This window comes from Asticcacaulis solisilvae (assembly GCF_017875235.1).
GTDB classification, from domain to species: Bacteria; Pseudomonadota; Alphaproteobacteria; order Caulobacterales; family Caulobacteraceae; genus Asticcacaulis; species Asticcacaulis solisilvae_A.
Genome location: NZ_JAGGMI010000002.1, coordinates 115,344 through 570,363, shown reverse-complemented (window position 1 = coordinate 570,363; position 455,020 = coordinate 115,344). Strand labels below are relative to the sequence as shown.

Here is a 455,020-nt window from a genome sequence, read left to right as displayed (position 1 = left end):
TCGGCAATGCCCGGCCGGAAATGCTGATCGTCGAAAGCTCGAATCTGAACCTGGTCCTGCTGATGCTGTTCTGGCCGCTGGCCTTCCTGGCCATGCAGCGGCGGTGGATCGCAGGCGTGGGCGCTGCCGTGGTGGCTATTGTACTGGGCGGCTTTGTCGTCGACAGCAATGCCCACATCGTCGTCCTGGCGGTCAGCGCCGTTGCCTTCTTTGCCGCCCGCTACTGGCCGGCGGGGTTGACGCGCAAGGCCATCCTGCCGGAGCGCGTGGCGGCGGTGATCGCGGGCATAGTCGTCCTGGGTTTTCCGCTGTTGATTCAATGGCTGGTCACAACCGGCCTGGCGACGCAGATCCACGACCGTGTGCCGCGTTCCTGGGCGCACCGGATCGAAATCTGGACCTATGCGCTCGAACGCTCGCTGGAAAAGCCGGTATGGGGCTGGGGCTACGAAGCGACGCGCTATTTCGAGCCGATCATTCCGCTGCATCCGCACAACATGTCGCTCCAAGCCTGGCTGGAGCTGGGCATACCGGGCCTGTTGCTGCTGGCGGCCATGTGGGGGAGCATCTTCTGGTTCATGGCGCCGAAGAATGCGACGGCCGTGTCCCAAAGCAACGGGTTCGTCGAGTTGTCGGCGATTTCCAGCGGTGCGGTCGAAGAGCTGACGGCCGAACAGAAGGCGCGGCCGTACATGCTGGCCGCCGCCACCGCCTATTTCACCCTCAACACCCTGAGCTATGGCATGTGGAAGGCGTGGCTGATCTGCCTGGGCGCAATGGTGCTGGTGGTGGCCATACTGGTGATCAAGGCCGTAAAACAGGATGGGATAGTTGCTGTTACAACTATAAGGCCGTGACTTTACAGCATTTTTCAGTAGAGCCTGAAAATATTGCTCGACTGGCCCGTTGAGTTTGCAGCGCGAAGCGTTTAAATACCGTCCATGAGCAAAGTATGGTCCCCCAAAGACTGGCGTTCCAAGCCAGCCCTGCACATTCCGAACGATTACCCGGATGCGCAGGCCCTGAGTGATGCCGAAGACGAACTGACGCGCCTGCCGCCTCTGGTCTTCGCCGGTGAAGCGCGTCGCCTGACCGCCGCGCTCGGCAATGTCGCCAACGGCAATGGTTTCCTGTTGCAAGGCGGCGATTGCGCCGAAAGCTTCAAGGAATTTTCGGCCGACAATATCCGCGATACCTTCCGTCTGATCCTTCAGATGGCGGTCGTGCTGACCTTTGCCGGCGGCCGTCCGGTGGTCAAGGTTGGCCGTATCGCCGGCCAGTTCGGCAAGCCGCGCTCGTCGCCTGTCGAAACGATCGACGGCGTAACGCTTCCCAGCTATCGCGGCGACAATATCAACGGCATGGACTTCACGCCGGAGTCGCGCCTGCCGGACCCGCAGCGCCTCATCAAGGGCTACCATCAGTCGTCGGCGACGCTGAACCTTTTGCGCGCCTTCGCGAACGGTGGCTATGCCGACCTGTACAACATTCACAAGTGGACGCTGGGCTTCGTGTCGTCTCCGCAGGGCGAGCGTTATCGCGCCCTGGCCGAAAAGATCTCAGAAACCCTGAGCTTCATGTCCGCCATCGGTGTGACGCCGGAAAGCCACCCGCAGATCCGCCAGGTCGATGTCTTCACCAGCCATGAAGCGCTGCTGCTGAACTTCGAACAGGCGATGACCCGCGTCGATTCCACCACGGGCGACTGGTACGACACCTCGGCGCACATGCTGTGGATCGGCGAGCGCACGCGTCAGCTTGACGGCGCCCACGTTGACTTCATGAAGGGCATCAACAACCCGATCGGCGTCAAGTGCGGTCCGACGCTCGAGCCCGACGAGCTGCTGCGCCTGATCGACACGCTGAACCCCAACGCCATCCCGGGGCGCCTGACCCTGATCGGCCGTTTCGGTTCGGACAAGATCGCTGAGCGCCTGCCCAGGCTGATGGCGGCGACGCACAAGCACGGCGTGCCGGTGGTGTGGTCGATCGACCCCATGCACGGCAATGTCGTCAAGGCGGCCAATGGCTACAAGACGCGGCCCTTCGACCGCATCCTGTCGGAAGTCCGCTCGTTCGTCGATATCGCGGCGTCCGAAGGCGTTCACCCGGGTGGCATGCACCTGGAAATGACGGGGCAGAACGTCACCGAATGCACCGGCGGCGCGTTTGCTCTTTCCGAAGAGGACCTGCAGGACCGCTACCACACGCACTGCGATCCGCGTCTCAACGCTGACCAGGCGCTGGAACTCAGCTTCCTCGTCGCCGAGCGGCTGCATGCGCTGAAAGACAAGTCGGTCAAGGCAGCCTAAGACGCCTTTACCGCACTGAGAAACCATGTAAGTCTCCGATGAAACTTTCATCGGGGGCTTTCATGCATTTTGGCGCCAGTATTTTCGCTCTTGCCGCGTTGGCTTTTTCTTCTGCTGCCGTGGCGGAGACGCCCAAGCCGCCGGTAGCGGAGAAGCGGGCCTTCGTCGTCACCTCGCCACATGGCGCCAAGCGCGACGACGAATATTACTGGCTGCGCGACGATGCGCGCAAAGACCCGGCCATGCTTGATTACCTCAAGGCTGAGAACGCCTATACCGACGCCATGGTCGCGGCCAATGGGCCACTGCGCGATACGATCTACAAGGAGATCACCGGCCGGCTGGCGCCCGATGATGTCAGCGTGCCCTATCGCAAGAACGGCTATTGGTATTATTCGCGCTTTGAAGCCGGCAAGAACTATCCCGTCGGCGCCCGCCGCAAGGGTGAGATGACGGCACCCGAGGAGATCATCTTCGACCAGAACGCCATGGCCGAAGGCAAGGGCTTCTTTCGTATCGGCGCTTCCGAAGTGAGTCCGGATAACGCTAAGGTTGCCTGGATGGAGGACACGGTCGGTCGCGGCCAGTATGTGTTGAAGGTCAAGGATTTGAGCACCGGCACGGTCACTGAAACGGGCGTTACCAATATCCAGGGTCTTGTGTGGGCCGACGACAACAAGACCATCTTCTATGTCGACAAGGATCCGGTGACCCTGCTGTCCAAGCGTATCAAGTCGCACGTGCTGGGCCAGGCGCCGGCGACGGACAAGCTGGTCTATGAGGAGGCAGATGACAGCTTCTACGTCTCGGTGATGAAGACGACCTCGGATAAATATATCTGCATCTACTTGCACTCGACGGTTTCCGAAGAACAGCGCTGTGCTCCGGCCGACGGCGGCGATTTCAAGCTGATCGCCCCACGCGAACGCGATCACCTCTATCGCGCCGACCACGTCAATGGCCGCTGGGTCATTCAGACAAACTGGCAGGCCAAAAACCACCGCATCGTTACCCTGGCCGATGACAAGCCCTTGGGCGATCGCAGCCTGTGGGCCGATCTGGTGCCGGCCAGCAAGGATTACTTCATCGAGGACTTCCGGCCGTTCAAGGGCTTTGTCGCCATTGAGGAGCGGGTCGGAGGCAATAAGCGCCTGCGCGTTCTGGATTCGGCTGGCAAGTCGATGCCGGTCGCCAGCGACGAGCCGGCCTATGTAATGGGCTTCGGGACCAATGAAGAGGCAGACACCGATTGGCTGCGCTATACCTACGGCTCACTCACCACGCCAGAGACCGTCTACGAGACCAATGTAAAGACGGGCGAGCGCCGTACGCTCAAGGTCCAGCCGGTGCCGGGCTATGACGCATCGAAATACGCCACCGAGCGCGTCTGGGTGACAGCGCGCGATGGCGTCAAGGTGCCGGTGTCGGTGGCCTATCGCAAAGGCTTCAAAAAGGACGGCAAGGCCGCACTCTTCCAATACGGCTACGGCTCTTATGGTTCGTCTTCCGATCCGATCTTCCGCCAGACCTGGGTCAGCCTGATGGATCGCGGCATGGTCGTGGCCATCGCTCATATTCGCGGCGGTCAGGAGATGGGCCGCGACTGGTACGACGGCGGCCGGCTGATGAATAAGACAAACAGCTTCACCGACTTCATCGATGTGACGCGCGGGCTGGTGGCCCAGAAATACGCTGCCAAGGACCGCGTCTCGGCTAATGGTGGTTCGGCGGGCGGCCTGCTGATGGGCGGCATCATGAACATGGCGCCGCAGGACTATAGTGTCATCGTCACACGCGTGCCGTTTGTCGATGTCGTGACAACCATGCTCGACGCCAGCATTCCTTTGACAACCAACGAATATGACGAGTGGGGCAATCCGGAGCAGAAGGCCTTCTACGACTACATGCTGAGCTATTCGCCCTACGACAACATCAAGGCGCAGGCCTATCCGGCGACCTATGTCTCGACCGGCCTGTGGGACAGCCAGGTGCAGTACTATGAGCCGGCCAAGTGGGTGGCGCGTCTGCGGGCAAAGAAGACCGACAGCAATCCCTTGCTGTTCCGGGTCAACATGGAGGCCGGCCACGGCGGCAAGTCGGGCCGCTACCGCGCCTACGAAGAGCAGGCGGAATATATTGCCTTCCTGCTGAAAGAGCTGAAGGCCGAAACGTTGCTGCCGTAACCTGTCGGTTGCTCGGGCGAGGGAACTCCGGTACAGGAGGCTCCATGTTGCGATTGAGATCACAATTGACCCCTGAGACAAGGGCGGCTTATGCCGCCCTTTACCGTCTGTCGTGGCCGGTCGTCCTGTCACGCCTGGGCTTCATGCTGATGGGGCTGATGGACACGCTGGTGGTCGGACATTTTTCGTCGGCGGAGTTGGGGTTTCACTCTCTGGCCTGGGCGCCGACGAGCATCTTTCTGGTGACCTCGATCGGCCTGCTGGTCGGCATCCAGGTCAAGACCGCCCATTTCGTCGGCGGCGACGAGCAGCACCGTATCGGCGGAACCTTTCAGCGCGGCATGGTCTATGCCCTTATCCTGGGCGTGGGTTCGATGATCCTGCTGCTCCTGGCTGGCCCATCCATGCTGAAGGCCACCGTCAAGTCAGGGATCGCGACGGGCGCCGCCGGACCACTGCTGGTCTTTGCGCTCAGCATGCCGTTTTACATGGTGGCGGTCGCCGTTTCCGAATTTCTCGAAGGATTAGGCAGGACGCGGCCGGGCATGGTTTTCACCTGGGCCGGCAATGTCGTCAATGTCGCACTCCTGCTGGTGCTGGTGCCGGGCATCGTCCGGCTACCGGGGATCGACAGTGACGGCGCCATGGGGGCGGCCATTTCGACGCTCGTTGCGCGCGGTCTGGTGACTTTGGGGCTAGTCGTCTACCTGTTCACGTTGAAGGAGGTAAAGCCGCTGCGACTGCTGGACCGCCACGCGCCCGACCCGCAGGGCGCGCGTGAGCAGCGTCAGATCGGCTACGCCGCCGGCGCATCCTACTTCATCGAAGTTGCTGCCTTTGCCGGCATGACGGTCTTTGCCGGCCGGATGTCCGAAGAGGCGGTCGCCGTCTGGGCGATCGTGCTCAACTTCGCCAGCATCGTCTTCATGGTGCCCATGGGGCTGGCCATTGGCTGCTCGGTCCTGGTCGGCCGGGCCTACGGCGCCGATGATCCGCGTGGCATTGCGCGCACGGGCCGGGTGAGTTTTATCTCGGCGGCCGCCTTCATGATGGCGGTCTGCGTTACCGTGCTGATCGGATCGCAATGGCTGGCGGCCGGCTATACATCGGAAGCGGCCTTGCGCACCGGCGTCCAGGCCGCGCTGTTGCTGGCGTGCCTGTTCTTCATTCCGGACGGCATACAGGTCGTGGCGGCCCAGGCCCTGCGCGCGCGTCAGGACGTGCTGGTGGCGCCGGTGCTGCACTACATCTCCTACGGCCTGATCATGCTGCCGCTGGGCTACCTGTTCTCGCTGCATTTCGGCATTGGGGTGCCAGGGCTTATCTATGCTTGCGCGATAGCGAGCTGGATGTCGGCCACTCTGCTGGTGGCGCGATTTATGTGGCTGGATCGCAAGGCCGCGCGGCGCAATAATTCTGACATTTCAGAAGTAATTTGATTCTAGAAATTCAGAATTGAATAAGCTTGCGGCCGTACAGGATGGCCGCCGAACCGATCAGGCAAAGCACCAGTCCGCCGGCATCCCAGGCGTCGGGTGGCTGTTTTTCGACCCACCACATCCAGGAAAGCGACGCCGCGATATAGATGGCGCCGTAAGCGGCATAGGCGCGTCCGGCGGCGGTGCTGTCGACCAGTGTCAAGAGCCAGGCGAACAGGCAGAGCGACAGCGCACCCGGCGCCAGCCACCAGGCCGGCTTGCCGAGCTTGAGCACGGCCCACAGGCTGTAGCAGCCGGCGATTTCGGCGATGGCGGCGAGGAGATAGACGGCGAAGCTTTTCATGCCGTCACGGTAAGCGATATGGCAAAAAGTGTGCAGCGGTTTTTGGCTAAATATCGCGACCAAATAGAATCTGCCTGTTCAGACGCCGAGAATCCAACCTTCCTCGGTGGCGGCGATGTCGGCGTCGGCCTTACCCAGGTCCTTGGGTGCACCGAACAGGGCGGCCAATTCGCCCTTGTCGTCCTTGTCGGCCAGCGCTTCGGCCGTCAAGCGCACCTGGACGGCGTCCTTGACTTCGCCGGACGCGCCTTCGCCTTCGAAAAGAGGTGGGTAGACTTCGGCGACTATCGTCTTGATGCCCTCCAGCGAGTCTTCCGTCAGAGCGCCGAATCCGGTTTCGAAGGGCCACAGCCGCGCGGTTTCACCCAACGTATCCATGACCGACTTGGTCGCCGTGATGCCCAACATGGCCTGGCCGCCGACCACGCCGGCGCCGTGCATCTGCCACAGGCTTTTCGGCTGGGCGGTCTTTTTCACCTGTTTACGCGCCGCGTCCTCGGTCAGGCGGAATTCGGGAAAATCGCCAAACGAGTCGGGCTTCAACGTCGACAACCACTTCTGCGCGGCGTTCTTGGGACAGCCCCAGAATGGCCAGGCCTCGTCGGTCATCAGCCGGTTCATCTTGGCGGCGACCTGAAAGCGGTTATTGCTGTTGTCAGCCTTGTCGACGACGTTCTGGACAAGAAAGGTGCGCATGGCCTGCCACGGCGTTCCCTTGAGTTCGAGGCGGCTGACCGTGCCGCGCGGAAAGCCGAGCGCGAACGCCACGCCCAGCAGAATGCGGTCGCCGCGCTTGTGGAGGTCGGCCAGGATGGAGCGCAGCAGGGTGAGGGCTTCGGCGCGCGTCGCCGGATTATGCGTCTCGTAGGACAGACGGAAACGCACGTCGCGTTTCATGACGCCGATCCATACCGAGGACTCGCCCGTTTTCTTGCCTTCGGCGGCACTGTAGTCGACAATCACATAAGCGCCGAAAAGACGTTTCACGGCAGTCTCCAAAATAGCGTCCGGAACAGCTTACCGCCCAAGCGCAAGCCTGAGCGGTCAAGGTGGCGTCGCTTTTAACGCGGCGGTTGCGGGCGCGAAAGCGCTTTGTGCGAAGATCACGCGGCTGTGCACATGATATCGTCTCGATATCCTTGGGTATAATTTCCAAAAAGTCATTTTCGTTCTGGCGCGAACCGGTCTACAACCCCTCGTCGAACGGTAACAGGAGGCGGTCATGTCGAAGCTTTTGCGGGTAGGCGTCGCCGGCGCCGGTGTTTTCGGCGGCTACCATGCCAACAAATACCGTCAGGCCCCCGAATCCGGCATTCCGGTCGAGTTCGTCGGCATCTATGACCTCGACAAGGATCGTGCCGAGGGCCTGGCCGATGGCTATGGCGTCAAAGCGTTTTACGGCGACCAATTCGACGATTTCCTGAGCCGGCTGGATGTGCTGACGGTCGCTACGCCGGCTTTCGCGCACGCTGGTATCGCGCTTAAGGCGCTGAATGCCGGGGTTCATGTCTACAGCGAAAAGCCGTTGGCGACCTCTACTGAAGATGGTGACCGCATGGTGGAGCTGGCGGAGGCGAAAGGCCTGGTGCTGGCTTGTGGCCACCAGGAGCGCAGCGTGTTCGAAGCCATGGGGCTTTATGACGTGACAGAGCGTCCGACGCGCCTGGAAGCTGTCCGCAACGGCACGGCGTCGACACGCAATCTCGATGTTTCGGTTGTGCTCGACCTCATGATCCACGACCTCGACCTGGCGCTCAGCCTGTCGGGCAGCGAACCGGGCGGTCTCGACGCCTCGGCGCGTCGCCGTGAAGAACAGGGATACAGCGCCGCCGGCGCCGATGAAGTGATCGCGGAACTGACCTTCGAGAATGGCTCGACCGCCTCGTTCAAGGCGTCGCGCATGGCTGAAGCCCGTGAACGTACCATGCGGATCGTCTACCCCAGCGGTGAAGTCTCGATCGACTTCCTCAACCGCACCTTCGAAAATACGACGCCCTTCGCGCTCAATGCCGAGTTCTCGGAAGCGGTCATTGCCAAGGATCCGCTGGGGACCAGCGTCTATCGTTTCCTGGAAACCGTCCAGGGCCGCCGCGAACGCCCGCTGTGTACGGGCGAGGAAGCGCTGGCGGCGCTGAGCCTGGCGTTGGCGATCGATGAGGCGGTGGAAGAGCCGGTCGAGGCTGAGTAGCGCAGGCGTTCGTTAAAACGCCTCGCAGGCTTCGCTAATGCGAGTGGCCTTTGAAGATAATGCCGAAAGCCAGGATGCCGTAGCCACCGAGCGCCAGCCAGTAGCGGTATTCGGTGACGTAGGGCAGGGGGCGGAAATAGCCGACCACGCTGGCCATGACGAGCGCCACGGACACGAAGAACAACAGTAATGTCAATGCTGACAGCTTCATGGCCGACGCTTCTTACACCCCACCTGTCCGGTTTACCGGATGCTTTAAAAACCGCCCGCGAGCGGCCTTCCCCAAAGTTATCCCCGACACGGCAAGTCCCGTCAAGGCTTGGGTAAAATTATTGTAAATGCGTCACAAAGCGCGGGCACCAAACAATAGTTCGTGCAAAACCGCGAACACGGCGAAGGTCGAGGCTGCCAGGAACATGCGCGCATAGCCCAGTTCATCGGGCACGAAGGCCGTCCGGCCCTCGATGATGGCGACGAACGGCACGATCGAGGTGCGTTTTTTCAGCAGGCGGTAGACCTCGCCGAACTGGGCTTCACGCTTGCGGTCGATATTGTTGGCGCCCAGCGCGCACACGGCCAGGATGGAGCCGAAAAAGACCCAGCTGGCCAGATTGCCGTTACAGATCAGATGGATCAGAGCCCACAGGCCGATGCCGGCCAGGATCGGATGGCGCGAGACGCGGATAATGCCGTAGACCGGCTTTTCCGGCAGGCCGCGCAAGGAAAGGAGGTTGCTGGGCGATGGGCTGAGCACGCCCAGTACGATCAGGAGAAAGGCCAGGAAATTGCCGACGAGGGCCAGGATGCGCAGGAACAGGGGCGCGGTCCAGAAGGTATGGTTCAGGCCGTCATGATTGCCGAGCGCGATGACGAACGCCACGCTCATCCACATCAGGCCGACGATCGAGAACAGGCTGAAGAGGGTGTAGTAGGCAATCTTGCCGATGCCGCCAATAAGCTGCTCTTTCAGCGTGGTGCCGCTGATCATCAGGTGGATGCACAGGAAGAAGGCGCAGGCGAGCGCTAAGGTCCACATGGGTGACTTAGATGTACGGAATGAGCGGCGCGTTCAGGACGTCGCCATCGGGCTTGGGCGGAGCCGCCGGCGCCGGAGCGGGAATAGCGGGCGCCGGCGCGGGAATGGCGGCCGGCGCCGCGGCTGCCGCAACCTTGGCGGGTTCGGGCGCCGGGGCAAAGGGGGCCGGTGCGCGCAGTTCACTGGGGGCCGGACGGCGCAGGATGGCTTCGACGTGGTAGAACCACTTGCGCGCGGTGACGAGCGCGGCGCGCGGACCTTCGGCGCGGGCGGTCAGGGCATCGTTCGGGTCCCACAGCTTGAGCTCATAGTCCGGGTGCGACGGATCGTCGAAGACCAGGCGCATCACCACGGTCTGGACATTCGGATCGATGTCATCGACGGCCTTGTAGGACCCTGTATCCAGCGGCTTGTTCGAGCCGGCGCGGACGACGCGGGCGAAGACCTTGCCATCGACGAAGACTTCCAGGCCGAACAGGTCGCCGATCGTGTAGATGCGCGTCGGCTTCTTGCCGAAATCGCGGACGATGACGATCTTGTTGGCGGCGTACGAGATGGCGCAGGCGGCGCGGCGCACGGGCTCGATCGATTCGACCTCGGGGCGGGCGCCGGCCAGGGCTTCCTTGACCTCGTCCTCGAGCTTCTTGGGCTGTTCGACACGCGTTTCATAGATCCTGTACAAAATGAACAGGATGGCCAGCACGGCAGCGGACAGAATAATCAGGGCTGGCAAGAATGTCGGCAAGATTCGGACTCTGCTGCAAATGGCACCGCCACATATTAACCACACATTACCAGCGAGGTTAAGAGGGCAACGCCCAAATTAGCCGGAACCCGCATAAAACAGGGGGTAAGTCCCTATTTTCATGCAAATTGTGGTTTCAGTGCCGCAACGCTGACAGGCGAATTTTTGCGCATTCGCCGATCAGGCGCGCATGTGGGCGTAGGCTGTGTCGTCGTCCATCAGGCTGTCGTCGTCCTCCCACGGCGGGATGTCCGAAGGCGTTTCCGGGACGGGGCGCGCCGCCACGGCCGGAGCGGACTGCGGCTTTTCCACCGGTGGAGATGGTGCGGCCTCGACCGGCTGGGGCATGCGCTTGATAACGGCGTCGACGTGCGACAGCCATTTGCGGCCCAGGCGTACGGCCTCGGCGGCCGTCTTGGCGTGGACCGGGTTCTGGGTAATGTCGCCGTAAAGCGTGATTTCAATCTCCGGCGTTTCGACGTGGTCGAACATCAGCCGCAGGATGACGCGCGAGGCATTGGCGTGGTTTTCGTCGAGCAGCCGGCGCGGTTCACCGCGCTGGGCGCGCGCCACGACACGCTCATCGACGATCAGTTCGGCGCCTTCGATCTCATCAAATGCGAACACCAGGCCATGCGCGCCAGTGTCCCACAGGATGGCGAGGTCGCCGGCGGTGAAATCGAGGCCCGCCGCCTTCTTGCCGCTGAGGTCGAAGATGACGGCGTCGGCAGTCTTGCCGAGGGCGGAATGCAGGGCGCGCGACAGGCGGCGGGAGGCTTCGAACCACCACATCAGGCCGGACGCGATCAGGGTCAGGCCGATCCCGGCAAACAGGAAGTAGAGAAGGATACGCGCAGCATGGGCCATGAAAGCTTTACGCCTGATTATGGCTAAGAAAGCTTTAAGCTTGCAGGCAAGCGGTTAATATTCCGTTGTTATTTCGATTTCGACCGGGACGTGATCGGACGGTTTCGCTTCGTCGTGCGTGCGGCCACGCGTGTCCTTGTGAATCGTGAACCCCGTCAACCGGTCGGCAGCCTGGGGCGACAGCAGGTGGTGATCGATGCGGATGCCTTCATTCTTCTGCCAGGCGCCTGCCTGGTAGTCCCAGAAGGTGTAGCGGTTGCCGTCCGGCTGAATGGCCTCGAAGGCGTCGGTATAGCCGAGGTTCTTCAGGCCCTGATAGGCCTGGCGGACGGCCGGCTGATAAAGCGCGTCGTCGAGCCAGACGCTTTCCTTCCAGCAATCGTCCTTGGCCGGGATGATGTTGAAATCGCCGGTGATGACGGTGGCTTCCTCGAAGGCCAGAAGCTCGGCAGCGCGCGTATGCAGGCGCTTCAGCCAGCCGAGCTTATAGGCATACTTGTCGGTGCCGAGCGGATTGCCGTTCGGCAGATATATGCCGACGAAACGGATCGGCCTGGGGGCCTCGACGACGGCTTCGATATAGCGCGACTGCTCGTCCGTCTCGTCGCCGGGCAATCCTTTGGTCACATCGCTCAATGGGAATTTCGACAGGATGGCGACGCCATTCCATGTCTTCTGGCCATGGACGGCGCAGTTATAGCCCAGCGATTCAAAGGCCTCGTACGGGAACTTCTCGTCGATGCACTTGATTTCCTGCAGGGCGCAGACATCGGGCGCGGCGTCGCGGAACCACTCAAGAAGCAGCGGCAGCCGGGCATTGACGGAGTTGACGTTCCAGGTCGCGAGTTTCATGGCCAAAGCTGTAAAGCGGCCGCTGGATTCGAGCAAGCCCAGAGAGAAAACCTAGAGCGAGAAACTCGTTCCGCAGCCGCAGGATGCCGTCGCCAGCGGATTGAGAATCTTGAACTGAGATCCCACCAGTTCCTCGACATAGTCGATCATCGAGCCGGCCATGAGCGGCGCCGATATCTCATCGACGAGCGCCGTGGCGCCGTCGAAACTGATCTCGCTCTCGTCCGGCTGTTTTTCGTTGACCAGGTCGAGCTTGTACTGGAAACCCGAACAGCCGCCGCCTTCGACGATGACACGCAGCATGACGGGGTGGCCGGCGTCCTGGCTCAGGCGGTTGATGTGGCGCGCGGCGGCGGCGGTCAGGGTGATGTTGTGGCTCATGCCCGCCAATATGGAGGCATTTGTCGGCAAAATCAGCCCCCTTGGGCGCAAAACAGACTGAAATCCGGCAATTTTTTAGATGGTTGTTACGGTTTATAGTATAGACCGGCTGATCTTTCATCGCGGATATTTCCATGACCCTGGCAAGCTATGCTTCCGACGTGACCCAAAGCCTCGGCCGTCTCCACGCCGAAGGCGAAGCTTCGCGGCGAACGGCCTTTGCCCGGGATCGCGACCGGATCATCCATTCGACCGCCTTCCGCCGCCTGAAGGGCAAGACCCAGGTCTTTGTCGCCAATGAGGGCGACTATTTCCGCACCCGGCTGACGCATAGCCTCGAAGTCGCGCAGATCGCCCGCTCCCTGGCCCATTCGCTCAATCTCGATGTCGATCTCGCCGAAACCATCGCCCTGTCGCACGACCTGGGCCACCCGCCGTTCGGCCACGCCGGCGAGGACGAACTGCACAAGTGCATGACGCCGTGGGGCGGCTTCGATCATAACGTCCAGACCTTCCGCATCATCACCAAGCTCGAGGTACGCTATCCGGCGTGGGACGGGCTGAACCTGACTTGGGAAACGCTGGAGGGCATTATCAAGCATAACGGTCCGGTCAGCCACCACCTGTCCGAGCCGTCGTGGAAATCGATCACCGATTTCAACGCCATGTGGGATTTGCGCCCCGACACCTTCGCCTCGCTGGAGGCGCAAGTGGCGGCCATTGCCGATGACATCGCCTACAACAATCACGATGTCGATGACGGCCTGCGCGCCGAGCTCTTCACCATCAACGACCTGCTCGACGTGCCGATGATCGGCCCGGCGATCCGTTCGGTGCAAAAGGACTGGCCGTCGCTGAATGACCGCATGCTGCGACTGGAAGCGGTGCGGCGCATGATCGGAACCATGATCGACGACGTCCTGGCTGAAACCGAAAAGCGGATGAGCGAGGACAGGATCGTCGCGCCCGAGGACGTGCGATCCGCCCGGCGCCAGATGGTCCAGTTTTCGAAGGGCGTTTACGACGACCTGTCGCGCCTGCGCGGCTTCCTGTTCGAGCGCATGTATAAGCACTACAAGCTTAACCGCACGCGTTCCTACGCCAAGCGAACGCTGAACGCCATGTTCCATCTTTTCCTGGAAGAGCCCGACACCCTGCCGACCGAATGGTTTCAACTGGTGTGTTCAAAGGATTCGGAAACGGCGCGGGCGCGGGTTATCTGCGACTATATCGCCGGCATGACCGACTCGTTCGCCATAGACGAGCATCGCCGTCTTTTCTCCTTTTAAGAGTCCTTCTTTCCAGGATTCTTACAATCGTGCCGCCGCAAAGGCAGCGCCTATTTATCCGCGCCGGGCCATTCTGATGGTGTTCGCGGACCCGGTTTCGCGCAAGTCCGATGTGAATTCCAGGTCCTTACCGGAGCTTCGATTATGCGCACTTCCGTTCCTATTGTACCTGCGATTGCGGCGGTGATTGCCCTTGTTGCCGCGCTGACCGCCGTATCCTGGATGAGCCAACCCGACACCGCCGCCCCCGTTCCCGTGGTGGCGCAGATGTGACCCGTAAGGCCGGGGCGGCGCCCGCTGCCCCGGCAGGGTCTTTCATCATTTGGGCTGCAACAGGTCCCACAAATTTCCGAAACGATCGCGGAAAACGCAGACCGTACCGTAAGCTTCGTGACGCGGTTCTTCGGTGAATGTCACGCCGGCCGCCTTAAACCGCGCAAAATCGCGGTCAAAATCATCGGTGTGCAAGATGAGAAAGACGCGGCCACCGGTCTGGTCGCCAATGCGTGCCATTTGTTCCGGCTTTGAAGCCTTGGCCAGCAGCATGCGCGTTTCCTTTGACCCGGGCGGTGCGACCAGCACCCAGCGCTTGCCACCGCCAAGGTCGGTGTCTTCGATCAGGTCAAAGCCCATGCCCCCGCAATAATGCGCAATCGCTTCGTCGTAGTCAGGGACAAGCAGGCTGATGGCCGCCAGAAAGCTGCTCACCGGGCGGATTTCTTGACCAGGAACATGGCGGCGTCGGCTTCAGACAGCCAGACCTCGGCCGATGGCTGGGCGGCGAAGGCGCGCACGCCGAACGAGCCGCCGGTTTTCAGGAAAAGCCCCTTGTACTCGAAGGTGCCGAGCGCCAGTTCAGCCTCGAGCTTGAGCGCCTTGATACGCGAAGAGTTGAGGTCGGCGCGGCGCAGCAGGATGGCGAACTCATCGCCGCCGATGCGGCCGACGCTGTCGCCTTCGCGCACGCTGCCGGTCAGGGTTTCGGCGACATAGATCAGGGCCGCATCGCCCGCCGCATGGCCATAGGCGTCGTTGATGCCCTTGAAGCCGTCCATATCGAGATAGATCAGGCAGGCCTGTTCGTCGTAGCGGCGGCAGTCGGCCATGGCGCGCTGCATTTCGCGCAGGAAGGCGCGGCGGTTCAGCGTGGGCGTCAGGACGTCCGAATCGGCCAGGGCCTGCGCATCGCTGAGCGCCTTGCCTTGCGCTTCCAGTTGCGCCTTCAGGCGGGCGTTTTCAGCCTTCAGGTTTTCGATCAAAGCCAGGGTCGCGGCGGAAACGGAGGCTTCGGCCGGACTTGCCGGATAGGGAGAGGGCGGGGCAGGAACGATGATGTCCATCACCGGCGTTTCGGCCAGCCGCGGTTCCGGCGTGGGCGCAGGGGCGGCTTCGATTTCCTGTATCTCGAAATACTGGGCCAGCAGGCTTTGCATCGACGCCGTGGTCGCGGGCCTTGGACCTTCGGGACGACCGGAAGGCGTAAGGCTTGCGGCGGTTGCCGCGCTCACAGGGAAATGTTGCGAGTCCAATACGATAAAACCTGGAACTGATAGATGTGACGCGGCTCATCCCCAACCGCATCGATGGCTATATCAAAGCATAGTCAAAAGTGTGGCGCAATGTCGCGAAAGGCCCGTTAACCTCGATTAATGGCAAGATTTTGTGACCATTGCGGTGCACAAGTTGAGGACAAATCATGTCTTGCAGTGGGAAGGCTTGTGACTATACTCCGCGCCTTTCCGAACACCCCTGTCGTACAAGGATATCCGATGGCTGAAACCCCTCCTGTGGCAATCATCATGGGGTCGCGATCCGACTGGGGCGTGATGAAGGCGGCGGCGGCGATCCTGGACAGCCTGAACGTGCCCTATGAAGCGAAGGTCGTTTCGGCGCACCGCACGCCTGACCGCATGTATGAATTTGCCAAGGGCGCCAAGGCGGCGGGTTTCAAGGTCATCATCGCGGGCGCCGGCGGCGCGGCCCACCTGCCGGGCATGACGGCGTCGCTGACCACCCTGCCAGTCCTGGGCGTGCCCGTGCCTTTGAAAGAGGGCCTGAAGGGAATCGATTCGCTGCTGTCGATCGTGCAGATGCCGGGCGGTATCCCCGTCGGCACTTTGGCAACAGGTGAGGCCGGCGCCAAGAATGCCGGCATCCTGGCGGCGCAGATACTGGCGTTGAATGACGCGGAACTGGCGGCGCGCGTCGAAGCGCTGCGCCAGGCCCAGACCGACGGCGTGCCCGAGACGGTGGAAGACTGATGGAGCCTTTAAGATTAGGGGCGACGATCGGCATTCTTGGCGACGGCCAACTGGGCCGGATGTTGTCGCAGGCGGCGTCGCGGCTGGGCTTCAAGGTCGTGACCTTTGGGCCCGACCAGCAGTCGCCGGCCGCGCAGGTGTCGCTGGCCTCGAAGGTCGCGGCCTATTCCGACGAAGACGCGCTGGCCAAGTTCGCCGAGGGCTGTGACGTCGTGACCTTTGAGTTCGAGAATGTGCCCGCGACCAGCCTCGATTTTTTGGTGTCGAAGGGGGCGGTGGTGGCGCCGTCGTCCAAAGCCCTGCGCATCACCCAGGACCGCGTGTTCGAAAAGCGCTTTGCCCGCGAAGCTGGAATCGGCACGGTCGACTTCTTTGAGATCAACAGCCTAGACGACCTGGCCGCGGCCTATCGCGACAGCCCGACGCCCCAGGCGCTGCTGAAAACCCGGCGCGAAGGTTATGACGGCAAGGGCCAGGTGTGGGTACGCTCCGCGCAGGATGTTGACCAGGCCTATGCCTCGCTGAACGGCCGGCCGTCGATCCTGGAAGCAAAGGCGGATTTCGTCCGCGAAATTTCGGTAGTGGCGGCGCGTGGCTGGGACGGCAGCATCCGGACCTTCCCGATCGGCGAAAACCACCACGTGCACGGCATCCTGTCGACCACCCTGGCGCCGGCAGATGTGCCCTTCAATGTCCAGGAAGAAGCGCATGATATCGCCGTCAAGGTGCTGAATGGTCTCGACTATGTCGGCGTGCTGGCGGTCGAGCTGTTCGTCCTGCCCGGCAACCGCCTGCTGCTCAACGAGATTGCACCGCGCGTCCACAATTCCGGTCACTGGACCCAGGACGGCTGCGTCTGCGACCAGTTCGAACAGCATATCCGCGCCGTCGCCGGCTGGCCGCTGGGCGATTCGACAGCGCGCTGTACCGTCGAAATGACCAATCTGCTGGGCCCCGATATCCTCGAATGGCCGACCCTGGCGGCAGAACCGCAGTCGCGCCTCTATGTCTACGGCAAGGAAGAGCCGCGTCCCGGCCGCAAGATGGGCCATATCAACCGGATCAAATCGTAATGTTCGTACTGTCCCTGACCTATAAGGTGCCTGAAGCCGAGGTCGACAAGCACCTCGACGCCCACGTGACGTGGCTGCGCGAAGGCTATCGCACCGGCATGTTCCTGGCGTCGGGCCGCAAGGTCCCGCGCACAGGGGGTATGATCTTCGCCCAGGGTACGCGGGATGAGGTGGAGGCCATGGCCAAGCTGGACCCGTTTTCGGTGTACGGCGTCGCCGACGTCGAGATCACCGAGATCAACCTGACCATGACCGCCGAGGGCCTTGAGGCGCTTAAGGGCTAGGACATGAGATCTTGGCTAAGCGCGGAAATCCCCCTTCCGTCCGCTTCGCGTCCACCTTCCCCGTAAACGGGGAAGGAATTAAATATGCCAATTCAGTATCTTCCTTCCCCGTTTACGGGGAAGGTGGCATTTGCGGAGCAAATGACGGAAGGGGGAGCTTAATGTCTCGAAGCGCTAGGGCATCGCATTCAGCTTAAGCGTCATGAAAGCCACCGTGCCGCTTGGATTGTTGCCATAGATCGGTTTCAGGGCGTCCGGCACGGTGTTGAACTGCTGGACCAGACCCAGGCCGACAGTGGCCTGCGCGTTGATCCGGAAAGTGCGCACCCCGCCCAGTTCGGTCTTGGCGACCCAGTGGGCATCGTGCACCAGTTCGTCGCTGCGGATCCGCTCATAGCGGGCCAGAGCCATCCACTGCGGGTTGATCGTCCAGGTGTTTTCGAACAGCCAGCCGTCCAGCGGCTTCTCGTCGCCATGATGGCCGTTTTCGCTCTCGCGACGCGCCCAGGACAGGGTCGAGCGCAGTCCGCCAAGCCCCTCGAAGTCGCGCGCATACTCAACACTCGCGGACTGCTTGGTCTGATCCTTCTCGGGCTCAAGGCCCTCCGGGCTGATCTGGCGCGCCCACGACGCCTGGGCTTTCAGCGCCGGCGTCATCCGCCACGTCAGTCTGAGCGACGTCGAATCGAGGCGCGGGCGTTCGAAGTCGAAGCGCTGTTCGTCCGGTTCGCGGCCGGTGAACTGCGACGCCTCAAGCGTGAACGGACCTTTCGCGACACCGGCGGTAACGACACCCCAGGTAATATGACCGCTGTCCAGCCAATGGTGGGTAAGCGGCGCGGTCGGGAAGTTTTCGCCTGACGGCCGGTGCATGAAGGCCGTGGGGCCGAAGGCGAACTCGCCCGGATAGCCGACCTCGCCGAACACACTGACATCGCCGTCGAAGCGGCGCGTCAGCCTGGCCGTCAGTCCCATGAACAGGTCGTGCGGATGCTGGCGGTCGACGAGGTGCGTAACACCATCGGCCGTTTCTCCGGCCTGGAGCAGCAGGGGATAGCCGTCCTTGCCCATGAACGGATCGGGCGACAGCATGGCTTCGAGTTCCAGCCTGTTGCGGTCGCCGAAGTTTCGGCTGGCCATCATCATGACCATGCCCGCGAGGAAGGCCTTGTCGCCGCCGCGCGGACCCGACTGATGGCTGTTGGCCAGGGTCAGGGTGGCGTGATTGTGGATGCGCCATTCCGAGCTCGGTGCGTCGTGCATGTGGGCGTGGTCGGTTTGCGCCGGTGGTGCGGCGTCCTGCGCGTGGTGGTCGTGCGATTGCGTGAAAGCGGCGGCGGGCCACAGGGCAAGCGCCGCGAGGGCCGTGGAGGCGGCCCGAACAGAAATAGACATGGTTTGCGTCCTTAAAGATGTGATCGGGAAGGTGGCGATCACATGCTCTTGGGCGGCGGGGGCTCGTGGACGGGCGGCAGGCTCGACAGTTTCAGAACCGGCGCCGGAGTAAGGCTGAGATATTCGACGCGCGCCACGGATGGCACAAAGACCTCGGCGGGTGCGATGACCACGGGCTGGCTGCAACACGGCATCATCGTCGGCTGGGACTTCGGTTCTGGCGTCTGGTGGTGGTCGGCCTGTTCGTGACACGGCGGTTCGGCGACCGGCATGGCCATGCCGGCGTGCGCCGTGGCCGTGATACCGAACAGCATCCATAGGCAGGCCAGAAGGGTGCGGACGGCCTTCACTGCCCCGTTTCCGCCGGCTGGCCTTGACCGAAGCGTAGCTTGCCGAGACTGGCGGCCAGTTGCAGGAAAGCCGATTCCGGCTTGAACGGCATCTTGGCCTTGAACTTCTCGTATTCCATGACCGCGTCAATATTGCGCGAAATCTGCTCGGACTGGGCTTCGGCGCCGCGCGACAGCCGCGTCAGCATGGCCGCGGCCAAGATACCGCAAACGATGGTGCGCTTGGAATAGTGGTTCTCGTCCAACGCCTTGTCGCCGGCCAGCCGCCAGATGAGATCGGCGGTGTCCCACATCAGCCGGCGATGCAGGTCGATATGTGTCGGCAGCATGAGGAAGCCCGTCAGCCGGTGCGCCAGCTTTTCGTCGCGCGCAAAGGCGTCGATGCGCAGGTTGAGGAGATGATTGATCTTCTCGCGGATCTTCATGCCGGGGAGGGCGTCCATTACACCGGGAGAGGTCAGCACAGCGTCGTGGCCGCGCCACAATATGGCGGCGATATCGGAGGCGCCGTTGGGGGCGATCAGGTCGCGTTCGCCTTCGCTGAGGCCCGCGGCCTTAGCACCGGCCTGGAAGCTCATGCGGTTCAGGCCCAGTTCCGGCACGAAACCGGCGACGGCCTGGGCCAGTTGGGCTTCGGCGGTTTTGAGATCGGAAAAGGGCTCGGGCGCGCTCATGAAGCATAGGATAGGCGCTCTATGTGCGCCCGCCAAGGGGCGTCGGCCTGCAAATTGTCGCAGAGCTAAGGATCGCCTGCAAAAAAACGTGACACGAATTCCCTTTTTCAGGTGGGCTTTGGCTGGACAGGGGCGTAGGTGTGATGTATGGGCAGTGCGATCGTCCCGCAGACTCCGTTTGCGGGCTCAACTTTTTTTACATCCCATGGCGGAGAGGACCGGCTGCGGCGCGGGCCCTGTCCTCGAAGGGGCCGCCAACAAGACCGAATGGAGAGAGACCTCTGGTACAGATTTTCGTCCGTGACAACAATGTCGACCAGGCCCTGAAGGCCCTCAAGAAGAAGATGCAGCGTGAAGGCTCGTTCCGTGAAATGAAGCGCCACGTGCACTACGAAAAGCCTTCCGAAAAGCGCGCCCGCCAGCAGGCGGAAGCCGTGCGCCGCGCCCGCAAGCTGGCCCGCAAGCGCATCCAGCGCGAAGGTGGCGCCACCGGCGGCCGTCCTTCCAAGGCATAATGATACGGACATCTGTATAAAAGCGCTGAAGGCCACGCCTTCGGCGCTTTTTTCATGACTTAGCTTTATCGCGATATTCAAGGCGAAAACCGCTCCACACTTTTCGCCATATCGCTCCAGCACGGAGACTTCCAGTTGGCGACCCGCATGACCGACCCGAGCCTGCCCGATCCCAACGACCTGGCCCTGCTGACGACCGCCATGCCGGCCGACACCAATCCGTCGGGGGATATCTTCGGCGGCTGGCTGATGTCGATGATGGACCTGGCGGCCGGCAATGTCGCCTCTCGCATGTCGCGCGGCCGGGTGGCGACCATCGCGGTCGACGGCATGGTCTTTCTGACGCCCGTCCACGTCGGCGACGAGGTCAGCGTCTATGCCCGCCTGATCTCGACGGGCCGGACCTCGATGAAGCTGCAGGTCGACGCCTATCGCCGCCCGCGCGAAAGCCTGGAAAAGACGCGCGTCACCGAAGCCAGCTTCACCTTCGTCGCCATCGACGAGGCCGGCCGCCCCCGCCCCGTTAACCGATAAACGCTTTTCAGCCGTTTAGATTATGTTAATAATGGGGCTAGCGGGCCGGGTGTGCGGGACACCCCGGTAAGATCGGGACATAAGAAGAAAAGGGCCCCACCATGCAATCGACCTTCATGAGCCGTTTCCAGGATTGGCTTGGCGAATGGAACGACGGGAAGACGCGTCAGCTGCTCGTCGTGCTTCTGGCCGTACTTCTGGGCCTTCTGATCGGCATGGTGACGTACACGATCGCCAAGGCTGTCTTCTATGCGATCGCACCGCGCTATCCTGACATCGACTTCAGCGCCCAGTCCGAACTGCTGAAAACTGATCCGATCGGGTCCTTCTGGGTGATCGCTGTCTCATGGGCCTTTGGCACCACGGCCGGCGCCTACTGCGCCGTGCGCTGGGCCAAGATCGGCCAGTTCCCGGGCTGGATCGCCGGCGTGCTGCTGGCCGCCTTCTATCTCATCGACCTGTTCGTCCAGCCCAATACTCTGCTGATCTTCCTGGTCTGTCCGGTGATTGTCGGCCTGTGCGCCTGGGGCGGCGGCTGGCTGGGTATGTATGTCAACGTGCAGAAGTCGTACAAGGCTGACGCGCCATTAGCCGAACCGGCCAGCGTCGCCGCCGCTGTCGAAGATCCTATTTCAGAATAATCAGCGTCCGGACACGCGGTCCAGCCTGATCTGAACCGCGTGCTTTAGCGCGACATTTTATTTCGGCGGGTTGTCGAACAGCGCAGTCGACGCGGCATGGCTCAGGGTGATTCGCGTGGCGCCCGGAAATTGCGAAGGCACGAAGTAGGGCGTGCCGGCTGGATACTCGCCCGCACCGTCAGTGCGCGGCAGGCTCTTCTGCTGGCCATTGACCTCGACCGTGCCTGAACCGCCGCCGACAAAATAGACGCGGTCAAGTTTCTTGACCATGAAGGACATGGCGCCGGCGATCCTACCTATGGCGTTATTGCCCTGTCGGACACCCAGGGCCAGTCCGGCAGCATCATAGGTTCGGCCATTCGGCTGGGGCGAATGCACCTTGATCTTCATGGAATACGAGCCCGATTGCGGCCCGCTGATGGTGACCTTGGCGCCGCTGTTGAGCTGCGCAAGTGTCGGCAAAGGCGTGATCCGGCCATCGCCCTGTATGGTCAGCGGAATTTGGCGGTTGCCGTCGATAAGAGTGACCTTCACCTGCGACTTGTCGGCATGCTTGATGCGGGCGACGTAATAGACGCTGATCTGAGAGCGGTCGGCGGCGGGCAGGCTCAGGAAGCCCTTCAGGCCTGGAAAGGCGTCGGACGCCGCGGCCGTCGAAGTCGACATGCCGCCTTCGGTTGAAATCTGGGGCACTTTGAGCTGCGCCATGGCCGGCGTGCCGGTGGCCAGCACGGACAGGGCCGCAACGGACAGGACAATCTTCTTCATACTCATCGACTTCATCACCCCCGAAACAGGACACTTGCCTAGCATATGGGCGCAATGGTGCCAAATGAAGGCTGAATGACGCATGAATGCATAAGCCGGGCATAAGTTCAGTTGGGGTGGCGCGCCTTCGTGGTCGCGTAGCCATAGGCCAGAATGTCGCGCAGCACGTCCCGGTCGATATCCGCCAGCCGTTTAATATAAAGACAGGAACGGGCGGTTGTGTGCTTGCCCAGCCGTGACAGAGGCTCTGCCAGGCCGTCGAAACCCGGCATGATGTAGAGGGTGATATCGCCCTTGCGCGGCGAAAAGCCGATCAGCGGCCAGGTCTGCGGCTTTTTGCTGGAATTGACGTAGGTGTACTGGCCAAAGCCGACAATGGCGTCGCCCCACATGACGGGCGGCTCACCGGTAACGTCGGCCAGCATGTCGATAAGGACCAGGGAGTCCGCCCGATGCCGTTCCGGCGCCTGTGTCTCGACAAAGACGCGCGGATCGACATCGGTGGGTCTGGTCTTGGGCTCGGACATGGCCTCGAGCTTACAGCCCCTTGACGATGCCTTCGACCATTTTCTTGGCATCGGCGAACAGCATCATGGTGTTGTCGCGGAAGAAGAGCTCGTTTTCGACGCCGGCATAGCCCGCCGCCATGCCGCGCTTGACGAACAAAACGGTCTGGGCCTTTTCGACGTCGAGGATCGGCATGCCGTAGATGGCCGAGGTCGGGTCGGTCTTGGCGGCCGGGTTGGTGACGTCATTGGCGCCGATGACGAAGGCGACATCGGCCGTGGCGAATTCCGAGTTGATGTCTTCCAGCTCAAAAACTTCGTCGTAGGGCACATTGGCTTCGGCCAGCAGGACGTTCATGTGTCCGGGCATACGGCCAGCAACCGGATGGATGGCGTACTTCACCTCGACGCCTTCCTCCTTCAGCTTGTCGGCCATTTCGCGGAGCGCATGCTGGGCCTGGGCGACGGCCATGCCGTAGCCCGGGACGATGATGACCTTGGAGGCGTTCTTCATGATGAAGGCAGCGTCGTCGGCCGAGCCCTGCTTGACCGGGCGGGTTTCGACCTTGCCACCTGCAGTGGTCGCGCTCGCGTCGCCACCGAAACCGCCGAGGATGACGCTGACGAAGCTGCGGTTCATGCCCTTACACATGATGTAGCTGAGGATCGCGCCCGAGGAGCCGACCAGAGCGCCGGTGATGATCAGGGCGATGTTTTCCAGCGTAAAGCCGAGCGCCGCCGCGGCCCAGCCCGAATAGGAGTTGAGCATCGACACGACGACCGGCATGTCGGCGCCGCCGATCGGGATGATCAGGGTGATGCCGAGCACCAGCGACAGGCCGAAGATGCCCCAGAACGCCCACTGCGTGTCCGGCGTGCCGTGATTGACGACCATATAGACGATCAGGCCGATGATAGCGACGCCCAGCGCGATGTTGAGCAGGTGGCGCGCCGGCAGGATAATCGGCGCACCTGACATATTGCCGTTGAGCTTGGCGAAGGCGATGACCGAGCCGGTAAAGGTGATGGCGCCGATGGCGCAACCCAGCGCCAGTTCTATGATCGACTGGGTGTGAATGCCGTCCAGGCCATTGTCGATGCCGGAGGCGCGTGGGGCATAAAGGGCGCCGATGGCGACCATGCACGCGGCCATGCCGACCAGGCTGTGGAAGGCCGCGACCAGTTGCGGCATCGAGGTCATGGAGACCTTCTGCGCGATGACCGTGCCCGCGATGCCGCCAACCGCGATGCCGGCCAGGATGATGACGATGGTCGTTGCATCCAGCGAGCCGGCACTCATCAGGTGGAAGATGGTCACGCCGACGGCGATAGCCATGCCGACCATGCCGTAGAGATTGCCTTGACGCGAGGTCTCAGGCGACGACAGGCCGCGCAGGGCAAGAATGAACAGGACGCCCGAAACGAGATAGGCGAGGGTAGTTAGCTGTTCCATTAGTGCTTGCCCCCTTCAGTCTTCTTTTCTTTTTTCTTGTACATGGCCAGCATCCGGCGCGTGACCATGAAGCCACCGAAGATGTTGACGGCGGCCAGCGCCGAGGCGAGACCGCCAGCGCCCTTGGCGACCCACGCGCCCATTCCGCTGTTCATTTCGGTGACGCTGGCAGCGGCGGCGATCAGCGCGCCGACAATGATCACCGAGGAAATGGCGTTGGTGACGGCCATCAGCGGCGTATGCAGGGCGGGCGTAACGCTCCACACGACGTAGTAGCCGACGAAGATGGCCAGGACGAAGATGGCCAGGTGATAGATGACTTCCATTGTACTCTCCCTAGCCCTGGCCTTGGGCATTCAATGCCGGATGGACGATCGCGCCGCCGTTGGTGACCAGAGACCCTTTCAGGATCTCGTCTTCCATGTCGGGGGCCAATGCGCCTTCCTTGTTGACAAGCAGGCCGACAAAGGCCTGGAGGTTCTTGGCGTAGAGCGCCGAGGCGTCGGTGGCGATGTTTGTTACGATGTTCGAGAAACCGATGATTTTGACGCCGTTGACGTCGACGATCTGATCGGCGACGCAGCCTTCGACATTGCCGCCTTGCGGGGCGGCCAGATCGATCAGCACCGAGCCCGGTTTCATGCTGGCGACCTGTTCTTTCGTGACCAGGATCGGCGCGGCGCGGCCCGGGATCAGGGCGGTGGTGATGACGATGTCCTGTTTGGCGATGTGGGAGGAAACGAGTGCCGCCTGTTTGGCCTTGTATTCCGCCGACATCTCCTTGGCGTAGCCGCCGGCAGTCTGGGCGTTCTTGAACTCTTCGTCCTCGACAGCCAGGAACTTGCCGCCCAGGGACTCGACCTGTTCCTTCGTGGCCGGGCGGACGTCAGTGGCGGTGACGACCGCGCCCAGACGACGCGCCGTGGCGATGGCCTGCAGGCCGGCGACGCCGACGCCCATAATGAAGGCCTTGGCGGGCGCGACCGTGCCGGCGGCCGTCATCATCATCGGGAAGGCCTTGCCGTAGGCAGCCGCCGCTTCGATGACGGCGCGATAGCCGGCGAGGTTGGCCTGCGACGACAGGGCATCCATGACTTGCGCCCTGGTGATGCGCGGGACGAACTCCATGGCGTAGGCGGTCGCGCCCTTGGTCGCCAGGGCCTGCAATGTTTCTTTTTCGCGGTGGGCGTCGAGCAGCGCAATGACGGTCGCGCCCGGTTTCAGCGCCGCTATCTCGGCGGCCGATGGGTTGCGTACCTTCAGGACGATGTCGCCTCGGGCCGCGGCCTCTGTGCCGGTTGCGGCAATCGTCGCACCGGCGCCTGTATAGGCGTCGTCCGTGATCGCCGCGCCTAGTCCCGCGCCCGTTTCGATTGTAACGGCAAGTCCAGCGCCGGTCCATTTCTTGACCGTTTCCGGGGTTGCCGCGACCCGTGCTTCATTGGCATGGGTTTCCTTGAGTACCGCGATAGTGACAGCCAAGTTGTTATCCCTCTGACTATGGCTTTGGCGGGTGTCTAATTGCATCCGCAACGACATTGGTGTCGCCGTTTATTATCTAAGGTGTGTTATGAGGAATTTGCGGGCAAGTAAAGGTACGAAGTGACTTTACCATTTTTTCCCAGATGTCAGGACATTCAGGGCGCCAAAATGCCAGGCATAACAAGGCTTTCACCGGTGACGCGGCCAATAAACGGGATCGCAAAAGTTCGTGTAAGGACGGCCGGTCAGAATCGTGTTCAGCGCGAGCACGATGATTCGCGCGTCACGCTGAAGCCCTTTGGGATGGGGTGAGATGCTGCGCCTGAGCGCGCCTGGACTTTTTCGTTGTCGCAATATTTAAGGCGAAAACCGCTTCACGCTTTTGGATGCGTCGAACTTCGTTTCGCCATATCGCTTTAGTGGCTGTCCGGCTTTTTCTTCAGCAGGATGAAGCCCAGCACGCCGACGACGGCGCCCGAGATGATGGCGGGAATCCAGCCGGCACCGGGGATGCAGGTCAGGACGACCAGGAAGACCAGAACGACGGCCAGGTGCAGGCTGCCCCACTTGGTCAGGTCAGCGAACAGTTCATAGCTGTGCTTGTGCTGCGAGATGTCCATTTCACCATGGACATAGTCGTTGTGATGATCGTGGTGGTCAGCCATTGGCACAGTCCTAAATCGGTGCAGAGTGCATCTGCGAAACAGTATTGGGTTCGCTCTTACAAAAGGCGGAAGCCTCGGTCAACCTCGCCTACCTTACAGAATGGCTTCAAAGCCGTCGATGAGGCCTTCCAGCCGCGATACGCCCATCTTCCAGAAGCTCTTGTCGCGCGGATTCATGCCGAAGGGCTGGAGCGCCTCGGTATAGGTCCTGGTGCCTCCACCGGCCAAAAGGTTGCGGTATAGCGGCGTGAAGGCGGCCGGATCCTCGCGGCGTTTTTCCATCAGGGCCGAGACCAGCAGGTCGCCGAAGCTGTAGGCGTAGACGTAGAAGGGCGCGTGGACGAAGTGGGAGATATAGGCCCACCAGTATTCGTAGCCGTCGTTGAGCTTGATCGCGGGGCCGAGCGATTCACCCATGACCTCAAGCCACATGGCGTTGATCTCGGGGATGGCGACCTCGCCGGCCTGGCGGGCGGCGTGGAAACGTTCTTCGAAACGGTGGAAGGCGATCTGGCGGATGACCGAGTTCAGGCCGTCCTCGATCTTGCCGGCCAGCAGCGCCTTCTTGTCGTCCTTGCTGGCGTCGGCGACCAGGTGCTCGAAGACCAGGCCCTCAGCAAAGATCGAGGCGGTTTCCGCGAGCGTCAGCGGCGTGTCGGCCAGGATCGAGCCCAGCGGCTGGCACAGGGTCTGGTGAACGGCGTGGCCCAGTTCGTGCGCCAGGGTCAGGACTTCACGGCGGTCCCCGGTGAAGTTCAGCATGACGTACGGGTGACGGTTGGCGGTCACCGGGTGCGCATAGGCGCCGGACGACTTGCCCGGCCGGGGCGCGGCGTCGATCCAGGGCTTGTCGAAGAAGACGCGGGCGCGTTCCTCGAACTCGGGCCCCATCTGGGCAAACGAGTCGAGCACGATGGACTTGGCTTCGTTCCAGCCATAGCGCTTCTGCACCTCCTGTGTCAGGGGTGCGTTGCGGTCCCAGAAGTCGAGCTGCTTGCGGCCCATGATCCGCGCCTTCAACGCGTAATAGCGGTGCGACAGGCCGGCATAGGCTTCGGAGACCGCGTCGGCCATGGCGTCGACGGCGTCCTTGTCGACCTCATTGGCCAGGTGGCGCGAGGCGGCCGGGGTTTCGTACTTCCGCCAGCGATCCTCGACCTGCTTTTCAAAGGCAAGGGTATTGAGACAGAGCGCCAGTACCGGCGCATTCTCTTTTAGCGCATCCGTGAGGCCCAAGGCCGCGGCCTTGCGCACCGCGGGTTCAGGCGCCGACAGGCGGGTGAGGGCCTCATTGAGCGTCAGGCTCTCTTCTTTGTTTTTTGGGCCAACCTTGGCGCGCAGGCGGGTCAGGGTTTCGTCGAACAGGCGCGTCCATTGGCCGACCGCCGGCATGCGCTCCAGCATCAGCCGTTCCAGTTCGGCCGACAGTTCGTGCGGCCTTGAAGCCCGTATACGGCGCAGCCATGGGCGCCACTTCTGTGCCTTTTCGACCGTCTTCAGCGCATTTTCAATTTCCCAGTCTTCGAGCTGGTTCAGTTCGAGACTGAGGAACAGGCTGTCGGCCGAGATCATCGCGGCTTGCGTCCGCAGGTCGGACTCAAGCGTGGCGACGCGCGTGCTTTCACGATCAATGGTTGATGCCAGGGTGGCATAGGCCAGGGCTCCGCCCATCTGGTCCATCGCCTTTTCATACAGCGACGCCGCCTGGTCGATCAGAAGGCCCAGGCGTTCGGCATTGCCGCGCGCCGCCAGAAACTGCCCCTGGAGCTTGGCCAGGTCCTTGACGAAGCCAGCGCCCGCCTTCAGGTCCGCGTCGATGCCGGGATCGTCTGGACCACTATAAAGATCGGAAAGGTCCCAGACCGGCAGGCCGGTGGCGGAATCGACGGGCAGTTGAGTCATGATAAAATCTCGCGGATATATGCTGGCACATAAGCACGCGCCCACAAAAAATCGAGCCGAATTCTGGATTGGTCCACAACTGCGGACAGATTGGATTGGGTGGGGATAAGCTGTGCCGGCGCAGTCCGTGTATGACACATTAACCCTGTGTCTAAACCTGATTTTTATGCCGTTCGGCTAAGACTGTCTCAAAATAAACCGCGCCGTCAGAACGACGGTGTCCGATATAGAGATGGTATGACATGGCCAAGACGATCCTGATCTGTGACGACGATCCCACGCAACGCCGCCTGATTCAGGCTGTGCTGGAACGCGAAGGCTTCGCCGTCCTCCACGCCGAAAACGGCGCGCAGGCCTATGATCGCCTGACGACGACGACCGGGATCGATGCCGTCATCCTCGACCTGGTCATGCCGGGACAATCGGGCATCGACACGCTGAAGGAGATCCGCGCGGCGGGGCTGCGCACGCCGGTCGTGGTGCTGACCGCCTCGGGCGGGATCGACACCGTCGTCAAGGCCATGCAGGCCGGCGCCCAGGACTTCTTCATCAAGCCGGCGTCGCCGGAACGCATCCTCGTCTCGGTGCGCAACGCCTTGCAGATGGGTGACATGGCCGCCGAAGTGACGCGCCTGAAGAAACACGCCACTAATCGCACCTCGTTCGATGACCTGATCGGCACATCGCCGGCCATGACGATGGTCCGCCGTCTGGGCGAACGCGCCGCCAAGTCGTCCATTCCCGTGCTGATCCTTGGCGAAAGCGGCGTCGGTAAGGAACTGATCGCCCGCGCCATCCAAGGTTCGAGCGAGCGTTCGGGCAAGCCCTTCGTCGCCGTCAACTGCGGCGCCCTGCCGGAAAACCTGGTGGAATCGATCCTGTTCGGCCACGAAAAGGGTTCGTTCACCGGTGCCTCCGACAAGCACCTTGGCAAGTTCCAGGAAGCCAACGGCGGCACGCTGTTCCTCGACGAGGTCGGTGAACTGCCGCTCGACATGCAGGTCAAGCTGCTGCGCGCGCTTCAGGAAGGCGAAATCGATCCGGTCGGCTCCAAGCGCCCGGTCAAGGTCGATGTCCGCATCATTTCAGCGACCAACCGCAACCTGGCCGACCAGGTCAAGGCCGGCGCTTTCCGCGAAGACCTGTTTTACCGCCTCAACGTTTTCCCGATCGAAGCGCCTTCACTGCGCGAACGCCGCGACGACATTCCGGCCCTGATCGAGCACTTCATCCGCCGCTTCAATGTCGAAGAGGGCAAGCGGGTCAGCGGTGTGTCGGCCGAAGCCCTGCAGATGTTGTGCGCCTATGAATGGCCGGGGAATGTCCGCCAGCTCGAAAACACCATCTACCGCGCCATCGTCCTGGCCGACAGCCCGCACCTGCAGGCTTACGACTTTCCGGCCATCAGCGGTGTCAACATGCCGGCGCCCGCACCCGTCCCTGCGGCCACGGTCAGCCTGGCCCAGAGTGTCCGCGAGCAGATCGAGGAGGTCAGCGCCCTGCACGATGCTCCGGTCCGCATACTCGATGAGGCCGGCCATCTGCGCAAACTCGAAGACATTGAACGCGATCTGATTGAACACGCCATCAGCGTTTATGCCGGTCACATGTCCGAAGTGGCGCGCCGTCTTGGCATCGGCCGTTCGACTCTGTACCGGAAAGTCCGCGATTGCGGTCTGGAAGGCCTGGTCAAGGAAGCCGGCTAGGGTCAGGTGGGTTGCGTTCAACTTCTGTGCTAATACGGAAATTGACAATGAAATCAACTGTCTGTATTGTTAATATCATTGTTGTAACGGTGGGTGCGGCACAGGCCTGGCCCAGTTCCGGATAAGAGCCACGGGCAAGAGAATAAAGGACTGGCCAGTCCTGCAGGGATTGGCTAGTTTACCGGCTGCATTTAAATGCAAGAGGGATTTTCATGTCTAAGAACTCGTCGCGCGGAGTTGACCGCCGTCTCTTTCTCGCGGGTTCAGTCGCTGCTGCTGGCTTTGCGCCGGCCCTGGCCAACGCCGCGATTGGGGACCTTGTTTACTATGTAGGCTCTTACGCGTCGGGAGGCGGCGTGGGCGTCACCACGCTGTCCTATTCGGCCGCCTATGACAAATGGACCGAAGGCAAAAAGCCGGACCCGACCGTGCCGAACGCCTCTTACGGTGTCTATAGCCCGAAGCTGAAGCGTCATTACGTCGTCAACGAACAGGAAAACGGCCTGATCGGCGTCTATCAAGTGTCTACCAACGGCTCCAAGTGGACCAAGAAGGGCGAAGTGTCCAGCCAGGGCAGTGGACCCTGCTATATCTCACTGGATGCCACGGAATCGTATCTGGCGGTCGCCAACTACAATTCGGGCAATATCGCCGTCTACAAGCTGGATCCGAAGAGCGGCCTGCCGCTCGAACCCGCGATCGTCAAGCAGAATTCGGGTTCCGGCCCCAATACCGATCGACAGCAGGGCCCGCACGCCCACTGGGTCAAGTTCTCGGTCGATCAGAAATACATCTACAGCGTCGATCTGGGCACGGATGAGGTCCTGGGCTACACCTTCGACGCCGCCACCGGCGCCGTCGGTGAAAAGTTCGTCGCCTACAAGTGCGAGCCGGGCTTCGGTCCGCGCCACCTGAACCTGCACCCGTCGGGTCAGGTCGCCCACATTCTGGGCGAACTGGAAAACGCCCTGATTACCCTGCGCCCGAAAGGCGACGGCACGTTCGAGGACGTGCAGTACATCAAAACCCTGCCAGCGGACTTCACCGGCGCCAGCTTCGCCGGCCACATGGCCATGAACGACCTGGGCAATATCCTGTACGTTTCGAACCGTGGCCATAACTCGATCGCGGTCTTCGGCCTGGATACGACCGGCCGCCTGGCGCTGTTGCAGATCATCCCGACCGGCGGTGACTGGCCGCGCTTCTTCTATATCATTCCGGGCTTCGACCGCCTCGTCGTCGCCCACCAGAAGAGCAACGATGTGACGGTCATGGCGCAATATACCAACGGCACCCTGCGCGCCCACAATGCCAAGTTCACTGTGGCCGCACCGGTCTTCCTGGGGCCCGTCGCCTAGAGCGATATGGCGAAAAGTGTAAGCGGTTTTCGCCTTAAATATCGCGACAAAACAAAAACTTAGATCGGCATGATGTTTCCACTTAACATCATACCGATCTAAGGGACCAAAACGGAAATATTATAAACAGAACCGCTACTTATGCCCCTGACGACGTTGTCGCTCAGGGGCTTTTCATTGCAGGTCACCCGAACGGATTCAATCGTTGATTGGCGCTGGATGTGAACACGGAACTCCGCGCCACGGAACCAGCGGGTGGCTTTTGCCTCGTTCCAATGTGACGGCAGTTGCGGGTTGATACAGAGGCCCTCACGGCAGCCCTTGAGGCCCAGCAGGCCCTCGATCAGGCTGCGATAGATCCACGCGGCAGTACCTGTGTTGAACAGGTGCGAGGAGCGTCCTGAGGCGTCTGGGAACTGCCTGTGCGCGCCACGATAATAGTTGGGCAGGAAGATGGGCAACTGGCCGCGGCGCAGCAGGTCTTCCTCGTCGGGGCCGGTTAGCATGCGGCGGAGCAGCTCAAACGCCTTGTCGGCCTGGCCGATCTCATAGAGGCTGTGGATGTAGAATGCGGCGGCGTGGTTATAGACCGAGCCGTTTTCCGCCACACCTGGAAATTTCTGCGTCAGGCGGCCCACATCCTCGCGCATGTGCGTGTAAGCTGGGCCGATCATTTCGACGCCGTAGGGCGTTTCCAGTTGTTCCTCGATGGCCTTGAGCATCAGGGGCGCCTTGCTGGCGTCGGCCGCGCCCGACAAAAGGGCCCAGCTTTGGGCGTTGAGATAGATACGGCCCTCGACGTCCTTTTTTATGCCGAACACGACATCATCATCGGTGATGCCGCGACCGTACCAGTCGCCGTCCCACAGGTGGGTGTTAACGGCGGCATTGAAGCGCTGGGCGGCAGTGGCGAACTCGGAACCGTCGCGGGCGTCAGCCATCAGGATGCCGGCCCACAGACGCAGCGAGTAGGCGGTCGCCATGCTCAGCCAGCCCGAAACACCGCGGCCTTTCCAGCCGACCATGTTCATCGGGTCGTTCCAGTCGCCCTGTTCGATGAAGTTGAGATTGCGATGATCAACTGATTTGATCAACCATTGATTTGCCTTCGACACGCGCTCACGGACGCTGAGCGTTTCGTTCGTGTGCGTGTTGAGAACCGGCACGTCGAGTAGGGCGTAGTCGTCGGTTTCCGACAGGTAGGATTCCAGAAAAAGCGCCAGCCAGACCGCGTGATCCGTGTGCGGAACCTGGTTGATATATTTCAGTTCGGCGCCTTCATACAGCGTGATGCCGTCGGGCATGGCGCCGCTCTCTTCCTGTTGTGACAAGGCTTTGAGAAGAACGGCGCGTGCGGTTTGCGGCTGGACGTAGACGCTGCCCATGGCGTCCTGAAGGAAGTTGCGCGTCTGCGGATCGGTGCTGAGGCGATTGGTGTCGCCATGGTAATAGACCTGGCGCGGCATCCACGCATTGACAAAAGTGGTGAGGTGTTTGTCGCTGAAATCAACATTGATTGATCCGTGTCCCCGTGCCATGTATTGCGCGTAGTCCTGGCGGGCCTGATTAAACCCATCGGCCGACAGGAAGCGCGATTTCAGGCGCGCAATTTCCGGCTCATCGAAGGCCGGACCGAACAGGAAGCGGTGCGTCGTCGTCTCGCCGGGTGCCAGGTCGTGGTCGAACTGCATGGCGCAGATTGGGTTCTCATAGCGCGCCACGCCGCCTGCCAGGCGCGCGCCTTGCAGGCCGTCCGGATTGTGCAGGCCGCCTTCGCCTTCGAAACGCGCCTGGCGCGTCTCAAAGGCCACCGGCGTCTGTTCACTGAGCAGAAAGACCTTGTCCTTCAGGTCCTTGTTTTTGAAGTAGTCGGCGACCTTCTGGTACGGAGTGACGCAATCCGCGACAATGCTGTTCAGGCCGGCGTGGAAGTCCGCCGACTGGTTCATCCAACTCATCAGGCCAAGCGGGAAGGCGGGATAAAGGCTGATACTCTGTGGCGCGTCGCCGGCATTGTGCAGGCGCACCTCCCATAGCTCACACGCCTCATCGACCGGCAGGGTGAGGATAACCTCTATCCACAGATTATCCTGCTGAATTTCCCACGAAATATCCGTCGGGGTGAGGCGGAATTCAAACTTATCAACAGGCTTACGCACAGGCTCGTAAGGCACTGAAAAGATACCGCTATTGTTACGGTTCTTGATGTAGAAAAAACGACCCGGATGGTGGGCATAGGTGCCCTGTTCCGGCAGCATGAAGTGCTTGGCTTCCATGATCTGGGCGCGGGCGTATTTGGCCGGTTCGGGCTGCATGAACTGGGCGGTGGCAAAGCCACGGGCCGTCATGTGGATCATCATGCGCGGGTTCCACAGGTAACCGGCGGCAAGCGGAAGGGCTGTCGCGCTGTGCAGGCGGCAGGTGTCGGCGTCAAAATCTATGAGGGGCATCAGTCGTCTTTTGGGGCTTTGCGGGAAGTCAGTTCGGCCTGCACTTCGGCGAGGCGTTTATCGTTGAGGTCGTAGGCGGCCATGATGACGGCAGACAAAAGGGCCAGGACGCCAGGTACGACGCTCATCAGCAGCAATATGCCTTCCTGGGAGGCGTCGCCCTGGACCTTGTTGGCCTCGTAGCCGAGGCTGGCCAAGGTCCAGCCAATAACGGCCGAAGCCAGCGCCCCGCCTAGTTTCTGGGCGAAGATCGCCGCGGAGAAGGTCATGGCGGTGGCGCGGCGGTTGGTCTTGTATTCCGTATAGTCGGCCGTGTCGGCGTACATGGAAAAGGTCAAAGGCGACTTGGGACCCAAACACAGGCCGATCACCACCTGCATCACATAGGCCAGCCACAGCTGATCCTTCGGGATGAAGTAGAAGGCGATTGAAAAGACACCGACCAGGCCCATCAGGATCATCAGCAGCGACTTCTTGTCGATGAAGCGGGTCATGACGGGGGTGAGGAGGGCGCCGCCGGCCAGGGCGAAGCCGTAGATGGTCAGGAACTCCTTCACCTTGTCGGGTTCGCCGATGAAGTATTTCATATAATAGGGCGCGGCGCCCATGCGGGTCGAAATCGTCACCATGATGACCAGCGACAGCACGAACAGGACCATCCACGGGCGGTTTTGCGACAGGTCGGCGATGTCGCGCCACGGGCTGACCTTTTGTTCCTGCACGGGCGTGATACGCTCACGCGCCGTCGCGAAGACGTTGAAGAAGAACAGGCAGGCCAGAATCCCGTAAAGCGCCATGGTCAGTTGCCAGCCGACCGTGTCATCACCGCCGCCGAACTTCGTCGCGAACCATTTGACCAGGATCGGTGTGCAGTAGGTAACGAAGGTACCGCCGGCGAAGGCGAAGACGAAGCGGAAGCTGTTGATCTGGGTGCGCGACTGCGGATCGTTGGTCAGAACGCCGGACAGGGCGCCGTAGGGGATGCTGACGACCGAATAGACGGCCATCATGATCGCAAAAGTGATATAGGCGTAAATGACCTTGGCGGTGGAATCGAGATCCGGCGTAGTGAAGGTCAGGACGGCCGACACCGCCATGGGGATGGCCGCCCACAGAAGCCACGGGCGATAGCGGCCCCATTTGGTCTTCGTCCGGTCGGAAATGGCACCCATCAACGGATCAACGAACGAATCCAGCAGCTTTGTCGTCAGCAGCATGGTGCCGGCGACGCGCGGATCCAGCCCGAAACTGTCGGTGTAAAATATCAGCAGGAAGGCCGATATGGTCGTCCAGTACAGGTTGAACCCGAAATCGCCCGCGCCGTAGCTTAGACGTTCAAACAGTCCCGGCTTGTTCGCCACGCTTCCATCCTTGCTCATCTTCCCAACCATTTTTTGTCTGTTTGGGCGACGCTAGCACGCATATCTGTGTTTTGGAAAGCGCTGTCATAATTTGGAAGCGGTTTCAATCCATTGGAAGCGGTCTTATTTTTCTTCCGCGTCTTCCAGTTTGCCTCTTCGGGCTTTTTTGCGGATTTCCCGCAGCTTTATGCCCTGGCGGACGGAAAGGGTGCCATTCACGGCGCCCTTGTCGGGATCGGCAAAGGCGCGGCCATAGGTGCGGACGCGGTCTGAAACGCTTTCAAGGAATTCGCCCTCCCATTCGGACAGAGGGACGCCAGCTTCGGTCGCTTCCTTGCGGGCGCGTTCCAACAGTTTCAATGTTGATTTTTGTAGTGCCTGCTGCTGAGCCTTGCGTTGCTCGGCAAGGGAAGGCGGGGCGGGAGGGGATTTTGTGGCGGGCTTGGCCTTGAAGCCTTGACCGGCTTTTATGGACGCCTTGGCCTGCAGCGGCTTTGACCGGGACATGCCCTTAGATGACGTCTTGGATTTAAACGCCATGAGGTGGCATCCGGATATGAAAAAGCCCGCTTTTCATCCGGTAAAGATGGAAAGCGGGCTTAGTGCTGTCAAGCGACCAGATCAGCCTTCGATGGCCGACATGTAGAGTTCGATCAAGGCCTCTTCTTCGGACATCTTGGCCTTGTCCTGCTTACGGATGCGGACGACCTTGCGCAGGATCTTGACGTCGAAACCTTCGCCCTTGGCTTCGGAATAGACTTCCTTCAAGTCCTCACTAACCGCGGCCTTGTCTTCCTCAAGACGTTCAATGCGTTCGATGAACGACTTGAGACGGCCCTGGGCCGCGCCGGAGATGACGTCGTCGGATTGGAAGGAGGGGGCGTCATCGGCCATGGCGGACTTATCCTGAGAGGTGAAAAAAGCACTTGGGCTTAACCATAGCCAAGTGATTCGCTCCTCTCAACTCACGAGCAACGAAAATGTCGTGATTGCCTGTGGATGATTATAGAATACCGGCGTCAACCATGGCCGGCCGCAGGGTTTCTGGCCGGTCGAACAGGTGCGTAACGAAGCCCATGGCCTTGGCGGCTTCGATATTGGCGCGGTTGTCGTCGGTGAAAAAGACGGCCTCGGCCGGCAGGCCCAGGCGCTTGAGGGCAATATCGTAGATGCGCGGATCGGGCTTTACGATCTTTTCGACGCCGGAAATGATGACGTCGCGCATGTGCCGGAAGGCCGGGATTTTTGAGAAGACCATCTCAGCCTTTTCCTGCGGCATGTTGGTCAGCGCATATTGCGGAATGCCTTTGGCTTCCAGTTCTTCGATAATTGCCATGGTCTCCGGAATCGGATCACCCAGCATCTCATCAAAACGATTGTCGAAGGCGTGGATTTCGTCGGCGAACTCGGGGAAATCGACCAGACGCTGAGCGCGATTCTCCGCGAAGGTGACGCCGGCATCGTGTTTGTCGTGCCAACTCATGGGCACGACGTTCGTCAGGAAATGCTGGCGGCGCTCGGCGTCGGCAATGACCTTGCGGAACAGGTTTTCCGGATGCCAGGTGATCATGACATTGCCGATATCGAACAGGACGGCTTTGATTTCTGACATGCAACCTCCGGACACGAAAAAAACGCTTAAAGCGCGGTCGCTTTAAGCGTTTTTCGATGACAGGATCAAGACGCCGAAACGTCTTTAATAACCTGGATTAGCCCTGCTTGGCCTTGAAGCGCGGGTCCGTCTTGTTGATCACATAGACGATGCCCTTGCGGCGCACGATCTTGCAGTCGCGATGGCGACCTTTCAGCGACTTGAGCGAGCTGCGGACTTTCATTGGTTTTCACCTGGTCTTTGTAATAGGCGTTGAGACTGTTCGGCATGCGCGCATCGCCAACCGTCCGGTTGCGCTGTCGCCCGCCAATAGAGGCGCGGTATCTATGGGAGGGCGCGTCCCTTGTCAACGGATTTTGCCTTACCCCCGCCAGATTTCTCGGGATCATTAAGCTTTCACGGTTGGAACTTACATAAATGTCGGCTTAAGATGCCAGCCAAGCCGGTTCGATAATGCCGGGAGGAGAATGAGATGCGGTTTCGCGCCCTGAGCCTGTTTGCTGTCCTGACCGCCTGCGCCAGCACCGGCCCGCAAACGCCCACGCCGTCGACCGCGCCCACGGCCAGCACGCCGGTACCGCAACAGCACCCTGAGATCAGCGCGCCGACCGCCAATGCACCGGCCGCGACGCCCGCGTCTCCTGCGACCAACCCTGTGCCGATTACCGCCTATGGTGATTTCGACGCCTGGAAGCAGGACTTTATCAAAAAGGCCGTCATGCGCGGCTTCGACGCCGGTTTCGTCACGGCGGCGCTGGACGGCGTGCAGCCGTTGCAAAGTGTCAAATCCGCCGACAATCAGCAGCCCGAATTTTCCAAGCCTGCTTCCAGTTATATGCGCCAGGCCGTATCGCCGGCGCGCGCGGCCGCGGCGCGCGCCAGGGTCGAAGCCAACACCAATGTGCCGGCGATCGAAGCGAAATATGGCGTACCGAAGTGCCTGCTGGGCGGCATCTGGTCGATGGAAAGCGATCTGGGCCGCGTCCAGGGCAGTACGGATGTCCTCGCCGCGCTGGCGACCCTGGCCTTCGACGGCCGCCGTCGCGTCTGGGCCGAAGACCAGTTGATCGCCGCCCTGACCATCCTGCGCGACCACAAGATTCCGCGCGAACGCCTCAAGGGGTCGTGGGCCGGGGCCATGGGCCAGACGCAATTCATGCCCGACAGCTATCTGCGCCTGGGTGCCGATGGCGACGGCGACGGCATCGTCGATATCTGGGCCTCTGATTCGGATGCCCTGGCCTCCAGCGCCAACCTGCTGGCCAAGGAAGGCTGGAAGGCTGGACAGGAATGGGCGGTCGAGGTCATCCTGCCGCCGGGCTTCGACTATTATCTGGCCGAGACCGAGAAGACCAAGAAGCCGGCCGACTGGCAGGCTTTGGGCGTCAAGCGCGCCGACGGCGGCTATTTCCGGCCTGAGGAACTCAACGAAAACGGCATTATCCTGTTGCCGTCCGGCGCCAACGGCCCGGCCTTCATGGCGCTGCCGAACCACTACGTCATTCGCAAGTATAATAATTCGACCTCCTACGCGCTGGCGGTCGGCTTGCTGGCCGACGGCGTCTGCGGCAAGGACAGCACCGTCACGCCGTGGCCGGTCGAGCCGCCGCTCAGCCTGGATCAGCGCATGAAGACCCAGGAAGCGCTGAAGGCCGCGGGTTTCAACCCGGGCACGATCGACGGCGTCATTGGCGTCGGAACGCGCCAGGCGATTCGCGAATGGCAGAAGGCGAACAACGAACCGGCCGACGGCTATCTCAGCTTCGATCTGGCCAACCGCTTCGTCGTCATGCAGGGCGGGACGCCGGCGGTCAGGCCAAGCTGACACTGGAAACAGACCGACTTATTAAAAAAGAGAATTAGCCCGCCCGCGCGGGAAACCGCCTCTTAATGATTAACACCCATAGTGCGCCTGAATAATAGGCTTGGGTGTGTGTCTGAATGTTCCAGATCATCGGTATCGTCGTTCTGTTCGCCATGGTGTTCGGCAGCTATCTGTTGTCGGGCGGCAGCATGGCGCCCATCCTGCACTCATTGCCCTTCGAAATGATGGGCATCGGCGGCGCTGCGGCGGGGGCGGCGCTTATCGCCAATGACCTGACGACGCTCAAAGGCATGGGCGCGGGCATGGGCAAGGTGTTCGGCGGTTCCAAGTGGAAGGCGTCGGATTATCGCGATCTTCTTTCGCTGCTGTTCCTGTTGACCAAGACCATGAAATCCAAGGGCGTCATCGCCCTGGAAAGCCATATCGAAAAGCCGCACGATTCGACGATCTTCACCCGTTTCCCGAAGATCATGAAGGATCACTTCGCCATCGATTTCATCTGCGATACGCTGCGTATGATGACCATGAACCTCGAGGACCCGCACCAGGTCGAGGACGCCATGGAAAAGCAGCTTGAAAAGCATCACCACGAAGCCCTGCACCCGGCTCACGCGATGCAAAGCATGGCCGACGCATTCCCGGCTCTGGGTATCGTCGTCGCCGTTATGGGCGTGGTCAAGACCATGGGTTCGATCACTGAGCCGCCGGAAATCCTGGGCGGCATGATCGGTGGCGCGCTCGTCGGTACCTTCCTGGGCGTTCTGCTCGCCTATGGCCTGGCGGGGCCGTTCGCGACCCGTATGTCGGGGGTCATCGAGGAAGAGGGCGCCTTCTACAAGATCATCCAGTCGGTACTGGTCGCCCACCTGCATGGCAACGCCGCGCAGATATCGGTTGAAATCGGCCGTGGCAGCATCCCGTCGGTCTCGCAGCCGTCCTTCGCCGAGATGGAAGAGGCGCTGAACAACATCCCGAACGAAGCGGCGTAATACACGCTGCTCGAATCGATATAGCTTTTGTTAACGCGTTTCCGGTCAATATGGATGGGTTCAGGGCCGTATTTTCGTCCAGGCCACGCGTGATCGGGGCGGATGCACCTCGCGCATGAGGTGACGACGTTGAAACTTTTCGCCGGTTAAGCCGCGGAATGCGCAGGTTTTGCGCACTTTTTCTCCTTATTTGATGAAATATATCCTCATTGTTGCAAACGGTGATCACAAAAATGTGAAATACCCTCTTGCGAGACTCACCCGTTTTGAGTATGAGTCTGTGCGTGGGCCAAGGTTTACAGTTCCTTGCCCTCTAACGTTAGAAACAAAGGATCTGGATCCATGACCTCCAAAATCGTTCGCTCGGCCCTGATCGCCGCCGCCGCCGTCGCCGCTCTGTCGGTTGCCGCTTGCCAGCCGAAGGCCGCTGAAGAAGCCGCCACCTCAGAAGCCGCTCCGGCCGTTGAAGCCGCTCCGGCCGACGCTTCGGCTTCGGAAGCTGCTCCGGCTGCTGACGCTTCGGCCTCGCCGGCCGCTGCTGAAGCTGCTGCTCCGGCTGCTGCTCACTAATCATTCGCCCATACGGGCATTGATTTGACGAAGGGCTGCGCGATCGTCGCGCAGCCCTTTTGTTTGTGCTAAAGGCGTGAGCATGAAGCACTTACGAATCGCTACTGCTGTTCTGGCATGCCTGCTGGCCGCCACCGCCTGTTCCAAGGAAGAGGCGCACGAGGAAGCGCCTGCCGAGGAAACGCACGGCGACCTGCCGGCGGTCGACGCCACCGCCAGCCAGGATGCCGAAGCCGCCATCGCGGCCGCCATGGCCGCGTCGCCAACGGCGCTTGAGGCGCCGGCCGGAGCGCCTTCGGCTACGGCGTCTTCGAGCGCGGCGGCGTCACCGGCGCCCGCGCCCGCGCCCGCTGAGACGCATGCGCCGGCACACTGACTGCGTGTGTATATTTGTGTACACAAGGGCCGATATCAAAGCCTTTGTGAATGCGTCGGTTTAGGGTATGAGTCTTCGCCGTGGCCGTGGGTCACGCTTTTGTATACCTAACGTTAGAAACAAAGGATCTGGATCATGACCTCCAAAATCGTTCGTTCGGCCCTGATCGCCGCCGCTGCCGTCGCCGCCCTCTCGGTCGCCGCTTGCCAGCCGAAGCCCGCTGCTGAAGAAGCCGCCGCTTCGGAAGCCGCTCCGACCGAAATGGCGCCTGTCGTCGACGCTTCGGCTTCGGAAGCCGCTCCGGCCGCCGACACGTCGGCTTCGCCGGCCGCTGCCGCTGCTCCGGCTGCTGCTCACTAATCATTCGCCCGTACGGGCAATGGTTTGACGAAGGGCCGCGCGATGATCGCGCGGCCCTTTTGTTGTAATGACCCACGATCCGCAGCTTTATTTCGCCGAAGACGGCACGCCCCGGTCGGCGCGTTTCGGCGACATCTACTATTCCCCTCAGGATGGCCTGAGCGAATCGCGGGCCGTCTTTCTTCAGGGATGCGGCCTGCCGGACGCCTGGGGGGCGGCCGGGCATTTCAGCGTGCTGGAACTTGGCTTCGGAACCGGCCTGAACATCGCCGCCCTGATGCAGCTTTGGCTGGCGAATCGGCCGGCCGGCGGGCATCTCCATATATTCTCCATCGAGGGCTTCCTGATGACCGCGGATGCGGCCGGGGCGGCGCTTGCCAACTGGCCGGAACTCGACGCGTTTCGGGACGCCTTGCTGACGCAATGGCCGCAGGCGCGGCATGGCTTTCATTATATGGATTTCCCGCAGTGGGGCGTCAGCGTGACCGTCGCGCTGATGGATGTGCGCGAGGCGCTGAGTGCCTGGGGCGGGGCGGCCGACGCCATATTCCTCGACGGCTTTTCACCGGCCCTCAATCCCGACATGTGGTCGGAGGACGTCATGCATCTCATCGCCGCCCGTTCGCGGCCGGGCGCACGGCTGGCTACCTTTACCGTGGCCGGTTTTGTCCGGCGCGAGCTGCAGGCGGCTGGCTTTTCCGTCGAAAAGCGGCCGGGCTTCGGTCGCAAGCGCGAGCGGCTGGAGGCGATTTTTCCGGGCGAGATCGCGCCCATGATCGCGCCCATGATCGCGCCCATGATCGCGCCCATGACCTCGCCGAAGCGCATAGCCATCATAGGCGCCGGTATCGCCGGCGCGTCGGTGGCGTATCAGGCGGCGCGGTTGGGCGTCCAGGCCGATGTTTTCGAAGCGGCCGGCGCAGGCGCGGGCGCCTCCGGAAATCCAGCGGCCCTGGTCACACCCCGGCTGGATGCGGGCGACACCGTCATTGCCGGCCTGTTCGCCGACGCGCACGCCTATGCGACGGCGCTTTACAGGCGCGAGTGGCCGCAAAGCGTCATCGCGACCTCGGTCTGTCATTGCGAAAGCCAGCCGCGCGATGCGGCGCGCTTCGACCGCCTGGCCGGCCAGCCCGTGTTTGCCGCGGGCGCGCTGACGCGTTTCGGTAAAGGCGACGCGGCGGAGATGCCAGAAGCATCAGGGCTGATCATGCGCGATGCGCTGACGGTCGCGCCCGCCAGCCTTTTGGCGGGATTGCTGGCAGGTACGACGGTGATCGCCGACAGGGTCGCAGAGGTCGCATCGCGCGCCGATGGCGTGCGTGTGCGCACCGCGTCGGGTAGGCATCATGTGTATGACGCGGTCGTCATGGCCTGTGGCGACGGTATCTTCGACCTGGGGAGCGTCGCGATGGATCATGCCCTCCGGCCGGTGCGGGGACAGATCGAAGCCGTATCCAGCGACGCCCGGCCGGTACGCGGCATCAGCTGGGGCGGCTACCTGGCGCCATCCGGGAGCGGCTTTGTCTTTGGCGCCACTCACGACCGCGACGACCGTGGGACCGCGCCGCGTGAAACCGACCGCGAGCGCAATCTCGAGGGCCTGCGAGCGCATCTGCCGCAGGTTGCGGACAGCCTGGAGGGCAGGGCGATAAGCTCGCGCGCTTCGATCCGGGTAACGACACGGGACCACTTGCCGATGATGGGAGAGGTCGCGGCGGGCGTCTACGCCCTGACCGGGCTGGGGGCGCGCGGGTTTTGCCTGGCGCCTTTGCTGGCGCGTGATATCGTGGCGCGGATCGCGGGCGCGCCCTCATGCCTGACTGTGGCGGCGGGGCACCGGCTGACATCCAGCCGGCTGCGCCGGATGTATACGTAATAATCGTTCATCCACCGTTCAGCTTGGTGGGCGTAGCCATGACAGCGGAGAGAACCACCATGAAAACATCAGCACTCCTGGCTTCCGGTCTCATCGTCGCCGCGGGTCTTGGCGGCATTGGCATGGCCTGGGCGGCATCGAACCGGCCCAGCGGCAATGTCGATCCGGGGCGTGACCGTAATGCCTGTTTCGATCCCGACTTTATCCGGGGCTTCCAGACGCCTGGCAACGGCAAGGTTGTCATCCTTGCCAACAACAATGAAGCCTATGAGCTGACCGTGCCGGCCTGCATCGGTCTTGAAGACAGCATGTTTATCGGTTTGAAGACCCGTCACGGCGGTGACATATGCGGTCCCTTCGACGCCGATGTCGTCTATGAGAACTTTGGTCGCCGCGACGTCTGCAGGGTCTCGAACGTCCGCCACCTGCAAGGCGAGGAGGCAGCCGAATATATCCGCAAACCTATCCGGGAAAACAAGAAGAAGGAGGAGGGAGCCGCGCCCGCGTCTTCATCCAAGAACTGGTAACAAGGGAGGTTTCAAATGACTTTACACCATCTCATCAAGAAGGCCGCTGTCGTGGCGGCCAGCGTCGTTACCGGCGGCGTCATCGTCGCGGCGGCCTCCGTCGCCGTCACCGCCAATGCCCAGGATAATAACTGGGGCAACACGGCGCAGAGCCAGGTCACTGAAAGCAAGCGTACCCCGCCGAAATGCCTGGATGCCCGCAATGCCGGCGGCTTTCATGTCGTCGATGAAAAGACGCTGCTGGTCCGCGATGGCTTCGGCAATGGCTATCTGCTCGACATCGGCGGTCCGTGCCGCAGCATGACCAACATGTCGCAGTTCGGTTTCGAACTTTATGGCTCGAGCGAGATCTGCCGCCCGCACGACGCCAAGATCCTCTATTCGCACTCGGGCGAAATGCCGGTCAAATGCCTGATCAACGGCATCAAGCCCGTAAGCCGCGAAGAGGCCGACGCGCTGCTGGAAAAGGATTAAAGTGTCGCCGGCGTTTTTCCCGAGACGCCGGTTAAGGTTTTTGCTTTGTCGCGATATCGGCCGGAACCGCCGACACTTTCAGGCCATATCGCTAAGTTTTGTTTTGTCGCGATATTTAGCCGAAAGCCGCTTCACACTTTTCGGCATATCGCTCTGCCTGTCAGGAGGCTCGAAAATGGGGAAACTGAACGCAAAAGCGGCCGTACGCGGCCGCCTCATTGCTGTCGGACTGGCGGTCTCCGCCGCCGGTCTGATCGTCGCGGCATGCAGTACCGTGCCCGGAGATACCGCCGATGCCGGCGAGAAGGCGTCGCCGAGGCGCTGTTTGTCGGCGCCGCTGGATACGACGCGTGTCCTGGACGGCAAGACGCTCTTCGTTGAGGATCGCAGCGGCACGGCCGCTCTGCTTCATATGAACGCGTCGTGCCTGGGAAGCGACTTTGACCCGGTTGGCTTTACCTTCCGGGGCTCAAGCCAGATATGTCATCCGATCGACGCCGAGATCAAGGGACAGATCAATACGGTCGCCATTCCTTGCTTCGTGAAATCGATCGAGATTCTCGACAAGGAACGCGCCAAGGAGCTCCGCTTCGGTGCGAAAAAGGACAACAGCTGGTAAAATAAAGGCCCGGAGGCAAGTCCGGGCCTTTTTTATCTGCAGTGATGGCTCAGTCGTTGTCCATCTTGAGGGCGGCGATAAAGGCTTCCTGCGGGATTTCGACCTTGCCGAACTGCCGCATCCGCTTCTTGCCTTCCTTCTGCTTCTCCAAAAGCTTCTTCTTCCGCGTGGCGTCACCCCCGTAGCACTTGGCCGTCACGTCCTTGCGCAGGGCGCGCACGGTTTCGCGCGCGATGATCCGCCCGCCGATAGCCGCCTGGATCGGGATGACGAACATGTGCTGAGGGATCAGGTCCTTCATCTTTTCGCACATGCCACGGCCGCGCGCCTCGGCCCGGTCGCGGTGGACCAGCATCGACAGCGCATCGACCGGCTCGGCATTGACCAGGATCGACATCTTGACCAGGTCGCCTTCGCGGTACTCCTCGATCGTGTAGTCGAAGCTGGCATAGCCCTTGGAGACCGATTTCAGGCGGTCGTAGAAGTCGAAGACGACTTCATTGAGCGGCAGGTTATAGACGACCATGGCGCGGTTGCCGACATAGGACAGGTCGACTTGCTCGCCACGGCGGTCCTGGCATAGCTTGATGATGGCGCCCAGATAGTCGTCGGGGCAGAAGATGGTCGCCTTGATCCACGGCTCTTCGATATGGTCGGTCTTGACCGGATCGGGCATGTCGGCTGGATTGTGCAGGTCGATGACATCGCCATTGTTCATGTAGATCTTGTAGACGACCGACGGCGCCGTCGCGATCAGGTCGAGATTGAACTCACGCGACAGGCGCTCCTGAATGATTTCCAGGTGCAGCAACCCCAGGAAGCCGCAGCGGAAGCCAAAGCCGAGCGCGGCCGAGGTTTCCATTTCGTAAGAGAAGCTGGCGTCGTTGAGACGCAGGCGGCTCATGGCGGCGCGCAGGTCTTCGAAGTCGGCGGCGTCGACCGGGAAGATGCCGCAGAAGACGACCGGCTGGACTTCCTTGAAGCCCGTCATGGCGGCGGAGGTGGGTTTACGTTCATCGGTGATGGTGTCGCCGACGGCGGCGTCGCCGACCTCCTTGATCTGGCCGGTGAAGAAGCCGATCTCGCCCGGGCCCAGTGCTTCGACATCGGTCGCCTTGGGCTGGAAGGTGCCGAGCTTGTCGATCTTGTAGGTCGCGCCGGCGTTCATCAGCTTGACCTGCTGGCCGGGCTTCATGACGCCGTCGAAGATGCGGACCAGGACGACGACGCCGAGATAGGGGTCGTACCAGGCGTCGACCAGCAGGGCCTTCAGCGGCGCTGTGACGTCGCCCTTGGGCGCGGGCAGGCGGGTGACGACGGCTTCCAGCACGTCCTCGATGCCGATGCCGGACTTGGCCGACGCCAGGACGGCATCCGACGCGTCGATGCCGATGACGTCCTCGATCTGGGCGCGGACGCGCTCGGGCTCAGCGGCCGGCAGGTCGATCTTGTTGAGGACCGGGACGATCTCGTGATTGTTGTCGATGGCCTGGTAGACATTGGCCAGGGTCTGGGCCTCGACGCCCTGGGAGGCGTCGACGACCAGGATAGAGCCTTCACAGGCGGCCAGCGAGCGCGAGACTTCGTAGGCGAAGTCGACGTGACCCGGCGTGTCCATCAGGTTCAGGATGTAGGTCTTGCCGTCACGGGCCTTGTAGTTGAGGCGAACGGTCTGGGCCTTGATGGTAATGCCGCGCTCGCGCTCGATCTCCATATTGTCGAGGACCTGCTCCTTCATCTCGCGCGCGGTCAGGCCGCCGGTGAACTGGATCAGGCGGTCGGACAGGGTCGATTTGCCGTGGTCGATGTGGGCGACGATGGAGAAGTTACGAATAAGGGACAGGTCAGTGCTCATGCGCCGGGCGATAGCATGATGCGCCCGAGTAAGGAAGCAACTCCGCAAAATATGTGCGGATTCTGGCAGCGTCGGCTATCCTGCGTCCATCTGTGGGGAGGTTTAGGAAAGATGACGGAGCACGTACCCTACGATTTCGGGGTTTTCTACCGGGTCAAGGTGGTAGTCGGTAGTGGTGGCAAAGGGGCTGAGGCCAAATTTAACTTTAAACGCAAAAAGGAGATGGAGACCTTTTTGAAACATGTAAGAAAAATGCCCAACGTCCGGACGTTTCAACTTGGCAAGCACACAGCGGTCTCAGCCCGAAACGCGGTTACAGCAGTGATGGATTTAGTTGCTGCTTCGGAGAAGAGGGCCATAGTTTCCGACGATCATCCGGAATGAAACTAAGGTCTGGTCAGACCAATAATCTCGTGGTAGCGCTATCATATAAAATCTGATCAGGGAGATTTTTATGATTAAAATGAAGACCCTCACCGGGGTGTTGCTGGCTTGTGGCTTCGCGACGGGCGTTTATGCCGAACCCTTGAAACTCAACGACAAAGGCTACTTCGAAACGCGCGGCGTCAATGTGCTGAACTTCAGCAACTGGTACGACGGGTTGTTCAGCGATGCCAAGATATCCGGCGTCGAGCTGGTTCATCACGGCGTTCGCACCGCGACCAATGGCGATGTCCGCATGAGCCCAACCCCGGGGCAGTGGGACCTGATCGGCTTGATGGTCGATCGCAAGGTCGATGCGGCCAATGGCGTGATCGAAACGACGCTGAAATATGCCGAGTTCGACTTTACCTACAAGGTCCGCACGGAGGCCAAGGGCGACGGCGTGACGGTGAGCGTGATTCTTGACAAGCCCTTGCCCGAAGCGCTTGCCGGACGCGCCGGTTTCAATCTCGAATTCATCCCCGCCGCTTACTTCCATAAGAGCTACCTGGCCGACGGCAAGGCCGGCGGCTTCCCGCTCTATCCGTCGTCGCCGATGAAGCTGGAACCCGACCAGAAATTCGCGCCGCAGACCGGACCGCAGACCACGGCGCTGCCACTGGCGACCGCCAAGACCTTCACCTTGGCGCCAGAAGACGCGACCCGCCGCGTCACCGTGACGGCGTCCGACGGCAATATCAGCCTCTATGACGGCCGCAACCAGGCGCAGAACGGCTGGTTCGTGCTGCGTTCAAACCTGCCGACCGGCAAGACCGGCACGGTGGTGCAGTGGCAAGTGACCGCGAACAGCATCGCCGACTGGGTGCGCCCGGCCATGATTGCCCATTCGCAGCTGGGTTACGCGCCGTCGCAGAAAAAGGTGGCGGTGGTCGAGCTCGATCCCAATGACACGCCGGCGGCTTCGGCAAAGCTGCTGGAAGTGCTGGCTGACGGCACAACGCGCGAAGCGTTTTCCGGCGCCGCCAAGCCGTGGGGCCGTTATTTGCGCTACGACTACCTGACCTTCGATTTTTCCAACGTCAGCAAGCCCGGCCTCTATCAGCTTGAATATAACGGCCAGAAGACCGCGACCTTCCGCATCGCCGCCGACATCTACGCCGACGCCTGGCACCCGACCAGCGATGTCTACATGCCGGTCAATATGGACCACATGTACGTCCAGGAAGCCTATCGCGTCTGGCACGGCGACAGCCATAAGGACGATGCGCTGCAGGCGCCCGTCAACCACGAGCACCTCGATCTCTACGGTTCGGCCGGTACGACGGACACCAAGTTCAAGCCGTTCGAGCACATTCCGGGGCTTAATGTCGGCGGATGGTACGACGCCGGCGACTTCGACATCCGCACCCAGAGCCAGTACGGCGTCGTCCAGGACCTGGTCGATGTCTGGGACCGCTATAAGCCCTTGCGCGACGTGACGTCGATCGACCAGGGCCGCCGCCATGTCGAAATGCACGTGCCGGACGGCAAGGCCGATATCGTCCAGCAGGTCGAACACGGCACGCTGTACCTCGTTTCGCAGTACAACGCCGTCGGCCACGCCATCAACGGCGTCGTCGAGCCCGACCTGACGCAGTATCCGCACCTGGGCGACGGCGTCACCAAGACCGACGGGCTGATCTACGACCCCAGCCTGGGGCCGGATGAAGTGAAGGACGGGCGCTCGGGCCGCAAGGACGATCGCTGGGCCTTCACCAACCGCGCGTCATCGCTGGAATACGGTTCGGTCGCGGCCCTGGCCGGCGCGTCACGCGTGCTCAAGGGCCACAACGACAAGCTGGCCGGCGAGGCCCTTGCCATTGCCAAAAGGGTCTGGGCCGACGAGCACAGCCATCCGCCATTCACCTTCAAGCACGGCAATGTCACCGGCGGCGACCTGCTGACCGAAGAGCTGTCGGCGGCGGTGGAACTGCTGATCACCACCAAGGATCCGCAATACGCCAAACGTATCGACGAGATGTGGCCCGAGGTGGCGAAGGTGTTTGGCAATAACGTACAGTGGATCGCGCGCGCCATCCCGCACATGCCGAAGGCTTTCAAAACGAAAGTGAGGGAGGCTGTGGTCGCTTACAAGGCTGAAGCCGATGCGGAAGCCACCAAGAACCCGTTCGGTGTGCCGATCACTGATGGCGGCTGGGCGGGCAATGGCGCGGTCATGCGGTATGCGCTCAATGCCGCCATGCTGCATGAACTCTTCCCGGACGTCATCAGCACCGACGCGCTCTATCGCGGGCTCGACTACCTGCACGGCACGCACCCGGGGCACAACCTGTCCTTCGTGTCGGGCGTCGGCACGCAGTCCAAGGAAGTCGCCTATGGCAACAACCGTGCGGACTTCAGCTTTATTGCCGGCGGCGTCGTGCCGGGTGTGTTGATCATCAAGCCGGACCTGCCGGAAAACCGCGAGGACTGGCCTTTCTTCTGGGGGCAGAACGAGTACGTCATTCCGATGGGGCCGACCTATATGCAGCTGACCCAGGCCGCCAATAAGCTTGCGAACGGCAAGTAAGTTTATTTGGCAGCCAAAGATCCGGCGGGGCTGAACACCTTGTCGATCTTGTAGACCATGCCATTGCCGCGGCGTTGAGGCCCTGCCTTCAGCGTCGCGGCATTGCCGTTCTGGTCGGTCAGGGTGACGACATTCTTGACCTGCGTCGCCGTCAGGACGCAGCCGCCCGTGGTGATTACCGGATAGCTGCCGCCGTTCTGCTTGATCATGCCGGACAGGACCTTGGGTGTCAGGTCGGCGGGGATAACGTGGCAGGCGGCGACGTGCGAGGCCTCGAGCTTGGTAGCGGCGAACGCCTTGTCGTCGGGCGCGAAGACGGTTACCGGGCCCGGCCCGGACAAGGTCTCGAAGAGGCCCGCGGCCTTGGCGGCGCCATCAAACGCCCGCCGCGACCGGTCGGCGGCCAAGGTGTCGGCGACCGTACCCTTGGGGGACCAGAATTTCGTCGAGACGGCAACGCCGCTGTTATCTTTAGGTTCGGACGCGCAGCCAGCCAAGGCCAGCGCGATGACAGGCAGAATAAGACGAGGCAGTTTTGGCATCTGATCTCTCCGCGTGCGGTCCAGCCACGGTGAGAATAGAAAGCGCAACCTTATTTTGAGATGTGAAACTGCCGGCCGATTGTCAGAATTTCATGTCCTGACGGTTATTTTTTGAACAGTTTCAGATCGATATATTCGCCCATGGCCTTGTAGCCGGCGATCGATGGGTGCAGGTGATCGCCGGAATCGTACTCAGCCTTCATGATGCTCGGATTGGCAGGATCGCGCGTCAGGGCGTCGAAGTCGATGACGCCGTCGAAATGGCCGGGCGCGCGGATCCACGCATTGATCGCCTGACGGTCGGCTTCATTGGCGGCGTCGGGGTGATAATAGCTGTTGCCGCCATAGGGCAGGATGGTCGCGCCATAGACGGTGATGCCGTGGGCGTGGGCGCGGTCGATGATCTGGCGGTAGCTGGCGATCAGGCGGTTGACCAGGGCCGTGTGTTCCTCGGGCGTTACCGGCGCATCACGTGTGAGTGTGCCGAGGTCATTTACACCTTCCAGCACGATCAGGTATTTTACGCCCGGTTGCGCCAGTACGTCGCGTTCCAGCCGCGCCATGGCGTTGGGGCCCGAGCCGTCGAGCAGCAGACGGTTGCCGCCGATGCCCTGGTTGAGCACGGCCAATGGGATATTTGCCTCATTGAGGCGGCGGATCAGCGTATCGGGCCAGCGCGCATTGGTGTTGGGCTGGACGCCGTAGCCATCGGTGATCGAGTCGCCCAAGGTGACGATCGCGCCAGTGGTCTTGCCCTCGACCTCGACGCCCGCCACATAATACCAGCGGGTGATCTTCTGTGCGTCCGCCAGATCGGCTTCCGCGACGCGATTGCCCTTGGCGACATAGGAGTGGGCGCGGGCGCCGGGGTGGCTTGTCTGGCGCTCGGGTGCGTCGGCCTGCCAGGTCGAGATCGTCAGGTCGGTCATGCCATCGACGCTGAGGTCGATCGGATCTGAGACGTAGTCGGCGCCGGCCGGCAAGGTCACCGAGGTCTGGCCGGCAAAGGTCACGACGCGGCGCGTGTCGGGCAGAATACGGGCGGTGTCGTTCGCCGCCGACTTCGCGACCTCGATGGCGCCCAGGCGCACCGGCGCGGTGCCGAACGCATTGGAAAGGCGAATACGAATACGGTTGCCGGGCGCGGTGACGCGGATGACCTGGCGCAGGGTGGCGTCGGTCAGGTCAGCGGCGGGCAGGGTGTTCTTTTCGTCCGGCGTCATCTGCGACGATGCCCACGCGGCGGTCCAGCTTTGCTTGGGCTTGGCCAGGACGGGCATTGCGGCGGTGGCGGTCAAAGCCAGGGCAATAAGCCCGGCGCGCAGGAATGGGCTGAACATCGATCCTCCGGCGCCTTATGGTAGCGCTATCTTGGGCCGAGGGTAGGCCGGTGCCGCACGATTTGCAAGTTGCGGCGGCACAAAAAAGTACCCCGGACGCTGTGGGCTAGATGCGTCCGGGGTGAAGTTAACCGATGAGCTTTTGGAGCCATAGGTCAGAAGCCGCCAGATGAGAGGGCAATGCGGCCCCTGTAACTGTGATATGGTAAATGTATTCGTCGTTTCAAGATATTGAGATGTAAAAACTTTTGACTTAGTTTAAACATGATTTTGCAGAATTTAGGCGCAGATTTGCCACGATTTCGTCATCTGTTTCCTAGGATTATATTTATGTATATAAGTGTACATTTGAGTGTTTCTGTATTTATAGGCGCGCCGGCTGGGCTTGACACGGGGGCGGGCGGCTCTAGTCTCCGCTGATACCTTTTCCCGGAGCCTTCCATGTTCAAGCGCCTTGCCCTGACCTCCGTCGCCATCCTGGCGCTGGCCTCATCCGCCGCCGCGGCGGCGCCGCAGTTGAGCGCCGCGCGGATTTCAAAGGATGTGAAGACGCTGTCGGACGACACGTTCGAAGGCCGCGGCATCGCGACGCCGGCGGAAACAAAAGTCATCGATTTCGTCTCAAAAGGTTTCAAGGCGGCGGGCCTGGAGCCCGGCGGCGAGAACGGCGGCTGGACCCAGGCCGTGAAGCTTCGCAAATTCACGCTGAGCGACCCCAGCCTGGCTTTCGATACCGCGTCGGGACCGATCCAGCTCAAGCAGGGCGAGGACATCGTGGCTTCGACGCGTGGCGCGCTTGGCGATGTCAGCTTCGACAAGGTGCAACTGGTCTTTGCCGGCTATGGCGTCGAAGCGCCCGAACGTGGCTGGAATGATTTCAAGGACATGGACGTCCGGGGCAAGATCCTGGTCGTGCTGGTGAACGATCCGGATTTTGCCCAGCCGGAACTCAATACCTTCGGCGGCAAGGCCATGACCTATTACGGCCGCTGGACCTATAAGTACGAGCAGGCAGCGAAAAAGGGTGCGGCCGGCGTGCTGATCATCCACGATGCGGACGCGGCCTCTTATGGCTGGGACACGGTGCGCAATTCGTGGACCCACGACCAGTTTGATATTGTTCGGCCTGACCCGTCCGTGGCGTCGCCAAAACTGGAAGGCTGGATGGCGATCGCCACGGCCGACAAGCTGTTCAAGGCGGCGGGGCTCGATCTTGCCGATCTGAGGATCAAGGCGCGTTCGACGGACTTCCAGCCGGTGGCGATGAATGTGACGCTGTCGGGCGGCTACAAGGTCGCATCTTCCGAGATCGTGACGCACAACATCGTCGGCCGGCTGAAAGGCAGCAAATACCCCGACGAAACCATCCTCTATACCGGCCATTGGGATCACCTGGGCATCTGCGCGCCTGAGGCCGAGGACAAGATTTGTAACGGCGCCGCCGACAACGGCACCGGCATCGCGACCATCATGGAAATCGCCCGCGCTTTCGGCTCGTCCTCAAGCAGCGGAGCGGTAGGACAGGCAAAAAAGACCAAGCCGCAGCGCAGCGTCGTCTTTGTCGCTTTCACAGCTGAAGAAAGCGGCCTTCTGGGCTCGGAATACTATGCGTCCAACCCGCTGTATCCGCTGTCGAAGACGGTCGCCGGCATCAATATCGATATGCTCGACACCTTTGGCCGCACGCGCAATATCGATGTCACCGGCGCCGGTCAGTCGAACCTGGAAGACACCTTCAAGATCTATGCGGCGGAGCAGGGGCGCGTGCTTACGCCGGAAGGCCGCCCGGAAGCTGGCGGCTTCTTCCGCTCGGACCACTTCCCGCTGGTCAAGCGCGGCGTGCCCATGCTGGTCGCCAAGTCCGGCAAGGATCTGGTCAATGGCGGTCTTGAGCGCGGCAAGGCGATATCGGCTGAGTTCAACGCCAAGCGCTACCACCAGCCGGATGATGAATGGTCGGCGGACTGGGACCTGTCGGGTCTGGTCGAGGACGCGACGCTCTATTATCGCTTCGGTTCCGCCCTGGCCAATTCGCGCCAGTGGCCGCAGTGGCGCCCGACCTCGGAGTTCAAGGCGGCACGCGATACGACGGCGGCCGATCGCATAAAATAACCTGTTGACCCTCACGCGGCGTGAGAGACTATTGCCTGGTCTTGCGCGATTTTCCCTTACGGCGCGGAGATAGACAGGTGACACGCTATACCGTCAAGCAGCTGGCTGATCTGGCCCGGATTTCGGTCCGGACCCTGCATCACTATGACGATATCGGCCTGCTCAAGCCTGCCTATCTCGGGACCAACGGCTACAGATACTACGAACAGCCACAGCTCTATCGCTTGCAGCAGATACTGATGTACCGCGAATTCGGTCTGGCGCTCGATGAAATCTCCGGTCTCGTCGACGCGGCCGACTTCGACGTGGCCTCCAGCCTGCGCCGGCATCGTGAGCGGCTGGTCGAGCGTCTGCAGCACCAACAGGCGCTGCTCCGGGTCATCGATGACACCCTGGCGCGGCTCGATGGAGACAACAGCATGCAGGACAGCGGACTTTACAACTGGCAGTCGCCAGCCAAGCAGGCGGAATACGAGGCCTGGCTGGCGGAACGGTATGGCCCACAGGCGCACGACTGGATCGCCAGTAGCCGGAAACGGATGGACGGTTTCAGCGAAGGCGACCGGCAGGCAGCGATGGATCGGCTGAAAGCCATTGAAACGGATCTGGTCGATGCTTTCCAACGCGGATTGAAGTCTGACAGCGAGACGATTGAACCGCTGCTTATGGCGCACCGGAACTGGGTCGCGCACATGTGGAACAGTCCGTGTCCTCCAGGCGCCTATGTCATACTGGCCGATATGTATGCCGGCCACCCTGATTTCGTGGCGCGGTTCGACAGCCTGGCACAGGGCTTTTGCAACTGGCTGGTCGCGGCTATGAAAGCCCATGCCGAACGTGCCGGTGAGGCCGTAGCGGAGGATTGAGGATGACACTGACCTTCGACGCCTTAAGCCAGATGGCCCTGGAACTGCCGGGCGTCGAGGTCGGGACCGCCTTTGGGGCGCCGACCTATAAGGTTGGCAGGAAATCGCTGTTCTACTGGAATGGCGACCACGGTTGTCCGGTGTTCAAGGTCGACTTCGATGAGCGCGACTTTCTCATCGAAGCCGACCCGGAAACCTTTTTCACCACGGATCATCACCGTAACTGGCCGTGCGTGCTGGCGCGGCCGGACCGCCTCGATATCGGTTGGGTGCGTGAAAACCTTAGACGCGTCTGGCGCGTCCAGGCGCCCAAGAAGCTGCTGAAGGCGCAGGACCCTGGTTAAGCATTAAGGCGGGGTTGCCGCAATTGCAGCCCTATTCGCGCCATATGAGGCGGGCACCTTCGTGTCACGGGGGAGTGATGGTTTAACGGTTCGTTCAGGTCCTATTAACCTCAAAGCTCCTACAAGCTGTTGAATTCCAGATGTATGAGGAGTTGCGCATGGAACGCCGGACCTTTTTGCAAACCAGCCTCGCGGCCGCCGCCGCGTCGTCCATTCCCGGCCTGGCCCTCGCTCAGGACGCGAGCCAGACGACGAGCCAGGATTCGGCTTCGGCCCAGCCGCAGCCCTATCACGACACGCCGCACTATAACCGCGATGAAATCCTGCAGGCCGGCTCGGACTTCCTGGGCGTGACGGTCGAAGCTCTGGGGGGCGCGGTCGAAAAGATCTTCGCCGACTATGGCGATCACCCGACGGCCTATATCGCTGGCGAGGAAGCTTCGGGCGCCATTGGCGTCGGCGTCCGTTACGGCAAGGGTAACCTGTTCATGAAGAGCCAGGCCCAGCCATCGCACATCTACTGGCAGGGGCCGTCGATCGGCTTCGACACCGGCGCCAATGCTTCGCGCGTCTTTACCCTGGTCTATAACCTCAACGACCCGATGTTCGTCTATCGCCGCTATCCGGGCGTCGAAGGGTCGGCCTATTTTATCGGCGGCCTGGGCGTGACCTATCAGCGCGCCGAAGGTGTCGTGCTGACGCCGATTCGCGCCGGTGTCGGCTTCCGCCTGGGGGCCAGCGTCGGATACATGAACATCTCCAAGAAGCGCCGTATCCTGCCTCTTTAATTGAGCTCAAGCGCCGCATGGCTCGCCGCGTGAGCGGCGGCGGGCGGTCGCCCTTGCCAAATCACAAGGCGATTTGGAAATCCGCAGCGTGAGAACTGTCGTAAGGCTTAAACCCGACACGGCAGGCGGCGGCCCTGCTTGGCGCTCTGGAAACCGAGGTCGAGCAGGCGCATGACCTTGCGCGCGTCTTCGGCCGGGACCGGATTGGGCGCGCCGTCGCGGATGGTGCGCGCAATGCCTTCATAATAAGCCAGATAGTTGCCGGGCAGGGTGTCGACCTGCTCCGGGATGTCAGGCGTGTCACCCGTTATGGGAATAAGGCGGGCATGCACCGGATCAAGGCCCCAGCCGTCATCGCCCGGCGTCCGCCCGGCCTTCAGCATCTCTTCCTGGGTGTCCATGCCGTACTTGACGAAGCTGCCGCCCGACCCTTGCGCCTCCATGACCGGGCCGGCCGCGGCCGTCATCATCGATGAGTGCAGGACTACGCGTAAGCGCCCATAGCCCAGAATCACGTGGAAATAGTCGTCCGTGCTGGCGCCAGGCCGTTGGCCGGCGATGTCGGCGCTGATCCAGTCCGGCCAGCCGAACAGGTCGAGCGACTGATCGAGCAGGTGCGAGCCGAGATCGTACCAGATGCCTGAACCGGGGCCCGCGCGCTCGCGCCAGCGATCGCGCACCACGGGCCGCCAGCGGTCATAGCGCAGGATGAACTGGTAGATGTCGCCCAGGCGCTCACGCACCGCCCGGAAGGTCAGGTGATTGCTGTCCCAGCGCCGGCAGTGGAAAACCGACAGGGTTTTGCCCGCCCGGTGCGCGTGTTCGATCAGGTCGCGGGCCTGGGTGTCATTGAGCGCGAACGGCTTGTCGATGACGACGTGCTTGCCGGCATCCAGCGCCGCGTGGGCCTGGGGCGCGTGCATGTCATTGGGCGTGGCAATGACGACCAGTTCGATGTCGGGATCGTTAAGCGCGTTTTCGAGCGTCGACGGCACGTTCAGTCCGGACATGTCGTTAAGGACGTCGCCCGGGCGGCTGGAGACGATGGTGGTGAGGTCCAAGCCTTGCGCCGCCCGGATCAGCGGCGCGTGGATGGTCTTGCCGGCATAGCCATAGCCGATCAGGGCCGTCTTTACCGGATCAAGCATAGTTGAAGCTCACCGAAATGCGGACGTCTTCGCTCAGGTTGATCGGCACCTCGTGGCGCAGCCAGCTTTCCCAAAGAAGCACCGTGCCGGGCTGGGGCGCCACCGACTGGAAGGCCTGATGGTCCTGGCGCGCCGACGGTTTGCGCAAGGGCGCGTTCATCATCATGGCCAGGCGCGGATCTTCGAAGCGCAGCGAACTGGCGCCGTCGGGGATGGCGACGTAGAAGGTGCCGGAAATGACGCTGTGCGGGTGGATATGACCGGAATGGGTGCCGAGGTGCTCCAGCACGTTGATCCACATGCTGTCCATCTTCAGCTTGCGGCCGTGCAGGTCGTATTCAAGCGTCTCGGCAAAGGCCGCGACGTGGCCGTCCAGCCAGGCCTTGAGGTCGGCGAAGATCGGCGCGCGTTCGGGCAGGTCATTCAGCGAGGCATAGGAGGTGTAGCCGAGATAGGCCTTCTGCTGCGACCAGTTTTGCCCGGCTTCGTCCTCGTCGGCGATGGCGCGGCAGGTATCGTCCAGTTCCTCGATAAAGTCCTCGAAACCGGCGCGCGCGGTCATGTCGGCGCGGTAGATTTCCGTGACGAACAGGGGCGTGATCTGGCCGGGTGTCGTTTTGCTCATAGGCGGTTGCTTTGGCGCAATACGGCGTAGGAGGCAAGCCAAAAGCAAATCCCCCTCGGTTGCATGAGGGGGAGGTTCGACCATGTGGACCTGGGCTATTCCACGACCGGACAGTCGCCCGCCAGGCTGCGCGAATAGGCGTCGACCAGGGCGTTGTACGGCGGCACGAAGGTGTTGGCCGTCAGCACCGTACCGTTCGACAGGGTTTCGGACTGGGCGATACGCACTTCGAAGTGCAGGTGGATGGTGGTGTACTGCGGCACGCCATTGGAGGTGCCGAGATTGTTGGACACCAGGCCGATCTTCTGGCCGCGCTTGACCTCATCGCCGACCGCGACCTTCAGCGAGCTCGATTGAAGGTGCAGGTAGCGATAGATGCGGTGCGGACTGCCGCTGCCGGTCAGGGCAACGGTATAGGAGCCGACCTGGGTGATGACACCATCCTCGGCCGCGACGGCCCAGTGCAGGTTCGACTTGCAGGTCGCTGGACGGATGTCCTGGCCCTGGTGACCCTGGCCTGTCTTGCACATAACGTTCGACCACGACCGGCTTTCGCAGAAATTGTCGGACCACGGATAGGCGTAGTTCATGGAATCGCACTGAGAGCCGTGGTTGGTCGCGGACTGGGTCGGATAATGACTGCCGCCCGGGCGATAGACCTGGCTGTTGGCGTAGGCGAGACCGGCGATCGGGAAGCAGATGCCGGGCGCCCAGTTCGACGTGTCGGTATAGCCCTGGCCCGATCCGGAGGCCAGTTGCGTCGCCGGATTGTACGGGAACTCGACCCTGGCGATCGACGAGGACGACGAAGCGGACTCAGACGCAGATTCCGAGGCCATTTCCGAAGCGGTCTCGCTGGCCGTTTCGCTGACGGACTCGGACGCCGACGCGCTGCTGTCGCCGGTGTTCATGCCCGGGACGTCGTCGCATCCGGTCAGGGCCAGGAAGGCCCCCACGGCGAGGAGAGGGAGGAAGGAACGCATTATTGGCCTCCCTTAGTGATGTTGCTGATCGACTTGGAGATATTATCGAGCCAGCCGGTGGGCTTGGTTTCCTTATCGGCCTCGGCCTGCGCCTGGGCGCCCAGGGTAACGTCGTCGAACTCGGCGATCGCCTTGCGGATATAGGCGTCGGTCACGCAGTCCGCGGCCTTGACGTCGTCGCAGGTGACATCGAGGCTATAGACCACGCCGAAGCGGGTGAAGGTCGCCGTCCAGCCGTCTTCCATCTGAGAGATGCGGATATCCTCGGTCACGCCCGCCAGCTTCTGGACCGGTCGGGCCGAGACCGCGCCCTTGTCGCCGGCGACGAAGGTGCGGTTGCCGTACATGGTGACCTGGATGCCCTTGTTCTGTGGCATGTTGAGCGCGTAGGCGTCGCCGAAGCTGACCATCTTGGCCCTGGCGGTGTCGATGACGCCTTCACGCGGCAAGATGACCGGCAGGCGGGTCTTGTCCAACTGCTGGCGCGGCAGGCGAGCCGCCAGGTTGTTGGACCTGCGTGCCGTCTTCATCTGGTTGGAACGCGACATGGCTTGCGACCACTGCACCTTGGCCGGCGCAAGGGGACGGCGCAGCAGCATGGGCGCGGGCGGCCTGGCGGCGACCGAGGTCGAAGTCGTCGGGCGCTGGACCGCGACGGGCGCGGCCGCAACAGCTGCCGGCGTTGCGGCGAGGTTGACGTCGGCAGCCTTCACCTGGCTGAGACGCGCCGCATTGGCCGTCTGAACCTGGCTGGTTTGTGCCTCAGTCCTGGAGGTCGTGGAGTCCTGGGCCTGGCTGCCGAAGGCAATGGCGCCCGCCGCCCCCAGGACGGCCATAACGGCCGCGCCCATGGCTAAGTTGCGAATATGATTACGATTATTTGGCACCTGGCCAGCCCTCCCGCACCAAGTTCAATGGCGCTAATAACGCGCGCCGACAGCCCATGGCGAAAGGGTTAACAGTTTCCGCGCCCCTTGTCACGGGGGCGCGGAGGGGAGTCTGACCGGAAATCGAACCCGGTTATTGAATGTCTATCTTATTTTTCCAGTTCGAACGTGCCGGTGATGGTGACGCTTTGCTGCAGTTCCCCGGCCGAGACGGGGGTGGAAGCGTCCTTCATCGCCGCCTCGGCGCGCAAGGCGTAAGGGCGGGGCGGATGATAGCTCGGGGCCGCGCCTTCCTCGATGCTGAGCAGCTTCTTCAGCTTCAGGCCAGTGGCCGAGGCATAAAGCGCGGCGCGCTGGTTCAGGATCGTGACGGCCTTCTGGCGCGCCTGGTCGAGTGCCGCGGCATCGTCCTTCAGGCCAAAGCCGATCTGGTCGATCTGGTTGACGCCGGCGCCGATGACGGCGTCGATAACCGGGCCGGTCTTGTCGAGATCGTTGACGCGGACCGTGACCTGGTTGCGCGCCTCATAGCCGGTCAGCTTCGGCGCCTGGTTGGAGCCGTAGTTGTACTGCGGATTGAGCTGCAGGTTCGAGGTCTGGATGTCCTTGGCGGCGATGCCGGCGGCCTTGAGCGCACTCATGACGGCGTTCATTCGGACATTGCCGGCCTTCATGGCTTCGGCGGCGGTCTTGCCCTGGCTGACGACGCCGAAGTTCACGGTCGCCATGTCGGGCGCGATGCTGACTTCACCAGTGACGGTCAGGCTGAGCGTGGTCGGCAGGGGCTGCACGATAGCGGACGCAGGGGTGGTCTGGGCGAAAGCCATGGGCGCGGTCAGCAGGCCGGCGGCGACGGCGGTCAGGGCGATCGATTTAAAAAGAGCGCGGGTGGAGGACATCTCTTGTCTTTCTTTGATTTGTGGCGGTGCATTGCGGCCCGTATCGGGAGTTGAGACCGTAATTGCGACCTCCATAAGACAGCGTCTCGGCTGAACGAAGGCTGAACGGCGCAGAGGGAATACGTTTACTTGGGAGAAGTGGTAGGCCCGGAGGGACTCGAACCCCCAACCAGACCGTTATGAGCGGTCGGCTCTAACCATTGAGCTACAGGCCCCCAAAGGCAGGCGGCGTGCCTAACATGCGCGGTTGGAAATTTAAAGTCGCGATTTGTTGTTTTCAACTGGTGGATTGCAAGACGCCCTGCGCTTTGGGGCGGATGATAAATAGAGCCGCCAGCGCCGCGATCAGGCACAGGGTGCCCGCCAGGGCAAAGGCCGGCAGGTAGCTGCCCCATTCCGTGCGGATCGTGCCGGCAATAAAGGCGATGGCGGCCGCGCCCAGCTGGTGGCCGCAGAAAATCCAGCCAAAGACGACCGGCGCCTTTTCCGGGCCGAACTTTTCGGCGGCCAGCTTCAGCGTCGGCGGCACGGTGGCGATCCAGTCGAGGCCGTAGAAGACCGCAAACGGCGATAGGCCTAGAATTGTGAATTCGGCGTTGGGCAGGTAGAGCAGGCTCAGGCCGCGCAGGGCGTAATACCAGAACAAAAGCCAGCGCGAATCGAAGCGGTCCGACAGCCAGCCTGAGCCGATGGTACCGATAAAGTCGAACAGTCCCATCAAGGCGAGAACCGAGGCGGCAGCGACCGCCACCATGCCGAAATCGCCGCATAGCGACACGAAGTGCGTCTGGACCAGGCCATTGGTTGAGGCGCCGCAAATAAAGAAGGTGCCGAACAGAATCCAGAAGGTGCGCGTCCGCGCCGCTTCCTTGAGCATGGCAAACGGCGAAAAGGCAACGGGCGGCGTCTTGACCGGCGCAAGGGCCTGGGTTTCGCCATAGGGGACCTGGCCGACATCGACCGGTCGGTCGCGCAGCAGGAGCAGGACGAGGACAAGCGCGACTATGAGCAGGGCACAGACGAGGAGGAGGGCGGTCTGCCAGCCGTAGTCTTCCGACAGGCGTGCGATGACCGGCAGGAAAGCCAACTGGCCGGTGGCGCTTGACGCCGTCAGGATGCCGATGACCAGGCCGCGTCTCTGGCTGAACCAGCGGTTGGCGACCGTGGCGCCCAGGACAATGGCGGTCATGCCGGTGCCAACGCCGACAAACAGGCCCCAGAACAGAAAGAGCTGCCAGATTTCGGTCATCAGCAACGACAAGCCCAGCCCGGCGACAATGAGAACCAGCGCCAGTGACACGACCCTTTTCAGGCCAAAGCGGATCATCATGGCGGCGGCGAAAGGCGCGATCAGGCCCAGCAGGATCAGCCGCACCGCCAGGGCGCCGGAGATCTGCGCCGCCGTCCAGCCGAAGCTTTTTTGCAGGGGCGGCATCAGCACGCCCGGCGCGCCCATGGCGCACGCCGTCGTCAGCATGGTGAGGAAGGTCACGGCCAGCATAACCCAGCCGTAATGGACATTGTGGCGGCTGAGCTGGCGGGCGACGGTGCTGGAGATCATAGGCGGCTCACTTAAACATGATGATCATCATGTTTGTATTTATGATAATGGTCATGTATAGGCAATGCCAAATGTCGTAACTTTTCCGCCAAACGGAGTTCCCTTGAAAACCTCACGCGCCCATGTCGAAAAGAATCGCGAAAACCTTCTGGATGCGGCGTCCAAGGGCTTTCGCCGCAAAGGGTTCGAGGGGGTGAAGGTGGCCGAGCTGATGCAGGAGGTCGGCCTGACCCACGGCGGTTTCTACAACTATTTCAAGTCGAAGGACGAACTGGCCGCCAGCGCCTGCGACGCCTCGCTGAAGCGCCAGGCCGATCGCGTCAGGGCCATGAAGGATAAGGACGCAGGCGCCGAACTGATCGCCTATTTCGAGCGATATCTGTCCCAGGCCAGCCGCGATACGCCCGAAAATGCCTGCCTGTTTCCGTCTTTGGCGGCCGATGTGTCGCGCCAGGGCGAGGCGGTACGCACCGTCTTCAGCGAGGGATTGCGCGACTATCTCGACGCCATGGGTGACCTGACCGACAAGGATCGGCCAAAGGACGGCCTGCCGCACAATGCGGTTGCCGTATTGTCGACCCTGGTCGGCGCCATGGTGTTGGCCCGCGCTGTCAATGACCGTCAGCTGTCGGACGGTATTCTCTATGCGGCGCGGCAATCCCTGACTCGCCGATACGAGAAATAAAAATGCGATAGGAAAATGACTTAAGCCTCGCGGGCGCAACTTTTTGGCCACAGGGGTGTCAAAATCCGTCGCTACTCTGTAAAGTACGGGCGCCTGAGCGGGAATCAGGCGCTTTTTCGTATTTTCGAGTCAACCCTCAGGGAAACCGTCATGACCGATAAGGACCGCGGCACCTATTCGCCGCCGACCGAGGATAACCTGTCCTATGAAGCGCGCCGGCCGTCCCAGCGCGATCAGGCGCCGATTACGCTGATCATCAGCGGCATCTTCCTCGTCGTGCTCTTGATCGTCGTCCTGATCTTCTACAATTCGGGCCTGAACAAGGGCGCCGGCAATGCACCCGAAGTCGGCGATCCGGTCGGCGACACCAAGGAGCGCATCGAGGACGCCAAGCCGCTGAGCGAGCAGGAGTTCGATGCCGGCCAGGATACGGGCGTCGCCACCTTCGCGCCGTCCGCCGAAGCCCCGGCGCGTGACGCCGCCTCGATGGCCGCCAATGAAGCGCCGCCGCCTGCGGCCCCCATCCAGGGTCCGCTGCCGTCGCAGGCCGATAACGCCGCTATCACCAATGGACAGCTGCGGCCGCCGGTCCAGGCCGTGACGCCGCCAGCCACACCTGCTGCGACTCCGGTGCCGGCCGCGACCAAGCCCGCCGCCGCCGGTTCGGTGGTGCAGATCGGCGCTTTCGACAGCCAGGAAACGGCCAACCGCGAATATGCCAGCGTCGCTTCGTCCTATGGCCTGTTCGTCGGCGGCACGTCCAAGCGCGTCGAAAAGGTCGAGACGCCCAAGGGTACCTTCTACCGCACCTCGTTCGCCGGTTTCGCCACGGCCGAAAAGGCCCGCTCGTTCTGCTCGGCGCTGAAGGCGGCGGGACGCGACTGTATCGTAAAGTAGGACTGAAAAGCTTGGCTACGCACGCATGCATCCTGGGACTGAGCGGTACCGAGCTCACCTCCGCGGAGCGCAAATTCTTCCGGAACGCCCAGCCGCTGGGCTTCATCCTGTTTCGTCGCAATATCGAGACGCCGGAACAGGTCAAGGCGCTGGTCGACGATCTCAAGGCGTGTGTGGACCACGAAGCGTTGATCCTGATCGATCAGGAAGGCGGCCGCGTCCGTCGTCTGCGCCCGCCGCACTGGCCCGACTATCCGCCCGCGTCGCGCTTTGCCGAGGTCTGTAACGACCCTTATGAAGCGCGCGACATGGCGCGTTTGGGGGCGCGCCTGATGGCGGCTGACCTGTTCGCGCTGGGCATCAATGCCGACTGCGCGCCGGTTCTGGATGTGCCGCAACCCGGCGCCCACGACATTATCGGCGATCGCGCCTATGGCCTGACAGCAAAGGACGTTGCCGTCATGGGCCGGGCCGCCTGCGAGGGGTTTCTGGCCGGCGGGGTCCTGCCGGTCATCAAGCACATTCCCGGACACGGCCGGGCAGGGGCCGACAGCCATGCCTCGCTGCCGGTGGTCGATACATCGCTGGAAGAGCTTCTGGCCATCGATTTTTACCCGTTCCAGGTCAATGCCGACATGCCTTTGGCGATGACGGCGCACGTCCTTTATTCGGCGATCGACCCCAAGCACCCGGCGACAACCTCGAAGAAGTGCATCCGCCTGATCCGCGACGGTATCGGCTTTGACGGGCTGATCATGTGCGATGATCTGTCGATGGGTGCGCTCAGCGGCGAGTTAAATGCGCGTGCCCGCGCCAGCCTCAAGGCCGGCTGCGACGTGCTTTTGCACTGTAATGGCCAGATGGAGCAGATGCTCGAGGTCATGAAGGAGACGCCAAAGCTGAAAGGCGCAGCCCGCCGCCGCACCGAAGCGGCCATGGCGCGTCTCCTGCGTCATCCCGAGCCGCTCGACCTGGCCGAGGCACGGGCGCGCTTCGACGCGGTCCTGGCGCGCGTGCCGTCAGGCGAAGTGCGTGCCGATCCGACCGAGTTCCAGGCGGCGCCTAAAGAGACGGCGTAAAGACAGTGGTCCAGCCCCCCAAGGCCATTTCCGGGCTTGAGCACGACGTTAGCCAGCGCAAGCTGGACTTTGCCGGCGCAGCGTCCGCGGATGCGCCGGAGGATATCGCTCCCGAAGAGACGCTGCTGCTTGATCTCGACGGCTTTGAAGGCCCGCTGCACGTCTTGCTGGCCCTGGCGCGTTCGCAAAAGGTGGACCTGCTCAAGATCTCGATCACTAAGCTGGCCGAACAGTACCTGGCCTTCATCCAGGAAGCGCGGCGCCTGCGCTTTGCCCTGGCGGCGGACTATCTCGTCATGGCATCCTGGCTGGCATATCTGAAGTCGCGCCTGCTGCTGCCCAAGACCGAGCGCAAGCAGACCGACGAGATGGCGCCGGAAGACATGGCCCTGGCCCTGGCCTTCCGCCTGAAGAAGCTGGAAACCATGCGCAAGGCGGTCGAGACCCTGACCTCGCGGCCGCAGCTGAAGCGCGACGTCTTCGCGCGCGGCGACCCTGAGGCGCGGCTGATCATCCCGTCGGCCAATATCGATGCCAATGTCTTTGACCTGATGAGCGCCTATGTCACCCAGCGGAGGCGGGAGGCCGAGCGCCATTACGACCCGACGCGGCGCATCGAAGCCTATTCGCTGGAAGACGCGCGCGATAACCTGCGCGCGCAGCTGCCGCGCCTGACGGGCTGGACGGCGCTCGATGACGTTGCGCCCAGGCCCGAGGACTTCAACCTCGGCGAACACGCGCCACGCCGCGTCTCCTACATGGCCTCGACGCTTTCCGCCTCGCTGGAGCTGGCCAAGGAAGGCCAGCTTCAGCTCCAGCAACTGGCGACCTTCGAGACGCTGTATATGCGCAGGCGTCCGCCGCTGATCGGAGGCGCGTCATGAAGGCTGAGGATGTCGAACGCGCCATCGAAGCGCTTTTGTTTGCCGCCGCGGGGCCCTTGTCGGCCGCCGAGCTGGCCTATCGCCTGCCCGAAGGCGCCGATATCGGCAAGGCCCTGGCAGGTCTCAAGGCGCGCTATGCCGGGCGAGGGGTGTCGCTGGAGGTCATTAACGACCGCTGGCAGTTCCGCACGGCCGCCGACCTGGCCTTCCTGATGGTCGAGGAGCGCGAGGAGCCGCGCAAGCTGTCGAAGGCGGCCTTGGAGACGCTTGCCATCATCGCCTACCATCAGCCGGTGACGCGCGCCGAAATCGAAATGATCCGCGGCGTCGGCCTGTCGCGCGGCACGCTTGATGTCCTGCACGAGATGAACCTGATCAAGCTGCGCGGCCGCCGCAAGACGCCGGGCCGGCCGGTTGCCTATGGCACGACCGACGCCTTCCTGGAACAGTTCTCACTGCCGAGCCTGTCCGACCTGCCCGGCGTGGCTGAAATGCGCGCCGCGGGCCTGCTGGACATCAATGTCCCGGCCGATTTCATGGTGCCCGACCCCAGTGCGCCGCAGACCGCTGAGGACGCCGCAGCGCTCGACGACATGGACGAGATTGAATTCGCGCAGGATTTCTTCGAAGAGAAAGATTGACTTTTGACGTCACGACTCCGGCAGTGACGAAAAATTGCGCAAAAAGCGCTTTGAAGTCGCCTTGAACTGCGACTATATGAGCACAATGGCCGTGACTTAGGCCTGTTTTGTAAAGTACCAGGCGCGCCATGTCAGGAATGGGCGAGCCGTTTGAGGAGACCGCCAATGGGTGCAATCAGTATCTGGCACATTGCCTTCGTGCTTGTCATCGTTCTGCTGCTGTTCGGAACGGGCAAGCTGTCGGGCCTCATGGGCGACGCCGCCAAGGGCATCAAGGCGTTCAAGGACGGCCTGAAGGACGAACCCGAAGCCGACAAGAAGACCGAGACGGTCAAGAGCGAAGAGCCCAAGGCTTGACCCCGTGGCCGGGTGAACAATCCGGCCTGACCTGTTGAAACCGTTGAAGAAAGCCTGAATCGGATGTTGCCCGGTATCGGCGGCAGCGAAATTGTCGTCATTGCTGTCATCGCTCTGCTGGTGGTGGGTCCCAAGGACCTGCCCAAACTGCTGCGCCAGATCGGCCGCTTTGTCGGCAAGATGCGCGGCATGGCCGACGATTTCCGCTCATCGTTTGAAGACATGGCGCGTCAGAGCGAGCTCGACGACCTCCGCAAGGAGGTCGAGGCGCTGCGCACCAATCGCGTGCCCGTGCTCGACGACGTCCGCACCGAGATTGAAAAGGTCCAGTACGACGTCAATGAAAGCCTGACGCCGACCACGCACTTCTATTCCGGTTCTGAGGACGTTGCGTCGCCCGACGCCGACGATTTCAATACTTCGGAACCGGAAGTGCCTGTGAGCGTGCCGGTCGAAGAGATGCCTGCCGTTTCGCTGGATAAGCCCGCGCCCAAGAAGACCCGTGCCAAGGCGCCACCCCAGGCAGCCGCTGTGGCGCCGGTAAAGGTCGCCGCCAAGCCCCGCGCGACCAAGACAGCCGCGTCTGACGCCGCTGCCCCCAAACGCACCCGTAAGAGCAAGGCGTCATGAGCGACCTGCCGCAAGTCATTGAAGACAAGTCTAAGCGCGCCCTTGTGACCAAGGAAGAGCAGGACCAGGCCGAGATCGAGGCGTCGCGCGCGCCATTGATGGAGCATCTGGTCGAACTGCGTGGCCGGCTGATGGTCATGGTCATCGCCTTTGTCGCCGCCTGTATCATTTGTTTCGCTTTTGCCACCAATATCTACGAATTCCTGCTGCATCCGTTCAAGGTCGCCAATGCGATGCTGGAGGAGCAGAAGATTTCAGGCCATCACGGCAATCCGTTCGACCTGATGTACGTCCTGCTCGGCCTCAAGGAGGTCGTGATCAACAAGGATGTGTCGCTGATTTTCACGGCGCCGCTGGAGTTCTTCTTCACCAAGCTGAAGATGGCCATGTTCGGCGGCATTATCCTGAGCTTCCCGGTCCTGGCCTTCCAACTGTACCGCTTTGTCGCGCCGGGCCTGTACCGCAAGGAACGCAATGCGTTTCTGCCCTTCCTGTTCGCCGCGCCCGTGCTGTTCATCATCGGCATGGCCCTGGTCTATTTCCTGATCCTGCCGATGGTGCTGTGGTTCTCGCTGAGCCAGCAGATCGCGGCGCCGGGCGTCAATGTCACCGCCATGTTCAAGGTGTCGGACTACCTGTCCCTGATCACCACCCTGATGCTGGCCTTTGGCTGCTGTTTCCAGCTCCCGATCATCATTACGCTTCTGGGCCTGGCGGGCATCGTCACAGCCAAGCAGTTGGGGCAACTGCGCCGCTATGCCATCCTGGCGATCGTCGTAGTGGCCGCCGTTGTGACGCCGCCCGATCCGATCTCACAGGTCATGCTGTCGGTGCCGATCTGGCTGCTCTACGAAATATCGATCCTCTGCGTATGGATCATCGAGTTGCGTCGTCCAAAGACCGCTTAGGAAGGCAAGGGTGCCCAAGTTGGGGTGCTCAGCACCCTTGACCCGTAACGCGACGGCGCTTATGCCCTCTGCCTCAGGCTCACCGGTTTGCCGATGAGTCATGTTTATGCAAATCGAGGGCAGAACCATGCACGATATCAAGGCATTGCGCGATAATCCTGAAGCCTATGTGCGCGGCTGGTCGTCGCGCGGCCGGGACAGCGCGCAGTCGGATGTCGATGGACTGATTGCCCTCGACAAGGACCTGCGGGCCGCCAAGACGGCGTTCGAGACCAATCAGGCGCAACTGAAGAAGCTGTCGGGCGAAATCGGCAAGGCCAAGGCGCAGAAGGACGAAGCGAAGGCTTCGGAACTGATGGCCGAGGTCGAGGCGCTGAAAGGCGCAATTGCGACAGCGCAAGAGCAGGAACGCCTAAAGGACGAAGCCCTGCGTGACGCGCTTGCTGCCCTGCCAAATGTGCCGTTCGAAGACGTGCCGCAAGGCGCCGATGAACACGGTAATGTAGAGGTCCGCAAGCACGGCGCGCCGAACGTTCTGAGCTTTACGCCGAAGGATCATGCCGATCTGGGCGAGGCTCTTGGCTTTATGGACTTTGAAGCCGCGGCGAAGATGTCCGGCTCGCGCTTTGTCGTGCTGAAAGGTCAACTGGCGCGCCTGGAGCGGGCCATCGGCCAATGGATGCTCGACACGCAGACGACCGAGCACGGCTACATGGAAGTTAATCCGCCGGTTCTGGTGCGTGGCGACGCCCTGTTCGGCACCGGCCAGTTGCCGAAATTCGAAGAGGACCTCTTCAAGACGACGGACGACCGCTACCTGATCCCGACCGCCGAAGTGACGCTGACCAATCTGGTCCGCGAAGCCATCACGGCCGAGGAAGAGCTGCCGCTGCGCCTGACCGCCCTGACCAACTGTTTCCGCGCTGAGGCCGGATCGGCCGGCCGCGACACCAAGGGTATGATCCGCCAGCACCAGTTCCAGAAGGTCGAACTGGTGTCGATCACCACGCCGGAACAGTCGGCAGACGAGCACGAGCGCATGACGCAGTGCGCCGAGGCGATCCTGAAAAAGCTCGATCTCTCCTTCCGCACCATGCTGCTGTGCACGGGTGACATGGGCTTTGGCGCGCGCAAGACCTACGATCTCGAAGTGTGGCTACCGTCGCAGAACACCTATCGTGAGATTTCGTCGTGCTCGAACTGCGGGGATTTCCAGGCGCGCCGCATGGACGCCCGCACGCGCAAGGCCGGCGAAAAGGGCACGCGCTTTGTCCATACGCTGAATGGCTCGGGCCTGGCGGTCGGCCGGACCCTGGTGGCGATCATGGAAAACTATCAGGACGAGGGCGGCCGGATCGCGGTGCCGGCGGTGCTTCAGTCCTATATGGGCGGCCTGACGCATATCGGGTAAGTAAGAAACCCCACCACCATCTGCTGCGCAGATGGTCCCCCTCCCCATGCTTCGCACAGGGAGGAGTTACAGAGCGCGATCACTCCTCCCTGTGCGAAGCATGGGGAGGGGGACCGCAAGCGAAGCGTAGCGGTGGTGGGGCCTCTTAACTTTTCACCCGCTGCGACTTTTCCGTGCTTGATTGCCCCCCGCGAATGGTCGTAAAACGCTGCGGTGTTCACCGAAGGTTCTCATGCGTATTCTGCTCACCAATGATGACGGCATAGAGGCTTACGGGCTGGCTGTGCTCTATGACATCGCAAAAACCCTGACCGACGACGTCTGGGTGTGCGCGCCGGTTATCGAGCAGTCGGGCAAAGGCCGGGGCGTGACCCTGCACGAACCGCTACGCGTCAAACGCCTGGGGGAAAAGCGCTTTGCCGTGTCGGGAACGCCCACCGACTGCGTGCAGATCGCTGTCAACGACATCCTGCCCGAGCCACCGGATCTCGTCCTGTCGGGAATCAATCGTGGATTCAACCTGGCGCAGGATGTGACCCTGTCGGGTACGGTCGCCGGCGCCCTGCAGGGCATGACGCTGGGTATTCCGTCGATCGCCCTGTCGCAGTGCCTGGACTTCGCTATCGATATCGAAGCGCAATGGCAGGCGGCCTGCGTCCACGGCGCGCCGATCGTCAGCGCGCTGCTGAAGCAAGGCTGGCCATCCGACGTTGTGATGAACGTCAACTTCCCGGACTGTAGCGCAGACGATGTGACGGGTGTGGAAATCACCCGCCAGGGTTTCCGCGACCTGCATGAAATGCACGCCGTCAAGCGTACCGACCCGCGCGGCCGGACCTATTACTGGCTGGACTTCCATAACCTGGAGCAGACCCTGGTCGATGGCACGGATCTCAAGGCCGTGGCCGACCGGAAGATTTCGATTACGCCGCTGCACCTCGACCTGACGCACAATGATACTCTGCATCGCCTGCGCAGGACCATCGGCGGCACCGTCCCCAAACAGATCGACGTCGAGGCGGCGCAATGAGCGAGCCGAAGGAAGAAAGCCGGCTGCATCGCCTGCTGCGCGGCCTGAAAGAGCAGGGCATCGAGGACAGGAAGCTTCTGCACGCGCTGGAATATACGCCGCGCGACCTGTTTGTGCCTGAACTGTTTCTAGACCGGTCGTGGGAAGATTCCGCCATTCCGATCAATTGCGGCCAGACGATCTCCCAGCCCTATATCGTCGGGTTGATGACCCAGGCGCTGAAGATCGAAGGCCGCCACCGCGTCCTCGAAATCGGCACCGGCAGTGGTTACCAGACGGCGATCCTGGCGCGGCTGGCGCGCTACGTCTACACGATCGAACGCTACCGTTCGCTGATGCTGGAGGCCGAAATCCGCCACAAGCGGCTGATGCTGGAGAACATCATCTATCGTTTCGGCGACGGCTGGAACGGCTGGCCGGAACAGGCGCCGTTCGACCGCATTCTGGTCACCGCCGCCCTGCCGGAAGCGCCGGCTGAACTGCTGGGACAACTCAAGCCCAAGGGCATCATGGTCGGGCCACAGGGCAAGGGCTCGACGCAGCGCCTGCTGCGCTACACCAAGTCGGCTGAAGGCGATTACGATATCGAGGATCTGGGCGAGGTGCGGTTCGTGCCGCTGATCGCCGGTGTCGCCAAGGAGTCCTAGAGCGATATGCCAAAAAGTGTGTAGCGGTTTTTGGCAAAATATCGCGACAAAAGACCTAAACCGGCAGTCCCATGGCGCGCATGCCAGGACGCATCTGCTGAAAGCCGAACAGCAGCACGGCAGCGATGGTCGCCGCGAACGCCGCCGGGACAATGTCCTGGCCGAGGCCGATCAGGGCCGGCGTCAGGTGAGGCATGACGATGGCCAGCATGGCGCTGACCGCCATGCCGATAACGCCCAGCACCAGCACCTGCTCCTGGAAACGGCGACGTTCAATCCTGGCCATCACGTCAAGCTCGAAACCATAGTCGCGCGCCGGCACGACGGCGGCGTGATCGTCGGCCAGCAAATCTCTCAGCGAATCGTTGCTCATGACTGCACTCCCAGAAGGGCGTTGAGCCTGTCCCTTCCTTTCTGAATATGCGATTTTACCGTGCCGAGCGGAAGCCCCAAAATCTCGGCGGCCTCGCTGTGGCTGTAGTCGGCGGCGACACACAGCGACACCGCCGCCCGGACATCGATCGGCAATTGCTGAAGCGCCGCCTGGACCGACAGCCGGGTATCAACCGTTGACGACGCGGTTTGCGGCTGCAGATCATGCCATTCCGTGTCGCGTGCGGTCGTCCGCTGAGCGCCGCGCCGGCCGTTGAGCGCCTTGCGGTAGACGATGCCGCAGACAAAGGTGCGGAACGACACGTCGGGCCTCAGGCGATCCAGCCGCGACCACGCCGTGACAAAGGCTTCCTGCGCCAGGTCATCGGCGTCGGCCGGCACCGCGGCCAGGCGGCGGGCAAAGGCCCGCACCGCCTGCTGGTGCTCGGCGACCAGACGCGAAAACGCCTGGTCGGAACCGCGACGGGCGCGCTGCAGCAGTGAAGCGGTGTCCATGATCGATGCTCGGTCCGCAGCGTGATCGGATTATTCCGCGTCCTTGTCGGAATAGGTGTTCTGACGCTTGGAGCCGAACAGGGCCCGAATGGCGGCAATGACGCCCAGCGACAAGGCGGCGACACCAAAGGCCAGCGCGAGAGCGGTAAAGATTTCATGTCCGCCGCCGTATTGGCCATAATAGCCGAAGCCGACAGCCAGGGCGCCGAAGGTGACGATTTGCCACCAGCTGTGGCGGGCACCATGGGGTTTATAATCATACCCACCGTAAGCGCTGGACGCGTAGTCATAGGCGCGTTGTTCGTCGCTCTTGAGCATGTCGAGCAGCGCCTGTGGCGGCTCCTTGCCCTGCTCGGCGTAGGTCTTCAGCAGCTTCAGCGTGCCGCTGCGCTGGTGATAACGGCCGAAGCTTTCGAAGGCAGCGGCAATCATCCAGCCCACAGGGAAGATCAGCCACCAATAGCTGCGAAAAAGCTCTTCCATTGCGTCTCTCCCTTAAAAGGTTTCGCGCTTCAGCGCGTCAGGCACGTCCATGCCGCGATCGATGTAGGTCTTGATGACTTCCAGCCGTTTTCGTTCGATATCGCCGCGCACGACCATGCGGATGATGCCGAGAACCATGAAGCCGAAGGGTATGGAGAGCCACCAGTAGGAGGCCCAGAGTTCAAGGATGAGCTGCCTTGTATCCATGTCCGTATCTCCGATATTAGCAAAAGCCCGCCGCACGGCTGCTTTTGACACTGAATGTCCGCACGGCCGGCGTTTGGATGTGGCGGATGTAAAAATTTTTGCACAAAGGCGATTTATTTGACGCAAACGTGGTTTTGCCCAATTTTCACGCTTTGTTTAGAACATTACTAACGATTCGTTATCCATAGTCGCTGCATGGAACGGCGGCCTCAACGTGCCGCAAAACCGAAGCAGGGGAGCCAGAAATATGACGCCCAACGACCGCCGCCTATACGGTAAACTGTGGCCAATCGGCGCGATCGGCGCCGTCATGCTCATGCTTCAGGCGTGTACCGGCACCATGCCGCAGCCGCGCTATCCCGTTTATATGCAGGACAAGCCCGCCGAAGCGACCCAGACCGTGGCCCAGGCCGGCGATGATGCGCCGCAACCGGCGCCTGAACCGCAACCGTCCGTGACGCCGCAGGGCAATCCGGGCGGCATCCAGACGACGGAATTGGCACCACCGCCTCCGCCACCTCCGCCGCCGCCGGCTAAAGATGACGCGCCGGTACGGGGGGAAACCGCGCCGGTCAAGGACACGCGCGCGGCCTATGTCTACGTCCTGCAGCCCAAGGATACCCTTTACGGCGTGTCGCGCCGCTTCGGAGTGCCGGTGAAGGTGCTATATGAGATGAACGGCCTGGCGCCCAACGCCTCCTTGCGTATCGGCCAGAAGATCCTGCTGCCAGCGACCGCCGTCGACAAGGGCAAGGAAGAGCACGCCAATGGCCCCGGCATGGTCCGCCTCGACCAGGCACTCGCCGCCAAGCCCGCCACACCGGCGCCCGCCGCGACGCCGGTTCCGGCGGCGCCTGCCAAACCGGCGGCGACCAAACCCGCCGTCACCCCTCCGTCGGCGACGACCACCACGACCACGACAACCACCAAGCCGGCCGTGGCGCCTCCGGGCACCAAGCCTTTGACAACGACTACGACGACCACCACTACCACCACACCGGCCAAGCCCGTTACGTCGGCTGGTTTCCCGAGCAATGCGCAGTTGGCGCAGATGGGCAAGGGCCTGTTCACCTGGCCGGTCAAGGGCCGGATCATCGTGCCGTTCGGCCAGCTGGCGCCCAATGTCCGCAACGACGGTATCAATATCGCCGCCGAAGCCGGCACCGAAGTCAAGGCCGCGTCCGACGGTGTCGTCGTCTATCAGGGCGACCAGGTCAAGGAGCTGGGCAACACCGTCTACATCAAGCATCCGAACGGATGGTACACCGGCTACTCGCACCTGCAAACGATGTCGGTGAAGAACAATGAAAAGGTCACCAAGGGCCAGATGATCGGCAAGGTGGGCCAGAGCGGTGTCATCGACCGCCCGCAGCTTCACTTTGAAATCCGTTATACGCCTTCGACGGATATCGCCCGCCCGGTTGATCCAACCCTGGTGCTGCCATAGATTGTTTCTCATAAGACAGAGCCCGGCGCGTCAGGGCCGGGCAGGGCGGTGGATAAATCCATTGACCTTTTTTAGCTTGCTCTTATGTATGGCACACATTTCAGGGCCGGGGGGCGCTTGATCGCGCGCGACCGCCTGGCCTGACCTAAAAGTTCTGAGGAGAACGCCCTTGTTCGCTACGCCCGCTTTCGCCCAAGCCGCCGGTGCCGCTCCTGCTCCCGGTGGGGACCTGTTGTCGATGCTGCCGATGCTGATCGGCTTTGTCGCCATCATGTACTTCTTCATGATTCGTCCGCAGGCGCAGCGCGCCAAGCAGCATAAGGCCATGCTGGGCGGCCTGAAGCGCAATGACACGGTCGTGCTGTCGTCGGGCCTGATCGGCAAGGTGACGCGCATCGAAGACGCCGAAGTCATGCTGGAAATCGCCACGGGCGTGAACGTCCGCGTCGTCAAGGCGCTGATCACCGAGGTTCGCTCCAAGGGCGAGCCGGCGCCGGCCAACGATTCCAAGGCGGCCTAATACCGCAGTTTCAGGCTCTGGATTCTGATCCGGAGCCCTTTTTTGTATCCGGGTTGCTACGACCATGATGAATTTGTCGCGCTGGAAGGTTGGGCTTGTGCTCATCGCTACCTTTTGGGGCCTTCTCTATTCCTTGCCGAACCTCCTGTCCGCCGATCAGCGCGACAGCGTGAAAAGTTTCCTGCCGACGCAGATTCTGAATCTCGGGCTTGACCTGCAGGGTGGATCCTATCTGCTTCTTGAGGTGGATACGGCGGCACTGATCAAGGAAGAAACCAGCAACCTGGTCGAAGACATCCGTACGCGCTTCCGGGAAGACGGCATCCAGTTCAACGGCCTGAATTCTCAAGGCACGACGGTGTCGGTGCGCGTCAACAATGCCGCGGACAGCGACAAAGCCTATAAAATACTCAACGAGATCACTGCGCCGCCCGTCAACGCGCAGCAGACGACGCGCGATGTCGTCGTGCAACGCAAGGCAGACCAGACCTTTAACCTGGTCTACACTGAAGAAGGCATCCGGACGACTTCGGCCGGGGCGGTCGACGCCGCACTGGAGGTCGTGCGCCGTCGCGTTGATGCGCTGGGAACCAAGGAGCCGTCGATTGTTCGTCAGGGCGTCAACCGTATCGTCGTCGAAGTGCCGGGTGAGAGCGATCCCGAGCAGCTCAAGCGCGTGATCGGCCAAACGGCCAAGTTGACCTTCCAGATGGTCGACGACAGTGTGTCCCAGCAGGACGCCATGGCCGGCCGTATTCCGCCGGGTTCCGAACTTCTGCCGTACGAAGAAGGCGGCGGCATGATCGTCGTGCGCAAGCGTGTCCTGGTGTCGGGCAATAACCTCAAGAAGACCAATGTCGGCGCCGACCAGTATCAGCGTCCGGCCATCGAATTCAGTTTCGACAGCGACGGCGCCCGCAAGTTCGGTGAAGCGACCGCGCAGAATGTCGGCAAGCAGTTCGCCATCATTCTCGACGGCAAGGTGGTTTCGGCGCCGCGCATCAACAGTCCGATCACTGGCGGTTCCGGTATCATCGAAGGCAATTTCACCGTCCAAAGCGCGTCTGAACTGGTCAATATCCTGAAGGGCGGGGCTTTGCCGGCGCCGTTGAAGGTTGAGCAGCAACGCACCGTCAGCGCCGAACTGGGCGCGGACTCGGTATCCAAGGGCGCGCTGTCGACGGTCATTGCGCTGATTTCGGTCATCGTCTTCATGCTGCTGGCCTATGGCTTCCTGTTTGGCGGCGTGGCCGTCGCGGCGCTGTTCGTTAACCTGGTGCTGCTCATCGGCGGCATGTCGATGATGCAGGCCACGCTGACCCTGCCGGGTATTGCGGGGCTCATTTTGACACTTGCCGTGGCGGTTGACGCGAACGTGCTGATCTACGAGCGCATGCGCGACGAAGTGCTGGCCGGACGCAGTCTGATCACGGCGCTGGATGCCGGTTTCTCACGCGCCATGGAAACAATCCTGGACGCCAACGTTACCTCGCTGGTTGCCGCGATCATCATGTACTTCTTGGGCGCCGGACCGGTCAAAGGCTTTGCGGTCACCCTGATGCTGGGTATCTTTACCTCGGTCTTCTCGGCCGTGCTGGTGACGCAGGTCCTGGTGGCCGTGTGGTACAAGTGGCGTCGTCCGAAGACCCTGCCGATCTCGAACGCTGTCGCGCCCAAGGCGTGGCCGCTGATCAAGATCCTGCCGATCAAGACCAATTTGAACTTTGTCGCGTTCGCACGCGTCGCCGCCATCATTTCGGTCGTCGCGGTGGTCGCTTCGCTGTTCCTGACCATCTATCCGGGCAAACCACCGTGCGGCGGCCTCAACTGCGGCGTCGACTTCAAGGGGGGCACCGCCTTTGAAATGATGACGCCTGGCAAGGTCATCGACCAGGGGGCCTTACGCGAATCGCTGACGGACCAGGGCCTGCGTGGCGTTCAGGTCCAGGGTGTGGGCGATGGCACGGCCGCCATGATGGCGTTCGAAACGCCGGGCGATGCGGTTGCCAAGGTCGACAGCGTGAAAGCGAAACTGGCCACCGAGTTTCCGGGATCGCAATTCACAAATACGGAAATCGTCGGCGCAAAGGTGTCTAGCGAACTGCTGACCGGCGGTGTTCTGGCGCTGGCGATAGCGATCGGCCTGATGATGATCTATATCTGGTTCCGGTTCGAATGGCAGTTCGGCCTGGGCGCTGTTTTCGGCTTGATGCACGACGTTATCCTGACCTTCGGTTTGTTCGCGCTGTTCAAGCTTGAGTTCGACCTGCGCGCGGTCGCGGCCATCCTGACCATCATCGGTTATTCGATGAACGATACCGTCGTCGTCTTCGACCGCCTGCGTGAAAATCTGCGCAAATATAAGAAGATGCCGTTGCGGGAGATCATCAACCTGTCGATCAACGAGACCCTGTCGCGGACCATTATCACCGGCGTCACGGCCGTCATGGCCCTGACCGGCCTGGCTGTGCTCGGCGGCGAGGCACTGTTCAGCTTCTCGGTCGCCATGATCTTCGGTATCATTGTCGGCACCTACAGCTCGGTCTATGTCGCGGCTCCGGTCATCCTGCTGTGGGGCGTCAACCGTAATGCGGGCGATGCGGAAGTCGTCGACATGGGCGGCTTCAAAGGCAGCAAGAAAGAGAAAATCCTGCCGTGACGGCCTCGGAATGCGAGCCGAAATCGGAAGATGTCCGGCTCGCAGCGTCCTTTATTTCCGATCCCGCAAAGCGGGTGGACGTGCTGACGCTGCATGCCTTTCTCGAAACCCTGCGCGATATCCCCGAGCGGACGACCGAGCCGCTGATGGGCGAAATCCGCCTGCGCTGGTGGTATGAGGCTCTGGAAGAGATCCGTGATGACAGGCCTGTGCGCTATCATCCCTTAACCGAAGCCTTGCAACGCCTGATCGCACAGTACGGCTTGGCCGTGCAGGACCTGCTGGATTGCGTCGAAGGCCAGATGCCGTTGCTCGACAAGGCGGGGCTTGATCTGAAGTCCGCCCTGGGCGTGGTTGATTCCGGTGAGGGTGTCATCGCCCGCCTGTGCGCACGGATTCTTGACAAGGACGGCGATGCCAGCCTGCTCGCCGCACCGGCGCGCTTTTATGGCCTAGCGCAACTAAAGCTGAACCGGCGCCTTAAGGATGCGGGTGAGGTTGAAGGCGCGCATCTGCGCCGCGATGCCGCCAATGCGGCAAGAAAATTACCGGCTGCATTGATGCCGGTGGCCCTGCCGGCGGCGCTGGCCGAAGGCATCTGGACGGGACGGCCGGCAGGTCCCTTAAGCAAGCGCCTGCGCCTGGTCTGGACCTTCGTAACCGGCCGGATTTAGGATTTAGGCTTGTCTTTCTTCTTGAAGATGCCGTCGACCAAGCCGTCATAGGGCATCTTCTTGACGGTCACCGGCGGTGGCGTGGCCGGCAGGATGACCTTTTCCGGATAGGCCTTCCAGCCGCTCATCACCAGATCGCGAAAGCCAGCGCATTTGGAAAGGACACGCACAGTCCCCGTGCCTGGCTTGGCGAAGGGCGGTGATTGCAGGATGTCCGGCCGCGTTGGGTCGATGAAGGTCCAGTCGCCCTTCAGGCCGTAGCCCTTTTCGCCACCGGTGCGAACGGCCGTATAGGCGGTGCGCGCCTGCATTTCGTTCACGCCGAAGCTGATCATGGCGCGGTAGAAGATGTCGTCGGCTTCCTCGCGCTTGCCGGGCTGGCCGATGGCATAGAGCCAGTCGTGAATGATGGCGGCGCGCGCCGTCGGTCCCTGCGGGTCGATCACGCCCTGGCCGAACCACGGCACCGAGGCAAAGTCCGTCACGTACCATTTGGGCACGACGATGACCCGGCCGGTCGCCGCGTCACAGTAGGGGAATTCTTCGTTGAGCGTGAACAGCTTGCGGCCGTTCTTCTGCTTGTTGAACAGGATGACCGGCTGCGGCGTCAGCGAACTGGGCTTGATGGTCGGCGCCACCGGCATATAGACGGTCGTCGTCGTTGTGGCGCACGCTCCAAGCAGCAGGGTCGCACACCCTGCCAGAATCGCCGCCCCCCGCTGCAATCCCTTCATCGTCATCTCACTCAAATCACGCCACTTCCGGTTCCGGAGCCGTATGTAGCCACGAATTAAGGTCATTTAAAGCCCGCAGGCTCATCAAACGCTTCTTGGCGCGGCCGCGTTCTTTCAGTGGTATCTTTTGGCCGTTCTCGTCGGCCTTGGGCGCCTCCATCGGCGGCAGCAGGCCGTAATTGATGTTCATCGGTTGGAACGAGCCGCCTTCGAGGTGGCCGACCGTGATGTGGTTGAGCAGGGCGCCCAGCGCTGTCGTCTCCGGCGGCGTCCCATGGACCTGGCCGCGCGCCTGGGCGGCAGCGAAGCGTCCGGCGAGAAGACCGATGGCCGCGCTTTCGACATAGCCTTCGACGCCGGTGATCTGCCCGGCGAAACGGATTGATTTTCCAGGATAAACCGCCTTCATGCGCAGCTGACGGTCGAGGATTTTCGGCGACTGGATGAAGGTATTCCGATGCAGGCCACCCAGGCGCGCGAACTGGGCGTTTTCAAGACCCGGAATCATGCGGAAGATGTCGGCCTGGGCGCCGTGCTTCAGCTTGGTCTGGAAGCCGACCATGTTGTAGAGGGTGCCGAGCGCATTGTCCTGGCGCAACTGAATGATGGCGTGCGCCTTGACGGTCGGGTTGTGCGGATTGGTGAGGCCAACCGGCTTCATCGGTCCATAGCGAAGGGTCTCGCGGCCGCGTTCGGCCATGACTTCGATTGGCAGGCAGCCGTCGAAATAGGGGACGTGCTCCCACTCCTTGAACTCGGCCTTGGGGCCGTCCAGCAGGGCGTCGATAAAGGCTTCATACTGCGCCTTGTCCATCGGGCAGTTGATATAGGCCGCCGCGTCGCCGCCCGGACCTTCCTTGTCGTAGCGCGACTGGCGCCAGGCCTTGGACATGTCGATGCTGTCTGCGTGGATGATCGGCGCGATGGCGTCGAAGAAGGACAGGTGGCCTTCGCCGGAAATTTCCAGAATGACGTTGGACAGCGACTGCGAGGTGAGGGGGCCGGTCGCACAGACGATATTGTCCCAGTCGGTGTCCATCAGGCCGGACACCTCTTCGCGCACGACGGTTACCAGCGGATGGGCGGCCAGCGCCGCGGTCACCGCGGCGGAAAAGCCTTCGCGATCGACGGCCAAGGCGCCGCCGGCCGGCACCTGATGGGCGTCGGCGCATTTGAGGATCAGGCTGCCGCACCGGCGCATCTCTTCGTGCAGGAGACCGACGGCATTGAACTGCCAGTCATCCGAACGAAAGGAGTTCGAGCAGACCAGTTCGGCGAAACCATCGGTGTGATGGGCGTCGGTGGTTATGGTCTGGCCGTCGCCGTCTCTACCGCCGCGCATTTCGTGCAGGATGACGGGCACGCCTTGGCTGACGATCTGCCAGCAGGCTTCCGAGCCCGCCAGCCCGCCGCCGATGACGTGAATAGGTTGGATTTGACGTGTCATCCCCGGGCTCTATCGCATGCGGACGGGCATGAAAAGACCTGCCGCCTTCACATGTGTGTCTTGATTACCAAGGACAATGTTATTTTGCGCCGCACGGAAAAATATCCTTCTCACGAGAATGGATTTGTTTCTAAATGGTAAATGATCCGATTGTCGCCAAAGGCTCTATGTTGTAAGGGTCTCGCGAGAGGAAAAGGGGTGGGGTTCCGATGAGTACGAGGCCGTCGTTTTCGCTTGGACGCGCCCTGTCGGCGGCGTTTGCCGGCCTGCCGTCGATGTGGAGCGGCGCGTGGGCGGTCCTCATCCTGTGGGCAGCGGCGGGCGCATTCCTGCCGCAACTGAATCCGCAATCCATCCCTGCCTTTGTCATTAAGGCGGGTACAGCGATCCTTCTCCTGATCTTCCAATATGTGGCTTATGGCGCGCTTTACCGCATCGCCCTGTTCGGCCGTAATGCGGGTAAGGAAGGCCTCGGGTTTGGCGGTCTGCAACTGGCCTGGCCTGAGTTGCGCCTGTTTCTGGCTGAGTTGATCGTCGGCCTGTTCGCAGTTCTTATCGTGGTGGCGATCGGCGTTGTCTTTTTTATCGCCTTCAACACGGCCGGCATGGCCGAAGGTCACGCCGACACGTTTGACGCCTTGCGCGCCATGATCCAGCGTCACGAAGGCAAGGACTGGATTTTTATCAGCTATCTGGCCGCGGCCTGGGTCTTCCTGATCTTCCTTAGCCTGAAATTCGTGCTGATGGGCGCCGCCAATGTGGCCGAACGCCGCTTGGTGACATTGAATGCTCTGGGCTTGAGCTCGGGCAATGTCGGCAAGCTGTTCATCGGTCTGATTGTCCTGTTTGTGCCGTTCGTGATCGTGGCGATCGTCGTCACCGCTGGCGCCGGTGTCGGTGGCGTTACCCTTGGGCACGGGACGTCGGGCCTGCTCGTGGCGCACTATGTACTGCAGGCCGTGACGGTTTTTCTTCTGATCCCGGTCATGATCGGATTTTTGTCTTCGGCTTACGGGCAGATTGTGGCATCACGCACTAGATAAGTGCCACACGCCTGTTTGAGTTGAGGACCACATGAAACTGCCGTTCGACTTCGCGTTCGAAGGGTTTCGCATCATCCGTGAAAAGCCGTCGCGCCTCTTGCCCTGGGGCCTGCTGACGCTCCTGGGTTTCACGGCCAGCGCACTGATCATGTGGACGATGGCCGGGACGGCCATGGGTGAGCTTGAGCAGGCCGCCGCCGGCAACGATCAGGCGGCGTTGCTGGCCGCGTACGCCAAGATCGGTCCGGCCTACGCCCTGGCCTTTCCGATCAACATGCTGATCCAGGTCGTTATCGCTTGCGCCATCTTCCGCGTGGTGCTGCACGACGCCCCTCTGTCATTCGGAGGCCTGCGGCTGGGCATGGACGAACTGCGCCAGGTCGGCGTCACCATCCTGTTCTGGATCATCTTTTTCCTGATCTATCTGCTGGCCGTCCTGCCGGGCATCATCATCGGCGCCAGCTTTTCAGCTATCCTGGGCGGCCCGTCGACACCGGCCGGCATGGTGGGCGTGTTCCTGGGGCTGATTCCCACGCTCCTGGCCATCTTCTATATCGGTTCGCGTCTGTCCCTGTGCTTTGTCCAGAGTTTCGACCAGAAACGCATCAATCTTTTTGGCTCCTGGGCGCTTACAAAAGGGCACGCCGGCACCTTGATGTTGGGCTATTTCCTAGCGCTCGCCACGGCGACGATCGTTTTCGTCCTGTGCCTGGGCATTTTCGCGGCTCTGGCAATTGCGGCTTCGGGCGGCGACTTCAACGCCTATTCGCGCATGCTCGATTCGGCGCGCCTGGGGATCCAGGGCCTCGGCAATCCGGTCACCGTCGCCTACCTGTTCGTCAGCAACGGCATCGTCGCGCCGCTATTGATGGCTATCAGCTTCGGCGCCCCCGCCGCGGCCTACAAGCGCCTTGCCAATGGCGGCGTCAGTGCTGAAAACGTGTTCTGAGGCCTGAACGGACGCCATGGAATTACGTTTGAATTTTGCCCTGGAAGGGTTTCGCCTTCTGAAGGCCCGGCCAAAGCTCTTGCTGTTCTGGGGGTTGGTCTGCCTGTTCGGCTACGGCATCTGCGCGCTCCTGCTCGTGGCGATCGTCGGTCCGCATCATGGCGATATCCTGGCCTTCAACAAAAAGCAGGACGACGTGGCGCTGGCGCTCCTGATCGCCGGCCGTATTTTTACCGCCCTGGCGGCGTGTACACCGGTCTACCTCATCACCTCGACCGTGCTGATTTGCGCCATCTGCCGCGCCAGCCTGGAGGCCGGCGATGACCGGCTGGGGTATTTGCGTTTCGGCTTGACGGAACTGCGTGTGCTGGCTGTTCAGGCAGCGACATTCGGCCTGTCCGTCGGTCTTTTCTGGGCGGTGGCGATTGCCTGGTCTATCCTGGGGTTGCCGGTTCAGTTCACGCCCATAGGTATATTCATCGCCTTTTTGGCTGTGGCCTGGCTGCGGTTGCGGCTGTCGCTGAACGCGGTACAGAGTTTCGCCACGCGCCGCGTCGATATCTTCGGCAGCTTCCAGCTGACGCGCGGTCGGTCGATCGCACTATTGGGCGGGTATCTCCTGGCCTTCGGGCTATCGATGATCGTCAGCTATTTGTCCGAAGCGGCGATCGACGGCGTGACCTTGCTGGCCTTCGGGCAACAGCAGGCCAATATCCCGCTCAACCTGACCAGCCTGGATGCCTTCCTGACACCGCCGCGCGTAGTGATTCTCGTCCTGTGGCTAGGGCTGGCGTGGCCGCAGACGACGGCCATTATCCATGGCGCGCCGGTGGCCGCCTATCGCGATATAGCTGGCATCAAACCCTAATTAGATCGGTATGATTTTAAGTGGAAACATCATACCGATCCAAGTTTTTGTTTTGTCGCGATGTTTAAGGCGAAAACCGCTTACACTTTTCGCCATATCGCTCTAGCTTCCGGTGACGTGCAGGAAGTCGCGCTCGTTGCGGGCCTGAATGGGGCGTGAGTTCGGCCCAACCAGGCGTTCGAAGGCATCGGCCTGTTCGACGCTGACGCTGAGCGGCGAGGAATAGACCATCCAGGTGACGCCTTCCTTGCACGGGGGCGTCGTCAGCGAACCGGAATAGACATAGAAGTCCTCGGTCGCCGGCATCAGGTCTTGCGGATTGATCAGCAGGTCGGCCAGCGGCACCGGCTTGCCGGCCTCGGTCGGCAGATAGGTCCACAGCGAGCCCAGCATGGGATCGGCCGCGCCGATATCCGACAGCACGCCGATGACCAGCAGGTCGCCCTTGGCATTCTCATGGACGAAATGGGTTTCGAGCACGGCGCGGTGGCCGTTGATGGCGTGTTCGCTCGGGGAATGGAAGTGGAATTGCTTCAGCTTGTAGGGGACGCCATCGACCGTGATGCCACCGGCGTCGGTCAGCGCGACCTGGATGGTGTGGCCGTTGTTCTGAATGGTCGCCGCCGAAGGCTGGTAGTCGAAAACTACGCGCGCCGAACGCTGCTTGGTAATGCCGGCGATATCGATGGGCGACTGGCGGTGGCCGGACTTGCAGACGGAATTATCGCCGCCCAGTTCCGCCCAATGGTCGGGACCGTCCTTGCCGCCATAGCTCCAGTGGTGCAGGGTAGCGGGGACGACTTCGCCGTGTTCACCGCCGTGACCGCCGCCATGCGCATCGCCGTGCGCCGCGTCCTTCTTGGACGAACAGCCGGACAGGGCCATCAGGCCGGTGGCCAGACACAGGGCGAGAAGGGAGGGCGATGTGAGTCTCATGCCGCCACCTTCGCGCGAAATGGTTAAGGCTCTTTAAAGCCCGTTAACCATCTGTTTCTCGTTAGGACGCGCAATTTATCCCAAAATCGGTGACTTCTTTTGGGATTGCGCTCGCGTGCCTACTGCGCCGGCTCCAGATGCCGCTGGCGGTGCTTGGCCAGCATGTGCTTGAGATACTTGCCGGTCCATGACTTCGGATTGTCCGACACCTGTTCCGGCGTGCCCGACGCCACGATCTCGCCGCCGCCATCGCCGCCTTCGGGGCCGAAATCGAGCAGCCAGTCGGCCGTCTTGATGACATCGAGATTGTGCTCGATGACGACGACCGTATTGCCGTTGTCGGTCAGCTCATGCAGCACTTCAAGAAGCTTGCGTGTATCCTCGAAGTGCAGGCCGGTCGTCGGTTCATCCAGGATGTAAAGCGTCTTGCCGGTGGCGCGCTTGGACAGTTCCTTCGACAGCTTGACGCGCTGCGCCTCGCCGCCCGAAAGCGTCGTCGCTTGCTGGCCGATCTTGATGTAGCCCAGGCCCACGCGTTCCAGCGTCTTCATCTTGTCGCGGATCGACGGAACGGCCTTGAACAGTTCCGCGCCTTCCTCGACCGTCATGTCCAGCACGTCGGCGATCGAATGGCCCTTGAAGACGATATCGAGTGTTTCGCGGTTATAGCGCTTGCCCTTGCAGACGTCGCAGGTGACATAGACGTCGGGCAGGAAGTGCATCTCGATCTTGATGACGCCGTCGCCCTGGCAGGCCTCGCAGCGGCCGCCCTTGACGTTGAAGCTGAAGCGGCCCGGGCCATAGCCGCGCGCCTTGGACTCGGGCAGGCCCGCATACCAGTCGCGGATCGGGCCAAAGGCGCCGGTATAGGTGGCCGGGTTCGAGCGCGGCGTGCGACCGATCGGCGACTGGTCGATCTCGACGATTTTGTCGAAGTGCTCCAGGCCTTCGATCTTGTCGTGGGCCGCCGGGTGGGCCGAGGCATTGTTCAGCCGCCGCGCCGCCGCCTTGTACAGCGTCTCGAGCGTAAATGTTGATTTGCCGCCGCCGGACACGCCGGTGATGCAGGTCATGACGCCAACCGGGATCTCGCCCGTGACGTTTTTCAGGTTGTTGCCGCGGGCGCCGATGACCTTCAGCATCTTCTTCTTGTTGATCGGCCGGCGCTGTTCATTGTGGCCTTCGCCGTAGAAGAGCGGGATCTCGCGCTTGCCCGTCAAGTATTGACCGGTGATCGAGTCCTTGTTTTTCCGCACCTGGTCGGGCGTGCCCTGGGCAATGATCTGGCCACCATGGACGCCGGCGGCCGGGCCCATGTCGATGACATAGTCGGCCTGCAGGATGGCGTCCTCGTCGTGCTCGACCACCAGCACCGAATTGCCGAGATCGCGCAGGCCCTTGAGGCTGACCAGCAGGCGGTCGTTGTCGCGCTGGTGAAGGCCGATCGACGGTTCATCCAGCACATAGAGCACGCCGGTCAGGCCGGAACCGATCTGCGACGCCAGGCGGATACGCTGGCTTTCGCCGCCGGAAAGCGTGCCGGAATTGCGCGAAAGGTTCAGATAATCCAGACCCACATCGTTAAGAAAGCGCAGGCGGTCCTTGATTTCTTTCAGAATTCTTCGTGCGATATCGAGCTGCTTCTCGCTCAGCTTGTCTTCGATATTGCTGAACCACAGGTGCGCCTGCTTGATTGACAGGGTCGAGATGTCGGCAATGGTTTTGGCATCAATCTTGACGGCCAGGGCTTCGGGCTTGAGACGCGCGCCGTTACAGGCTTCGCACGGCGTTTCGGACTGGAAGCGCGCCAGGTCTTCGCGCACCCACGACGAGTCGGTTTCGCGCCAGCGCCGGTCCATGTTGGGAATCACGCCTTCGAACGGCTTGGTGACGTCGTAGCGGCGTGATCCGTCCTGATAGGTGAACTTGATCTTTTCGCTGCCGGACCCGTTGAGGATGACATCGCGGATCTTTTCCGGCAGCTTTTCCCACGGGCCGTCCATGGTGAATCCATAGTGGATTCCAAGCGATTGCAGGGTCTGGGCGTAGAGCGGCGAGGGGCCTTTTGACCACGGCACAATGGCGCCGTCGTTCAGCGACTTCTTCGGATCGAGGATCAGGTCGCGGTCGAAGGCCAGTTTCACGCCAAGCCCGTCGCAGGTCGGACAGGCGCCGAACGGATTGTTGAACGAAAACAGGCGCGGTTCGATCTCGGCGATCGTAAAGCCGGAGACCGGACAAGCGAACTTTTCCGAAAACAGGATACGCCTGGGCTCGGTCTCACCTTCAGCGATATCGGCCAGCTCGGCCACCGCCAGGCCATCGGCCAGGCGCAGGGCGGTTTCAAGCGAATCCGCCAGACGACCCATGATTCCGTCTTTGATAACAACACGATCGACGACAACATCGATATCGTGCTTGAAGTTTTTCTCGAGCTTGGGCGCGTCCTCGATGGCATAGTATTCGCCGTCGATCTTGAGGCGCTGGAAGCCCTGCTTTTGCAACTCGGCGATTTCCTTGCGGTATTCGCCCTTGCGGCCGCGCACATAGGGCGCCAGCAGCAGCAGGCGCGTGCCTTCAGGGAGCGACACGATCTTGTCGACCATCTGGGAGATGGTCTGGCTTTCGATCGGCAGGCCGGTCGCCGGCGAATAGGGAATGCCGACGCGCGCCCACAAGAGGCGCATATAGTCGTGGATTTCCGTCACGGTGCCGACCGTCGAGCGCGGATTCTTCGACGTCGTCTTCTGTTCGATCGAGATGGCCGGGGACAGGCCTTCGATCAGGTCGACATCGGGCTTGGACATCAGTTCCAGGAACTGGCGGGCATAGGCCGACAGCGATTCGACGTAGCGGCGCTGGCCCTCGGCATAGATGGTGTCGAATGCCAGGGAGGACTTGCCCGAGCCCGAAAGCCCGGTCAGCACGACCAGTTGGCCGCGCGGGATATCGACGTCCACGCCCTTCAGGTTATGCTCGCGCGCGCCGCGCACCTTGATGAAGTCCTGATCGTGATGCGGGTTCGCCATGACGCGTGGATATCCTCAGTACTGACAAGGCCGATTATATAGGTCCTTTGCCAAGTTTTGCCAGCAGTGACAAGAACATTGTGGCAACATTTTCGTAAGGCTGGCATTCTTTACCTTATGCAGCGGTTTTGCCTGTATCTGTCAGCACATGTATTGCGTGTGACGCGATACGTGACACAGTAAGACCGGAATCAGCCGGCAGGGTGCTACCCCGGGATGCACATCTATCAAAAGACACACGCCGTGCTGAAACGGGCGGCGTACGAGGTCGAAGCCTCTCTGGCATGGCTTGGCGCCGCCGGCACGCCGCGATCGCGCATGATCGGATCGGCCGCGACGGTCCTGGTCATGCATGCGCTGGTCCTGTGGCTGCTGGTCATCGCCAACCCGAAAGCCCTGCCGTACCGCGAACTGGATACAGAGCCGGCAATTGACACCGAGCTCTATGAGTTCGTGCCGCCCGAAGAGCAGGTCGAGCCTGTTCCGACGTTTCGTCCCCGCGAAGTTGTCGAGCGGCCTGTTGAACGACAGGTTGAGCCTGAGCCCCAGCCCCAGTCGAAACCCGAGCCGGTGCCCGTGCCTCAGCCCGCACCGCAGATGGCGCAAGAGACCTACAGGGCCCTGCCGCAAGCCGTCACCCAATCCCGCGAGGACCTGGACCCGGTTCGCAAGGTGGATACACGTCGGCTGAACGACCAGGCCTTGCGCACCGAAACCGATGCACCCAGCGTGGTTGCCGAACGCGACGCCGCGGAACAAGCCAAGCTGAACGCGAAGAAGAAGGAGGACGAGGGGCGGATCGAGGCACAGCGGCGCGAAGCCCTGGCCTCACCGGGCGCCAGCGACCTGAACCTGCATGAGACGCCCATGCCCTCGATACCGAATATCGCGCCCTCAGGTCTGGCGGCCGATACACCTGGCCGGTCATCGGGCGGCGGTGCGCCACCGGCCGGCGGCGCCGCGACGGGCGGTGGCCTGAAAGGCGGACGCAGCGGCGTCAGCCAGGCCCTGATGAATCACGAATCGTGCGTGGCCCTGCAACAGGCCGGCAAGCCTATTCCGGCGGGCTGCAATATGAAGCAACTGGTGCAGATGCAGGGGCTGGGTACCGGCGATCCGGCCGGGCGGGCGCATTACGGTCCGATCGTCGCCAAGAAGGAAGCCTATGACGATTACAAGCGTTCAGGGGGCAATGCCGACTACTGGAAGCGGGTAAACACGGTCGGCAAGGACAAGTTCGATCGGAATCCGCCATCGAAGGGCGCTTATTCCAACCCTAAGGATGCGCGCGTCAAGGGACAGTAAACCCGGGCTGTTTTTCAGGCCGTGCGGCCGAGATTCAATGATTGCGGCCCGGTGTTCGATGTCCGGCCCTGGGCGCCGTAGGTGGCGGTGCGGGCTGTGCGATTGTTCAGGTCCTCAGCCACGGCCGCGACAATGCCTTCGGTGATCGTCTTGGCGGCGATAACGGCGCTTTCGTAACGTGCCAGAGTCTTATCAAACAGTTCCGTTGCTTCGCGCAAAGCGTTCTTTTCATTGGCGGAAATGCCGTTGAGCAAGCTGGGATCGGCCTTGATGCGGGCGGTTTCCAGCCGGTAGAGGTTCGACAGGGAGCGCGTTTCCTCGATGCCACCCACCAGATCCTGGGGGCGGTGGGCTTCCAGCACGGCGGTGTCGCCGGCCAGGCGCTCGGTCAGGCGCTTTGTCAGGGCCAAAAGTTGAGTGGCGCGGTCGGAAGGGGTCTGTGCGGATAACATGGGACTATGCTGCGCCCTGAAGCTTAAGGAGTTCTTTCTGCATCATGGTGGAAATGCCCACACCGCCGCGTTTCGCCATCTGGTCGGCCATGGCGCCGATATAGAAGGAGCGCATGGCCTCTTCGCCGTGGCCGCCGCCGAACGGGCCGTCGGTTTCCAGGCCTTCGAACATGGGCGCCAGAAGCTGCGACAACACCATGGATTCGAACTCTTCGCCGAGCTTGGCGTTGCTCTTGCCAGAGCTTGTGGCATTGACGGCGCGCGTCATGGCTGCGTCGGCGCGGACGGTTTCGGCGTTTTGCAGGGTGAGAAGCGCGGTCGTATCCATTACATCACCTGAATTTCGGCCTGGAGGGCGCCGGCGGCCTTGATGGCCTGCAGGATGGAGATCATGTCGCGCGGCGTGACGCCCAACGCGTTGAGGCCGGCGACCAGATCCGACAGCGAAGCGCCGCCGCCGAGCTGGATCAGGCGCTTGCCCTTTTCTTCGTCAACATTGATATCGGTCGCCGGAATGGCGGCGGTCTGGCCCTGGCTGAAGGGCGCGGGCTGGCTGATGTCAGGCGTTTCATCGACGCGGATGGTGAGGTTGCCCTGGGCGATGGCGACGCGCGACAGGCGGACATTTTCGCCCATGACGATGACGCCGTTGACCTCGTCGATCACCACCTTGGCCACTTCGTCGACATCGACACTCATGGCTTCGATCTGGGTGACGAAGTCGACCATCTTGGTTCCCGCCGGCGGCTTGATGGCGACGGTCGTGGGGTTCTGCGCGATGGCCGAGCCGGGGTATCCACCATTGATCGCCGAGGCGATGCGCTTGGACGTCGTGAAGTCCGGATTGCGCAAGGTCAGGCGCAGCCACGGCATGGAGTTGAAATCGAAATTGGTTTCGCGCTCGATGATGCCGCCCGAAGCGATGCGGCCTGAGGTCGGCACGCCCTTGGTGACGGATGATCCCGATGCCCCGCCGGCCGAGACCGAACCGGTCTGGACGGTGCCCTGCGCGACCGCATAGGCTTCGCCATCGGCGCCAAGCAACGGCGTGACCATCAGCGTGCCGCCGAGCAGGCTCTTGGCGTCGCACATGGCGGACACCGAGATGTCGACCGGCGCGCCGGGCGCGGCGAAAGGCTGGAGCTCGGCGGTGACCATGACGGCGGCGGCGTTCTTGGTGTTCAGGTTGCCGTCGCGGATATTGACCTGCAGGCGCTCCATCATGCTTTCCAGGCTCTGCATCAGCATGGGGCAGTTACGAACCGTGTCGCCCGTGCCGTTCAGGCCGACGACGATGCCATAGCCGACGAGGTGGTTGCTGCGGACGCCTTCGACATCGACGATGTCCTTGATGCGCGAGGCCGACTGGGCCGAGGAAGCCATCAGCAGACCGCCAAGTGCGGCGGCCGCGATGGCCGCGGTGCCCAGCAGGGGCGTCAGAAGCGTCAGTTGGCGAGCACGCATAAGCAAATCCGTCGGTTAACCATACTCGCACGGACAAGCGAGTTTCGTGCCAGTTCAGAAGGCGAAAATTATTTAATTGAATCAATTTCTTATATTTTTCGGCGCCAAGCATGGTAAAGGTTGGGAAAATATTGCCGGGCCGTTAAGGCTTCGCTTACCCGCGACCGGCAATATTGTCCCTCTGTGATTGCGTGGGCGAGAATGCCCGTCGAGTAAAGAATAGGCGCGCTGATCTAAACGATGTTTACCGTAGGTCAGACTATGACGATGAAGATCAATTCGGCGACCGGCACAGGCATGGGCCCCGTTTCAGGTGGCGTGCGTCGAACGGGTGACGGCTTTTCCCTGAACAAGAGCGGTGATGCGCAAAAGACGGCGGGACCGGCCCAGGCTTCGGCCGCGCTGGGCGCTTTCGGGGTCGACGCCTTGCTGGCGCTGCAGGCCGAAGACAACGTCATGACCGGCCGGCGCCGTCGCCAGATCAAGCGGTCGAACGACATTCTCGACGCCCTGGACGACGTCAAGGTCAGCGTCCTGTCGGGCACGATCGACGACGAGGCCCTGCTGCGCCTGCAGGGCCTGATCGCCCAGCATCGCGAGGACATTGAGGACCAGAAGTTGCAGGGCGTCCTGAATGAAATCGAGACGCGCGCCTTCGTCGAACTTGCCAAGCGAAAATTGATGTAATTTCCTGGATGCTGCGGGGATGTTTCGACATGAGCGTCCGATGGCATCCGAAACCCGTCTGAATCTCGATAAGCAGTCGCTTTTTCTGCGCCTGGACGGCGACCGCTCACGGCCGGCGCTGTTGCTGCTTCACGGCTTTCCATCGTCATCGTACGGCTTTCGCCATGTCATTCCGCGTCTGAGCGAGCAGTTCTTCGTCATTGCGCCCGACATGCCGGGATTTGGCGAGACGGATCCGTTGCCGGACATGGGCTTTTCTGCCATCGCGGCGCTGCTGGAAGCCGCCCTCAACCATCTCGGCGTGGAAAAGCACTTCATCTATCTGCACGATTTCGGCGCGCCGGCAGGGCTTACCCTGGCCATGAAGCGGCCGGACCGGGTGCTGGGCCTCGTCATTCAGAACGCCAATGCCCACCTTTCGGGTTTTGGGCCGCAATGGCACGATACACGCGCCTTCTGGCGGACGCCGACGCCTGAAAATGAAGTGACTGCCACCGCGCATCTGACCGCCTCGGGTATCCGGGACCAGTATACCCTGGGCCTCCCTCCGGACCTCACCGGGCACACCTCCGCCGAGACGTGGGAAAGGGATTGGGCTTTTATGCAGCGTCCCGGCCGCCTCGAAGCGCAAAGGGCGCTCATCCGGGATTATGGACGGTATGCGGATGACTTTCCGCGCATCCAGGATTACCTGCGCGAATACGCGCCGCCGGCGCTTCTGCTGTGGGGGCGGCACGACGCCTTTTTCGCGCTCGACGAGGTTCTGAGCTGGATGGAGGACCTGCCGCGAATGGAGGCCCATATCTTCGACGGCGGCCATTTTCTCCTTGAAACACATGGGCATTCCGCGGCGGAACTGATCAACGCATTCGGGCGGCGATGCCTTGCCGGCGATCCGGATTCGGCCTGGGGCGAGGACCTTCGCGGCGATTGAGCGAAAACTTCTCAACAAATCGCTTCACAGGTTAACCGGACCGCACTATAAGCCGCGCAAATCCGGCGTCGCGGACATCGAGACGCGACCGGGCTATGGTACTGTTTTTGCTGCGGGGCCTGTCAGGTTCCCAATCCCGTACTGGTACGGGACGGGCCGTCACCCTGCCAAGAAAGTTTGGCGTCGATCATCGGGGGTCCAAGAGCATATGTCCGAAACCGCACCGGTTACGAGTACAACAGGGTACCGTCCTTCCGAGGGCGAGGAGTACATGAACCCCAATCAGCTGGCTTACTTCCGCGCCAAGCTGAACGCCTGGAAGGATGAGATCCTCCGTGGCGCCAAGGAAACCGTCAACATCATGCAGAAAGAGACCGAGAACCACCCTGACCTGGTGGATCGCGCCTCTTCGGAATCGGATCGCGCGCTGGAGCTGCGCACCCGCGACCGTCAGCGCAAGCTGATTAGCAAGATCGACGAAGCGATTTCGCGCATCGATGACGGCTCCTACGGCTACTGTGAGGAAACCGGCGAACCCATTGGCCTTGGCCGGCTGGAAGCCCGTCCTACGGCAACGCTGAGCATCGAAGCCCAGGAACGTCACGAGCGCTCGGAACGCGTCCATCGCGACGACTAATTAGTCAGTAAGTACTTACTGACTAAAAGTCTTTGAAAAACGCGCGCTGCGGCGTATGGGGTGTCACCGATTTATTGTGACATCAGAGACTCGCATTCCATGACCGTCAAGGTTCGTTTCGCCCCGTCGCCCACCGGCCGCATCCACGCCGGTAACGTCCGCGCCGCGCTCATCAACTGGCTGTTCGCCCGTAAGCACGGCGGCGTCTTCGTCCTGCGTATCGACGACACCGATCTCGAGCGCTCGACGAAAGAGAATGAAGACCTGATCGAGACCGACCTGAAGTGGCTGGGGCTGGAATGGCAGGAGCGCTTTAACCAGTCCAAGCGTTTCGATATCTATCAGAAGGCTGCCGATCACCTGAAGGCCATCGGCCGTCTTTATCCCGCCTATGAGACTGCCGAGGAACTCGACCGCCGCCGCAAGGTGCAGCTGTCGCGCGGCCTGCCGCCGGTCTATGACCGCGCTGCCCTGAAGCTCACGGGTGAAGAGCGCGCGGCGCTGGAAGGCGAGGGCCGCAAGCCGCACTGGCGTTTCAAGCTCGACGGCAAGCGCGTCGCCTGGGAAGACCTGGTGCGCGGCCACTGCGAAGTCGACACGACCTCGATGTCCGACCCGGTGCTGATTCGCGAGGACGGCCTGTTTCTCTACACCCTGCCGTCGGTCGTTGACGACTTGGATATGAAGATCAGCCACGTCATCCGCGGCGAGGATCACGTCGCCAATACCGGCACGCAGATCGAAATTTTCGAAGCCCTGGCGGACTTCTTCGGGGGCCAGCAACTGCCGACCTTCGCGCACATGACCCTGCTGGTCGGAGCAGATGGCGAGGGGCTGTCGAAGCGCCTGGGTTCACTTTCGGTATCGCAGATGCGCGAAGACGGCCTCGAGCCACTGGCTATCGTGTCGCACCTGGCCAAGATCGGCACCTCCGATCCGCTGGAAGCCGCGCCTTCGCTCGAATCGCTGGCGGCGCTTCAGGACTTCGACAAGATGGGCCGGGCGCCGGCACGCTACGACTTCGACGACCTGATGCGCCTCAACGCCGCCGTCATCCAGGCCATCCCCTATGCTGAAGCCAAGCCGCGCCTCGAAGCGTTGGGGGCGGATCTCGGTGAATTGTTCTGGGATACGGTCCGTATTAACCTGCACAAGTTCGCGGAAGTGAAAGAATGGGCCAATATCGTCTCGGGCGATATCACGCCGAAGATCGAGGACGCGGCCTTTGCCGCCAAGGCCCTGGAACTGCTGCCGGCTGACTACGGCCGCGACAGCTGGCAGCAGTGGTCGGGCGCCATAAAGGAGGCGACGGGGGCCAAGGGCAAGGCCCTGTTCATGCCGTTGCGCCAGGCTCTGACCGGCATGGATCACGGCCCCGACATGGGCGCCTTGAGCTTCCTGATCGGACGTGACAAGATCGCCAAAAGGCTGCAAGGCGCCTGAATGGGAGACAGTGGAAATGCGTAAGGTCTTCAGTGGGTTTTGCGTATTTCTTCTGATGGCGGCGTCCCATGCCCATGCAGGGGGCGTCGATGATCTCGGCTGGCTGGCCGGCTGCTGGACCATGAGCAAGGACGGCCGCGTGACTGAGGAAACCTGGCTCAGGCCTGCGGGAGGCATAGCCGTGGGCGTCGGCCGCACCTTGCGCGACGGGGCTTTGCGCCAATACGAATTCATGCGCATCGATGTGCAGAATGGTGCGCTTACCTTTACGGCCATTCCGTCGGGCCAGGCCCAGGCCAGCTTTCCCGCCATAAGCCAGACAACCAGCGAAATCGTCTTTGAAAACAAGGCGCACGACTTTCCGCAGACCATCACCTACCGGTCGCCGGGGCCGGACGCACTTTACGCGGCGATCCAGGGACCGGTAAACGGCAATCCACGCACCATCGAATTCACCTACAATCGCTGTGAGGCCAAATGATCAAGCACCTGTCCATCCTCGCCCTGTGCCTGGCCGCGTCCGGCGCAAATGCTCAAAGCGACTATGAAAAGTCGCGCGCGACCGAGGCCTATGCGCCGGTGCCTGCGGCGGTGAGCATCAACAACGGCGTGCCGTCCGACGCGGTGGTCCTGTTCGGCGGCGCCAGCCTCGACAAGTGGGAATCGGTCAAAGGCGGCGCGGCCGGCTGGACGGTTGCCGACGGCGCCGTCGAGGTCAAGGCGGGAACTGGCGACATCCGCACGAAGGACTCCTTCTGTGATGTCCAGCTGCACGTCGAATGGCAGACGCCGACGGCCGTGACGGATAAAAACGGCAAGCCGCTGGAAGGCCAGGCGCGCAACAACAGCGGCGTCTTCCTGCAGGAGCGCTACGAGGTCCAGGTGCTCGATTCGTACAAGGCCGACACCTACACCAATGGCCAGGCGGGCTCGGTCTACAAGCAGGGCGTCCCGCTGGTGAACGCATCGAAGGCGCCGGGCGAATGGCAGACTTACGATATCATCTACACGGCGCCGAAATTCGACGGCAAGACGTTGAAATCGCCCGGCCGCATAACCGTGCTGCACAACGGTGTGCTGGTGCAGAACAATTTCGAGATCAAGGGACCGACCGCCTGGATCGGCAAGCCGCCCTACGAGGCGCACGGTTGCGCGCCGATCAGGCTTCAGGACCACGGCAATCCGGTGAAGTTCCGCAACATCTGGGTGCGCGGCCTGTGAGCGTGGTCATCTACCACAATGGCGAATGCGGCACGTCGCGCAACGTTCTCAACGCCTTGCAGGTGGCGGGCTATAAGCCTGTCGTGGTCAACTACCTGACCGAGGGCTGGACGCGGGCGCAGCTGCTGGGCCTGTTCGCCGCCGCTGACGTCACGCCGCGTCAGGCTTTGCGCGAAACCAAGTCGCCGGCCGAAGATCTCGGCCTGCTGGACGTCGGCGTCAGCGACGAGACCCTGCTGTCGGCCATGGTGGCGCATCCGATCCTGGTCAACCGGCCGTTCGTCTGTACGCCAAAGGGCGTACGGCTGTGCCGTCCGTCCGAAAAGGTGCTGGAACTGATCGACGTGCCGCCGGGCGTGGTCCTGACGAAAGAGGACGGCAGCCCTATGAGTGCCGGCCGTTAGCCGACTCTACGAGTATCGATCTGCAGGTCCTGGCTGTTCATGCGGACAATCGCCGGCAGGACCTCCTCGACGCGGTCGACGGACGTATAGGTGTGCCGGAAGTTCGACGGCGTGAACTGGGCGGTCAGCGTATGTTCGATCAGGTCGAAGAAGGGCTGCCAGAAGCCGTTGATGTTCAAAAAGACGATCGGCTTCTTGTGCAGGTCCAGGCGCCGCCAGGACAAGAGTTCGACGACCTCTTCCAGCGTGCCGACCCCGCCCGGCAGGACAACAAAGGCGTCCGATTCCTCGAACATCATCATCTTGCGTTCGTGCATCGAGGTCACGACGCGGGTTTCGACCGTATCGTAGAGGATTTCGCGTGAACGCAGGAATTGCGGCATGATGCCCAGCACCTGGCCGCCGGCGTCATGGGCGCCGCGCGCCGTTTCGCCCATGAGACCGACACCGCCGCCGCCATAAACCAGGCGCACGCCGGCGCCGGCCAGGACCTGGCCCAGATCGCCCGCGGACTGCTTGTAGATTTCGTCATTGCCGAAGGAGGAGCCGCAATACACACATACGGACTTAATGTCGGACTTGGAAAGAGGCATTTTTACTTTGACCTGAAACACCGTTTTTGGGAGTTAAGTGTAAGCCCGTCCGGGGCTTTTCGGAAGCAATATACCGCGCAACCATGAAAAAGATGTCTCTGCCGCTACGGTGGCTACTGCTGATCTTCGCGTTCACCGCGATCGCGGCCTGCCAGCGCGGGCCGGAGGCGGCGCGCAAGGATTATGCCGAGGCGCTGAAAGCGGAAGGTTATGCCGCCGCGCCGGTCATTACGGCTGTGGCGCAAGGCGGGCCGGGCACGTTGGTCATCACCGGCCAGGCGCAACCCGATGGCCGGGTGCGGGTCCTTTACGGTCAGCAGCGCGCCATCGGCGTTACGGCCGACGCCAGCGGCAGGTTCACGGCGGAACTGCCCGCCGGACCGGAAGGCAGCGTCTATGACCTGTCCACCGAGGACAATGGCCGGCTTATCCATGCCGAAGGGCGTCTGTTCGTGCCGCCGGGGCAGCCGGCCAAGGCCGTGCTGCTGCGGCCAGGCACCTCCAGCCTGCCGGTTGCGCCCCAGGGGCTCGGCATTGCGATCGTCGACTATGATTCGGCGGGCGCCCTGGGGATTACGGGGCGCGTGGGGCCCAAGGCGGCTTTGGACGTACTGGTCGACGGAGAGATTCGCGCGCAGCCAACCGCGCGGGCGGACGGCGTGTTCACCGCCATGACCCAGATTGCACCGCCGGGTGTCGAGGCACGGACCGTCAGCCTGTCGGCCGATGCGGCCAGCACGTCATGGAAACGCGACGTCGCGGTGACGAAGCCGGGCGCGGGCGATCGCGTGACGCCGATCCCGGAGGGGTGGCGCATCGACTGGACCCTGCCGGGAGGCGGCACGCAGACGACTCTTGTTTTTTAGCGCTCATTTTTTTTGCGCTCAGGCGCCGCGCGGGCTCGCGCGAACACGCGCGGCGGCCGGTCGGCCTTGCCTCGGCTTCTGCCTCGGAAATTCTTGAATGTGCAAGAAGGCGCTTAACGCCTACATCATCTCGTCTTGCTTTTGCTTCGTCGATGAGAACAGCTTCTTCAGGAACTCGGTCACGCCATGACGCTTGGCCTTGCGCGACACGGCGTCCTCGCTGACCAGCCAGGCGATCTGGACAACGCGGCGCTCGCCTTCGAACGGCTTGTGGCCATGCCAGGAATTGTCGAGGCGGGGGAAGGCGATGAAGTGGCCATAGCCCGGATTGACTTCCTGGGTGCCGGGACCGTCCTGATCGGGGCCTTCCAGGAAACGCAGGTTACCGCCGCTGGCGCCTTCGCGGTTGAGATAGATGAGGGCTGACGCCAGCTTGTCGGCACCGTCGGTATGCGGGCGGCCGTCCTTCAGCGCCGACCATTTGCGCACCGTCACCCAGGTTGGCTTGCCCGTCAGGTCGACGCCCAGCTTTTCACCGACGGCTTTCGCGAACTCCGGCCCGCGCACCTCGGCCAGCAGGGCCTTGAAGGCCGGGCCCATGGGAAAGTCTTCCGGGCGCATGAAGCCGGTCTTGTTGATCTGCGGGAAGTCGCGCTCGATCTCGTCCTGCGCGTCGGGCGGCAATATGCCTTCGCCGATCAGGTTGCGAAACGGATAGTCGGAAGCCGGTGTGGCGGCGATGGCGTCATAACGCAGCATGGGCAGGCACTCTTAACGAAACGGTCTTTGCCCAATATAGCACGCGTTGCCATGATCACCAGATGGCACATGAAGTTGGTTGTGCGTGCTGTTTCGCAAGTGAATTTCGCCTTATGTTGCCCTTTGCAATTGTTGTGAGTGCACTTGCTATAACTACGCGATTTTATGGATTAATTATCCATAACGGCCGCCAAAATATTGCACGTGCATGGATGGAGCTTGCAATATGGCAGCGTTAGATTGGGAGATATTTGATGCTGGATGACCGTGACCGCCGCCTGCTGGCCTGGTTGCAACGCGACGCCGACATGCCCTTGAGCGATCTGGCGGAACGCGTTCATCTGTCGCCGTCCGCCTGCTCGCGCCGGGTCGCGCGGTTGAAGGAGGAGGGCTATATCCGCCGCAGCGTGGCCGTGCTCGATCGCGACAAGATGCAGGTCCCCACGACGGTTTTCGTCATGATCAAGATGGCGCAGCACAAGGCCGACTGGCCCGACCGGTTCCGTGAATCCTTGAGTGACATCGCCGAGATCGTCGAAGCGCACCGGCTGGCCGGCAGTCTCGACTATCTCCTTAAGATCGTCGTTGGCAACATGGCGCATTACGACACGGTCTATAAGCGGATCATCAGCCGGATCGAACTCCTGGACGTTTCCTCCTGTATCTCGATGGAGACGCTGAAGGACGATCCGGCGCTACCGACCGCCTACGCGTGAGCTAGATCTTATCGGTATCGGGCTCGAGGTGAGCGTCGACGACCGGGGGCGCGTCAGCCGGCTCGACATAGTCATAGCCGCCATCCATGGCCTCGAGGTCATTGGTGCCGGCGGCGTGGCTGATTTCGGGCGGAGTGATGAGGAAGAGGGCGGCGCACACAGCGATCAGCACCATGGCGAGAAAGGCGAAAAAGCTGCCGGACAGGACGGGGTTTTTCATGGTGGCGACCTTAAGAAAACCAGTGACGGGGAGGCGGTTATCCGCTTCGGCTGGTTGTCATTCTGGGTTGCGCCACGCTAAGGGCGAAATAGCGCCGATAATGCCGCCCGGTAAAAAGCGCGCACAGAAAGCCGCTAATGCTTTTCTTGCTTTTTAAAGGCTGGCCTTTGCAGGCGCCGCGGCGGCTTCGACGCTGACGGAGGCAGCGGCATCCATGGCGACCGGTTCACCGGCGGCAATTTCGCCGTCCGTCAGCAGACGGGCTTCGACGACCGGCGGGGCGTTGGCGGGTTCAACCGAAACATAGCCGCCGTCCATGGCGGCGCCCGGCAACGGATGTCCGGCGGCGGCGTGGCTTGAGGGGGCGGGGGAGGTAAAGGCGATCGCCGAGGCGACGCCGACCAGAACCAGTCCAAGAAAGGCCGCAAAGCCCTTGTTGAGAGTCGCTGTTTTCATGACGCACTCCAGTACGCAAGAACGGTGTTCTTCGTACGGAACCACGTCGCGGGTTTACAAAAGATGAACGCCGCCCAAGGGCGGTTATTCATGTCGACAATGTCGGAAAGAAACGGTGGCTCCCTGAGCTGGACTCGAACCAGCGACCATTCGATTAACAGTCGAATGCTCTACCAACTGAGCTATCAGGGAATGCTTAGCCGTGTTGAGGAGCGGCGTATAGCAAGGCTCCCGCCCATATTGCAAGCTGAAAGCTGAAATTTATTCACAGCTTTCCAAATTTTCCTGAAATCCCACCCCGAAACGAAAGCCAGCCTTTAAACGAAAGCCAGCCTTAAACGAAAGAAAGGCCCGAAATAGCTTCGGGCCTTTGGAAGTTTGGTGATGGTGGGTGTCTTCAAAAAAGCAAAGACACCCTGTTCATGAATGATTTGCCTTAACGAGGGGTAAATATTTCTAGACTTCGGATAACGCCGTCACTTTTGTTTCTCAGCGGGGCCGATGGTTTCGATTTCATCGGTCAGAATGCCCATGCGCCAGCTGTCCGGGACGCTATCTAAAGCCTCGACCGTGTCTATGCCTTCGACGCCGTTGGTGTTTTTATTATTGCCCAGGAGATAGATGTCGCTGCCGGCGTCGCGGAAGCGCTGTTGCAAACGATTTGGATAGCCCCAGGCCAGCCAGGCGAACTTGCCCGGCAGGAAGACCGTCGTATTCCGGCAGGCCTTGGGCATGTGGCCGCTCCAGCCCAGGGCAAGGTAGCTAAGGGCGCAGCTTTTCAGCGTCTTCTTGCCGAAGGCGCGCATGCCCGGGGCGATTTCGCGCAGCCGTGCCACCGGCCTGTCGCCGCCATAGGCCGACAGGCGCGGGCTCATCAGATTGTTGGCCTTGAGATAGGCGACGAGCTTGTCGGCCTCCGTTGGGTCGTTGCTCTTGATGTTGATCAGGAAGCGCTTGTCAGGGAAGGCATCGAGTACCTGTTTCAATGACGGCATCTGGCCCTTGAACTTGCCGCGGAAGGGATAGGTCTTGCCGCCGTCGGCCGTGTAGCCATGACCGATGTCCAGGGCCTGAAGTTCCGCGAGGGTGTGTTCGCGGGTGACGCCGTGGCCCTCGGTGCGGCAGTCGACGGTCCAGTCGTGGAAGACGGCGAACTGTCCGTCCGTTGTCGGATGGACGTCTATCTCGACAATGTCGGCGCCGGCGTCGAAACCGGCCTTCATTGACGGCAGGGTGTTTTCAAGGAGAGCATGCGTGGACGGCAGCATGCGGCTGGCCGTGCAGGTGTCGCGGTTCAGGTTCGTGCGGTCGTACCGCTGGTAGACGCCGCGATGCGCCAGGATCGTCCGTTGTCCGGACGGTTTCGGCGCCAGTTCTGATGAATTGATGACAAACAGGCCTACGGCCGCAGCCATGAGGCCGCCGGCGAACCAGAAACGCTTTTGCATATAATATCCCCTCGCGCCGGCTCTTCAAAAGCCGTCGCCATATCGTGCGCCCCGATGCGGGCACAGTGCCGCACGCGCGGCCACACGTCAATATGCAAGGGAAGTGGAGGCCTGACCGGGAGTCGAACCCGGCTTCACGGATTTGCAATCCGCTGCGTCACCGCTCCGCCATCAGGCCTCAAGAGCGAAGGGGGTGAGCTATCAGATGAAAGCGGCCACCGCAATTCCCCCATGCTGTTTTTTTGTGAAAAACCGGCGGCGCGGCGAAATAGCGCCCTCAGAACATGTGGGAAAGCTTGCGCCTTTGCGTAAGGCTTTTATTATGCGCCGCAAACCGCTTGGCGAGTCTTGAAAAAGCCTGTAATCGCCTTCCGTTCAGTATTATGGTCTCTTACGAGTTCAAAGGGCAGTCCACATGGATTTCCACGCCGCACGGCAAAACATGGTCGAATCGCAGGTCCGCGTGAACGACGTCACCGATACGCCGCTGCAGCTGGCGATGCGCCACGTCGCCCGCGAACGGCTGTGCGCGCCGTCACAGGCCTTCTGTGCCTACGGCGATGTCGAGCCGCAGATTGCGCCGGGCCGCGTGCTGATGGCGCCGCGCGACGTTTCCAAGCTGCTTCAGACTGTCGAGCCGAAGAGCGGCGAAAAAGCCCTGTGCATCGCCGCGCCCTATGCCGGCGCCGTCCTGGCCAGCGTCGGCCTGAATGTCACGGTCCAGGAAGGCGACCCGCGCACCATGGCGGTGATCGAGCCCTATCTCAAGGAACTGAAAGTGGCCACCGCCGTTGCCGACCTCAAGGCGCCGGTCGGCGCCGCCTATGACGTCATCGTCGTCGAAGGCGCCGTCGCCGAGATGCCGGCGGCGTGGCTTAAGGCGCTGAAGCCCGGCGGACGCCTGGGCGTTGTGCTCAGGGATGGCCCGGTTGGCCGCGCCCGCCTTTATATCCGTCTGGAAACGGGCTTCTCCGAACGCGAGGTCTTTGATTCGTCGCCGTCGATGCTGCCCGGCTTCGCCCGGACGCCGAGCTTCGAATTTTAACCATAGTCCCCTGGACCGAGCATTTCCGGCAGGTGCGTTTGGAATTTGTTATCGGTTGCGTCGGTAAGAGATTAAAGGTTTCGGTTGTTGCCTTTTTCTGACAGCCAAAAGCGCTGGAATATGAAAAAAGCTTAACTGGCCGGTGTGTGGCGTTTCTGGCAGGTTGCATTTGTAACGCATTTTGCGGCGGGGCGACGGGGCAGGGTTCTGAAACTCTCCTGACGCGACGAACTGGCTCGGATACAACGAGCCGCACCTGAGGGCGCGGCCGTTTCTTTCTTTGGGGTGCTTCATGAGCAAACGGGTTTTGATTTCAGCTGTGGCGATGTCGCTGATGGCTTTCGGCATCTCGGGGACGTCCTACGCGGAGACCCTGTCGGACGCCATCGCGATGGCCTATGCCAACAACCCGACGCTGGCGCGCGCGCGCGCGCTGCAGCGCGGCCAGGACGAAAGCTACGTCCAGGCGCGGTCGCAATTGGGGCCGAACGTCGGCTTCGGCTTCGACAAGACCTATCACGACCACGACCAGTCTTTCGCGGCGGGTAACCAGCGCTCGACTCAAGGGTTGAGCTTCTCGGCGTCGCAGAACCTGTTCGCGACCGGCGGCCTGTCCTCGCAGATCGACGCGGCTAAGTCGGGTGTCCTGGCGGGCCAGCAGGACCTGCGCTCGATCGAGCAGCAGGTGCTGCTGAACGTGATCGACATCTACACCTCGGTCCGCCGCGACCAGGAAGCGCTGCAGATCAGCCAGGACAACTACAATATCCTCAAGCAGCAGCTGGACCAGACCACCGCCCAGTTCGAAGCCGGTCAGCTGACCCGCACCGACGTGGCGCAGTCCCAGGCCCGCCTGTCGGCTTCGGCCGCCGGCCTCGCGCAGGCCCAGGCGCGCCTCGACAGCGACCGTGCGACCTATGTCGCCATCGTCGGCCAGGCGCCGACCGCCCTTGAGCCGGTGCCGGAAATTCCCGGATTGCCCGCCACGTTCAACGCGGCGCTCGACACCGCCCAGACCAACAATCCGGACCTGCAGGCCGCCAGCTTCGCGGCGGACGCCGCCGCCAGCCGCGTCAAGGCCGCCCGTTCGGCCTTCGGCCCGCGCGTCGCCCTGTCGGTCAGTTCGGCCCAGTCGGGCCTGTCCGGCCAGCTCGGCAGCTTCGAGGACGAGCAGCAGACGACCGCGGGGCTGCGCGTGACCGTGCCGCTGTTCAGCGCCGGCCTGAACGGTTCGCGTGTCCGTGAAGCCATGGAAAATGAAACGGCCGCCAAGCTGACGGTCGAGGAAACGCGCCGCACGGTCGTGTCGACTGTGTCGCAGGCGTGGTCGAACATGATCGCCGCGCGCTCGGCGGTCGTGTCGAACCAGGAGCAGGTCCGCGCCGCCGCCGTTGCCGCCGAAGGCGTCAAGACCGAGCAGCAGGTCGGCCTGCGTACCAATATCGAAGTGCTGAATGCCGAACAGGAATATCGCGCGGCGCAGCTTGACCTCGTCAATGCCCAGCGCAACGCCTATGTCGCCGCCGCCCAGCTGGTGTCGGTCACCGGCAACCTGACGCCGACCCTGTTTGGCGCCAGTGTCGAGCTGTACGACCCGAACGCCAACTTCAAGAAGGTCAGGAACAAGGGCTGGACCCCGATCGAGCCGGTCGTGCAGACCGTCGATGGCGCGGCCGCCCGCTTCCTGCCGGACGGCAAGTAAGGCCTGGTCGCATTCCAATATTCAGGGCGCGGAGCGGAAAAGCTCCGCGCCCTTTATGTTTGGCCACAGAAAATTAGCGGCTTACACGAATTTCAGGGCCGGCCTGTTCTGATAAGAGTTGAAAAAAAACGCGAATAAGTGTCCCCTGCGGATGGCTTCAATTTCCGAACCCGATTCGCAGTAGACATAAGACAATGGCAGAACAATCCGCACACGAACCGACTATGGAAGAAATCCTCGCATCGATTCGCCGCATCATCTCGGAAGATGACGCGCCGGAGGATGCCGAAGCCAAGGCCGCGCCCGAGCCGGAAGTGGCGGCTGCGCCCGCGCCGGAACCTGAGCCCGAGGTCGAGGACGAGCCCGAAGAAGATGTGCTGGAGCTGACCGAAACCTACGAAGCCCCCAAGGGCTCGGTTTCGATCGGTGACATCGAAGCCTATGAACCCGAGGAAGAGGTCGCGTTCGAACCCGCGCCGGCGCCTGCCCCCGCACCCAAGCCCGCGCCCGCACCGAAGACGCCCGCCGCTGCCGGTGGCCTGGTCAGCGAGCGCACCGAGTCGGTGGCCGCTTCGGCCTTCGGATCGCTCACCGGCGCGCTGCTGGTTCCGACCAGCGACCGCACCCTGGAAGACGTGACGCGCGACCTGCTGCGCCCGCTGCTGCAGGCGTGGCTCGACGAAAACCTGCCAGGAATCGTCGAGGAGCAGGTCCGTCTCGAAGTCGAGCGGATTGCTCGTCAGTCGCGCCGTTAAAACCTAGATTTCCCAACCTTCAGAGGTTAAGAGAGCGGCTCACACCAGTGCGCCGCTTTTTCTTATTGATCGATCATCATGCTTGAAAAGACTTTCGACCCGTCCGCCGTTGAACCCCGCCTGTATAAGCTGTGGGAAGAGTCAGGCGCCTTTGCGCCTAAGGCTGAGGGCGAGCCCTTTTCGATCGTTATCCCGCCGCCCAATGTGACGGGCAGCCTGCATATCGGCCACGCCCTCAACAACACGCTCCAGGACGTGCTGACGCGCTTTGAGCGCATGCGCGGCAAGGCGGCGCTGTGGTTGCCGGGCACCGACCACGCCGGTATCGCCACCCAGATGGTCGTCGAGCGCCAACTGGCGGCCAATGGCAATGTCGGCCGCCGCGACATGGGCCGCGACGCCTTCGTCGCCAAGGTCTGGGAATGGAAGGCCGAATCGGGCGGCACGATCGTGCGTCAGCTGCGTCGCCTGGGCGCGTCGTGCGACTGGTCGCGCGAACGCTTTACGCTGGATGACGGCCTGTCGGCGGCGGTGCGCAAGGTCTTCGTCCAACTCCATAAGGACGGGCTGATGTACCGCGACAAGCGGCTGGTCAACTGGGACCCGCACTTCCAGACCGCCATCTCCGACCTCGAGGTCGAGCAAAAGGAGGTTGAGGGCGCCTATTACCATTTCGCCTATCCGCTGGCGGACGGTGTCACCTATCAGCACCCGGTCAAGGACGAAGAGGGCAACGAGACCTTCGAGACGCGCGACTATATCGTCGTGGCGACGACGCGTCCGGAGACCATGCTGGGCGATACCGGCGTTGCCGTTCACCCGGACGACGAGCGCTATTCCGGCCTCGTCGGCAAGTTCGTCACCCTGCCGATCGTTGGTCGCCGCATTCCGATCGTTGCCGACGAATATGCCGATCCGGAAAAGGGCTCGGGCGCGGTCAAGATCACACCCGCGCACGATTTCAACGACTTCATGGTCGGCAAGCGCGCCGGCCTAGACGCGATCAACATCATGGACGCCTATGCGCGCCTGAACGACACGGTGCCGGAGGCGTATCGCGGCCTAGACCGCTTTATTGCGCGCAAGGGCATCATTCAGGAGATGGACGACCTCGGCCTGTTGAAAGGCATCGAGAAGACCCGCCACGTCGTGCCGCACGGCGATCGTTCGGGGGTGGTCATCGAACCCTACCTGACCGACCAGTGGTACGTGAATGCCGGTGAGCTGGCGAAGGAGGCCATCAAGGCGGTCGAGGACGGCCGCACGGTGTTCGAGCCGAAGAACTGGGAAAAGACCTATTTCGAATGGATGCGCAATATCGAGCCGTGGTGCGTCTCGCGCCAGCTGTGGTGGGGCCACCGTATCCCGGCCTGGTATGGTCCGGACGGCCACGTCTTTGTCGCCATGAGCGAAGTGGAAGCGCAAGAGCAGGCTGTCGCCCACTACGGCAAGGCGACCGAACTGACCCAGGACGAGGACGTTCTCGACACCTGGTTCTCGTCGGCGCTGTGGCCATTCTCGACCATGGGCTGGCCGGAAAACACCGAGGACCTCAAGCGCTTCTATCCTACGCATACCCTGATAACCGGCTTCGACATCATCTTCTTCTGGGTCGCCCGGATGATGATGATGGGGCTGCACTTCACCGGCGAGGCGCCGTTCAAGCGCGTCTTCATCAATGCCCTGGTCCGCGACGACAAGGGGCAGAAGATGTCGAAATCAAAGGGCAATGTCATGGACCCGCTGGTGCTGGTCGATGAGTTCGGCGCTGACGCCCTGCGCTTTACGCTTACCGCCATGTCGGGGCAGGGGCGCGACATTAAACTCGCTAAGCAACGCATTGAAGGCTATCGTAATTTTGGCACAAAGCTGTGGAACGCCACACGCTTCTGCCAGATGAACGAGTGCCAGCGCGAAGCCGGTTTCGATCCTTCGGCCGTCAGGCTGACCCTCAGCCGCTGGATCCGGGGCGAAGTCGCCAAGACCAATGCCGCCGTGACCGCCGCGCTTGAAGCCTGCGCCTTCGATGACGCCGCAAATGCGCTTTACAAGTTCATCTGGAACGTTTTCTGCGACTGGTACCTGGAACTGGCCAAGCCGATCCTGAACGGCGACGACCAATTGGCGACCGACGAAATCCGCGCCATGACGGCCTGGGTGCTCGATCAGGCCATGATCATGCTGCATCCGGTCATGCCCTTCCTGACCGAGGAGCTGTGGCAGCAGACGGGTGCGGACGGGATGCTGATGACGGCGTCGTGGCCGGTGTTCAACGCCGCGACCATTGATGCGGCAGCCGACGAAGAGATTAACTGGCTGGTCGATATGATCAGTGAAATCAGGTCGATACGCTCGGAAATGAATGTGCCGGGTTCGGCGCGTGTGCCGCTCAGCCTCCTGGGTGCCTCCGATGTCACGCGTCAGCGCATCAACACGCACGAAGACCTGATCCTGTTCCTGGGCCGTGTCTCTGACGTCAAGGTGTCCGACAGCGCGCCGGCCGGCTCGGTGCCCTTCGTTGCCGGTGAGGCGACGGCGCACCTGGCGATCGCCGAGTTCATCGACCTCAAGGCCGAACAGGCGCGCCTGACCAAGGGCATTGCCGACTTCGACAAGACGATCGACGGCGTCAGGCGCAAGCTCGACAATCCGGAATTCGTCCGCAAGGCGCCGGAAGAGGTCATCGAGGAAAACCGCGAGCGCCTGTCCGAGGCCGAGAACGGCAAGGCCAAGCTGGCCGTGGCGCTGGAACGGCTTAAATCCGTCCAGTAATCACGGCGACAACCGCCTGGCGCATGGCCAGGCCGGGCTGGGCGACCCACGTTCTGACCTGCTGACGATCCTGACGGGCTGTCAGTACGGCGGCGCCGATCAGAACTGAGAGACATATCATCAGGGCGTGCGGAATGGCGCTGATGAACTGTATGCCTATGATACTGATCAGGAATTCCGCGGCCATGCCGCCGACGAAGATCCAACTGAGGACGGTAAAACCGCGCCGGCTCAAGCCCTGCGACACGATGACCACAAGCGCGATCGCTGGGTAAAGCAGGTAGAAGTCGTAATTGTATTCGAACAGGCGCGGATTGATCATTTGTGCCACGCCCAGGCCCAGGGTGACGCGGTTTTCGCCGGTCAACCGGTTGCCTTCAGCCACAATCAGCCCCGCCGTAACCGTCGCCGCGGCGTATAGCCCATAAAGCACGTAGGCCAGCAGCGTGTCGGCGTCCAGGCCCATCGCCGCGTACGCCAGGAACAGCCCGCGCCCTGGCTGCTCATCCATGACGATCCGGGACATGAAGGCGCGCCATTCCTCGCCGAGCGGTCCGGCAGCCGTCAGCATGGCGAAGAAGGTGGCAATTCCGAGAGCCAGCGCCGCACCGAAGGTGATCAGCCGGCGCCGCCACGGCCGGTCTTCGAACAACAGGACGATTAGCGCCGTCAGAAAGAAGGGCTTGATCGTCGCCGCTACTACCACGACGGCAATAAATAGCCAGCGTGCCCGTCGGACAAGCAGGGACGCACCAATAACGGCGGCCTGACATACGGCACCCAGGTTGCCGGTAGTGATCGGGCTGCCGCGAATGGCCATCAGGCCCATCAGCCTCAGGTGCAGCGGCACCTCCGGCATAGGGCGCAGGACGGCGTACCACAGCAAGGTGGCCACTGACGCGGCAAGAAACGGAAGATAGGCCCAGTGCAGCCCCCAGGCGCCAAGAGCCTGTACCAACGGCGCGAAGGTTTGCGCGACCTGAGGCGCATAGACGAACGCCGCTGCCTCCAGACCCTGGCAACGCGCGTCAACGACATAGGGAGATTGCGCGTTCGCGACGCGCCATGCGCCGCATATGACGGCGTCAAAATCTCCCAGCCACCAGCCGCCCTTGCCGAACCGGCTGGTCAGGGCGCTCAGCGTCGGCTCGATCGCGAAAACCACCACGAGACCGAAAAGCCAGCGGTTTTGCGTCTTTGACCGAAGCCAGCTAACGGCATCCATAATCTACTCCAAGCGCTATATTGCGATTACTCAAGCCGTGGAGTGGGTTGCAGTCAACTCCTTGCAGTGCACAAATGCCGTTTCACGGCCTGGCGGCGTTTTTTTGCCGCATTCCTTTGACCTTGTAAAACCGGACCTTTCTCATTAAGGGAACGGTTTGCCCGGAACCAAATTTGGCCGGGCGGGGTAGCCTTGGCCCCGGCCGGGTCGAATTTGGGAGTGGTTTTTGAGCGACGTTGGACAACGCCCTGCGACGGATGGCGCCCGGCCTGCGCCCGATCTCAGCCTAATCATTTGTACACTGAACGAAGGCGCGGCTATCCGGTCGGTCATCGACGAGATCTGCACGACGCTGAAAGGCATCAGCCACGAAATCATCGTGGTTGACGACAATTCACAGGACCAGACGCAGTCGGAAGTCCTGGACGTCGCCAAGTCGCGCCCCAATGTCCGCCTGCACGTCCGCTATGACGAACGCGGCCTGTCTTCGGCCGCCATCAAGGGCTGGGACATCGCCCATGGCCGATATCTCGGCGTCATGGACGGCGACGGCCAGCACGATCCGGCGGCCATTCGCGCCCTGGCGGAAATGATCCTGAAGGGCGACAAGGACCTGGTTTGCGTGTCGCGCTATATCGGCGGCGCCGATACCGGCCTCAGCTGGTTCCGCGACCTGGGCTCCAAGGCCGCGACGGCAGTCACCGGCATGGTTTTGAAAGTGCCGTTGACCGACCCCATGAGCGGCTGCTTCATGATGACGCGCGAATACTACATGTCGGCGCGCCCCAAACTGACCGGTGTCGGCTTCAAGATCCTGGTCGATGTCGCGGCCTCATCCAGCATCAAGCCTAGATTCGGCGAGATCAAGGCGGCGCTGCGCCAGCGCCAGGGCGGGACGTCCAAACTGGATATCCGCGTCGTGCTCGACCTCGGCGCGCTGCTGGTGGAAAAGGCGACCAAGGGCTTCCTGCCGGCGCGCTTCGTGCTGTTCGGCGGCGTCGGCGTCACGGGCGTGTTTGTCTATATGGCCGTATTGATCCTCAGCCATGAGTTCCTGCGCGTCGGCGGCGAGTTGCCCGTTTATCGCTACACGCTCTACTGGGACGACATCACGAATTACGGCCTCGCCATCTGGTTATCGATGACGTGGAACTTCTTCATCAACAACTCGATTACCTTCCGCGACAAGCGCCTGAAGGGCTGGGCCATGATTCGCGGCCTGTTCGGATTTTATTTCGCCTGTGGCGTGGGCGCGATCCTCAGCCTCGGCCTGTCGATCCTGATGAAGCAGTATCTGGGTGTGCACTGGTTCGTGTCGGGCGTCTCCGCCGCCTTGCTGAGCGGCGTGTGGAACTACTGGGCGTCAACCGTCCTGTCATGGCGCCAGAAGAAGCCCACCAAAAAGGCATAAAAAAACGCCTGAGGCCAGGGTCTGCCTCAGGCGGTAAAGGCTTCAGGAATTCAAGCGACGTGCCGAAGGCGATTTCGACACCTCACCAGGCAAAACGGCCTTAAATTTACCAGTCGTCGCGACGGTCGCGGCGATCTTCCCGACGGTCATAACGGTCTTCGCGGCGGTCATAGCGATCCTCGCGGCGGTCGTAACGATCCTCACGACGGTCCCAGCGATCCTCGCGGCGGTCGTAGCGGCGATCGTAACGACGGTCATCATAGGCATAGTTGTAACGGCACTTGGTGTTGTTCTTGCCGATTTCGGCGCCGATGGCCGCGCCGGCGATGGCGCCGATGACGGTGCCCGTGCCCTTGTTGCGGCGGCCGGAAGCGCTGTTGCCGACGGCGGCGCCGGCGACCGCGCCGACCACGGCGCCGGTGGTCGCATTGTCGCTGCGGCGTTCACGGCAGCTTTCGGCTGAAGCGACGGCCGGGATCATTGCGGCCAGCATCGTGACCGACAATACGGCGGCAGCAGCGATTTTCGTCTTGGATGTCAGGTTACGCATGGCACACCTCCTTGTATAAGTCCCGGCCGTGGCAACCTGTGCTCGGCGTCTGATGATAACTTTAGATAACCGAATATGAACGGCGCTTGATAAGTTCGTTCATCTTCGTTCAGGAAACGCTCGATCTAAAAAAGCGATCCCGGCCGCGAATGGCCGGGATTTTCAGGACTACCAGCGATGATATCGACGCGGCCGGTCGCGATAGTACCCGCGCGGCGCGTAGTAACGATCGCGATAATAGCGGCGTGGTTCGACATAGACGACGCTGGGGGCGACATAGACGCGGGTGCGGTAACGCGGACGGTCGTCGTAATAATAGTCGTCATCGTAGCTATAGCTGCGCCGGTCATAACGGTCGTCGTAGCGGTCATCATAGCGGCTGTCATAATAGCAGTCCGTGCCGCTGCGGCCGACCGACGCGCCGAGCGCGCCGCCGATAATGGCGCCGGCCGCCGTGCCTGTGCCCCGCGAATGACGGCCCGAAGTGCTGTTGCCGATGGCGGCGCCGGCTATGGCCCCAACAACAGCCCCCGCGGTCGCATTATCGCGGCGGCGTTCGTAGCAGTCCTGGGCGGATGCCACGGCGGGAATGGCCACAATGGCGGCGGCCAGGGAAAGGGCGAGGGGTTTGAATATCCTGATCATGGGGCAGGGCTCCTGTACTCTGGGCGGCGCATGATAGGAACTTCGCCGCCCTGTGATGGCAGATTATAAGCCCTCGAACCTGAACGGCAGATAACAGATCCGTTCATCGGCGGCCTTACCAGTTGCGGCGCGGCCAGCGGTATTCGTAGGCCGTGCGGCGATCCAGCCGTTGCCGGTAGCTATAGTCGTAGGCGCTGTAGTCATAAAGCTGGGGACGCTTGTGCCAGCGGCCATAATAATAGGCCTGGCTGCAGCCGCACCGGTTCCAGTACCAGCGCGGCGGGGTGCGGATGACGCCTTCACGCCAGCCTTCCTGCTCACCCACGCGCGGATCGCGTGGTGGTGTGCCCTGGTAGCGATAGTATTCTCCCCTCAGATAGTCACGCGCGACCTGGTGGCCGGCGGGCGGGCGTTCGCCGGGATAGCGATAGCCTTCGTCGAAGACGCGCTCGTCTTCGGGATAGTCATAGGGACCATCATAAGGACCGTCATAACCGTAGTCCTGCGCCATGGCGGGGACAGCGATCGTCAGCGCGGCGATGGCCGCCAGGGTAAGCTTCGACACGAACATCAGCCGTCTCCTTACAAACCTGCTTCGGTAAAATGGCAGGCGAGAATGAACGCGCACGTATTGAGATGATCGGACTGTCAGAGCTGCCGACATTTTGCGAAATGCAGAAGGCCCGCGGCTTTTCAAAAAAAATGGTAAATGACTTAAGCAATGCCGAAGCGTGTGACGGCTTTTGGCGAAATAGCTCTGCCAGGCAAACGCCTACTCCATCCAACGCGGCCAGCGCGTGTGGCGATGGCGGCCCGGGCGGGTGTCGGCGGACAGGTAGTGGTCGTTGCGGATGTAGATGCGTTGTACAACGCGGGTTTCCGTGTGAGACGTTTCTTCGTGATGGGATGTCTCGTCGTAGCTCGCATAATCGCCGGTGGCGACCTCGTCGACATAGGGCGCATGCCAAGGGCGCGGCTCGGCGCGATAGACCGTCACTTCGCGTTCGATGACCGGCTGTATGAGCTTTACGACCTTGACCTCCTTGCGGCAGTCGCACGGCGCGGCGGCGACCTTGATGATCTTGGCCTTGGGCTTTGCCTTGTGGACGACGGCGACGGTCCTGGCCTTGGCGGGTTTCGCCTTCACCTTGTGAATTTTGGCTTTCGCCTTGGCCTTCTGAACCACCTTGACCGGCTTGCAGTTATCGCTTTTGGCTTCGGCCATGGCGGCTTGTGGCGCGGCCAGCGATCCCGCCGACAGCAGGGCCGCCGTGGCAATGACACATGAGAGTTTCAATGCGGACCGGGCAATGGTCATGGCAGCCTCCGTTGGCGTTTGGGCCGGTTGTGAGCGGCGGATCATAAGAAATCCATGCGTTAACCATTTGCTCATCGGGCGGCGGCGTCAAGGCCACACGCGTGGGAGGCTTAAAACCGGTTGCATTTCGTCGCCCAAGGTTTAAGCGAGCCTCTCCGCAGGCGGAGGCGTAAAGGCGTGCAAGAGGTATTGATAGACAAGGTAGGCTTCCAGGGCGATGGCCTGAGCCGCGACGGCATGGTCGTGCCTCTGACCCTGCCGGGCGAGCGCGTGACCGTGAAGCCGGGCAAGGAACGTCCCGAACTGGTGGAAGTTCTGGAAGCCAGCCCCGACCGCGTCACACCGCCATGCCGCCATTTCGCCGCCTGTGGTGGCTGCGCGCTGCAGCACTGGGACATGAAGGCCTATAGCGGCTGGAAGCGCGAGGTCGTTGAGGCCCAACTGCGCCGCGCCGGCTTTGAAACCGAAGTCATGCCCATTCTCACCACGCCGCCCGCGAGTCGACGCCGCGTCGGTCTGCATGCGCGCAAAGTGGGTAAGTCCGTCGAGATCGGCTACAAGATGCGCCGGTCGTGGTCGCTGGTGCCGATCAGCGAATGCCCGATCGCCGAGCCGACCATCGTCCGTGCCCTGCCGCATTTCCGCCAACTGGCGGGGCCCCTGTTCGAGCACCCGAAGTCGGCGCCCATCCTGCACATCACGTCGTCGAAGACCGGCCTCGACATCGACATCTCCGGCGTCGAACGTACGCGCAGCGGCGGACTTTCGGCCGACGCGCGCATGCAGATTGCCATGACGGCGGGTGAAGCCGATTTTGCTCGCGTCACCATGAGCGGCGAAATCCTCTACGAAGCGCGTAAAGCCCGCGTGGCGTTCGGCAAGGCGGTGGTCAGCCTGCCGCCGGGCTCCTTTCTGCAGGCTTCCGAAGCTTCCGAAGCCGACATGGTCCGCCTGGTCAAGGCGGGCGTCGCAGGCGCATCGAAGGTCGCCGACCTGTTCTGTGGCGCCGGTACCTTCACCTTCCCGCTGGCCGAAAGCGCGGTCGTTCATGCGCTCGATGGGGCGGGTGAGGCGGTCGCGGCGCTGAAGTCGGCCATAGCCTCGGCGCCAGGGCTGAAAACCATCAACGCGGAAGTCCGCGACCTGTTTCGCAGGCCGCTGCTGGCGGAAGAGATGAAGGGGCTCGATGCCGTCGTCTTCGACCCGCCGCGCGCCGGCGCCGAAGCGCAAGCCGGTGAGATCGCCCGCTCCAAGGTTGCACGCGTCGTGGCCGTGAGCTGCAACCCTCAAACCTTCGTGAGAGATGCGAAAATCCTTGTTGTTAACGGTTTTTCACTGGACAGCGTGACCCCGATAGATCAGTTTCTGTGGTCCAGTCACCTCGAGTTGGTGGCTGTCTTTTCGCGTTAAAATTGCGCGACAGACAATAGAAAGTTGCGTCCTTGATTTCCGTCGTTATCCCCACCCTCAATGCTGAAGATCACCTGGCGCGGACGTTGTCGTCGCTGGTTCCCGGCGTGGTGGAAGGCATCATCAAGGAGGTCGTCATCGTCGACGGCGGTTCGACCGATTCGACGCTGGAAATCGCCGAATCGACCGGCTGCCGTATTGTCCAGGGCGATATCGCGCGCGGACTGCAACTGTGGCAGGGCTGCCGGGCGGCGCGGGGAGAATGGCTGTTGATCCTGCACTCGGATTCGCAGCTTGGCGAAGGTTGGATGGACGAGGTCCAGGCCCATATCCGCACGCATCCTGCCCAGGCTGCCTATTTCCACCTGCGTTTCGATGATCCTTCCATGCTGGCCAAGCTGTGGGGGGAGGTCGTTGCGCTGCGTGCGCGCTGGCTGGCCCTGCCGAGCGGGGACCACGGCATGCTGTTGTCGCGCGCGCTTTATGACTGCATCGGCGGCTATAAGGACCAGGTGGCGTTCGAGGATGTTGCCTTGGCATTGGCGCTTGGCCGTGCGCGGCTGCGCCCCATGGCAGTGTCGCTCAGCACCAGCGCCTCGCGCTTCAAGCGCCGCGGCTGGGCGCTTGGCATCGCCGGCAGGGGCTTGAGAATCGGCCTCTACCTGCTCGGTTTCCCGCCGAAGCCGCCCCTGAGCAAAGCTGCGTAAGCTTGTATATTATTTGAAAATTATTCCGTCCCAACCAGGGCAACTTCAGCTTCCGCATCAAGAGCGTCGGCCGAGGCGTCGATGATGCGCGCGTCATTGGCCGCCTGATGCAGGCTGGGTGTTTCCTTGCCCATGATCTGGCGGTAGATCCAGTAGTTGGCGGCCACTTCCTCGATATACTGGCGGGTCTGCGCGACCGGGATCGATTCCATGACCAGCAGCGAATCGTAGTCGTTGCCAAGCGAGTCCATGGCGTCCTTCACCGGCCCCGGACCGGCATTATAGGCGGCGATGGTCCGTAGCAGGTCGCCTTCGGTGGCCTTGGTGTCCATCAGGCGCTGGATGTACTTTTGGCCGATGCGCAGATTGGTCTCGGCCTTCAGAAGCTGGTTGGGCTTCCGGGTGAAGCTGGAATCACCCTCGACCAGGGCCGCGGTGCCCGGCATGATCTGCATCAGGCCATAGGCGCCGGCATAGGACTTGGCGGCGGCGTTGAACTTGCTTTCCTTGCGCGCAAACGCATAGACGAGGGCGCGGTCGACCTTGGCGTTGCTCAGGGCGTAGTCCGGAATCGGATAAAGGTCGGCATTGAACAGGCGGTCCGTGGTCTTCATCTGGCCGACCGGAATATTGTGCGACACCGCCAGGGCCATCCACTTCTGCCGCATTGCGTCGTCGCTGGCCGTCTGCATGGCTGAGCGGACTTCGTCGCGGGCGTCATTCATGCGGCCGAGTTGGACAAGAGCGCTCATGCGCTGGGCCTGCGGATTGGTCTTGGCCCAGTCGCTGGAATTGCTGTTCAGACTGGCGACCAGCGCCTTGTTGCTATCGGGCTGGAAGGTCGGCGGCAGTCCCTTCTTGGCCAGTGCGATGGCCGGCGTAACCCCCAGGCGTGCCTCGGCCAGCAGGCCGTAGAAGGTGAACGGATAGGAGGCGGCAATCTTAAAATAGGCGTCGGCGGTCGCCGCGTCATTCATCTTGAGCGCGGAGCGCGCCGCCCAGTAAGCGCCGCTCGACTGGCTCCAGGCGTTACGGCTGGGGTCGGTCGAGACGAACTTGAAGTGGACCAGCGCCTGGTCGTAGCGCTTGAGACGATAGCTGGCCAGGCCCGCGACCCAGTGATCGCCTATCGTCTTGCCGAGCGTAACCGCCTGTTCCAGCTGGCCGTTATTATAGGCCGAACGCGCCGATTTCACCGTCAGGTCCGAATCGACCGCATCGCTCATCGGCGCACCGGGATTGAGATCGGCACGGATGGTCGGCGCCAGCGACCCGGTCGAGGCCAGTTGCACCCCCGCGCCGTCATTATCCAATGCGGCCGCGGCCAAGCCCGGCTTACCCATCAAGGACGGAAAGGCGGGATCGGGTGCGCCGTCGGGTTTCTTGCGCTTGGCCAGGTTCCACACCTTCATGGCCATCGGCTGGTCGCCATACTGGTTTACCCAGGCGACGAGTTCGTCATAGGTGGCGGTGTAGCCGCCGCTGAACAGCTTGCGGTACTCGACGTGGCCGACCAGGCTCTTGTCGCTGACCTGCGCCAGCGTGGCTTCGGCGTCGTCGTATTTGCCGGCGTCGATCTGGCTGTAGGCGGTGCGATAAAGCTCGGCGTCTCCCGCCGACAGCACGGTCGGTGTAGCGCGCATATAGGGCATGGGCCCCGAGCTCAGATTGACCGGCACTTCGGCGCGGGCGTCATTGGCCAGGGCCGCGGCCAGGGTCAGCATGGCCTTATCCGGCACGGGCTTGGGCTCAGGCGCCGCCTTCTTGCCCTTCTTGGACTTCTTGACGCTGCCGTCGGCCAGCTTCGAGGTCTTGCCGTCGGCCTTGGCCTTTTTGTCGATGTCCTTGCCGCCCTTGCCGGAGCCCTTCTTGCCCTTGCTGTCGTCCGCGTCGGCGAGCTTGGTCTTGCCGTTCCTGGATTTGCTGGACTTCGATGTTTCCGTCTTCGACGCCTTGCTGCCCGACTTCGCGGGCTTGGCGTCATCCTCCTCCGCGTCATCGGCGCTGGCGAGCTTGCTCTTCGCGGCCGAGGCCTTGGTTTTGCTGTCCTTGGTGGTTTTTGACGATCCCTTGGCCGGCCTTTCGTCGGCATCGGCCAGTTTGCTCCCGGTCTTGTCCTTGGAGCCGGTCTTTGACTTCGATGTACCGGCCTCGGCCGTCTTGGTTGTTTTTTTGTCGCCGTCGGAGGACTTCTTTTTGCCGTCGCCATCCTTGGCGCTGGCAACCTCGGTCTTGCCGGACTTGGCCGTCGAGGTCTTGGAAGCGGCCTTTTCAGTCTTTGCGTCCGACGTTTTGGTCTTTGCCGGAGCCTTGGCCTTTGTGGTGCTTTCGCTGGCGGCCTTCTTCGAATCGGCGGCCAGAGCCGGGCTGGTGGCGGTCAGGGCGAGAGCCAGGAGGCTTGCGCCGATGAGAGCCAAAGGACGCGAAAGTAGCGCTTTGCGTCCCTGTCGGCCGGCGTGCGCGAGGAGGCGATGGCTTGCAGTCAAAACGTCCCCTCCTGGAGGCCTTTACACTACTGAAACTACGTCTTTGATCGTCAAGACTTTAGCAAAGATTAACGCGCTGGCAACCGTGTTCGCCTGCCAAAGCGCATTGAAAACTTATTCGTGACAGGCGATCACAGACAACACACTTTATTGCCCTGCGGTATCACAACCGCTTGAGGGGCATTAAAGTTCTGCTTTTCCAATAACTTGCAATATGTCGCGCCACAAAAACGCCTTGCAGGCAGGCTGGCGCAGGACGAAGGCGGGCGAGTAACTGGCCACCAGTGGAATATTGCTGCCGTTTTCCGTATAGCTGACGACGCGGCCGCGCAGTTTCGACAAAGGCTGGTCCAGGTTGAGCACGCTGGTCACCGCCGACGCGCCCAGCAACAGGATCGCCTTGGGGGCAGCGACGCGGATCAGGGCGTGGATAAACGGCGCATTCAGCGCCTGGTCTTCACCGGTCAGTGGCCGTCCGCCGGCCGTCCGCCAAAAGACGCACGGCGCCAGCATGGTCCTGTCCGTCAGGCCCGCGGCTTTCAGGGCAGAATCGATCAGTGCGCCGGGCTTGCCGGCGAAGGCCTGACCCGACGAATCTTCGTCCGTGTCCGGAATTTCTCCGACGATCAGCAGCTCGGGCTGCGCCGCGCCGCGAAACCGCACGATCTGCCGTCCGCCTTCGTGGCGCATCGGCATTTGCTGAAAGCCTTCCAGCTCGGCGTACAGGGTATCCAGAGACCGCACAGCGCCCGCGCGCTGTTTTGCGTCATGCAGCGCCGCGCCAATATCAAGGTTGGCAAGGCTTTGCGGGCGCAGATTGTGCCCGGTGTGGCCGCCTTGCTGCGGTGTCACGGGGAATTGCACAACTGCCGCTGCGGCACGCGGAATTTGCGTTTTGCTTTCCTGGAGAGTCCGATTAAGAGGTTCGGCTTCATACAGGTCGTCCAGCTCATGGTCCGCCAGAAAGCCGAGATAGCTTTCCATCTCTTTGCGGAGATCATCGGGGAGGATCATGAAGCGGGGAACCTGACAGGGTACGGGCGAGGGGCCACTCATAGGCATTTCTCGCGCCCAGTTCAATGCAAAGAGGCGCGTATCGCCTCGATACGAGAGAGAAGCAGGTCATGGCGGACACGCCCGGTCAGGATATCCAGCGAGACGCGATGGAATACGACGTGGTCATCGTCGGCGGCGGCCCGGCGGGGCTGTCGGCGGCGATTCGTCTCAAGCAGCAGGCTGAGAAGGCCGGTGCCGAGATCACCGTCGCCGTGCTGGAAAAAGGCTCGGAAATCGGCGCGCACATCCTGTCGGGCGCCGTCTTCGATCCCTCGGGCCTGGCGAAACTCTTTCCGAACTGGAAGGAGATGGGCGCACCACTCGATACCCCCGTCACCGAGGACAAGTTCATCTATCTGGGCCCCCAGGGTGCGCTCGACATCTCGTGGCTGCCCAAGCCGGCCTACATGGATAATCACGGCTGCTATGTCGGAAGCCTCGGCAATCTGTGCCGCTGGCTGGCCGAACAGGCTGAAGGCCTGGGCGTCGAAATCTATCCCGGCATGGCCTGTTCGGAAGTCCTCTATGACGCCGATGGCGGCGTGGCGGGCGTGGTTGCCGGCGTTTTCGGCGTGGCCCGCGATGGCCATCATAAACCCGACTACCAGCCGGGCCTGGAACTGCGCGCCAAATACACCTTCTTTGCCGAAGGCGTGCGCGGCTCCTTGTCGGGTGAGGTCATCCGCAAGTTTGAGCTGGACGCAAATTGCGATGTTCAGAAATACGGTATTGGCATCAAGGAGTTGTGGAAGGTTCCTGCCAAGAATTTCAAGCCGGGCCTGGTCCAGCACACACTCGGCTGGCCCCTCGACGATGCAACCGGCGGCGGCTCCTTCATGTATCACTTCGGCGACCACTATGTGTCAATCGGCTACGTGGTCCACCTGAACTACAAGAACCCTTACCTGTCGCCATTCGACGAATTCCAGCGCTTCAAGACCCACCCGGTGGTGCGTGAAACGCTGGAAGGCGCGACGCGCGTCGCCTACGGTGCCCGCGCCATCAACGAAGGCGGCTATCAATCGGTGCCGCGCCTGGTCTTTCCGGGCGGTGCACTGATTGGCTGCTCGGCCGGTTTCGTCAATGTGCCGCGCATCAAGGGCAGCCATAATGCCATCAAGAGCGGCATCCTGGCGGCCGACGCGGCCTTCAAAGCCATCTATTCCGGCACGCCGCCGCGCGTGCTGGAGGCCTATCAGACCGCCTACGACCATTCCGATATCAAGAAAGAGCTGCGCCTCGTCCGTAACGTCAAGCCGATCCTCAGCCGCTTCGGCACGACGCTCGGCACGCTGATCGGCGGCGTCGAGATGACGGTGACCAATCTGCTCGGTGGCTTCAGTCTCTTTACCGGCACGGGCACGCTCAAGCACGGCAAGAGCGACGCCCATTCGATCCGCCCGGCGGCGGAATGCAAGCCGATCAACTATCCCAAATATGACGGCGTCCTGACCTTCGACCGGCTGTCCTCGGTGTTCATTTCCAGCACCAATCATGAGGAGGACCAGCCTGTTCACCTGAAATTGAAGGACTCGCATATCCCGATCGACATCAATTTCGCCAAATACGCGGAGCCCGCCCAGCGCTATTGCCCGGCCGGTGTCTATGAGATCGTGGGCCTTGAAAACCGTGAGCCACGCTTGCAAATCAACGCCCAGAACTGCGTGCACTGCAAAACCTGCGACATCAAGGACCCGACGAACAACATCGTCTGGGTCACGCCCGAAGGCGGCGGCGGTCCGAACTATCCAAACATGTAAAGATCGGTTAAAGGTTTTGCTGTTGGGTGGTGCGGGCGTCATTTCTTAGGCAGGACTACACAGTGAAAAAGCGTTTGGTGCGTTCGACGGCCCCGGCTGTGATCGGGATGGCTCTGATGTCTGTAATGTTGGCGGCGCCCGTGATGGCGGCTCCAAAGCAGGCAGCACAGGACTCCTATGGCAATTTCCTGGTCGGGCGCTACGCCATGGCCATGGGCGATGTCGGCACGGCCTCGCGTTCCCTGACCTCGGCTTCCACCGGCGATCCGGCCGAAGCCGATCTCCGCGAAAAAGCCTTCCTGGTCGCCATCCTCAACGGCGATATCAACAGCGCCCAGACCATTTCGCCGCAGAACGCCACGGGCGTTGCCCGTCTGATGACCGGCCTGGTCGGTGCGACCGTGGCCGTGAAGGCCAACAAGCCGGGCGTGGCCGCCAAGGCCGTCGACGGCGTGCTGAAGGTCGACAGCGAGGAAAAGACCGCGTCGCTGCTGCGTCCCTATGTCCAGGCCATGAATGGCGACTGGAAGGCGGCGTTTGACGACAGCGGCGACGCGGCGCTGAACGCCAGCGACCGCGGCCGGCTGCTGGTCTACCTGATCAAGGCCGAACGCGCGCGCCTTTATGAGATGAAAGGCCGCATCAAGGACGCCGACGCGCTTTATGCCTCGCTCTATCAGCCGGGCGCGGCCTCTTTCGTCTTCGGCCCCGACTATGCCGGCTTCCTGGAACGCCAGGGCCGCAAGGACGAGGCGCGCATCGTCTGGAAGGCGATGGCCGAATCCTCGGGCGATCCGGTGTCGCGGCAATCCCTGGCGCGCCTCGATACGCCGGGCGCCAAGCCTGCGCCGCTGCCGGACCTCAAGACCAGCATGGCCCAGGCCCTGCTGCTGTCGGCAACGCTTTATTCCAGCGACCGTGACAACGAAATGGCCCTGGCCTCGCTGCGCCTGTCGCTCTATCTCGACCCGACGTCCGATCGCGCCCGCATCTTCCTGGGCCAGATCAACCAGGATCTCAAGGATTCCGCCGCCGCCGAAATGGCGTGGGCTGGGGTCGCTCCGGGCTCGCCCTATGCTGGCGAAGCAGCGCTGCGTCGCGCCTGGTCGTTACGCGCCCGCAACGAAAATGACGAGGCGCTGAAGCTGGTCGATTCCATACTGGCGGATGCGCCGGACGACATTGCCTTCATTGCTGAAAAGGCCGACATCCTGCACGCCCAGGGCAAGGACACGGAGGCGCTGAAGGTTCTGAACGACCGTGCGGCGCGTGCCGGCAGCGACGACTTCACCTGGCAGGCCTGGTTCATCCAGGCGGTGGTCAACGACTCGCTCAACGATTGGAACTCTGCCGAAGCCGCCATCACCAAGGCGCGGGCGATTGCCGGCGATCGGCCGGAAATCCTCAACTTCATCGGCTATGGCTGGATCAGCCGCGACCTGAAGGTCAAGGAGGGCATGGAACTGGTCCGCCAGGCCATGGCGCTCAGCCCGAAATCCGGCGCCATCGTCGATTCGCTCGGCTGGGGCTATTACAAGCTCGGCGACTATGAGCAGGCCCTGACCTATGTCGAACAGGCCATCCAGATGGACCCGTCCGACGCTGAGATCAACGAGCACCTGGGTGACGTTTACCTGGCGCTGGGGCGGAAAGTCGAGGCGCGTTACGAATGGCAACGCGTGCTGACCCTCGATGCGACCGAAAAGAGCACGGCTTCGGTGCGCGCCAAGCTCGATGCCAGTAAAGACAAGGCGCCGACATCTGTTGGCATCTCCCAGCCTGCCGCCGGCGCCAAGTCCGAGACCGCCTTCAACGACAAGGCCGACAAGACCAAAGCCCAGTGACTTTGAGACGACTGGCGCCTGCCAAGGTCAATCTGTACCTGCACGTGGCCGCGCCTGACGCGCGCGGCTATCACCCCCTGCGGAGTATGGTCGCCTTCGCCGATGTCGGCGATGAGCTGCAGCTCATTCCGGGCGGCAAGGGCCACTTCAAAATCGATGGCCCCTTTGCCGAAGGCTTGAGCACCGGCGAGGATAATCTCGTTATGAAGGCGGTTCGTCTCTTCGAGGCGGAAACAGGCAAGGCCGGTAAATTTTTCGGCTATCGGTTGACCAAGAATTTGCCTCTGGCGTCGGGTATAGGCGGTGGCAGCGCAGACGCTGGCGCCATTCTGCGTCTGTTGCGCGGCTCGGAAGAGATAACGGACGAAGCCCTCTCGGCCATTGCCGCGCGAACAGGTGCCGACGGCGTTATGTGCCTGTGGTCCAAGGCCTGCATCGCTGAGGGTTACGGCGAGAAACTCAGCCCGATAGTCTTGCCGGCGCTGCCATGCGTTCTGATTAATCCGGGTGTTGAGTGTCCAACGCCGGAGGTCTTCCGCGCCTATGATGCCATTGGCAGTCACCTGCCTATACATACCCGATGGCATGGTGAGGGCATTATTCCCGCTGAAATGCTGGGCGAGCGACATAACATGTTCATGACCGTCGGCGGCAAATGGCCGGTGAAGGATGTAATCGACTATCTGACGACAACACGCAATGATCTGGAAGCACCTGCTATTGCGCTCAGGCCGGTCATCGGAGACGTGCTTGCGTCCTTGCGCGCCGAACCGCAAACGCGGTTTGCCAGAATGTCGGGATCCGGAGCGACCTGCTTTGCCCTGTGCGACACTGCCACTGATGCATCGCTTCTGGCCGGGCGTTTGCGCAAAGCGTGGCCGGACGCCTGGGTACAGGCCTGCACTCTTAGCTAGGCCGCCAGCGAAGCGCGCTTTGTGCGCATGGCCTTTTCGAGCTTGATGTCGGGATCGTTCAGGAACTTTCCGTAAGCGACGGAATCAACGGGATAAATGGCGATCTTGCCATTGCCGTTATAATGCGCGCCGAAACCGTAGCTCTTGGTCAAGGGCGAGGCGCGCATGCACGGATGGCCTTTTGAAAAGAACTCGGCGCGGTGGGCATCGCGGTGTTCCGGCGCGATATGGTTCTTCAGGCAGTAGACTTCGAAATTGAAGCTGTCGAGATCGAACTCGTATGGGTGTTCGCTCAAGAGGTCGTAATGCAGGCGGGCAATGGTGCGCTCTTCGCTCTTTTGCGGCGGCACGGTGCTCATGGTGGCCGGGCTGTCGTCGGCAATGGTGATGAAGGTGTTCGCGATCGTCATGCGGTGACCCCCGAATGTCCTTTAAGTCCCTGAAACATAAGCAGAGGCTAACGCCCGGCAGGATAAAAATACGATACGAATGCGCAGGATTAACGCTCGGAGAATACGCCTTTCTGGCGAATCGTCCAGCACAGGATCAGGCACGGTATGGCGATGACGGCCGTGCCCATAAAGAAGGTTGAATAGGCGTCGAACAGGCCGAGCGAAGGCGTGAGCGAATCGACGATCTGGCCGTTGAAGCCCTTAAGGAGTTTTCCGGTCAGGGCTGCGATGCTGTACATCAAGGCATAATGCGTCAGCGTGTGATCGCGGCCAGTCATGCGCGTCATAAAGGCGACGAGCGCCGTTTCGGCGATACCGTTGGAAAAGTTGTCGGCAACGAGTGTGAAGGCAAAAACGCCAAGCGACCCGTGCGAAACCGACATCCAGGCAAAGCACAGGTTGGACACCGGGCCGATCAGCGCGCCGAGAATGAATGTGCGTTGCAGACCGAGGAACAGCAGGCAGGAGCCGCCGGCCGCGATACCGGCCAGAGACGCCCCAAGTCCGACGCTGGCGCGCATGGCGGCAATGGCATCTGAATCCAGGCCGGTGTCCTGGTACATGGCCGGCGCAATACTGGTGAGGTAGTCCGGCAAGCGGTAGAGGGCCAGGGTGAGCAGGATCAGGCCCGCTGTTCCCTTATGTTCATTGAAGAAGCTGACGACCGGATCGACGAGGATAGCTTTGAGCGACCGCGCCTGTGCCCTTAAGTGTGTCTCGATTTCGGTGCGATTGGCGAACAATGTGGCGGCGACACCAATGATGAGCAGGGCGGCGATGCCGGTATAGGCAAAAGGCCAGCCGGCGCGTTTTGAGATCACCAGGATCAGCGAGTCAGTAACGAGTATGCCGGCGCGGAACCCGAAAGCCCAGAGACTGGGATTGACCGCTTGCGTGGCCTCATCGGTCGTTTGTTCGACGCGCCAGGCATCGACGGCGATTTCCTGTGACGCGGCGGCGAAGGCGACAAAGACAGCGGCAATCAGGAATGCCGTCAGGTGCTTTGGGCCGATCATCGCCATGGCGATCAGCCCGATGGCGACGCCGACCTGGCTCAGCAGCATCCATGACCTGCGCTGGCCCAGCCAGCCATAGAGCAGCGGCAGACGTACCTTGTCCATCCACGGCGCCCAGACAAACTTGAGGCCGTACAGCAGGCTGACCCAAGTCGAAAAACCGATAATTGTCAGAGTAATATGCTCAGCTCTTAACCAGAAGGCCAAGGTTCCGCCGACCAGCAGGAAGGGCAGGGCGCAGGAAAAACCCAGGCCAAGGAGAATCCAGGACTGGGGTTTGCGCAGCGCGTCAGCGACGTGGCGCAGTCGGGTTTTCAGACTCGGTTTGATGTCGGGATCGACCATGAAGACACTTCAACCGATTCTCATGATGCCGAAAAGAGACCCCACCGCCACTTCGCTTCGCGACAGGGAGGAGAGGAAGAGCACGACCACTCCTCCCTGTGCCGAAGGCATGGGGAGGGGGACCGACGCGCTTTAGCGCGTTGGTGGTGGGGCCTCTTAAACCACCAAAGCGCTAATTTTTTCTAGGGTTTGGGCTTGCGGGGGCAGACAGGCGTCAGTATGGTCCGGGCCAAATTTTCGGGCATATTTTCGGCTATGGCTTCACAAGAACCCCTATCGTTTCAGGACCTGATCCTGACGCTTCACCACTATTGGTCCGAACAGGGCTGCGTCATCCTCCAGCCTTACGATATCGAGGTCGGCGCTGGTACGCTGCATCCGGCGACGGTGCTGCGCGCGCTCGGCCGCAAGCCATGGAAGTGCGCCTATGTCCAGCCGTCGCGCCGCCCGGTCGATGGCCGCTATGGCGAAAACCCGAACCGCCTCCAGCACTATTACCAGTATCAGGTCATCCTGAAGCCCAATCCGGAAAACCTTCAGGAGCTGTATCTCGGCTCGCTGAAGGCGATCGGGCTCGATACCTCGCTGCACGACATCCGCTTTGTCGAAGACGACTGGGAAAATCCGACGGTCGGGGCCTGGGGGCTGGGCTGGGAGGTATGGTGCGACGGCATGGAAGTCACACAGTACACCTACTTCCAGGGTGTCGGCGGCATCGAGGTCGACGTCGTATCGGGCGAGCTGACCTACGGGCTGGAACGCCTGTGCATGTATCTGCAGAACGTCGATAATGTCTATGACCTGAAGTTCAACAAGGACGGTGTCAAGTACGGCGACGTCTTCCTGGAAAACGAGCGCCAGCAGTCGGCCGCCAACTTTACCGGATATGACGTCGATGGCCTGAAGCGCCGCTTCGAGGACATGGAACGCGAAGTGTCGCGCCTGCTGGGCATGACGGGACCGCAGGGCCAGGCCCTGGTCCTGCCGGCCTATGACCATGTGCTGAAGGCTTCGCACCTGTTTAACCTGATGGACGCCCGCGGCGCCATCGCCGTCGCCGAACGGCAATCCTATATCGGCCGTATCCGCGACCTCTGTAAGGCCTGTGCCCAGGAATGGGCGCGCCAGGAAGAGGAGCGCGCCTGATGCCCCAGTTGTTGATCGAACTGCAATCCGAAGAAATCCCCGCCCGTATGCAACTGGGGGCGGCGCGCGATTTCGAGCGCCTGTTCGGCGCCAAGCTGACCGCATCCGGCCTGACCTACGACTCGATCAAGGCCTATGTTGGTCCACGCCGTCTGGCCCTGGTCGTTGAAGGCCTGCCGGTCGAGACGGCCGCCGTCACCGAAGAGGTCAAGGGTCCGAAAGAGGGCGCGCCGGAACAGGCCATGGCCGGTTTCCTGCGCAAGGTCGGCCTGACGCAGGACCAGTTGACGCTGGAAAACGGCGTGTGGCTGGCGCGGATCGAAAAGCCGGGCCGCAAGACCGCCGACAGCCTGTCGGGCATGCTGATGGACGTCATCCTCGGCTTCCCATGGCCGAAGTCGATGCGTTCGGGCACGTCGAGCTTCCGCTGGGTGCGGCCGCTGAAGCGCATCCTGTTCCTGTTTGATGGCCAAGTCATCCCATTTGAACTCGAAGGTCTGGTTGCTGGCAATCAAACCGTTGGTCACCGCTACCTCAGCTCGGGTGAGCCGTTCGCTGTCAACGATTTTGCCAGCTATCAGAAGGGCTTGGCAGACAATTCCGTAATCCTGGATCATGCTGAGCGTCAGGCCGTCATTCTCGACAAGGCGCGCGCCGTCTGTGATGTCGCTGGTTGCGAGCTGATGGACGATCAGGGGCTGCTGGAAGAGGTCGCGGGCCTCAACGAATGGCCGGTGCCGATTCTCGGCGACATGGACCCGCGCTTCCTGACCCTGCCGCCCGAAGTCATCAAGACGTCTATGCGCACGCATCAGAAGTACTTTGCCGTGCGCGACAAGGCGACGGGCAAGATGGCGGCGCATTTCGTCATTGTCGCCAACACCCGTGCGGTAGACGGCGGCGAAGAAATCAAGCGCGGCAATGCCAAGGTCCTTTCGGCGCGTCTGTCGGACGGTGTCTTCTTCTGGACCGAGGACAATAAGGCGGGGAACTTCGATGGCTGGCTGGAGCGTCTGAAGGGCACCACCTTCCACGTCAAGCTTGGCACGATGGCCCAGCGCGTCGAGCGCATTACGGCTTTGGCCAAGTATATCGCGCCGCTGTTGAAGGCGGATCCGGCCGTGGCGACTGAAGCCGCGCGTCTGGCCAAGGCCGATCTGGCGTCCAAGATGGTTGGGGAATTTCCGGAACTTCAAGGGGTTATGGGCGGATATTACGCCGATGCCGCAAAGCTGCCGGCCGATATCGCTAATGCCATCCGTGAGCATTACAAGCCGCAGGGACCGGGCGACACGGTGCCGACCGGCGCCATCAGCGCGACGGTCGCTCTGGCTGACAAGATCGATACGCTGGTCGGCTTCTTCGCTATCGATGAAAAGCCGACGGGCTCGAAGGACCCCTACGCCTTACGCCGTTCGGCGCTCGGCATCCTTCGTATCTTGCGCGAACACAATGCCCGCTTGTCGTTGACGGCTTTGGTCAAAGCATGGTTCGCCAATGTCGGTTCAGGTCCGCAAGGCGTGCGTCAGGCTGCTGACGTCACGGGCGAAATCCTCGACTTCTTCACCGATCGTCTCAAGGTGCAACTGCGCGAAGATGGCCGCAATCACGAAGTCATCGACGCTGTCCTGGCCAACAAGGACGACGACATGGTTCGTGTCGTCGGCCGCATCGACGCGCTGGATCGCGTGCTGCAATCACCGCAGGGCCAGGACGCTTTGGCGGCGCACAAGCGCGCGGCCAATATCCTGGCGGCCGAAGCCAAGAAGGGCGCCCTGCCGCAAGGCGAGGCCGAGGTCCAGCCCGGCGCGCCCGATGTCGAACTGGCCTTGATTCAACAGTTGAAAACGCAAAAAGGCGTGATCGAAAATCTGCTTAATGCAGAAAATACATATGAGGCCTTGCTAAGTCTTGCTGCATTGCGGCAAAATGTCGATGCGTTCCTTGATGGAGTCCTGGTCAATGCGGACGATGCGGCTGTGAGGGCCAATCGACTGAAACTTCTTGCCCAGGTTTGTGCCTTGTCGGCGCCCGTCGCGGACCTAAGTCGTATAGCGTAAGCGCATTCCGAAACGAAGTTCGGCGTAGCCAAAAGTGCCACGCGGTTTTCGGATAAGATGCGCGACAAACTAAAGCGTAATCACGCCTCAAAATGCCGGGCGTGAAGTAATCGAAAACTTATAAACAAAACACCTAGTTTTCGACCAAGCGTACTCAAACCAAAAACGCTGTCAGTGAAGAGGGAAAGTTTCATGACAAAGCACTGGGTCTATGCCTTCCAGGCGGGGAAGGCGGATGGCGATGCCACCATGAAGGAATTGTTGGGCGGTAAGGGCGCGAATCTCGCCGAGATGTCGTCGCTGAACCTGCCCGTTCCTGCCGGTTTCACCATAACGACCGAAGCCTGCGTCCACTATTTTCGTAACAATTCCGAGCTGCCCGAGGGCCTGATCGACGAAGTCGAAGCCAACCTGGCCGACCTCGAAAAGGTCACCGGCAAGGGCTTTGGCGACGTGAAGAACCCGTTGCTGGTCTCGGTGCGCTCAGGCGCGCGCGCTTCGATGCCGGGCATGATGGACACGGTCCTGAACCTGGGCCTGAACGACGCCACGGTCGATGGCCTGGCCGAGCTGACCGGCGACCGGCGCTTTGCACTCGACTGCTATCGCCGCTTCATCACCATGTATTCCAACGTCGTGCTAAACGTGTCGCACCACGCCTTCGAAGATATCCTGGATGATCACAAGGACCGCCTTGGCGTCAGCGTAGACACCGACATCCAGGCCAAGGACTGGGAACGCATCATCGCCGACTACAAGGCCATGGTCCGCAACGAACTCGGCCGCGATTTCCCGCAAGACCCTAAGGACCAGCTTTGGGGCGCCGTGAAGGCCGTCTTCGGGTCGTGGATGAACGACCGCGCCAAGTTCTACCGCAAGATGCACGACATCCCCGAAGACTGGGGCACGGCCGTGAATATCCAGTCGATGGTCTTCGGCAATATGGGCGAAACCTCTGCGACCGGCGTGGCCTTTACGCGCAACCCGTCGACCGGTGATGGCGACCTTTACGGCGAATTCCTGCTGAACGCCCAGGGCGAAGACGTGGTGGCCGGTATCCGCACGCCGCAGGCCTTGACGCGCAAGGCCCGTGAAGAAATGGGCGAGCGGTCTCCGTCAATGGAAGAGTCGCTGCCCGAGGTCTTCGCACAGTTCAAGACGACCGTCGACACGCTGGAAAACCACTATCGCGACGTCCAGGACGTGGAGTTCACGGTAGAGCAGGGCAAGCTCTACATGCTCCAGACTCGCAACGCCAAGCGCACCTCCAAGGCGGCGCTCAAGATCGCCGTTGACATGGCAAAGGAAGGCCTGATCACGCCGCAGGAAGCGCTGCTGCGCGTTGATCCGGCCAGCCTGGACCAACTGCTGCACCCGATGCTGGACCCCAAGGCCGAGAAGATCGTCGTCGCCAAGGGCCTGCCGGCATCGCCGGGCGCGGCTTGCGGCAAGATCGTCTTCACGGCCGACGACGCCGTCCGTCTGGCAGCCGCCGGCGAAGACGTCATCTTGGTCCGCGACGAAACCTCGCCCGAGGACATCCACGGTATGCACGCCGCCAAGGCCATCGTCACGGCGCGCGGCGGCATGACCAGTCACGCGGCGGTCGTCGCCCGCGGCATGGGCCGTCCGTGTGTCTCCGGCGCCGGTGAGATGCAGATCTACTCGGATCGCGGTGAATTCGTCGCTCGTGGCCAGACCTTCCGGCACGGCGAAGTCATCACGCTCGATGGCTCGACCGGCGAAATCATCAAGGGCGCGGTCCGCATGATCGAGCCCGACTTCTCGGACGACTTCCACCAGATCATGGCCTGGGCGGACGAATTCAAGCGCCTTGAGGTCCGCACCAATGCCGAAACGCCGGCTGATGCCCGCACGGCTCTGGGCTTCGGCGCCCAGGGCATCGGCCTGTGCCGCACCGAGCACATGTTCTTCGATGACGAGCGCATCACCGCCGTCCGCGAAATGATCCTGGCCGACGACGAGGCCGGCCGTCGCAAGGCGCTGGCCAAGATCCAGCCGATGCAAAAGGCGGATTTCGTCGAGCTGTTCAAGATCATGGACGGCCTGCCGGTCACGGTGCGCCTGCTGGACCCGCCGCTGCACGAATTCCTGCCGCATTCGGAGGAAGACGTGAAGATGGTGGCCGAAAGCACGGGCGTCGGCGCCGACAAGCTGTACAAGCGCACCAAGGAACTCTCTGAAGCTAACCCGATGCTGGGCTGGCGCGGCTGCCGTCTCGGCATCACCTTCCCGGAAATCTACGAATCGCAGCTGACGGCCATCTTCGAGGCCGCGGTTGAGGTCGCGGCCGCGGGTGGTAACCCGGTCCCGGAAATCATGCATCCGCTGGTTGCCACCTCGCAGGAAATGGCCAAGCTGTCGGACATGACCCATGCCATCGCCAAGCAGGTCTTCGCCAAGGCCGGGCGTGAGGTCGCCTACAAGACGGGCACCATGATCGAACTGCCGCGCGCGGCCCTGCTGGCCGACAAGCTGGCGGAATCGGCCGAGTTCTTCTCGTTCGGCACCAACGACCTGACCCAGACGACCTATGGCATCAGCCGCGACGACTCGGGCCGGTTCCTGAACCCGTACATCGAAAAGGGCATCTTCGAGAAAGACCCGTTCGTCAGCCTGGACCAGGACGGCGTCGGCGCCCTGATCGAGATCGCCACCGCCAAGGGCAAGTCCACGCGGGGCGATATCAAGCTCGGCATCTGCGGTGAACATGGCGGCGATCCGGCGTCGATCGCGTTTTGCCATAAGATCGGCCTGGCCTATGTGTCGTGCTCACCCTATCGCGTCCCAGTAGCGCGACTGGCGGCGGCGCAAGCGGCGATTGCCGCTGCGAAGTAAGCCTGAGGCGATTTAGCCGTATAGTCAGGGCCGGGGTGAGGGCGCCATGCCACACCCCGGCCTTTGCCTTTCCAAATGGTTAAGAAATCTCGCCTGTCAGGTGTTCGCGCTGGTTGTCTGACGCGGTTAAACGCGATACAAACCCCTAAGACAAAAAAACGAGGGGTGTCTTATGAAGGCCGGAGCCATTTGGTTGGTGGGCGTTACGGGGCTGGCGGCTCTGGGCGCGGTGGGACTTTACCAGACCCTGCCGGGCGTCGAGACCGGCGTTCGTGAAAAGGTCGCCCGTACCCTCGCCGATCAGGGGCTCGATGATGTCCGCGCCACGGTCGATGGCCAGACCGTAACGCTTACGGCCATGGACAATGATCCCGACTCCGCCCGCAAGCTGAAAGAGGCCGAAAAGGCCATCTCCGCTATCGACAGCAACGATATGCCGGGCGGCCAATATGCCCGCCTGGTCACCGACATTCATGTGGGCAAGGTGCTGGAAGGCACGCCGCGCGCCGTGGTCGCTGCCGACGCCGCGCCGATGGTGGCCGCCGGTGCCGCGCCCTTCACGATCAGCGGTGAAAGCGCCACAACGATCGATACCGTGTCCGCCTCCCGTCCGACGGTCGCCGGCAGTGGCGCCGTGCCGATCAGCTCGAACGCCGCGCAAGGCTGCGAAGAGCGTATCCTGGCAGCCATGGGCACGCGCAAGGTCACCTACGTCTTCGGCAGCTACGAACTGACCCCCGAAAGCCAGGTCGTGCTCGACGATGTCTACAAGACGATGGCGTCGTGCCCCGCCGAACTGAAGCTCGAGGTCGCCGCCTATACCGACAATGCCGGCGATGCGGTCGCCAACCAGCTGATCACCAAGTCGCGCGCCCAGGCCGCCGCCGCCGCGCTGGTGTCGCGCGGCCTGCCGCAGGACCGCGTCAGCGCGGCCGGCTATGGTGGCGCGCAACCCATTGCCGACAATGCGACACCGGAAGGCCGTGCGGCCAACCGCCGTGTCGCCTTCCACGTGACGGCGGGATAGGGAGATGGCCATGCTGCATCTGATCTTCGAACTGCGCTGGCTGTTGCTGGGCGCCGCGGGTCTCGGTCTGCTGACCGGCTTTTTCGCGCGCAAACTGGGTTAAGGGACGCCTCCATGCTGAACATGACGTTGCAATCGATCATGCTGCTGGTCGCAGCCTTTGGGGTTTTCGCCATCATCGGCTGGCTGGTCGCCGGCAAGCGCAAGCCCGCCGCGAAGAAGGTCAGTGCGTTTGACACTTTCGAGGTTATCGAAGGCGGGGCCGCCCCTGCGCGCGCCACCCCGGCCGATGTTGTGCATTATGACGTCGCCAAGGCCGCCGAACAGTTCACCTCCGGCGTCGTGGCGCCGCGTGAACCGCAGATGCCTTCCGCCCCGACGTCTTCCGCCGATGTCATGCGCATCGAGCCCCGTTTTGCTGAAACACGTCATGCCGACGTCACCAAGCCCGCCTATGCGCCGCCGGAATTCACACCGCGTGTCGACACCTCGACGCTGCGCATCAATCCGCGCGCGGACTATCTCGATACCAACCTGCAGGGCCGGATTTCCAGCCTGGCCTCGATGACACCGGACAGCGTCGAAGCGGCCGTGCAGCAGGCGGGATCGGGCCTTGAGCCCATGCGTCTCGACGGACCGCGCGGCGGCATCGACGACCTGACCGTCATTTCAGGCGTCGGGCCGGGCAACCAGCAGGAGCTGAACGAACTCGGCATCTACCACTACTGGCAGATCGCGTCATGGACGCCGGAAAACGTCGCCTGGGTGTCCAATCGCATCCGCTTCCCCAAGCGCATCGTCCGGGAAAACTGGATGGCGCAGGCCGCCAAGCTGTCGAAGCGCATCTGATCTAAACCTTCGCTTGGGCTGGATATCCGCGCCGTTTCGTTTCTGAGTGGTCGCATGCTTGTACGAAAAACCGGTTTCCACTTTTTCGAAGCATGCTCTATAAGGCGCGGATGCCTTTAAAAGTTGCCATTGTTGGCCGACCCAATGTCGGCAAATCGACCCTGTTCAATCGCCTCGCGGGCAAGAAGCTGGCCATCGTTGATGACCGGCCTGGCGTCACACGCGACCGCCGCTATGCGACCGGCCGGTTAGGCGATATCGACCTCGAACTGATCGACACTGCCGGTTTCGAAGACCTGGATGACGAAAGTCTCGAGTCACGGATGCGCCGCCAGACCGAAAAGGCCATCGAAGAGTGCGATGTCGCGTTCTTTGTCGTCGATGCGCGCGAAGGCGTCATGCCGCTCGACCGCATCTTTGCCGACATCCTGCGCCGCCATGACACGCCTGTCATCCTGATCGCAAATAAAGCCGAGGGCTATCAGGCCGCCGCCACCGCCGAAGAGGCACGTGTCCTGGGCTTTGGTGAGCCGCTGCACCTGTCGGCCGAACACGGCGAGGGCATGTCGGAGCTTTACGAAGCCGCCGAACGTTATCGCCAGCTGGTCGAAGGCGACTTCATCGCTGAGGACGAAGAAGGCGACGAAGACGACGACACCAAGCCGATCCGCATCGCCATTATCGGCCGCCCCAATGCCGGAAAGTCGACCCTGATCAACAAGATGCTGGGCGAAGACCGGCTTCTGACCGGGCCCGAAGCCGGCATCACCCGCGACTCGATTTCGGTCGAATGGCAGTACGATGGCCGTCAGATCCGCCTGGTCGATACCGCCGGCCTGCGCCGGAAGGCGCGCGTCCAGGAAAAGCTGGAAAAGATGTCGACCGCCGACACCATCCGCGCCATCACCTTCGCCGAGGTCGTCGTCCTGGTCATGGACGAGGCCAATGCTTTCGAAACCCAGGACCTGCAGATCGCCGACCTGGTTGAACGCGAAGGCCGCGCCTTGATCTACGCCATTTCCAAATGGGACCTGGTTGAGGAGCCGCAGGCGCGCCTGGCTGAAATCCTAGAGACGTCCGAGCGCATGCTGCCGCAGCTGAAGGGCACGCAACTGGTGACCCTATCGGGCGCGACCGGCCGCGGCGTCGACCGCCTCATGCCCGCCGTCATGAAGGTCTACCGTAACTGGTCGGCCAAGGTGAAGACGCGCGACCTCAATGACTGGCTGGCCCTGGCGGTGCAGCGCCATCCGCCCCCCGCCGTCGACGGCAAGCGCATCAAGCCGAAATACATGGCCCAGACCAAGGGGCGGCCGCCGACCTTTGTGCTGTTCGCGTCGCGCGCCTACGCCATGCCGGATCATTATCGCCGCTATCTTATCAATAGTTTGCGCGAGTCTTTTGATCTTCCGGGAGTGCCGATCCGTCTGACGGTCAAGGCCAATGCCAATCCGTTCGTCGATGGCGAGGAGGGCTCAGGCCCGCCGCGTATCCGCGCCAAGCCGAAGGCGAAGCCGGGCGAAAAGCCGGCGCACCCCGGCCGCGTTCGCCAGCGTCCCAAGGGAGCGGAGCCCGCAACGCCCAAGGTCAAGGCCAAGCCGCGCGCCGAAGCCGCCAAGGCCAAGAGCTTCCGTGCCCGTCCTGCCGGCCCCAGCACCAAGCCGGGCGCTGCCGGCCCCGGCGGCCGTTCGGGCAAACCTGGCGGCAGGAAGCGCTGATCGTGCTCAAACCGCTGTTGCCGGACAACGAAGCGGTCCGGGCGCTCAACAATGTCTTTGCGGCTGAGACCTCATATATTGAGGCCGGTGATTGGGCGCGTCTCGTCGCGCAGGCGCGCGTGGCCGTGTTTGCGGCGCCAGCCGATGCCTTCTTGTTGGTGCTCGACCACGACGCCGATTACGACAGTCCGAACTTCCTGTGGTGGAAGGAACGTCGCGACCGTTTTCTGTATGTCGATCGCGTTGTCGTGGCTGCGACCGCGCAAGGCCGTGGCCTGGGGCGCCAGCTTTATGCGCACGCCGTGGATGAGGCGCGCCGCTTGGGTTTCGAGCGCATCGTCTGCGAGATCAATATTGATCCGCCCAATCCCGGTTCGGTCGCCTTTCATACGGCGCTGGGGTTTACGCCCGCCGGCGAACAAAAATTGTCGAACGGTAAGACGGTTGGCTATTTCGAGTTGGAACTATAAGCGTTCCAGGACGCGGCCAAGCCGGGCCAGCATGTCATCGATATCGGCTTCGGTGACATCCAGCGGAGGACGGAAGCGAATGCTGTCGGTGCCGGCGCCCAGCAAGATCAGGTTTTCCGTTTCCAGCGCCAGGTCGACCAATCGCGCCTTGTTGCCGGCGCCAAAGACGGTAAAGCCCTGATAGAGGCCGAGACCCCGGACATTGCCGATCTTGTCGGCGAACTTCTCCGTCAGCGGCATCATGCCGTCGATCAGGTAGGCGGTCTTGGTGGGAACGGCTGCAAGCAGAGCTTCGTCTTCGACGATCTGCCATTCCTCGACGAAGCGGACCATGTCGGCCAGGGCGCCGCCCCAGGTCGAATCGAGCACGCCGATGTCCTGCATCGAGTTAAGCATGTAGACGACGCCATTGCCGAACTTCTTGGCGGTGGCGACGGCATGCGGCGGGTGGGGAACGTCGAACAGGTCGATGGCGAAGACCTCGCCGGTCTGGCCGCCCGAGGTCTGCACCTCGTCAAGGCCCCAACCGATATCGTACTTGTGGCACAGCTCGGACAGGCCGCGATAGAATTCCGGCATGGCCAGGCGGTGGCCGCCAGCGCCTTGCAGCGGCTCTAGGATCACACCGGCGATCTCGTCGCCATGCAGGCGCATCAGGAATTCGAGGTTCGACAGGGCCTGTTCGACCGCGGCCAGGTTTTCGGCGTGGCTGAGGCGGCTGTCGACACCCGGGAAGGGCACCTGCAGATTGCCCTGGATCAGCCCCTGGAAGTCGCGCGTGGCGACCGGATCATTGGCCAGCTTGGTGATGTTGAGCGTGTAGACCGTGCGGCCATGGAAGGCCTGGTCGAAATAGATGAAGCGGTGGTTCAGGACGGCGTTTCCACGTGCCTTCTGTTTGTGGTGATGGAGATTGATGAGATATTTCATCATGTTCTCAACCGCTTCGGCGCCGGAATTGACAGCGTAGACTTCGACGCGGCCGTTTTCCGTCATGCATTTCGGCGCCAGGCGATGCAAAAGGCGGTAATAGGCCAGGCATTGCGGCGTCAGGAAGTCGGGATTGGCCATTTTAGTGTTGGCGGCGGTGACCAGCCGGCGGACATAGTCGGGCGCATAGAGGCGTGGGTGGTTGTAGCCCAACAGCCGCGAGCCATAGAGACCCGTCCAGTCGCACAGGCGCTCACCGTCGACAGTGGCCAATTCCATGCCCTTCGACTGTTCGAGATCGACAACGAACGGATAGGGTTCGGCGATGACATAGGTCGACAATTCGTCGAGCATGGCGGCGCTGAGCGGACCGGGATAGACGGGGCGAGGGGCATGTGCGGTCATGTCCCGAGATTAGTATCAAAAATTAAAATTGAAAGGAATTTTGCGCATTTTGCATTCCGTAATGCGCAAAATGGCAATGCTGTCACTTCGCTTCTGACGAAGCGAAGTGACAGCATTGATTTTTATTATGTCGCATTTCCTGCGGCGAACCCCAGAGACGTTTTTTGGCACTTCGCCGGGAATGCTCTAGGACGCCTGTGCCTTGGTCCAATCGCGAAAGTCGACGACATCGCCGGGCGGCGTGCGCGCCGGATCGGCCAGTTCCAGCATCAGCGGCACGATCTCGTCCGGATGTGGGATCGACATCGGATCTTCGCCCGGGAAGGCGGCGGCGCGCATACGGGTACGCACCGGGCCGGGGCTTAAGAGCGCCGCGCGGACCTTGGTGATTTCGAGCTCATCGTTCCAGGTACGGACCAGGGTTTCCAACGCGGCCTTGGTGGCGCCATAAGGTCCCCAGAAGGCGCGGCCGTGGGTGACGCCTTGTCCGGTCGTAAAGAAGACGGCGCGGCCGGCGTCGGATTGGCGCAGCAACAGTTCCAGTGAACGCATCAGCCGCCAGGATGCCGTCAGGTTGACGGCGACGATCTTGTCGAAGTCCTTCGGCTCATGATGCGTTACCGGCGACAGCGTGCCCAGCACGCCGGCGGCATGGATCAGGGTGTCGACACGGCCGAAGCGCTCATAGAGGGCTGCGGCCAGACGATCGCAGGCGTCGCCGTCGGTGATGTCGAAGGGGATAAGCGTCGCGTGCTGGCCGGTCGCGGCGAAAACTTCGTCGTCCAATTCCTCAAGGCTGGCCTTGGAGCGGGCGCAGGCGATGACCTGGGCGCCGGCCTTGGCAAGGCCCAGAGCGCAGGCGCGGCCAATACCACGCGATGCGCCTGTGACGAGGGCGATGCGGCCGGTTTGCGATGTCATGAGATCGGTCTCTTAGTTCGCGCTGGCCAGCAGCGACAATTGATGTCCGGGCGACTCGGCTTCATCGAGCGCGTTTTCGCGGTCGGTGAGGCGCGTCGGGTAATCGCCGGTGAAATAGTGGTCGGTGAATTGCGGGCAGTCCGGATCGCGGCGATTGTGACCCATGGCCTTATAGAGGCCGTCGACAGACAGGAAGCCCAAGGAATCACATTCCAGCATCTGGCGCATTTCTTCGAGGGAGTGGTTGGCGGCCATGAGTTTATCACGATCCGGCATGTCGATGCCGTAGAAGTCGGGCCACATGATCGGCGGGCTGGCCGAACGCAGGTGGACTTCCTTGGCGCCGGCTTCGCGGACCATGCGGACGATCTTGACCGAAGTCGTGCCGCGCACGATCGAGTCGTCGATCAGGATGACGCGCTTGCCTTCCAGGACGACGCGGTTCGGCGAGTGCTTCTTGCGGACGCCCAGGTCGCGGATGTTCTGGGTCGGCTGGATGAAGGTGCGGCCGACATAGTGGTTGCGGATGATGCCGAGCTCGAACGGCAGACCCGACTGTTCCGAGAAGCCGAGCGAGGCAGGGACGCCCGAATCCGGCACCGGCACGATGATGTCGGCGTCGGCGGGATGTTCGAGAGCCAGTTGCCGGCCCATCGCCTTGCGGACTTCGTAGATCGACTTGCCGTTCACGACACTATCGGGACGCGCGAAATAGACATATTCGAACAGGCAGGGACGCGCCGGGCGGCTGTCGAACGGCTTGAACGACTTCAGGCCATTCTCGTCGATCTGGACGACTTCACCGTGTTCGACGTCGCGCACGAAGGTCGCGCCGATCATGTCGAGCGCGCAGGTTTCCGACGCAAGGACGTAAGATGTACCGAGCTTGCCGATGACCAGCGGACGGATGCCCAGCGGATCGCGCGCGCCGATCAGCATCTTGCGCGTCAGGGCGACGAGCGCGAAACCGCCTTCGAGGTTGCTGAGCGCTTCCATGAAGCGGTCGATGATCTTGAGGCCGCGCGAGCGGGCAATCAGATGCAAAATGACCTCCGAATCGGAGGTCGACTGGAAGATGGAGCCCTCGGCGACGAGCTTCGTCCGCAGATGCATGAAATTGGTCAGATTGCCGTTGTGGGCAATGGCGATGCCGCCCTGGTCGAGGTCGGCGAACATCGGCTGGACGTTGCGGATAAACGATCCGCCGGCGGTCGAATAGCGCGTGTGGCCGATGGCAGCATTGCCCTGCAGCCGTTTGGTCAGGTCGGCGCCGGTAAAGACATCGCCGACCAGGCCGTGTTCGCGTTCGATATAGAAGCGGCGGCCATCGCAGCTTGCCAGACCACAGGCTTCCTGGCCGCGGTGCTGCAGCGCATGCATGCCTAAGACCGTCACGGCGCTGGCGTCGGCCATGCCGTAAATACCAAAGACCCCGCATTCAAGGCGGGGCCTGTCGTCTTCGATGTCGCGGGACACCTGTTGTGTATCGGTAAGGTCGGACAGGTCAAGCTGGGCAGGCAGCATGGCTTCTCTTTTCAAAAACGCGAAAGAACTGTCCTGACATATAGGGACAGAGTCTTACTTTTCCACTCCCGGCACGTCGTCGACGGCGTCGGTACCTTTCGGGAGCACCGCCTTGATCGTCTGGGCCGCCCGGACGCTCAAGGGATAAACCTTGGCGTTGACGAACCATTTCGGCTGGCGCTGAATAGGTGTGACGGCGGAAAAAATCAAATGGAAAACGCCGATAATGATCAGTGTCCAGAGGAGTCCGATCAGGACACCCAGGCCACGGTCGACATGACCCAGCGCCTTTTGCTTGTGCAGCTTGTCCGAAAGGGCCTGACCGAGGTAGCGCAGGCCCATGAACAGGATGATGAAGACGATAAAGGCGGCGATGTAACCGGTCAGGTCGTCGAGATGAAAGGCGTTCTGCAGGAAGCTTTTCGACATCACCGCCAAGGGAATGGAGATGAAGAAAGCGGCCAGGTTGACGATTTGGCGCAGGGCACCGGTCGCAAAGCCGTAGAAGCCGAAAACGGCCAGCAAGGCCAGAAAGATGAAATCGTAAAATTCCACTGAGAATGCCCCCTGAGCCCTGACGGCTCGCCCGCCGATGAGGCTCAACAGATACCATCGATCCCGGAAATTAACAACACGCGTTAACCTTTCCCAGCGTTGAACGCCTAGACGTCGACCGGAAGCAGTCTGGAAATGGCTTCTGACAAGCTGTTGAATCCATGCACCTTCAGCGGTGGATTTTCCATCGCGTTCTGAGCCGTCACCGCGCTCGAGAAGCCGAGCTTCAGCGCCTCCTTAAGGCGGCCCTCGGTGCGGCTGACGGTACGGACATCGCCCGACAGGCTGATTTCGCCGAAAACGACACAATCGCGGGGAAGCGGCGTATCGGTCAGGGCCGAGACCAGTGCCATCGCGGCGCACAGGTCGGCGGCGGGTTCCGAGATGCGCAAGCCGCCTGCGACATTAAGATAGACGTCCTTCTGGCCGAAGGCGACGCCGCAGCGCGCCTCAAGTACCGCCAGGATCATGGCCAAGCGCCCGGAATCCCAGCCGACAACGGCACGGCGCGGCGTGCCATAGGCGGACGGGGCAACGAGCGCCTGAACCTCGACAAGCACAGGGCGTGAGCCTTCGATACCGGCAAAGACCGCTGAACCCGAGGCGCGCTCTGAGCGGTCGCCCAGGAACAGCGCCGACGGGTTCGGCACTTCGCGCAGGCCCGAATCGCCCATCTCGAAGACGCCGATCTCGTCGGTGGCGCCAAAACGGTTCTTGGTGCCGCGCAGGATCCGGAACGGATAGCCGCGCTCCCCTTCGAACGACAGAACGGCGTCGACCATGTGCTCCACGACGCGCGGACCGGCGATCTGGCCTTCCTTGGTGACGTGGCCGACCAGGATGACCGAGGTGCCCTTCTTCTTCGCCAGGCGCACCAGTTCGCCGGCGCAGGCGCGGACCTGCGACACGGACCCTTGCGCGGCCTCGACGGCGTCGCTCCACAGCGTCTGGATCGAATCGATGACAACAAGATCAAACTGCTCGCGCTTCAGGGCTTCGAGGATGGCGCGCAGCCCGGTTTCGGCGGCCAGGTCGACCGGCGCCTTTGACAGGCCCATGCGGGCGGCGCGGCCCCTGATCTGTTCGACGGCTTCTTCACCGGAAATGTAGGCGATGCGCAGGCCCTGATTGGCGGCGCTGGCCGTGACCTGAAGCAGGAGGGTCGACTTGCCGACGCCGGGGTCGCCGGCGATCAGGATGGCCGAGCCCGGTACAACGCCGCCGCCGCAGACGCGGTCGAATTCGGTCACGCCCGTGATCATGCGCGCAGGCGCTTCATCCACGCTGTCAAGCGTTTCGAATTGCAGCTTGTTCAGACGTGAAATCTTGCCGGTTTCGGGCTTCAGTCCGCCCGGCGGCGTCGAAAACGTCTCCTGGACCAATGTGTTCCAGGCGCTGCATCCCGTGCACTGGCCGCTCCACTTGCTGTGGACGCTGCCGCAGGACTGACAGACATAGGAGGTGTGGTCACGGGCCATGGACGGTCTTTCGCAGATTAATGTTCTGCATATGTTCCGGTTTGGCTGGTCTGTCAAGAGGCCAGATAACGGCGCGGTACGCGGGCGGCGATGCGCGTCAGCAATTCATAGGCGATGGTGCCGGACAGGTCCGCGACCTCGTCGATATTCTGGCGCGGCCCCAGAATCTCGACCCAGTCATTGACCGTAACGTCGAGCCCGGTGACGTCCAGGCCGCACAGGTCCATGGAGATGCGGCCTGTCAATGGTTGCTGATGGTGTGCAACGTGGGCAAAGCCTTTTCGGGCAAAGCTGCGCATCAGACCATCGGCATAGCCGACGCCGACGGTCGCGACGCGCATGTCGGCCTTGGCGGCAAAGGTGGCGCCATAGCCGATCGTCTCGCCGGCGCGGACATCACGGACCTGAAGGACGCGGGCCGACAGGGTGGCGACCGCGCGCAGGTGCGGCGTCGCCTGACCGAATGGACCGCCGCCATAGAGGCAGATGCCTGGCCGTGTCAGGTCTAAGCTATAGTCCGCTCCCAGGAAATGCCCGGCGCTGTTAGCCAGGGATGCGGGAATGCCAGGGAATTGCGCGGCTACGGCGCGAAACGCCGTCAACTGTTGCGCGTTCATCGGATGGCCGGCTTCATCGCCGCACGCCAGGTGGCTCATGACCAGCGTCAGGTCGTGCGCGCCGCGGCCGGGCAGGGCCGCGATCTCTTCCGGGCGGACACCCAGCCGGTTCATGCCGGTATCGATATGCAGCGCTGCCTTGATGCCGACCGGGCCAGAAATCCATTGTTGATACTGGGCGACGGTATTCACCACCGGCCGCAGGTCATGGACGGCGAATGCGACCGGATCGCTCAAGCCGTCAAGGACATAGATGACCGGACCGCCGGCCAGGATGCCGCGCAACGCTATGCCTTCCTCGAGGCGCGCAACGAAGAAGGTCTGCGCGCCGTGCTTGACCAGATGCGGCGCCACGCCGGCACAGCCCAGCCCATAGGCATCGGCCTTGACGACCGGAGCGACCTCGGCGCTGCCCGCGCGCTTCTGCAGCGTGCGATAATTGGCGAGCAGGGCACTCAGATCGATATCAAGGCGCGCGGTCGGCGAGTCGGAAAGCATAGGATTGCGCTATCACAACGGGGTCTGGAATCCTATTCGCGATCGTAATTGGCGTAACGTTCAGGGTTCGCCAGGTTGCCGAAGCGCGTGTAGTTCTCGTCGAACGAGACGCGGACCGTGCCGATGGGGCCGTGACGCTGCTTACCCAGGATGACTTCGGCTGTGCCGCGCGTGCGATCCATGTCTTCCTGCCACTTCAGGTGCTCTTCGGTGCCTTCACGCGGTTCGGCGCGACCGAGGTAATAGCTTTCACGATACACGAACATGACGATGTCGGCGTCCTGCTCGATCGAGCCCGATTCCCGCAGGTCCGACAACTGGGGGCGTTTGTCGTCGCGGCTTTCGACCTGACGCGACAGCTGCGACAGGGCGATGACCGGGATGGCCAGTTCCTTGGCCAGCGATTTCAGGCCCATGGTGATGGTCGAGATTTCCTGGACGCGGTTCATGTTGGAGCCGTCGCCGATGGTGATCAGCTGAAGGTAGTCGACGATGAGGCAATCAAGTCCCGAGGTGCGCTTGAGACGCCGGGCGCGGGCGGTCAACTTTGCCAGGCTGATGCCGCCGGTATCGTCAATATACAGCGGTGCCGAGGCGATTTCCATGGCGGCCTCTTTCAGGCGCATGAATTCGCTGGCGTCGATCTCGCCTTTGCGCATCTTGTCCGAGGCGACGCTCGAGGCATCGGCGAGCAGACGTGAGGCCAACTGGTCGGCTGACATTTCGAGCGAATAGAAGGCCACGACGCCGCCGCTGACCGTCTTGCGCGTGCCGTCGGGCTGCGGCTCATAGGCGTAGGCGCGGGCGATATTCATGGCGATGTTGGTCGCCAGCGCGGTCTTGCCCATCGATGGACGGCCGGCCAGGATCAAAAGGTCGGACTTGTGCAGCCCGCCCATCTGTTTGTCGAGATCGACCAGACCGGTTGAAATGCCCGACAGGCCGCCGTCACGGTTGAAGGCTTCTTCGGCCAGGTGCAGGGCGCCGGAGACGGCTTCGGAAAAAGGCACGAAGCCGGTGGAATTCGAACCCGTCTCGGCCATGGCGAAAAGTTGGGCTTCGGCGACTTCGATCTGTTCGCGCGCTTCGAGCTCGCCATACGCCGACTTGGCGATCTCGCCGCCGAGGCGGATCAGTTCGCGGCGGATGGCCAGGTCGTAAATGACGCGGGCATAGTCATTGGCATTGGCGGCCGGCGGGGCGCGGTCGACCAGGTCGGCGAAGTAACGGATGCCGCCAAGGTCCTGAAAGGCTTGGTCAGCCTTGAACTTGTCGAGCAGGACGATGGGCTCGGCCAGGTGACCGACGCGGATCTGCTCTTCAATTGTCGAGAACAGGCGCTGGTGGAAGGGCTCGTAGAAATGCCGGGCCGCCAGGCCGTCATAGAGGCGTTCATAGGCGCCGTTGTCGAACATCAGGCACCCGAGAAGGGCCTGTTCCGCCTCAAGATTATGAGGAAGCGAAGCGGGGGCGGCGTCCATGGAGGACAGCGGGAGAGGGGCGTCAAGCATGGTGGGCATCTAAAGACTTAAAGCAGGAAAGCAAAGGGGCGTAACGGGGCAAATTGCCGCCGTCCACACCTCTTAATTCACAGTCTGTGGATAATGGGGATAGATGACCAATATAGGTAAGCCGAGGTAAAAGAAAAGCCTCCGCGGCAGAGCCGCGGAAGCCTTAAAGCATGCTCCGAAAAAGTCGAAACCGGTTTTTCGGAACAAGTTATTTAATCAGTGCTTTAGAAGCTTTGGCTGACACGGGCATAGAGGTAGCGGCCGTTAAATCCGAACGGCGAGAAGCGCGTGAAGGCCAGGGCGCCGGCGCCGTTGCCGCTGGTGACATTGAGGTTGGCCGGCGTGGCGTCCGGATATTCGTCCAGCACGTTATCCGCGCCGATCGTCACCACGGTGTTGGTGCGGAAGCGGTAGCTGGCCGACAGGTCGATCAGCGTATGGTCGCCGGTGGGGATGTCGTTGACAGCCAGCGCCGCCGGCTCGGAGACATTGCCGTAATAGGTGGCGCGGGCATTGGCGCCCCACGACCCATTGCTCCAGTCGACCGCCAGGGTGCCCTTGTTTTCGGGCGCCGAACTGGTCAGGATCTGCTGCCGGATACGGGCGAACAGGACCGGCTGGGGGCTCAGCGGCGAGTTGGTGAGCGTCGGCAGGCGGTCGATCTCGGTCGTGTTGTTGTTCCACGCCAGCGACAGGTTGAAGCGGCCGTAATTATCGGTTGGAATACGATAATTGGCAACAACATCAATGCCTTTGGTCGTGGTGTCGACGCCATTGATGAAGAAGCGCGCCGCCGTCACATTGTAGGGCGCCAGAAGCGTGGTGATCTGGCCGCCGGACAGGTTTTCCGACAGGACGATGCGGTCGTCGATGTCGATGCTGTACCCGTCGACCGTGACTTCGAACGGCCCCTTGCGCCAGACAAAGCCCAGGGTCGCGCTGGTCGAGGTTTCGGGCTCAAGCGCTTCGGCGCCCAGAAGCTGGGCGATCTCGCTGGTCGCCGGGAAGGTGCCGGTTTCCAGGATGACTGCCGGCGTGACCGCCGTGTTCAGGTTGCTGGTCGTCGAGGTGAAGAACTGCTGACCCAGCGACGGCGCGCGGAAGCCGGTCGAGACCGAACCACGGACCGCAAAGGCGTCGGTGACGTCGTAGCGCAGGGCCAGCTTGCCCGAGGTGTTGCTGCCGAAATCCGAGTAGTCTTCGTAACGGATAGCTGCGTCGTAGGACAGCTTGTCGGTAAAATCGCCGGCGACGTTGGCGTAGACGCCGATGCTGTTGCGGTCCTCGTCTACGACATTGCTCGGCTGGAAGCCGGGGAAGCCTTGCGCGCCCGCCGGCTTGCCGGCGACCGGACCCGGCGCATAGGACTGCGGCTCGCCTTCGCGGATCGTATAGTTTTCGTTGCGGGCTTCCAGACCAATGGCCAGGGTCAGCGGGCCTGCCAGGCCGACGTCGAACGGGCGGCTGAGATCGGCGTTGAACACGAGCTGGTCGTAGATCAGGCGCCCGTCATAGAAGGACGTATTGGATGCGGTGCCATAGGAGGCGTTGACGCTGTCGCGGGTGTGGAAGTCGACCGTGTTCTGGCCGGTGGTCAGGCTGTAGTCCTGGGTCCATTCGCCCCACGATCCGCGCACGCCGACGGTCGCGGAATGGTCTTCCGAGGTGATGCCGATCAGGGGCAGGAAGCCGTTGGGATAGAGGGCCGCGACATTGCCCGACGCATTGCTGTGGCGGAAGAAGGCGGCGCTTTCCGACTTGATCTTGTTAAAGCCGGCATTGCCATAGAGCTTCCAGCTGTCGTTCAGCGGCACACCGGCGTTGACGAAGACCGAGGTCGTCTGTTGGTCCGGATCGCCATAGCGGGCTGTGACGATCTTCTGGCTGGCGACGGTCGGGTCGGTGTCGATATCGGCGCGGTTGGTGAAGCCACGGTCGCGGTAATGGCCGGACACGGTCAGGAAGCCTTCATCGCCGATCGGCAGGCCAACCCAGCCCGACAGGTCGGTGGTGCGGCCGTCATTGACGTGGCGCGACGAATTGGCCGGCTCGACGTCGGTGTCGTACTCGCCGTAGCTCAAGGTGAGGTTGCCGCCTTCGCGGGCTTCGCGCAGGTGCAGGTTCAGTACGCCAGCGATGGCATCGGAACCGTACTGGGCCGAGGCGCCGTCGCGCAGGACTTCGACGCGGGAAAGCGCGGCTTCAGGGATGGCGTTGAGGTCGACGGCGACCGAGCCACGGCCGGCGGAACCGTTGATGTTGACGAGGGCCGAGGTGTGGCGGCGCTTGCCGTTGATCAGGACCAGGGTCTGGTCGGGCGACAGGCCGCGCAAGGAGGCGGGACGAACGGCGTCGGTGGCGTCGGTGCCCGACGGACGCGGGAAGTTCAGCGACGGGGCGACGCGCGACAGGCCTTGCGCCAGTTCGGTCGAGCCCTGGGCTTCCAGCGTACGCGTGGTGACGACGTCAACGGGAACGAGGGTGTTGAGACGCGAGCGGTTCGAGGCGCGCTGACCGGTGACGACGACCTCGGTGCCTTCGTCGGCGGCGGGTGCTGACGGCGCAGCGTCCTGGGCGTGGGCGGACACGCCCAGTGACAAGGCCAGGGACAGGCCAAGCGCCGTCGAGCGGTACAGGCGCGCGGTGGTGCGGGATGCGTTTGCTTTGATCATGGGGAGGATCTCTCAGCTATCGGTTAGTGTGCGGGTCGTCTTATTTCCGACAAAGTCGGTTTTAATTGCGCCTTATTTGATCCCCCGATGCGACAGTTTAAAGGGGGGCATCGCTGCACATTTATTAAATTCCGACGTTAGAAAAACTACAGTTCTGTTCTGGTAATGGCGTTATGTCGTTATTTTCCAAGCGGTAGAGCGAGCTTACTTGTGATCACATTTAAAGAGCTTGGTAGATTAATTTCGTGTAATCTTTATGGTAATTTTATTCCAAGCCACACCCTGGCCGACTCGGAACGCAAAAACGCCCGGAGGCGTAGGCCTCCGGGCGTTTCAGATGACAATAACTGTCAGGCTGTTAGAGCAGCTGCAGGTTGGCAGCCGACGTCTTACCGCGCTCAGTCACCAGTTCGTAGCTGATCTTCTGGTTGTCGTTCAGACCACGCAGACCGGCCTTTTCAACAGCGCTGATGTGCACGAACACATCGCCGCCGCCTTGATCCGGCTGAATAAAACCATAGCCCTTGGTGGAATTGAACCACTTGACCGTACCTGTTGCCATGATTGGCTCCTTGATATCGCACCTTCGTGCAGAGAGGCTGACGTGAGATTACGCCTGCCGAAATCCGAAGTTAGCGATGTCCTGAAGAGCGCCAGGTGGCGGATCAGCTGGGGTATCCTAAATCTCGAACGAGGGCACTCTATGCAGTTTCTCGCTTTTGGCAAGAAAAAACCCCGGAAGGCGGACCTTCCGGGGCAACTTCCCAAAGGAAAGCTTGGACTTACGCCTCGTAGGGGGCGTCCGCCATGGCCTGACCGGCGCCGCCTTCCAGCAGGTCGGCAGCGGCCTGTTCGTCGGCGAGACGGTCTTCCTCGAACTGCGAGGCGATGACGTTCTCACCGGCGGCCTGACGCTCGGCCTCGTCGGCCGAACGCGCCACGTTCACCGTGATGGTGATGGCGACTTCGGCGTGCAGGCGGATTTTCAGGCTATGCAGGCCCAGGGTCTTGATCGGCGTGTCGAGCACGATCTGGTTACGTTCGACCTTGCCGCCGGCTTCGCTGATAGCTTCAGCGACGTCGCGCGCGTTGACCGAGCCGTACAGCTGGCCCGAGTCACCCGCCTGGCGGATGACGACGTAGGTGGTGCCGTCGAGTTCACCGGCTGCCTTTTCGGCCGCTGCCTTGTTGGCGGCGTTGCGGGCGACGATCTGTTCCTTCTGAGCTTCGAAGATCTTCAGATTGGCGGCGGTGGCGCGCAGCGCCTTGTGGCGCGGCAGCAGGTAGTTGCGGGCAAAACCGTCCTTGACCGTGGCGATATCGCCGATCTGGCCCAGGTTTTCCACGCGTTCAAGCAGAACAACTTTCATGTGCCTAACTCCTTACTTCACGACGTAGGGGAGCAGGGCGAGGAAGCGGGCGCGCTTGATGGCCTTGGCCAGTTCGCGTTGCTTCTTCTGGCTCACGGCCGTAATGCGCGACGGCACGATCTTGCCGCGCTCGGAAATGTAGCGCTGCAGGAGCTTGACGTCCTTGTAGTCGATCTTCGGCGCGTTGGCGCCCGAGAACGGGCAAACCTTGCGGCGACGGAAGAACGGGCGGCGGGCAGGGCCGTTGCCGACGGGGGCGCCGGGGGTGGCGGCGATGGTGTTTTCTTCAGCCATGTGTCTGTCCCTTACTCGGCAAACGATTCTTGACGATCGCCACGGTCACCGCGCTCGGCGCGTTCCGGACGGTCGCGACGGGCCAGGACGGGCGAGAGTTCGAGGTCGAGCTCTTCGACGCGGACGGTCTGGAAGCGGATGACGTCTTCGTTGATCGACAGCTGACGTTCCATTTCCTTGACGGCCGCGGCCGGGGCGTCGAGCGCCAGCAGCGAATAGTGCGCCTTGCGGTTCTTCTTGACGCGATAGGTCAGGTTGCGCAGGCCCCAGTATTCGATCTTGGCGATGTGGCCGCCGTTTTCTTCGATCAGGGCTTTCAGGGTGTCGTTGAGGGCTTCCGCCTGTTGCGGCGAAATATCCTGCCGCGACATCACGACGTGTTCGTAATAGGGCATTTTAATCCTCTTCCGATGAGAAGGGCGGCGCGGGTGACGGCGGAAGTCCGGCACGCACGATGGTTCAGTGGCTCCGCGAATGCGGCTGACCACCCTTCAGGGGAAGCGGGCCTATAGAGGAAGTCCGTGCAAAAGGCAAGCCCGGCAAGCATTGAAGCATTTTTTGCCTTGCCGCATTTCCTGGGCCGCGAACCGTCAGAGACGTTGATTGGCCACTTCGCCGGGAAAGGCTCGGGTTTCCATTACAATCACTTCATGACAGGCTTTTAAGTTGTCATTGGGCGGCCGCGTCGTCAGGGTGTATACATCGGCTCCGGTTCGGGAGCACTTAAATAAACGGGAAACTGGGATCATGAAAAACCTCACGATTGTATCGGCTGCTTCGGTTATCGCCATGCTGGTCGCGGCGCCGGCCTTCGCGGCCGCGTCCAAGGAAGTTGAACTGGAAAACGTCGCCGCGCGCGTTGTCGTTACGCCTGAGGCCCGCCAGAACGTCGAGTTGAAGGTCGCCTATGCCGCCAACAGCAAGCTGCCCAAGATCATGGTCCACATGGAAGGCTCGAAGCTGGTCGCCGACGGCAAGCTCAAGATGCGCGGCCTGCAATGTCAGGGTGCGGACGCGGTCAAGATCAACGGTATCGGCGTTGTCGCCAAGGCCGACCTGCCCGTCATCTATATAAAGGTGCCGATGAGCGCCGAAGTTTCAGTCGGCGGCGCGACCTTCGGCCAGATGGGTGCAACCTCTGAGCTGGAATTCAGCCAGGGCGGCTGTGGCAACTGGACGATTGGCGATGTCGCCGGCCGCGCCGAGGTCAATATCGGTGGTTCGGGCGACGTTGCCGGCGGCAATACTCGCGACCTGGTCGTCAATATCGGTGGCTCGGGCAATTTCAAGGCCAGGTCCGTCGCGGCGCTGGAAGCCAATATCGGCGGTAATGGCGATATCGAACTGGCCAAGATCAATGGCCCGGCCGAGGTCAATATCGGCGGTTCGGGCAATGTCGCTGTGACAGAAGGGTTCATGCCGAAGCTTGAGGTCAATATCGCCGGCTCGGGCGACGTGCGCTTCGGCGGTGAGGCCAAGGACGTCGAGGTCAATATCGTCGGTTCAGGCGATGTCCGCGTCAAGAAGGTGTCGGGCAACATCTCGCGCTCGATCATGGGCTCTGGCAACGTCATCGTCGGCCAGTAAGACCGCTGTTCAGAGTGATGGCGGGTTACGGCCCGTCATCGGAACAGTTGGAGCACCCACGATTGCGATTGGTTGGCCATCGACAGGGCCTGGATAGCCAGTTGCTGCTTGATCTGTAGTGACTGAAGCCTTGCCGCCTCGACCGCCATGTCGGCGTCAACCAGGCGGCCTATGCCTTCGGTCATGGTGTCCTGCAGCTTGCCGACAAAGGTCTGGTGACGTTCAATCGACTTGGACGACGTACCGAGCTTTGAAAGGGCGGCTGAGACGTTGTTGATCGATGTGTCGATCGCCGAAATAAGGTTCTGGGCCGCTGTCGCCGTCGCGAATGTGGCGGCGGCGGACAGGGTGATGATCGGTCCGCCCAGCGACATGTTCTGGCCCATGACCGTCATCCGGCTTGTGCCACTGCTGTTGGCCAGGGCCGAGATCGACGCCTTCGACCCATTCAGCAGGTTGATGCCGTTGAAGCTGGCGTTTTGCAGCGCCTTGGTGATCTGGTCGCGGATCGAATTGAAATCGTCCTTCAGCGCGTTGCGCGCCGTGGTGTCGAGCGAGGTGTCGGACGCAGCCAGCGCCTTGTCCTTGAGCTCGCTCAGCATGTCCGAGATCGACTCGCCGGCCGATAGGGCGACATCGATCGAAGACGAGGTGCGGGACAGGGAGCCTTTGACGGCATCGAGGGCGCTGACTTCGGCGCGCTGGGTCTGGGCGATAGCCCACGCGGCCGGGTCATCCTTGGCGCTGGCGACCTTGAGACCCGTCGAGATACGATTCTGCGTCGTCATCAATTGGGCATTGATGGCGTTCAGGTTCTGCAGGGCGATCATGGCCCCGACATTGGTATTGATGGAAGACATTTCCTGTCTTCTCCACTCCGATCATCCCGAAGACATTCTGTCGCCGGCGGCATAAGCCCAGCGGTCAGTGTCCCACAGCGTGCTTAACGGTAACTGAACACAGCCGTAAAAATTTTGCGCGTGTAATGCGTTTGACAAAGCGAACTCGCCGGATAGAGATAATTTGTCTGACATAATAGACGTCGGTCCGCCGGGCCGTTATAAAAACCATCGAAACGCCACCATCCAGAGTCCCGACATGTCCAATCCGAGCAATGCTTCTTCGCGCCGAACCTTCCTGACCGCTGCCGCCGGCACCGGCCTGATCGCCGCCGTGGGCGCGGGGCTGGTCCTGCCGGCATATGCCCGGAACAAAGCAAACAAGGCCAAGACAATGCAGCCGATCGTCAATCCCCTCGTTCTCCAGCGCGCCGACCCGCAGATTTTCCGGCACAGCGACGGCTATTATTACATGATGGCGTCCGTGCCTGAATACGACCGTCTGGCGATGCGCCGGGCGAAGACCCTGGCCGGCCTGAAGGACGCTGAAGAGGTGGTGGTATGGCGCCGGCCGGCCGAAGGCAGGATGGGCGGCTATATCTGGGCGCCGGAACTGCATCACTTCGACGGTCAGTGGCATATCTATTTCGCCGCCGGCAACAGCGACGAAAAGTTCCATATCCGCACCTATGTCCTCAGCAGCAAGGACGCCGATCCCTTGACGGGCCAGTGGAGCCTGACCGGGCAGTTGGAAACGCCCTGGGACACCTTTACCCTCGACTCGACCGTGTTCGAGCATCGCGGTGTGCGCTACATCGCCTGGGCGCAGAGCGAGCCTGGCATCCAGACCAACAGCAATGTCTATCTGGCGCCGCTCAAGACACCAACGACCTTGGGCGCCAAGCCGGCACGCCTGACCGTGCCGACCCTGCCGTGGGAAGTCATTGGCTACAAGGTCAATGAAGGCCCGGCCATCCTGGCGCGCAATGGCCGCCTGTTCATGACCTATTCGGCGTCAGCCACGGACCACAACTACTGTATGGGACTTCTCACCGCGCGCGATGACGCCGACATCATGGATCCGGCGTCGTGGATCAAGTCGCCCGAGCCGGTATTCAAGAGCTCGCCGGAGAATAATATCTGGGGGCCGGGCCATAACAGCTTCACGGTCGACGAACAGGGGCGGGACGTCCTGGTCTATCACGCCCGCGACTATAAGGAGATCCCCGGCAATCCCCTGTTTGACCCGAACCGCCATACCCGCATCCAGCCGGTTCGTTACACAGCCGACGGCGTGCCGGATTTCGGCCTGCCGGTGGCTAATGGTCCGCTTGTGGGCTGAAACATCCAACCCGCATAACGCGGGTACCGTAACAATAAAGACTTAACTGCGCGTCTGATACCTTGCCTTAAAAAGTACGGGAGTAAACGCAGTGTCGAAAGTCATGGTCCTGATTTATCTGGGCATCAAGGGGCAGCTCAGCATTGCACTCTGGACGGAGAAGGGCGGAATAACCGCGCCCGAAACCTTTGCCGCCGGCAGTGAGACGGCATTCGAGGCCGCAGTCCTGTCCTATCTCGAACAGCAAGGCTGCCCGTACGTCTCCGCAGCGGCGATCTCGGCGCCGGGCTGGGAGCGCGGCGGCATCCAGTACATGCCCAATCACGGCTACGACCTCGATCGCGACTGGCTGCGCAAGATATTGAACATCCAGCGCGTGCACCTCGTCAATCCGACGGTCGCGCGCGCCCTGGCCATTCCGCATCTCGGCGCCGGCGATATGTTCGCCCTGTCGGAGGGCTCGGTCGAACACGACGATATGGCCAAGTGCATCATCGGCACCGGCCCGGGGCTGGGCATGGCGATCCTGCTCAAGGACGACCACGACCAGTGGACGGCCTTTTCCGGCGCCGGCGGGCACGCCGACCTGACCGTTTCAAATGACGAAGAGTTTGACATCCTGCGCCGGCTGCGCGCCGAGTTCGGCCACGTGTCGCGCGAAACGGCCGTGTCGCTGGGGGGCTTAAGCCGTGTCTGGCGCTGCATGGCGGAAATAGACGGGATTGAGGACGCCGAACTGCCCGACGTCCAGACCGTGTTCACCTTGGCCAGGTCGGGCGACGCGCGCGCGCTCAGGGCCGTCCAACTGGTTATCAAGTGGCTGGCCAAGGCGGCGTCCGACATGGTGCTGTTTTCGGGCGCGCGTGGCGGCGTTTACCTGTCCGGACAACTGGTCGAGGAGCTGCTGCCCTATATCGACAGCGCGGCCTTCTACGCGCACTTCATCAAGCACGCCACGATCGACTCCTTCCTGGCGGAGGTCCCGATCTACGTCATCACCACTCAGGAAGCGGACTTCAGGGGGCTGATCACACTGTTTCACTAGAGCATTTCCCGGCGAAGTGGATTGCCGGTTCGCCGTAAGGAAATGCGACCCAGCAAATGAAGCATTTCCCGGCGAAGTGGATTGCCGGTTCGCCGTAAGGAAATGCGACCAGGAAAAAAGCCCGTTCAACCTGTGGCCGTTTAGCCCTTTTGCGAGGGCAAACCGTGTGTTAACGGTTAAGGATACGGCATTAAAGACAGGGTGGGGTCGTGTTCGAAGAAGATGTCAGGCGGCGCATTCACTTCGCTCCGGCGCCTGCCTGGGTAAAGGAACTCGACTTCAAGCGGCCGCCGCTGCTTGACAGTTCGCGCGCCCCGTGGGGCCTTTATACCTGGCTGGTCGACGATCAATCGAAGCTGACGACCCGGCCGCAGCGCTACAATCGCACCATCGAAGAAGTCGTCAACCTGTCGGCGCTGGACTATCTGGCCAATGTCACCCTGCCGTTCAATCCTTATTATGACGACCTGACCATCCACCATATCCGCATCATCCGCGGTGAGGAGATCATCGAGGTCGACGTCGAAAAGCGCTATTTCGTCATGCGCCGCGAGCGCAGCTTCGAGCGCCTGGTGCTTGACGGCCGCTGGACCATGGCCATCAACCTGCCGGACGTGCGCATCGGCGACGTCATCGACATGGCCATGACGCTGGAAGGCGATCCGGCCTGCTTCCAGGGCGAAATCTCCATGCCGACGCCGCTGCAAAGCGGCATCTTCTGGGACAAGCGCCATGTCCGCATGATCGTGCCGCCCGAGCGCAAGCTGATCCTCAAGCCCTTTGCCGCCGGCTGGTACGAGCCGGAAAAGGCCGCGCTTGCCGATGGATCGACAGAGCTGGTCTGGCAGGATTCCAATGTCCCGCCGTGCGACTATGAGCGCGACATGCCGGGCTGGGTCATTCCCGCCAAGGGCTTTTTCGCAACCTCCATCGACACGTGGGAACGCGTCGCCGACCTGATGCGCGCCGGCTTCGAAGGCGATCACGACTATCCTGATGGTCTTTTGCAAGTGATCGAGCAGATCGAGGCGGATCACAAGGAAACGCCGGACCGCATCGTCGCCGCCGTGCGCTGGGTGCAGCAGAGCATCCGCTATTTCGCCTTCTCGTTCGGCGAAGGCGGCTTTGTGCCGCGCAGCCTGCACCAGATCTATGCCGACCGCATCGGAGACTGCAAGGACGTCTCCAAGATGATCGCGGCCATGCTGACCAAGATGGGCGTCGAGTCCTATCCTGCTCTGGTCGATACGCGCCGGGGTCACGACCTGATTAATCAGCCGCCGCGGCTGGGCGCCTTCAACCACTGTATCTCGATGTGCGTTCATGAGGGGCGGACCTACTGGTTCGAAGGCACGTCGGATGTTGCCCAGGGCGGTGATCTCGAGCACCTGGCCCAGAACGACCTGGGCTACGCCCTGATCCTCAAGCCCCAGTCCGACCTCAAGCGCATGATGGAAAAGCGCCCGAACCTCGACTACGAGGTGCGCGAAGTCATCAATCTCCCCAAGACAAAGGGCGAGGAGACGCTGATCGAGATCGACTATATCTATCGCGGCAGCCGCGCCGACGGCGTACGCCGGGAGCTGCAGTATCAGAGCCTGACCAGCTATATCGAGGACCGCTGCGCCCTGTTCAGCTATATCTACGGCATGAACATGTGCGCCATCCCGCAGATGGTCGACGATCGCCGCAACAACGAAATCACCATCAATACGCTGGTCACGACGACCAATCCGTGGCACCGCACCGGCGTGCCGTTCGAGAAGATCTTCTTCAGTCCGGAATCGGGTTTCGACTATGCGCTGGAAGAACCCGACGGCCGACGCTACTTCCCGTTCGACATGGGCGATGTCCGCGAAGGCCGCATCACCACGGTCATCAAGACGGACTACGAGCTGGACCTGCCGACCAAGCCCAGGACCTGGGACTTCGGCGGCGTGACTTTGAGTTTTACGCCAAAGGTGACGCCCGGCGGCTATGAGGCCGTGCGCGACTACGCCGTGACGCGGCCGTGGCTGACGGCGGACGAGAAGGGCGCGCTCGACCGTGCCTATGGTGAAATCAGTTCCTACGACCGCCTGAGCATTCGCGTCCAGGAAAAGAAGGTGCTGACCTGGCTGCCCAGTTTCGTGGCGCGCGCGGCCATCTGGGGTGCAGTGCCTGTGGTCGGCGTGCTAATCTGGTGGCTGGTCTCACTTCTGTGACCGCTAACATTTCGTATTGACGCGCGCCGGGACATGTCCTTAACTCACTGAAAAGCAATCAAAAGAATTGCTCTCAGGGAGAATGTACATGCGTGATACAACTTCACTCAGTCGCCGCGGCCTGTTGCTGACGGCCGGCGGTGCTTCGCTTCTGGCAGCCTGCGGCGGGGGTGGCGGAGGTGGCAGCTCTGGCGGCGGTTCCAGCAGTTCGTCCAGTTCCAGCTCATCGTCGTCCGGCCCGACCTTGCCCGATCCGGCGACGGCGCCGGCCTTGAAGACGCACTTTGCCGGCAAGTTCAAGATCGGCATGGCCGTCGATCCGGGACAGGCGGTCAATTCCATCACCAATCCCGTCCTGTTGAAACACGCCAACAGCATTACCGCCGAAAGCGTCATGAAGGCCGATCCTATCGGCGTCAGCCCCGGCGTCTATAATTATACCCAGGCCGATACGCTGGTAAGCCTGGCCCAGGCCAACGGCATCGAGGTGCGGGGGCACGCATTGCTGTGGCATCAGACGACGCCGGCCTGGTTCTTTGCCGGGGATCCGTCAAGCCCGACCTACAAGGCCACCGTCCGGGCACGTCTGGAAACCTACATTACCGACGTGGTGACGCACTTCAAGGGCAAGGTCTACGCCTGGGATGTGGTGAACGAGCCGACGCGCGACGACGCTTCGGGCAACTACCGCAATTCGCAGTGGTACCAGATTTTCGGGCCCGACTATATCGAGATTGCCTTCCGCGCCGCGCGTGCCGCCGATCCGACAGTCCAGCTGTTCATCAACGATTACAGTACCGAATATGCCGACAAGCGCGGCCGCTTCATGGCTATCATCGACGAGATGCTGGCGCGCGGCGTGCCGATCGACGGCGTCGGCCACCAGTTCCACATCAATACCGGATCGCCTTCCGTCATCGAGGCCAAGGCGGCGCTGACGGCAGTGGAGACGAGGGGGTTGATCAACCACATCACCGAACTGGATGTTTCGCTCTATGCTGATCCTGGTTCGTGCTTTGGCAGCCCGCCCACGGGTTGTCAGGCGACGTTGACTGTCGGGACCAACGCGTACACTCAGGCCATGACAGCACAAGCCCTGCAATATCGGGCGATGTTCAACCTGTTTGCCCAACATAGCAGCGTCAAGTCTGTTACCATGTGGGGCGTCGCCGACAACTCGACATGGCTGTCGTCGTGGCCCGTGGCTCGCACCAACCATCCGTTGCTGTTCGACACGACGGGGAAGCCGAAATCGGCCTTCTGGGCGGTGGTGGATTCCACCTTCGTTCCGTAACAGCGGCAACAGGCTGTGAAAAAGCGCATTATGCCTGTTGCCCTTTGGCGCAAGCGCTGATACATCGCACGGCTCTCATGGACTTGCAAAAGCGTTGCGGGTCCGCGTGAAGGGGTATAGCTCAGCTGGTAGAGCGTCGGTCTCCAAAACCGAAGGTCGTGGGTTCGAGCCCCTCTGCCCCTGCCATTCCACAGCGACTTTCTTAAAAGCGCAGCCCGGCAAACCAAAAAGTGTTTGCTGTCTTTGCCAAGAATCGCTGCAAATTAAAGGGAGGCTTGAAAACGCGTTTTCGAGCCTCATTTCTGTTGTTTGAAAGCCGCGCAGGTGCGCGGCGACAGACGTGAATAGGCTTTTGATGGTCAAGAAACCCGATCCGAAACCCGCCGCCAAGACGCCGACCGTGTCGACGGGCAAGACGCCGCTGGGCAAGATCGAGCCGGTGAAGGTCGCCGCTTCGGCGGCCGCGGTCGAACCCAAGAAGCCGTTCAACCCCGCCAAATTCTTTACGGAAGTCCGCCAGGAAGCCCGTAAAATTACCTGGACGTCGCGCAAGGAAACCTGGATCACCACCGTCATGGTGTTGCTCATGGTCGTGCTTGCCGGCGTGTTCTTCTTTCTGGTTGACGGCGCGCTCGGGTTTTTAACCCAGCAGCTTACCCAGATTGGCCGAGTGTAAGGACTTAAAACGCATGGCTACCGTTCAAGACGTTACCGCTCCGGTTACCAACCCCAATCACAAGTGGTACATCGTCCACGCCTATTCCAACTTCGAAAAGAAGGTCGCCGAGGCTCTGCGCGACCAGGCGAAGGCGCAAGGCCTGGAAGACAAGTTCTCCGAAATCCTGGTGCCGACCGAAGAGGTCGTCGAGGTTCGCCGCGGCCGCAAGTTCAATTCCGAGCGCAAGTTCTTCCCGGGCTATGTGCTGGTGAAGATGGAACTGACCGACGAAGCCTTCCACCTGGTCAAGAATACGCCGAAGGTCACCGGCTTCCTCGGTTCGGGCGCCAAGCCCATGCCGGTTTCGGAAAAGGAAGTGCAACGCATCGTCGGCAGCGCCGAGACCGCCGTTGAGCGTCCGAAGCCTGTCCAGTCGTTCGAAATCGGCGAGAAGGTCAAGATCACCTCTGGCCACTTCGCCTCGTTCGATGGCGTCGTCGAAAGCGTCGATCAGGAGCACGCCCGCCTGCGCGTATCGGTGTCGATCTTCGGCCGCGCCACGCCGGTCGAGCTGGAATACTCGCAGGTCGAAAAGACAGCCTAAAGGTTCTCACAGCCAGATATCAAAACGCCTCGGGAAACCGGGGCGTTTTTTTGTGCCTGTCGCAATGGTTTGACCTTTGGCGTTGAAATGCTAGCTTTGGTCAAAACAATATTGGGAGGACATCATGGTTGCGTTTCGGGCTGCGTGCTGTGCCGTGCTTGTTGGGTTGATGGGCGTGTCAGGAGCGGCTTTCGCGGCGCCCAAACGTCCCGCCATCACCGGCGTGTCGCATATCGCCATCTATGCCGCCGATCCGGCTGCCAGCGAACGCTTTTATACGCACGGACTGGGCGCGATAAAAACCGCCGATCCTGAAAGCGCGGCTGGCGTGCGCTATGCCTTTTCCGACCAGCAGTTCGTCCAGATCTTGCCGAGACCCGATGCGTCGATCAATCGGCTCGACCATATTTCCTTTGTGACGGCTGACGCGGAAGCTTTGCGCGCCTATCTGGCGTCGCGTAAGCAAGAGGTGCCGAAAGCTGTGTCCAAGGGCACCGACGGAAGCCTCTACTTCTCGTTGCTCGACCCCGAAGGCAACCGCGTCGAGTTCGTCCAGCTACCAGCTGCTCCCGCAAGGATCGCTCCGAACCCGATCTCGGGCCACATCATCCATGTCGGGCTGATCATCCACGATCGCGCCCGCGCCGATGCCTTTTATCGCGAAATCCTCGGTTTCAAGCCGTACTGGTACGGCGGTTTTGAGGAGGACAAGCCGACCTGGATCTCGCTGCAGGTCCCCGACGGCACCGACTGGATCGAATATATGGTGGTCGATCCAAAAGATGGCCGCGGCATTCCATCAGGCATGAGCCAGAAGACAGCCGGCATCCTCAACCACTTTGCCTTGGGCGTGCCCGACATCCGTCAGACCTATACGCGGCTGTGGAACGAGAAGCGGCTGGAGGGGCAGGACGAGTTGCCGAAAATTGGCCGCGACGCCAAGTGGCAGTTGAACCTATATGACCCCGATGGCACCCGCGCCGAGATCATGGAGCTGAAGGCTATCGGTGAGCCGTGCTGTTCGCCTTTCACAGCAAGCGATCCCGTGAAGTAAGACCTTGCCAATTCAGGGGAAACCCGTTATAGGCCGCGCTCCTCTTTTTATAAGGGGAGCAAATCCGTGGGAGGGGTGACCCAAGACCACGGCTCAAACTGTGCCCGCAAGGCACTCTAGGAGATATCAATGGCTAAGAAAATCCTGGGCTATATCAAGCTCCAGGTGAAGGCTGGCTCTGCCACGCCTTCGCCCCCGATCGGCCCTGCACTGGGTCAACGCGGCGTCAACATCATGGGTTTCTGTAAGGAATTCAACGCCCGTACCGAAAACGTCGAAAAAGGCACGCCGCTCCCGACCATCATCACGGTGTATCAGGACAAGTCGTTCACCTTCGTCACCAAGACGCCGCCGGCGACCTTCTTCATCAAGCAGGCCCTGAACCTGAAGTCCGGCTCCAAGCTGCCGGGCCGCGATTCGGCCGGCCAGATCACGCGCCAGCAGCTGCGTGACATCGCTGAAAAGAAGATGAAGGACCTGAGCGCTCATGATCTCGACCAGGCGTCGAAGATCATCGAAGGCTCTGCTCGCTCCATGGGCCTGAGGATTGTCGACTAATGACCAAGATCGCAAAACGTATTCAGGCGTGGAACGCCGACTCGACCAAGATCTATCCGCTGACGGAAGCTCTGGGTGTCGTTAAGGCCAACGCCAAGGCCAAGTTCGACGAATCCGTCGAAATCGCCGTCAACCTGGGCGTCGATCCGCGTCACGCCGACCAGCAGGTCCGTGGCGTTGTCAACCTGCCCGCCGGCACCGGCAAGGACGTCCGCGTCGCCGTGTTCGCCAAGGACAAGAAGGCTGAAGAAGCTCTGGCCGCTGGCGCTGAAGTCGTCGGCGCCGAAGACCTGGTCGAAAAGATCCAGGGCGGCTTCATGGACTTCGACCGCGTCATCGCGTCTCCGGACATGATGGCCCTGGTCGGTCGCCTCGGTAAGGTGCTGGGCCCGCGCGGCCTGATGCCGAACCCGAAGGTCGGCACCGTCACCCCGAACGTCGCTCAGGCCGTCAAGGACGCCAAGAGCGGTGCGGTCGAGTTCCGCGTCGAAAAGGCCGGCATCGTCCACGTCGGCGTTGGCAAGGTGTCGTTCTCGACCGAAGACCTGGAACGCAACGTCAAGGCTCTGGTCGACGCGCTGGTCAAGGCCCGTCCGTCGGGCGCCAAGGGCCTCTACGTCAAGAAGATCTCGCTGTCTTCGACGATGGGCCCGGGCGTGAAGGTCGATACCGCCACCACGAACCTGTAATTTCGGTTTCAAATCGAAATTGAAAAAGCCGCTCCTTTTACGGGGCGGCTTTTTTGTTGGCTTGGAGCCTGGCAAGGCGAGATCAAAGCCTCGGTCAGGCGTCGCAAGTCCCCCTTCCGTCAGCTTCGCGTCCACCTTCCCCGTTTACGGGGAAGGTGGCATTTGCGGAGCAAATGACGGAAGGGGGATTTGACCGAAGCCGTCAGGCTCAGCAGGCCTTCTGCTTTTTATCGCGGGCCCATTCCATGGCGCCTTCGATATGGCTGAGGAAGACGGGATCGCTCCAGTCTTTGATCTGGTGGCCGAGCGCGCTATAGAAAATGCCGCCCTTGCCCTGGCACTTCGTCCAGATGATCGGATGGTCGGCGCCCATACGCAGCGGCTCTGTAGGGTCATAGGTCGTCTCATCGACGGTCGCCAGAACCTTCACACCCGGGCCACGCGGATTGCGCGTGAACGTGTACCACTCTTCATTATGCGTCCATTTGGCCGGCAGGCCCTTCATCGCCGGATGGCTGGGGTCTTCGACGGTGAGGACGCCGTCCTGGATCGTCGGCGGGTGGGCGATAAAGCCCGTGCCGATAACATTGTCGATATACCACGGCCAGCCATGGTTCTTGGTGCCGCCGGCGCCGTGCACAGCAACGATGCGGCCCCCGTTTTCCAGCCACTTCTGGAAGACAACCTTCTGATCCGCAGTGAACAGGTCCCCGGTCGTGTGGTTGAGTACCAGCACGTCGAAGCGCTTCATGTCCTTTTTATTGAAAATCGCCGCATTCGACGTCTCATAGATTTTCCAGCCGCGTTTGTTGGCGATATCGGTCACCGCCTTGGCGGTTACCGGCATGCTGTCGTGGCGCCAGTCGTTGGCCTTGGACAGGAGAAGAATGGCCGGACGCTTGATGTCCTTGGGGACGGCAGGGGCTTCGGTTTCGAATACGGGCTTTACACGCTCGGCGCCGGCGGGGGCGGCGGCCAGGGCCATAAACGCGGCTGTCAGGAATAGGGCGCGCATGGACATCTCCTCTGTTGTTTTCCACGAGCGATATGCCGAAAAGTGTACAGCGGTTTTCGGCAAAATATCGCGGCGAAACAAAATTCTGGATTGGAGCGGTGGCGGAACCACCCTCAATCCAGAGGTTAGAACGCCTTTTACGCCACGGCAAGTGCCGGTATCGGAGGACCGGAGTGAAAACGGAAATCGCTGTCAGGATCGGCGACCAGAGCCTGCTCGACCGGCCGGATAACGGCAATGCGCTTTCCGATGTCCTCCGCGTCGCCATAGAGATGCGCCAGACGGATATAACCCTGGAAATGCCGGGCTTCGCTGGCCAGCAGGCCTGAGTAGAATTTAGACAGTTCGGCGTCGAGGTGCGGCGCAACCGCGCCGAAACGCTCGCACGACCGTGCCTCGATAAAGGCGCTGATCAGCAGGATGTCGGTGATCATGCCGGGTTCGTTGCGCCGGACCAGCGCCCGCAGGCCCGAGGCATAGCGGGCCGCGGTGAGGGGGCGTAAGGGTATGTTGCGCGCCTTTATGATCTTCAACACCTGCTCGTAATGGACCAGTTCTTCGCGCGCCAGCCGCGACATGGCGTTGATCAGGTCGGGGCGCTCCTGGTACTTGGCCATAAGGTTGATGGCGTTGCTGGCGGCCTTGTATTCGCAGTTCTTGTGATCCAGCAGCAGGGTGTCGACATTGGCGACAGCAGCGTCGATCCAGGCCTGCGGCGTCGCGCTGCCCAGAAACTCATGAATGTTGTCCGCCATTATCCTGCTCCGTTGGTCCGGAGGCAGTGCCAAAATGCGCCGGTAAAATCAAGCCACTCGACCGACCGCATGCAGTGTTCTTCAATTTACTTGATAATGTAACTATTATTACTGTTTTTGCAAACTTATGCAAAATGATAAACAAACATTACGCATAATTCATTCGACAACAGGCCACCTTCACGCCAACATTCATGAACAGACAATGACTCGGTTACTCTAGGGCGAATATTACAATGTTGTAATGTTTGAGTGGTTGCGTCGCATGTACATGGCACGATTTGCATTACTGAGATTATCTGAGTGAACTTCCTTCTCCGGGTTGCCGCAGCTCAGGTAATAAAAGGGGGAGGATGTAGGCGCGTCCTCCCCCGCCATAGCTTTACCGCCTGCTGAACCCATAGGCGCGCTCGATCCGGCCGATACGCACTTCGTAGTGTTCGTACCAGGTCTCCCGGCCGGTCTTCTGGGCCGCCAGGTGGTCGACCACGCGCTTCCAGGCGCGGATACTGTCTTCATCCATCCAGAAGGAATTGGTGATGCCGAAGCCATCGGCATCGCGCGCGCTTTCGACGCCGAGATAGCCCGGTTGCTGCGCCGCCAGTTCCGCCATCTTCACCGCCATATCGCCGTAGCCCTGGTCGCCTTCGGTCCGGCGCGACGAGAAGCTGACGATATAGTAGGGCGGGGCGGGCAGGGTGGCGAAGCTCATGCCGTGGCCCGCGAAAAAGTCTGGCGATAGGCGGTCGGCGTCGTGTTCAGCTGTTCGCGGAAGTGGTGGCGCAGATTGGTCGTGGTGCCAAAGCCCGCGCGCGTGGCGATTTCCTCAACCGTAATGTCGCTGGATTCGAGGTGGTCGCGCGCCTCGTTGAGCCGCGCCGTCAAAAGCCATTTGGCGGGTGTCGTGCCGGTCGCTTCGGAGAAGCGGCGCAGGAAGGTCCGCTCGCTCATGCCGGCGCGCTTGGCTAGGTCGCCAATGCGATGATCCTTGTGAAGGTTGCGGCGCATGTGGTCGAGCAGCGGCCCCAACCGGTCGCTTTCATAGACGACAGGGACGGCGCGTTCGATATATTGCGCCTGACCGCCGTCGCGGTGCGGCGGGACGACTAGCCGGCGGGCAACCGTGTTGGCGGCGGCGGGGCCGAAGTCGCGCCGGATCAGGTGCAGGCACAGGTCGATGCCAGCGGCGCTGCCGGCCGAGGTCAGGATCTGGCCCTCGTCGATGTAGAGGACATCCGGCACGACCTCGATGTCCGGATAATGCTGGCGGATGCGATCGGTATATTTCCAGTGCGTGGTGGCGCGTCTGCCGTCCAGCAGGCCGCACGCCGCCAGCACCTCGATACCGGAACAGATGGTCAGGATGCGTGCGCCGCGGCCATAGGCGCGGATAATCACATCGCGAAGCTTATCCGGCACCGGCCGGGAGATCGGCCAGCCGGGGATGATGATGGTGCCGGCATCCTCACTGGCTTCCAAAGGATAGGGGGCGGCCACCTGTACGCCCGCCGTCGTCCGGCAGGGGCCTTCGTCGAGACCGACCACCTGGAAGCTGTACCAATCCGGGCCCATCTCCGGCCGGTCGAGGCCGAACAGTTCGACCGCGATCGAAAACTCAAACAGAGGCATGCCATCGAAGGCAACGGCGCAGACCTTGCGGTTGGGCAGCGGGGCGGGGAAGGACGTGTTTGGCATGATTCTTACTTTATATGTCATTTCCGCCACCTTCAAGCCATCCATCCCTTGCGGCACAATCACTTTCATCGACAATGTATTGCGGGCGCGCCGCCCAGCCGTTCCGGTGTGACTACTTATCGGGCCGTACTGCCGGAAACTGTCACCAATCGCCGTTAGGTCGCGCCGGTCAGGTTCGATTGTAATGTGAACGTGGTGGTGACCGGCCGAGGCACGGTTCCTGCATTACGTTAGGTAAAGATTGTTCGGGCACACTTCCTTCTCCGGGTTGCCGCAGTCCGAGCGATACGGAGGAGGATGTTGGCGCGTCCTCCTCCAATTTTTTTTGAGGTCACATGCTGGAACTCAGGCCCAATTGTGAATGCTGCGACGCAGACCTGCCGCCGGAGACGCGTGAAGCGATGATTTGCACCTTCGAATGCACCTTCTGCCAGGATTGCGCGCAGGCCATGGCGTTCACCTGCCCGAACTGCGGCGGCGAACTGGTCAGGCGGCCCATACGCCCGGCGCAAAAGCTGACCGCAAACCCGCCGTCAGGCCGGCGCGTTTTGCGCGCCGAGCCGTGCGATCACTTCAAAATTGCGGCCGCGGCCACGCGCGCCACCTGACCGTCCTGCGCGCCGGTGCCGCCGGATACGCCAATCGCGCCGACCACGGTATTGTCGACGATCAGCAGTTCGCCGCCTTCGATCGCCAGGGCGCCGCTGAAGATGGAATTCAGCGTGCCGGCCTTGACCGCTTCCTGGAAATAGGAGGTCGGGCGCTTGAAGCTGGCGGCGGTTTCGGCTTTGCGGCGTGCGACGTCGTTGGAACCGTACTGCGTCCCGTCCATCTTCTGGCTCAGCACCATGGCGCCATTGGGCTCGACGACCGTGATGACCATGTTCCAGCCGTTCCTGAGCGCCTCGGCTTCGGCGGCGGCCGCGGCCGTCCTGGCCTCGGCCAAGGTCACAGTGCGCCCATAGGGCGGATAGGCAAGGGGTGCCGGCGCGGCTGGTTTTGTTTCGGCGAACGCGGGCGCGGCGACCGCCAGGACGGCGGCGAAGGCAATAATGACAGGTTTCATGATCTCTCCCCTTTATATATGACACCGGTTTACCATGACTGTTTCCCGCCGTCATCTTTCGCGAACGGTAATCGGGGCTTGCCTTTTCCGCGTTTTGCCTGTAACAGGCGCGCTCCGGCGTGGAAGGCTTGCCTTTCACCCGTTCTGTCCGAGACCTTCGGGGAGCAGGGGCCGCCTGTTCCATAATGTCTGAGAGCCCTCAGACGCCGAATTGAGACGGGACGCGAAACGCCTCAAGAGATTCACTGTTTCCCTAGATGGAACCGTGGCCTCGTGGTGATCAGCATCTCATCTGGACAGTTGCCCTGACGGCTCCGTTTTGCGGAAACGACAGGGACTTCGTTGTTCCGGCCCTTGGGCCGGGATGTCACCGCCGTGACGGCATCTGCCGTCACATATCCCATGGAGGCCACTTATGGACCGCGCTCAAAAGGCTGCGTCGATCGAAGAGCTGAAAAGCGTATTCGCCGACCATGCCACCGTGGTTGTCACCCAGTATACGGGTATGACCTTTGTGGAAATGTCTGAACTTCGCAACCGTCTCCGCAAGGAAGGCGCCGTTGTGAAGGTGTTCAAGAACCGCCTGGCCCAAAAGGCCCTGGACGGCAAGGTCGGCGAAAAGGGCGATGCCCTGTTCAAAGGCCCGGTCGCCCTGGTCTATTCGGCCGATCCGGTTACCGCTGCCAAGATTTCCGTCCAGTACGCCAAAGAGAATGACAAGCTCAAGATCATTGGCGGCATCATGGACACGGAAGTCCTGAACGAAGCCGGCGTCAAGTCGCTGGCCACGCTGCCGTCGATCGACGAGCTGCGCGGCAAGCTGCTGGGCCTGCTGCAAGCCCCGGCGACCAAGATCGCTGGCGTCCTGCAAGCGCCTGCCGGCGCTGTCGCTCGCGTCATCGGCGCTCATGCGCGCGCCAACGCGTAAGAACACAGACCCTTTCACTCAACACTTCATCTTTTAAGGAAATCAAATGTCCAAACTCGAAAAGCTGGTCGAAGACCTGTCCGCCCTGTCCGTTCTCGAAGCCGCTGAACTGTCGAAGCTGCTCGAAGAAAAGTGGGGCGTCTCGGCCGCCGCTCCGGTCGCCGTTGCTGCTGCCGCTCCGGCCGGCGGTGGCGCTGCTCCGGCTGAAGCCGCTGAAGAGCAAACCGAATTCACCGTTGTCCTGACCGACGGCGGCGACAAGAAGATCAACGTGATCAAGGAAATCCGTGGCATCCGTTCGGACCTCGGCCTGAAGGAAGCCAAGGACCTCGTCGAAGGCGCTCCGCAGACCGTCAAGGAAAACGTCTCGAAGCAAGAAGCTGCCGACATCAAGAAGAAGCTGGAAGACGCCGGCGCCAAGGTCGAAGTTAAGTAATTTCGGCTTTTGCCTGATATTTCACGACGGGCCGGAGGCAACTCCGGCCCGTTTTTTTTATTCCCTCTCCCTGCTTGCGGGGGGACGGGAGTAACGCAATGATATCATTTGGAAGTGGAAATGCGTGTAAACTTGCAAACGGCAATCGAATTTGCCGCGTCTGTCATGCCGCCAATTGCGGTTGACTGGTGGATTATCGGCAGTGCGGCCATGGTGCTGTGCGGCGTTGAGACCGAAGCCAAGGATGTCGATCTCTTTGCTTCGGAAGCTACGATTGCGAAAGTGCTTGAGCGCCTGCGGCTCGATCCCCTGCCGCCGTCGAATGATCCCCTGTTTCGCTCAACTGTTTTTGCCGTGCATCAGCCCCTTGGCGGCGTGCCGGTTGAATTCATGGGCGGGTTCGAGGTCAGGTCCGGTGGTGGCTGGCAGCCTCTGAAACTCCACACCCGCCGCAGGATCGAGACGGCCAAAGGTCCTGTCGTCGTGCCGGAACTGTCCGAACAGATCGCGGTCCTGGAACTGTTTGGCCGCGACAAAGACCTGAGACGCGCCGACCTCATTCGTAAATTTCTGGCGCAAAATTCTGGCTGGAGGGCTTTGTAAACCGTCGTCTCTGGGCCATATGTTAAGCATGGATGAGGGCACGGCCGTACCGGTGACGCACAGACTGAGGCCGATGCCCACAGGCGTCGTGACGCGGCGCGTGAGCGTCTTTTCGCTCATGTTCGATCCACGCAACTGGCCGGTCTGGATCGTGGTCCTCACCTGCGCCGCCGTCTTCGCCGGCCAGCAGCGCGGTCTGGTTCCGCTCGATACCTATGCCTTTTCCGCCCAGGCACTGAAAGACGGCCGCTGGTGGACGCCGCTGACTTCGATCTTCATGCACGGCGACGGCGTTAATCCCTTCATCAGCTACGCCCATATCGGCATGAACATGTGGGCCTATCTGTCGCTGGCACCGCTGGTGGCGGCGCGCTTCGGCAAGGGCTGGCGCGGACTTGTGCCGTTTCACATCTTCTATCTGTTGATCGGCCTGGCGGGCGTGGCGGTCTTCTGGGCCTTCCACCGCGATAGCGGCGTGCCGCTGGTTGGGGCGTCGGGCGCCATCTACGGTGTCTATGCCGCCGTCATGCGGCTAGATATCTTCGCCGACCGCGTCGCGCCGGTCTTCAGCCGGCGGACGCTCGAAGCCGTTTGGTTCTTCATTTGGAGTAACGCCGTGGTCATCGTCCTGTTCGGCGGCCCCTACCTGCTGCTTCAGGTTCTGTCAGGCCAGGCGCCCAGCCTCGATGTCCCAATCGCCTGGGAGGCGCACCTGGGTGGCTTCGTTGCCGGCTTTGTTCTGATCGGCCTGATGAAGGGCCAGGGCTGGGACCGCGACTGGAAAGCCGGGGTCGAAGTGATCCGGTTTTAGCTATGAAGGTTCAGTGGCACGAGACGCGGCGGCCGCATCTCGTGCCGATCGTCCATAGAGCGATATGGCGAAAAGTGTCAGCGGCTTTCGTCAAAAATATCGCGACAAGGCATAAACTTAGATCGGAATGGTGCTTCCATATGAACCGATTCCGATTTAGTGCGGAAGCGTTGCGTAGTAGAAGAATATCTTGCCACTAGGTGAGCTTGGGCTTGAGGTCGGTGACGCCATGCAAGTGCCGACAGCGGAGCCACAGGCAGCCTGGTTTTCGCCGATCCATGCAGACATCGTCGCGGAGTCGATGTATCCCATCGACCACATGGCGATAGGCGTGGCGGAGGCTTCCGAGAGACATCTGCTCTGGTGGTCGTAGCAGTTCGACGAATAATAACCTTGCCCGGTGATGGTCATGCCGGCCTGGGCAACGGTCGCTGCAAAAAAGGCGAGGGCGGTGACAACGCCCGCGATACTCATTTTACTACGCGTTGAAAACATACGATTGTTCGGTTCCGATTGCATAGCAGTCTCCAAATGCGCGTGGTGCGCACTGCAAAACGTATACAGTATATTCAACCTCGGCAAGATTATGTAGGGGATTATGGCTTAAATTTATCGCCATGGTGGTTTTTTTAGATTGTAGGCGCGCCGTGGAAATTGCCCTCTTGACAAAAAACGAAATAAATCCATCTGCCCTCTTTACGAAACAAAATTAGTACGCTATGGCACGCTCCCCCATAAAGCGTAGTTTGTCTTGTTGTGGGACCCGAAAGGCCGGCTTTATGCTCTTTCCACCGGCGAAGGGTTGATCCTGAAACGGATCAAAAACAAAAGCGTCTTTGGCCTCTAAAAGCCAAAAAAGAGCAGGCGCGAAGCAAACTCTGGCCGGGATCGGCCGATAACCTTTCGCGCGCAGTCTGACTGCCTTTTATACGACCACACTTTTTAGCGTTTTCTCACGCCAAGGAAAAACGATGGCCCTGTCGTTCACCCAGAAGAAGCGGATCCGCAAGTCTTTCGGCCGCATCCCTGAAGCTATCCAAATGCCGAACCTGATCGAGGTTCAGCGCTCGTCCTACGAACAGTTCCTGCAACGCTTCGTCCGCCCGTCAGAGCGCGTCGACGACGGCCTGGAAGCTGTCTTCAAGTCGGTCTTCCCGGTGAAGGATTTCAACGAGCGCGCCACGCTGGAATACGTGTCGTATGAGTTCGAAGAGCCCAAGTACGACGTGGAAGAATGCATCCAGCGCGACATCACCTATGCCGCGCCGCTGAAAGTCAAGCTGCGTCTGATCGTGTTCGAAAGCGACGAGGAAACGGGCGCTCGTTCGGTCAAGGACATCAAGGAGCAGGACGTCTATATGGGCGATATCCCGCTCATGACGGACAAGGGCACCTTTATCGTCAACGGCACCGAGCGCGTCATCGTCTCGCAAATGCACCGTTCGCCGGGCGTCTTCTTCGACCACGACAAGGGCAAGACGCACTCGTCGGGCAAGCTCCTGTTCGGCGCCCGCATCATCCCGTATCGCGGCTCCTGGCTCGACTTCGAATTCGACGCCAAGGACATCGTCTATGTCCGTATCGACCGCCGCCGCAAGCTGCCGGCGACCTCCTTCCTCTATGCCCTGGGCATGGACGGCGAAGAAATCCTCACGACCTTCTATGACGTCGTGCCGTACGAAAAGCGCGAAGCCGGTTGGGTCACGCCGTACAAGTTCGAGCGCTGGCGCGGTGTGAAGCCGGAATTCGACCTGATCGACGCCGACACCGGCGAAGTGGTCGCGCCGGCCGGCACCAAGATCTCGGCCCGTTCGGCCAAGAAGCTGGGCGATACCGTGAAGTCGCTGCTGCTGTCGCCGGACGCCCTGATCGGCAAGTACCTGGCGCGCGACGAAGTCAATTTCCAGACCGGCGAAATCTACGCCGAAGCCGGTGACGAGCTCGATGCCGCCGCCGTCAAGACACTGGAAGAAAACGGCTTCACCACCATCGACGTGCTCGACATCGACCACGTCACGGTCGGGCCGTACATGCGTTCGACCCTGCGCGTCGACAAGAACAGCGGCCGTGAAGACGCCCTGTTCGATATCTACCGTGTGATGCGTCCGGGCGAGCCGCCCACGATCGAAGCGGCCGAAGCCATGTTCCAGTCGCTGTTCTTCGAAATCGAGCGCTACGACCTGTCCAGCGTCGGTCGCGTCAAGATGAACATGCGCCTCGAGCAGGACGTCGCCGACAGCGAGCGCGTGCTGCGCAAGGACGACATCCTGAAGATCCTCAAGATCCTGGTTGGCCTTCGTGACGGCCGCGGCGAAATCGACGACATCGATAACCTCGGCAACCGCCGCGTCCGTTCGGTCGGCGAACTGCTGGAAAACCAGTACCGCGTCGGTCTGCTGCGCATGGAACGCGCCATCAAGGAGCGTATGTCCAGCGTCGATATCGACACGGTCATGCCGCACGACCTGATCAACGCCAAGCCGGCCGCCGCTGCCGTGCGTGAATTCTTCGGCTCGTCGCAGCTGTCGCAGTTCATGGACCAGACGAACCCGCTGTCCGAGATCACCCACAAGCGCCGTCTCTCGGCCCTTGGCCCAGGCGGTCTGACGCGCGAACGCGCGGGCTTCGAAGTCCGCGACGTGCACCCGACCCACTACGGCCGTATCTGCCCGATTGAAACGCCGGAAGGCCCGAACATCGGTCTGATCAACAGCTTGGCTACCCACGCCCGCGTCAACAAGTACGGCTTTATCGAAAGCCCGTACCGCAAGGTCGTGGACGGCGTCGCTCAGGAAGACGTGACCTACATGTCGGCCATGGAAGAGTCGAAGCACGTGATCGCCCAGGCGAACATCACGCTCGACACCGGCAAGAAGATCGTCGACGACCTGGTCCAGGGCCGCGTCAACGGCGAACCGGGCCTGCAGCAAGCCACGACCGTCGACTATATGGACGTGTCGCCCAAGCAAGTCGTTTCGGTCGCTGCCGCGCTGATCCCCTTCCTTGAAAACGACGACGCCAACCGCGCCCTCATGGGCTCGAACATGCAGCGTCAGGCCGTGCCGCTGGTGAAGGCGGACGCGCCCTTCGTCGGCACCGGCATGGAAGAAGTCGTGGCCCGTGACTCGGGTGCTACCGTCGCCGCCCGCCGTACCGGCATCGTCGAACAGATCGACGGCACACGTATCGTCGTGCGCGCCACCGAAGAGCAGGACCCGAACAAGCCGGGCGTCGACATTTATCGCCTGTCGAAGTTCCAGCGTTCGAACCAGAACACCTGTATCAACCAGCGTCCGATCGTTAAGGTCGGCGACAAGGTCTCGGCCGGCGACATCATCGCCGACGGCCCGTCGACCGACCTGGGTGATCTGGCTCTGGGCCGCAACGTCCTCGTGGCCTTCATGCCGTGGAATGGCTACAACTTCGAAGACTCGATCCTGATCTCCGAGCGCATCGTGCGCGACGACATTTTCACCTCTATCCACCTGGAAGAGTTTGAAGTCATGGCCCGCGACACCAAGCTTGGGCCGGAAGAAATCACCCGCGATATCCCGAACGTCGGCGAAGAAGCGCTCCGCAACCTCGACGAAGCCGGCATTGTTGCCATCGGCGCCGAAGTCCAGCCGGGCGATATCCTGGTCGGCAAGGTAACGCCGAAGGGCGAAAGCCCGATGACGCCGGAAGAAAAGCTGCTGCGCGCCATCTTCGGTGAAAAGGCGTCTGACGTCCGCGACACCTCGCTGCGCCTGCCGCCGGGTGTTGCCGGCACCGTCGTCGAAGTCCGCGTCTTCAACCGTCACGGCGTCGAAAAGGACGAACGCGCTCAGGCCATCGAACGCGCCGAAATCGACCGTCTGGGCAAGGACCGCGACGACGAACTGTCGATCCTGGAACGCAACATCTACGGCCGCCTGAAAGAGATTCTGGTCGGTAAGAACGCCATCTCGGGTCCGAAGGGCCTGGGCCGCGGCGAAATCACCGAAGAGAAGCTCAGCGAAATCTCGCGCGGCCTGTGGTGGCAGATCGCCCTCGAAGACGAAAAGGTCATGGGCGAACTCGAGGCCATGAACCGTCAGTTCCAGGACGCCCGCAAGCGTCTGGACCGCCGCTTCGAGGACAAGGTCGAGAAGCTGCAGCGCGGTGACGAACTGCCGCCGGGCGTCATGAAGATGGTCAAGGTCTTCGTGGCCGTGAAGCGCAAGCTTCAGCCGGGCGACAAGATGGCCGGCCGTCACGGCAACAAGGGGGTTATCTCCAAGATCCTTCCGGTCGAGGACATGCCCTTCCTGGCCGACGGCGAACACGTCGACATCGTTCTGAACCCGCTGGGCGTGCCTTCGCGCATGAACGTCGGTCAGATCTTCGAAACCCACCTCGGCTGGGCCTGCGCCAATATTGGCAAGCAGATCACGGCCATGCTCGAAGACTGGCAGAACGGCGGCCAGAAGCAGGCGCTCATCGAGCACCTGCAAGCCGTCTATGGCAAGGATCAGGAACTGCCGGATACGGACGAGGAACTGATCGAACTGGCGAAGAACCTGTCGCGCGGCGTGCCGATCGCGACCCCGGTCTTCGACGGCGCTCATATCGACGACATCGAAGACATGCTGGAAACGGCCGGCCTCAACCGTTCGGGCCAGTCGGTCCTGTTCGACGGCCTGACCGGTGAGCAGTTCAAGCGTCCGGTCACGGTCGGCATCATCTACATGCTGAAGCTGCACCACCTGGTCGACGACAAGATTCACGCACGTTCGATCGGGCCATACTCGCTCGTCACGCAGCAGCCGCTGGGTGGTAAGGCGCAGTTCGGCGGTCAGCGCTTCGGGGAAATGGAAGTCTGGGCGCTGGAAGCCTACGGCGCCGCCTACACGCTCCAGGAAATGCTCACCGTCAAGTCGGACGACGTGGCGGGCCGCACCAAGGTTTACGAAGCCATCGTCCGTGGCGACGACAGCTTCGAAGCCGGTATCCCGGAATCGTTCAACGTCCTGATCAAGGAAATGCGTTCCTTGGGTCTGAACGTCGAACTGGAAAATGGGCAAGGGTAAGTGAAGACCGAGGGGTGTTAACACCCCTCGGACACCCCTTTAGCCGTCCGTAATTTTTTGGAATTTCGTGCCGATTGGCACAGTGGAGTCACTGGAAATGAACCAGGAAGTCCTGAATATCTTCAATCCGGTCCAGGTCGCCCCGACCTTCGACCAGATCCGCATCACCCTGGCCTCGCCGGAAAAGATCCTGTCGTGGTCGTTCGGCGAAATCAAGAAGCCGGAAACCATCAACTACCGTACGTTCAAGCCGGAACGTGACGGCCTGTTCTGCGCCCGTATCTTTGGCCCGACCAAGGACTACGAATGCCTGTGCGGCAAGTACAAGCGCATGAAGTACAAGGGCATCATCTGCGAAAAGTGCGGCGTCGAAGTCACGCTGTCGCGCGTTCGCCGTGAGCGCATGGGCCACATCGAACTGGCCTCGCCGGTCGCCCACATCTGGTTCCTGAAGTCCCTGCCGTCGCGTATCGCCATGATCCTCGACATGGCGCTGAAGGACGTCGAGCGCGTTCTCTATTTCGAAAACTACATCGTCACCGAACCGGGCCTGACGCCGCTGAAGCTGAACCAGCTGCTCAGCGAAGACGAGTACTTCCGCTACCAGGAAGAATTCGGCGATGACAGCTTCACCGCCGAAATCGGCGCCGAAGCCGTCCGCAACATGCTGATGGCGATGGAACTGAACGACATCGCCGAAAAGATCCGCGCCGACCTGGTCGACAACACGTCGGAAATGAAGGGCAAGAAGCTCTCGAAGCGCCTCAAGCTCATCGAAAGCTTCATCGAATCCGGCAACCGTCCGGAATGGATGATCCTGACCGTCGTGCCGGTCATCCCGCCGGAACTGCGTCCGCTGGTGCCGCTGGACGGCGGCCGCTTCGCGACGTCTGACCTCAACGACCTGTACCGTCGCGTCATCAACCGGAACAACCGTCTGAAGCGCCTGATGGAACTGCGCGCGCCGGACATCATCATCCGCAACGAAAAGCGGATGCTGCAGGAATCGGTCGACGCCCTGTTCGACAACGGCCGCCGCGGCCGCGTCATCACCGGCGCCAACAAGCGTCCTCTGAAGTCGCTGGCTGACATGCTGAAGGGCAAGCAGGGCCGCTTCCGCCAAAACCTGCTCGGCAAGCGCGTCGACTATTCCGGCCGTTCGGTTATCACCGTCGGTCCGGAACTGAAGCTGCACGAGTGCGGCATCCCGAAGAAGATGGCTCTGGAACTGTTCAAGCCGTTCATCTATGCGCGCCTCGACGCCAAGGGCCTGTCGGGTACCGTCAAGCAGTCCAAGCGCATGGTCGAGCGTGAACAGCCGCAGGTGTGGGATATCCTCGAAGAGGTCATCCGCGAACACCCGGTCATGCTGAACCGCGCCCCGACGCTGCACCGTCTCGGCATCCAGGCGTTCGAACCCAAGCTGATCGAAGGCAAGGCCATCCAGCTGCACCCGCTCGTCTGTTCGGCCTTCAACGCCGACTTCGACGGTGACCAGATGGCCGTGCACGTCCCGCTGTCGCTCGAAGCGCAGCTGGAAGCGCGCGTCCTGATGATGTCGACCAACAACATCCTGTCGCCCGCCAACGGTCGTCCGATCATCGTTCCGTCGCAGGACATCGTGCTGGGTCTCTACTATCTGTCGCTGGTCAAGGACGGGGAGCAGGGCGAAGGCATGGTCTTCGGTGACCTGAACGAAATCCAGCAGGCGCTGGATTCGGGCTCGGTCTCGATGCACGCCAAGATCAAGTGCCGCTTCACGCAAAAGGACGAAGACGGCGTTGTTCGCACGCGCGTCGTCGACACCACGCCGGGCCGCATGAAGATCGCCGCTCTGCTGCCGCAGAACGAGAATATCGGCCTGAAGGTCCTGGAAAAGACCCTGACTAAGAAGGAAATCGGCAACCTGATCGACGTCGTCTATCGCCACTGCGGCCAGAAGGCGACGGTGATCTTCGCCGACCAGATGATGGCTCTGGGCTTCAAGGAAGCTGCCCGCGCCGGTATCTCGTTCGGCAAGGACGACATCGTTATCCCCGACACCAAGAAGGGCATCGTCGAAGAGACGCGGACCCTGGTCGAGGAATACGAGCAGCAGTACGCCGACGGCCTGATCACCAAGGGTGAGAAGTACAACAAGGTCGTCGACGCCTGGTCGAAGGCGACGGACCGCGTTTCCGACGAAATGATGAAGGAAATCAGCCGCAAGCATAAGCACGAGAATGGCCGCGAAAAGGAGATCAACTCGATCTACATGATGGCCAACTCCGGCGCCCGTGGTTCGCAGGCCCAGATGAAGCAGCTCGGCGGTATGCGCGGCCTGATGGCCAAGCCCGACGGCTCGATCATCGAAACGCCGATCATCTCGAACTTCAAGGAAGGCCTGTCGGTTCTCGAATACTTCAACTCGACCCACGGCGCCCGTAAGGGTCTGGCCGACACCGCGCTGAAGACCGCCAACTCCGGCTACCTGACGCGCCGTCTTGTCGACGTCGCCCAGGACTGTATCATCATGGAAGAAGACTGCGGCACGACGCGTGGCATCACGCTGAAGGCCGTTGTCGAAGGCGGTGACGTCCTCGTCTCGCTGGGCCAGCGCGTGCTTGGCCGCTGCACGGCGGAAGACATCAAGGACGTCGCGACCGGTGAAGTCGTGGTCGAAGCCGACGCCTATATCGATGAAGACGTCGTCGAACTGATCGAAGCCTCGGGCGTCCAGTCGGTGAAGGTCCGCTCGGTCCTGACCTGCGAAGCCGACCTCGGCACCTGCTCGGCCTGCTACGGCCGTGACCTGGCGCGCGGTACCCGCGTGAACATGGGCGAAGCGGTTGGCGTCATCGCGGCGCAGTCGATCGGTGAACCCGGCACCCAGCTGACCATGCGTACCTTCCACATCGGCGGTACCGCTCAGGTCGCCGAGCAGTCGTTCTACGAAACGACCTCGGACGGCGTCGTGAAGATCTCGGGCGGCAACACCGTCCGCGGTTCGCATGGCGACCTGATCTCGATGTCGCGCAACCTGATGATCACCATCCACCACGACGGCAAGGACCGCGAGACCTACAAGGTCGGCTACGGTTCGCGCCTGCGCGTCGAGGAAGGCACCCAGGTCAAGAAGGGCCAGCGCCTGGCCGAGTGGGACCCGTACACCACCCCGATCATCACCGAAGTGGGCGGCAAGATCCGTTACGAGGACCTGGTCGACGGCATGTCGGTCCGCGAGGAAACCGACGAAGCCACCGGCATCACCAACCGCGTCGTCGTCGATTGGCGCGGCTCGTCGAAGTCGGCGGACGTCCGTCCGGCCATGGCCATCACGGATGAATCGGGCGCCTACAAGAAGCTGTCTTCGGGCGCTGACTCGCGCTACATGCTGCCGGTCGGGGCCATTCTCTCCGTCGGCAACGGCGACGAGATCAAGCCGGGCGACATCCTGGCCCGTATCCCGACCGAAGGCGCCAAGACCCGCGACATCACCGGCGGTCTGCCGCGCGTCGCCGAACTGTTCGAAGCCCGCCGTCCGAAGGACTGCGCCGTCATCGCCGAAATGGATGGCCGCGTTGAATTCGGCCGTGACTACAAGAACAAGCGCCGCATCAAGATCACGCCGGAGGACGGTTCGGAGCCGGTCGAGTTCCTGATCCCGAAGGGCAAGCATATCTCCGTCCACGACGGCGATATCATCCAGCGCGGCGACTACATCATCGACGGCAACCCGGATCCGCACGATATCTTGCGCATCCTGGGCGTCGAGGCGCTGGCCGAGTACCTGGTCAACGAAATCCAGGAGGTTTACCGCCTCCAGGGCGTGCCGATCAACGACAAGCACATCGAAGTCATCGTGCGTCAGATGCTGCAGAAGGTCGAAATCCTCGATGCCGGTGATACGGGCCTCATCAAGGGCGACCACCTCGACAAGTCGGAAGTCGATGCCGAGAACCTCAAGGCGGAAAAGCGTGGCGGCCGTCCGGCCATCACCCAGGCCGTCCTGCTGGGTATCACCAAGGCAAGCTTGCAGACCCGTTCGTTCATCTCGGCCGCTTCGTTCCAGGAAACGACGCGCGTCCTGACCGAAGCCTCTGTCCAGGGCAAGATCGATACGCTGGACGGCCTGAAGGAAAACGTCATCGTCGGCCGTCTGATCCCGGCCGGTACGGGCGCCTACCTGCGGTCGCTGCAACGCATCGCGCTCAAGCGCGACGAGCAGCTGACGCACCAGCGCGAAGAGACGATGGAGCCGCTGCCGGCGGAAGTCCTGCTCGAAGGCCCGGTCGCCGGCGAGTAATCGCTCGCTTGCGTACAAAAATTGAAACCCCTGGGGCCGCGCCCCAGGGGTTTTGTTTTGCCAAAGGCTTTGACCGGTTTTTCGACACAATCGATGGTATAGGCTACCATTCGAACCGATTTGCCATCTGACCGCCGCCGCATGACGCACAGAGTATATTTAGGGGGAATGATCTGCGCGCTCGCCTGGGCGGCGGCCGTGCCTGCCGTGGCGCAAACCTGCCCGGCAAAGGAAGCGGCCGAGCCGCAGGACAAGGGCGAAGAAGCGGCCGGGGACAAGGCCAAAGACAAGGCGTGCGAGCGCGCGGAACCGGCGGACGAGGAAACGGAAACGGAGACGTGCCAGCCCGTGGACGAGGAGGACGATCCGGTCGTCGTCAACGGCAAGCGGCCACTCAATCGCATCGACCGCCAGGTCTATGACGTCTCTAAGGACCCGGACAACGCCACCGGCACGACGGCCGATGCGCTGGAGAAGGTTCCCGGTGTCAATGTCACGCCGTCGGGCGACGTAACCCTGCATGGCAATTCGGTCGAAATCCTTGTCAACGGCAAGCCATCGCCCTTGTTTTCCGGCGACAACCGCGCCGCGGCGCTCAAGGCCATGCCGTCGGGCACGGTGTCATCGATCGAAGTCATGTCCAATCCGGGCGCGCAGTATGGTTCCTCAAGCGCCGGCGGAATCATCAACATCGTGACCAAGAAAGCCGCCCCGCCAGGTATGTTCGCCGATGTGAACGCTCAGGTCACCTCGACGGGCGGTTATAGCGCCGGCGGCTTCCTGCAGTACAATCGCGGGCGGTTCGCCACCATGGCTTCGCTCAACGCATCGGACAATCGCAACCGCTCGCGCGACCGGTCGTCCCAGGCCGAACTAGACAGCAACGGCCAGACATTGCGTTCGACGGACAATACCGGCGTCAGCGCGTTCACCAGCCGTTCGGTCTACGGCAATGCCACGGTCGACTATGACGCCGGGCCGTACGACACCATCACCGGGCTGGTCAATGTCATGGCCATGTCCGGCACCTCACGGAGCAACGGCGAGACGACGATCCGCAATACCGCGGGCGTGGTGACGGATCAGTACGAAAGCACCGGCGCCTCGCATTTCGACAACCGGACGACGACGCTGGGCCTGGGCTGGACACGCATCGGCAAGACCCTGGGCGAGACGCTAAAGCTCGACGCCAAGGTGACGAGGGAGACGATGCAGTCCAACGGCGACTTCCTGATGGATTACGCGCTTTCGAGCATTCTTGCCAGCGGCAGCCAGCGCCGCCAGCCTAGCGCGAACGACACCGAGGCGACCAAGTCTACCTTAAGTATCGACTATAATGGCTATATCGGCGACGACCAGATATCGGCCGGGGCACAGATCGACCGGGACGACACTACGCAGGACAGCCTGATATTCAGCCCCTATGCGCCGGGCGCCACGGTCACGCTGGCCAATCCGCTGTTGAGCAACCGCTTCGATTATCGCCAGACGATCAGCGCGGCCTATGTCACCTATCAAAAAGCGCTGGGCGATCACTGGGTCGTGCTGGGTGGCCTCCGTGCCGAGGCGCTGGACTATGAAAGCCCGGACGTGGGCGGGACCGAGCCGGTCAAAATCGCCTATACCAATGTCAATCCCAGCCTGTTTGCGACCTATGTCATTTCCGACGTTCGCAAGATACGGCTGAACTATTCCCGCCGGCTGCAAAGGCCGACACCCTATGACCTGAACCCGTCGCTCGTCTACGTCAATACACAGCTGGTGCGGGTCGGCGCGCCGGCGCTGAAGCCTCAGGAAATCAATTCCTTTGAGGCGTCCTACGAATACGCCAAGATGGCGGCCAGCTACTCGGTCCGCCTTTACAGCCTCGACAACGACCGTATGATCAATCCGGTGACCGAGATCATCCCTGATCCCCAGGGCGCCGGCAACCAGGTCGTCCTGGTGTCACGGCGCAATGCTGGATCCAGCCGCCAGACCGGCGTGCAGACGACGTATAGCAATAGCCTGGGTGAGCGCTGGTTCGTAAACGCCAATCTCGATGTCTACGTCACGGACATGCAGGTGCCGGACGCGCCGGAGCCACGGTCGATGGTCACCTCCAGCGGCCAGTTCGGCGTCAGCTACAGGCTGGAGAAAAGCACCATCTCCCTGAACGGATATTTTACGGGGAAAAGGCTGACCGGAGACGGCTATGCCTCGGGCTTCAGCGGCGGGTCCTTATCCTGGTATCGCGATCTGGCGCGGGACATCACCCTGACGGTTGCGGTCAATGACCTTTTCAAGCCGCGCGAAACCTTGGTCGTCCGCGATATTGGTTCCGTCCGCAGCACCAGTGGCTCGCGCCAGAGGGCGCCCATATTTGAAATCCGGCTCAGCCGGCGGTTTGCTTCGGGCAGTTTCGCTCCGCCGAAGCCTGAAGATGTGCGGCCCTGAGTACTACAATTGCATATCGAAAGCTTATCCCGGTTTGACTAGCCTGCCGTGGTGATCCGGGGATTATCACCATGCCCAACGCACCTGTGCTTTATACGCCCGCTGTCGAAGTGCCGCAGCCGGACGAGGCGGAAACCATTGCCGATCTGGCCGCCATCCACATCAAGAGCATGCGGCGGGCGACCGATGATCCCCACGACCTCCAGCGCGCCCAGCACAGCAAGAGCCACGGTCTCCTGATCGGGCGGCTTGAGGTGCTGGACGACTTAGATGAGACCCTTGCGCAGGGCGTCTTCGCGCAGGCCGAGGTTTATGACGCCGTCATCCGGATATCGACCGTTCCCGGCGAAATCCTGCCTGATGCCTTCGGTACGCCACGTGGCTTTGCCATCAAGCTGATCGGTGTCGACGGTGAGCGCCTGCCGGGGTCGGAAGGCGCGACGACCCAGGATTTCATCATGGCCAACATGCCAGCCTTCGCGGCGCCCAGCCTGAAAGCGATGATCCCGCCGATGAAGGGCCTGGCGGCGATCAGCGGCCGGATGGAGGGGCTGAAGATGGCGACCGCCGCCGTGGCGCGCGTGACTGAAGCCTTTATCGAAGGGGCAGAGGGTAACGCGCCCGGTTGGCGCGGCATCGGCGGCGAGCAGCCACGCCATCCATTGGGCGAGACCTATTACAGCCAGGTGCCGATCCTTTTCGGTCCCTACATGGCCAAGCTGTCGCTGGCGCCAAGCTCGGCCAACCTGCAAAGACTGACCGGCCAACGGATCGATACGGATAGCGACAAGCTTGCGCTTCGCAAGTTGATGAATGCCCATTTCGAAATGCAAGGCGGTGAGTGGGATTTGCGCGTCCAGTTGTGCACCGATCTCGAAGCCATGCCGGTCGAGGACAGTACGCAACCGTGGTCCGAAGAGGACAGTCCATGGCGGACCGTGGCGCGGCTGACCATCGCCCCTCAGACGGCCTGGAGTGAGGAGCGATCGCGCGTCATCGACGACGGCATGTCGTTCAATCCGTGGCACGGCATCGCTGTGCATCGTCCGCTTGGCTGGGTGCAGCGCGCCCGCAAGCCGGTTTATGAAGCCTCGGTGCGCGCGCGTGGCCAGAGCCATGGCCTCACCATCACCGAACCCGACAGCGTTGACTATCTGTTCGCCGATGAGCCGCAGGAGGCTGAGGTCTTCTATCCCTGACGCCCCCTTGACGTGAAGTTACCTATAGGTTACATGTAACCTTAGGGTGACTTTTATGGGGTGTGTCATGGATAGCGAGCAACTGGCGAGGCGGGCGGAAAAGCATGTGGCCTTGCGCAAGGGACTGATGATCGTCAATGCACTGGCCTATATCGGCTGGATCGGATCGCAGGGACTGGCGCAGTCGGATGCTTTTGGGGTGCCGCCATCGACGTGGGAGATCGTTCGCCATCTCGCCATGCCGGTCTGGGCGGTGAGCCTTTTGCTTATCCTGGCGCAATACGCCATGCTGAAGCGCAATCGCGCCGTAGCCGTCCTGGTTGACGACGAGCGTTCCAAAGAGAAAACGGCGTTGGCTTTTCAGGGCGGGTACTGGGTGTTGCTGGTAGCGGTGGCGAGCGTCTATGCCGCGACCTTTTTTGAGCCCGACCTCGATATGCGGACCTTTATGCCGCTGCTGCTGGCCGCCGGCGTCGCGGCGCCAGCCTTTACCGTCACCTTCTTCGGCAAGGACTGAGTGTGGCGGAAAGGCTCAGGAATCGGCTGAAAGACTATCGTACCGCGCGCAGCCTGACCCAGGCCGACCTGGCGGTCATGGCCCAGGTGTCGCGCAAGACGATCAATACCATCGAAAACGAAGTCTTCGTGCCGTCGACGACCCTGGCGCTCAAGCTGGCGCAGGTACTGGGCGTGCGTGTCGAAGACCTCTTTTATTTGGAGGCTCTATGAAATCCCCTTACGGCAATCCGTGGACGCGCAACCCTTACGCCAACCCGAAGCGCGAGGCGGCAAAGGCCGAGGCCAAAAAGCGTGCGCAGGCGCTGATGATGAATGTCGCGATCTGGAGTTCTGTGCCCGCGACGATCGTCACGATCGTGGCAGTTTTAGCGTCGCATGGCTAAACCGCCTGGCCTGCTGCCCAGCCTGACGACCATGCCCACTGGAAGTTATAGCCGCCCAGCCAGCCCGTGACGTCGACGCATTCGCCGATGAAGTAGAGGCCGGGGCACAGGCGGCTTTCCATGGTCTGCGACGACAGCCCGTTGGTGTCGATGCCGCCGGCGGTCACTTCAGCGGTGCGATAACCTTCGGTGCCCATCGGCAGCAGCGTCCATTTTTTAACTGCTTTCGACAGGAGGTCCATGCTTGCATTTGGCAAGTCGCCAATATTGCTTTCGTTTCGCAAATTATTGAGCTCCAGCCAGCGGTCGCTTAGGCGCCTGGGCAAAAGCTCAGCCAGGGCGTTGCCGAGCGACTGCTTGCCGCGCGACTGCTTGCGTTCCAAAAGCCATTCCATCAGGTTCAGGCCTGGTAAAAGATCGATCTCCACGGCTTCGCCCGTCCGCCAGTAGCTGGAGATCTGTAAGATCGCCGGGCCCGACAGACCGCGGTGGGTGAACAGGAAACCGTCGGTGAACTGCGTCTTTCCCGCTGTCACGCGCGCCTCGACCGCCACGCCCGACAGGCCGCTGAAATCCTCAAGCTTGTCTGGCCCCAAGGTGAATGGCACCAAGGCGGGTCGCGTCTCAATGATCTCATGGCCGAATTGCCGCGCCAGGTCGTAGGCAAAGCCGGTCGCGCCCATCTTGGGGATCGACAGGCCGCCGGTGGCGACGACCAGCTTTTCGCAGGCCATGATGCCTTCTGACGTATCGAGCACGAAGCCGCCGTCGCGATGATCGACGCGCCGGATATCGGTCTTCAGCCACAACTCACCACCGTCCGATTGCAGGTCGTCGAGCAGCATGTCGATAATGTCCTGCGCCGAGGTCTCGCAGAACAGCTGCCCCTCCGTCTTTTCATAATAGGGGATGCCGCGTTCGATCACCCGGCCGACAAAGTCCCACGGCGTGAAACGCTTGAGCGCCGAGATGCAGAAGTGCGGATTCTGTGAGAGGAAATTCTTCGGTGTCGCTTTCAGGTGTGTGAAGTTGCACTTGCCGCCGCCCGATATGCGGATCTTCTCGGCGGGTTTGCTGGCGTGATCCAGCACCACGACCTTGCGGCCGCGCCGCGCCGCCTCGATGGCGCACATCAGGCCGGCGGCGCCGGCGCCCAGAACGATAAGGTCGAAACTGCGCAAATACCCTCACTCAAACGGTCACAAATAATTGCCGCAGCTTACCTTACGGCTATCTTGCGGCGCGCCAGATTTGGCTTAAGGTCGCCACCTCTAAACCATAAGGAGTCGCAGGGCCATGTCCGATCTGGAAACCATCACGCAGAAAATTGCCGAGAAGCTGGGGACCGAATCCGGCCTGGGCAAGATCGTGAAGCTCGACTTCGGCGGCGACGGCAAGATCCTGATCAATGGCGCCGCCGTCCCCAACACCGTCACCAACGAAGACGGCGACGCCGACGCGACCGTCCAGGTTTCTATCGACGATTTCAAGAGCATCGCTTCGGGCGCGCTCGACCCGATGATGGCCTTCATGACCGGCAAGATGAAGATCCAGGGCGATATGGGCGTCGCCCAGCGCCTGGCACCGCTCCTCAAAGGCTAACCCAGGAAGCAAGCCCCCTGGACCCGGAATCGCGACGTCACGCGTTGACGGGCCTCATGCTCACTAACCGGGGCCGGAGTTATTGGGCTGGGATCGGCCTACGACGCGGTCGCCGACATAGGGGTTGCCGCGTCGTTCCGCATTGAAGCTCGACATCGGGCCGTGACCGGGCACGAAGCGGACATCGCCCAGCGGCCACAGTTTTTGCGTGATGGCGTTGATCAGGTCGGCATGGTTGCCGCGCGGAAAGTCGGTGCGGCCGATCGAGCCGGCGAACAAAACATCGCCGACCTGGGCAAACTGGCTTTCCGGATGGTGGAAGACGACGTGGCCCGGTGTGTGGCCGGGACAGTGGATGATGTTCCAGGTCGTTTCACCCAGGGTGACCGTGTCGCCGTCCTCAAGCCAGCGATCGGGTACGAAGCTCTGTGCGTCGTAGATGCCCCACCGCTTGGCGTCTTCGGGGATGCGCTCGATCCAGAATTCGTCGTCGCGGTGCGGACCTTCGACCGGACAGCCCGTCAGTTCCCGCAAAGCTTGCGTGCCGCCGGCGTGGTCGGCGTGGCCATGCGTCACCCAGATCTTTTCCAGTGTCAGTCCGCGCCGCTTCAGCTCCTCGACGATCGGCTCGACATCGCCGCCCGGATCGATGATCGCGGCCTTGTCGGTCTTCGTGCACCACACGACCGTGCAGTTCTGCTGAAGCGGGGTCACCGGCGCGATCAGTACGCCGACGGGAGGGGGGGAAGCGGTCATGAAATTTACCTGAAAGCCGATACAGACTGTATGGCTGCACGGCTTTGCCAAATCAATTTAAATGGTGTCGCTTGATGCTTTTCGCCACTGCGAAGGGATGGTTTTCGTTGATAATGCCGTGAATGCACACCTTCGATTTCCGAAAAATTCTATTAATTAGAATATTTTGCCTTCATCTTCTCACCTTTCGCAAAATTGTTGCGGTTCCAACTTTTGCGTTATAGTCTCGTTTATCAAACCGGCGCCCGGGGGCGTTCAGGTGCCTATATTCCAAAGGTGATAGATGAACTGGCGTGTAAAGCCACTAGACGCGATCCTGGCCACGGCCGAGAAAAAATCGCTGCACCGCTCTCTGGGTGCATTCCAACTGACCATGCTGGGCATTGGCGCCATCATCGGCACCGGTATCTTCGTCCTGACCGCCGCGGCCGCCCAAAAAGCCGGTCCGGGCATGATGTTCTCCTTCATCGTCGCCGGCTTCGTCTGCGCCGTCGCCGCCCTGTGCTATTCCGAACTGGCCTCCATGGTGCCGGTGTCGGGGTCGGCCTACACCTATACCTACGCCGTCATGGGCGAACTGCTGGCCTGGATGGTCGGCTGGGCGCTGATCCTGGAATATGCCGTTGCGGCCTCGGCTGTCTGCGTCGGCTGGTCAGGCTATGTGATGGGACTTGTCAAGAACTGGACGGGGTTCGAGCTACCGTACTTCCTTGCGGCGGGACCGACCTGGGGTATGAACGGCTTTGTGCCGACCGTCGATTTCACCTACGGCGTCATCAACCTGCCGGCCATCATCGTAGCGCTGGCGGTAACGTGGCTTCTGGTCATCGGCACCAGCGAAAGCGCAAAGGTCAATGCTGTCCTTGTGGCGGTCAAGATTTCAGCCTTGACCGCCTTTATTGTGCTCAGCTTCCCGATCCTGAAGGGCGAGAACTTCACGCCGCTGATGCCGACTGGCCTGTTCGGCCATGACGGTCTGGGCGTTATCGGCGCCGCCGCTTCGATCTTCTTCGCCTATGTCGGCTTCGATGCGGTGTCGACCGCCGCCGAAGAGACCAAGAACCCGCAGAAAAACGTGCCGATCGGCCTGATTGCCTCGCTCGCCATCTGCACCATCTTCTACCTGCTGGTTGCCGGCGGCGTCATCGGCGCGGTTGGCGCGCAACCCCTGACTGTCAACGGCGTGGTCCTGTCGCCGGACTCGGCAGCCTTTGCCGAAGCCTGCCGCGTGGCCACCGCTTCGGGTGACGCGCCGATCGTCTGTTCGCGCGAAGCCTTGGCCGAAGTCCTGCGCAAGGTCGGCTTCGAGCAGGTCGGCAACCTGATCGGCCTGGCGGCCATGATCGCCCTGCCGTCGGTTATCCTGATGATGATCTACGGCCAGACGCGCATCTTCTTCGTCATGGCGCGCGATGGCCTGTTGCCCGAAAAGCTGGCCGACGTGCACCCGAAGTGGAAGACGCCGTGGAAGATGACCATCTTTACCGGTCTCTGCGTTGCCGTTGCCGGCGCCTTCTTCCCGGTTGGCCAACTGGCCGACGTGTCGAACTCAGGTACGCTGTTCGCCTTCTTCATGGTCGCCATCGCCATCCTGGTGCTGCGCAAGACCGATCCGAACCGTCACCGTCCGTTCAAGACGCCCCTGGTATGGATCATCGCGCCGCTGGCTATTCTCGGCACGCTGGGCCTGTACCTGAACCTGCCGATGGTCGCCAAGCTGGTCCTGCCGATCTGGGCCGCGGTCGGTCTGGTGATCTACTTCGCCTACAGCCGCAGCCACAGCCATGTCGGCCGGGGCCTTATCGAGGTCCATGAGGACGACAAGGACATCCCGCCGGCGCCAGGCACGACCTGAGACGGCAACAGTTGAGAATAAGGGCGTCCGGGCAACCGGGCGCCTTTTTCTTTTGTGGCCCGTCTTTTTTTGACGCGCATTTGCTCCGAAAACCGCTTCACACTTTCCGGAATGCGCTCTAGACCATGATGCGTTTCAGTCGAACCGTCATCATGCTCTAGGTTTTTGTTTTGTCGCGATATTCCGCCCAAAACCGCTGCACACTTTTTGGCATATCGCACTAGGTGAAGGCCATGCTTCCCGTCGAAGAGATATTCGCGCCCCTTAAAGCCTGGCTGGCAGATAACGTCACGGCCCTGATCATCGCGCCGCCCGGCGCGGGCAAGACCACGGGCGTACCCCTGGCCCTGCTGGAAGAGCCATGGCTTGGCGGACGGAAGATCATCCTGCTGGAACCCAGGCGGTTGGCGGCGCGGGCGGCGGCGGCGCGCATGGCTGAGACGCTCGGCGAGCCCGTCGGCCAGACGGTCGGTTTCCGCGTGCGTGGCGAGACCAAGGTTAGCGGTAGGACGCGTATCGAAGTCGTCACCGAAGGCATATTTTCAAGATTGATCCTCGATGATCCGTCGCTCGACGGCATCGGCTGCGTAATCTTCGACGAGTTCCACGAACGCAGCCTGGACGCTGATCTTGGCCTGGCCTTCGCCCGCGATGCGCAGGGCGTTCTACGTGACGACCTGCGGCTCTTGGTTATGTCGGCGACCCTGGATGGCGAACGGGTGCTAGGCCTGCTGGCGGATGCGAAGGGCTTTACCTCGCTGGGGCGGACCTATCCGATCACCACCCACTATCTGGGGCGCGACCAGACCCTGCCGATGGAAACCGACATCGCGCGGCATATCGTAAGGCTCTCCGGCAAGTTGTCGGCGGAAGCAGCTGAAACCATGTTGGTTTTCCTTCCCGGACAGGGCGAAATTCATCGCGTCGCCCAGCGTGTCGAAGAGCGGGGTTTGCCTGCGCATATCGAACTTTACAAGCTTTACGGCGCCATGGATTTTCGCGATCAGGCGCGCGTGCTGAGCAAGAACGCACCCGGCCATCCCAAGATCGTGCTGGCGACCGCCATTGCCGAAACCTCGCTGACCCTCGACAAGGTTTCGATGGTCATCGACTGCGGCCTGTCGCGGCTGGGGCGGTTCGACCCGGCGCGCGGGGTCACCGCCTTCGTCACCGAGCGGGTGTCACGCGCTTCGGCCGACCAGAGACGCGGCCGCGCTGGCCGGACGCAGGCTGGCGACGCCTATCGCCTGTGGGATGCCGAACAGGATCGATCATTGATTCCGTTCGCCCGGCCGGAAATCCTCGAGACCGACCTGTCGCAACTGGCACTGTCGCTGCGGCTATGGGGCGCCAAGTCGACCGAAGGCCTGGCGCTGCTCGATCATCCGCCTAAAGCCGCGATGGACGAGGCCGTAAAACTCCTCCGGGCGCTTGGAGCGTTGGATACCAATGGCGACCTGACGCCGCATGGCCGGCTGATGGCGCAACTGCCGATGGCGCCACGACTGGCGCATATGCTGCTTAAGGCCGCCGAGGCCGGTGCCGCGGCGCAGGGTGCGCAACTGGCCGTCCTGCTGTCGGAAAGCGGCGTGGGCGGCAAGGCGACCGATCTCGACCTGCGCCTCGATGCCCTGGGCAAGGATCGTTCGCCGAAGGTCACGCAGGCGCGCAGCCTGGCCGACAACTGGACGCGGCAGGCGTCCGCGCTCATCAAAACGGCAAACAGGGCAGGCGGGCGCGTCCTGTCACATCATCTGCTGGCGGAATGTTTCCCCGAACGCATCGCGCGGGCGCGCGGCAAGCCGGGCGAATTCCTGATGGCCAATGGCCGTGGCGCCTATGTCGATGAGCACGATCCCTTGGCCAGGGCCGAATTCCTGGCGGTCGGCGATCTCGGCGGCGGCTCCAACCGCGACCGCATACTGTTGGGCGCGGCCCTGACCGAAGCCGAAGTGATGACGCTGTTCGCAGATCGGGTCAGCAAGGGGCCGGTGCTGGAAAAGACCAATGGGCGCTTCCGGGCGTTCGAGCAGGTGCGGCTGGGCGCCCTGGTCCTGTCATCAAAGCCATTGAATCAGATCCCGCCGGAGCTTCTGCTTCATGCGGAAGCCGAAGAAATTCAGCAAAAGGGGCTGAAAGCGCTGAAATTTTCCGAGAGCGCTGGGGGGTTTCGTGAGCGCGTTGCCTTCCTGCGCGGCCAGGATGACACCTGGCCGGATCTTGGCGACGACGCGCTGCTATCAACGCTTGAGAGCTGGCTCGGCCCCTATGCCGCTGGCAAGTCGATGTTGTCCCTTAGCACCCACGATACCTATCAGGCGCTGCTCAACATCCTGACCTACGACCAGCAGAAGGCGCTCGATAAACTGGCGCCCGAGACGCTGCGCATGCCGACGGGATCGAATATCCGCATCGACTACGGCGCCGAAGGCGGGCCGCGCGTCGATGTCCGCGTCCAGGAGCTTTACGGCACCACCCTTCACCCGACGCTTGGGCCTAACCGTATCCCCGTGACCCTGGCCCTGACCTCGCCGGCGCATCGGCCGATCCAGATCACCAAGGACCTGCCCGCCTTCTGGGACGGGTCTTGGGCCGAAGTGCGCAGCGAGATGAAGGGGCGCTACCCGCGTCACGTCTGGCCGGAAAACCCGCGTGAGGCCGATCCGACGACGCGCGCGAAACCGCGCGGAACATAATTGCATCCATATCTGATGTTGAGCGTATAACTTGCACAAAGGCTTTTGGAGGCGCCGTGCTTACCGTTCATCACCTGGAAAATTCACGCTCGCAACGCGTCTTGTGGCTGCTCGAAGAACTGCGCCTCCCTTATGACGTCAAGCACTATAAGCGAGACGCCAACTATCTGGCACCGACCGAACTGAAAAAAATTCACCCCTTGGGCAAGGCGCCGGTCATCGTCACCGACGAGGGCGAAGTGATCGCCGAAACCGGCGCGATCATGGACTATATCCTGCACACCTATGACGGCACGGGGCTGATCCCCCAGCCCAAGACCCGGGCGCGCAACGCCTTTACCTATTGGATGTTCTATGCCGAAGGTTCAGCCATGCAGCCCCTGCTGCTCAAGCTGGTCGTCGACCGCATCCGTACCAAGACGCCTCTGCTGGCGCGGCCCATCGCGTCGCGAATCGCCGAAAAGATCGAGGAGTTGATGGTGCGGCCCAATCTTCAGGCCAATATCGATTTCTGGGAAAAGACGCTTACCGACCATGAATGGTTCGCGGGCGATGAATTCACCGCCGCCGACATCATGATGAGCTTTCCGGTTGAAGCAGCGGCTGCGCGCGCCGGTGCTGGCGACAGGCCGCATGTCCGGGCCTGGTTGGATCGTATTCACGCCCGTCCGGCGTACGGACGGGCGCTGGAACGCGGTGGGCCTTACGCCTACGCTTAGATCAGAACGCAGGCAGACAGGGCCGACGCGACAAAGCCGAGACCGATGGTGGCAAGCAGACGTTTCATGTGCGCAATCCTTTTGTTTTCAACGTGAAGTGTGGCTCGCCCGGGGTAAGCGGGCAATGCGATTAAGGGATGGTTTGTTTAAACCGGCATCAAGCCAGGATAATGCAACCCGACAGTGACGTGGCGACCAGGGCCAGGACGGCGAGTTTGAGTGCGAGGGATTTCATTGGGGGTATTCTTTCTTGGTATGTGCGTTTGGTGACGGTCTTCAGGTCGCCGTCTTTTCGACTTCGTCAGCGGGCTTTTCGTCGTGATGCTGATGGTCGTCGTCTGACTTGTGATGATGGAAGCTGCCGTCCTTGCCGTCAAGAACGACGACGCAGCCTGAAAGCGACGTCATCAGTGCCGCGGCGATAGCCAGTTTGGCCAGTTTCGAAATCATGTTTGCCCCTTTGGATAGCTTGAACGCTTTCAGCCTATGGCCGGCACTATGAATGCAAAATGAACCCGTGCGACCTTAATTCTTTTTAATTTAAGGGGTTACAGCATCCGTTTCTTTCGCCCAGCGATTGGCCAGCGGGGTGCAGATCAGAAGCTGCAGCGGATGATAGATCATGATCGGCAGCAGGATCAGACCCAGGCCCGGATGACCGGCGAACAGAAGGTGTGCCATGGGGATGCCGGCGGCCAGGCCCTTCTTGGTGCCGCAGAAGACGACGGCAGAGCGGGCGGCGTGATCAATATGGCCGCGATCGCATAGCTTCCACAAAGTGAACAGCACCAGAAAGAACAGGCCGAGCGTCGCCGCAATGGTCAGCGACAAGGTGGGAAGCGATGCGCTGCCCCAGACATTCTTGGCAAACGAGTCGCAGAAGGAGGTGTAGACCAGAAGCAGGATCGAGCCGCGATCGGCGACCTGCGCCCATTTTTTGTGGGCGGTCAACCATGTACCGATCAACGGCCGCGCCAGCTGTCCGGCGACCAGAGGCACAATGATCCACAGGGTCAGGTCGAGAAAAACGGCAATGATGTCGAGGCTTTGTCCCGATGTCTGAAGCATCAGGCTCATCCACAGCGGCGTGATGAAGATGCCGATAGGACTTGATATTGCGGCATTGAAAATGGCGACTGGCACATTGCCGCGCGCCGCCGCTGTCATGGCGACCGATGACGAAATGGTCGAGGGCAGGGCGCACAGGTAGAAGAAACCGATCTTGAGGTCCGGGCTGATCCAGCGCCCGAAAAGCCACAGGAACAGGCCGCCGATCAGCGGAAACAATAGGAAGGTCGTGCCCTGGATGATCAGGTGCAGGCGCCAGCGCATGACGCCGCCCTTGAGCGCCGCGAACGACAGAAGCGCGCCGTTGAGGAAGAAGACGAGGGCGATGGCGGCCTTGGTCAGGATCTCCGGATGGAGTGCGCCGCCTTCGGCGCCAGGTCCGGGGAAGAGCCAGGCGAGGATAATGGCCAGCCCCATGCCGGTGAGAAACAGGTCAGGCTTGAAACGCCCTATTTTCACAGGCCGCACGCGGCGTAGATCATGATGCCGGTGGCAACCGACAAATTCAGGCTGTCGGCGCGGCCGCGCATCGGGATCTTGACATTGGTGTCGCAGGTGGCTGCGATGTCGGGCGTCAGGCCCGATTGTTCCGTGCCCATGACGATCAAGGTCGGCCGGCGATAGGGCGCGCTACGGTGGTCGTGCCTGGCGGTCAAAAGCGTGCCGACGACCGAGCCTGTCCAGCGGCCGCGATCGGCCAGGAATTCTTCGCGCGTGCACTTGACGATCGGCAGGGCAAAGACCGAACCCATCGTGGCGCGCACGGTTTCGACCGAAAACGGATCGACACAGTCGCCGATCAGGATGACGCCGCCGATACCGGCCGCGTCCGCCGTGCGGATGATGGTCCCTAGATTGCCGGGATCGCGCACCTGTTCCAAAGCGACCCAGACGTCGTTGCTGTCGGGATCGATGTCCTTGAGCGTGGCGACGCGCTGGGCGAAGACGGCGACGACCATCTGGGGGTTGTCCTTGCGCGAAATCTTTTCAAGAATTTCGCGGGTTACCTCAAGGACTTCGCCGCCGGCTTTCAGCGTTTCCTCGATGGCGCGCTTTTGTAGCGGGTGAGGATCGGAGTGGACCCCATAGACGAGGATCAGCGGCGTGATGCCCTGATCAAGCGCGTCGATAATGATCTTCAGGCCTTCGGACAGGAAACGGCCGGTGGCTTCGCGCTCTTTCCGCATATGCAGGGCACGGATGTCCTTGACCGTCTGGTTGGTCAGCGAGGTGATCTGCTTGATCATCGCTGCCACCGCGCGAAGAAGGACAAACCGATTTCCCGCGGCTGGACGGCCGACGGCTTGATGCCCTTGGGCGGTTTGGAGTCCTCGATCAGGGTCAGTTCGCCGTGATCGACCGTGCCGCCGCGTGCGGGACCTACGGCTTCGGCCAGCAGGTGCGCCAGGGCCGGGCCCGACACGCGCGCCGCATAGGCATTGAGCAGCAGGAAGGCGGCATCGTCCGACAGCAGCTGCGCGCAGAGATGGATCATCTCGGGCAGGTCTTCGAACAAGCGCCAGACTTCGCCGGTGGGGCCACGTCCGTACTTCGGCGGATCGAGGATGATGGCTTCGTACTTCGAGCCGCGCTTGACCTCGCGCTGGACGTACTTGCGTGCGTCCTCGCAGATCCAGCGGATGGGGGCGTCGGCCATTTCCGACAGGGCGGCATTGTCGCGCGCCCAGCCGATGGCCTTTTTCGATGCGTCGACATGGGTGACCTTGGCGCCGGCTGCCGCGGCGGCCAGGCTGGCGACGCCGGTGTAGCCGAACAGGTTCAGGACGCGTGCGCCGGGGCGGGCTTTCAAGGCGGCGCTCTGCCATTCCCAGTTGGCAGCCTGTTCCGGGAAGAAGGCGAGGTGACGGAAGCTGGTGAAGCGTCCATAGAAGCGGACGTCGCGCCACGACAGCGCCCATTGCTCGGCGGGCTTGCGGTTGAACGCCCAGCGGCCTTCGTCCTCGTCGCCGGCGGGATCGAAGGTGGCGTCGACGCGATCCCACAGCTCCGGGTATTTCGGCGCCCACCAGCATTGCGGTTCGGGCCGCACGACCAGATAGTCGCCATAACGTTCCAGCTTCTTGCCGTCGCCGGAATCGATGAGCGCGTAATCAGCCCAGGCGCGGGTGCGCAAGGTGGTGGCGGTGTCGGTAATGATCATGGCTTGGGCATAATCGCCTGCCGCGCTGGCGTAAAGCGGTTTGTGGGCGCGGGCACGCGACTTGCTTGCAGCATCTGTCCAAGTGTAGACGGGGCGGATAGCGCATCTGGCTTAATGGAAATGGAAGCTTTCTCTGTCTCTTTCAGGGATAGGGTGCAGATAGGGGAATTGGGTCCGGTGGCGATAAAGGCCTCGCGACATATGGGCTGGCTGGCTGTGCTGATTGCGCTTTGGGCATCGCACGCTATTGCAGCGCCGCGCGTCGTGTCGCTTGATATGTGTGCCGACCAGTATGTGCTGGGCCTGGTCCCGCGTGACCAGATCGTCGGCGTGTCGATGCGGGCGCAGTTACCGGAATCCTTCTATCGCGACCGCGCCAGGGGGCTGCGTCGCGTGCCCTCCAAAAGCGAGGCCATCCTGGCCCTGGCGCCGGATGTTGTGGTGCGGACTTGGGGTGGCGATCGCAAGCTGCTCGACCGCCTCGCCAAGAGCGGCATAAAGGTCATAACGATAAATGACTTGCAGAACTTGGATCAGGCGGAAGGTGAGCTGTTGCGCATCGGCGCGGAGCTTGGCCAACCCCGGGCCGCGCAGGCCGAAGTCCAGCGTTTTCATGCCGCCATGGACGCCATTCGGCCGATCGGTCTGGGACGTAGCGTCCTCTACTACACGCCGGGCGGCTATACGGCCGGACCCGACACCTTCACCGGCGACTTCCTGACGCGCCTGTCCTTCCGCATGGAAAGCCAGACCAAGGGCTTCTACTTTCTGTCGCCCGAGGTTCTCCTAAGCCTCAAGCCGGATGTCTTCGCGCTTGGCTTCTATGACGACGCCTATGCCATGCGCCGCGTGCCGGGCCGCCATCCGCTGGTGCGCAAGGCCATTGAACGGACGCCGCATTTCACCGTTCCAGCGACCGCCATAGCCTGCAGCGCCTGGCACGCCGCCTATGACCTGCAGGCGCTGTCCATGACGACGATAAGGTAGGCTATGCATTTGTCGGCCCGCACCCTCAACCTGTCCCTGGCGGCCACAGCCGTGGTGCTGATCGCGTTCCTGTTGCTATTCGGTGATGTGCCCATGCCGCTGCGGCTATGGATCGACGCCGTCACGCGGCCGGAGTCTCTGCCGGGCCAGATCGTCTGGGACATCCGCCTGCCACGCAATATCACCGCCTTCCTGGTCGGCGCCATGCTCGGCATGAGCGGCGCCCTGATGCAGGGTCTGCTGCGCAATCCTCTGGCCGAACCCGGCATATTGGGGGTGTCGTCGGGCGCTGGGCTAGGGGCGGCTCTGGCCATCGTGGTCGGCCTGGGCCTGACGCCGTTTGCCGTCGAAGGCTTTGCGCTTGCAGGCGCGGTCATTATCGCCGCCGTGCTGTTGCTGTTCACGGCGCGTTTTCCGCAGCGCCAGTCACTGATCCTGCTGGGTGTCGGCCTGACGGCGTTGTGCGGCGCGCTGATGGCACTGGTCTTCAACCTGTCGCCATCGCCGGTGACGACGGCCGAGATTCTGGGCTGGACCATGGGCTCGGTCGAGAATCGCACCTGGGAAGACGCTGGCCTGTGCATCATCGGCCTTGGGCTGGCCAGCCTTTTAAGCTGGAAACTGGGACGTGGCCTGCGCTTCCTGACGCTTGGCGATGAGACGGCGCGGTCGATGGGCATCAATATGGCGCGGCTGGGGCAAGTGATTATTCTCGCCGCCGGTATCCTGTCGGGCCTGGCGGTCGCGGTCTCGGGCGTCATCGGCTTTGTCGGCCTGGCGGCGCCGCACTTCGTCCGCGCCATGGGCGTCAAGGACCCGTTCCGCCTGATCTGGCCATCTGCGCTGGCAGGTGGCGTCATGGTGCTGATCGCTGACGGGCTGGTGCGGCTGGTGCCGGCATCGGGCGACATCCGCCTGGGCGTGCTGACATCGCTGATTGGCGCGCCACTCTTTGCCGTCATCGCCTGGAAAAGCGCGCGCAGCTGGATGCAGGATTAGATCATGACCCTGAAACTCAATCTGGTAAGCGTGCAACTGGGCGGCCGGCTGGTGCTGGACCGCATATCGACCGGCTTTGCGCCAGGACTGCATGTCCTGGCGGGGCCGAACGGCGCCGGCAAGTCGACCCTGCTTAAGGCCGTGGCCGCGCTCCTGCCGGTAAATACTGGAAATGTCTCGTTGAATGGTGCGGATGTGGCGCGCATGACGCCCCAGCGGCGCGCCGATCATATCGCCTACATACCGCAGGAGCGGACCATCGCCTGGGATCTGGCGGCGGTCGATGTTGCGGCGCTCGGCGCCTTGCACCTGGCGCCGGAGATGGCGCGTCAGCGCGCTTATGAGGAACTGGCCGCGCTGGGCCTGAAGGATGTCGCCGATCGCGGCGTTTTCAGCCTGTCGGGCGGGCAGAGGGCGCGGGTTCTGATGGCGCGGGTCCTGGCGGGGCGGGCGGATGTCTACCTGCTCGACGAGCCTTTGACGGCGCTCGATCCTGCCTGGCAGCGCCATGTCCTGATCCGGCTGAAGCAAAAGGCAGCGGAAGGGGCGACTGTGATCGTCAGTCTGCATGACTTGCCGCTGACAGCACAGTTCGCCGACAATGTCGTACTGCTCAAGGATGGCCACGTCGCCGCCAGCGGTCCGCCGGAAAATGTCTTCAATGGCGGGACCTTGCGTGATGTCTTTAATCTGTCGGGCGAGCTGACCCGGCGCGACGGGACCCTGCATCTGCAACTGGCCGCCGCGCCGTTGATGATTTGAGTGGCCGCGCTCTTTAGAACGCCATTCCGTTGGCCTGACATCTGAAGTCCCCCTTCCGTCACGGCGCTGCGCACCGCGCCACCTTCCCCGTAAACGGGGAAGGTGGACGCGAAGCGGACGGAAGGGGGAAGGCCGCCTAGCTCCGCTTTTTCTTCGTCTTCTTGGTCGCAGCCTTCTTGGTCTTGCCCTTGGCCTTGGTACTCTTGGCCCGCTTGCTCTTGGCCGTTGCCTTGGGCTTTACCGGTTCAACCGCCGCGGCTGCCGCCAAGCTGGCGGCGAGCGCCGTATTCTGGGCTTCGGCCTTCTGATAATCGAGATAGCTCATCGGACCATCGCCATCGCCGCCGATCGTGCCGGTTTCGCCGTCATCCGGCGTATTGACGATCGGGGCGGGCAGGCCGCGCTGGACATCCGCCCACGGCGTCAACGCCGCGCTGCCGCCGTTGAGACGGGCGCGATAGACGTGGACGTTTTCCGTTACCCGCATCATGTAGTTGCGGGTTTCGTTGAACGGATGGCATTCGATGAAGCTTAAGGGATCGCCATTGGGGCCGCGCGGATCTCCGCAGTCGGAAACCCACTTCGACATGCGGCTGGGGCCGGCATTATAGCTGGCGGCGGCCATGATGTAGGAGCCGTCGAAGCGCGTCACCAACTCACCCAGGTGATAGGCGCCGAGAGACATGTTGAATTCCGGCTCATAAAGCCTTGAATCGTTGTAGCTTGCGCCCAGACGGCGGGCGACGGCGCGCGCCGTCGACGGGATAAGCTGCATCATGCCGCGCGCATTGGCGTGGCTGCGCACCTTGGGGTCGAAGCCCGATTCCTGACGCGTGATAGCCAGAACGAAAGCTTTTTCCGGCGACGGGACGTCTGGTACCGCGCGCAACGGATAGGCGCGTTCGGGCAGGTAGAAGCCGCGCTGCATCGAGTTGCGCGCCACCTTCATGGCTATGAACTGGGTATCGTAGCGCGCGGTCAGGTCGACCAGCAGCGCCTCTTCCTCGGCATTGGGCAGGACGAGGCTGGTCGCCAGGACGATCTGGCGGAACATGTCGATCTGGCCGATGCTGGCCAGGATACGCGCGGCGCGGATAGTGTCGCGGCTTTCAAAGCGCTGGCGATCGGCGGCACTTGGGATCGGGTCCTTGCCGACGGTTATGGTCTTGACGCCGGCCTTTTCCGCCGCCAGCTGACCGTAGAAGGCGTAGATGTACTGGCCGCCCTTGGCGTAGTATTTCTCGGCCTCGGTGCGGTCAGGATTGATGCCGTTCAGGCCGGGATTGTCACGCTTTTCATAGGCGCGGCCCAGCCAGTAGTTGGCACGGCCCTGCGTAATCGGCGAGGTGCCGGCAGTGGCGAGATTATGGAAGTGCTCGACGGCGGCATTGGTGTCGTTGAGCTTGAGCAGCGCCATCCAGCCGGCGAAGAACTCGGCCTCGGCCTTGCTTTCGCCGGGCTCGAAACCGCCGCCCTTCATGGCGTTATAGGCGGCGCGGTAGTCCTTGGCCTTCAGCGCCGATTTGAAGTAGGCGAGGCGCAAACTATAGAGCTGGCTTGCGGCTTCGGGGCTCATTGAGGCTGGCGGAAGGTCGCCCAGGATCGGGTAACCTAAAGGTTCAAGCCCCTTGCCGGACAGGTATTTGGCGCGGGCAAAGGCCAGGGCCTTGTTGCGTGGATCCAAGGCCAGGGCCGAGGTATAGAGGGCGTCGCTGCCAGCAGCACCCGTGCGCAGGGCCAGGGCCGCGTTGGCGACTGCGCGTGTGTGATCGTTGACGTATGGCAGCAGGTCGCGGATTGCCTGGCTGGAGCCCGACTGCGTATTGATGATCAGGCAGTTGACGCGGGCGATCGTATCATCCTGCGTCAGGTAGCGGCCAAAGGCCTGCTGGAAGTTGGCCTGGCCCATGGCGTCGAAGGTCTTGGTCCGCCACCACGTCTTGGCCAGTTGCGAGGCTTCCTCGATATTGCCGACGGCCTGCTGGGCGTTGATCAGGGCGACCGCGCCTTCGAGTGTCTCGGGCGGCGAACCGTTGAACCAGTCGACGATCTGCTGGCCTGACATGCCCGACAGGCCGATCATCTTTTCGGCGGCGATCTGGCGCTTGGTTTCGCGCGGCCAGCCCCACAGGTCGCGGCGCGCGCCATCAAGCGCGGCGAAGCTGTAGATATTCTGGCCGTCGTTATTGATAATGGCCCAGGTAATGATCTTGCGCGCGACCGGATTGCTTAGGGACGACTTCATCGAATCGGCGGCGGCGAAATTCTTGGTGCGCACCAGTTCAAGCGCGCTTTCCAGCGTCTCGATATCCTCGGCCGACATCAGCGACGGCTGATAGGGCTGGGACGTGTCCGGCGTCGCCATCGTGTTCTGGGCCGAAGGCGCCGGGGAAGGGACGTCCTGCGCCGACACGGGACCAAGACCAATGAGGCCCGCGGCACTGACGGTCAGGATGAGCGCGGCCTTGCGCCACAAGGGGCGCGGTGCCGTCGCGTGCGTCTGGACGCGATCTGGAAGATTAAGCTTCATGCCGGTTTTAGTCCCTAGCCAATTCTTACGCGGTGTATTCAGGCCCGTCGTTAACCGACTATAGGCCATAGTTTCTTTTTATAAAGACATTGCAGCCAAAGCCCGGCGGGCTTAAGGCTAAATTCGATATAATCTTCGATCTGCGATGATCGAAAGACACACCTTGCGCAAAATGATCACGTTTTCATCACGTTGACTAAGCGAAGGCTGTCTGCGGCAACGACTGTGTGCAGGACTGGTTAAGGAATGAGTAACGCAAGGCAAACCCCGCCGTTCAAGGGCGTCATTACCGCCATGGTCACGCCGTTTCGCGACGGCAAGGTGGATTATAAAGCTTTCGAGGCGCTGATAGAGCACCAGATCGCCGCGGGCGTGCACGGTCTTGTGCCGGTCGGCACGACGGGCGAGACCTCGACGCTCAGCCTTGACGAGCACAAGGAGGTCGTCCGCCTGTGCGTCGAGCGCGTTGCCGGCCGGGTAAAGGTAATCGCGGGCGCCGGGTCGAACAACACGGCCGAATCGGTCGAGCTGTCGCATCACGCCAAAACCGTCGGCGCCGACGCCGTGCTGGTCGTCGCCCCATACTACAACAAGCCTTCGCAGGAAGGACTCTATCAGCATTTCAAGGCGATCAACGACGCCGTTCAGATCCCGGTTCTGCTGTATAATGTTCCCGGCCGCACCGTCGTCGATATGAGCAACGATACGGTCGCGCGCCTGGCCAGGCTGCCCAATATCGTCGGCATCAAGGACGCCACGGGCGACATCGACCGCCTGAGCCATATGCGCCTGATGATCGACAAGCCGTTTGCCTACATCTCGGGCGATGATCCGACCTTCCTGGGTTATTCGGCGCACGGCGGTCATGGCGTGATCTCGGTGACGTCCAATGTCGCGCCGGCGGCCTGCGTCGCCCTCTACAATGCCGCTGCCCAGGGCGACTATGAAACGGCGCGCCAGTGGCAGGACAAGCTGATCACGCTCGACAAGGTCCTGTTCGCCGATTCCTCGCCGTCGCCGACCAAGTACGCCATGAGCCGCTTAGGACTTTGCACCGAAGAGGTCCGCCTGCCGATCACGCCGTGCAGCCAGGCCGTCCGGCCGCTGGTCGAGGACGCCATGGCGCTGGCGGGTCTTGTACCGGAGCCGGCCTGACTTATCTACGACTCCCATGGCCAACGAAGACGCTTCCAATTACAAGGTGATCGCCGATAACCGGCGCGCACGCTTCGACTACTTCCTTGAACACCCGATCGAGGCCGGCATCGTGCTGACCGGGACTGAGGTCAAGTCGCTGCGCCAGGGCCGCGCCAATATCGCCGAATCCTATGTCAGCATCGAAAACGGCGATGAGATCGCGCTCGTCAATGCCGATATCCCGATCTATTCGAAGGCCAACCGCTTCAATCACGAGCCGCGCCGCGTGCGCAAGCTGCTGCTGCACCGCAAGGAGATCGGCCGGCTAATGGCGTCGGTACAGCGCGACGGCTACACCATGATCCCCACGAAGATGTACTTCAATGACAAGGGCCTGGTGAAGCTTGAGGTCGCATTGGCCAAGGGCAAGAAGATCCACGATAAGCGCGAGACCGAAGCCAAGCGCGACTGGCAGCGCGACAAGGCGCGACTGATGCGGGATAAGGGATAATTTAGCTGGAAGAGCTTAGCTGGCCTGGTCCGGATAGGTCCAGGCATTGCGGCACTGCGCCAAGGCTTGGCGCAGATCGTTGTCCGGCGTCGGCGAGGCGTCTTCGACCTCATCGCCGACCGCCTGATAGATGGTCAGCGCTTCCTCGTAGCGCGACGACGCCTCATCATACTCTTCGCAGGTCTGATAGGTGTCGCCGAGATGGCGCAGGGTCGAGGCCAGGGCCAGTACGTCCGAGGTCTGGCGATAGAGTTTGACGGCTTCTTCGTAAAGCGGAACGGCCGCGACGGCGTGATCGTCGTCGCATTCCACCTGGGCCTTCACCGTCAGCGCCTGCGCCCACAGGATGTCATTGGCCTGGCGGCGGGCGATAAGGATCAATGCGTCAAGACTGGTGCGCGCTTCGGCATAGCGGCCGTCCCGCCGCGCCTGATTTGCCTGTCCGAAAAGCCGATCAATGCTGTGCATCGCCTGCCTCCATCGCCACAATCCCCGCATAAATAAACACGCAATACGCGAATTGGTAAAGCCACGAAACCGTGAGGTTACCGCTCACATAATGGGATTCTCAAACGATATAAGGCTTTAGGCGTCGTCGAAATCATCCTGCGGGAACTTCGGATTGTTCTGCTGCTGGCGCGGACGGCCGATGACCGAGGCCAGGTCGGCCAGGTCGACAAAGGTGTCCGCCTGGCGGCGCAGTTCGTCCGAAGTCATGGGCGGCGACGACTTCACGGTCGATACGACGGTGACGCGCGCGCCCTTGCGCTGAACGGCTTCGATCAGTCGGCGGAAATCGCCGTCGCCTGAAAACAGCACAAGATGGTCGGCGTGTTCGGCCATTTCCATCATGTCGCAGGCGATTTCGATATCCATGTCGCCACGCCAGCGCTTGCGGCCCTGGCTATCGACATATTCCTTGGCGGTCTTGGTGATCAGGGCGAAGCCGTTATAGTCCAGCCAGTCAACCAGCGGGCGAATCGGCGAGTAGTCGTCGCCTTCCACCAGCGCCGTGTAGTAGTAGGCGCGGATCAGGATGCCGCGTTTGCGGAATTCATCCAGAAGCTTGCGGTAGTCGATGTCGAAGTTGAGGGCTTTAGCGGCGGAATAAAGATTGGCACCGTCGATGAAAAGCGCGATACGATCCGTCGGGTAGAAACTCATTCCAATAGCTTTCAAAGAAATATGGCTCAAATTTCGCCCAGGCCATGCGACGACGACAACGCGGCAATTCTCATTGCCTACGGTTCCAACCTGCCGTCCGCCACTGCTTTCCCCGAGCGTCAGTCTGCATCGCGCGCTTTTGCGCATGTTGTCAAGACATTGCAGGAGCGGGGACTGCTTGTTAACAGAATTTCATCTCTTTGGCGGTCGCTCGCCTGGCCCGATACTTCGGACCCGCCGTACGTGAACGCGGTTATACAAGTCAAGACAGAGCTTTCGCCCGCCGCACTTCTAAGTCTCCTGCATGGAATCGAATACACTGCCGGGCGGGTACGCGAAAAACGGAATGCACCAAGGGTTTTAGACCTCGATCTTATTGCCTATGGCCGGACAATTATGGATGAGGACAGTATTATGCTGCCGCATCCACGCGCCCATGAGCGCGCCTTCGTCATGGGGCCCGTGGCGGAAATCCTTCCGGGTTGGCTTCATCCAGTTGTTAAGGAAACAGCTTTAGATCTATGGAAAAAAGCTGAAATAGGTATGGATGCTCATCCCATGGCTGAGGAGGATTGAACCCGTTTGGCGCGCTGGTCCAGCCAGGTGTAGAGACCGACGCCGGTGACGACCAGCAAGGTACCGCCAAGATCGGCCAGGGTCGCGTTCTGGCGCAGAATCAGGACACTCATGCCTAAGGTGAAGACGGGATTGATGAAGCTGATGACGGCATTGGCCTGGGACGATATCCGGCTGAGAGCAAAGTTGGTCAGATAGCTGGGGGCCACGGTCGCACCGATGGCGAGCCCCAGCACCAGCCACATTAATGGCGCGCTCAGGACCACATCACTGACGCTGTGGGTCAAGAAGAAGTGCGCGAAGGTGGCGATGGCCGCGCCGCTCATGGCCCATGAGGTGAACAACGACGGGCCCAGGCGGGCGATTAAGGGCTTGGCCAGCAACAGATAGAGCGCGAACGATACCGACGACGCCATGCACCACAGGGTGCCAGCAACTATGGCGGAACCGTGGGTTTGCAGGTCGGTGACAAAGATCAGGCCGATGCCGGCATAAGCGATGGCAAAGGTCCATAAGGCGTTGACGCGCAAGGCCTGTCCGAAGAAGAGGGCACCGAACAGAATGACGAACAGGGGATAGGTGAAGATGATTAGGCGCTCGAATTCCGGCGACAGGGTCGTCAGGCTTTCGAAGTCCGTATAGCTGGCGAACCAGTAGCCCAGGGCGCCGACCGCCAGCGCCTTGGCGTAGAGATCCGGGCGGGTGCGCACAGGGGGCGGGCCCTCGATACCCAGCCTACGGTTGCGCAACCAGGTCAGGACGCCGCCCATGACGAAGAAGGGCGTCGCCAGCACCAGCCGCAGGGTCAGCAGTGTCGAGGCGTCGATATCGTATTCATAAGCGAGCTTGATCCAGATGGCCTTGCTGGCGAACAGAAAGGCGCCGAGTCCGGCCATGATGTAGCCGCCCCAGGTATTGAGCCAGGAGGCTGGGCCGTTTTGTGTCTGGGGAGATGCGCTCATGTCAGGAAACCGGATGGAGGAGGGGCGCCTGATCGAGAATTATGTCGCGCCCGTTTGAAGAAGCGGGCGGCGGAGATGGTTCCTATGCGCCCTTGTGTTTGCGCAGGTTAATGCGCACAGCCTTGCAAGCCCAAATAAGCTTGGACAGAATATCGAGCTGAATCAGCACGTGATTTTGGGCGAAGGATGTGAACATGGCGGCGCATTACCGGCTTTGCGGCATAATGGCAACCGCCCGGCTTACATGTCTGCGATCACTTTGGGTTACCCTATGTGTGCTGACGGTCACGCAACCCGCGACGGCGCAGACCTTGCGCGGTCGGGTGCATGTTGATGATGGCGATAGTCTGACGGTCAATGGGCGGCAGGTGCGTTTGTTCGGCGTCGATGCCTTCGAGTACCGCCAGACCTGCGGCCGGATGAAGTGCGGCCAAGCGGCGCTTCAACATTTGCGGCAGCTCGTCAAAGGCCAGTCCGTGGCGTGCGTCCGGCAGGATATCGACGCCTATGGGCGGGTTGTCGCCGTCTGCCGCCTGTCCGACGGCCGCGATCTTGGCCGCGAAATGGTGCGCAGCGGCTATGCGGTCGCCTATCGCCGCTATTCGACGCGCTATGTCGCCGATGAGGTCGCCGCAAAAAAGGCGAAGGCGGGTGCCTGGGCGCACGGTTTCCGCCGGCCGTCGGACTATCGCAGGTCACATTAGGTTACTCGCGGGTGGCGCGGACGGCTTGTTTCCAGATTCCAGCCGGCACGGACGGCGTGGTGTCGCTGAGGTGTGTCAGGTGGACCAGCAGGTCTTCCAGTTCATCGACATTGTACGGCACGTGGATCAGCAGGACTTCGAGCTGACGCCTCGCATTGGTGTAATGGCTGGCGGCGCTGCGGTGGACCTGGGCGCGCTCGCTCCAGCGGAAGACCGTCTGAAAGACCGATAGGATGGAACTCAGGCTGGCCAGGATGAAGATGGCGAGGTTGATCGGGGTTTCATACCGGCCGTAGAATTCCGGCAGGACGATTGGAATCGCCGCGAGCACCGAGACGAGGAACCCGCCCATCAGGGTCAGTGTGGTGAACCAGTTGGCAAAACTAGAAAGGGTATTGGTGGCCAGCCAGTGACCGAGGGCGCCGCGCTTGATGCGGCGCTCGGTCTCCTTGAGAATGCGCGGCAGTTCTTCTGCCTCGATCCTGTTGCTGGCTCTATCGCTGCCGTCCACGGCCTGATCCCCCCGATCCCTCACGTTAACACATTAAGGGAATGTGGTTATCGAGGCAAGGTTAAAGCCCGTTGGCGGCGCTTAAGACCGCCTTGACGCTGGCCGTGGCGATATCGTCGTCGATGCCGATGCCGAAGACGTGGCGGTCGTCAGCCGTGCGGCATTCGATATAGGCGACCGCCTGGCTGAGCGAACCCTTGGTCAGGGCGTGCTGGCCGTAGTCGAGGACTTCGAGCGCCAGGCCGTAGTGATCGTTGAGCGCTTCGATGGCGCTTGAGATCAGACCGTTGCCGTGGCCGATGACCGAGGCTTCGGCGCCGTCCTTGACGATGCGGCCGACGAAGGTGCGCTGGGTGCCCGAATGAACGGCTGCGGCCTGTTCATAGGCGATCAGGCCGTAGCGGCCGCCGCCCAGGTGGTAGGCATCCTGGAAGGCCTTCCAGATTTCGTCGGACGACAGCTCGCGGGCGCTGGCGTCGGTGATTTCCTGCACGCGGCGCGAAAAGTCGATCTGCAGGTGGCGCGGCAACTTCAGGCCATGCGCCTGCTCGAGCACCCAGGCGATGCCGCCCTTGCCGGATTGCGAGTTGACGCGGATGACCGCCTCATAGCTTTCGCCGAGATCGGCCGGATCGATCGGCAGGTAGGGCATTTCCCAGAAGCCGTCATTGCGCTTTTCGTGGGCCGCGAAGCCCTTCTTGATGGCGTCCTGGTGCGAGCCCGAAAACGCCGTGAAGACCAGTTCGCCGGCATAGGGGTGACGTGGGTGGACCGGGATGTTGTTGCAGTACTGGACCGTCTCGACGACTTCGCGCATGTTCGAGAAGTCGAGCTTGGGCGACAGGCCTTGCGTATACATGTTGAGGCCGAGCGTCACCAGATCGACATTGCCGGTGCGCTCGCCATTGCCGAACAGGCAGCCTTCGACGCGGTCGGCGCCAGCCAAAAGGCCAAGTTCGGCGGCGGCCGTGCCGGTGCCGCGGTCGTTATGCGGGTGAAGCGAGATGCAGACGCTGTCGCGGTTCGAGATGTGGCGGCCAAACCATTCGATCTGGTCGGCATAGGTGTGCGGACCGCCGACTTCGACGGTCGCCGGGAGGTTCAGGATCAGCGGGTTGTCCGGGGTCGGCTGAAGCACGTTGATGACGGCTTCACAGACCTCGAGCGCGAATTCCGGCTCGGTGGCGGTAAAGGTCTCCGGGCTGTATTCGAACGACCAGCGCGTCTCCGGCTGCTTGGCCGCTTCGTCGCGCAAAAGCGTCGCGCCCTTGACGGCCAGGGCCAGGACATCGGCCTTTTCCATGCCGAAGACGACGCGGCGGAAGAGGGGCGAGGTGGCGTTATACAGGTGGACGATGGCCTGCTTGGCGCCGCGCAGGGATTCGAACGAACGCTTGATGAGGTCTTCGCGCGACTGCGTCAGAACCTGGATCGTGACGTCGTCGGGGATCAGGTTTTCCTCGATCAGCTTGCGCACGAAATCGAATTCGGTCGCCCCGGCCGACGGGAAGCCGACCTCGATCTCCTTGAGGCCTACTTTCAGCAACAGGTTGAAGAAGATCATCTTCTTCTCGACGTCCATCGGATCGGCCAAGGCCTGGTTACCGTCGCGAAGATCGGTCGACAGCCAGCGCGGCGGCGCGGTGATCGTCTTCGACGGCCAGGTCCGGTCGGACATGTCGACGCCCAGCGAAAACGGGCGGTATTTGGTCTCTGGGTTCGGCAGCATGGACATGGGGCGAGCCCTTAGGGCTCTGAAGCGGGCGAGTCAATGGAGGGCGGATCACACCTGATGTCGCTCACGCAGGATTTTCTTGTATTCAGTGAGGCGAAAGAGTAGAGAGGCGGCAATTGTTATCTGCCTTGCGCCGGGCCCCAGGAGGAATCTCTTAGGGCGACGGCGCGCTTTACGTTCAGACAAAGGGAACCGTATGGCTCGCGTCACCGTCGAAGATTGCGTCGAAAAGATCGACAACCGCTTCAACCTCGTTCTCCTGGCCGCCCATCGCGCCCGCGCCATCTCCAGCGGCTCGTCCATCCTGGTCGATCGCGACAACGACAAGAACCCGGTTGTTTCGCTTCGTGAAATCGCCGACGGCGTCCTGGCGCCCAACACGCTGACCGAAAGCCTGATCGCGTCGCTGCAGCGCGTCGACGAACGCACCGAGGCCGAGGAAGAAGCCGAAACCCTGGCCCTGCTGGCCGATCCGGCGCACCAGCAAATGTCGGAAGGCGACCTGATCCGCGCCCTGCAATCCGACCGCGATGGCGGTCAAGAGGAACGCTACTAAAAACGTTCCGGGTAAGAGAATATATAGAAGGTCCGGGGCATGCTTCCCGGGCCTTTTTTGTTTGGTTGTTTCGCGCATGCGTGAGACAGTCGATCTTTCCAGTTCCGCATCAGGCCAAGGTTTCGTGAATGTCCGCAGAGGGTGAACAGATTGCCGTAACAACGCCGCCGTCCGGTGGAGGCAATTCTGTGGCCGATGTCGGCAGCGATCCGGCCAAGGTCATGGCGGCCAACCGGCCGAAATTCCTGCGTCAGGTCGAGCTGATCGAGCGCGTCGCGGCATACGACCCGACCGTCGATGAGGCGCTGCTCAACCGCGCCTATGTCTACGCCATGCGCATGCACGGGGCGCAGCTCAGGGCCTCGGGCGATCCCTATTTCGCGCACCCGATCGAGGTCGCCGGCATTCTGACCGACTACAAGCTCGACGCGGCGGCCATCGCCACGGCGCTTCTGCACGATACCATTGAGGATACGCCGGCGACGCGCGAAGAGATTGCGTCGAAGTTCGGCGACGAGATCGCCAGCCTGGTCGAGGGCGTCACCAAGTTGACGCGGCTTGAGCTGCAATCGGAATATACCAAGCAGTCGGAAAACCTGCGTAAGTTCATCCTGGCCATTTCCAAGGACATCCGCGTCCTACTGGTCAAGCTGGCCGACCGCCTGCACAATATGCGGACCCTGCATTTCGTGGCGCCGGAAAAGCGCGAGCGGATTTCGCGCGAAACCCTGGAAGTCTACGCCCCGCTGGCGCGCTCGATCGGTTGCAACCGGTTCGCGACCGAGCTTGAGGACCTGGCGTTTTCGCATATCAATCCGATGGCGCACGCCGCCATCATCCTGCGCCTGAAAGAGATGCGGGAAGAGAAGGGCGACGCCATCCGCGCCATCGCGCGCGATATCGCCGGCAAGCTCGAAAAGGGCGGCATCTTCGCCCGCGTCCTGGGGCGCGAAAAGTCGCCCTATTCGATCTGGAAGAAGTTACAGCGTAAATCAATTGGTTTTGCTCAGCTTTCCGACATCTACGCCTTCCGCGTCGTTATGAGCGATGTCGACGAATGCTACCGTGCCTTAGGCATCCTCCATCGCGTCTGGCCGTGCGTGCAGGACCGTTTCAAGGACTTCATTTCGACACCCAAGGCCAACAACTACCGGTCGCTCCATACCACGGTGGTGGGACACAAGGGCACGCGGATCGAGATGCAGATCCGCACCGAGGAGATGGACCGCATCGCCGAAGAGGGCGTCGCCGCGCACTGGGGCTACAAGAACCAGACCTACGGCTTCGACGAAGAGGCGGCGACGGCCGATGGCGGCCGCAACCCGATGAATTCGCTCAGGAACATCGTCTCGATTGCCGAAAGCGGCGGCGATTCGGAAGACTGGGTCGAACATGCCAAGATGGAGATGTACACCGACCAGGTGTTCGTCTTCTCACCCAAGGGCAAGCTGATCTCGTTGCCGCGCGGCGCCATGCCGCTCGATTTCGCCTTCGCGGTCCACACCGAGGTCGGGGAAACGGCCATCGGCTGCCTGATCAATGGCGAACACCGGCCGCTGCGCACCGTGCTGCAGAACGGCGACCAGGTCGAAATCCTGAACGGCCATGAGGCACGGGTCAACCAGGACTGGTTCTCGCTGACCGTGACGGGCAAGGCGCGGTCGGCGATTCGCCGCCACATCCGGCAGCGCGAACGCGATGATTTCGTCACCGTCGGCCGCACCGCGTTGATGCGCGCCGCCGCCCAGGTCGAAAAGCGGATCGACGACATCAGCTGGCGGCCGGCGCTGGAACGCTTCAACGTCGCCACCGAAGACGAACTGATGGAGCTGTGCGGACGCGGCAAGATTCCGCCGGTCAAGATCCTCGAAGCCATCTTCCCCGGTCTGAAGATGCCGTTGCGCCTGTCAACTGAGACCTTGACGCGCATCCGGGACGGTGAGGGCGGCCAGGCCTTCGTGCGCGGTTCGGCCCTGTCGGAACGGCAGCGCGTCATCTTCTCGCGCTGCTGCCATCCCGTGCCGGGCGACCGCATTATCGGCATTGTCGAGGATGACGGCTGTCATGTGCATTCGATCGAATGCGAAACCCTCGAAGCCCTGGAGGCCGAAAAGGACCGCTGGATCGACCTGCACTGGACGCTCAACGCCGAAAAGAACACCTTAAGTGTCGCGCGTATCCGTGTGACCATGCAGAACAAACCGGGCGTCCTGGGCCAGGCGTGCACGCTGATCGGCGAGGCCAAGGGCAATATCGTCGACATCCATATCGCGCCCAAGCAGATGGACTATCTCGAGATCGATTTCGATATCGAAGTCATGGATGCCCGCCATATCACCAATATCTCGGCGGCGCTTCGGGCGTCACAGATGATCGAAAGCGTCGACAGGATGCGCGGGTAGTATGATCGACGAGAAAACACTATTTTCTGGGCTGCAATCAGAACTGAACTCTAGAGTTATTGCGCGTGCTTCAATTAATACGGCTCATATACAGACTGTTGTAACATTTACAGCCGGGTATATCGCTGCGCGAGCAAGTTCGAATTTTGATAGTTCGGGATACTTGGGTTATATCGTTGGCGCAATAATTCCTATGGTGTCTTATTACTTTATTTCTTTGTATAGACACCATGATATGCAGATTGGTTTATTAAATCGAACTTTGAGGCGTATAGAAGATAGCAGCGAAATATCTGATATGCATAGATTTTTTAAAGTTGGCGGGGATTCTGGAGCGAAAAGCTATAAAGCTCGTAATATATCAAATATGGCGGTGATTTGGCTATGTTTCTTATCTCCAGTTGTTATTTTTCTGGACTACGTAATTCTCTTTGCAAATAACGGTTTTTCATGGCCAGAATTTTCGAACATTGATTATATTTTTGTCACTTGGGTTGCCTCTTTGACTGCGTGGAATTTTTGGTCTCTACTGCGGCTTGGTAAGTTTAGAAAAGACTTAATAGCTTCTTGAATATTATGAACTTGATCCAGCCAAGGATATGTGTCTAAAGCGCCGTGTGTTAGAGATAGGATGCGGCAGCTATGACCAACGACGATGTGCTCAACGAATTCCGTGCCGCCAATGCCCTGCGCACCGGCCATTTCGTGTTGTCGAGCGGGCTGCATTCGCCGATGTTCCTGCAGAAGAACCTCGTCTTCATGGACACGGCGCGCTGTGAGCGCCTGTGCAAGGCGCTGGCTGAGAAGATCACAGCCCAGGTTGGCGCGGTCGATGTCGCCGTATCACCAGCTGTTGGTGGTATCATTCCCGGTTATGAAACCGCGCGTCACCTGAAAGTGCCGTCGATCTATGTCGAGCGCGAGGGCGGCCAGTTCAAGTTTCGCCGTGGTTTCCATATCGAGCCCGGCGCCCGCGTCGTCATGGTCGAGGACATTGTCACTACTGGCCTGTCGTCGCGTGAGTGCATCGAAGCCATCAAGGCGGCCGGCGGCGATGTCGTGGCCGCCGCCTGCATCGTCGACCGTTCCGGGGGCAAGGCCGATGTCGGCGTGCCGCTGATCGCCCTGGCCAGCCTGGAAGTGCCGGCCTATCCGGCAGACAAGCTGCCGCCAGAACTGGCCGCCATCCCGGTCGAGGACCCCGGCAGCCGGAGGCTCGCCAAGGCATGACCTACATCCGCCTAGGCCTCAATGTCGATCACGTCGCCACTGTGCGCAATGCGCGCGGCGGCCATGCCCCCGATCCGGTGCGCGCCGCTGAACTGGCGATCGCCGCGGGCGTCGATGGCATCACGGCGCACCTGCGCGAAGACCGCCGCCACATCGTCGATGCCGATGTGCTGGCGCTGAAAAAGGTCTGCGACAGTCACGGCAAGCCGCTCAATTTCGAGATGGCGGTGACCGACGAGATGGTCGGCATGGCGCTCAAGCTGATGCCGCACGCCGCCTGCCTGGTGCCGGAGCGCCGCCAGGAGCGCACGACCGAAGGCGGGCTCGATGTCCTTGGTCAGATCGGGCCGGTGGGCGAGGCCGTGCGCCTGTTCAACCGCGCCGGCATCCGCGCCTCCCTGTTCATCGCCACCGATCCGGCCCAGGTCGAGGCGGCGGCGAAAGTCTCCGCGCCGGTGGTCGAATTCCATACCGGGGCCCTGTGCGACGCCTTCCGCGAGAAACAGGACGATGTTTTTAAGAACGAATTGAAGCGGTTGCAGGCGGCGGCGCAACAGGCGCATAAGCTTGGTATCGAAGTTCATGCCGGTCACGGCATCGATTACGACACCGTGCCCTTCATCGCCGCCATCCCCGAGATCCGCGAACTGAATATCGGCCATTTCCTGATCGGCGAAGCCATCTTCGTCGGGCTGGAAGCGTCCCTTAAACGCATGCGCGAGTTGATGGACGCCCAGCGCCGGGATCATTTGACATGATCATTGGCATCGGCATCGACCTGTGCGATGCGCGCCGCATCAAACAGTCCGTCGACCGGTTCGGCGATCGCTTTCTCAACCGTATCTATACGCCGGACGAACAGGCGCACGCCGCAAAGGCAGCGCGCACCGATCTTAGCCTGGCCAAGCGTTTCGCCGCCAAGGAGGCCGTGGCAAAGGCGTTTGGCACGGGCGTGCGCGGCTTCTTCTATGTCGATATCGAAGTGGTGACGGGGCCTTTGGGCCAGCCGCGCGTCCTGCTGCACGGTGGGGCGGCCGATACCCTGCGCGGCCTGCTGCCTGATGGTAAGGAGGCGCATATTCATTTGTCGCTGAGCGACGAAGACCCTTACGCCACGGCCTATGCGCTGATCGAGGCGCGTTAGGTTCACGATATGTCAAAAAGCCGGCTTCCCACTATTTGGCCTATCGCTTCGGAAGATTACGAAAAGATCATCCACCAAGGCGTGGGCTGACAAAAAACTGTCTTGCCCTTGCCATAATGCACGATTACGTGGTTCAAAAGACGGAACGGGGGATGTTTCCGGAAAAAACCTAAGGCAAGCCCGAAGTGACGGGCGCGCGCATAATTATGGGGCTGGCGTAAATGACGACATCGCGTGACGACTCGAACCTGAATCAGGGCGTAACCCATGCTGCGCACGCGCATGCCGCGCCCTCGGTCGATGAGGTCGCAAGCGACGATAGCCACGATGGCAGCGACGGCTCAGAGCCGCCGGCTAAGCAGTCGGCCATCGAGGAAGCCAAGGAGATCTTCGGCGTCGTGGCCGTGGCCCTGATCCTGGTCATGTTCCTGCGCACCTTCCTGTTCCAGCCCTTTACCATCCCGTCGGCGTCGATGGAGCCCAACCTGTACCAGGGCGATTACATCATCGTATCGAAATGGAATTACGGGATTTCGAAATATTCCTTCCCCGTAGCCGTGCCGTTCATCGAAGGACGTATCTTCAATAAGGCGCCGACGCGTGGCGACGTTGTGGTCTTCAAGCTGCCGTCGAACCCCAAGGTCGATTATATCAAACGCGTTGTCGGCTTGCCGGGCGATCGCGTCCAGATGAAGCGCGATCAGCTCTATATCAACGACCAGCCGGTGCCTTTCACCAATATGGGCACAGTCCAGGCGTCGGACGCGCCGGCGGGCACGGCGAACCTGCAACGCGAGTTCCTGCCGAACGGCCGTGTCCACCAGATGCAGGACATGGTCCAGGACGGCCGCGCCGACAACACCGGTGTCTTCACCGTGCCGATGGGCCACTACTTCGTCATGGGTGACAACCGCGACAACTCGCTGGACAGCCGCTTCTCGCCGGACGATCCCTATGATTCGGGTGTCGGCTTCGTTCCGGAAGAAAACCTGGAAGGCCGCGCCGTCTTTATCCTGATGTCGTGGAAGGAAGGTTCATCGCTGTGGAAGCCCTGGACCTGGCTGAACTTCAACTGGGAACGCTTCTTCAAGACGCTGGTTTAGTGCTCAGACGCCGCGCGACCTGTCTCGCATCTGCTCGGGCGCGCAGTCGCGCTTGCCGAAATGCAAGGGGCATTTCGGAGGCCGAAGCGAAAATGGTCTTTTCGTAGCCGGGGCGGTGCTGTAAACGCAGCCCATGAACGCGCGTATCAAAGCCATCGACGCCTTGCAGGCGCGCCTGGGCTATACCTTTCAAAACCCGGAACTGCTGGACGTGGCGCTGACGCACGCCAGCGTCGCCGAGGGTGCGCGTAAGATAAAAGATAACGAACGCCTCGAATTCCTGGGCGATCGCGTGCTGGGACTGCTGACCGCCGAATCTTTGATGGAGGCGTTTCCCGACGCCGAAGAGGGCGAACTGTCGCGCCGCTTTCACTCACTGGTCAGCCGCGACGCCTGTGCCGCCGTGGCGAAGGCGCTTGACCTTGGGCCAGCCCTACGCCTGGCGGCGGGCGAAACCAAGAGCGGCGGCCGCGCCAATCCGACGATACTCGGCGACGCCACTGAAGCCCTGATGGCGGCCGTCTATGTCGACGGCGGCTACGAGACGGTGGTAAGGTGTTTCAAGCCCCTGTGGGCCGACGCCTTGCGTAACAGCGGCAATGCTTCGCAAAGCAATCCGAAATCCTTCCTCCAGGAATGGGCCGCCGCCAATGGCAAGGCGCCGCCGGCTTACAGCCTGATCAACCGCAAGGGGCCCGATCACGCCCCGATCTTCACCATCGAAGTGCGCATCGACGGGGTTACACCCCAGGCGGCGACCGGCAAGTCGCGCCAGGAGGCCGAAAAGGCCGCCGCCCTGCGCCTGATCGAACAGGAACAACTGAATTGACCGATACCCCTCAAAAATGCGGTTTTGTCGCCATCATCGGCGCGCCGAACGCCGGTAAGTCCACGCTTGTCAACCGGCTGGTCGGCACCAAGGTGTCGATCGTGACGCAGAAGGTGCAGACGACGCGTTTTCCGGTGCGCGGCATCGCCATCGAAGGCGACGTCCAGATGGTACTGGTCGACACGCCGGGTATCTTCAAGCCGCGTCGGCGCCTGGACCGCGCCATGGTCGCCTCGGCCTGGGGCGGGGCGCAGGACGCCGACTGCATCGTGCTGCTCGTCGATGCCGCAGCGCAACTGGCGGTCAGGCATTCGACCGAGATCAAGGCAACGGCGGCCGACTACAAGGCGGTCGAGGACGTCGACATGATCATCGAGGGCCTTAAGGCCAATAGCGCCAAGGCGGTCCTGGCGCTGAACAAGATCGACCTGATGAAGCGCGACAACCTGCTGGCGGTCGCCGATGAGCTGTACAAGACAGGGGTGGTCGAGGACGTGCTGATGATCTCGGCCGAAAAGGGCAATGGCGTCAATGACCTGAAGACGCTTCTGGCCAGGCGCATGCCGGAAGGGCCGTGGCTCTATCCGGAAGACCAGGCCGCCGATGCGCCGGTGCGCATCCTCGCCGCCGAAATCACGCGCGAAAAGCTGTTCCTGCGCGTCCACGAAGAGCTGCCCTACGCCGCCGCGGTCATGACGACCAAGTTCGAGGACAAGCCCGATGGCTCGGCGCGTATCGAACAGACCATCTATGTCGAACGCGACGGCCAGCGCGCCATTGTCTTGGGTAAGAACGGCCAGACGCTGAAATGGATCGGCCAGAAATCGCGCGAGGACCTGTCGAAGCTGCTCGACCGGCCGGTGCATCTGTTCCTGCATGTTCAGGTGTCGGAAAAATGGAGCGATGATCGCGCGCTGTACGCGCAGTTTGGTTTGGAATACGATAGTTAGGTCTGCCCTTTTCTTATTCCTCCCTGGCTTTGCCGGGGAGGCCGGGTGAGCGCAGCCGGGATATAGTCCCGGCAAGCGCAAGACGATTGAGCCATCGACAGATGGCGAAAGAGATGTGGTGGTGGGGGCTACTTTAACTTGTCACAACGGTATTCGTGGTGTTTACACAGGATGCCCCCACCACCGCATCTAGCGCTTCGCGCGTCGTGCGGTCCCCCTCCCCAGCACGCTGGGGAGGAGTAAAAAAGCAAGCCGTCACACCTAAGCGAAGCCCGTTCTGGCGGTCCGCAACTCTTAGGACATGTCATTGGAATACGAAGACGAAGCCATAGTCCTGAGTGCGCGGCTCCACGGTGAAACCGGGGCGGTGGTGCATGTGCTGACGCGGCTGCACGGCGTTCAGGCGGCGCATATCGCCGGCGGGGCGTCGCGGCGGATGAAGCCGCTGCTGCAGCCTGGATCCCCCGTGACCTTCCGCTATCGCGCCCGCAGCGCCGACCAACTGGGCGCCGCGACGATCGAAGCGGACGGGCAGGGACCTGACCTGCTTGACGATCCCGTTGGGTTGCTGGGCCTGCAATGCGCCGCGCTGATGACGCGCCAGGCCCTGCCGGAACGCGAACGCCACGAAGGCGCCTATCATGCCTTTCGCGCCCTGTTGTCGGCCTTTGCTATTCCCGAAATCTGGCCGGCCATCTATGTTCGCTACGAAGCCGGGCTTCTCGAAGAGCTGGGCTACGGCCTGGACCTGAGCGCCTGCGCGGTCTCAGGCACGCGCGACAACCTTTGTTATGTCAGCCCGAAATCGGCGCGCGCCGTCAGTGCCGAAAGCGGCGCGCCCTACAAGGACAAGCTGTTGCCGCTGCCGCAATTCCTGCTGTCGTCGCAAGGCGGCATCAACGGGGGCGATGTCGTGGATGGCCTGAAGCTGACCGGATTTTTCCTGGAGCGCCACGTCTTCCATCCCCACAACAAACCGTTGCCTGACATCCGCGAACACCTGGCGGAAGCGCTGTCGCACGCCGGTTTGGGATAACAATGCAATCCTTTGGAGCCGGCATCCATCCTTTGCTAAGAAATGTGTGTCAGAGTGGGAGCATCATGCGTGAGATCGACCGAGCCCAGATAGTGACCTACAGCGCGCCCGAACTGCTCGCTGCCAATGTCAATCCGCATACCGGCCTGGCGACCGACTACCTGAACCTGTTCAACGAAGCGATCATGCTGTTCGAAATGGGCCTCGACATGCCGGACATGGCCGAGGAGCTGGCGGACTGGAAGCCGCGGGACTATGTCGCGCACTTCGAGGCATCCGGGTTCGAGTTGCGCGAAGTGGTGATTTCCGCTTATCTGCATGCGCCGTCCGAAGCGCGCCTGGCCTTTGACGAAAGCTGCACGCGAGCCTTGGCGATGTTTGATTCGTCGATCAATATCCTGCTCAGTTCGAACCTTGAAGACGGCGAAGCGAGGATCGACCTGCAAGCGCGCCTGGCGGAAATGAAGGCTTTGGTGGTCGAGATGGACTCGCATATCCACGGCCGCGCCGAGTCTATGGAAGCCAACCGTCAGAGCGAAGTCGACGCGCTTTTCTAACCATACTGACAAAATTTGGCAGTAAGTTGATGCATTCTCCGGCAACACAAGGAGGATGCCATGACCCTGACCGCCACCTGCCATTGCGGCGCCACCCATATCGAACTGCCGCGCGCCCCGGAAAGCGCCAAGACGTGCAATTGCACCTTCTGCCATCGAACGGGCGCCGTCTGGGCCTATTTCTCGCCTGACGAGGTCACGGTCAAGGCCGACCAGAATCGCACCTATTCGGCCAGTGGTGGCATGAACCAGCACCATTTCTGCGGCACCTGCGGTGGCAACACGCATGGCGACAGCCCGGACTGGGCCTCGGCCTACAATGCCGACGGCACGCCAAAGGAAGGGACGACGCCGGGCCAGATGCCCACGGCGCGCACCTTCGCCGTCAACATGCGCATGGTCGATGGTTTCAACCTCGACGCATTGCCTGTGGAACAGATGGACGGACGCAATAATTGGTAAGTGGTTTTAATTGGAAAATAACACCGCTCTGTTAGCGTCCGCAGCATGAATTCAGACGGCAAGTCCTACCAGAGCAATATGACACCAGAGCTTCTGATGCGCCTTGGAGAGGGCTTGCTGAACAGCGGCACCATGCTGGCCTTGTTCGCGCCGGATGACACGCTTCAGTTCGCCACGCCGGACTTTGTCCGTCTGTACGATGTCCAGCCGGGGCCCCAGACCTTCGGCAGCATCATGCGCCACTGTCATGCCTGGAAAACGGGCCCTCTGATCGAGACGGACGATATGGACGCCTGGCTGGCCATGGCCGATGGCAAGCGCCGCAGCCGGGCCTTGCGCAAGTTCGAGGTCGATATGGTCGATGGCCGGTGGATGTACGCCATCGAAACCACCTTCGACGATAACTGGGTCCTATTGGCGGTCACCGACTATACGGCGGTGAAGCACAAGGAAGCGACGCTGCGCACGGCGCGCGACGAAGCCATTGTCGCTTCGGAAACCGACCATCTGACAGGACTGTTCAATCGCGGCGCCGCCATGAAGCGTTTCGGCGCCATCCTGGACCGCGCTGTTCAGGGCAACCAGGTTTTCAGTATCGTCCTGCTCGACCTCGACCATTTCAAGATGATCAACGATCATTTCGGCCATGACGGCGGCGACCAGGTCCTGGTGCATTTCTCGGGCTGCATGCGCGACGTGCTGCGCGACCGCGACGTCACCGGCCGGGTCGGCGGCGAGGAGTTCCTGTTCGTCATGCCAGGCGCCTCCACGGATCAGGCCGGCGCCGTGGTCGAACGCCTGAGGGCACACCTGCGTGACCAGAGACTGAAGGTCGGCGACGTCACCCTGCGCTACACCTTTTCGGCGGGCATCGCCGAATGGACGCCGGGCAAGACGCTCCAGGGGCTCTATAAGGACGCCGACCAGGCGCTGTACGCCGCCAAGTCCGCCGGGCGCGACCAGGCGCGCAACGCGGTGTGAATACATAAGAGACTTCCGCTTGTATTCCTTTCGTTCTCGTTCTAAACGGGGCGGATGAGTGACGTAGTGATTCCTGACGACGCCGGCGGCCAGGTCGTCGATGAGCCTATGAGCGAAGCGCTGTCGCGCCGCTATCTGGCCTATGCCCTTTCCACCATCATGCACCGGGCGCTGCCGGACGTGCGCGACGGCATGAAGCCCGTCCACCGCCGTATCATGTACGCCATGGGCGACATGCGACTGACGCCCGAAGCGGCGGCGCGCAAGTGCGCCAAGGTTGTCGGTGAAGTCATGGGTACCTACCACCCGCACGGCGACCAGGCGATCTATGATGCCCTGGTGCGCATGGCGCAGGACTTTGCGCAACGCTACCAATTGGTCGACGGCCAGGGCAATTTCGGCAATATCGATGGCGATAACCCCGCCGCCATGCGTTACACTGAATGCCGCCTGACGCCCGCCGCCATGCTGCTGCTGGAAGGCATCAACGAAAACGCCGTCGACTTCAGGCCCACCTATGACGACCAGGACGAAGAGCCGGTCATTCTGCCGGCCGGCTTCCCGAACCTCTTGGCCAACGGGTCGATGGGCATCGCCGTCGGTATGGCGACCTCGATCCCGCCGCACAATGTCGCCGAGTTGATCGACGCCTGCCGCAAGCTCCTGACCGCGCCAGAAACGACGACGGCCGAACTAATGGAATTCATCCCCGGTCCCGACTTTCCGACCGGCGGCATCTGCGTCGAAAGCCGCGCTTCGATCCAAGAGGCCTACGAGACCGGTCGCGGGTCAATCCGCACGCGCGCCCGCTATGAGGTCGAGGAACTGGGCCGCGGGAACTGGCGCATCGTCGTCCGCGAGATTCCGTACCAGGTCCAGAAGTCGCGCCTGATCGAGCAACTGGCCGACCTGATCGAGAACAAGAAGGCGCCGCTCTTGGGCGATGTCCGCGACGAGTCGGACGAAGAGGTCCGCCTGGTACTGGAGCCCAAGACCCGCAATATCGAGCCTGAAGTCCTGATGGAGAGCCTGTTCAAGGTCTCCGACCTGGAAACGCGTTTCGGCGTCAATATCAACGTGCTCGACGGCACTGGCACGCCGCGTGTCATGGGCTTGCGGGCCTGTCTGATCGCCTTCCTCGACCACCGCCGTGTCGTGTTGCAGCGCACGTCGCAGTGGCGCCTGGAAAAGATCGAAAAGCGCCTGCACCTGCTCGACGGCTTGATGATCGCCTTCCTCAACCTGGATGAGGTGATCCGCATCATCCGCGAGGAAGAGAAGCCGCGCGACGTGTTGATGGCGCGCTTCAAGCTGACCGAGGTCCAGGCCGACTACATCCTCGATACCCGCCTGCGTCAGTTGGCTCGGCTCGAGGAAATGACAATCCAGGACGAGCACAAGAAGCTTTCCGAGGAACGCGACGAACTGAACAAGCTGCTGGGCAGCGAGAAGCTGCAGTGGAAGCGCATCGACCAGCAACTGGTCGAGGTGCGCAAGAAGCTCTTGTCCGCCCGCCGCACCACCTTTGCCGAGGCGCCGGCCAATATCGAAGTTGCGGCGATCGAGAGCTACCTGCCCAAGGAGCCGATCACCGTCATCCTGTCGAAACGCGGCTGGATACGCGCCGCCAAGGGCGCCGTCGCCGATCCGTCGGAGCTGAAGTTCAAGGAAGGCGACGAACTGGCGTGGCTGGTGCCGGCCATGACGACCGACAAGCTTTTGATCATGACTTCGGACGGCCGTTTCCTGACGCTGGCCTGCGACAAGCTGCCGTCGGCGCGCGGCCATGGCGAGCCGCTGCGCCTGATGGTCGATTTCGAGGATGGCGCCAAGATCGTCACCGTCTTCGTCGCCCAGGCCGGCCAGAAACGTGTCATGGTGTCGAAGAACGGTTATGGCTTCGTGATGAACGAGGAAGACGGCGTCGCCAACAAGCGCGCCGGCAAGCAGGTCCTGAACGTCGAGGGCACTGAAGCCCTGGCGGCTCTGCCTGTTATCGGCGACAGCCTGATGGTGCTGGGCGAGAACAACAAGCTGCTCATCTTCCCGGTTTCGGAACTGCCGGAAATGGCGCGCGGCAAGGGCGTCAAGCTGCAGGCCTATAAAGACGGCGGCGTGCGTGACATCGCCGTGTTCGATTCCGGCGCTACACCCCAATGGTACGACGGTTCGGGCAAGGCGCGCGAATTCAAGGACTTCAGGGACTATCAGGGCAAGCGCGCGCAGGCCGGAAAGATGGCGCCGCGTGGATTGCGCAAACTGCGCGTTTAACCGGTGGAGCCTCCGCTCCATCGCACGGGAAAGCGAAAGGAGCGGACGATGCAGGTGGATTGGCGCAGGCTCAGGATCGTATCGGCGCTCGGCACGGGCCAACTCATTGCCTTCGGCACCTCGCTTTACTTGCTGACGGCCTTGTCGAAGCCGATCGTGGCCGATACCGGCTGGAATTTCGCCTGGGTTATCAGCGGCTTTTCGATCGGCACGCTCGTCTCGGCCACCGTTTCGGCGCAGGCCGGACGCTTTATCGGGGCGGGGCAGGGGCGGCTCGTCCTGTCCTTGAGCGCCGTCTTGTTCGCCGTTGGTCTCTTCCTCATCGCGCTGTCGCAGAACCTGGTCATGTATGTCATCGCCTGGGGCGTCATGGGCCTGGCCATGGGCAGCGGTCTTTATGACGCGGCGTTTGGCACGGCCGGACGCCTTTTCGGTGCGACGGGACGGTCCGCCATCATCCAGATCGCCCTGTGGGGCGGGTTCGCCAGCACGACCTTCTGGCCGCTCAGCCATTTTCTCGAAGTCCAATTCGGCTGGCGGACGACCTGCCTGATCTTCGCCGGCATTCACCTGGCCGTCTGCCTGCCGCTCTATCTGTTTGCCGTGCCCAGACCCGCCGATGCGGCATCCGTCGCGCGCCGTCCTCATGCCGCCGTCCGGGTGGAAGGGATCGAGGCGCGGATCTACATGGCGCTGGCGACCGTGGTGACGCTGGAGATGGCGCTGGTATCCGTCATATCGGTGCATATGCACGCCGTCCTGACCGGGCGAGGCCTGAGCATGAGCGATGCGGTCGCCTTAAGCGCCATGGTCGGGCCGTCGCAGGTCTGCGCGCGCATGCTGGACCTGACGCTTGGGCGGCGCTGGCCGCCTTACGCCTCCATGCTGGCGGGTATTGCCGCCCTGACCGTGGGAATTGTCATGATCGCGGCCGCATCTGGCCTAAGCATTCCCGCGCTCGTGCTTTACGGCGCGGGTGTCGGCATCGTCTCGATTACCTCGGGCACGGTCCCACTGGCCATTTTCGGCCCTGAGCGCTATCCGCCCTTGATGGGCCGCATCCGCCGCCTGGGTTCGGTCGTCCAGGCGGCCGCACCGTTTGCCGCCGCCGGACTGTTGGCGCAGTTCGGCGTGATGATGCTTCTGCTGATGTTGATCGGCATGGCCCTGGTATCCTTAGGCATCGGTCTTTACCTCGCCCGCCAGAGCCATGTCTTTTTACAGTCCAGAACTTAGAGCGATATGCCAAAATGTGTGCAGCGGTTTTTGGCTGAATATCGCGACAAAACAAAAACCTAGAGCATGATGACGGTTCGACTTAAACGCATCATGCTCTAGAAGCCGCCGCCGGGGCCACCGGAGAAGCCGCCTGGGCCACCAGGGCCGCCTGGACCACCTTGTCCACGCCGCCAGCGCTGGCCATCCTGGTTCTGGCTGTTGCGCGGCGTCCCAAACGTATAGGACAGGGCAATGCCGATCGCAGGACCGGTGTCGAAAGTTTCGTTGACCTGGTAGAAGGCGCTGCTGCTGGTGACGCGCTTGCGTCCCTGGCTGCTCAGGATGTTCTGAAGATTGATGTTGAAGGTCAGTTTGCGTGGAATGATCTGGCGCTGATAGTTGGCGTTCAGCGATGTCGTACCCGTTGTATAGCCTTGGGAATCGACGCGCTTGCCGTTGTAGCGCACGAAAATCATGTAAAAGTCTTTGTCGTTCGGGCGGTAGCGAACATTGAGGCGGCCGCGCGAATTCGGGCCCTTGCGCACAGTGGGTTGCCCGGTCACCCGATCGACGCCGTTGATCTCCGAATAGTTGTAGTCGATCTCGAAACCGGCGTTCAGACCCTTGATGATGTTGTCGCGGTTCAGTTCCAGCGACACGCCGGCCACCTTTGAGGAACCGGCATTGTCATAGGTCGTCAACAGCACGTCGGGCTGGCCGGGCAGGAAGCTGTTGACCAGGACGACCGTGTCCTGGGTTTCGACATAGGACAGCTGCAACTGGCCGTTCAGGGCATTGCGGCGGTCGTTCTGATAGGTCAGCTCATAGCGGTCGACCGTTTCCGGGCGCAGGTTGGCGTTACCTGAACTGACGTTTTGGGCGTCGTTGTAGACAATCAGCGGGTTCAGAGCATTTGCGTTCGGCCGGTTCAGGCGGCGGCTGTAAGCGCCCTTGAAGCTCGAATCCTCGTCGAGGCGATAGAGGAAGTTGGCGTTGGGGCTCCACGTGACGTAGGTCTGCTCCGACTCGGCGCCGGGATTGCCGGTGAAGGGCTGGACCGAATACAGTTCCTGGTGGAAGTTTTCGTAGCGAAGTCCACCCGACAGCGACAGCTTTCCGAAGCGCTGCTCGTAAACAAAGTAGGCCGCGCCCGTCTGCTGCTTGGTGTTGAACTGGCTGACGCGTTGCGGGTTCGGCAGTTCCGGCGCGCCGAGGGCGTGTTCCAGCGACTGATAGCTGTACTGTTCGCTGTCCTGATTGGTCAGGTCCCAGCCCAGCTGAATCTGCCGCGTTTCACCGATTGGATGGGTGTAGTCGCCACTGAAACCGTCGTTGGTCGTGTCCGACCGGCGCTCGGTGGCATAGGCGGTTTCGGACGCCGTGGGCAAGCGGTTCACACGGCGATAATCCGACCGGTCATTGCGGGTCGACGTACTGCGGCGGTATTGCATCTTGAAGTCTTCCGACGTGCCGACTTCGCCGCGGTGATTATAAAGCACCGCGAAACTTGAATTTTCGGACTCGCCGTTGCGGTCACCAATACGCGAGCTGTCGGATTGGAGGTTGCCCGCGGCGTCGTAGGAGGTCGCATCCTCGATGCTGTAACCCATCGTATCGCGGCTCATGAACGTGCCCTGGGCCTGGAGGGTATCGTTGTCGGTCAGCGCGTATTCGGCGTTCAGGTTCAGGTTCAGGCCTTCGCCGACGCTCTTGCCGACATTGTTCTGGCGGTTTTCACCGATGACATCGCCCGTTACCGGATCAAGGCGCTGACGCACCGTCTCGGACTTGCTCTTGAGGCTGCCGGCGCCGCCGAAACCACCGCCCCCACCGCCACCGCCGCCCCAGCCGCCGCCGCGATTGACGTTGGCGCTGCCGTTGAGCGTGAGCTTGCCGATCGTCTTGCCCGTGCTGAACGAGACGCCGCCCTGGCCCTCGACGCCGGCATTGACCCTAAGCGTCGTCTGCGGGTTGAGCGCGCGGCCGCGCTTCAGGACGATATTGATAATCCCGCCGCCGGTGTCGGAGCTGAAGGCAGCGCCGGGGCTGGTGATCGTTTCAACGCTGTCGATATCGTCGCCCGACAGGCCTTGCAGCGTTGCCGCGCGATTGTCGCCCTGGGTCAGGGCGGACGGCTTGCCGTTGATGTAGATCTGCGGGCTGTTGCTGCCACGAAGCTGCACCGACCCATCGGGATCGACCGTCACGCCGGGCACATTATTGAGGACGTCGGCGGCATTGCCGGTGGCGGCGGTCGGATCCTGCTTGACGTCATAAACGTCGCGATCGGTCTTGCGCTGCACAAGGGGCTTTTGCGCCGTGATCGTCACAGCGCCGCTCTGTGTATCGCCTTGGGCTGTTCCTGCCTCTTCCGGCGTGCCGGCCGCCGGCGCCTGTTGCGGGGAGGTCTGCTGGGCCTGGGTGGGCGCCTGTTGCTGGGTTTGGGTTTGCGTCTGCGGCTTCGGCTGTTCAGGCGACGCCGGGGCCTGCGTCTGGGCCAGTGCCGGAAGCGCCAGCAAGGCCAGTCCCAATGACGCGGCGCTGGCGCTTAGGCGCAAGGTCCGGCGTGCGGGAGAAGAACGACGGGCGGGACGCTGGAGCATGAATGATAACCTTGATACGGAATGTGGCGTGTTATGGAAGTGTAACGCACGCACCTGCATCATCCGTCTGACGACAGAGCAAAATAAATAATATTTCATCCTTGAAATATAAGGGCTTGGCTATCGTCCCGCTATGCGGGACAAGGTGGCTATGGCCGCTATTCGGGAAGCGGCGCGGTCAGGTCTCGCCAAACGGATTGATCTCCTGCCAGCCGAAGTCGGTCAGGGCTTCCAGCGGCTGGTAGCGCGCCTTGTAGTCCATCTTCGGGCTGTCCTTGACCCAATAGCCCAGATAGACATAGTCGTAGCCGGCGCGGTTGGCCTGGTCGATATGGTCGAGGATGATGAAGCGCCCCAGCGAACGGCCGCTGAGTTCCGGATCATAGAAGCTGTAGACCAGCGACAGGCCGTCGTTCAGCGCATCGACCAGGACGCAGGCCACCAGGCGGCCGTCCAGCCGGTATTCGATCAGGTGGGTGCGGACCAGGGTGTCTTCGATCATGGCAACCAGGTCCGGCCATGTCATGTCGATCATGCCGCCGTCGGGGTGGCGCGTCTTCAGGTACTTCTGCAGCAGGTCGAACTGTTCGCGGCTGGCCTCGGCCTCGACGAAAGCCTTGGTCAGGTCCTTGTTCGCCTTGAGGACGCGCTTGTCGGACTTCGACGGTACGTAGCGCTTGACCGGGATGCGCACCGACTGGCAGGCGCGGCAGTTCTGGCAGGCGGGCCGGTAGGCGATGTTCTGGGAGCGGCGGAAACCGATGGCGGACAACTGGTCGTTGACGCCGATGGCCTCAAGCGGCGGCAGGTGTACGAATACCTTACGCTCCTCCTGTCCCGCCAGATAGGGGCAGGGACCGGGGATGGTCAGGTAATATCTGAGCTTGCGCCCTGGAAAATGCTCACTCATTGAAACGCCGCGACCTGCATGAAACCGGACTCGCCCCTTATCATAAGTGTGCTTGCAATCTACGCGCCGTCAAGGGGCTGCAACCGCGTGATTACCTACATATTTGGATTCTGCGGCAAAACCGGGGCTTCGCGTAAGAGGACGATGGCGATGCGGCGGTTGCCGGCCAGCGATGGATCGTCTGGATAGAGCGGCTCCTTGGCGGCCTTCCCCGACACCTGGGCGATGCGGTCCTGGTCAACGCCGGCGGCCTGAAGGACGGCGCGCGAAGCATCGGCGCGGTCGGCCGACAGCCGCCAGTCGCGCGGATTCTGTTCGGCCTGACCGGCGGTTCCCGAGGTGTGGCCGGTAATCGAGATGCGGTTGGGCAGGTTGTTGACGACCTTGGCGACGGCGCGCAGCAGCACCTTGGCGCGGTCATTGGGCTCGGCCGAGTTCGAATTGAACATCGAGCGGCCTTCCTGATCGATCAACTGGACGCGCAGGCCTTCCGGCGTCTGGTCGACGAGGATGTTCTTAGACAGCTCGGCCAGTTCGGGCATGTCCTGCAGGGCCTGGCGCAGCGATTCGGCCGCGCTCTGGAAGTTCTGCTGTTCCTGCTTCTGGGCGTCGGTCTCGGAATCTGCGGCGGACCCCTTGGCGGCGCTCTCGGTCGTCTTGCCGTCGCGGTCCTGGGTTTCGGGCGGCTTGGGCGCCATCTGCTCGATGAAGGACATGGTGCCTTCGTTCTTGTTGCCGTCTTCGCCCAGGGCATTGCCGCCCAGGATGCCGCCGGAACCTGAGGTCGATTGCGACACGTTGGCGGGCGCGAAATAGTCGGCCACGCCACGCTTTTGTTCAGGGGAGGTCGTATTGATCAGCCACATCAGCAGGAAGAAGGCCATCATGGCGGTCACGAAGTCGGCATAGGCGACTTTCCAGGCGCCGCCGTGGTGGCCTCCACCGACAACCTTCTTGACCTTCTTGATGACTACGGGGGCGTCGCGGCTCGCCATGCGGGACCTGTACTGGAAGAGAAATTCAGGTCTTCATCTTTCGCTGATTAACATTAACAGGCCATTGAAGCGGCGCGGTCCGGTCCTATTTTTTGCCGAGGATACGGTTGCGGCTTTGGCTTTGCTTTTGCAGGCGAATTGCGTAAGAACGACATCTTGCTTTGGCGCGATATCTCGGCGAAAACCGCTGACACTTTTGGCTGCGCCGAACTTCGTTTCGCCATATCGCTCATGGCCGGGAGACTGATGGACAAGACCTACCGACACACCCTTGGCGGATTTGCCACTGGCGTCTGCGTCATCACCGTGCCCGATCCCGACCATGTCGACGGCCATGTGCTGGGCATGACCGCCAATTCCTTTTCTTCGGTCTCGCTCGATCCGCCACTGGTGCAGTGGTGCCTGGACAACAAGGCGCATCGTTACGGCGTTTATGCCGACGCGCCGGCTTTCGGCATCAACATCCTGTCGGGCGGCCAGCAGGACCTGTCGCAGCGGTTCGCGCGCTTCAATGCCCATATCCTGCCAGAGGAAGGGCTGGTCAGCGCACTGCATCCGTTACGCCTGAACAATGTGCTGGGTTTCCTGGCGTGCGAAACCTATGAAACGCGGACTGTCGGCGACCACCTGGTCATTGTCGGGCGGGTGACGTCGTTCGACAAGGACGACGCGCAGGGAGGACTGACCTTCTTTCGTGGCCGCTACGGCGAAATCAGGAGCGCGTCGTGAAACTGTGTTTTGCCGGGCTTGGCATCATGGGCGGGCCGATGGCCGGCCACCTCATCAAGGCAGGCCACAGCGTCACCGGCTATAACCGCACCTTCGCAAAGACCGAGGCCTGGGCGAAGGAGACAGGTGGTGTGGCAGCGGCCAGCGTGGCCGAAGCGGTCGCCGGTGCCGACGTCCTTCTGCTGTGCGTCGGCCGCGACCAGGATGTGCGCGAGACGGTCTTGGAGGCGCTGCCGCATCTGAAGCCGGGCACCTTGATCATCGATCACACCACGACCTCGGCCAAACTGGCGCGTGAACTGGAGGTGCTATGCGCTTCAAAAGGCTTCGATTTCTATGATGCACCCGTGTCGGGCGGGCAGGCGGGCGCGGTCAATGGCCAACTGGCCATCATGGTCGGCGGTTCTGACAGCCGCTTTGCCGAGGTGGAGGCGCTTCTGGCACCCTATACCAAGGTCATCGTCCATATCGGCGAGGCCGGCGCCGGCCAGACCGCCAAGATGGCCAACCAGATCGCCATTGCCGGCGTCGTCCAGGGCGTCGCCGAAGCCCTGCATTTTACGCGCAGCGCAGGCCTCGATCCCGACAAGGTGCTGGGTGCGATCTCTGGCGGAGCCGCGGGCTCCTGGCAGATGAACAACCGCTGGGGCACGATGAACGACGGCAAGTACGACTTCGGTTTCGCCGTCGACTGGATGCGCAAGGATCTCGGCATCGCGCTCGATGAGGCGCGCGACAATGGCGCACATCTGGCGCTAACGGCCCTGGTCGACCAGTTCTACAGCGAGGTCCAGGCCATGGGCGGCAGCCGCTGGGATACGTCCAGCCTGCATGCGCGTCTCGAAGCGCGCCGTGCCAAGGACTAACTGGCCGGCCAGTTGACGCGGCGGCCGTCTTCGGGCGGCTTGGCCGTGCCGGCATCGAGCGCCGCCTGAAGCTCCAGTTCCGCATCTATGCGCCAGGCGCCGACGGTATCGCAGTGGACGTGGCGCATGTCGACTGGCACGTGATATTGCGCCGTGATCGCCTTGGCGAAGGCATCGGTGAACAGCGAAACGTCGGTGCGCGGTGTTTCCGGCACGCCCTGGACCGGAAAGACCCGCGAGCGGTAATTGACGTTGCGATTAAAGTCGAAATAGGTGCAGCTCAAATAGGTGCCGTCGTGCTGCGGTTTGACGGGCGGCAAGGGTGCACTGTCGATCGGCTGAAACATCAGGCCGAGAAGAAGGACATAGGCGGCGGTCATGGTTCCTCCATGTGTCGAACCTCATCGCCCTTGCGCAGTCAGTATAACGCCAAACGATTGTGGCGCATTTAGCGGCCGTTTATCTGTAGCTGAAGACGGGGTATCGCCGGATTACGCCGTATTTCACCACCGCTGCCTGGACGTCCGGCCGCGCGATCAGCGCCGCAAGCCGGCCGTCGACTGTTTTCTGCCAGGCGGTTGGCTGGAGCTTGGGCAGGTAGGTCTGCACCCTTGCCAGCGCCGGGCCGCGCTTTAGCGGATCGTCCAGCCGTGCGATCAGCCGTTTGGCGGCCTCGTCCATTTCGTTGGCGCACAGAAGCGCCGACTGCAGGACGTTTTCCCCGTCATCGGCATGGGTGCGCATGTAGTCGAGCGACGTGGCGAGGGCCGCCTTGTCTCCCCGTTGCGCGTGGGCACAGGCGCGGACTTCCTCAGCCGCCATCACGCCGTACTTGCTGGTCTTCTTGCTGTCGACCTCCTTGACCTCCGCCAGGGCGTCCGCCGGCCGGCCAAGGTCGTTCAGGACGCCGCCAAGGTTGATCCTGTGGCTGACCGTATCCTGATCGGCCGTAACCGCGACGTCGCGCGCCCTGGTCTGTGCCGCCAGGGCGTCATCGTGGCGTCCCATCAGCATCAGGATGTCGGACCGGGTGCCGAGCGTCCAGGCGTGGTAGTCCTTAAGATCCTCGAAGGCCGGCTTGTCCTTGGGCGCGGCATCGACCTTGGCCAGAGCCTCATCGGCCAGCTTCAGGGCCTCTGGCAATCGGTTGGCGTTTTTCAGCGTTTCGGCCAGCGATTGCACGCCTTCCATCTTCGCCGGATGCCGGGTCATCAGCGACCGTGCAACGGCGATATCGCCTTCAAGCGCCTTCACATAGGCGTCGTCACCGGCGGGCACAAAGCGCTGGTAGCGCTTGTCGGTCTGGCGGCGCACGACGGTGAAGGACTCGGTCAGCCCGTCGGCAAGGCCTTGCGCCTTCGCGTCGTCGCCACGGTCGGCATAGATGGTGAACAGGTCGAACCACAGGGTTTCGGCGGTAGTGAAGGCGGCTTCGGGCACGTAATTGATGCCGCGCAGGCCTTCGAGGAATTTCTGGTAACGGACGCGGTCGTCCCTGATGTCGTCGAACCGGTTCGCCAGGCTGAAGACGCGCCAGCTGTCGGCCTTCTTGACCTCGTCGGGAAACTCAGTGACGGCGCGCACGGCGGCGTCGCCAGCCGCTTCGGACTTTCCGGCCTCGAAGGCGACATTGGCAAAGAACAGCCAGTCCGACCCGTCCATCTTCTTGGGCGCGGCTTCGGCTGCCGCGACCATGTGCGTGTAGGCGGCCTCGGCTTCGTCGTTATAAAGCTCGGCCGCGGCCAGGACATAGTAGGCGAAATGGCGCATTTCGGGCGCCAGCCTGGGGAAGACCGGATTGTCGATGACCGACTGATAGCTTTCCTTGGCGCCGGCCCAGTCGCCTTTTTCCGCCTTGGCGCGGCCCTGGCGCAGGATGGCATTGATAACGGACAGCTCGCTCGGTTTGACGGCGGTCGGGTCCGGCTTCTTGGCGGCCAGCGCCTGTCCCGGCGCACCCGTCAAAACAGCCGCGATGGCAACAGCTACGCACAACAGTTTACGCATGGAATCCCCCTCTAGCCGGGGAAGCGTAACGTATTCTTGGCAATATTGTCTAGTTGAGCTGTGCTGTCCGTTCGACATAGCGTTGCAGGACGCGGCTATAACTGTCATCGAACTGCACGGAAGTGATCTCTTCGAACGGGCATTCGATCTCGTCGTCCATCCAGTTGCCGCCGGGATCGACGGCCTTGAGCACCACATGATCGCTGCCGATGCTGTCGATCTGGCCGACATCGGCCTCGTCCTCGACCGAGATGACGACGAAGCGGTTCTTGGGCTTCAGCGATTTGAACAGTTCGGCGAAGTTCGCCACCTTGATGCCACCATAGCGCTTGGTGCGCTTGACGCTGTTGAAGGCCAGGATCTTGACCTGGTCGTCGTGATGGTCGGAGATGTCGCAGCTTTCGACGCGCTCGATCGGCACGATGAGCGCCCCGGTGTCCTGCCATTCGTAGACGGCCTGCAGCAGGACCAGCTTGTCGCTTAAAGCCAGGACAAAGCCTTCGTGGCTGCCGTCGTCAACATTGAGGCGGATATAGGTTTCGTTGCTCAGCGCATCGCGCAGGTCGCTAATAATGCTCATGGGTCACCCCTTCAGCTTTTCGGCGACGGCCTTAGCGAAATAGGTCAGGATGCCGCTCGCGCCCGCGCGCTTGAAGGCCAGAAGCGTCTCCATGACGGCGCGATCCTCGTCCATGAAGCCCTTTTCGACGGCGGCCTTGATCATCGCATACTCGCCCGACACCTGATAGACGAAGGTCGGCACACGGAAGGTTTCCGACACGCGCTGGACGATGTCGAGATAGGGCAGGCCGGGCTTGACCATGACCATGTCGGCGCCTTCGGCGATGTCCATGGCGACTTCGCGCAGGGCCTCTTCGGAATTTGCCGAATCCATCTGGTAGGTCTTCTTGTCGCCCTTCAGCGCCTTGACGCCGATGGCGTCACGATAGGGACCGTAGAAGGCCGAGGCGTATTTCGCGGCGTAGGACATGATCAGCGTGTCGCTGTAGCCATTGGCTTCCAGCGCATGGCGGATACGGCCGATACGGCCGTCCATCATGTCGGAAGGGGCCACAATATCGGCGCCGGCTTCGACCTGGACGCGCGCCTGTTCGACCAGCATTTCGACGGTGGCGTCATTGACGATTTTGCCGTCCCGCAACAAACCGTCGTGGCCGTGGTCGGTATAAGGGTCGAGCGCGACGTCGACCAGCAGGCCGATATCGGGCACAGCGGCCTTGATGGCGCGGCAGGTGCGCGGGATCAGCCCGTTGGAATCGATGGCGGCGGTGGCGTCAGAATTGCGCAGCGTTTCCGACAGATGAGGAAACAGCGCCAGGACATTGATTCCAAGTGCTTTTGCCTGACGCGCCTCGTTAACGGCTTCGTCGATGCTCAGGCGATCGACGCCCTGCAATGAGCCGATCGCCTCGCGCTTGACGTCGCGGTCGTGGATGAAAATTGGCCAGATCAGGTCTGAGACATGCAGCCGGTTTTCCGACACTAGGTCGCGGATCCAGGCCGACTGGCGCAGACGGCGCGGCCGGGCGAGGGGAAAGGGCGCGGGCGTTGGGTAGGACATGGCAGGACCTTTGAAAATCTCTGGGCTATCTAGGCTCTATTGCACGCCGTGCCAAGCCGCGCTCAGGCCTTTTCCGCCGCCGCGGCCATATCGCGCAGGGTCTCGCAGGTATTGAGATTGCGCGCGGTCATCTCGCCCTTGATCCCCTTGCCCATCTTTTCGACGAAGACCGAACGGCCGATGCCGTCCGGCGCGTAGAAGTACAGCGCCTCGTCATTGACATGGTAGGCCTCGTTGTCGGCCAGCATGCCATTCAACACCTCGCGATCGAGCTTCGATGGCGGCGTGCGGAAGAAGAAGATATGCTGCGCCTTGCCCTTGTGCTCGTGGTCGCGAAAGGGATTGGCGGCCAGCAGCTTTTCGAGATGGGGCAGGGTGATCAGGGTTAGTGGGGGGCGGAAGCCAAAGTTCTCATGAACTAGCTCCTCGATCCGCTCGGTCAGCGCCTTTTCACCAAGATCTGAGCGGAACACCACGTTTCCGCTGGCGATATAGGTCTTCACATCGGTCATGCCTTCGGCTTCGAGGACCTTGACCAGCTCCTTCATCGGCATCTTGTGCTTGCCGATATTAATCCCCCGGAAGAGGCCAATCCATACCGTTGACTGCGTCATCTCACACGCTCCCTGCGACAATTGGCGCCCACATTGAGAACGGTTCGCGCTGGAAATAAAGGCGGATTTAACACAAATTAGAAGAAACCTTGATGCTCGCGCGGTTTTTCGCGGGAGATGGGTTGTAACCGCACGATTGCGAAGCTATCTGCGCGCACGAGATGACGTCAAGCCGGCGTCCGGAGTGATTGAGACTATGGACTATACCGCCGCGTTCGAGGCAGCCGTTGATCAGGTTCGCGCCGAAGGGCGTTACCGTGTGTTCGCTAACCTCAAGCGGCACAACGGCCAGTTTCCGCGCGCCACCTGGACGCGCGACGATGGCTCGACGCAGGAAGTGACCGTCTGGTGTTCGAACGACTATCTCGGCCAGGGTCAGAATCCGGTCGTGCTGGAAGCGATGCACACCGCGATTGACGAAGTCGGCTCGGGCTCGGGCGGCACGCGCAATATCTCCGGCACCACCTGGTACCACAACGAACTCGAAGCCGAACTGGCCGACCTGCACCAGAAGGAAGCCGCGCTCGTCTTCACCTCGGGCTACGTCGCCAACGAAGCGACGCTGACGACGCTCTACAAGATACTGCCGGGCCTGATCATCTTTTCGGATGAGCTGAACCACGCCTCGATGATCGCCGGCATCCGTAATGGCCGTGGCGAGCGCAAGGTGTTCCGCCATAACGACCTCGAACACCTCGAGGCGTTGCTGAAGGCGGCGCCGGCCAACGCGCCGAAGCTGATTGCCTTCGAGTCGGTCTATTCGATGGACGGCGACATCGCCGATATCCGCGGCACAATCGATCTGGCCAAGAAGTATGGCTGCCTGACCTATATCGACGAGGTCCACGCGGTCGGCCTTTATGGCCTGCGCGGCGCCGGCGTCGCCGAGCGTGACGGTCTGATGGGTGAAATTGATATTATCGAAGGCACGCTGGGCAAGGCGTTCGGCATGATGGGCGGCTATATCGCCGCCAAGTCGGTGATCATCGACGCCATCCGGTCTTGGGCCTCGGGCTTTATCTTCACGACCTCGCTGCCGCCGGCGGTGATGGCTGGCGCGGCGGCGTCCGTGCGCTGGTTGAAGGACCACAACGAAAAGCGCATCCAGCACCAGGAACGCGCCCAGACCCTGATGAACCGCTTCAAGGCGGTTGGCATCCCGGTCCTGCCGTCGGTCTCGCACATCGTTCCCGTGCTCGTCGGTCATGCCAAGCATTGCAAAATGATCTCGGATGTCCTGCTCAATGACCACGGCATCTACGTCCAGCCGATCAACTATCCGACCGTGCCCAAGGGCACCGAGCGCCTGCGCTTTACGCCGTCGCCGGATCATACGGATGAGATGATGGACCATCTGGTCGGCGCCATGGACAAGCTGTGGACGCACTGCAACGTCGCGCGCCTGCCGGGCGTGGCCTGACAATTTCTCCTCCCCACAGGGTGGGGAGGTGTCAGCGAGCGAAGCGAAGGTGACGGAGGGGGCGACTCCGGCAGGAATACCCCTCCGTCATTTGCTAGCGCAAATGCCACCTCCCCACGCAAGCGTAGGGAGGAGAGGTGGTAATCGGTCGCCTTTCGCGCTAATCTCCTCCCATGTCCGAAATCTACCTCGAACTCCAGCGCAACGGTAATTTCCTCCGCTGTACGGCCGTCGATGCCGCCACCGGCGAAGAAGCCATCGCCATCGGCCCGGTCAATGACCCCGAGGCCGTCAAGCGCCTGGCCGTCCAGAAGCTGCGCAACAAGCTGAGCGGTGGCCCGCCCCAGCCGCCGCGCAAGCCGGGAATAAGCGCTTAAGACAATATCGTGAATAAACAAGGGTTGCCCTGACAGGCGGCAAAGCGTAAACGCTGCCCCATTCTCCCTTTCCATTCCAGCCAACAGGATTCTCCATCTTGAACGCTCCCGCGAACGCTTCCGCTTTTACCCCCAAAGGCTTCTTCCACAGCGACCTGGCCACCGCCGATGCGGAAATCCTGAACGCCATCAAGGGCGAACTGCACCGCCAGCAGGATGAGATCGAGCTGATCGCCTCGGAAAATATCGTCTCCAAGGCCGTTCTCGAAGCGCAAGGGTCCGTCCTGACCAACAAGTACGCCGAAGGCTATCCGGGCCGTCGCTACTATGGTGGCTGCGAGTATGTCGATGAGGTCGAAAAGCTGGCCATCGAACGCGCCAAGACACTGTTCAACTGCGCCTATGCCAACGTCCAGCCGCACTCGGGCGCCAATGCCAACCAGGCGGTCTTCTTCACGCTGCTTCAGCCGGGCGACACCTATATGGGCATGGACCTGGCCTGCGGCGGTCACCTTACGCACGGCTCGCCCGCCAACCAGTCGGGCAAGTGGTTCAACGTCGTGCCCTACGGCGTAACGCAGGGCGATAACGTCATCGATTACGATCAGGTCGCTGACCTGGCCAAAAAGAACAAGCCGAAGCTGATCATCGCCGGCGCTTCGAACTATCCGCGCCACATCGACTTCAAGCGTTTCCGCGAAATCGCCGATTCGGTCGGCGCCTATCTGTTCGTCGACATGGCGCACTATGCCGGCCTGGTCGCCGGCGGGGTATATCCGGACCCGCTGCCGCACGCCCACGTCGTCACGACCACGACGCACAAGACCCTGCGTGGTCCGCGCGGCGGCATGATCCTGTCGAACGACGCCGATCTCGGCAAGAAGATCAATTCGGCCGTCTTCCCGGGCCTGCAGGGCGGACCGCTGATGCACGTCATCGCCGCCAAGGCCGTGTCGTTCGGCGAAGCGCTGCAGCCCGAGTTCAAGGCTTATGCCGCCCAGGTCGTCGCCAATGCCCGCGTCCTGGCCGCAACCCTGGTTGAGCGCGGCCTGGCCATCGTCACCGGCGGCACCGATAGCCACGTCATGTCGGTCGACCTGCGTCCAAAGGGCCAGACCGGCAAGGCGACCGAAGCCGCCCTCGAAGCCGCCTTCATCACCTGCAACAAGAACGGCATCCCGTTCGACCCACAGCCCTTCACCATCACCTCGGGCGTTCGCCTGGGCACGCCGGCCGGCACGACGCGCGGCTTTACCGAAGCCGAATTCCGCATCATCGGCAACCTGATCGCCGACGTCGTCGACGGTATGAAGTCGAACAGCGGCGCGCCTGACGAAACCGTCCAGGCCGAGGTCCGCGCCAAGGTCAAGGCGCTGACGGCGCAGTTCCCGATCTACGGCTAAGACGATGCGCTGCCCGTTCTGCGGAAATCTCGAGACCCAGGTGAAGGATTCGCGGCCGTCGGAAGACGGCGCCGCGATCCGCCGCCGGCGGTCGTGCCCGGAGTGCGGCGGCCGTTTCACGACGTTCGAGCGCGTGCAACTGCGCGAGTTGATGATCGTCAAGCGTTCGGGCCGGCGCACGCCGTTCGACCGCACCAAGCTGGAGCGGTCGGTGTCGATCGCGCTGCGCAAGCGGCCGATCGAGCAGGAACGCATCGACCGCATGGTGTCGGGCATCGTCCGCCAGCTGGAAAGCATGGGCGAGACCGATATCCCGTCCGAAGCCGTGGGCGAACTGGTCATGAAGGCGCTGCGTACGCTCGATGTCGTGGCCTATGTCCGCTATGCCAGCGTCTATCGCGACTTCCGCGAAACCTCTGATTTCGCGCGGTTCCTGGGCGACGAAGGTCTCAGCAACGATGTGCTCGATGATCCGCACGACATACGGCGCGGACTTGGTGAGCAGGATCTATCCCCCACAGACGACGCCTAGTGGCCCGGCCTTCTATAACGCTCAAACTCGCGACCACGCTGGACGGCAAGATCGCCACGGCCGGCGGGGTGTCCCGCTGGATCACGGGCGAGGCGGCGCGCAGCGTTGTCCATGAACTGCGCGGCGCCCACGACGCCGTGCTGGTCGGGATTGAGACCGCTATTGCCGACGATCCGGAACTGACCGTCCGCCTGCCGAACTACGAAGGCTATCAGCCAACGCGTGTCGTGCTCGATTCGCGCGGACGCCTGCCGCTGAACTCCAAACTGGCGCAGACGGCGCGCATCATCCCGACCTGGGTGGTGACGACGGTCGACCTGCCAGGCGAGATGCTGGCGGCCCAGGTCAAGGCGATCAAGGTGCCGTCTCGTCACCAGAGGGTCGATCTGGTTGCGGCGCTCGATGCCCTGTCGAAAGCCGGCATCGAGAGCCTGTTTGTCGAGGGCGGCGGGGTAATCGCCACGGCTTTTCTGCAGGCAGGCCTGGTCGATCGCCTTGAATGGTTCCGCGCGCCCACCATAATGGGAGGGGACGGACGGCCGGTCATCGGCCATCTCAACGTAACGGACCTGGGGCAGATGTACCGCTTCGATCGTCTGGCTGTGCAGACGGTAGGCGACGATCTGTGGGAAAGCTACGAATTAAGTTAAGAGGCAGAAGTGTTTACCGGCATTATTTCAAGCATGGGCGAAATCAAGACGCTGGAGACATCCGACGCAGGCGCGCATATCACCATGCAGGTCGATTTCGACCTGTCCGATGTCGAGCTAGGCGCGTCGATCAGCCATGCCGGTTGCTGCCTGACCGTCGTATCGAAGACGGGAAACACCTACCGCCTTGACGTGTCGAACGAGACGCTCAAGGTGACCAATCTCGGCACCTGGCGCGAAGGCCAGTTGGTCAACCTGGAACGCGCGCTGAAGATCGGCGACGAACTGGGCGGCCATATCGTCTCTGGCCACGTCGATGGCCTGGCGGAACTGATCAGCGTCACCCAGGACGGCGACAGCTATCGCCTCAAATTCCGCGCGCCCGATCCGCTGCATCGTTTTATCGCGCCGAAGGGGTCGGTCGCGCTCGACGGCATTTCGCTGACGATCAATGAGGTCGAAGGCCACGATTTCGGCGTCAACATCATTCCGCACACCTGGATGCACACCACATTGTCGCAGACCCGGGTCGGCGGCTTCGTTAATCTTGAAGTCGACCGCCTTGCGCGCTATGCCGCGCGGTGGTTTGAAACGGAACCTTCCATAAGTCCTCAAGCAGCGAAGCGATAGGACAACATTAAAGTGCACGTGCCATGAGTCTGAACGCCATCCCCAACGATCTGGAATCGCCGATCTCCGCTATCGAGGACATCCTCGAAGACGCGCGCAACGGCCGGCCCTACATCCTGATCGACGCCGAAGACCGTGAAAACGAAGGCGATATCGTCATCCCGGCGCAGATGGCGACACCCGACGTCATCAACTTCATGGCGCGTCACGCCCGCGGGCTGATCTGCCTGTCGATCACGCCGGAACGCGCCAAGCAGTTGCGCCTGCCGCCGATGGTCCATGACAACGGCGCGCGCAACGGCACGGCCTTTACCGTGTCGATCGAGGCGCGCGAAGGCATATCCACCGGCATTTCGCCCAAGGACCGCGCTCATACGATCGCCGTCGCCATCGACACCACCAAGGATTCGCGCGACCTGGTCAGCCCAGGCCACGTCTTCCCGCTGGTGGCGCGCGAAGGCGGCGTGCTGGTCCGCGCCGGCCACACGGAAGCCGCCGTCGACATTTCGCGCATGGCCGGTCTGGCGCCCGCCGGCGTGATCTGCGAAATCATCAATGATGACGGCTCCATGGCCCGCCTGCCGGACCTGGTTAAGTTCGGCCAACTGCATGGCCTGAAGATCGGTACGATCGCTGACCTGATCGCCTACCGCCGCCGCACAGAACGTTTCGTCGAGCGTGTGCTGGAAAGGCCGTTCGACAGCCAGTGGGGCGGCCAGTTCCGCCTCTATGTCTACCGCAATACGCTCGACGGTTCCGAACACCTGGCGCTGGTCAAGCAGTTGCCGCAGGCCGGAAGGCCGACCCTGGTGCGGATGCACCAGCTCGATATTGCCTCCGACGTCCTGGGCGGCCTGGGCAGCTCCATGCGTGCCAACTATGTCGAACAGGCCATGCAGGTCCTCGCGGCGCACGACGGCCCCGCGGTCATGGTGCTGCTGCGCGATCCGGACGCCAAGGTGCTGTCGAACCGCTTCGGCGCCGACGACGAACCGGGGCAGGGCGGGCGAGGCCTGCGCGACTACGGTGTCGGTGCGCAGATCCTGATCGATCTGGGTGTACGCGAAATGATCGCCCTGTCGGGCACCCGGCCAAAGCCCGCCGCGCTCGAAGGCTACGGCCTGGCGATCATCGACTGGAAGACGCTGTAAGCCGCACGTCCTAAATTTGACTTTCTTTTTTCGCCCATAAGGCGCTATTGAGCGTGCCTTATTCCCAAAGCTTCAGGACCACCACCTTGTCCCCAGAAACTCCGCTGCGCATCCTCATCGTCGAAAGCCGATTCTACGAGGACCTCTCCGACGAACTGCTGGCCGGAGCCAAGGACGCGCTTGAGGCCCATGGCATCGACTATGACGTCGTGACCGTGCCGGGCGCGTTTGAACTGCCGGCCGCCATCGCCATGGCCGAGGACGCCGCGCATCGCCCGATGGGCGTCAAATACGACGGTTATGTCGCTTTGGGCGTCGTCATCCGCGGTGAAACCACCCATTACGACTATGTCTGCAACGAGTCGGCGCGCGGCCTGATGGAACTCAGCTACACCCAGCGCTTGGCCATCGGCTACGGCGTGCTCACGGTCGAGGACGAAGAGCAGGCGTGGGCGCGCGCGCGCCGTTCGGAAGGCGACAAGGGCGGCACGGTCGCCAATGTCTGCCTGACCATGATCGGTCTGCGCAAGTCGCTGCTGGAGGGCTCGGTCCGTGGTTGATCAGCCGTCCGACGATAACGAAATCCGTAAGCCCACCAGCCTCAAGGCCGTCATCGAGCAACTGAACGCGCAAGAAGACGCGCGTCCGTCCTCGGGCCTGACCAAGAAGCAGAAGCGCGCCCGCACCGTAGCGCGCCTGGTGCTGGTCCAGGCGCTGTACCAGATGGAACTGACCGGCGCGGGCGTCGAATCGGTCATCCGCGAATTTTCCGACTACCGATTCGAGGGCGATCTCGACGGCGAGCAACTGGCCGAGGCCGACGAGGCCTATTTCGCCGAGGGCGCGCGCACGATCGTCAAGGAACAGGCGGTCATCGATCTCTTGATCTCGGACCGCCTGGCGGCGGGCTGGCGCATCGAACGCCTCGATACGACGGTGCGCGCCATCCTGCGCGCCGGCGCCTGGGAGCTGAAGTTCCGGAGGGACGTCGGTCTCGAAGTCATTATCAATGAATATGTCGAGATCGCGCGGGCCTTCTTCGGGGAGACCGAGGCGCGCTTCGTCAACGGCGCTTTGGACGGGATCGGCAAAGACGTCCGTCCCTGACTTAATTATACGCGTTCACGGGAAAATTCCCGGGCAAGTCTCTATCCCACATTGATTTTTCGCCTGTTTGGATAAATAACGCATCTCCCCGACGGGAGGGCGAAACATGGCCGAACACGACGAATTCTCGATCATCGATCAGCTTTTCAAGCCGTTGGCCGGCCTCAGCCGCGAGGCAAGGGGGCTGATCGACGACGTTTCGGTCCTGCCGGCCGACGGAGGCCACGACATCGTCGTCAATACTGACGCCATTGTCGCCGGAGTCCATTTCTTCGAACACGATCCGCTCGATCTGGTGGCGCGCAAGCTGATGCGCGTCAACCTGTCCGACATCGTCGCCAAGGGCGCCAAGCCCTATGGCTATCAGCTGATCACCGCCTGGCCGCGCGGCACGACTTTCGCTGAGAAGCAGGACTTCGCACGCGGGCTGAAGATCGAGCAGGACCGTTTCGGCCTCGATCTCTTCGGCGGCGATACCGTGTCGACCTTCGGGCCGCTGCACGTCTCCATGACCATGTTCGGCAAGGTGCCGGCAGGCCGCGCCCTGTCGCGCATGGGCGCGCGTCCGGGAGACAAGGTGCTGGTCAGCGGCTATATCGGGCAGGCCTATCTGGGGCTGAAGGCGCTGGAAGGCCAGCTGATGGGCGTGTCGCACGACGACATGAACGAGCTGATGATGTCGTATCACCTGCCGGAAATCCGCGCGGATCTCGCCACCTGCGTGCGTGACAATGCCCGCGCCTCCATGGACATATCGGACGGGCTGCTGGCCGATGCCGACCACATGGCGCGCGCCAATGGGCTGATGATCCGCATCGACCTGAACAAGGTGCCGACGTCGCTGACGGCGCGCGCGGCCATCGCCTCGGGCATCAGCCCGGTCGCCCTGGTCACCGGCGGTGACGACTATCAGATCCTGTGCACGGCCGACGAGGCGGGCGCCAAGGTGCTGATGATGTCGGGCTTTTACGTCATCGGCGACTGTATCGGCGTATCCGAAGATACTCCCGCCGGCGCGGAGCTGTGGGCCGATGGCCGGCCAGTCGATGTTGAAAGCAAGGGCTATCGTCATCCGCTGTAAAGGCGCTTTAGCGAATACTTACAAACGATCGATCCTTTCCGCCGCTCGGTGGAATTGCCCCGTATATGACGCGGGCATAGCGTCGCCTCTACTGGTACTATGAGAGGAACGCATATCATGGAAAAGACAGCAAAAATTGCTGTGGTGGCCGGCCTGGCCATGGCTCTGGCCGTACCGGGCCTGGCCAATGCCCAGCGCTATGAGGTCCGCAATTACGACGGCTACTGCTACGTCAAGCAGTCCGACGCCAAGCGCAACGGCCTGATCCTTGGCGCGGTGGCCGGTGGCCTGCTGGGCAGCCAGGTTTCCAAGAACGAGCGCGGCCTTGGCGCGGTCGTGGGCGCCGTTGTCGGTGGGGCGGTCGGCCAGAATATCGGCAAGAACAGCGTCAAATGCTATAACGGCGAATACTTTGCCTATCAGGGCCGCTATTACGATCCGCCGCGCGGCCCGTCGGGCTATGTGCCGGTCTTCTACGAGCAGCGCCCGCCCAGCAGCATGTATTCCGAGGTCTATTATGACCGAAGCCGCCGTAGCGGCCCGCCGCCATACAGCTATCAGGACAATAACAACTGGCGCGACGGTTGGCGCGACAGCCGCGGCCGCTGGCACGAAGGCAAGCCGCCGCGCGGTTACTGGCAGGACCGTGACGGCTACTGGCACCGCCGCTGATCTGTAGAATAGGTGAGAGAAAAGAGCTCCCGGACCGTCACGGCCGGGAGCTTTTTTTATCGGGAATCTTCGAAATAAGGTGAGAAACCCATAAGACGCAGGGCTTGTCGGAATCTTACGGTTTGCCCCACGAATCCGCTGGCCGGCGAAATTGTCGCTAAAGGGGAAATGGTTAATATCGGCTTCATTAGGCGGGGAGCCCGGAGCGCAGGTTTAACAGCGTGAGGGCGCGTTTTTATGGAGGTTACCGATGTTCAAAACGTATCGATCCGTAGCCCTGGCCGGCGGTCTTACCCTTGCCTGTGCTGCCATGGCGGCCCCGATGGCCGCCAATGCCGACGGGTATGGCCGTTATCAGGACGGCGACGTCTATGTTTATCACGACCGTGATCGTGGCTATTACCGCGATAATCGCGGCTATAACTGCCGTGAACGTCGCAACGACAACGCCACGGGCGGAGCAGTCGCCGGCGCGATTGTCGGCGGGGCTGCCGGCGCCGTTCCAGGCGCATTTGTCGGCGCCATTCTTGGCGGCGCCATCGGCAGCGAAGGCACCCGCTGCTACTACCGCGACACCTACAGCTATTCGTACAACGACTACGATGACGACTATTACTACAACAACAGCCGCTACGATGACCGCCGCTACTACCGGGGAAGCGACTATGGGTATCGCGACCCGTACTATGAACGCCGCTACGAGCGCCGCTATCATCGCTACAACAATTGGTAAATCGATGGAATGAAGGCCGGTCTTCCTGACCGGCCTTTTATCTTGTGTCAATCAATCTCAGCCATTCTGCCGGCATGCTGAAATTGATCCGACCCGCGTTCGCCGCCTTTGTCCTCTCCTTTTGTGTTGCCGGCCCGGCCCTGGCCAGCGGCGGTGAAGCCAAGGACGCCGCCGATCCGTCGGTGAAGCTGGCCTCGGTCGGCATTCCGGTCTTCGAAGGCCGCAACGTCGTCAACTATCTCTTCCTCAGCATCAAGATCAACCTGACGGCCAAGGCCGACCAAGGCAAGCTGCGCGACATGGAGCCCTATTTCCGCAACGCCCTGATCCGCGCCGCGCACAAGACCTCGTTCGCCATGGCCGGCCGAAACGACAAGCTGGACGAGCCCCGTTTCAAGGCCGCCATGAAGGCGGAATTCCTCAAAGTAGGCGGGCCGGGGACGATTGAGTCGGTCGAAGTCGTGTCGCAAAGCCCGAAAAGGCACCGTTGAGCGGTAATTGGTGCTTAGTCGCGTGACATTTATTGTTGCGGCGCGGCAATTTTGAAAGTCTTGAAATACAATTTACTGATGAGGTCCGTTCGGCACTGCAGCGCGATCTGTTTCGCGGTTGCATTTTGCATAATGTTGAACCCTGTTTTCTTGCCTTGAACTTATAGCGAAGTTTTGGCACTCTCCCGTCAGTCAAAAATAAGGGCCTGATTTTCAAGAGTGATTTGCAAGTGACTGTGTTCGACTTGCCGCGTCACTGGCAGGTAGAGCCCGAATATACCCTAATCTCTTGAGGCCAGATTTTTTGATCCCGTAAACCGGGGACTTGGCTTATGCGACTGCTTGGCCGTTGATCCCTAATATAAAGAAATACAGGGGTTACAGATGAATTTAGCTTTGATGCTGGCCATCGTGGCCGGCATAGTCGGACTGTTGTACGGCGTGGTTCAGACCATGTCGCTCATGAAGGCGAGCACGGGTAATGCCCGCATGCAGGAAATCGCCGCCGCCATCCAGGAAGGGGCGAGCGCCTATCTCAAGCGCCAGTACACCACCATTGGTATTGTCGGCGTCCTGATCTTCGTTGCCGCCTGGGTTTTCCTCGGCCAGTGGTCGGCGATAGGCTTCGCCATCGGCGCCATACTCTCTGGCGCGGCGGGTTATGCCGGCATGCTGATCTCGGTGCGCGCCAATGTGCGCACCGCACAGGCAGCCTCCGAAAGCCTTGCCAAGGGGCTCAACATGGCCTTCAGCTCGGGCGCCGTGACGGGGATGTTCGTCGCCGGCGGTGCCCTGGTTGGCGTCGCTGGCTACTATGCCATCCTGACCCAGGTCCTGGGACTTGAGCCGACCGACCGGGCCGTCGTCAACGCCCTGGTGGCGCTGGGCTTCGGCGCCTCGCTGATCTCCATCTTCGCCCGTCTCGGCGGCGGTATCTTCACCAAGGGCGCAGACGTCGGCGGTGACATGGTCGGCAAGGTCGAAGCCGGTATCCCCGAAGATGACCCCCGTAACCCTGCCACCATCGCCGACAATGTCGGGGACAATGTCGGCGACTGCGCCGGCATGGCGGCCGACCTGTTCGAAACCTACGCCGTGACTATCGTCGCGACCATGGTTCTGGCGACCATCTTCTTTGCCGGTTCGCCGCTGCTTGAGCCCATGCTCATGCTGCCGCTGGCCATTGGCGGCGTCTGTATCTTCACCTCGATCATCGGCACCTTCTTCGTGTCGCTGGGCAAGTCGAACGACATCATGGGCGCGCTGTATAAAGGCCTGATCGCCACCGGCATCCTGTCGGTCGGCGCTGTGGCCGCTGTCGTCTATCATTTCGTCGGCTTCGACACCGTCATCACCTATGCCGGTGCGCCGCAGTCCTTCACCGGTCTGACCCTGTTCTACTGCGGTCTGGTTGGCCTGGCCGTCACCGCCGGCTTCATCGTCGTGACCGAATACTATACGGGCACGGGCAAGCGTCCGGTCGTCTCGATCGCCCAGGCGTCGGTCACCGGCCACGGCACGAACGTCATCCAGGGGCTGGCCGTTTCGATGGAATCGACCGCTGTCCCGGCGCTGATCATCGTCGCCGGCATCGTCGGTTGCTACCTGCTGGCGGGCCTGTTCGGCATCGCCATCGCCACCACCACCATGCTGGCCCTGGCCGGTATGATCGTTGCGCTCGACGCCTTTGGCCCGGTCACCGACAATGCCGGCGGCATCGCCGAAATGTCGGGCCTGCCCAGCGAAGTCCGTCACACGACAGATGCCCTGGATGCCGTCGGCAACACCACCAAGGCCGTCACCAAGGGCTATGCCATCGGTTCGGCCGGTCTCGGCGCCCTGGTGCTGTTCGCCGCCTATACGTCGGACCTGAAGTACTTCGCCGACCACGCGCAACCTGGCAGCATCTTCGATGGCATGGGCGCGCTGACCTTCTCGCTGTCGAGCCCGTGGGTCGTTATCGGCCTGCTGATCGGTGGCCTCTTGCCATACCTCTTCGGTGGCATGGGCATGACGGCTGTCGGCCGCGCCGCGCAAGCGGTCGTCGAGGAAGTCCGCCGCCAGTTCCGCGAGGACAAGGGCATCATGGCCGGCACATCCAAGCCGAACTATGGCCGCGCCGTCGACATGCTGACCAAGGCCGCGATCCGGGAAATGATCATTCCCTCGCTGCTGCCCGTCCTGTCGCCGATCGTCCTGTTCGCCATCGTCTTCTATATCGGCGGCACGGTCGAAGCCTTCGAAGCCCTGGGCGCCATGCTGCTGGGCGTCATCGTCACCGGGATCTTCGTCGCCATCTCCATGACCTCGGGCGGCGGTGCGTGGGACAACGCCAAGAAGTCCTTCGAAGACGGTTTCGTCGACAAGGACGGCGTCAAGCACCTGAAGGGTTCCGATGCGCACAAGGCGTCGGTCACCGGCGATACGGTTGGCGATCCCTACAAGGATACGGCCGGTCCGGCAATCAACCCGATGATCAAGATCACCAACATTGTCGCCCTGTTGATGCTGGCGGTCCTGGCTGGCGGTCACTGATTCGGTTGTAGTGAATGAGAAGGCCCTGCGAGCAATCGCGGGGCTTTTTTCCATTGTGTGGCCGGCGAAAGAAGGGACTCCACAGATGCACACAAATGGATGCGCTGACGCGCATCCGCACAGATGGTTCGAGTGTGGGGCGGAGAGAGCGCTTGAAGATTGGAATTTCGACAGCGCGTAGTGCTGTCATGAGGTTTGTCGACTCAATCGCTTCTTCGTCAACGTGCTCGGATCATCTGTGCGGATGCGCCCTTCGGGCGCGTCCATCTGTGTGCATCTGTGGATCCCCTTTCTTCAAGACATTTGCACAAATCTTTCAGGAAACAAAAAAAGCCCCGGACAACATCCGGGGCATTTCTGAAAATGTAGAGGCTCTGCTATTCGCGGCGGCGCTGACGGCCGGGGTCGGTATCGCGGCTGTTGTCGATACGCTGCTGGCCGACCGTGCCCAGGACCTGCTCCAGGGCGGTCAGCGAACGGCCGCGCGTCGGCGTCTTTTCCTGAGCCGGCGTCAGCGCCCGGCCATCGGCCAGGGTCAGGGTCTTGACCGCGGCGACGGTCTTGGCGTCCTTGTCGAACTTGACGACCGTGACATTGCGCGAGGTGACCTTTGGCTGCTTGTAGGTCATCTTCATCGACACCTGGTCGATATAGTACCACTCGGTCGGATCGTAGAGCGAGGTCTGCGACGGCGTGCCCAGCTTATCGAGCACGGCGGCTTCGGTATCGCCGACGGCGATATCCGTCGCCGGATTGGCGTCGTACTGGAGGTAACCAGCCTGCTTCAGGGTCGGCGCACAGGCGGTCATCGTCAGGAGCGCACCCAGCGCGCCCAGAACCACAACAGACTTGATTCCGAAAGTATGCGGACGCGGAGCCATGAAAATCCTTACACGTGGCGCGAAACCTGTTTGACCTATAACGAAATAGGGCTTACGGCAAGGGTAAGGCCGAAAGAAGGCCTGTTACAAGGTATTTTTTCGCAGGCTTGCCACACAGAGCTGGCGACAGCCGCGGGGACGCCAGATGCAGTTCAATCTCGATCGCCTCAAAACCTTTTTCCAGCCGCGCGCCGTTACACGTACGGGTGAAAAGCTCTATGCGTCCTGTGTATCGCAGGCGCGCCTGCCTATCTTCTACCTCGACTACGGCATCGAAGACGCCATCGGCGCGCGCTTCGAACTGCTGACCTTTCATGTCGGCACTGTCATTCACACGCTGAAAGGGCTTTCGCCCGAGGACCGCCGCCGCGAACAGGCCCAAGACACCGCCCAGGCCCTGTTCGACGCCTTCCTGCTGGCGCTCGATAATACGCTGCGTGAGCAAGGGACAGGCGACCTCAGCGTGCCGAAAAAGATGAAGCCGCTGGCTGAAACCATCTATACCCGCATGAAGCACTGGGAAGACCTGTGGGCGGCTTCGGCTGACCGTGAGGCGCAGGCGGGTTACGCCGCGCGGACCATCTTTGCCGGCGTTGGCTTCGATGGCGAGGTGGCCGATAGCGGGGCTGTGCCCGCTGCCGCCCTGGCTTTTGCCGACTATATTGAAGACGTGCGCTCAGGCCTGGCGGTCGATGACATCCTGGAAGGCCGCATCGGCTGGCCGGAACCCAGAGCGCTGGAAACCGAAGACGCCGCCCAAAGCGCTTAAGAAACAGGCCGCGTAAGAGAGACGACGATGAGTGATTCCCAACTGGACGAATGCCTGTGGACGCACACGGTGCGATTCGATGCGGCCCGTCGTGGCCTGGCGCTTGACCTGAGCGCGGACGAAGCGACGCGCAAGCGCATCGCCGAATCGTTCGGCATGATTTCGCTGGACGCCCTGACTATTCATGCCGAGACGCGCAGCCTGCCCGGAATCAAGCCGGTGGTGCGGGTGACGGTCACGCTTAAAGGCGAGGTGACGCAGGAATGCGGCGTCAGCCTCGAGCCCTTCAGCCACGCCATTACCAGCGAGATCGAGGTCGATGTCATCCAGGCGGCCGATGTCACGGACGAGGTCGCGCCGGTCGGTGAAAACGAACTCAGCCTCGATGATCTCGACGAGCCGGATGTCGTAAGCAATGGCCAGATCGATGTCGGGCAATACGCCATCGAAGCACTTGGCGAGGCCTATGATCCGTTCGCGCGCAAACCGGGCGTGGTCTTTGAGGAGCCCGAAGCCGAGGCCGAACCGTCGCCTTTCGCCGTCCTGGCCAAGCTAAAGCGGGATGAATGAGCAAACTGAGGCTTGCATGGTTGCAAACAAGCGTTATTTTCGCCTCAAACACCGGCCTGTTTTCACCCTCGAACAGCGCACGGAACTGTAACAGGGTTTGCCAGCTTTACGGGGTTTGTATCCGTCCGTGTCGACACTTGTAGAAACTCCGTTGGATTCCTCTCAGCATGGGGGCGCTCCCGAAGGCGCTCTGGTGATCGCGATTGACGCCATGGGCGGCGATCACGGTCCGGCCGTGACGGTCGCGGGCGCCGCCATCGCCTTGAAAACCAATGATCGCCTGTTCTTTCAGCTACATGGCGATAGCGTAAAGATCGCGGCAGAGCTGGGCAAACATCCGGAACTGAAGGCGCGCAGCGTCGTACGCCACACGGACCAGTTCATCGCCATGGACGAGAAGCCGGCCCAGGCGATCCGCCGCCGCAACACCTCGCTGGCCAATGCCATCCACGCCGTGAAGGCGGGCGAGGCGAGGGCGGTGATTTCCGCCGGCAATACGGGCGCGCTGATGGCGTTGTCCAAGATGATTCTCAAAATGCTGACCCACGACCTCGAACGCCCGGCGATTGGCTGTTCGTGGCCAAATCCGCACGGCTTCGGTACTGTGCTGGATGTCGGCGCCAATGTGACCTCGGATGCGCGCCAACTGATCGAATTCGCCCTGATGGGCGCGGCGTTTCACCGCGCGGTGCGCGGCGTCGAAAAGCCGTCGATCGGCCTGCTGAATGTCGGTTCCGAGGACCTGAAGGGCCACGATGAGGTTCGCGAGGCGCACCGCCTGCTGCGCGCCAACGCCTTCGGCCTCAATTATCACGGCTTCGTCGAAGGCACCGACCTGTGCGAAGGCACGACGGACGTGGTCGTGACCGACGGTTTCACCGGCAATATCGCGCTGAAGACCGCCGAAGGCGCCGCGCGTTTCATGCAGGACATGCTGCGCACAGCCTTCAAATCGTCGCTGCTGGCCATGATCGGCGGCATGCTGGCCAAGCCGGCCCTCAAAAAGGCGCTGAAACGCGTCGATCCGGGCGAGGCCAACGGCGGGCCGCTGCTGGGGCTGAACGGCATCGTCATCAAGAGCCATGGTGGCGCCGATGCGCGCTCCTTCGCCAATGCCGTCAAGGTCGGCGTCTCGCTGGCCGCCAGCAATTACCAGCAGGACCTTGCCAGATCGCTCTCCCAACTCACGGATCATCTCGCCGCCGCGCAGGCCGCAAGCGAGGCGGGTCTTGCGGAAAGCGCTCCGGCGACAGATATCAAGGGTCTCGCCATGGCGGCGGACAAAAAGGTTTCGTAAGACATGCGCGTTTTGAGATCCGCCGTCACCGGTGTCGGCGGCTACCTGCCCCCCAGGATCATGACCAACCACGATATGGCAAAGATCGTGGATACGTCCGATGAATGGATCGTCGAGCGTACAGGCATCCGTCAGCGCCATGTCATCGAGGACGGCGGCAAGACGTCCGACCTGGCCGTTGAAGCGGCCAGGGTGGCGTTGGCGGCCGCCGGCAAGACGCCCGCCGATGTCGACATGATCGTTGTGGCCACGACCACGCCCGACATGCCATTCCCGTCGACCGCCTCGATCGTCCAGCAGAAGCTCGGCATCGCGCCGTGTCCCGCCTTCGACGTCCAGGCCGTATGTTCGGGCTTCGTCTATGCGCTCAGCGTCGCCGACGGCTTCGTGGCGCGCGGCATGAGCCGCTGCGTGCTGGTCATTGGCGCCGAAGCCATGTCGCGCCTGCTCGACTATACCGATCGCGGCACCTGCATCCTGTTCGGCGACGGCGCGGGCGCCGTGGTGCTGGAGCCCGTCGAAGGCGAGGGCGATAATGCCGACACCGGCATCCTCGGTTTCGACCTGCGCTGCGACGGCACCAAGACGGACCTGCTCTATGTCGACGGCGGCGTGTTCGAAAGCGAGAACCGCATCGGCAAGATCCGCATGCAGGGCAACCAGGTCTTCAAGCACGCGGTGCACAAGATCGCCCAAGCCATTGAAGCGGCGGTCGAAAAATCGAACCTGACAATTGATGACATCGACTGGTTCATTCCGCACCAGGCCAATCAGCGTATCCTCAACGGCGTGGCGGAACGCCTGGGCCTGGACGAGCACAAGGTCATCTCGACCGTCGCCCTGCACGCCAACACTTCGGCGGCCTCGATCCCGCTGGCCTGGTACGAAGGCGTCAAGGACGGCCGCATCAAGCCGGGCGACGTGGTGCTGATCGAGGCACTGGGGGGCGGCCTGACCTGGGGCGCCGCGGCGATCAGGCTTTAGACTGTATGTGGTCAGGTTACGGTTGCGTTTTAACACGCACTGGCCTGATTTCCTTAAGCTTCGCGCACTGGAAGTCCCTGAGCGTGGCATTTTTCCCCAGTCCGATGTTTTCTGTGACCAGTTGGGCTTAAGCCTTTGACCCTGGCCGGAATTTGCGCCATTGTGGTCTTACGGGGCCACACGACTCATGCTATGCGGGTCCTGTTTCTTGTTTTTCGCGCTTTCATTCGCAAAGCGCTTCAGGTGCCGATTAGAACAAGCCGGAGCTGACCATGAAAACGCAAACCTTGACGCGCGCTGAACTGTTCGAAGACGTCCATAACGAGTTGGGTTTGCCGCGCCAGGAATGCGCCGCCATTGTCGAGCGGACGCTGGATCTGGTCGTCGAGGCGCTGGAACGCGGCGAGATGGTCAAGCTGTCGGGCTTCGGCGTATTCCAGGTGCGCGACAAGAATGCCCGCGTCGGCCGCAACCCCAAGACCGGAAAGCCGGCGGCGATCGACCCGCGCAAGGTGATTTCGTTCCGCGCATCGCAGATCATGAAGGCCCGCGTCGACGCCGGCACCCACGAGTAATCTCAAGAGTTAGTGCGGGATTAGCCGTGAGCAAGGGCCCTTTAGCCTTAAGAACGATTTCAGAAACCGCTGATCAGCTTGGCGTGCAGCAACATGTGCTGCGTTTCTGGGAAACCAAGTTTCCCTTCATTCGCCCGACCAAGCGCGCCGGCGGCCGCCGTTTCTACCGCCCCCAGGACATCGATATGCTGATGGGGGTAAAGACCCTGCTGTACGATCGCGGCTATACCATCCGCGGCGTGCAGAAGCTGTTCAAGGACGAAGGCCAAAAAGCGATCCTCGGCGCCAATGCGGCGGCGGCGGGCGAGGGTTCGGTCGCCACGGAATCGGGTCTGGTCATGGCGGAGGACATCGCCGAGGCGGTCGCCGAAGCCGGCGGCACGGCCTACGCCTTCACACCCGCGGATCTGGCCTCGATGCAGAAGATGTCGCAGGAGACGCGCGACAAGTTCCTCGATATCGCCAAGGCGCTGGAAGAAGCGCAGGAGACCCTGGGACGCCAGTTGGGCCGCAATGGCCGCGGCGTCAATCGCGGCAAGTTTTCCTGATATTTCTGGCGGCAGTGGAAAATTCCCGGAAAAGCTTATCCGGGGATTGCGGGGGCCGGTTTTCACCTCTATAAGCCGCATCCTTGCCGGTCACGGAACCGTGTCCGGCAAGACAATGACGGAGCGTGGCGCAGCCTGGTAGCGCACTTGACTGGGGGTCAAGGGGTCGCAGGTTCGAATCCTGTCGCTCCGACCATTTGATGAAAAAGGCCGGATCCCTCGGGACCCGGCCTTTTTATTTGTATCCTGCCTCAGGCCTTATTGTCCGGTGGCGCCTTTGGCGGCGGCGGCGCGAATCTCGGCCTGCATCTTGGCGACGTCTTCCGACCAGCTGTAGCGCAGGGCCACGGTCAGGGAATCGTCCGCGCCGGCCAGGTCGTTCTTGAACACCAGGGCGACGCCGCGCGCCGCGTAAAACTTGCTGCGGTCTTCATCGGTCAGGTCGTAGGTGCCCGTCAGCACCTTGTCGGCGAAGGCAACAAGCTGATCGAAGCGTTGCAGCTGCATCAGGGTCGCCAGATATTCCGACTGCAGGGCGTGGTCGTGCGGATAGAGGGCCAGGCCCTTGCCGAAGGCCGTCAGCGCGCCTTCGAAATCAGCCTGTTCGTACTTGATCCAGCCGACCGTATAGGCCAGCGCGCTGTGGTTCAGGTTCGGCTGCTTGACCAGCGGCAGGTTGGCGGGGAGGCCGGTGTCGATGCCCCTGGCGCGCAGGGTCGACAGCTGGAAGTACTGATAATCCGTATAGGCGTTGATGTGGTTACCGTTGCAGGTTTCGGGGCGGATCTCATAGGGCAGCAGGCCATTGAGCTGCGCCTGAAGCGCCGGCAGGACGGCGGCCTGACCGGCCTTGTCGCCGGCGGTCATCGCCTTGAAGGCGGTGGCCAGGTTGGGCGCCAGGGCTTGCGACTGGGTAAAGTAGGCGTCGCAGATCGGCGCGCCGGCGGCGCTGTCGACGGCCGCCATGCTGGCGACGGTGCGGTCGGCCGAAAAGACGCCTTCGGTGACCGACTGTTCGGACGCTGCGGCGGTCTTGCCGGTGGCCGTGGCGGCGGGCTGCGACTTGGCGGCGGCGATCGGCGCGCCGGTCTTGATTGCTTCAAGCTGGCGCAGGGCCATGGAGGTCGCCAGGCCGTGCGGGCGCGGCGTCTGAGGCGTCGCCTCGGGCGACAGCCGCGTCAGGGCCGGCAGGTTCTCAGCCATCGCAAGCGGCGCGGCGACGAGGACGGTGGTTCCAAGAAGCGCCGAAATGGCGGCACGAAATTTCACGGACATATATAACCCCCTAAATAATTTGGTCTGTTAACCATTGTGGCATGAATACACGGAATGACGGCGGCGGCAACATCGCCGAACACGGTTTTTGATCGCCTGTGGCCTTGGCGCGACCTTCGAAGGAGGCGTGGCGTATTTGGGCGAGCGTTCCCCTGAGGCCTGTGTTATGGTCCGCCAACTGTGATCGGAGGGGAATCATGCGCGGGATTTGGGCCGGGTGTCTGGGTTCGATATTGGGCCTGATGTGCGTGGCAGGCATTGCCGTTGCTGCGGACCGGCCCATTCCGCCGCCGATCCCGCCGGTCGATGCCTTGAGTGCGCCGCCGGTCACCGCGCGCTTCGCGAAAAGCTTCAGAATCGGCGATCTCGACGGCGCCTTTTCGCAAATCGGCCTTGGCGACATGAAGAAGGCCCTGGGCGCCGGCGCGGTCGCGGGCATCCAGGGCATGTCGTGGCTGTGCTACGACCTGCCGGCCGCCAAACAGCGCGTCTGGCTGTCGTCGACGGGCGGGGCGATGGAAACCGTCACCGTCACCAGGATCGGTGCGCCGTCGGCGTCCTGTCCGGCCCTGCCGGCCAAGAACCAGGCGGTCGTCGTGGATGGCGGCATCCGTATCGGCATGGCCAGGGCCGAGCTGACCAAGCGCCTGGGTCAGCCGTCGCGCCAGATCGACACCTGGACGGTCTATTCGGCCCAGCAGGCCGCCGGACGGCAGGGATTGGCGGTCCAGTTCATCAATGACAAGGCAGCGTTTATAGCCATCACCCACCTTGATCGATAAAGGTTTGCCATGGGCCTCGGTTTACTGATCACGGGGGCGGCGGTCCTGATCGCGGCGGTTCTTTTCTTCGTCGTCCTGGGCAAGGCGATGGCTGGCGGCAGGCGGCAGTCCTCCGACACGAGCAATGACGGTGGCGGTTCTGGCGTATGGCTGTTCGGCGGCACAACCAGCGATTCATCGAGGGGCTCCGACAATAGCGGCGGCGGTTCCGATGGCGGCTCGAGCAGTTCCGATGGCGGCGGGGGCGGTGGCGGAGGTGACTGAGCGTCACTGAACTGTCGCAAAACGATCGTATAGTGTTATCGTGAGAACGAATTGCCGATCCCGGTTATCTCGATACACCCCGCCACCGGCGCGGGACCTCACGATTTCCATTACCTATCCATACGTAGCCTGCCATTCCGGCGGGCTTTTTTGTGCCTGGACGCCAGGCAGGGAGACTGAATGAAGACTGACACGGCCCTTTGGCAGGCCATAAACGCCTACGATATCGATGTCGCGGATGCAGTATTGCCCTTCAGCGGCCGACTGGCCCGCGACAATGGATGGACCCGGGATTTTGCCCGCCGGGCCGTCGCCGAGTACAAGAGGTTCATCTACCTCGCCTGTGTGTCCGGCCACACAGTGACGCCTTCCGAAGAGATCGACAGCGTCTGGCACCTGCATCTGATTTATACCCGCGACTACTGGGACCGGTTCTGCAAAGACACGCTGAAGCGCCCCGTCCACCATGGCCCGACCGATGGTGGACCGGCCGAGACGGAGAAGTATCTTGACTGCTACCGTCACACTCTTTCGCTGTATGAGATCGAGTTTGCGGCTGTTCCGCCACGCGATCTGTGGCCCCACGAAGCGATCCGGTTTGCTCAGTCCGCAACCCGGCAGGTCGATACGCGCAGCCACCTGGTCCTGCCCAAGCGTCACGCGTTTCTGTCCGCTGCGGGCGCCCTGGCTCTGACGGTTGCCGCCTGTTCACCCAAGCCAATGGGAACCGATCTTGTAACGCTCGCCTTTGCTGCTGTGATAGCGTTCCTGCTGGTGACATGGTTCGCAAGCGCCTTCTCCCAAAAACGGCGCGGGACAAAGGACGACGGATCGGGTTGCTCGGGATTTACCTGGCCGGGCACGGATTCAAGTAACGGCAGCTCGGACTCCAGCGGTGACGGCGGGTCAGGCTGCGGCGGTGGATGCGGAGGCGGCGACTAAGGCGACCGCGGCGAACCGCTCTAAACTTTTGGCTGCGCCGAGCTCCCCTCCGGCGCATTGTTTATTTCTTCTTCCGCTTCGACTTGTAATCCTCGGACCACGAGATCAGCGGCAGGATCGGCACGCCCCACAGCGTGCCCGCCAGGCCATAGAACAACAGTTGCGCCCACAGGACCTGGGGCAGGCGGCTGCCGATATCGCTGACGATCACCACATAAACGATCAGAAAGACAATGATCCCCAGGCAAGCGATGGCGCGGCGCTGGGGCAGGCTGAGCTTTCGCGGCTTTTCGTCCATCAGCGGCGCTCAAAGGCCCGCGACAGGTGGAACATGCCAAGCAATACAGCGGCGCCCAGCAGCGAGACCCACAGGATCGGCAGGAAGTCGCTGCGGATCATTTCGGCCGAAACCATGAAGAAGTTGAGCAGGCAGGCGCCAAATATGCCGACGAACAGGTTGATCGGAAAGCTGAAGCGGCTTTTCGACAGGAGGTTGGCGATCCAGCCGACCAGAAGACCCGCGAAAATAGCAAGGATGTAGTTTTCCGCGGTCATAGGTCCATCCTCTGATTCTTTTGGATGGAGCATGATGCGTTCGGTTGAACCGACATCATGCTCCAGATTTTGTCTTTTCGCGATATTTTGCCAAAAACCGCTGCACACTTTTTGGCATATCGCTCAACTGCCTTGAAATCGCCGGAGCGCTGTGGGCAAATCGCGCCGTCTTGTCCCTTCGTTAGCGTTTTCGGACGATAACGGCAAGACGGCCGTATGGCGGTTTAGCCATGCGATGCGATTGCGTTGTTGTAGAGGCGTTCTTTTGCGACTTCCCTTGAAATCCCCGTCGGTCGCGGTTTGGCTTTTCGTCGCCGCCTTCCTGATTTTCGCGCTGGTCGGTGTTGGCGGCGCGACCCGCCTGACCCAGTCGGGCCTTTCGATCACCGAGTGGAAACCGATCTCGGGCATCATCCCGCCGATGAGTGATGCGGCCTGGACGGCCGAGTTCGAAAACTACAAAAAAATCCCGCAATATTCCCAGATCAACGCCCATTTCGACGTCGATGACTTCAAGAGCATCTACTGGTGGGAGTGGGCGCACCGCGTCTTGGCGCGGCTTCTGGGCTTCGTCTACCTGCTGCCGTTCGTGTGGTTCCTGATCCGCAAGGAAATGCCCAAACGCATCATCTGGCGATCGGCCGTGGCCATAGGCATGATCCTGTTCCAAGGCGCGGTCGGCTGGTGGATGGTTGCCTCGGGCCTGACCAAGCGCGTCTTCGTCGCGCCGGAAATGCTGATGGCGCACCTATCCATGGCGCTGATCCTTCTAATGTGGACAGTCTGGACCGGACTCGAGGCCGGCGCAGGGGAAAACCGTAATCGTGGCGCGCCTGTGCCATGGAAGATCGGTGGTTTTGCGCTGATGGGCATCGTCTTTTTGCAATGCATGCTGGGCGCCCTGGTCGCGGGCAACCACGCCGGCCTGCTATATAACGACTGGCCGCTGATGAATGGCTGGTTCATGCCCTATGTCGACTGGTCGCGCGGCGTCTATATCACACTCTTTCATGACCAGGGCTGGGTGCAGTTCATCCACCGCATGAACGCCTACGTTCTGTTCGTCTTTGCCATCGCGTTCGCCGCGCTGATGGGGCGCAAGTGCCAGGATGACGGCCTGAAGACGCAAGGATGGCTTCTGGCCGGCGCCGTGACCATTCAGGCCGGCCTGGGCGTCGCCACCCTGTGGACCGTGGTCAATATCTGGCTGGCCCTGGCGCACCAACTGATGGCCATCATCGTGCTGGTCTTGAGCGTGCTGCTGGCTTGGAATGTAGCGCGCGCCGACCGGGTGTTCCGGCGCGGCGGGTTCTGAAAAGAAAGGCCCTCTCTGCCGGACAGACAGGGCCTTATCTTTAAGCCTGTACGGCCGTGTCCTTGAAGCTGTTCCAAGGCCCCGTAATCGCCAGTGTGCAGCCGTTGCTCTGAAGGTTCACGAACAGGGTGGAACCATCCGGTGAGAAGCACACACCGGCGAACTCCGAATTCAGCTTATCGACATTGCTGGCAAAGGTCGCGACCTTGCCCTGCGGAGTCACGATGCGCAGGTGATTGACCAGCACGTCCGAGTAGCGATCCTCGCAGACGAACAGGTGACCCCAAGGGGCGACGGTGAGATTGTCGGCATAGTCGAGCACGGTCTGGTCACCGGATTCGACGAACAGGTCGATTGTTCCCGGATGGCTGGCTTCATCGTTGGTGCCTTCATGCGCGGACGGCGTATAGCGCATGATCTGGCCGAAGCCGTGCGGACCGCCGGCGGTGCAGGCAAAGAACAACTCGCCATTGCCCCAGTGAATGCCTTCGCCGCGCACGAAACGCGCAGCGCCGAGTGCAAAGCCTTCTTCGCGCAGGGTATCGTCCGGGCTTTCGACATTCTTTAGATCGATCCATGAGGCCGCAAAGCGGTCGCCCATCTTCCACAGCGTCGCGGTCTGGTTGCCGGTTTCGGCCTTTGGGGCGTCGCGGATCACCAAGGCCTGGAGCTTGCCGCCGTGACGCAGCTCACCCCTGTGCGCCGGGATAAAACGGTAGAACAGGCTGTTGGGGCGGTCCTCGGTCAGGTAGACGATCCCCGTGCGGGGATCGACGCAGACCGCTTCGTGGTCAAAGCGTCCCATGGCCTTCAGGGGGAGGGGATCGACCAGGCCCTTGTGCGCCGCAGGCACTTCGAAGACCCAGCCATGGTCCTTTTTGACGCCATCGCCGGTTCCGATGGTGGTTTCTTCGCAGGTCAGCCATGAGCCCCAGGGCGTCAGGCCGCCTGCGCAGTTGGTCGAGGTGCCGGTCAGCGACAGGTAATGGCTTTCCAGCTTTTGCGTCTTGATGTTGTAGATCAGGGTCGAAGTGCCGCCGCCCAGCGGGAAGTCGTCTGCGGCGAAGTCGTAGACCTTGCTCCGGTCGAGCTTGTCCATGACCTGGCCCTGCTCGCCGACGGGGAAAAGCTTGCGCGTCTTATGGTTCAGTTCGTGGTTGCGGACCAGCACGACCTTGTCCGGATCGGAATGCGCAAAGGCGGCCATGCCGTCGTGCTTGCCGGGCACCAGCAGGCCATCGTCCATGGTTTCGCCCTGGCGTGAGAATATGCGATAGCTGAAGCCTTCGGGCAGTTCGATCAGTCCGTTCGGATCGGCTTTCAGGCGGCCATAACCTTCCACCTCATTGCGATAGCCGGGATCGCTCTTGGGGTCGGCCGGCCGGACGGCGGCGCGGGCATTGAGGCCCATGAAGGCTAAGGAGGTGACGGCGGAACCCGCCAGGAAGAGGCGACGCGATAAGGACATTGGGGAACCTGAAGTTTTTTGTGTCGGGTGAAACGGTTAGACCAAAGCTTATCCGTCGCATAGGGGACAGCTAACAAACTTTTATGACGAAATCTGACGGGGAAATTGACGGTAATTTAATACCAAGTCAAATTTCCTCAATAAAATCATATCGATCTTGGCTATTTTGCGTGAAATTATGCGTTGACAGTGCGGGGGTGCTCCTGTAAACGACGCGCCTCTTCGCCGCGCAGGGTTACATTTGCGCGACAATCCAAGGAATTTCTCATGTTGACGTCCACAACCGCGGCTCTCAAGCCCGCCGATGTCGAGAAGAAGTGGATCGTGATCGACGCTCAGGATGCCGTGCTCGGCCGCCTGGCAGCTTTCATCGCCATGCGTCTTCGCGGCAAGCATCTGCCGACCTACACCCCGAACGTCGATTCCGGTGACTATGTCATCGTGATCAACGCCGAAAAGGTGCACCTGACTGGCAAGAAGCACAATGAAATCTTCTACTGGCACACCGGCCACCCCGGCGGCGTCAAGCAGCGCACGCTTGGCCAACTGCTGGACGGCAAGTACCCTGAGCGCGTGCTGACCAAGGCGGTCGAGCGCATGCTGCCGAAGGAATCGCCGCTGGCCCGCGCCCAGATGACGCACCTGCGCATCTATGCCGGCGAAGCCCACCCCCACGAAGCCCAGCAGCCGGAAGTCATCGACTTCAAGGCCCTGAGCCGCAAGAACGTCCGGAGCGTCTAAGAATGGCCGAAGTTCAAGAACAAACCACCGGTCAAGGCCTGGAAGCTCTGGCTTCGCTGTCGTCCAACCCGGTTGAAACCAAGGTCGAGCGCGTCCAGCAACTGGACAAGTATGGCCGCGCCTATGCCACCGGCAAGCGCAAGAACGCCGTCGCCCGCGTTTGGGTGAAGCCGGGTTCCGGCAAGTGGATCATCAACGGCCGTGAGCAGGAAGTCTACTTCGCCCGCCCGGTTCTGCGCATGATGATCGCCCAGCCGCTCAACCTGACGGACCGCGCCTCGCAGTTCGACGTCATCGTTTCGGTCCACGGTTCGGGTCTGTCGGGTCAAGCCGGCGCCATCCGTCACGGCCTGTCGAAGGCGCTGACCTATTATGAACCCGGCCTGCGTCCGGTTCTGAAGGCCGCCGGCTTCCTGACCCGCGACTCGCGCGTTGTCGAGCGTAAGAAGTACGGCCGCGCAAAGGCTCGCCGTTCGTTCCAGTTCTCGAAGCGTTAATCGCACGAGCGACAAACTCATGCAGAAAGCGCTTCGGGCAACCGGAGCGCTTTTTCTTTTGCTTGTTTATTCCCGCGCAAGCGCTTAACCCGGCGCAAAGTTAGGGTTTCGGAGAGTCACATGACGAAGAAGGTATTCATCGACGGCGAAGTAGGCACGACGGGGCTGCAAATCCGTGAGCGTCTCCAGAATCGTTCCGACATCGAACTGATCCGGCTGCCGGAAGACAAGCGCAAGGACGCCGACGCCCGCAAGGCAGCGCTGAATGCCGCCGACGCCGTCATCCTGTGTCTTCCGGACGATGCCGCGCGCGAAGCCGTGTCGCTGATCGAAAATCCCGATGTCCGCGTCATCGACGCTTCGACCGCCCACCGCGTCGAGGACGGCTGGACGTTTGGTTTTCCAGAGATGACCGAAGGCCATCGCGACGTCATCGCAGCCTCCAAGCGCATCAGTAATCCCGGCTGTCATTCGACGGGGTTTATCGCCCTGGTCCGTCCGCTGGCCGAGCTGGGCATCATCCCGCCCTTCTTCCCGATCACGGCGTCGTCGCTGACCGGCTATTCGGGCGGCGGCAAATCCATGATTGCAGAATTCGAAGACGGGCCGGGGCGTGAGCGCATCTACGCCACCGGCCTGACGCACAAGCACCTGCCGGAAATGCAGCTCTATTCCGGCCTGGAAAACCCGCCGATCTTCTCGCCGACTGTCGCGAAGTTCGCGCAGGGCCTGATCGTCGAAGTGCCGCTGCACCTTTGGGCGCTGCCGGACGAACCGGACCTGGCCGGCATCCACAGCATCCTGACCGCGCACTATGCCGGCGAGCGCTTTATCCGCGTCGCCTCGCTTGAGGAAAGTGAAGCCGCCAAGGCGGTTGACGCTGATGCACTGGCCAACACCAATCAATTGTTGATCCACGTCTTCGGTGACGACAACACCCAGACCGCCAACCTGGTTGCCGTCTTCGACAACCTGGGCAAGGGTGCGTCGGGCGCGGCTGTGCAAAACCTCAATCTGGTGCTAGGTGTCGATGAAGGCCTCGGTTTGATTTAACCCGGCCTGACGGAGTTTGCCCATGTTCACCGCCATCGTCACCTGGATCGCCATCTACATCATGGTCTGGTGGGTGACCCTGTTCGCCGTCCTGCCGATCGGCGGCAACCCCAGCCATCATGAGGCCGGCGTCGAGGTTATCAAGGGCAATGATCCGGGCGCTCCGGTTAATCCGAACCTGTGGAAAAAGGTCAAGCTCAACAGTATCGTCGCGCTTATTGTGTGGGCTTTGCTGCTGGGTTTGAGCTTCTTCGTGCACATTCCGCTGCCGGGCACCGAATAAGTCTTGCACGGGCGGCCTTCGCCATGAAAAAGACTGACACTTTTTCCAAACCTGCTTAGGGTGCGCGCGCCCTAATACCCAACCGAATGGATTCTCCCATGCGCCTGTCGCGCTACTTCCTGCCCCTTCTCAAGGAAAACCCCTCTGAAGCCCAGATCGTCTCACATCGCCTGATGTTGCGGACCGGGATGATCCGTCAGGAAGCCGCGGGTATCTATGCCTGGCTGCCGCTGGGCCTGAAGGTGCTGAAGAAGGTCGAGAAGATCGTCGAGGAAGAAATGGCCCGCGCCGGCGCCATTCAACTGTTGATGCCGACCCTGCAACTGGCTGACCTGTGGCGCGAATCCGGCCGTTACGAGGACTACGGCCAGGAGATGCTGCGCATCAAGGACCGTCACGAGCGCGAAATGCTGTACGGGCCGACCAATGAGGAAATGATCACCGAGATATTCCGCGGCACGGTCAAGTCCTACAAGGACCTGCCGTTGAACCTCTATCACATCCAGTGGAAATTCCGCGACGAACAGCGCCCGCGTTTCGGCGTCATGCGTGGCCGGGAATTCCTGATGAAGGACGCCTACAGCTTCGACATCGACGAAGCCTCGGCGCGCAAGGCCTATAACCGCATGTTCGTGGCCTATCTGAATACCTTCGGACGCATGGGCCTGAAGGCCGTGCCGATGCGCGCCGACACGGGGCCCATCGGCGGCGATCTCAGCCATGAATTCATCATCCTGGCCGACACAGGCGAAAGCGCCGTCTTCTGCCACCGAGACCTGGTCGACATGCCGACGCCCGGCAACGACGTCGACTGGGACGACCTGCAAGGCATTGTCGATGGCCGCACCAGCCTCTATGCCGCGACCGAAGAAATGCACAATCCGGATGATTTCGCTGCCGTCCCGGCCGACAAGCAGCTGTCGGCGCGCGGCATCGAGGTCGGTCATATCTTCTACTTCGGCGAAAAGTATTCCAAGCCGATGAAGGCGGTTGTCAACGGCCCCGAAGGCGAAATCACCGTCCACATGGGCTCCTATGGCGTCGGCGTCTCGCGTCTCCTGGGCGCGATCATCGAAGCCAGCCACGACGAAGCTGGCATCATCTGGCCGGAGAGCGTGGCGCCCTTCGATGTCGGCCTGATCAACCTGCGCGCCGGCGACGAAGCCTGCGATGCTGCCTGTGAGAAGGCCTACAAGGCCTTGGCCGCCGCCGGCCGCGAAGTCCTCTATGACGACCGCGATGACCGTCCCGGCGCCAAGTTCGCCTCGATGGACCTGATTGGTATTCCCTGGCAGCTGATCATCGGTCCCAAGGGACTGGCTGAGGGCAAGGTCGAGATCAAGAACCGCGCCACGGGCGAACGTCACACGGCTGATTTCGATGAAGTCCTGGCGCAACTGACGAAGGCAAAGGCCTAAAACATATGGGATTTTTGAAGGCGCTGTTCGGTTTCCGTCCCTGGGAATTCAGCCTGGCCATGCGCTATTTGCGCACGCGGCGGAAGGATGGCGGGATCGCCGTCATCGCCATCATCTCCTATATCGGCATCGCCCTGGCCGTCACGGCCCTGATCTCGACCATGTCGATCATGAATGGCTTCCGCGAGGAAATGCTGTCGCGCCTGCTGGCTTTCGGCGGGCATGGCTATCTCTATGGCGCGCCTCTGGACGACTTCGCGCACCGCGACGATATGTTGAAGCGCCTCAAGGCCGTACCAGGCGTCACGCAGGCGGCGCCTTTCCTGACCGGCGCCGCGCTGATCCAGAGCATGAACGGCGACATCGACGGCGCCTATGTGCGCGGCGTCGAGCCTGACACCCTCAAGAAGACACCAATTATCCGCGACAATATCGAGGACGGCTCGCTGAGCCAGTTCGGGATCGGCGACTATGGTGGCAATGTCGTCATGGTCGGTGACGGCCTGGCCAATCGCATGGGCTTACGCGCCGGCGATGAGGTAACACTCGTTTCACCGGGCGGTTCGACCGCCTTTGGCGCTACGCCGCGCCGGGTTGTTTATGTTGTTGGCGGCGTCTTCCACAGCGGGGTCAGCGAGATCGACCGCGCCTTTGTTTATCTGCCGCTCAATCAGGCCCAGCTCTTCTTTGATCGCGAAGACGAATGGGATATGGTCGAAATCAAGGTCGCAAACCCTTATGATATAGGGGCCTGGCGAGGGCAATTGCTGCAGGCCGCTGGCGACAAGGCGCTTTTCCAGGACTGGACGCAGACGAACGGCTCGCTATGGGGCGCGCTTCAGGTCGAACGCGCCGCCATGGGGTTCATCCTGTTCTTTATCGTTATCATCGCCTCGCTGAACATCATTTCCGGCGTCGTCATGCTGGTGAAGAACAAGGCGCGCGACATCGCCATCCTGCGCACCATGGGGGCAGGGCGTTCGGCGATTTCGCGGGTCTTCTTCATTACCGGCAGCATGATCGGTGCGGCAGGGACCTTCTCAGGTCTGTTGCTGGGTGTCCTGTTCTGCACCTTCATCCGCGAAATCCAGCAATTCCTGGAATGGGTATTCCAGACGCAGCTGTTCCCGAAGGACGTCTATTTCCTTGACCACGTACCCGCCAAGATGGATCCGGTCGAGGTAACCTTCATCGTCGTCGCGTCGCTTTTGGCGGCGTGCGTATCGACCCTGTTCCCGTCGTTGTGGGCGGCCAAGCTCGAGCCCGTGGAGGCGCTGCGCTATGAGTAAGCCGATCCTCTCGCTCCGCGACCTGCATCGCGATTATAAGGTCGGCGAAGGCCGCACCTTGACGGTGCTCAATGGCGTCGATCTTGATATCGCCGCCGGCGAATTCGTTGGTCTGGTCGGGCCGTCAGGCTCGGGCAAGTCATCGTTGCTGCACGCCGTGGGCCTGCTGGAAGCGGCGCCGAATGCGCGCCTGACTATCGACGGCCAGGACTTCCACAGCGCGAATGAAGAGCAGCGGACGCGGGCGCGGCTGGAAAAGATCGGTTTCGTCTATCAGTTCCACCATCTGCTGCCGGAATATACGGCGCTGGGCAATGTCGCCCTGCCGCAACGCATCCTGGGGCGCGGCGCCAGTGAGGCCGAGGCGAGGGCGCGTGAACTCCTGACGACGCTGGGCCTGGGCGAACGTTTGGAACACCAGCCGGCGCAGTTGTCAGGCGGCGAGCAGCAGCGTGTGGCGATCGCGCGGGCGCTCGCCAACAATCCGCGTCTGCTGCTGGCGGACGAACCGACCGGCAATCTTGACCCGGATACGTCAAAGCAGGTTTTCGACGCCCTGAAGGCGATCGTGAAAGCGCAAGGCGTAGGGGCCTTGATTGCCACGCACAATCTAGAACTGGCGCGCCATATGGATCGTGTGGTGCGTCTGGAGAACGGAACACTTGTACCGTTTACGCCGGAACACGTTTCGTAAAGCGTTGTAATTTCTCCCTTTTCACACTTTGTTCCCGTAATTCACAAAAAGCATTTGCGGTGAGAACAAAACCGGAATATAGAACAAAACAAGAATTAGCCATAAAGCGGTCCAGAACGGCCGCGGTATGATCCGGAAATAGGAGTGGAAAAATGGTCAATGCCCTGCATCATGTGTTGTCTTTCGCTTCCGTAGCGGCTTTTGTCACCGTTATGTGTCAGGTTCTGTCCATGGCGGCGTGAGTCGCAAAAGACCTGAAGTCAGGAGGCGGCTGTGAGCGAAGACTTTGTCCACTTGAGGGTGCGGTCGGCTTATTCCCTTCTGGAAGGTGCCATCAAGGCCTACGACCTGGGCAAGCTGGCGCTGAAGAATGAGATGCCGGCCGTCGCCATTACGGACCGCTGCAATCTCTACGGCGCCCTTGAATTCTCCCAGGCCTGCAAGGATGCAGGCATTCAGCCGATCATCGGCGCCGCTATCCCGGTAAAGGAAATCGGCGGTGTGCCTAAGGAGAACTGGGCGCGCATTCCGACCGTCGCCCTCTATGCCCAGAACGAACAGGGCTATCTCAACCTCACCAAACTGTCGTCCAAGGCCTATGTCGACAATGACGGCATCCAGGAACCGCACGTCACCTGGGACTATATTGCTGAAAACAACGAAGGCCTGCTGCTGCTGTCAGGCGGCTTTGACGGCCCGGTCGATATCGCCTTTCGCCAGAACAAGCCGGAAGAGGCCAAGGCAGCGCTCAAGGCTATGCTCGACGTCTTTGGCGACCGTTTCTACATCGAGCTGCAACGCCACGACGGCGGGCCGCACGGCGGCATCAAGGGTGGCCCGGCTGAAATCGGCCTCGTCGAATTCGCCTATGAGAACGATGTCGGGCTGGTGGCGACCAATGACGCTTATTTTGCTTCGCCCGACCTGTTCCGCGCCCACGAAGCCCTGCTCTGTATTTCCGACAGTACCTTCCTGGGGGTTGATGACCGCCGCAAGGTGACCAAGGACCACTGGTTCAAGCCGGCCAAGGCGATGCGGGAACTGTTCGAGGACTTGCCGGAAGCCTGTGACAACACACTCGAATTTGCCCGTCGCTGCGCCTTCATGGTCAGCAAGCGCGATCCCATCCTGCCGCGCTTCGATACCGGCGATGGCCGTAACGAAGACGAAGAACTGGCCTATCAGGCGCGCGAGGGGCTGAAAGAGCGCCTGAAGCAGGTCAAGCTGGCTGTCCCCGAGGAAGACTATTGGGCGCGGCTGGAACGCGAAATCGGCGTCATCCAGAAGATGGGCTTTCCCGGCTACTTCCTGATCGTTTCGGACTTCATCAAGTGGGGTAAAAATCACGGGGTGCCGGTTGGACCGGGCCGGGGGTCTGGCGCCGGCTCGCTGGTCGCCTGGGCGCTGACCATTACTGACCTAGATCCTCTGCGTTTCGGTCTGCTGTTCGAACGCTTCCTGAACCCGGAACGGGTTTCGATGCCCGACTTCGATATCGACTTCTGCCAGGAACGCCGCGAAGAGGTCATTACCTACGTCCAGGAAAAGTACGGCCGCGATCGTGTGGCCCAGATCATCACCTTCGGTACGCTGCAGGCGCGCGCCGTGCTGCGCGACACCGGCCGCGTCATGCAACTGCCGCTGGGTCAGGTCGATCGCCTGTGTAAGATGGTGCCGAACAACCCGGCCAATCCGACGACCCTGGCCCAGGCCATCGAAATCGAGCCGCGTCTAAAGCAGGCACGCGACGAAGAAGAGGCGGTCAAGAACCTGCTGGATACGGCGCTGCGTCTTGAGGGTCTTTACCGCAACGCCTCGACCCACGCCGCCGGTATCGTCATCGGTGACCGGCCGCTGACTGAACTGGTGCCGCTCTATCGCGATCCGCGTTCCGACATTCCGGCCACCCAGTTCAACATGAAGTGGGTTGAAAGCGCGGGGCTGGTCAAGTTCGACTTCCTGGGCCTGAAGACGCTGACCGTGCTCGACCGGGCGCAGAAATATCTGCGCAAGCGCGGCATCGACATCAACTATTCGACCCTGCCGCTCGATGATGCACCGACCTATGAACTTCTGGCGTCGGGGCAATCGATCGGCGTGTTCCAGCTTGAAAGCCAGGGCATGCGCGACACGCTCCGCAAGATGCGCTGCGGGTCGCTTGAAGAGATTACCGCCCTGATCTCGCTCTATCGTCCGGGCCCGATGGACAATATCGACACCTATGTCGACCGTAAGTTCGGCCGGCTCGAGATCGATATGCTGCATCCATCGCTGGAGCCCGTGCTGAAGGAAACCTACGGCGTCATCATCTACCAGGAACAGGTGATGCAGATTGCCCAGGTCCTGTCAGGCTACAGCCTCGGCGAAGCCGACCTGCTGCGCCGTGCCATGGGTAAGAAGAAGAAAGAGGAAATGGACCTGCAGAAGGCCCGTTTCATCTCCGGCGCGGCGGAAAAGGGCGTGCCGGAAAAGCAGTCGGACAGCATTTTCGAACTGGTGAACAAGTTCGCCGGCTATGGCTTCAACAAGTCGCACGCCGCCGCTTACGCCTTCATCTCGTACCAGACGGGCTATCTGAAGGCCAATCACCCGGTCGAGTTCTTCGCCGCGACCATGAGCCTCGATATCGCCAATACCGACAAGCTGGCGGTCTTCTATCAGGACGCCCGCCGCTTCGGGATTACGATCAAGGCGCCAGACATCAACACCTCCATGGCGGATTTCGACGTCGAGAACGGCGAAATTCTCTATGCTCTGGGCGCCATCCGTAACGTTGGTTTCGAAGCCATGCAGAGCGTGGTCGAAACGCGTGAACGCGACGGCAAGTTCACCGATATCTTTGACTTCCTCGAGCGGATTGACCCCAAGGCCGTCAACAAGCGCGCCATCGAAAACCTGGCCAAGGCTGGCGCCTTCGATTCGATCCACCCAAACCGCTCGCAAATCCTGCAATGCGCCGACATCTTCATGGCCTATGCCCAGAGCATGGCGGCCGAGCGGGCGGCGTCGCAGGTCAGCCTGTTTGGCTCCAGCCAGTCGTCGCGGCCGCGTGTGCCTAATGTCACGGCGTCGTCGGGACCGGCGCGCCTTGACGAAGAGCTGTCGGCCATCGGTTTCTATCTGTCGGGCCACCCGCTGCAGGACATGGTCGATGTCTTCCGGCGCAAGAAGGTCACAATGTACGCCGAAGCCCTGTCCCTGGCCCAGGAAGGCCGGGAGGCCTTCCGCATGGCGGGCGTCATTCGCCGGCGCCAGGAACGCGCCGCGGCGGGCTCAGGCGAAAAGTTCGCCTTCGTGACCCTGTCCGATCCGACCGGCGAATACGAGGTTCTGTTCCCGCCGGAATCGCTGCGCAAGAACCGCGACAATCTCGAACCAGGCACCTCGATCGTACTCAAGGTGCGTTCCAAGGGTAGGGACGGCGAGGTGCGCTTCTTCGGTGATGAGGCGACGCCACTGGCCGCCACCCTCAGCACGAACGATATGGGCCTGCGCGTCCATGTCTCGGCGCAGGTCATCGATCTGACCCTGCTGCGGACCTATCTCGAAGAGGCCAAGGCCAAGACCGGCGGCGAGATCACCCTTCTCAGCGATCTGAGCGGGGAGGGGGAGGTCGAAGTCAAGATGCCGCAGCGCTACAGTCTCGACGCCACCCTGCGCGGCCGGCTCAAGGCCATGCCGGGTGTAACCTACTTTGAGGATGTCTAAGCGATGCGCGGAAAAGTGCCAAGAAGCGTTTCTGGAATTTTCCGCTTAAACATCGCGACAAACCAGTTACAAAGCGCATGTTTTTCTGCCTGTAAGGCTTGCTTTTTTTTGAAATTGTGAATAGGTGCGCGTCATCTCACACGCAGACGTGCGCCCCGGCTTGTCCGGGACGTTCCGAGGCCAAGGCGGGCATGGGCCTGCCGAAGCTTTTCTGTTTGCGGAGGATTATCGGAAGAAGGAATATCTGACTTATGGCTATGCCTGAAATTTCTATGCGCCTCCTGCTCGAAGCCGGCGCGCACTTCGGTCACCAGACCCACCGCTGGAACCCGAAAATGGAGCGTTACCTGTTCGGTGCGCGTTCCAACATCCACATTATCGACCTGTCGCAGACCCTGCCGCTGTTCCACCAGGCGCTCCTGAAGGTGCGCGAAGTGGCCGCTTCGGGTGGCCGCGTTCTGTTCGTCGGCACCAAGCGCCAGGCGCAAGGTCCGGTTTCGGTCGCCGCCAAGCGTTCGGCGCAGTATTTCGTCAACCACCGTTGGCTGGGCGGCACGCTCACCAACTGGCGCACCATTTCGGGCTCGATCGCGCGTCTGCGCGAACTGGAGCAGGTGCTGGACACCAACCCGGCCGGCCGTTCCAAGAAGGAACTGCTGATGCTGACGCGCGAGCGTGAGAAGCTGGAACTGTCGCTGGGCGGCATCAAGGACATGGGCGGCATCCCCGACCTGATGTTCGTGATCGACACCAACAAGGAATCGATCGCCATCCAGGAAGCCCGCAAGCTGAACATCCCGGTCATCGGCATCCTCGACTCGAACTCGGATCCGGACGGCATCACCTATCCGGTCCCGGGTAACGACGACGCCGCCCGCGCCCTGCAACTGTACTGCGACCTGGTCGCCGACGCCGTGCTTGACGGTCTGGCCGCGGGTCAGGTTGCTTCGGGCGTTGACCTCGGCGCATCCGTGGCTCCGGTTGAACCGGCCCTGTCGGCCGAGACTTCCGAAGAGGCCTAAGGCTTCCTATATACGGGGCCAGGCTAATCCCGGCTTCGTCACGACTTGCAGCAGCTTAAGGCGTACCTACGTCCTTAAGCTGTTGTTTAATTGACATGAATCACCGCTAGCATAGCCGTGTGATTTTAAATTTCTGAACTATGGAGGATTTCATGGCTGAGATCACTGCAGCGCTCGTTAAGGACCTGCGCGAACGTTCCGGCGTCGGCATGATGGACTGCAAGAAGGCGCTGTCCGAGAACAATGGCGACATCGAAGCGGCCATGGACTGGCTGCGCGCCAAGGGCCTGTCCAAGGCCGCCAAGAAGGCCGACCGTGTCGCCGCTGAAGGCCTGGTCGCCATCGCCACCAAGGTCGAAGGCAAGGGCATGACCGCCGCCGCCGTCGAAGTGAACGCCGAAACCGACTTCGTGTCGCGCAACGACCTGTTCCAGGCGCTGGCGCGCAACGCCGGCAAGGCTGGTCTGGAAAACGACACGGTCGAAGGCATCGCCGCCGCCGTCAACGACGAGATCACCAACCTGATCGCCACGATCGGCGAAAACATGGTCGTGCGCCGTTTCGCCAAGTTCTCGGTCTCCGAAGGCGTCGTCGCCACCTACATCCACAACGCCATCGCGCCGGACCTCGGCCGCATCGGCGTGCTGGTTGCCATCGAATCGGCCGGTGACCCCGAAGTGCTGAAGGAGATGGGCCGCAAGATCGCGATGCACATCGCTGCCACGCAACCGCTGTCGCTGAACGTCGAGGACCTGAACCAGGAACACGTCGAGCGCGAAAAGGCCATCTTCACCGAGCAGGCCAAGGAATCGGGCAAGCCGCTGCAGGTCATCGAAAAGATGATCGAAGGCCGTATCCGCAAGTTCTATGAAGAAGTCGTGCTGCACAAGCAGTCCTTCGTCATGAACCCGGACCAGACGGTCGAGCAGATGGTTGAAGAAACCGCCAAGACGCTCGGCACGCCGGTCAAGGTCGTCGGCTTCAACCGCCTGGCCCTGGGCGAAGGCGTCGAGAAGAAGACCGAGGACTTCGCCGCCGAAGTCGCTTCGATGATGAGCGGCCAGGCCTAAGCCTTGTTGAATGACTGAAACAGGCGCGGCGCCCCCGGGTGTCGCGCCTTTTTCGTGTGCCAAAGCCTTTCCCGTAAGGTTTACTGCCGGTTTGCGCTATCTGGCCTTGCGTCTCAAGGCACGGCAAACTATTCAGGGCGCTGAAAACATACGCCCCTGGCGGTTCCCATTTGATTCCCGGAGATATTTTCATGGCCAGCGCCCCGGCAGATCTGAAATACAAACGCATCCTGCTGAAGGTGTCCGGCGAGGTCCTGATGGGGGACCAGGGCTTCGGCATCGACATGAAGACAGTCCAGGCCGTGGCCGAGGAAATCGCCGACGTGGCGCGCCAGGGCGTCCAACTCTGCCTGGTCATTGGCGGCGGCAACATCTTCCGTGGCCTCTCGAAGGCCGCCGTCGGCATGGAGCGCTCCTCGGCCGACTACATGGGCATGCTGGCGACCGTCATGAACGCTCTGGCCATGCAGAACGCCCTTGAGCGCCTGGGTGTCGACACCCGCGTCCAGTCGGCCATCCAGATGAATGCCGTGTGCGAACCCTTTATCCGCCGTCGCGCCATTCGCCATCTGGAAAAGGGCCGGGTGGTGATTTTCGCCGCCGGCACCGGCGCGCCCTACTTCACAACCGATACGGCCGCGGCCCTGCGCGCGGCGGAAATGAACTGCGACGCCCTGTTCAAGGGCACTTCGGTTGACGGCGTCTATACCGCCGACCCGAAGAAGGATGCGAGCGCCCAGCGTTATGATAAGCTCAACTATCTCGAGGTCTTGTCAAAGGATCTTCGTGTCATGGATGCGACGGCCGTGTCGTTGATGCGTGAAAACGAAATCCCCATCGTCGTCTTCTCCATCCGCAACGAAGGCGAGTTGGCCAAGGTCATCCACGGCGGCGGCGTGCATACCGTCATTTCGCAATAACTTCCAAGAAAACAAATAGCAGGAAGCGAGAACTGCCATGAAACCTGAACTCAATCGCTATAAGGATCGTATGGACAAGGCCGTGGTGGCCCTGAAGGACGATTTCTCGGGCCTGCGCACCGGCCGCGCGTCGGCGTCGCTGCTCGACCAGGTGGTCGTCGACGCCTACGGTTCGACCATGGCGCTGAACGCCTGCGCCGCCGTGTCGGTGCCGGAACCGCGCATGATCGCCGTCAACGTTTGGGACAAGGGCCTGGTCATTTCGGTCGAAAAGGCCATCCGCAATGCCGGCCTGGGCCTTAACCCGATCACCGACGGCCAGACCCTGCGCATCCCAATTCCGCCCCTGACGGAGGAGCGCCGCAAGGAGTTGGTCAAGATCGCCGGCAAGTACGCCGAAACCCAGCGCGTTGCCGTACGCAATGTCCGCCGCGAAGCCATGGACGACCTGAAGAAGGCCGAAAAGGCGTCGGAAATCTCGGAAGACGAGGAAAAGAAGGGCGGCACCGAGGTCCAGGGCTTCACCGATGCGGCCATCAAACGCATCGACGAGATGCTGAAGGCCAAGGAAGCCGAAATCATGCAGGTCTAGATCGGTATGATTTCAAGTGGAAACATCATACCGATCTAGACTTTTGTTTTGTCGCGATATTTAAGGCGAAAACCGCTTACACTTTTCGCCATATCGCTCCAGGCGGTCGGCGGCGTTGCCGCTTATCGCCATCTTTACGACCTGATTTTACTAGAGGACGGCAGTAAGCTGGATTAGATTGTCCGCTTACTGTCCTTTTTCGTATTTGTAAGAAAGCCGTTTCATGCCCTTAGGCGCCGCCTCCGCCGATGAGACCAGACCTGCAAGCGCGCCCACGCCTCTGCACGTCGCCATCATCATGGACGGCAATGGCCGCTGGGCGAAGGAGCGGGGACAGATTCGCACGCTGGGGCACCGCGCCGGCGTCGAGGCCCTGAAAAAGACCATTACGGCGGCCGTCGATCTCGGCGTCACCCACATGACGGTCTTCGCCTTTTCGACGGAAAACTGGCGCCGGCCGGCGGCCGAAGTCAGCGACCTGATGGGTCTCTTGCGCGCCTTCATCAAGTCGGACCTGGAACGCCTGCGCCGCGAAGGGGTTTGCGTCCGCATTATCGGCCAGCGCGACGGCCTGCCGCCGGATATCGTCAACCTGGTCGACGACGCCCACGAAAAGACCAAGGCCAATTCGCGCTTCTTCCTGCAAGTGGCGCTGAACTACGGCGCCCAGGCCGACATCGTGGCAGCGGCGCGCAGCCTGGCCGAACAGGTCCAGGCGGGGACGCTGAAGCCCGAGGACATTACGCAGGAAAGGTTCGAGGGCGGGCTGTCAACGCATGGCCTGCCGCCGCTCGACCTGCTGATCCGCACCAGCGGCGAACACCGCCTGTCAAACTTCCTGCTGTGGGAAGCCGCCTATGCCGAGTTCGTCTTTCAGGACATCCTGTGGCCGGATTACGGGCGCGACGCGCTCAAGGCGGCGCTCGACATCTTTGCCGGGCGCAGCCGCCGCTTTGGCGGCATAGAGGCAGGAAATGTCGCCCAACCCGCCTAAGCCCACCCCGCCTAAGTCAAGCCCAGCCAGATCCGCGAAATCCGGCGCCCGCTGGCAAGAACTGTCCATCCGCATCGCTTCCGCCATCGTCCTGATCCCGGTTGTACTGGGCGTCATTGCCATGCCGTTCGACTGGATGTCGTTCGCGCGGCCCTGGCCCTTCCTGGTGATGATCAGCGTCGGCATCGCGCTGCTGGGGATTGAATGGGGGCTGATGGTCGCACCCAAGGCCGCCAGCCGGATCGCCGTGGCGGTCAGCGTGGCGATCCTTGCGGCGGTCTTCGTCGGCTATCTGGGGCATCCCGTCCTGTCATTGCTGATCCTGGCCTTCGGGTCACTGTGCGCGGGGCTCTATGCCTATCGACTTGGCGTCGGCTGGGTCGATGCTGCCTATGGCGTCTTCTACATCGGTTTGCCGGGCGTGGTGCTGATCTGGCTCAGGGATACGCATCACGGCGTCCACTGGGTTTTCTTCGCCTTCCTGATCGCCTGGGCGGCCGACAGCGCCGCCTATCTCGTCGGCAAGATCGTCGGCGGGCCCAAGCTGTGGCGGCGCTATTCGCCGAACAAGACCTGGTCAGGTTTTGCCGGCGGCATGATCGCTGGCATGCTGACCGCCGCCAGTCTCAACGACCTGACGCACCTGTTCGTACACGACACATCAGGGCTGATCGTTGGATTGATCGTGGCCCTGTCGACCATGGCCGGCGACTTGTGGGAGTCGGCGCTTAAAAGACGTTATGGCGTCAAGGACGCCGGCACGCTTATCCCAGGGCACGGCGGATTGCTGGACCGCGTCGACGGCTTGATGTTTGCCATTATCGCGATCGGGGCTATACGTCTTCTCGTCATGCTCGGAACAGAGATCTAAATCGTGCGGCGTATCTCCATCCTCGGATCGACGGGTTCGATCGGCGTATCGACCCTGCGCCTGCTGGAAGAGACCGGCGAACCGGGCAGGGACTACCATATCGAAGCCTTGGTCGGCGGCCGCAATGTCGAGCTGCTGGCCGAACAGGCCCTGAAGTTTCGCCCAGCGATAACGGTCCTTGCCGACGCCTCGCAATGGAACGTCTTCCGTGACCTGATCGGCGCGTCAGGCCTCGCTATCGCTTGCGGCGAAGACGCTGTCTGCGTGGCGGCCGGTCGACCCGCCGATTGGATCATGGCGGCGATCGTCGGCATAGCCGGCCTTAAGCCCGTATGGGCGGCGGCGGCCACGGGCGCGACCCTTGCGTTGGCCAACAAGGAAAGCCTGGTCGGCTGCGGCCGGGCGCTGATCGAGCGGGTGGAGGCGCACGGCGGGCGCATCCTGCCGGTCGATTCGGAACACAACGCCATCTTCCAGGTGCTGGACGCGCGCCAGGCCGACAAGGTCAGCCGCCTGATCCTGACGGCATCGGGCGGGCCGTTCCTGGGCCGGACGCGCGACGACCTGCGCTCGGTGACGGTCGAGCAGGCGTTGAAACACCCGAACTGGGCCATGGGTGCCAAGATCACCGTCGATTCCGCGACCCTGGCCAACAAGGGGCTGGAGCTGATCGAGGCCAGTTATCTGTTCAATACGCCGTCCGAAAGGATCGACGTCGTCATCCACCCGCAGTCGGTGATCCATAGCCTGGTCGAATATGACGACGGCTCATCGCTGGCGCAGCTGGGGACGCCGGACATGCGCGTGCCGATTTCCTATTGCCTGGGCTGGCCAGACCGCGTCACCTGGCAAGCCCCGAAGCTGGACCTGGTCGCCAAGGGCAACCTGTCCTTCTGCGCGCCGGATCTTGACGCCTTTCCGATGCTCAGGCTGGCGCGCGAGGCGCTTGAGGCGGGGCAGGGGATGCCGGTCGTTTTCAACGCCGCCAACGAGGTATGTGTGCAGGCGTTTCTGGATCGCCGCATCACTTTTTTACAGATATCCGAATATGTCGAAATTGCCATGATGAAGGCTCATTTACCGTCTATGCCTTCCCCCCATCACACAAGTCGTGATAGGGATGCCGCCATGGTGCTGGCGCTCGACATCGATTCCGGTGTCCGGGAGCTGGTGCGGGGCCTGTTCGCCAATGCCACCCAAGGCGTATGACGAGCGGTCCGGCATTGACGAACGGCCGGATTGATAAGGTTGCAACGCCTTACTTCCACGGCGCGAGGGAGACCGCTTCTTGATCCAGTTCTTTCTGGTCGGTATACCGCTTTTGCTGGTGATCATTTCGATCATCGTGGCCTTCCATGAATATGGCCACTACAGCGTCGCGCGCCTGTTCAATACCCGTATCGAGCGTTTCTCCATCGGCTTCGGCAAGATTCTCCTCCGCCGCAAGGACAAGCGTGGCGTCGAATGGTGCATCAGCGCCCTGCCGCTGGGCGGCTATGTGAAGTTCGCCGGCGATGAAAACGTCTCGTCGATGTCGCCGTCGGCCGAGGAGCTTGAGGCTGCCCGGGCGTCGATCACCGCGCGCGAGGGCGCCGCGGCCGTCGCCGACTATTTCCATTTCAAGCCGCTGTGGCAGCGCGCCCTGATCATCGTCGCCGGGCCGGTCTTCAACTTCATCCTGGCGATCGCGCTCTTTACGGTGATGTTTTCAATCATCGGCGATCAGATCGGGCGGCCCACTGTGGCCCAGGTCTTTCCGGATACACCTGCCGCGCGCGCCGGTTTTATCCCGGGCGACGTCATTCGCAGGATCGATGGCCGCGATGTCGGCAATGGCTCGGACGTCGTCATGCTGGTGGCGTTGCGCGCTGACAGCACCTTTCCCATTCAGGTCGAACGTGCTGGCAAGCCGGTTGTCCTGACGGTTACGCCCGAGCGCGCCAAGCTCGATCTTGGCAAGTCCGGCGACGAGGTGAGTGGTGGCCGCATAGGGATCGCTATCGATGACAAGATCGACAGGCGTCCGCTTAATCCGGCCCAGGCCTTTGTGCGCGCCAATGTCGAGACCTGGGCGACGCTTGACCGCACTTTCACCTATCTTGGCCGCATCTTTATCGGCAAGGAAAACGGCGACCAGTTAAGCGGCATGATTGGCATGGCGAAGGTGACAGGCGACCTCGCCACGGACCCGGAAATGGCGCAACTGCCGCTTCGGGTTCAACTGATCAACCTGTTCCTGCGGTTCCTGCTTCTTACCGCCACGATTTCGATCGGCGTCGGTTTCCTCAATCTGCTGCCCGTGCCCATGCTGGACGGCGGGCACCTGGCCTTCTATGCCTGGCAGGGCATAACGCGTAAACCGATCTCGCCCGCCGTACAGAACGTGGCTTTTCGTATCGCCGTGGTGCTGATATTAGGCCTGATGCTGTTTGCTGCGTGGAACGATCTGAACCGGCACTTCGGGGGACTATTTTCATGACCGGACGTGAACTGACCGTCAGGGCCGCCCGCAAGGGTGGGGGAGGCCTGTCGTGAAATCTGCAAAAACTCCCGCTAACACCCGTACCCACAGCCTGCTTCGAGGCCGCATGACCCTCTCTCACAGCCTTTCCTTCAGCGCCAGCGTCATGGCCATCATCGCGGCCGGCACCTTTGCCACCGCCGCCGACGCGCGCGCCTTCCTGATGCAGGATGCCCCGGCGGCACCGCCAGAGGCGACGGCGGGCGCGACACCAGGGGCTGCGCCGCAGGCAGCGGATCCGGCGGCCCAGGCGGCTCCCGCCACGCAAACGGCCTACGTGTCGGCGATCACCGTCCAGGGCAATGAGCGGATCGATTCGCAGACCATCGTGTCTTACCTGCCGTTCCAGACCGGATCGACCGTCGACGCGGAAATGATCGACCTTGCGGTCAAGACGCTCTACCGCACCGACCTGTTCTCGGACGTCCAGATCGCCATGAATGGCGGCGAGATGGTCGTCACCGTCGTCGAAGCCCCCATCATCAACCAGGTGGTGTTCGAGGGCAACAAGTCGATGACCAAGGACAAGCTGCGCGACGAGGTCCAGATCCGTCCGCGCGGCGTCTTCACCAAGGCCAAGGTCCAGGAAGACGTCCAGCGCATCATCGAACTGTATCGCAAGGCTGGTCGCATCTCGGCGACCGTGACGCCAAAGATCGTCGAACTGCCGCAAAAGCGCGTCGACCTGATCTTCGAAATCACCGAAGGCGCCAAGACCGGCGTGGCCTCGGTCAACTTCATCGGCAACAAGGCGTTCTCGGACAACGAACTGCGAGGCGTCGTCGTGACGCAGAAGTCGCTGTGGTGGCGCTTCTTCTCGTCGAACGACAACTACGATCCCGACCGGATGGATTACGACCGCGAGCAGTTGCGCAAGCACTACACCAACCGCGGCTATTACGACTTCCGCGTCATCTCGGCGGTGGCCGAACTGACACCGGACCGCAAGGACTTCGCCATCTCCTACACCCTGGATGAAGGCCAGAAGTACAATTTCGGCCGCATCACCATCAAGACCGACAACGACAAGCTGAAGTCGGAAGACCTGCTGCGCTCGATCTCGATCCGTCCGGGCCAGCTCTATGAGGCCGAGCGCGTCGAAAAGGCGGTCGACGACCTGACCTTCGCGGCCGGTTCGCGCGGCTTCGCCTTTGTCGACATCCGTCCCCAGGAAGAGGGCGATCCGAACGACCGCAATGTCGACCTGACCTTCAACGTCCACGAAGGCGCGCGCGTCTACATCGACAAGATCGACATCGTCGGCAACACCCAGACGCTCGACCGCGTCATCCGCCGCCAGATGCTGGTGTCCGAAGGCGACGCCTACAACAAGGCGTTGCTGGAACGCTCCAAGGTCTATGTCCGCGGTATGGGCTTCTTCAAGGAAGTCGAGATCAAGGACAAGCCGTCGACGCAAGCCGGCAAGACCAATATCGAGGTCGCGGTCGAGGAGCAGCCCACCGGCGAACTCAGCTTCGGCGCCGGCTTCTCGTCGTACCAGAAGTTCATTCTCGACATTGGCATCTCGCAGTCCAACTTCCGCGGTACGGGCCAGCAGATCCGCGCCCGCGTCCAGACCGGCTCGATCCAGAAGGACATCGACTTCTCCTTCACCGAGCCCTACTTCATGAACCGCAACGTTCAGGCTGGTTTCGACCTGTTCCAGAGCTCGTACCATTATAAGGGCGTTAGCTACTCGACTGACACCATCGGCGCCGGCGTCCGCCTCGGCTATAACCTGAACGGCTATTCGCTGCTGCGCCTGCGCTATAACCTGCGCAGCGACGACATCCAGTACGGTTCGACGAACGAATGTAACGGCCTGCTGTACAACTGCGGCCAGGGCGTGACGTCGTCGGTCGGCTACACTCTGTCGTTCGATTTGCGCAACGACTTCATCCAGCCGACGCGCGGCTGGAACGTTGTCCTGCGTCAGGACTTCGCCGGTCTTGGCGGCGATGTCCGCTACGTCCGTTCGGAAGGCGAAGCCCACTGGTATCACGGTTTCCGCAAGGACATGATCCTGCACCTGTCGGGCACGGCCGGCGCCATCATCGCCTTCAACGGCGACGCTGTCCGCATCAACGACCGCTTCTTCAAGGGCGGGGATACGATGCGCGGCTTCGAATATGCCGGTATGGGACCGCGTGATACCTCAACGACCTACGCCCTGGGCGGCCAATACTATGGCATCGGTTCAGCGGAGCTGGGTATTCCCAACGGCCTGCCGGAGCAGTATGGCCTTAAAACCGCTCTATTTATCGATGTAGGTACGCTTGGCGGTGTGGACCGGCGCCTGAAGGTTTACTCGGCCGCGGATCCGAACGGGACTTACGATGCAGGGGACCCAAACACCAATATTCGTGACGATCTGTCCCTGCGGGCTTCGGCGGGTATCACCATCCGCTGGAAGTCGCCGATGGGGCCGATCCAGTTCGACCTGAGCCAGATCCTGTCTCGCGAGGAATACGACAAGGTCGAAACCTTCCGCTTCTCGCAATCGACGCAATTCTGATAACCAACACCGACCTTTACTCTCTCAACCAAACATAAAGTACCTGGACATGAAAAAAGCGAACCTCTTCCTGATCGCCGGTCTGGCGGCCCTGACCGCCGGCGCCGCCAATGCCCAAACCGCCGCCGCCCCGACGCCGCCGACCTTCGGCGCCGCCATCCCCGGCCAATGCGTGCTCGACGAACAGGCCGCCATGACGACGTCCGCCATGGGCAAGGCCGCGTCGCAGCGCCTGGTCCAGCTGAAGTCGGTCGTCGACGGTGAACTGCAGCAGCAGGGCACGGCGCTCGAAACCGAATATAAGACGCTGGCCGCCAACCAGAAGACGCAGGCTGCCACGCCGGCCGGCAAGACTGCCTGGGAAACCAAGGCCCAGGACTGGGCCAAGAAGCGCGACGCCTTCCAGGGCAAGGTCCAGCAGCGCCAGCAGGAAATGCAGTACACCCAGCAGGAAGTGATGGCGGCCATCTTCTCGAAGATGATCCCGAACATCAACGCCGTGGTGACGCAAAAGGGTTGCTCGACCGTCGTTTCGGCCGCCAGCCTGCTGAGCTATGACACCACCACGACTGGTGCCGACGGCAAGCCGGTCGCCCAGAAGTTCACCTATGTCAATCCGGCTATGGACATCACCTCGGCCGTGGTGCAGAAGATGGACTCCACCGGCGAGCTGCTGCCGGCCTTCGACCGCGTAAGCCTCGACCAGCCGGCCGCCCAGGGCGCTGCCGCTGCTCCGGCCGGCACGCCGAAGCCCGCAGCTGCCGCTCCGAAGCCCGCTGCACCCAAGCCTGCGGCCGCTGCTCCGAAGCCCGCTGCTGCAGGGACCGCGCCGAAGACGAACTAAGAGTTAAGCCCATCTATGCCTGATCTGCGTTTTTTTGAAGTCGGTTCAAAAATCGACGTGGATCAGGCAATGGGGCTGACATCGACCCGGCTGCTATCGCCGGACCGGAAGGGGAGCGGCTTCATCGAGGCTTGCGCCCCTTTGTCGTTTGGAGGGCAGGGCTTCGGCGAAGGGAAGGCGGCGTTTTTTAGTGATCGCCGCTACCTGGCCAAGCTCCAGCGCACGCGCGCCGAATACGTCTTCGTCACGCCCGATTTTGCCGATGAGGTGCCGGACGGCAGTATTCCGTTGATCGGCGCATCGCCCCAGGCGGCATGGTCGCGGGTGGCCGGGCGTCTTTACCGCCCGCGTCTTCATGATGGCGCGCAGGCTGTGCATCCATCTGTCCGGTGCGAGGAAGGTGTTTCGCTGGGCGTCGGCGTCGTCATCGGCCAGGACGTCGAGATCGGCGCCGGTACACGCATCGAGGCCTATGCGGTCATCGGTCCGGGCGTACGCATCGGTCGCAACTGCCGCGTCGGCGCGCACAGCACCATCTATTGCGCCATGATCGGCGATCGCGTGCAGTTGTCGGCGGGCGTGCGCATCGGCGAGGCGGGGTTCGGCGTCAGTGGCGACGCCAAGGGCCTGGTCGACGTGCCGCAACTGGGGCGCGTCATTCTCCAGGACGATGTGTCGGTCGGCGCTGGTACCTGTATCGACAGGGGAGCCTTTGATGACACGATCATCGGAGAGGCAACCAAGATCGACAATCTGGTCCAGATTGCCCACAATGTTCGAATCGGTCGTAACTGCATTGTTGCAGCGCACGCTGGTCTTTCCGGCTCGGTCGAGGTAGGTGACGGTGCGATGTTCGGCGGCCGTGCCGGCGTGGTCGATCACTTGCGTATTGGAGCGGGCGGCAAGATTGGCGCCGGTTCGTGTGTGTTCAAGGACGTCCCTGACGGCCAGACTGTGTCGGGTTACCCGGCCAGGGCGTCGCGGCAGTTTTTACGTGAAACCGTGTGGCTGGAAAAGCATGCCGCCGGCAATACCCCGCCCAGGGATAAGTCGGGCGAAGGATAAGGAAGAGTTAGATGAGCGACGCGGAACATGATGTCCAGACGGCCCCGGCGGCCGGCGTGGGTGACGTAGCGGAAACCGGCGTTTCGGTGGACTATGCCGAGATACTGAAGCGGATTCCGCACCGCTATCCTTTCCTGCTTGTCGATCGCGGTGAAAACTGGATTAAGAACAAGTCGATGACCGGCATCAAGAACGTGACGTTCAACGAACCGTTCTTCAATGGCCACTTCCCGGAAAACCCGGTCATGCCGGGCGTCCTGCTGATCGAGGCCATGGGCCAGACGGGCGCCGTGCTGATGTCGAAATCTTTGGACGCAGATGTTGAAGGCAAGACCATCTTCTTTATGTCGGTGGATGGTGTAAAGTTCCGCAGTCCGGTGCGTCCGGGCGATACGGTGCGCATGCCGGTCGAGGTGGTGCGTCATCGCGGCGACATCTTCAAGTTCCGCGGTGAGGCCTATGTCAACGACCGGATCGTCTGCGAGGCCGAATTCGCGGCCATGGTCGTCGAAAGCCCAAAGTAAGGCCGCCGCAGCGCGGTCAGACTGCCAATAAGACCGCTTCTTAGCGGTCACACGGAAAGACCTGCCTATGAGTGTGACCATCCATCCGACCGCCATCATCCACGACGGCGCGCAGCTTGGCGCGGACGTGGATATCGGGCCCTATTGCATTGTCGGGCCGCATGTGACGCTTCAGGATCGGGTGAAGCTGAAATCGCACGTCGTGATCGACGGCATCAGTGACATCGGCGCCGATACGGTCGTCCATCCGTTCGCCTGTTTGGGCGGACCGCCGCAGCACCTGGCGCACAAGGGCGAGCCGACCAAGCTGATCGTCGGCGAGCGCTGCCTGGTGCGTGAGAATGTCATCATGCATACGGGCACGGAAAAAGGCGGCGGCATCACGGTCGCCGGCAATGACTGCATGTTCATGGCGGGATCGGGGATCGCGCACGATTGCATTCTCGGCAACAATGTCATCCTGGCCAACCAGGCGTCGTGCGGTGGTCACGTGCAGGTTGGCGATTTCGTGTTTCTGGGCGGGTCGTGCGCGGTGCATCAGTTCGCGCGGCTGGGGCGGTATTCGTTCATCGGCGGCGGCGCGATCGTGACCAAGGACGTCATCCCTTATGGCTCGGTGTGGGGAAATCATGCGCGGCTTGAGGGGTTGAACCTGGTTGGCCTAAAACGCCGGGGTTTTTCGCGGGAAACGATCCTGCATCTGCGCACGGCGTATCGGATGATGTTTGCGGAGGAGGGGACGTTCCAGGAGCGTTTGGACGACGTGCTTGAGACGTACGCTGAAGTGCCGCAGGTGGTGGAGATCGTCCGGTTTATCCGTGAGGACTCGACGCGGCCGATTTGTTTGCCGTCGGATCATTGACGCTGTCGAGTAACGGGGTTTGGGGCCTGTGGCCCCAAGCCTTTAGACTTCTTTTTGGCTAAGGCCCTTCAGGGCCATCGCCAAAAAGAAATGTAAGATTTTGGGGGCACGGCCCCCAAACCCCATAAGTCGAAAGCGCCATGACCAACGCCACCAAACTCGCCCTCATCGCCGGCGGCGGCCAACTCCCGGTCGAAGTCGCCACCTACGTGGCACGGACAAACCGGCCCTACATCGTCGTCCGCATCGAAGGCCTGTCCGACGAAGCGCTAAACGGCCACCCCGGCCATACCCTCAGTCTCGGCGACTTCGCCAAACTGTTTGAAATCCTGGCCACAGAGCAGTGCAAGGCCGTCACCATGTGCGGCTATGTCCAGCGCCCGGACTTCACCACCTTCGACCAGGGCGCCGCCAATACCCAGGCCCTGTCCTCGATCCAGCAGGCCGGCCGGGGCGGGGACGACTCCTTGCTGCGTCAGGTCGCCAAGGTCATCGCTTCCCAGGGCTACCATATCGAAGGCGCCCACGAAGCCAATCCCGACCTTTTGATCGCTGGCGGTTTGCAAGCCGGTCCCGACCCGTCCCCAGAAGCCATGGAAGACGCCCAGGAAGCCTTGCGGATTGCAAGCGCTATTGGCGGGCTCGATATCGGCCAGGCGGTCGTCGTTGCCGGCCGTGTCACCCTGGCTGTCGAAGCCCAGGAAGGCACGCAAAACCTTCTCCGTCGCATCCCGACCTTGCCGGCCAATATTCGCGGTTCGCTTTCGCAACGCAAGGGAGTCCTGGCCAAGTTGCCCAAGCCGATCCAGGACCTGCGCCTCGACATGCCGACGATCGGCCTCTCGACCGTCGAAGACGCTTCGGCTGCGGGACTGAGCGGTATCGTCGGCCGCAAAGACCACCTGCTGATCGTCGACAAGCCTGCTGTCTTCGCCAAGGCTGCCGAACTCGGACTGTTCATCTATGGCCTCGACTGACGCCCCAATTGCAAAGCGCAAGCTGATGCTGGTCGCCGCCGAAGCGTCCGGCGACATGCTGGGCGCCGGCCTGATGACGCAACTGCGCGCCCAGGCCCCGCACATCGACTGGCGGTTTGTCGGTGTCGGCGGCGCGCGCATGGCCGAGCAGGGCGTCGACAGCCCCTTCGATATCGCGCAACTGTCGATCCTCGGCCTCGTCGAAGGCCTGAAAGCCCTGCCGCGCGTAAATGCCCGGGTCAAGGACACGGTCGCCCTGGCGCAGCGCGAACAGCCGGACGCCGTCGTCTTGATCGACTCATGGGGTTTTACGCTGCGCGCCGCCAAGGCGATCCGCAAGGCGATGCCGAGTGTGCCACTGATAAAGTATGTTGGCCCTCAGGTCTGGGCGGCGCGTCCCGGCCGCGCCAAGACCCTGGCCGGCGCGGTGGACTTCCTGATCGCGCTGCATCCCATGGACCCGCCCTTCTTCGAAGCGCATGGCCTCAGGACGGTTGTAGTCGGCAATCCAGCGCTACACCTCGACTTCTCGCCCGCTGATCCTGTTGCGTTTCGCAAGTCAATTGATCTGGCCCCGGATGCCCCAATGCTGCTCGTCCTGCCGGGCAGCCGGCCGGCCGAGATCCGCCACATGATGCCGATCTTCGCCGAGGTCATGACCCGCTTGCACGTCGCAAGGCCGGATGTGACTTTTGTTATGCCAGTGGCTGATACGGTGCGTGACCGCGTGCTGGAGGCCGTCAAGGACCTGCCTGTCCCTATTCGCCTGATCGACAGCGAAGCCGACAAGCTGTCGGCTATGCAGGCGGCGACCTTGGCCTTGGCGTGTTCCGGCACGGTCTCGACCGAACTGGCTCTAGCGGGCTGTCCGATGGTGATCGCCTATAAGCTGGAACCGCTGACCCATTGGATATACACGCGCATCATGACGTTGAAGCACGTGACCATGTTCAACATCATGGCCGACAAACGCATAGCGCCGGAGTTTATCCAGGATGACTGCACGCCCGACAACCTGCTGAAGGCTGTAATCGACCGGCTGAATGACAGGGCCCTGCGTGAGCAGCAGGTCGCAGAACAATTCGCCGCGCTCGACATTCTCGGCCGTGGCCAGCGTCCGACCGCCGAGCGCGCCGCCGAAGCGGTACTGGATTTTCTGGAGATCAGCGCGACGCGCACGGCCAACTGATTTTCAATCAGCCAGGTCCAGAACCGTTTTCCCTGACTGTAAAGGATGGGCGTGGCCTTGCCAGACGAACTGGCCGGTCACGCCGTCCGGCAGAACCAGTTGCGCCTGAAGCTTGCCGCCACTACGAACATACCTCGCCTGAATCAATCCTTTCGGATGCGCGGCGGCGGCATCGACCTGCTTGAGCGTTCCCAGGGCAGGCCGGATGACGACCGTCGTATAACCGGGCGACGCGGGCCGAATGCCAGCCACAATTTCGATCAGGCCTGAAGTTGGATGTGCCGACCAGGCGTGGGTGTCGGACCGCGTCGGTTCGGCCTCTTCCGGCAGGGTGGTCAGGTTGAGCTTCACCATATCGCGCCAGGTCAGCATAAGGTCGCCATAGCGGTTTGCCAGTCCGGACTTGGCTTCGGCCTGAGCGATGTAGTGTCCCCATATATACGAGGCTTGGGCCACACCTTGCGGTGCGGTCAATCCCGTCGACGGGCGGATGTGTTGCAGGACGTCCTTGGCTTCGGTCCCGGGCACGACATCATAAAGCACAGCCAAGGCGTTGGCGTGCTGGCTGTAACGCAGCTTGTCAGGCGCATCGGCGATCAGACCGTTATCGGCACGGCAGTGGCGACGGACAGCTTCGATGGCCGCCGTGGCGTCATTGATGTCGCGCGCCTGCCGCGCCGGATCACCCACAGCGCCTTCCAACTCGGCGGCTTGCTGCAGGGCGCCGATAAAGAGCAGGCTCGTCAGGCAGGACTCGCCCTCTCCATCATAGAAATTCGCGGGACGACCATTTAACCCGGGCGACCAGTCGATCCAATCCCAGCCTGGCGGTTGGGTCAACAAACCGCGCCGCCCGCGAAGCTTGCGGAACCGGTCGAGCACTATGCGGACGCCGGGAAGCTGCGCCGCGGGCATGCTGCGGTCCGGATTATAATAGTAATAGTCGTGGATCATGCCGATCCACAGCAGCGAGAACGACGGGATGATCTGCGACCGCGCTGATGGATAGCGGCTTTGCGTCAGGCCATCGCGCCCGATCGATCGCCCGATGGACGCGATGGCCTGTTCCGCAAGCCGTGCATCGCCCGAGACGACGTAGGAGATCAGCGCCTGCAGCCGCGTGTCGCCGACATACTGCAACTGTTCCCAATAGGCCGTGTCCATATAGGTTTCGTGTGCGTCGATCTTCGCAGTGCGCCAGCCCGCCTGCCAGATGGCGTCGAGACCGCTGTCGTCGGAGCGGAACCAGCCCTTCTGTTCGAACGGATAGCCGGTTTCCATGACCTCCAGCCGGTCGAGCGTCAGCGGCGCGATGCCAGTCGTGATATCGAGCGCCATATAGCGCCAGGTCCGCCACCATAGGGGCGCAAAGGTCCGGCTTTCGCCGCCGTCGGCGATAAAGGTGTCGGTCAGGCCAAGCGCCTCGCGGCCAACGATGGCGTTGCGGTCACCCTTCTTGAGGTCCTTGTCGTAGAGCGCCTCGGAATAGGTCAAGCGGATTTCAGCGTCGCGGCCGCCGGAGACCGTCAGGCGCGGATAGCCAGCGATCATCGTGCCGCGATCGATCAGGATGCGCGTGCGCCGATTGGCCGGAATGGTCAGCGGGAAGGCCTTGGCGCCTTTGAGATCGCTGCGCACGACCTTGCCGGAATCGACTGGCCGATAGATTTGTGGCGGCAGCGGATCAGGCGTCAGGTGCCTCGGTCCAGTCGGGTTTTGCAGCGGATTTGCAATCCGTGAAGGCGTGGCGTCTTTCCAGGTGCCCATCCCCGACTGCCAGTTCCACGTCGTTGCACGGCCGTCGATCCGCTCCGCCGGTCCGGCGGCGTAATAGCCGAACCACTTGTCGCCGATTGTCATGGGAACGGCTGATGCCGTGTGGTCCGAAGTCATGGCGACCTGCCAACCCTTGCCAGTGTTGGCCTCGGCTTCGCGCGCTGTCCGGCCTTGAACGAAAAAGCCGGTTTCGGCCGTCATCTGCGCCATCGGGCGGACATCGCCGAAATTCCAGACCTCCGCCGCCAGGACGTTCTCGCCGGACTTCAGATAGGGCGAGATGCCGAAGGTCGCGTAACGCCAGGCTTGCGGATCCGACTGCGACGGCCCGGAACCGACGCGTTGTCCGTTGACATAAAGGATGAAGCGATTATCGGCTGAAACTTGAATCTCATAGGTTTTTGGTATTTCTGAAAGCGCCAGAACCTTGCGGAAATGCAAGACCACCGGCCCCTGCGGCGGCGCATCCGGATGCGACACCCATTGTGCGTCCCACGGCGGAATGGCGCCGAAATCCTGGGCTTGAGACGCAAATGGACCGCACAGCAGGGCCACGACGATCAGCAAAGCATTCTGTAGGACGCGCATGGTTTCGACCCTGTCCGTTTTTTGGCAGCATCAACCGCTTACCGCCGACAGTCAACCGGACGCTTTCAGCACAAAAAAGCCCGCTCGTGATGAGCGGGCTTTTCCAGAGTGTGTCGTAGAGATTAGCCGCGGGCCGACAGCGGCACGTAGTCGCGCTGCGTGGCGCCGGTATAGAGCTGACGGGGACGACCAATCTTCTGCGAAGGATCCTCGATCATTTCTTTCCACTGGGCGATCCAGCCCACGGTGCGCGCCAGGGCGAACAGCACGGTGAACATGGTGGTCGGGAAGCCCATGGCCGACAGGGTGATGCCCGAATAGAAGTCGACGTTCGGGAACAGCTTGCGTTCAACGAAGTACTCGTCGTTCAGCGCGATCTGCTCCAGCTCCTTGGCGACCTGCAGCAGCGGATCGTTCGGATCGCCGACAGCGGCCAGGACTTCGTCGGCCGACTGCTTCATGACGGTCGCGCGCGGGTCGTAGTTCTTGTAGACGCGGTGGCCGAAGCCCATCAGGCGGTACTTCTTATCCTTCACGCCCTGGACGTAGTCCTTGATGTTCTCCGGCTTGCCAATTTCCTTCAGCATGTTCAGCGCCTCTTCGTTGGCGCCGCCATGCGACGGGCCCCACAGGCAGGCAATGCCGGCGGCGATGCAGGCGAACGGGTTGGCGCCCGATGAACCGGCCAGGCGGACGGTCGAGGTCGAGGCATTCTGTTCGTGGTCGGCGTGCAGGATGAAGATGCGGTCCATCGCCTTGACCAGGACTGGATCGACAACATAGTCCTCTGCCGGCACGGCGAAACACATGCGCAGGAAGTTGGCCGAATAGCTGAGGTCGTTGCGCGGATGGACGAACGGCTGGCCGACGCTGTATTTGAAGGCGCGGGCGGCGATCGTCGGCATCTTGGCGATCAGGCGGTGGGCCGAGATCTCGCGCTGCTTCAGGTCGTGGATGTCCAGGCTGTCGTGATAGAAGGCCGACAGGGCGCCGACGGCGCCGGTCATGATGGCCATCGGGTGGGCGTCACGGCGGAAGCCCGAGAAGAAGCGGTCGAACTGCTCATGCAGCATGGTGTGGCGCGTGATGTTGCGCTCGAACACCTCGAATTCCGCGGCGCTCGGCAGTTCGCCGTGCAGCAGGAGGTAGCAGGTTTCCAGGAAGCTCGACTTTTCAGCCAGCTGGCCGATGGGATAGCCGCGGTGCAGCAGTACGCCGGCATCGCCGTCGATAAAGGTGATCTTGCTTTCGCAGCTGGCGGTCGAGGTGAAGCCCGGATCGTAGGTGAACGCGTCGGTTTCCGCATACAGCTTGCGGATATCGATGACGTCGGGTCCCAAAGTGCCCTTCTGGACCGGCAGGGAAACTGCCTTGCCACCGACGTTGAGGTTGGCAGATGTATTCTGGGTCATGTTACGCTCACCCCTTGATGTTTGTGTGCGACGCAACCGAAATCGCGTTGCGACTGCTATATAAAGTCGCGGATCAAATGAAAAGGGCCGCGTTAAGACGATTCAGGGTTTCGGCCTGTCCGAGGCTCGTCAAAACCTTCGAAATGTCGGGGGCGGGCATGCCGGGTGATAGTACACCTCTTAAGGCGGGACCTATCTTTCCGAAGCCAATACATTCATTTTCAACGAATTTTTTCAATCCGGCGTCGGTTGCCTCGACGGACCAGTCGGCCCATCCGCTCACAGTGTCGTGAAACCGCAACAGTCGCTGACGGGTTTCGTCATTAAGCAACCCCTTGGTCTTTTCGTCCAGCTCGTGCGGGCCTTTGGCAAGCGCGAACTGCACGGCCTCGGCCAGCTGAATCAGCGTCTGGGCGCGTTCCTTGACCAGCGGCACGGTACGCGTGAGGATTTCGCGCGTTTCGGGCGTATCCGCGGCAACCTGGCCCTGGTGACGCAACGTCTTGACAGTCAGGTCGATCAGCCGGGTTTCATCGCAGGCGCGGATCCAGTGAGCGTTGACCGAGCCCAGCTTGGCGAAGTCGAGACGCGACGGCGCGCGGTTGATGTCCTTGATATCAAACCACTCTATGGCCTGCGCATCATCAAAAATCTCATCATCGCCGTGCGACCAGCCCAGGCGCGCCAGGTAGTTGCGCATGGCTTCGGGCAGGTAGCCGAGCTCCTGATAGTCGCCGACGGCCTGGGCGCCGTGACGCTTCGACAGCTTGGCGCCGTCCGCGCCGTGAATCAGCGGGATATGGGCGAAGGTCGGCACGTCCCAGCCCAGCGCCATATAGATCAGGCTCTGGCGGGCGGCGTTGTTCAGATGGTCGTCGCCGCGGATGACGTGGGTGATTCCCATGTCATGGTCATCGACGACAACGGCCAGATTGTAGGTCGGCGTGCCGTCCGAACGCAGCAGCACCAGATCGTCCATGTCCTTGGTGTTGAAATGGACGTCGCCCTGGACGGCGTCGCGCACGACCAAAGGCTCATCGAGAGGGCCCTTGAAGCGGATGACATGCGGCTCTTCGAGTTGGGCGGCCGTTGGCGTCTTGTCGCGCCACGTCGAGCGAAGGGCATGGCCGGCCTCACGGGCTTCCTCGCGCGCGACGTCGGTGTCTTCGGCGGACATGAAGCAGTGATAGGCGCGGCCATTGGCCAGCAGGGCGTCGACGGCCTTCTTGTGGTGCTTTTCGCGCGCAGCCTGAAAGACCACCGTGTCGTCGGGCTTTAAACCCAGCCAGTCGAGGCCTTCGAAAATGGCATCGACCGCTTCGCGCGTCGAGCGTTCGCGGTCGGTGTCCTCGACGCGGATCAGGAACTTGCCGCCGGTGTGGCGGGCATAGAGCCAGTTGAACAGGGCCGTGCGGGCGCCGCCGATGTGCAGGTAGCCGGTAGGCGAGGGGGCGAAGCGGGTGACAACTTGCGAAGAAACGTTAGGCATGGTCAGTTCACGAAATTCGGGGCGGAGATTTGGGGCTCCTTATAGCGGTCTTTGCCGTAACCCAAAGCATTTTTGACAGGGCAGGACTTGGCGTTTTTGGGGGGAAACTGGGCGGCGAAGATAACGGATATGGCCGAGTGGCGTTCGCGCCTGGCCGACGCGGTAGCGCGCCAGCGCGGCCGGTTGTTCCTGTGGTTGCCGGTGGCTTTCGGATTTGGGGCTGCAGGTTATCTCAGCCTGCCGGTAGAACTGCATCTGGCGTGGTTTGCCGTAGCGGCGGTGGTGTCGGGCGGCGCGTGGTGGGCGTGCCGTCGATGGGGACCGCACGCCCTGAACGGCTTGATGCTGGCCGTGTTCCTGGTCTTTGCCGGCGCGCTGGTCTGCAAGTTGAGAGCGGAGCATGCAGCAGCGCCCGTCCTGCCGTCCGACCGCAGCGAGTACAACATCACCGCTGTCGTGGTCGATGTGGTCTCCAGTTCTTCGGACGCGCCGCGCCTGACGCTGGCGCCAGTCACCATGCGTGGCCTTGACCCTGAGCAAATGCCGTTGCGGCTGCGGGTAACGCTCCGGCCTGGGATGATCGAAGCTTATGACATCAAGCCTGGCGATACGATCTCGGCCTTTGCCATCCTCAATCCGCCGCCATCGCCCCTGATCTCCGGCGGCTATGACTTCGCCCGCAACGCCTATTTTCAGGGCATAGGCGGCGTCGGCTTTATCCCAGGCGAACCGCGCGTCTTGCCGGATCAGGACTATGGCTGGCGACTGGAAGCGGCCACCGGGTTGAACCGGCTACGCTGGGCTCTGACGCGCAGCATCGTCAACGACATCAAGCCGGCCTATCGGGACGGACCAGAGCTTGGCGGTTTTGCGGCGGCGCTGGTGACTGGCCATCAGGCCTTCGTGCCGCAGAGCCTGATCGATGAGATGCGCGATTCCGGCCTGGCCCACATCCTGTCGATCTCGGGCGTCCACATGGCGGTGGTCGGTGGCTTCGTTTTCTTCATCTTGCGGTGGTGTATGGCGGCCTGGCCATGGCTGGCCCTGCGTGTGCCGATCAAAAAGGTCGCGGCCGGAATCAGCATCGTTGCTGTGGCGCTTTATCTGGCCATCTCCGGCGCACCGGCGCCGGCTGTTCGCGCCGCCGTCGTGGCATGGGTGGCTTTTGCTGCCATCCTGCTCGATCGTCGCGCGCTGAGCTTGCGGGCGCTGGCAATCGCTGCCTTTATCGTCATCCTGTTGACGCCCGAAGCCGTTATCCAGCCGGGCTTCCAGATGTCGTTCTGCGCGACGGCGGCCCTTCTCGGCTTAAGTGAAGCCCATCAGGCGCCGATCCGCGAGATCAGCGTGCCGTGGTGGGTGAGGGCCTTTCAGAAAGCCGTGCACGGTTTGTGGCTGTCGATCCTGCTGTCGCTGGTGGCGACGCTGGCGACCACGCCGTTCTCGATTGCCTATTTCAACCGCTTTTCCGTCTATGGTCTGCTGTCCAATCTGTTCGAAGCGCCGATTACCACTTTTATCGTCATGCCGGGGCTCGCCATCGGCGCGACCTTGAGCGAGACGCCCTTGGGGCCGTTGTTTCTGCGTATCGCGGCCGGCGGATTATGGCTGATTGCGCGCATCGCCGAATGGACCGCCGGCTTGAAGGGCGCGGTCATCACCTGGCCCGGCGCGCCGGACTTTGTCCTGGTCCTGTCGTTTCTGGGACTGATCTGGGTTTGCCTGGTAAGGGGTTGGGCGCGCTGGCTTGGCTTTGCGGCCGGACTGTCCATCCTGTACTGGCCGAGATTACCCGCGCCGGACATCTGGATTGACCCGCAAGGCGGAAACGCCGCTATTCGCCGTGACAAGGACGCCTATCTGCTCAGGCCCAAGGTCCGCCGTACCGGCTACGAGTACTGGTCGCGGCGCTATGGCTTCAACATGCTGGGCGAGGATGGACGCGACAGGGATTATGAATGCGCAGGCTATGCCTGTACGCCGTGGCCAGACGCCCAATTGCGCGTCGGTTTCTGGTTCAGCAATAAACCGCCCAACAAACTCACGCTGACAACCCTTTGTCTGAACAGCGATCTTGTCATCTTGCGTAGCCCCGTCGGAGACTGGCCAACTGATTGTTCGGGCGTCAACCGCATCAGCGCGGGTGACTTCCGTCGTCTCGGCGCCATCGAACTGACGCGCCGAAATGGTGAGTGGCATCTGAAGGCGGCGCAGCCCTTGCGCGGCAACCGCCCTTGGACGCAGGTCTCAGACGCTCAAGATCAGTGGTAACGCCTCATCAGACCGACCAGCTTGCCCTGCACGGCCACTTCGTCAGCATTGTAGATGCGGGTCTTGTAGGCCGGATTGGCGGCTTCCAGGGCGATCGATGCGCCCTTCTTGCGCAGGCGCTTCAGTGTCGCCGTATCACCTTCAACAAGAGCCACGACGATCTCACCCGATTGGGCGGTATCGGTCTTCTTGATGACGACATAGTCGCCGTCGAGAATGCCGGCGTTGATCATCGAGTCGCCTTCGATTTCCAGCAGATAGTGCTCACCGGCGCCCAGCATGACCTCCGGCACGCGCAAGCGGTCGCGCTCCTGGCCCATGGCCTCGATCGGCACGCCGGCAGCGATCTTGCCCAGCAGCGGCAGTTCGCGGGTATCGTCGTTGACCGGGCGCAGCGCGTCGGGCGGACGCTTGCTCTCGACCACTTGCGGCACAAAGGTCTGGCGGCCGCGCGGGGGGGCGGAGGTTGTCGCCTGGTCCGGCAGCTTGATGACTTCGAGGGCGCGGGCGCGGTGCGCCAGGCGGCGGATGAATCCGCGTTCCTCGAGCGCCGTGATCAGCCGGTGGATACCGGACTTGGACGCCAGGTCCAGCGCCTCCTTCATTTCATCGAACGAAGGCGATACGCCGCCCTCCTTGATGCGCTCATGGATGAACATGAGGAGTTCGCGTTGTTTGGTCGTCAGCATGGTTCGAGCACCTGTCGGGTAGGACCTGTTTTCGCCGTATGACACCATGCAGCGGTGAACAAGTCATGAACTTGTGCTTCGTGTTCTGTGTGTGTTCTCGTGAATTGTCAAGAGGCGAAGTTTATTCGCCTGCCACGCCGAGCAGGGTTTGGGTCGCCAGGGTGACGTCGGCTTGACGCATCAGGCTTTCGCCGACCAGCATGGCGGTGGCGCCGGTGGCCCCGAGACGTACGACGTCGTCCACCGTGAAAATGCCGCTTTCGGCGACCAGGACATGGTCTGGGCCAGTCATCTTCGACAAATCTTCGGTCGTTGTCAGGCTGACGCTGAAATCCCTTAAGTTCCGATTGTTTATGCCGATCAGCCGCGAGGAGAGCTTAAGCGCGCGTTCCATCTCGGCCGCGTCGTGAACCTCAACCAGGGCATCCATGCCGTAATGATGAGCGGAGGCGATCAGGTCGGCCGCCAGCGAATCGTCGATCATCGCCATGATGACGAGGATGGCGTCGGCGCCGAGCGCACGCGATTCGGCCACCTGCCAGGTATCGACCAGAAACTCCTTGCGAATGCACGGCAGGGAGACGGCATTGCGCGCCATTTGGAAGTGGCTTTCGTGGCCCATGAAGCTGGGGTTATCGGTCAGGATCGACAGGCAGCTGGCGCCTCCGGCCTCGTAACACCTGGCCAGGAAGGGCGGGTCGAAGTCCTCGCGAATCAAGCCCTTGGACGGGCTTGCCTTCTTGACCTCGGCGATCAGGGCCAAAGACCCCGAACGCTTACCGTTGATCAGTGCGTTCATAAACCCACGAGGCGCACCGATTTCGGTGGCCTGTGCCTCCAGTTCGGCGACAGTCGCGCGTTCGCGGCGCTGGCTGACTTCCTCACGCTTGTAGGTGGCGATCGATTCCAGAATGTCCATCACGAGCCTTGCGTCGTTTTGATGAGAATGTCGAGCGCCTGGCGGGCGCGACCATCGTCTATGACGGCTTCACCAAGCTCGATGCCTTCGCGCAGGGTTTCGACGCGATCAGCGACCAGGAAGGCGGCGGCCGCGTTCAGCAGGACGATGTCGCGATAGGCGCTCTTTCGGCCGTCGAGTAAAGCTTTGAGTTCGGCGGCATTGTGGTCAGGTGTGCCGCCGGTGATATCGGCCAGAGCCGCGCGCGGCAGGCCCACAGCTTCCGGCGTGATTCGGAACAGGCGCATCTTGCTGTCCGCCCACTCGGCGACTTCGGTTTCGCCGGTCGTGGTCAGTTCATCGAGGCCCGCACCGTGCACCGCCCAGGCGCGGGTAGCGCCCAATGCGCCCAAGGCCTGGGCAATGGGCTCGACGAAGCGCGGCGAGGGGACGCCCACGACCTGGCGGCGGGCGCCGGCGGGGTTGCTCAAGGGGCCCAGCAGGTTGAAAATGGTGCGGAAGCCCAGTTGCTGGCGGATCGGCGAGACGTGCTTCATGGCGCCGTGGTGCGCCTGAGCGAACAGGAAGCAGATGCCGGCGTCGTCCAGCGCCTTGCGCTGCTGCTCAAGCGTCGCTTCGATATTGACGCCCAGCGCCGCCAGTACGTCGGCCGTGCCGGATTTCGAGGTGATGGCGCGGTTGCCGTGCTTGGCGACCTTGCAGCCGCCGCCGGCCGCGACGAAGCCTACGGCGGTCGAGATATTCAGCGTATGCAGGCCATCGCCGCCCGTGCCGCAGACGTCGATGACGTCGTAAGGATGGTCGAGATGGATGGCGGCCTTGCGCATGGCCCGGGCGCACGCCGCGATTTCGCCGACGGTTTCGCCACGCAGCTTGATGGCGGTGACGGCGGCGGCGACCTGGGCGGGCGTCGGCTCGCCGCGCAAACAGGCGTCGAAAAAGGCTTCGGCGTCGTCGCCATCAAGCGTCGCGCCGTCAGCCAGGCGCGCCAGCAGGGGTTTGAAGGCGTCAGACATAAAGGTTCTGGCTCTTGATGCCGGCCAGTTCGAGGAAGTTGGCCAGAAGCTGGTGGCCGCCCTCGGTGGCGATCGATTCGGGGTGGAACTGGACGCCATGGATCGGACGCGTCTTGTGTTGGACACCCATGATTTCGCCGTCGTCGGTCCAGGCGGTCACCTCCAGATCGTCGGGCAGTGTCTCGCGCCTGATGGCCAGCGAGTGATAACGCGTCGCTGTAAACGGGTTTGGCAAGTCTTTGAAAATGCCGACATTGTTGTGATGGATCTGGCTGGTCTTGCCGTGCATCAAGGCCTTGGCGCGGATGACGTCGCCGCCATAGGCCTGGCCGATTGACTGGTGGCCCAGACAAACGCCCAGAACCGGCATGTCCTCGGGGGCGGCGCGCAGGAGCGGCAGGCAGATGCCGGCCTGGTCGGGCGCGCATGGCCCTGGCGACAGCAAGATGGCGTTGGGCGCCAGCGCCAGGGCGTCCTGAACGCTCAAGGCATCATTGCGATACACCTTCGTCTCCGCGCCCAGTTCGGCGAGGTAATGGACGAGGTTGTAGGTAAAGCTGTCGTAGTTATCGATGACCAGAATCATGTGCGCCTCCGCGAAGCGCGTCCGGTAGAGATCGAGAGCACGCAAAGCCTTTGGTCATTTAAGCAATACGATGGTCTTTTCCAAGCCTTAAGATTTCCGCGCAGAGTTAAGATTGGTTAACGCTTTGATGGTTGATTGGCCGTCAACGACACGATGAGATTCGCTGACATGGCCCTGTTCAACGACATAACCGCAGATACGGATGACCGCGACGCGCGCCTGTCGGAAGCGCTGGGGCTGTTGCGTTCGCCAGATCAGCGGTCGCGCCATGGCCTGTTGTCGCTTGCGGCCATTACCGGCCTGGCCGTGTCGGGCACGCTCCTGATCACGCTTCTCAGCGGGCACGAAGAGCCGAAAAAGCCTTTGAAAGTGAGTGCCATGCCAGCGACAGCTTCAGCAGACTTTGAGCTGTCTGCCTCGCCGTCGCAGTCGAGCCCGGTGCGAGAAGCCGTGCTGATCGCCACAGAACGCTGAGTCTAACGACTTACGAGTTGGCCTTATAATCGTACCGCCAGGCATCCTGGGCGGCACGGATGAGTGCGCCGGCCTTGTGGCAGGTTTCTTCGTATTCCATCTGCGGCACGCTGTCGGCGACGACACCGGCGCCGGCCTGGACATAGATGTTGCGATCCTTGAAGAGCGCCGTGCGCAGGACGATGCAGACGTCGACGCTGCCGTTCGACGAGATATAGCCCGCGCCGCCGCCGTAACCGACGCCGCGCTTGACCTGCTCCAGCTCGTCAATGATCTCCATCGCCCGGACCTTGGGTGCGCCCGATAGCGTGCCGGCCGGAAGCGCCGCCAGCAGCGCATCGACCGGATCGAGCGTTTCCGGCGCATCACCCTCGACGTTCGAGACGATGTGCATGACGTGGCTATAGCGTTCGATGATGAACTTCTCGGTGACGCGGACGCTGGCCGGCTTGGCGACGCGGCCGACATCGTTACGACCGAGATCGAGCAGCATCAGGTGTTCCGACAGCTCCTTGGGGTCCGCCAGCAGTTCCTTTTCCAGCGCGCGATCCTGTTCGACCGTCTTGCCGCGCGGACGCGTCCCGGCGATCGGGCGGATGGTCAGCTTGCCGTCGCGGATGCGCACCAGGATTTCCGGACTGGAACCGGCCAGCTGGAAGCCGCCGAAGTTCAGGTAGAACAGGTAGGGCGACGGGTTGTGACGGCGCAGCGACCGGTAGAAGGCGAAGGGATCGAGCGGATAGGGCGCTTCGAAGCGGTGGCTGAGCACCACCTGGAAGATATCGCCGGCGCGGATATATTCCTTGGCGCTGTCGACCATATTGCCGAAATCGAGCGGCGAGGTCGGCGACGACAGGGGCTGCTGCGCGTGTTCGCGCGGCGCGGGCTGGGCGCTGAGCGGCACGCGCAGGTCGTCCTCGACGGCGTCGAGACGCGCAAGCGCGGCGCTATAGGCGTCCTGGGCCGACAGGTGGGACGGCCACACCGGGCTGGCCAGCAGGATCTCGTGGGCGACATTGTCGAAGACGCAGACCACGGAGGGGCGCACGACGACAGCGTCCGGCAGCTTGAGCGGGTCGGGATTGGCCTCGCCCAGCGGCTCGAACAGGCGGATCATGTCGTAGCCGAAGACGCCGAAGACACCCGACACCATCGGCGGCAGGCCTTCCGGGATGTCCATCCGGTTGGCCGCCACGAAGGCGCGCAGCGATTCGAGCGTCGGCTTCTCTTCGGGCAGGTAGGTGTCGGTTGCGATGCCTTCGCCCGTGGCCAGTTCCGCCTTGTCGCCGAAACAACGCCAGACCAGGTCCGGATTGAGCGTGATGATCGAATAGCGGCCGGACAGCGCGCCGCCCTCGACCGACTCGAACAGGAAGCTGAACGGACGCTGGCGGCCGAGCTTGAGATAGGCTGAAACCGGCGTCTCCAGGTCGTCGATCAGGGTGCGCCAGACGATGGACGGCTTGCCGGCAGCATACTGGGTTTCAAAGGCGCTTTTGACGTCTTCCGGTGAGGGTTGAGCGCCGCGCGCTGCTACGGAAGGCGTGGCGGTCACGACTTTTTCTCGTCCTTGGTTTTGGCGTCCTTGGCGTCGGCCTCAGGCGGGGTGACGCCCAGGGCGCGGATCGCGGTATTCGGATAGGTCTTGGTCTTGACGGCGCCGCGCGCGGCCGTCCGGGCCAGGCCCACAACGTCCTGGGCAATCGACATGCCCATGCGGGTTTTCAGACCGGCGGCCGTCGTATTGGCCGCGGCGGCTTGCGCCTGATGGACGGCGTCGAGGCGGCCGACCAGGATGACGCCCTGCTGAAGCGGCGCGTGGAAGGTTTCACCCTGCTTGGCGTTAAAGACCTGGCCTGTGATCGCCGGCGGGACCTGGCGCGCGCCGCCCGAACGGTCGACGCCCTTTTCCGTTTGCAGCGGGCTGCCGGCTTCGGCGGCCAGCGTCGTCAGGGATTCGCCCTTGCCGAGGCGCGCGGCCAGGGCCTCGGCCTTTTCCTCGATGGCGGCGGCGGCCTTCTGGGCGCGCCAGGCGCCGATCAGTTGCGGCTTGACGCTGTCGAGCGGCGGCGCGGCGGCCGGCTTCACGGTCTTGAGGTTGACGACGAAATACTGGCCCTGGCCGGCTTCCTGGACGTCCGAGGTGCTGCCGGGCTGAAGATCGTAGATGGCCTTCACGATATTGGGGTAGCGCGAATAGTCATTGCCCTGGGTCATGCCCTGCGGCGTCATGATATTGCCCTGGGCGTTCATCCACGGCAGGTCCTTGACCTCCAGGCCCAGCTTCTGGGCCGTGGCGCGGAAGTCCTCGCCGGCGGCCAAGGCGTCGGCCAGCTTATGCGAAGCGTCGTTCAGCTTGTCGGCCGCGGCTTCGCGCTTCAGGTCGTCGGTGATCTGGCCGCGCATGCTTTCGAACGAAGGCGTGGCGCCGGCGTGGATATCACCCATGCGGAGGACGGCGATGCCGAGTTCGCCCTGGACCGGACCCGAGACCTCGCCGGTCTTCATGGCAAAGGCGGCGTCGGCGATCTTGGCGTCGGGGACGGCGGACTTGGCCTGACGGTCGATACGCAGCACCGTGCCCTTGTTGGCCTTGGCGACGACATCGGGCGCCTGGCCGGCCTTCAGCGCCGCCGAGATGGCATTGGCGGCCTTGGTGTCCGGCGCGGTGATCTGGACGAAGCTGCGGGTTTCCGGCGTGCGCGCGCCTTCCAGGCGGGCCTCATAGGCCTTGCGCACATCGGCGTCATTCACCTGGACGCCAGGCAGGAACTGCTCGACGCTGAGCACGACGATGGCGGCCTGGCGGAGTTCCGGCATGGTCAGGCGCGCCAGGTTCTCCTGATAGAAGGCGGCGACCTCGGCGTCGGTCGGCATGGCCGGGGCCGGGATGCTGCGTTCGGTCACGTAAAAATAGCTGAAGTCGCGCGTCTGCATTGAAAAGGCCGCTTCGGCCGTCGAGAACACGCGCGGCGCCTGGAAGCCGGCAAGCGCCCCCGTGACGAACTGCTGGCCTGCCAGTTGGTCGGCGACGTCGCGCTCGAACATCTTCTGGTCGATCTGGACGCGGGCCAGGGCCTGCTTGTAGGTTTCGCTGTCGAACTTGCCGGTGGCCGAGTTGAAGAACTGCGGCGTCTTGGCCAACTGGTCAACGATCAGCTTGGCTGAGGGCTTGATGCGCAGGCTGTCGAGCCAGGCGCCCAGCGACTGCTGGTCGGCCAGTTGTTCGACCATGGCCGTGTGGGCGCCCTGGGCCACGAACTCTTCGTTCGTAAAGGACTGGCCGTTCCGTTCCTGGGCCCACTGCTGCTTGTTGGTCTCGAAGATCTGCTTGAAATCGTTGGCGGAGACAACGCGCTTGCCGGCCTCGACGACATTGTTCGTGGACTGTCCCTTGAAGACGTCGCTCATGCCGAAGATGGCGAAGGACAGGATCAGCAGGGCCATCAGGCCGATAAAGACCCACGACTTGGTAAACTGGCGGAAAAGGCTGATCATTCGAAATGCGTCCGGTGCGTTGTCTTATAGAGCCTGCGGGACCGGCAATTTCGCCGCCCCGTCAAAACCTGTGACGGGTTCATACGGCACGATCAAGGCAGATTCAAAGAAAAATTGCGGGCGGAGACGGAAGGCTCGGCCTTTTTTCTGTTGGCGACAGGGCAACTTTCTATTGGCCATGCGGCCATGGCCAGTCTATGTTTTGCACTGCGTTATGAACTTGTACCCGCGTTAGAGACCGGCAAGATCGATTGCTGGCGGGGCGGAACGGGCGATGGCGCACAAACATCACATAACAACAAAGACTTAAATGCCACATCGTCATCTTATTGCGGCGAACTGGAAGATGAACGGCCTCAAGAGCCAGATCCCGGTCGCCCAGGCTATCGCTGCAGAGAGCCGAAAATACCAGGCGCGTGTCGCCCTGTTTCCACCCTATACCCTCTTGCCACTGCTGGCGGACGCCCTGGAAGGGACAGGCGTCATCCTCGGCGGCCAGGACTGCCACCACGCCGATATCGGCGCCTATACCGGTGATATCTGCGCCGCCATGCTCAAGGACTGCGGCGCCGACATGGTCCTTTTGGGCCACAGCGAACGGCGGCATGGCCACCTGGAACCCTGTGCCCTGGTGGCGCGCAAGGCGATCGCGGCGCTGAAGGCCGGGCTTGAGCCCGTCATCTGCATTGGCGAGACCCTGGAGCAGCGCCGCCAGGGGCTGACCGCACAGGTCCTGTCGCGCCAGTTGACCGACAGCCTGCCCGAAGAGCTGAAGACCGAGCGGTTCCACGTTTCGTATGAGCCGGTCTGGGCCATCGGAACCGGTCTGGTGGCGACTGATCAGCAAATCCTTGAGGCGTTTGCGCTAATTCGCTCGTTCCTAAGCTCGCGCTTTAACTGTGTGCACGAGCCGCAGCTGCTCTATGGCGGGTCAGTCAAGGCGTCGAATGCCGAGGGCGTGCTGGCCATCGAAGGCGTCACAGGCGCCCTGGTCGGCGGGGCGTCGCTCAAGGTCGAGGACTTTATGCCGATCGTGGCGGCGGCGGACAAGGCTCCGGTCTGATTTTTTCATCGTTGTCCTGACACCGGTTGTCCTCTTGTAATCTTCGGTACCCTGCATAAATGGGGTATGTATTCCGGAAATCGCCTATGGCCATCCATGGACAAGGGTGCTAAGGGCGTGCAACTTTCACGGACGCATCCGCGATCCGCATCTCTGGCTGTGACCTAAAGACAAAAAAGCATATGTTACTCGGCATCCTCCTGACGGTTCAGATTCTCATCAGCGTCATCATCATCGTTCTGGTGCTCATCCAGCGTTCCGAAGGCGGCGCGCTCGGTATGGGCGGCGGTCCGTCCGGCTTCATGTCGGCGCGCGGCGCCGGCAACCTGCTGACCAAGGCGACCAGCGTCATGGGCATCCTGTTCTTCGTGAACTGCATCGGCATGACGGTTGTCGGGAACTATGCCAGCCGTACGTCGTCGGCGGTCGATTCGGTCGATACCTCCAGCCTGGTCCTGCCGGGCTCGCCGCAGACCGCCAATTCGGCCCAGGCGCCGGCCGTCTCCACGGCTTCGAGCGCCGCGCCTTCGCTGAACGACCTGCCGCTGGCCGGCCCGGTCGCCACTCCGGCGCCCGCCGCGTCGCAGGCGGCATCGCGTACAGCGCCGGCGGCCCAACGGCCTGTCGCCCTGCCGGCGCCCCTGTCGTCCTCGGCATCGTCGCAGGCGCCGCGAGGCAGTATCTTCGCCAACACGTCGTCGTCGGCGGCCGCGCCGGCATCCACGCCTACTCAGCCGTAGTCTGGGCGGGTCAGGCAGCATCAGCGGCTCACTCACAGGTGAGCCGCTTTTTTGTTAAATGCGTGATGCGGTCGAATCACCGTATCAGGGGACTTTCAGGATTACGCCGTCATGGCCCGTTATGTATTCATCACCGGTGGGGTGGTCTCTTCGCTTGGCAAGGGGCTCGCCTCGGCGGCCCTCGGTGCGTTGCTTCAGGCGCGCGGCTATAAGGTCCGCCTGCGCAAGCTCGATCCGTATCTGAACGTCGATCCGGGCACGATGAGCCCGTATCAGCATGGCGAGGTCTTCGTCACCGACGATGGTGCCGAAACCGATCTCGACCTCGGCCACTATGAGCGCTTTACCGGTGTCAGCGCCAGCAAGGCCGACAACATCACCACCGGCCGCATCTATTCGAACATCATCGAAAAGGAACGCCGCGGCGATTATCTGGGCGCCACCGTCCAGGTCGTGCCGCACGTCACCACCGAGATCAAGAATTTCGTCCTGGCCGACGCCGGCGACGCCGACTTCGTGCTGGTCGAAATCGGCGGCACGGTCGGCGACATCGAAGGCCTGCCGTTCTTCGAGGCGATTCGCCAGCTGGGCCAGGAACTGCCGCGCCGCCAGACCTGCTTCATCCACCTGACGCTTTTGCCATTCGTCAAGACGGCCGGCGAGATGAAGACCAAGCCGACCCAGCACTCCGTCAAGGAACTGCGCAGCATCGGCATCCAGCCCGACATCCTGCTGTGCCGCTGCGAGCAGGAGATCCCGGTCGAGGAACGCCGCAAGATCGGCCTGTTCTGCAATGTCCGCCCGTCGGCCGTCATCCAGGCCATGGATTCCGAAAATATCTATGCCGTGCCGATCGATTACCACCGCCAGGGCCTCGATACCGAAGTGCTGGACGTCTTCGGGATCGAACACGGCGACGACAATATCGACCTGTCGCAATGGGAAGACCTGTCCAAGCGCTACCAGCATCCGGACGGCGAGGTCCAGATCGCGGTGGTCGGCAAATACACGGTCTTAAAAGACGCCTATAAGTCGTTGATTGAAGCCATCTATCACGGCGGCATGGCCAACAATGTCCGCGTCAAGATCGACTGGGTCGAGGCCCAGACCTTCGAAGGTGATCCGGACGCGGTCATCCAGCGCCTGGAAAACACCCACGCCATCCTGGTGCCGGGCGGCTTCGGCGAGCGCGGAGCCATGGGCAAGATCGCGGCGGCCAAGTTCGCGCGCGAAAACGAAATCCCGTACTTCGGGATCTGTTTCGGCATGCAGATGGCCGTGCTGGAAACGGCGCGCCATATGGCCGGCATCGAAAACGCATCGTCGACCGAGTTCGGCCAGGACGGCGAGCCCGTCGTTGGCCTGATGACCGAATGGCTGAATGGCAACGAGCTGGAACAGCGCAAGGCCGACGGAAACCTGGGTGGCACCATGCGCCTCGGCGCCTTCAACGCCAAGCTGGCTGAAGGGTCCAAGGTGGCGGAAATCTATGGCGGCACGGATATTTCCGAGCGCCACCGCCACCGCTACGAAGTCAACCGCGACTATATCCCGAAGCTCGAAGCCTGCGGGCTGAAGTTCTCGGGCATGTCGCCGGACGGACTGCTGCCTGAGATTGTCGAGCGCCCGGACCATCCGTGGTTCATCGGCGTCCAGTACCATCCGGAACTGAAGTCGCGCCCGTTCGCGCCGCATCCCTTGTTCAAGGGCTTCATCGCCGCGGCGATGGAGCGCAGCCGCCTCGTGTGATCCCGCGCTACCCAGACGTAGATGATGAACGCCGGCTGTCCGTACTGCCCCCTTCGGTGCAGCGCGGACTGGTTCGGTTGGGCGAGGACGTCCGGGATGGAAGCCTGGACAAGGGCAATCTGACGGCCATTCTCGACAGGTTGTCGGGTCTGCCGCCGACGGCAGTTATTCAGGTCGATCGCGAGATTCGCTACAAGGCGCATTTCTTCGAATACGAACAGGTTACGTTTCTCGGCCATCTCAATGCTATATTGGGGCGGACGCCAGGACGGCTGCTCGAGCGGAACGGGGACCTTGCCTATATCTTCGCGTGCCATGGCAATGGCTATCTGCGTGAAGCGGCATTGAACAGGGTTGGAGGGCCAATCCCCAGCGCGTTTCTGTTTGCGCTCTTAGCCTGTCAGTTGAACAACTGGGTGCCTCAGGTCCGGGAAGCCGCCGGCAAATGCCTTCGCCGGGTCATGCCTGTTACGGACGCCGGGATTGTGGCGGAAGCTGCCATGTATCTTCTTCAATACCGGGATTTTTGGCAGCGCGGCGTGACGGAAGTCGGGATTCTGGATACCGTTCTGACTGAGCCGGCCTTACGGGAAGCGCTTATGCACAGGGTTATGACGTCGCGGGCGGGCGCACCGAACCGCACGCTTGTCGCGGTGCTCAGGCACATTGAGGTGGACACCTATCTGCCGGCGCTCATGACCAAGGCAGCGCATCCCGAGGTGCGTGCGATAGCGGCTAAGGCCCTTGTTTCAGGTATAGCGCGTTGGCCGAAGGGCAGGGACCGTGCCTGGATCGACAAGTCCATGGGGTCGTATCGCATCGTCACTGTATTTGACGCACGGCCGGTCGAAAGAACGGGCGATGTGGAGGTGTTCATCGCGCAAGCGGCACGTGACCCAAGCGTTCAGGTCCGCAAGGTGGCAATGCAGGCGCTGATCGACGCATCGGGCATGTGGGAGCGGCGGTCTGAACTTATCGAACGAATGGCCGGCGACAGGTCATCCGCCATTCGCGCAGGGATCGGTTATATCCTGCGCCACCGTTGCGGCCAGCCATAGCGCGTGGCTGATTTTTGCGGGATTCTGCCCTAAGCCATTGATCCGACGGACATGAAAGCGTAAGCGACGCGCATTCTTTTCAGACTTCCAAGGATGCCTCCCATGACCCGTCAGTTGATCTCTTCCGGCTCGCCGTTCGAAGGCGAGATCGGTTTTTCTCGCGCCGTCCGCGTCGGCAACCGGATCGAGGTGTCGGGTACGGCGCCGATCCGCGACGGCAAGGTCGCCGGCACCGATGCCTATGAACAGACCAAGGCGGCGCTCGAGATCATTATCAAGGCGGTCGAACAGGCCGGTGGCAAGGCATCGGACATCGTCCGCACGCGCATCTTCCTGACCGACATGTCGACCTGGAAGGATGCGGCGCGCGCCCATGGCGAGCTGTTCGGCGACATCCGTCCGGCCTCGAGCTTCCTCGGCACCAGCGCCCTGATCAATCCCGAATGGCTGGTTGAGATCGAGGCTTCGGCCCAGATCGAAGAGTAATCTGGTCATTCCGGAGGTTTCGCGTTATCTTCACGGACCAAAACGGGGGATACGATGAAGCTCAAGGACGATCTCGGCTTTGCCGCACGTAGCCTGTATTTCATCATGGGCGTCGTGCTGGCCGTCGCCACGGTGGCGGCCGCCTTCAGTCAATGGCCTACGGTCATTGCCGGCAAGGCGTCGCCGCTGTCGCTGATCCTGCTTCTGCTGATCGCCAGTCCGCTGGCCCTGTTCATCATTGTCTGGGCGGTCGTCGGGCGGCATCGCGAATGGCGCATCGGCGACGACCATATTCGTATCCGGCTGCTCAGCCTGACGTCTTGGCAGCGCGATTTCCGCATCCATCAGGAACAGATCGAAGCCATTGACCGCCAGCAGTATAGCTATGAGGACAAGGCAGGGCGCGTGTCGCACGCCATCACGGTGACGCTGCGCGACGGCCGAAAGCTTGAGTCGCCACAGACCTTCGACGCTGGCCAGGCTGACCAGGCGTGGCAGAAGCTGCAAGCGATGAGCAAACGCGGGCAATTCAGCGCCTGAAACGTGTGAAAATATCACTTCAAACGTGACTTTCACCTTGATCCTACAGGCGAGTTGAGGCATAAGCGCGCCTTCTTTGACCAACCCAGTTGAGTCATACCCCAATTTTGTGCCTGAATGTCCGCGTGATGTTCGGCCTTTGACCAGAAAGCAGAGAGACGGACATGGCCGTACCCAAGCGCAAAACCTCGCCCTCGCGTCGCAACATGCGTCGCTCGCACGACGCTCTGGGCGCGAACCAATACACCGAGGACAAGGACACCGGTGAGCTGCGCCGTTCGCACCACATCGACCTGAAGACCGGCATGTACAAGGGCCGTCAGGTTCTGACGCCGAAGAACGACTAATTCAGTCGGACTGAAACGGAATTTGAAACGCGGATCGCAAGATCCGCGTTTTTTTGTTGCCAGCGCCTGGTTGATGTCGCATACATGCGACATGCGTCGCATTTGAGTTGACAATCATGATCAAGCCCAGTGACTACGAACTGAAACTTCTGCGCCATCTGTGGCGGGCAGGACGCCTAAGCGCTCGCGAACTACACGACGCCAGTGTGGAGGAGACCAACTGGTCCTATTCGGCGACGCGCAAGACGCTGGAACGCATGATCGAAAAGGGGCTGGTCACGCTTGAAGCCGTTCATGGCCTGAACACCTATGTGGCGGCCCAGTCCAAGGTCGAGACCCTGGCCGTTCTGGCCAGCGCCTTTGCCCGCGATGTGCTCGATCTCGATGCGCCTTTGCCGGCGGCTGCCTTTGCCGGCAGCAAGCTGGTGTCGCCCGGTGAGATCGCCGAGCTGGAAACCCTGCTTCAGGATCTGTCGGCGAAGGCGAAAGGCGAGGGCAAGTCATGATGGCGGCCTTGCTGGTTGTCTTCGTGCTGCCGCTTGTCTGGAGCGCGGTCCTTTATCTGACGCGTCGGTTTGTCGTGCGCGTACCGGGGGTGCCCAATGACGCCCAGGAAAAGCGCGTCCTGCTGCTGATGCTCAGTCCGGTACTGCTGGGAATTGGCGGGCTTGTGGTCGAGCGGCTGTTTGCTGTCCATGTGTCGCTGCCTTTGCCGCTGGCGCCAATGGGCGACATCGACGGCGGCTTTATCGGTGAGGGCGCGCCGACTGTCGCGGCAAGGCAAAATGCGATCAGCCTGTGGCCGTTGGCGTTCATGCTGCTTATGGCCGTCTATTGCGTTGTTACTGCGGTTCTGGCGCTGCGACTACTGATCGCTTACACGCGTATAGCCCTGGTGTGCGCCCGCGCGACGCCCGAGACCAGGCTGGGGCAGGGCGTGCGCGTATGCGAGCGCACCGGCATCGCGCTGGCGTGGGGCAGGTCGACCATTCTCCTGCCGCAGTTCCTTCTGCAGCAGCTTTCGGCCGTTCAGACCGACCTGATCATCCGCCATGAACGCGCACATCTGGAACGCCGCGACCCGCTCTATTTCGCGGCGCTGGCCTGGATCGACGTGTGTCTGTGGTTTAACCCGTTTGTCCGCGCCCAGACCCGGAAGTGCCGGCTGGCGGCGGAGCTCGATTGCGACGCCCGGGTGACCGGTGCGGCGCCCCATATGCGCGAGACCTATGCTGAATCTCTCATCATGGCGCTCAAGCATGCCGCTGGAAACGCACGGCAATGCGTCCCAGCGGCCTTCTCACCCGCAGAATCTGGAGATTATCGCATGAGAATTAGCGAAATTATGCACCCTGAGCCTAAGCGGCGCAAGACAAGGTTGCTGATCGTGGCAGGCGCCGTGCTGCTGGCGCCGGTCGCGCTGGCGCAACTGGCCTGGTCGCAAGGGCCGGCCGCGAAACCTGTGGCCGTCGCGTCGGCCACGGCGGCAGCCCAATTTTTTACCGTCATGCCGGTGGATGGCCGCCTCTCCAGCGGCTATGGCATGCGCCTCAATCCGGTGACGCGCGAGAATTCGATGCACGAAGGGGTCGATATCGCTTCGCCTATCGGCAGATCGGTGCGTGCGCCGGCAGGCGGCCGCGTAGTGCGCGCAGACGAAGCCGAGCCGTGGTTCGGCAAGGTGTTGGAAATCGACCACGGCAACGGCGTGGTCACCATCTACAAACACTTGGGCGATTTTAACGTGAAGGCCGGCGATACGGTTCTGGCGGGGCAGGAGGTCGCCAAATCGGGCAATACCGGCCGAACCACCGGACCGCACACCCATATCGGCCTCTTTGAAAACGGCAAGGCCGTGGATCCGGCAGGGCGGATACCGCTCCCGAAAGCGAATTAAAGGAAACGCGGATCGTAAGATCCGCGTTTTTTTAGAAGCCGGTCGAGATGGCGGCAGCCGCGTCCGGCACCTTTTCGAGCTGGGCCAAAGGCACGGCTTCGACGGGTAGGCGGTCGTCGTCCCATTTCACGAAGACACTGTCTGGACCGATATTGGTCGAGCCTTCGACCTCCACGTCCACCTCTTCGCGTTCCGGGGCAGTGACGACCGTGCCGAGGCCCTTTTCGGCGTGCTGAACGCGATCGTCATGCTTTAATGTTTTGGTTTCATTCATCGGCAACTCCTTGTATCCGCATGTTTTGCGAAGGCGCATAAGGGCGCAATGCCGAAGGATGACGACGTGACGTACAAACTGGTGATCTTCGATTTCGACGGGACGCTGGCCGATTCGTTTCCGTGGTTTCTCGATGTTTTCGACATCCTGGCCGAGCGCTTCAAGTTCAAGAAACTCGACCGGTCGAACCTTGAAGCCTTACGCCGGATGGACAATCGCGAGCTTCTCAAGGCGCTTGACGTGCCGATGTGGAAGGTGCCGATGATCGGCGCGCACGCCAAGGCTATGCAAGGCGAAAATCTGGATAAAATTAAGTTGTTTGACGGAATAGCGCATATCTTGGACGAGCTTCGTCGCCGCGATGTTCGGATCGCGGTCGTTACGTCGAACAGCCGGGAAAACGTCGAAAAGGTCCTGGGGCCCTCGGCCGCGAACATAAGTCATTATGAATGCGGGGCGTCCCTGTTCGGCAAAGCGGCGAAGTTTCGCTCCGCCATGAAGGCGGCCGGTGTCGGCGCATCCGAAACCCTGTCGGTCGGTGACGAGGTCCGCGATATCGAAGCAGCGCGCGAATGCGGGATCGCTACGGGCGCTGTCACCTGGGGCTATGCCGCGCCCGATCGGCTTGAGGCGGAGCGGCCGGATCACATGTTTGCGCTACCATCGGATATCATTGCTGCGATCTAGGCCGTAAAGGGCTGTGCGGCTTGCCACCCCGGGCGGTCCTTGCTAAGGGGGCGCGAACTTTTCTTACCCTCCCATATTGCAGGACAGCCTTCATGCCCGAAATCATCGATATCGTCGCCCGTGAAATCCTTGACTCGCGTGGCAATCCGACCGTCGAAGTCGACGTGACCCTCGATGACGGAAGCTTCGGCCGCGCCGCCGTGCCGTCGGGCGCCTCGACAGGCGCCCACGAAGCCGCCGAAAAGCGCGACAACGATCCGAAGCGCTATCTGGGCAAGGGCGTCCGCCAGGCCGTCGATGCCGTCAACGGTGAAATCTTCGAAGCCATCAACGGTTTTGAAGCGCTGGACCAGCGCCGTCTCGACCAGGCCCTGATCAACCTGGACGGCACGCCGAACAAGTCGCGCCTGGGCGCCAACGCCATTCTCGGCGTCTCGCTGGCCGTGGCGCGCGCCGCCGCCCAGTCGGTCAACCTGCCGCTCTATAAGTATGTCGGTGGCCTGCAGGCTCGCGTCCTGCCCGTGCCGCTGATGAACATCATCAATGGCGGCGCGCACGCCGACAACCCAATCGACATCCAGGAATTCATGATCGTTCCGGCCGGCGCCGAGACCTTCGCCGAAGCCCTGCGCATGGGCGCGGAAATCTTCCACTCGCTGAAGAAGGGCCTGAAGGCCGCCGGTCACAACACCAATGTCGGCGATGAAGGCGGCTTCGCACCGAATCTGGCTTCGGCAGAGGACGCCCTGAGCTTCATCATGAAGGCGGGCGAGCAGGCGGGCTACAAGGCCGGTTCGGACTTCTGGCTGGCGCTGGACGTCGCTTCGACCGAGTTCTTCAAGGACGGCAAGTACCACCTGGAAGGCGAAGGCAAGGTCCTCAGCCCGCAGGAAATGGTCGATTACCTGGTTGGCCTGGCTGACAAGTTCCCGATCTGCTCGATCGAAGACGGCATGGCCGAGGATGATTACGAAGGCTGGAAGCTGCTGACCGAAGCCCTGGGCGACCGCCTGCAACTGGTTGGCGACGACCTGTTCGTCACCAACCCGGACCGCCTGGAAACCGGCATTGTCGAAGGCATGGCCAACTCGATCCTGGTCAAGGTCAACCAGATTGGCACGCTGTCGGAAACGCTCGACGCCGTCGATATGGCGCACCGTGCGGGCTACACCAGCGTGATGTCGCACCGTTCGGGTGAAACCGAAGATTCGACGATCGCCGACCTGGCGGTGGCGCTGAACTGCGGTCAGATCAAGACGGGCTCGCTGGCGCGTTCGGACCGGACGGCGAAGTATAACCAGCTGCTGCGTATCGAATCGATGCTGGACGATGAGGCTGTGTACGCCGGCGTTGGCGTCATCCGCTGCTAAACATATGGGGTTTGGGGCCTGTGGCCCCAAGTCTTCCTGATCTAATAAGAAAGCCTCGCCCTTTTAGGGGGCGAGGCTTTCTTCTTGAAAAAGAAAAGGTTTATTGGGGGCGCAGCCCCTTAGCCCTTCGCATAGCTTCGGGCGTTCGTCGCGGGAATGGGTACATTTAGTACCCATTCCATCCGGTTTGCTCTTTAAGCAAACCGGCGCTCCTCACCCCCATAAGCTTAGTACGGACTTGCGGTCGGCCGCACGATAATCTCGCTGACATCGACGTCCTTCGGCTGGCTGATCGCGTAGGCAATCGCGTTCGCAATCGCTTCAGCCGGCAGCGCTATCGCGCGGAAAGTCTTCATGAATTCTTGCGATGCCGGATCGGTGATGGTGCCCGCCAGCTCGGACGTCGTCACGCCTGGCACCACCGTCGTCACCCGCAGGAAGTCGCTCTCTTGACGCAGGCCATCCGAAATGGCGCGCACCGCGAACTTAGTGCCGCAATAGACCGCCGCCGTCGGATAGGTGTTATACGCGGCGATCGACGACACGCTGATGATCTGGCCTTCGTTCTGCGTCTTCATGACCGGCAAGGCCGCGGCGATGCCATACATGACGCCCTTGATATTGACGTCGACCATGCGGTCCCACTCGTCGACCTTCAGCGCTTCCATGGCCGACAGAGGCATCAGGCCGGCATTGTTGACCAGCACATCAAGCCGGCCGAAGCGTTCGACCGCGCCGGCTACAAAGGCCGAGACATTGTCGCGCTTCGTCACGTCCAGAGCCGCGAAATGCGCCTGACCACCGGCGGCGGTGATATCCGCGACCAGCTTTTCCAGGCGGTCCGTCCGCCGCGCGCCCAGCATCACCTTTGCGCCTTTGGCCGCCAGAACGCGCGCCGTCGCTTCGCCGATCCCGCTGCTGGCGCCGGTAATCGCCACGACCTTGCCTGCTACGTTGTCCATGTCTTCTCTCCATCAAAGGCAGCCAGAAGTGGCTGCGTCCTGGGCTGGAAAATAGGCAAGGGGAGACCAAAGGCGGTAATGCGATCGTCCATAATGATTGCACGATCCTCCAAATCTGCCTTGCGCGTACGCGACAAAACGGCTTGGTTCCTGTAAAGCTATTGTCCAATACTGGATGAGACAATCATGGCCGACACGACCGAACTTGCCGCCGTCATGCGCCGCCATGCCCCCGCCGAAGGCATGCTGGACACCGCCATCGACGGCATCAACCTGATCCGCAGCGATACGCCCACCCAGCCGATCCACGTCGTGCACGTGCCGGCGCTGTGTATCATCGCGCAAGGCAGCAAGACCGTCCGCCTGCAAGGCGACACCTTCACCTATGCGCCCGGTCAGCAGCTGTCCGTTGCCGTCGACCTGCCCCTAAGCGGCGAGATCATCGAAGCGACGTCCGACCACCCCTATCTTTGCCTGAAAGTCGATCTCGATCCGCTAATGCTGGCCGCCATGCTCAAGGAGGCTGGTGTGGCCAAACCGTCTTCGGACCACTCAGGGCGCGGGCTGGCGATCGGCCTGTGCGAACAGGACGTCATCGACGCCGCGACGCGCCTGGTGAAGCTGCTCGACACGCCTGCGACCGCGAAGATCCTTGCGCCGTTGGCCATACGCGAACTGCTCTACCGGCTGATCCTGTCGGGACACGCCGAAGGCCTGCGCCACATAGCCTTTGCCGATTCCCGGCTCAGGCGTATAGGCCTGGCGATCAACTGGATCACGCGCAACTTCCGCGAACCCTTCGCCATCTCAAGCGTCGCGGCCGCCGCCGGCATGAGCCCGTCGTCGCTGCACGCCCATTTCAAGGCGGTCACGGCGCTGACGCCGCTGCAGTACCAGAAGCGCCTGCGGCTGCAGGAAGCCCAGCGGCTGATCTATGCCGGAACCATGGACGCGGCCAGCGCTGCTTTCCACACCGGCTATGACAGCCCGTCGCAGTTCAGCCGCGACTACCGCCGTGTGTTCGGCGCGCCGCCGATCCGCGATGTCACACGTCTGAGACAGAGCGGCGCCGACCTCGAAGTGGCTGTCTGACGCTGTCAAAATCCCGCTTTTTGACAGTTTTGATAAAAACGGCGTGATTGGTGCACGCCGGCAAGTCGCGGATTCGATAAATTTTTCTCATTTCCCCGACATGTTCAGCAACAGTTTGTTAACCGAGATGGCGCAAAACGGACGGGAAAGTTGCGTACCCAAGTCCAGAAAGGGCCGAATAGAGTGTTTGACCGATTGAGGCCTTACTTGCCGACTGCACTTATCGCACTTGTATTGACCTATGTTTGCGTCCAGTATCTGACGGGCGACAAGGGTTTCTTTTCTCAGGAATCCCGCGACCGTGACTTGGTCGTGAAAGAGCAACAGCTCGCAAAGCTTCAGGCTGAACGCGAAGACCTTGAGGCGCGCGCCAAATACCTGCGCACCGACAATCTTTCCAAGGATCTTCTTCAGGAACGCGCTCGCGTCCTGCTGGGCCTGACCGAGCCGCATGCCTACGTAATTCGTTACAATACGCCTGCAGGCGCTAATTCCTGATCCCCTAATACCACTTTACGCGAAGGCATGCTTCTCATAAAGGGAAGTTGCCTTTGCGCGTCCGCGCACCTGGTGTCCACTTCAGAGGGGGTGTGCGTCAGTCAGAAGAGGGCTTCGGCGCCGCCTATTTGCGCGCCTGTTTTTGCGGCCGAATCTCCCCATAACGGCCGAAACACTTGAGGAGGTGTCCATGGCGCGTGCCGCCCAAAAAGACGCTAAGACCAGCACGACCAAGCTGAGCAATGTATCCAAAGACGAACTGCTGAAATATTATCGTGAAATGGTGCTTATCCGCCGTTTCGAAGAACGCGCCGGACAGCTGTACGGCATGGGCCTGATCGGTGGTTTCTGCCACCTGTATATCGGCCAGGAAGCCGTCGCGGTCGGCATGGAGGCCGCCTCCAAGGACGGTGACCAGGTCATCACCGGCTATCGCGACCACGGCCATATGCTGGCCGCCGGCATGGACCCCAAGGCTGTCATGGCCGAGCTGACCGGCCGTTCGGGCGGGTCGTCCAAGGGCAAGGGCGGGTCGATGCACATGTTCGACATCGAAACCGGCTTCTTCGGCGGCCACGGCATCGTCGGCGCGCAAGTGTCGCTGGGCACGGGCCTGGCCTTTGCCGACTTCTACCGGCAGAACGGCAATGTCTCCTTCACCTATTTCGGTGATGGCGCGGCCAACCAGGGCCAGGTCTATGAGAGCTTCAACATGGCCCAGCTGTGGAAGCTGCCGGTTGTGTACGTGATCGAAAACAACGAGTACGCCATGGGCACCTCGCTGGCGCGCGCTTCGGCGACCGTCAACCTGTCGCAGCGCGGCGCCTCGTTCGGCATTCCGGGTGAAACGGTCGACGGCATGGACGTGTTCGCCGTCAAGGAAGCGGCCGAACGCGCCGCCGAACACGCCCGTTCGGGCAAGGGCCCTTACATCCTCGAGATGAAGACCTATCGTTACCGCGGCCACTCGATGTCGGACCCCGCCAAGTACCGCACCAAGGAAGAGGTCGACGAGGTCAAGACGACCCGCGACCCGATCGACCACATCAAGACCATGCTGCAACAGGCGGGTGTTGCCGAAGACGAGATCAAGACCATCGACAACGAAGTGAAGGCCATCGTGCTTGAGGCGGTTGAATTCGCCCAGACTTCGCCGGAACCCGATCCGTCCGAACTGTACACCGACGTTTATCTCGAGGCGTAATTTACATGACCGATATTCTTATGCCCGCGCTCTCTCCGACGATGGAAGAGGGCACCCTCGCCAAATGGCACATCAAGCCGGGCGACGAAGTCTCCGCCGGTCAGGTGATCGCGGAAATCGAAACCGACAAGGCGACGATGGAAGTCGAAGCCGTCGACGAAGGCAAGGTCGAGGCCATCCTGGTCGAAGCCGGCACCGAAGGCGTCAAGGTCAACACACCGATCGCCCGTCTCGAAGGTGGCGCTTCGGCCTCGCCGGCGCCCGCGCAATCGGCTGAAAACACCGGCGGCGCGACCACCCACACCGAAGGCGGCGAGAAGAAGACGGTCGAGGCCAGCCCGGCCGCTGCCCCCGTCCAATCCAAGCCGGCCAATGACCCGGAAGTGCCCGCTGGCACGCCGATGGTCAAGATCACGGTCCGCGACGCGCTCCGGGACGCCATGGCCGAAGAAATGCGCCGCGACGACAAGGTCTTCCTGATGGGTGAGGAAGTCGCCCAATACCAGGGCGCCTACAAGGTGTCGCGCGGCCTGCTGGAAGAGTTCGGCGAACGCCGCGTCATCGACACGCCGATCACTGAAATGGGCTTTGCCGGTATCGGTTCGGGCGCGGCCATGGCCGGCCTGAAGCCGATCATCGAGTTCATGACATTCAACTTCGCGATGCAGGCGATCGACCACATCCTGAACTCGTCGGCCAAGACGCTTTACATGTCCGGCGGCCAGATCAAGTCGTCGATCGTGTTCCGCGGCCCGAACGGCGCCGCTGCCCGCGTTGCCGCTCAGCACAGCCAGGACTATTCGGCATGGTACGCCAACGTTCCGGGCCTTAAGGTCATCGCGCCGTACGATGCGGCCGACGCCAAAGGCCTGATGAAGGCCGCCATCCGCGATCCGAACCCGATCGTCTTCCTCGAACATGAGATGATGTACGGTCTGGAATTCGAAATCCCGGACGTGGAAGACTTCGTCCTGCCGATCGGCAAGGCCAAGGTTCAGCGCGAAGGTGTTGACGTGACCATCACGGCGCATTCGCGCATGGTCGGCTTCGCGCTCAAGGCCGCCGAGCAACTGGCGGCCGAAGGCATCGACGTCGAAGTCATCAACCTGCGGACCCTGCGTCCGCTCGACACCGAAACCATCCTGGCCTCGGTCCGCAAGACCAACCGCCTGGTGACGGTGGAAGAGGGCTGGGGCCCGTGCGGCATCGGCGCCGAAGTCGCCGCCCGCGTGGTCGCCGAAGCCTTCGACGACCTCGATGCACCGCCGCTGCGCGTCCACCAGGAAGATGTCCCGATGCCTTACGCCGCCAATCTGGAAGCGCTGACGGTGCCGAGCGTCGAAAAGATCGTCAAGGCCGTCAAGGCCGTGACCTACCGCAGCTAATTCAGGGAAGACTTTAAAATGACTGACATTTTGATGCCTGCCCTGTCTCCGACCATGGAAGAGGGCATTCTGGCCAAGTGGCACGTGAAGGTCGGTGACGAGATCACCGCCGGTCAGGTGATCGCTGAAATCGAAACCGACAAGGCGACGATGGAAGTCGAGGCCGTCGACGAGGGCAAGGTCGAGGCCATCCTGGTCGAAGCCGGCACCGAAGGCGTGAAGGTCAATACGCCGATCGCCCGCTTGGCCGGTGGTGCGGCTTCACCCGCACCCAAGGCCGCTGAAGCGCCGAAGCCCGCTGCGGCGCCCGCTGCCGAGGCCCCTAAGGCCGAAGCGCCCAAGGCTGCTCCCGCTGCCGCTCCGGCGCCTGCCGCTGCATCGTCGGGTGCACGCGTCGCGGCTTCGCCGTTGGCGCGTCGTCTGGCGTCGCTTAGCAATATCAACCTCAGCGCCATCAAGGGCTCGGGCCCGCATGGCCGGATCATCAAGCGCGACATCGAGGCTGCCCAGCAGTCTGGCGCCGGCAAGGCTTCGGCTGCAGGCGGCGCTGCCGCACCGGCCGCCGAGCCGCGTAAGGTCCAGTCGCTGGAACAGATGGGTATTCCCGCCGGTTCCTACGACCTGGTGCCGCTGGATGGCATGCGCAAGGTCATTGCTCGCCGCATGACCGAGTCGTTCCGCGACATCCCGCACTTCCCGCTGACCGTCGACATCGAACTCGACAACCTGCTGGCGGCGCGGACCAAGATCAACACGGCGCTGGAGTCGCGCGGCGTGAAGGTCTCGGTAAACGACATGATTATCAAGGCAGTAGCGCTGGCGCTTAAGGCTGTACCTGAAGCCAATGCTTCGTATACGCCGGAAGGCATCGCCATGCACAAGAACGCCGACATCGCTGTGGCCGTGGCCATCGACGGCGGCCTGATCACCCCGATCGTGCGCAAGGCGGAACTGAAGACCCTGGCCGAAATCTCGACCGAGATGAAGGACCTGGCGCAACGGGCCCGCGACCGCAAGCTGAAGCCGGAAGAGTTCCAGGGCGGCACCTTCTCGGTGTCCAACCTGGGCATGTTCGGCATCAAGACCTTCACCTCGATCCTGAACGAGCCGCAGGGCTGCATCATGTCGGTCGGCGCCGGTGAGCCGCGTCCGGTCGTCAAGAACGGCCAGTTGGCTGTCGCAACGGTCATGTCGGTTACGCTGACCTGCGACCACCGCGTCGTTGACGGCTCGATCGGCGCCAAGTTCATCAGCGCCTTCAAGCCGCTGATCGAAGATCCAATTAAAATGTTGGCGTAAGGGACTGATAACATGGCTTATGATCTCGTAGTTATCGGTTCCGGCCCGGGCGGTTATGAGGGCGCGATCCGCGCTTCCCAAAACGGCCTGAAGGTCGCTATCGTCGAGCGCGAACTGCTGGGCGGCATCTGTCTGAACTGGGGCTGTATCCCCACCAAGGCGTTGCTGAAGTCGGCGGAAGTCTTCGACAAGATTAACCACCTGGCTGATTACGGCCTGACCGGCGAAAAGCCGGGCTTCGACTTTGAGAAGGTCATTGCCCGGTCGCGCGCCGTCGCCAAGCAATTGAATGGCGGCGTCGGCTATCTGATGAAGAAGAACAAGATCGACGTCATCGAAGGTTTTGCGACACTTGAGCCGGGCAAGGACGCGCCCAAGGTAAAGGTGAAGCTGAACAGCGGCGGCGAACAGGTTGTCGAAGCCAAGAACGTCATGCTGGCCGTCGGCGCCCGCGCGCGGGAAATCCCGGCGATCGGCGCTGTGTCGGACGGCGAGGTGATCTGGACCTACCGCAACGCCCTGTCGCCCAAGAAGATGCCGAAGTCGCTGGTCGTCATTGGTTCGGGCGCCATCGGCATCGAATTCGCCAGCTTCTATCGTTCGCTGGGCGCCGAGGTTGTCGTCGTCGAAGCGCTCGACCGCATCCTGCCGGTCGAGGACAAGGAAGTATCGGCCGAGGCCCACAAGGCTTTTGAGAAGCGCGGCATCAAGTTCCGCGTCGGCGCCAAGGTAACCAAGGTTGAGAAGGCCGGTTCGGGCGTGAAGGTGTCGGTCGAAGCCGGCGGCAAGTCCGAAGTGCTTGAGGCCGAGGGCTGCATTGTCGCCGTCGGTATCGTTGCCAACACCGAAAACCTCGGCCTGGACAAGCTGGGTGTTGAGTTGGACCGCGGTCACATCAAGAATGACAGCCACGGCAAGACCAATGTGAAGGGCCTCTATGCGATCGGCGACTGCGCCGGACCGCCGTGGCTGGCGCACAAGGCTTCGCACGAAGCGATCCATGCCGTCGACTATATCGCCGGCAAGAAGCTGTCAAACCTGAACCCGCCGATTCCGGGCTGCACCTATGCGACGCCGGAAGTGGCCAGCGTGGGTATCACCGAGCAGGGCGCGAAAGAGAAGGGGCTGGACGTGAAGATCGGCCGTTTCCCGTTCAAGGCCAATGGCAAGGCGATTGCTGCCGGTGAATCGGGCGGTTTCGTAAAGGTCATCTTCGACAAGAAGACGGGTGCACTTCTGGGCGCGCACATGATTGGCTCCAACGTAACCGAGATGATCCAGGGCTTCTGCCTGGCGATCACCATGGAAGCGACGGAAGAGGACCTGCAGGGTACGGTCTTCCCGCATCCGACCATGTCGGAAGCTATCCTCGAAGCGTCCTTGGACGCCGACGGTCGCATGATCAACCTCTAGAGCATGATGCGTTTAAATCGGACCGCTATCATGCTCTACGTTTTTGTTTTATCGCGATATTTAGCCAAAAACCGCTGCACACTTTTTGGCATATCGCTCTAATAAAGTATCGGGGTCTGGGGCCTGCGGCCCCGGAGACTTATCCTTTTAAAGCCCAGCCAAACGGCTGGGCTTTTTCATTGCAAGTGGATGATCGCTTTTGATTGGCAAGTTAACATCACTTGTGATCTGAAATCTGTATTTTAATTAACTTTCGCAAGCGACCTTGCGCCGCGTTTCGGCCGCAATCACACCGCTCTCTGAGCGCAAGGAGGGCTTGCGATGATCCGACATATCCTGACCTGCGCCGCCGTGTGCGTTATGGCCGCACCGGCGTTTGCCGCCGAACCCGTCACCTTTGATGGCATTGCCTTGGGTGACCTGAAGCCGCGCGCGCCGGTCTATTCCAAGGGCGGCGACTTGCTGCTGTTCACCGCCGGCAACCCGCCCCAGATCTATGAGAGCCGCAGGATTTCTGGCACCTGGAGCGCGCCGGTCGTCGCCGGGTTTTCCAACGAGGGCCGCAACTGGGAACCGTTCCTGACGCCGGACGGTAAGACGGTGATCTTTGTCTCGAGCCGCGCACCGGGTGACGTTAATCGCGGCCGCGCGTTCAAGTCGATGCGTACAAGGGACGACTGGTCGAAACCGGAGCCTCTGTTCCTGCTCGACGATCCGGCGGGGATCTGGTTTCCCAATGGCGAGCCTGCGGGCCTGATCTATTTCAGCGGCGATCTGAAGGACCAGGCCGGGAAGTCCGACCTTTATGTTTTCGACATGCGCCGACCTGAGGCCGGCCCGCAAAGACTGGCGGACCTGAGCTCGCCCGGCATCGAATGGGACCCCTATGTCTCGCCGGACGGCCAGTGGATGGTTTTTGTGTCGGACCGTCCGGGCGGGCAGGGGCGCGGCGACCTGTGGCTGTCACGGCGTCAAACTGATGGGACTTGGGGCACGCCTGTTAATGCCGGGCCCAAGGTCAATACCGGCGCCTATGAGGTCGCGGCGGTCTTTTCACCGGACGGCAAGACGCTGTACTTCGTCCGCGAGCCGGATCAGGTCTTTGCGGTTCCATTCGCCGAGGTCGCGCCCTGACGCAGAACTTTCTGGCGCAGATTCAGGAAGGTGCGTTCGACGATGAAATAGAGCAGGGCGGCCATGGTGATGCTGGTGCCGTAGAAAATGAAGACGCCTGACCAGTCGGTTACCCATCCTTTGGGCAGCAAGGCCTTGTCGGCGTGCATGACCAGTTTGTGCGACAGGTAGAGGCTGTAGGATATGGCGGCGATAAAGCCCGCGCCGGTCCAGCGCAGGAGCTGGAGGTGTGCTTCAAGTTTCAGGAGGCCGGCCAGGATCATCGCCACGCCGAACGCGAACAATGGGTAGAAGATGATCGCGCCCGCCGGCGACAACGTGATGCCGTCGCGCAGCGTCATATAGCCGGTGATGGCAATGCAGATGGTGCCAAGAGGTAGGGTGAACCAGGGACTTATATTTTTCCAGAGTTGCGGACGGAACAGCCGGAAAGCCGCTAGGCACACGCCCATCAGCAAGCCATCCAGGCGCGTATAGGTGGGATAATAATAGTCACGCAACATGACTGCGGCGCCTTCGCCACTGGCTGACCAGTCCTGCCAGATCAGGTGACGCAGGACCATGCCGCCGATAAGCAGCACCGTCGCCAGAAGGATCGCTGGAAGGGGCGACGACCACCGCCTCAGCATCAGGATAGTGACGGGCAGGAGAAGGTAGAAATGCTCTTCGACGCACAGCGACCAGGCGTGGGTGAACGCGCCTGTCAGACGGTAGTCGAGGCCGAAATTGACCGTAAAGGTCAGGTAACGCCAGATCGGCGCCAGGTTGGAGTTTTCGCCCCATTGCGGCAGAAGGACATAAGCCGCCAGTATCAACCAGAACATCGGCAGGATGCGAAAGGCGCGCTTGACGTAAAAGGTGGGCAAGTCGGGGCTGCGGCCATCGCGAACCTGCTTCAGCAGTTCGGTGCCGATCAGGTAGCCGCTGAGGACAAAGAAGATATCGACGCCCAGCCAGCCGAATTCGCGGATCGTGAGCATGACCGGCGGCAGGCCGGCCTTGGGCAGGTGCCAGAGCATGACGAGCAGGATGGCAAGCGCCCGGAGCAGATCCGGCCCAATGTCGCGTTTATCTTGTGATTCCGCCATGTCACCCCGCTGCGCAAGGGTATGACGACGCTATGCGGGTGGCAAGCTGTGCTTCAGGCCCAGCCAGGCGCAGACCGCTGGAATATTGCGCAGGACGAGGCGCTCGGCCAGCGCCACGACGATCAGGCTTATACCCAATACCGGCAGGAAGATTCCGAGGGCCATTATGAGCGCACCAAGCCCCATGCCCAGACGCTCATCCGGCAGGAGCGCTGGGGCGCCCAGAACATCGGTCGGACGGCGTTGCCACCACATGACCACCGCGCTGATACACAGGGTGACGAGGCCGATGGCGGTCAGCAGGCCCAGTAGCTGGTTGAGCCAGCCGAACAGGTGGCCTTCGTGGGCGGAGATGCCGGTGGCGACGACGCGATCGACCAGCGCCTTGTCGCCAAAGGTCTCGCGCTTGATCTCGTGGCCGGTGGCGGCATCATAGGTGACGGTGAAGCGCGCGGTCAGGTTCTGGGTGGCCGAGGTCGCCTGCCAGGTCGTGTCTTTCACCGGCTTGATCAGGACGGGCGCGGGCAGGCCGATCGCCAGGACGCGCGGCGCCAGGGCATCGACGCCCGTCAGGTTGACCCCCATATCGTGGCTCATCAGCACGCTTTTTTGGGCACTTTGGTCGTGGTGGGCGTGCTCGTCCTTCAACGCCTTGGTCTCAGCGGCGCGGCCGGCGGCCCATTCGGCCTTGGCGGTGGCGGGCTTGGTCGCGGCGACGACCGCGCGGAAAGCGCCGCCCCAGACCGAGGTCCACGGCAGGCCGGAGAGCAGCAGGAACAGCGCAAAAAACGAGATCCAGATACCGGTGACGGCGTGCATGTCGCGCCAGAAGACACGCTTGCCTATCCTGAGGCGCGGAAAGAGCACGCCGGCCGGCCCTTGCGCATTGCGCGGCCACCATAGATAAAGCCCTGTGACGATCATGACGATGGCCCAGCATGCCGCCAGTTCGACGATGATTTCACCGAAACGACCAAGTGTCAGTTCGCCATGGATGGTCTTGATGATGGCCATGAAGCGCTGGTCTTCGGCCTGGACTTTCAGGACATCCAGCGTCTGCGGGTGGATATAGACGCGCCACAACTCGCCGCCATCGTTCATGACGACGCGCAGGGCGTCGTGCGGATTTTTTCGCAGCTCGACCTGCTTGAGTTCGGCGCCATGCAGCGCATGCATGGCGTTGAATATCTGTTCGCTGACTGGACGCGGGGCGCCTTCGAACGGCAGGTTGTTGTAGCGGGCATCCAGAGCCGCTTCGATCTGCGGTTTGAACAGGTAGCAGGTGCCGGTGACAGCCAGCAGGACGATGAACGGAATGCAGACGAGCCCGGCATAGAAGTGCCAGCGCCAGATCATGCGATAGTCGATGATAAGCCGCTTGGCGGCCTCCCCAGAAAGCTTAATGCCGGGCTCGGTCATCTTATCTCCCCGTCAAACGGATGCCGACGAACAGGGCGCGGCCTTCGCCCGGCGTGAATACCTTGCGCGAAGACGCAGCGACCGACGCGAAATTGGTCAGAGCGTTGACGTTCGACACATAACGCGTGTCGGCGAGATTTCGCGCATCAGCAAAGACTTCAACACTGTCGCCAAAGCGCTTGGAAAGGCTGAGGTTCCAGACGGTGAAGCCCGGCGTCTTGGCGGTGTTGGTATAGTCCACCCAGACGTCGGACGGCGTCCATTCGACCGCCGGCGTGACGCGCCAGCCGCCCGCAGCCGCTGTCAGGCTGGCGCGGTAATAGTGTTCGGGAACGACAGGCAGGCGGCCATCGCCATAGGTCTTGTCGCCGTCAAAGCGGAAGTCCGACCAGCTGTAGGTCTGGCGAAGGTTGAAACTCCACGGCCCAGCTTGTGCGAACGACCAGTCGAGCGCGGCTTCCAGGCCCTGGTGGACGGTTTTTTCGGCGTTGAAGGTCGCGGCCGGGATATCGGGGGACACGATGAAGTTCAGCATCTCGTCGCGGATGGCCGAGTGATAGACGGCGACGTCCCAGGCGAGCTTGGCGTTGCGGCCACGAATGCCGGTTTCCAGTGTCGTTGCCTTTTGCAGGTCAACCGTGGTGAACTGCGGGATCGGCGTCTGGACGAGGGCGCCATAGGTCGGCGCTTCGACCGACTCTGTGACATTGGCGAACCACTGATGACCCTGTTCGTTCTGCCACAGCAGGCCGATGCGCGGCGCGAACCAGTCGAAATTAGCTGACGTGTTGTTAACGGCGTTGAGCAGGTTCGTATAATCGCGGCCGGTCCAGCCATATGAGCCGCCGGCAATAACCGCCAGTTTATCGGTCACGAAGACACGGCCTTCGCCAAATACATCGATGCTGTCTGCGTTCTGGCGGGTCTGGCCGGTCAGGTTGCCAGGCTGGCCGTTGGCGTTGACGTAGACATTGGCGTTGGTCAGGCCGGCGCGATAGTTGGCGCCGATGAACATGTCGGCGGGGCGGCCGGCGAATGTGCCCTTGCCGTCAAGGCGGGCAAAGGCGCCGTAGTTCTGATGGGTATAGTCGATATAGATCGAGATGGGGTGGACCAGTTCCTTCCACGCCGCATAAACGCCCGCCTGCAAGGTAAGGTTTTCATTGATCTTCCAGTCGGCCTGACTGGTGGCGCGCAGCGACTTGACATTGCGGCCGTAGCGCAGAGTCGGGTAATTGGGCGCGGTTGTGATCGTCGGCGTCGTCAGCGCCTCGTTGAGCGTCAGGCCACCGGCGATGCCCTGTTCGATGTCGTTGGCCTGGACGATGAGGCGGATGCTGCGCCCTACGCCGAAGCTGCGGCCGATATTGGCGGTGATCCGGCGGGCCTCCTGGGCTGTGTTGTCGCGCCAGCCGTCGGCCTGGGTTGCCGTCGTCGACAGGTAGAGGTCGTAGTCGCCAATGACATCCGCGTAAGCGGCGTGTCCGCGAAGCGTGCCGAACGATCCGCCTTCGACGCGAACCTGGGTGCGATAACCGGCATTGTGGCCGGAAGGGGTGACATAGTTGACCGCGCCCCCCAACTGCGCACCGCCGAAACGCAGCGCGTTGCCACCCTTGTAAACTTCGACATAACGGACACTGAGCGGATCCATTTCCTGGAAGTCACCGGACCCGTCGGCCTGATTGACCGGTACGCCATCGATGGCAAGCCACGAGCCACGATTGTGCGCGGAATTGCCGATGCCGGAGCCGCGGATGGAAAAGCGGCCATCTTCGCCGGACTTCTTCTGCGCGAAGACGCCGGCAACGTCTTTCAGCGTATCGAACAGGCCCAGCGCATAAGAGTTATCGAAATTCTCACGCGCGACAACCGAAACGGCGCCGGGTGTGCGCGACAGCCGCGCCCGGGTCGCCTTGACGGCCGGCGGATCGAGCGGGTCAGGGCGCGCCGTGACGATGACGGTGCTGGAGTCCTCGATCTCTTCGGCCTCGGCGGCAAAAGGAATGAACGGCAGGATGGAGGCTGTAACGAGCAGGGCGCCAACGAAGACGCGGGCAGACAGTTTAGACATGAGATATCCGAAATTAAAAGCAGTCAGGCGCGCCGGATCAATCCATGCGCGGGTGAAGAGCTTCAGATTTCGGACGGAGGACCGCAGGAGTGCGGGCGCGGCGGCGCACGGGCGCGGACGGTGGTGGCGTTGGCCGCCGGCCTCATGCGCACATACTCGGTGGCGTAGACGACCGGGACGATTTGCGGTGACGGCGTGGCGATCGCGGTCAGCGAGGCCAGCACGCAGTCAGCGCACTTCAGGCCCTGATAGCCCTTGCTCTTGGTGGTGTCGGCGATCTTTTGCGCGGCCACCGTGTCGGCGACGGCCGGGGCATCGGCCTGTTCCACGCACAGCATGAAGCCGGACATGGCTTGCGCCGACGCTTGGACCGGGAACAGGAAGGGGCAGAGCAGGGCCAGGACCACAGCGAAGCAGGCCCAGAAACGGACCTCCGCCTTCACTGCCCTGTACGTCATTGCGCCCATGTTCCGCGCTTACGGTGCCGCGCCTAAGCTGTCAATATGCGTGATTGCCGCACGGCTATGCCGCCTGTACTTCGACCTCGGCCAGTTTCTGAAGCGCGACATAGTCGGTCTTGCCCGAGCCGAGGACAGGCACGGCTTCGACCTTCAGGATCTTCTTCGGAATGGCCAGGGCGGGCGTGCCGTTTTCCTTGGCCCAGTTGGTCAGGCGTGACATGTCGGCCTCGGTATTATCGGTGATCAGCACCAGGCGCTCACCCTTCTTGTCATCGGACACGGCGACGACGGCGTGGCGATTGTCGGGCCAGACCTCTTCGGCCAGGCGTTCGACGGCGGTCAGCGACACCATTTCACCGGCGATCTTGGCGAAACGCTTGGCGCGGCCGAGAATCTTGATGAAACCTGAGTCATCGAAGGTAACGATGTCGCCGGTATCGTGCCAGCCGTCTTTCGGGGCTTCGATCACATTCGGATTTTCCGGATTAATATATCCGGCCATCACATTGGGACCTTTGACAAAAAGGCGACCGCCCTCCTTGATGCCTTCGACGGCGTCAAGGCGCGTTTCGATGCCGGGCAGGACCGGCCCGACCGTGCCGTAATGGTTGTCGTCGGGATAGTTGACGGCCACCACAGGCGAGCATTCGGTCACACCATAGCCTTCAAGGATCGGCACGCCGCCAAACTGCGTCTTGAACAGCTCGTGCGTTTCGTTGCGCACCTTCTCGGCGCCGCAGACCACGAACTCCAGCGACTTGAAGTCGTCGGGCTCGGCCTGGCGAGCGTACTGGTTGATAAAGGTGTCGGTAGCGAAGAGCAGCGATGCCTTCGATTCGCGCAAAAGCGGGGGGATCTGCTTGACGTGCAGCGGCGACGGATACTGGAAGCTGCGCAAGCCGGCCAGGAGCGGCAGGATAACGCCGCCGGTCAGGCCCAGCGAATGGAAGATCGGCATGGGGTTGAAGGCGACCCATTCCGGTTTCAACGCGATATGCGCCTGAATCTGGCGTACATTTGCGACAAGGTTGCGCTGGCTGAGTACGACGCCGCGCGGGCTGCCGAAGCTGCCCGAGGTGAACAGGATGACGCCGATATCGTCAGGCGTGGTCTTCTTGGCGAACAGGCGCGGCAGCTTGGATGCCGCGAAGGCGTAGACCTTGTCGGTCAGGGTGATTTCCTTGCGGATATCGTCGAGATAGATGATGCGCACATAACCACGCATCGCCTCGACCAACTCTTCCAGCTTGGCATTCTCGATGAAGCGTCGCGCTGTAATTACTGTTTTTATTTGAGAAACCTGCGCAGCAGCCTTGATGTTGGCCTGGCCGGCGGTGAAGTTAATCATGACGGGCGCGCGGCCGAGCGCGTGCAGCGCCCAGAAGGACAGGGCGCCGCCCATCGAGGTCGGCAGCATCAGGCCGACGCGTTGTTCAGCGCCGATGTGGCGTTTTAGGAGCCGCGACAGGGCGAAGCTGCCCGCGATGAACATGTTATAGTCCAGCGGTTTGCGGTCCTGGTCCTCGATGATGACCTTGGTTCCGCCATACCGTTGTCTTGCTTCGACCAGCGCTTCGAAAAGCGGCGTTTCAAACGCCCTGGCGTCCAGCTCGCGCTTCATGCGCAGGCACTCCCCTCAGGGGGCGGCCGCCGGGAGCCATCGCCCGCGATCGTATCCGCCCGGATAAACGACCCTCCGTCAGCGGGATGGGTCGTAACATTCGGTCATAATAGCTGATCCGATGAGGGGGTAAAGGCCTGAATCCACTCACACGCAACTTTTTTGAACGACGTTCATTTATTGCGCGTCCATGTGGAAATTAGTTCTTGATGCGCACGACCGAAACAACGCGGGTGAACAGTGCCGACATGGCGTCGGATATGCCTTGGCTGGGGCTCACCTCGAAAAACAGGCCGGGTGAAGCGCAGGCTTCCATTTCCGTGGCCAGCTGCGACTGGTACTTGGCGAGATGCTGGTTGTAGAAGGCGTTGGTCGGCAGGGGCAGGTAGGTGGTGTAAAGCACCGCGATGCGGACGCCGCGCGCCTTGATGGTATGGCACTGCTGAGGATCGATCGGCGAAATGCGCCGGCAGGTTCCGCCGTTGGAATAGGCGCAGTCGTAGCCGTCATTGGCGCCGTCCGACACCAGGAACAGAACCTGCTGGGGCTTGTTGGCGCTGGTGCCGTCACCGGACGACGGAATGATCTTGTTCATCCCTTGCAGCATCGATTTGAAATTGGTCTGCCGGTCGGAATTGTAGTTCTGGTACGGGATCGTCATCAGATCGATCGCCGCCGCATTGGCCGCGGACGCATCGAGATTAGTCGTCAGGTCGCTGATAAGGTAGGGTTCGGGCTTTTTCTCGTCGATGGCGTCGGCCGCCATGCCGAAATGGTAGATGGCCATGCCGTACTGCCCGGGCGTGGTCTGGCTCGCCTTGGCGGTCGTCATCAGGTTCTGCGTTGCCTGGCGCACCACATCGATGCGGGTGGTCACGCCCAGCGTCTTGGCCTTGGCGTAGTAGTCATTGCCGGCCTTGTCCATCTGATGGCAGGCGAAGGCGCACTTGTCCGGCGTGTTGGCGACCATCTTGTTGATGTCCGCCGTGGTGGCGCCGACGCCCATGGACGGGGTGTTGTCGAGCAGCAGGTAGAAGTTGATGTAGGGCGGCAGACCAGCCGTCGACACCGACATCGCGTTCAGCGGGATATTGCTGAAGCCGACAAGGCCCAGAAGGTAGGGTTTGTAGTTGGCGGTGACGGTGACCTTGGCGGTCAGGGTGTGTCCGGTCTTGGTGACGGTCGCGGCCGGGGAGATGGCCGACAGGTCGGTGTGCGTGCCTATATTGGTCTTGAGGATCGACAGGGCCTGATCGACGCCGTCGGAAATCGTCCCGTTGCCGGCCATGTTGCTGCCGGCCTTATAGCCAAGGGAGTTGACGGCGATCGCGCCCAGGGCAGCCGTATCGGCGGCGTCCTGAAGCTCCATGCGCAGTTGCGTGGCCCGGCTGAAGTCGATGGCGCCGCCGACCAGCGCCAGCAGGACCGGCAGGCACAGGGCGAAAATCATGGCTGTATTGCCGGCGGTGTCCGCCTTGAGGCGGCTAAGGACGGACAAGATGGCGTCTCCGGTAGCGATCTATCGGTGAGACCATCGCACGGAATGCTTAAGTCGCGGTTAGCCGGCAACTATTTTACAGCCGGGCGCACGCCGCGGATAAAGCTCGCGACGTCTTCGCCAAGCGTGTCGGGGCCGCTGGTCGTTGCGACGCGGCATTGGGACAGCCGGGCGCACAGGGCGGTGAGCGTCCCCGACTGGCTTTGCGGGGCGTCCTTCGGCGCGATGACGACCACCGGAGCCGCTGGCGCCGTCAGGGAGATGACCGGCAGGTGCAGGCTGTTGAGATCGGACCAGGCCTTGTGAGTCTGCGTGCGCCAGGGCTCGCTCTTGACCCGTAAACGCAGGTCTGGATTAGAGGCGCGCCAGGCGTGGGCGATGCCGTCCCAGTAGCCAGTCGTAACGTCGGTTGAGTGCCATTCGGCGCCTGGCTGGATGTCCTGGCCAAGATAAGGCGCGTAGGCGACGAAGCCGGCCAAGGTCTTGTCCTTGGCAGTGGTCGATAATGACAGGGCATTGAGCGCGCTGTAACCGGTGCCGACGATGAACAGGGGCTTTTCGGGCGTCGGGTGGATGATGTCGCGGATAAAGCCGATGACCGCCATCTGTCCGTCGCGATAGCTTCGCGTGAAGACCGCCTGTTTCTGGCCGGAATACTGGCCCGCGCCGCCCTGGCCCGGCACTTCGAACAGCCAGACGCCGTAGCCTTCATCGAGCAACTGGTTGGCCAGCTCGAAATAGGTTTCCGCCGGATAGTCGGCGTCGGCCAGGATCAGGACCTGGGCGCGTGGATTGACGGGCGGCGAGGCCACGCCGTAGCGCGCCTCAGGTAGGGAGCCGTTGCGGTAGCCGCCCCAGACAAAGCCTTGCGGCGGAAAGTATTGCGGCGACAGGCCGGGCGGGATCTGGCTGTCGAGGAAGGCCTGTCCCGGCTGCTTCTCGCCGGCGCCCGGCTTCGAGCATGCGCCAACGGCCAGGGCAAGGCCCAGCGCGGCGAGGTGAAGCCAGGGACGAAGAGAAGGGGACATGCGTTATCTATAACTCAGATTCCCGTGATCGGCTATGACCGGCGCGTGACACTCCGGTGATGTTTCTTCACGTGTCATGTCGTCGCGCAACAGCGGATTTGACTTGATAAATTCAGGCAATACGCCCAATTAGGTGTGGGGCAGACGTGTGCCCGCACAAGCAGTTGAGCCATGGTCACCCTTATTAATCGCGTCGATGCCACTCCGCGTGAGCTGCGTCACCCCGAAAAGCAGAACCGTCCCGATTCGCCGATCCAGAAGAAACCCGAATGGCTGCGCGTGCGCGCCCCTGGATCGCCCGGCTATAATGAAACACAGAAGATCGTCCGCGACGCCAAGCTGGTGACGGTATGCGAAGAGGCGGCCTGTCCGAACATCGGTGAGTGCTGGTCAAAGAACCATGCGACCATCATGATCATGGGCGATACCTGCACACGCGCCTGCGCCTTCTGCAACGTCAAGACCGGTTTGCCCCAGCCGCTCGACACCGACGAGCCGCGCCGCGTCGGCGAAACCGTCGCGCTGATGAAGTTGTCGCACGTCGTCATTACCTCGGTCGACCGCGACGACCTGGCCGATGGCGGCGCCTGGCACTTCGCCGAAGTGGTGCGCCAGATCCGCGCCCAGTCGCCGAAGACCACCATTGAAATTCTCACGCCCGATTTCCTGCGCAAGGACGGTGCGGCGGAAATCGTCATCGATGCCAAGCCGGACGTGTTCAACCACAACCTGGAAACCGTGCCGCGCAACTATCTTAAGATCCGCCCCGGCGCGCGCTATTACCACAGCCTGCGTCTGCTGGAGCGCGTCAAGGAGCGCGATCCTCAGCAGTTCACCAAGTCGGGCATCATGGTCGGCCTTGGCGAAACGCGCGAAGAGGTCATGCAGGTCATGGACGACATGCGTTCGGCCGGCATCGATTTCATCACCATCGGCCAGTACCTCCAGCCGACGCGCAAGCACGCCGCCATCGACCGCTTTGTGACGCCGGACGAGTTCAAGGCCTACGAAGCGATCGCCCGCGCCAAAGGCTTCCTGATGGTGTCGTCGTCGCCCTTGACGCGGTCATCGCACCACGCCGGTGAGGATTTCGAACGTCTGCGGGCTGCTCGCGCTGCGAAGGCCAAATAATGACCAAGGTCAGTTTCGATCGGGTCCTGCCGTTCGCCGCCGACAAGCTGTTCGAGATGGTCGCCGACGTCGAGAAGTACCCGGACTATATTCCGTGGATCACCTCGATGCGGGTGAGCAATCGCACAGGCCTGTCCGAGGGCGTAACGCGCTTTGATGCCGAGGCGGGTGTGGGATTCAAGTTCCTGTCCGAACGCTTTTCGACACGCGTGACGCGCGACGCCAACAACCGCACCATCTCGATCACCCTGTTAAAAGGGCCCTTCAAGCGGTTGAATTGCGAGTGGAAATTTGAAGAGGCAGGCAAGGGTTGCCGCGCGTCCCTGCAGATGGATTTTGAATTCAAGAACCCGTTCCTGACCGGATTCCTCAAGGCCAATTTCGACAAGGCCGTGTCCAAGCTGATGGCCTGTTTTGAAGGCCGCGCGGAAACGCTCTTTCCGAAGACGGCGTAGGCGTTTCTGCAAACGGGACAATCTTTCGGCTACGCCGGTTTTCTGCCTCCCCAAATCCAATAGATTTGGGGAGGGGGACCATGAGCGCAGCGAATGGTGGAGGGGCATACTGCAGATGTCTAAAATGCTTTAATTTACCGGTCTGAATCAAAACCTCACCACCACATCTCATTCGCCATCTGTCGATGGCTCACTCGTGCGGTCCCCCTCCCCAAATCTATTGGATTTGGGGAGGCAGAAAACTTGGCAGCCGCTCAACTGAGAACCTTGAGCGCCCAGCTCAGCGCCAGCTCGACGCTCTTCTCGCGCACAGCATCGCGGCCGATGGCGCCGAACTGCTCTACTTTTGCTTCCGTGATGATCTCGCCCTTGCGGCCGCTGCGGCTTAGGCCAAAACAGACCATGCCGACAGGCTTATCCGCTGATCCGCCGGTAGGCCCGGCGATACCCGTGATGCTGAGCGCGATATCGGCGCCGGCCTCGCGTAAAGCTCCTTCGGCCATGGCGCGTGCGACCTGCAGGCTGACGGCACCATGCGTTTCGATCAGGGTCTGAGGCACGTGGACAAGTCGCGTCTTGGCGGTGTTTGAATAGGTGACGAAGCCGTAGTCAAACACGGCCGAAGAGCCGGAAATAGCTGTGATCGCGCCCGCCACCAGCCCACCGGTACAGCTTTCGACGGTGGTGATACGTTTGCCCTGCGCCGAGAGCAGCCCGACAAGTTCCTGAGCCAGTATGGTGGACATCTTCCCCCCAAAAACAAAAGGCGGCCCGATTGGACCGCCCTTCGCGCAGAATTGCAATATGGATTAGACGCCCGGATGCAGCGGGGCGGCCAGGTTCTGGTTGGCGAAGTCCCAGTTGACCAGGCTGGCCAGGAAGACTTCCAGGAACTTGGGGCGCAGGTTCTGATAATCGAGATAGTAGGCGTGCTCCCAGACGTCGCAGGTCAGGATCGGCTTGTCGCCCTTGGTGAAAGGCGTTTCGGCGTTCGGCGTCTTGGTGACCTTCAGCTTACCGTCCGATCCCAGGACCAGCCACGCCCAGCCCGAACCGAACTGTGTGGCGCCGGCCGTCTTGAAGGCTTCGGCAAAGGCGTCGAACGACCCAAAATCGCTGTTGATGCGGTCGGCGATCTCGCCGGTCGGCTGACCACCGCCATTGGGCTTCATCGAGCTCCAGAAGAAGGTGTGGTTCCACACCTGAGCGGCATTGTTGAATACGCCCGGGTTCTTGCCTTCCGACGCCTGGACGACCTCGACCAGCGACTTGCCTTCGAACTCGGTGCCGGCGATCAGCTTGTTCAGGTTGTCGACATAGGCCTTGTGGTGCTTGGCATGGTGAAAGCTGAAGGTATTGGCCGACATGTGCGGCTCAAGGGCATCGGCAGCGTAGGGCAAGGGGGGAAGTTCGAATGCCATGACAGACCTCTCATCTGTTGTGTTTCGGGGAATGCTTTACGGTTCAGCATATATTCGGGCGAATAACCCTTTTCAAGCCTCGGAATAGTGAGAATGCTTCGCAATAAACCCTAGCAATTCCATGGGTTTACGGCGTCAGGCCGGAAAGGCAATGGCGCAGACCGCCTGGGCCGCCAGCCCTTCCTCGCGGCCGGTAAAGCCCATCTTTTCGGTGGTGGTTGCCTTGACGCTGACGCGATCGACGGCGATGCCAAGGATCTCCGCCAGGCGGGCGCGCATGGCTTCTCGGTGCGGCTTCACCTTGGGGCGCTCGCAGATCAGGGTGACGTCGACATTGACGATCTCACCCCCCCTGGCGGTGATCAGATCAACAGCGTGCTTCAGGAACAGGTCGGAGGGCGCGCCCTTCCATTGCGGATCGGTCGGGGGGAAATGGTCGCCGATATCGCCCAGCCCCACGGCCCCAAGGATGGCGTCGGTGAGGGCGTGCAGGCCGGCGTCGGCGTCGCTGTGGCCGATCAGCGTCTTGTCGTGCGGGATTTCGACGCCGCACAGCCAGACACTCTGGCCGTCGCCCCAGCGATGGGCATCGAAACCCTGGCCGATCCTGACTTGCATGACGGGTTTGTCCTGTTGAATGAAGGCTTCGAGGAGGGCGAAATCAGAAGGGTAGGTCAGCTTGTGCAGGTGCGGATCGCCTTCGACCAGGGCAACCTCGATGCCGGCCGCGGCCGCCACCATGGCTTCGTCGGTGGCGATGCCGCCGTCCCAGGTCGAATAGGCTTCGGCAATGTCGCCTAAGCGAAACGCCTGCGGGGTCTGGGCGCGCCACAGACCCTCGCGCGAGGGGGCATCGGTAATGAGACCGTCCTCGCCCTTTTTGAGCGAATCTGTCATCGGCAGGGCCAGAATCGCCGCGCGTGATATCTTAAGTTTATCGGACAAGGCTTTGATATGGTGTGGATTTAACAATGGACGCGCCGCGTCGTGGATCATCACCACGTCATTGAGGTCGGCCATGGTCATCAACGCGTCGAGGCCATTGCCGACGCTGCCCGCACGATCGGCACCACCGGTGGCGATTCTGGCCATGGTGCTGTAGCGGGCGCGGGCGGAGTCAATGTCCTCGGCCGGGACCACCACCACGATGTGCCCGGCGCCCGCCTTGGCAAAGGCTTCAACCGACCAATCGAGCACAGGCTTGCCGGCCAGTTCCATCCACTGCTTCTTGCCGCCCGAGCGGCTGCCGGATCCGCCGGCGACGATGATGGCGTGAAAGGTCACAGGTCGGTCTCGAAATGGAAGGCCTGGACGGTCAGGCCTTCGCGGAAATAGAACTTGTGCGCCTGGCGGCGATGGGTGCCGCTGTCGAGGCGCAACTGCGCGCAGTTTTCGCTGCGGGCCAGGTCTTTCAGCCAGTCGAGCAGGGCCTTGCCGTGGCCGCCGGAACGTAAGGCATCGTCGGTAACCAGATCATCGACATAAAGGACGCGGCCCGAAACCAGCCATTCGTGGACGCGAAACCCGGCGCAGGCGGCGACCTGTCCGTCGCTTTCCGTAAAGGCCAGCCGCCAGCCGGCATCCTGCATCTGACGGCGCGCGCGCTCCAGCAGTTCGTCGGCGCTTGTCAGGTGCGGCCTAAGCTGGCGCATGACAGAAAAGCAGCGGCGGATGTCTTCGTCGGTTTCGGCAAGCTTGACGTCGGGCATAAGATCCTCCTGACGGCGGTTTAGGAGCGCTTGCAGCACGGGTCAATGATCCATGGTGTTTCATGGCGGTTTTGTGTATGGAGGCGCGATGAGTGCCAAGGGTTTGAAAATAGGCGATGTCGAGGTGGCGGGCAGGGTGCTGATCGCGCCCATGACCGGCGTGTCCGACCTGCCGTTTCGCCGTATGGCGCACAAGCTGGGCGCACCCTATGCCGCGACCGAGATGGTCGCCTGCGCGGAACTGGAGAACGGCCGTCCTGACGTGGTGCGCAAGGCGCAGCTGGGCGATCACGACGGCCTGAAGATCGTGCAACTGATCGGCCGCGATCCGGTCCATATCGCGCGCGGCGCGGCGCTGGCCGAACAGTCGGGCGCCCACATCGTCGATCTCAACTTCGGCTGCCCCGCCAAGGAGGTCACGGGTGTCCTGTGCGGCTCGGCCCTGATGCGCGATCTCGACCAGGCCGAACGCATCATGACGGCGGCGCTGTCGGCGACCTCACGGCCGGTGACGGTCAAGATGCGCCTGGGTTGGGACGCGCCGCACAACGCGGCCGAACTGGCAAGGCGGGCGGAAGACCTGGGCGTCGCCGCCGTGACGGTGCATGGCCGTACGCGTCAGCAATTCTACAAGGGCCAGGCCGACTGGCGCGCCGTGGCACACGTCAAGTCGGCGGTGAACATCCCGGTCATCGTCAATGGCGATATCGTCGACATCGACAGCGCCCGAACCGCCCTGATCCAGTCCGGCGCCGACGGCATCATGATCGGTCGCGGCATCTATGGCCGGCCTTGGCTTGCCCGTGACCTCGACCGCGCGCTCAACGACAATTCTCCCATGGATTCCGTATCGTTGACCGCGTGGGCTGATATCCTGTGTGAGCATATGGAGGCCAGTCTTAGCTTCTACGGTTCCTCACTGGGGCTGAAAATGTTCAAAAAGCATCTCGGCAGCTATATCGAAGGCGCCGATTATCATCCCAATCCGGCGGTGCGCCGCGAGGACAAGGGCCGCATCTGCCGGCTTGACGAGCCACACGCAATCGTGTGCGCAGTCCGGGCCCTGATTTCCGCCTGATGGACCGCTGCTGTCTGAATTTGACACATTCTCGCAACATTCCTGTTGATATTCAGACACAGTAGTGCGCAAATGCCACGCACTGTGAATTAGGTTGCAGCCACTCTTGACTACCCCGGCCCGAAAGCACTCCTGGCAAGTTCTCTGGCGCAGTCTGCGGAACGTCCATTCGACGGGCACGCAGCGGCTGCTGCTGGCGGCTGGCTATGGCGCATCGCTACTGACAACGGCCTTCATCATCTGGCTGATCATCGCCACGCCGGGGACGGCGCCCATCGCGCAGACCAGCCAGTATCTGCTGATCCTTGTTTGCCTCAACCTGGCGCTGCTACTAGGGCTGCTCTATTTCGTCGTCCGGCGCGTCATCAATATCGCCCGCAGCCGGGGCGCCGATGCGGGCGCGCGCCTGCACCTGCGCTACGTCTTCCTGTTCTCCATGGCGGCGGTCCTGCCGGCCATCGTCGTGGCCTCGGCCTTCCTGTTCATCAATCGCGGTCTCGATACCTGGTTTTCGGACCGCGTGCGCGGATCGGTCGAAAACGGCGCGCAAATCGCCAAGATCGTGTTGCAGGACAATACGCGCACGGGCGGCGAGGCCATGGAATATATCCATTCGGCGCTGTCCGGCGAAGTGGCGCGCAGCATGTTTTCCGACCGCTTGGCCTATGCGATCGCGCTGAAAGGCACGCTGGACGCCCGCGCCGAACTGAGCGCCGTCTATATCATCGACAAGACCGGGCAGGTGCTGGTTCGTGCCGAGGAGGACGGCACCGCCGCCTATCTGGCGCCGCCCCAGGCCGCGTTCGATGAAGTCACCAATGATGGCCCAAAGGCGTGGATTCCCGCCGGCGACGCCATGCGCTTTCTCTATCCGCTCGAAGGCTATAACGGTCAGAACGGCGCGTTTCTGTACGGCATCAAACCGCTGCCGGCCGGACTGTTCGAGCGCATGACCCAGGCCGATCAGGCCATCATCGCCTATCGCGACTCGTCGACGAACAAGATTCAGGTCCAGGGCGTCTTCGCCATGGCCTATCTCGAGGCCGTTCTGCTGGTGCTGGTCGGCGCTATATGGGGCGGAACCTCGGCGGCGGAGAGCATCGCCACGCCTGTGGCCCGGCTTGTGCAAGCAGCCGACAAGGTGGCCTCAGGGGATCTCAACGCGCGCGTCATGACCCATAAGCAGTCGGAAGACATCGCTGTGCTGTCGCGCGCCTTCAACCGCATGACGTCCGACCTGCAGAGCCAGCAACTGGCGCTGAGCACGGCACGCGAGGAGGCCGAAGCGCGCAGTACCTTTATCGAGACCGTGTTGTCGGAAATCAGCGCCGGTATCGTCGGTATCGACGCTTTCGAGCACATTTCGGCGATCAACCGCCATGCAGCAAGCTTCTTGGGGGTCGTTTCAGACGATGCCATAGGTGTGAGCATTCGCGACCTAGCGCCTGAAATCACTGAGCTTCTGGACAAGGTGTCGGTCCATCGCGTCGAGGAGCAGGAGGTTGACCTGGTCCGCAAGGGCGAGACCCGCCGTGTCCGCGTTCGCGTGTCGGGCCTCGAGACCGGTGGCTCGGTTTTGACATTTGACGACATCACCCGCCTGATCTCGGCCCAGCGCAATGCTGCCTGGCGAGATGTCGCCCGCCGCATCGCGCACGAGATCAAGAACCCGCTGACGCCGATCCAGTTGTCCGCCGAACGTCTTCGCAAGAAGTACCGCGCCCAGATTGCCACCGACGGCGAAACCTTTGAGCGCCTGACCGATACCATTGTGAGACAGGTCGGCGATATCGGCCGCATGGTCGACGAATTCTCGTCCTTTGCCCGCATGCCGGCGCCGAACTTCTCGGAAGAGGATGCGCCGGAACTGCTTCGTGCCGCCGTCTTTGCCCAACGCGTCGCCCGCGCCGACATCGCCATCGATATCATCGAGCCTTTGCCGGAACTGCACGTGATCTGCGACGGCCGTCTGCTGAGCCAGGCGCTGGGCAATGTCCTCAAGAACGCCTGTGAAGCCGTCTCGTCGCGTCTGCTGCGTGACAACGGCGTCGAGGAGATCGGCAATCTGGAAGGCCCGGCCGGCCACCTGCGTGTCGAAATGACCGCGACGCCTGATTTCGTGACCGTCATGGTCGAGGATGACGGGATCGGCCTGCCCGAGAAGGATCGCGACCGCCTAACCGAGCCCTACGTCACCACGCGTGAAAAAGGCACCGGGCTCGGCCTGGCGATCGTGAAGCGTATTCTGGAAGACCATGGCGGCGACTTTTTCCTGTCGGACGCCGAACATTTGAGCGGTGCGCGCGCCACCTTGCGCCTGCCGCGTCTACAGGCCGGAGCCCCTCCGGTTGACACCCAAGACGGCGCGAGCAGCGCCAAACTCATGAGGGTATGATGAAACTGTCGTCTGGCGTTGACATTCTGGTCGTTGACGATGAAGCCGATATCCGCGAACTGGTCGCGGGCATCCTTGAGGACGAGGGCTATGCGGTACGCACCGCCGCCGACTCCAATGCGGCGCTCAGGGCCATCAAGGCGCGCAAGCCGTCGCTGTGCGTGCTCGATATCTGGATGCAGGGCGGGGGTCTCGACGGCCTGGAACTGCTCGGTGTCATCCATGAACTGGATCCGGACATCCCGTGTATCATGATCTCAGGCCACGGCACGATCGAGACCGCTGTCACCGCCATCAAGCGCGGCGCATTCGATTTTATCGAAAAACCCTTCAAGACCGAGCGCTTGATCATGGTTGTTCAGCGTGCGCTTGAACTGACCAGCCTGCGCAAGGAAAACCGCCGCCTGCGCAACCAGGCGGTGGTGCCCGACGGCCTGATCGGCAATTCCGCGGCGGCCCAACTGCTGCGTTCGACCATTTCGAAAGTCGCTTCGGCCAACTCGCGCATCATGATTTCCGGCCCCGCCGGTTCCGGCAAGGAACTGGTCGCGCGGATGATCCATGACGCCAGCCCACGCGCCAAGTGCGAGTTCGTGCCCATTTCGGCCGCCGGCATGACGCCGGAACGCCTCGATGTCGAGCTGTTCGGCGAGGAAGGCGAGGGCGGCAAGCCGCGCAAGATCGGCGTCTTCGAGCGCGCCCATGGCGGCACCCTCTTCCTTGACGAGGTGGCCGACATGCCGCCGGAAAGCCAGAGCCGCATCCTGCGCGTCCTGGTCGAGCAGCGCTTTGTGCGTGTCGGCGGCGTCCAGGACGTTCAGGTCGATGTCCGCGTCATCTCCTCTACCTCCAAGGACTTGGCCTCGGAAATCACCGCCGGCCGTTTCCGCGAAGATCTGTTCCACCGCCTGAACGTCGTGCCGGTGCGCGTCCCTGGCCTGTCGGAGCGGCGTGGCGATATCGCCGAACTGGTCAACTACTTCATTGAGCGCATCAGCGCCGCGCAAGGGTTACCGCGCCGCATCCTGTCCGAAGACGCCATGGCGACGCTCCAGGTCCACGAATGGCCGGGCAATGTCCGTCAGCTGCGCAACAATATCGAACGCCTGCTGATCCTGGCCTCGGGTTCACCTACGGAACCGATCACCGCGCACATGCTGCCGTCCGAGGTGGTGGAATCGGCCGTCGCCGGCGCCATCCGCCCCGAGCGCATCATCGCCCTGCCGTTGCGCGACGCCCGCGAGGTCTTCGAACGCGAATACCTGTCGTCGCAGATTGTCCGTTTCGGCGGCAATATCTCGCGCACCGCCAACTTCATCGGCATGGAGCGCTCGGCCCTGCACCGTAAGCTGAAGTCGCTGGGTCTGGCCCACATTCGCGCCGAAGACGAAGAGTAGGGCCGAAGGCCCTACGACCGGATCGTTGACGTCACGTGGGGTTAAGGCCTCATGCTCACGTCTCACAGGGATTGCCATTATGGGGCAGGAATGTCATTGAGGCCTTGATTTCAAAGGACTCACCATGCCCCGTATTGCCTATGTCAACGGCGCCTATGTTCGCGCCTCCGAAGCCGTCGTTTCGATCGAAGACCGGGGCTATCAGTTCGCCGACGCGGTCTACGAGGTCTGGTCGGTCTTTGGCGGACGCCTCGCCGATCTCGACGGCCATATGAATCGCCTCGAGCGGTCGTTGCGCGAATTGAGCATAAACATGCCCATGCCGCGCCAGAGCCTGCTGGTCGTGCTGGAAGAGGTCGTGCGGCGCAATCATATCGTCGAAGGCATGCTCTATCTTCAGGTCAGCCGGGGTGTCGCGCCGCGCGACCACGTCTTCCCAAAGGGCGTCAAGCCGGCCGTCGTCATCACCGCCAAGCCCGTCGACCGCGAAGCTGCCGCTCGCAAGGCCGAAGCCGGCGTCAAGGCGATCAGCGCGCCCGACATTCGCTGGGGGCGCTGCGACATCAAGACCGTGGGCCTCCTGCCCAACGTACTGGCCAAGCAGGCCGCGAAAGAGCAGGGGGCGGCCGAGGTCATCTTCGTCGACCGCGACGGCCTGGTCAGCGAAGGCGGCTCGACCAATGTCTACATGGTCGGCGACGACGGCGTCATTCGCACTCGCACACTGAAGGCCAACATCCTGGCCGGCGTCACTCGCCTCAACCTGCTGTCGGTTATCGCGGACTCCGGCCTCGAAATCCGCGAGGACGCCTTCTCCCTGGATGAAGCCAAGGCCGCGCGCGAAGTCTTTGTCACCGCCGCCACAAGCCTTGTCCTGCCGATCATTGCCATCGACGGTCAGGTCATCGGCAGCGGTACGCCCGGGCCGGTCGCCCTGTCCTTGCGCGATTCGTACATAGACAAGGCCCGGCGCACCGCCGGAGTGTAAAATAAATTTACCGCAGTGCGGTTGAAAAATGGGATCACATACGCCTAATATCGTTACGCGCGTTCCCGGAATGAGTATGGGCGCGCAACTGTGTTCTGTGTGGGAGTATCCTGCTCCCGATCTTTAGCAAACGAGAAGGGCCATCAATGTCCCACGACAAAAAACAAAACCTGCAAGACACGTTTCTCAACAGTGTCCGCAAAACCAAAACGCCACTCACCATTTTTCTGATCAACGGCGTGAAGCTGCAAGGCATCGTCAGCTGGTTCGACAATTTCTGCGTGTTGCTGCGCCGCGATGGCCAAAGCCAGCTGGTGTATAAGCACGCGATTTCGACCATCATGCCGGCCGCGCCCGTGCAACTGTACGAACAGGAAGACGAGTCTGATGACTAAGGTCCCTGTTCAAAGGGGACTTTGTCATTGACTGACCGCTTTCATGAACACGCTCCGGAAACGGAGCGTGCCATCGTCGTTGACCCGGACATCGTAACGCATGCTTCGGCTGAGCGCGCCGCCCCGCGCCGGTTTGAAGAGTCGCGTCTGGAGGAAGCGACAGGCCTGGCCCTTGCGCTCGACCTCGAGATCGTCGGCGAAATGACGGCGCGGGTACGAAAAGTGAATCCGGCTACCTTGTTCGGTCAGGGTAAGGTCGATGAAATCAAGGCCTTATGCGAAGAGGCTGAGGCGACGCTTTGTGTCGTCAATGGTGCGCTTACGCCCATCCAGCAGCGTAATCTCGAAAAGGCCCTGGGCGTCAAGGTCATAGACCGAACCGGTCTGATCCTCGAAATCTTCGGTCGGCGCGCCCGCACCCGCGAAGGCAAGCTGCAGGTCGAGCTGGCGCGCCTCGAATACGAACGCTCGCGCCTGGTGCGGACCTGGACCCACCTGGAACGCCAGCGCGCCACCGGTACCACCGGCGGCCCAGGTGAAACCCAGATCGAACTCGACCGGCGGATGATCGCCGACAAGATCAAGCTGCTTAAGGCAGAACTTGAAGAGGTGCGCCGGACGCGCGGCCTGCACCGCTCTGCGCGCAAGAAGGTGCCGTATCCGATCGTCGCCCTGGTCGGGTACACCAATGCCGGCAAGTCGACCCTGTTCAATCATCTGACGCGCGCCGAAGTCTTCGCCAAGGACCTTTTGTTCGCCACGCTCGACACCACCCTGCGGACGCTGAAGCTTCCCAATGGCCGCTCGGCCATCATCTCCGATACGGTCGGTTTCATCTCGGACTTGCCGCACGAACTGGTCGCCGCCTTTCGCGCCACGCTGGAAGAGGTCATCGAGGCCGACTTGATCCTGCACGTCCGCGATGTGTCCAATCCGGAAACCGAAGCCCAGAAGACCGATGTCGAACAGGTCCTGGGCCACATCCTGCCGGAACTCGACCGGTCGAAGATGGTCGAGGTCTGGAATAAGATCGACCTGTTGGACGCTGACTCCAAAGAGGTTTTTCTGGCGCGTGCCGTAACCGACCGCGCCGGCAACAAGCCGCTGCCGGTCTCGGCTGTGACGGGTGAGGGCATCCACGCGCTGCTGGCTAAGGTCGCGCAACTGGTCGACGCCGCCGGCGAAGAGATGGACGTCGTACTGGAGCCGCAGCAAGGCGAATTGCTGGCGTTTCTGTACAGCCAGGGCCGCGTCCTGGATCGGTTTGAGGACGAGGACGGCAAGGTCCACCTGCGCGTCAAGTTGTCTGATCAGGCCTATGGCCGCTTCGAGAAGCTACAAGCCTCCGTCTCTTAGAACAGGCTGAGCGTTTCCTCGGCGGGATCGACCTCGACCTTGACGGCCCGACGGGTCTTGGGCGTGAAGTTGCGCGTCAGCTTCGATGCAAAGGCCTGCTTGTTCTTCTGCATCTCGGCGACGACCTCCTTGGGCATGTCGATCCGCGTTTCGTGCTTCAGGCTGTAGAGCGTCATTTCGACCAGAAGCGGTGCCAGGTCGGCGCCCTTGTGCGTCAGGCGGTAGATGAACTTGCGCGCATCGGCCGGATCGGCGGACTTGGTGATCAGGCCGTTCTGTTCCAGCTTCGCCAGGCGATCGGCCAGGATGTTGGTGGCGATCTTTTCCTCAGAGCGCAGGAAAGCCTGGTAGCTGGTGTGGCCGCGCAACATGAGGTCGCGAATGATCAGCATCGACCAGCTGTCGCCGACCGCCTCAAGCACCATGTTGATCGGGCACAACGACCGGCGGCCCATGGGCTTTGCCACCTTGGTGACCGGCTTTGCCACCTTGGGCGCGTCTCCGCGGATCAGCCGTGAACGGGGGCGTGAGGCCTCCGGCTGGGGGGCGGGCTTCTTGGAACGCGGCATGACGGACTCTGACGATGAACGCTGGGGCATTCACAAACCTTAACGCCGCTGCCTTTCGATTCGCAAGGATCGCGCGAATTTGGGTTGCGGATAACAATTAAAATCTGTGGCTTTTATTTTGCAATGAAAATAAGGGTGTGAAATTCAAGCTTTTTCTGTGTTCTTGGCCGCATTCCAAAGTGCGTCCATTTCCGCCAGTGACGATTGTTCCGGCGTACGTCCCTGGGTCTTCAGGGCCGCTTCGATCGTCTCGAAACGGCGGACGAATTTTGCATTTGTCATGCGCAGCGCGTCTTCGGGCTCCACGTCAAGCTTGCGCGCCAGGTTGGCCATGACGAACAGAAGATCGCCCAGTTCGGCGCGCGCCTTGTCCATGTCGCCGGCGTCGATCTCCGCCTTCAGTTCCTGCGTCTCTTCATCGAGCTTGTCGAGGACCTCGTTGAGCGTGGGCCAATCAAAGCCGACGCGGGCGGCACGCTTGGTCAGCTTGGCGGCGCGTGTCAGGGCGGGCAAGCCGATCGGCACATCGTCCAATATGCCGCCCTTGTCCTTGGCCTTGCGCTCTTCGGCCTTGACGGCTTCCCACGCCACCGTCTGCTCATCGGCGGTGCGATGCGATGCGTCGCTGAAGACGTGTGGATGGCGGCGGATCAGCTTGTCCGCCATGCCCTTGGCAACGTCGTCGAAATTGAACAGTCCGGCCTCTTCGGCGATGCGGCTGTGAAAGACGACCTGGAAGAGCAGGTCGCCCAGCTCTTCTTTCAGGTCACGCATGTCGTCGCGCGCGATGGCATCGGCGACCTCATAGGACTCCTCGACCGTGTAGGGGGCGATGGTCGCGAAGGTCTGTTCCTTGTCCCATGGGCAGCCGGTTTCGGGGTCGCGCAAGCGGCGCATGACCTCTAACAACGCGTTGATGGCAGGGGTGTCGCTCACACAATGTCCTTTGCGCGCAAGCCGTCCATGATGGCGCGGTGCTTCTCAGGTGTCAGGTCATAGTCCTTCATGACCACTGCGCCAAGCAGCAGGAACAGGACCGGCAGGCCGACGAAGAAGATCTGCACCCACATCAGCGCGTCGGCGGGGGTGGCGGACGGCACCTTGACGTTGAGCCCCAGGACTTCGAGGATGGTGATGGTCAGGGCCGATAGCGCGTAGCCGACCTTGGTCGTCGCCGACAAGATGGCCATCAGCGTGCCCTTATGGTCGTGGCCGCTTTCTGCCATGACCTCGTCACCGATATCGGCCATCAGGGCGCGCGTGAGCAAGAGTGAAGCGGCGTAGGGAATGCCATTCAGGAAGGTCAGTATGGCGCAGCCGATGAAATTGCCCTCTGGCGCGAACGCCATGGCAGCATACAGGACGGCGAACAGGACGCTCGACCAGATCAGTGTTACGTGCTTGTTGAACTTCTTCGACACCATCACCCAGATCGGGGCGCCGACAATGCCGGCGACGAAATAGAGCAGCATGGCGATCGAAGCCTCCATCCGCGTCAGGCCCTTGACCTGTTCGAAGAAATAGAAGAGCAGGGCGCCCATGATGCCCGGCGCCAGCCCCATGAACAGGTCGGCCCACAGGATGCAGCGGACATTCTTGCGCTTCCACATATCGAAATAGTGGCTGAGCTTCAGGTCGTGGGTGTTGGTGTTCGACACTTTCTCCGGCACGACCAGCATGGCAATGCCGATCGTGATCGGCAGGGCGACCATAATGAACAGGCCGACCGCCCGCACACCATCGACATAGCTATAGCCCATGCCTTGCGCGGCGACCGGGATAACGGCGGCACAGATGATGCCCAGTATATTGCCGACTTGCCAGAAGGCGAAGATGCGCGAACGTTCGTCATAATCGGTCGACAGCACCGATCCCCAGCTCGACTGGCTGAGCGCTGCCATGGAAAAGCCGATGTAAAGCACCAGAAGCCACAAGCCGAGATAGATATTGCCAACGCCTTTTTCAGCCAGGAAGATAAAGCCAGTGCTGACAAACAGGACCGGCAGGCACAAAAGCATCCAAAGCTTGAAGCGGCCGAGTTTTGTGCGCGTCCGGTCCATCCAGTGGCCAAGCGGCGGGTCGATCAGGATGTCGCCGCAGCGCACGATGAAGAAGATCAGGCCGACAATGCCGCCCAACTGAAGCTGGGTGCCGTAATATTCGGGCAGGATAGCGACAAGCGGCAGGCCAAGCGCCGCGAACGGCACGCAGGGACCGATAAAGGCCAGCATCTGCGGCAGGCTCACCTGGCGCTGGGCGGTTTGGGCTGGCGCCGGAGACGGTGTGGTCAAGTTTCCCCCTTGCCCGGTCATACCGGACAGTTGTCAAAGACGGTTGTCAAATCAGCAGCCCCACTCAAGAACTACGACGAAGCGACTGATTTGCCAATGCCATTTGACGCTATTGTCATCGCGGCCGGAGCGCGCGTTCGCGACAAGGCTTAATAAATTAAGTTTTAATAGTTAATCGCTGCAATAGTCGAGTATTAATGAAATGTTTGATTGAATTTGCTTTTTTGCATTGCTGTAGTTGACGCGGTGCAAGTTAAGATGTTAGCGCTGTCATCAAGGGGGGCGCGACGCTGATTGGCGCCGATAATACGCATATGAATAAGCAAAACCCGTTGCAGAAAGGTCTTGGTACGTTCAGCCCGCCATCGCATGCGAAGTTGGGCTTGCGCGGCGCCAACATTGTCGACGCCGGCAAGCACAACCGGCGCATGGTGTTGCAGGCGATCCGGGTGCGGACGCGCGCCACGCGGGTTGATATCGCCGAGGCCACAGGGTTGTCGGTGCCCAGTATATTCAAAATCACCAAGCAACTTGCTGAAAATGGCCTGATCATCGTTGATGGCCGCAAGAATGGCGAGCGTGGCCAGCCGGCGATCGAGCTGGCGATCAATCCCGACGGCGCCTTTTCCCTGGGGCTGAATATCGACCGCGACCACCTGACGCTTGTCGTGCTCGACTTTTCCGCAGTAGTGCGCATGCAGTTCCATGCCGAAATCGCCTTTGCCGGACCGGAAGCGGTGAGGGTGTTCGTCCGCGAGTCGCTGAGCGAAGCGCTCAGCGATCCAGTGATCGGCAAGGCACAAATAAAAGGTATCGGCGTGGCCATTCCGGACGACCTGGGTGCGATTACCTTGCCGGGCCAGCCGGACTCCTATCGCGAATGGAGCGATGTGACGGCGCAGTCCTTGCTGGAAGACATCGTCGATTTTCCGATCTTCCACGAAAATGATGCTGCCGCGGCCGCGATAGGCGAGATGCATTTCGGCGGCGGCCAGGAAAGCAACTCCTTCTTTTACCTGCTTTTGAACGCGGGCCTGGGGGGAGGGCTGGTCGTCAACCGCCAGTATCACCGGGGCGCGCGCGGGCGCAGCGGTGAAATCGGCTTTCTGCCGCAATTTAATCCCTTCCGGTCGCGCCGGACCAACCTGCAAAAGACACTGGGCGATGGACTGCTGCTGTCGCACCTCTATGACGTGCTGAGGGAAAACGGTATCCGCGCTCAGTCGCCGAAAGACCTGGAAGGACTTAACCTCGAACGCCTGCCGTGCGTGCGCGAATGGATCGCCGAAGTGTCGGATTACCTTTATCCGGCGCTTCTGACCCTGACCTACGGTATCGATCCGGACGCAATCTATATCGGCGGGCGGCTGCCGCAGGTCCTGCAGGACGCGTTATGCGACGAACTCAGCAAGCGGCTGTCGATGAATCTGGGCGTAAGCTGGTCGCGGACCATCGTGCGCAAGGCCGTCATCAAGGAAAACGCCGCGGCGCTGGGTGCGGCGGCCTTGCCATTCGATACGTTGTGGAACGCGACGCCGGCTGACTAATTTCGGCGACGGTGGTGGTAGGGCGAAAACACGGTGCTACATCATCCCCAGCATCTACCGCCAAGGGCACACCGGACACTTCTTTGCAAAATCACCAATGAGTCAGCTGTTCATAAGCGTTTGGATCGTCCTCTGATCCGTATTTCTTACGCACGAAACCCTTGTATCCCTTTAGTCGCCGAGACAATACAGGCTGGATGATGGCCCAAATGGCATCTGCATTCGGGCCGTGAAAATAAAGCACACAGTCTTTGCCGTTGTCTTCCAGGCCTCCAAATTCGCCATGTTGCCCGTGGGCGATCACATGATCGAACTTTTCAGCCATAAAGCCGATGGACGCACGGGCAATGTAGGCAAACACGAAAAATCGTGGGAGGTGAATGTGCACCATAACCGTGTGCTGCTTTGTGCTCAGATAGACGGTGTTGTTGTCCGACATGTTTCCTCCCAAGCCTGACCGTTTCATGATCAATCTTGGCACCACCGGACCAGAGATGGCTAGGGTATTTTCAGACCGCGTGGCCGCCGCCGGCGGGACATATGTCGATGGTGCGATACAGGCGGCGCCAAGCCAGATGGGCGAAGCCAATACGCCGATCCTGTTGTCGGGCAAGCGTTCGGCATTCGACGCCGCCGAACATATATTGCGCGTTCTGGCCGGAAACCTGGTCTATCTGGGCGAGGCCCAGGACGCGACGGCGTTTATGGACCTGGCGACACTGTCCTATGTCTACGGCGCCTATGCCGGCTTCCTGCACGGTGCACGGATCGCCGAAGCAAACGGGATAGACACCGGTGTTTTCGGCAAGCTGGTCGAGGGTATATCGCCGAGCTTCGGAGCCTTCTTTGCTCATCAGGGACAAGTGATCGCGTCGGACAACTACGCCGTGTCAGAAAGCCCTATGCGAATCTCTATCGCCGCGGTCGATCGTATTGCGCGCACGTCGGCGGCGCTGGGCATAAATCGCGAACTGCCGGATCTGGTCAATGGCTGGCTGATCCGTGCTGAGGCGTCCGGTCTAGCGGATCAGGAACTCGCGGCCCTCATCAAGGTTCTGCGCGGTGAGGGCGCTGCATAGAGCGATATGGCGAAAAGTGTAGCACCTTCATGACATCTGTCACTCGTCTTGCCTGTCAGCGCCGCTATCTTTGCGGCAGCATGAAAGGCAAGACGATGCGCAAAATCGTAATAGTGGTGTCCGCCGCACTGGTGGCTGTGGCGGCAATCTGGCTTCTATTCCGGCCGTTGATTGAATGGCCATTCGGATGGCAGGACCTGCCGAAACCTCAGCCTGCGCGGGTCGCCGAGGCGACGGATGCCAAATACGCCAGGCTTCAGGCTTTTCTCTCCGAGCAATATGCCAGCGGTCGTTATCCGAGCCTGTCCGCCGCCGTGAGCATCGATGGCAAGATCGTTTGGTCGTCAGCCATGGGCTATGCCGACTTGCGAACGCTGGTACCCGCGACGACGCGCAGCCAGTACCGCATCGGTTCCAGCAGCAAGGCGGTCAATGCGACGCTGGCCGCCATTCTGGTCAATCAGGGCAGGTTGGACGTCGACGCGCCGATCACACGCTATATCGACTATTTCCCGGAGAAGGGCTCGCCGATCACGACGCGGCAGTTGTTGTCGCACACCGCCGGCATCCGGCATTATGGCGTATGCTTCTGTGCGCCGATCTGGGATTATGAAAACACCCGCCATTTCGATAGCGTCGAGGCGGCCGTCGCGACCTTTGCCGACTCGCCGCTGCTGTTCAAACCGGGCACGTCGTTTTCCTATTCCAGCTATGGCACCGTCCTGTCGAGCGGCGTTCTGGAGGCGGCCGGCGGAAAATCCTACCTCACGCTGATCCAGCAGCAAGTCGCGGCGCCGCTGGGACTGGCTGGCCTGTCCGCCGATGACAGGATCATTCCGGATGACCACCGGGTGCGGCCCTATGAACTTGCCGATGGACGGTTCCGCGACGCGCTGGCGACGGACGACAGCATCAAGTGGGCGGGCGGCGGCTTCGTGGCCGCGCCCGAAGACCTTGCCAAACTGGGTGGGGCCTGGATCACGAACGCATTGTTTCCGCCTGAGGTGCGCACGGCGTTCTGGACGCCGCAACCGCTGGCGGACGGGACGCCCAATCCGCAGAACTACGCGATGGGGTGGCGCGTCGGTGAGGTAGTGTTGGACGACGGCACCAAGGTTCGGGTGGTCCACCACAACGGCACCGCAAAGGGCGCGGCTTCAAGTTTCATGCTCTTCCCCGACTATGGTATTGCGGTTTCCGTTATGACAAACAAAGGGATACAGGGCGGCAAAGATCCTTTCCAGGGGTTTGCCGAGACGCTTGGGCTTCTGATCGTGACGGATGATGCAACAGATTAAACAGAGGCGGCGCGTCCTGGGGCTGGCGCTGGATGGTCCGACTATCTGGCTGTCCTATCTGCTGCTCTATGTGTGGCCGTGGGTCATTGAGCCGCCCAGGCCCTTGGAATGGCAGGCATCGCTTGTCGCCGCGCCCGTTTTTCTGGTTGCATATTACCTGTCGTTCGACCTGCGTGGCCGCGCGGCCTGGCCGGGGATTGCCGTCATTATGCTGTTGTCCCTTGGGTTGGGACATCTGACGGCGGCCGCCAGTATTGTGTCGCTGTTTGCCGTCATGATCGCGGTGCAAAGCCAGAGGGGCAAGGTGCGCCGTTACTGGCTGATCGGCATGACCGCCGTGACGGCACTTTGCGTTGTAACCGGCTGGGTGTCGTGGATATTCGCGCTCGGCGCCGTATTTTTCGGCGCGCTAATGGCGGCGGCAACGGCGGCAAACTGCCAGCTTCAGGACCAGGCGGAGCAGTTAATCCGCGCCCAGGCGCAAGCGGAGGCGCTGGCGGTCATGACCGAGCGCGAACGGATTTCCCGCGACCTGCACGATATCGTCGGTCAGTCATTCTCGACCATCGTGCTCAAGTCCGATCTGGCGTCGCGGGTGTTCGAAGACGCGCCGGAGCACGCGCGAAAAGAATTGGAAGACATCAATGCGGTGGGGCGCGGTGCGCTTCACGAGATACGGTCGGTCATCCGGGGGCTCAACCAGTCGACGCTTCTGGCCGCGACCGCCCAGGTGCGTACCTTGCTGGACGCCGCGGATATCGAACTCTCCTTCGCCAACAGCGCTGAGAATTTGCCTGACAGCATCGAACACGCGCTGGCCATGGTGATGCGCGAGGCTGTCACCAATGTCGTTCGCCACGCCGAGGCCAGCACCTGTACCATCGCGATTCACGAGCGGGATGGCAGTATTCAGATGGAAATTTCCGACAACGGCCGGGGCGGGCCGATCGTCTTCGGTCACGGCCTGGGCGGCATAAAACGGCGGGTCGCCGACCTGGGCGGCGTGTTCGAAATCAGCGCTCAGACGCCGCGAGGCGTTAAGATTTCTGTTAACTTTCAGATGGATAGAGGAGGGCGATCATGATCCGAATCCTCGTCGTCGAGGATCAGGCCATGATCCTGGGCGCCATTGCCGGGCTTCTGTCGCTGGAAAAAGACTTTATCGTCGTCGGCACGGCGGCCAGCGGGCGTGCGGCGCTTGACATGATGGCGGCGTGTCAGCCGGATATCGTCGTCAGCGATATCGAGATGAGCGACATGGGCGGTATCGATCTGGCGCTCAATCTGCAAGCCGGCGCGCACAGAGCCAAGGTGCTTATCGTTACCACGTTCGCGCGACCGGGCTATCTGCAGCGCGCGCTGGCGGCCGGTGCGCGCGGCTATCTGCTTAAAGACACGCCATCGCAGGAATTGGCGCGAAGCATCCGGCGCATCATGGCGGGTGAGCGCGTCATCGACGGCCAGCTTCAGGATCTGGCGCAGCCGGACCTGACGGATCCGCTGAACGACCGTGAGCGCGAAGTGCTGCGGCTGGCGGAAGTCGGACACAGTACCAAGTCGATCGCACGTCTGATGAACAGGGCGCCCGGAACGGTCCGCAACGAACTGTCCGAAGCCATGCAGAAACTCAACGCCGCAAACCGCATTGAAGCCTGCCGGACTGCGCGGCAGATGGGCTGGCTGTGACAAGAAAACAGGGGCCTCATGAAGCTACAGATTTTTATCGCATAATAAATATTATGGGAAATAAAATGGCCGCTGTGGCGCTTTTCCCACGGATAACCGTAATCCGAGCCGTCTTATGGCTTCCTTACAGGCGCAACAGCGCTATCGAACTTAAGACTTATGAGCGTCGCGATACCGTCAGCCATAACAGCCGTCGACAAAACATGTCCGGCTATAACGAGTGAGTTCAAGGAATTGCGTCATGGCTTCAACAAACGCCGCCATTTTTAAACCGTCGACCGACAGCTTCGGACATCTGACGCTGCACGCGACCATTCTCGGCGATGGTGTCATGTCGCCCGAGGATCACAAGGCGCGGATCAATGGCCTGAGCCTGCTGGCCTTCATTCTGGCGCTGATTGTCGGCATTCTCGCGCTGTACGCCGTCGATAAAAGCACGTTCGCGTACCACGATCAGCCGGTCGCCACGACCTATGCCGGTATTCCGGTCGATACTGACTGACTCGGCGGCGTCCGCCCTATTAACCTTTGGCCGTGTTTAGCCGTTAAGACTTACAGGGACACTTCAAGTGTCAACTGGTCATAGGCTGGTTCGACATTGGCCGGCAAAACGGCCCTTAGCGCGTCGTAATCGAGATCCTGATGCAGATTGGTCAGGACCGCGTGCTCCGGCTTAACGCGAGCGATCCATTCCAGGCTTTTTTCCAAGTGTGCATGCGTCGGATGCGGCGCGTGGCGCAAGGCATCGACAATCCACAACTTCAGGCCCGACAACGCCTCGAAGCTCTCCTCCGGCATATCCGAAACGTCGCTGCTATAGGCTATGTCGCCCAGGCGATAGCCGACGCTGCGGATCGGGCCGTGCTGCTGGTCAAAGGTCCGGATCGGGATGGTCCCCCCCTCACCTTTCATTTCCCATTTTGTTCCGTGCGGCGGGATAAGATGGTCTGAATACACTGGTGGATAGCCCTGATGTCCGCGAAAAGCGTAACGAAATCTGGACATTAGGGTGTCGTGCGTTGCCTGGTCCATATATCCGTCGATCGGCGCTTCCCGGCTGAAAATAAAGGCGCGCAGGTCATCGATCCCGTGGGTCTGATCGGCATGATCGTGTGTCCACAGCACCGCATCGACCTTTGAAATGCCGGCGGCGATCACCTGATAACGCAGGTCCGGCGACGTGTCGATCATGACGCTGGTCAGTTTTTCGGGCGTGGCGTTGTCGTAGGCCGCCACCCAGGCCGAACAGCGGCTGCGGCGGTTTTTCGGATTTTTGGGGTCGCACGCGCCCCAATAGCCGTCGACGCGCGGTACGCCGGTCGAGCAGCCCGAGCCCAGGATGGTGACGCGCAGTTTACGGCTCATACCGCATAAGCCTCCGGCCTTGGGATACGATCGAACAGCCTGAAAAAGGCGTCGTGGGTGGTGTGGCGCGTATAGTCGCGTCCCCAGCCGCGAATTTCCGCCAATTTTTCATAGACATGCGGGACAAAGGCCGGTTCGTTACGCCGGCCGCGCATCGGGATCGGCGCCAGGTATGGGCAGTCGGTCTCGACAATGATCTTGTCGGCCGGCATGTCCTTGATAATGTCGCGCACATCCTGGGCCGCCTTGAAGGTCGCGATACCGGACACGGAAAACCAGGCACCGAGCGCTGCCGCCCGCCTGGCCAGCTCCGTGCCTGATGTGTAGCAGTGCAGCAGCAGCTTGAAGGCGCCGCGCGCGTGCTCCTCCTCGAGGATCTGCGCCATCCAGTCGTCGGCTTCGCGCGTGTGCACGACGAGCGGCAAACCGCTGTCGCGCGCCGCGGCGACATGGACCCGGAACACCGCTGCCTGGACGTCGCGCGGACTGTAGTCGTAATGAAAGTCGAGCCCGCATTCGCCAATACCAACGACCTTGGGCTTCTCAGCCAGCGCCAGCAGGTCCGCTACCGTGAGGTCCGGGTTTTCCTTGGCCTCGTGGGGGTGCGTGCCGGCAGTGGCCCAGATGTCGGCGTTTTGTTCGGCTATGGCATAGACGGCGTCGAAGTTCGACACCCGGTCGCAGATATTGATCATCAGCCCGACCCCGGCTTCGCGGGCGCGAACGATCGTCGCTTCGCGATCTTCGTCGAACTGCGGGGCGTGCAGATTGACGTGGGAATCAATATATAGGTGATCAACCATCGAGGCTCACAAATAATCTTAGCTTATGCGTGACAAGTCACTGTAAATGGACCAGAAATAGTCGCCACGATCAAGATTGACGGATTCGATCTCGGCGACGCTGTTGCTCAGGCGCGACCACAGTTGCGCGAAGGATTGGCCGATTTGTGGCGTCTCGGCGCTCAGGGCGCGGTCCTGAATACGGTCGCTCAAACAGGCGATAAAGGTGGCGAAACGACGCGCGCCATCCGCCTTGGCGGACGACGATTTGAACTGCGCGGCCATGGCCATCAGTGCGGCGCGATCTGGTTTTTGCGGCGCCAGAAGCTGCCCCGCGAACGCGTCCAGCTCCAGAGCCCCTTCTTCCACAAGGCCCAGCGCCCTGCCCGGCGCGCCGTGCGCTAGGCGGACCAGCCGGCCGAGATGCTCTTCGTCGACGTCCATGCGGCTCTGCACGAAGCCGCGTACGGTGGCGTCGGTCCAGGTGGCGAAGCTGAGCCGCCGGCAGCGCGAACGGATGGTCGCCAGCAATTTTCCCGGCGAATGCGAGATCAGGAAGATGACGCCCTTGTGAGGCGGTTCTTCAAGAATTTTCAACAAGGCGTTGGCAGAATTGATATTTAGGTCGTCAACCGAGTCAATAATGCAGACGCGATACGGTGAGCGTGAAGGCGCCTTGGAAAAGAACTCGCCGATTTCGCGGACGGCGTCGACACTGATATTCTTCTTCAGCTTGGTCTCGCCCATCTCGCGTTCCAGCACCAGAAGGTCGGGATGCGCCTGGGCGGTGATCAGGCGGACGTCGGCGTCTTCGGGCGACATGCCCAGTGCGCCGAACTCGGCGTCGCGCATGCTGCCCAGCAGAAAGCGCGCGCAGCGAAAGGCGAAGCTGGCCTTGCCCAGGCCTTGCGGGCCGCACAACAGCCAGGCGTGATGCAGCCGGTTGCGGTCGTAGGCGGAAATGAATGCGGCATCCTGGGCGTCGATCTGTTCGAGCGCAAACGTGTCCCTGGGGTGTGTCAGGACGGCGTCGGCCATGTCAGTGGCCTCGGAGTTCGTCGAAGACGCCGCTGACCGTGTCCCAAACCTGGTCACGGATGATCTCGATGGTCTGGTCGGCATTGATGATCCGGTAGCGTTCGGGGATGGCGACGGCGCGGTTCAGGAAACCTTCGCGCAGGCGCTCGTGGAAGGCCAGCCCTTTGGATTCGAAGCGGTTTTCCTTGTCGGCGCGTGCGGCGGCGCGCTTGAGGCCAGCTTCGACCGGCATGTCCATGACGATGACGAGGTCGGGCTGGGTCTCGGCGACGACGGCGGAGTCGATCTGTTCGATGATATAGGGCGCGACGCCGCCGCCGGCGCCCTGATAGGCGCGTGAAGAGTCGGCGAAGCGGTCGCAGATCACCCATGCACCGCGCGCCAGGGCGGGCCGGATCACTTTTTCCAGGTGATCGGACCGCGAGGCGTACATCATCAGAAGCTCGCTCATCGGCGACCAGCGGCCGGCATCGCCCTGGACCAGCAGGTCGCGGAGCGCTTCGGCGCCTTCGGAACCGCCAGGCTCGCGCGTCTGGACGACTTCGAGACCCAGGTCGCGCAGGCGCTGGACCAGCGCCTTGACCTGGGTGGATTTGCCAGCGCCCTCACCGCCTTCGAAGGCGATGAAGCGGCCGCGCGCGGCGGTCATGTCGGCTTTCAGGGCGGTTTCGGATATCGTGCTCACAAGGCCGCAGATAGACCGGGATGAACGGTAACCTCAAGACAATTTTTCAGTTGTCGCGCCTAAGGACGCTGTCGCCAAAACCGGCGCTGATGGCGCGCTGGCGGTAAGTTTCGGCTTTGGCGGCGCCGGAAAACGGTCCGAGATAGACAATATAAAGCCCGTTGCGTTCGCGGATCTGTGCGCCGTCAAGCCGGTCATGCGCGGCTTCGGCATTGTCACGCTGGGAAAAGGCGCCGATCTGGACGATGTAGCTCAGGTCGTCGTCTCGTGTGCGTACGGGTCCACCATAGGCCCTGGCGGCGCCGGCCGAATCGGCCGGGCCCAGAAAGGTGACGCGCACGCGCGCCGTGCCGCTATTGTAGGTGCCCAAGGCCTTTGCAGCTTCGCGTGACAGGTCGATGATGCGGCCATCGACGAATGGCCCGCGGTCGTTGACCCTGACGCGGACCTTGCGACCGGTGTCTAGATTGGTGACTTCGGCGATGCTGGGGAGCGGCAGCGTCTTGTGGGCGGCGGCAAGCTGGTCGGTATCGAAATGCTCGCCATTGGCGGTCGTGGCGGATGGGGATTCGTAGGCATACCACGACGCCAGGCCAGTTTCCGACCAGCCGACTTGCGGGATTTCCGGGTGATAGGTCTTGCCGCGCACCGTATAGGATCTGAGGTTCGCGGATTTGTAGCGTCCGTCGCGGTCGACCAATGGGCCGGCGATATTGCCGCCCGACCGCGTCGTGCCGCAGGCGCTCAGGACCAGAAGCGATATGACGCTTAAGGCGGCGATGCTCAGGGGCTTTGCGGGACGTAGTGACATGGGAACTCAGTATAAGCTGGCTGATCGAGGATATGAGCAAGTCGGAAATTGATGGTTAATGCTTTCCTTCTCCCCGCGCGCGGTACTGACATTTGCCCCTCACCCTAACCCTCTCCCCGTAAACGGGGAGAGTGAACGAAAAACCGCTTGGCAGTCTTGACGGTGCGCGTTACAAGCGCCGCTCTCTTGCTTGCCAAGATGGACAGATGGCCGAGTGGTTTAAGGCAGCGGTCTTGAAAACCGCCGTAGGTGGAAGCCTACCGTGAGTTCGAATCTCACTCTGTCCGCCATTTATAAGACGCAAGTTTCGACGTTAGTGTTGGAACTAGCTCATGGTGTAGGCGGCGCCGTTGCTCATTCTTCTTGAAGCGCGAAAATGAATCCGCCATCGAACCCGGCGATCGGGAGTAAATCCAATAAAGTTGCAAGGGATGCGAGTTCTTGGGTGCCCCAATTAGATAGGCAGCGAAAATTTCTCAAAAACTCTGCTCGATTATATGATGAAGGTTATGAAGACGAAGCAATAAGGATGGCCACCACGCTTAGAGTTTTGCTCCATGACACAAGTCAATCCACCTCACTGCTGACTCACTTGGGCGTTAAGAAACAACTGAAATTTATCGATACTGGTCTTTATAGAGATAGGCTTGATAGAGCCAAAGACGCATGGATTTCGAAGACATGCCCCGGCGCGAAAATCGTTGGTATAAGCCCTGGTGAAGCTGGGTTAGTCGAAATACGTCCTAACCCAGACGGTACGGGCGGGTTCTATGCGCCTTTACGTGAAAATAGGTTCCATCCTCACGATCCAAGGTCGAAGGCGATGTTGCAGCCTCTGGATTTCGACAGTTGGTGGCGAACGCCGCTTGTCGAAGCAAGCAGCCTCCGACAATTTTCTCGTGAAAATTTAATTCTAATTATGGCAAACCAAGATGGCGGCGCGCACGTAGACGCTCACATTGATATCGACTACCGTGACTTTATGTCTGATTTCCTCGGGCATTCGGTGGAGTTTGGCGGGACAGACGGAACTATGGATGCGAATTGGGAGCCGCCACCAGTCCAGAACAATGTGGCGTTCGCATCGGTTCGACAAATAGCGTGGGAAATTGAGACGACATTGGATCGTCATAAGTTTTAAGATCAATATCCTAAAGCTCGAAAGCCTGATCATTTTCGCAAGAGTGCTTCTTCTCCCCCTCGCCTTACGGAACATTTGCAACGGTTCCGGCCCATAGGCATGCCATTCTTACCTGCGCGCTCCTAGGATTCCTTAAGCCTAAACAGATGGCGGCAGGGGTAGCGGTTCAACCGGCCTCGTTTTGCGCGCCATTTCCGCACTGCCATTCCGGAAAGGATGCGTCATGCCCGACAATCAAGACAAGAAGCCCCAGGCTGAATCCGAAAGCCAGACCAAGGCGTCCCGTGATAAGTCATCCGCCGCCAACGCGACCGTCGAGGCCAAGACCATCGCCGGCGGCGAAGGCCAGGCAGAACAGGAAACGCAAGACAAGGATGACAGCCCCGCCGATCGTGCGACCCAGGCATCGCAGGCCGCACAAGGCCGCAGGCGCGATGAAAACGGCCGTTTCGCCACCGACGAGACACGCGAGCCGCAGCGCGCCAGCCGCAACAACGGCCGCCAGGACGACGACTATCGCGGTCGCTATAATTATGAAGACAATCCGCGCCGCGCCTCCAGCCGCCGCGACTATGACGATTACGAGGCGCGCGACCGTGGTCAGCGCAACCTGTTCGAAGACCAGGACGATTATCGCCGCCGCGAACGCGCACCTTCGCGCGACGACGACCAGCGCGGGCGCTGGGCCAGCCAGGGCTATGGCCACAGCCAGTCGCACGACGATTACGAACGCTACAGTCGCGAATATGGCGACGATTATCGCCGCTATTCCAATCAGGAGCGCCGGCCTGATCGCCAGCGCGGCGACGATGAGCGATACGATCGGCGTTACAACCATCTTGGTGGCGGCTGGGCGCAGACGGGCGAGCGCCGGTACGAAGATGATCGCGATCAGCCGCGCTCCGGTTGGGCGCCACAGGGTGACCAGCAGCGTCATCGCGACTGGGAGCGCGACGATCGCGGGGGTTACAGCTCGCGCCGGGACTATGATGACGACTATACGCGCCGCCAGGGCGGGTATCGTGATCGCGACGACTATGATCAACGTCCCCAGCCGGGCCGCTATGGCGAAGACCGTCGGCGCGAATATGCCGGATCGCAGGATCGCACCCGCTACCAGTATAATGACTATCATCCGGTGAGCCAGGATCGGCGCCATGAGCGCTTGCGATCGGACGAGCGTGACGATCGCTATGAGCCGGCGCGTGGGCCCAGGCGGCGCGACGACTGGTAGGCACTAAAAAAGGACGGCTGGGCCGTCCCAGGCTGCTGACAAAGTCTGTGGACAATTTTCATGCGGTATATTGCCACCTGATTCACGGAACGTCTCGGAATCAAGCGGTGAACATATCGGAATCAAATTGTGGCAATTGGCCCTTCTCAAAAAAGATAGGGGGTTTGTCAGTAGCCTGGGACGGCTGGGCCGTCCTTTTTTAGTTCAATACATCGCCAAGGAAGCCGATGAAAAAGATGAGGGCATAGGCGCCGAATGCCAGCAACGCCACGAGGACAAGCACCAGGCCCATCTTGTTCGCGTCACTCATCGGGCGGCGTTGAACGCCGCGTTCATCCATGGGTGAAATGCGCATAGCTATCTCCTGTGCAAGCCCCACCGAAGACCTGGCAGTCTATCAGACCGGGCATAATCTTGGCATGCTCGCGACGGTCCGGTGGCATAAGCCGTGCGTAAACCTTGTCGACCCGGGGCAACGCTCCTAAGACAATAGGCAGGCAATGCTTTGGAGCGGATTATGGCCAGCGTCGACCACGTATCTGATACAGCTTTTTGGGTGGCGCATTACCGCGGACTCGAATCTAAGAGGCGCGACGCCCTCTTCCACGATCCGCTGGCCGAAAGGCTTTCCGGCGAGCGCGGACGGCGCGTGGCCAAGCATATGGGTGCGGAACGCGCCATGGCGTGGACGCTGTCGGTGCGAACGTGGATTATCGATGCGCTCATCGGCGACGCGATAGGCGATGGTGTCGATCTGGTGCTCAATCTCGGCGCCGGACTGGATACCCGCCCCTACCGTCTCGACCTGCCGGCGGATTTTCAATGGGTCGAAGCGGATTTTCCGCACATGATCAACTACAAGACCGATGCCCTGGCCGATGAGACGGCCGCCTGCCGGCTGGCGCGTATCGGCTGCGATCTGTCGGATGACGTCGAACGCCGCAAGCTGCTGGCCGATATCAACGGACGCGCCCGGAGGATACTGGTCCTGACCGAGGGTGTTACTCCTTATCTCAGCAATGCGGCGGTTGCCGACCTGGCGCGGGATCTCGATGCGCAAGATCACATCGTCTTCTGGATCACTGACTACGCCTCACCCTTCTTCCAGACGATCACGGCGCGCAGCGGCATTCGCAAGCGTCTCGCACACAGTGCGCCCTTCCTGTTCGATCCGGGCGTTGAAGCGGACGCCTGGCCGCGATTCTTCGCCGAGCGTCACTGGCAGATCAAAGATCTGCGCTTCATCGGCGACGAAGGACGCAAGGTTGGCCGCGACCTCCCAGCCGGGCCGATCGGCCGGTTTTTCATGCAATTTGCACTGGAAGAGCGTCTCAGACCCTATTGCCGCATGAACGGCTATGCCTTGCTGGAAAAAGGCGAAAAGGTCGTAACGCCTTGATTAACCTCTTCTTAGCCAATTGATGTGACTCTTTGAAATCGCTTGCAGATTTAAAGAGCGTCTAACCTCGTCCCAAGTCTGTTTCGTACAGGTCGTACACCTGTATGACCGCGACTTGTCGGTATCGCGGCGAACAGCCGATACAAAGCAGCAAGAACCGAAAAATCGGTCATACCGGTAGTCCGAACACAAGCGCAACTTCTTTCGAATTATCATAGACATACCAGGTATTACTTCACGTGGTAAGACCTGGTATATCCAAATAATTTTGATAATTCGGGCCGGTTAAATATTTCATATTTCATTATTCTGATTTACAAATTTGGCTTATGCCGGAATGCCGGCCAAAAATAATTCAGCAGGAAGGGACATTTCATGACATCCGTTTCACGCCGCAGCCTTTTGGCTGCCGCCCTCGCCACGGCAGGTCTTTCTGTCACAGGCATGGCCGAAGCCAAGACGCGCAAAAAGGCCAAGGTCAAAAAGCCGTCGGATTTCGTCACCGTCGAAGGTACGGTCTTCAAGCTGCGGGGCCAGACCTATCGCTATGTCGGCGCCAATATCTGGTACGGCGCCTATCTCGGCTCGACGGCAGCCTTCGGCAACCGCGCCCGCCTGGTCAAGGAACTGGACGACATGAAGGCGCTGGGGATCGACAACCTGCGCGTCCTGGCCTTGTCTGAACTGAGCCCACTCAACAATTCGCTCGATCCGGCGACGCTCAACAAGCCCGGCGACTATAACGAAGACCTTCTGATCGGCCTCGACTTCCTGATGGCCGAAATGAAGAAACGCGACATGCGCGCGGTCCTGTACCTGACCAACTTCTGGGAATGGTCGGGCGGCATGACGACGCTCCAATACTATGTCAATGGCGGCCACTACATCAATGCCGGCGATCCAGCGCATCCGTGGCCCGAATTCGCCAATGTGTCGTCGAAATTCTATCAAAGCCAGGCGGCCAAGGACGTCTACTACGCCAATGTCCGTAAGGTCGTCAGCCGCGTCAACACCATCACCGGCAAGCCTTACGCCGAGGATACGGCCATCATGGCCTGGCAGCTGTCGAACGAGCCGCGTCCGGGTGGTTCCGAAGCTTCGATCGCGGCCAACGAACAGGCCTATTACGGCTGGATCAAGGACACCGCGATGCTGATCCGATCGCTGGACAAGAACCACCTGGTCTCGCTGGGCCATGAAGGCCTGATGGGTGCGAACAATCAGGCGCACATCGTTGAAAAAGCTCACGAACATATCGACTACCTGACGGCGCATATCTGGCCGCAGAACTGGTCGTGGGTCGACGGCAAGAACCTGGCCGGGACCTTCGATGGCGGCGCCGAAAAGGTGCAAGCCTATATCAATGCCCATATCAAGATGGCCGAGAAGCTGGGCAAGCCGGTGGTCTTCGAAGAGTTCGGCTTCCCGCGTGACGATACGGCCTATGAGCCGGGCACGCCGACCGTCTACAAGGACAGGTTCTACGCCATGATCTACAAGGCCGTGGAAGACGCCATCAGCCACGATACGCCGGTCGCCGGTTCGAACTTCTGGGCCTGGGGCGGCGCCGGCCGCGCCCTGCACAAGGATTACAAGATGCTGCGCGGCGAAACGGCCTATGTCGGTGACCCGCCGCACGAGCCCCAAGGCTGGTACAGCGTCTTTAACACCGACACCTCAACGCAGGCCCTCATTAAGGCGCACGCCGAAAAGCTGAAGACCCTGCGCCCGGCGACGAAAAAGGCTGCGTGAAAATAATCAGATTGCGATTTTGGGCCGTTGTGCGAGATATCCGCTCGTACAGCGGTCCAAAGTTTTTCTGATGCCTGAAAACGACACCACTATAGATGCCCGTGGCCATCGTTGCCCCGTCCCGACGCTAAAACTGCGCCGCGCCCTGGAGACGCACGCACGTGTGACGCTGATGGCCGACGACCCGATGGCACAGATCGATGTCCCGCACTTCTGCACCCAGAATGGCCTTGTTATGGACGCCCAGGAAAACCACGATAGTCATTGGGTTTTTCGCGTCCGCCGCGCAGTGGCGCATCGAAACTAACGAGTTGTGAGTGAGTCTGTTTACTGTTGCGCCTTAAGACTGGTATCCAGTCATTGGAACGTTGAGTCGCTGTCCCCGGGAGTGCTAAACGCGTGAGTATCAATCCCCGTCTCTTGCTGCTGGGCCAAACCGATGGCTGGATGCAGGGCATGAGCGACGAGCTCGACCGGCTGGGATTGCAGACGCTGAGCGCGCTACATCCCGATGCCGCCTATGCCGCCCTGTCCGACCTGCCCATCGAAGCGGTCATGGTCGATGAGGGCACGCAAATCGCCACGCCCTACCTGCTCGACAAACTGCGCGCCGCCGCCTGGCCGCGCCGTATTCCCGTTATCATGGCGCGCGACGACGATGGCTTCCAGGTGCCCGAAGGCTGGGATATGGCCTTTACGCGCGCCGCCCATCCCCAGCAGATCCTGTTGTCGGTCGAGCATATGGTGCGCGCCTGCGTCGCCGAGGAAGAATACGATACGCGGTGCCAGACCTTCGATATTCCGCTCGAGCAGGCAGACCGGCTCATGCACGATCAGGCGCCGTTGAGCCTGCTGTCGATCGGACAGCCGCATCCCGAATACCTGGCGCTCACCCACGAACTGCGCCGCCAGGGCGCTGAGACGGTGGCGGCCCTGTCGAGCTATAGTGCTTTTGACTATCTGCACGACAAGAGTTTTGACGCCGTGCTGCTATGGAGTGGTGAACAGCCCTCCGAAGCCCTGTCGGTCGCGTCGGGCATGCGGCGCAACACACGCCTTTATCATACGCCGGTGCTGCTGCGCCTGAATGACGCCGTTGAGCTTGACTTGGGCGACGCCTATCTGCGCGGTGTCAACGATATCGCCAATGCCCAGGCCGGTGTTCAGGAAATCGCCGACCGCCTGCTGCGGCTGGCGCGTAGCCACCGCCGCCAGCTGACGATCCGCAAGACGCTTGAGTCCATGCGGCGCAATCCCGAGATCGATAAGGCGACCGGCCTGTTCGGCCGCGACCTGTTCGCGTCGCACCTGGCGCGGCTGTCAAAGGCCGCCGATGCGCGCAACCGGCCTCTGAGCATCTGCGTGCTCAAGATCGCCGATACGCCCGAAGTCGTGCGCGCCCGCGCCAAGAAGCTGCTCGATCATGCCGTGCCGCAGATCGGCTCGATGATCGCGCGTCTGGTTCGTGCCGAAGATACCGGCGGCCGGCTGTCGAACGATGTGTTCGCCCTGGCCTTGCCGGCGACGCCCCTGCCCGCCGCGCGCAACGTCGCCGAACGCATAGCCGCCGTCATTGGCTGCACGGCCTTCGATTCCGGCCAGGGCAAGGCCCCCTATGTCGTCGAATTCGAAGTTGGCGTCGCTGAGATGCTTGAAGGCGAACCCGCAGCCGTGGCGCTTACACGCGCCGCGGAGGCCGTCGGTGCGCGCGGCCGCCAGGCTGTCTGAAAATAAGACCGTTTAAAGCCGGCTGAATGCAGGCGCGTGGCTGATTTCACCTTCGCTGACCGGCAGGGCTCCGCCCATCACCAGAACCATCAAATGCGGCCCGGCATAGGGCGATGTAAAGCCCGACGCCGCTTCAACCTTGAAGCCGAAACGCGAGTAATAGGCTGGATCTCCCTGAACAAAGATCGCTTCGGCATCCAGGAGCCTCGCCCGCGCGATGGCCGTCCGCATGAGTGTGCCGCCGACGCGCTGCCCCTGATAGGCTGGGTGTACAGCGAGCGGCGCCAGGGCCATGGCGGAAAACGGCGCCTGCATCTTTGACAACAGCACATGGCCGATGACCTTGCCGTCGAGCACCGCGACCAGCGACGCCGCAATATCGCCATCGGCCCGGATTTCCTCGACCAACCGGGCCTCGTCCGCCTGCCCGAATGCAGCCGTCACGACCTCGCCGATGGCGGTGGTGTCTTGCGGCTGTTCAGCGCGGATATCCATCAGTTTTCGGCCGCCAGACGCGCCAATTCGCGCATGATCTTCTCTGCCGCGATCAGGCGCTGGCCGGCATCCGGCCATTCGCCGATGACCGACATCTTCTGATCGGGACGCAAGCGCCAGTTCGGCTGGCTTTGCGTAAACTTCACCAGGCCCATCGGATTGACGAAGCTGTCATTGCGGAAGGTGACGACTGCGCCCTTGGGCCCGACATCGATCTTGGCCACATTGGCTTCCCGGCACAGGCCCTTGATTCCAACTACTTTCAGCAGCTGTTCGGCCTCTTCCGGGATGGGCCCGAAGCGGTCGATCAGTTCGGATGCCAGGGCTTCGCGGTCGGCCAGCTTTTCGGCTTCCGAGACGCGGCGATAGAGCGCCAAGCGGATGTTGAGATCGGGGATATAGCTTTCCGGGATCATGACGGCGGCGCCGGCATTGATTTGCGGCGACCAGCTGCGATTGTCGGTCAGGCTGTCCTCGGTCTTCGAACGTAGCTCCGCGACGGCGTCTTCCAGCATCTGCTGATAGAGTTCGACGCCGATTTCGCGGATATGGCCCGACTGTTCGTGGCCCAGCAGGTTGCCGCCGCCGCGAATGTCGAGGTCGTGGCTGGCCAGCTGGAAGCCGGCGCCGAGATTGTCGAGTGATTGCAAAACCTTGAGACGCTTTTCTGAAGCGAGGCTCAGCGTCTTATGTGCCGGCGTAGTCAGATACGCATAGGCGCGCGACTTGGAACGCCCAACGCGGCCACGGATCTGATAGAGCTGCGCCAGGCCGAACATGTCGGCGCGATGGACGATCAGCGTGTTGGCCGTTGGGACATCCAGGCCGGATTCGACGATGGTCGTCGACAGCAGCACGTCGTACTGGCCGTCATAGAAGGCCGTCATGACGTCTTCCAGGGCGGTCGGCGACAGTTGTCCGTGGCCGGTGATGAACTTGATCTCCGGCACCTGGGTGCGCAGGAATTCGGCGACGTCCGGCAGATCGCTCAGGCGCGGCACAACGTAATAGGCCTGGCCGCCGCGATACTTTTCGCGCAGCAGCGCCTCACGCAGCGCCACCGGATCGTAAGGCAGGACATAGGTGCGCACGGCGATGCGGTCGACCGGCGGCGTGGCGATGATCGACATGTCGCGGATGCCCGACAGCGCCATTTGCAGAGTGCGCGGGATCGGCGTCGCCGACAGGGCCAGCATGTGGACGTCGGCGCGGAAGGTCTTCAGCTTTTCCTTGTGCTTGACGCCGAAGTGCTGCTCTTCATCGACGATGACAAGGCCCAGCTCCTTGAACGCCACCTGTTCGGACAACAGGGCGTGGGTGCCGATGACGATCTCGACCTCGCCCTTCTTCAGGCCCTCGCGCGTTTCGTCGGCATCCTTGCGGCCGACCAGGCGTGACAGTTGGCGCACGCGCACCGGCCAGCCCTGGAAGCGCTGGCTGAAGGTCTTGAAATGCTGGCGCGCCAGAAGCGTTGTCGGACAGACGATGGCGACCTGCTGGCCCGACATGGCGACCACAAACGCCGCGCGCAGGGCAACTTCGGTCTTGCCGAAGCCGACATCGCCGCAGATGAGCCGGTCCATCGGCTGGCCCTTGCCGAGGTCTTCGAGGACATCGGCGATGGCGTTCAGCTGATCGTCGGTCTCTTCGTACGGGAACTGGGCGCAGAACTCGTCGTAGAGCCCCGATGGCGGATCGATGCGCGTGCCTTCGCGAAGCGCTCGCGCCGCCGCCAACTGGATCAGGCCATCGGCCATTTCGCGCAGGCGCTGCTTGGCCTTGGCCTTGCGCGACTGCCAACTCGCCGAACCCAGGCGATCGAGTTGCGCGCTGTCGCTGTCGGCGCCATAGCGCGTCAGCAGGTCGATGTTTTCGACGGGTAGGTACAGCTTGGCGTCATTGGCGTACTGCAGGTCGAGACAGTCGTGCGGGGCGCCCGCGACATCGAGCGTTTTCAAGCCATCATAACGGCCGATACCGTGTTCGATGTGCACGACCAGGTCACCAGGTGTGAGCGCCGACGCTTCGGCCAGAAAGTTCTGTGCACGCCGGCGTTTACGCGGACGGGCTAACCTGTCGCCAAGGATGTCGGTCTCGGAAATGACCGCCATGGATTCGGTCTCGAAGCCATGATCGAGCGGCAGGACGGCGCGCTGCACCGGCTTGGCCTTGGTGCCGCCGACGCCGAAGCTCTGGGCATCCTCCCACGAGGTGGCGAGGCGCAGCTTGCCCATGCCGTGGTCGTCGAGCATCTGCCCCAGACGCTCGGACGAGCCGTCGCTCCACGAGGCGAAGAGGACGCGCTTGCCCTGCTTGGACAAGGCCTTGGCGTGGTCGGTGACGGCAGTGAACAGGTTGGTCGAATCGAGCAGCCTTTCCTGTGAGAAGTTGCGTCCCGGCCGGCCGCCTAGGTCAACGACGGTCTTGCCCTCTGTCTCGAACGGCTCGAAGCGGCGGGTGCGGTGATCCGCCAGGGACAGCTTCCACGCCTTTTCATCGAGATAGAGACGCTTGGGTGGCAAGGCACGATAGCCGCCATTGCCTTTTTCCTTTGCTGCTTCGGCGCGCAGTTCGTAGGCGTCGTTGATCGTCGCTTCGCGTTCCGCCACGGCATTGTCGGCCAGGGCGTCGAGCATGATCAGGCTGCGTTCAGGCAGGTAATCAAAGACGCTGTCGAGATGGTCGAAGAACAAAGGCAACAGGTGCTCGATACCCTGGCGGCGGATGCCAGCCGACAAGGCAGCATAGAGCGGATCGTCGCCTGGCGCGCCGAAGGTTTCCAGATACTGTTGGCGGAAGCGCGAAATGCCGGCTTCGTCGACGCGGATCTCTGAGACGGCCGTAAAGTCGAGCGACGGGATCTGTTTCAGCGAGCGTTGGGTTTCCGGATCGAAGCTGCGAATCGATTCGAGACTGTCGCCGAAGAAGTCGAGGCGCACCGGCTCGTCCGACGACGGCGAAAAGACGTCGAGCAGACCGCCGCGCACGGCGAATTCGCCGCGTTCCGCGACCGTTGAGACACGCGTATAACCTTGACCCTGGAAGTAGCTTTCCAGCTTGGCGATATCCTGGGTCTGGCCAGGCTTGAGCGACAAATAGCCTTCGCGCACAATGGCTTGCGGCGGAATCTTCTGGACCATCGCCGACGCGGTGGTGAGCACCAGAACGGGCTTTTCCGGCTTTTTTATCTTGTAGCCGGCCAGGCGCGCCAAGGCGTACATGCGTTGCGCCACAATGCCAGGCGTCGGACTAATTCGGTCGTAAGGCAGACAGTCCCACGCTGGGAAGGCCAGGATTTCGAGTTCCGGTGCGAAGAAGCGCAAGGCCTCAGTGACGGCGGTCATGCGGCCGAAATCGCGCGCGACGAAGACACTGACGGCTTCGCGACGCGCCAGATCTGCGGTGACCAGGGCATCGAAACCTTCGGGCACGCCCGAAAGCGTCAGGACAGCATCGGAATCGGAAATGTGGGAAAAGACCGTCATGCGGGATTACAGTACGTGTTTGTAAGCTGTCTTATAAAAGATATTGAGTTGCTTCATGATTTCCGATTGGTGCTCGGCGGGCGTTGGATCGCGTTCGATTATCCAGCCATATAGGTCCTGATCCGGCACTTCCAAGAGGACTTCGAACACATCCATATCGGCGTCTGACATATTGGGCAGAGCTTCATCGGCGAAGTTGCCCAGGATGATGTCGGCCTCCTTGAAGCCACGTCGCCACGCGCGGAAGGACAGCTTGCGGCGTCGGGCCTGTCTAGCTTCGGTCTCATCCATGGAATTGTCCTCAAAACTATATCGGAAACAATGCCGACCGGGCTTCTCATAAAGCATTTTTGGTGCTTGATAAGCCCATGCGTCCGGAAATTTTATTCCCCTATTTTGCCGGTGTCGGCACCGTCAAAGGTGTCGGTCCGAAGATCGCGCCGATCCTGGCGCAACACGCCGGCGAACACGTGCGCGATCTGGTGTTTTTGCTGCCGTCAGGCGTTATCCGCAGGCCTCTGACCACCACCGCGACGGCGCGGGTCGGCGAAGTCCAGACGATCGAAGTCACCATGTCGGGTTTCCGCAGCGCGCCCAAGGGGCCGCGGCGCATAGATACCTTCGATGATTTCGGCCGCCTCACCCTCGTCTATTTCCATTCCATTCGCGGCTTTGAAAAGCAGCATCCCGTGGGTGAGCGCCGCTTTGTCTCGGGCAAGGTCGAAGCCTTTGGCGGCAATCTGCAGATGGCGCATCCCGACTATATTGTCGATGAGGCGCGAAAAGACGAGATCCCGTTGTGCGAGCCCGTCTATCCGGCGACCCTGGAGATTTCGTCGCGCACCGTGCGCAAGCTGATCCATGCGGCGATGACCACCGTCCCGGAACTTCCGGAGTGGATCGATATCCGGTTACGAAACAAGCATCTGTGGCCGACCTTTTATGAGGCCTTGGAGGCAAGTCATACTCCGCAGAGCGAGCTGGATCTGTCGCCCGACGCCCTGCCGCGCCAACGCCTCGCCTATGACGAAGCGTTGGCACATCAGTTGGCACTGAAGGCGCGCAAATCCTATCGCCAGGCGCAGCCGGCGCGTGTCGTCGAGATGCGCGACTGGACCGATCGCGCTTTGAAGACCCTGCCCTTCGCACTGACCGGCGCCCAGGAACGCGCCATCGAGGATATTCGTGGTGATCTAAGCTCCGGTCACCGCATGAACCGCCTGATTCAGGGCGATGTCGGCGCCGGTAAGACGCTTGTGGCGCTGATGGCGATGATCGACATGGCCGAAGCGGGCCTGCAGAGCGTGATGATGGCGCCAACCGAGATTCTGGCGCGGCAGCACTATGAAAAATCCAAGGAAATTCTGGATGGTCTCGGCATTTCCTCAGTGATCATGACCGGGCGTGACCGGCCCAAGGACCGCGCCGCCAAGCGTGCCGTCGTCGAATCGGGCGAAGCCGCCGTGGTTTTCGGTACGCACGCCGTCTTCCAGGAAGGCGTCAACTTCCACGCCCTGCAACTGGCCGTCATCGACGAGCAGCACCGCTTCGGCGTCGGTCAGCGCCAGAAGCTGTTTTCCAAGGGCGACGCCGTCCATTACTTGTCGATGTCGGCGACGCCTATCCCGCGGACGCTCGCCCTCACCCAATATGGCGAAGCTGACCTCAGCATTCTTGACGAGAAGCCCGCAGGCCGTCAGCCAATCCAGACGGCAGTGCTTCCGAGGCAGCGTTTGCCCGACGTCATTGCGCGTTTGCAGACGGCCCTGGCCGCCGGCAGCCAGGCCTATTGGATTTGCCCGCTGGTTGAAGAAACCGAGGCTTCGGATCTGATCGCCGTCGAAGCGCGTCATCGCGAATTGCAAGAAGCGCTTCGGATTGAAATCGGCCTGGTCCACGGCCGCATGCCGTCGGAAGACAAGGACGCGGTCGTCAGCCGCTTTGCCAAGGGCGAGATCCGGATTCTGTGCGCCACGACGGTCGTCGAAGTCGGCATCGACGTGCCCAATGCGTCGATCATCATTATCGAACAGGCCGAGCGCTTTGGCCTGGCGCAACTGCATCAGCTACGCGGCCGGGTTGGGCGTGGCCGCGAAAAGAGCGCCTGCATCCTGCTTTACGATACGCCTCTCGGCAACACGGCCAAGGCGCGGCTGGAACTGCTGCGCGACACCGAAGACGGTTTCCGTATTGCGGAGATGGACTGGAAGCTGCGCGGCGAAGGCGATATCCTGGGCGCGCGACAGTCGGGCTTTCCGGCCTATCGCTTTGTCGATCCGGTGGCGCATTCCGACCTGATCGCCATGGCGGCGCGCGATGCCATGTATATCCTGCAACAGGGCGATGCCGTGCCGGAACCGCGCCGCAAGGCGATCGAAGTCTTGAAGCAGCTATTCGACTGGCGGCCGGATGTCGCCGACAAGCAGGACTAGTCCTGGCTCTTATACAGCGCGTTCGGCCAGCGCTTGTGCACCCAGAAATATTCTTCCGGATTGTCGCGTACGGCCTGTTCGATAAACAGCGTGATCTTGGCCACCGTCGTTTCGATATCCTGCGCCTTGTGACCGGTATTGTCGACTTCGATCGGATCGTGGACGGTCACCTTGAAGCGCGCCTTGTGCAGGCGGCGGATGGTCAGGGGCTGAAGCACTGTCCCAAAGCGTTGCGCCAGCCGCGTCGGCCCGGGCGCCGTGTCGGCGACATGACCGAAAAACGGGGTTGGCACACCGCGATTGAATTTCTGGTCGTTCATCAGCCCGACCGACTTGCCCTCGTTGAGCGCGATCAGCAGTTCCTTGGCGCCGTCACTGCCCTTGGGGGCGAACATCGACACGCCATAAGCTTCACGCCCGGCTTTGAAGCGCTCATCGACATAGGGGTTATTGGCGGCGCGATAGGTGATCATGTAGTTGACGCCGGCCGACAGGATGGCCGCGTTCATCACCTCCCAGTTGGAGATGTGGCCGGAGATAAAGATGACCGGTTTGCCGCTCTGGGCAATGGCGCGCAGCTTCTCGATGCCATCGACTTCGACGCGGCTCGGATCCTTGACGATGCGGTCCATGACCGGGAATTCGCCGGCCATGGTCCGGCCGGTCAACTCCCACTGTTTGGTGATCAGGTGTTTTCGCGCGGCCGCGTCCATATCCGGAAAGGCGAGTTGAAGATTGCGCTCGACCGTCTTCTGCATCGGTGTCAACGGACCAAGCACCTTGAAGAGCCAGCCGCCCAGGTCCGAGGCCGTGTCGACCGGCAGCAGACGGATGAAGCCGACATAGAGGTCGTAGAACAGCGCTTCGAAACGCCAGGCCACGTCCTGCCAGAAGCGGGATTTCTCGGCCATCAGCCCTGCCCCTTCTTTTGGGCGTTCAGGAACTTGAACAGGCGGTTGAAGCGCGCTTCGGCATTGAGGTGGGCGCTGTAGAGCCCTTCCAGCCCGCCGGTAAAGTGACGACGCGCAATGAAATAGCGCAGGAAGACCATCGGATATTCGAACGGCACGCGCGCCCACAATTGCCAGACGGGTTTCTTCATCACCTTGGTTTGAAGATCGGCGTAAGATGCCAGCTTCTCGCGGATGTGCGCGAAGGTGCGAGCCGAGAAATGCGCGACGCTGCCTTCGAGCTGGCCGACCTTTTCATCGCGGGTATCGACCGTGTCGTGGACGGCGCTTTCGCGGAAGCGCACGACGCGGCGGTCATAGAGGCGGACATAGTTGTGGAAGTCGGCCCACAGGCGCGGCTTCGATTGCCCCGGATAGACGTTGCGGATGCGGATGCGATAGGCATTGCGCGACGGAGATGTCTTCATCAAGGCGACGATCTCGTCGCGCAGTTCCGGCGTCACATATTCATCGGCGTCGAGGTTGAGTATCCAGTCGTTCTTCGCCATGTCTTCGGCATAGCGCTTTTGCGGACCATAGCCCGGCCAGTCGTGATGGATGACGCGGGCGCCCAGGGCCTCGGCGACCTTGACCGTATCGTCGGTCGATCCACTGTCTATGACCACCACCTCATCGACCCAGCCGATAACCAGCCGGATGCACTCGCCGATGCGGTCGGCTTCATTCTTGGCGATGATGGTGCAGCTTACAGGCACGGGTTTGGTCATGGCTGTCTTGTGCCCAACCCTGTGAGGTCAGACAAGGTCCAAACGCAACAAATTTTCGTATTGTCCCTTACGCCGGAACCGTGCTGCCGTCGCGGATGTCCTTTATGATTCCCCATTTTCCACATAGCTTTTCATGACCGAACAATATGTTGATTCCGAAACGCCCGTCATTTTGTGGTTCCGTCGCGATCTACGCCTGAAAGATCACCCCGGCGTGTTGTCTGCGCTGCATTCTCGCCGACCAATTATCCCAATCTATATCGATGATGAGACCATATATACCCGGCCTTTGGGCGCAGCGTCGAAGTGGTGGCTGTATCGATCTCTTAAAGTTTTAGATGAAGATTTAGGCGTCCATTCTTCAAGATTGATTATTCTGTCGGGTGACGCCAAGACCGAACTGCTCGCCCTAATCGAAAAAACGAAAGCCAAAACAGTTATTTGCTCGTCCGTTTTTGAGCCGGTGACGCAAGGATTCGACGACAGGCTGGAAAAGGTATTGTCTGACCAACATGTTGATTTTGAGCGCCACAATGCGACCCTTCTGGCGCCGCCGGGCGCCGTAGCGACCAAGTCGGGCACGCCATTCAAAGTCTTCACTCCCTACTATCGCGCCATGGTCGGCGGCGGCTTCTGTGAACCGCACGAGCCCGATACGATCACGAAGCGGAAATGGCCGGCGCCGGAGCGTTGGCCGCGCGGTGTCGGTCTTGAATCGTTGAAACTCGACTGTACGCGTACTCAATCCGGCCAGGACTGGGCCAAGGGTTTCGATCGCTTCACACCCGGCGAAGGTGCCGCGTTTGCGGCATTGGCCCGCTTCATCGATGGGGACCTGGCGACCTACGAAGACGACCGCGACCGGCCGGCCAAGGATGCGACCTCGCACCTGTCGCCGCACCTGCGTTTCGGCGAGATCAGCCCGCAACGCATCCTGTTCGAGGCCTATGAGGCGGTCAAACATAAAAGCGCTCTCCGCGCCGGTGCCGACAAGTTCCGAGCCGAATTGGCCTGGCGCGACTTCTGTCATCAGGTGCTTGACCAGCATCCGCAGATGCACACCGTCAACATGCGTCGGCAGTTCGATGCCTTTGAGTGGCAGGGCGATGATGACGGCTTCAAGGCCTGGTGTCGGGGCGAGACCGGCTATCCGCTGGTTGACGCCGGTATGCGCGAGTTGTGGCAGACCGGCTACATGCACAATCGCGTCCGTATGGTGACCGCCTCCTTCCTGATCAAGCACCTTTTGATCGACTGGCGGCGCGGCGAACAGTGGTTCTGGGACTGCCTGGTCGATGCCGATCCGGCTAACAATCCTGGCAACTGGCAATGGGTCGCCGGGAGCGGTGCCGATGCTTCGCCTTTCTATCGTGTCTTCAATCCAACCGCCCAGGCGGAAAAATTCGACCCTGCCGGAATTTATTGTTCGCGCTATAAGGGCGGTGCGCGTGAACCGATCATTGCGCACGACTTCGCCCGGCAACGCGCACTCGACACCTATGGCCGCATCCGCGGCACGCAAAGGACAGATCATGACGAACCAGATTGAACCGCAGGCGCTTAGCAAGCTGATCGACGAAGGCATGGTCAAGATCGTGGATGGCAGCTGGGCGCTGGACGGCACTGACATGCGCGCCCTCTATCTGAAGGATCACATTCCGGGCGCGGTTTTCTTCGACATCGAAGCGGTCAGCGACCACTCGACCGGCCTGCCCCACACCGCGCCATCGCCGGAAGCGTTCGCGGCGGCGGTCGGGGCTATGGGCATTTCGGCGGAGGATCATGTCGTCGTTTATGATCGCCAGGGCCTGTTTTCCGCGGCGCGCGTCTGGTGGACCTTCAAGCTGATGGGGCACGACAAGGTTCAGGTCCTGCGCGGCGGGCTGCCGGCGTGGCAGATACTGCACCTGCCCGTGACAGCTGAAGTTCCAACGCCGGTTGCCACGACCTATGCGTCTCAGCCGCAGCCGGAAATCATGATCGGGCTCAATGAATTGCGCTCCACTCTTGAGGATGACAAAAACCCGGTCGTGCTGGATGCGCGGTCGAAAGCACGCTTTGACGGGACGGCGTCAGAGCCGCGTGCTGGATTGCGGTCGGGCCATATGCCGGGTGCGCGCAGCCTGCCGTTCTCCGAGCTTATCCGTGATGGCGCGCTAAAGCCACGTGAAGAGCTCGAGGCAATCTTCTGCAATCTCGGTATTGCCGACGGCCATACCGTGGTGACGACCTGCGGTTCAGGCGTCACGGCGGCGATCATTACCCTGGCATTGGAGGAAGTTGGCCATAAGTCGTCAAAGCTTTATGACGGGTCGTGGGCGGAATGGGGCCAAGAGACGCTGAACACGCCGGTGGTGACTTAGAGCATGATGACATTAGATAGAAATGTCATCATGCTCTAAGTTTTTGTTTTGTCGCGATATTTAAGGCGAAAACCCCAAAGACGCTTCTTGGCACTTTTCGCCATATCGCTCTAGAGAAACGGAAATAGGAAGCCTGGCGACTCCGACAGGGCTCGAACCTGTAACCGTCCGCTTAGAAGGCGGATGCTCTATCCAGTTGAGCTACGGAGCCAGAGAGGTTCAGTGCGTCCAGGATTGCCGGCGGCCGTAGGCGAAGTTGTCGGCATAGGCCTTGATGATCTTCGGCGGCGTTTCAGGCTCGATCAGACGGAACGGAATGCCGTTGTGTTCGGCATAGGCCATGGCCTGGTCCTTGGTTTCAAAGGTCAGGCGGATCTGCGCATTCATATCCGCGGACGACGACCAGCCCATCAAGGGGTCCGGCGTACGCGCCGAGCGCGGTTCGAATTCCAGCACCCAGTCATTGGTCTTGGCGCGGCCCGATTGCATGGCGGTCTTGGCGGGTTTGAAAATACGCGCGAACATCATGATCTCCTGCGGGCCTGACTCAGTTGGCGCCGGCTCTGTGTCTGTTACTACAAAGGCCGCGCGTGGCAAAGGGAATTTGAATGGCGGGCCGCCTCATTGCGAATGAGGGGCTCGAGGATCGACCAATCGGCCACCCCTGTGACGCTGAAAGTAAGAAGAGACGACGGAGTCGGGCGAGAGGATTGGCTTCACTTCGTTCCGCCGAACTCATACGTGCTAACCGCACATATTCGTTTGACTTCGCTTCGCTCCGTCGAACTCAGCGTTGCATCCGCAACGCTTCGTTTCGAACCAGGAGGTTCTGATCCGATCACCGCGGCCATTTAAAAAGGCGGCCCGCGAGGGGCCGCCTTTTTAAATGGTCGGGGCGAGAGGATTCGAACCTCCGGCCTTCTGCTCCCGAAGCAGACGCGCTACCAGGCTGCGCTACGCCCCGACTTATTTCAATCTCAGTCTCCGAATGGTCGGGGCGAGAGGATTCGAACCTCCGACCTGCTGCACCCAAAACAGCTGCGCTACCAGGCTGCGCTACACCCCGCCGCAACCGGAGGACCGAGAGGCGCGCTTCATGCCATTTTCATTACGGCATAGCAAGCCCCTGAAATGCGAAAATCCGCGATTTTGCTCAAGCGGCTCTACGGCTTGTGGAAAAACGGGTGTTCAACGCGGTCACCCGGTTTCAGACCCAGTTGGTCGCTCAGGCCGGCCCGGATTTCCAACACGCCACTGGCCGGTCCGTTCGACGGCAGAGGCGTGGTATCAAGCGGCCTGGCATTCTTTTGGATGGAAACGATACGGCCATCCGGCGCGATATAGATGATGTCGAGCGCCGACACAGTATTCTGCATCCAGAAGGCGCGTTCGGCGACATTCGGAAATTCAAACAACATGCCGTAATCGTCCTTGAGGCCGGTGCGGCACATCAGCCCTTGCTCGCGCTCTCTGAACGTATCGGCAATTTCGACCTTGAAGTGGGTCGTGCCCTTAGCGCTGCGGACGCTTAGGGCTTCGGGCTTGGAATAAGGGGTGAGGTTCATGGTCGAACAGACCGACGCCACCTGATCCGGGAGGTTTACCGCCGAGAACGCCAGTCCGCTCGCGGCGAAACCCAGCGCCAGGACGCCCGCCGCCAAAACCACTGCTTTCATCATTGTCCAACCTCCAACCCGTGGCAGAGTCTTATCGCCGCCATTGCCGTTTTCAAAGGCGAATCTGTGGCAAAAAGAAAGCGCGGACAGCAGAGCCGTCCGCGCTTGCCTTTTAAGTCGTCCGGTTGCCTTAAACCAGGGCCCGCGGATGAACTTCGGTAACCACCAGCCCCTTGGGGCCTTCGCCGAAGCGGACCATGATGGTGTCGCCCTGCTGGACGTCCTCAAGGCCGTAACGGCGCAGGGTTTCAATGTGAATGAAGATGTCGGTCGGGTCGGAACCGCGAACGACAAATCCATAGCCCTTGGTGCGGTTGAACCACTTGATGGTCGCCGCTTCCAGGTCGCCAACGCGCACGCTGTCATTGAGATTACGGGTCGCACGCGGCGCATGATCACTACGATCCGCCCGCGCGGTTGCCGGAACTTCGGAGGCCTGGTCAATATGGTCGATACTGATGACCTGCCAACCCTTGGCCCGTTTTGCGATCTTACAGGTGATCCGCGCGCCCTCCTGCGCAGTGTCACGTCCAATGTCTCGCAGGCTTGAAATGTGAAGCAGAACATCCCGCATACTTGTCTGCGAGACATCCTGAGGGACGATAAAGCCATAGCCCTTGGCCGCGTCGAACCACTTCACGTGTCCTGAAATCGTAATCAGATCTTCCGCATCGCTCTTATTGCTATAATCAAACAAACTCATAATTCCTCACCACGTCAACAAGTACGCCCTCTAAGTGATCAATGAGATCACATTATCATAACACGGATATCTCAATTTGGGAGAGCAAAATAGAGATTAATTCGCATTTGTCGCGAATTTTACGGCAAAACCACGGTTTTTGCGAGCACATTCGACTCGTTCTCAAAAATGAGATCGATAACATTCTAAAAATGTGTGGATTAAAAGATTGACGTTACGTCAAATTCGCCAATGTTTCAGTGCTTTCCAGCACCGGGTGGCGAGATCTTGATGGCAGTCCCTAGGGGAGTCGAACCCCTCTCTTCAGGTTGAAAACCTGACGTCCTAACCGATAGACGAAGGGACCGCGTCAAGAGGTGCGCTAGTTAGCTTCTCTCGTTTTGCGTTGCAAGCGGATTTTCAAAAAAATTTGAACCTATACACAGGCAAGGCTGTTTATCGCGCGGCAAGCGCTATGTCCTCAATTTCAAGTTGAACGCCGCGCCGTCCCATATAGTCGTCGGCCTTGAGGCGGCCGATAATGTGCACCAAGCCCGATGGCCTCAGCAAAGCGTCACCGATAGCTGTGCCCTCCGCCCGCCATACAATCGCTTTCAGCTTGTGGCCGGACGCATCGCTGATCTCGCAGCGGACGTGGCCGCCCTTCAGCGCCTGGGCGTAGCCGATGCGGACGTCGGAAAAGGCGATCAGCGGTTCGGGATTGCCCTGGCCGTAGGGTGCCAGGAGGTCGAAGCGATCGAACAAGGCGCGCGACGCGGCCTTCAGACTCAGGATGCCATCGACATCGACCGTCTCGATCAGGTCGTCCGCGCTGGCGTGCGTGCATATATAGTCGTTGAGGAAGCGGCGTAGCTCCGGGATGCGCTCTGCGTCGACGCTCAGGCCCGCCGCCATGGCGTGGCCGCCGCCGGACAGCAGCAGCCCTGATTCGAAGGCCGCTCCGACCGCCTCCCCCAAATTTATGCCGGTCTGCGAGCGGCCCGAGCCCTTGCCCATGCCGCTCACCGGATCGATGCCGATAATAATGACGGGTTTGTGCCAGCGTTCGCGCAGGCGGCCGGCGACGATGCCGATGACGCCCGGATGCCAGTCGGCCCTCGCGATGACGACGACAGGATCCTCGGTCGGCCACAGGCCTTGGGTCTCGGCCGTGCGAATCGCTTCATCGAGCACCTGGGCCTCGACGTCGCGCCGCAGCTTGTTCAGTTCATCGAGTTCGCCGGCCAGCGCCGCGGCCTCAACGTCGTCGTCGGTCGATAGCAGACGGACACCAAGGTCCGAGCGCCCTACCCGCCCGCCGGCATTGATGCGCGGGCCGATGACGAAGCCGGAATGGAAGGTGTTCATCAGGCTTTGCGAATCGCTGCCGCCGGCGACTTCCATGAGCGCGCGGATGCCGGCGTTCTGGCGCCTCGACATGACCTTCAGGCCTTGCGACGCCAGGGCGCGGTTGAAGCCGGTAAGCGCGGTGACGTCGCAGATGGCCCCCAAAGCCGACAGGTCCAGCCACTGCATCAGGTCCGGGCGTGGCTTATCCGAGAACAGGCCGCGCTTTTCGGCTTCGCGGTTGAGCGCCGCCAGGACGACAAAGACCACACCGGCCGCGGCCAGGTTCCCCTGGGCCGAGGTGCAGCCCGGACGGTTGGGATTGACGACGGCGCGCGCCTTGGGCGGATCTTCGCGCATGAGGTGGTGGTCGATGACGACGACGTCCAGGCCGATACTGGCCGCGTGCTCCAGCGGCCTGTGCGCCATGGCGCCACAATCGACCGTAATCACCAGGTCGAAGCCCTTGCTTTTAAGTGAATCAAAAGCTGCATTGGACGGGCCATAGCCTTCGGTGACGCGGTCCGGCACATAGACAAAGAGGTCGTAGCCGACGGCGCGGAACCAGCGCACCAACTGGGCCGCGCTGGTGGCGCCATCGACGTCGTAGTCGGCGAAGACGCAGATTTTGGCATTGGCCTGAAGCGCATCGAGGATGGCTGTGACCGCCGCGCCCATATCCATAAAGCAGTTGGGGTCGGGAAACAGGCTTTTCAGCGTTGGACGCAGGAAGACATCCAGGCCATCGGCCGTCACCCCGCGCCCGGCGACGAAGCGCGCCAGCGGCTCGACGAATTCGGGCTCTACGAATTCCATCAACGCCATGCGCTGGGTGATGTCGCGTAAAGCCGCCTGTGACACGCCGGCGCCGTCCAGCCTGTCGCGCCAGCCGCGCCCGGTCAGGGAACGCACCACGCCGAGATAGGACGCGGGGCCCTCATTGGAAGATACTACGGTTCCGGCCGCGCTCATCATACCTTCAAGGGGCGGCGCATCGATAGTTTGCGCACGGTATGGGTCTTGGACATCATGACCAGACTTTCGGTCGTCATGAAAGTGGCGCCTGACAGGGTCGTCTCTTTTTGTACGCCCCGCAGCAGGGCGCCGTGCGTCACGCCGGTGGCGATAAAGACCGCGTCGCCGCTGACCAGGTCGTTGAGATCGTACTTCCGGTCGAAATCGGTCAGGCCGATGGCTTCGGCGCGGCGGCGTTCCGCGTCATTGCGGAACATCAGCCGGCCCTGGAACTGACCGCCGACGCATTTCAGCGCGGCGCAGGCCAGCACGCCTTCGGGTGCGCCCCCTGCCCCTATATATATGTCTATGCCGGTTTCCGGCTGGGCGGTGTGGATGACGCCGGCGACGTCCCCATCAGTGATCAGGTGGACGCGCGCGCCGGCCTGGCGCAGCGAGGTGATGATGCGGTCATGACGCGGCCGGTCAAGCACGCAGGCGACGATCTCCGAGACATCGACGCCTTTGGCTTTTGCGAGCGCGCGGACATTGTCTTCGGGTGAAGCATCGAGATCGACGATCCCCGGCGCATAGCCCGGACCGATGGCGATCTTGTCCATATAGGTGTCGGGCGCGTGCAGCAGGCCGCCGCGCGGCGCGAAGGCGATGACGGCAAGGGCATTGGCCATGGCCTTGGCGGCCAGGGTCGTGCCTTCCAGCGGATCGAGCGCGATATCGATGGCTGGACCTTTGCCGGTGCCGACCTTTTCGCCGATATACAGCATGGGCGCTTCGTCGCGTTCGCCTTCGCCGATGACGATGCGGCCGTCCATATCAATGGCGTTGAGCGCCGTGCGCATGGCGTCGACGGCGGCCTGGTCGGCGGCCTTTTCGTCGCCCCGGCCGATCTGGGCGAAGCTGGCGATGGCCGCTTCTTCGGCGACACGGACGATATCGAGACTAAGGGCGAATTCTCTGGCGGCGTCGGCGTCCGGCATGGTTTTTCTATTCAGTTCAAGCGTTTCGGGCATTATGCTTATCTTGGGCCTTTTGCGGTTTCCTCACATCCGCCGCGTCTTTGATATGGTGCGCAACGTGATGATTTCACCCATGGTTTGACGCAATATTACGCCGAAACAACGTTCGGTATACCGCGCAAAGACAGGCGCGCAACTGTTAGCAGAGTGCAGGGGCGCTGAATAGCCGATGCGCCAAAAAACGCAGCTTAGTCGGCGACGGGCGGCGGCACGGCCTGGGCGCGAAGCTTCGCGACAAAGGCCTGCAGCTCTTCGGGCGTCAGGATCTCATCGGCCGGCGCAGGCAGGGTACTGGCGATTTCCTGGCGCGCCGCGCCGGCGATCACTTCCGGCTCCTGCTTGTCCCAGACGAGCGCCGAGACTTCGGCATTCAATTGACGCTGCTTGGCCTTTTCGGCTTCGACGCGGCGCTTGATTTCGGCGGCTGTCGGCACATCCGTCGGCGGCGCGGGGAATTCCGACCAGCGCGGCATGGTGTCGAGCCCGCGCGACGGGGCCGGCGTCGTCGCGGCGTCCTGCGCGAACGCCATGGCGGGGGCGGCACAGCAGACGACGGCGATGAAAACGAAGATGGCGCGCATGGAAGGGCTCCGCAGACTGGCCGCAAATTAGCGGGTTCAACCGCAGGAAAACAAGAAAAATATAATGTGTATTGATTTTCGCCCGTGAAGCGACTGGATTGCCGCCGATAACATCTTTCAAATCGATTGTGTCTGAAGAGGCCGAATGAGCAAGCCGCCCGCCAAACCGTCCGTAGCCAAAAAGACTGTCGCGCCAAAACCGGCCACAAAGACGCCCGCCAAAAACGCCGAACCCGCTAAGGCTAGGGTTACGAAGGCGTCGGTTGCGAAAGCCGCGGCGACGAACGCGGCGAAACCTGTTGCAACCAAGGAAAAAGCGGCTCCGGTCAAGGCGGTCGCCGCCACGGTCAAGACAGCTAAGCCAGCGCCCGCGAAGGCGCCGGTGGTGAAGGCAGCCAAGCCCGCGGCTTTGACGCCCAAGGCAAAGCCGGCCGCAGCAAAGCCCCAGCCGCAACCCCAGCCTAACCCTGCCGAATCGGCGAGGCCGCAGCAGCCGCCGGACATGCCGCGCTTCGATAATGAAAACATGCGCCAGCTCGAAGCCCTGTCAGTCAACCTGGCCAAGGCGGCGATGACGGCCCAGAGCGCCCTGGCCAAGACGGTTTTCAAGCAACCCGACACAGCCGCGGGCGCAGCCCCCGTCGATCCGTTCCAGGTCGCGCCAGCCATGACCGAGATCATGAACTCGCTGGTCCAGAAACCCGACAAGCTCCTCGAGGCGCAAAGCGAGCTTATGACCGGCTATTTCCAGCTGTGGGGCGACATGTCGCGCAAGATGCTGGGCGCTGAGGCCGCGCCTGCGGGTAAGCCCGCTGACAAGCGATTCGCCGATCCGCGTTGGGAACAGAACCTCGTCTTCGACATGATGAAACAGTCCTATTTGCTGTCGTCGAACTGGATCAACAAGCTGATCTCGTCCGCCGAGGGCGTCGATCCCAAGGTCAAGCGCCGCGCCGAATTCTTCACCAAGCTTCTGACCGACGCCATGTCGCCGTCGAACTTCCTGATGTCCAATCCGGCGGCCTTGCAGACCCTGATGGACACCAATGGCGAAAGCCTGGTCAAGGGCATGGAGAAGTTCGCCGAGGACCTGGAGCGCGGCGACGGCAAGCTGAAGATCAGCCAGGCGGACTACAGCCGCTTCAAGGTCGGCGAAAACGTCGCCACCACGCCAGGCAAGGTCGTCTATCGCGGCCCCTATTTCGAACTGCTGCAATACGCGCCAACGACCGAACAGGTGCGCGAAACGCCGCTGCTCATCTTCCCGCCATGGATCAACAAGTTCTATATCCTTGATCTGCAGGCGAAAAACTCGCTGATCCGCTGGCTGACCGACCAGGGTTTCACCGTGTTCCTGACCGCCTGGGTCAATCCGGATGCGTCGATGAAGGACACGACCTTCGAAGACTATATGTTCGGCGGCATTATCGACGCTGTCGAGAAGGTCAAGGCGCAGACGGGCGTCAAGACGGTCAATACGGTCGGCTACTGCATCGGCGGGACGCTGCTGGGCTGTGCCCTCGCCTACATGGCCGAAAAGAACGATAAATCAATCGGTTCGGCGACCTTTTTCACCGCCCAGCACGACTTCTCCGAAGCCGGCGACCTGCTGCTGTTCACCAGCGAATCGTGGCTGAAGGAGCTTGAGCGCCAGATGGATGCCGCTGGCGGCGTTCTGCCCGGCTCGGCCATGGCCGACACCTTTAACTCGCTGCGCGCCAACGACCTGATCTGGTCCTTCTTCGTCAACAACTACCTGATGGGCAAGGATCTGGCGCCGTTCGACCTCTTGTGCTGGAACGCCGACCAGACGCGAATGCCCAAGGCCTTGCACATGTTCTACCTGCGCAAGTTCTACGGTGAGAACGCCCTTACCGAAGGCAATCTGATGATCGCCGGCGTCAAGATCGACCTGAAGAAGGTGACCATCCCGATCTACGAACAGGCCGGACGCGAGGATCACATCGCTCCGCCGGCCTCCGTCTACAAGGGCTCGAAACTTTTTGGCGGGCCAGTGACCTACGTCCTGGCCGGCTCCGGCCACATCGCCGGCGTCGTCAACCCTCCGGCCGCGCAGAAATACATGCACTGGCTCAATGACAGCCATCCCGACACGTTCGAGGAATGGCTGGCTGGCGCTGAGCAGCATCCCGGCTCGTGGTGGCCGCATTGGGCGGAGTGGCTGCATCAGCGTTCAGGCAAGATGATCCCGGCGCGCGATCCGGCCAAGGGCAAGATGGCGCCGATCATGGACGCGCCCGGATCTTATGTCCTCGTAAAGTCGTAAAAATTCATCAAAAGCAATGAATTAGAGCGCTGGCTTTGGCTGGCGCTTCTTTTTTGGCGAAACGCAAAATGGCCTATCAATATTGAAATTCACCGTGGAATAACCTGTTTTCTTAATATCTACAGATATATAGGCCTCCCCGTATAGCTAATGGCTGAGGTTAACATCTCAACTCAAAATGGCTTGAATCAATATTGATTTTTGGCGACTAGACACAGCCCTTTTCGCGTTTGTGGCGAAGCGGTCTTTTCTCCTGAAAATAGAAGGATTTTAGAGCCGCAGAATGATGGTTTCGACGATCGGGCGGCGGTCCCAGATGTTCTGGGCGGCCTTCTTGACGACCCGCGCGACGGTGATTTCGACGGCTTCGTCCTCGTCGCGGGCTTCGGCCGGCATGCCCCTCACCGCCTTTTCGACGAGATCGCACATCTTCTCGAGCTGGTCGGAAATCGTGTCCTCGTTCTCGAACGCCAGGCCCAGACCCCGGACATCGACGATCGAGGCCAGACGGTTCTTGGCGTCGAGCGCGAACGCCACGAAGATCATGCCATTGTGCGAAGCGTGACGCCGTTCGCGCAGAGCTTCCGAAGCTTCCGGCACCAGGATGCCGCCGTCGACAAACAGACGGCCCGACGGCACTTCATCGATGATTTCCGGCAGGCCGGGTGCCAGGCGTACCATGTCGCCATTGCGCGGCGTCACCTGATGCTTGACGCCGAGTTCAGCGGCCAAAGCCGCGTGCTTGAGCAGATGGCGGCGTTCGCCGTGAGTCGGCACGGCGATCATCGGACGCACCCAGCCGTACATCTCCTTGAGTTCGTCGCGACAGGGATGGCCGGAGACATGAATGCCGGGATGATCGCGTTCGGTGTGGATTTCGACGCCTAGGTCCGACAGGCGGTTTTGCAACGAGCGGATCGAGATTTCATTGCCCGGGATAACACGCGACGAGAAAACGCAGGCGTCGCCTTCAGAGAGCTTGACCTGCGGGTGGTTGCCGTCGGCGATGCGCGACAGGGCCGCGCGCGGTTCGCCCTGGGATCCTGTGCACAGATACAAGATCTGGTTTGGCTTGAGGCTGGCCGCCTCGCCTTCACTGATCGGTTCGGGGATACCCTCCAGCAGTCCGACATGGCGCGCCGCGGCCGTGATCCGGTGCATCGAGCGCCCGACCAGGCAGACTTGACGGCCACAGGCCATGGCAGCACGCATGACCGAATCGACACGCGCCACATTGGAGGCAAAGCACGCCACGGCCACACGCTTCTTCAGCGTCTTGATCAACTTGGTCAGTTCGTCGCGGACCCCGGCTTCGGAGCCGGCACGGCCTTCGACGAAGACATTGGTCGAATCGCACACCATGGCCAGCACACCGGCGTCGCCCATGGCCTTGATGCCTTCCACGTCGGTCGGCTCACCCGTGATCGGCTCTTCGTCGATCTTCCAGTCGCCAGTGTGGAACACGGTGCCCAAAGCCGTCTTGACCGCCAGGCCGTTCGGCTCGGCGATCGAGTGCGTCAGGGTGACATAGTCGATATCGAAGGGACCCAGTTTCAGGTTGGCATTGAGCGGTACTTCGCGGATTTCGGCGTCGTCGGCGCCGGCCTCGCGCAGCTTTTCACGCACCAGATAGGCGGTGAACGGCGTGGCGTAGATCGGCGCCTTGACCTTTTCCCACAGCCAGCCGATGGCGCCGATATGGTCTTCGTGGGCATGGGTCAGCACGATTCCGAGAATGGTTTCGCCCTGCAGGAATTCCGGATCGGGTACGATGACCTCGATGCCCGGCGTCGTCAGGTCGCCAAAGGTGACGCCGATATCGACGATGATCCATTGGCGGTCGTGCGCCGGGCCGAACCCGTAGAGGTTCAGATTCATGCCGATTTCGTTCGAGCCGCCGAGCGGCAAGAACACCAGTTCGTTGTTATTTTTCATTTTTATCTTTGTGAGAGCGTACGCTTGTAGATTTCCAGGAGACCCCTGAGGGTCAGATCATGGTCAAAATGATCGATCCTGTCCGTCGCCCCTTCGAACAGAGACGCCACCCCACCGGTGGCGATGACACACATCTTTTGGCCGTAGTCCGCCTCAATAGCGTTCACGAGGTATTCAATCAAGCCGACATAGCCCCAAAATACGCCGGACTGCATGGCCGTGACCGTGTCCTTGCCGATGGCGCTGGCCGGCTTTTCGATGGCGACGCGCGGCAGCTTGGCCGCCGCCTTGTGCAGGGCCTGCATGGAAAGATTGATGCCGGGCGCGATGGCGCCGCCTTCCCAGCCGCCATCGGCTGCGACGACATCAAAGGTCGTGGCCGTGCCGGAGTCGATGATGATCAGCGGGCCGCCATACTGGATGTGGCCGCCGACGGCGTTGACCAGGCGGTCGGCGCCGGCTTCGGACGGCTTCTCGATGCGGATGTCGATGCACAGATGCGTATTTTCGCCAATGACATAGGGCGTCTTGTGAAAGTAACGTTTGACCAGGGTGCGCAGGTTGAACAGCGACTGCGGCACGACCGACGAGATGATGCAGTCGTCGATCGCCTTGAAGTCAAAGCCGTGCATGTTGAGCAGCTGATAAAGCCAGACGGCGTATTCGTCGGCCGTGCGCGTCGTCTCCGTGGCCGTGCGCCATTGTGCGACCCAGGCTTTGCCATCGTGCAGCGCGAACAGCGTATTGGTGTTGCCTTGTTCAATGGCCAGAAGCATGACGATTTTCCGAAACTAAGACGCGGACTTTAGGCCGGCGTGGCGGCGCTATAGGTAATGTCGCCGCCGGTGATGGTGTAGACCTTGCCGTCCTCGCCGACGATTTCCAGCGCGCCGTAGTCGTCCAGGCCCTTCATTCGGCCGACCGTTTTCACTCCATCATTGTCGACCGTCAGGATGCGATCCTTGCCGTAAGCGCGCTCCAGCCAGGCGGCCGCCAGCTTGCTGAAATCCTTTTCACGCCACAGGTTGATGACGCCGTCGAGATGGCCGTTCAGCTTGTGCAGCAAGGCCACCGCGTCGAGCCCCTTGGCCTGCGGGCTGATCTCGCGCAAGGAAACGGTCAGATAGTCTTCGAAGATCGGCGCGGCGGCCAGATTGAGGCCGATACCGATAACGACGCCCAGGCGATTGGGATCAGGCGTCGTCTCGGTCTGGACGAGGATGCCGCACAGCTTGCGGCCGCGATGGAGCACATCGTTCGGCCATTTGATGCGCATCGACTTGTCGGTATCGGGCACAATCGGCCGCAACATCTCATAGACCGCCAGCGCCGTGACGAAGGAGAGTTGCGGGACATGGCGGACATCGATCTCCATGACCTCGTAGCGCGAGGCCATGAAGTTGCCCTTGGTGCCGACCCAGGTCTTGCCGTGACGGCCGACACCCTTGGTCTGCTCCTTGGCGAGGATCCAGCCGGGCTCGGTGGGCCCCAGGCGCACGCGCGCCAGAGCCAGGTTCTGGGTTGACGGCAGGCTGTCGAAGATTTCAAACTTCGCCATCTATCGCGCCGTCACCCTTCTCAGCTGCCGAAGCCGATGGCGGCGCGCTGGGCGACGTCATAGGCCAGCCACAGGAAGATCGCCACGCCGGGGAAGGCAAAAGCCGCCGACGCATACGATATCCATTTGGCTTCGGCCGGCGCCGCGTCGAGATCCGACGGCGGAGCATCGAACCACATCAGCTTCAGGATGCGCAAGTAGTAGAAGGCGGCGATCACCGAGGCGACCAGGCCGGCGGCGGCAAAGCCCCACAGCCCGCCCTGGATGGCGGCGCCGAAGACGAAGTACTTGCTCCAGAAGCCCGACAGCGGCGGCATGCCGAGAACCGACAGGGCCAGGACCGTGATCGCGATGGTCAGCGGCATGTTGAGCTTGGCGAGGCCAGCCAGTTGGTCGATGCGGCTGACCGGTTCGCCATTGCGCTTGAGCGCCATCTGGGCCGAGAACAGGCCTAAGGTGTCGATCATATACATGACGAAGAACAGCAGGAGCGCGGCGACCCCGCTCTGGCCAGCGGCGATGGCCAGAAGCGCATAGCCCATATTGGCGATCGACGAATAGGCCAGCAGGCGCTTGAAGTCTTTCTGCATCAGGCCGCCGAGGCCGCCGACCAGGAAAGACAGGACCGACAGGGCCAGGATGACCTGCTGCCACGAATGCTCCGAGCCTTCGAAGCCGGTTTGCAGGACGCGGGCCAGCAGAACCATGGCGGCGAACTTGGGCGCGCCGGCGGCGAAAGCGACGACCGGGGTCGGTGCGCCTTCGTAGACGTCGGGCGTCCACATATGGAAGGGCGCGGCTGAGACCTTGAAGGCCAGGCCCGAGATCAGGAAGACCAGGCCGAAAATCAGGCCGACGCCGGGGTTTGCCACCGTGTAGCGGGCGATTTCGACGAAGTTCATCGAGCCCGAGAATCCGTAGATCAGCGACGCGCCATAGAGCAGAAGGCCCGACGACAAGGCGCCCAGCACAAAGTACTTCAGGCCGGCTTCGGACGAGCGGGCGTCATCGCGGCGGAAGGCCGCCAGGACGTAGAGGGCCAGCGATTGCAGTTCCAAGCCGACATACAGCGCGATCAGGTCGCCCGCCGACACCATGACGCTCATGCCCAGCGTGGCGAGCAGGATCAGGATCGGGAATTCGAAGCGGCGGTTGTTCAGCCGGTCGAAATAGCCCTGCCCCAGCACAATGATGAACAGGCCGGCGATATAGATGGCAACCTTGGCGAAAACGGCGACGCCGTCGACGACCAGCGAGCCGTTATAGCCCTTGCCGAAGGCCGAGAAAGCGGCGGCAAATGCCGCGGCGATCAGGGCAACGCCGCAGAGCGCGCTGACCGAGGTCATGCCCTTGTCGCCGCGGAAGGCGCCGAAGACGAGGATGAGGACGGCGCTGATCCCGAGGATCAGTTCCGGTATCGAAAGCTGGAGAGACAGGTTCAAATCCATCTTAGGTCCTCATCCGCCGATAGCGGCGCGGTAACCGGCAACGAGCGCGTCGATGCTGGTCGTCGTAAAGTCGAAAACAAAGGCCGGATAGACGCCGAGCGCGATCGTGCCGACGATCAGCGGCACGAACAGGGCGACTTCGCGCGCCGTCAGGTCCGGATACTTCTTGAGCTCATCATTGGTGACGACGCCGAACATGACGCGCTTATACAGCACCAGCGCATAGACGGCCGAGAAGATAACGCCCGAAGCCGCCACGAAGGCCACCCAGGTGCCCCACTGATAGGCGCCGGTCATGGTGGTGATTTCACCAATGAAGCCCGACGTGCCCGGCAGGCCGACATTGGCCATGGTGAATAGCAGGAATACGAAGGCGAAGTGCGGCATCAGCTTGGTCAGGCCGCCGTAGAAGGCGATCTCACGCGTGTGCCAGCGGTCGTAGACCACGCCGACGCACAGGAAGAGCGCGCCCGAGATCAGGCCGTGGCTGATCATCTGGAAGACGGCGCCCTGGATACCGACGGCGTTACCGGCAAAGATACCCATGGTCACGAAGCCCATGTGGGCGACTGATGAATAGGCGATCAGCTTCTTGATGTCGGTCTGGCGGAAGGCGATCAGCGAGGTGACGACGACGGCGATGACCGACAGGGCCATGACCAGCGGCGCGAACATCTCGGACGCATCCGGGAAGAGCGGCAGGTTGAAGCGGATGAAGCCGTAGCCGCCGAGCTTCAAGAGGATACCTGCCAGCATGACCGAACCCGCTGTCGGCGCCTGGACGTGGGCGTCGGGCAGCCAGGTGTGGACCGGCCACATCGGCATCTTGACGGCGAACGACGCGAAGAAGGCGAACCACAGGAAGCCCTGGACATCGACCGGCAGCGGCGCGGCCGCCAGCTTTGCGGTCATTTCCGGGATCGAGGCTGTGCCCAGCGTCGTGACGAGGTACAGCATGGCCGCCAGCATCAGGACCGAGCCCAGGAGTGTATAGAGGAAGAACTTATAGGCCGCGTAGACGCGATCCTTGCCGCCCCAGATGCCGATGATCAGGAACATCGGGACCAGGCCGCCTTCGAAGAAGATGTAGAATAGGAAGAGGTCGAGCGAGGTGAAGACGCCGATGACCAGGGTCTCCAGCATCAGGAAGGCGACCATGTATTCGGTGATGCGGACCTTGATGCTGTCCCACGACGCCGCGATACAGATCGGCATCAGGAAGGCGGTCAAAAGGACGAACAGGATCGAAATGCCGTCGACGCCCATGTGGTAGGAGATCGGTCCAAACCACTTATAGTGTTCAACAAACTGGTAGTTCGAGGTCGACTTGTCGAAGGCCAGGACCATCAGGACGCTGAGCACGAGCGTGATCAGCGTGGTCCACAGGCTGATCCACTTGGCGTTCCGGGCGATGACCTCGCTGTCGTCCTTGCGGGCCATGGCGCGCATGACCAGGATGACGATCGCGCCGAACAACGGCAGGAAGGTCGTGAGGCTGAGGATATTTGGAATGGCAGGTAGCATTGGTTCCGTCATCTCCCCTTAATGCGCCATTCCGAACACAACCCAGGTCAGGAGACCTGCGATGCCGAGGAACATGAAGAAGGCATAGTGGTACACGTAGCCGGTCTGGGTCTTGACCAGCTTCTTGGCCGAAGCGAGCGCCGTCCAGGCCGCGCCGTTCGGGCCCAGGCCGTCGATGATCTTGACGTCGAGGATCTTCCAGAAGACGTCGCCCAGCCAGCGGGCCAGCTTGACGAAGATGAAGTCGTAGATCTCGTCGAAGAACCACTTGTTGTACAGGAAGGTATGAATGGGGCCTTCGTTGGCCGCCATCTTCTTGGGCAGGTTCGGACGAGCCATATAGAAGTACCAGGCCAGTGCCATGCCGAGCAGCGTGACGACGAGCGGCGCGAACTTCACCCAGGCTTCCTTGATGTGATGGGCGTCGTGCATGACGTGGTTGTTGGCGGCCGTGAAAATGGCGTGGCCCCAGAAGTCGTGCGCGTGGTCGCCGATGAAGTATGGCGCGAAGACGAAGCCCGCGGCAACCGCACCTACGGCCAGGACGACCAGCGGGATCAGCATGACAGCCGGGCTTTCGTGCGGCGTATGGGCGTGGCCATGGCCATGAGCATGGTCGTCATGGGCATGGTCGTCGTGCGCGTGGGCATCATGGCCGTGCGCGTCGTGCGCATGGTGATCGTCATGGCCATGTTCCCAATGCTTCTTGCCCCAGAAGGTCATGGCGACCAGGCGCCAGCTGTAGAAGGAGGTCAGGAGCGCGGCCAGGATGCCCATCCAGAAGGCGAACATGCCTTGCGGGGTATTGTGCATGACCCAGGCGCTTTCGATGATGGCGTCCTTCGAGAAGAAACCGGCGAAGCCGATCTGGGTATAGGGGATGCCGAGGCCGGTGATGGCGATGGTGCCGATGGTCATGACGGCATAGGTGACAGGCAGGTACTTGGCCAGGCCGCCCATCTTACGCATGTCCTGTTCGTGGTGCATGCCGTGGATGACCGAACCGGCGCCCAGGAACAGCAGCGCCTTGAAGAAGGCGTGCGTGAACAGGTGGAACATGGCCGCCTGATAGGCGCCGACGCCGGCGGCGAAGAACATGTAGCCGAGCTGTGAACAGGTCGAATAGGCGATGACGCGCTTGATGTCGTTCTGCGTGAAGCCGATCGAGGCCGCGAAGATGGCGGTGATGGCGCCGATGTAGGCGACGATCATCTTGGCCTGGGGGGCGTATTCGAACAGCGGCGACAGCAGGCAGACCATGTAGACGCCGGCGGTGACCATGGTGGCGGCGTGGATCAGGGCCGACACGGGCGTCGGGCCCTCCATGGCGTCCGGCAGCCAGGTATGCAGGAAGAACTGCGCCGACTTGCCCATGGCGCCGATGAACAGCAGGAAGGCGGCAAGGTCGAGCGCCGAGAAGGTCTGGCCGAGGAATTCCCAGCCCTTGCCCTGATAGGCGGCGATCTGCGGGAACAGTTCCGCGAAGTTGATGGTGCCGAACTGCCAGAAGACCGTCATGATGCCCAGCGCGAAGCCGAAGTCGCCGACGCGGTTGACGACGAAGGCCTTGATGGCGGCCGAAGACGCGCTGTCCTTATGGAACCAGAAGCCGATCAGCAGGTACGAGGCCAGGCCCACCCCTTCCCAGCCGAAGAACAGCTGCATGAAGTCGGCGGCGGTTACCAGCGCCAGCATGGCAAAGGTGAATAGCGACAGGTAGGCGAAGAAGCGCGGGCGCGAGTCGTCCTCGGCCATATAGCCCCAGCTGTAGAGGTGGACCAGCGAGGACACGCTGGTGACCACGATCAGCATGGTCGATGACAGGGCATCGACGCGGATCGACCAGGCCGACTGGAAGTCACCGATATTGATGAAGGGCAGGATTTCGACGGTGAAGTCAGCCTGTCCGCCCCAGGTGTGGGCAATGAAGTTGGTCCAGGCCAGGATGCACGACAGGAACAGAAGACCGGTCGTCACCGCCTGCGACGGGATATTGCCGATGCGGCGGCCGAAGAAGCCGGCAATGGCCGCGCCTATGATCGGCGCGAACACGGCAACGGTAACAAGCGTGGCCGCGCCGGACGACAGCGCACCAACGGGTGCGGCCGCGTGAGCGATTTCGGCGACGGCGTGAGTGGAAAGCACGACGATTATCCTTTCATCATGCTGGCGTCATCGACGGCGATGTCGCCGCGATTACGGAAGAAGGTCACGAGGATGGCCAGGCCGACGGCGGCTTCGGCCGCGGCGACGGTCAGAACGAACATGGCCATGACCTGGCCCTGGACGTTGTGCAGGTAGCTTGAGAAGGCCACGAAGTTGATGTTCACGGCCAGGAGGATCAGTTCCACCGACATCAGGATGATGATGATGTTGCGGCGGTTGACGAAGATGCCGAAGACACCGATCGTGAACAGGATGGCCGAAACGGCCAGGAAGTGGGCAAGGCCAATATCGGGCGTCATTCCTGGATTCCTTCTCCGGATTTGGCGGGGACCACGGCGACCGCATCCTTGCGGCGGCGCGTGACCTGGGCGTGGATGTCCTGACGCTTTACGTAGGTGCGGTGGCGCAGGGTCAGGACGATGGCGCCGATCATGGCGACCAGCAGGACGAAGCCCGCCATTTCGAACAGGTAGGCGTAGGTGGTGTAGAGCTGCTCACCGATCATGCGGATATTGCTCTTGGCCGCGCTGTAGTGCGGCAGGTTGCCGGCGGCGGCCCCTTTGTTCGCCACGGCGATGTTGACGAAGATCAGCTCAAGCAGGATGACGATCGCCAGGGCACCGCCCAGCGGCAGGTAGGTCGCGAAACCCTTGCGCAGCTTGTTGAAGTCCACATCCAGCATCATGACGACGAAGAGGAACAGAACCGCCACCGCGCCGACATAAACGACGATCAGCAGCATGGCCAGGAACTCGGCGCCCAGGAGAACGAACAGGCCGGCTGCCGAGAAGAAGGACAGGATGAGGAACAGGACGCTGTGCACCGGGTTGCGTGCGGTCACCACCAGGAGACCGGAGACGCAGGTGCAGGCTGCCATCAGATAAAAAGCAATTGCCATCAAGCTCATAGCTTACATTCCTCAGCGATACGGGGCGTCGAGTTCCAGCGCCCTGGCGATTTCCCGCTCCCAGCGGTCGCCATTGGCCAGAAGCCGTTGCTTGTCGTAGAGCAGTTCCTCGCGCGTATCAGTCGCGAATTCGAAGTTCGGGCCTTCGACGATGGCGTCGACCGGGCAGGCTTCCTGGCACAGGCCGCAATAGATGCACTTGACCATGTCGATGTCGTAGCGCGTCGTGCGGCGCGATCCATCGGCGCGCGGCTCGGCCTCGATGGTGATGGCCTGGGCCGGACAGATGGCTTCGCACAGCTTGCAGGCGATACAGCGTTCCTCGCCATTGGCGTAGCGGCGCAAGGCATGCTCACCCCGGAAGCGCGGGCTGATCGGTCCCTTTTCGAAAGGATAGTTGATCGTCGCCTTGTGGCGGAACATGTACTTGATGGCCAGGCCGGTGGCGCCGACGAAGTCGAGGAGCAGCGCGCCCTTGATGCCGGAGATGATGCGGGAGATCATATTGTGCCTCCAAAAACGCGGTAAGCAGCGACGATGACGACGGCGGCCAGGGACGCAGGCAGGAAGACCTTCCAGCCGAGACGCATGAGCTGGTCATAGCGGTAGCGCGGGACAATGGCCTTGGCGATGGCGAACATGACGAACCAGAAGACTACCTTGCCGATGAAGGTCAGAAGATAAATGATCGTCAGCAGCCAGTCAGGCATCCCTAAGCCGTCCAACGGCACGGGGAAGTACCAGCCGCCGAAGAACAGGATGGTGATCATGGCGCACATCAGGACGATGTTGGCGTATTCACCGATCATGAACAGCAGGTATGGCGTCGACGAATATTCGACCTGATAGCCGGCGACCAGTTCGGATTCGGCTTCGGGCAGGTCGAACGGCGGACGGTTGGTTTCGGCCAGGGCCGAGATATAGAACATGACCATGATCGGGATCATGATGATGGCCAGGGGCAGATAGCCGCCGCCAAAGACGTTCCAGTTCCAGATGCCGCCGGCCTGGTGGTTGACGATGTCGCTGAGGTTCATCGAGCCGCAGATCAGGATGACGGTGACGATGATGAAGCCGATCGAGACTTCGTAGGACACCATCTGTGCCGCCGAACGCAGCGCGCCCAGGAACGGATATTTCGAGTTGGACGCCCAGCCACCCATGATGATGCCGTAGACACCCAGCGACGAGATGCCGAGCAGGTAGAGGATGCCGACATTGATGTCGGACACGACCCAGCCCGGGGCGAACGGGATGATGGCCCAGGCGGCAAAGGCCAGGACGAAGGAGATCAGCGGCGCCAGCAGAAAGACCACCTTGTCGGCGCCGGCCGGGATGATGACTTCCTTTAGCACGAACTTGAAGAAGTCGGCGAAGGACTGCATCAGGCCGAAGGGGCCGACGACGTTGGGACCTTTGCGCATCTGCACGCCGGCCCACACCTTGCGGTCGCCCCACAGCAGGAAGGCCAGCGACACCATGACGCCGACGATCACCGCGAGCGTCTGCCCTACGGTAATGATCGTCCAGCCAACGGGAGAACCCCAGAAACTTTCCATAGTCGCTTACCTCTATTCCGCCGCGGCCGGCACGTTGCCGCGCCGCGACGCCGAACATTCCGCCATGGCGACGGAGGCCCGGGCAATCGGGTTGGTCATGTAGAAGTCCGTGACCGGCGACGTGAAGACGCGGTCACGGATGTCGCCCTTGGCGCCGAGGCCGCGGACGTCGAACATCTTGGTCGCGGGCCTTACGTCGATTCGGCCGAACACCGGATGGTCGGTGATCAGTTTCTCACGCAATTGCGACAGGCTGTCGTACGGCAGGGTCTTGCCGATGCGTTCCGACAGGGCGCGCAGGATGGCCCAGTCTTCCTTGGCCTGGCCCTTCGGGAAAACGCAGCGTTCGGCGATCTGAACGCGGCCTTCGAGATTGGTGTAGATGCCCGACTTCTCGGTATAGGCGGCGCCCGGCAAGATGATGTCGGCCGCGGAAGCGCCAGCATCGCCGTGGCTGCCGATATAGACAACGAAGGTCTTGCCCAGATCCTTTGGGTTGAACTCATCTGCGCCCAAAAGGAACAGGAGATCGACCCCTCCCCTTATCATGGCCGAGGCGTCGAGCGCCTCACCGACGGGTACGAAGCCCAGGTCAAGACCGGCGACGCGCGAGGCAGCCGTGTGAACGATGTTAAAGCCGTTCCAGCCGTCCTTGATGACCCCACAGGTGTCAGCGATCTCGGCGATTTCACGCAGGATCGCTCCGCCGTCTTCCCCGTTGAGCGCGCCTGGGCCGACCAGGATGGCCGGCTTTTTGGCGGTGCGCAGGGTTTCGCGGAAGGCGTGCTTCTTGAAATCCTTGACGGCCTTCGGACCGACACCGACGTGGGTGTAGTCATAGGTCAGGTCCGTCGCATCGCCGATGACGCCGATCTCGACGCCGCCCTTCAGCCAAGACTTGCGGATGCGGGCATTGATCAGCGAGGCTTCGTGGCGCAGGTCGGTGCCGACCAGCAGGATGGCATCGGCCTCTTCGATGCCGGCAATGCCAGTGTTGAACAGCCACGATTCGCGCGGTGTGCCTTGGGTGAACGGTCCGACGCGCGCACCGTCCTGGCGGCAGTCGAGATTGGTGACGCCCAGGGAATAGAACAGGTCGCGGGCGGCCTTCATGGTCTCGGCGTCGCTGAGGTCGCCGGCGATGACGCCCATCTTCGAGGCATCGGTCGCCTTGACCTTTTCAGCCACGGCGTCCAGCGCCTCGTTCCACGACACAGCGACCAGCTTGCCGTTCTTGCGGACGAAGGGCTGGTCCAGGCGGCGGCGCGCCAGGCCATCGACGGCATAACGCGACTTGTCGGTAAGCCACTCTTCGTTGATGTCTTCCTTAAGGCGCGGCAAGGCGCGCAGGACGGCCGGACCGCGATTATCGATGCGGATGTGGGCACCCAGGGCGTCGTGGACGTCGATCGTCTCGGTCTTGGTCAGTTCCCACGGGCGGTAGTTGAACGACCAAGGCTTGTGCGTCAAAGCGCCCACCGGGCACAGGTCGTTGACATTACCCGACAGTTCCGACGACACGGCCTGTTCGAGATAGGAGGTGATTTCGGCGTTTTCACCGCGCGAGATCATGCCCATTTCGGTGACGCCGGCGACTTCGGTCGTGAAGCGGACGCAGCGCGTGCACTGGATGCAGCGCGTCATGAAGGTCTTGATCGTCGGCCCGAGATACTTCTCTTCGACGGCGCGCTTGTTTTCTTCGTAGCGCGATCCGGCCTTGCCATAGGCCACCGACTGGTCCTGCAGGTCGCATTCGCCGCCCTGGTCGCAGATCGGGCAGTCGAGCGGGTGGTTGATGAGCAGGAATTCCATCACCCCTTCGCGCGCCTTCTTGACCATCGGCGTGTTGGTGAAGATTTCCTGGCCTTCGGCAGCCGGAAGCGCGCAGCTGGCCTGCGGCTTCGGCGGCCCCGGCTTCACCTCGACGAGGCACATGCGGCAGTTGCCGGCGATCGACAGGCGCTCGTGATAGCAGAAGCGCGGGATTTCCTCGCCCGCCAGCTCCGCCACCTGAAGCACGGTCATGCCGGGGTCGAACTCGACCTCCACACCATTGACTTTTGCCTTGGCCATGCCGTTATACCTCAACTTGCTCAGATAGTACGCGGATACAATTGCGATTTTTGCGGTTCATCTCATTCATCAGAACCATGACTTGTTCCCCGCCACATAGTCTTCGTAGAAGCTCTGTTCGGACTTCACGAGATAGATGATCAGTTCGATGAAACTGATGAAGGCGACGGCGGCGCCTGGCAGGATAATCACCCAGCCGATGGTGCCGCACAAAAGCATGATGATGCCGGCGCCCGTCTTGCCAAGATAGAATTTGTGAATGCCGCACCAGCCGAAGAAGAAGCACAGCAAGGCCGCGACCCACTTATTCTTTTCGCCGATGCCGGTGACGATGACATAGACGCCTGTCGCTATGCCGTCGCTGCCTTCGAAGTCGACGGTCGCGCCCTTCGGCACATAGGTCGTGTCCCCGCCGAGATCGGACGCGCTGAAGGTATAGCGCTGGCCGTCATCGCCGCTGATCAGGCCTGTGGAGCCGTTGAAGGAAAGCACCTTGCCGCGCATCGTCCCTGCTCCTATTCCGCCGCGACCGAATGGCCGGCGTAATTGCCCTTGGTGTTCCGATACTGGGCGATCCGCGCTTCGATTTCCGGACGGAAATGGCGGATCAGGCCCTGGATCGGCCAGGCGGCCGCGTCGCCGAGCGCACAGATGGTGTGGCCTTCGACCTGGGTGGTGACCTCAAGCAGGGTGTCGATTTCCGACGGATCGGCATCGCCCTTGACCATGCGTTCCATGACGCGCCACATCCAGCCCGTACCTTCGCGGCACGGCGTGCACTGGCCGCAGCTTTCGTGCTTGTAGAAGTAGCTCAGGCGGGCAATGGCGCGGATCAGGTCGGTCGACTTGTCCATGACGATGACCGCCGCGGTGCCCAGGCCCGAACGCAGGTTGCGCAAGCTGTCGAAGTCCATCGGCAGGTTTTCGCACTGTTCGGCCGGGATCATCGGCACGGACGACCCGCCCGGAATGACGGCCTTGAGGTTGCCCCAGCCGCCACGAATGCCGCCGCAGTGATCCTCGATCAGCTGGCGGAACGGGATCGACATGGCTTCTTCGACGTTACACGGACGCTCGACGTGGCCGGAAATGCAGAACAGCTTGGTGCCGGCATTGTTCGGCGCGCCGAAACCGGCGAACCAGGCGGCACCGCGACGCAGGATGGTGCCGACAACGGCGATCGATTCGACGTTGTTGACGGTCGTCGGGCAACCATAGAGGCCCGAACCGGCCGGGAACGGCGGCTTCAGGCGCGGCTGGCCCTTCTTGCCTTCAAGGCTCTCCAGCAGCGCGGTTTCTTCGCCGCAGATATAGGCGCCGGCGCCGTGGTGGATATAGACGTCGAAGTCCCAGCCATGGATGTTGTTCTTGCCGATCAGCTTGGCCTCATAGGCCTGCTTGACCGCGGCTTCCATGCGCTCGCGCTCAAGGACATACTCACCGCGCAGATAGATGTAGCAGGCGTGGGCCTGCATCGAAAACGATGCAATCAGGCAGCCTTCGATCAGCAGATGCGGATCGTGGCGCATGATTTCCCGGTCCTTGCAGGTGCCGGGTTCCGATTCGTCGGCATTGACGACCAGATAGTGCGGACGGTCCTTGACCTCCTTGGGCATGAAGCTCCACTTCATGCCGGTCGAGAAGCCGGCGCCGCCCCGGCCGCGCAGGCCGGAATTCTTGACGTTGGTGATGATCCACTCGCGGCCACAGGACAGGATGTCCTTGGTCGAGTTCCACGCGCCGCGCTGCTTCGCGCCCTCGAGGCCCCAGTCATGGAAACCGTAGAGGTTGGTGAAGATGCGGTCCTTGTCTTCGAGAATGCCGACCATCAGGCTTGCGCCTCCGCCGTGGGTGCGTTGGGGATTTTGACGGGTTTCGCCGCCGAGCCGTCATAGAGGCTGGCCGTCGACAGCGTCGTTGCGCCGCCCAGCGGCTCCGACGTGTGGCGGCCATTGTACGGGCCGGGCTTTGGGGATTTGCCCGCCGCGAAATCGTCGATGATCTGGGCCAGGTTTTCCGGCGTCAGGTCTTCGTAATAGTAGTCGTTGATCTGGGCCATCGGCGCGTTGCAGCACGCGCCCAGGCACTCGACTTCCTGCCAGGTAAACTTGCCGTCGGCCGACAGCTTGTCCTTGGGGCCGATCTTGTCCTTGCAGACCTTGAGCAGCGCATCCGAGCCACGCAGCATGCACGGCGTCGTGCCGCAGACCTGAATGAGGGCCGCCGAACCCACCGGCTCAAGCATGAACATGGTGTAGAAGGTCGCGACTTCGAAGACGCGGATCTGCGCCATGTTGAGCAGCTTGGCGATGGCGGTAATGGCGGGTTCGGAAACCCAGCCTTCCTGCTTCTGAACCAGCCACAGGATCGGAATGACCGCGCTCTGACGACGCGAGTCCGGATACTTGGCGATCCACCAGTTGGCCTTTTCCAGCGTTTCGGCCGAAAAGGCGAAACTGGCCGGCTGTTCCTTGGCTAGACGACGAACACCCATCAGGCGCCTCTCACAATACACATGTCAGCGACAGGGGCTTTACACCGCTTGCCGCGAAAAAACAGGGAAAAAACAATCGATCCACCCCTCATCATGACCCCATCGCCTGATAGCGCGCCGCGCGCGCCGCGCGGACCCGGTTCTGCGCCGCCGTCACGAAGGGCATGCGGCGCATGACGACGAGGCCCAGCAGCGCCACGCCGATCAGCACATAGTTGACGGTCATGTCGACGCTCACCGGCTGCAGCATCGCGTAGACGCGGAAGCCGATCACGGCAACGAAGGCCGGCAGGGCCGGCAGGAAGGTATAGATGACCAGGTCGCGGATATAGCCACCCGCCCCGCCGGTATGATACGGCCAGTTGGGACGCGAGATATATATGGTCAGGCCCAGGACGGCGAACACGACGCCAACGAGCGTAAGCGCCATCATCTGCTCGGTCGTCATCTGTCGACCTCCCCGAACACGATGTCGAGCGAACCCAGGATGGCCGAAACGTCAGCCAGCAGGTGGCCGCGGTTCATCCAGTCCATGGCCTGCAGGTGGGCGAAGCCCGGCGCGCGGATCTTGCAACGGTAAGGCTTGTTGGTGCCGTCCGACACCAGGTAGACGCCGAATTCACCCTTGGGGGCTTCGACGGCGGCATAGACTTCGCCTTCCGGCGTCTTGAAGCCTTCGGTATAAAGCTTGAAGTGATGGATGAGCGCTTCCATCGAATTCTTCATGTCGGCGCGGCGCGGCGGCGTCACCTTATGGTCGGTCGACAGGACCGGACCCGGTGTCACTTTAAGCTTTTCAACGCACTGTTCCATGATGCGAACGGACTGCTTCATCTCTTCGATGCGACACAGATAACGGTCCCAGCAGTCGCCGTTCTTGCCGACGACGATGTCGAAGTCGAATTCGTCGTAGCATTCATAGGGCTGCGAACGGCGCAGATCCCATGGCACGTCCGAGCCGCGCAGCATGACGCCGGTGAAGCCCCAGTCGAAAGCCTCTTCCTTGGATACCACGCCGATATCGACGTTGCGCTGCTTGAAGATGCGGTTTTCAGTAACCAGCGCTTCAATGTCAGCCAGGGCCTTCGGGAAATAGCGGCACCAGGCCTCGATGTCGTTGATCAGTTCCGGCGTCAGGTCCTGGTGGACGCCGCCCGGGCGAATATAGTTGGCGTGCAGACGCGATCCCGATGCACGCTCATAAAAGACCATCAGCTTTTCGCGCTCTTCGAAGCCCCACAGCGGCGGAGTCAGCGCGCCAACGTCCATGGCCTGGGTCGTAACGTTGAGCAGATGGTTCAGGATGCGGCCGATTTCGGAATAAAGTACGCGAATATAGGATGCGCGCTTAGGCACCTCGACGCCCAGCAGCTTCTCGATGGCCAGGCAGAAGGCGTGTTCCTGGTTCATCGGCGCCACGTAGTCGAGGCGGTCGAAGTACGGAATGTTCTGCAGATAGGTGCGGCTTTCCATCAGCTTTTCGGTGCCGCGGTGCAGCAGGCCGATATGCGGATCGACGCGCTCGACGATTTCACCGTCGAGATCGAGCACGAGGCGCAGCACGCCGTGGGCGGCCGGATGCTGGGGCCCGAAGTTGATCGTGAACTTACGATCGTCCTCACCCTTCGGCTGCACTTGCGTTGTCAGATCATCCGCCATGGACAAAACCTTTACCCATCAAACTCTTGTTATCACTACGACAAGTAACTTATTAACCGGCCTTGGCCTTCTCGTCGCCCGGCAGGATGTATTCGGCACCCTCCCACGGCGACAGGAAGTCGAACTTGCGATATTCCTGGACCAGCTTGACGGGCTCATAGACCACCCGCTTCTGCTCTTCGTCGTAGCGGACCTCGACATAGCCGGTCATCGGGAAGTCCTTGCGCAAAGGATGGCCCTGGAAGCCATAGTCGGTCAGCATGCGGCGCAGATCCGGATGGTTCGAGAACATCATGCCGTACATGTCGAAGGCTTCGCGCTCGTACCAGTCGGCGTTCGGATAGACTTCGCGGACCGATGGCACCGGCACGGCCTCGTCGGTCGTCACCTTGATGCGGATGCGGATATTCTGTGTCATCGACAGCAGGTGGTAGACGACGTCGAAGCGGCGTTCACGCTTCGGGTAATCCACGCCGGTCAGGTCGATCAGCTGGTGGAAGCGGTAAGGCTCGCGCTTCAGCTTCGACAGAATGTCGACGATGCGCTCGCGCTCAACCGTCAGGGTCAGCTCGCCGTACTGAAGGCGCGTTTCGAGAATCGCTTCCTTAAACTCGGCTTGCGCTCGTTCCGCCAGGGCCTGCAACTTTTCGATGGACATGGTTGCTCCCCTTAGCGGCGGATGCCGCCGGTGCGGCGGATCTTTTTCTGGAGTTGCAGCAGGCCATAGAGCAGTGCTTCGGCCGATGGCGGGCAGCCCGGCACGTAGACATCGACCGGCACGACGCGATCGCAGCCGCGCACGACACTATAGCTATAATGATAATAACCGCCGCCGTTGGCGCAACTGCCCATCGACAGGACGTAGCGCGGATCGGGCATCTGGTCGTAGACCTTGCGCAGGGCCGGCGCCATCTTGTTGGTCAGGGTGCCGGCGACGATCATCAGGTCCGATTGGCGCGGGCTGGCGCGCGGCGCCATGCCGAAGCGTTCCATGTCGTAACGCGGCATCGAGGCCTGCATCATTTCGACGGCGCAGCACGCCAGGCCAAACGTCATCCACATCAAGGAACCCGTACGGGCCCAGGTGATGACGTCGTCGGCCGAAGCGACCAGGAAACCCTTTTCATTGAGCTCGGCCGAAACCTGCTCGAAGAACTTGTCGTGGACGTCGGGATTATAGCCTTCGACCGTCGAGCGGCCCGCCTGCCCTGCTGGTACAATCACTCCCATTCCAGGGCTCCCTTTTTCCACACATATACATAACCAAGCGCCAGCTCGACCAGGAAGATGATCATCGTCCAGAAGGCGTACTGCATCGAGGAGATGTCCATGTCGAACAGGGTGACGGCCCACGGAAACAGGAAGGCCGCCTCGATGTCGAAGACGATGAACAGGATCGACACCAGATAGAAGCGCACGTCGAACTTCTGGCGGGCGCTGTCGAAGGCATTGAAGCCACATTCATAGGCCGACAGCTTTTCGGTGTCCGGCGCCTTGGGCGCCAGGACCAGGGCGGCGATGATGAAACCGAGGCCCAGCGCCGCCGCGATGCCGAAGAATATGATGACCGGCAGATAGTTCAGCAGGAATTTCGTAAACTCAGCATCCATTCGACACCTCTACAATACCGCGCACGTGTGCGCGACCGCGTGGACATTAACCGTGCCCACGGACTCAATCGACCCTGCTATTAGACCAGTTGGTTCTCCGCTTCAAACCTTTGCGGTATGAAATTTTCAAGTTTTCCGCCGCTATCGCCGTTTTTTGGACGCATTGCGGCGAAAACACGCAGGCCTTGCTGTGCATATGAAAATCACTCGCAATAAAAACACAAAACCGGAAATTACTCACAGGTTTGGCGATATCGCGCTTGACAGCCGGGCCGCCCCCGCATACTAAGCCGACCTCTCGACGGCGGACACGCTTTCGCAATCGAGACAAGGGAATGCGGGTGTAGCTCAGTTGGTTAGAGTGTCGGCCTGTCACGCCGAAGGTCGCGGGTTCGAGCCCCGTCACTCGCGCCACCCCTGCTGAAAAGCAATCGGGTGGCTCCGCATTTCCCTCCTCTTTCTTTCCTTACAATTCAAAAAATGCCAGATCGCCTTCACGGGCGAAATGCGCGTTCGCGACGGTGCGGACAGCCGGCGGACATAATTACGCCCTCTTTATTTTCAAATTCTGACTGCCTTGTGGGTGGGGTAAACGTACGCCGGGGTGTGCGCTGCCGGCCCGTGTAACGTCAGGCGTTGCGCGCGGGCTTTTCCGGCGGCGAAAATAAGGCTAAGGAAGACCGCACACAACACTTGCGAATGCGGCGACCGCCGTCGCCGTATCTATGAAAACCGAAGTTAAGCACCTCAGGGAAGCTTTTAAACCATGCGCAAACACCAGCTTCTGTCCGCCACAGCTCTGGGCCTTATCCTGACGGGCCTTGTCGCCGGACAGGCCTTGGCCGCGACGACGATCTCGACCGCCACCACCGCTCCCGTCAATACGACGACCACCGGCGACCTGACGGTTGATTCGAACGGCAAGATTACCCTGACTTCGGGCACCGCCATCACGGTGAATTCCAACAATACCGTCAGCCTGACCGGCGCCATCGACATGGCGAAGTCGGCCGACAATTCGACGGCGGTCCTGATTGACGGCGGCCGGACCTCGACCCTGACGATTGGCGGCGCCATCACGGTCACCGACGATTATACGGCCACGGACAGCAAGAACACGGGCGACGGCGTTCTGGACGGCCCGTTCGCGCAAGGCACCGGCCGTTACGGCGTCCGTTCGACGGGAACAACGCCGTTTGTCGGCAATGTGACGGTCTCCAGCGCCGCCGCCATCAAGGTCGAAGGCAATAATTCCTATGGCGTGCGCTTCGAGAACAAGATCGACGGCGCCTTCAAGACCGATGGCACCATCGCCATGGAAGGCGACAACAATACCGCCATCGCGCTTGAGAACGGTGCAACCGGCAATGTGATTCTTTCCGGCACCATCGGCGTGCACGGCAAGGATAGCTCCGTGGCCGTCCTCAACGGCGACTTCGGCGGTTCGGTCATCATCGACGGCGGCTACTCGTCGTCGGGCTATGCGACGGCCACGCCGTCGACCCTGACGGCCGACCAGCTCAAGGCCGTCATGGCCACGCCGGAAGACATGTATCAGAGCGGCGCGACCGTCAGCCTGTCGGGCAACTATACCAAGGGCGTGCTCATCGGTGCGGCCCAGGCCAACAATGTCGATACCGACACCTCGTCGGCCGATAGCAACCCGGATGAGGACGGGGACGGCCAGGTTGACAGTGATCAGGGTACCGCCAACATTACAAATTATGGTTCTGCCCCTGCCCTGCGCATCGGGTCCGCCACGACAGCGACGACCTTGGGCGGCGTCACCTATGCTTCGACCGCCGTTTCGCCGCCTGCCGTAAATTACGGCCTGCTGATTCGCGGCGGCATCACCGGCGCGGGCGTCTATACGGGCATTAACGGCACGGCGGTGCAACTGGGCGGCCTGGGCCAGGCGGTCACTATCGCCAACGGCATCGGCGTCTACAATACCACTGGTGTCATCTCCGCGACGTCGGGCGGCGGCAACGCGACGGGCCTCCTGGTCGGTGCGGGCCTCAGCACGCCCCGCCTGGACATCAACAAGGGAACCATCCGCGCCACGATCGCGACCGTGACGACCGGAACGACGACAAACGGCACCACGACCTATACCACGGTCGGCGCCGGCACGACGGCCCGCGCCATCGACATCGCCGCGGGCGCCAACCTGGCCGTCATCGACATCGCCGCCGGATCATCGGTCCAGGCAACGGCAACCGGTTCGACGGCCAATGCGGCCGCCATTCGCGACCAGTCGAACACCCTGACCACGCTTAACAACAAGAATATCATCGCCGCCACGATCACGGCCAGCGACGACAATGGCGACGGCGTCGCGGACACGCTCGTCAATCGCCCGGTCGCCATCGACACGCGGACCAACACGGTCGGCCTGACCCTGACCCAGACCGATACCGCGCCGACCGATTCCGACGCCGACAAGGCCATTGCCGCCCCGTTCATCGTCGGTGACATCCTGCTGGGTTCGGGCGGCGACGCCATCGCCCAGAACGGCGGCACGATTTCGGGCAATATCGACTTCGGCGCCGGCGCCAACAGCTATATCCTGACCGGCGCATCGACCTATTTCGGCAAGCTGTCGAGCACGGGAACGGTTGCCCTGGATATCGGCGGCACGTCGGCCGCCGCCCTGACCGCCGGAACCCGGCTCAACCTGACGACGCTGCATGTCGGTGACAAGGCGACGCTCGGCATTACGCTCGACACTACCGCCCCGACGACGCCGGTCTTCGCGGCGACCGGCACGGCGGTCTTCGACAATGGCGCGACGCTCAATATCGCGCTCAACAACGTCCTGCTGACGCCGCAGAGCTTCACCGTCATGACGGCGTCGAATATCAATCTCGGCAATATGGCTACCACCCTGGATGGCCGTACGCCTTATGTCTATCACGCCGACCTGACCACCGACGCGGCCAAGACCACGTTGTCGGCCAATTTCCGCCTGAAGACCCAGGCCGAAGCCGGTTTCACGGACAACGAATACGCCGCCTTCCTCCCGGTCATGAACGCGGTCAAGCAGGACGCCGCGGCGACGGCGGCCATCATGTCGACCCTGACCAAGGACGCCTTCGACCCGATCTATAACCAGTATCTGCCGGACTATTCGGGCGAAACCGCCATCACCCTGGCCCAGGGCCACGAATCGCTGACGCAGGGGTTGGGCAGCCTCACCGTCATTCCGAACAATGACGGCGGCCAGTACTGGCTGCAGGAATACGGCTTCCGCAACGAGCGCGAACGCGGCGACACCGCGGGCTTCGAGGCGACCGGCTTCAGCTTCGCCGGCGGCCGTGAAACCGCCATGGGCGACAAGTCGATGGTCGGCGTATACCTGGCCTATACCTCGACGACCCCGATCGACAGCTTCGCCATCGGCAACGAAGACCTGGTCGCGTCGGACCTGACCATCGGCGGTTACTGGCGGATGCGCAGCGGCGGCTTCAAGGGCTGGGCCCATGTCGGCGCCGGTTTCGCGCAGTTCGAATCGACGCGCGAACTGTTGAGCAAGCAGGTGGCGCATGTCGCCGAATCGGAGTGGAACGGCTATTCGTACAGCGCCGGTATCGGCGCCTCGGTCGATTATCGTGCCGGCTTCTTCAATGTCACGCCGGCGCTCACGGCGGACTTCTTCGGTCTCAACGAAGAAGAGCGGTCCGAGACCGGTGGCGGCGACTACTTCAACCTGGATGTCGCCAGCCGTGATTCGAAGATTGCAAGCGCCAAGGCGCTCGTGAATGTCAGCTATACGCGCTGGTTCATCCGTCCGGAACTGTGGATTGGCTGGAAGCAGAGCGTCGCCGGCGATCTGGGCGATACGGTCGCCAACTTCAAGGGCGGCACGGCCTTCACGCTGAACGGCGGCGAAATCACCGGCGGTGGGCCGGTGGCCGGTTTCCGCCTGTCGACCGACAACGAGTACAGCTACTTCTCGCTGGAAGGCAATTACCAGGATCTGGAAGCCTACAAGAACTACAGCCTGTCGCTGCGCACGCGCTTCCAGTTCTAGGAATGGATCGCACGGTATAGGTGTCAAACCGCCAGTCTTTTCATAAGGCTGGCGGTTTTTGTTTGGGGGAAACAATGGAAAAGGCTGCGCGTTATCTGATGGCTGTTGGACTGGCGGTGGGGTTGGTCACCAGCCTTGTCGCGTTTGTCGGCGGCTGGCCGGGCGACATGATCTCGCCGTTTCGAATCCAGTTTCTGATTCTGGCGACTGCCGGGCTGGTGGCGACGGTTCTGCTGAAGAAGCGCTGGCTGATCGCTCTGGCGGCCGTGGTCGTGGCGGTCAACCTGGCGCCCGTCGCCTGGCGGATATTCAACCGGCCCATCCTGCCCGCCGAGGCGCAAGGAAAGCCTGTCAGCCTGGTTTTCTCGAACGTGCTGACCGGCAATCCGGAGCACGCCAAGGTCCTGGCCCTGGTCGAGGCCGAGGGGCCTGACATTTTTGCCGCCGCCGAGACCTCGCCGGAATGGATCGCGGCGCTGGAAGGATTGTCGGATCGTTATCCCTACCGCTACGGACCCGACCTCGGTATATTCGGCGTGGCCATCTACGCCCAACGCCCGTTCAAAGCCGAGGTCTTCGAATTGGGGACGCGGGGCATGACGGCGGCACGCGCCGATTTCGGCGACTTCGTCCTCTATGTCGCCCATCCCATGCCGCCGGCCAACACTGTGCTGACGGTCGACAACCGCGTCTATCTCGATGCCCTTGCGGTGCGGATCGCGCGGGAAACCAAGCCGGTCGTGCTGGCCGGCGATCTCAATGCCACCCTGTGGTCAGGCAGCCTGAACTCTCTGATGGCCAACAGGATGCAGTGGCCGTCGGGGTCGGGCATCACCCACACCTGGCCTGAAGGCCGGCCGTGGCTGGCGATCCAGATCGACCACGTCCTGACCAAGGGCGTCAAGGCCGGCAAGTTCAAGGTGTTGACGCCGGTGGGATCCGATCACTTGCCCGTGCGCACGGATCTGGTGTTCTGAAAAACACTGGCAAGACGGCAGCAATCTGCTTAGCATTCCGCCGTTCAACAGACGGCCGACCGATATGCCCGTAACCCTGCCGCTTGTGCTGAAGCGCAAGCCAAAGATGAATGTATGGCAGTCGCTGTGGGTGCGGGCCATGCTGTGCCTTCTCTTCGTCGGCATTGCCATGGGCGGCCACTGGCTGGACCGCGAAGGACTGAAGGACAATATCGATGGCCACGTATCATTCAGCGATGTCGTCTATTTCACCGCCATAACGGTTACGACCGTCGGCTATGGCGATATCGTGCCGGTCAGCGACCGGGCGCGCATGTTCGATACCTTTGTCGTGACGCCGGTCAGGCTGTTTATCTGGATCATCTTTCTCGGCACCGCCTACACGCTGGTGCTCAAAAGCACGTGGGAGCAGTTTCGGACGCACATGATTCGGAAAACACTGAAGGACCACATCATCATCTACGGCTATGGCGCCACCGGCGAATCGGTGGTCGATGAGCTGCTGCGCCAAGGCGAGAAGTGCGAAACCATCGTCGTCGTCGATCAGAGCGAGCACCGCATCTCCGCGGCCATAGAACGCGGCGTCACTGGCATTGTCGGTGATGCGACCGTGAACGCCACACAGGCTGCCGCCAACATCGCCACTGCCCGGGCGGTCATCATATCGACCCATCGTGACGATTCGACCGTTTTGATCGTGCTCAGCGCGCGGCAGATGAATCCCACCGTGTCGATCAGCGCCGCGGTCCGCGCAACCGAAAACGAAGACCTGATGCGGCAAGCCGGCGCCAACAACGTCATCAATCCGGTAAGCATGGGTGGACACCTGCTGGCGCGGGCTTCGGAAGGCCGGCACGTGGTCGAATATATTGCCGATCTGGCTTCAGCCGATGGCTGCGTGGTGCTGCGCGAGCGCGAAATTACGGCCGACGAAGCCGGCCAATCGCTTGAATCGCTTACGACCGGCAAGGGCCTGCGCCTGTGCCGTGGCGGCAGGATCCACGGCTATTGGGAAGAGGAAGCGAAAGCGCTTCAGGCCGGGGATGTAATCGTCGAGATTGCGCGCACCGGCAGGGATTAGGCGCGCTTCGGCTTTGTGGCGCCCTTCAGCAGACGCTGAAAGGTCGGGCACTCGAGATGGCTGGGCGCCGGGCATTGGGCGGCGTGCCGCAGGCCATCGCGTAAGGCGCTGAGGCGGCGAATCGTGCGGTCGAGTTCGTCGGCCTTGGCCGCCAGGGTCATGCGATCGATGTGCACGCTGCCATCGACGCCGAACATGGCGGCGATGTCGTCGAGCGAAAAGCCGGCCTTGCGGCCCAGCGAGATCAGCGAGAGGCGCTCGAGCACGGCGGTTTCAAACAGGCGTTTCAGGCCGCGCCGGCCGATCGAGGCGATCAGGCCCTTTTCCTCGTAGAAGCGTAGGGTCGAGGCCGGCAGGCCGGACTGTCTGGCGACTTCGGCGATGTCGAGCATGGGCAAGCCTTGCGTTTTTTATCCTTGACCTCAAGTTAGCTTGAACTTGTAGACTTTTCCAGACTCGTAAGGATATGCGGGCAATTTATTGAATCAGATAAGGAATGTGACCATGACCGGATTTACGGGAGCGGACTTCTGGGACGAGCGATACAAGCAGGAAGCCTATCTTTACGGCGCCGAGCCCAACGACTTCCTGCGCGAACATGCCGGCCTGTTCGGCCCTGGCGGCCGGGTATTGAGCCTGGCTGAAGGCGAAGGGCGCAATGCCGTCTTCCTGGCGGAACAGAACTGCCGGGTACAAGGCGTTGATTTTTCGCCGGAAGGCCAGGCCAAGGCCTTGGGTCTTGCCAGGGCGCGCGGTGTCGCGATTGACTATGTCCTGGCCGATCTCACGCGCTATGACATGGGGACCGCCGCTTGGGACGGCGTGGTGTCGATCTTCTGCCACCTGTCTACGCGCGACCGGCCGCCGCTTTATGCCGCGATCCGGACGGCGCTGAAGCCCGGCGGGGTATTTCTGCTGGAAGGCTATAATGCCGCGCAACTGTCTTATTGCACTGGCGGGCCGAAGGATGTCGACTATCTGACGTCACTGGACATGCTTGTCGAGGCGTTCGAAGGCTTCGAGATTATCCTGGCGCGGGACACTGTCCACGACATCCGCGAAGGCCTGGGCCACACGGGTTCCGGCTCGGTGACTCAATTTATAGCGCGAAAGTTGGGCTGACGTGAGCATGCGGCCCTGGCCACACGTGACGTCACGATTCCGGGTCCAGGGTGCCTCGCACCCTGGTGGTGGGCGATGACGGGATCGAACCGCCGACCTACTCGGTGTAAACGAGCCGCTCTGCCAGCTGAGCTAATCGCCCTCTCCAGGAGGAGGCTCCGTTTGCCGCGTGCCCCCTGAAAAGTCAAGAGACGTTTCCGGTATCCGGAAACGTCCCCTGAATTACGTGTGGATGGCCCTTAGTGGCTATCCGAACAGATTAGCCGTTCAGCGCGCCCTTGAGGCCTTCGCCAACGCGGAAGCGGGCCGTGACTGAGGCCGGACGCTTCACGGTTTCGCCGGTGCGCGGGTTGCGGGCCGTGCCGGCTTCGCGCTTGACGGCGAGGAAGGTGCCGAAACCGACGAGACGGACGTCATCGCCGCTCTTCAGGGCGCCGACGACGCTGTCGGTGAAGGCGTCCAGGGCCTTCTTGGCTTGATCCTTGGTGAGTCCAGCCGATTCCGCGATGGCGGCTACCAGTTCAGCTTTGGTCATATCTGTTTCTCCCTTACCCGAGTACGGGCGGTTGGCTATTCGCCCTGTTGCAGCCATTGGGTTTGCGGTTTCGAACCGACCATTGAGTCGCCAACAGGTGACGGGATAGAGACACCAAAAATTAATGCGCGTCAAAACAGAAATCGGAGTTTTTGCACTGCAAACCGTGTTTTTTTAAGGGTTTGCGGGTTTTTGAGGTATTTTGACGCCGTCCGGACACAAATCAATTCGAAGTCAAGCGCAAAAAAACGCCTTTTTCGCCTTAGACCTTGCCAGGCAACGGGGTGATTCGAGAATCAGCCGGCAGGGGCGAGGCAAGGCTATTTTCCATTTTATTATGCGGGCTGGGCCCTGCCCTATCCTTTCCAAATGTCCGACGCGCTAGGTTGGTCCTATTCGAAACAGCCAGGGTGACAGATATGCCGCCGGTCTTTGATTGCCTGATCATCGGCGGCGGGCCGGCGGGTCTGACGGCGGCGATTTACATGGCGCGGTTCCGGCGCTCGGTGGCGCTGATCGACAATGGCCGCAGCCGCGCCGAGCTTATTCCGGTGTCGCACAACTTCCCGGGCTTTCCGGACGGCGTAACCGGCCTGAGCCTGCTGGGCCGGCTGAACGCGCAGCTGTCCGCCTACGAAGTGGCGCGATTTGACGGCCTGGCGGATGCGCTGGAGCGAGACGCAGGCGGATTCGCCGCCTGTTTCGGGCCGGAGCGCGTCATGGGGCGGACGGTGATCCTGACGACGGGCATTACGGATGCCGGGATGGATACGCCGAACTGGGCGACAGCGGTTTCCAAAGGCGCGTTGCGGCTGTGCCCGGTGTGCGATGCCTATGAGATCATCGACAAGCGGGTGGCGATCATGGCGCGGACCGAAGGCGCCATGGCGCACGCGCTTTTCCTGAGGACCTACACGGCCGACCTGACCCTGATCCACGTCATGGAGAAGGACGGCCTGACGACCGACCAGAAGAACTGCCTGTCCGAGGCGGGAATCGGCCTGCTGGAATCGTCGCAGGCGGCGCTGAAGGTCAGCGAGACAGGCGAAGCCGCGGCGGTGGTCGACGGTCAGGTGCACGTCTTCGACAGCATCTATCCGATGTTCGGCTGCCGGCCGCGATCCGGTCTGGCGCTGGCCCTGGGCGCCGACTGCGACAGCGCCGGCAATCTGGTGACCGACGCCTATCAGCAGACCTCGGTGCCGGGGCTATATGCGGCGGGCGACGTCGTCAGCGGGCTGAACCAGATCAGCGTCGCCGTCGGGCAGGCGGCGGTGGCGGCCACGCATATCAATGTCGAGCTGCCACGCCGCTGGTGAGCCTTTCTCAAGACGCACGCAGCTTTTTTGCCAGCATTATGGCGGCGACGACGCAGCCGCTGAACAGGGCGCCTTCAAGGCCGCTGGTGACCAGGCGGCTGACCGGACCGAAGGTGGTTTCGCCCAGGGCGTTCCAGATAGGATCGAGTCGCAGGCGCGACGCCGGCACGTGCTGACTGAGCAGGAACAGGCTGCCTGCCATCATCCGCCCGCCGGTCAGGAAGACAAAGATGCCGGCGGCGCCACCGCTGAGCAGGCCGATGACCGCAAAGCGACGCAGCGACGGCTTTGTGCCCGGCCGTCCGGCCATCCAGGCGCCGAAGCCGACGCCGGCGCCCAGGATCGCGCCTTCCGGGGCGCCGGTGATATTGCCCGGCGACTGGCCGAACAAAAGGCTGAGGGCATCGAGGCCAACGAGTTTGACGATGGCGCCGACGATCAGCCCGCCGGCTGAGCCGCCGGCGATGGTCCACAGCGTCGGGCCGCGCGACGCCAGGCTGCCCGCGGCAATGCCGAAACTGACGCCCAGGCCACCCAGGAAGGCGACGATCACGGTCAGGCAGATGATGACGAGCAGGACCGAGACCGCGCCCATGCCGGCGACCATGGGTTGGGACGAGGCGCTGAAGCCGTAGAGCATGCCGCCGATGATGCCGGCGAAGACGGCGCCCGCCGTCCCTGCCCCGCTCAAGGCGAGCAGTTGCCGCCAGTCATAGGGTTTTGCCGGTGTTGGCACCGGTCGGGCGGCCGCCGCGGGTTCGACGGATAGGGCGGGCGGAATGATCTCGACCGGCGCGATGAAGCGATAGCCGTGCTTGACGACCGTCTCGATAAAGCGCGGCTTGCCGGCATCGTCGCCCAACTGGCGGCGCAGCGTCCGGATGCACTGGGTCAGGGCCTCGTCGGTGACCGGCACGCCACGCCAGACCTCGTCGAGAAAACGGTCCTTGGAGACCAGCTTGCCCTGTTCGCGCACCAGCAGCGCAAGGGCGTCGAGATAGCGCGTGTTCAGCTCCACAGGGACGTCATCGCACCTGAGCTGGCGATCCTGGGGATCGAGAACGAAGCGTTCGAAGCGGAAGCGGCCGGTGGTCATGGCGATCATGTTTACCTGATCCGCGAACCAGCGCAATCGCTCCGGCATGCTCTATTTTTCAAGCTTCGCCGGATCGATGACGACGTGGCGGATGCGCTTGCGGTCCCAGGTATAGGTGATGTGGACCAGGCCGTCGGAGGTCTGGATGACGGCAGGATAGGCGTAACCACTTTTCAGCGACGCGGCTTCGAGCGTCAGGACGTCGCGCCAGGTGACGCCATCATCCGACAGGGCGATGCTGATCGGATAGCGTGGCCCCTTCCCTGGCTGGTCTGGAAAATGGCCGGTGGGATTATAGACGATCAGTTGCCGGCCGTCCTTGAGCGTCACGGCGTCCGTGCCGGAATTGGGATTAGGCAGGTTGCTGGCGACAAGCGGGCTCCAGGTCTTGCCGTTGTCCTTCGACCAAGTCATGGCGACGGTGCCCTGACGCGTGCGGGCCATGGCCTGAAGCTGGCCGTCCTTATGGAACAGGATGCTGGGCTGGATGGCTTCGATGCCGATCGGCGACGGCACGTCGGCGGTCTTGCTCCAGGTCCTGCCCTTGTCAGATGAGCGCTCGAAATGCAGCCGCCACGCCGCATTGCCGGCGCCCGTCATGCCTTCGCGGTCTTCGGCGCTCGACGGCGACAGCCATGTGCCGTCAGCGAGCACCACTGGCTTGTTCTTGATCGGGCCCAGGATACCATCGGGCAGGCGTTCGGGTTTCGACCATGTGCGGCCGTCGTCCTCGGAGCGGATGACCATGCCCCACCAGGTCTGCGGGCTTGGGCCGGCCTTATAAAAAAGATTGAGCTCCCCGCCCGGGGCCTGGAACAGCACAGGGTTCCAGGTCGGCAGGTGCGTGCCGTCAACCTGTACGCCATCAGCGACGCTGACCGGCGTCAGCCATTTGCCGTTTTCCATGCGCGCGAACCAGATCGCCACGTCCGGGTGGCGCTCATATTCCCCGCCGAACCAGGCGGCGGCGATGGTGCCTTTGGTTGTTTGGACGATGGTCGAGGCGTGCGCTTCGGGGTAAGGCGCCGTGGCGTAGATGTTTTGCAGGCGCAGGACGGGATTGGCCTTTGATACGCCAGGTGCCGCCAGCAATAGTGTAAGTGCGGCAGCGATCAGCTTCATCATGGGGGACCTTCGCGTGTAGCTGTTGACGGCAAATCCCCCTTCCGTCATTTGCTCCGCAAATGCCACCTTCCCCGTAAACGGGGAAGGAAAAGAGGTCCAAATCCCTTCCCAGTTTCGGCTGCCGCTGAGGCCGGGGAAGGTGGCAGCGAGCAAAGCGAGCTGACGGAAGGGGGATTTACGCTGTAATTGATAAGCTACCGGTAACACAGGCCTTACAAAAACAAAAATGGCCCGGGGTGAACCGGGCCATTTCCGCTATTTTTGAGTGACCTTAGTGGGCCGTCGCCGCGTCGGAGTCGTCGGTGGCGGTGGTGGCCGCGCCCGAGGTGATGATCGGCTCGATCCATTCGATCGGCGTCAGAGGTTTCACCAACGCGTGGCGCAGAACCTCGTCGGCCTGGCTGACCGGAATGATCTCCAGGCCCGACTTGACGTTGGCCGGGATGTCGACCAGGTCTTTCTCGTTCTCCTTCGGGATCAGCACGGTCTTGATGCCGGAGCGCAGGGCCGCCAGCAGCTTTTCCTTGAGCCCGCCGATCGGTAGGACGCGGCCGCGCAGGGTGATTTCACCCGTCATGGCCAGGTCCTTGCGCACCGGAATGCCGGTCAGGACCGACACCATGGCGGTGACCATGGCGATACCGGCCGACGGACCGTCCTTGGGCGTGGCGCCTTCGGGGACGTGAACGTGGACGTCGGTCTTGTCGAACACCGGCGGCAGGATGCCGAACTTGGGCGCCAGGGCCTTGACGTAGGAGTTGGCCGCCGAAACGGATTCCTTCATCACTTCCTTCAGGTTGCCCGTGACCTTCATGTTGCCCTTGCCGGGCATCTTGATGGCTTCGATGGTGAGGATGTCACCACCGAATTCGGTCCAGGCCAGACCCGTAACGATACCGACCTGATCGGTTTCGTCGGTGGCGCCATAGTGGTACTTCTTGACGCCGGCATATTTGGCCAGGCGCTCATCGTCGACCGTGATCGCCTTGACGTTTTCACGCGCCAGGTCGCGGATCGTCTTGCGCGCCAGGTTGCCCAGTTCACGCTCCAGCGACCGCACGCCGGCTTCGCGGGTGTAGTAGCGGATGACGTCGCGGATCGTCGCTTCCGGCACGATGAACTCTTCAGTGGTGAGACCGTGGTCCTTCATCAGGGTCGGCAAGACGTGACGCTTGGCGATCTCGACCTTCTCATCTTCGGTGTAACCCGGGATGCGGATGATCTCCATGCGGTCCAGCAGGGGCTGGGGCATGTTGAGGCTGTTGGCCGTCGTGACGAACATGATCTTCGACAGGTCGTAGTCGACCTCAAGATAGTGGTCGGCAAAGGTCGAGTTCTGTGCGGGGTCCAGCACTTCGAGCAAAGCCGAAGCCGGATCGCCGCGCCAGTCGGCGCCCATCTTGTCGATTTCATCGAGCAGGAAGAAGGCGTTGGTGGACTTCACCTTCTTCATGTTCTGGATGATCTTGCCCGGCATGGAACCGATATAGGTCCGGCGGTGACCGCGGATTTCGGATTCGTCGCGCACGCCGCCCAGCGAAATGCGGATGAATTCACGGCCCGTCGCCTTGGCGATCGACTTGCCGAGACTGGTTTTGCCGACGCCCGGAGGGCCGACGAGGCACAGGATCGGGCCTTTCAGCGTCCCCATGCGCGCCTGGACGGCCAGGTGCTCGAGGATGCGCTCCTTGACCTTTTCCAGGCCATAGTGGTCGGCTTCGAGGATGTCCTCGGCCTTCTTCAGGTCGATGGCCTTCGGTTTGACGGCGCCCCAGGGGATCGACAGCAGCCAGTCGAGATAGTTGCGCACGACCGTACTTTCGGCCGACATGGGCGACATGTGGCGCAGCTTGTTCAGTTCGGCCAGGGCCTTGGTGCGGGCTTCCCTGCTAAGCTTGGTGCCCTTGATCTTCTTTTCGAGCTCGGCCAGTTCGTCCTTGCTCTCGTCCTGCTCGCCCAACTCGCGCTGAATGGCCTTCATCTGCTCATTCAGGTAATATTCCCGCTGGGTCTTCTCCATCTGACGCTTCACGCGGCTGCGGATCTTCTTTTCGACCTGCAGGACGGAGATTTCACCTTCCATCAGGGCATAGATCTTTTCCAGGCGCTTGGTGACGGATAGTTGCTCCAGCAGCGCCTGCTTGTCGGCGATCTTGACGACCAGATGGGCGGCGATCGAGTCCGCCAGGATGTCGGCGTCGCTGATTTCCGCAATTGCATTAAGACTTTCCGGCGGAATCTTCTTGTTCAGCTTGATGTAATTCTCGAACTGCTCGGAGACGGCGCGGGTCAGGGCTTCCGTGTCCGGCCCTTCGCTTTCGCCGCCGTCCAATACATAGGCCTCGGCCTCGTAATAGGGTTCGGTCGACAGGAAGCGCTTGACGCGGGCGCGCGACTTGCCTTCGACCAGCACCTTGACCGTGCCGTCGGGCAGCTTCAGCAGCTGCAGCACATTGGCCAGGACGCCGATCTCATAGATGGCGGACGTGTCGGGATCGTCATCGGAGGAATTCTTCTGGGTGGCGAGCAGGATCTGCTTGTCGCCTTTCATCACCTCGTCAAGCGCCTGGACCGATTTTTCACGGCCGACAAACAAAGGCACAACCATATGCGGGAAGACCACGATGTCGCGCAGCGGCAGGACGGGGATGGTCACGAGATCCAACATTTTTACTCCTTGCGGCATGGATCTGCCGCCTGACAAGACGTCTTTCGCCTCGTGTTAACAAGTGTAAACGCGAGGTCTCTAGAGAGTCTTAAAGATAAGGCGCTTCACGAGCTTGTGCTGTCTTCGGGAAGACCAGCGAATCCGCTTGAGCGCTTCGTTAACAGATGTGGGGGAAGGCCAGCGAAACTTCAAGGGATGTCGAAACCAGCCCGCCTCTCCTGTCCACTGGATTCTCCAGTGCGGACGTTAACCGCACCGTAGCCTCCTGCCGGCTTTAAGGAAAATCACATTACGAGCCGGTGCACTCTAAAAGCAGAGGCGCATGCGTTGACGCAAATCCCCCTTCCGTCATTTGCTCCGCAAATGACGGAAGGGGGAATTCCGGCAGTGAAACGAGACTCAATTGAACGTATGAAAAAAACGCGGCCAGGACATCCTGACCGCGTTTTTTTGCTTTACCTCAGGTGTTGGCTTTAAGCCGCTCCACCTGCACGCTTTTCAGCGTAGATGAGCAGCGGCGTCGCACGCTCTTCAACGACTTCGCCGTTGATGACGACTTCCTCGACGCCTTGCATGGTCGGCAGCTCGTACATGGTGTCGAGCAGGATGCCTTCCAGGATCGAACGCAGGCCGCGCGCGCCGGTTTTGCGGACGATGGCCTTCTTGGCGACGGCGTACAGCGCTTCCTCATTGAAGGTCAGCGAGACGTTTTCCATCTCGAACAGGCGCTGATACTGCTTGATCAGGGCGTTCTTCGGCTCGGTCAGGATCTTGACCAGGGTGTGTTCGTCCAGGTCTTCCAGCGTCGCCAGGACCGGCAGACGGCCGATGAATTCCGGGATCAGGCCGAACTTCATCAGGTCATCGGGCTCGACTTCGCGGAGGACTTCGCCGGTGCGGCGGTCTTCAGGGTCCTTCACGGTCGCGCCGAAGCCGATGGAGGTGCCCTTGCCGCGGCCGGAAATGATCTTTTCCAAGCCGGCGAAGGCGCCGCCGCAGATGAACAGGATGTTTGTGGTGTCGACCTGCAGGAATTCCTGCTGCGGATGCTTGCGCCCGCCTTGCGGCGGCACGGAGGCGACGGTGCCTTCCATGATCTTGAGCAGCGCCTGCTGCACGCCTTCGCCCGACACGTCGCGGGTGATCGAAGGATTGTCCGACTTGCGCGAAATCTTGTCGACTTCGTCGATATAGACGATGCCGCGCTGGGCGCGTTCGACGTTATAGTCGGCGGCCTGGAGCAGCTTCAGGATAATGTTTTCGACGTCTTCACCGACATAGCCGGCTTCGGTCAGGGTCGTGGCGTCGGCCATGGTGAACGGCACGTCGATAATGCGCGCCAGGGTCTGGGCCAGCAGGGTCTTACCCGAACCGGTCGGACCGATCAGCATGATGTTCGACTTGGCCAGTTCGACGTCGTTGCCCTTGGCGGCGTGGTTCAGGCGCTTGTAGTGGTTGTGAACAGCGACCGACAGAACCTTCTTGGCCTGCGACTGGCCGATGACATAGTCGTCCAGGACCTCGCGGATTTCCTTCGGAGTCGGTACGCCATCCTTGGATTTGACGAAAGCGATCTTGTGCTCTTCGCGGATGATATCCATGCACAGTTCGACGCACTCATCGCAAATGAACACGGTCGGCCCGGCGATAAGTTTGCGCACCTCATGCTGGCTCTTTCCGCAGAAAGAACAATAGAGGGTGCTTTTGCTGTCGCCCGTAGCGGCTTTGGTCATAATGTCTCTTCACCTTCAAGTCGCGGAGGATCGCGCACACCGCCCAATCCAGCCGCAGGTAATCCCGGCACCTTAGCCCAGCAAGCCTTAATAAAGGCTGAGCCGGACGTCGATACAGGTTTCGTGGTGCCCCGTACCCGACATTTATGCACAGTTTGGTGTGGGCCTCAACAGCCTTGCCGGATCAATTTAGGCCTTGTTGCGCTTTATATGGGATAAAAAATGCGGAATAAAAGCGCTCATTGCGCGCCGCCGCGCCAACCTTGTGGATACAGGCCTCGTCATGCCGCCAGAGACATCGGAATCACTTGTGTCCAAAGTTGTGGCCTTCGACTTTGATGGCACTCTCACCCATACCGACAGCTTCGTCGCCTTCCTGAAGTTCACCTCGGGCAGCATCAGAATCGCGGCGGCGTTCGCGGCGCAGCCGTCCCTGCTCGGCGACTATATCGCGACCCGGGACCGTGGCGCGTTGAAATCCCGATTGTTATTCAATCTGTTGGGGGCGATTCCGAAGCGGGAACTTGAAGCGTGGGCCGCGTCGTTTGCCGAAGCGGCCGGTGACGAGCTCTTCCGGCCGGATGCCTTGGCGGAGTGGAATCGCCAGGACCAGCCCGACCGGTTGCGGGTGATCGTCACCGCCTCGCCTCAGATTCTGGTGGCGCCGTTCGGTGAACTGATCGGCGCCGACCGGGTGATCGGCACGCGCCTGGCCTTTTCGGACAGCGGCCGGCTGCTGCCCGACCTCGACGGTATCAACTGCCGTGGCGAGGAGAAGATGTGCCGCCTGCGCGAAGCGTTTGGTCCTGAGCTGGATCTGGAAGCAGCCTATGGCGATACGGCCGGCGACCGTGAAATGCTCGCGGCGGCGCGTCATCCACATTATCGGGTATTCAAGAAAAGGCCTTGATTTGTCTGGTGCTCTGAAGCACGACAAGTCTGCGGCGCCACGGTTAAGCCCCGCCCACCGCCTTCGGCGGTCCCCCCTCCCCATGAATGGGGAGGGCGAAAATTGCTGCCTCGTTCAGCGCTAGCCGCTTGCGCTTAAATTCCTTGCCTTTTCCGTGTCGCGCCGCAGGCGCTTTCCGTGTTTTCAGTGATTCAAAAGCCACAGGCGCCATAGACACTTAACCTGGACAAGTTCACGCAAAAAAACGCGGCGCCGAAGCACCGCGTTTCTATTTTCAAAGCTCTGTCCGCGATCAGGCGGCGGTTTCGGTGCCGTCAGCGCGCTTGACGTAGACATGGTCGATCAGGCCGAACGCCTTCGCCTCGTCCGCCGTCATGTAGCGGTCGCGGTCGAGCGTCTTTTCGATCGTCTCGTACGACTGACCGGTGTGCTTGACGTAGATTTCGTTCAGCAGCTTCTTGGTCTTGCGGATGTCCTCGGCCTGGATCTCGATGTCCGAAGCCATGCCGCGTGCGCCGCCCGAAGGCTGGTGCACCATGATCTTGGAGTTTGGCAGCGAGATGCGCTGACCGGCTTCACCGGCCTGCAGGATCAGCGAGCCGGCCGAAGCCGCCATGCCCATACAGACGGTCGTCACCGGCGACTTGATGTATTGCATGGTGTCATAGATCGCCAGCGCCGAGGTCACCTGACCGCCCGGGCTGTTGATGTACATCGAGATTTCCTTCTTCGGGTTTTCCGACTCCAGGAACAGGAGCTGGGCGCAGATCGAGGTCGCCATGCCGTCTTCGAACGGACCGGTCAGGAAGATGATCCGCTCCTTCAGCATGCGTGAATAGATGTCGTAGGCGCGCTCACCACGGCTCGATTGCTCGATGACGGTGGGAACCAGGTAGGAGGTCAGGTGGTCAACGGGGTCGCGCATTCACGAATCCTTTGTGTGTGTCGAATCGACGGGCGTCACGCCATCTAAGACAACAAGTCTTAACCTTAAGTGAGTGCGCCGTCCCAAATCAAAGCCAACTTGGCAATTTGCGCACAGCTTTTCAAGAGCCTTGGAAGCACCCGATGTGTCTTGACAGCCGGAAATGTCGCCTATATATAACCGAATAGTTATATAGCTTATTGGTTATGAAAATGGCTTTCGACGGTATTGATGCAACCTTTGTCGCCCTCGCCGATCCGACGCGGCGCGCCATACTGGCGCGGCTGGCGCAAGGAGAGGTCACGGTGATGGACCTGGCCGAGCCGTTTTCCATGAGCCAGCCGGCCATATCCAAGCATCTGAAAGTGCTGGAAAACGCCGGGCTGGTGACGCGCGGCCGTGACGGTACCCGCCGGCCGGTCCGCGCCGAAACGAAACGCCTGCGCCAGGCAACAGCATGGCTGGAAGACTTCTGTGCGCGGCTGGAAGGCAATTACCAGCGGCTCGATGCGCTGCTGGCGGAAATGAAGACGGTCCAGAAGGACTGATGATCCCACACATCCAGATTGAGAGGACATCCTATGATCGACACCCCCGAAATCATCGACCTGCCTGAACAGAAGATGGCGGTCATCCCGCTCAAGGTTCCAACGAACGAGATTATGAACCATATGGGCGCCGGCATAGGCGAACTGCACGCGACGCTGGCCGCCCAGGGCATCACGCCTTCGGGGCCGTGGTTCACGCATCACCACCGCGCCCCGACCGACACCTTCGATTTCGAAATCTGCCTGCCGGTCGACAGCGACGTGACGCCCGAGGGCCGCGTCCAGCCTGGCCTGCGCCCGGCCATGAAGGCGGCCAGCACGACCTATCACGGCGGCTACGAAGGGCTGGGCAACGGCTGGGGGCAGTTCATCATGGCGTTGAAGGACCGCGACATCGCCACCACCGACGAACTGTGGGAGACCTACAGCGTCGGCCCCGAATCCGGTCCGGACTCCAGCCAGTACCGTACCCTCCTGCGCAAACCCCTCAAATAAGGCCTGTTCCCATGTCCTCGATGATCATCAAGACCGTGGGGCGGCTCAATGCCGCCCTGCTCTCCGACACTCAAATCCGCCTGACCCGGACCTTCGACGCGCCACGGCAGATGGTCTGGGACGCGCACACCCAGCCCGACCTGATCCGGCGCTGGCTGCTGGGGCCGCCGGGCTGGACCATGCCGGTCTGCGAGGTCGACCTGCGCGTCGGCGGCAAGTACCGCTACGAGTGGCACGGCGAAGGCGGCAAGACCATGGCGATGAGCGGCGTCTACCGCGCTGTTGAGGCGCCCAGCCATATCGCCGACCAGCAGGTTTTCGACGACGACTGGACGAAGGGCGCGGCGGACGGCGATATGGTTCTGTCCGAACGCGATGGCGTCACCGAGATGACCCTGACCATCACCTATGCTTCAAAGGAAACGCGCGACCTGGTCGCCTCTTCGCCCATGATGGATGGCATGGAGGCCGGTTACGCGCGTCTGGACGACCTTCTGGTCGTTGAGGAATGAGTTGCAAGTTGCTTTCGCTAGCGGATTGCAAGTTGGTTTTCCGGAGCGTGATTAGGTTAGATGACACTCTGGGTTACTGAAGGAAATCCCCCTTCCGTCAGCCTCGCTTACGCTCGCTGCCACCTTCCCCGTAAACGGGGAAGGAATTGTGGAAAAACGAGATTTTACTCCTTCCTTCCCCGTTTACGGGGAAGGTGGCGCCGCCGGAGGCGGTGACGGAAGGGGGATTTCCGTCGCCGTTTAATAGCTCAGGTCGAAGCCGATCCGCACCGACCGGGGCTGGCTATAGTTCGATGGCCGGCCGTAATTGGCGTCGACCGCGCCGGCCGTCGCTCCGTCATAGGTGACGTAGCGCGTGACCACACTGCGGGTGTCGAACAGGTTGAAGACATCCGCGCGCAGCACCAACTTGCCCTTGGGCAGGACGGTTTGCGGCACGGTATAGCGCAGGGACGCATCGACATTGCGCACCCAGTCCGACTTCAATCCCTTGCCCATCGGCGCCGGCCGGCCACCGCAATAGTGGAAGACCGTATAGGGCGAGACGCCGTCGGGATCGTTGCCCAGGCAGCTGAACCGGGTCGGCGACAGCACCATGATGTTGAACCCACCCAGCAGTCGCGGCGTGAAGGCGTAAGAACCCCAGACCTTCAGGCTGTGCGTCGGGTTGCCGGGCAAAAGGCCCACGGCATGGTCCTCGGTATTGGGGGTATCCCAGCGGAAAGTCGCGCCGGCGTCCAGCTGGACGCTGTTGCCGAATTCGGTGACCGTGCCGCTGTAATTGCCATAGAGGCGCGATAACGTATAGGAGCCCTGCACGCCCCACTTGCCGTCGAAGGCGCGCTTGAAGTCGAAGGTGACCGCCGTATATTCGCGCTTCGCGTCGGCGAAGTGCCCCAGCTGTTCGGCCGTAAGCGTAATGGTGCGCTGCTCGCTTTCGCCCGGCAGCGGTTGCTTGAGGGAGATGGTGACGTCGTGGTCGCCTACGTTCCAGACATAATAGCTGTTGGAGATTTCGCCGGAGGTGTATTGCGAGGCGTCGAGGCCGTTTTCGGTCAGGTAGTCGATTATGGCCGGGCCGAACTCGGAATCTTCCGACACATCGACGGTGTTGCGATAGACAGCACTCAGGCCGACTGACCACAGGTCATTGAGGCGGTAGTCGGCGCCGACGGTGAACTCATCGACGCGCGTGGCCTTGAGCCCGATGGCCGCCTTGGAGGTCGCGCCTTCCTGGGAGCCGTTGCCGATGACGAAACAGGTGTCGTCACCCGCCACATGGCTTGAGTTAAAGCCGGGGGCCTGGCTCAACTGCGACGCCGGACATGGCTGGCCGAATACGGGATAGGTCGGGCCGACCGCGTTGGGCAGGCCGGTTTGCGGATCGATGACCCAGCCGCCGGCCGGCGCTTCGAAATATTGCGAGAAATAAAGGTCCTTGCCGCGGACGCCCAGGTTCATCGCCGGCGGAATGAAGTTGGCGCCGTAGGAGCCATGGATCTTCCACGCCCCCTCACCCGTCGGGTCCCAGCTGAAGCCGAGACGCGGAGCGACATTGCCGGTCAGGTTGATATAGCGTTCACCCGACAGGTTGTACTGGCGGAAGGTGTCGTCACGCACGCCGACCTGTACGTTCAGGTCGGGTGTGACGTCCCACGAATCCTGGATGTAGATCGCCTGGTTCTCGGAAGCGACCTGACCGCCCAGCTGCTGGTAGACAATCTGCAGGAGACTGTCGTTGTTGATCACTGTTCCCGTGGCGTCATAGGTGCGGAAGATGTACTGCACGGGCACGACACCGACCATGTTGTTGGTCTTCGTTTCGGAATTGTCTTCGTGGTCGATGCCGAAGCGGACGTGGTGGCGGCCGAAGGCATCGAAGCGAACGTCACCGTCGGCGCGCCAGAACTTGCGCGTCATGTCGGTCACCTGGGCGTTGGAACTCGGCTGGCTCTTCGACAGGGTGGTTGACGTATTTGTCATGTCGACGACGCGGACATAATAGGCCGACGGATCTTCGGGCACGACATTCGCGCGGTCGCGCATCTCACCTATCGCCGCCGATACGGTCAGCCAGTCGCTGACGCGGCCGGAATAGTTGAGCACCCAGTTGCGGCCGCCCGTCTCGGTGACTTCGGTGGCAACGTAGTCACCGCGCTCGCTGCCGTCGAAGCCGTATTGGCGCGAGATCGAACGGTTGGTGGTGTCGAACGCCGTCAGCGAAACACGCTGCGAAGGCGTTATGTAGCCGTCGAGCTTGAGGCCGTAAAACGGGTCGTTGTTGGTGGTGTGGCTGTAAAAGCGGCTCTCGACATTGGCCGTTTCCCATTCGATCTGGTTGGCCTGGTAGAGGCCATAAGCGAACAGGCGGTCGCGGATCAGCGCCCCGCCCATCTCGACGATCAGCGAATTGTTGGTCGCGGTCGAAAAGCGGCCGTCATAATTATAGGTGTCGCGCTCCTGGGCCCGCAGGCTGTCCGGTTTGAAATTGCCATGCAGCGCGAAGGTAAAGTCATTGCTGCCCGACTTGGTCGTGGCGTTGACGACACCGCCGGTGGCGCGGCCGAATTCCGCTGGATAGCCGCCGGTCATAACCTCGATCGACTGATAGAAGTCGAACGGCACGCGCGCGCCGCCGACATAGGTGTCGGGATTGGTGATGTTGAGCCCGTCGATATAGTAGGCGTTTTCCGCCACCGACCCGCCGCCGAAGGAGGCTACGGCATTATCGCCGCCGCCAAAGTCCGGATGGCCCGGCACGACGGTCGGCGCCAGCAAGGTGACGGCGTTGAGGTTACGCGCCAACGGGATTTGCCCGGCCAGGGTGTCGAGGTTGACGACAAGGCCGGTGGTGGCGCGGGTAAAGTCCATGCGGACGCGCCGGCTCTTCACCACGACGGCGGCGCCGGCCGGCTGCAGCACGGCGTCGAGGCGCGCCTCCTGTGTCACCGTGACCGCGATCGTGGTCGCCAGGTCTTCGCGGCCGGGGGCGCGGATAGCGACTTGATAGGCGCCAGGCGCCAGGCCCGTGGCGCCGAAGCGTCCGGCGGATGTGACGGCAACGACACGGCTGTGCCCCTGGGCGTCGGACGTCAGGGTGATCGTGGCATTCGTGATGGGGGCGCCGGTCTCATCCGCGACCGATCCGGACACGGCGCCGGTCACGTAGTCCTGCGCCTCGGCGGTGGCGGTGAGAAGGGCCGTAAGTGGGAGGGCCTGCAGCAGCGCAGCCACGAGGGCTGACGCCGCGCGGAGGCCGGCGCGGCGGAGAGAAGACGTCACGAAAATCGGGTCCTGATGTGCTCTCAGTCATGGTAGGCGCCATGATGAGAAGGTGACATCTCCGGGTGTCGTGCGAACGAAACCACGATTCGTTTAAGAATTTGCGTAGGCGGTGCGATTGGGTCCGGGGATTTTGAGGTGGACGTTCTCTCTTCGCCTTCCCACTTGTCCGGACAGGGATCATTTTGGTCGGGGCATCCTTCAGTTATCGAACGCGGTAAGTACCATAAAGGCCCCACCACAACATCTCGCCCGTGCAAGGACGGTCTCGTGCGGTCCCTCTCCCCACAAGTGGGGAGGTTGTGTCTGCGATGAATTGCGAATTGCAATGTTTTGGCCAATTCCCATTGCGATTCACAACTCATCTCTCCGGACACAAAAAAGCCCGCCGAAGCGGGCTTTTCTCAAGAACTATAAGGCTTAACCTTCGTCTTCTTCCTTCAGCAGTTCGTCCTTGCTGATCGGCTTGTCGGTGACCTTGGCCTGGGTGAAGATCAGGTCGCAGACCTTTTCTTCATAGATCGGCGCGCGGATCTGGGCGGCGGCGGCCGGGTTGTTGCGATAGAAGTCGAACACCTGGCGCTCCTGGCCCGGATAGTTGCGGGCTTCGCGCATGATGGCCTGCGAGACTTCCTGGTCGGTGACCTGGACGTTCTGGCGAGTGCCGATTTCGGCGAGGACCAGACCCAGCCGCACGCGGCGCTGAGCGATCTTCAGGTACTCGTCCTTCAGCTCCTGTTCCGACTTCTTGGCGTCTTCCTCGTCGAGCTGGCCGGCGGCCTTGTCCTGCTCAACCTGTTGCCAGATGCCCTGGAACTCGGCGTCCAGCATGCGCGCCGGCAGTTCGAAGTCGTGCTTTTCGTCGAGAATGTCGAGCAGTTGGCGCTTCATCTTGAAGCGCGAAGCGGTCTTGTATTGCTGGTCCAGCTGGCCCTTGATGATGCCCTTGAGGGCGTCGAGGCTTTCCAGGCCCAGGCTCTTGGCCATGTCGTCATCGGCTTCGCCTTCCTTCGGCGACAGGATGTCCTTGACGGTCGTCTCGAAGGTGGCTTCCTTGCCGGCCAGTTCCTTGGCGCCGTATTCGGCCGGGAAGGTCACGTTCAGGACCTTGCTCTCGCCCTTCTTGACGCCGATCAGCTGCTCTTCGAAGCCCGGGATGAACATGCCCGAACCGATGACCAGCTCGGCGTCTTCGGCCTGACCGCCGGCGAAGGCTTCGTCGCCGATCTTGCCCAGGAAGTCGATGATCAGCTTGTCGCCGTCTTCGGCCTTGACCGCGGCCTTACCCTTGGCCTTCTTTTCTTCATACTGCTTGTTGCCGGCCACGACCTGCTTCAGCGACTCGTTGACGTCCTCGTCGGTCGGCTCATAGACCGGACGGGTCAGCTCGACCGACGAAGGCTCGACCGGCGTGAAAATCGGCATCATTTCGACGGCGATTTCGTAGGCCAGGTCCGACTGGCCATTGATGACAGCTTCGATGTCGCCCAGCGGCTTCAGCTCGGGCTGGCTGGCCGGACGGATGTTCGCCTGTTCCATCGCCTTTTGCGTGGTGTCGTTGAGGGCTTCCTGGATGATCTCGCCCATCAGCTCCTTGCCGTACATCTTGCGGACGTGGCCTTGCGGCACCTTGCCGGGGCGGAAGCCCTTGATGTTCATCTTAGGGGTGATCTCGGCGATCTTGGCGTCCAGCTTCTTCGTCAGCTGGTCCTTGGTGACCGTGACTTCGAGAACGCGGCTGAGGCCTTCATTCAGTTTTTCAACGACTTGCATCGAGTGGCTATCCTTGTCGGTCCGGTGGTCCGATGTCGCATCGGGCCCGAACCGGCGGCTAAAAACGTCAAACGGGCGCACAGGGATGCCCCTGTCCGCAAAGAAGCGCTCCTTATGGCACGATTGCGGAAGAGGTCAACGGCAAAGCGCGGGATAAGCCGGACAGAACGGCTTTTTCGACAGGTTATGCCCTTCAACATCTCGCGAATGGCTTTTTTATAAGGCTGGGCCCTAGCCTCGGTGTCCATCGATTTCGAGGTTCTGCGTTGCGCATTGTTCGTGTTCTTCCAGTTTTCATGGTCCTGCTCGCCGCATGTACGGCCGAAGCGCCCCCACCACCCCCGCCCCTGGCGCGCAGTGATGTCAATCCCAACGCCTTTGTCGGCACACCCCAAGAGGTCGCGGCCAAGGCGCAGGAAGCGGCCATCCTGAAGGCGCATCCGGAAATGGCCATCCGCAACGGCCCGGAACTTGTCATAAGCTATCGCGGCGAGCCGTTGGTCACCTACACCGACAATCCGCAGGGCTGCGACCGTTATATCGTCGAGCGCGCCATCGAAATCCGCGATCCCGATTCAGGGACGCTGGAGCCCATCGCCCTTGTCGCCTGTCACTTCGGCACGACGACCAACCGCTACCTGGTGTTGCCCAACAGCGGCAAATATAATGTCATGGGCGATATCGCCGCCTCACCCAACGGGCGCTACCTCGCGACGACCGATTCGACGGTCACCAAGGCGCGCGGGGCCTTTATCATCACGCAGTGGCCGAACACCGAAAGCCGGGCCGAGTTCCCGGCGGGGTGCAAGAACATAGAATGGCAGAGCGACAGCGCCTTGACGGCCGACTGTTGGCGCAGCGAACATCCCAACACGGTCAATCCCGACGAAAGCGATGCGGTCTTTTTCCGCGCCAAGGTGTGGCGGGATGACGAGACCTGGCGCATGACAGCGACGGACTGGCTGGCGCGCGATGGTAGCCCTGCCTTGTCCAACCGCCCCTACCCTTTGCTTGCCGCTATCGACAAAACGGGTGTAGATGCGCCTGAATGAGCGCGCCCCAACGGATACAACTGAAACGCAGCAAGGGCTGGCGGATGCTGGACAACACGGTCAAGATCGACCGGACGACGCGCTACGGCAATCCGTTCGAAGTCTCCGAAGGCGATGCCGGCTGGAGCGTCAAGGGGCCTGAGTTCGCGCGCGCAGGCCTTGCGTCAAAGGCTGAAGCCTCCACGATCGCGGTCGAGGCCTATCGCAAATGGGCCGAGGCCGGGAACGCGCCGGACCTTGGCGCCTTGCGCGGCAAGAACCTGGCATGCTGGTGCCCGCTAGATGGCGCCTGCCATGGCGATGTGCTGCTAAGACTGGCGAACAATAGCTAGCCGAACCTCACATACTGCCTCAGCGAAATCAAAGCCTGGCAAAGGTCATCGCCCAGCCACAGAAGAACCGCGAATTGTGCGACGTACGCCAGCGCCATAAAACCCGGTAGATTGCGATCGACAGCGAAGCGAACGACCAGTGGAAGCGCCGCACTGAACATACTAAAGTGCAAAGCAGCGGCATCCGAGTTCAGGTCCAGGAAGCAAAGCCCGATGGCGCAAACAAGCGCGAAAACCGATGGCATGCCCCAGACGGCTCCGATCAGCGCGCCCCCGCCGATCTGCTGAAGCAACCGTATGCGCATCAGCTCGTCCTGAGTGATAAGAGAGCGTCGCATGATCATGCCGTCTTGACGGGCGCCTCGTCTTTATCCAATGCGTTTTCCCACTTGGCGACGACGGCCGCGGCGACCGAGTTGCCGACGACATTGGTCGCTGACCGGCCCATGTCGAGCAAGGCATCGACGCCCAGTACCACGGCGATCCATTCCGCCGGCAAGCCGAAATAGGTCAGGGTCGCCATGATGACGACCAGCGAGGCGCGCGGCACGCCGGCAATGCCCTTCGACGTGATCAAGAGCAGGAAGAGCATCATGATCTTCTGCGTCATGGTGAATTCGATGCCGTGCGCCTGGGCGATGAACAGGGTCGCGAAGGTGCAATACAGCATCGAGCCGTCGAGATTGAACGAATAGCCGAGCGGCAGGACGAACGAGGTGATCTTGCGCGAAATGCCGATCGTCGGCAGGCCGGACAGGAGCTTGGGGTATGCGGCTTCGGAGCTGGCGGTCGAAAAGGCCAGCAGCGCCGGTTCGCGGATAACGCCCAGCAGTTTCAGCGTGCGTGCGCCAATGAACACAAAGGCCAGCGCGATCAGGATGACCCACAGGATGCCCATCGACGCATAGAAGCCGCCCATGAACTTGGCGTAGGTGATCAGGATCGGCAGCCCCTGCTCGGCCACCACCTTGGCCAGAGCGCCGAAGATGGCGAACGGCGCGAACAGCATGACCAGTTCGGTGACCTTCAACATGATATTGGCGGCCTGTTCGACCAGCACCATGACCTGCGGCGCCTTGTCGTCCAGCATGGCGACGGCCGTGCCGACAAAGACCGCAAAGACCACGATCTGCAGGATTTCGTTATCGGCCATCGCCTTGACGATCGACGACGGGATCAGGTGCTCGATGAATTTCACGAGTGTGAAGTTAGAGGTATTGGGCACGGCGACGGGCTCGCCGGCGGCCTGGAGGTTCATGCCGACGCCGGGTTGCAGCCACTCGACCATGATCATGCCCAAAACCAGCGACACGATTGACATCAGGATGAACCAGCCGAGCGACTTGGCGCCGACGCGCCCCACCGCCGCGGCGTCCTCCATGTGGCCGATGCCGGCGATCAGGGTGAACAGCACCAGGGGCGCGATGATCATCTTGATCATGGTGATGAATATCTTGGTCAGCAGACCATACCCGGTAATGAAACCGGCGGCGGTCGCCTCGTCCAGATATTGATTTGTCGCCCAGCCGGCGGCGACGCCCAGCACCATGGCCAGAAGAATAAACAGCGCCAGACGGCTTTTCATGTAGGGCCCCAACTCACCAGGATCGTTCCGACTGCGACTATTCCCCGGCAAACGGCGTCGCGCAACGTCTTTTTTGGCGGGAGGCTCTGTTTGAAACGTGCCAAGACCGCCCGCGCTCCTGGCAAAGGGTCAATACGCGCGGCCTTCGCGACTGGATTATGAAACCGGAATTATGCTTTGATCGGTATCCAGATTTCCAGTCCGCCCTCGCCCGTTACACCGTCGAACGATGGGCCATATTTCTCGAAGAAGGGCTCAGGCAGCACGCTTAGGCCGGATTCGGGGATCCAGTTGTTCCACACAGCATCCCAAGTGCTGCGCAGTTCTGAGATATGTCCGGTGTGCGGAAAGACCGCGTAGGTCTGGGCGGCGATGTCGAGCGTGGCGAATTCCGCCGGCAGATCAGCACCGGGGCCGACCTCGACGCCGCTGAGATAGTCGATGCCATCGTCATTCGCATTGTAGCAGACGCCGTAGGTGGTATCGGCCTCGCCGGTCTGGCCGTCGATATTGCCGAGCCATGGTGTGAATTTTTGCCACTGCGACGGGATGTTGGCCGTCTGCTCCATGGTGTAACGGCCTGTCAGCCCGTCGACACGGAAGGCTCGGCCTTGGCGGATATCGTGCGGGCTTTGGGTGGCGATCGGTTGCAAATCCATGAGAAAAGGTTCCTGTAAAGCACGGATGTCATAGGGTTTTCCTTCCCGGGCCGCTTCGGGTGTAATGCCGAAGCGGTCGCGGAAGGCGCGCGTAAAGGCTTCATGCGATCCGTAACCCGCCTCCAGCGCCACCGACAGGATGTCGGGCGCGCCCTTGGCCAGCCTGCTGGCGGCGACGGTCAGCCGCCGGCCCCGGACATAGGCCATGACGCTTAGGCCCATGCGCGCATCGAAAACGCGCGCCATGTGGAAGCGGCTGACGCCGGCGGCCTCGGCGATATCGTCGAGCGTCAGGTCCTTGTCGAAATGATTCTCGATGAACCAGACGGCGCGGCCGGCGGGATGGGAGGAACTCATGATCTGCCTTCATTTGCGGATACGATCCTGACGGACGGCAGGACCCGCCGCTTGATCAGGATTGCGCTGCCGGATAGAAAACGGCCGAGCGACCGCCAGGACCTGTCAGCATTGCGCCGGCCACAGCGCTGCCGGTTTCAATCCGTGAGCCTGATTTCGCCGATGATGGCTGGACCGTGCGTCGCTTTCGGCTGGCCGTCGCCGTCGAAATCCGACCACTGGCTGCGCGCCACGAAGAGGTACCGGTCGCCGGAAACCACGCCATTGGTCGGTTCATCCAACGCGCCGCCACGTAACAGGATCTGAACCGATTCAATGGCTTTCCAGTCATTGCTCATACCAATGCGCAGTAACCGTCCCGGCTCAATGCCGTTTTGTATGACGATCAGGTCGTTGCCGAACCGCGCCACGCCATCGACGCCTATTAGCGATGCGGTTTCAGGCACCGGCAGTTGCAGGATATCACCGCCGGCCAGGTCTACGCGATAGAGACCCGATGTGTAATCCGCCACGATCAGGGCGGTGCCGTCAGCGTTTTCCGCCAGGCCTTGCGGCGACGGCAGGCGTCCGGCGGCAATCAGCGTTTGCCAGGCGCCGGTCTGTGGGTCGAGGCGCAGCACCGCGCCTGCTCCGCCGTCGCTGACATAGACGGCGTGTGCGCCCAGCGCGATGTCGCCGAACCGGCTGCCGGCGCCACCGGTGAAAGTCTCCGGTGCCGACGAAGACGCCGTATCGATCCGCACGAGTTCAGACGGATACGCCGTCGTGGAGGCGGCTGCCGCCTGGTCGGGCGACGCGGCTATCCAGATGCTGCTGCCTTTGGCGGCCACGCCATAGGCGCCACGGCCTTCGGCCAGTGCGTGGACCGGCTTGGCCTGTCCCACGGCGTTGAGCGCGCCGTCGTGGATGGTGGTGTAGTAGACGCGGTCCCCGACCATGGTCACCCCTTCGGCCAGTCGCAGCGTGTCCAGTTGCGCCACCGTCGTGAAGGCGCCGAAGTCCGTGCCGTTGGCATCGAGCCGCGCCCGCTCCGCCGGTGAGAGCAGGGCCGCCAGATCGGGCTGGCGCGCAGGATCGAACCATAGGCCCCGCGCGATATAGTCGTTGAGCCAGGTCTTGGCCGCCTCCGGCTTCTGTGCCGAAAGCGCAATCCGTGCGCCCATCAGCAGAACCGATGGCGCGGACGGCAGCAGGGATCGCGCAGCAGCGATCTCGGCCTGCGCCGCCACGGGATCGTTGCGCTTCAGGGCATCGGCGGCGGCGGCACGGTGGCGGAAGAACTCTCTCGCGCTGAAGTCTTCCGCAAGCGCAGGCGCGGCTTGCAGGGCCAGGATCAAGGCTGAAAGGAGCAAATGGCGCATGGAGGAGCCCGTTTTGACCAGGCTATCACATCGGCGCGGCCGAACCAGTTACAAAACGGCAATTAGATCGGTATGATTTAAGTGGAAACATCATACCGATCTAAATTTTTGTTTTGTCGCGATATTTAAGGCGAAAACCGCTTACACTTTTCGCCATATCGCTCTAGCGAACTGCAACAGCGCCCGACCGGGCGCCGGCGACAGTTCGCCGCCCTCGCGGAGGCAGGCGCGCAACGCGCCAGCCGTGAGCGATGAAATGAAATGGTGCGGATGAGAGGACTCGAACCTCCACGCCTTGCAGCGCTGGAACCTAAACCCAGTGCGTCTACCAGTTCCGCCACATCCGCAGGTCCAATTCAGGCACGTCAGTACCCGAGGGCGCGGTCATGAAGCAAACGGAGGGACGCGTCAAGCCAGATCGCCAGTGCGGAATCGATATCTTGCGCTGCGGCAAAGTCTTTGTACGGAGCGCTCGCCCGTGACTCGCGCGAAATGCAGGCCGTGGTTAATTTTCCCTTTATGCACGACGAATCTGCGCTAAAACGCATTTTCTTCTGTCTTTGTCCAAGGTTTGGGTTTACACGCAGCCCGTCCGCGCGTTCACGCATCGTAATAGATCGTTACAGCCATGTGAGGTTGCCGCCTGTGAAACGGCTTGCAATCTTGCGCAATGCAAACATTTTACGACGCTGAACGGTCTAAGTTTTATGGATTGCTCATGAAAAAAATCGAAGCCGTCATCAAACCCTTTAAGCTCGACGAAGTGAAGGAAGCCCTTCAGGAAATCGGGGTTCAAGGTATGACCGTGCTGGAGGCCAAGGGATACGGCCGCCAGAAAGGACATTCCGAACTGTATCGCGGTGCGGAATATGTCGTTGATTTTCTGCCGAAAATCAAAATCGAACTGGTCGTTGCCGACGACCTCGCTCCTGCCGCCCTGGAGGCTATCCAGACCGCGGCGCGCACGGGCAAGATCGGTGATGGCAAGATCTTCGTGAGCGACGTCCAGGACGTCGTTCGTATTCGGACCGGGGAGTCGGGACCGCAGGCCGTCTAAAGCCTGGGGCCACTCTCCTAATAACAAAAGGTAATGGGGCGTCTTATGACAGCAGCAGACATTCTCAAACTCATCAAGGAAAAGGACGTCAAGTATGTTGACGTGCGTTTTTCCGACGTGCGCGGCAAGCTTCAGCACGTCACCTTCGACATCGACCTGGTTGATGACGAGTTCCTGAACGACGGCACCATGTTCGACGGTTCGTCGATCGCCGGCTGGAAGGCCATCAACGAGTCGGACATGAAGCTGCGTCCGGACCTGAAGACGGCCTATATCGACCCGTTCTATCAGCAAACGACCCTGTTCCTGTTCTGCGACGTCATCAATCCGGACACGAACGAGCCCTATAACCGCGACCCGCGCTCGATCTCGAAGAAGGCCCTGGCCTACCTGCAGTCGGCCGGCGTCGGCGACATCGCCTATTTCGGCCCCGAAGCCGAATTCTTCATCTTCGACGACGTCCGCTGGTCGATCTCGCCGGACAACACCGGCTACGCCTTCGACTCGACCGAACTGCCGCACAACTCGGCCAAGGTCTATCCGGAAGGCAATATGGGCCACCGTCCGGGACCAAAGGGCGGCTACTTCCCTGTCAATCCGGTCGACTCGTGCCAGGACCTGCGCGGCGAAATGCTGGCCGTCATGGGTGAACTGGGCCTCGAGCCCGAAAAGCACCACCACGAAGTGGCGCCGGCCCAGCACGAACTGGGTCTGAAGTTCTCCGACCTGCTGACCATGGCCGACCGCCTGCAGCTCTACAAGTACGTCATCCACAACGTCGCCCACGCCTATGGCAAGACGGCGACCTTCATGGCCAAGCCGATGTTCGGCGACAACGGCTCGGGCATGCACGTGCACCAGTCGATCTGGAAGGGCGGCAAGCCTCTGTTCGCCGGCGACAAGTATGCCGGCCTCAGCGACATGTGCCTGTGGTACATCGGCGGCATCATCAAGCACGCCAAGGCGATCAATGCCTTCTCGAACTCGACGACCAACTCCTACAAGCGTCTGGTCCCGGGTTACGAAGCTCCGGTCAAGCTGGCCTATTCGGCCCGCAACCGTTCGGCCTCGATCCGTATTCCGTGGGTGTCGTCGCCGAAGGCCAAGCGCCTGGAAGCCCGCTTCCCGGACCCGATGGGCAACCCCTATCTGACCTTCACCGCCCTGCTGATGGCCGGCCTCGACGGTATCGAAAACCGCATCGATCCGGGCGCGCCGGCGGACAAGAACCTGTACGACCTGCCGCCGCAGGAGCAGAAGAACATTCCAGAAGTCTGCGGCAGCCTGCGCGAAGCCCTGGACAGCCTGGACAAGGACCGCGCCTTCCTGAAAAAGGGCGGCGTCATGGACGACGACTTCATCGATGCCTACATCGAGCTGAAAATGGAAGAAGTCATGAACTTCGAACTGCGTCCGCACCCGGTCGAGTTCGAAATGTACTACAAGTGCTAATTCCGTAAGGAATTGCCACTACCGTTGAAAGTCTGCTACAGGCCACCCGTTACCGGTGGCCTGTTTCATTTTGCGTTGCGACATACTCCATTTCTTCCAAAATTATAATACAATATATAATTTCAAATGAAACAAATATGGTTTCGCGAGATACCAATTAAATTTGCCAGTGTTTGCGGTGGTTTAGCCGCTTTTTGACACATAAATGACGCAAATGGCGCCGCCCTCCCCCTTCACCCCTGATTAACCGGATTATTCAGTTGCGCGCTTTCATAGTCACGGCACTGTGAGCGGGTGCAACAATCCACTTAACCCAAAGGGGGATACTTTGAAGACGTGGACTAAACTTTCGAGGGCCGTGGCTGTCACCGCCGCCCTCCTGCTGACGGCTCCGGCCGCCGGCCTGGCCCTGGCTCAGGAAGCCCCGGCTTCCGCCGAGGCTTCGGTCGACGCGTCCGCTCCGGCCGTCGAATCTACCGCGGCGCCTGAAGCCGAAGCCGCCGCTCCGGCGCCCGCGCTGCTGGCGTCGCAAAAGGAACTGGCGCTGGACAAGTCCGACACCACCTTCCTGATCTTTGCTACCGCCATGGTCCTGATGATGACCCTGCCGGGCCTGGCGCTGTTCTACGGCGGCATGGTGCGTAAGAAGAACGTCGTCGCCACCGTGACCCAGTCGGTGTCCGTGACCTGCGTCTCGGCCGTCCTGTGGTGGCTGGTTGGCTACTCGTTCGCCTTCGGCACCGTCTCGACCGATCTATTTGGTCTGCCGGCGGCGGAGCTGAACAAGTGGTTCGGCGGATTCGACACCCTGTTCCTGAACAACGTCACGCCGACGACCGCCTATATGGCGACGGCAGGCGTGCCGGAATACACCTGGATCGCCTATCAGATGACCTTTGCGATCATCACCCCTGCCCTGATCACCGGCGCCTTCGCCGAACGCGTCAAGTTCTCGGGCCTGATCCTGTTCATGGCCCTGTGGTCGATCCTGGTCTATGCGCCGATCTGTCACATGGTTTGGGGCGGTGGCATCCTGGGCGGCATGAACGTCAAGGACTTCGCCGGTGGCGCTGTCGTTCACACCAACTCCGGCGTCGCCGGCCTGGTCGCTGCCCTGTTCCTGGGCCGCCGCAAGGGCTACGGTACCGAAGCAATGACGGCTAATAACCCGATCTTCGTGCTCATCGGCGCCTCGCTGCTGTTCGTTGGCTGGATCGGCTTCAATGCCGGTTCCGAATGGGCCGGTGACTCGGTTGCCTCGGTCGCCCTGCTCAACACCCTGCTGGCCACCTGCGCCGCCGGTCTGACCTGGAAGATCGTTGAGTGGATCTTCCGCGGTAAACCTTCGCTGATCGGCATCCTGTCGGGCCTGATCGCCGGTTTGGTCGCCATCACCCCGGCCTGCGGCTTTGTCGACCCCAAGAGCGCCATGATCATCGGCGCGGCAGCTGGCCCGGTCTGCTACTTCGCCGCCACCTGGATCAAGAAGCTGCTCGGTTACGACGATAGCCTGGACGCCTTTGGTATCCACGGCGCTGGCGGCATCCTGGGTGCGATCCTGACGGGCGTCTTTGCCGACACCACGATCAACAGCCTGGCGGAAGGGGCCAATGTCACCAGCCAGCTCATCGGCCTCGGCATCACCATTGCCTGGTCGGCGGTCGGTACCTTCTTGATCCTTCTGATCTGCAAGTTCACCACTGGACTGCGCGTTTCGGAAGAAGACGAAGTGGCAGGTCTGGATGCTTCGCAACACGACGAAGTCATGGACCACTAAGCCCTCTAAGTTATCCGCGTATAAATGGCGGGGCGCTCGAAAGAGTGCCCCGTTTTTTTGAGTCATCGCTGGACAGCAGCGCGGATGGCCCATGTACCACAGACCGATTTATCGTGTGCCGAAGCCTTCCGATTCGCGCATTCGGCGGGTCTCACATCTGGAATCACGCCTGCTTTATTTAGCCGCCTGAAGCGCGATTATTTTGCGATGCAGCAAATCTTACAAAGTGTTATAGATTAATTTCATATGTCCGGATTTCAAAGTATTGGACTGAATTTTAACACATTTTTTATATCTTTAGCGGGGGTGAGATTTGTGACAATTTTGCATCTAGGCGTGGTGAAACGACCATAGGGGACTTTGCGCCTGCTAAAAACTTGCTAGATTGTCTCTCGGGTTCACCAAACTCTTTAACTCAAGAATAACAGCCGCCAATCAGTTAAACGCGTCGGCTTCAACCTTTGAACTGGGATCTACAGACCATGAAAAAGACTCTTCTTGTCGCCGCTGTCGCCATCAGCGCGCTCTTCGCAGGTTCGGCCGCCATGGCGCAGGACACCGGCGAATTCAGCTTCAACATCGCCGCCACGAACAACTATGTGTGGCGCGGCGTGACGCAGACCGAAGACGGCGCCGCCGTCCAGGGTGGCGTCGACTATAAGAAGGGCATCTTCTACGCCGGCGCCTGGGGTTCGAACGTTTCGTTCGCGGGCGACGACGACACCTCGACCGAACTCGACCTGTACGTCGGTATCGCGCCGTCGGTCGGCGACTGGAACTTCGATTTCGGCTACATTCACTACATGTACCCGAGCCAGTGCGACGCCTGCGACTACAACTTCGGTGAACTGAAGAGCGCCGTCAGCCACTCGATGGGCAAGGGCACGATCGGCGCCGCCCTGTACCTGCCGGCGGAAGACCTGGAAGATCCGTACTACGAAGTCAACGCTTCGTATCCGCTGACCGACAAGCTGTCGGTTTCGGGCGCCATCGGCAACTACGAGTTCTACGATTACTCCACCTGGAACCTCGGCGCGACCTACGCCCTGACCGAAGGCGTGTCGCTGGACCTGCGCTACAGCGAAGCTTCGAAGATGCCGAGCAACCTGTACGCCACCATCAAGGTTGGTTTCTAATTCTAAGCCTGACCAAGGTTTAAAAGCGCTGACCGCGAGCCTTCCACAGCTCGCGGTCTTTTTTTGTTCTCTTTTGACATCAGGCGTTATATACCCGGCGCGAATCGCTGCATGTTTGAGTCATGAGTTCCAAATCCGCGCAACCCAATTTATTCACACCCGGCGCCGGGCCTGAAGCCGCCGCGCCCTCTCCTGTTTCTGCGGCACGTCCTGAGGCACGCACCGCCGCGCCCAAGCCGAAAGTGGTCGAAATGCCTGTTCCCCAACCGGTCACGCACGACACCACCTACGACGCGTCGAGCATCGAGGTGCTGGAAGGGCTTGAGCCCGTCCGCAAGCGTCCCGGCATGTATATCGGCGGCACCGACGAAAAGGCGCTGCACCATCTGTTCGCCGAAGTGCTCGACAACGCCATGGACGAAGCGGTGGCCAACCACGCCAAGGCCATCTGGGTCGAACTCGATGCCGAAGGCTACGTCTCCGTCCGCGACGATGGCCGCGGCCTGCCCGTCGATCCGCACCCCAAATACCCAGGCAAGTCGGCGCTGGAAGTCATCATGACCGTGCTGCACTCGGGCGGCAAGTTCTCGGGCAAGGCCTATGCGACCACGGGCGGTCTGCACGGCGTCGGCGCCTCGGTCGTCAACGCCCTGTCCGAAAAGCTGGAAGTCACGGTGTGGCGCGACGGCTTCGAATGGCAGCAGAACTTTTCCAAGGGACATGTCCTGGGCCCGGTCGAACAGGTCCAGCCGTCGAAGAAGCGCGGTTCGAAACTCCGTTTCCTGCCCGATCCGGAGATTTTCGGGACGCAGGCCCACTTCAAGCCCGCTCGCCTTTACCGCATGGCCAAGGCCAAGGCGTATCTGTTCCGCGGCGTGCAGATTTTCTGGAAGTGCGCGCCCAGCCAGATCCACGACCAGACGCCGGCGGAGGACAAGTTCTTCTTCCCCAATGGTCTGGCCGACTACCTCGCCGAGCGCATCAAGGGCAGCGAGACGGTTTCCGAAATCTTTTCCGGCCGCGTCGACCGCAAGGACGACGCCGGCGCCGTCGAATGGGCCGTCGTCTGGTCGGCCGCCGGCTTCGATGATCACGACAGTTTCGTCCAGTCCTATTGTAACACCATTCCGACGCCCGACGGCGGCACCCACGAAGCGGGTTTACGCGCCGCGCTGACGCGGTCGCTCAAGGGCTATGCCGAAATGATCGGCGACAAGCGCGGTGGGTTGATCACCGCCGAAGACGTCGCCGCCTATGCCGGTATTGTTATCTCGGTTTTCATCCGCAATCCGGAGTTCCAGGGCCAGACCAAGGACCGCCTGTCATCGCCGGACGCGCAGAAGCTGGTCGAAAAAGCCCTGGCCGATCCGTTCGATCACTGGCTGACCGGCTCGCCCAAGCAAGCCGAGCGTCTGTTGCAGTTCGTCGTCGAAAAGGCCGAGGAACGCCTCAAGAAGCGCAAGGACAAGGAAGTTCAGCGCGCGTCGGCGACGCGCAAGCTGCGCCTGCCGGGCAAGCTGGCGGACTGCGCGCGTCAGGATGCGGTCGGCACCGAACTGTTCATCGTCGAAGGCGACTCGGCCGGTGGCTCCGCCAAGCAGGGCCGCAACCGCAACACCCAGGCCATCCTGCCCCTGCGCGGCAAGATACTGAACGTGGCGTCGGCGACCGTCGACAAGCTTAAGCAGAACGCCGAACTGTCTGACCTGGGCCTGGCGCTTGGCGTGCAGCCGGGCGCGCGGTTCAAGGACGAAGACCTGCGTTATGAGCGCATCATCATCATGACCGATGCCGATGTCGACGGCGCGCACATCGCTTCGCTGCTGATCACCTATTTTTACAGGCAGATGCCGGGCATGATCCGGAATGGCAACCTGTACCTGGCCATGCCGCCGCTGTACCGGATCAGCCATGGCAAGGATGTGCACTACGCCAAGGACGACGCGCATCGCGCCGAGATCATCGCCAAGCATTTCAAGGGCAAGAAGCCTGAAATCGGCCGGTTCAAGGGCCTGGGTGAAATGATGCCGGCGCAGTTGAAAGAGACGACCATGGATCCGAAGACCCGGACCCTGGCGCGCGTCACCTTGCCTCATGACGAGGAAGATATCGAAAACCTGGTGGAGACGCTGATGGGCCGCAAGCCTGAACTGCGATTCCGCTATATTCAGGACCACGCGGAATTCGCGGCGGAAGACCTTGACGTGTAACGGGGCGTGGGGCCCGAGGCCCCACAACCTTGCTTTTTCTTTCTGTATTCTGGGCCTTCAGGCCCTGAATACAGAAAGAATTAGGAAAGACTTGGGGTCTCGGACCCCAAACCCCGTGACAATCATTGACTACCGGCCCGTAAAGTAGCAATGGACGCCCATGACAAAGTTTAGCGACCTCGGCCTGGGCGAACAGGTCCTCAAGGCCATTGCCGAAACCGGCTATGATACCCCGACCGCGATCCAGGAGCAGGCCATCCCTGTCGCCCTCACCGGGCTTGACGTCCTGGGTATCGCCCAAACCGGCACTGGCAAGACCGCCGCCTTCACCCTGCCCATGATCGAGCGGCTGGCCGCCGGCCGGTCGCGCGCCCGCATGCCGCGCGCCATCGTCCTGGCGCCGACGCGCGAACTGGCCGACCAGGTCGCTGAAGCCTTTGAGAAATATGCCAAGTTCCATAAGCTGAACTGGGCCCTGCTCATCGGCGGCGTCTCGATGGGGGACCAGGTCGCCAAACTCGACAAGGGCGTCGATGTGCTGATCTGCACGCCGGGCCGCCTGCTCGACCTGTTCGAACGGTCCAAGGTCATGCTCAACGGCGTCCAGCTGATGGTCGTCGACGAAGCCGACCGAATGCTGGACATGGGCTTCATTCCCGATATCGAACGCATCTTCAAGCTGACGCCGCCAACGCGCCAGACCCTGTTCTTCTCGGCGACCATGCCGCCGGAAATCACGCGTCTGACCAACCAGTTCCTGAAGAACCCGGTGCGTATCGAGGTTTCCCGTCCCGCCTCGACCAACGAAAATATTACCCAGTACGTGCTGAAGGTCCCGCACCGCGACGTCCGCGCCAAGCGGATCGCCCTGCGCGCCCTCATTTCCACGCTGGATATCAAGAACGGCATCGTCTTCTGCAACAAGAAGACCGACGTCGATATCGTCGCCAAGTCGCTGGCCAAGTATGGCTTCGATGCCGCCCCCATTCACGGCGACCTCGACCAGGCGCTGCGCATGAAGACGCTTGACGCCTTCCGCAACGGCGAGTTGAAACTGCTGGTGGCGTCGGACGTCGCCGCGCGCGGCCTCGACATCCCGAATGTCGGCCACGTCTTCAATTTCGACGTCCCGCACCACGCCGACGACTACGTCCACCGCATCGGCCGCACCGGCCGCGCCGGCCGGACCGGCGAAGCCTATCTGCTTCTGTCGGCCGCCGACGAAAAGAACTACGACAAGGTCATCAAGCTCATCAAGAAAGAGCCGGCCGTGCTCGATCTCGATGTTGACTACGCGGCGCTGGACGACGCCCCGCGCAGTGATCGTCCGGCGCGCGGCGGCCGTGACAAGGATCGGGGGCGCGATAAGGATCGGGCGCGTGGACGCGACCGCAAGCCGCGCAGGACCGAGGACAGCCCCCAGGCCGCGACGACACCGTTGACCCAAGCTGAGCCCGTGGCCGAAACGTCCGAGCCCGTGCCTGAAAAGGCGGCCCGCAAGAGCAGCCAAAGAACGAGCCAAAAACCTTCTGAGAAGTCTTCCGAGAAGCCGGCGCGTGGCGGTGAGTCCAGACGCGCCGAACGCGAGCCGGACAGCAACTCGCCCTTCGGTGATCACGTGCCGGCCTTCATGCTGCGCCCTGCTCCCGTAAAGGCTTGAGCCAAAAATATTTACGGCGTTAACCGCCTGTCAGAGAAGTTTGGCTAGAGTGCCCCTGTTACGAAGAGAATCGGTCCCCTGATTCTCCGCGGACGCCAGAGGACGCTCAATGAATAACGACATAGAGATCAGCGTAAGAAGCCCAAGCGCCTACACACTGGCGAACGAGGCGCTGCGACTGATGCAGGAACACGGCGTTTGGCCGACGCCGCTGAACTACGAACTCTGGCTCTATGTCGCCGGTGACCCGGAATCGCCCCTCGCCCAGGAAATCTACCGCCTCGTCAAGGCCGGTGAACAGATCACCGAGGACGTATCCGAAAGCCTGGCCAGCAAGTTTATCGCCCGCCTCAAACTCAATGATGAAGTCCGCGACGCCGGCCTGAAGCTGACGCGCGAACTGACCTCGATCACCGAGATCATCTCGGAAGCCCAGAAGACCCAGAAGACCTACAGCGACACGCTGGAAGGCGCCAAGCGTTCGATGAGCGCGGTCGACGCCGCCGCCCTGCAGGGGCTGGTCCAGAGCCTGACCGACGCCACGAACCAGGTTCTCAACCATCACGTCGAATTCGAATCGCGTCTGATCGACTCGTCGCGCGAAGTGAACCGCCTGCGCAAGCACCTCGACCAGGTCCGCATGGAAGCCATGACGGACGCGCTGACCAACCTTGCCAACCGCAAGTCGTTCGACGAAGCGCTGGATGCTCACTGCGACAGCGACGACGACAGCGCGCCGCTGACCCTCGCCGTGCTCGACATCGACCATTTCAAGCGTTTCAACGATACCTGGGGCCACCAGACGGGTGACCAGGTCCTGCGTTACGTCGCCAGCGTCCTGGCCCGCATCGGTCGCGCGCCGCGCCTGGCCGCCCGTTACGGCGGTGAGGAATTCGGCCTGCTCTTCCCGGGTGAAACGGCGGCTGTCGTCGAACGCATCCTCAATGAAGCCCGCCAGGAAATCGCCTCGCGCGTGCTCAAGCGCCGCTCCACCAACGAAGATCTGGGCACCGTCACCGTTTCGGCCGGCATCGCCCAGCGTGAATATGGCGAAGACGCCTTCGACCTGCTCGACCGCGCCGACAAGGCCCTTTACCAGTCAAAGAACGCGGGCCGCAACAAGGTCACGGTCGCCACGGGCAGCGCGATCCCGGACTCAAGCGCCGCTTAAGCAGCTTCCTGATGATTTAATACTTGCAAACGGATTTGAACAATGTTCAAATCCGTTTGTTCGTTGTTGAGGGGAACGCCATGAACAGCTTTCTGTTCGCCATCGCCTACTGGACCCTGTCCGTATTCTATAGCGTCACCGCGCTGATCCTGACGCTGTTTCCGGGCCGTAAGCCGGTTAGCTGGGTCATTCACCGCTATACGCGCCGCATGGTGTGGGCGATGCGCGTCTTCGCCGGCATCAAGCTGGAGATCCGTGGCCGCGAAAATGTCCCGCAGCAGCCGGTCATCTTCGCCTGCAAGCACCACTCTTGGGGTGACGGCTTTTGTATCTACTCGCAGTTCCGCGACCTAGCCTTCGTCACCGGCGACCACCTCGAAAAATTCCCGCTGATGAGCACCCTGCTCCGCAAGCTCGGCGCCATCGTCGTCAATAATTGCGGTGGCCACGAAGCGCGTAAAGCTTTGGCAACGCGTTCGGCCGATGCCGCCAAGGACGGCCGCAGCATCCTGATCTATCCGGAAGGCCACCTGAACGCGCCGGGCACCTATCGCCGCTACCGTTCGGGCGTGTGGCACATGATGAACAATTTCGATATGCCCGTTGTACCGGTGGCGACCAATCTCGGCCTGTTCTGGCAGGAAGAGCACTATAAAAAGACGCGCGGCACGGCGGTGCTGGAATTCCTGGAGCCCATCCAGCCCGGCATGGCCAAGGACGAATTTCTCAATACGCTGCGTGACCGCATCGAAACCCGCTCGCAGCAACTGATCAGCGAGGCGACTGGGGAGCCATTTACGCCGTCTGTACTGGTCCCGGCCTGAACCTCGGGTCTCTCAGGGCTTTAGAGCAACCCTCACTTCGATTTCAAGTAGCAGATCGGGATTGAAGAGACGCTCCACCTGCACCCAGGACGAGGCCGGGAATTGGCCATCTTTGTAGAAAGATTTGCGCACCGGTATCGCGGCCTTCAGTGCTTCCATGTCGCGCGTATAGATGGTTTCGCTGACGATGGCTGTGCTGTCGAGCCCACGGCCTTTCAGGATTTTGCCGATCTGGCCATAAATGGCCGTCATCTGGTCGGATAGCGTCGCGCCATTAGCGGTGATGCCAGAAAGATAGAGGGTGTCGCCGTGGCGGACGACCTGCGCGTAGCCGATCTCCTTTTCCCACGGATTGACGTATTCGCGCTCGATCTGGGCAAGGGCCGGACCGGTAAGCACTAACGACAACGCCACACCCAGTCCGACCGTTTTCATCGCCCTACTCCGCCGCTGCCGGTTTGATGGTCACGCTTTCACCGCAGCCGCAGGCGTCGGTCTCGTTTGGGTTCTGGAAGACGAACTTCGATGCCAGCTGCGTCGTCTCATAGTCGATGACCGTGCCGACCAGGTACAGAACGGCCTTTGGCTCGATCAGGATCGTCACGCCCTTGTCGGTGATGACCTCATCGATCGGACCGGCCTCTTCGGCATAGCTCAGGACGTACTCCTGGCCGGCGCAGCCGCCCTGCTTGACGCCGACGCGCAGACCCACATAGGGCTTGTCGGCACGCGCCATGATGGCCTTGACCTGCTCGGCGGCGGCGTCGGTCAGCGAGACGACTGCGGGGCGTGGACGGCGCGGGCGCGGTGTAATGGAGGGCTGGATGTCCATGATCAGAACATGTTCAGTTGCAGCTTGGCCTCATCGCTCATGCGCGACGAGTCCCACGGCGGATCGAAGACGAGATTGACGTCGCAGGATTTGACGCCTTCGACCTTCATGACGGCGTCATTGACCCAGCCCGGCATTTCGCCGGCGACGGGGCAGCCCGGCGCGGTCAGTGTCATGTCGACCACGACGTCGCGGTCGTCCGAGACGTCAACGCGGTAGATCAGGCCCAGCTCGTAGATGTCGACCGGGATTTCCGGGTCGAAGATCGTCTTGAAGGCGGCGATCAGTTCGTCGGTCAGCCGGTCAAGCTCGGCCTGCTCCAGCGCCGACGGCTGGTTGGCGCCCATGTCGTCCAGGCTGAACAGGCTGTGCGTTTCGGTATCGGGCGTGGTCTGGGCTTCGCTCATATCATCACTCATGCGAAGAACGACTGGGCCTTGGCGACGGCTTCGGCCAGGACGTCGATCTCTTCTTCGGTATTATATAGGGCGATGGACGCCCGGACGGTAGAGGTGACACCCAACCGCGTCATCAGCGGTTCGGCGCAGTGGGTGCCAGCGCGCACGGCCACATTATAGCGGTCGAGAATCTGCGCCACGTCGTGGGCGTGGGCCTGGCCTAAGCTAAACGTCAGGATCGAGCCCTTGCCTTCGGCGGTGCCGTGGACGCGCAGGCTGTTGATCTGGGTCAGCCTGTCATAGGCGCGTTGATACAGCACATGTTCGTGGGCAACGACCTCGGCGCGGTCGAACTGCGATAGCCAGTCGATGGCGGCCTTGAGCCCGATGACCTCGAGAATGGCCGGCGTGCCCGCTTCGAAACGGTGCGGCGGCTCGTTCCAGGTGATCTTGTCCTTGGTGACGCGCGCGATCATCTCTCCGCCACCCTGGTACGGCGGCATGGCGTTAAGTAACTCGGCCTTGCCGTAGAGGACGCCGAGACCGGTCGGGCCATAGAGCTTGTGCGCCGAAAAGACGTAGAAGTCGGCGTCGAGCGCCTTCACATCGACATCGAGGTGGACGATGCCTTGCGCGCCGTCGATCACCGTTTTGGCTCCGACGGCGTGGGCCTTTTGGATGATCTCGCTGATCGGGTTGATCGTGCCCAGCACGTTCGACATATGCGTGACGGCGACGATCTTGACGCGATCGGTCAGCACGGCATCGAACGCCGCCATATCGAGCGAGCCGTCATCAAGGATCGGCACGTACTTGAGCTCAACGCCCTTGCGTTCGGCCAGCATGTACCACGGCACGATATTGGCGTGGTGCTCCATCTCGGTCGTCAGCACGACGTCGCCGGCTTTCAGTCCGTCGCCGAAGCTGTGGGCGATCAGGTTCATCGCCTCGGTCGCCGACTTGGTGAAGATGATCTCGTTGACGTCGGCCTTGATGAAGCGTGCAACGGTCTCGCGGCCAGCCTCATAGGCGTCGGTCGTTTCATTGGCCAAGCGGTGCAGGCCCCGATGCACATTGGCATAGGAATGGCGCATGGCGTGGCTCATGGCGTCGATGACGGCGTTGGGCTTTTGCGCCGACGCGCCGCTGTCGAGATAGATCAACGGTTTATCGTTGATCTGGCGGCTCAGGATCGGGAAGTCTTCGCGGGCGCGGGCGACATCAAAGGGCATGATAGGTCTCCGCCTCGCGTTCGAGGAATTCGAGGACCTTGGCACGCAGGGCTTCGTCTTCGATCGCTTCGGCGACCGGCATGACAAAGGCGTGGGTCAGCAGCGCACGGGCGGTCGGTTCATCCATGCCGCGCGTCTGGCAGAAGAAGAGCGCGGATTCGTCCAAAGCGCCGATGGTGTTGCCGTGGGCGCATTGCACGTCGTCGGCGTAGATTTCCAGCTCAGGCTTGGCGCGAACATGGGCGCCGTCGTTCAGGATGAGCGCCTGGTGGCGCATGCGCGCGTCGGTGCCGTCGGCGCCGCGTTCGACATAGATGCGGCCCTGGAACACGCCCGTCGCCTGATCCTTGACCAGGCCCTTGATCATCTGATTGGTTATACCGTTGATTTCAGCGTGATTGACGCGGGTCGTCAGGTCGAAGTGGCGTTTGTCCTTCAGCAGGTAGGCGCCGTTCATCTCGACTTCGGCGCCATGACCGGCATGGGTAACGTGGGTCTCGAAGCGCTGGAACCTGGCGCCGGTCGAAAAGACGTACTGCTTGAAGACGCTGCCGGGCGCCGTCTCAACGGTTGAGCGGCGGATCGAGACGGCGTCTTCGGGTTCGTCAAGAATGACCACGCGAGTCAGCCTGGCGCCTTCGCCTACAGCAAAATGCAGGTCTTCGTGGGTGACGGCCGCCTCGCCCGTGCTGGTCTCGAAACGCACGACCGTTTCACCGGCGGCGATGACGATGCGGTCGCTCAGGCGGTGGACGTCATCGGCCTGTGGCACGACGCGCAGGGCACGCGACAGGTCGGAGTACTTCCACTCCTCGTCGCGGCGCGTCGGGTAGGACGACGGATCGAAGATATCGAGCGCGGTTAGGCTCACGCCGCAACTCCCAGATACTGGTCGTAACCGTGGGCTTCGAGTTCAAGCGCCAGTTCAGGCCCGCCCGAGCGGACGATCTTGCCGGCGACCAGAACGTGGACTTGGTCGGGCTTGATGTGATCGAGCAACCGTTGATAGTGGGTGATGACCAGCATGCCACGATCCGGCGCGCGCAAGGCATTGACGCCGTCCGACACCACTTTAAGCGCATCGATATCGAGACCGGAGTCCGTCTCGTCGAGGATCAGGAACTTCGGCTCCAGCATGGCCATTTGCAGGACTTCCATGCGCTTTTTCTCGCCGCCGGAGAAACCGACGTTCAAGGGGCGCTTCAGCATGTCCATGTCGATGCGCAGGGACTTGGCGACTTCGCGGACCTTCTTCAGGAATTCCGGGGCGGTCACCTCGGCCTCGCCGCGCAACTTCTTCTGCGAATTGAGCGCGGTGCGCAGGAAGGTCAGAGCCGGCACGCCCGGGATTTCCAGCGGATACTGGAAGGACAGGTAGAGGCCCGCCGCTGCGCGTTCGTGGACTTCCTTGTCCAGCAGGTCTTCGCCGTTGAAGGTGACGCTGCCGCCGGTGATGTCGTAGTTGGGACGGCCCGCCAGAGCGTAGCCGAGCGTCGACTTGCCGGCGCCATTGGGGCCCATGATGGCATGGACTTCGCCGGCTGGCACTTCGAGCGTCAGGCCCTTCAGGATGGTTTTCGCGTCAACGGCAGCGGTGAGGTTTTGGATAGAAAGCATTGAACGTCCTAGGAGACACATAGCTCAAAGAAAAAACAGCTGACGCTAATCAGGACTGCGAAATAGGGAATGACCAGTGCAACGGGGACGCCGAGAGCGACTGCGCCTTTCCAAGTTTTGGCGCGGAAGCTGATGGCGACCAGGCCCAACCACAGCAAGACTACCAGACCGAACAACACCTCGTATGTCCCTCCCTCCATTCGGAAAGGATAAACGACCGCCATTGCGGTAACAGCCATAAAGACCAGCGCCAGAGGGTGGCGCTGAAAAACAGCCGTCATCCCACGCTCCCCTCAAGGCTGATGGCGACCAGTTTCTGGGCCTCGACGGCGAACTCCATGGGCAGTTCCTGCAACACGTCACGGACAAAGCCGTTGACGAGCAAGGCAACCGCCTCCTCTTGCGTCAGTCCGCGCTGCATGGCGTAGAAGAGCTGGTCTTCCGACAGACGCGTCGTTGTCGCTTCGTGCTCGAACTGCGCCTTGGCGGTGTCGGCTTCGACGTAAGGCACGGTGTGCGCCGCGCAGGTCTTGCCGATCAAAAGGCTGTCGCACTGCGTGAAGTTGCGCGCGCCGGTGGCCCTGGCGTGGGCCGAGACCAGGCCGCGATAGGTGTTGGACGACTTGCCGGCGGACACGCCCTTACTGATGATGCGCGAGCGGGTGTTCTTGCCCAGATGGATCATCTTGGTGCCGGTATCGGCCTGCTGCGCGCCGTTGGTGACGGCGATCGAGTAGAACTCACCGACACTGTCGTCGCCGCGCAGGATGCACGATGGGTATTTCCAGGTGATGTTGGAACCCGTTTCGACCTGGGTCCACGACACTTTCGAGCGCGCACCGCGGCAATCGGCGCGCTTGGTGACGAAGTTGTAGATGCCGCCCTTGCCGTTTTCGTCGCCGGGATACCAGTTCTGCACGGTCGAGTACTTGATTTCGGCGTCATCGAGCGCGATCAGCTCGACGACCGCCGCGTGCAGCTGGTTTTCGTCGCGCATCGGCGCCGTGCAGCCTTCGAGATAGGACACATAGGCGCCCTTGTCGGCGATGATCAGGGTGCGTTCAAACTGGCCGGTGTTTTCGGCATTGATGCGGAAATAGGTCGACAGCTCCATCGGACACCGTACGCCCGGCGGGACATAGACGAAAGACCCATCCGAAAAGACGGCGGCATTCAACGCGGCGAAATAGTTGTCCGACACCGGCACGACTGAGCCGAGATATTGCTTCACCAGGTCAGGATATTCGCGCAATGCCTCTGAAATCGCGCAGAAAATCACGCCGGATTTCTTCAGTTCGTCCTTGAAGGTCGTGATGACCGACACGCTGTCGAACACGGCATCAACCGCGTATTTCGGCGCGCCTTCGACGCCGGCCAGGACCATCTGTTCCTTCAGCGGAATGCCGAGCTTTTCATAGGTCTTGAGGATTTCCGGATCGATCTCATCCAGCGACTTCGGCGCCACCTTCTGCTTGGGGGCGGCGTAGTAGTAGAGGTCCTGATAGTTGACCGGCGTGTAGTCGACCTTGGCCCAGGTTGGCTCTTCCATGGACAGCCAACGCTCGAAGGCGGCCAGGCGCATCTCCAGCATCCATTCCGGCTCGTTCTTCTTGGCCGAAATAAAGCGCACGATGTCGGCATTCAGCCCCTTGGGGGCGAAGTCCATTTCGATGTCGGTAACAAAGCCATGCTCATAGGTTTCAAGCTTGGCGACCGTATCGATGGTTTCCTTGACAGCAGCCACTAGCTCAATTCCTTTTCGCGCACGCGGCGCTTGAGATACATTTCATAACCCTTTGACCAGACATCAAAAAAGCGATGCCAATCCTCTGGCTGGGTCGTCCAGCCCGAAGAGATGCGCAGAACCTTGTCGGCCAGATACGGAAAGCCCATCGCCGTGACGACGCGGCTGGACTTGACCTTGCCCGATGAGCAGGCCGAACCGGAGGAGACGCAGATACCCGCCATGTCCATGTGAATCAATTGCTGATTTGACGGCCAGCGCGGTTGAACAATGGACAGGATCCCGGCAACGCGCGCGGCCTGTTCGGCAAGAATGGTAACGCCCTGCACTTTAAGCGCGGCTTCGATCACGGACTGAGCCGCAATGAGGTCATTACTGCCATTGCCTGCAGCTTTGACGGCGGCGGCAAAGGCGGCAATGCCCGGGATGTTTTCGGTACCGGCGCGCAGGCCGTACTCCTGGCCGCTGCCGCCGATCAAAGGCTTAAGCGTGCGGTCGCGATCATAGACCAGCGCGCCGACGCCTTGGGGCCCGCCGACCTTGTGGGCCGACAGGGCCATCGAATCGGCGCCTAAGCCGGTGAAATCGACGATTATCTTACCCAGCGCCTGGACGGCATCGACGTGCAGCCAGCCACCGCGCGCATGCACCAGGGCCGCCACGGCCGCGATGTCCGACACCGCGCCCGTTTCGTTATTGGCCAGCATGGCGCAGACAAACGGCCTGCCGTCGCGCTCGAGCAGGGTTTTCAGCGCTACCAGATCGATTGCGCCACCGGACGTCAAAGGCGCAATGAACGCGTCCTTGACGGCGCCAAAGAGGCTGTCGTGCTCCCCGGCCGAAAGGACGATATAGTCGTAGCCCTCAGCCTGACATAGTCCCAAGGCGTTGGCTTCGGTGCCGCCTGAGGTAAAGACCAGCCCACCCGTCCCCAGCGCCATTACCGCCGACAATATGTCGTTGCGCGCTTCCTCCAGCAGCAGCTTGGCTTTGCGGCCAATGCCATGCACCGACGACGCATTGCCGCCCAGATCGCAGGCGCGCAAGAACGCCTCCCGCGCCTCGGGACGCAGGGGCGATGTAGCCGCGTGATCGAGGTACAGCACCGTCATTCGGCCGGCACCTCCAGCATGACGCGCGCAGGCACAGGGATTTCCGGCGTCGAAATATGAACCTTCTTACGCGTGCGCTTGCGGATGACGTCCTCCAGCGAGACCTGCGACAGGTAGTCGTGGATGGCCACGCCCAGATCTTCCCACAGATTGTGCGTCAGGCAGCGCTGACCGCCCGGCATGCAGCCGATTTCGCGCGCCGCCTGTTCCTTACCCAGCTTCTTGTTGGCGCCGAGCTTGTTCGACGTCAGCTGGCAGCGCGTCGCCTTGATTGGCTCATCGACAGCGAGCACGATTTCGGACACGAAGAGATCGCCCGCCATCCGCGCCAGGGTATAGCCGCCGCCGGGGCCGCGCGCACTCCTGACCAGGCCCGCCTTACGCAGGCGCGCGAACAACTGTTCGAGATAGGACAGCGAAATCTGCTGGCGTTCCGAAATTTCCGACAGCGAAATCGGACGGCCGGCCTGGCCGTTCAATGCCAGGTCGGTCATGGCCATGACGGCATATCGTCCCTTGGTCGACAGGCGCATGTGGTGTCCTTTCGCGCAATCCGCGGGCAAAGTTCGCGATGATTGCAAAAACCTGCGCAAAGCCAAATCTTTGTGCTAAGAGGCGCGTTGCCCCGGTGCGCTTTGCGGTCTTGGCGGAATTTAAAATTTCCGACTAAAACAGTCAAGAATTATACGCTGCGGTGCAAAAGATTTTTGCTACTCTCAAGGTGAAGAATGCCTGAAGTCATATTGGCCGGAGCCGCCGGACGCATCGAAGCCCGTTATAGCCAGGGCAAGACCGAGAACGCGCCCATCGCGCTGATCCTGCACCCGCATCCCAAGGCGGGCGGCCATATGAACAATCCGGTCACGGTGCAATTGTTCCACCTGTTCATGACGCGCGGTTTCTCCGTGCTGCGCTTCAATTTCCGGGGCGTGCAGAAGAGCCAGGGCGAGTTTGACTCGGGCGTTGGCGAACTGGCTGACGCCGCCACCGCGCTCGACTGGCTGCAGGCCAAGAACCCGACGGCGGCACAGTTCTGGGTCGCCGGCTACGACTTCGGGGCCTATATCGGCATGCAGCTTCTGATGCGCCGTCCCGAAACCGACGGCTTCATTTCGGTGTCGCCGCCGACCAATGCCTATGATTTCAGCTTCCTGGCGCCCTGCCCGGCGTCCGGCATGTTCCTGCACGGCGGCGCCGATTCGATCGTGCCCACGACCGAAGTCGACCGCGTCGTTGCCAAGCTGAGGACCCAAAAGGGTATCCAGATCGATTCGGAAGTCATCCCCGAGGCCAACCACTTCTGGACCGAGCACCTGAGCGAAGTCGAACGCCACGTCGGCGGCTATATCGACCGCCGGATGGCTGCCAGCAAGGAATAGGCTCATGAGGGCTTGGTGGCTGGTGGCGTCTCTGTTTGTAGCGGCGCCGGCGGCCGCCGAAGTGCCCTACTCTGTAGCGCCAGGTGTGTTCGATCCGTCCAAGCCTGGCGATCTCGGTTTGCTGCCCGCACCGGGTGCGGAAACCATCACCATATTCGAACCCGGTGAAGCCACCGACCGGTTCAGCAACGGCGTCGTCCTGATGCCGTTCAAGGGGCGTTTGTACGCCCAGTGGCAAAGCTCACTAAAAGACGAGGATTCCCCCGACACCTGGGTGGCGTGGAGCGTCAGCGACGACGGCAAGAGGTGGTCCGCGCCTAAGGCCTTGGTGCCGTCGGGGCCTGGGCCGAAGATGCACTCCAGCGGTGGCTGGTGGACGGATGGCGAGACGCTGGTCGCCTATATCAATGTCTGGCCGACCGGTTTTCAGTCAGGTGATGGTGGCTATACCGAATATATGACGAGCCGTGATGGCGTCGTCTGGTCCGACCGCAAGCGCGTCATGGGCGCTGACGGCAAACCGGTCGAAGGCATTATCGAACAGGACCCGCATGCAATTGGCGACGGCCGCACCGTGACGGCCTTTCATGTCCGCCCGGGCATGATCGTCGCACCCTTCTATACCGACGATCTTCTAGCTGTCAGTGGCTGGCGGCGCGGGCGGATGGTGAATCTGCCGCACGACGGCAAGGTAAGCCGCGAACTGGAACCCAGCCTGTTCATGCGCGGGCGTTGCGTGGTGATGGTCTTTCGCGACCAGGCCGAAAGCTTCAGGCAACTGGCGTCGGAAAGCTGCGATCGCGGTGAGACCTGGACGACGCCGGTTTTGACCAATATGCCCGATGCGCGCGCCAAACAGAGCGCCGGCAACCTGCCCGACGGCACGGCCTATTTCGCCACGGCCGTCGGCGTCGACAAGGTGCGCATACCGCTGGCTGTGACGTTGAGCGACGACGGCCGGGTGTTCGATCGATCCTATCGGTTGCGCGGCAAGGACGATCTCCAGCCCCTTCGCTATCCAGGCCAGTACAAGCGGCCCGGCTATTCCTATCCGAAAAGCGTCATCTGGAGCGACTGGCTCTATGTGGCTTACGCGACCAATAAGGAAGACGTCGAACTGACGCGCGTGCCATTGAGGGAGCTTGCGAAATGAGGCTGTTTTTCCTGCCCGGCGTCGGCGGTTCGGCCGAATTCTGGCGGCCGCTGGGGGACATGCTGCCGGTCGGTTGGGACAAGGTCTATTTCGCCTGGCCGGGTTTGGGTGAAAATCCGGCCGATCCGAAGGTGAATTCCTATCATGACCTGGTCGCGCTGGTTGAAGCAAGGCTTGGCGACGCGCCGGTCGATCTGCTGGCGCAGTCCATGGGCGGCGCCATCGCGCTGACCCTCGCCTTGCGAAACCCGGACAAGGTGCGGCGGATCGTGCTCGCGGTCACTGCCGGCGGTATGGACGTCGAGGAATTGGGCGCCATCGACTGGCGGATCAATTACCGCGAAGAGTTCGCGCATGTGGCCGACTGGGTGATGTCGGAGCGGCCGGACGTATCGGCGCGCCTGGCGGAGGTGCATCAGCCCTGTTTGCTGGTCTGGGGAGATAATGATCCGATCAGTCCGATTGCGGTCGGCCAGCATTTTGAGGCTCACTTGCCTGATGCAAGCCTGATGGTGGTGCCGGGCGGCCAGCACGACCTGATCCATGCGCGTGCCAATGAGGTTGTGGAAAGCATCCGGGCGTTTCTGGAGTAACACGCCGCGGTCGTCTGCTCTTCCTTCTTCTCCTTTTCTCCTTGCGCTTGCCGGGACTATATCCGCCTGCGCTCACCCGACCTCCCCATCGCTGCGCGACAGGGAGGAGAAGGTTACGCCGGGCAGCGGATCATGACCGCCTTGCCGTCGCGGCCAATGCCCGTGATCGACAGTTCGTCGCCATCGTCGGACACCATGAGCTGATGCGTTTCGCGGAAGCTCCGGCCTTCGGCGTTCCAGTCCGCGACAACCGTGATCTTTGTCGCGCTCTCGGCCTCGACCGATGCGACGGTGGCCCGGCCGTCATAAAGAGTCAGTGAAGCCGCGCCGATCGTCAGGCCGTTCGCATCTTCGTTCGGATCGGCGCAGGTCTCAAGCGACTGGCTCCACTCGCCCTGAAAGACCGTGGGGATGGCCGAGCCTTGCGCCCCCGCGCTGGTCGCCAACCCAACAAGCAACACACATATCCATATCCGCATCACATTCCCTCCTCTGTCGTAACAGCATTATGCCACGACGAAGACATGCGAGGGGAATTAGTTAACCGCCGACACCAGGAATTGATCGAATTTTCCATCCTTGGTGACGAAGACGCTTAAGGACAACAGTTTTTCGCCGGCGCGCAGGCGATAGGACCGGATATCCATGCCGCCGCGCTTGGAGGATCCTTGCATCTGGAAAGTGACGATATCGCCGAGTGCGCCGAGATATTGCTTGTGATCCGCAAGTGCCTTGTCGGTCAGGTAGGCGTTGAAATTGCCCGTGAAGTGCGCGCGGTCGGCCTGGCCCGCCTGCAGCGCCTTGAAGGTTGCCAGCACCTGCGCGTCGACGCTGTGTTGCGGCAGGACCTGGAAGGCAATGCGGTCGGAGATTTCGCTGAACGCATTGCCTGACATGGTGTTGGTCAGGACGACGATGGCGATACCGTCATCGGGATAGATGCGGTTGCTGGTTAGATAGCCCGCGCCCTCGCCCGTATGCGATACGATGGTGCGGCCGCCCGTTTTGCGTACGAACCAGCCCATGGCATAGCCTGTGTCATTGCCGTTATTGAGTTTGATCGTCTTGACCTGCTCGTCATAGGTCGCGGGCGTGAACAAGGACTTCTTGAGGATGCTGATGTCCCACCTGGCGACGTCTTCAGCCGTGAGGATCAGCGGCCAGGCGGCAAAGGTCCAGTTGCGTCCCGCAAGTGGTGTCAGGCGGTTGGGCCCCAGGCCCTGGCGCTGATAGCCGAGCGCATCGGGCGCCTTGAGATCGACCGCGCCGGCGTCGAGCGCGTCATGGATGCCGATGGGCTTAAGGATACGGTCCTGCATGAAGTCGAACAAGGGCTTACCCGAAACCTTTTCGACGATCAGCCCGGCGACGACATAGCCGGTATTGGAATATTGCCATTCATCGCCCGGCTTATAGTCGAGCGGCGCCTTGGCGTAGGTGTTGGCGATCTTCTGTGCCGTCGTGGGCTTGGTCACCGTCTCCATGACGTAGTCCTGCGGCCAGTAGTCGGAGTAGCCCGAGGTGTGGCTGATCAACTGGCGCACCGTGATCTGATCGGCCGAGGTCAGGTCCGGCAGCCACTTCGAGACGGTGTCATCGAGCGAAAGCTTGCCGTCTTCAACCAGGGCCAGGACGGCTGCGGCCGTGAAAGCTTTCGAAACGGAAGCAATCTGGTAGCGCGACTTCGTGGTCGCTTTCACATTGCCATCAATCGATGCGACACCGAACGCCTTGGAGTAGACGATCTCGCCGTCCTTCACCACAGCGATCTGAGCCGATGGCGTCTGGTTGATGGCGATGACGGTTTGCGCGGCTGCATCAATCTTCGCGACGGTGTCCGCAGGGAGTTCGGCGCCAAATGCCGACACGGCGGACAGAAACAGGGCCATGCCCGCGCCGAACCTGATGGATGATTTGCCCGCCATGATTTTCTCCATAATAGTCGCTTATGTGACTATCATGGCTGGAGAGGATGGCAAGCGGTTACGGGCAGCGGACGCGGACGCCGCCCTCGCCCGCATCGATGGTCAGGGTCCCGTCATCGGTCAAGACCATGTGTATCGACTTTTCCCAGGTTTCGCCCTCGCCGGACATGGCCAGGTCGGCCACGACGTCGGTCGGGCTGTTGACCTTGACGCTCTTCACCCTGCCGCCACTTTCGAAATAGCTCAAAGCGGTCGGGGTAATGTCGAGCTGCATTTCGGCGCGATAAGACGTGCTGCATGGCTTGGGTGGAGCATCCCACTTGCCGACAAAGGCCGCCGGCAGTGTCGCGGCCACGGAAGCTGCCGGCGCGGCGCTGGATGGGGCGGCGATCGAAGCGGTTTCAGACACCGACGCCGACGCGCTGTCCGTGTCCTTGTCGGTTTGCGGCGAACAGGCCGACAGGCAAACGGTGGCGATCAACAGGATACGCGTTTTCATGGTGCCCTCTTCAGCTTGCCATGGACTGTGTACGCTTCGGATAGCTTGCCTTGCCACCCGTCAGCGGCGCTTTTACGCCCGTCGTGCCGGGGAAGGAGATCGGCAGGCCCTTCAGCGACCGCGCCGCCATATAGGCGAAGGCTTCGGCCTCGATGGCCCCGCCGCGCCAGCCCAAATCCTCGGCAAGCACGACCTGGGCCGGCGAAAGCGCATCGCGAATCTGGCCGACGAGGAAAGCATTGTGGCGCCCGCCACCGGCCAGGATGACCGATTTTGGCTGCGCGCCAACGGCGTTGATGCCCGCCAGCAGGCTTGCCAGGGTAAAGGCGCTCAAGGTGGCCATGCCGTCTTCGCAGGAGAGATTAGCCACGGCATCCAGCGTAAAATCGTAGCGGTCGAGCGACTTTGGCGCGACGGCCTTGAAATAGGGATGCGCCATGTAGGCCGAGACGATATCGGCGTGGACCTTGCCCGCTGCCGCGATGCGGCCTTCGTGGTCGAAATCGCCCCGGCCGTGGCGGCGCATCCACTGGTCCATCAGCCCGTTGGCCGGTCCGGTATCGAGCGCCGTCAGGTTGAGGTTTTCATCGATCAGCGTGATATTGGCGACCCCGCCGAGATTGACGACGACAACCGGCAGATCAAGGCCCCCCTTCTGCACCAAGGCACGGTGATAGACGGGCGCCAGCGGCGCCGCCTCCCCGCCCGCCTGGATATCGGCCTGGCGGAAGTCGCAGACGACGGTCACGCCCACCGCATCGGCAAACGCCTGGCCGTCAAAGAGTTGAACCGTCCGGCCGGGCACGCCATTGCGCGGGCGTTCGTGCAGCACGGTCTGGCCGTGAACGCCAATGGCGTCGAGGTCGCTGTAAGAGAGGTCGTTCGATTTCAGAAAAGCCGCCGACGCCGACACGTGCCAGTCGACCAGGGCGGTTCGCGCTTCGGCGAAAATCGCGGGCTCGGCCGCGCCGCGCGGCCATTGCAGCGCCGCCTTGACTGTGTTTTCCAGAAGGGCGCGCGTCTCCGGCGGCATCGGCATTTCCGCCCACGGCCCAAAGACGAGCTGGGATTCACCGTCGGTATCGATGATCGCCATATCGATGCCGTCGAGTGACGTTCCGGTCATAAAACCCAAAACTTTCATGACATTTCCCTGCGCACTCTTGACTGTGACGGATGGCGGGGTCACACAGCACCCCTTTTCTATTTCATACTGCACCCAAATCATGACCGAGCAAAGCTTCAAATCCGACTTCCTGCGCACGCTGTCTGAGCGTGGCTTCATCCATCAGTGCACCGACGCCGAGGCGCTCGACACGCTGGCGTCGGCCGGGATGATCACGGGATATATCGGCTATGACGCCACGGCGTCGTCATTGCACGCCGGTCACCTGGTGCAGATCATGCTGCTCTACTGGCTGCAGCAGACCGGCCACAAGCCGATCGTGCTCATGGGCGGCGGAACGACCAAGGTCGGCGACCCGACCTTCAAGGACACGCAACGTCCGCTCCTGACCGACGAGCAGATCCAGTCGAACATGGACGGCATCAAGTCGGTCTTCTCGAACTTCCTGACCTTCGGCGACGGCGGTAATGACGCCATCATGGTCAATAACGACGACTGGCTGTCGCAGTTCGGCTATATCGAGTTCCTGCGCACCTTCGGCACGCACTTCACCATCAACCGCATGATGACCTTCGATTCGGTCAAGCTGCGGCTGGAACGCGAACAGCCGATGACCTTCCTGGAATTCAACTACATGCTGATGCAGGCGGTCGACTTCCGCGAACTGAACAGCACCTATAACTGCGTCCTGCAGATGGGTGGTTCGGACCAGTGGGGTAATATCGTCAATGGCGTCGAACTGACGCGCCGCATGAACACCAAGGCCGCCTTCGGCCTGACCTCGCCGCTTTTGACGACCGCTTCGGGCGCCAAGATGGGCAAGACGGTCGGCGGCGCGGTGTGGCTCAACGCCGATGCTTTGAGCCCCTACGACTACTGGCAGTACTGGCGTAACACCGAAGACGCCGATGTCGGCAAGTTCCTGCGCCTGTTCACCGCCCTGCCGCTCGATGAGATCGCCCGGCTTGAGAAGCTTGAAGGCGCCGAGATCAACGAGGCCAAGAAGATTCTCGCCGACGAAGCGACCAAGATGGTTCACGGCGCTGAAGCCTCCGCGACCGCGCGCGACACGGCCCAAAAGGCGTTTGAGCAAGGCGTATTGTCGGCCGACCTGCCGACCGTCGAAGTGCCGGCGGCGGAACTGGCCGAAGGCATCATGCTGGCAGCCCTGACGACGCGCATCGGCCTGACCCAGTCGAACGGTGAAGCACGCCGTCTGGCCCAGGGCGGAGGTCTGCGTGTCAACGACGTGGCGATCAGTGACGGCAACCAGCTGGTCACCAAGGCCGATCTCAATGCGGAAGGCGTCATCAAGGTCGCCCAGGGTAAGAAGAAGATCGTCCTGGTCAAGCCGGTCTAGTGCTGAGTGTGTGGTTCGGGTTTAAGTAATAACCACGAACCACACGAACAGACACGAACGCTGAGTATCTGCGGTGAGATGGTGCCCTTGGCGTGTTGAGTCAGGGAATCCACAGATGCACACAGATAAGCACAGATATGCCGTGCAAGCGGCCCGTCAGGCGCGATACCAGTCTCAGGGATTGACGGCGCTTTGCGCCGTCGAGCGTGTATGCCGGTAGCCATGGTCGATGTCCCGACCTCGGATCATCTGTGCCTATCTGTGTGCACCTGTGGATTCCCTTAGGCGGGCAGCCACCGGCAACGGCTGTCGAGCTGACACACAAAGTTCGTGGTTGTTCGTGTCGTTCGTGGTTGAATCTTACCTTAATTCACCGCCAGGTCGGCCGTCTTGTTCCGCAAGGCGCGCACGGCCTCCTTCGTCTCCGGCAAATCCAAAGGCGCGATCGGGTCCTTGCGCTGGTCGTTTTCCCAGACCTTGATAAAGCCCGGCATGATGACCGACAAAGGATCGACGCCGACCTGCGGCGCCTTTGCCGGGCCTTTGACGTCGTACTTAATGCCGACCAGGCCCAGGCCGTTCGACTTGACGTCCCCGAACAAAGCATTGATCCGGTAGGCCGGGATCAGCGTGCCGTTCAGCGTCATCGTCTTGTCGCCGATATCGGTCGTGCCCCAGACATTGATGCCCAGCGCCTTGCCCTTGGCCCAGCCGTTGCGTACGAACAGCGTGTCGCCGCGATAGCGCACCGGGAATTCGAAGTCGGTAAAGGCGATGCCTTCGCCGGTCAGCGTGTCGTTCAGGCCGGTCATCGAGGCGACGGTCAAAAGCTGCGCCAGCACGGGGATCTGCTTGACGCGGATATTCTCGCCGGCGATGCGGGCATCGACCTGGCCGTCCATATAGGCGCCGGTCATTTCGGCCTTGCCGCCATAGACGTTGCGCACGCCGCCATAGGTGCGCAAAAGGTTGCCGAAGTCGTTGGTGCGCAGGTTGAACAGGCTGTAGGCGCCTTGCGACTGGAAGGCGATGGCGACCGGCGCATTGCCGATCAGGTGCGCCGTGCCCTGCCCGTCGAGGCCGCTCAACCCGTCCCAGGTAAGGTCCAGCTTGACGTCGGTAAAGGCGCCGTCGGCCGAGGTCTGCAGGCTATCGAGATCGACGACGAAATGGGTCGGCGTCTTTGCCGTCCCTTGGTTAGTCGCTGGGGCAGTCGTTGGGGCCTGCGCCTCCTCAGCGGGTTCAGTGGCCCTGTCGCGCTCCTTCTCCAGCCACGGCCGCAGGTCAAGTTGCTTGCCGCTGATCGACATGACATTGATGCCCTGCTCCGGCAGGACGTAGTTCTTGAAGGTCACGTCGATGAAGTTGCGCAGATAGAGGTTTGAAAAATCGGCGAATTCCAGTTCCCCCGTAGCACCGAAAGAGGCGCGGCCGTCGATCCGGATGCGATCGCCGGTGGCATAGATGCGCGACAGGTTGACCCCCCCGCGCTTACCGGCGTCAACGCTCTGCTCATCGAAGGACACGCTGAAATTGGCGGCCTCGCCGGCGGGCTTGATCCAGTCGGTGGCGCGCACGCCCAGTTCGGCCTTGGCCGCATCGACATTGGCGATGGCCGCCGGATGGCCCGGCGTGTCGTAGAGTGTGAAGACCGAACCGAGATTGCCCTTGATCTGCACCGGCGCCTGCGAATAGCCGAGTGCCGCCAATATCGAGTCGCTGACCGTGCCGCGCACCTGGAGCGTATAGTCGATCTGGGCGCGCGCCTCACGTGTCGGCATATCGAAATCAATGGTTTCGCCCAGCATCTTCACCTGGCCAATGAGTTTCTGCGGCGTCTGTTGCCACAGGGCGGTGACGTCGATGGGCGCCGCCGGCGTGAAGAAGGCCTTGGGCAGGCCGAGCGTCGCCCAGTCCTGCGGACGCAGTTTCATATTGATCCGGCGCAGCAGTTCGTCCGAGCCCGCCTGTTCCGACCATCCCAGCACGGCATTGATATCGTCAAGCTTGATCAGCGCTTCCTTGGACTCGCTGTCGAGCGCCACATTGACCGTCAGATGGCGCGACTCGCTGAAGACTGGCAGGGCGCCATAGCCCAGTTGGCGCGCCTCGTCCGGCGTGATCGTCGCCTGATAGACCAGGCGCGGCAGTTGTCCGTCGATATAGGCGACATCGCCCGACAGGCTCTCGGCCTCGACGCCGCCGCTCCAGATATCGCCCGAGCGCAAAAGCGATATCTGCGTCGGCGTCTCTGTCTTCAAGCGCTCGAACATCGGCAGGCCTTGCGCGATCATGCCGGATGCAATGGTGACGCCGGAAATATTGACCTGGGACGGACGGCTCTTGTCGTCCGAGCCTTCATTGGTCCAGTCGACGTCGCCGCGGAAGATGTCGGCGTCGACCTTGCCCCTGCCCTTGCCGTCCTGAACGACGAACTGTCCGGTAATGGCAACGGGCACGCGCGGGCTGCCGCCGAACTGGGCGGCGTTGAACTGGCCCTTGAAGTCGATCGTCTGGGCCTTGGGCACGAACTGGGTGCGATACGATATGTCTCCGCGATAAGGGCCGACGCGCGCAGGACCCGCCACCACCAGGCTGTTGGCCAGCAGGTCGCCGCGCACCTTCAACGTCCCGCCAGTTAGGTCCCAGCCGAGCGCCGCCTGTTTCATGCCGGCGTCTGCGATCGTCGCGTCGAAAGTCAGGCCGAAATTCTCGTCGGTAATCTTGCGCAGCGTCGGGAAGGTGATGTCGAGCCGGACCTGCGACTGGCCCTGCAGGCGGTCCCGGTTCAGGCCGTTTGTCTTGAGTTCGCCGTCAGCGATCGGATCGACGGCTTCGATGACCTTGACCGCCTCGCCTTCGCTTTCGACCCAGATGTGGGTCTGCGTCGACCGGTCGTGGAAGCTGGGGACCAGCAGCCCGCCCTTGGTCATGTGCACCTCGACCATGCGGCCTTCGGTGACGTCCATGGCGAAGCTGTTGCCCTTCAGGACCGCGTGGCCCTTGAGCCCCTCGGCGTCGGGCAGCTTATCGTGCGTCCCCAGCTTGACGTTGGCGAAGTCGAAATCGAGCCGCAAGTTGTCATCTCTGAGATTGCCGAACTCGCCGGGCTTTACCTTGAGGACAAAGTCGGCATTGGCGAAGTCGCCGTCCCTTATGCGTTCGATCAGGTCGGTGCGCAGGATGTGCGACAGGTCTTCGGGCCAGAAGGCGAAGACCTCCTCCTTGGTGAAGCGGCCCTTGATCTTGGCGGTCAGGTCGGCGCCCAGCTTACCGTCGCTGCCGGTGTAGACCAGGCCTTGCGATTCCAGCGGCGCGCCGTTCAGGCTGCCGGTCGCCGTGTCGAAACGGAACTGGCGTTTCGCAGGCGTAAAGCTGCCGCGCACATGGGCGTTTGTGAGTGTCTGGCGGGCGAAGTCGTCGGCCAGGCGGCCGGTGACGCGCGGTCCGGCGAAGTCGAAGGTCAGGGCCAGGTCGCGCCTCGCCTTTCTGTCCTCGGGATGGATCTGCACCCAGCCGTGCAGGTCGGTGTCGAGCAGGTGCGCCTGTACCTTGAAGGTCCTGAAGACGACCGTGCGGTTGGCCGAGGCATAGGTCGCCTTGATGTCGGCGCCGTCGAAGACCTGCTTTTCGTCGCCCAGGGTCAGATGCCCCTTGCCGGCGGTCAGGTCGAGGAAGGCGCCTTCGAATCCGCGCCGGGCGCTGTAGTCGATGCGCGCGCGGCCATTGACGGGAGCGTCGACCAGGGCCAGGTGACGCGTCACCCCGGCCGACGGGAAGACGCGCGCCGGATTGAGATTGCGCACATCGGCGGTGATGACGGCGCGTTTCAGGCCGACTTCGCCCGAGGCATCGGCGCGGATCGCGGCGTCCGAACCCGGGCCGGCGATGGTCAGGTTGATATGGCTGTTCAGCTTGCCGCGCAGCTTGGTGAAGTCGATATTGTTGATCTTCGCCGTCCATTGCACGCCCGTGCCTTGCTGGCGCAGATGGAACTCGCCGTTCTTGACCGCCAGTTGGCGGGTGAAGCTGGCGGGACGGCCCAAGGTCTCCTGGCCGGTCAGGTCGTAGAGGAAGTTGTCGAGCGGGCCTGCGGCGCCTGGGCTGCCGTGGGCCTCGTAGCCCAGGTCATAACGGCCTTCGCGCGAGACCGAGGCGGCCACGAAGAAGTCTTCGGCCGTCAGGCGCGCCGGCGCGAAGTGCATCAACAGCAGACTGTCCGCCGCCAGGGCCGTTTCCAGCTTCCCTGCGCGCACGATCACCCGGTTCTGCCTGTCCTGGACGATCAGATTCTGGAAGCGGAAGCCGATGGCGCGGGCGTCGCCGAACCAGACAAGATCGAGATGACCGATGCTGGCGCGTGTATTGGGCAGGTGCGCCTCGATCCGGTCGGCCAGAACAGGCCGTAACCCGTCGACGCGCATCGGACCCGCCGACAGCCGCAGGCCCAGCGCGATCACGCACAGGGCCACGCCGCCCAAAAGGATCAGGCGATAGCGGCGTCTGATGGCGGCAAGCACGCTTTTGACGGGCGAAACGGCGGAAATAGCGGTTACTCTTTTATCATTCTTGTTGGCATTTGCCCGCCGGTCTGACGCCGGTTGTGGACAGGTCGTGAGGCACCATAGACGATTGTCCGGAAAACAGCGTTAAGATAGGAGGAAAATTCCCGATTCATCGGAAACTTTTACATTTTAACAAAGGCAAGCCTATGGCAAAACCCGCGGTATCCACGACTTCTTTTCAGCCAAGGCCCGCGCCGGACTTTTCGCTGCCCGTTTCCGGCGGTGGCGAGGTCTCGAAAGCGTCGTTGAAAGGCCGGTGGACGGTGATCTTCTTCTATCCGACCGATGACACCGAAACCTGCACCAAGGAGGCGTGCGCCTTCTCGGGTGCCATGCCGGAATTCGTCAAAATGGGCGTGGGCCTTTATGGTTTGTCCAAGGACAGCCTGAAGGACCATGACAAGTTCATCACCAAGTACGGCCTGAAGATGCCGCTGATCTCGGATGAAACGACCGAAACGATCGCCGCCTTCGGATCATGGATCGAAAAGTCGCTGTACGGCCGCCAGTATATGGGTACCGACCGCTCAACCTTCATCATCGACCCCGATGGCCTGATCCGTCGGGAATGGCGCAAGATCCGCGTCAAGGGACACGTCGAAAACGTCCTTGCCGCGCTTCAAACTCTGAAAGGTTAACCGGTCACAACCTTGTTACAAAGCCATGCTAGCGGCATCGAACTTGAAAATGACAAATTAAGAATTTCATAATGGGACAAGGGCTTGGTCAGGACGATGCAACACCGGTCGATGCATTTGTTTTCATCCCCTTTTGCGAATAAGTCGCCGGTCCCGCGAATCGCTTCGGAACATACGCCTTGCGCAGTCTCGTACTCATATGCATACTTAATAAAAGGTTTAGGGTGCGGTGATGAGTAAATCCTTGTTCAAGCGCGTCGGGGAGCTTGCGGAAAGCGTCTTCCCGGAACGTCACCTCTATATTCGCTCCGGCGGCGAAACCCATGGCCATGTCCTGACGACGGGCAAGCAGGCCGTCCTGTTCCTGATCGTCTCGGCCATACTGTGCTGGCTGTTGGTTTCGACCAGCTTCGCAGTCTTTTTCACCACCACGCAAGGCAGTTCCGCCGAAAACCAGATGCGCATGATGAAGGCGCAGTCGGAACGCTGGATCGCTGACCGTCAGGCGCGTCTCGACCTGGCCATGCAGCAGGCCAACGCCAATACCGGCTCGCTGGAGGACCTGGCCAACACAGTTGAGAAGCGACATAATGCACTGGCGCAAGTCCTTAAGGATTTCAAAGGTGTACCTGGCGCAGCTGCGGCGCTGTCTCCGGCGCCCATTGACGCGAACCTGCCGCCCGTCGAACGCATCTATTCGATCCGCGCCGAACAGGAACGCATGATCAGCCAGGCCGAGGTCTTCGCCAAAACGCGCGCCGAGCGCCTGCGCCTGGCCTTCCGCCTCGCCGGCCTCAACCCCGCCTCCTTCGCTGGTGGCGGCCAGGCCGGGCCCCTGGCCGGCAAGGACGCCAAGGCACTGTCGGTCATACTGGGCGTCGATGAAGACTTCGCCGAACGCATTTCCAACGCCGCCAACGACCTGAGCGACATGCGCGGCCTGCAGCGCAATTCGGAACGCATCCCGTTCGGCCGGCCGACCATCGGCACGCGTACGACCTCGGGCTTTGGCGTCCGCTTCGACCCGTTCAACCGCACGCCGCGCTTCCACCAGGGCCAGGACTTCTCCGGCGCCTACCTCACCCCCATCTATGCCACGGCGCCCGGCGTCGTTGCCTTTGTCGGCGTCCGCTCTGGCTATGGCAACTGCGTCGAAATCGATCATGGCAACGGCTTCAAGACGCGCTACGCTCACCTGGCCGCCTTCAGCGTCCGCGCCGGCCAACGCGTCGCCGTGGACCAGCGCATCGCGTCCATGGGCAATTCCGGACGTTCTACCGGCACCCACCTTCATTACGAAGTGTGGATCAACAGCCGCCCGCAAAATCCCGCACGTTTTCTCAAGGCAGGTGACTATGTTCAACAAAACTAAGACCCCTCCGGCCAAGCCGCAACCGACCGTCGCACCGGTCGCCCCCGCGGTCGAAGCACCCAATCTCAACCTCACCAAGAAGCCGTCCTCGCCCACCACGGGCAACAGCTTCTCGGGCGGCGCAAAGCCGTTCTCGAGCGTCGGCTCGGGCCTGCTGATCGATGGCAACGTCACCGGCACCGGCGACCTGCACCTCGACGGCACCGTCAAAGGCGATGTTCGCGTCAACCACCTGACGGTCGGTGAATCGGGCAATATCGAAGGCAAGGTCGAGGCCGAAACCATCGAAGTCCGCGGCCGTATCGTCGGCTCGATCCAGGGTAAGCAGGTCAAGCTGCAGGCCACCGCCTATGTCGAAGGCGACATCACCCACGAGACGCTGGCCATCGACGTCGGCGCCTACTTCCAAGGCCGCTGCCTGCAGCGCCGCAGCGACAGCATGGCGGCGTCGGTCGCCTCGCCGGCCGCCAATGTCAGCCCGGCCGCGCCGGCTGCTCCGGCCTCGCCGGCGGCGCCTGCCGCTCCCGCCGCGCCCTCCGGCGGTATGTCCAGCTACGACATGAGCGCCCTTTCGGACCTGACCTGAGACGGGCCTGATCCGGGCGTTACGCG

At 61.6% G+C, this 455,020-nt stretch carries 436 protein-coding genes and 13 tRNA genes (1 of these 449 running past the window's edge); 246 read left to right on the top strand and 203 right to left on the bottom strand.

The annotated features are described in order from the left end of the window. The 4 genes from J2X24_RS05840 to J2X24_RS05825 form a co-directional block, all read left to right on the top strand. Positions 1-857, top strand: partial view of an O-antigen ligase family protein gene (locus J2X24_RS05840; RefSeq protein WP_209717959.1) — the 3' portion only. Its footprint begins 523 nt before the window's first position; only the last 857 of its 1,380 coding nucleotides appear in the window; its start codon lies off the left edge, out of view; it ends in the stop codon at positions 855-857. A gap of 84 nt (positions 858-941) precedes the next feature. Next, the gene (locus J2X24_RS05835) at positions 942-2,312 is read left to right on the top strand and encodes a class II 3-deoxy-7-phosphoheptulonate synthase (protein ID WP_209717955.1); all 1,371 of its coding nucleotides are present in this window, start codon (positions 942-944) and stop codon (positions 2,310-2,312) included. Between the two features lie 62 nt (positions 2,313-2,374). Next, positions 2,375-4,495, top strand: coding sequence for a S9 family peptidase (locus J2X24_RS05830; RefSeq protein ID WP_209717952.1), 2,121 nt, complete (start codon positions 2,375-2,377; stop codon positions 4,493-4,495). 65 nt (positions 4,496-4,560) lie between these two features. Beyond that, on the top strand, positions 4,561-5,934 hold the full coding sequence (locus tag J2X24_RS05825) for an MATE family efflux transporter (protein ID WP_245344456.1): 1,374 nt from the start codon (positions 4,561-4,563) through the stop codon (positions 5,932-5,934). Between the two features lie 10 nt (positions 5,935-5,944). Here the strand turns inward: J2X24_RS05825 and J2X24_RS05820 are convergent, their stop codons facing one another. Next, positions 5,945-6,277 carry a YnfA family protein gene (locus J2X24_RS05820; RefSeq protein WP_209717948.1) on the bottom strand — a complete coding sequence of 111 codons (333 nt, stop codon included), beginning with the start codon at positions 6,275-6,277 and terminating at the stop codon, positions 5,945-5,947. Between the two features lie 78 nt (positions 6,278-6,355). Then, the gene (locus J2X24_RS05815) at positions 6,356-7,264 is read right to left on the bottom strand and encodes a cobalamin biosynthesis protein CbiG (RefSeq protein WP_209717946.1); all 909 of its coding nucleotides are present in this window, start codon (positions 7,262-7,264) and stop codon (positions 6,356-6,358) included. A gap of 235 nt (positions 7,265-7,499) precedes the next feature. On the opposite strand from J2X24_RS05815, the gene J2X24_RS05810 reads away from it, so the two are divergent. Beyond that, entirely contained in the window at positions 7,500-8,465 is a 966-nt protein-coding gene (locus J2X24_RS05810) for a Gfo/Idh/MocA family protein (protein WP_209717944.1), read from the top strand. A 34-nt stretch (positions 8,466-8,499) separates the two neighbouring features. Here the strand turns inward: J2X24_RS05810 and J2X24_RS05805 are convergent, their stop codons facing one another. The 6 genes from J2X24_RS05805 to J2X24_RS05780 all read right to left on the bottom strand — a co-directional run bounded on the left by J2X24_RS05805 (position 8,500) and on the right by J2X24_RS05780 (position 12,346). After that, entirely contained in the window at positions 8,500-8,676 is a 177-nt protein-coding gene (locus J2X24_RS05805) for a hypothetical protein (RefSeq protein WP_209717942.1), read from the bottom strand. 132 nt (positions 8,677-8,808) lie between these two features. Further along, positions 8,809-9,501 (bottom strand): NnrU family protein, encoded by a 693-nt coding sequence (locus J2X24_RS05800; RefSeq protein ID WP_209717940.1) that lies wholly within the window; start codon positions 9,499-9,501, stop codon positions 8,809-8,811. 7 nt (positions 9,502-9,508) lie between these two features. Next, the gene (locus J2X24_RS05795; RefSeq protein ID WP_209717937.1) at positions 9,509-10,246 is read right to left on the bottom strand and encodes a hypothetical protein; all 738 of its coding nucleotides are present in this window, start codon (positions 10,244-10,246) and stop codon (positions 9,509-9,511) included. 180 nt (positions 10,247-10,426) lie between these two features. Next, complete coding sequence (locus J2X24_RS05790; RefSeq protein WP_209717934.1) at positions 10,427-11,113, bottom strand: hypothetical protein; 687 nt, start codon at positions 11,111-11,113, stop codon at positions 10,427-10,429. Positions 11,114-11,167: 54 nt separating this feature from the next. Continuing rightward, positions 11,168-11,965, bottom strand: a complete 798-nt coding sequence (gene xth, locus J2X24_RS05785) for an exodeoxyribonuclease III (RefSeq protein ID WP_209717931.1) — start codon at positions 11,963-11,965, stop codon at positions 11,168-11,170. 51 nt (positions 11,966-12,016) lie between these two features. Beyond that, positions 12,017-12,346 (bottom strand): HesB/IscA family protein, encoded by a 330-nt coding sequence (locus J2X24_RS05780; RefSeq protein ID WP_209718333.1) that lies wholly within the window; start codon positions 12,344-12,346, stop codon positions 12,017-12,019. A 134-nt stretch (positions 12,347-12,480) separates the two neighbouring features. On the opposite strand from J2X24_RS05780, the gene J2X24_RS05775 reads away from it, so the two are divergent. Both J2X24_RS05775 and J2X24_RS22700 read left to right on the top strand, forming a co-directional pair. Further along, entirely contained in the window at positions 12,481-13,635 is a 1,155-nt protein-coding gene (locus tag J2X24_RS05775) for a deoxyguanosinetriphosphate triphosphohydrolase (protein ID WP_209717928.1), read from the top strand. A gap of 144 nt (positions 13,636-13,779) precedes the next feature. After that, positions 13,780-13,908, top strand: a complete 129-nt coding sequence (locus J2X24_RS22700; RefSeq protein WP_281064919.1) for a hypothetical protein — start codon at positions 13,780-13,782, stop codon at positions 13,906-13,908. Positions 13,909-13,953: 45 nt separating this feature from the next. On the opposite strand, the gene J2X24_RS05770 is transcribed toward J2X24_RS22700, so the two are convergent. Together J2X24_RS05770 and J2X24_RS22475 are read right to left on the bottom strand one after the other, a co-directional pair. Then, a complete protein-coding gene (locus J2X24_RS05770) occupies positions 13,954-14,343 on the bottom strand; it encodes a VOC family protein (protein ID WP_209717925.1) in 390 nt (129 codons plus the stop codon). Beyond that, entirely contained in the window at positions 14,340-15,143 is an 804-nt protein-coding gene (locus tag J2X24_RS22475; RefSeq protein WP_310002523.1) for a GGDEF domain-containing protein, read from the bottom strand. Before J2X24_RS22475 ends, J2X24_RS05770 begins: the two co-directional genes overlap by 4 nt. Before the next feature lie 261 nt (positions 15,144-15,404). On the opposite strand from J2X24_RS22475, the gene purE reads away from it, so the two are divergent. The 3 genes from purE to J2X24_RS05750 are packed head-to-tail and all read left to right on the top strand — an operon-like array spanning position 15,405 to position 17,253. Then, positions 15,405-15,896 (top strand): 5-(carboxyamino)imidazole ribonucleotide mutase, encoded by a 492-nt coding sequence (gene purE / locus J2X24_RS05760; RefSeq protein ID WP_209717922.1) that lies wholly within the window; start codon positions 15,405-15,407, stop codon positions 15,894-15,896. Then, positions 15,896-16,969: a 5-(carboxyamino)imidazole ribonucleotide synthase gene (locus tag J2X24_RS05755; RefSeq protein WP_209717921.1), complete on the top strand. Its 1,074-nt coding sequence runs from the start codon at positions 15,896-15,898 to the stop codon at positions 16,967-16,969. The genes purE and J2X24_RS05755 overlap by 1 nt, the downstream gene beginning before the upstream one ends. Further along, positions 16,969-17,253 carry a YciI family protein gene (locus J2X24_RS05750; protein ID WP_209717918.1) on the top strand — a complete coding sequence of 95 codons (285 nt, stop codon included), beginning with the start codon at positions 16,969-16,971 and terminating at the stop codon, positions 17,251-17,253. Before J2X24_RS05755 ends, J2X24_RS05750 begins: the two co-directional genes overlap by 1 nt. 174 nt (positions 17,254-17,427) lie before the next feature. Here J2X24_RS05750 and J2X24_RS05745 read toward each other — a convergent pair whose 3' ends face one another. Genes J2X24_RS05745 through J2X24_RS05735 form a run of 3 tightly spaced genes read right to left on the bottom strand, consistent with a single transcriptional unit; the run spans position 17,428 to position 19,672 of the window. Next, on the bottom strand, positions 17,428-18,648 hold the full coding sequence (locus tag J2X24_RS05745; protein WP_209717915.1) for a hypothetical protein: 1,221 nt from the start codon (positions 18,646-18,648) through the stop codon (positions 17,428-17,430). 38 nt (positions 18,649-18,686) lie between these two features. Continuing rightward, positions 18,687-18,998 (bottom strand): hypothetical protein, encoded by a 312-nt coding sequence (locus tag J2X24_RS05740; RefSeq protein WP_209717913.1) that lies wholly within the window; start codon positions 18,996-18,998, stop codon positions 18,687-18,689. Then, positions 18,995-19,672, bottom strand: a complete 678-nt coding sequence (locus tag J2X24_RS05735; RefSeq protein WP_209717910.1) for a COQ9 family protein — start codon at positions 19,670-19,672, stop codon at positions 18,995-18,997. Before J2X24_RS05735 ends, J2X24_RS05740 begins: the two co-directional genes overlap by 4 nt. A gap of 236 nt (positions 19,673-19,908) precedes the next feature. Between J2X24_RS05735 and rpsU the strand changes: the two genes are divergently transcribed. The 3 genes from rpsU (at position 19,909) to J2X24_RS05720 (ending at position 21,362) form a co-directional block, all read left to right on the top strand. After that, positions 19,909-20,187, top strand: a complete 279-nt coding sequence (gene rpsU, locus J2X24_RS05730) for a 30S ribosomal protein S21 (RefSeq protein WP_209718327.1) — start codon at positions 19,909-19,911, stop codon at positions 20,185-20,187. Between the two features lie 147 nt (positions 20,188-20,334). Further along, entirely contained in the window at positions 20,335-20,721 is a 387-nt protein-coding gene (locus J2X24_RS05725; protein WP_209717907.1) for an acyl-CoA thioesterase, read from the top strand. Between the two features lie 101 nt (positions 20,722-20,822). Further along, positions 20,823-21,362, top strand: a complete 540-nt coding sequence (locus J2X24_RS05720; protein ID WP_209717904.1) for a hypothetical protein — start codon at positions 20,823-20,825, stop codon at positions 21,360-21,362. A gap of 57 nt (positions 21,363-21,419) precedes the next feature. Here J2X24_RS05720 and J2X24_RS05715 read toward each other — a convergent pair whose 3' ends face one another. The 7 genes from J2X24_RS05715 to J2X24_RS05685 all read right to left on the bottom strand — a co-directional run bounded on the left by J2X24_RS05715 (position 21,420) and on the right by J2X24_RS05685 (position 28,138). Beyond that, positions 21,420-22,130: a hypothetical protein gene (locus tag J2X24_RS05715; RefSeq protein ID WP_245344454.1), complete on the bottom strand. Its 711-nt coding sequence runs from the start codon at positions 22,128-22,130 to the stop codon at positions 21,420-21,422. A 107-nt stretch (positions 22,131-22,237) separates the two neighbouring features. Next, positions 22,238-22,657: a DUF1801 domain-containing protein gene (locus J2X24_RS05710; RefSeq protein ID WP_209717898.1), complete on the bottom strand. Its 420-nt coding sequence runs from the start codon at positions 22,655-22,657 to the stop codon at positions 22,238-22,240. A gap of 10 nt (positions 22,658-22,667) precedes the next feature. Next, positions 22,668-24,089, bottom strand: a complete 1,422-nt coding sequence (locus J2X24_RS05705) for an NAD(P)(+) transhydrogenase (Re/Si-specific) subunit beta (protein WP_209717895.1) — start codon at positions 24,087-24,089, stop codon at positions 22,668-22,670. After that, a complete protein-coding gene (locus J2X24_RS05700; protein WP_209717892.1) occupies positions 24,089-24,415 on the bottom strand; it encodes a proton-translocating transhydrogenase family protein in 327 nt (108 codons plus the stop codon). Before J2X24_RS05700 ends, J2X24_RS05705 begins: the two co-directional genes overlap by 1 nt. A gap of 10 nt (positions 24,416-24,425) precedes the next feature. Further along, complete coding sequence (locus tag J2X24_RS05695; protein WP_404977814.1) at positions 24,426-25,571, bottom strand: Re/Si-specific NAD(P)(+) transhydrogenase subunit alpha; 1,146 nt, start codon at positions 25,569-25,571, stop codon at positions 24,426-24,428. Positions 25,572-25,987: 416 nt separating this feature from the next. After that, positions 25,988-26,236 (bottom strand): aa3-type cytochrome c oxidase subunit IV, encoded by a 249-nt coding sequence (locus tag J2X24_RS05690; RefSeq protein ID WP_209717890.1) that lies wholly within the window; start codon positions 26,234-26,236, stop codon positions 25,988-25,990. A gap of 93 nt (positions 26,237-26,329) precedes the next feature. Continuing rightward, complete coding sequence (locus tag J2X24_RS05685) at positions 26,330-28,138, bottom strand: M3 family oligoendopeptidase (RefSeq protein ID WP_209717887.1); 1,809 nt, start codon at positions 28,136-28,138, stop codon at positions 26,330-26,332. Positions 28,139-28,380: 242 nt separating this feature from the next. Here J2X24_RS05685 and J2X24_RS05680 point away from each other — a divergent pair, with 242 nt between their 5' ends. Then, positions 28,381-29,844, top strand: coding sequence for a sigma-54-dependent transcriptional regulator (locus J2X24_RS05680; protein WP_209717884.1), 1,464 nt, complete (start codon positions 28,381-28,383; stop codon positions 29,842-29,844). 212 nt (positions 29,845-30,056) lie between these two features. Then, entirely contained in the window at positions 30,057-31,202 is a 1,146-nt protein-coding gene (locus J2X24_RS05675) for a lactonase family protein (RefSeq protein ID WP_209717881.1), read from the top strand. A gap of 98 nt (positions 31,203-31,300) precedes the next feature. Here J2X24_RS05675 and J2X24_RS05670 read toward each other — a convergent pair whose 3' ends face one another. The 6 genes from J2X24_RS05670 to ykgO all read right to left on the bottom strand — a co-directional run bounded on the left by J2X24_RS05670 (position 31,301) and on the right by ykgO (position 36,848). Further along, positions 31,301-33,652 carry a GH36-type glycosyl hydrolase domain-containing protein gene (locus tag J2X24_RS05670; RefSeq protein ID WP_209717878.1) on the bottom strand — a complete coding sequence of 784 codons (2,352 nt, stop codon included), beginning with the start codon at positions 33,650-33,652 and terminating at the stop codon, positions 31,301-31,303. Beyond that, on the bottom strand, positions 33,652-35,031 hold the full coding sequence (locus J2X24_RS05665) for an MFS transporter (RefSeq protein ID WP_209717874.1): 1,380 nt from the start codon (positions 35,029-35,031) through the stop codon (positions 33,652-33,654). Before J2X24_RS05665 ends, J2X24_RS05670 begins: the two co-directional genes overlap by 1 nt. 105 nt (positions 35,032-35,136) lie before the next feature. Further along, entirely contained in the window at positions 35,137-35,553 is a 417-nt protein-coding gene (locus tag J2X24_RS05660) for a hypothetical protein (protein ID WP_209717871.1), read from the bottom strand. An 81-nt stretch (positions 35,554-35,634) separates the two neighbouring features. Further along, the gene (gene gapR, locus J2X24_RS05655; RefSeq protein ID WP_192619903.1) at positions 35,635-35,907 is read right to left on the bottom strand and encodes a nucleoid-associated protein GapR; all 273 of its coding nucleotides are present in this window, start codon (positions 35,905-35,907) and stop codon (positions 35,635-35,637) included. Positions 35,908-36,016: 109 nt separating this feature from the next. Continuing rightward, positions 36,017-36,625, bottom strand: a complete 609-nt coding sequence (locus J2X24_RS05650; RefSeq protein ID WP_209717868.1) for an HAD family hydrolase — start codon at positions 36,623-36,625, stop codon at positions 36,017-36,019. 97 nt (positions 36,626-36,722) lie between these two features. Then, positions 36,723-36,848 carry a type B 50S ribosomal protein L36 gene (gene ykgO / locus J2X24_RS05645; RefSeq protein ID WP_090644072.1) on the bottom strand — a complete coding sequence of 42 codons (126 nt, stop codon included), beginning with the start codon at positions 36,846-36,848 and terminating at the stop codon, positions 36,723-36,725. 249 nt (positions 36,849-37,097) lie between these two features. Between ykgO and J2X24_RS05640 the strand changes: the two genes are divergently transcribed. From J2X24_RS05640 to J2X24_RS05600, 9 genes are all read left to right on the top strand, one after another. Next, positions 37,098-38,450 carry a lytic murein transglycosylase gene (locus J2X24_RS05640; protein WP_209717866.1) on the top strand — a complete coding sequence of 451 codons (1,353 nt, stop codon included), beginning with the start codon at positions 37,098-37,100 and terminating at the stop codon, positions 38,448-38,450. 116 nt (positions 38,451-38,566) lie between these two features. Continuing rightward, entirely contained in the window at positions 38,567-39,439 is an 873-nt protein-coding gene (gene motA, locus J2X24_RS05635; protein WP_209717864.1) for a flagellar motor stator protein MotA, read from the top strand. 342 nt (positions 39,440-39,781) lie between these two features. Further along, a complete protein-coding gene (locus J2X24_RS05630; protein WP_209717862.1) occupies positions 39,782-40,009 on the top strand; it encodes a hypothetical protein in 228 nt (75 codons plus the stop codon). An 82-nt stretch (positions 40,010-40,091) separates the two neighbouring features. Further along, the gene (locus J2X24_RS05625; protein ID WP_209717860.1) at positions 40,092-40,385 is read left to right on the top strand and encodes a hypothetical protein; all 294 of its coding nucleotides are present in this window, start codon (positions 40,092-40,094) and stop codon (positions 40,383-40,385) included. 135 nt (positions 40,386-40,520) lie between these two features. Continuing rightward, the gene (locus tag J2X24_RS05620) at positions 40,521-40,745 is read left to right on the top strand and encodes a hypothetical protein (protein ID WP_209717857.1); all 225 of its coding nucleotides are present in this window, start codon (positions 40,521-40,523) and stop codon (positions 40,743-40,745) included. Between the two features lie 67 nt (positions 40,746-40,812). Then, complete coding sequence (gene mnmC2, locus J2X24_RS05615; RefSeq protein WP_209717854.1) at positions 40,813-42,624, top strand: tRNA (5-methylaminomethyl-2-thiouridine)(34)-methyltransferase MnmC2; 1,812 nt, start codon at positions 40,813-40,815, stop codon at positions 42,622-42,624. 59 nt (positions 42,625-42,683) lie between these two features. Continuing rightward, a complete protein-coding gene (locus J2X24_RS05610; protein WP_209717851.1) occupies positions 42,684-43,151 on the top strand; it encodes a DUF6491 family protein in 468 nt (155 codons plus the stop codon). A 15-nt stretch (positions 43,152-43,166) separates the two neighbouring features. After that, positions 43,167-43,625, top strand: coding sequence for a DUF6491 family protein (locus tag J2X24_RS05605; RefSeq protein WP_209717848.1), 459 nt, complete (start codon positions 43,167-43,169; stop codon positions 43,623-43,625). Positions 43,626-43,800: 175 nt separating this feature from the next. After that, positions 43,801-44,244: a DUF6491 family protein gene (locus J2X24_RS05600; RefSeq protein WP_209717845.1), complete on the top strand. Its 444-nt coding sequence runs from the start codon at positions 43,801-43,803 to the stop codon at positions 44,242-44,244. Between the two features lie 49 nt (positions 44,245-44,293). Here J2X24_RS05600 and lepA read toward each other — a convergent pair whose 3' ends face one another. Next, positions 44,294-46,099: a translation elongation factor 4 gene (gene lepA / locus J2X24_RS05595; RefSeq protein ID WP_209717842.1), complete on the bottom strand. Its 1,806-nt coding sequence runs from the start codon at positions 46,097-46,099 to the stop codon at positions 44,294-44,296. A 111-nt stretch (positions 46,100-46,210) separates the two neighbouring features. Between lepA and J2X24_RS05590 the strand changes: the two genes are divergently transcribed. Together J2X24_RS05590 and J2X24_RS05585 are read left to right on the top strand one after the other, a co-directional pair. Beyond that, on the top strand, positions 46,211-46,483 hold the full coding sequence (locus tag J2X24_RS05590) for a hypothetical protein (RefSeq protein WP_209717839.1): 273 nt from the start codon (positions 46,211-46,213) through the stop codon (positions 46,481-46,483). 70 nt (positions 46,484-46,553) lie between these two features. After that, positions 46,554-49,052, top strand: a complete 2,499-nt coding sequence (locus J2X24_RS05585) for a glycoside hydrolase family 9 protein (protein ID WP_245344453.1) — start codon at positions 46,554-46,556, stop codon at positions 49,050-49,052. Between the two features lie 2 nt (positions 49,053-49,054). Here J2X24_RS05585 and J2X24_RS05580 read toward each other — a convergent pair whose 3' ends face one another. Together J2X24_RS05580 and J2X24_RS05575 are read right to left on the bottom strand one after the other, a co-directional pair. Further along, positions 49,055-49,594, bottom strand: coding sequence for a fasciclin domain-containing protein (locus J2X24_RS05580; RefSeq protein WP_209717837.1), 540 nt, complete (start codon positions 49,592-49,594; stop codon positions 49,055-49,057). A gap of 104 nt (positions 49,595-49,698) precedes the next feature. Continuing rightward, a complete protein-coding gene (locus J2X24_RS05575) occupies positions 49,699-50,934 on the bottom strand; it encodes an SGNH/GDSL hydrolase family protein (RefSeq protein ID WP_209717835.1) in 1,236 nt (411 codons plus the stop codon). 441 nt (positions 50,935-51,375) lie between these two features. On the opposite strand from J2X24_RS05575, the gene J2X24_RS05570 reads away from it, so the two are divergent. From J2X24_RS05570 to J2X24_RS05555, 4 genes are all read left to right on the top strand, one after another. After that, positions 51,376-53,046, top strand: coding sequence for a M28 family metallopeptidase (locus J2X24_RS05570; protein ID WP_209717832.1), 1,671 nt, complete (start codon positions 51,376-51,378; stop codon positions 53,044-53,046). A gap of 77 nt (positions 53,047-53,123) precedes the next feature. Beyond that, positions 53,124-53,912 (top strand): MerR family transcriptional regulator, encoded by a 789-nt coding sequence (locus J2X24_RS05565; protein WP_209717829.1) that lies wholly within the window; start codon positions 53,124-53,126, stop codon positions 53,910-53,912. A gap of 2 nt (positions 53,913-53,914) precedes the next feature. Beyond that, positions 53,915-54,256, top strand: a complete 342-nt coding sequence (locus J2X24_RS05560) for an MmcQ/YjbR family DNA-binding protein (protein WP_209717827.1) — start codon at positions 53,915-53,917, stop codon at positions 54,254-54,256. Positions 54,257-54,414: 158 nt separating this feature from the next. Continuing rightward, positions 54,415-55,044, top strand: coding sequence for a DUF1134 domain-containing protein (locus J2X24_RS05555; protein WP_209717824.1), 630 nt, complete (start codon positions 54,415-54,417; stop codon positions 55,042-55,044). Between the two features lie 107 nt (positions 55,045-55,151). Here the strand turns inward: J2X24_RS05555 and J2X24_RS05550 are convergent, their stop codons facing one another. The 7 genes from J2X24_RS05550 to J2X24_RS05520 form a co-directional block, all read right to left on the bottom strand. Beyond that, positions 55,152-56,192: an oxidoreductase gene (locus J2X24_RS05550; RefSeq protein ID WP_209717821.1), complete on the bottom strand. Its 1,041-nt coding sequence runs from the start codon at positions 56,190-56,192 to the stop codon at positions 55,152-55,154. Further along, positions 56,185-56,817, bottom strand: coding sequence for a TIGR02466 family protein (locus J2X24_RS05545; RefSeq protein WP_209717818.1), 633 nt, complete (start codon positions 56,815-56,817; stop codon positions 56,185-56,187). Before J2X24_RS05545 ends, J2X24_RS05550 begins: the two co-directional genes overlap by 8 nt. A 95-nt stretch (positions 56,818-56,912) precedes the next feature. Then, complete coding sequence (locus tag J2X24_RS05540; RefSeq protein WP_209717815.1) at positions 56,913-57,800, bottom strand: M23 family metallopeptidase; 888 nt, start codon at positions 57,798-57,800, stop codon at positions 56,913-56,915. Beyond that, a complete protein-coding gene (locus J2X24_RS05535) occupies positions 57,800-58,651 on the bottom strand; it encodes a hypothetical protein (RefSeq protein ID WP_209717812.1) in 852 nt (283 codons plus the stop codon). The genes J2X24_RS05540 and J2X24_RS05535 overlap by 1 nt, the downstream gene beginning before the upstream one ends. A gap of 185 nt (positions 58,652-58,836) precedes the next feature. Continuing rightward, on the bottom strand, positions 58,837-59,586 hold the full coding sequence (locus J2X24_RS05530) for an SIMPL domain-containing protein (RefSeq protein ID WP_209717809.1): 750 nt from the start codon (positions 59,584-59,586) through the stop codon (positions 58,837-58,839). A 139-nt stretch (positions 59,587-59,725) separates the two neighbouring features. Then, positions 59,726-59,801: transfer RNA gene (locus J2X24_RS05525), tRNA-Ile, on the bottom strand. Positions 59,802-59,863: 62 nt separating this feature from the next. After that, positions 59,864-61,147: an MFS transporter gene (locus J2X24_RS05520; RefSeq protein WP_209717807.1), complete on the bottom strand. Its 1,284-nt coding sequence runs from the start codon at positions 61,145-61,147 to the stop codon at positions 59,864-59,866. Between the two features lie 103 nt (positions 61,148-61,250). On the opposite strand from J2X24_RS05520, the gene J2X24_RS05515 reads away from it, so the two are divergent. From J2X24_RS05515 to J2X24_RS05465, 11 genes are all read left to right on the top strand, one after another. Continuing rightward, complete coding sequence (locus J2X24_RS05515; protein ID WP_209717804.1) at positions 61,251-61,832, top strand: TetR/AcrR family transcriptional regulator; 582 nt, start codon at positions 61,251-61,253, stop codon at positions 61,830-61,832. Positions 61,833-61,982: 150 nt separating this feature from the next. Continuing rightward, entirely contained in the window at positions 61,983-62,729 is a 747-nt protein-coding gene (locus J2X24_RS05510) for an SPOR domain-containing protein (protein ID WP_209717800.1), read from the top strand. Between the two features lie 11 nt (positions 62,730-62,740). Beyond that, positions 62,741-63,808 (top strand): beta-N-acetylhexosaminidase, encoded by a 1,068-nt coding sequence (gene nagZ, locus J2X24_RS05505; protein WP_209717797.1) that lies wholly within the window; start codon positions 62,741-62,743, stop codon positions 63,806-63,808. 5 nt (positions 63,809-63,813) lie between these two features. Next, entirely contained in the window at positions 63,814-64,692 is an 879-nt protein-coding gene (locus tag J2X24_RS05500; protein ID WP_310002496.1) for a segregation and condensation protein A, read from the top strand. Beyond that, positions 64,689-65,333, top strand: a complete 645-nt coding sequence (scpB, locus tag J2X24_RS05495; protein ID WP_209717794.1) for an SMC-Scp complex subunit ScpB — start codon at positions 64,689-64,691, stop codon at positions 65,331-65,333. The genes J2X24_RS05500 and scpB overlap by 4 nt, the downstream gene beginning before the upstream one ends. Positions 65,334-65,498: 165 nt before the next feature. Continuing rightward, the gene (locus tag J2X24_RS05490; protein ID WP_209717791.1) at positions 65,499-65,690 is read left to right on the top strand and encodes a twin-arginine translocase TatA/TatE family subunit; all 192 of its coding nucleotides are present in this window, start codon (positions 65,499-65,501) and stop codon (positions 65,688-65,690) included. 63 nt (positions 65,691-65,753) lie between these two features. Next, positions 65,754-66,320, top strand: a complete 567-nt coding sequence (gene tatB / locus J2X24_RS05485) for a Sec-independent protein translocase protein TatB (protein ID WP_209717788.1) — start codon at positions 65,754-65,756, stop codon at positions 66,318-66,320. After that, the gene (gene tatC, locus J2X24_RS05480) at positions 66,317-67,228 is read left to right on the top strand and encodes a twin-arginine translocase subunit TatC (RefSeq protein ID WP_209717784.1); all 912 of its coding nucleotides are present in this window, start codon (positions 66,317-66,319) and stop codon (positions 67,226-67,228) included. Before tatB ends, tatC begins: the two co-directional genes overlap by 4 nt. Positions 67,229-67,355: 127 nt before the next feature. Beyond that, on the top strand, positions 67,356-68,639 hold the full coding sequence (serS, locus tag J2X24_RS05475; RefSeq protein ID WP_209717781.1) for a serine--tRNA ligase: 1,284 nt from the start codon (positions 67,356-67,358) through the stop codon (positions 68,637-68,639). 232 nt (positions 68,640-68,871) lie between these two features. Further along, the gene (surE, locus tag J2X24_RS05470; protein ID WP_209717778.1) at positions 68,872-69,669 is read left to right on the top strand and encodes a 5'/3'-nucleotidase SurE; all 798 of its coding nucleotides are present in this window, start codon (positions 68,872-68,874) and stop codon (positions 69,667-69,669) included. After that, complete coding sequence (locus J2X24_RS05465) at positions 69,666-70,316, top strand: protein-L-isoaspartate(D-aspartate) O-methyltransferase (protein ID WP_209717775.1); 651 nt, start codon at positions 69,666-69,668, stop codon at positions 70,314-70,316. Before surE ends, J2X24_RS05465 begins: the two co-directional genes overlap by 4 nt. A gap of 55 nt (positions 70,317-70,371) precedes the next feature. Here J2X24_RS05465 and J2X24_RS05460 read toward each other — a convergent pair whose 3' ends face one another. Genes J2X24_RS05460 through J2X24_RS05445 form a run of 4 tightly spaced genes read right to left on the bottom strand, consistent with a single transcriptional unit; the run spans position 70,372 to position 71,894 of the window. Further along, complete coding sequence (locus J2X24_RS05460; RefSeq protein ID WP_209717772.1) at positions 70,372-70,689, bottom strand: hypothetical protein; 318 nt, start codon at positions 70,687-70,689, stop codon at positions 70,372-70,374. Next, positions 70,686-71,204, bottom strand: coding sequence for an RNA polymerase sigma factor (locus J2X24_RS05455; protein ID WP_209717768.1), 519 nt, complete (start codon positions 71,202-71,204; stop codon positions 70,686-70,688). The genes J2X24_RS05460 and J2X24_RS05455 overlap by 4 nt, the downstream gene beginning before the upstream one ends. A gap of 30 nt (positions 71,205-71,234) precedes the next feature. Continuing rightward, the gene (locus J2X24_RS05450) at positions 71,235-71,687 is read right to left on the bottom strand and encodes a hypothetical protein (protein ID WP_209717737.1); all 453 of its coding nucleotides are present in this window, start codon (positions 71,685-71,687) and stop codon (positions 71,235-71,237) included. Between the two features lie 12 nt (positions 71,688-71,699). After that, positions 71,700-71,894 carry a hypothetical protein gene (locus J2X24_RS05445; protein WP_209717735.1) on the bottom strand — a complete coding sequence of 65 codons (195 nt, stop codon included), beginning with the start codon at positions 71,892-71,894 and terminating at the stop codon, positions 71,700-71,702. A 247-nt stretch (positions 71,895-72,141) separates the two neighbouring features. Between J2X24_RS05445 and J2X24_RS05440 the strand changes: the two genes are divergently transcribed. The 4 genes from J2X24_RS05440 (at position 72,142) to J2X24_RS05425 (ending at position 77,194) form a co-directional block, all read left to right on the top strand. Continuing rightward, complete coding sequence (locus J2X24_RS05440) at positions 72,142-73,341, top strand: M23 family metallopeptidase (protein ID WP_209717734.1); 1,200 nt, start codon at positions 72,142-72,144, stop codon at positions 73,339-73,341. 169 nt (positions 73,342-73,510) lie between these two features. Next, positions 73,511-73,861, top strand: coding sequence for a preprotein translocase subunit YajC (gene yajC, locus J2X24_RS05435; RefSeq protein ID WP_209717733.1), 351 nt, complete (start codon positions 73,511-73,513; stop codon positions 73,859-73,861). A 64-nt stretch (positions 73,862-73,925) separates the two neighbouring features. Further along, positions 73,926-76,520, top strand: a complete 2,595-nt coding sequence (gene secD / locus J2X24_RS05430; RefSeq protein WP_209717731.1) for a protein translocase subunit SecD — start codon at positions 73,926-73,928, stop codon at positions 76,518-76,520. Continuing rightward, positions 76,517-77,194, top strand: a complete 678-nt coding sequence (locus J2X24_RS05425) for a squalene/phytoene synthase family protein (protein WP_209717728.1) — start codon at positions 76,517-76,519, stop codon at positions 77,192-77,194. Before secD ends, J2X24_RS05425 begins: the two co-directional genes overlap by 4 nt. On the opposite strand, the gene J2X24_RS05420 is transcribed toward J2X24_RS05425, so the two are convergent. Both J2X24_RS05420 and trmFO read right to left on the bottom strand, forming a co-directional pair. Next, entirely contained in the window at positions 77,191-77,928 is a 738-nt protein-coding gene (locus J2X24_RS05420; protein WP_209717725.1) for a DUF1353 domain-containing protein, read from the bottom strand. The genes J2X24_RS05425 and J2X24_RS05420 overlap by 4 nt on opposite strands. Positions 77,929-77,944: 16 nt before the next feature. After that, positions 77,945-79,375 (bottom strand): methylenetetrahydrofolate--tRNA-(uracil(54)-C(5))-methyltransferase (FADH(2)-oxidizing) TrmFO, encoded by a 1,431-nt coding sequence (gene trmFO / locus J2X24_RS05415; RefSeq protein WP_209717722.1) that lies wholly within the window; start codon positions 79,373-79,375, stop codon positions 77,945-77,947. A gap of 209 nt (positions 79,376-79,584) precedes the next feature. Here trmFO and J2X24_RS05410 point away from each other — a divergent pair, with 209 nt between their 5' ends. From J2X24_RS05410 to J2X24_RS05400, 3 genes are read left to right on the top strand one after another with little or no spacing between them, the layout of a single operon-like run. Beyond that, entirely contained in the window at positions 79,585-80,418 is an 834-nt protein-coding gene (locus J2X24_RS05410) for a hypothetical protein (protein ID WP_209717718.1), read from the top strand. Between the two features lie 31 nt (positions 80,419-80,449). Further along, positions 80,450-81,367, top strand: a complete 918-nt coding sequence (locus J2X24_RS05405; protein WP_209717713.1) for a hypothetical protein — start codon at positions 80,450-80,452, stop codon at positions 81,365-81,367. Positions 81,368-81,383: 16 nt separating this feature from the next. Then, positions 81,384-82,235, top strand: coding sequence for a hypothetical protein (locus J2X24_RS05400; RefSeq protein ID WP_209717710.1), 852 nt, complete (start codon positions 81,384-81,386; stop codon positions 82,233-82,235). A 102-nt stretch (positions 82,236-82,337) separates the two neighbouring features. Here J2X24_RS05400 and J2X24_RS05395 read toward each other — a convergent pair whose 3' ends face one another. Next, complete coding sequence (locus J2X24_RS05395; RefSeq protein ID WP_209717706.1) at positions 82,338-83,171, bottom strand: carbonic anhydrase; 834 nt, start codon at positions 83,169-83,171, stop codon at positions 82,338-82,340. Between the two features lie 119 nt (positions 83,172-83,290). Then, on the bottom strand, positions 83,291-86,200 hold the full coding sequence (gene uvrA, locus J2X24_RS05390) for an excinuclease ABC subunit UvrA (protein WP_209717703.1): 2,910 nt from the start codon (positions 86,198-86,200) through the stop codon (positions 83,291-83,293). 216 nt (positions 86,201-86,416) lie between these two features. On the opposite strand from uvrA, the gene J2X24_RS05385 reads away from it, so the two are divergent. After that, entirely contained in the window at positions 86,417-87,505 is a 1,089-nt protein-coding gene (locus J2X24_RS05385) for a hypothetical protein (RefSeq protein ID WP_209717701.1), read from the top strand. Between the two features lie 14 nt (positions 87,506-87,519). Here the strand turns inward: J2X24_RS05385 and J2X24_RS05380 are convergent, their stop codons facing one another. From J2X24_RS05380 to J2X24_RS05370, 3 genes are read right to left on the bottom strand one after another with little or no spacing between them, the layout of a single operon-like run. Beyond that, positions 87,520-87,957 (bottom strand): flagellar basal-body protein FlbY, encoded by a 438-nt coding sequence (locus tag J2X24_RS05380; RefSeq protein WP_209717699.1) that lies wholly within the window; start codon positions 87,955-87,957, stop codon positions 87,520-87,522. A gap of 4 nt (positions 87,958-87,961) precedes the next feature. Beyond that, positions 87,962-88,285: a rod-binding protein gene (locus tag J2X24_RS05375; protein ID WP_209717696.1), complete on the bottom strand. Its 324-nt coding sequence runs from the start codon at positions 88,283-88,285 to the stop codon at positions 87,962-87,964. Next, on the bottom strand, positions 88,285-89,421 hold the full coding sequence (locus J2X24_RS05370; RefSeq protein ID WP_209717694.1) for a flagellar basal body P-ring protein FlgI: 1,137 nt from the start codon (positions 89,419-89,421) through the stop codon (positions 88,285-88,287). Before J2X24_RS05370 ends, J2X24_RS05375 begins: the two co-directional genes overlap by 1 nt. Before the next feature lie 261 nt (positions 89,422-89,682). On the opposite strand from J2X24_RS05370, the gene J2X24_RS05365 reads away from it, so the two are divergent. The 7 genes from J2X24_RS05365 to J2X24_RS05335 all read left to right on the top strand — a co-directional run bounded on the left by J2X24_RS05365 (position 89,683) and on the right by J2X24_RS05335 (position 94,747). Beyond that, entirely contained in the window at positions 89,683-90,108 is a 426-nt protein-coding gene (locus J2X24_RS05365; protein WP_209717691.1) for a flagellar assembly protein FliX, read from the top strand. 40 nt (positions 90,109-90,148) lie between these two features. After that, positions 90,149-91,042: an alpha/beta fold hydrolase gene (locus tag J2X24_RS05360; protein ID WP_209717688.1), complete on the top strand. Its 894-nt coding sequence runs from the start codon at positions 90,149-90,151 to the stop codon at positions 91,040-91,042. A 208-nt stretch (positions 91,043-91,250) separates the two neighbouring features. Beyond that, entirely contained in the window at positions 91,251-91,679 is a 429-nt protein-coding gene (gene dksA / locus J2X24_RS05355; RefSeq protein ID WP_209717685.1) for an RNA polymerase-binding protein DksA, read from the top strand. Positions 91,680-91,778: 99 nt separating this feature from the next. Then, positions 91,779-93,122 carry a glutamate--tRNA ligase gene (gene gltX / locus J2X24_RS05350; protein ID WP_209717682.1) on the top strand — a complete coding sequence of 448 codons (1,344 nt, stop codon included), beginning with the start codon at positions 91,779-91,781 and terminating at the stop codon, positions 93,120-93,122. Between the two features lie 16 nt (positions 93,123-93,138). After that, positions 93,139-93,603, top strand: coding sequence for a DUF6265 family protein (locus tag J2X24_RS05345; RefSeq protein ID WP_209717679.1), 465 nt, complete (start codon positions 93,139-93,141; stop codon positions 93,601-93,603). After that, positions 93,600-94,343, top strand: coding sequence for a 3-keto-disaccharide hydrolase (locus J2X24_RS05340; protein WP_209717676.1), 744 nt, complete (start codon positions 93,600-93,602; stop codon positions 94,341-94,343). The genes J2X24_RS05345 and J2X24_RS05340 overlap by 4 nt, the downstream gene beginning before the upstream one ends. After that, positions 94,340-94,747, top strand: a complete 408-nt coding sequence (locus tag J2X24_RS05335) for an arsenate reductase family protein (RefSeq protein ID WP_209717673.1) — start codon at positions 94,340-94,342, stop codon at positions 94,745-94,747. Before J2X24_RS05340 ends, J2X24_RS05335 begins: the two co-directional genes overlap by 4 nt. On the opposite strand, the gene J2X24_RS05330 is transcribed toward J2X24_RS05335, so the two are convergent. Beyond that, complete coding sequence (locus tag J2X24_RS05330) at positions 94,744-95,340, bottom strand: LOG family protein (RefSeq protein ID WP_209717670.1); 597 nt, start codon at positions 95,338-95,340, stop codon at positions 94,744-94,746. The genes J2X24_RS05335 and J2X24_RS05330 overlap by 4 nt on opposite strands. 83 nt (positions 95,341-95,423) lie before the next feature. Here J2X24_RS05330 and J2X24_RS05325 point away from each other — a divergent pair, with 83 nt between their 5' ends. Then, a complete protein-coding gene (locus J2X24_RS05325) occupies positions 95,424-96,206 on the top strand; it encodes a hypothetical protein (RefSeq protein ID WP_209717668.1) in 783 nt (260 codons plus the stop codon). Positions 96,207-96,326: 120 nt separating this feature from the next. On the opposite strand, the gene J2X24_RS05320 is transcribed toward J2X24_RS05325, so the two are convergent. Beyond that, positions 96,327-96,965 carry a 2OG-Fe(II) oxygenase gene (locus J2X24_RS05320; RefSeq protein ID WP_209717665.1) on the bottom strand — a complete coding sequence of 213 codons (639 nt, stop codon included), beginning with the start codon at positions 96,963-96,965 and terminating at the stop codon, positions 96,327-96,329. Positions 96,966-97,219: 254 nt separating this feature from the next. Here J2X24_RS05320 and J2X24_RS05315 point away from each other — a divergent pair, with 254 nt between their 5' ends. Further along, positions 97,220-97,681, top strand: coding sequence for an Lrp/AsnC family transcriptional regulator (locus J2X24_RS05315; protein ID WP_209717662.1), 462 nt, complete (start codon positions 97,220-97,222; stop codon positions 97,679-97,681). A gap of 1 nt (position 97,682) precedes the next feature. On the opposite strand, the gene J2X24_RS05310 is transcribed toward J2X24_RS05315, so the two are convergent. From J2X24_RS05310 to J2X24_RS05290, 5 genes are all read right to left on the bottom strand, one after another. Continuing rightward, a complete protein-coding gene (locus J2X24_RS05310) occupies positions 97,683-97,901 on the bottom strand; it encodes a hypothetical protein (protein WP_209717659.1) in 219 nt (72 codons plus the stop codon). A 153-nt stretch (positions 97,902-98,054) separates the two neighbouring features. Then, on the bottom strand, positions 98,055-98,357 hold the full coding sequence (locus tag J2X24_RS05305) for a hypothetical protein (RefSeq protein WP_209717656.1): 303 nt from the start codon (positions 98,355-98,357) through the stop codon (positions 98,055-98,057). 116 nt (positions 98,358-98,473) lie between these two features. Further along, positions 98,474-98,549, bottom strand: a tRNA-Asn gene (locus J2X24_RS05300). A gap of 284 nt (positions 98,550-98,833) precedes the next feature. Next, complete coding sequence (locus J2X24_RS05295; protein WP_209717654.1) at positions 98,834-99,805, bottom strand: glycerophosphodiester phosphodiesterase family protein; 972 nt, start codon at positions 99,803-99,805, stop codon at positions 98,834-98,836. A 104-nt stretch (positions 99,806-99,909) separates the two neighbouring features. Continuing rightward, positions 99,910-99,983, bottom strand: a tRNA-Cys gene (locus tag J2X24_RS05290). A 237-nt stretch (positions 99,984-100,220) separates the two neighbouring features. Here J2X24_RS05290 and J2X24_RS05285 point away from each other — a divergent pair. From J2X24_RS05285 to J2X24_RS05270, 4 genes are all read left to right on the top strand, one after another. Then, positions 100,221-100,850 (top strand): protein-L-isoaspartate O-methyltransferase family protein, encoded by a 630-nt coding sequence (locus J2X24_RS05285; protein ID WP_209717651.1) that lies wholly within the window; start codon positions 100,221-100,223, stop codon positions 100,848-100,850. Between the two features lie 292 nt (positions 100,851-101,142). Then, positions 101,143-102,552, top strand: coding sequence for a TolC family outer membrane protein (locus J2X24_RS05280; protein ID WP_209717648.1), 1,410 nt, complete (start codon positions 101,143-101,145; stop codon positions 102,550-102,552). Positions 102,553-102,746: 194 nt separating this feature from the next. Beyond that, positions 102,747-103,307 carry a DUF2497 domain-containing protein gene (locus J2X24_RS05275; RefSeq protein WP_209717645.1) on the top strand — a complete coding sequence of 187 codons (561 nt, stop codon included), beginning with the start codon at positions 102,747-102,749 and terminating at the stop codon, positions 103,305-103,307. Positions 103,308-103,385: 78 nt separating this feature from the next. Continuing rightward, positions 103,386-106,079 (top strand): valine--tRNA ligase, encoded by a 2,694-nt coding sequence (locus tag J2X24_RS05270; protein ID WP_209717642.1) that lies wholly within the window; start codon positions 103,386-103,388, stop codon positions 106,077-106,079. Here the strand turns inward: J2X24_RS05270 and J2X24_RS05265 are convergent. Beyond that, positions 106,063-107,304 (bottom strand): hypothetical protein, encoded by a 1,242-nt coding sequence (locus tag J2X24_RS05265; RefSeq protein WP_209717640.1) that lies wholly within the window; start codon positions 107,302-107,304, stop codon positions 106,063-106,065. The genes J2X24_RS05270 and J2X24_RS05265 overlap by 17 nt on opposite strands. A gap of 226 nt (positions 107,305-107,530) precedes the next feature. On the opposite strand from J2X24_RS05265, the gene J2X24_RS05260 reads away from it, so the two are divergent. Further along, a complete protein-coding gene (locus J2X24_RS05260) occupies positions 107,531-108,715 on the top strand; it encodes a glycosyltransferase (protein WP_209717637.1) in 1,185 nt (394 codons plus the stop codon). 106 nt (positions 108,716-108,821) lie between these two features. Here J2X24_RS05260 and J2X24_RS05255 read toward each other — a convergent pair whose 3' ends face one another. The 4 genes from J2X24_RS05255 to J2X24_RS05240 form a co-directional block, all read right to left on the bottom strand. Further along, positions 108,822-109,265: a glycine zipper domain-containing protein gene (locus J2X24_RS05255; RefSeq protein ID WP_209717634.1), complete on the bottom strand. Its 444-nt coding sequence runs from the start codon at positions 109,263-109,265 to the stop codon at positions 108,822-108,824. A 168-nt stretch (positions 109,266-109,433) separates the two neighbouring features. After that, the gene (locus tag J2X24_RS05250; RefSeq protein ID WP_209717631.1) at positions 109,434-109,910 is read right to left on the bottom strand and encodes a YMGG-like glycine zipper-containing protein; all 477 of its coding nucleotides are present in this window, start codon (positions 109,908-109,910) and stop codon (positions 109,434-109,436) included. A 115-nt stretch (positions 109,911-110,025) separates the two neighbouring features. Further along, positions 110,026-110,481, bottom strand: a complete 456-nt coding sequence (locus tag J2X24_RS05245; RefSeq protein ID WP_209717628.1) for a hypothetical protein — start codon at positions 110,479-110,481, stop codon at positions 110,026-110,028. A gap of 201 nt (positions 110,482-110,682) precedes the next feature. Further along, the gene (locus J2X24_RS05240; protein WP_209717625.1) at positions 110,683-111,228 is read right to left on the bottom strand and encodes a hypothetical protein; all 546 of its coding nucleotides are present in this window, start codon (positions 111,226-111,228) and stop codon (positions 110,683-110,685) included. 177 nt (positions 111,229-111,405) lie between these two features. Between J2X24_RS05240 and J2X24_RS05235 the strand changes: the two genes are divergently transcribed. Both J2X24_RS05235 and J2X24_RS05230 read left to right on the top strand, forming a co-directional pair. Next, positions 111,406-112,638: a class I SAM-dependent RNA methyltransferase gene (locus J2X24_RS05235; RefSeq protein WP_209717620.1), complete on the top strand. Its 1,233-nt coding sequence runs from the start codon at positions 111,406-111,408 to the stop codon at positions 112,636-112,638. A 32-nt stretch (positions 112,639-112,670) separates the two neighbouring features. Continuing rightward, a complete protein-coding gene (locus J2X24_RS05230; protein ID WP_209717617.1) occupies positions 112,671-113,345 on the top strand; it encodes a glycosyltransferase in 675 nt (224 codons plus the stop codon). 20 nt (positions 113,346-113,365) lie between these two features. Here J2X24_RS05230 and J2X24_RS05225 read toward each other — a convergent pair whose 3' ends face one another. Next, positions 113,366-115,762 carry a lytic transglycosylase domain-containing protein gene (locus J2X24_RS05225; protein ID WP_245344451.1) on the bottom strand — a complete coding sequence of 799 codons (2,397 nt, stop codon included), beginning with the start codon at positions 115,760-115,762 and terminating at the stop codon, positions 113,366-113,368. A 252-nt stretch (positions 115,763-116,014) separates the two neighbouring features. Beyond that, entirely contained in the window at positions 116,015-116,845 is an 831-nt protein-coding gene (locus tag J2X24_RS05220) for a uracil-DNA glycosylase (RefSeq protein ID WP_209717613.1), read from the bottom strand. 110 nt (positions 116,846-116,955) lie between these two features. Here J2X24_RS05220 and J2X24_RS05215 point away from each other — a divergent pair, with 110 nt between their 5' ends. From J2X24_RS05215 to J2X24_RS05205, 3 genes are all read left to right on the top strand, one after another. Continuing rightward, the gene (locus tag J2X24_RS05215; protein ID WP_209717611.1) at positions 116,956-118,647 is read left to right on the top strand and encodes an electron transfer flavoprotein-ubiquinone oxidoreductase; all 1,692 of its coding nucleotides are present in this window, start codon (positions 116,956-116,958) and stop codon (positions 118,645-118,647) included. 116 nt (positions 118,648-118,763) lie between these two features. After that, the gene (locus J2X24_RS05210) at positions 118,764-120,491 is read left to right on the top strand and encodes a tetratricopeptide repeat protein (protein WP_209717608.1); all 1,728 of its coding nucleotides are present in this window, start codon (positions 118,764-118,766) and stop codon (positions 120,489-120,491) included. Continuing rightward, entirely contained in the window at positions 120,488-121,405 is a 918-nt protein-coding gene (locus J2X24_RS05205) for a 4-(cytidine 5'-diphospho)-2-C-methyl-D-erythritol kinase (protein WP_209717605.1), read from the top strand. The genes J2X24_RS05210 and J2X24_RS05205 overlap by 4 nt, the downstream gene beginning before the upstream one ends. On the opposite strand, the gene J2X24_RS05200 is transcribed toward J2X24_RS05205, so the two are convergent. Then, positions 121,402-121,815: a DUF6157 family protein gene (locus tag J2X24_RS05200; protein WP_209717602.1), complete on the bottom strand. Its 414-nt coding sequence runs from the start codon at positions 121,813-121,815 to the stop codon at positions 121,402-121,404. The two genes, J2X24_RS05205 and J2X24_RS05200, sit on opposite strands and share 4 nt — an antisense overlap. Positions 121,816-121,904: 89 nt before the next feature. Then, positions 121,905-123,218, bottom strand: coding sequence for an AmpG family muropeptide MFS transporter (locus J2X24_RS05195; protein ID WP_209717598.1), 1,314 nt, complete (start codon positions 123,216-123,218; stop codon positions 121,905-121,907). Positions 123,219-123,473: 255 nt separating this feature from the next. Here J2X24_RS05195 and J2X24_RS05190 point away from each other — a divergent pair, with 255 nt between their 5' ends. The 7 genes from J2X24_RS05190 to J2X24_RS05160 all read left to right on the top strand — a co-directional run bounded on the left by J2X24_RS05190 (position 123,474) and on the right by J2X24_RS05160 (position 133,347). Then, entirely contained in the window at positions 123,474-124,364 is an 891-nt protein-coding gene (locus J2X24_RS05190) for a glycine--tRNA ligase subunit alpha (protein ID WP_209717595.1), read from the top strand. Then, on the top strand, positions 124,364-126,424 hold the full coding sequence (glyS, locus tag J2X24_RS05185) for a glycine--tRNA ligase subunit beta (protein WP_209717592.1): 2,061 nt from the start codon (positions 124,364-124,366) through the stop codon (positions 126,422-126,424). Before J2X24_RS05190 ends, glyS begins: the two co-directional genes overlap by 1 nt. A 192-nt stretch (positions 126,425-126,616) precedes the next feature. Next, entirely contained in the window at positions 126,617-129,283 is a 2,667-nt protein-coding gene (gene ppdK / locus J2X24_RS05180) for a pyruvate, phosphate dikinase (RefSeq protein ID WP_209717589.1), read from the top strand. Positions 129,284-129,455: 172 nt separating this feature from the next. Then, positions 129,456-130,310, top strand: coding sequence for an OmpA family protein (locus tag J2X24_RS05175; protein ID WP_209717585.1), 855 nt, complete (start codon positions 129,456-129,458; stop codon positions 130,308-130,310). A 114-nt stretch (positions 130,311-130,424) separates the two neighbouring features. After that, positions 130,425-131,159 carry a hypothetical protein gene (locus tag J2X24_RS05170; protein ID WP_209717582.1) on the top strand — a complete coding sequence of 245 codons (735 nt, stop codon included), beginning with the start codon at positions 130,425-130,427 and terminating at the stop codon, positions 131,157-131,159. Positions 131,160-131,269: 110 nt separating this feature from the next. Then, entirely contained in the window at positions 131,270-132,877 is a 1,608-nt protein-coding gene (gene der / locus J2X24_RS05165; protein ID WP_209717578.1) for a ribosome biogenesis GTPase Der, read from the top strand. A gap of 2 nt (positions 132,878-132,879) precedes the next feature. Next, positions 132,880-133,347 (top strand): GNAT family N-acetyltransferase, encoded by a 468-nt coding sequence (locus J2X24_RS05160; RefSeq protein ID WP_310002470.1) that lies wholly within the window; start codon positions 132,880-132,882, stop codon positions 133,345-133,347. Here the strand turns inward: J2X24_RS05160 and J2X24_RS05155 are convergent. The 12 genes from J2X24_RS05155 to rpsF all read right to left on the bottom strand — a co-directional run bounded on the left by J2X24_RS05155 (position 133,342) and on the right by rpsF (position 146,517). Beyond that, the gene (locus J2X24_RS05155; RefSeq protein ID WP_209717575.1) at positions 133,342-134,682 is read right to left on the bottom strand and encodes an aspartate aminotransferase family protein; all 1,341 of its coding nucleotides are present in this window, start codon (positions 134,680-134,682) and stop codon (positions 133,342-133,344) included. The two genes, J2X24_RS05160 and J2X24_RS05155, sit on opposite strands and share 6 nt — an antisense overlap. A 186-nt stretch (positions 134,683-134,868) precedes the next feature. Next, positions 134,869-135,603: an SDR family NAD(P)-dependent oxidoreductase gene (locus J2X24_RS05150; protein WP_209717572.1), complete on the bottom strand. Its 735-nt coding sequence runs from the start codon at positions 135,601-135,603 to the stop codon at positions 134,869-134,871. Positions 135,604-135,615: 12 nt separating this feature from the next. Beyond that, positions 135,616-137,127, bottom strand: a complete 1,512-nt coding sequence (gene purF / locus J2X24_RS05145; RefSeq protein WP_209717569.1) for an amidophosphoribosyltransferase — start codon at positions 137,125-137,127, stop codon at positions 135,616-135,618. A gap of 54 nt (positions 137,128-137,181) precedes the next feature. Beyond that, positions 137,182-137,682 carry a CvpA family protein gene (locus tag J2X24_RS05140; protein ID WP_209717566.1) on the bottom strand — a complete coding sequence of 167 codons (501 nt, stop codon included), beginning with the start codon at positions 137,680-137,682 and terminating at the stop codon, positions 137,182-137,184. A gap of 107 nt (positions 137,683-137,789) precedes the next feature. Further along, entirely contained in the window at positions 137,790-139,160 is a 1,371-nt protein-coding gene (gene radA / locus J2X24_RS05135) for a DNA repair protein RadA (RefSeq protein ID WP_209717563.1), read from the bottom strand. Positions 139,161-139,213: 53 nt separating this feature from the next. Then, complete coding sequence (gene alr, locus J2X24_RS05130) at positions 139,214-140,275, bottom strand: alanine racemase (RefSeq protein ID WP_209717560.1); 1,062 nt, start codon at positions 140,273-140,275, stop codon at positions 139,214-139,216. A 32-nt stretch (positions 140,276-140,307) separates the two neighbouring features. Then, positions 140,308-141,786, bottom strand: coding sequence for a replicative DNA helicase (locus tag J2X24_RS05125; RefSeq protein ID WP_245344449.1), 1,479 nt, complete (start codon positions 141,784-141,786; stop codon positions 140,308-140,310). A gap of 224 nt (positions 141,787-142,010) precedes the next feature. Next, complete coding sequence (locus J2X24_RS05120) at positions 142,011-144,458, bottom strand: TonB-dependent receptor plug domain-containing protein (protein WP_209717554.1); 2,448 nt, start codon at positions 144,456-144,458, stop codon at positions 142,011-142,013. A gap of 358 nt (positions 144,459-144,816) precedes the next feature. Further along, positions 144,817-145,020, bottom strand: coding sequence for a cold-shock protein (locus J2X24_RS05115; protein WP_192619998.1), 204 nt, complete (start codon positions 145,018-145,020; stop codon positions 144,817-144,819). 220 nt (positions 145,021-145,240) lie between these two features. Continuing rightward, positions 145,241-145,828, bottom strand: coding sequence for a 50S ribosomal protein L9 (rplI, locus tag J2X24_RS05110; protein WP_209717551.1), 588 nt, complete (start codon positions 145,826-145,828; stop codon positions 145,241-145,243). A 12-nt stretch (positions 145,829-145,840) separates the two neighbouring features. Continuing rightward, positions 145,841-146,122: a 30S ribosomal protein S18 gene (gene rpsR, locus J2X24_RS05105; RefSeq protein ID WP_192620000.1), complete on the bottom strand. Its 282-nt coding sequence runs from the start codon at positions 146,120-146,122 to the stop codon at positions 145,841-145,843. An 11-nt stretch (positions 146,123-146,133) separates the two neighbouring features. Continuing rightward, positions 146,134-146,517 (bottom strand): 30S ribosomal protein S6, encoded by a 384-nt coding sequence (rpsF, locus tag J2X24_RS05100; protein WP_209717549.1) that lies wholly within the window; start codon positions 146,515-146,517, stop codon positions 146,134-146,136. Positions 146,518-146,869: 352 nt separating this feature from the next. Here rpsF and J2X24_RS05095 point away from each other — a divergent pair, with 352 nt between their 5' ends. Further along, entirely contained in the window at positions 146,870-147,709 is an 840-nt protein-coding gene (locus tag J2X24_RS05095; RefSeq protein WP_209717547.1) for a GIN domain-containing protein, read from the top strand. Positions 147,710-147,744: 35 nt separating this feature from the next. Here the strand turns inward: J2X24_RS05095 and J2X24_RS05090 are convergent, their stop codons facing one another. Further along, positions 147,745-148,569 carry a flagellin gene (locus tag J2X24_RS05090; protein ID WP_209717545.1) on the bottom strand — a complete coding sequence of 275 codons (825 nt, stop codon included), beginning with the start codon at positions 148,567-148,569 and terminating at the stop codon, positions 147,745-147,747. 238 nt (positions 148,570-148,807) lie between these two features. Between J2X24_RS05090 and J2X24_RS05085 the strand changes: the two genes are divergently transcribed. From J2X24_RS05085 to rplA, 10 genes are all read left to right on the top strand, one after another. Beyond that, positions 148,808-149,890, top strand: coding sequence for a glycoside hydrolase family 43 protein (locus J2X24_RS05085; protein ID WP_209717543.1), 1,083 nt, complete (start codon positions 148,808-148,810; stop codon positions 149,888-149,890). Between the two features lie 91 nt (positions 149,891-149,981). Then, entirely contained in the window at positions 149,982-150,935 is a 954-nt protein-coding gene (locus J2X24_RS05080; protein WP_209717540.1) for a glucokinase, read from the top strand. Between the two features lie 209 nt (positions 150,936-151,144). Next, on the top strand, positions 151,145-153,139 hold the full coding sequence (locus J2X24_RS05075; RefSeq protein ID WP_209717537.1) for a DUF3857 domain-containing protein: 1,995 nt from the start codon (positions 151,145-151,147) through the stop codon (positions 153,137-153,139). An 88-nt stretch (positions 153,140-153,227) separates the two neighbouring features. After that, a complete protein-coding gene (locus J2X24_RS05070) occupies positions 153,228-154,433 on the top strand; it encodes an endo-1,4-beta-xylanase (protein WP_245344448.1) in 1,206 nt (401 codons plus the stop codon). 110 nt (positions 154,434-154,543) lie between these two features. Then, a tRNA-Trp gene (locus J2X24_RS05065) sits at positions 154,544-154,619 on the top strand. Positions 154,620-154,773: 154 nt separating this feature from the next. Next, positions 154,774-155,109, top strand: a complete 336-nt coding sequence (secE, locus tag J2X24_RS05060; protein ID WP_404977813.1) for a preprotein translocase subunit SecE — start codon at positions 154,774-154,776, stop codon at positions 155,107-155,109. 13 nt (positions 155,110-155,122) lie between these two features. Further along, positions 155,123-155,695, top strand: coding sequence for a transcription termination/antitermination protein NusG (nusG, locus tag J2X24_RS05055; protein WP_209717535.1), 573 nt, complete (start codon positions 155,123-155,125; stop codon positions 155,693-155,695). A 124-nt stretch (positions 155,696-155,819) separates the two neighbouring features. Next, entirely contained in the window at positions 155,820-156,749 is a 930-nt protein-coding gene (locus J2X24_RS05050) for a VOC family protein (RefSeq protein ID WP_209717533.1), read from the top strand. Positions 156,750-156,878: 129 nt separating this feature from the next. Continuing rightward, positions 156,879-157,307, top strand: a complete 429-nt coding sequence (gene rplK / locus J2X24_RS05045) for a 50S ribosomal protein L11 (RefSeq protein WP_192620009.1) — start codon at positions 156,879-156,881, stop codon at positions 157,305-157,307. Beyond that, positions 157,307-157,996 (top strand): 50S ribosomal protein L1, encoded by a 690-nt coding sequence (gene rplA / locus J2X24_RS05040; RefSeq protein WP_209717531.1) that lies wholly within the window; start codon positions 157,307-157,309, stop codon positions 157,994-157,996. Before rplK ends, rplA begins: the two co-directional genes overlap by 1 nt. Before the next feature lie 208 nt (positions 157,997-158,204). On the opposite strand, the gene J2X24_RS05035 is transcribed toward rplA, so the two are convergent. The 4 genes from J2X24_RS05035 to ftrA all read right to left on the bottom strand — a co-directional run bounded on the left by J2X24_RS05035 (position 158,205) and on the right by ftrA (position 161,461). Then, positions 158,205-159,011 carry a ThuA domain-containing protein gene (locus tag J2X24_RS05035; RefSeq protein ID WP_209717529.1) on the bottom strand — a complete coding sequence of 269 codons (807 nt, stop codon included), beginning with the start codon at positions 159,009-159,011 and terminating at the stop codon, positions 158,205-158,207. Between the two features lie 137 nt (positions 159,012-159,148). After that, on the bottom strand, positions 159,149-159,766 hold the full coding sequence (locus J2X24_RS05030; protein WP_209717526.1) for a MiaE family protein: 618 nt from the start codon (positions 159,764-159,766) through the stop codon (positions 159,149-159,151). Between the two features lie 382 nt (positions 159,767-160,148). Continuing rightward, a complete protein-coding gene (locus J2X24_RS05025; RefSeq protein WP_209717523.1) occupies positions 160,149-160,478 on the bottom strand; it encodes an antibiotic biosynthesis monooxygenase family protein in 330 nt (109 codons plus the stop codon). Then, positions 160,475-161,461: a transcriptional regulator FtrA gene (gene ftrA, locus J2X24_RS05020; RefSeq protein WP_209717520.1), complete on the bottom strand. Its 987-nt coding sequence runs from the start codon at positions 161,459-161,461 to the stop codon at positions 160,475-160,477. Before ftrA ends, J2X24_RS05025 begins: the two co-directional genes overlap by 4 nt. A 335-nt stretch (positions 161,462-161,796) precedes the next feature. On the opposite strand from ftrA, the gene J2X24_RS05015 reads away from it, so the two are divergent. Beyond that, the gene (locus tag J2X24_RS05015) at positions 161,797-162,069 is read left to right on the top strand and encodes a DUF1272 domain-containing protein (RefSeq protein WP_209717517.1); all 273 of its coding nucleotides are present in this window, start codon (positions 161,797-161,799) and stop codon (positions 162,067-162,069) included. Here J2X24_RS05015 and J2X24_RS05010 read toward each other — a convergent pair. Then, positions 162,030-162,527, bottom strand: a complete 498-nt coding sequence (locus J2X24_RS05010) for a GlcG/HbpS family heme-binding protein (RefSeq protein WP_209717514.1) — start codon at positions 162,525-162,527, stop codon at positions 162,030-162,032. The genes J2X24_RS05015 and J2X24_RS05010 overlap by 40 nt on opposite strands. Before the next feature lie 415 nt (positions 162,528-162,942). On the opposite strand from J2X24_RS05010, the gene rplJ reads away from it, so the two are divergent. The 4 genes from rplJ to J2X24_RS04990 all read left to right on the top strand — a co-directional run bounded on the left by rplJ (position 162,943) and on the right by J2X24_RS04990 (position 165,305). Continuing rightward, the gene (gene rplJ, locus J2X24_RS05005; RefSeq protein WP_209717511.1) at positions 162,943-163,455 is read left to right on the top strand and encodes a 50S ribosomal protein L10; all 513 of its coding nucleotides are present in this window, start codon (positions 162,943-162,945) and stop codon (positions 163,453-163,455) included. 46 nt (positions 163,456-163,501) lie between these two features. Beyond that, positions 163,502-163,891 (top strand): 50S ribosomal protein L7/L12, encoded by a 390-nt coding sequence (gene rplL / locus J2X24_RS05000; RefSeq protein ID WP_209717508.1) that lies wholly within the window; start codon positions 163,502-163,504, stop codon positions 163,889-163,891. Positions 163,892-164,011: 120 nt separating this feature from the next. Next, positions 164,012-164,494 (top strand): nucleotidyltransferase family protein, encoded by a 483-nt coding sequence (locus tag J2X24_RS04995; protein ID WP_209717506.1) that lies wholly within the window; start codon positions 164,012-164,014, stop codon positions 164,492-164,494. Between the two features lie 28 nt (positions 164,495-164,522). Further along, complete coding sequence (locus J2X24_RS04990) at positions 164,523-165,305, top strand: rhomboid family intramembrane serine protease (RefSeq protein ID WP_209717503.1); 783 nt, start codon at positions 164,523-164,525, stop codon at positions 165,303-165,305. A gap of 156 nt (positions 165,306-165,461) precedes the next feature. Here the strand turns inward: J2X24_RS04990 and J2X24_RS04985 are convergent, their stop codons facing one another. Then, positions 165,462-165,824 carry a hypothetical protein gene (locus J2X24_RS04985; protein WP_209717500.1) on the bottom strand — a complete coding sequence of 121 codons (363 nt, stop codon included), beginning with the start codon at positions 165,822-165,824 and terminating at the stop codon, positions 165,462-165,464. 452 nt (positions 165,825-166,276) lie between these two features. Here J2X24_RS04985 and rpoB point away from each other — a divergent pair, with 452 nt between their 5' ends. The 7 genes from rpoB to J2X24_RS04950 all read left to right on the top strand — a co-directional run bounded on the left by rpoB (position 166,277) and on the right by J2X24_RS04950 (position 179,175). Then, positions 166,277-170,353 (top strand): DNA-directed RNA polymerase subunit beta, encoded by a 4,077-nt coding sequence (gene rpoB, locus J2X24_RS04980; protein ID WP_209717493.1) that lies wholly within the window; start codon positions 166,277-166,279, stop codon positions 170,351-170,353. 97 nt (positions 170,354-170,450) lie between these two features. After that, entirely contained in the window at positions 170,451-174,638 is a 4,188-nt protein-coding gene (gene rpoC, locus J2X24_RS04975) for a DNA-directed RNA polymerase subunit beta' (protein WP_209717490.1), read from the top strand. A 168-nt stretch (positions 174,639-174,806) separates the two neighbouring features. After that, on the top strand, positions 174,807-177,074 hold the full coding sequence (locus J2X24_RS04970; protein ID WP_209717487.1) for a TonB-dependent receptor: 2,268 nt from the start codon (positions 174,807-174,809) through the stop codon (positions 177,072-177,074). Positions 177,075-177,145: 71 nt separating this feature from the next. Further along, positions 177,146-178,273: a catalase family protein gene (locus J2X24_RS04965; protein ID WP_209717484.1), complete on the top strand. Its 1,128-nt coding sequence runs from the start codon at positions 177,146-177,148 to the stop codon at positions 178,271-178,273. Between the two features lie 67 nt (positions 178,274-178,340). Further along, on the top strand, positions 178,341-178,790 hold the full coding sequence (locus tag J2X24_RS04960) for a hypothetical protein (protein ID WP_209717481.1): 450 nt from the start codon (positions 178,341-178,343) through the stop codon (positions 178,788-178,790). A 2-nt stretch (positions 178,791-178,792) separates the two neighbouring features. Then, the gene (locus J2X24_RS04955) at positions 178,793-179,002 is read left to right on the top strand and encodes a helix-turn-helix transcriptional regulator (protein ID WP_209717478.1); all 210 of its coding nucleotides are present in this window, start codon (positions 178,793-178,795) and stop codon (positions 179,000-179,002) included. After that, positions 178,999-179,175 (top strand): hypothetical protein, encoded by a 177-nt coding sequence (locus J2X24_RS04950; RefSeq protein ID WP_209717475.1) that lies wholly within the window; start codon positions 178,999-179,001, stop codon positions 179,173-179,175. The genes J2X24_RS04955 and J2X24_RS04950 overlap by 4 nt, the downstream gene beginning before the upstream one ends. Here J2X24_RS04950 and J2X24_RS04945 read toward each other — a convergent pair. Further along, positions 179,172-180,356: a BaiN/RdsA family NAD(P)/FAD-dependent oxidoreductase gene (locus J2X24_RS04945; protein ID WP_209717472.1), complete on the bottom strand. Its 1,185-nt coding sequence runs from the start codon at positions 180,354-180,356 to the stop codon at positions 179,172-179,174. The two genes, J2X24_RS04950 and J2X24_RS04945, sit on opposite strands and share 4 nt — an antisense overlap. A gap of 115 nt (positions 180,357-180,471) precedes the next feature. On the opposite strand from J2X24_RS04945, the gene J2X24_RS04940 reads away from it, so the two are divergent. Further along, positions 180,472-180,777 carry an SCP2 sterol-binding domain-containing protein gene (locus J2X24_RS04940; protein ID WP_209717469.1) on the top strand — a complete coding sequence of 102 codons (306 nt, stop codon included), beginning with the start codon at positions 180,472-180,474 and terminating at the stop codon, positions 180,775-180,777. A gap of 63 nt (positions 180,778-180,840) precedes the next feature. On the opposite strand, the gene J2X24_RS04935 is transcribed toward J2X24_RS04940, so the two are convergent. Next, the gene (locus J2X24_RS04935) at positions 180,841-181,533 is read right to left on the bottom strand and encodes an MBL fold metallo-hydrolase (RefSeq protein ID WP_209717467.1); all 693 of its coding nucleotides are present in this window, start codon (positions 181,531-181,533) and stop codon (positions 180,841-180,843) included. 283 nt (positions 181,534-181,816) lie between these two features. Here J2X24_RS04935 and J2X24_RS04930 point away from each other — a divergent pair, with 283 nt between their 5' ends. The 3 genes from J2X24_RS04930 to J2X24_RS04920 all read left to right on the top strand — a co-directional run bounded on the left by J2X24_RS04930 (position 181,817) and on the right by J2X24_RS04920 (position 186,803). Next, on the top strand, positions 181,817-183,388 hold the full coding sequence (locus J2X24_RS04930) for an amino acid permease (protein WP_209717464.1): 1,572 nt from the start codon (positions 181,817-181,819) through the stop codon (positions 183,386-183,388). 233 nt (positions 183,389-183,621) lie between these two features. Continuing rightward, complete coding sequence (hrpB, locus tag J2X24_RS04925) at positions 183,622-186,084, top strand: ATP-dependent helicase HrpB (protein ID WP_209717461.1); 2,463 nt, start codon at positions 183,622-183,624, stop codon at positions 186,082-186,084. A 56-nt stretch (positions 186,085-186,140) separates the two neighbouring features. After that, positions 186,141-186,803 carry a glutathione S-transferase family protein gene (locus J2X24_RS04920; protein WP_209717457.1) on the top strand — a complete coding sequence of 221 codons (663 nt, stop codon included), beginning with the start codon at positions 186,141-186,143 and terminating at the stop codon, positions 186,801-186,803. A 276-nt stretch (positions 186,804-187,079) separates the two neighbouring features. Here J2X24_RS04920 and J2X24_RS04915 read toward each other — a convergent pair whose 3' ends face one another. The 4 genes from J2X24_RS04915 to J2X24_RS04900 all read right to left on the bottom strand — a co-directional run bounded on the left by J2X24_RS04915 (position 187,080) and on the right by J2X24_RS04900 (position 190,032). Beyond that, on the bottom strand, positions 187,080-187,253 hold the full coding sequence (locus J2X24_RS04915) for a hypothetical protein (RefSeq protein WP_209717454.1): 174 nt from the start codon (positions 187,251-187,253) through the stop codon (positions 187,080-187,082). A 90-nt stretch (positions 187,254-187,343) separates the two neighbouring features. After that, the gene (locus J2X24_RS04910) at positions 187,344-188,330 is read right to left on the bottom strand and encodes a bile acid:sodium symporter family protein (protein ID WP_310002443.1); all 987 of its coding nucleotides are present in this window, start codon (positions 188,328-188,330) and stop codon (positions 187,344-187,346) included. Then, positions 188,327-189,118, bottom strand: coding sequence for a TrmH family RNA methyltransferase (locus J2X24_RS04905; RefSeq protein WP_209717450.1), 792 nt, complete (start codon positions 189,116-189,118; stop codon positions 188,327-188,329). Before J2X24_RS04905 ends, J2X24_RS04910 begins: the two co-directional genes overlap by 4 nt. Continuing rightward, a complete protein-coding gene (locus J2X24_RS04900) occupies positions 189,115-190,032 on the bottom strand; it encodes a class I SAM-dependent methyltransferase (protein ID WP_209717447.1) in 918 nt (305 codons plus the stop codon). Before J2X24_RS04900 ends, J2X24_RS04905 begins: the two co-directional genes overlap by 4 nt. A gap of 201 nt (positions 190,033-190,233) precedes the next feature. On the opposite strand from J2X24_RS04900, the gene J2X24_RS04895 reads away from it, so the two are divergent. From J2X24_RS04895 to J2X24_RS04885, 3 genes are read left to right on the top strand one after another with little or no spacing between them, the layout of a single operon-like run. Beyond that, positions 190,234-191,019: an ABC transporter substrate-binding protein gene (locus J2X24_RS04895; RefSeq protein WP_209717444.1), complete on the top strand. Its 786-nt coding sequence runs from the start codon at positions 190,234-190,236 to the stop codon at positions 191,017-191,019. A 3-nt stretch (positions 191,020-191,022) separates the two neighbouring features. Continuing rightward, positions 191,023-192,018 (top strand): FecCD family ABC transporter permease, encoded by a 996-nt coding sequence (locus J2X24_RS04890; RefSeq protein ID WP_209717440.1) that lies wholly within the window; start codon positions 191,023-191,025, stop codon positions 192,016-192,018. Positions 192,019-192,021: 3 nt separating this feature from the next. Continuing rightward, entirely contained in the window at positions 192,022-192,780 is a 759-nt protein-coding gene (locus J2X24_RS04885; protein WP_245344447.1) for an ABC transporter ATP-binding protein, read from the top strand. Positions 192,781-192,916: 136 nt separating this feature from the next. Here J2X24_RS04885 and J2X24_RS04880 read toward each other — a convergent pair whose 3' ends face one another. After that, entirely contained in the window at positions 192,917-195,310 is a 2,394-nt protein-coding gene (locus tag J2X24_RS04880; protein ID WP_209717436.1) for a lytic transglycosylase domain-containing protein, read from the bottom strand. Positions 195,311-195,556: 246 nt separating this feature from the next. Here J2X24_RS04880 and dapA point away from each other — a divergent pair, with 246 nt between their 5' ends. Both dapA and smpB read left to right on the top strand, forming a co-directional pair. Beyond that, the gene (dapA, locus tag J2X24_RS04875; protein ID WP_209717433.1) at positions 195,557-196,465 is read left to right on the top strand and encodes a 4-hydroxy-tetrahydrodipicolinate synthase; all 909 of its coding nucleotides are present in this window, start codon (positions 195,557-195,559) and stop codon (positions 196,463-196,465) included. Between the two features lie 16 nt (positions 196,466-196,481). Beyond that, positions 196,482-196,958: an SsrA-binding protein SmpB gene (gene smpB, locus J2X24_RS04870; protein ID WP_209717431.1), complete on the top strand. Its 477-nt coding sequence runs from the start codon at positions 196,482-196,484 to the stop codon at positions 196,956-196,958. Positions 196,959-196,973: 15 nt separating this feature from the next. Here smpB and J2X24_RS04865 read toward each other — a convergent pair whose 3' ends face one another. Both J2X24_RS04865 and J2X24_RS04860 read right to left on the bottom strand, forming a co-directional pair. Continuing rightward, entirely contained in the window at positions 196,974-197,426 is a 453-nt protein-coding gene (locus tag J2X24_RS04865) for a tetratricopeptide repeat protein (RefSeq protein WP_209717428.1), read from the bottom strand. Between the two features lie 117 nt (positions 197,427-197,543). Then, the gene (locus J2X24_RS04860; protein ID WP_209717425.1) at positions 197,544-198,122 is read right to left on the bottom strand and encodes a LabA-like NYN domain-containing protein; all 579 of its coding nucleotides are present in this window, start codon (positions 198,120-198,122) and stop codon (positions 197,544-197,546) included. Positions 198,123-198,143: 21 nt separating this feature from the next. Here J2X24_RS04860 and folK point away from each other — a divergent pair, with 21 nt between their 5' ends. Then, positions 198,144-198,698, top strand: a complete 555-nt coding sequence (gene folK, locus J2X24_RS04855; RefSeq protein ID WP_209717422.1) for a 2-amino-4-hydroxy-6-hydroxymethyldihydropteridine diphosphokinase — start codon at positions 198,144-198,146, stop codon at positions 198,696-198,698. Here folK and J2X24_RS04850 read toward each other — a convergent pair. Continuing rightward, on the bottom strand, positions 198,674-199,660 hold the full coding sequence (locus J2X24_RS04850; RefSeq protein WP_209717419.1) for a DMT family transporter: 987 nt from the start codon (positions 199,658-199,660) through the stop codon (positions 198,674-198,676). The genes folK and J2X24_RS04850 overlap by 25 nt on opposite strands. Before the next feature lie 275 nt (positions 199,661-199,935). Between J2X24_RS04850 and J2X24_RS04845 the strand changes: the two genes are divergently transcribed. Beyond that, a complete protein-coding gene (locus J2X24_RS04845; RefSeq protein WP_209717416.1) occupies positions 199,936-200,364 on the top strand; it encodes a thermonuclease family protein in 429 nt (142 codons plus the stop codon). A gap of 1 nt (position 200,365) precedes the next feature. On the opposite strand, the gene J2X24_RS04840 is transcribed toward J2X24_RS04845, so the two are convergent. Continuing rightward, positions 200,366-200,875 carry an SLATT domain-containing protein gene (locus tag J2X24_RS04840; protein ID WP_209717413.1) on the bottom strand — a complete coding sequence of 170 codons (510 nt, stop codon included), beginning with the start codon at positions 200,873-200,875 and terminating at the stop codon, positions 200,366-200,368. A gap of 61 nt (positions 200,876-200,936) precedes the next feature. Beyond that, positions 200,937-202,610, bottom strand: a complete 1,674-nt coding sequence (gene leuA / locus J2X24_RS04835) for a 2-isopropylmalate synthase (RefSeq protein ID WP_245344446.1) — start codon at positions 202,608-202,610, stop codon at positions 200,937-200,939. 196 nt (positions 202,611-202,806) lie between these two features. Between leuA and rpoZ the strand changes: the two genes are divergently transcribed. The 15 genes from rpoZ to J2X24_RS04760 all read left to right on the top strand — a co-directional run bounded on the left by rpoZ (position 202,807) and on the right by J2X24_RS04760 (position 217,367). Further along, the gene (gene rpoZ, locus J2X24_RS04830; protein ID WP_192620047.1) at positions 202,807-203,166 is read left to right on the top strand and encodes a DNA-directed RNA polymerase subunit omega; all 360 of its coding nucleotides are present in this window, start codon (positions 202,807-202,809) and stop codon (positions 203,164-203,166) included. A 221-nt stretch (positions 203,167-203,387) separates the two neighbouring features. Beyond that, positions 203,388-205,568, top strand: coding sequence for a RelA/SpoT family protein (locus J2X24_RS04825; protein ID WP_209718293.1), 2,181 nt, complete (start codon positions 203,388-203,390; stop codon positions 205,566-205,568). Position 205,569: 1 nt separating this feature from the next. Then, entirely contained in the window at positions 205,570-206,139 is a 570-nt protein-coding gene (locus J2X24_RS04820) for a hypothetical protein (RefSeq protein ID WP_209717410.1), read from the top strand. Between the two features lie 71 nt (positions 206,140-206,210). Beyond that, on the top strand, positions 206,211-206,798 hold the full coding sequence (pyrE, locus tag J2X24_RS04815; RefSeq protein ID WP_209717407.1) for an orotate phosphoribosyltransferase: 588 nt from the start codon (positions 206,211-206,213) through the stop codon (positions 206,796-206,798). Next, a complete protein-coding gene (locus J2X24_RS04810) occupies positions 206,795-207,556 on the top strand; it encodes a pyridoxine 5'-phosphate synthase (RefSeq protein WP_209717404.1) in 762 nt (253 codons plus the stop codon). The genes pyrE and J2X24_RS04810 overlap by 4 nt, the downstream gene beginning before the upstream one ends. Next, on the top strand, positions 207,553-207,942 hold the full coding sequence (acpS, locus tag J2X24_RS04805; RefSeq protein ID WP_209717401.1) for a holo-ACP synthase: 390 nt from the start codon (positions 207,553-207,555) through the stop codon (positions 207,940-207,942). Before J2X24_RS04810 ends, acpS begins: the two co-directional genes overlap by 4 nt. 221 nt (positions 207,943-208,163) lie before the next feature. Then, positions 208,164-209,045 carry a signal peptidase I gene (gene lepB, locus J2X24_RS04800; protein WP_209717398.1) on the top strand — a complete coding sequence of 294 codons (882 nt, stop codon included), beginning with the start codon at positions 208,164-208,166 and terminating at the stop codon, positions 209,043-209,045. 133 nt (positions 209,046-209,178) lie between these two features. Further along, positions 209,179-209,874 (top strand): ribonuclease III, encoded by a 696-nt coding sequence (gene rnc, locus J2X24_RS04795; protein ID WP_209717395.1) that lies wholly within the window; start codon positions 209,179-209,181, stop codon positions 209,872-209,874. Then, entirely contained in the window at positions 209,871-210,824 is a 954-nt protein-coding gene (era, locus tag J2X24_RS04790) for a GTPase Era (RefSeq protein ID WP_209717392.1), read from the top strand. The genes rnc and era overlap by 4 nt, the downstream gene beginning before the upstream one ends. Before the next feature lie 307 nt (positions 210,825-211,131). Continuing rightward, entirely contained in the window at positions 211,132-211,860 is a 729-nt protein-coding gene (gene recO / locus J2X24_RS04785; RefSeq protein WP_209717389.1) for a DNA repair protein RecO, read from the top strand. Between the two features lie 65 nt (positions 211,861-211,925). Next, positions 211,926-212,417, top strand: coding sequence for a hypothetical protein (locus J2X24_RS04780; RefSeq protein WP_209717385.1), 492 nt, complete (start codon positions 211,926-211,928; stop codon positions 212,415-212,417). A 60-nt stretch (positions 212,418-212,477) separates the two neighbouring features. After that, the gene (locus tag J2X24_RS04775) at positions 212,478-212,879 is read left to right on the top strand and encodes a GFA family protein (RefSeq protein ID WP_209717382.1); all 402 of its coding nucleotides are present in this window, start codon (positions 212,478-212,480) and stop codon (positions 212,877-212,879) included. 45 nt (positions 212,880-212,924) lie between these two features. Then, positions 212,925-213,860: a GGDEF domain-containing protein gene (locus tag J2X24_RS04770; RefSeq protein WP_209717380.1), complete on the top strand. Its 936-nt coding sequence runs from the start codon at positions 212,925-212,927 to the stop codon at positions 213,858-213,860. A 54-nt stretch (positions 213,861-213,914) separates the two neighbouring features. Then, positions 213,915-216,131 carry a DNA topoisomerase IV subunit A gene (gene parC / locus J2X24_RS04765; protein ID WP_209717377.1) on the top strand — a complete coding sequence of 739 codons (2,217 nt, stop codon included), beginning with the start codon at positions 213,915-213,917 and terminating at the stop codon, positions 216,129-216,131. A 48-nt stretch (positions 216,132-216,179) separates the two neighbouring features. Beyond that, positions 216,180-217,367, top strand: coding sequence for an MFS transporter (locus tag J2X24_RS04760; protein ID WP_209717374.1), 1,188 nt, complete (start codon positions 216,180-216,182; stop codon positions 217,365-217,367). A gap of 98 nt (positions 217,368-217,465) precedes the next feature. Here J2X24_RS04760 and J2X24_RS04755 read toward each other — a convergent pair whose 3' ends face one another. The 3 genes from J2X24_RS04755 to J2X24_RS04745 all read right to left on the bottom strand — a co-directional run bounded on the left by J2X24_RS04755 (position 217,466) and on the right by J2X24_RS04745 (position 221,857). Next, positions 217,466-219,952 (bottom strand): TonB-dependent receptor, encoded by a 2,487-nt coding sequence (locus J2X24_RS04755; protein WP_209717371.1) that lies wholly within the window; start codon positions 219,950-219,952, stop codon positions 217,466-217,468. Between the two features lie 178 nt (positions 219,953-220,130). Beyond that, a complete protein-coding gene (locus J2X24_RS04750; RefSeq protein ID WP_209717368.1) occupies positions 220,131-220,862 on the bottom strand; it encodes an arginyltransferase in 732 nt (243 codons plus the stop codon). A gap of 95 nt (positions 220,863-220,957) precedes the next feature. Further along, positions 220,958-221,857 (bottom strand): flagellar motor protein MotB, encoded by a 900-nt coding sequence (locus tag J2X24_RS04745; RefSeq protein WP_209717363.1) that lies wholly within the window; start codon positions 221,855-221,857, stop codon positions 220,958-220,960. Between the two features lie 246 nt (positions 221,858-222,103). Here J2X24_RS04745 and J2X24_RS04740 point away from each other — a divergent pair, with 246 nt between their 5' ends. Continuing rightward, positions 222,104-222,586 carry a flavin reductase family protein gene (locus tag J2X24_RS04740; protein ID WP_209717361.1) on the top strand — a complete coding sequence of 161 codons (483 nt, stop codon included), beginning with the start codon at positions 222,104-222,106 and terminating at the stop codon, positions 222,584-222,586. Then, positions 222,583-223,452 (top strand): NAD(P)-dependent oxidoreductase, encoded by an 870-nt coding sequence (locus J2X24_RS04735; protein ID WP_209717358.1) that lies wholly within the window; start codon positions 222,583-222,585, stop codon positions 223,450-223,452. Before J2X24_RS04740 ends, J2X24_RS04735 begins: the two co-directional genes overlap by 4 nt. On the opposite strand, the gene J2X24_RS04730 is transcribed toward J2X24_RS04735, so the two are convergent. From J2X24_RS04730 to J2X24_RS04710, 5 genes are all read right to left on the bottom strand, one after another. After that, complete coding sequence (locus J2X24_RS04730; protein WP_209717355.1) at positions 223,449-223,832, bottom strand: hypothetical protein; 384 nt, start codon at positions 223,830-223,832, stop codon at positions 223,449-223,451. The two genes, J2X24_RS04735 and J2X24_RS04730, sit on opposite strands and share 4 nt — an antisense overlap. 79 nt (positions 223,833-223,911) lie before the next feature. Further along, positions 223,912-225,459, bottom strand: coding sequence for a tetratricopeptide repeat protein (locus tag J2X24_RS04725; RefSeq protein ID WP_209717352.1), 1,548 nt, complete (start codon positions 225,457-225,459; stop codon positions 223,912-223,914). A 49-nt stretch (positions 225,460-225,508) separates the two neighbouring features. After that, positions 225,509-226,039 carry a hypothetical protein gene (locus J2X24_RS04720; protein WP_209717349.1) on the bottom strand — a complete coding sequence of 177 codons (531 nt, stop codon included), beginning with the start codon at positions 226,037-226,039 and terminating at the stop codon, positions 225,509-225,511. 3 nt (positions 226,040-226,042) lie between these two features. Continuing rightward, positions 226,043-227,041, bottom strand: a complete 999-nt coding sequence (hemB, locus tag J2X24_RS04715) for a porphobilinogen synthase (protein WP_209717346.1) — start codon at positions 227,039-227,041, stop codon at positions 226,043-226,045. Between the two features lie 62 nt (positions 227,042-227,103). Beyond that, positions 227,104-227,655 carry a DUF1697 domain-containing protein gene (locus tag J2X24_RS04710; RefSeq protein ID WP_209717343.1) on the bottom strand — a complete coding sequence of 184 codons (552 nt, stop codon included), beginning with the start codon at positions 227,653-227,655 and terminating at the stop codon, positions 227,104-227,106. A 196-nt stretch (positions 227,656-227,851) separates the two neighbouring features. Here J2X24_RS04710 and hemA point away from each other — a divergent pair, with 196 nt between their 5' ends. The 14 genes from hemA to J2X24_RS04640 all read left to right on the top strand — a co-directional run bounded on the left by hemA (position 227,852) and on the right by J2X24_RS04640 (position 240,437). Continuing rightward, on the top strand, positions 227,852-229,075 hold the full coding sequence (gene hemA / locus J2X24_RS04705; RefSeq protein ID WP_209717340.1) for a 5-aminolevulinate synthase: 1,224 nt from the start codon (positions 227,852-227,854) through the stop codon (positions 229,073-229,075). Positions 229,076-229,248: 173 nt separating this feature from the next. After that, on the top strand, positions 229,249-229,452 hold the full coding sequence (locus J2X24_RS04700) for a DUF6898 family protein (RefSeq protein WP_209717337.1): 204 nt from the start codon (positions 229,249-229,251) through the stop codon (positions 229,450-229,452). Between the two features lie 98 nt (positions 229,453-229,550). Continuing rightward, positions 229,551-230,855 carry a serine hydroxymethyltransferase gene (gene glyA, locus J2X24_RS04695; protein ID WP_281064917.1) on the top strand — a complete coding sequence of 435 codons (1,305 nt, stop codon included), beginning with the start codon at positions 229,551-229,553 and terminating at the stop codon, positions 230,853-230,855. A 4-nt stretch (positions 230,856-230,859) separates the two neighbouring features. Further along, complete coding sequence (nrdR, locus tag J2X24_RS04690) at positions 230,860-231,387, top strand: transcriptional regulator NrdR (RefSeq protein WP_209717334.1); 528 nt, start codon at positions 230,860-230,862, stop codon at positions 231,385-231,387. Continuing rightward, positions 231,387-232,037 (top strand): RibD family protein, encoded by a 651-nt coding sequence (locus J2X24_RS04685; protein WP_209717332.1) that lies wholly within the window; start codon positions 231,387-231,389, stop codon positions 232,035-232,037. The genes nrdR and J2X24_RS04685 overlap by 1 nt, the downstream gene beginning before the upstream one ends. A gap of 9 nt (positions 232,038-232,046) precedes the next feature. Beyond that, a complete protein-coding gene (locus J2X24_RS04680) occupies positions 232,047-232,667 on the top strand; it encodes a riboflavin synthase (protein WP_209717329.1) in 621 nt (206 codons plus the stop codon). 23 nt (positions 232,668-232,690) lie between these two features. Continuing rightward, on the top strand, positions 232,691-233,818 hold the full coding sequence (gene ribB / locus J2X24_RS04675) for a 3,4-dihydroxy-2-butanone-4-phosphate synthase (protein WP_209717327.1): 1,128 nt from the start codon (positions 232,691-232,693) through the stop codon (positions 233,816-233,818). 86 nt (positions 233,819-233,904) lie between these two features. Then, positions 233,905-234,378: a 6,7-dimethyl-8-ribityllumazine synthase gene (gene ribH, locus J2X24_RS04670; RefSeq protein ID WP_209717324.1), complete on the top strand. Its 474-nt coding sequence runs from the start codon at positions 233,905-233,907 to the stop codon at positions 234,376-234,378. Then, positions 234,371-234,925, top strand: coding sequence for a transcription antitermination factor NusB (gene nusB, locus J2X24_RS04665; RefSeq protein ID WP_404977812.1), 555 nt, complete (start codon positions 234,371-234,373; stop codon positions 234,923-234,925). Before ribH ends, nusB begins: the two co-directional genes overlap by 8 nt. 106 nt (positions 234,926-235,031) lie before the next feature. After that, complete coding sequence (gene thiL, locus J2X24_RS04660) at positions 235,032-236,006, top strand: thiamine-phosphate kinase (protein WP_209717321.1); 975 nt, start codon at positions 235,032-235,034, stop codon at positions 236,004-236,006. 117 nt (positions 236,007-236,123) lie between these two features. Continuing rightward, positions 236,124-236,678: a glycine zipper 2TM domain-containing protein gene (locus tag J2X24_RS04655; RefSeq protein ID WP_209717318.1), complete on the top strand. Its 555-nt coding sequence runs from the start codon at positions 236,124-236,126 to the stop codon at positions 236,676-236,678. 250 nt (positions 236,679-236,928) lie between these two features. After that, entirely contained in the window at positions 236,929-237,411 is a 483-nt protein-coding gene (locus J2X24_RS04650; protein ID WP_209717315.1) for a hypothetical protein, read from the top strand. A gap of 83 nt (positions 237,412-237,494) precedes the next feature. After that, a complete protein-coding gene (locus J2X24_RS04645; protein WP_209717312.1) occupies positions 237,495-237,902 on the top strand; it encodes a hypothetical protein in 408 nt (135 codons plus the stop codon). A gap of 384 nt (positions 237,903-238,286) precedes the next feature. Continuing rightward, positions 238,287-240,437 (top strand): sodium-translocating pyrophosphatase, encoded by a 2,151-nt coding sequence (locus tag J2X24_RS04640; RefSeq protein ID WP_209717309.1) that lies wholly within the window; start codon positions 238,287-238,289, stop codon positions 240,435-240,437. A 377-nt stretch (positions 240,438-240,814) separates the two neighbouring features. Here the strand turns inward: J2X24_RS04640 and bamE are convergent, their stop codons facing one another. After that, entirely contained in the window at positions 240,815-241,318 is a 504-nt protein-coding gene (bamE, locus tag J2X24_RS04635) for an outer membrane protein assembly factor BamE domain-containing protein (RefSeq protein WP_209717306.1), read from the bottom strand. A gap of 145 nt (positions 241,319-241,463) precedes the next feature. Here bamE and J2X24_RS04630 point away from each other — a divergent pair, with 145 nt between their 5' ends. The 7 genes from J2X24_RS04630 (at position 241,464) to J2X24_RS04600 (ending at position 246,257) form a co-directional block, all read left to right on the top strand. After that, positions 241,464-242,087 (top strand): ubiquinol-cytochrome C chaperone family protein, encoded by a 624-nt coding sequence (locus J2X24_RS04630; RefSeq protein WP_209717303.1) that lies wholly within the window; start codon positions 241,464-241,466, stop codon positions 242,085-242,087. A 27-nt stretch (positions 242,088-242,114) separates the two neighbouring features. Continuing rightward, on the top strand, positions 242,115-242,657 hold the full coding sequence (locus J2X24_RS04625; RefSeq protein ID WP_209717299.1) for a YceD family protein: 543 nt from the start codon (positions 242,115-242,117) through the stop codon (positions 242,655-242,657). A gap of 193 nt (positions 242,658-242,850) precedes the next feature. Next, positions 242,851-243,954: a phosphate acyltransferase PlsX gene (gene plsX / locus J2X24_RS04620; RefSeq protein ID WP_310002415.1), complete on the top strand. Its 1,104-nt coding sequence runs from the start codon at positions 242,851-242,853 to the stop codon at positions 243,952-243,954. A 3-nt stretch (positions 243,955-243,957) separates the two neighbouring features. Beyond that, on the top strand, positions 243,958-244,938 hold the full coding sequence (locus J2X24_RS04615) for a beta-ketoacyl-ACP synthase III (RefSeq protein WP_209717296.1): 981 nt from the start codon (positions 243,958-243,960) through the stop codon (positions 244,936-244,938). A gap of 272 nt (positions 244,939-245,210) precedes the next feature. After that, entirely contained in the window at positions 245,211-245,513 is a 303-nt protein-coding gene (locus tag J2X24_RS04610) for an integration host factor subunit alpha (RefSeq protein ID WP_209717293.1), read from the top strand. A 26-nt stretch (positions 245,514-245,539) separates the two neighbouring features. After that, positions 245,540-246,061 (top strand): MerR family transcriptional regulator, encoded by a 522-nt coding sequence (locus tag J2X24_RS04605; protein ID WP_209717290.1) that lies wholly within the window; start codon positions 245,540-245,542, stop codon positions 246,059-246,061. Positions 246,062-246,180: 119 nt separating this feature from the next. Continuing rightward, positions 246,181-246,257, top strand: a tRNA-Pro gene (locus J2X24_RS04600). 62 nt (positions 246,258-246,319) lie between these two features. Here J2X24_RS04600 and J2X24_RS04595 read toward each other — a convergent pair. Beyond that, positions 246,320-247,336, bottom strand: coding sequence for a hypothetical protein (locus tag J2X24_RS04595; RefSeq protein ID WP_209717287.1), 1,017 nt, complete (start codon positions 247,334-247,336; stop codon positions 246,320-246,322). Between the two features lie 197 nt (positions 247,337-247,533). Here J2X24_RS04595 and J2X24_RS04590 point away from each other — a divergent pair, with 197 nt between their 5' ends. The 3 genes from J2X24_RS04590 (at position 247,534) to J2X24_RS04580 (ending at position 249,324) form a co-directional block, all read left to right on the top strand. Continuing rightward, the gene (locus J2X24_RS04590) at positions 247,534-248,118 is read left to right on the top strand and encodes a hypothetical protein (RefSeq protein ID WP_209717284.1); all 585 of its coding nucleotides are present in this window, start codon (positions 247,534-247,536) and stop codon (positions 248,116-248,118) included. Between the two features lie 9 nt (positions 248,119-248,127). Next, positions 248,128-248,382: a hypothetical protein gene (locus J2X24_RS04585; RefSeq protein ID WP_209717281.1), complete on the top strand. Its 255-nt coding sequence runs from the start codon at positions 248,128-248,130 to the stop codon at positions 248,380-248,382. A gap of 180 nt (positions 248,383-248,562) precedes the next feature. Further along, positions 248,563-249,324, top strand: a complete 762-nt coding sequence (locus tag J2X24_RS04580; protein WP_209717278.1) for a glycine-rich domain-containing protein — start codon at positions 248,563-248,565, stop codon at positions 249,322-249,324. A gap of 61 nt (positions 249,325-249,385) precedes the next feature. On the opposite strand, the gene J2X24_RS04575 is transcribed toward J2X24_RS04580, so the two are convergent. Both J2X24_RS04575 and J2X24_RS04570 read right to left on the bottom strand, forming a co-directional pair. Continuing rightward, a complete protein-coding gene (locus tag J2X24_RS04575) occupies positions 249,386-249,622 on the bottom strand; it encodes a DUF2842 domain-containing protein (RefSeq protein ID WP_209717275.1) in 237 nt (78 codons plus the stop codon). Then, complete coding sequence (locus tag J2X24_RS04570) at positions 249,622-249,879, bottom strand: transglycosylase (protein WP_209717271.1); 258 nt, start codon at positions 249,877-249,879, stop codon at positions 249,622-249,624. The genes J2X24_RS04575 and J2X24_RS04570 overlap by 1 nt, the downstream gene beginning before the upstream one ends. A 277-nt stretch (positions 249,880-250,156) precedes the next feature. Here J2X24_RS04570 and J2X24_RS04565 point away from each other — a divergent pair, with 277 nt between their 5' ends. Continuing rightward, positions 250,157-251,194, top strand: a complete 1,038-nt coding sequence (locus J2X24_RS04565) for a COX15/CtaA family protein (protein WP_245344445.1) — start codon at positions 250,157-250,159, stop codon at positions 251,192-251,194. A gap of 40 nt (positions 251,195-251,234) precedes the next feature. Here J2X24_RS04565 and J2X24_RS04560 read toward each other — a convergent pair whose 3' ends face one another. Continuing rightward, positions 251,235-252,662, bottom strand: a complete 1,428-nt coding sequence (locus tag J2X24_RS04560) for an alkaline phosphatase PhoX (protein WP_209717265.1) — start codon at positions 252,660-252,662, stop codon at positions 251,235-251,237. Between the two features lie 267 nt (positions 252,663-252,929). Here J2X24_RS04560 and rplM point away from each other — a divergent pair, with 267 nt between their 5' ends. The 23 genes from rplM to lpxB all read left to right on the top strand — a co-directional run bounded on the left by rplM (position 252,930) and on the right by lpxB (position 278,311). Then, positions 252,930-253,403 (top strand): 50S ribosomal protein L13, encoded by a 474-nt coding sequence (gene rplM, locus J2X24_RS04555; RefSeq protein WP_209717262.1) that lies wholly within the window; start codon positions 252,930-252,932, stop codon positions 253,401-253,403. A 2-nt stretch (positions 253,404-253,405) separates the two neighbouring features. Further along, positions 253,406-253,900, top strand: coding sequence for a 30S ribosomal protein S9 (gene rpsI, locus J2X24_RS04550; protein WP_209717259.1), 495 nt, complete (start codon positions 253,406-253,408; stop codon positions 253,898-253,900). Between the two features lie 120 nt (positions 253,901-254,020). Then, positions 254,021-254,953 carry an N-acetyl-gamma-glutamyl-phosphate reductase gene (gene argC, locus J2X24_RS04545; RefSeq protein WP_209717257.1) on the top strand — a complete coding sequence of 311 codons (933 nt, stop codon included), beginning with the start codon at positions 254,021-254,023 and terminating at the stop codon, positions 254,951-254,953. A gap of 22 nt (positions 254,954-254,975) precedes the next feature. Then, positions 254,976-255,236 carry a DUF1467 family protein gene (locus tag J2X24_RS04540; protein ID WP_209717254.1) on the top strand — a complete coding sequence of 87 codons (261 nt, stop codon included), beginning with the start codon at positions 254,976-254,978 and terminating at the stop codon, positions 255,234-255,236. A gap of 98 nt (positions 255,237-255,334) precedes the next feature. Beyond that, positions 255,335-256,654 (top strand): proline--tRNA ligase, encoded by a 1,320-nt coding sequence (proS, locus tag J2X24_RS04535; RefSeq protein ID WP_209717251.1) that lies wholly within the window; start codon positions 255,335-255,337, stop codon positions 256,652-256,654. A 5-nt stretch (positions 256,655-256,659) separates the two neighbouring features. Next, positions 256,660-257,943 (top strand): lipoprotein-releasing ABC transporter permease subunit, encoded by a 1,284-nt coding sequence (locus J2X24_RS04530; protein WP_209717248.1) that lies wholly within the window; start codon positions 256,660-256,662, stop codon positions 257,941-257,943. Continuing rightward, on the top strand, positions 257,936-258,637 hold the full coding sequence (locus J2X24_RS04525) for an ABC transporter ATP-binding protein (RefSeq protein ID WP_209717245.1): 702 nt from the start codon (positions 257,936-257,938) through the stop codon (positions 258,635-258,637). Before J2X24_RS04530 ends, J2X24_RS04525 begins: the two co-directional genes overlap by 8 nt. Positions 258,638-258,910: 273 nt before the next feature. Beyond that, positions 258,911-262,345 (top strand): DNA polymerase III subunit alpha, encoded by a 3,435-nt coding sequence (gene dnaE / locus J2X24_RS04520; RefSeq protein ID WP_209717242.1) that lies wholly within the window; start codon positions 258,911-258,913, stop codon positions 262,343-262,345. 251 nt (positions 262,346-262,596) lie between these two features. Then, the gene (gene rpsB / locus J2X24_RS04515; RefSeq protein ID WP_209717240.1) at positions 262,597-263,367 is read left to right on the top strand and encodes a 30S ribosomal protein S2; all 771 of its coding nucleotides are present in this window, start codon (positions 262,597-262,599) and stop codon (positions 263,365-263,367) included. Between the two features lie 152 nt (positions 263,368-263,519). Further along, positions 263,520-264,437 carry a translation elongation factor Ts gene (gene tsf / locus J2X24_RS04510; RefSeq protein WP_209717237.1) on the top strand — a complete coding sequence of 306 codons (918 nt, stop codon included), beginning with the start codon at positions 263,520-263,522 and terminating at the stop codon, positions 264,435-264,437. A 191-nt stretch (positions 264,438-264,628) separates the two neighbouring features. Beyond that, the gene (gene pyrH, locus J2X24_RS04505; protein WP_209717234.1) at positions 264,629-265,357 is read left to right on the top strand and encodes a UMP kinase; all 729 of its coding nucleotides are present in this window, start codon (positions 264,629-264,631) and stop codon (positions 265,355-265,357) included. A gap of 37 nt (positions 265,358-265,394) precedes the next feature. Beyond that, a complete protein-coding gene (gene frr, locus J2X24_RS04500) occupies positions 265,395-265,949 on the top strand; it encodes a ribosome recycling factor (RefSeq protein WP_209717231.1) in 555 nt (184 codons plus the stop codon). A gap of 223 nt (positions 265,950-266,172) precedes the next feature. After that, positions 266,173-266,943 carry a polyprenyl diphosphate synthase gene (uppS, locus tag J2X24_RS04495; RefSeq protein WP_209717228.1) on the top strand — a complete coding sequence of 257 codons (771 nt, stop codon included), beginning with the start codon at positions 266,173-266,175 and terminating at the stop codon, positions 266,941-266,943. Next, entirely contained in the window at positions 266,924-267,814 is an 891-nt protein-coding gene (locus J2X24_RS04490) for a phosphatidate cytidylyltransferase (protein WP_209717225.1), read from the top strand. Before uppS ends, J2X24_RS04490 begins: the two co-directional genes overlap by 20 nt. After that, a complete protein-coding gene (dxr, locus tag J2X24_RS04485) occupies positions 267,815-269,023 on the top strand; it encodes a 1-deoxy-D-xylulose-5-phosphate reductoisomerase (protein WP_209718281.1) in 1,209 nt (402 codons plus the stop codon). It abuts the gene before it with no gap. Positions 269,024-269,102: 79 nt separating this feature from the next. Beyond that, entirely contained in the window at positions 269,103-270,293 is a 1,191-nt protein-coding gene (locus J2X24_RS04480; protein WP_245344444.1) for a M50 family metallopeptidase, read from the top strand. Between the two features lie 109 nt (positions 270,294-270,402). Next, positions 270,403-272,850, top strand: a complete 2,448-nt coding sequence (bamA, locus tag J2X24_RS04475) for an outer membrane protein assembly factor BamA (RefSeq protein WP_209717221.1) — start codon at positions 270,403-270,405, stop codon at positions 272,848-272,850. A gap of 49 nt (positions 272,851-272,899) precedes the next feature. Continuing rightward, the gene (locus J2X24_RS04470) at positions 272,900-273,694 is read left to right on the top strand and encodes an OmpH family outer membrane protein (RefSeq protein ID WP_209717218.1); all 795 of its coding nucleotides are present in this window, start codon (positions 272,900-272,902) and stop codon (positions 273,692-273,694) included. 15 nt (positions 273,695-273,709) lie between these two features. Then, the gene (lpxD, locus tag J2X24_RS04465; protein ID WP_209717215.1) at positions 273,710-274,759 is read left to right on the top strand and encodes a UDP-3-O-(3-hydroxymyristoyl)glucosamine N-acyltransferase; all 1,050 of its coding nucleotides are present in this window, start codon (positions 273,710-273,712) and stop codon (positions 274,757-274,759) included. Positions 274,760-274,815: 56 nt separating this feature from the next. Continuing rightward, positions 274,816-275,283, top strand: a complete 468-nt coding sequence (gene fabZ, locus J2X24_RS04460; RefSeq protein ID WP_209718275.1) for a 3-hydroxyacyl-ACP dehydratase FabZ — start codon at positions 274,816-274,818, stop codon at positions 275,281-275,283. A gap of 73 nt (positions 275,284-275,356) precedes the next feature. Then, positions 275,357-276,145: an acyl-ACP--UDP-N-acetylglucosamine O-acyltransferase gene (lpxA, locus tag J2X24_RS04455; RefSeq protein WP_310002584.1), complete on the top strand. Its 789-nt coding sequence runs from the start codon at positions 275,357-275,359 to the stop codon at positions 276,143-276,145. 140 nt (positions 276,146-276,285) lie between these two features. Beyond that, positions 276,286-277,122, top strand: coding sequence for an LpxI family protein (locus tag J2X24_RS04450; RefSeq protein WP_209717209.1), 837 nt, complete (start codon positions 276,286-276,288; stop codon positions 277,120-277,122). Continuing rightward, positions 277,109-278,311: a lipid-A-disaccharide synthase gene (gene lpxB / locus J2X24_RS04445; protein ID WP_245344442.1), complete on the top strand. Its 1,203-nt coding sequence runs from the start codon at positions 277,109-277,111 to the stop codon at positions 278,309-278,311. Before J2X24_RS04450 ends, lpxB begins: the two co-directional genes overlap by 14 nt. A gap of 3 nt (positions 278,312-278,314) precedes the next feature. Here the strand turns inward: lpxB and J2X24_RS04440 are convergent, their stop codons facing one another. The 3 genes from J2X24_RS04440 to gltX (J2X24_RS04430) form a co-directional block, all read right to left on the bottom strand. Continuing rightward, positions 278,315-280,675 carry a family 78 glycoside hydrolase catalytic domain gene (locus tag J2X24_RS04440; RefSeq protein WP_209717206.1) on the bottom strand — a complete coding sequence of 787 codons (2,361 nt, stop codon included), beginning with the start codon at positions 280,673-280,675 and terminating at the stop codon, positions 278,315-278,317. A 122-nt stretch (positions 280,676-280,797) separates the two neighbouring features. After that, positions 280,798-282,087 (bottom strand): citrate synthase, encoded by a 1,290-nt coding sequence (gene gltA / locus J2X24_RS04435; RefSeq protein ID WP_209717203.1) that lies wholly within the window; start codon positions 282,085-282,087, stop codon positions 280,798-280,800. Positions 282,088-282,160: 73 nt separating this feature from the next. Then, on the bottom strand, positions 282,161-283,576 hold the full coding sequence (gltX, locus tag J2X24_RS04430) for a glutamate--tRNA ligase (RefSeq protein ID WP_209717200.1): 1,416 nt from the start codon (positions 283,574-283,576) through the stop codon (positions 282,161-282,163). 129 nt (positions 283,577-283,705) lie between these two features. Here gltX (J2X24_RS04430) and J2X24_RS04425 point away from each other — a divergent pair, with 129 nt between their 5' ends. Beyond that, positions 283,706-285,847 carry a ComEC/Rec2 family competence protein gene (locus J2X24_RS04425; RefSeq protein ID WP_209717196.1) on the top strand — a complete coding sequence of 714 codons (2,142 nt, stop codon included), beginning with the start codon at positions 283,706-283,708 and terminating at the stop codon, positions 285,845-285,847. Here the strand turns inward: J2X24_RS04425 and lexA are convergent. The 4 genes from lexA to J2X24_RS04405 all read right to left on the bottom strand — a co-directional run bounded on the left by lexA (position 285,838) and on the right by J2X24_RS04405 (position 289,057). Next, positions 285,838-286,536 carry a transcriptional repressor LexA gene (lexA, locus tag J2X24_RS04420; RefSeq protein WP_209717193.1) on the bottom strand — a complete coding sequence of 233 codons (699 nt, stop codon included), beginning with the start codon at positions 286,534-286,536 and terminating at the stop codon, positions 285,838-285,840. The genes J2X24_RS04425 and lexA overlap by 10 nt on opposite strands. A 121-nt stretch (positions 286,537-286,657) precedes the next feature. After that, positions 286,658-287,458 carry an indole-3-glycerol phosphate synthase TrpC gene (trpC, locus tag J2X24_RS04415; protein WP_209717190.1) on the bottom strand — a complete coding sequence of 267 codons (801 nt, stop codon included), beginning with the start codon at positions 287,456-287,458 and terminating at the stop codon, positions 286,658-286,660. Further along, positions 287,455-288,471, bottom strand: a complete 1,017-nt coding sequence (gene trpD / locus J2X24_RS04410; protein WP_209717187.1) for an anthranilate phosphoribosyltransferase — start codon at positions 288,469-288,471, stop codon at positions 287,455-287,457. The genes trpC and trpD overlap by 4 nt, the downstream gene beginning before the upstream one ends. Then, positions 288,464-289,057 (bottom strand): anthranilate synthase component II, encoded by a 594-nt coding sequence (locus J2X24_RS04405; RefSeq protein ID WP_209717184.1) that lies wholly within the window; start codon positions 289,055-289,057, stop codon positions 288,464-288,466. The genes trpD and J2X24_RS04405 overlap by 8 nt, the downstream gene beginning before the upstream one ends. 168 nt (positions 289,058-289,225) lie before the next feature. Between J2X24_RS04405 and J2X24_RS04400 the strand changes: the two genes are divergently transcribed. After that, positions 289,226-289,531: a hypothetical protein gene (locus tag J2X24_RS04400; protein WP_209717181.1), complete on the top strand. Its 306-nt coding sequence runs from the start codon at positions 289,226-289,228 to the stop codon at positions 289,529-289,531. Positions 289,532-289,541: 10 nt separating this feature from the next. Here J2X24_RS04400 and trpE read toward each other — a convergent pair whose 3' ends face one another. Both trpE and J2X24_RS04390 read right to left on the bottom strand, forming a co-directional pair. Further along, positions 289,542-290,987, bottom strand: coding sequence for an anthranilate synthase component I (trpE, locus tag J2X24_RS04395; protein ID WP_310002581.1), 1,446 nt, complete (start codon positions 290,985-290,987; stop codon positions 289,542-289,544). Positions 290,988-291,082: 95 nt separating this feature from the next. Further along, positions 291,083-293,029: a peptidylprolyl isomerase gene (locus J2X24_RS04390; RefSeq protein WP_209717176.1), complete on the bottom strand. Its 1,947-nt coding sequence runs from the start codon at positions 293,027-293,029 to the stop codon at positions 291,083-291,085. A 310-nt stretch (positions 293,030-293,339) separates the two neighbouring features. On the opposite strand from J2X24_RS04390, the gene tpiA reads away from it, so the two are divergent. The 9 genes from tpiA (at position 293,340) to J2X24_RS04345 (ending at position 300,909) form a co-directional block, all read left to right on the top strand. Then, complete coding sequence (tpiA, locus tag J2X24_RS04385) at positions 293,340-294,092, top strand: triose-phosphate isomerase (RefSeq protein ID WP_209717174.1); 753 nt, start codon at positions 293,340-293,342, stop codon at positions 294,090-294,092. A gap of 182 nt (positions 294,093-294,274) precedes the next feature. Then, the gene (secG, locus tag J2X24_RS04380; RefSeq protein WP_209717171.1) at positions 294,275-294,832 is read left to right on the top strand and encodes a preprotein translocase subunit SecG; all 558 of its coding nucleotides are present in this window, start codon (positions 294,275-294,277) and stop codon (positions 294,830-294,832) included. Between the two features lie 111 nt (positions 294,833-294,943). Further along, positions 294,944-296,581, top strand: coding sequence for a CTP synthase (locus tag J2X24_RS04375; protein ID WP_209717168.1), 1,638 nt, complete (start codon positions 294,944-294,946; stop codon positions 296,579-296,581). Between the two features lie 77 nt (positions 296,582-296,658). Then, the gene (locus J2X24_RS04370; RefSeq protein ID WP_209717164.1) at positions 296,659-297,639 is read left to right on the top strand and encodes a hypothetical protein; all 981 of its coding nucleotides are present in this window, start codon (positions 296,659-296,661) and stop codon (positions 297,637-297,639) included. A gap of 102 nt (positions 297,640-297,741) precedes the next feature. Next, on the top strand, positions 297,742-298,125 hold the full coding sequence (locus J2X24_RS04365) for a RidA family protein (protein WP_209717161.1): 384 nt from the start codon (positions 297,742-297,744) through the stop codon (positions 298,123-298,125). A gap of 54 nt (positions 298,126-298,179) precedes the next feature. Further along, the gene (locus J2X24_RS04360; protein WP_209717158.1) at positions 298,180-298,665 is read left to right on the top strand and encodes a hypothetical protein; all 486 of its coding nucleotides are present in this window, start codon (positions 298,180-298,182) and stop codon (positions 298,663-298,665) included. Positions 298,666-298,829: 164 nt separating this feature from the next. Beyond that, a complete protein-coding gene (rpmF, locus tag J2X24_RS04355) occupies positions 298,830-299,012 on the top strand; it encodes a 50S ribosomal protein L32 (protein WP_192620130.1) in 183 nt (60 codons plus the stop codon). Positions 299,013-299,128: 116 nt separating this feature from the next. After that, positions 299,129-299,518 (top strand): BlaI/MecI/CopY family transcriptional regulator, encoded by a 390-nt coding sequence (locus J2X24_RS04350; RefSeq protein WP_209717155.1) that lies wholly within the window; start codon positions 299,129-299,131, stop codon positions 299,516-299,518. Then, positions 299,515-300,909, top strand: coding sequence for a M23/M56 family metallopeptidase (locus J2X24_RS04345; RefSeq protein ID WP_209717153.1), 1,395 nt, complete (start codon positions 299,515-299,517; stop codon positions 300,907-300,909). Before J2X24_RS04350 ends, J2X24_RS04345 begins: the two co-directional genes overlap by 4 nt. Before the next feature lie 31 nt (positions 300,910-300,940). Here the strand turns inward: J2X24_RS04345 and J2X24_RS04340 are convergent, their stop codons facing one another. Further along, the gene (locus J2X24_RS04340) at positions 300,941-301,183 is read right to left on the bottom strand and encodes a hypothetical protein (RefSeq protein WP_209717149.1); all 243 of its coding nucleotides are present in this window, start codon (positions 301,181-301,183) and stop codon (positions 300,941-300,943) included. Positions 301,184-301,249: 66 nt separating this feature from the next. On the opposite strand from J2X24_RS04340, the gene J2X24_RS04335 reads away from it, so the two are divergent. Continuing rightward, the gene (locus J2X24_RS04335; RefSeq protein WP_310002392.1) at positions 301,250-301,870 is read left to right on the top strand and encodes an HAD hydrolase-like protein; all 621 of its coding nucleotides are present in this window, start codon (positions 301,250-301,252) and stop codon (positions 301,868-301,870) included. A gap of 92 nt (positions 301,871-301,962) precedes the next feature. Continuing rightward, positions 301,963-303,240, top strand: a complete 1,278-nt coding sequence (gene eno / locus J2X24_RS04330) for a phosphopyruvate hydratase (protein WP_209717143.1) — start codon at positions 301,963-301,965, stop codon at positions 303,238-303,240. Positions 303,241-303,467: 227 nt separating this feature from the next. Here eno and J2X24_RS04325 read toward each other — a convergent pair whose 3' ends face one another. Continuing rightward, the gene (locus tag J2X24_RS04325) at positions 303,468-304,202 is read right to left on the bottom strand and encodes an SDR family oxidoreductase (RefSeq protein ID WP_209717140.1); all 735 of its coding nucleotides are present in this window, start codon (positions 304,200-304,202) and stop codon (positions 303,468-303,470) included. A 186-nt stretch (positions 304,203-304,388) separates the two neighbouring features. On the opposite strand from J2X24_RS04325, the gene J2X24_RS04320 reads away from it, so the two are divergent. The 7 genes from J2X24_RS04320 to J2X24_RS04290 all read left to right on the top strand — a co-directional run bounded on the left by J2X24_RS04320 (position 304,389) and on the right by J2X24_RS04290 (position 312,227). Further along, the gene (locus tag J2X24_RS04320) at positions 304,389-305,294 is read left to right on the top strand and encodes an AraC family transcriptional regulator (protein WP_209717137.1); all 906 of its coding nucleotides are present in this window, start codon (positions 304,389-304,391) and stop codon (positions 305,292-305,294) included. 207 nt (positions 305,295-305,501) lie between these two features. Beyond that, positions 305,502-305,792, top strand: coding sequence for an FtsB family cell division protein (locus J2X24_RS04315; RefSeq protein ID WP_245344440.1), 291 nt, complete (start codon positions 305,502-305,504; stop codon positions 305,790-305,792). A 190-nt stretch (positions 305,793-305,982) separates the two neighbouring features. Then, on the top strand, positions 305,983-306,996 hold the full coding sequence (gene pdhA / locus J2X24_RS04310) for a pyruvate dehydrogenase (acetyl-transferring) E1 component subunit alpha (protein WP_209717135.1): 1,014 nt from the start codon (positions 305,983-305,985) through the stop codon (positions 306,994-306,996). A 5-nt stretch (positions 306,997-307,001) separates the two neighbouring features. Beyond that, positions 307,002-308,381 carry a pyruvate dehydrogenase complex E1 component subunit beta gene (locus tag J2X24_RS04305; RefSeq protein WP_209717132.1) on the top strand — a complete coding sequence of 460 codons (1,380 nt, stop codon included), beginning with the start codon at positions 307,002-307,004 and terminating at the stop codon, positions 308,379-308,381. A gap of 18 nt (positions 308,382-308,399) precedes the next feature. After that, entirely contained in the window at positions 308,400-309,680 is a 1,281-nt protein-coding gene (locus J2X24_RS04300) for a pyruvate dehydrogenase complex dihydrolipoamide acetyltransferase (protein ID WP_209717129.1), read from the top strand. A gap of 12 nt (positions 309,681-309,692) precedes the next feature. Then, complete coding sequence (gene lpdA / locus J2X24_RS04295; RefSeq protein ID WP_209717126.1) at positions 309,693-311,093, top strand: dihydrolipoyl dehydrogenase; 1,401 nt, start codon at positions 309,693-309,695, stop codon at positions 311,091-311,093. 321 nt (positions 311,094-311,414) lie between these two features. Next, positions 311,415-312,227 carry a TolB family protein gene (locus J2X24_RS04290; protein ID WP_209717123.1) on the top strand — a complete coding sequence of 271 codons (813 nt, stop codon included), beginning with the start codon at positions 311,415-311,417 and terminating at the stop codon, positions 312,225-312,227. Here J2X24_RS04290 and J2X24_RS04285 read toward each other — a convergent pair. The 7 genes from J2X24_RS04285 to J2X24_RS04255 all read right to left on the bottom strand — a co-directional run bounded on the left by J2X24_RS04285 (position 312,188) and on the right by J2X24_RS04255 (position 321,416). Next, positions 312,188-313,315 carry an acyltransferase family protein gene (locus tag J2X24_RS04285; protein WP_209717120.1) on the bottom strand — a complete coding sequence of 376 codons (1,128 nt, stop codon included), beginning with the start codon at positions 313,313-313,315 and terminating at the stop codon, positions 312,188-312,190. The genes J2X24_RS04290 and J2X24_RS04285 overlap by 40 nt on opposite strands. A 30-nt stretch (positions 313,316-313,345) precedes the next feature. Next, positions 313,346-314,734, bottom strand: a complete 1,389-nt coding sequence (locus J2X24_RS04280) for a PepSY-associated TM helix domain-containing protein (RefSeq protein WP_209717117.1) — start codon at positions 314,732-314,734, stop codon at positions 313,346-313,348. Between the two features lies 1 nt (position 314,735). Then, positions 314,736-316,808, bottom strand: a complete 2,073-nt coding sequence (locus J2X24_RS04275; RefSeq protein WP_209717114.1) for a TonB-dependent receptor family protein — start codon at positions 316,806-316,808, stop codon at positions 314,736-314,738. Between the two features lie 62 nt (positions 316,809-316,870). Next, positions 316,871-317,275: a hypothetical protein gene (locus J2X24_RS04270; RefSeq protein ID WP_209717111.1), complete on the bottom strand. Its 405-nt coding sequence runs from the start codon at positions 317,273-317,275 to the stop codon at positions 316,871-316,873. Between the two features lie 55 nt (positions 317,276-317,330). After that, positions 317,331-318,890 carry an AMP-binding protein gene (locus J2X24_RS04265; protein ID WP_209717108.1) on the bottom strand — a complete coding sequence of 520 codons (1,560 nt, stop codon included), beginning with the start codon at positions 318,888-318,890 and terminating at the stop codon, positions 317,331-317,333. Between the two features lie 199 nt (positions 318,891-319,089). Beyond that, entirely contained in the window at positions 319,090-320,388 is a 1,299-nt protein-coding gene (locus tag J2X24_RS04260; protein WP_245344439.1) for a TadE/TadG family type IV pilus assembly protein, read from the bottom strand. A gap of 71 nt (positions 320,389-320,459) precedes the next feature. Continuing rightward, on the bottom strand, positions 320,460-321,416 hold the full coding sequence (locus tag J2X24_RS04255; protein ID WP_209717105.1) for a serine aminopeptidase domain-containing protein: 957 nt from the start codon (positions 321,414-321,416) through the stop codon (positions 320,460-320,462). Positions 321,417-321,587: 171 nt separating this feature from the next. On the opposite strand from J2X24_RS04255, the gene lipA reads away from it, so the two are divergent. Together lipA and J2X24_RS04245 are read left to right on the top strand one after the other, a co-directional pair. Further along, complete coding sequence (gene lipA / locus J2X24_RS04250) at positions 321,588-322,547, top strand: lipoyl synthase (protein ID WP_209717101.1); 960 nt, start codon at positions 321,588-321,590, stop codon at positions 322,545-322,547. After that, positions 322,547-323,002, top strand: coding sequence for a type II toxin-antitoxin system RatA family toxin (locus J2X24_RS04245; protein ID WP_209717098.1), 456 nt, complete (start codon positions 322,547-322,549; stop codon positions 323,000-323,002). The genes lipA and J2X24_RS04245 overlap by 1 nt, the downstream gene beginning before the upstream one ends. Positions 323,003-323,256: 254 nt before the next feature. Here the strand turns inward: J2X24_RS04245 and J2X24_RS04240 are convergent, their stop codons facing one another. From J2X24_RS04240 to J2X24_RS04225, 4 genes are all read right to left on the bottom strand, one after another. After that, positions 323,257-323,748 carry a CinA family protein gene (locus tag J2X24_RS04240; protein ID WP_209717095.1) on the bottom strand — a complete coding sequence of 164 codons (492 nt, stop codon included), beginning with the start codon at positions 323,746-323,748 and terminating at the stop codon, positions 323,257-323,259. 63 nt (positions 323,749-323,811) lie between these two features. Next, positions 323,812-324,423, bottom strand: a complete 612-nt coding sequence (locus tag J2X24_RS04235; RefSeq protein ID WP_209717092.1) for a superoxide dismutase — start codon at positions 324,421-324,423, stop codon at positions 323,812-323,814. Positions 324,424-324,558: 135 nt separating this feature from the next. Further along, positions 324,559-325,707 (bottom strand): bifunctional 2-C-methyl-D-erythritol 4-phosphate cytidylyltransferase/2-C-methyl-D-erythritol 2,4-cyclodiphosphate synthase, encoded by a 1,149-nt coding sequence (locus J2X24_RS04230; protein ID WP_209717089.1) that lies wholly within the window; start codon positions 325,705-325,707, stop codon positions 324,559-324,561. Beyond that, the gene (locus tag J2X24_RS04225) at positions 325,704-326,132 is read right to left on the bottom strand and encodes a GNAT family N-acetyltransferase (protein ID WP_209717087.1); all 429 of its coding nucleotides are present in this window, start codon (positions 326,130-326,132) and stop codon (positions 325,704-325,706) included. The genes J2X24_RS04230 and J2X24_RS04225 overlap by 4 nt, the downstream gene beginning before the upstream one ends. Positions 326,133-326,220: 88 nt before the next feature. Between J2X24_RS04225 and dusB the strand changes: the two genes are divergently transcribed. From dusB to hflX, 6 genes are all read left to right on the top strand, one after another. Then, positions 326,221-327,210: a tRNA dihydrouridine synthase DusB gene (gene dusB / locus J2X24_RS04220; protein WP_209717084.1), complete on the top strand. Its 990-nt coding sequence runs from the start codon at positions 326,221-326,223 to the stop codon at positions 327,208-327,210. A 106-nt stretch (positions 327,211-327,316) separates the two neighbouring features. Beyond that, positions 327,317-329,605: a sensor histidine kinase gene (locus tag J2X24_RS04215; RefSeq protein ID WP_209717081.1), complete on the top strand. Its 2,289-nt coding sequence runs from the start codon at positions 327,317-327,319 to the stop codon at positions 329,603-329,605. After that, positions 329,605-331,002 (top strand): nitrogen assimilation response regulator NtrX, encoded by a 1,398-nt coding sequence (gene ntrX, locus J2X24_RS04210; protein WP_209717078.1) that lies wholly within the window; start codon positions 329,605-329,607, stop codon positions 331,000-331,002. The genes J2X24_RS04215 and ntrX overlap by 1 nt, the downstream gene beginning before the upstream one ends. 124 nt (positions 331,003-331,126) lie before the next feature. Continuing rightward, positions 331,127-331,990: a D-amino-acid transaminase gene (locus J2X24_RS04205; RefSeq protein WP_209717075.1), complete on the top strand. Its 864-nt coding sequence runs from the start codon at positions 331,127-331,129 to the stop codon at positions 331,988-331,990. 146 nt (positions 331,991-332,136) lie between these two features. Continuing rightward, positions 332,137-332,385, top strand: coding sequence for an RNA chaperone Hfq (gene hfq, locus J2X24_RS04200; protein WP_192620155.1), 249 nt, complete (start codon positions 332,137-332,139; stop codon positions 332,383-332,385). Positions 332,386-332,412: 27 nt separating this feature from the next. Further along, positions 332,413-333,741, top strand: a complete 1,329-nt coding sequence (gene hflX, locus J2X24_RS04195; RefSeq protein WP_209717072.1) for a GTPase HflX — start codon at positions 332,413-332,415, stop codon at positions 333,739-333,741. Here hflX and J2X24_RS04190 read toward each other — a convergent pair. The 3 genes from J2X24_RS04190 to J2X24_RS04180 all read right to left on the bottom strand — a co-directional run bounded on the left by J2X24_RS04190 (position 333,738) and on the right by J2X24_RS04180 (position 336,601). Continuing rightward, the gene (locus tag J2X24_RS04190) at positions 333,738-334,310 is read right to left on the bottom strand and encodes a winged helix-turn-helix transcriptional regulator (protein ID WP_209717069.1); all 573 of its coding nucleotides are present in this window, start codon (positions 334,308-334,310) and stop codon (positions 333,738-333,740) included. The two genes, hflX and J2X24_RS04190, sit on opposite strands and share 4 nt — an antisense overlap. A gap of 144 nt (positions 334,311-334,454) precedes the next feature. After that, positions 334,455-335,246: a nucleoside triphosphate pyrophosphohydrolase gene (mazG, locus tag J2X24_RS04185; protein WP_209717066.1), complete on the bottom strand. Its 792-nt coding sequence runs from the start codon at positions 335,244-335,246 to the stop codon at positions 334,455-334,457. Then, positions 335,243-336,601, bottom strand: a complete 1,359-nt coding sequence (locus J2X24_RS04180) for an MFS transporter (RefSeq protein ID WP_245344438.1) — start codon at positions 336,599-336,601, stop codon at positions 335,243-335,245. Before J2X24_RS04180 ends, mazG begins: the two co-directional genes overlap by 4 nt. 314 nt (positions 336,602-336,915) lie before the next feature. Here J2X24_RS04180 and J2X24_RS04175 point away from each other — a divergent pair, with 314 nt between their 5' ends. After that, on the top strand, positions 336,916-338,148 hold the full coding sequence (locus tag J2X24_RS04175) for an ROK family transcriptional regulator (RefSeq protein ID WP_209717063.1): 1,233 nt from the start codon (positions 336,916-336,918) through the stop codon (positions 338,146-338,148). Positions 338,149-338,239: 91 nt separating this feature from the next. Here the strand turns inward: J2X24_RS04175 and J2X24_RS04170 are convergent, their stop codons facing one another. Then, a complete protein-coding gene (locus J2X24_RS04170) occupies positions 338,240-338,587 on the bottom strand; it encodes a hypothetical protein (RefSeq protein WP_209717060.1) in 348 nt (115 codons plus the stop codon). A 25-nt stretch (positions 338,588-338,612) separates the two neighbouring features. On the opposite strand from J2X24_RS04170, the gene J2X24_RS04165 reads away from it, so the two are divergent. The 5 genes from J2X24_RS04165 (at position 338,613) to J2X24_RS04145 (ending at position 342,713) form a co-directional block, all read left to right on the top strand. Beyond that, the gene (locus J2X24_RS04165) at positions 338,613-339,227 is read left to right on the top strand and encodes an NAD(P)-dependent oxidoreductase (protein WP_209717057.1); all 615 of its coding nucleotides are present in this window, start codon (positions 338,613-338,615) and stop codon (positions 339,225-339,227) included. Between the two features lie 29 nt (positions 339,228-339,256). Beyond that, the gene (locus J2X24_RS04160; RefSeq protein ID WP_209717054.1) at positions 339,257-340,525 is read left to right on the top strand and encodes a serine hydrolase domain-containing protein; all 1,269 of its coding nucleotides are present in this window, start codon (positions 339,257-339,259) and stop codon (positions 340,523-340,525) included. Beyond that, positions 340,509-341,609 carry a sensor histidine kinase gene (locus J2X24_RS04155; protein WP_209717051.1) on the top strand — a complete coding sequence of 367 codons (1,101 nt, stop codon included), beginning with the start codon at positions 340,509-340,511 and terminating at the stop codon, positions 341,607-341,609. The genes J2X24_RS04160 and J2X24_RS04155 overlap by 17 nt, the downstream gene beginning before the upstream one ends. Further along, entirely contained in the window at positions 341,606-342,211 is a 606-nt protein-coding gene (locus J2X24_RS04150; RefSeq protein ID WP_209717048.1) for a response regulator transcription factor, read from the top strand. The genes J2X24_RS04155 and J2X24_RS04150 overlap by 4 nt, the downstream gene beginning before the upstream one ends. A gap of 241 nt (positions 342,212-342,452) precedes the next feature. Continuing rightward, positions 342,453-342,713 (top strand): hypothetical protein, encoded by a 261-nt coding sequence (locus J2X24_RS04145; protein WP_209717046.1) that lies wholly within the window; start codon positions 342,453-342,455, stop codon positions 342,711-342,713. 50 nt (positions 342,714-342,763) lie between these two features. Here the strand turns inward: J2X24_RS04145 and J2X24_RS04140 are convergent, their stop codons facing one another. The 5 genes from J2X24_RS04140 to J2X24_RS04120 form a co-directional block, all read right to left on the bottom strand. Beyond that, positions 342,764-343,576, bottom strand: coding sequence for an MBL fold metallo-hydrolase (locus J2X24_RS04140; RefSeq protein WP_209717043.1), 813 nt, complete (start codon positions 343,574-343,576; stop codon positions 342,764-342,766). Then, a complete protein-coding gene (locus J2X24_RS04135; protein ID WP_209717040.1) occupies positions 343,573-344,379 on the bottom strand; it encodes a TatD family hydrolase in 807 nt (268 codons plus the stop codon). Before J2X24_RS04135 ends, J2X24_RS04140 begins: the two co-directional genes overlap by 4 nt. A gap of 18 nt (positions 344,380-344,397) precedes the next feature. Further along, the gene (locus J2X24_RS04130) at positions 344,398-345,396 is read right to left on the bottom strand and encodes a DNA polymerase III subunit delta' (protein ID WP_209717037.1); all 999 of its coding nucleotides are present in this window, start codon (positions 345,394-345,396) and stop codon (positions 344,398-344,400) included. Between the two features lies 1 nt (position 345,397). Further along, positions 345,398-346,045, bottom strand: a complete 648-nt coding sequence (gene tmk, locus J2X24_RS04125; RefSeq protein WP_209718259.1) for a dTMP kinase — start codon at positions 346,043-346,045, stop codon at positions 345,398-345,400. A gap of 82 nt (positions 346,046-346,127) precedes the next feature. Further along, on the bottom strand, positions 346,128-346,892 hold the full coding sequence (locus tag J2X24_RS04120; RefSeq protein ID WP_209717034.1) for an SPOR domain-containing protein: 765 nt from the start codon (positions 346,890-346,892) through the stop codon (positions 346,128-346,130). A gap of 200 nt (positions 346,893-347,092) precedes the next feature. Between J2X24_RS04120 and J2X24_RS04115 the strand changes: the two genes are divergently transcribed. From J2X24_RS04115 to J2X24_RS04105, 3 genes are all read left to right on the top strand, one after another. After that, positions 347,093-347,182, top strand: a tRNA-Ser gene (locus J2X24_RS04115). Positions 347,183-347,268: 86 nt separating this feature from the next. Next, on the top strand, positions 347,269-348,033 hold the full coding sequence (locus J2X24_RS04110) for a hypothetical protein (protein WP_209717031.1): 765 nt from the start codon (positions 347,269-347,271) through the stop codon (positions 348,031-348,033). 223 nt (positions 348,034-348,256) lie between these two features. After that, positions 348,257-349,267 (top strand): hypothetical protein, encoded by a 1,011-nt coding sequence (locus J2X24_RS04105; protein ID WP_209717028.1) that lies wholly within the window; start codon positions 348,257-348,259, stop codon positions 349,265-349,267. A 199-nt stretch (positions 349,268-349,466) separates the two neighbouring features. On the opposite strand, the gene J2X24_RS04100 is transcribed toward J2X24_RS04105, so the two are convergent. Then, positions 349,467-349,622 carry a hypothetical protein gene (locus J2X24_RS04100; RefSeq protein ID WP_209717026.1) on the bottom strand — a complete coding sequence of 52 codons (156 nt, stop codon included), beginning with the start codon at positions 349,620-349,622 and terminating at the stop codon, positions 349,467-349,469. A 162-nt stretch (positions 349,623-349,784) separates the two neighbouring features. Between J2X24_RS04100 and J2X24_RS04095 the strand changes: the two genes are divergently transcribed. The 4 genes from J2X24_RS04095 (at position 349,785) to J2X24_RS04080 (ending at position 354,146) form a co-directional block, all read left to right on the top strand. Further along, the gene (locus J2X24_RS04095) at positions 349,785-350,666 is read left to right on the top strand and encodes a class I SAM-dependent methyltransferase (RefSeq protein WP_209717023.1); all 882 of its coding nucleotides are present in this window, start codon (positions 349,785-349,787) and stop codon (positions 350,664-350,666) included. 375 nt (positions 350,667-351,041) lie between these two features. Beyond that, on the top strand, positions 351,042-352,418 hold the full coding sequence (locus J2X24_RS04090) for a glycoside hydrolase 5 family protein (protein WP_209717020.1): 1,377 nt from the start codon (positions 351,042-351,044) through the stop codon (positions 352,416-352,418). Positions 352,419-352,488: 70 nt separating this feature from the next. Continuing rightward, positions 352,489-352,725, top strand: coding sequence for a sulfurtransferase TusA family protein (locus J2X24_RS04085; RefSeq protein WP_209717017.1), 237 nt, complete (start codon positions 352,489-352,491; stop codon positions 352,723-352,725). A gap of 92 nt (positions 352,726-352,817) precedes the next feature. After that, the gene (locus tag J2X24_RS04080; protein WP_209717014.1) at positions 352,818-354,146 is read left to right on the top strand and encodes a diguanylate cyclase domain-containing protein; all 1,329 of its coding nucleotides are present in this window, start codon (positions 352,818-352,820) and stop codon (positions 354,144-354,146) included. Between the two features lie 12 nt (positions 354,147-354,158). Here J2X24_RS04080 and J2X24_RS04075 read toward each other — a convergent pair whose 3' ends face one another. The 3 genes from J2X24_RS04075 to J2X24_RS04065 are packed head-to-tail and all read right to left on the bottom strand — an operon-like array spanning position 354,159 to position 358,417. Then, positions 354,159-354,641: a GNAT family N-acetyltransferase gene (locus J2X24_RS04075; RefSeq protein WP_209717011.1), complete on the bottom strand. Its 483-nt coding sequence runs from the start codon at positions 354,639-354,641 to the stop codon at positions 354,159-354,161. Further along, positions 354,641-358,126, bottom strand: a complete 3,486-nt coding sequence (mfd, locus tag J2X24_RS04070; RefSeq protein WP_209717008.1) for a transcription-repair coupling factor — start codon at positions 358,124-358,126, stop codon at positions 354,641-354,643. Before mfd ends, J2X24_RS04075 begins: the two co-directional genes overlap by 1 nt. A 6-nt stretch (positions 358,127-358,132) precedes the next feature. Then, entirely contained in the window at positions 358,133-358,417 is a 285-nt protein-coding gene (locus tag J2X24_RS04065) for an FAD assembly factor SdhE (RefSeq protein WP_245344437.1), read from the bottom strand. A 77-nt stretch (positions 358,418-358,494) separates the two neighbouring features. On the opposite strand from J2X24_RS04065, the gene recG reads away from it, so the two are divergent. After that, positions 358,495-360,558 carry an ATP-dependent DNA helicase RecG gene (recG, locus tag J2X24_RS04060; RefSeq protein WP_209717002.1) on the top strand — a complete coding sequence of 688 codons (2,064 nt, stop codon included), beginning with the start codon at positions 358,495-358,497 and terminating at the stop codon, positions 360,556-360,558. Here recG and J2X24_RS04055 read toward each other — a convergent pair. Beyond that, on the bottom strand, positions 360,555-361,469 hold the full coding sequence (locus J2X24_RS04055; RefSeq protein ID WP_209716999.1) for a lysophospholipid acyltransferase family protein: 915 nt from the start codon (positions 361,467-361,469) through the stop codon (positions 360,555-360,557). The genes recG and J2X24_RS04055 overlap by 4 nt on opposite strands. Beyond that, positions 361,469-362,236 carry a glycosyltransferase family 2 protein gene (locus tag J2X24_RS04050; protein ID WP_209716996.1) on the bottom strand — a complete coding sequence of 256 codons (768 nt, stop codon included), beginning with the start codon at positions 362,234-362,236 and terminating at the stop codon, positions 361,469-361,471. Before J2X24_RS04050 ends, J2X24_RS04055 begins: the two co-directional genes overlap by 1 nt. A 133-nt stretch (positions 362,237-362,369) precedes the next feature. On the opposite strand from J2X24_RS04050, the gene J2X24_RS04045 reads away from it, so the two are divergent. After that, positions 362,370-363,785, top strand: coding sequence for a cryptochrome/photolyase family protein (locus J2X24_RS04045; RefSeq protein ID WP_209716993.1), 1,416 nt, complete (start codon positions 362,370-362,372; stop codon positions 363,783-363,785). Further along, on the top strand, positions 363,769-364,599 hold the full coding sequence (gene sseA / locus J2X24_RS04040; protein WP_209716991.1) for a 3-mercaptopyruvate sulfurtransferase: 831 nt from the start codon (positions 363,769-363,771) through the stop codon (positions 364,597-364,599). Before J2X24_RS04045 ends, sseA begins: the two co-directional genes overlap by 17 nt. 134 nt (positions 364,600-364,733) lie before the next feature. On the opposite strand, the gene J2X24_RS04035 is transcribed toward sseA, so the two are convergent. From J2X24_RS04035 to J2X24_RS03990, 10 genes are all read right to left on the bottom strand, one after another. Further along, positions 364,734-364,810, bottom strand: a tRNA-Arg gene (locus tag J2X24_RS04035). A gap of 8 nt (positions 364,811-364,818) precedes the next feature. After that, entirely contained in the window at positions 364,819-365,124 is a 306-nt protein-coding gene (locus J2X24_RS04030) for an ETC complex I subunit (protein ID WP_209716988.1), read from the bottom strand. Between the two features lie 362 nt (positions 365,125-365,486). Then, positions 365,487-365,563 (bottom strand) — tRNA-Pro (locus tag J2X24_RS04025). A gap of 25 nt (positions 365,564-365,588) precedes the next feature. Continuing rightward, positions 365,589-365,665: transfer RNA gene (locus J2X24_RS04020), tRNA-Pro, on the bottom strand. A gap of 97 nt (positions 365,666-365,762) precedes the next feature. Next, positions 365,763-366,278 (bottom strand): DUF192 domain-containing protein, encoded by a 516-nt coding sequence (locus tag J2X24_RS04015; RefSeq protein WP_209716985.1) that lies wholly within the window; start codon positions 366,276-366,278, stop codon positions 365,763-365,765. 127 nt (positions 366,279-366,405) lie between these two features. After that, positions 366,406-366,978, bottom strand: coding sequence for a cold-shock protein (locus tag J2X24_RS04010; protein ID WP_209716982.1), 573 nt, complete (start codon positions 366,976-366,978; stop codon positions 366,406-366,408). A gap of 271 nt (positions 366,979-367,249) precedes the next feature. After that, positions 367,250-367,324: transfer RNA gene (locus tag J2X24_RS04005), tRNA-Glu, on the bottom strand. Positions 367,325-367,413: 89 nt separating this feature from the next. Next, positions 367,414-369,276 (bottom strand): single-stranded-DNA-specific exonuclease RecJ, encoded by a 1,863-nt coding sequence (recJ, locus tag J2X24_RS04000; protein ID WP_209716979.1) that lies wholly within the window; start codon positions 369,274-369,276, stop codon positions 367,414-367,416. After that, positions 369,276-370,256 (bottom strand): class II fructose-bisphosphatase, encoded by a 981-nt coding sequence (gene glpX / locus J2X24_RS03995; RefSeq protein WP_209718256.1) that lies wholly within the window; start codon positions 370,254-370,256, stop codon positions 369,276-369,278. The genes recJ and glpX overlap by 1 nt, the downstream gene beginning before the upstream one ends. Before the next feature lie 227 nt (positions 370,257-370,483). Further along, positions 370,484-370,876: a hypothetical protein gene (locus J2X24_RS03990; protein WP_209716976.1), complete on the bottom strand. Its 393-nt coding sequence runs from the start codon at positions 370,874-370,876 to the stop codon at positions 370,484-370,486. Between the two features lie 145 nt (positions 370,877-371,021). Here J2X24_RS03990 and phaC point away from each other — a divergent pair, with 145 nt between their 5' ends. Continuing rightward, positions 371,022-373,163, top strand: a complete 2,142-nt coding sequence (gene phaC, locus J2X24_RS03985) for a class I poly(R)-hydroxyalkanoic acid synthase (RefSeq protein ID WP_245344436.1) — start codon at positions 371,022-371,024, stop codon at positions 373,161-373,163. A gap of 270 nt (positions 373,164-373,433) precedes the next feature. Here the strand turns inward: phaC and J2X24_RS03980 are convergent, their stop codons facing one another. The 19 genes from J2X24_RS03980 to ndhC form a co-directional block, all read right to left on the bottom strand. After that, positions 373,434-375,098: a ribonuclease J gene (locus tag J2X24_RS03980; protein ID WP_209716973.1), complete on the bottom strand. Its 1,665-nt coding sequence runs from the start codon at positions 375,096-375,098 to the stop codon at positions 373,434-373,436. A gap of 2 nt (positions 375,099-375,100) precedes the next feature. Then, a complete protein-coding gene (locus J2X24_RS03975; RefSeq protein WP_209716971.1) occupies positions 375,101-375,874 on the bottom strand; it encodes a type III pantothenate kinase in 774 nt (257 codons plus the stop codon). A gap of 29 nt (positions 375,875-375,903) precedes the next feature. Next, positions 375,904-376,656, bottom strand: a complete 753-nt coding sequence (locus tag J2X24_RS03970; RefSeq protein WP_209716968.1) for a biotin--[acetyl-CoA-carboxylase] ligase — start codon at positions 376,654-376,656, stop codon at positions 375,904-375,906. A 20-nt stretch (positions 376,657-376,676) separates the two neighbouring features. Continuing rightward, positions 376,677-378,104, bottom strand: coding sequence for an NADH-quinone oxidoreductase subunit NuoN (gene nuoN, locus J2X24_RS03965; RefSeq protein ID WP_209716965.1), 1,428 nt, complete (start codon positions 378,102-378,104; stop codon positions 376,677-376,679). 9 nt (positions 378,105-378,113) lie between these two features. Further along, complete coding sequence (locus J2X24_RS03960; protein ID WP_209716962.1) at positions 378,114-379,628, bottom strand: NADH-quinone oxidoreductase subunit M; 1,515 nt, start codon at positions 379,626-379,628, stop codon at positions 378,114-378,116. Positions 379,629-379,646: 18 nt separating this feature from the next. Next, positions 379,647-381,716 (bottom strand): NADH-quinone oxidoreductase subunit L, encoded by a 2,070-nt coding sequence (nuoL, locus tag J2X24_RS03955; protein WP_245344467.1) that lies wholly within the window; start codon positions 381,714-381,716, stop codon positions 379,647-379,649. 62 nt (positions 381,717-381,778) lie between these two features. Continuing rightward, positions 381,779-382,093: an NADH-quinone oxidoreductase subunit NuoK gene (gene nuoK / locus J2X24_RS03950; RefSeq protein WP_209716954.1), complete on the bottom strand. Its 315-nt coding sequence runs from the start codon at positions 382,091-382,093 to the stop codon at positions 381,779-381,781. Then, positions 382,090-382,701: an NADH-quinone oxidoreductase subunit J gene (locus J2X24_RS03945; protein WP_209716952.1), complete on the bottom strand. Its 612-nt coding sequence runs from the start codon at positions 382,699-382,701 to the stop codon at positions 382,090-382,092. Before J2X24_RS03945 ends, nuoK begins: the two co-directional genes overlap by 4 nt. Before the next feature lie 12 nt (positions 382,702-382,713). Further along, on the bottom strand, positions 382,714-383,205 hold the full coding sequence (gene nuoI / locus J2X24_RS03940) for an NADH-quinone oxidoreductase subunit NuoI (protein WP_209716948.1): 492 nt from the start codon (positions 383,203-383,205) through the stop codon (positions 382,714-382,716). After that, positions 383,202-384,260, bottom strand: coding sequence for an NADH-quinone oxidoreductase subunit NuoH (nuoH, locus tag J2X24_RS03935; protein ID WP_209716945.1), 1,059 nt, complete (start codon positions 384,258-384,260; stop codon positions 383,202-383,204). Before nuoH ends, nuoI begins: the two co-directional genes overlap by 4 nt. 12 nt (positions 384,261-384,272) lie before the next feature. Further along, complete coding sequence (gene nuoG, locus J2X24_RS03930) at positions 384,273-386,333, bottom strand: NADH-quinone oxidoreductase subunit NuoG (protein WP_209716942.1); 2,061 nt, start codon at positions 386,331-386,333, stop codon at positions 384,273-384,275. Positions 386,334-386,402: 69 nt separating this feature from the next. Then, the gene (locus tag J2X24_RS03925) at positions 386,403-386,837 is read right to left on the bottom strand and encodes a TM2 domain-containing protein (RefSeq protein WP_209716940.1); all 435 of its coding nucleotides are present in this window, start codon (positions 386,835-386,837) and stop codon (positions 386,403-386,405) included. An 11-nt stretch (positions 386,838-386,848) separates the two neighbouring features. Then, entirely contained in the window at positions 386,849-388,162 is a 1,314-nt protein-coding gene (nuoF, locus tag J2X24_RS03920) for an NADH-quinone oxidoreductase subunit NuoF (protein ID WP_209716937.1), read from the bottom strand. Beyond that, on the bottom strand, positions 388,162-388,827 hold the full coding sequence (gene nuoE, locus J2X24_RS03915; protein ID WP_209716934.1) for an NADH-quinone oxidoreductase subunit NuoE: 666 nt from the start codon (positions 388,825-388,827) through the stop codon (positions 388,162-388,164). The genes nuoF and nuoE overlap by 1 nt, the downstream gene beginning before the upstream one ends. 91 nt (positions 388,828-388,918) lie before the next feature. Then, positions 388,919-389,275, bottom strand: coding sequence for a hypothetical protein (locus tag J2X24_RS03910; protein ID WP_209716931.1), 357 nt, complete (start codon positions 389,273-389,275; stop codon positions 388,919-388,921). After that, entirely contained in the window at positions 389,272-390,486 is a 1,215-nt protein-coding gene (locus J2X24_RS03905; RefSeq protein ID WP_209716928.1) for an NADH-quinone oxidoreductase subunit D, read from the bottom strand. Before J2X24_RS03905 ends, J2X24_RS03910 begins: the two co-directional genes overlap by 4 nt. Positions 390,487-390,538: 52 nt before the next feature. Then, a complete protein-coding gene (locus J2X24_RS03900; protein ID WP_209716925.1) occupies positions 390,539-391,144 on the bottom strand; it encodes an NADH-quinone oxidoreductase subunit C in 606 nt (201 codons plus the stop codon). Positions 391,145-391,155: 11 nt separating this feature from the next. Next, positions 391,156-391,737 carry a NuoB/complex I 20 kDa subunit family protein gene (locus J2X24_RS03895; protein ID WP_192620206.1) on the bottom strand — a complete coding sequence of 194 codons (582 nt, stop codon included), beginning with the start codon at positions 391,735-391,737 and terminating at the stop codon, positions 391,156-391,158. Next, entirely contained in the window at positions 391,707-392,096 is a 390-nt protein-coding gene (ndhC, locus tag J2X24_RS03890; protein WP_209716921.1) for an NADH-quinone oxidoreductase subunit A, read from the bottom strand. Before ndhC ends, J2X24_RS03895 begins: the two co-directional genes overlap by 31 nt. A 337-nt stretch (positions 392,097-392,433) precedes the next feature. On the opposite strand from ndhC, the gene J2X24_RS03885 reads away from it, so the two are divergent. The 4 genes from J2X24_RS03885 (at position 392,434) to J2X24_RS03870 (ending at position 398,187) form a co-directional block, all read left to right on the top strand. Further along, positions 392,434-392,510: transfer RNA gene (locus tag J2X24_RS03885), tRNA-Asp, on the top strand. A gap of 352 nt (positions 392,511-392,862) precedes the next feature. Then, on the top strand, positions 392,863-396,129 hold the full coding sequence (locus tag J2X24_RS03880; RefSeq protein ID WP_209716917.1) for an autotransporter outer membrane beta-barrel domain-containing protein: 3,267 nt from the start codon (positions 392,863-392,865) through the stop codon (positions 396,127-396,129). A 74-nt stretch (positions 396,130-396,203) separates the two neighbouring features. Continuing rightward, on the top strand, positions 396,204-397,106 hold the full coding sequence (locus J2X24_RS03875) for an endonuclease/exonuclease/phosphatase family protein (protein ID WP_209716913.1): 903 nt from the start codon (positions 396,204-396,206) through the stop codon (positions 397,104-397,106). Positions 397,107-397,170: 64 nt separating this feature from the next. Further along, a complete protein-coding gene (locus J2X24_RS03870; RefSeq protein ID WP_209716910.1) occupies positions 397,171-398,187 on the top strand; it encodes a potassium channel family protein in 1,017 nt (338 codons plus the stop codon). Here the strand turns inward: J2X24_RS03870 and J2X24_RS03865 are convergent. After that, positions 398,184-398,579, bottom strand: coding sequence for a helix-turn-helix domain-containing protein (locus J2X24_RS03865; protein ID WP_245344434.1), 396 nt, complete (start codon positions 398,577-398,579; stop codon positions 398,184-398,186). The two genes, J2X24_RS03870 and J2X24_RS03865, sit on opposite strands and share 4 nt — an antisense overlap. 112 nt (positions 398,580-398,691) lie before the next feature. On the opposite strand from J2X24_RS03865, the gene J2X24_RS03860 reads away from it, so the two are divergent. Continuing rightward, the gene (locus J2X24_RS03860) at positions 398,692-399,309 is read left to right on the top strand and encodes an SAM-dependent methyltransferase (RefSeq protein WP_209716905.1); all 618 of its coding nucleotides are present in this window, start codon (positions 398,692-398,694) and stop codon (positions 399,307-399,309) included. A 66-nt stretch (positions 399,310-399,375) separates the two neighbouring features. Here the strand turns inward: J2X24_RS03860 and J2X24_RS03855 are convergent. Together J2X24_RS03855 and J2X24_RS03850 are read right to left on the bottom strand one after the other, a co-directional pair. Next, positions 399,376-399,451 (bottom strand) — tRNA-Val (locus J2X24_RS03855). Positions 399,452-399,568: 117 nt separating this feature from the next. Further along, on the bottom strand, positions 399,569-399,844 hold the full coding sequence (locus J2X24_RS03850) for an HU family DNA-binding protein (RefSeq protein WP_192620214.1): 276 nt from the start codon (positions 399,842-399,844) through the stop codon (positions 399,569-399,571). A 419-nt stretch (positions 399,845-400,263) separates the two neighbouring features. On the opposite strand from J2X24_RS03850, the gene J2X24_RS03845 reads away from it, so the two are divergent. Continuing rightward, the gene (locus J2X24_RS03845) at positions 400,264-401,163 is read left to right on the top strand and encodes an NAD(P)/FAD-dependent oxidoreductase (RefSeq protein WP_209716902.1); all 900 of its coding nucleotides are present in this window, start codon (positions 400,264-400,266) and stop codon (positions 401,161-401,163) included. A gap of 7 nt (positions 401,164-401,170) precedes the next feature. Here the strand turns inward: J2X24_RS03845 and J2X24_RS03840 are convergent, their stop codons facing one another. The 4 genes from J2X24_RS03840 to clpX all read right to left on the bottom strand — a co-directional run bounded on the left by J2X24_RS03840 (position 401,171) and on the right by clpX (position 407,785). Next, positions 401,171-402,307 (bottom strand): winged helix-turn-helix domain-containing protein, encoded by a 1,137-nt coding sequence (locus tag J2X24_RS03840; protein WP_209716899.1) that lies wholly within the window; start codon positions 402,305-402,307, stop codon positions 401,171-401,173. A 3-nt stretch (positions 402,308-402,310) separates the two neighbouring features. Continuing rightward, a complete protein-coding gene (locus J2X24_RS03835) occupies positions 402,311-403,384 on the bottom strand; it encodes a sialidase family protein (RefSeq protein ID WP_209716895.1) in 1,074 nt (357 codons plus the stop codon). Positions 403,385-403,655: 271 nt separating this feature from the next. Continuing rightward, entirely contained in the window at positions 403,656-406,052 is a 2,397-nt protein-coding gene (gene lon, locus J2X24_RS03830; protein ID WP_209716892.1) for an endopeptidase La, read from the bottom strand. Positions 406,053-406,525: 473 nt separating this feature from the next. Then, positions 406,526-407,785 carry an ATP-dependent Clp protease ATP-binding subunit ClpX gene (gene clpX / locus J2X24_RS03825; RefSeq protein ID WP_192620218.1) on the bottom strand — a complete coding sequence of 420 codons (1,260 nt, stop codon included), beginning with the start codon at positions 407,783-407,785 and terminating at the stop codon, positions 406,526-406,528. A 310-nt stretch (positions 407,786-408,095) separates the two neighbouring features. Here clpX and J2X24_RS03820 point away from each other — a divergent pair, with 310 nt between their 5' ends. Further along, positions 408,096-408,695 carry an HAD-IB family hydrolase gene (locus tag J2X24_RS03820; RefSeq protein ID WP_310002388.1) on the top strand — a complete coding sequence of 200 codons (600 nt, stop codon included), beginning with the start codon at positions 408,096-408,098 and terminating at the stop codon, positions 408,693-408,695. Between the two features lie 292 nt (positions 408,696-408,987). Here J2X24_RS03820 and J2X24_RS03815 read toward each other — a convergent pair whose 3' ends face one another. Continuing rightward, the gene (locus J2X24_RS03815) at positions 408,988-409,620 is read right to left on the bottom strand and encodes an ATP-dependent Clp protease proteolytic subunit (protein WP_209716889.1); all 633 of its coding nucleotides are present in this window, start codon (positions 409,618-409,620) and stop codon (positions 408,988-408,990) included. 212 nt (positions 409,621-409,832) lie between these two features. Between J2X24_RS03815 and J2X24_RS03810 the strand changes: the two genes are divergently transcribed. Genes J2X24_RS03810 through J2X24_RS03800 form a run of 3 tightly spaced genes read left to right on the top strand, consistent with a single transcriptional unit; the run spans position 409,833 to position 411,175 of the window. Beyond that, on the top strand, positions 409,833-410,168 hold the full coding sequence (locus tag J2X24_RS03810; RefSeq protein ID WP_209716886.1) for an ArsR/SmtB family transcription factor: 336 nt from the start codon (positions 409,833-409,835) through the stop codon (positions 410,166-410,168). A 33-nt stretch (positions 410,169-410,201) separates the two neighbouring features. Further along, positions 410,202-410,663 carry a GyrI-like domain-containing protein gene (locus J2X24_RS03805; RefSeq protein WP_209716883.1) on the top strand — a complete coding sequence of 154 codons (462 nt, stop codon included), beginning with the start codon at positions 410,202-410,204 and terminating at the stop codon, positions 410,661-410,663. 11 nt (positions 410,664-410,674) lie between these two features. Continuing rightward, positions 410,675-411,175, top strand: coding sequence for an SRPBCC family protein (locus tag J2X24_RS03800; RefSeq protein WP_245344433.1), 501 nt, complete (start codon positions 410,675-410,677; stop codon positions 411,173-411,175). Positions 411,176-411,415: 240 nt separating this feature from the next. Here J2X24_RS03800 and J2X24_RS03795 read toward each other — a convergent pair whose 3' ends face one another. Together J2X24_RS03795 and tig are read right to left on the bottom strand one after the other, a co-directional pair. Beyond that, positions 411,416-414,457, bottom strand: a complete 3,042-nt coding sequence (locus tag J2X24_RS03795; protein WP_209716880.1) for a TonB-dependent receptor — start codon at positions 414,455-414,457, stop codon at positions 411,416-411,418. A 420-nt stretch (positions 414,458-414,877) separates the two neighbouring features. Continuing rightward, on the bottom strand, positions 414,878-416,230 hold the full coding sequence (gene tig / locus J2X24_RS03790) for a trigger factor (protein WP_209716877.1): 1,353 nt from the start codon (positions 416,228-416,230) through the stop codon (positions 414,878-414,880). A 296-nt stretch (positions 416,231-416,526) separates the two neighbouring features. On the opposite strand from tig, the gene J2X24_RS03785 reads away from it, so the two are divergent. Continuing rightward, positions 416,527-417,282 (top strand): hypothetical protein, encoded by a 756-nt coding sequence (locus J2X24_RS03785; protein WP_209716874.1) that lies wholly within the window; start codon positions 416,527-416,529, stop codon positions 417,280-417,282. Further along, positions 417,279-417,614 (top strand): DUF4326 domain-containing protein, encoded by a 336-nt coding sequence (locus tag J2X24_RS03780; protein ID WP_209716872.1) that lies wholly within the window; start codon positions 417,279-417,281, stop codon positions 417,612-417,614. The genes J2X24_RS03785 and J2X24_RS03780 overlap by 4 nt, the downstream gene beginning before the upstream one ends. On the opposite strand, the gene J2X24_RS03775 is transcribed toward J2X24_RS03780, so the two are convergent. The 5 genes from J2X24_RS03775 to J2X24_RS03755 form a co-directional block, all read right to left on the bottom strand. Then, the gene (locus J2X24_RS03775) at positions 417,611-417,919 is read right to left on the bottom strand and encodes a hypothetical protein (protein WP_209716870.1); all 309 of its coding nucleotides are present in this window, start codon (positions 417,917-417,919) and stop codon (positions 417,611-417,613) included. The genes J2X24_RS03780 and J2X24_RS03775 overlap by 4 nt on opposite strands. A 35-nt stretch (positions 417,920-417,954) precedes the next feature. Next, positions 417,955-419,199, bottom strand: a complete 1,245-nt coding sequence (locus J2X24_RS03770) for a dicarboxylate/amino acid:cation symporter (protein WP_209716868.1) — start codon at positions 419,197-419,199, stop codon at positions 417,955-417,957. Positions 419,200-419,369: 170 nt separating this feature from the next. Further along, complete coding sequence (locus J2X24_RS03765) at positions 419,370-420,215, bottom strand: AraC family transcriptional regulator (RefSeq protein ID WP_209716866.1); 846 nt, start codon at positions 420,213-420,215, stop codon at positions 419,370-419,372. Between the two features lie 137 nt (positions 420,216-420,352). Further along, positions 420,353-421,576, bottom strand: coding sequence for an NHL repeat-containing protein (locus J2X24_RS03760; RefSeq protein ID WP_209716864.1), 1,224 nt, complete (start codon positions 421,574-421,576; stop codon positions 420,353-420,355). A 262-nt stretch (positions 421,577-421,838) separates the two neighbouring features. Next, positions 421,839-421,923 (bottom strand) — tRNA-Leu (locus J2X24_RS03755). 371 nt (positions 421,924-422,294) lie between these two features. On the opposite strand from J2X24_RS03755, the gene J2X24_RS03750 reads away from it, so the two are divergent. The 8 genes from J2X24_RS03750 to J2X24_RS03715 all read left to right on the top strand — a co-directional run bounded on the left by J2X24_RS03750 (position 422,295) and on the right by J2X24_RS03715 (position 432,863). Beyond that, positions 422,295-422,633: a P-II family nitrogen regulator gene (locus tag J2X24_RS03750; RefSeq protein ID WP_006274230.1), complete on the top strand. Its 339-nt coding sequence runs from the start codon at positions 422,295-422,297 to the stop codon at positions 422,631-422,633. 33 nt (positions 422,634-422,666) lie between these two features. Continuing rightward, on the top strand, positions 422,667-424,085 hold the full coding sequence (gene glnA / locus J2X24_RS03745) for a type I glutamate--ammonia ligase (protein ID WP_209716862.1): 1,419 nt from the start codon (positions 422,667-422,669) through the stop codon (positions 424,083-424,085). A gap of 358 nt (positions 424,086-424,443) precedes the next feature. Further along, a complete protein-coding gene (locus J2X24_RS03740; RefSeq protein ID WP_310002387.1) occupies positions 424,444-425,862 on the top strand; it encodes an ammonium transporter in 1,419 nt (472 codons plus the stop codon). A gap of 482 nt (positions 425,863-426,344) precedes the next feature. Further along, on the top strand, positions 426,345-426,998 hold the full coding sequence (locus J2X24_RS03735; protein ID WP_209716859.1) for a TorF family putative porin: 654 nt from the start codon (positions 426,345-426,347) through the stop codon (positions 426,996-426,998). 122 nt (positions 426,999-427,120) lie between these two features. Then, complete coding sequence (parE, locus tag J2X24_RS03730) at positions 427,121-429,208, top strand: DNA topoisomerase IV subunit B (RefSeq protein WP_209716856.1); 2,088 nt, start codon at positions 427,121-427,123, stop codon at positions 429,206-429,208. A 160-nt stretch (positions 429,209-429,368) separates the two neighbouring features. After that, on the top strand, positions 429,369-430,868 hold the full coding sequence (locus tag J2X24_RS03725; protein WP_209716853.1) for a DEAD/DEAH box helicase: 1,500 nt from the start codon (positions 429,369-429,371) through the stop codon (positions 430,866-430,868). Positions 430,869-430,977: 109 nt separating this feature from the next. Further along, the gene (locus J2X24_RS03720) at positions 430,978-432,039 is read left to right on the top strand and encodes a GGDEF domain-containing protein (RefSeq protein WP_209716850.1); all 1,062 of its coding nucleotides are present in this window, start codon (positions 430,978-430,980) and stop codon (positions 432,037-432,039) included. Between the two features lie 80 nt (positions 432,040-432,119). Further along, positions 432,120-432,863, top strand: a complete 744-nt coding sequence (locus J2X24_RS03715) for a lysophospholipid acyltransferase family protein (protein WP_209716847.1) — start codon at positions 432,120-432,122, stop codon at positions 432,861-432,863. A 12-nt stretch (positions 432,864-432,875) separates the two neighbouring features. Here the strand turns inward: J2X24_RS03715 and J2X24_RS03710 are convergent, their stop codons facing one another. The 10 genes from J2X24_RS03710 to J2X24_RS03665 all read right to left on the bottom strand — a co-directional run bounded on the left by J2X24_RS03710 (position 432,876) and on the right by J2X24_RS03665 (position 440,331). Then, the gene (locus J2X24_RS03710) at positions 432,876-433,298 is read right to left on the bottom strand and encodes a RidA family protein (RefSeq protein WP_209716844.1); all 423 of its coding nucleotides are present in this window, start codon (positions 433,296-433,298) and stop codon (positions 432,876-432,878) included. Between the two features lie 4 nt (positions 433,299-433,302). Continuing rightward, entirely contained in the window at positions 433,303-433,695 is a 393-nt protein-coding gene (locus J2X24_RS03705; protein ID WP_245344432.1) for a HesB/IscA family protein, read from the bottom strand. Between the two features lie 2 nt (positions 433,696-433,697). Continuing rightward, entirely contained in the window at positions 433,698-434,042 is a 345-nt protein-coding gene (locus J2X24_RS03700) for an SUF system Fe-S cluster assembly protein (RefSeq protein WP_209718239.1), read from the bottom strand. A 68-nt stretch (positions 434,043-434,110) separates the two neighbouring features. Further along, positions 434,111-435,325, bottom strand: coding sequence for an aminotransferase class V-fold PLP-dependent enzyme (locus J2X24_RS03695; protein ID WP_209716840.1), 1,215 nt, complete (start codon positions 435,323-435,325; stop codon positions 434,111-434,113). Next, positions 435,315-436,196 (bottom strand): SufB/SufD family protein, encoded by an 882-nt coding sequence (locus tag J2X24_RS03690; RefSeq protein WP_209716837.1) that lies wholly within the window; start codon positions 436,194-436,196, stop codon positions 435,315-435,317. Before J2X24_RS03690 ends, J2X24_RS03695 begins: the two co-directional genes overlap by 11 nt. Next, positions 436,193-436,942, bottom strand: a complete 750-nt coding sequence (sufC, locus tag J2X24_RS03685) for a Fe-S cluster assembly ATPase SufC (protein WP_209716833.1) — start codon at positions 436,940-436,942, stop codon at positions 436,193-436,195. Before sufC ends, J2X24_RS03690 begins: the two co-directional genes overlap by 4 nt. An 8-nt stretch (positions 436,943-436,950) precedes the next feature. Then, a complete protein-coding gene (locus J2X24_RS03680; protein WP_209716830.1) occupies positions 436,951-437,223 on the bottom strand; it encodes a hypothetical protein in 273 nt (90 codons plus the stop codon). Continuing rightward, the gene (sufB, locus tag J2X24_RS03675; protein ID WP_209716826.1) at positions 437,220-438,686 is read right to left on the bottom strand and encodes a Fe-S cluster assembly protein SufB; all 1,467 of its coding nucleotides are present in this window, start codon (positions 438,684-438,686) and stop codon (positions 437,220-437,222) included. Before sufB ends, J2X24_RS03680 begins: the two co-directional genes overlap by 4 nt. Then, complete coding sequence (locus J2X24_RS03670) at positions 438,686-439,798, bottom strand: cysteine desulfurase family protein (protein WP_209716823.1); 1,113 nt, start codon at positions 439,796-439,798, stop codon at positions 438,686-438,688. Before J2X24_RS03670 ends, sufB begins: the two co-directional genes overlap by 1 nt. Further along, complete coding sequence (locus J2X24_RS03665; protein ID WP_209716819.1) at positions 439,795-440,331, bottom strand: Rrf2 family transcriptional regulator; 537 nt, start codon at positions 440,329-440,331, stop codon at positions 439,795-439,797. Before J2X24_RS03665 ends, J2X24_RS03670 begins: the two co-directional genes overlap by 4 nt. Positions 440,332-440,526: 195 nt before the next feature. Between J2X24_RS03665 and J2X24_RS03660 the strand changes: the two genes are divergently transcribed. Genes J2X24_RS03660 through J2X24_RS03650 form a run of 3 tightly spaced genes read left to right on the top strand, consistent with a single transcriptional unit; the run spans position 440,527 to position 442,923 of the window. Beyond that, positions 440,527-441,177, top strand: coding sequence for an alpha/beta hydrolase (locus J2X24_RS03660; protein ID WP_209716816.1), 651 nt, complete (start codon positions 440,527-440,529; stop codon positions 441,175-441,177). Between the two features lie 4 nt (positions 441,178-441,181). After that, positions 441,182-442,330 (top strand): sialidase family protein, encoded by a 1,149-nt coding sequence (locus J2X24_RS03655; RefSeq protein ID WP_209716814.1) that lies wholly within the window; start codon positions 441,182-441,184, stop codon positions 442,328-442,330. Continuing rightward, positions 442,327-442,923 carry an alpha/beta fold hydrolase gene (locus J2X24_RS03650; protein WP_209716811.1) on the top strand — a complete coding sequence of 199 codons (597 nt, stop codon included), beginning with the start codon at positions 442,327-442,329 and terminating at the stop codon, positions 442,921-442,923. The genes J2X24_RS03655 and J2X24_RS03650 overlap by 4 nt, the downstream gene beginning before the upstream one ends. A 113-nt stretch (positions 442,924-443,036) precedes the next feature. On the opposite strand, the gene J2X24_RS03645 is transcribed toward J2X24_RS03650, so the two are convergent. From J2X24_RS03645 to J2X24_RS03630, 4 genes are all read right to left on the bottom strand, one after another. Then, positions 443,037-443,381 (bottom strand): hypothetical protein, encoded by a 345-nt coding sequence (locus tag J2X24_RS03645; protein ID WP_209716808.1) that lies wholly within the window; start codon positions 443,379-443,381, stop codon positions 443,037-443,039. A 78-nt stretch (positions 443,382-443,459) separates the two neighbouring features. Beyond that, entirely contained in the window at positions 443,460-444,848 is a 1,389-nt protein-coding gene (locus tag J2X24_RS03640) for a serine hydrolase domain-containing protein (RefSeq protein WP_209716804.1), read from the bottom strand. A gap of 58 nt (positions 444,849-444,906) precedes the next feature. Beyond that, on the bottom strand, positions 444,907-445,347 hold the full coding sequence (locus tag J2X24_RS03635; protein ID WP_209716802.1) for a hypothetical protein: 441 nt from the start codon (positions 445,345-445,347) through the stop codon (positions 444,907-444,909). Between the two features lie 10 nt (positions 445,348-445,357). Further along, positions 445,358-446,491, bottom strand: coding sequence for an anhydro-N-acetylmuramic acid kinase (locus J2X24_RS03630; RefSeq protein WP_209716799.1), 1,134 nt, complete (start codon positions 446,489-446,491; stop codon positions 445,358-445,360). Positions 446,492-446,573: 82 nt separating this feature from the next. Here J2X24_RS03630 and tyrS point away from each other — a divergent pair, with 82 nt between their 5' ends. Further along, positions 446,574-447,833, top strand: coding sequence for a tyrosine--tRNA ligase (tyrS, locus tag J2X24_RS03625; RefSeq protein WP_209716796.1), 1,260 nt, complete (start codon positions 446,574-446,576; stop codon positions 447,831-447,833). Positions 447,834-448,198: 365 nt separating this feature from the next. Here the strand turns inward: tyrS and J2X24_RS03620 are convergent, their stop codons facing one another. Further along, positions 448,199-452,353, bottom strand: coding sequence for a YhdP family protein (locus J2X24_RS03620; RefSeq protein WP_310002386.1), 4,155 nt, complete (start codon positions 452,351-452,353; stop codon positions 448,199-448,201). A gap of 191 nt (positions 452,354-452,544) precedes the next feature. Here J2X24_RS03620 and J2X24_RS03615 point away from each other — a divergent pair, with 191 nt between their 5' ends. The 3 genes from J2X24_RS03615 (at position 452,545) to J2X24_RS03605 (ending at position 454,994) form a co-directional block, all read left to right on the top strand. Next, positions 452,545-453,036: a peroxiredoxin gene (locus J2X24_RS03615; protein ID WP_209716793.1), complete on the top strand. Its 492-nt coding sequence runs from the start codon at positions 452,545-452,547 to the stop codon at positions 453,034-453,036. Between the two features lie 232 nt (positions 453,037-453,268). Further along, positions 453,269-454,408: a M23 family metallopeptidase gene (locus J2X24_RS03610; RefSeq protein WP_209716791.1), complete on the top strand. Its 1,140-nt coding sequence runs from the start codon at positions 453,269-453,271 to the stop codon at positions 454,406-454,408. Next, a complete protein-coding gene (locus J2X24_RS03605) occupies positions 454,392-454,994 on the top strand; it encodes a bactofilin family protein (RefSeq protein ID WP_209716788.1) in 603 nt (200 codons plus the stop codon). The genes J2X24_RS03610 and J2X24_RS03605 overlap by 17 nt, the downstream gene beginning before the upstream one ends. Positions 454,995-455,020: the final 26 nt, after the last annotated feature.

Bases quoted from the DNA above. Each gene is read 5' to 3' on its own strand.
- J2X24_RS05755 (WP_209717921.1), top strand. From the start codon at position 15,896: ATGGAGCCTTTAAGATTAGGGGCGACGATCGGCATTCTTGGCGACGGC.
- J2X24_RS05810 (WP_209717944.1), top strand. From the start codon at position 7,500: ATGTCGAAGCTTTTGCGGGTAGGCGTCGCCGGCGCCGGTGTTTTCGGC.
- J2X24_RS04030 (WP_209716988.1), bottom strand. From the start codon at position 365,124: ATGTTCGCGCGTATTTTCAAACCCGCCAAGACCGCCATGCAATCGGGC.
- thiL (WP_209717321.1), top strand. From the start codon at position 235,032: ATGGCCGAACACGACGAATTCTCGATCATCGATCAGCTTTTCAAGCCG.
- rplM (WP_209717262.1), top strand. From the start codon at position 252,930: ATGTTGACGTCCACAACCGCGGCTCTCAAGCCCGCCGATGTCGAGAAG.
- J2X24_RS05630 (WP_209717862.1), top strand. From the start codon at position 39,782: ATGACCTCCAAAATCGTTCGCTCGGCCCTGATCGCCGCCGCCGCCGTC.
- J2X24_RS03640 (WP_209716804.1), bottom strand. From the start codon at position 444,848: ATGGCGGGCAAATCATCCATCAGGTTCGGCGCGGGCATGGCCCTGTTT.
- rpsI (WP_209717259.1), top strand. From the start codon at position 253,406: ATGGCCGAAGTTCAAGAACAAACCACCGGTCAAGGCCTGGAAGCTCTG.
- acpS (WP_209717401.1), top strand. From the start codon at position 207,553: ATGATCATTGGCATCGGCATCGACCTGTGCGATGCGCGCCGCATCAAA.
- J2X24_RS03840 (WP_209716899.1), bottom strand. From the start codon at position 402,307: ATGCCGGAGCGATTGCGCTGGTTCGCGGATCAGGTAAACATGATCGCC.
- folK (WP_209717422.1), top strand. From the start codon at position 198,144: ATGGCTCAAATTTCGCCCAGGCCATGCGACGACGACAACGCGGCAATT.
- J2X24_RS04770 (WP_209717380.1), top strand. From the start codon at position 212,925: ATGAATTCAGACGGCAAGTCCTACCAGAGCAATATGACACCAGAGCTT.
- J2X24_RS03610 (WP_209716791.1), top strand. From the start codon at position 453,269: ATGAGTAAATCCTTGTTCAAGCGCGTCGGGGAGCTTGCGGAAAGCGTC.
- J2X24_RS04290 (WP_209717123.1), top strand. From the start codon at position 311,415: ATGATCCGACATATCCTGACCTGCGCCGCCGTGTGCGTTATGGCCGCA.
- J2X24_RS03615 (WP_209716793.1), top strand. From the start codon at position 452,545: ATGGCAAAACCCGCGGTATCCACGACTTCTTTTCAGCCAAGGCCCGCG.
- J2X24_RS04655 (WP_209717318.1), top strand. From the start codon at position 236,124: ATGGAAAAGACAGCAAAAATTGCTGTGGTGGCCGGCCTGGCCATGGCT.
- J2X24_RS05520 (WP_209717807.1), bottom strand. From the start codon at position 61,147: ATGATCTCCAGCACCGTCGCCCGCCAGCTCAGCCGCCACAATGTCCAT.
- J2X24_RS05420 (WP_209717725.1), bottom strand. From the start codon at position 77,928: ATGAAGGGATTGCAGCGGGGGGCGGCGATTCTGGCAGGGTGTGCGACC.
- J2X24_RS04885 (WP_245344447.1), top strand. From the start codon at position 192,022: ATGACCCTGAAACTCAATCTGGTAAGCGTGCAACTGGGCGGCCGGCTG.
- J2X24_RS05380 (WP_209717699.1), bottom strand. From the start codon at position 87,957: ATGTTATCCGCACAGACCCCTTCCGACCGCGCCACTCAACTTTTGGCC.
- clpX (WP_192620218.1), bottom strand. From the start codon at position 407,785: ATGACCAAAGCCGCTACGGGCGACAGCAAAAGCACCCTCTATTGTTCT.
- J2X24_RS05540 (WP_209717815.1), bottom strand. From the start codon at position 57,800: ATGCGTTCCTTCCTCCCTCTCCTCGCCGTGGGGGCCTTCCTGGCCCTG.
- recJ (WP_209716979.1), bottom strand. From the start codon at position 369,276: ATGAGCGCGGCCGGAACCGTAGTATCTTCCAATGAGGGCCCCGCGTCC.
- J2X24_RS04995 (WP_209717506.1), top strand. From the start codon at position 164,012: ATGCGTGTAAACTTGCAAACGGCAATCGAATTTGCCGCGTCTGTCATG.
- J2X24_RS05490 (WP_209717791.1), top strand. From the start codon at position 65,499: ATGGGTGCAATCAGTATCTGGCACATTGCCTTCGTGCTTGTCATCGTT.
- J2X24_RS05610 (WP_209717851.1), top strand. From the start codon at position 42,684: ATGAAAACATCAGCACTCCTGGCTTCCGGTCTCATCGTCGCCGCGGGT.
- serS (WP_209717781.1), top strand. From the start codon at position 67,356: ATGCACGATATCAAGGCATTGCGCGATAATCCTGAAGCCTATGTGCGC.
- J2X24_RS03670 (WP_209716823.1), bottom strand. From the start codon at position 439,798: ATGACGGTGCTGTACCTCGATCACGCGGCTACATCGCCCCTGCGTCCC.
- J2X24_RS03635 (WP_209716802.1), bottom strand. From the start codon at position 445,347: ATGAAAACGCGTATCCTGTTGATCGCCACCGTTTGCCTGTCGGCCTGT.
- J2X24_RS04575 (WP_209717275.1), bottom strand. From the start codon at position 249,622: ATGGACGAAAAGCCGCGAAAGCTCAGCCTGCCCCAGCGCCGCGCCATC.
- J2X24_RS04610 (WP_209717293.1), top strand. From the start codon at position 245,211: ATGAAAACGCAAACCTTGACGCGCGCTGAACTGTTCGAAGACGTCCAT.
- trmFO (WP_209717722.1), bottom strand. From the start codon at position 79,375: ATGACACGTCAAATCCAACCTATTCACGTCATCGGCGGCGGGCTGGCG.
- hemA (WP_209717340.1), top strand. From the start codon at position 227,852: ATGGACTATACCGCCGCGTTCGAGGCAGCCGTTGATCAGGTTCGCGCC.
- parC (WP_209717377.1), top strand. From the start codon at position 213,915: ATGAGTGACGTAGTGATTCCTGACGACGCCGGCGGCCAGGTCGTCGAT.
- J2X24_RS03900 (WP_209716925.1), bottom strand. From the start codon at position 391,144: ATGTCCATCGAAAAGTTGCAGGCCCTGGCGGAACGAGCGCAAGCCGAG.
- J2X24_RS05460 (WP_209717772.1), bottom strand. From the start codon at position 70,689: ATGAGCAACGATTCGCTGAGAGATTTGCTGGCCGACGATCACGCCGCC.
- J2X24_RS05640 (WP_209717866.1), top strand. From the start codon at position 37,098: ATGCGGTTTCGCGCCCTGAGCCTGTTTGCTGTCCTGACCGCCTGCGCC.
- J2X24_RS04630 (WP_209717303.1), top strand. From the start codon at position 241,464: ATGCAGTTCAATCTCGATCGCCTCAAAACCTTTTTCCAGCCGCGCGCC.
- nrdR (WP_209717334.1), top strand. From the start codon at position 230,860: ATGCGCTGCCCGTTCTGCGGAAATCTCGAGACCCAGGTGAAGGATTCG.
- hrpB (WP_209717461.1), top strand. From the start codon at position 183,622: ATGCTTCCCGTCGAAGAGATATTCGCGCCCCTTAAAGCCTGGCTGGCA.
- surE (WP_209717778.1), top strand. From the start codon at position 68,872: ATGCGTATTCTGCTCACCAATGATGACGGCATAGAGGCTTACGGGCTG.
- sseA (WP_209716991.1), top strand. From the start codon at position 363,769: ATGACGAACCAGATTGAACCGCAGGCGCTTAGCAAGCTGATCGACGAA.
- J2X24_RS05690 (WP_209717890.1), bottom strand. From the start codon at position 26,236: ATGGCTGACCACCACGATCATCACAACGACTATGTCCATGGTGAAATG.
- J2X24_RS04890 (WP_209717440.1), top strand. From the start codon at position 191,023: ATGCATTTGTCGGCCCGCACCCTCAACCTGTCCCTGGCGGCCACAGCC.
- J2X24_RS04850 (WP_209717419.1), bottom strand. From the start codon at position 199,660: ATGAGCGCATCTCCCCAGACACAAAACGGCCCAGCCTCCTGGCTCAAT.
- J2X24_RS04360 (WP_209717158.1), top strand. From the start codon at position 298,180: ATGAAGCTCAAGGACGATCTCGGCTTTGCCGCACGTAGCCTGTATTTC.
- J2X24_RS04590 (WP_209717284.1), top strand. From the start codon at position 247,534: ATGCGCGGGATTTGGGCCGGGTGTCTGGGTTCGATATTGGGCCTGATG.
- J2X24_RS05700 (WP_209717892.1), bottom strand. From the start codon at position 24,415: ATGGAAGTCATCTATCACCTGGCCATCTTCGTCCTGGCCATCTTCGTC.
- J2X24_RS04760 (WP_209717374.1), top strand. From the start codon at position 216,180: ATGCAGGTGGATTGGCGCAGGCTCAGGATCGTATCGGCGCTCGGCACG.
- J2X24_RS05285 (WP_209717651.1), top strand. From the start codon at position 100,221: ATGGATTTCCACGCCGCACGGCAAAACATGGTCGAATCGCAGGTCCGC.
- J2X24_RS04345 (WP_209717153.1), top strand. From the start codon at position 299,515: ATGATGGCGGCCTTGCTGGTTGTCTTCGTGCTGCCGCTTGTCTGGAGC.
- J2X24_RS05570 (WP_209717832.1), top strand. From the start codon at position 51,376: ATGTTCAAGCGCCTTGCCCTGACCTCCGTCGCCATCCTGGCGCTGGCC.
- J2X24_RS05265 (WP_209717640.1), bottom strand. From the start codon at position 107,304: ATGGATGCCGTTAGCTGGCTTCGGTCAAAGACGCAAAACCGCTGGCTT.
- J2X24_RS04085 (WP_209717017.1), top strand. From the start codon at position 352,489: ATGCCTGAAAACGACACCACTATAGATGCCCGTGGCCATCGTTGCCCC.
- J2X24_RS05545 (WP_209717818.1), bottom strand. From the start codon at position 56,817: ATGAGCAAAACGACACCCGGCCAGATCACGCCCCTGTTCGTCACGGAA.
- rplJ (WP_209717511.1), top strand. From the start codon at position 162,943: ATGGACCGCGCTCAAAAGGCTGCGTCGATCGAAGAGCTGAAAAGCGTA.
- J2X24_RS05445 (WP_209717735.1), bottom strand. From the start codon at position 71,894: ATGGATACAAGGCAGCTCATCCTTGAACTCTGGGCCTCCTACTGGTGG.
- J2X24_RS04245 (WP_209717098.1), top strand. From the start codon at position 322,547: ATGACCAAGGTCAGTTTCGATCGGGTCCTGCCGTTCGCCGCCGACAAG.
- J2X24_RS04900 (WP_209717447.1), bottom strand. From the start codon at position 190,032: ATGATCATTACCGACACCGCCACCACCTTGCGCACCCGCGCCTGGGCT.
- J2X24_RS05125 (WP_245344449.1), bottom strand. From the start codon at position 141,786: ATGCTTGACGCCCCTCTCCCGCTGTCCTCCATGGACGCCGCCCCCGCT.
- J2X24_RS05405 (WP_209717713.1), top strand. From the start codon at position 80,450: ATGAAACTGCCGTTCGACTTCGCGTTCGAAGGGTTTCGCATCATCCGT.
- J2X24_RS05015 (WP_209717517.1), top strand. From the start codon at position 161,797: ATGCTGGAACTCAGGCCCAATTGTGAATGCTGCGACGCAGACCTGCCG.
- J2X24_RS05085 (WP_209717543.1), top strand. From the start codon at position 148,808: ATGTCCAATCCGAGCAATGCTTCTTCGCGCCGAACCTTCCTGACCGCT.
- J2X24_RS03800 (WP_245344433.1), top strand. From the start codon at position 410,675: ATGTCCTCGATGATCATCAAGACCGTGGGGCGGCTCAATGCCGCCCTG.
- J2X24_RS04235 (WP_209717092.1), bottom strand. From the start codon at position 324,423: ATGGCATTCGAACTTCCCCCCTTGCCCTACGCTGCCGATGCCCTTGAG.
- J2X24_RS05775 (WP_209717928.1), top strand. From the start codon at position 12,481: ATGACCCTGGCAAGCTATGCTTCCGACGTGACCCAAAGCCTCGGCCGT.
- J2X24_RS04540 (WP_209717254.1), top strand. From the start codon at position 254,976: ATGTTCACCGCCATCGTCACCTGGATCGCCATCTACATCATGGTCTGG.
- J2X24_RS03875 (WP_209716913.1), top strand. From the start codon at position 396,204: ATGGAAAAGGCTGCGCGTTATCTGATGGCTGTTGGACTGGCGGTGGGG.
- J2X24_RS05095 (WP_209717547.1), top strand. From the start codon at position 146,870: ATGAAAAACCTCACGATTGTATCGGCTGCTTCGGTTATCGCCATGCTG.
- J2X24_RS04640 (WP_209717309.1), top strand. From the start codon at position 238,287: ATGAATTTAGCTTTGATGCTGGCCATCGTGGCCGGCATAGTCGGACTG.
- bamE (WP_209717306.1), bottom strand. From the start codon at position 241,318: ATGGCTCCGCGTCCGCATACTTTCGGAATCAAGTCTGTTGTGGTTCTG.
- J2X24_RS04205 (WP_209717075.1), top strand. From the start codon at position 331,127: ATGCCCCGTATTGCCTATGTCAACGGCGCCTATGTTCGCGCCTCCGAA.
- J2X24_RS05070 (WP_245344448.1), top strand. From the start codon at position 153,228: ATGCGTGATACAACTTCACTCAGTCGCCGCGGCCTGTTGCTGACGGCC.
- J2X24_RS05310 (WP_209717659.1), bottom strand. From the start codon at position 97,901: ATGAAAAACCCCGTCCTGTCCGGCAGCTTTTTCGCCTTTCTCGCCATG.
- J2X24_RS04965 (WP_209717484.1), top strand. From the start codon at position 177,146: ATGCCCAACGCACCTGTGCTTTATACGCCCGCTGTCGAAGTGCCGCAG.
- secG (WP_209717171.1), top strand. From the start codon at position 294,275: ATGTTACTCGGCATCCTCCTGACGGTTCAGATTCTCATCAGCGTCATC.
- J2X24_RS05705 (WP_209717895.1), bottom strand. From the start codon at position 24,089: ATGGAACAGCTAACTACCCTCGCCTATCTCGTTTCGGGCGTCCTGTTC.
- J2X24_RS05340 (WP_209717676.1), top strand. From the start codon at position 93,600: ATGATCAAGCACCTGTCCATCCTCGCCCTGTGCCTGGCCGCGTCCGGC.
- J2X24_RS04150 (WP_209717048.1), top strand. From the start codon at position 341,606: ATGATCCGAATCCTCGTCGTCGAGGATCAGGCCATGATCCTGGGCGCC.
- J2X24_RS04470 (WP_209717218.1), top strand. From the start codon at position 272,900: ATGAAAAAAGCGAACCTCTTCCTGATCGCCGGTCTGGCGGCCCTGACC.
- J2X24_RS05365 (WP_209717691.1), top strand. From the start codon at position 89,683: ATGACGATGAAGATCAATTCGGCGACCGGCACAGGCATGGGCCCCGTT.
- J2X24_RS04525 (WP_209717245.1), top strand. From the start codon at position 257,936: ATGAGTAAGCCGATCCTCTCGCTCCGCGACCTGCATCGCGATTATAAG.
- J2X24_RS05750 (WP_209717918.1), top strand. From the start codon at position 16,969: ATGTTCGTACTGTCCCTGACCTATAAGGTGCCTGAAGCCGAGGTCGAC.
- J2X24_RS05710 (WP_209717898.1), bottom strand. From the start codon at position 22,657: ATGTCCGAGCCCAAGACCAGACCCACCGATGTCGATCCGCGCGTCTTT.
- J2X24_RS04915 (WP_209717454.1), bottom strand. From the start codon at position 187,253: ATGATTTCGAAACTGGCCAAACTGGCTATCGCCGCGGCACTGATGACG.
- nusG (WP_209717535.1), top strand. From the start codon at position 155,123: ATGGCTACCGTTCAAGACGTTACCGCTCCGGTTACCAACCCCAATCAC.
- J2X24_RS03880 (WP_209716917.1), top strand. From the start codon at position 392,863: ATGCGCAAACACCAGCTTCTGTCCGCCACAGCTCTGGGCCTTATCCTG.
- J2X24_RS04145 (WP_209717046.1), top strand. From the start codon at position 342,453: ATGGCTTCAACAAACGCCGCCATTTTTAAACCGTCGACCGACAGCTTC.
- parE (WP_209716856.1), top strand. From the start codon at position 427,121: ATGAGTTCCAAATCCGCGCAACCCAATTTATTCACACCCGGCGCCGGG.
- recG (WP_209717002.1), top strand. From the start codon at position 358,495: ATGCGTCCGGAAATTTTATTCCCCTATTTTGCCGGTGTCGGCACCGTC.
- J2X24_RS05675 (WP_209717881.1), top strand. From the start codon at position 30,057: ATGTCTAAGAACTCGTCGCGCGGAGTTGACCGCCGTCTCTTTCTCGCG.
- rpoZ (WP_192620047.1), top strand. From the start codon at position 202,807: ATGGCTCGCGTCACCGTCGAAGATTGCGTCGAAAAGATCGACAACCGC.
- J2X24_RS05395 (WP_209717706.1), bottom strand. From the start codon at position 83,171: ATGAGACTCACATCGCCCTCCCTTCTCGCCCTGTGTCTGGCCACCGGC.
- sufC (WP_209716833.1), bottom strand. From the start codon at position 436,942: ATGCTTTCTATCCAAAACCTCACCGCTGCCGTTGACGCGAAAACCATC.
- J2X24_RS05450 (WP_209717737.1), bottom strand. From the start codon at position 71,687: ATGGAAGAGCTTTTTCGCAGCTATTGGTGGCTGATCTTCCCTGTGGGC.
- J2X24_RS03810 (WP_209716886.1), top strand. From the start codon at position 409,833: ATGGCTTTCGACGGTATTGATGCAACCTTTGTCGCCCTCGCCGATCCG.
- J2X24_RS04740 (WP_209717361.1), top strand. From the start codon at position 222,104: ATGGACAAGACCTACCGACACACCCTTGGCGGATTTGCCACTGGCGTC.
- J2X24_RS03665 (WP_209716819.1), bottom strand. From the start codon at position 440,331: ATGCGCCTGTCGACCAAGGGACGATATGCCGTCATGGCCATGACCGAC.
- ftrA (WP_209717520.1), bottom strand. From the start codon at position 161,461: ATGCCAAACACGTCCTTCCCCGCCCCGCTGCCCAACCGCAAGGTCTGC.
- der (WP_209717578.1), top strand. From the start codon at position 131,270: ATGCCTTTAAAAGTTGCCATTGTTGGCCGACCCAATGTCGGCAAATCG.
- J2X24_RS05720 (WP_209717904.1), top strand. From the start codon at position 20,823: ATGCAATCGACCTTCATGAGCCGTTTCCAGGATTGGCTTGGCGAATGG.
- J2X24_RS05315 (WP_209717662.1), top strand. From the start codon at position 97,220: ATGCTGGATGACCGTGACCGCCGCCTGCTGGCCTGGTTGCAACGCGAC.
- J2X24_RS04095 (WP_209717023.1), top strand. From the start codon at position 349,785: ATGGCCAGCGTCGACCACGTATCTGATACAGCTTTTTGGGTGGCGCAT.
- trpD (WP_209717187.1), bottom strand. From the start codon at position 288,471: ATGTCTGACGCCTTCAAACCCCTGCTGGCGCGCCTGGCTGACGGCGCG.
- J2X24_RS04960 (WP_209717481.1), top strand. From the start codon at position 178,341: ATGGATAGCGAGCAACTGGCGAGGCGGGCGGAAAAGCATGTGGCCTTG.
- J2X24_RS04730 (WP_209717355.1), bottom strand. From the start codon at position 223,832: ATGACCGCCGCCTATGTCCTTCTTCTCGGCCTGATGTTTCAGCCGATC.
- J2X24_RS05370 (WP_209717694.1), bottom strand. From the start codon at position 89,421: ATGCGTGCTCGCCAACTGACGCTTCTGACGCCCCTGCTGGGCACCGCG.
- J2X24_RS05360 (WP_209717688.1), top strand. From the start codon at position 90,149: ATGGCATCCGAAACCCGTCTGAATCTCGATAAGCAGTCGCTTTTTCTG.
- J2X24_RS04880 (WP_209717436.1), bottom strand. From the start codon at position 195,310: ATGAAGCTTAATCTTCCAGATCGCGTCCAGACGCACGCGACGGCACCG.
- pdhA (WP_209717135.1), top strand. From the start codon at position 305,983: ATGGCGCGTGCCGCCCAAAAAGACGCTAAGACCAGCACGACCAAGCTG.
- J2X24_RS05320 (WP_209717665.1), bottom strand. From the start codon at position 96,965: ATGCTGCGTTATGACGCCATCGCCGCCACACCGGCTTCCGACTATCCG.
- gltX (WP_209717682.1), top strand. From the start codon at position 91,779: ATGACCGTCAAGGTTCGTTTCGCCCCGTCGCCCACCGGCCGCATCCAC.
- J2X24_RS04090 (WP_209717020.1), top strand. From the start codon at position 351,042: ATGACATCCGTTTCACGCCGCAGCCTTTTGGCTGCCGCCCTCGCCACG.
- J2X24_RS04340 (WP_209717149.1), bottom strand. From the start codon at position 301,183: ATGAATGAAACCAAAACATTAAAGCATGACGATCGCGTTCAGCACGCC.
- J2X24_RS05725 (WP_209717907.1), top strand. From the start codon at position 20,335: ATGACCGACCCGAGCCTGCCCGATCCCAACGACCTGGCCCTGCTGACG.
- J2X24_RS03605 (WP_209716788.1), top strand. From the start codon at position 454,392: ATGTTCAACAAAACTAAGACCCCTCCGGCCAAGCCGCAACCGACCGTC.
- J2X24_RS04105 (WP_209717028.1), top strand. From the start codon at position 348,257: ATGCCCGACAATCAAGACAAGAAGCCCCAGGCTGAATCCGAAAGCCAG.
- dksA (WP_209717685.1), top strand. From the start codon at position 91,251: ATGTCCGAAACCGCACCGGTTACGAGTACAACAGGGTACCGTCCTTCC.
- dusB (WP_209717084.1), top strand. From the start codon at position 326,221: ATGAGTGCCAAGGGTTTGAAAATAGGCGATGTCGAGGTGGCGGGCAGG.
- gapR (WP_192619903.1), bottom strand. From the start codon at position 35,907: ATGGCCGATGACGCCCCCTCCTTCCAATCCGACGACGTCATCTCCGGC.
- J2X24_RS05550 (WP_209717821.1), bottom strand. From the start codon at position 56,192: ATGCTTGATCCGGTAAAGACGGCCCTGATCGGCTATGGCTATGCCGGC.
- J2X24_RS04865 (WP_209717428.1), bottom strand. From the start codon at position 197,426: ATGCACAGCATTGATCGGCTTTTCGGACAGGCAAATCAGGCGCGGCGG.
- J2X24_RS05120 (WP_209717554.1), bottom strand. From the start codon at position 144,458: ATGATCAAAGCAAACGCATCCCGCACCACCGCGCGCCTGTACCGCTCG.
- J2X24_RS05245 (WP_209717628.1), bottom strand. From the start codon at position 110,481: ATGTTCGTGTCGAAGCTTACCCTGGCGGCCATCGCCGCGCTGACGATC.
- J2X24_RS05535 (WP_209717812.1), bottom strand. From the start codon at position 58,651: ATGGGCGCGGCCGTTATGGCCGTCCTGGGGGCGGCGGGCGCCATTGCC.
- J2X24_RS04970 (WP_209717487.1), top strand. From the start codon at position 174,807: ATGATCTGCGCGCTCGCCTGGGCGGCGGCCGTGCCTGCCGTGGCGCAA.
- ntrX (WP_209717078.1), top strand. From the start codon at position 329,605: ATGAAACTGTCGTCTGGCGTTGACATTCTGGTCGTTGACGATGAAGCC.
- J2X24_RS04285 (WP_209717120.1), bottom strand. From the start codon at position 313,315: ATGGCGGAATCACAAGATAAACGCGACATTGGGCCGGATCTGCTCCGG.
- glyS (WP_209717592.1), top strand. From the start codon at position 124,364: ATGCCCCAGTTGTTGATCGAACTGCAATCCGAAGAAATCCCCGCCCGT.
- uvrA (WP_209717703.1), bottom strand. From the start codon at position 86,200: ATGGCGAACCCGCATCACGATCAGGACTTCATCAAGGTGCGCGGCGCG.
- J2X24_RS04595 (WP_209717287.1), bottom strand. From the start codon at position 247,336: ATGTCCGTGAAATTTCGTGCCGCCATTTCGGCGCTTCTTGGAACCACC.
- nuoI (WP_209716948.1), bottom strand. From the start codon at position 383,205: ATGATCTCCCGCATCATCTCCGGCATCAAGGGCGCGCTGCTCCTCGAC.
- tatB (WP_209717788.1), top strand. From the start codon at position 65,754: ATGTTGCCCGGTATCGGCGGCAGCGAAATTGTCGTCATTGCTGTCATC.
- J2X24_RS05275 (WP_209717645.1), top strand. From the start codon at position 102,747: ATGGCAGAACAATCCGCACACGAACCGACTATGGAAGAAATCCTCGCA.
- J2X24_RS03700 (WP_209718239.1), bottom strand. From the start codon at position 434,042: ATGGGCGCCAACCAGCCGTCGGCGCTGGAGCAGGCCGAGCTTGACCGG.
- J2X24_RS04820 (WP_209717410.1), top strand. From the start codon at position 205,570: ATGATCGACGAGAAAACACTATTTTCTGGGCTGCAATCAGAACTGAAC.
- J2X24_RS05375 (WP_209717696.1), bottom strand. From the start codon at position 88,285: ATGGATACGACCGCGCTTCTCACCCTGCAAAACGCCGAAACCGTCCGC.
- J2X24_RS05090 (WP_209717545.1), bottom strand. From the start codon at position 148,569: ATGTCTTCCATCAATACCAATGTCGGGGCCATGATCGCCCTGCAGAAC.
- J2X24_RS04400 (WP_209717181.1), top strand. From the start codon at position 289,226: ATGGCCCTGTTCAACGACATAACCGCAGATACGGATGACCGCGACGCG.
- J2X24_RS04045 (WP_209716993.1), top strand. From the start codon at position 362,370: ATGACCGAACAATATGTTGATTCCGAAACGCCCGTCATTTTGTGGTTC.
- scpB (WP_209717794.1), top strand. From the start codon at position 64,689: ATGAAGGCTGAGGATGTCGAACGCGCCATCGAAGCGCTTTTGTTTGCC.
- J2X24_RS04450 (WP_209717209.1), top strand. From the start codon at position 276,286: ATGACCAACGCCACCAAACTCGCCCTCATCGCCGGCGGCGGCCAACTC.
- dapA (WP_209717433.1), top strand. From the start codon at position 195,557: ATGAGTAACGCAAGGCAAACCCCGCCGTTCAAGGGCGTCATTACCGCC.
- J2X24_RS03695 (WP_209716840.1), bottom strand. From the start codon at position 435,325: ATGCCCTTTGATGTCGCCCGCGCCCGCGAAGACTTCCCGATCCTGAGC.
- J2X24_RS04170 (WP_209717060.1), bottom strand. From the start codon at position 338,587: ATGTCGGACAACAACACCGTCTATCTGAGCACAAAGCAGCACACGGTT.
- J2X24_RS04320 (WP_209717137.1), top strand. From the start codon at position 304,389: ATGGCCGACACGACCGAACTTGCCGCCGTCATGCGCCGCCATGCCCCC.
- J2X24_RS05050 (WP_209717533.1), top strand. From the start codon at position 155,820: ATGGTTGCGTTTCGGGCTGCGTGCTGTGCCGTGCTTGTTGGGTTGATG.
- J2X24_RS05175 (WP_209717585.1), top strand. From the start codon at position 129,456: ATGAAGGCCGGAGCCATTTGGTTGGTGGGCGTTACGGGGCTGGCGGCT.
- rplL (WP_209717508.1), top strand. From the start codon at position 163,502: ATGTCCAAACTCGAAAAGCTGGTCGAAGACCTGTCCGCCCTGTCCGTT.
- J2X24_RS05510 (WP_209717800.1), top strand. From the start codon at position 61,983: ATGACCGATAAGGACCGCGGCACCTATTCGCCGCCGACCGAGGATAAC.
- J2X24_RS03760 (WP_209716864.1), bottom strand. From the start codon at position 421,576: ATGCGCCATTTGCTCCTTTCAGCCTTGATCCTGGCCCTGCAAGCCGCG.
- tatC (WP_209717784.1), top strand. From the start codon at position 66,317: ATGAGCGACCTGCCGCAAGTCATTGAAGACAAGTCTAAGCGCGCCCTT.
- J2X24_RS05400 (WP_209717710.1), top strand. From the start codon at position 81,384: ATGGAATTACGTTTGAATTTTGCCCTGGAAGGGTTTCGCCTTCTGAAG.
- J2X24_RS04895 (WP_209717444.1), top strand. From the start codon at position 190,234: ATGGGCTGGCTGGCTGTGCTGATTGCGCTTTGGGCATCGCACGCTATT.
- uppS (WP_209717228.1), top strand. From the start codon at position 266,173: ATGCCCTTAGGCGCCGCCTCCGCCGATGAGACCAGACCTGCAAGCGCG.
- J2X24_RS04745 (WP_209717363.1), bottom strand. From the start codon at position 221,857: ATGGCGAGCCGCGACGCCCCCGTAGTCATCAAGAAGGTCAAGAAGGTT.
- J2X24_RS05455 (WP_209717768.1), bottom strand. From the start codon at position 71,204: ATGGACACCGCTTCACTGCTGCAGCGCGCCCGTCGCGGTTCCGACCAG.
- J2X24_RS05715 (WP_245344454.1), bottom strand. From the start codon at position 22,130: ATGAAGAAGATTGTCCTGTCCGTTGCGGCCCTGTCCGTGCTGGCCACC.
- rplA (WP_209717531.1), top strand. From the start codon at position 157,307: ATGACCAAGATCGCAAAACGTATTCAGGCGTGGAACGCCGACTCGACC.
- J2X24_RS03715 (WP_209716847.1), top strand. From the start codon at position 432,120: ATGAACAGCTTTCTGTTCGCCATCGCCTACTGGACCCTGTCCGTATTC.
- J2X24_RS05560 (WP_209717827.1), top strand. From the start codon at position 53,915: ATGACACTGACCTTCGACGCCTTAAGCCAGATGGCCCTGGAACTGCCG.
- glpX (WP_209718256.1), bottom strand. From the start codon at position 370,256: ATGCCGGACGCCGACGCCGCCAGAGAATTCGCCCTTAGTCTCGATATC.
- J2X24_RS05650 (WP_209717868.1), bottom strand. From the start codon at position 36,625: ATGTCAGAAATCAAAGCCGTCCTGTTCGATATCGGCAATGTCATGATC.
- J2X24_RS04580 (WP_209717278.1), top strand. From the start codon at position 248,563: ATGAAGACTGACACGGCCCTTTGGCAGGCCATAAACGCCTACGATATC.
- J2X24_RS04135 (WP_209717040.1), bottom strand. From the start codon at position 344,379: ATGGTTGATCACCTATATATTGATTCCCACGTCAATCTGCACGCCCCG.
- tyrS (WP_209716796.1), top strand. From the start codon at position 446,574: ATGACCGAGCAAAGCTTCAAATCCGACTTCCTGCGCACGCTGTCTGAG.
- J2X24_RS04120 (WP_209717034.1), bottom strand. From the start codon at position 346,892: ATGTCACTACGTCCCGCAAAGCCCCTGAGCATCGCCGCCTTAAGCGTC.
- xth (WP_209717931.1), bottom strand. From the start codon at position 11,965: ATGAAACTCGCGACCTGGAACGTCAACTCCGTCAATGCCCGGCTGCCG.
- J2X24_RS05465 (WP_209717775.1), top strand. From the start codon at position 69,666: ATGAGCGAGCCGAAGGAAGAAAGCCGGCTGCATCGCCTGCTGCGCGGC.
- J2X24_RS05605 (WP_209717848.1), top strand. From the start codon at position 43,167: ATGACTTTACACCATCTCATCAAGAAGGCCGCTGTCGTGGCGGCCAGC.
- J2X24_RS03970 (WP_209716968.1), bottom strand. From the start codon at position 376,656: ATGGCGAAGTTTGAAATCTTCGACAGCCTGCCGTCAACCCAGAACCTG.
- J2X24_RS04325 (WP_209717140.1), bottom strand. From the start codon at position 304,202: ATGGACAACGTAGCAGGCAAGGTCGTGGCGATTACCGGCGCCAGCAGC.
- J2X24_RS04625 (WP_209717299.1), top strand. From the start codon at position 242,115: ATGAGTGATTCCCAACTGGACGAATGCCTGTGGACGCACACGGTGCGA.
- J2X24_RS03850 (WP_192620214.1), bottom strand. From the start codon at position 399,844: ATGACCAAAGCTGAACTGGTAGCCGCCATCGCGGAATCGGCTGGACTC.
- J2X24_RS05680 (WP_209717884.1), top strand. From the start codon at position 28,381: ATGGCCAAGACGATCCTGATCTGTGACGACGATCCCACGCAACGCCGC.
- J2X24_RS03780 (WP_209716872.1), top strand. From the start codon at position 417,279: ATGAGCGCGCCCCAACGGATACAACTGAAACGCAGCAAGGGCTGGCGG.
- J2X24_RS05670 (WP_209717878.1), bottom strand. From the start codon at position 33,652: ATGCCCCTCATAGATTTTGACGCCGACACCTGCCGCCTGCACAGCGCG.
- pyrE (WP_209717407.1), top strand. From the start codon at position 206,211: ATGACCAACGACGATGTGCTCAACGAATTCCGTGCCGCCAATGCCCTG.
- J2X24_RS03815 (WP_209716889.1), bottom strand. From the start codon at position 409,620: ATGCGCGACCCCGTTGACCACCTGACCTCCTACCTGGTTCCCACCGTC.
- J2X24_RS04265 (WP_209717108.1), bottom strand. From the start codon at position 318,890: ATGAAGCGCGAGCTGGACGCCAGGGCGTTTGAAACGCCGCTTTTCGAA.
- J2X24_RS05345 (WP_209717679.1), top strand. From the start codon at position 93,139: ATGCGTAAGGTCTTCAGTGGGTTTTGCGTATTTCTTCTGATGGCGGCG.
- J2X24_RS05170 (WP_209717582.1), top strand. From the start codon at position 130,425: ATGCTGAACATGACGTTGCAATCGATCATGCTGCTGGTCGCAGCCTTT.
- argC (WP_209717257.1), top strand. From the start codon at position 254,021: ATGACGAAGAAGGTATTCATCGACGGCGAAGTAGGCACGACGGGGCTG.
- J2X24_RS04140 (WP_209717043.1), bottom strand. From the start codon at position 343,576: ATGAGCCGTAAACTGCGCGTCACCATCCTGGGCTCGGGCTGCTCGACC.
- J2X24_RS03945 (WP_209716952.1), bottom strand. From the start codon at position 382,701: ATGAGCTTGATGGCAATTGCTTTTTATCTGATGGCAGCCTGCACCTGC.
- J2X24_RS05835 (WP_209717955.1), top strand. From the start codon at position 942: ATGAGCAAAGTATGGTCCCCCAAAGACTGGCGTTCCAAGCCAGCCCTG.
- J2X24_RS03975 (WP_209716971.1), bottom strand. From the start codon at position 375,874: ATGCTTCTGGCCATTGAACAAGGCAACACCAATACGCTGTTCGCGCTG.
- J2X24_RS05805 (WP_209717942.1), bottom strand. From the start codon at position 8,676: ATGAAGCTGTCAGCATTGACATTACTGTTGTTCTTCGTGTCCGTGGCG.
- rplI (WP_209717551.1), bottom strand. From the start codon at position 145,828: ATGAAAGTTGTTCTGCTTGAACGCGTGGAAAACCTGGGCCAGATCGGC.
- nuoF (WP_209716937.1), bottom strand. From the start codon at position 388,162: ATGGTCGGCATTCTCGAAGACAAGGACCGCATCTTCACCAACCTCTAC.
- J2X24_RS04490 (WP_209717225.1), top strand. From the start codon at position 266,924: ATGTCGCCCAACCCGCCTAAGCCCACCCCGCCTAAGTCAAGCCCAGCC.
- J2X24_RS04055 (WP_209716999.1), bottom strand. From the start codon at position 361,469: ATGGCCGAGAAATCCCGCTTCTGGCAGGACGTGGCCTGGCGTTTCGAA.
- J2X24_RS05555 (WP_209717824.1), top strand. From the start codon at position 54,415: ATGGAACGCCGGACCTTTTTGCAAACCAGCCTCGCGGCCGCCGCCGCG.
- J2X24_RS04015 (WP_209716985.1), bottom strand. From the start codon at position 366,278: ATGATGAAAGCAGTGGTTTTGGCGGCGGGCGTCCTGGCGCTGGGTTTC.
- J2X24_RS03905 (WP_209716928.1), bottom strand. From the start codon at position 390,486: ATGGCGGATGATCTGACAACGCAAGTGCAGCCGAAGGGTGAGGACGAT.
- J2X24_RS05735 (WP_209717910.1), bottom strand. From the start codon at position 19,672: ATGAGCGCGCCCGAGCCCTTTTCCGATCTCAAAACCGCCGAAGCCCAA.
- J2X24_RS05035 (WP_209717529.1), bottom strand. From the start codon at position 159,011: ATGCGCGCCCTATTCCTGACAGCCGCGTTTATGGCCCTGGCCGCCGCC.
- J2X24_RS04700 (WP_209717337.1), top strand. From the start codon at position 229,249: ATGTCCGAAATCTACCTCGAACTCCAGCGCAACGGTAATTTCCTCCGC.
- J2X24_RS05325 (WP_209717668.1), top strand. From the start codon at position 95,424: ATGAAAAAGATGTCTCTGCCGCTACGGTGGCTACTGCTGATCTTCGCG.
- J2X24_RS04165 (WP_209717057.1), top strand. From the start codon at position 338,613: ATGATCAATCTTGGCACCACCGGACCAGAGATGGCTAGGGTATTTTCA.
- tsf (WP_209717237.1), top strand. From the start codon at position 263,520: ATGGCTGAGATCACTGCAGCGCTCGTTAAGGACCTGCGCGAACGTTCC.
- bamA (WP_209717221.1), top strand. From the start codon at position 270,403: ATGACCCTCTCTCACAGCCTTTCCTTCAGCGCCAGCGTCATGGCCATC.
- J2X24_RS04390 (WP_209717176.1), bottom strand. From the start codon at position 293,029: ATGATCAGCCTTTTCCGCCAGTTTACCAAGTCGTGGGTCTTTATCGGC.
- J2X24_RS05530 (WP_209717809.1), bottom strand. From the start codon at position 59,586: ATGTCCTCCACCCGCGCTCTTTTTAAATCGATCGCCCTGACCGCCGTC.
- J2X24_RS03660 (WP_209716816.1), top strand. From the start codon at position 440,527: ATGCCTGAAGTCATATTGGCCGGAGCCGCCGGACGCATCGAAGCCCGT.
- J2X24_RS05305 (WP_209717656.1), bottom strand. From the start codon at position 98,357: ATGAAAACAGCGACTCTCAACAAGGGCTTTGCGGCCTTTCTTGGACTG.
- J2X24_RS04155 (WP_209717051.1), top strand. From the start codon at position 340,509: ATGATGCAACAGATTAAACAGAGGCGGCGCGTCCTGGGGCTGGCGCTG.
- J2X24_RS03725 (WP_209716853.1), top strand. From the start codon at position 429,369: ATGACAAAGTTTAGCGACCTCGGCCTGGGCGAACAGGTCCTCAAGGCC.
- J2X24_RS03925 (WP_209716940.1), bottom strand. From the start codon at position 386,837: ATGCGCGGCAAGGTGCTTTCCTTCAACGGCTCCACAGGCCTGATCAGC.
- J2X24_RS04780 (WP_209717385.1), top strand. From the start codon at position 211,926: ATGCGTGAGATCGACCGAGCCCAGATAGTGACCTACAGCGCGCCCGAA.
- J2X24_RS04275 (WP_209717114.1), bottom strand. From the start codon at position 316,808: ATGTCTAAACTGTCTGCCCGCGTCTTCGTTGGCGCCCTGCTCGTTACA.
- smpB (WP_209717431.1), top strand. From the start codon at position 196,482: ATGGCCAACGAAGACGCTTCCAATTACAAGGTGATCGCCGATAACCGG.
- phaC (WP_245344436.1), top strand. From the start codon at position 371,022: ATGAGCAAGCCGCCCGCCAAACCGTCCGTAGCCAAAAAGACTGTCGCG.
- J2X24_RS03765 (WP_209716866.1), bottom strand. From the start codon at position 420,215: ATGAGTTCCTCCCATCCCGCCGGCCGCGCCGTCTGGTTCATCGAGAAT.
- J2X24_RS03845 (WP_209716902.1), top strand. From the start codon at position 400,264: ATGCCGCCGGTCTTTGATTGCCTGATCATCGGCGGCGGGCCGGCGGGT.
- tig (WP_209716877.1), bottom strand. From the start codon at position 416,230: ATGCAAGTCGTTGAAAAACTGAATGAAGGCCTCAGCCGCGTTCTCGAA.
- J2X24_RS03750 (WP_006274230.1), top strand. From the start codon at position 422,295: ATGAAAAAAATCGAAGCCGTCATCAAACCCTTTAAGCTCGACGAAGTG.
- motA (WP_209717864.1), top strand. From the start codon at position 38,567: ATGTTCCAGATCATCGGTATCGTCGTTCTGTTCGCCATGGTGTTCGGC.
- alr (WP_209717560.1), bottom strand. From the start codon at position 140,275: ATGCTTTCCGACTCGCCGACCGCGCGCCTTGATATCGATCTGAGTGCC.
- J2X24_RS05280 (WP_209717648.1), top strand. From the start codon at position 101,143: ATGAGCAAACGGGTTTTGATTTCAGCTGTGGCGATGTCGCTGATGGCT.
- J2X24_RS05410 (WP_209717718.1), top strand. From the start codon at position 79,585: ATGAGTACGAGGCCGTCGTTTTCGCTTGGACGCGCCCTGTCGGCGGCG.
- J2X24_RS03770 (WP_209716868.1), bottom strand. From the start codon at position 419,199: ATGAAAAGCCGTCTGGCGCTGTTTATTCTTCTGGCCATGGTGCTGGGC.
- J2X24_RS04990 (WP_209717503.1), top strand. From the start codon at position 164,523: ATGGATGAGGGCACGGCCGTACCGGTGACGCACAGACTGAGGCCGATG.
- J2X24_RS05255 (WP_209717634.1), bottom strand. From the start codon at position 109,265: ATGCGTAACCTGACATCCAAGACGAAAATCGCTGCTGCCGCCGTATTG.
- purE (WP_209717922.1), top strand. From the start codon at position 15,405: ATGGCTGAAACCCCTCCTGTGGCAATCATCATGGGGTCGCGATCCGAC.
- lepB (WP_209717398.1), top strand. From the start codon at position 208,164: ATGACGACATCGCGTGACGACTCGAACCTGAATCAGGGCGTAACCCAT.
- J2X24_RS04050 (WP_209716996.1), bottom strand. From the start codon at position 362,236: ATGACCAAACCCGTGCCTGTAAGCTGCACCATCATCGCCAAGAATGAA.
- J2X24_RS04365 (WP_209717161.1), top strand. From the start codon at position 297,742: ATGACCCGTCAGTTGATCTCTTCCGGCTCGCCGTTCGAAGGCGAGATC.
- purF (WP_209717569.1), bottom strand. From the start codon at position 137,127: ATGCTGCCTGCCCAGCTTGACCTGTCCGACCTTACCGATACACAACAG.
- J2X24_RS03785 (WP_209716874.1), top strand. From the start codon at position 416,527: ATGGTCCTGCTCGCCGCATGTACGGCCGAAGCGCCCCCACCACCCCCG.
- J2X24_RS04130 (WP_209717037.1), bottom strand. From the start codon at position 345,396: ATGGCCGACGCCGTCCTGACACACCCCAGGGACACGTTTGCGCTCGAA.
- lexA (WP_209717193.1), bottom strand. From the start codon at position 286,536: ATGCTGACGACCAAACAACGCGAACTCCTCATGTTCATCCATGAGCGC.
- J2X24_RS04615 (WP_209717296.1), top strand. From the start codon at position 243,958: ATGCGCGTTTTGAGATCCGCCGTCACCGGTGTCGGCGGCTACCTGCCC.
- J2X24_RS05440 (WP_209717734.1), top strand. From the start codon at position 72,142: ATGACGCCCAACGACCGCCGCCTATACGGTAAACTGTGGCCAATCGGC.
- J2X24_RS04240 (WP_209717095.1), bottom strand. From the start codon at position 323,748: ATGTCCACCATACTGGCTCAGGAACTTGTCGGGCTGCTCTCGGCGCAG.
- J2X24_RS04650 (WP_209717315.1), top strand. From the start codon at position 236,929: ATGTTCAAAACGTATCGATCCGTAGCCCTGGCCGGCGGTCTTACCCTT.
- J2X24_RS05190 (WP_209717595.1), top strand. From the start codon at position 123,474: ATGGCTTCACAAGAACCCCTATCGTTTCAGGACCTGATCCTGACGCTT.
- J2X24_RS04110 (WP_209717031.1), top strand. From the start codon at position 347,269: ATGAATCCGCCATCGAACCCGGCGATCGGGAGTAAATCCAATAAAGTT.
- J2X24_RS04825 (WP_209718293.1), top strand. From the start codon at position 203,388: ATGGCGGCCAACCGGCCGAAATTCCTGCGTCAGGTCGAGCTGATCGAG.
- J2X24_RS05600 (WP_209717845.1), top strand. From the start codon at position 43,801: ATGGGGAAACTGAACGCAAAAGCGGCCGTACGCGGCCGCCTCATTGCT.
- J2X24_RS05155 (WP_209717575.1), bottom strand. From the start codon at position 134,682: ATGACCGCACATGCCCCTCGCCCCGTCTATCCCGGTCCGCTCAGCGCC.
- J2X24_RS04725 (WP_209717352.1), bottom strand. From the start codon at position 225,459: ATGCGTAAACTGTTGTGCGTAGCTGTTGCCATCGCGGCTGTTTTGACG.
- J2X24_RS03710 (WP_209716844.1), bottom strand. From the start codon at position 433,298: ATGAAAACGGTCGGACTGGGTGTGGCGTTGTCGTTAGTGCTTACCGGT.
- J2X24_RS04860 (WP_209717425.1), bottom strand. From the start codon at position 198,122: ATGAGTTTCTACCCGACGGATCGTATCGCGCTTTTCATCGACGGTGCC.
- J2X24_RS05270 (WP_209717642.1), top strand. From the start codon at position 103,386: ATGCTTGAAAAGACTTTCGACCCGTCCGCCGTTGAACCCCGCCTGTAT.
- ndhC (WP_209716921.1), bottom strand. From the start codon at position 392,096: ATGGATGCTGAGTTTACGAAATTCCTGCTGAACTATCTGCCGGTCATC.
- J2X24_RS04530 (WP_209717248.1), top strand. From the start codon at position 256,660: ATGGGATTTTTGAAGGCGCTGTTCGGTTTCCGTCCCTGGGAATTCAGC.
- J2X24_RS05585 (WP_245344453.1), top strand. From the start codon at position 46,554: ATGATTAAAATGAAGACCCTCACCGGGGTGTTGCTGGCTTGTGGCTTC.
- glnA (WP_209716862.1), top strand. From the start codon at position 422,667: ATGGGGCGTCTTATGACAGCAGCAGACATTCTCAAACTCATCAAGGAA.
- J2X24_RS03735 (WP_209716859.1), top strand. From the start codon at position 426,345: ATGAAAAAGACTCTTCTTGTCGCCGCTGTCGCCATCAGCGCGCTCTTC.
- J2X24_RS05330 (WP_209717670.1), bottom strand. From the start codon at position 95,340: ATGCCTCTTTCCAAGTCCGACATTAAGTCCGTATGTGTGTATTGCGGC.
- nuoH (WP_209716945.1), bottom strand. From the start codon at position 384,260: ATGGAAAGTTTCTGGGGTTCTCCCGTTGGCTGGACGATCATTACCGTA.
- rplK (WP_192620009.1), top strand. From the start codon at position 156,879: ATGGCTAAGAAAATCCTGGGCTATATCAAGCTCCAGGTGAAGGCTGGC.
- J2X24_RS05665 (WP_209717874.1), bottom strand. From the start codon at position 35,031: ATGAGCAAGGATGGAAGCGTGGCGAACAAGCCGGGACTGTTTGAACGT.
- J2X24_RS05010 (WP_209717514.1), bottom strand. From the start codon at position 162,527: ATGAAACCTGTCATTATTGCCTTCGCCGCCGTCCTGGCGGTCGCCGCG.
- J2X24_RS05830 (WP_209717952.1), top strand. From the start codon at position 2,375: ATGCATTTTGGCGCCAGTATTTTCGCTCTTGCCGCGTTGGCTTTTTCT.
- J2X24_RS04160 (WP_209717054.1), top strand. From the start codon at position 339,257: ATGACATCTGTCACTCGTCTTGCCTGTCAGCGCCGCTATCTTTGCGGC.
- J2X24_RS04570 (WP_209717271.1), bottom strand. From the start codon at position 249,879: ATGACCGCGGAAAACTACATCCTTGCTATTTTCGCGGGTCTTCTGGTC.
- J2X24_RS05150 (WP_209717572.1), bottom strand. From the start codon at position 135,603: ATGACATCGCAAACCGGCCGCATCGCCCTCGTCACAGGCGCATCGCGT.
- mfd (WP_209717008.1), bottom strand. From the start codon at position 358,126: ATGACGGTCTTTTCCCACATTTCCGATTCCGATGCTGTCCTGACGCTT.
- J2X24_RS04720 (WP_209717349.1), bottom strand. From the start codon at position 226,039: ATGAGCATTATTAGCGACCTGCGCGATGCGCTGAGCAACGAAACCTAT.
- J2X24_RS03650 (WP_209716811.1), top strand. From the start codon at position 442,327: ATGAGGCTGTTTTTCCTGCCCGGCGTCGGCGGTTCGGCCGAATTCTGG.
- J2X24_RS04175 (WP_209717063.1), top strand. From the start codon at position 336,916: ATGAATAAGCAAAACCCGTTGCAGAAAGGTCTTGGTACGTTCAGCCCG.
- lpxB (WP_245344442.1), top strand. From the start codon at position 277,109: ATGGCCTCGACTGACGCCCCAATTGCAAAGCGCAAGCTGATGCTGGTC.
- J2X24_RS04710 (WP_209717343.1), bottom strand. From the start codon at position 227,655: ATGACGCAGTCAACGGTATGGATTGGCCTCTTCCGGGGGATTAATATC.
- J2X24_RS05580 (WP_209717837.1), bottom strand. From the start codon at position 49,594: ATGCCAAAACTGCCTCGTCTTATTCTGCCTGTCATCGCGCTGGCCTTG.
- J2X24_RS04305 (WP_209717132.1), top strand. From the start codon at position 307,002: ATGACCGATATTCTTATGCCCGCGCTCTCTCCGACGATGGAAGAGGGC.
- secD (WP_209717731.1), top strand. From the start codon at position 73,926: ATGATGAATTTGTCGCGCTGGAAGGTTGGGCTTGTGCTCATCGCTACC.
- rpoC (WP_209717490.1), top strand. From the start codon at position 170,451: ATGAACCAGGAAGTCCTGAATATCTTCAATCCGGTCCAGGTCGCCCCG.
- nuoE (WP_209716934.1), bottom strand. From the start codon at position 388,827: ATGGGTGTTCGTCGTCTAGCCAAGGAACAGCCGGCCAGTTTCGCCTTT.
- lepA (WP_209717842.1), bottom strand. From the start codon at position 46,099: ATGAGCACTGACCTGTCCCTTATTCGTAACTTCTCCATCGTCGCCCAC.
- J2X24_RS05620 (WP_209717857.1), top strand. From the start codon at position 40,521: ATGACCTCCAAAATCGTTCGTTCGGCCCTGATCGCCGCCGCTGCCGTC.
- J2X24_RS03835 (WP_209716895.1), bottom strand. From the start codon at position 403,384: ATGATGAAGCTGATCGCTGCCGCACTTACACTATTGCTGGCGGCACCT.
- J2X24_RS05625 (WP_209717860.1), top strand. From the start codon at position 40,092: ATGAAGCACTTACGAATCGCTACTGCTGTTCTGGCATGCCTGCTGGCC.
- J2X24_RS05025 (WP_209717523.1), bottom strand. From the start codon at position 160,478: ATGAGCTTCGCCACCCTGCCCGCCCCGCCCTACTATATCGTCAGCTTC.
- J2X24_RS04755 (WP_209717371.1), bottom strand. From the start codon at position 219,952: ATGCTCCAGCGTCCCGCCCGTCGTTCTTCTCCCGCACGCCGGACCTTG.
- tpiA (WP_209717174.1), top strand. From the start codon at position 293,340: ATGCCACATCGTCATCTTATTGCGGCGAACTGGAAGATGAACGGCCTC.
- J2X24_RS04940 (WP_209717469.1), top strand. From the start codon at position 180,472: ATGTCCGATCTGGAAACCATCACGCAGAAAATTGCCGAGAAGCTGGGG.
- J2X24_RS04010 (WP_209716982.1), bottom strand. From the start codon at position 366,978: ATGAGTTTGTTTGATTATAGCAATAAGAGCGATGCGGAAGATCTGATT.
- J2X24_RS04585 (WP_209717281.1), top strand. From the start codon at position 248,128: ATGGGCCTCGGTTTACTGATCACGGGGGCGGCGGTCCTGATCGCGGCG.
- gltX (WP_209717200.1), bottom strand. From the start codon at position 283,576: ATGCCTAACGTTTCTTCGCAAGTTGTCACCCGCTTCGCCCCCTCGCCT.
- J2X24_RS03870 (WP_209716910.1), top strand. From the start codon at position 397,171: ATGCCCGTAACCCTGCCGCTTGTGCTGAAGCGCAAGCCAAAGATGAAT.
- hfq (WP_192620155.1), top strand. From the start codon at position 332,137: ATGTCCCACGACAAAAAACAAAACCTGCAAGACACGTTTCTCAACAGT.
- J2X24_RS05250 (WP_209717631.1), bottom strand. From the start codon at position 109,910: ATGATCAGGATATTCAAACCCCTCGCCCTTTCCCTGGCCGCCGCCATT.
- J2X24_RS04930 (WP_209717464.1), top strand. From the start codon at position 181,817: ATGAACTGGCGTGTAAAGCCACTAGACGCGATCCTGGCCACGGCCGAG.
- rpsF (WP_209717549.1), bottom strand. From the start codon at position 146,517: ATGCCCTATTACGAACACGTCGTGATGTCGCGGCAGGATATTTCGCCG.
- J2X24_RS05790 (WP_209717934.1), bottom strand. From the start codon at position 11,113: ATGGCCCATGCTGCGCGTATCCTTCTCTACTTCCTGTTTGCCGGGATC.
- nuoN (WP_209716965.1), bottom strand. From the start codon at position 378,104: ATGGATTTGAACCTGTCTCTCCAGCTTTCGATACCGGAACTGATCCTC.
- J2X24_RS03805 (WP_209716883.1), top strand. From the start codon at position 410,202: ATGATCGACACCCCCGAAATCATCGACCTGCCTGAACAGAAGATGGCG.
- lon (WP_209716892.1), bottom strand. From the start codon at position 406,052: ATGTTGGATCTCGTGACCATCCCCGTCCTGCCGCTGCGCGACATCGTG.
- J2X24_RS05240 (WP_209717625.1), bottom strand. From the start codon at position 111,228: ATGACCATTGCCCGGTCCGCATTGAAACTCTCATGTGTCATTGCCACG.
- frr (WP_209717231.1), top strand. From the start codon at position 265,395: ATGAAACCTGAACTCAATCGCTATAAGGATCGTATGGACAAGGCCGTG.
- J2X24_RS04905 (WP_209717450.1), bottom strand. From the start codon at position 189,118: ATGATCAAGCAGATCACCTCGCTGACCAACCAGACGGTCAAGGACATC.
- J2X24_RS05800 (WP_209717940.1), bottom strand. From the start codon at position 9,501: ATGTGGACCTTAGCGCTCGCCTGCGCCTTCTTCCTGTGCATCCACCTG.
- J2X24_RS03680 (WP_209716830.1), bottom strand. From the start codon at position 437,223: ATGACGGCTGTTTTTCAGCGCCACCCTCTGGCGCTGGTCTTTATGGCT.
- J2X24_RS04270 (WP_209717111.1), bottom strand. From the start codon at position 317,275: ATGGGCGCAATGACGTACAGGGCAGTGAAGGCGGAGGTCCGTTTCTGG.
- J2X24_RS05575 (WP_209717835.1), bottom strand. From the start codon at position 50,934: ATGTTCAGCCCATTCCTGCGCGCCGGGCTTATTGCCCTGGCTTTGACC.
- J2X24_RS05295 (WP_209717654.1), bottom strand. From the start codon at position 99,805: ATGCAAAAGCGTTTCTGGTTCGCCGGCGGCCTCATGGCTGCGGCCGTA.
- J2X24_RS05745 (WP_209717915.1), bottom strand. From the start codon at position 18,648: ATGTCTATTTCTGTTCGGGCCGCCTCCACGGCCCTCGCGGCGCTTGCC.
- J2X24_RS04350 (WP_209717155.1), top strand. From the start codon at position 299,129: ATGATCAAGCCCAGTGACTACGAACTGAAACTTCTGCGCCATCTGTGG.
- rnc (WP_209717395.1), top strand. From the start codon at position 209,179: ATGAACGCGCGTATCAAAGCCATCGACGCCTTGCAGGCGCGCCTGGGC.
- J2X24_RS04560 (WP_209717265.1), bottom strand. From the start codon at position 252,662: ATGTCCTTATCGCGTCGCCTCTTCCTGGCGGGTTCCGCCGTCACCTCC.
- J2X24_RS04255 (WP_209717105.1), bottom strand. From the start codon at position 321,416: ATGTCCCCTTCTCTTCGTCCCTGGCTTCACCTCGCCGCGCTGGGCCTT.
- pyrH (WP_209717234.1), top strand. From the start codon at position 264,629: ATGGCCAGCGCCCCGGCAGATCTGAAATACAAACGCATCCTGCTGAAG.
- J2X24_RS05660 (WP_209717871.1), bottom strand. From the start codon at position 35,553: ATGGCGTTTAAATCCAAGACGTCATCTAAGGGCATGTCCCGGTCAAAG.
- J2X24_RS04950 (WP_209717475.1), top strand. From the start codon at position 178,999: ATGAAATCCCCTTACGGCAATCCGTGGACGCGCAACCCTTACGCCAAC.
- radA (WP_209717563.1), bottom strand. From the start codon at position 139,160: ATGGCCCGTGACCACACCTCCTATGTCTGTCAGTCCTGCGGCAGCGTC.
- J2X24_RS04280 (WP_209717117.1), bottom strand. From the start codon at position 314,734: ATGACCGAGCCCGGCATTAAGCTTTCTGGGGAGGCCGCCAAGCGGCTT.
- rpsB (WP_209717240.1), top strand. From the start codon at position 262,597: ATGGCTATGCCTGAAATTTCTATGCGCCTCCTGCTCGAAGCCGGCGCG.
- J2X24_RS04405 (WP_209717184.1), bottom strand. From the start codon at position 289,057: ATGATTCTGGTCATCGATAACTACGACAGCTTTACCTACAACCTCGTC.
- rpoB (WP_209717493.1), top strand. From the start codon at position 166,277: ATGGCCCTGTCGTTCACCCAGAAGAAGCGGATCCGCAAGTCTTTCGGC.
- J2X24_RS05220 (WP_209717613.1), bottom strand. From the start codon at position 116,845: ATGATCCTCCCCGATGATCTCCGCAAAGAGATGGAAAGCTATCTCGGC.
- J2X24_RS05215 (WP_209717611.1), top strand. From the start codon at position 116,956: ATGGCGGACACGCCCGGTCAGGATATCCAGCGAGACGCGATGGAATAC.
- J2X24_RS05200 (WP_209717602.1), bottom strand. From the start codon at position 121,815: ATGACGATCGCGAACACCTTCATCACCATTGCCGACGACAGCCCGGCC.
- J2X24_RS04750 (WP_209717368.1), bottom strand. From the start codon at position 220,862: ATGAGTGAGCATTTTCCAGGGCGCAAGCTCAGATATTACCTGACCATC.
- J2X24_RS03720 (WP_209716850.1), top strand. From the start codon at position 430,978: ATGAATAACGACATAGAGATCAGCGTAAGAAGCCCAAGCGCCTACACA.
- J2X24_RS04775 (WP_209717382.1), top strand. From the start codon at position 212,478: ATGACCCTGACCGCCACCTGCCATTGCGGCGCCACCCATATCGAACTG.
- gltA (WP_209717203.1), bottom strand. From the start codon at position 282,087: ATGACCCAGAATACATCTGCCAACCTCAACGTCGGTGGCAAGGCAGTT.
- J2X24_RS03655 (WP_209716814.1), top strand. From the start codon at position 441,182: ATGAGGGCTTGGTGGCTGGTGGCGTCTCTGTTTGTAGCGGCGCCGGCG.
- J2X24_RS04300 (WP_209717129.1), top strand. From the start codon at position 308,400: ATGACTGACATTTTGATGCCTGCCCTGTCTCCGACCATGGAAGAGGGC.
- J2X24_RS04985 (WP_209717500.1), bottom strand. From the start codon at position 165,824: ATGCAATCGGAACCGAACAATCGTATGTTTTCAACGCGTAGTAAAATG.
- proS (WP_209717251.1), top strand. From the start codon at position 255,335: ATGCGCCTGTCGCGCTACTTCCTGCCCCTTCTCAAGGAAAACCCCTCT.
- J2X24_RS03775 (WP_209716870.1), bottom strand. From the start codon at position 417,919: ATGCGCATACGGTTGCTTCAGCAGATCGGCGGGGGCGCGCTGATCGGA.
- J2X24_RS05780 (WP_209718333.1), bottom strand. From the start codon at position 12,346: ATGAGCCACAACATCACCCTGACCGCCGCCGCCGCGCGCCACATCAAC.
- J2X24_RS03630 (WP_209716799.1), bottom strand. From the start codon at position 446,491: ATGAAAGTTTTGGGTTTTATGACCGGAACGTCACTCGACGGCATCGAT.
- J2X24_RS04075 (WP_209717011.1), bottom strand. From the start codon at position 354,641: ATGGATATCCGCGCTGAACAGCCGCAAGACACCACCGCCATCGGCGAG.
- J2X24_RS03865 (WP_245344434.1), bottom strand. From the start codon at position 398,579: ATGCTCGACATCGCCGAAGTCGCCAGACAGTCCGGCCTGCCGGCCTCG.
- J2X24_RS04810 (WP_209717404.1), top strand. From the start codon at position 206,795: ATGACCTACATCCGCCTAGGCCTCAATGTCGATCACGTCGCCACTGTG.
- tmk (WP_209718259.1), bottom strand. From the start codon at position 346,045: ATGACCGCCGCGCGCGGCCGCTTCATCGCCTTCGAAGGCGGTGAGGGC.
- J2X24_RS05385 (WP_209717701.1), top strand. From the start codon at position 86,417: ATGCACATCTATCAAAAGACACACGCCGTGCTGAAACGGGCGGCGTAC.
- lpxD (WP_209717215.1), top strand. From the start codon at position 273,710: ATGCCTGATCTGCGTTTTTTTGAAGTCGGTTCAAAAATCGACGTGGAT.
- nuoG (WP_209716942.1), bottom strand. From the start codon at position 386,333: ATGGCCAAGGCAAAAGTCAATGGTGTGGAGGTCGAGTTCGACCCCGGC.
- J2X24_RS04225 (WP_209717087.1), bottom strand. From the start codon at position 326,132: ATGCCCGACGTCAAGCTTGCCGAAACCGACGAAGACATCCGCCGCTGC.
- mnmC2 (WP_209717854.1), top strand. From the start codon at position 40,813: ATGACCCACGATCCGCAGCTTTATTTCGCCGAAGACGGCACGCCCCGG.
- J2X24_RS04190 (WP_209717069.1), bottom strand. From the start codon at position 334,310: ATGCCGCGTTCCAAGAAGCCCGCCCCCCAGCCGGAGGCCTCACGCCCC.
- J2X24_RS04100 (WP_209717026.1), bottom strand. From the start codon at position 349,622: ATGCGCATTTCACCCATGGATGAACGCGGCGTTCAACGCCGCCCGATG.
- rpmF (WP_192620130.1), top strand. From the start codon at position 298,830: ATGGCCGTACCCAAGCGCAAAACCTCGCCCTCGCGTCGCAACATGCGT.
- J2X24_RS22700 (WP_281064919.1), top strand. From the start codon at position 13,780: ATGCGCACTTCCGTTCCTATTGTACCTGCGATTGCGGCGGTGATTGCC.
- J2X24_RS04425 (WP_209717196.1), top strand. From the start codon at position 283,706: ATGGCCGAGTGGCGTTCGCGCCTGGCCGACGCGGTAGCGCGCCAGCGC.
- J2X24_RS05590 (WP_209717839.1), top strand. From the start codon at position 46,211: ATGACGGAGCACGTACCCTACGATTTCGGGGTTTTCTACCGGGTCAAG.
- J2X24_RS04375 (WP_209717168.1), top strand. From the start codon at position 294,944: ATGGCCCGTTATGTATTCATCACCGGTGGGGTGGTCTCTTCGCTTGGC.
- J2X24_RS03980 (WP_209716973.1), bottom strand. From the start codon at position 375,098: ATGAAAAATAACAACGAACTGGTGTTCTTGCCGCTCGGCGGCTCGAAC.
- nuoK (WP_209716954.1), bottom strand. From the start codon at position 382,093: ATGACGCCCGATATTGGCCTTGCCCACTTCCTGGCCGTTTCGGCCATC.
- ykgO (WP_090644072.1), bottom strand. From the start codon at position 36,848: ATGAAAGTCCGCAGCTCGCTCAAGTCGCTGAAAGGTCGCCATCGCGAC.
- J2X24_RS03705 (WP_245344432.1), bottom strand. From the start codon at position 433,695: ATGGACATCCAGCCCTCCATTACACCGCGCCCGCGCCGTCCACGCCCC.
- leuA (WP_245344446.1), bottom strand. From the start codon at position 202,610: ATGTCCATGCTGCCGAACCCAGAGACCAAATACCGCCCGTTTTCGCTG.
- J2X24_RS03860 (WP_209716905.1), top strand. From the start codon at position 398,692: ATGACCGGATTTACGGGAGCGGACTTCTGGGACGAGCGATACAAGCAG.
- lipA (WP_209717101.1), top strand. From the start codon at position 321,588: ATGGTCACCCTTATTAATCGCGTCGATGCCACTCCGCGTGAGCTGCGT.
- J2X24_RS05685 (WP_209717887.1), bottom strand. From the start codon at position 28,138: ATGACTCAACTGCCCGTCGATTCCGCCACCGGCCTGCCGGTCTGGGAC.
- rpsR (WP_192620000.1), bottom strand. From the start codon at position 146,122: ATGGCTGAAGAAAACACCATCGCCGCCACCCCCGGCGCCCCCGTCGGC.
- ribB (WP_209717327.1), top strand. From the start codon at position 232,691: ATGAGTCTGAACGCCATCCCCAACGATCTGGAATCGCCGATCTCCGCT.
- J2X24_RS04065 (WP_245344437.1), bottom strand. From the start codon at position 358,417: ATGGATGAGACCGAAGCTAGACAGGCCCGACGCCGCAAGCTGTCCTTC.
- J2X24_RS03910 (WP_209716931.1), bottom strand. From the start codon at position 389,275: ATGACGACCGAGCAGATGATGGCGCTTACGCTCGTTGGCGTCGTGTTC.
- J2X24_RS05820 (WP_209717948.1), bottom strand. From the start codon at position 6,277: ATGAAAAGCTTCGCCGTCTATCTCCTCGCCGCCATCGCCGAAATCGCC.
- J2X24_RS05210 (WP_209717608.1), top strand. From the start codon at position 118,764: ATGTCTGTAATGTTGGCGGCGCCCGTGATGGCGGCTCCAAAGCAGGCA.
- hemB (WP_209717346.1), bottom strand. From the start codon at position 227,041: ATGTCCTACCCAACGCCCGCGCCCTTTCCCCTCGCCCGGCCGCGCCGT.
- J2X24_RS03990 (WP_209716976.1), bottom strand. From the start codon at position 370,876: ATGCGCGCCATCTTCGTTTTCATCGCCGTCGTCTGCTGTGCCGCCCCC.
- J2X24_RS05195 (WP_209717598.1), bottom strand. From the start codon at position 123,218: ATGGTCGATCCCGACATCAAACCGAGTCTGAAAACCCGACTGCGCCAC.
- J2X24_RS03960 (WP_209716962.1), bottom strand. From the start codon at position 379,628: ATGCTACCTGCCATTCCAAATATCCTCAGCCTCACGACCTTCCTGCCG.
- J2X24_RS04440 (WP_209717206.1), bottom strand. From the start codon at position 280,675: ATGCGCGTCCTACAGAATGCTTTGCTGATCGTCGTGGCCCTGCTGTGC.
- ppdK (WP_209717589.1), top strand. From the start codon at position 126,617: ATGACAAAGCACTGGGTCTATGCCTTCCAGGCGGGGAAGGCGGATGGC.
- J2X24_RS05115 (WP_192619998.1), bottom strand. From the start codon at position 145,020: ATGGCAACAGGTACGGTCAAGTGGTTCAATTCCACCAAGGGCTATGGT.
- lpdA (WP_209717126.1), top strand. From the start codon at position 309,693: ATGGCTTATGATCTCGTAGTTATCGGTTCCGGCCCGGGCGGTTATGAG.
- J2X24_RS04935 (WP_209717467.1), bottom strand. From the start codon at position 181,533: ATGACCGCTTCCCCCCCTCCCGTCGGCGTACTGATCGCGCCGGTGACC.
- eno (WP_209717143.1), top strand. From the start codon at position 301,963: ATGCCCGAAATCATCGATATCGTCGCCCGTGAAATCCTTGACTCGCGT.
- J2X24_RS05030 (WP_209717526.1), bottom strand. From the start codon at position 159,766: ATGGCGGACAACATTCATGAGTTTCTGGGCAGCGCGACGCCGCAGGCC.